Origin of the sequence: Bacillus sp. Root131 (assembly GCF_001429475.1) — a bacterium.
Lineage (GTDB): Bacteria > Bacillota > Bacilli > Bacillales > Bacillaceae_G > Bacillus_A > Bacillus_A thuringiensis_S.
The window spans coordinates 1-349,770 of the sequence record NZ_LMJQ01000023.1; the positions used below are offsets into that span (position 1 = coordinate 1).

Sequence of the window (349,770 nt, forward strand, 5' to 3'; positions counted from 1 at the left end):
AAGACGAATGGGTAAACGAATCTGACGTTGAAGAGTTCCGCACAAAAGAAGATTTAAACTATTAATAAAACAAATAATGGAGAATCGTATAAGTTATTCGCAAAAGACGAATGGGTAAACGAATCTGACGTTGAAGAGTTCCGCACAAAAGAAGATTTAAACTATTAATAAAACAAATAATGGAGAATCGTATAAGTTATTCGCAAAAGACGAATGGGTAAACGAATCTGACGTTGAAGAGTTCCGCACAAAAGAAGATTTAAACTATTAATAAGGGGTAGTTAGCTATGTTAAACGTAGAAATTCGGTATAACAAAGACTGTTCTGTAGTTAGAACAATCCAATTACTAGATGAAACAGGAGAACAGATTGCTTATTTCAATTCAAAATCAGTATTAGACAAATTCTGTAAGAAGACGGGAATGGTACTAGACGAAGGGGTAGTTGTTGAAGAAAACAGTGTAGCGAAAGAAGTTATGCACAAAACAAACAGAACAGTAAAGATTAATCATGTAGACTACAGTGACTTTGACCCAAAAGGAAAAGTACACATTAGGGGTACAAAAGGTTCTAGCATTGTAGACATGTATATTCATGTAGAAGGTGATGTAATTCATATTACAAAACCAATTCTTCTAGCAGATATAAAAACTTATAATAAAACAGAAGGTGGTTATTTTGAGTTTAGAGAGAGGTATGGTTCATTCTACTTTGTAAGAAAATCAAGACGAAGAAGGAAGAAGAAAAGTTCCATTCGTTAAATATAATAATTTATAAACCAATTGAATCTAAAGGAAAAGAGGTACGTCAAGATGACAGACGAATTAGTACAAGAAGAAGATTTATGTTTTGATTGTAAGAAACCGGCAAAAGAAAGATATAGTGAAGTAGAAACACCAGGAGACATGGTTTGGTGTGAGGGTATATTTCACGAAGAAAGTAGGCTTATCCATCATAATTGCTTAAACTACTATGATGAAGATTGGTATTGTAAGGAATGTTATGGTAACTTAAAACGTTGTACAGAGTTAACGGTACAATACACGCATAGACCAAAGTATGATTCTCATCAGTTTGACTTAGTCACAAAAGAGTTTGATATGTTTAAAGAAGACCAAGCATTCCATCATTTATACGCATCGTTTGCAAGTGAACATCGTATGCAAGATTGGTGTAACTTGATTGGGCTAGATTTAGAGGTATACAAAGAAAACCCGTTACGTTTACAGTATTTCCGAATTGTAACATTCGATGATATCAAAGACGTACCTAAACTCGCTTTAAACCTAAAGTGTCACGCAATAGACAAGAATATAGATACAATTTTCTATTGTTATATGATAAAGACGGATTATTCTACCATTATTTTTAGACCAACGAATCCAAAAGACATGGTATCAGCAAATGTAGATAGAAAACAACTAGAACCTTTCTATCAAACACCATTCGTTGGTAAGTTCAAATAAGGGGTAGTTCGTATGTTAAAAGAAAACAGAATCAAAGTAACTATTGTAGAAAAGCCTTACTACGGAGAACATCCCTATGCTTGCCAAACATACTATTCAGACGGTAGTCGTGCCTTTGTATTCCATTCTAAGAATGAGTTATTAAGATGGTGTAATTATTTTGATGTGAAACTGACAAGATTTACCGAGTATCCTACTTTAGTGAATGGATTAAAGATTGTTTATATAGGTAACAAGGAATTAAAAAGAGTAATTGTTAACTCTTTCAAAGAAGTACCAAGTGGTTTAGAAAAAGTACGAGGTGCAGTAGGGGTATATGCAAACGAATTTATAGACTTATATGTAGAGAATACAAACGAGTGTCTTACATTCTATGAAGTAGATTATGCAAACCCTGATATCGGTAAGTTTCGGCTAGGTGGTCGTACTAAAACAGAAGACGGGCATACGCTTATTACTACAGGTTGGTTAGAGTTACCTGTCTGTTATGATTGTAATAAACCTTCTGTAGAAAAGCAAGACAGTAGCGAAACACCGAAAGATATGTTCAGATGCGATGGGGTATTTCATAGAGAAGATAAACTCATCCATAAAAAGTGTACAAACTGGTATAAGGAAAAGAGATATTGTAAAGAATGTTACAATGGACTGATGAATCTTACAGAATTGGAAGTTGAGCATGAATTCAAACTGAAAATGAATATGACGGAGTATACATTCTTTACAAAGAACTACAATGCGTTTGAAGAAGACCAAACCTACTATCATTTGACTCGTAAATTTCTTGGAGAAAGAACATGGGATAAGATAGAGAACTGGTTGGATTTATTTGAAGAAGTAACAGATGTATATAAGGAAGAAAAAGCAAAAACAAAAGAGTTTGCAATTGTAACCTTTGAAGATATAGAAGAAGTACCTATCTCTATTAGATACAATAAATGCTATGCGATAGACAGGGGTAATGAAAGTATCTTTTATTGTTATATTATGAATTCTAAAGGTAAAACCATTATCTTTAAACCAACAAACATAGATGACTTATACTCGTTAGGTATTGTAAGAACTCGGTTACAAGAGTTTCAGAAAGTACGTTATTTAGGAGAGTTTAAGTAAAGTCAAACATATTTGACAAATAGTGAACATTATGGTATAATAGAAATAAGTTAAGAAGAGAAGGGCAATTGATGTCTTTCTCTTTTCTATTGTACAGAAGGTAAGTAAACAGAAATATAGAATAGAGTTCAAATAGAGGAAAGAGGGTATGAAAGTGATTCAAATTATGATGTCAAACAACCAACCCGCATTAAAAAGTAATCAAGTGTATCAAATTCGAGTAAATAATTTAGTAACGAATCAGTTTATGGGTGAAGACTTATTTAAGAACTGGTGTAAGTTATTTGGTATTCGTCCAACGAAATTAAGTGAAATCAAAGAAGCACAGTTTCACACCGCTACATGGCAGTCAAACCATCAAATCTTTGAGCGTGGTTTCTCTAGTCTATCAGAAGTACCGCAAGGTGCAATTAAGTGTTGTACGGTATTAGGTGCAAACGTAGTAGAAGCATATGTCGTCAATCAAGATTTAATTTCATACATATATGTACCGATTTTGTCCCTAGCAAGACAATTAGTCGTACCAAACGTATCAGTACGAGACTTCATTTCTTACAATGGTTATATAGCAAAAGTTCAATAAGGGGTAGGAGTTCGCTATCAGAAACCAAACAAGGGAGTATGATAGCGAAAACTTATAAAGGTTAGGAGTGTTACAGATGAAGAAATCTGAAATTGTGGCATTATCAAATGAGAAACTAGTTACAGAGTTATTATGGAATACAATAAGAGGTACAAAAGAAGTCAATTCAATGCGTGGCTTAACAAAACAAACCTATAAAGAAAGTCAGTGGTTGCTAGAAGAAACAGCAAAACGGTTTGATTTAAATTTAGAAGAAATACAAGAGGAAATGTCAAAATAAGGGGGTTAAACGATGTCAATTTTTGTTTCTGTTATTTTTCCTAAAACCTATACAGGAGAGAAAAAGATTACTGTATGGTCAGACAAAGGTAAAGTATTAAACAAACTATCTAATCCAAATAAATTTGTAGATTGGGTAAAGTTATTACAAATAAACCTACAATCTCTCCATGTAATTGAAGAAGAGTGCGTTTATATCAATACTAGTTATGGAGACCGTATAATAGAAGAATCTCTTTATTGGAATGAAGAAGAGATACCACAAGGAGCAGTCAAATGTAAAGGGGTATATAGTGAACAAGTTGTTACTGTTTACGTAAGTTTTAAAGAAGGAACAACATGTATTCATTATCCAAACCCTTTAAGTCCGATATGGCACATGGCAGTTCAAGAGGATGAACTAAATTCATTCATTAAACAGCATGGTTATTTAATTCAAGAATAAGGGGTAGATAGACAGTGGATTACGAAAAAGCAATAAGAATTATGGGAGTTCCTATCAATTATACGAAAGAAGACTTAAAGAAACAATATCGTAAACTAGCAAAGAAAGCCCACCCTGATTTAAACGGTGGAAGTCATGATAAGTTCGTAGAATTACGAAAAGCATTTGAGTATTTAGAATTAAATGAAGGAAACCAAGTAGCGGTACATACAAGAAGTCGTAAGCCAAAGATGTATCATGGTAGTTGGATATTTGAGTATGAGGTGAGATAAGGTAAGATAAAGACTGGAGGGAATAGAAATGGAGTTCACAAACAAAGAAATTGAGAAAGCGAAAAAGTTTGCAGAAACATACGGGTTAGGGGAAGAAAAGTTAGCAAATATAGTAGGAACAGTTAACAAGTCTATTGTAACTTGTGATAAAAGTCAGTATTTAGCAGAAGTTTACGGATTAAACAATGACTATCCAACAGTATTTTGTTATGCAGGAAGACCCTCTGTACCAAAGAGTAAGTTAATAGAAATTGAAGACACTAAGAATTACTTAGTAGAACAAAAATTATTCGGAGACAAACAAGTAGTTCGAAAAGTATTGGCAGTACAAGATGATTCTTTCACAATAAAACAGATAGGTGAAGAGTTTGGTTTAATAAAAGTAGAGGTTGTTTGTTTACGAGATACATTAGAGCCAAGAAAAGTAACATGGAATCATGTATCTTTAACAGGAAAAGAATTAAAGGAACGAGAAATTAGACCGGAAACAGATAAGGTATTTGTACTTATGCCAAGAGAAGCTTTTAACTTAGACCAATTGGAAGAAATCTAGTAAAACAAACGAAAATACCTCTTCTTAGGGGTATTTTTCTTTACTACAGACAATTCATACACTTAGTAAACCACGATTTTAGCCTATTTTGAACCATTCACTAGATTAATAGACTAATAGGTATAAGTACGCCGCTACGAGTAAAAATTTAAGTAACTATATGCGAACGATTGAGTAGTCGTGTATGTTTCAAGTTAATCAAATTTTTAAGGAGTCGATAGAATGAAACAGAATGATGTTATGTTAATAGTGAAAACACCAATAGGAAACTTTGAGGTAGGTAGTATAAAACAGGATAGTAAAGGTAACTTTGAAAGACCACAAATCCCTTACGAACAAAGTAAAGTAAAACCGACTATTTTAACAAAACCTACCGAGGAAATGAATGCACAAATTGAGGGGTATGTGAATTTAGGTTTTAAAAGATATATTATTTTATTACATGTAACTACAATTGTTTATAATGAAAACAAAGATACACAAGAGAACTTTTATTTATTAGATACGAAGACATGTGAAAAAGAAGGTAACAATACATGTTACCTAGATTTATTTGAAGGTACATTAAAAGACTTCCATAATATCGTAGAAGACGTAAGAATGAAACTTGTATTAAGATAAAAGGGGTAGTAAACATGTATAAAGATATAGAAGTAAGGATTCCATATGGTAAAACTTATCACACCTTCGGATTTATTAGAGTAACAGTACAAAACGATAAAATACTAGGTCATCCTTGTACACCAAACCAAAAACAAATAGACAATCAAACCCTTCTACTGGTAGATGATTATGTAGTACGAAGTAGTTCATATGAAATATTAATAAGTAGATTAGAGTATTCAAAATATGATTGTGTATATCCTAAACGACAACAATTTGCTTTACTGTCCAAGAATTTAAAGAAAAAAGACATAGAAAATGGTTACGTAGTAGCAAGAAAGTTTGATTTGGGGTAGTAAGACAGAGCCACGGAATAAGAAACCGTGGTTTTTGTTTTGTCTTAAATATAGTTTAACCTTTATGTATCTCTTTTAAATAATGAAACTATAGTCTTTCCTATACTATATAATAGAAGAAAAAGAATGATGTTTGACAAATACAGAACTTTATGTTATAATGAGTATATAAGTTAAAGAGAGGTCAGCTACAAATTAGGTGAAGTTAATCGGTAGTTGACAAAATTAAAACCTTATGTTATAATAGAATATAAGTTAAAGAGAAAAGGGAGAGATTAGAATGGAACAAACAAAATTAACAATTCAATACAGTGGTCAAACTGTTGAAGTAGGTACATTACATAATCATTTACATGGAGGAACTTCATTTACAATCCCACAATCACAAGATTTTGGTGAAACTGGTCAAATCATGATTGTAGGGTTACAATATGTAGACTTTGCGGATTACCTATTACTACTGGAAGCATTTACAGATGAAGACGGTGAATTATTCTTACTAGACATTCGTGAGTTCGGAGAAAACGGTAGTTTTACAAAACCATATGAATTACCTAAATTCGAAGGCGGATACAAAGAGTTCCATCAATTAGTAGGTTCTCGTCTATAAACAAGTATACAAACAGGGGTAGCCATCAAAGTTACCCTTTATTTTAGAAAGGGGTATTCAAATGTTTAAACAGAAAATCGTAGCAAACTTACAAGACGGAACAGTATTCCAATTAGGAGAATTGTTCGTTACACATACAGGACTCGTTACTCATGGATTAGAATGAAATATCAATAAAGGAAACAAAATGTCTTCTATTGTAGGAGAATTAAATTTACCAGACAGTAGTTCTATTTTCATGGTAAAAATTTTTGATAGAGAAACAAGACAATCTCAAAACTTCTTATTTGATACCGAAACATGGAGAAAAGGTAAAGAGTGGGAGAAAGAAGTATATGAATTAAGAGAAACGAATATGGATTATGTTTTATTTACAGATTTACTGAAACAACGAGTAATTGAATATCAAGAAAGAATTGAGGGGTTAAGACTATGATTATTCAATTAGACTTAGCTATTCAAGGATATAGTTGGGAGAAAGAGTTTGTAGAAATTGGTACAATGCAGTATATCAAACAAGATGGTCAAACTACACTTTTCCTTGTAAAAGAAGATGCTGATGCAGGAAAACTTTCAAACATCGTAGGTTTCCAAGAGTTAGAGAACGGAGAAATTCTTGTTGTGTTTACTGTATTCGATTTTCATACGGAAGACGAACGATATTACATCTATGACTCTAGACAGTCCTTACGAACAGGTCGATACTTATTAAGACGAGTAGAAGAAGGATTAACAAACTTCGGAAAAATCATTGATAAGTATATGATAGGAGAGTAACTGATAATGCTTAGTTTATACTTCATTCAAGATTTAGTATTAGAGGTAGAAGTGAATGGAAAACCATCTACTTTTAAGGTAGGAACGTTAGATGTTACACCTAGAGCAGAAGAACTCATTTATGATATTCCAAAAAGTCAAGTGTTAACTACAAGTAAGACGTGTATCCTCCAAAGTAAACAACAAATTACAGAAGATAACTATTTAATCTTACTAGAAGTTAAAGATGAATTAAGTAAGACTTCAAAATGTTATGTATTAGACACGTATCAATGGAGAAAGACAGAGTTAGGAAGTCGAAAATATTATATGCTGAAAGAATTCAAAGAGGGGTATGTGGGCTTTAATAAATTAGCAACACAATACTTTGAGAAAGAAGACAAAGAATCAGAACCGACTCAATGTTTTGGTTTTGAAGGAATGGGGGATTTACATGTTTAGACAGCAATTGTTAGAAGTAAACTTTAATGATAGAAATTTAATAGTAGGTAATTTATTTTTCAGTCCTGAGACTCGTAGTTTGCATTATGGGTTGGACTCTATTATAGACTTAGATGACGGCAGTACAGCTTTCTTAAAGGGTTCATTTGCATATGGAGAAGATAGTTTGTTATTGTACATTACAGTAGCAAACAATAAAACAGGTCAAGCAAAACATTATGTATTTAATTCAGCTGAGTGGTACTTAGTAGACTCCCATAAGAAGATGAATACACCTTATACATTAGAACCGACTAATCTTACAATTGAAGACTTCAGTGATTTAGTGGCAAGTGTTGTAGAGGATGGAAGAAGAAACTTTTAATCAATAGGGGTAGTTAGCGATTCCTGTAAGGATTTCGCTTTCTTCCCTAACTAAACATACATAGAAAGTAGGAGAAACAAATGGCAATGGATTTCGAACAAAACAACAACATCAATTTAGAAGTACGAGTACAACATGGAGACAAACATTTCGTAGCAGGATTTGTAACAGTAGTATCAAACGACCATACGTATATCCCAAACATGCCTTTCCTTACACAAGTAGAAGCTAGTACAAGTTTAGGGGTAGTTTCTTACCATAGAACAGATGATTACGACTTTTATTTATTAGTAGAGAAACAAGATTATGGGAATGTTTCTTATTATCTATTAAACTCAACTCATATTACAGAAGAAGATGTAAGGAAAGGCTATATCGTGTTGCCTGATTTCGTAGGAGACAGTGAAACATTCTTAAACTACGTAAAACAGCAATTAGTTTTTGAAGGAAACCCAAGGGACTAAGCAGTAGATGTACAAACAAATCATAAAATTGAAATTTTAGTATAATTACACGAAACTATCATATAAGGAGACAGGTATTATGAGAACAAAACAACTACATGTACCCTTTAAACAAAGCGAGTATGCATTTGGATACATTGAGATTCAAGAGTCAGGAGAGTTAAAACCGAACATTCCTTTTGTTTCGAGAATTAAAGAAAGGTTATATCTGTCTGTAGTAGGCTTTAAAAGAAACCAAGAAGGTCACTTTATTTTATTAATGGAAATGTACTACAAACAAGTAGATAAACTAACACAAGGTAAAGAGAATACTTTCTTTGTACTAGAGTCTAAAGATATGGATACATCAAACGATGAGCCTATTCTCTTAGAACCATTTCAAGGTGATTCTTTAGACTTTGAATCATATGTGAAAGAAAGATTATAGGGGTAGTAAACAAAAGGTACAGTTAATAAACTGTACCTTTCTTTTTGTCTTAATTTACGTATTATATCCAACTAATTTCATTAAATGATAAAACTGGTATGTTTTCTATATGTATATAGTAGGTGAAAAGTCCAATAGTTGACAAAATAAGAAACTTATGTTATAATATAGATATATTGTTATTTAGATGTTAGGGAGGTAAATAGGTTGAACGAGAGAATGGCAATAAAACAGGAGTTGGATAGTTTACGAGAGCAACAGGCTGAGGATAGAAAGATGTATTTAGAAATGCGTCATTTCAACCAGACAAGGCAAGGAGAACTTCTAAACCGTTTAAGAGAATTAGATGAACGGGATGAAAAGATTAGAAGGGAAGAGAAAAGGGAAGAAAGGCTACATGAGTTAAGTAAGCAACAATTAACTCTATCGGACACTGGTAAAGAGATAAAGGAACCGCAAAAGGAAATTACAAGTCATGTAGATTTGCAGGTTGCTAGAGTAGAAGGAAGAGAGAAGCAAGAGCAAGTAATAGAAACTAGAGTAAGAAAAGGTGTAAGCACATATACAACAGACACTGAATCCTTTCTTGAAAACGGAGTAGAAGCATCAGTTACAGAACATACAGACAGTATAAACTCTCCTAAAGAGAAGGTTGAACCACCTATAACAAGAGAGCGTCTTCGTAGTATATCTGAGGGTTTATCTAGACTAAAGGTTAAACGAGATAAGGAAGAGAATGAGGTAGCTAAAACGAAGGCTTTTAACAAGAAAAACACTACTAAGAAAGAAAAGCAGAAAAAGGGACGTAAGAAGAATGTCATGAAGAGTAAACGAATTCCTAGTAAGGAAGTTGTCGCATTTTTAGAAGGAGTTTTAAGAGGTTCTGAACCTAAAACTGTAAGCCAACTAAAAGCATTAGCAGAAGAGTATTTCAATAATGAGTGGACTTCTTTCTACGATATGATGAGTCTATCCTTGAAAGACAGCGATTATATTGTAAAAGACGAGAAAGTAGAAGGTAAAAGCATAACGTACTCTTACAATGAAAATAAGCGACAACAAACTACAGAAGAGAAAGAGGTAAACAATAATGACATTACAAACGAACCAACAAGTATTCGTTAATATTCGAGAAGGGGTAATTTTAGGATATGTTCAGCAAGTAGATGGGCAAAACGTATATATCCGAGTAGGAAACGACCCTTACAAGTTTCATGTAGACCAAATTATCGTTATTAATCCTGACCGTTATTACTTATCAAAAGAAATCTTATACAGAGAAAGTATGCAAGACCCAAATATCAAAGAAAAGATTATCGGTATTGGTCACAGAACACATGAAAGAAGTAATAAACAACAAACTGAAAAGCTAATTGATGATAGTGGCTTACAACGTAAAGAGCAGGTATTTGACAAGTCAACAGGTCATTATAATGGTGGTTTCTACTGGACAAGTCGTAAAGGAAGTACAATCTTACGAATAATGGAGAAGCAACTAGGAGTAGCACTTCAAAAGTAATGGATAACTAAAAAGACCCGATTGTAAAAAGCAGTCGGGTTTTCTTATGAGGAGAGATTAAAATGAACAATAGAAGACCAGTTATATTTAATAAAGACGGATTAGTTGCATTAGGTTACATAGTAGAAGTGAAAGGAGAAACTTTAAGTATTCGTATTCTAGACGCCTATAATCCTAACTCTGTTACATTAATTGATATACCTGTAGTAGATACAATTGAGATTAAAAAGGATAAACTATATGAGTTAGATGTTATACAAGAAGATGGCTATTTAGTGTTAGGTAGTTACATTCGTAGTACAGAACTAGGAGAAACAAAGCATATTAGGAAGGAAGACAAAGAAGCCCAAAATATTAAACTTATGAGGGGTGAGGATGTATACATAAACTTATTCTTACTACGTGAACGAGTAATAGGGTTAGAGCGTGTGAAAGATATTGAATGGGGTAAGAAGGTCTATGAAGAAGTAGACAAGATTCAGAGAAGTAGATTAGGCTTATAGGAGGTAGACGGATGGATAGAAGCAGACCAGTCATATTCAATGTAAAGGGTTTACTAGGTGAGGGGTATATTCAAAAGGTAGAAGGTGAGACGGTATATCTTATGGCTTTGTCTCCACAGTTTCAAGAGACAGTAGATATGTCAGAATACCACATTTCAGAAACAATGGAGATTCTTGCAGATGAGTTATATGAAGTAGATATAAGACCAGAAGGGGAAGTATTTTATTTAGAAAGTTATATTAAACATAAGAATGGTAAAGACGAGCCTATCTTACAAGTAGAAGGTAACTTGCATGAAACAAAGATACTATCAGGTGACTTGGTACATCAGCATTGTTTCCTTAATCTTGAAAAGCATATCAAAAGTGTTATAGACAAGAATGAGTAATCAACCGTAGAGAAAGAGGAAGAAACTAAAATTTCCTCTTTCTTTTGTTTTACGGAATAAAAGCAAGTAATTATCCTTCATTTCAAAACTAAATAGGTAAGTCATTTGAATAGAGTTATTTTCCTTTATAAACGACAGCTATAGACGAAGATAATTCTACACAAACGATTTAAAAACATCACTAACTGGAGTTATGATGAAATGGAGAATCAAGATTTAGCAATGATTAAGAAATTAACAAAGGTAAATGGAAACGTATATGCCAAAACTCGATTTGGGTTTCTTAAAGGAAGAGTAGACGAGATTCTTGAGCAAGACATGGTGTTAGTCTCGCTCCCAAGTGGAGTATACGACGAGTTTTCTTATGAAGACATCATTCCAATTGTGAAGAGCAAGCAATACGTATTAGAAGAACAGTATTTAGAGAAGCAAGACAAGTATCAAGTAGGTGCAGTTATAGGGGTATTCGATAATTCGAAGTTAAAAAGACCTGAGCATTTCAAACCAACTGAGAAAAATATCTATGAGAACGACAAATTACAGGTTAAGTTAGCAGGATTGAGTATTGGTAGGAAATTAATTTTAAAAACTGGTGAAGAAATTTTAAAAGACTACTTCAAAAAGTAAAGAACATGTTTGACAAATACGTTAACTTATGGTATAATATAAGTAAGTTAATAAGAGATAAGAAAGAAGGAATACAATATGATTACAGAGCAACATAAACAAGATGGTTTAAACCATCAGTATTCACTAGGTCAACTTGTACTAGTCATGGTGTATGCAGAAGAGGTTCAGTCCTATATGGTACTTGTTGGAACGTTACAAAGTCAAGTCGGGTCTAAAATGGTTGTCCATGAAATTTCTTCGGATAAAGTAATCAAAACCCATGCAGACTATGTAGTACCTTTATACAGTGATACAGTTTACTTAGTAGAAAACAAAGTATTCGAAGAAATGAACATGGCTTTCCACTCAACTATCCGTTGTGCAATTGCGATGGCTTTATTGTCAGAAGAATTAGGGGTAGAAGAGGAAGAAGTAGAGCAAATTAAAGCAAGAGATTATCTAATTGAGTTAAGTAAGGAAAACGGTAGCATAGACGATAAAGTTGATTTAGATAAAGTAACTGTACATATGGGTGCAGAGTTTATCGCAAAATTCGTTGTTCCTTATAAAGACTTATCACAATTCCAAAATAAACAACAAGAAGAAGTTACAGACGAAGAGACAGTGGCAGAGGATAATACAGTTAAACTATTACATTAGGAAAAATAAGTGGTTGGTGTAACCGCCAACCCTTCCTATAAATCAATTGAATCTAGGGGTAGAACCTCAAATAAGAAAGGGATGGTTTAGATGTTTATAGTAAACGCAGTTTTCAAGTATTTTGATTATGTAGTGAGAGCAAAGTCGTCAGTAACAAAGGAACAGATTGATGGGGAAACGTTAATCTTTCAATTTTGGTTGTGGGCAAACTTCATTATATCAATGATACTTACAATGGGTGCTTCTTACTTTACAGTAGCGGTCATTCAGACGAAATTGGGTTACTTCACTGAATATGGTTTATGGGTGTTATCACCTATTGTAGCTTATGGACTGTTATCTGTAATCGTGTTCTCTACATTCAATCTATTCCGTAGAAAGGTAGAAGTAAAACGCATTAGAGAAATGTTAGAACTAGAAAGATTAGAGAAAATGGGTAAAGTTACATCAGCAAACTAAGGTAAACAAGCTAGAAGAAGTTAATAAGAAACTTGTAGATAAAGAGGGTGACTGCAAATATCGGTTGCTCTCTTTTTACGTTTAAAAGGATAGTATAAGGTAAGAAAAAGTAAACACTAGAGTTATAGAATAATATAAAAGTATATGTAAGATAAACAAAGAGTAATTTCTCCACTAAAACCACCTAAGACTCCATATATTTCAATCCAACCCTTCTTTTCTATGTGTGTCTATAAAAGAAAAGGTTGTTACCCTAATAAAAGATAGGTAAAACCAGTAGAACGGGATTTAATCACTAAAAGTATCCTTTAACTACAATTTGTAACCAATATAGTCTAATGGAACAGATAGGTAGAAAGGTAAGGTAAGTAAAAGTAAACGATAGAAATCCAGTTTCAATCTAAATAGGGGTAGGAACGAACAAGATAGAGAAAAAGAGTGTATAGAATAGCAAGTAAACAGGCTAAATTCAGTGAGTTTTCATTCTTAAAACTTATCTAGAAAGGGGTAGTGTAGTTAGGACTGATAGTATATAGAACAAGAATAATAGAATAGGAGACAAAGCAACATCTTTAGTAGTCAGGACGTATATTTTATAGAACAAATCTGATAGTTTAATAGTCAAAGATGATAGTTGAAGAGACAAATCTGAAAGTTATAGAGTTAAAGATGAACGTTAGTATAACAAAGCTGAATTTTATAGTAACGAATCTGAAAGAATAGGTGACCAATCTTAAAGTTAGAGTGACGGGTCTGAAAGTTATAGTAACGAGTCTGAATGAATAAATAACTTATCTGAAAGAATAGGCAACAAGTCTGAAAGTTAGGTAGATGAAGCTGAATGTTAGTGTAACTACTCTTAAAGTTAGATAGAGTAAGCTGAATGTATAAATAACTAGAATGAAAGTTAGATAGTTAAAGATGATAGTTAAGAAAACAAATCTTAACTTATAGAGAACAAAGTTACTTTTAAAGCTTTGAATACAATGAAACGAATAGAAATTGAAACAGGATAAGGATAAAAGAGAATAAGAAGGAATGTTTTGATAAAAAGTAAAGTAAGACTTCATAAATCCTTTACTTAAAACAGAATTAAGCCTTCTTCCTAAACCAATATAGGGTGAAAAGGTAGGTAGTTGACAAAATAGAAAACTTATGGTATAATAGTATTATAAGTTTTTCAGTAATATTCTTGTTAGTTAGAGTAGAACAAGAGTATAAAATTAAAACATGCTTGATAAAGTAGAGTCTAAAAAGGATTACTCGATGAAATTTAAAGGTAACTGGAAAGTACATGAATTACATCAATAGTCAATAGACTATCCTTTAACAAACAGCTTAATTTACCTACTGAACGTCATAATAAGGTGATAAGAACAAGAAAAAGAGTTTTAAGTAACTTAATCATTTTTAAGAGACTTTATAAGAAATTTAGAGAATAGGTTAAAATGGATATTTTTTCTATCTTGCAAAAGGTGGACAATTGTCTCCTTAAAAGTGTCCACAAAAAGTGTACATTTTTTGAAGACACTATATAATTCCTCCACATTTCTTGCTATAATAAGGGTATGGGGAATTACTGGAATAGGGTGTCCATAGGAAAAGCAAGGAATCCAGTGGACATATGTCCTCTTTCATAATCACAATAAAAACATAAGAGACAGAGACGTAAGAAGGAGGTATAGACGGTTGGTTAGACTATTACAAGAAGTTTCACGAGGTTTGGTATTAGCAAACTACGATGAAAGTGAATTTAAGCAACAAAAACTAGACTATCTAAATGAGGTACAGAAATTTATCATGGAAGGTTCTTATACGGATGTCAAACATAAAGGTTATTTATTAAATAACTGGGACAAACCTACAAAAGAACAATATGAGGAATTAGGTATTTCAAGGTCATTTTATTATAAGCAACGTAAAGCACTTGATGAAGACCTAGAGAAGATGTTAGGTACAGAAGTTGTCGAGTTGATTTTAAAAGAAGAGTTTAAAGAAGTTGATTTAATACTAGATACATTGTTAGCAGACTACAGTTCAGAAAGAGTCGTTATCAAGTCAGTCGTGAATCGAATCGAAAAGGGAGAACACAACGATAAATCACGTTACACTTTAGAAGAGTGTCTAAACGAAATTGCATTATTGAAGAAGTATTCTAATTTAGACTTAGAAGTATTACTAATGAATTGTGATATGAATAAGCTAAACTACTTATTACGTTTACTTGATGCAAAAGAGTCAGACGTCAAATCAAGAATTAGACTGATTGAAACGATTAAACAAGCTAAGGAGGGGACATTCCAGTGAGGTTAGAAGATGTTTTAGGGGTAGATAAACTAGAGAATTCAGTTGAGTTTTTCTATGTTTGTTTAGTTGGGAAGTATTTGAAACACAAAGGTCATAATTTATCATTAGAAAATGTAGACGTATCAGCATTCAAAGACACGATTCAACATTCAAGATATTATACTTACTTCTTATATGCGGTAGAAAATGGATATGTAAACGATGTAGCAATTGATTTACCTCCATTTGAAGAAGATGAACATGAATTATATGGAGACTTATATTTGAACTCACTTGCAGAGGTTCAGCCTTACTTCTATAAGATTGAAGGAGAGCAAAACGAAAAGTTGTATATCAACTTGAGTGATACAAATGTAAACAACCAATTATTCTTATCTTCACAACATGAGAGTGTAGTTATTGAAATGACAGCTTTTCTTCATGTAGAGGGGTATCTAAATGGAAAACGCTATGAGTTGTATCCATCTATTTACAATGTAACAAGAGATAAACCACAAGGGATTGTAGCTTTGTATTACTTAATGATGTCACCGCTAACAAGACAGATTATTAAGTTTCCTTTAGAAACAAGATACTTAAACAGCGTAAGTTACAATTGTTGGTATTTCTTAGGAAAAGAACAAGGTTTGTTAAGCACAGAGGGGTATACAATTCCACAGAAACAGGCTTGCTTACAAAATGATAAATACAAGGTAGGAAACGTAGTTTACTTCTATGAACGAAACACTACCGATAAGTCAAGTAAAGAGCGAAAAGTAATGCATTGTTGCATAGCAATTGTACGAGGTATCACACCAACTTCTATTCGATTAGAGAAAGTAGTTGTGAATCAAACTAGAGTCCAAAAGGATAGAGAGTTTGAGAAACAGCCTAAAGACATGCAAGAGTTATGGCAACATACAGATTTAGAGGTAAGAAGACCAAGTGAAGAGTTCAATTTAACATCAATAGGGGTAGAATATGTGATGTCAAACGACCCTCTTTACTACGAAAAGTATTTCATAACGCCAGTATACGATTCAAACGAGATTGAATTATATGTAGAACAGAGTGGTATTGAGTTTACATATTTAATGAGTCAGATAGACGCAGTTTACTGGGTGTTAAAAGATTGGGATATACCTTTTGATGAAGAGTTGTATGTGAATACATACTACAAACAAGGTAATATTCCATTATACGAAAAAGATTTACTTGATGGATTTAGCGTAGATTTCTAGGGTAGAAGAATCAAATCGCTAAACATATACTGTTTGGGGTTGAACGGTATAGGGTTGCGTTACAGGTTAAAGATAAACAAGTAAAGGAAAAGGGGCTTGTTAATTTTTACTGTAACTTAAAAAGAATTTTAGTATCTTTTAGCTACAGAAGAGGTATAGAAAGAAATAGCTAGGATAATTTAGAAACTATTGAAAAAGAAACAACATATTCGGACAAAACCACAATTAAATTAAAATCTGTTTCAGTTACAAAATAAAACGAAATTTACAAGTAGAGAGGAGGAAACTTTACATACTTGTAACTTGTATCGTTTAAGAAGGAGCAGGTATGTAGAGTGCTGATTATGGTTGTAACAGCAGACGCATATGGTTTTAAAATTGAGATTGTGAGTGAGTATGGTTCTAAGGTTATCTTAACTTTTGAGGAAGTTTGGTCTTCAAGAACAGGCAGACTTGAAAGGTATGAGTGTTACGTGGATTACGAACATATGGTGGCAGAGTTAAACGATAAAGGGTTAATCGTGACTCGTCCAAAAGTAACAGATAGTTACGTAATTACGAATTGGTTTAATAAAAAGCTAGAGTTAAGAAAAAGAAACAAGTTAAAAAGCAAACTAGGAAATAAAACTTATGAGAAAATTCTTGACTATTCCTATAAGCAAACAAGAAGGAGTGAAACACCTTGTCAAACAGTATTTTCGATGAATTAAACGCAATGGGCGACAATGGAGAAGTAGGAAACACGTATGAATCTATCTTAAATTGGTTAGGGAAGAAGGGGTATAACCTAGACGAACTAGGGCTTATTATCACGGAACAAAAAGACCAATTAATCATTGCAGGTGCAGGTTCAGGTAAAACAACAAGTATCATTTTTAAACTGAATGCTGATATTAAAACAGGTAATGCAGTACATGAAGTACGTCATAAAGATATGACAACCCAAGTTGCAGATAAAATTTGGGTATCTACATTCTTAAAAAGTGGTGCAGAAGACTTACAACGTACTTTTATGAAACAAAAGAATGAAATGGGAATATCAGTAGGGGTAGAGACAGTTAAGTTCTCTACTCTACATGCTGAGTTCTTGCACTGTTTAAAAGAGTTAAAAGTACCTGTACACATCATGGACATGAAATCTACAATGGGTATGATTCGTGATGTAGCGAAAAACTTCGGTTTAGGAAGTAGACCAGGGTATCCTACAAATGAAGAAGTATCCAGTATTGTATCATACATTTCAGCGGCACGTAACCGTTTAAATCCAGATGAGTTCTACCATCCTGATATGGAAGACGTAGGATTAACAAGAGAAAACATCAAATATGTTATTGCAAACTACGCTCAAATGCGTAAAGATTACAAGTGTATGGATTTTGAGGATTTACAGGAATTATTGTATAAATTCGCATGTAATCCTGAGACTCGTAATCCGCATGTAACGAACTTCATTTCAAATCGTTATGACCGTATTATCATAGATGAGTTCCAAGACGTATCTGAAATTCAATATGAAATCTTTAAAGTGTATGCAAAAGGATGTAAACAGGTAACAGTAATCGGTGACGATGACCAGTCCATTTACAGTTGGAGGGGTAGTAACATTGATATCATTACAAAACGATTCCCTGCCGATTTTAAACCTGTTATTAATAAGTTAAGTCGTAATTACCGTTGTCCATCAAACGTATTAAATCCGATTATCAACAGTATTACGATGAACGAAAACCGTTATGAAAAACCTCTAAAAGCAAGTCGAGAAGGAGGAACATTAAACTGTTACTCATATGGTAGTACAATTGAAATGGCTCGTTCAATTCAAGAGCAAATCATGGAAGACGTAAATAACGGTATGACAGTTGCAATCTTAGGACGTACAAATCCAAGTCTATTACCTTTATCCGTATTCTTAGACTTCCAAGATAAGTTCAACTATGCAATTAGAGGTACGCTCTATGATTTAAAACGTCCAAAATTTCGTAAATATTGGCAGTTAGCATATTTATTCATGAACAATTATGAGAAGATGCATGAGAACTTGAAAGTAATTGCAAAAGACTTATCAAACTATCAATTAAAGAACTTTGTAAATGCATTGAAAATCCAAGGGCAAACTATCTTTAACTTCCCTATGAACTCATTACGTAATATTTCAGAGGATTTAGCTTCATTTGTAATTCACATTAACAGTACGGCTGATGATGAAGTAGAGAAACTGAAAGCTACATTTGAATTTGTAAAATACAGAGCATTAGACGCAAATGATGAGTATACAGAAGAAACAGTATCTATCATTGAACTGTTAGAAATGATTATCGAATGCGGTGATGTGAAAACAATGGATGATTTTATTTATGAAATCAACTACCGTAATACAAGACTTCATTCAAGAGCAGACAGTAGAGATACTACAATCCAATTAACAACTGTCCATGACTTCAAAGGTAAGGAAGCAGACAGCGTATACATTTGGAAAGACACAAATAAATTATTCCCGTCTTCTCGTTCAGCAGATACAGAGTTTGAAGAGGAAAGACGTATCCATTACATCGCAGGAACTCGTGCGAAAGAGAAGTCAACGATTCTTACTATCAGGGGTAGTGAGTCTCCATTCATTGCAGAAATGGGTATCGTGCCAGTCGCATACTTTGGAGAAGGTGCAAGCGGTTCTATCCGTCAAAACGCAAATCAAATTATGGACGATGAAATTGCAGAATTCATTTACGGTACAGACCAATCTGTTCAATCAGGTGGGGTAGACTTTGAGAAGATATTAGAGGAAAAGAAGGAATCACAAACAAAGTTGGAAGAAGAACAGTTACAAAAGCAAAGAGAAGAAGAGGAAAATAATAAGAAAACGAATAGTGCGCCAGCATTAGACTTCTCTTCTATGTTTGGCAATAAACCACAATAGGTATGTGTTAAGTATAAGAGAACCGAAAGGGATATAATACAAAACGTATTGTATCTCTTTTTGTTTGGTCATAAATTTTAGAGGAACTAAGCTTAGTTATGATTGAGTATTGTAGTTAAAATTGAACAAGATAAAATTTATAGAAGACTATATAGACCAATATATTTACTATAGATACAGAAAGAATAAGAAGTGATGTTCTATAAGAAAAAGGGAGGTTATAACTTGGAAAAGTGGAAACAGTTAGCAAAGAAGAAAGAAACGAGAAGGTTATGTTTACCGATTATGTTCGCAACGGTCTTTATGTTAACGGTGAAAGGATTTGCCTATCGAAACATCTATTTAAACAGTTTACCGAAAGATATATTTAACATTCCTTTACCTGAGACGGGTTTATTCTTCTTTATTAGTTATGGAGAGATACTTGCACTTGCAACGGGTGTTTCTATTGCTTTATGTGTTTTGAATATTGGAGGTAAACGATTTGGAAGACCTGATTTAGAAATAAAGAACGATAAATTAGTATTTAAAGTGACAGGTATAGTTGTTTTATTATCTCCTATCATAACTTGTATCAATATAGCGGTAGACTATAAACTAGATGTAATTTCGTATGTGTTATTAGTTGTTACAACGATAGTATATGCGGTACTTAGTAAGGTAAGTAGGGTGAAACAGTAACTTTTATAAAGAGTTTGCAACAATATTTCAAGACAAGAAAGAAATTATCAGACTAAATTGACAATATAGTAATTTTATGATATAATATAGTTATCATACAACAGGTGGAAAGAAAACCCCAAAGGAGGAAAACAAGATGACACAAGCATCATCAAAACAAATGGAACAGAAAATGCAACAAGCGTTAGCTTTCAATTATAAATACTTACAAGAACACGGAGACTTCCCTTCTACAAGTGAAGACCCGTACTACCGTAGTGCAAGACGATTTTTCGGTGGTGCTGAGGAATACCGTAGACAAGTATTGTTAGCTAACGGAGTACCTGAGGAAAAGGTAGACGAAGAGTTATTCAACATCAAACACAAAATGATTAGTAAAGAAGAATTATTCAAACAGTCTTTAGAGAACTTCAAGAAAACTGGAGTATTACGTTATGGTTCTGAGTTAGTAAACCACCATTACGGAACAGTATTCTATTTACGAATGGATGTCCTAAAAGAAATGGGGTATTCAGTAGAAGACTCTCTATATGAAATTAAGAACCAACAATTGAAAACAGCAATTCCTTTAAAAGAGGTACTAGAACCATTAATTGAGTATATTCGTAACTATGATGAAATTCCTCGCAGTGACGAAATGCCTGAACGAGCAAACATTGTAAAACGATTCAGTAAGTGGGATATCGCTGTTCGAGTAGCGGTTGCCTATATAGACGACCCTTCTAAAACAGTAGAAGAATGGTACAAAGAGAAACGTGATAGATATTTACCTCGTGTACATTTCTTAGACGAGATTATTGATTTTATCAAAAAGAATGACCGACTTCCAAAGTCTGATGAAGTAGGAAACTACCGACAAGTATTAAAAGACTTTATCTTATGGGACAATGCCTTAGATAATGCGTTAATCATCATGGGGTATGACCGTGAAGAACGTGAAAACTTCTTCAAAAAGAAGTAGGAGGTAACTCATGAGTAGACCTACACTAACTTTCTTTGAAATTGATAAATTAGATATAGATGAATTATCTAAGGATGAACTAAGATTAGCGTTCTTTCATAATATAGATTTAATATACTATTTAAATAAAGGTAAAACAGCAGAGCAACTAAGAGAATACCGTATAGCAATCCAATCAGGGGTAGATGAGGATTTTATAAACCTACATGTAGGTTGGGAAGTTATTAGATATATCCGCATGTTGCACAATCAAGGGTATAAACTAGATTTCTTACGTAAATACATGAAGTCTCCAAAAGGTAAACCGGCATTGGAAGAAGATACACTAGTAAAAGTATTAAAATGTCACTTAACACATAACACTTCTAGTATTGACTTCTTAAACGTAAAAAGAGACTTAGTAGACGGTTTTATCTACGGATTGTCTAAGGGGTATGACTTAACACCTCTTGTGAGAGTTGGTATGAAGTTAGACGAAGACATACTATATCTTTTAATAAACTTAATAGGTTCACATATAGATGTACGACCATTTATTAATAAAACATGGACGGCAGAACAGATTGAAGCTATCTTACGTGCGAAACCAGTTATAAACCCACCATCATTAATTCAAAACTATATTAACAATAAGTTTACAGGTGGTCAGATTGAAGAGGTTGTAAAAGGAATTCGATTCGGAGACGGTAAACTGGTATCAAAGAAAGACGAAGATGGAAACCCTATTTACAACGAATATCAAATGTACGAAATAGTAGAGGGTATACGCTTTGGATTGAGAACAGAAGAGTATTCGAACCCAAACATGAGTGACTTTGAAATGAGACAAATCAGAGAACAGTTAATGAGTCAAAAAGACTTACATGGTCACAACAATAGAGGTCGTTTACGTGCTAACAAACCTAAGAAAATATTCGTAAAGTAGTCTAAAGGGGTAGATGCGAATGCGTAACATACAAGAACTATGGGAAAACTTACAAAGACAGCAACAAGTATCTAATTTACTATTTCAACATATCCAATCTTTCTTGCAACAAGGGTATCCATTACATGAGATTGAGAAAAGATTGAATCAAGAATATCCAAACGATGGGGAAATAGTAAAGGACTTAATCACTAAGTTCCAAAAAGGATTAGATTGTCATTTAAACGGTCATAAATTCGAAAAGATGAAAAATGGAAATCAAAAATGTAATCATTGCGGTTTAATACATCCATAAAACATAGAGGGGAGAGCATAAGATTGACAAAACTCAAAGATGTTACAGGGGAATTAGCAGAAACAATTAAGATGGCTATAGAACACGGAGTAGATGTAAAAGATAGACTACATGAATTATTGCTTCACGATAAAATATTGAAAACGTAAAGGCACAAATGCTAGAAGAAATGCCTGATTTAGCTTTTATTATTGAAACGGTTGTCGATAAGCATAAAGAGAAAACAAGTAAGTATGCAAACACGAACCTTTCTGTAAATAAGCAAAGATTTTTAAATGAGCAAACAACAGGGAATGAACTTAAAACTAGAGTACAAGTTGACAGGGTAAAAGAATTAACAACTAGCGTACATGTAAGAAAAGAAGTAAAAGACCGTGTTGGGGAACTTTTAGTAGAAGGTAAGACACCATCAGAAGTTCTCATAACTATTGGACAAGAGTTTCCAAACGGAGTTATGATAGAAGACAATAAATAAGAGGTACACAATGAATAGAATGACGGAAGAAACAAGTATACCTATACAAAAACGACTAGATTATTTATTAGGGACTGGACATCCAATCAATAGTATACCTACTCTACTCGAACAGGAGTTTCCAAACCATAAACTACTTGTTAAAGGGGTAGTCGAGTCTTATAAAGAAGAACATAAAGTACCTAAAACTCCTAAATTTGTAGAGATTGCAGATGATAAAGAAGACAGAAGAAAACGAATAGATAAACGTACAACAGAGTTAATCGAAAAAGGCTTACCCTACAAAGAGGTAATTTCTACATTGGTAAACGAATTTTATGATGGAACGGATGCTCTTATCCGTGGTTCACTTTACAGATATGTCGATAAACTAGAGTTTTCAGATGTTAAAAATAAATAATACTAGTAAAAAGTAAGCATAATTTCAAACAGATTCCTATTATTAGAAGCATTGAAGGAATTTTTGAAACTTATGCTTTTTATTTTTGAACATTGTTGACAAATTAAGAGACTCATGGTATAATAAGTATATAAGTTAAAGAGAGAAAGGGAGAATGAAAAATGATTTTATTAAACAGTTTAGGTTTTACAAGAGAGGAACAAGACTGTGCATTTAAGAAACTAGAAGTTAGAGGTTTTCAATCACAAAACGATAATATGACAATGTTTTTAGAAGGAGACACAATTGTAGTTGCTCCAAACGAAGATGAGAATGCAGGTCAACAATGTATGTTCATTGGAAGTAAGTTTGGGGTATTACAAGGAACTGTAGTAAAAGCACAAGTATTATTCTTAGATGGTGCAATGTTCGTGAATGTAACTAGTGGGGTAATTGATACAGAAACACTTATGTTCAGTGAAACTGGTGAAATGGAAAACTGGTTATTAGAATCAAATCTAGACCGAAATGATGAGCTAGTATTAGAAGCATTAGAAGATTTAGATGAAGATAAAAACTATCCTACACAATGGATAACTCGTGACTACTTATTCAGTCTGTTAAATGCTTCTACACAAAACGATTACTTTACATACGAAACAATGTTTGAAGTAGAAATGACTTATAAAAAGAACGGGTTGTTTGCATGTATCCCAACCGCTCGTCATGATTTCTCAAACGGTAAAGTAGATGAAATGAAAGAAGAGTTGAAAAAGCAAGAAGAATTAAAGAAACAACAAGCTGAACAACGTAAACTTGATAGACAGCGTGAGCATGAAGAACGTATTCAAGAACGTGAAGATAGAGAGCAAGAGAAGTTAATGGAGAAAAACCGAGGTATGCAAGAATTGTTTGCAAGTTTAATCAATAAATAAGTTTGAAAGGGGTAGTAATTATGTTAAAAGTAGCAGAACTGAAAGATTGGAAATGTGATTTAGATACAGATGAGCAAGAACAGGAATCATTACAAACCTTAACGGAAATGGAGACGCAGGTTTGGAACTACTTAGTTACAGAGGGTTGGTGTGCAGAAGCTACATTCAGTGACGTAATTGCAACTGATGTTGAACGTGCAACTGGAATTCCGATGAAACAGCTTAGAGGTGTTATTAGTAGCTTAGAACAAAAAGGGTTGATTCAACTTATCTTGATGGACGATATTAATTTAAATTTTATTTATCGTGAGTTAGACTTTAGATACGATTGATTTCTAAAGTCTAACAAAACAAGGTAATATCAGAAACTATTTGGAGAATAGTGAGAGAAATAAATTTTAGTAACTTGGAGGTTACAGGGATGTCTACAGAACAATATCAAGAGTTAGTAGAAGAATTAAACATGTGTGACGAAACTGTAGGGTTAAACCATTTAGGGTTCGATAAAGAGTCAACAGAAGGGGTATTGAAAGAATTCAATTATGAACTCCTTCCAAAAGAGTCAGACGAAGTATTCTTTACAGACGGAGATTACGAATATCAAGTCTTTCAAACGGATAGTGGAAAACTAGATGTTACAAGAATGTTAGTTATGTAGGGGTATTAGACCCCTACGATTTAAATAAATTATAAGGAAAGAAGGAATAGAAAATGACAAACTTACATCAATCAAGTTTAGATTTAGTGAAACAGGTTTTAAACGTATGGATTAAAAAGTACAATGCAGAGTTACAGAAAACAGGTGATTTAAATACAAGTATGGCATTAGAAGGTAACGAAATTAAAGTGTTATATGACAATTTACGTTGGTATTGTGGCAGAGAGTTAGGGGTAGAGTTAGCAGTAAAACATCCTAAACTATCGGCTTTAATTACAAGTCTTGATGATTCTCGAATGATTAATCGAAATCAAGGAGAAACGGTTGTATACGCTACATTAAAAGAAGTGAAGAGAATTGTAGCATACGTATCAAACTTAGGTGTAAAAGGTTTAACATTATCAGAAGGTAAGTTAGACGAGTTAGAAGAAGTATCATTCGCTATTGTATATGTGGAACCGATTAAACAAGTATTATCACAATGGACGAATGCTTTCAATGAAGCTTACCTTAGAAACAAAGAAAGTGTATTAATTCATGTACAAGACTTCAAAGCATTCTATGAAAACTTAAATAAATTCGCATTAGAAACAAAAGGTGATGTATTACATGAGTTAAACACAAACATGTATGCAGTATTAGAAGAGTTAAACCAAGATAGACTCCATGCTGAATCGCAAAAGCAAAATTATTTTATCATAGGTGTAAAGGAATTTGAGAAACTGACACTATTCTATAATAGATACGTAAATCCAACTGTCATTCGAGCAGAGGAAACTGTATCTGAAACAGTAGAAGAATTACAAGCAAAAGTAGAAAAGTTAAAGAAAGACTTAGAAGTAGAGCGTAAAGAACATATGGAAACAAAAGAGTCTATGAAAGCTGAACAAGAGGAACTATATACTACAATCTCTGAACTTACAGATGATTTAGTAGAGGTATCCGAGAAAGCTGATAACTTAGCTAAAGTGTTAGGATACGAAGTATTTAACAATGCTCAATTGCAAGAAAATAGTGGATTAATTGGATTTGATACAGAAACTAACCTATTCCCATTTGGAGATATTCATAGCGTAATTTTTACAGGAAGTACTTCGATTTTACCAAGTTCTATGACCAAACATACACACTGTAAAGAAAACGTAGTTGTATCAGAAAAACCTGGAAGTGGTAAAGCATATAACTTAAAAGAAGAAATGGAGAAACAAGGGTACATTGTAGATACAGGAACAGCCCACCCAGACAAAGTTTCACTAAAACCGTGTATTGAACAGCAAATTGGTAAACAACTCTTAGAAGACTATAACAAAATGGAACCTGAGTTTAAGGAAATGGTGAACATTCAAACATTTATTACCATGATGCGTCAATTAGCTGATGTTAAAATGGTAGGAGACGTAAAAGAACAAGAGAAAACTTCTAGTCCATTACAAGGAATTACACCACAAAATAGTGAAGACGTAATTAAGATATTAAAGAAACAAACAAGTCTTCCCGTATTCCTTGTTACACATAATGAGTCACTAAAGAAATAAGAATCAAATAGGGGTAGGTAAGGTTTTATCTACTCCTTTCTAAACAGGAGGATAAGAAAATGATAACAGACAGACTGAAAAACACGGTAAATAATTGGAATAACGTAAAAGGTTATAAGTTAAGGGAAAACAATCAAGACATCAAAAAGTCATTAAAAGCAAGAGGGTACACATTATTAGACTGTGACTTTCCAAAAATCGTATTTACACCTGTAACAAAGCAAGTATACGACAAAGTAGGTTGTAATGAAGTTTATGGGGTAGTGGAAAGTGACTACGGTTTAGATATTGTTAAACTAGAGAATGTGTCTGTTCCAACTACTTTTGAAGCAATTGAACAGATTGAGCATAAGTACCAAGACGTAGTTTCAAAGAATACAATCTCATTTGAAATTAGTGTAGAAGCTTATAAACAAATGATTCAATATAGTAAAACTGTAACAGAAAATATAAAGCAAGTAAAAGAAGAATTAGAAGAAACACAAAAACAATCATTCGCATTCCAAGAACACGTAGATGTATTAACGGAACTGTTGAAGGATTGCAATGCTGAAAAGAAAGAATTATTGGAAACAATACTAGGTGTTATTAAAGAAGAGAATAAAACACCAGTTGAGAATTACCAAACATTATTAGTACGTATCGAAGAAGTAGCAAAATCATTACAAAATAAAGAGGTAGTTGCAGACTAATAAGTCTGTAGCTACTCCATTTGGAGGATAAACTCATGACAAAAGATTATAAATTTATAGTATACGGATTAATGACAGTACTTATCTTAACATCATTCGCTACATTACAAATCATCTAGGGGTAGGATATGAGACCAATCACATTTTATGCACAAATCATACAAATAGCGATAATTCCAGTCCTCGCCTATAAACTAGTGGTTGAGGGCTTATTTTTGTATAAAATCAGTCCATTAACTGTTATACTATTTCTACTAAACATGATTGTCATGTATTTGCATAATCCAGTTTGGCATGAGTTATTATCTAAATGGAGAAACAGTAACAAAGATAAGGAGGACTAAAACTTGGATGTAGATATTTACATATTTTATACAGTAGTAGGGACTTTATTTCTTTGGTCTATTGTAAAGGTAATACTATCTAACTTATCCTTTGGCGATAAACTAGCATCTATTATAGGTATTATATTTCTTACCGTAGTTGTTCTACCTTTCATATTACTTTACTTAGCTTACTTCATAGATGGAAGTTACTAGAATAGGAGAAACATGTAATGTCAATTTATGTAACGTTATACTTCCTAATTGGTGCAATTGTTTGTTTTGCAACAAGAAAGAAGTTATTTTTACCTTTATCAGAAGAAACAGAGTATCCCATCATTATGTTTGTAGTAATTGTTGTATTTTGGGTTCCGATGATAGTACTTGCACTCTTTTTAATTGGTAGAGACAGAATACAAGTAAAGTCTCAAAAGAAAGAAATAAACGTACATGCACTAGATAGAAACTTAGAAAACGATGCAAGGTTTCATTTTGTACATAGTATACAAGGTCGAATGTATATCCAGCATAGGGGTAGTTGTATTGCTTGTAGAGGTTCAGAAGGTTTATTAAGTAAGACTGAAATATTTGGGAAGAAGAGTAATCCTTACCTGCAAGTAAAACTTCAAGTATGTACAAGTTGTGTAACACAAGGTATAACAGGTATAGACATATTAGAAGAAGAATATAAGGAGGAAGAACATGAAAACAATTAAAGGTAAACTAGGAGAAGTAAGAGGTTGTGAGAAAGCATTCCAGAAAGACATTAGATTTCAACCAGTAGACGGTGGATTTGAGCAGAAGATAGGTGGTTGTATTGAGTGTGGTACAAATCAGGATATTAAACTTCATACATTTAAAGTAGCAGATGAAGATGAGAAAGTACACTTCGAACTGTCAACATTTAAATGCAAACATTGTTTAGAAGAGGATACAAATTAAAGGAGATAAACAGATATGTTACTATTCAAAATCTATTTAGGGGTAGGGGCGGTTGTTTCTTACTTCCTATCAAAACCAAAGGCAAAACAGCTAAGTAAATTTATGTTGATATTCAGTTACCTCTTTACAGTTGTCTTTTGGCTTCCAATATTAATTTTAGGATTAGTTGTTGCTCTAAGAAACTCTAAAAAGTCAGATAAACTAATAGATGAAATTGATATAAATGATTTATGTGATTCCTTAGATAAGAGCCTTTATTTCGAGAAACTACTTGTAGAAGATGGAGAGATATACAGACAAAAGTCTGAAACTTGTATTGTATGTAATAATGATAATACAAATGAACTAATAGAACAGAGTGAAAGTAAGTCTTATTGTTATGAAGACGTAGAAGAAGGTAAGGAAGATGAAGAAACATATTATACTACAATTGAGTATAGTGTATGTACGGTGTGTACATTAAAAGGTCAAACAGGATTAGAGTATATTAAGGACTACGTAGATAGACACAAACCAAAACAACAAGAAGAAATAGAATAGAAGAGGTAATCAAACATAATGATGTATTTGGGACTATATTTAATGGGTGGAGCAATTTATACATTCTTAACACGAAACACATACTATAACAGGATAGTAGAAGAGACAGGGAATCCAGTAGGAACGTTGTTAGTCTTAACTTTCTTTTGGCTACCAATGGAAGTTAAGAGTTGGTATAAGAACATGTAGTAGGGATTAAAGATAAGTATACATGGATTAAGTCGAAGTTCATTTATACAATTGGAGATTTAGCTAAAGATTTAGATAAAGACAGTAGATTCGAAAAAGTAAACGAAGAATACGTTCAGTTAGAAGATTCCTGTTTAAACTGTCAATCTACAAAGAATACAGTACAAGATACAGTAGACGTAATGGATGATGAAGAAGATGGACATGTGTTTTTCCAAGTAACGTATTTTATTTGTAAAGACTGTTCAGATAGAAAAGTAGATGTTCTCGACTCTATAGAGCATAAGAAAAGATGTAATAGAAAATTTGAAACTAAATAATAGGTAAAATAAGAAGGCTATAACTTAGATAAACTACTAGGTTACAGCCTTTCTTTTATTTAATTTTAAAAGAAACTAAATATTTAAAATAGGTATACATTTGACAAAATAGAGAATCTATGGTATAATATGAGTAAGAGATTAAAGAAAAGAGAGGGATAAGATGATGGAACAGTTCGAATATATAAATATAGACTTACCTAAATTAACAAAACCTGATGGTATCAGAATAAATATGGACAAACTCCACGAATTAGGGGTAGAAGGTTGGGAAATGGTTCTTCAAAACAGTAAAGAATTCGTATTCAAACGTAAAGTTGAAGAAGGTCGAGTAATAGTATTAGACAAGAAATATAAGATTGAAACGTATGGTGATAAAGATGGTGCAGGGGTACTATTTAAAAGAATTGCAGAAGATGAGAGTAAAACAGCAATAGCTTTAAATTATTTCTATGTAAACAGAGGGTTAGAAAGGCTTACTATGTTTGAAGAAACAGGAAGTGAAGTTATATCTTATAAACCTGTAGTAAAAGCAAAATTAATTCCTTTCAGGTCTTTACAGCTAGAGACAGAAGTGAAGGATTTTAACGGAATACCGAAGTCAAGTCATACAGTTATTGTTAAAGACTTAGGTGAGTTCTTAGATAAAATCCTTAAAGAATTAAAAGTTGACCCTAAGTACACGGTTTCAATTGAACAGATAGCAAACCCAAACGACATACAAATAAACTTAGAAAATTTAAATATAAAACAGTTAGAAAAAGTAATCGAGAAGTATAAAGCTGATGAACCTTTCAATATAAAAGAACATACAAGAGAATCATATAAAACAGTAGAAAAGATTATAAAACATCCTTTAGGTCATCTTGTAGTGAAAGAATTTATTTACTAAACGAAAGAGAAGGAGAATTAAACCATGAAACAGTATGAATATAAAAGCATAGATAAAAACCTTTTATTTGATGAGCATAGTGGAGATTTTGATTTAAGGTATATAAATGGTTTAGGACTAGAAGGATGGGAAATATCTATGGAAAACAACGGAGAAGTTCTTCTAAAACGTGAAGTGGTAGGAGAGGAAGAGGAAGAAGTAGAAACAGAACTAGAAAAGGACTATTGTGTTATTTTAGGTGGAGAAACTACAGCTTCAACCACAACAGACATAAAACTTACAAGTAAAGCAGATAAAATGGAAGTTGTTATGAGCCATTTCCTAGAAGACGAAGAGTTAGAAAAAGTTTCTCTTCTTGAGTATACAGACTCGAAAACTATACCACTTAGACCTTTAATAGAAGCTAAAGTTATTTCTTTTCAAGAGTTAATGTTTGAAGTAAAATTAGTAGACTATCATGGAAAAGTAGTAGACATTTCAAGAGAAAAAGTAGTTTATCTGTTCAAGTTGTTAAACAAATTGTATGATGCATTCGGTGATGGTGGAATGTATACGCTAACTATTACTCAAATAACAAACAAAGAAGATATGAAAATAGACTTTAAAGGATTAAGCAAACGAGATTTAAAGTCAATAATTCGTAAATTTAAATCATATGATAGTTTCAGTGAAAGAACTTATTATGTAAATGGTGTAAAAGTAGTAGAAAAGGTTAGAGACGGTAGCGAAGGGTATTTTGTAACGAAAGAATTTATTTATTAAACCTCTAAAATAATTAAGAGTTAGATTTGACAAATCACGAACTCTATGGTATAATATAGGTATAAGGTTAAGTGAAAGAGGTTGAGAATATGAAGAAATATGAGTACAAGAAAGTAGAAGTTACGAAACTGACAATACCAAACTACATGGAGTTATGTGAGAAGAAGTTAAACGAGTATGGTGAAGAAGGTTGGAATTTTTTCCTAATAGACCACGGTTATGCTTTCTTTAAACGTGAAAAGGTAGGAGAATTAAAGAAACCAGTTTCTTTTAAAAATAAAAAGTATGTTGTAAACGCATATGGAGAGCATGGTCAATGTGTGTTATCAAAACAAACTGAAATTCCAAAAGAATATGAGCAAACTACTAAAGCATTAGACATGTTAATGTTTGCAGACCATCACGAAAAAGTAAAGTTATGCGAGATAACAGACGACATGGGAATGCCTTTAAAACCACTAGTAATTGCTTATGTAGTTCCTAAGTTAGAAACTATGTATAATGTAAAGATAGAACGAGATACAGATGGTTATAAGAAAGAAATGACATTTAGTTTTAAAAGAATTAGAGACTTGTTTATAGCAATTAAAGACATTACAAAAGATATGTCAGATATTTTAATCGCTATCAAACAGATAACAAATACAGAAGAAATTGATTTTACAATTGATAACCTTGGAAAAGGTGATATTAAAACTTTAATAGATGCTCATGATAAAGGTACAATTATTACATATAGTGATATTGTAGAAGATTCAGACTTTGGTGAGCGTCAAGTAGTTAGCTATCTTGTAAACACTCGTAAGGGGTATGTCAGATTAGATGCAATGAAATACTTAAACGAATAAGAGAAATGGACGTCTTAGTTCTAAAGACTAGGATGTCCGATATCTCTATTAAACTAGGAAACTATTTTATAAAACAACTGTAGTAGTTAAACAAAGCCTACCTTTAACTATTACATTGGTTTTATAAACTAAGAGAAAAGAAGGTGATGTGATAGAAAATAAAAGGAACACGGTTAAAAAGTGAGTATCTGTAGAATTAGAAAATATAATTCATAGTTTTTAGAAGCAGATACAGGGAAACTTTTTAATCCTTATGTTTGTATGATGGGGTTGTCATCCGAACGAGTAAAAGTACGAAAGTGAGGGAATCAAGTGTTTGGTTTCTTTAGGAGACGGAAGAAAAAGCAAGAAAACAAAGTTACGTTGCAACAAGCCTTTGATAGAATTTGTGAAGAATTAGATGGAGACCCACAAGCTGGTAGTTACTTCATGATTAATAGGCAAACAAATACTACCGCATATCGTAGGTGGCAGTTAGCCGCACCTAGTGATAGGGTACTCGTAACACAAGCAAGAGTAAGAAACTTGGATGAGAACTTAACAAGTAAGCAAGCTAATATGAAGAAAGGTATTTAACCTAAACGTATTAGAAGTGGAACTAGCGAAAGCTAGTCAATGTAAGAAAGTAGGGGTAATTATGGCAGTAGTAGGAAAGAAGTATAATAATTTTGGACAAACTATAGTAGAGATTAAACCAGTCTCATTAGAGTTAACAGAAGTATTTGAAAATACAATGCAAATTGTAAGAAACTTAGGTAGTAGAGGATATCAATTCAAAATGCGTTTAAATGACGTAGAATTAGCATTTGATAACTCAATAAAGTCTATAGAGGACTTAGTATCAATGTATGAAACAAAATTGGAAGAGAAGTATGAATTACGTAAATTACAAGCAGTATAGAAATTAAACGGAAAAACTTGTGAAATGTATATACCAAACAATTAAATCAAGTCAGTATCGTGTTAATTTTAAAATCATTAGTATTATGTCAAAGTGGGATTACCACCAACCAACCGGTAATCCTACACTATAAACAACATTATGTCATGGATAAGCAAGAAACAACTTATAGTAAACAACAAATAAAAAGAATATAGGTTATTTAACACCAACCAACCGTTAGGTAACCTGTAGTTCTTTTCTACATTGAACAATGAGTTTAGATAGTCTGAACTTATTGTTGAGTGTATCTAATCTAAGGAGGGGTAGTTATGAGTCAGCCAGTGTTTTTAACACAGAAAATGTTGGAAGAAATGAAAGAGAAATCAAAACGAGAAGAGGAAGAAAAGATTGAGATTTTTAGTGATAAAACACTAGATAAGGCAAGTACAGTCGTAGGTGCATTAGACTTTATCTCAAAAGCAATTAAGAAATAAGGGGTATCTTATGGACAAAACAGTGGGATTCTTAAAAGAAAAGTTAACAGATAAAGAAACCCTATATGGTATTATGTTATTCTGTTTCGGAATATACATGTTTCAATATACATCAAAGTTAGATTATGTGTATAGACTCCTATATAGATTTGTAATGTTATTAATTGTAATGTTTATCTATAGGAAGTTTATAAACAAAGGTGATATGAAAACTACGGTAAAGAATTTTAAACTAAAAGAGAAATTACATAAAATGCTAATCCTTATAGGGGTAGTTGAATTCATTACTATGTTTATAGTTGTATTTATAAACGGAGGGTATGAAGCACAAACACCTACTCAATCTTTACAAGAAGTAGAGTATGCAGTAGAACTCACTTCTGTTACAACTGTAGTTATAATGTTTATCTTGTCATTCTTTATTATGATACCAATGATGTATAGTATGATTCAAGGTATAATACAATTGAGACTTTTAACTATATGGGTTTATAACAATCATCGAAAGTGGTTTGTAGTGTCCTTAATAGGGGTAGACTTATTATTTACAGCACTAACTTCATTAGTTATGTAGAGTTATACAAAAATAGTAAAACAAATAAAGTATCTAGCATAAATTCTAGTTTGTTCTAGGTACTTTCTTGGTTATATTATTAAACTGAAAGGGTGGTGTATATGTCAAAATATCTTTGTTATTGTGACGCAAGTTACAATGAGTTAGAACAATCAAGTCAAGTTGGAATTTTAATTCAAGACGAGTTTGGTCAAACAATATACAATAAAACGAAAAGACCAAACAAACCTGCCATAAGTGTAGCACACGCTGAATTAATAGCAATAGACGAATTATTGTTTGTAATTAGAGAAAGAAAAATGAAACGTGTACTTATTCATTCAGACAATCAGGGTGTAGTAGAGAAAATAAACAAGCGTGAGAAGTTTAAGAATAATGGTACGGTATTAAACCCTCTTGTAGAAAGAATACATCAAAAGTTACAACACTTTGAATCTGACTTAGTTTGGATAAGTAGAGACGAGAATGAAGAAGCCGATAAACTGTCAAAAGGTGTGAGGGATTTGTCTAATACAGGCATAAACAAGAAGAGATTCAAAGGTAAACTGGTTTCAAAGTTTAAAGGTAAGAAAGTAAAAACTCCCTTTGAAAATTTAAAGTTAGAACAAGTAATTGCATTACAAGGGATTTTAAAGAAGTCAAACCATGAAAATATTGAAATTAGACTGAAAGAGTATATTGAGGAAGAAGAAATTCAGCAAGAACTAATAGAAACAAAAGAAGATACAGAAAAGTTATCAGTTGTAGTATAACGAATACGGTGTCTAGTGAACTAGACTCTGTCTTGGTTAGATTAACTAACTAATTAAATTGAAAGGCGGTGATAAAATGGTTCAAGGAGTATCTATTGTTGCAGGTATGTTAGATAGGCATTGGCATAAACCGTTTACAGACTATTATGACCCTGACCCTGACGGAGTTTTTGCAGGTGAAGCTTCTTCTGAGTTCTTAGACTTATATGGGAAGAAGCATAAAGTTTATATAAATCCAAACAGGGCGCATGGTATCTTAATAGATGCAAAGGATTATAAAGACCAAGTCATATTAAACGTAGACAGTGGGGTTTCTTGGGAAAGACTGAAAGAACTTGTAGATGGTGGTGTTACAGTTATATCTTTAGACCACCATGAGATAGAAGGTAGACCTGATTTGGAGAATAATAATTTCAAATATCTATCAGACGAAGAGAAGTCTTTAGTAGAACAAGGGTTACTGTATTACTACAATGAAGAAACAGGGGCAGAAGGAGTCGTATTAAACAATCAATATGAGTTTGAAGACCCTGATTATAGATTTATGAGTGGTTGTGGGGTAGCACTAGATGTCTTTAACCAACTAAACCCAAATTATCAAACAGATGAGCATATAGCATGGCACGGTATCACCTTGTTGTCTGACTCTAGGGAAATTGAAAACGAGTTAGCTTACAATATCTTAGTAACAACATACGAAACAAACATTGCAGAAACTAGATTGCTTAGTCATCTTACAGACGCTATAGGGTTTAATACGTATGAAATAGGTGAACCAACTCTAGATAGGGCATACATAGACTTTTATCTTACACCATTCATTAATGCAATGCTTCGTTTAAACATGGGGTATGAAGCAATTAGATGGTTTAAAGGTGAAACTCTTTTGTATACAGATGTGAAAGAGCAACAAAAACTTATACTAGAGGAATTAAAGAGTAGAACTACAATGATAGAGTTACAAAACTTACTTCTTGTAAATGTGTATAAACTAGAGTCTGATTACTTTGAAGCATCTAACTTCATTGGTTTATTAGCAAACCGATTGTTAGTAAAAGGTAAAACTGTAGTAATTACGTGTTCCTACAACAATCAGTTCGAACGGGGTAGTGTTCGTGGCTATTATAACACGATAGACTACCAAGCTATCTTTAAAGAATATGGTTTTATTGCCTTAGGACATAAAGGAGCGTTTGGTTTAAAGAACTTTTCATTAGACCAAGAAGTATGGTTTAGTATGGATAAAAGAGTAGGGGTAGAGAACGAAAAGAGTGAGTCAACTTATCAAATTCATACCGTTCGAAACCTTGCAAAAGCGAGAGAACTGTTAAAAGATTTAGCATATACAAATCAGTTTTTACGTCCGATGTACAAACACTATATCAGATACACTGGTTTAAAGTTCTTTACAGTAGATTTCAGAGACCCTTACCAAGAGTATAAGGTAGATGGTTTACAGGTTAAATGTTTTGATAAGGAAGTAAACGTAAGAAATGGGTTTATCTTACCTTCAATGTCAAAAGGATTTGTCTCACTCTATTTAGAACGAATTGTGGTATAAAGACTAAATCTTATAGGTATAGGATAATTTTAGTTTAAGAGACTAAACTGGGATAACTCAAAACTAGACTGTTATTAGTAAGAAAACTAGTAATCGTATAATCTAGCAATCTTTTAAATCTTAGGAGGAAACACAAATGGAAAAAGCGCAATTGATTTTAGATTTAGGAAACAGTGAGACACGAGGGGTACTTCGAGTTGGTGAAATTATAAACAAAACACGTATCGAGCATAACTTCTATTTAAGCAACTACTTTAGCCCAATCTTTGAAGGGGTAGGCGGAATCCCTGAGTCAGATGATTATACAGAAGAGAACTCAACAGTATTCACATTAGACGATGATTTCAAAATCGGAAATGGTGTTGTAAATAGAGACACATATGTAAATGGTTTAATGTGTTCAAATGAGTTTTCAGACACACAAGATAAACCAACGGCAATGACAAAGAAATATGACTCTAGTTACACAGTTCTAACTATCATTACAGCTATCAAACAGTCAGCTATTTGGATGAAAGACTACTTTGGTAAGAAAGGTAAGAACTTTAGTGTTCAGCAGTTAATCAATGAGGTTGCATGGGAACTTACAATCTTACTACCACCTTCACAAGAAAAAGCAGGTGGACTTGTATTACAAGAAACACTAGTAGGTCAAATTCCAGTTAAGTTTGAACTACCTAAAGCAGACGCACGTATTAACATCACAAAAGTAACAATCCGTGCCGAAGGTATGATGGCTTATACAGGGGTATTACTATCTAAGACTAGACGTCAACCTCGTCCGAACAAAATCTTTATGCAAAAAGCTAAAGTAATGGTATTAGACATCGGTGCAGGTACAACAGACTTAATCGTAATTGACCAAGGTAAAGCAATTGAACGTTCTAAATACACAATTGATTTAGGTGGTAACAATATTACACAAACTTTACGTACAACTGTACAAACAAACTTAGAAATACGTCTAAGCGCACAAGTGTTTGAACAAGGTGTAATAACTGGTAAAGTAAAACAAGGTCTTAAAGAACATGATGTAACAGACGAATTAATCGGTGCAAAACGTTCAGTAGCCGCAAAAATCTCTAAAGAGGTTAAAGACTATCTAGAATCATCAGGTATCGAAGCAAACTCTATCGAATACATCTTAGTCGTAGGTGGGGGTAGCATTCCTTCTGAAAACGATAAAGTAAAACCAATCAGCGATTATCTATTAGACAGCATTAAGCGATTCGCTCCACAAGTTGGTTTAGTAGACATCAGTGATATCATTACAAAACCAAATTCAGTAGCATTCGAAAACGTAGCAGATGCAGATTTCGTAAGTTCTCGTGAGTTAAACATATCAGGTGCAGGTACAGTAACAGATTTATTAGAAATCAAACAATACCTAGCACAGCAAGAACAAGCAAAGCAAGTCCAAGCCTAAAAAGTAGGTGAAAACATATGGAACTGATTGTATTGTATGGCGGTTTGACAACTGAGCAAAACCGCCATATAGAAGAGTTAGTAAACAATAGTCCTAAGAACTTAATAACGAAGAATTTAGGAGATAAGGTAACAAGAACCTCTCTTAAACGTCAATTAAAAGACTCAACAGTTGTGGTAGTATTCTTAACTGAGAAAGACTACATCAACTACAATGCTCTCCTTGAAGACGACAGACTAACAATGTACAATGAAGTAGAATCCATATTTGCAGAGAAGTTTGGGGTAGAGTCTAAAACTACCCCATCTTTATCTGTAGAGGAAGAGGATGAAGTAGAGATTCAAGATGAGATTATCGAAGACGAAGAAGAAGTTACACCAAACCATAAAGAGGAAGAAGATGGTGGTTGGGGAGACTTATTTGAAGAATTCGATAAGAAAGATAATGTACATCATATTCCTGTAGTAGAAACACCAGTTCCAGTAGGAAGTCCAGTAGGGGTAATGGAAAAGATAATGACAGAACCTATTATAGACTTACCAAAGCATACAGATGAAAAATATAAAATGTTAGAGAAACGTACAGAAGGTATGGAGCGTTTAAACGTTGAGTTGAGAAAGCAATTACAAGACTTAAAAGATAAGTTAGGTGACTCGGTAGCCTTTGAAGAGTTCTTAAATGTTAAGAAAGAAAAGTCAACGTTAGAAGAACGGATTACTGAGTTAAACCAATCAATTGTAGGTCTTGAAAGTGAAAAGAGAATGCTAGACTCTAGATTATCAGTGAAAAAAGAAGATATCGCAAAGTTAGATGTTAAAATTCAGTCTCTAAACACGATGGTAGATACATTAAATCAAGAGATAGAGAACTTAAATGCTGAAATAAACAGACTAAGTGATTCAAACTTAAAACTAGTTGATAAGAATAAAGAGTTAGAAAAAGAGTTAGAACAGGTAAGTAAGAAGCTAACTTTAACTGAGATTGAATACGATAGCAGTCAAAGTTTAGTAAGCACATTACAATCAGAGAACCGTAATCTTCACAATAAGAATGAAAGTATCTTAGAAGAGAATGAGAATCTGATTGAAACAAATAAGAAAATATCAGCAGATAATAAAAATCTGTTACAGAGAATGAAAGAGCAGTTAGAGGAAGCGAAAGAAGAACCGAAAACTGAACCTATCACGGTATACCATCAAGAAATTAAACCATTAAGAAGAAAGTATCCAAACGTTACTTTCATTGTACCGTTAAGTAATTTAACAGTAATAGACACGTATAAATATATCAAAACAATTAAGGGTGATAAGTTAGTCCTTGATTTAACAAATAACTCATACATTGATTATATTTATAAAGACGAGTTTAAGATAAAAGGTGGTACAACACCTACAAAATGGTTATTAGAAGGTAAACCATATGGGAATTGCTTCACACAGAAAACAGGCGGTAAAGGATTAGAAATTATTTCGTATTTAATTCATCCTAAGCCTGAGAACCTATTCAAAAGAATAGATTGGGATAGAGTATTAGCAGACGTAAGTCGTGAACAGCAAGTTATAATCAATTTAGGCTCTATCACAGAAGAAGGGGTAATAAACGTACTTAAAGCGGTTCAAGGTAAGGTAGACATACTAGGTGTTCTAGGTGACTCATCTTACGACCAACGTTCAGCTTTGATGCATTTAAAAGCATTAGACTTCTATACAGTATTAGCAAAACATGGTACGAAAGATAGAGCAAATATAGGAATAACAGAACGGTGGTGAGTGTAGATGGCAAACGTATTTAGACAGCAAGTAAGTTTACATTTTACAAATGAGCGAACATATCAATACTCTGAAAGATTGAAAGAACAAAAGAGACTACGTACTGTACTCTCTAATTTTCTAGATAAATTCGCTGAAAACCCTGAAATGGTAGAACGTTGGTTAAATGGTGAAATACAATTAGAAAATAACGGGGTAGTTACAGAGTCAGACGAAAAGATTCTTGCATTGAAACAGAATTTAGCAGTCTTCAATGCATTCCTAGATAGTGCAAAAGGTATGAATGAAGGTAACATGGAAGAGTTTGAAGACCAGTTATCAGCTACACAATTTAGGGAATTCAAAACAAATTTCGAAAAATCGCAACAAATTATGGATAATCCTGAGTATCAAGAACATGCTGTAACAGTAGAGCCTATCGTTGAAACACCTAAACAAAATAGTCAATTAGCTGATATGCAAAACCAAATCGACCAGTTGATGACTATGATGCAGAATATAGCTAACGGAAATGGTACAGGAAATTCAGAAGTAAAAATTGAAGTAACTAACCCTTCACACAATAGTTTACACGAAGAGAATAAAACGTTTGAAAAATCCGAAGTAGTTTCAGCAGACGTAATCAAAATGCCGGATGAAACGGAAGATGAGGTTATAGAAGAACCGATTATTCGAGAAGAGGTAATTGAAGAACCAATTATCGAAGAAACAATTGTTGAAGAACCGAAGAAAGAAGCAGACCCAGTAGATGAAGACGTCTTAGCAGGTGTTGGAGACGCAATGAGCGCTATTGAGGGATTAGGTATCGAATTGTAAACATAAAGGTGGTGTAAGACAGAATGGCTGAAAGCAAATGGGGTAGCGGTTGGGGTGGTTCTAACGAGGATAAAAACACCTCAAACAACCAAAACCAAGGTACATGGGGTGGTAATAAAGACCCGAAAGTAACGCCAATAACTAAGAATAAGAAAAATAACGATGGTTTACAAATCGGTGGGAACTTTGGTAATTTCAATCAAACTCCAGAACCGAAGAGTAGTAAGTCGAAGTTGTTTGTTTCGATTGGAGTTGGGGTAGTTTTATTATTGGGTGGAGTTACCGCAACCGCAGTGTACAAAAACAGTACAAAACAAGAAGTCAAACAAGTATCCACACCTGATGAACTAAGAGAAATTAATGGTATACTAAAGAGTGGTAATGTAACAGCGTTTCCACAATATATGACAGATAGCTTTTTAGGACAAGAGTGGGAATACTTTAACAAGATTAAAGTACGAGAAGACTTCTTTAAAAAGGTAGTAGGGACAGTATCATTTAAACTGAATGGTAATGAAACACCTCAAGCTACTACTCTTTCAGTTGAACATATTAACTGGAGTAAAGTTGCAATGAACATGGAGGATTACGACTTCAAGAAAATCCAAGACATGTATAATCAAAAAGGTATTAAGAAAGAAGATTACATGTTCAAAGATAAACTGATTGATTTATTCTCTGAGTACATTACAAAGATTAAGAAACTTCCAGTTGAAACGTCTAAAGTACCAGTTAAGTTAGGTACAAAAGACGGAGTTCTCATGTTAGAAGACGACAAAGCAATTGATAAGATGTTGTTTTCATCTAAAGAGTTCCACAAAGCACTTGATGTGTTTGGGGGTATTGCTACAGGTGATATCGGAACATTAGAAGAAAACCCGAAATGGGTAGCATGGGGAGAAAAGGTAAAGAACTTAGATGCACAATTGAAGGAAGAAGAGAAGAAGTTAGACGAGTTGAATACAATCATAGCTAATTCTGAGAAAAATCGTGACTATGCTGATAGTAAGAAAGGTAAAGATGATTCTTCAAAGAACGGAAATGATACTTCAACAAACGATTCTCAAAGTTCTCATAACGAGTCTTCTAGTTCGGATAACTTATCTGATAGTTCAAGTGACAAAGATGGAGAAGTTCTTGACGAAGCAGGTACTTCATCGAACGGAACTGAGAAAGATGGAAACAAAGATGAAGGTTCAAAAGATAAAGCTGATAAAAAGGCAGACAAAACTTATAAAATTAATGGTGTAGGCGTTAAAAATCCCGATTTAAACATTGTAAACTCAATTAAAAATCAGTTAGCAGTTTTAAAGGATAATGAGCCATTAAAAACGCATGTGAAAAAGAAAACAGAACCGAATCCAAAGTGGGAAGAATGGAATAAACTAGACGATGCAGGAAAACAAGCACAAAAAGAGCCTATAAAAGAACTAGAAGTTGCCATGAAACCAGAAAGTACAATCCCGTACACATGGGTTGGTTCATATTACTTACAAAATGAGTACGAAGTAAATGGAAAGAAAGTAGTCGTAAAACCGCAAGTTGGTGATGGTACTTTCAAACGTCCCTTAGGTTTAGGTACACCAATCGTAACAAAGATGAAGGGTACAGACGGTAATTACTACGATGTCAGAGTCACTTTGTTGGGGTATAAGACTGAACAAAAAGCGATTGATTACGCAGTTTCATTTGATGAGCGTAACCGTGGATTTGATTCTAAGTCTGAGTTAAGCTTAATGACAGTTGAATATATAGTTGAAAACTTAACTGATAAAGAAATCGAATTAAATTCAGAGTTTACATTATCAGATGCAAATGAAAACTTAGTATCTCGTACAGGTAGTATGTATAACTTCTTAGAGAAGTCAACCTTCAAAGGTCATGAGACGAAGAAGATGCAAGATTGGTTCTATACGAAGAGTTTAAAAGACCGCTACCTAATTTGGGGTAAATCATTTGAAAGAAAACATCCTTCTCAATGGTATAATTTATTAAAAGGTGCTGAGAATGAGAAGAATGGTGGCGTAAAACCTACTGATAAACAGCATCCACAAAAAGAAAATAATCCTCAATCAAACGAGGAAGGTAAGAAAGGCTGATAGTGTAATGCTACAGTCTTTTCTTTTAGAATAGGAAGGGGTATAATAATGTTTACGTTAGAAGAAAGAAAACGTTACTTAGTAGAGGATAAAACAGATTTTAATAAAGAGATTGTTATTAAAACATTTACAAAACAAGAGCCAGCTTTCTTAGGGTTTGATTCTAAAGCAGACAAGCTACCACAAATAGATATGATGAGTTGGTCGAAGGTAGAAGCAAAGGTATCAATTGGAGACTGGGAAGTTAAGGAAGAGTTAGAGTACAATTTATAATCAAGTTAGGGGTAGTTTCTATGTTTCAATTAAAAGCTAAGAAACGATATGTTATGGAAGACAGAACGAAAAGAAATAAGGTTTGTGTTTTGAAAACAACAAATGTAAACGAATCTGTTTTCCTATGTTTTGATTCCAAAGCAGACACGCTACCACAAATGAAAGTATTCAGTTGGGATAAAGCAACAGAAGAAATTCAGAAAGGTAACTGGAATATTAAAGAGGAGTTAGCAAGTTATGACGAATAAACAAATCAGTCAAGAAAAACTAGAAGAACGGAAGAAACGGAAATGGTTTGCTTGTCAGATGGATGATGGTATTATCGCAAGTGGGAATACGTTACAAGAACTATTAGAAAAATTAGGTAGACGAAATGCAAAGTATATTAGCGCAGGTCACTATGAGTTTAAGGATTACAACTCACATTATGCTTGGACAACTGATATTTATAAAGGATTAGACTTAGTAAAATTACATGGTTATGATGTAAACGATAACGAGTGGAACAGTTGGCACATAGACGAGAGAATGGATGAGGAATAAGAAAGGGGCAGTAAAATGTTAAAAGAATATACAGCGTATCAATTAAAAGATGGTCAAACGGATGAAATATTTAGTATCATTACAAAATCAAGTATGGAACTAGTAAAGGTATACAGAAACGGAAAAGAAAGTGTAGTAGGTTGGAATGAAATTGTACTAAACTTGGATTCTGATTACTGGTCAATCGAAGTAGAAGGAAAAACAGAAGATAATGCACAAAAGATTGGAACTTACAGTCGTTACAAGATAGTTAACGCTAAGAAAAACAAGTCTTTCAATGTGATAACTCGTGGTGAGTCTGATTTAATTATGGTAGGTTATCTAGACGAAGATGGAGAAATTAATGTAAACACATATGCATGGAGTAGTGTACTAGGTATGCTAGTAAACGGTGTATGGATAATCGAGAAACAGTTAGCTACCTTCTAAATGATTAAAATAAAGTATTAAACTATATAAATACACTATTTAAACCTACTTGACAAAAGTAGGTTTTTGTGTTATAATAGAAGTATAGTTAAGATAAGTAAAAGGGAGAGATTAAAGTGGCTGAAAAATTAACATTAAACGATTTACAAGACAACGAAACATGGGAGAAAGCAGTTGTAGTCTTTAAACCTGAAAGTTTCTCTAAAGAATTTACAGAGAAACAAAGAAGTTATGAGATTGACCGTGATAATCATTATTTTAAACCCGATTCAATCAGTAACTCACTGTTTGGTAACTGTTTAGACGGTACAGATAACGGTGTTAGACTTGACATTTATAAAAGTAGATTACCCGAAGAAGGTAAGCGTTGGATTGTAGACTATTGTTATATCACAAAATAAATAATTATATAAGACCTACTTTAACGAGTGGGTTTTATACTTAAAATAAGGAGAATAATCTATGTTATACGCATTTGTTAAGTATGAAGATGAAAGACCGATATTTGGTAGTTTTAAGACAGTAGAGAATCAAAAGCAAGCAGAAGAGGAAGCATGTAACATCATTGCTACTTACTCAAACATTACAAAAGTTGAAATTTTCTTATATGAACAAGGTGCTATGAACAAGGTAACTACTGTATATAAGAAAGGCGTAAAAGACGGAGTAGTAGAACTACAAATTGGTGAAGAAGAATAATAAAGAAGACTAACTCATTAAAAGGTTAGTCTTTTATCCTCATAGGAGGGGTAGTAATGAATGAAGAAATAGACTACAATGAGTTTCTAAGAGACTTAATTCTAACTTCAGCTATTAGAACTGAAACATTAGAGAGTATTTTAGAAGACAATCAAGATTGCTTATACACTGGAACAGGATACCGTGTACTATTCTTTGATAGGGAACATATAAGTCATGTAGACATATCAAAAGGATTAGAACCATTAGTTGATATAGAAGGGTATTATGAGTCTTTTTCTAAGACTTTAGAAGGTACTCAAAAACTAAGAATTAATCCATTATTCAACCACCATTTTAGAATTGTACTAGAAATGCAAATAAACAATGGTTTAGATATAAATAAACTGTTTAATAAATACAAAAGTAAATTAGAAGAAGAAACCATTAAATACTATGAATTCTGCAAAGATGAGGAAGAGGTTCTTTCTATATTGGATTCTAGTTTTAAAATTATTAATCATAAACCATTTAGTTAAGAAAGAGGTAATTGTATGTCTATAGAAAACATTGTACTAAAGAAACTCTTTGAGACAAAGAAGGAACTAGAAAAGAAATACCCATATATTCAATTAGTGGTAGCAACAAAAGAAAAGTCCTATTGGGAGACAGCAGAAGGGGTTATAGTTGCTATTGACTCTAAAACAAATATAGAAATACCTACAGACAAATTAAAATATGAGTTATTTGTATTATCTCAAAATAGAAGGGAAAAGATACTAGTAGACAATTTTAAAGCGTATGACTTTGTACAACGATTAATAGAAACTGATATCTACTCTGTCTGTAACCATCTTATGTTTGAAAATCTAGTAGCAACGGGTAAGTATATGCAAACAGAAAAAGTTACAAGGTTATTACTTGATATTTGCTTGAACCCAATACATCTTAAAAATGTAGAAAACCATTTAAAACAATTGGTATTTGCACTAGAGGTAGAAGCAGATAAAGAGTTAAACCAAAATAATTACTTAGAAGCAGTCGAAATTGTACAATGTAACTTAAATCTAATCGGAGAGTTAAGTAAACATGTATCGGATGTTTTAGTTCAAGACGTATTAGATTATGCAAAACAGGTATTACGAGAATTAGAGAAAGAAAATGAATTTATTAAATCTATAGAACTAACAAACAGTATTTGTTTATACCTAAAGAAAGTAGATGAACAACGAGGTATAGAAGATAGTAAGTATGAAAACTATAAAGGTGTTCAGTATTATGAAGAAGACTAACTCTTAACTGGGTTAGTCTTCTTTTCATATTAGGGGTAGATTTTATTTTAATATAAACTTATTTGACAAAAGTTGAGTTTTATGTTATAATATAAGTAAGTTAAAGTTAAGAATGGGAGAGGTTAAAATGAATAAGTTTGTAGAACTAGCTCATAAATTATATAACGAAAAACGTAAATTAGAAAGTACATATACAGGTATTAAACTAGTAGGTATTATTGAAGGTAAAGCCTATTGGTATGTAGGAAACGAAAAGTACAAAACGAAAGATATTGTTACAGGAGAATTTAATGACGTTACCTTAACTATGGAGCAAATCAAAGAGTTAGGAGAAGATGATTTTCAAGACTTTTTAAAAGATGAATTCTATCCATTGGATTTTGCCAAAACTTTAATTGAAAATGGAGTCTCATTGTCACAAGTAGTATTGGATTATAAAAATAAGGAAGATTACTTGTCTTTCCTTTTAAACGATAATGCTTGGTTCCGTGTAAAAGACCATCTAGAAAAAGAAGATGCAACAATCATGTGTAAACGTATTGAAGAATTAAAAGATTTAGTAAAAGAGTTAGCAGAAGAAAAAGTAGAAGAAGGTAAGTTTGATGAGTTAAGTAACTTAGTTGTAGCATTCAATAAAGTTATCTTCTTAAACGTAGTACATCAAGGGGTAGTAGACGAAGTAAAAACGTTTGGTAAGAGTTTAATTACAGAACTAGCAAAAGCAAAAGAGTTTGAGTACACTGTGTATACATCAAACGAAATATGTTTAGCATTACAGAAGCTAGACAGAAAGATGCATAAAAGAGACGGTAAATATCAATATTATTCAGATGTAACAAAACTAGAAGAAATGTATTAAAATGAAACCAACTTGACAAAAGTTGGTTTTTATGTTATAATAGAGATAGTTAATAAAGGGTAGAGATAAGGAGGAAATAGTTGTGACTAAAGAGAAAGAATTGCAAACTGAAAAAGAGAAGTTTAGAAGTAAGTTAGCATCAAAACATATGGAACATTTCAATGTCCCTAAAACAAAGAAAATGCAAGAAGAGGAGAATAAGCTTGAAACTAAGATTGTATTAGGTGGTTTAGCTTATATGGGTGAGCGTGGAGACGGAATCGCAAGACCGAAAGGTATAAGAAAGGAGAATTAAAATGAAAAAGAAAGAACTAAAAGGTTTATCAAAATATAAACTAATAGATACAAGGAACATGAAGCAGTATACAATTCAAACAAGAGTAAAAGGTGAAGACATCTTAGTTGGTACAGTAGACAACAATGAAGGTGAAATTCAAATGACTACAGTATCTTGGGAAGAAGCAGTCAAACTAATTAGGGATGAAGATTGGTTGATAGCTGAAAAATTGAAGACATACGGAATATTAGTTTAATAACGGAGAGGGAAAGGTGTAAACATGGCAGAAAGCAAAGGTTTATTTAAACGTGTAGCAGATAAATTAGAAAGAAGTTTAGAAGAACAAAATACATGGTGTCACTGTAAAACACCAACGAATCATGCTAAAATTACGGAAACACTAGGCAGAACAGTTGTAGACATATATTGCCTTCGTTGTTATAAACCGATTTATGGGTTACAATATAATGGACAAATAGACCGTTCAGAACTACCTAAGATTGAAAAACGTTTACTAGATATTCGTGAGTTTGATACAACAAAAGAAGTACTACATATAATTCATGCTACACATGATATCGAAACGATGCCACTATGTTTTACAGCAAACTATAATCCAAGTACACATACACTAGCTACGATTTACGATGTTCTATTACAAGAGGAACGCTTCATTCATGATTCTGTTAAAACCTACATCATACTAGAAGACGGTATGTACACATATGAACGTAGTGAAACAGGTGGTAAATGGATTAAGATAATTTTAAACCGTGAAGTAAAAGTTACCGCTAGAGGGATAGTAGAGTAATGAAGATAGCTAAGACAGAAGTAATCAGACGAGTGGAAGAGTTAGCGAAAACTAACTATAAAGTGGAATGGCTGATGAAAGGGGTAGATGGCGACTTTAATAAGTTAACTGAACCTCAACAAATCATGCTTGCAAATGCTTTAGGAATTAAACGAGTATCTATTGTAAACAAGAAATTCACAAAGTATGATGGTACTTCTTTGACAGAAACAGAATTTTTATCTATGATAGATTCTTTATGTGAAAGAAACTATAAAGTTGCTCAACTTATTAAACATAACAATAACGATTATTATCAGGTAGAAAAACATCAAAGAGAATTAATAAACGATGCATTAGAAGTAAAGGTAAGTATTCGTAAAGCAGTTAGTTACGAAAATATTGTATAAAGGGGTAGTAAACATGAATCTTTCAAAAGAAGATGTTTTAAAGTTAGTAAACGAGCTATCTAATAAGGATGCAAAAGTTGCTTTTTACTTAAAACGTGTAGGTGGAGATTTTAATAAGTTACCTCAAATCAGACAGATTGGTATTTTACATAAACTAGGAATAAAACGTGAAATTATAAGTACACAAACATTCAAAAATAAAGAAGGTAAGCGTATTTCAGAAGAAGACTTTATGTTATTTGTGCAGTCTCTAGCTGAGGTGAATGGACTTGTAGCTTCACACTTAGAGGTAGCAGTAGACTACTTTGATATACCTTTACATGTAAGGAAAGAGATTGAAAACGAGTTAAATATTCATGCAACTCAAGTTAAATCAATTAAGTATAAAAGGTAAAGAAAATAAAATAATAAAATAGTAGAAATGGAGGTGAGACGATGATTTCTTTACAAGTAACAGAAAAGTCTGTAGATAAGACAGTAGAATTTATACATGATGCAGAAGTGTATTTAGACTTAAAGTATAAGATGATTCGCTTTCTAGGGTTAGTAGACGGTGAACCATATTGGGAAGTCAGTATGAAAGATAGTTGGGTTATAAAGCCACTACGTAAAGTGGTAAAAGTCGTTCAAGGTTTTAAGGTACAGACAATTGTTAGAAAAATAAGACTTGCTAGAATACAAGAGAAATCTCAATCAGAAAGTAATGCAGAGTTGAAAAAGGAACTTTTAAAGTATCAAGTTAATAAGGGATATAAAGGGTTAGAACGTCTATTAGAGTTAAAAAACTCACTATTACAAAAGTATAAAACAGTAATGTTCTTATGCTATGTAGATAGAGAATCCATTTGGTATACTCAAACTGAAAATGGTTGTGGTAATTATTTTGCAGTTAATAATAGACGAGTGATTAGGCATGTAGGGGTACATGAACTAGACAGGGTTGAAAGATATAGAACGAATTATGGGAATAGTGAAATTACAACATACGTTCTAACSAATGGTAAATATCCTCTACATGAGGAAGTACCTAAGAAAGTAGCTAGAAAAATGGAGTTTATCAAGAAACAGTATTAATCTAATCAGACGGAGGGCTATACAATGGCTAAAACGAAAGAATTTGAAACATTAAAAGAGTTACATGTAGTGGAAAAGAAGTTAAAAGATTCATACGGAAATATAGTATTTGCATATAAGACAGATAATAATACCTACTGGAATGTAGAATTAGGCGGTAAAATGGTTACAATTGCAGTAGACGAAAAAGGTTCTACTCGTGAGTTAACAGTGGAAGAAGACGCTCAACATGATGCCTTATATGAAGAGAAGGTATTTACAAACCTACGTGAGCAATTAATGAACATCGCAGATGAGAGCGGTCTTACTGTAGATACAGTAGTTAAACGAGGGGTAGAAAACAATGTTTTATTCTTTTGGCTACATGAAAACAGAGATAAGATGATTGAGTCTTTAGATATCTTAGAAGAACCTCTTTTAAATGTACTGGTTTCATCTTTTGAAACATTAATGGGTAGTAAAGAATACTTTAAACACGATATAGACTTAATAGAGCAAGCATTAGAACGAGAAGAAAAGGAACTAAAAGAGTATGGTGTATTATTAAGTTTTACAAACGAGTTAGACAAGTTAAAAGAAGTAGTTGCAAAGTATAAGCAAGTAGAAACAATTAAGGAGGTGTAATCATGGCTTTCAATAAGAACACAATGGAGTTTGAAAAAGAACCTGTAGGTAGTCCAATTGTCGATGTAGAGAAGGTAGCAAAAGGAAAGGCAAAGGAACTGAAAAAGGTAGAAGAATTATTAAACAAAAAGCATGGACAAGTATTATTTGCTTATGAAACGAAATCAGAGACATTTTGGATGACTGAACAAGAGAATGAAATTGTAGTATTAGGGGTAGACGGAGAAGGTAAAGTAATCGAAATGGCTAAAGATTATGCAGACTACTTTAACCATCTATATACGTATCCAGTCAATGCTGCAACAAGGGAAGCATTACGAAACGGTAAATTAAATGAATTAGAAAGTAAAGCAAAAAACTATGTAATGGATTCTATGTATCGTATAGCTTTAACTTATTGGTTTAGTGAAGATGATGTGAGGTTAGATACTATTTGTGATATGGTAGGAGAAGACCGGTTAGTAGTTATTAGAGACTCAATTGTTCAACGTCAAAATGGTATCGGTGCGGAGTTACTAGATAAAGAGACTTTAGAGTTAAGTTTAAGTCTTGAAAACATGCGAGTAAAAAGAGAAATGCAAAGATTATTAGATGAAGAGAAGTATGAATTGCTATCTTTAGAAGCAGACCGTATGAATGAATTAAAGAAAGCAGTTAGAAAGTATTTAAACAAGAAATATTCTTTTATGAGAAATACAGGAAAATAGAATAGTATAATTATATTCTATTGAAACAAGAAGGTAGGTGTATGAAATATGGTAAAAGAATTTGTAAACGAATGGTCTTTTCTTATTATCATACTATTTTTCCTTAGTATTGCTTTTGTTGTTTATGTACTTCTAGATTTGTATGATGAAACAGATAAAGGAAGTGCAAAGAAAAGTAGTAAGAAAGTACCAAAGACTGTAAAAGGTAAAATACATCTTATTAGAAGAGACGATACGTTATACCCAAAACAAAGTATCTTTTCTAAATTAAGTGTAAGAAAAGTAAAAACTGAAATAAAGAATAAGTTACCGTTTGGAAGGAAACGAGTCAGAAGTAAGTAAACATCTAGGAGGATTACTTTGTTTCATATTATTTTTATAATAACTCTACTATTTCTATTTACAGACATAAACTATAGGAAGAAAGACAAAGATTTCAGTCTTAAAGTTACATTTAAGATAGAAAACGTAAAGAAGAAATTCTTATTCTTTAATAAGTTATCAAATCAAAAAGACAAAACAATGTAAACTTATGGAAACCTACTTGACAAAAGTAGGTTTTTATGGTATAATAGAGGTATAAGTTAAAGGATAAAAGAAAAGGGAGAGTTGTGGAACATGGATAAATTACAAGATGCTGAATTAAGCTTCAAAGAACTATATGAAATCCAAGCTAACTTAGAAATCAATACAAGGGATGTACGATTTTTAGCAATTAAAGATGGAGAATCATATTGGCAAGTAGAGGGACGAGGTTTTGTTACAGTAGACCGTTCAAGAGTAGAAACAGAATTAAGTGAAAGCCATTATACATTTATGGTAGACGAGTCCATCAAGAAAAAGAATTTACATATTCGTAAGAAATTACAAAGATTGTATATGGTAGAGTTACTTTTAAGACATGATTTAGATTTCGTAAAGAAACAAGTGTGTATGTACGATAATATAAAGGTATTAAGGGAATTATCCGAAGGTATTTGGTTAATGAAAGAAGGCGGATTAGACTATGATGCCTTACAATTAAAAATGAAAGCAATTGATTTAGACCAAACAATGAAAATCGAGTTACTAGAGTATATAAAGCAAGACAAGATGTTTGAAGTAGTAGAATTAAGTAATGGAATTTGTTTGTTTAAACAGGCTTATTTAGAAATTACAGAAGGTGGAGAAAACGAGTATCATGGGTATGTAGATATTTATGATAGATTTTAATCACTGAAAGAAGGGAAAACAGTGGGAGAAGCCATTCAAAACGGTATTGTATACACTTATTCTGATGGTGGGAAAATTAAAGTAGTAGATTCAAAGAAAGGTAGTGGTTCAGACAATAAAGTCAAACGTTATAGATTATTCTATAACGGCAAGAAACCCTACCTTGGATACTTAAACTCTATCACACTAGAGGATGCAATTAATCGAGGTACTATTAAGAAGCGAGAGATTGATAGACAGAAGGAGGTTAAACATTGAGTTATTTATTAGAACCGATGGCTAAAACAGAAGTTCAAAGGTTACTAGCCAACTTAAATGTAGAACAGCGTGAATATGTAGAGGATGCAATGAAGAGGGGTAGACGAACAGCTTTTGCAAATACTTTAGCAAAGCATAAAGGTTCAGACTCTAATAATTCCAGTTTAGATGAGATTTTAGATTCATGGGAACTGGTTGATTTCATTGATTCTGGTCATCGTAACCCCGAAACCAAGTGTATGTGTGGTATACCTTTACGTTATCAGTACATTGTAAAGAATAAAATTACAGGAGAAACGGTTACATTCGGTAAAGACCACTTTGAACAACACACTGGAATCCCTTCACAAGTAGCTAGGGATGTCATTAACGGGGTAGACAAGATTGACCTTGAACTAACTGAGATTCTATCAAAGGTGTCAGAAGGTTGGTTTGTAGAGAAGTATATAGATATCGAGTTCTTACCAGGGCTAGACTTACCTAAGGATATAGAGAAACATTTAGATTTAGAGTTACCACTGTTACAAAGGCAGTTGAGACATTTAAACTATCTGATTCAAGAAAAGAAGCGTGATTCTAAACTAGTAGGTGTAAAGAGTGAACAAAATAATTGGGATGATGAAAAAGTTGGGTTAGAAAACGCTACACTATTTGACTTTTCAGATGAAACGCCAATTGCACAGCAAGTAGACCAGTTTTTACAGGATAATTTCGGTATTGACGAAGAGGATAAAGAAAAAGAGTTATCGAAACAAAAACTAAGTACACTAGGAAGAAGATTATATGGTGCAACTGAGATAAAACGTCCATTGCATTCTTTCTTAAATGATAGAGAAGTAAAACTGATTAATGATTACATTGAAAATGAAAAGTATGATGAAGACTACGGTATAAACGCCTTAGAAGTATGTGAAGGTTTAGTAAGACGTGGTAGTTTCAAAGATACTTACATTACAGATAAACCGAAAATATATCCATACGTAGCAAACTATCTAGACTATTTAGTTGCACAAGGTTATCTTGTTATGATTTCTGATTTAGGAACAGAGAATAAAATCTATACAAAAGCAGTATAACTGGGTTGCAATACGAAGAACGGTAGTACAAGCTAGTGGAGTGTAAAACTTACTGTAAATTTAAATAAGCGAGGGTAAACAGATGAAAGAAAAACTAATGAACAAGTTAAAAGAAAGCAAGAGTTTCTCTAGAGACAACATAGGTATGTCAGTAGGGGTAGTTTCAGCAAGTGGAAACTTAAAATATCAAAAGTATTTATGGACTTACATTGAAGACATTGATACAGTTGTAAACAGACAACCTTCTATTCGTTTATATGATGAAGAGAATGATACATTTGTACATGTTACGGTAAACTCGGTAGCACGTATTTTAGAATTGAAAAGGGAAGAAATAAATCAAGAAAATAGTACAGAAAACCAATTACACAAAGCAGTATAAGGGGTAGTAAAATGGAATCTAAGTTATTTAAAACGGAGGAAACGGATTTAGGTACAAAGATTTTATTTAAAGACAAGGTACTGTATCATTCTCTACCAAAACCAGTGTTTATGCTCTTTGAAAGACCGATGATAGGTGTATTTTACGTACCTTTTACGTCTTTCAAAGTTTCTTTTGTATCGTCAGAGACAGAGTATAACATGGTACTAGATAAGAATTTCGCAAACAAAACAGACATAGAAGAAGTAGACCCTGAAACCTTTGCTATTCCGTATCCATGTACAGGTGCAATTAAGGTAGACCTTACAAAAGGTGTTACGTTCCATATAAAAGATGAGAAGACGAAAGAGTCTTTATTAAAGAAAATGGATAAGGCAGTAATGAAGTTTAAGGGTATTTAACAAACTGGAGGGTCTATGGTATGGAGTCTAAACTATTTAAAACAGAAAAGACAGAAAGAGGTACGAGGGTTTTCTTGAAAGACCCTCTACTTCACAATATGCTACCAAAACGTGTATTTTTCTTCTTGGAAAGACCTGTTTGGAGTATATTCTCTATACCTTTTACAATTCCTTTTCTACCTGTAAGAGTATCATTTGGGTTATCAACGAATGAGTTTAGTAGAGTACTAGATAAATATTGTGAAAACCTAGAAGAGTTATCAAATATACAGGTAGTAGACCCTAAAACCTCTATTTTACCGTATCCAAGTTTAGGGGTATACAAGGTAAACATGGTAGAAGGAGTTATGTTTGATTTTAAGTCAGATAAAGACATGAAATCATTATTATGTAAGATGGATAAAGCAGTAGAAAGATTTAGACGTACCTAGTAAACTTGGGTATCTTACATGGAATCAAAATACTTCAAAACAGACAAAGTAGTAAGAGGTACGAGAGTTGTATTAAAAGAAACAAGAAATCTTATTCAAGAAGAGGATGGATAAGGCATATGAACAGTTAATCAAGCGTAGTCAAACGGAATCATTCGAATAAGTTAATATTTGACAAATTCCAAATATTGTGGTATAATAGAGTTAGAAGTAAAGGTATAGGAGGTTTAAGGTAAGTGAAAGACGAAATGTTAGATTTAATAGGAGAAAATGCAGACAGACGAAGAGTAATCATTATAGACTTTAACCATTTGGCATGGCGTTACGCTTTTAGTAATGCGAAAGGTTTAAGTATCAACCGTTTAGTAAATGGGGTATCAACTATCATTGATACAACAGTTCCATCTTATGCAATTAAACAGATAGTAAGATGGTCTAATTTTGGGGTAAATCCAACTATTGTATGTTTAGACGCACCAGTTAAATCACGTAAGGCATACTTTAGTAATATATTAAACAAGGATAAAAAGGAATTAATACCTTCTGATTATAAAGGAGACCGTAAAACACCAAACGGAGACTTCATTCAGCAGATTGAAATTGCAGGAGCATTAATGCAACAAGGTGGTATTTATGTCTATCGTAAAGAAAACTACGAAGCAGACGATATCATTCATGCATGTGTACAGAAAGCAAAGAAAGACTTCCCATATCTACCAATAGACGTCATTACAGGTGATGCTGATATGATTCCATTAGTAGATGAACAAGTAAGTGTATACATGAAGTCTAAAGTTCATACGTACGCAAACGAGTATAGCCCTACAATCAAAGGGTATGTACAGTATACGCCTGAGTCTTATCAAACGTATGTGCAAGAGTTATCAAAGTACAAAACAAGTTCTACACAAATTTTAGTACCGTATAACACACTATTACTAGCTAAGATTTTACGTGGAGATTCGTCAGACGGATTAAAAGGAAAGCCTGATTGGAAACCTAGAATGTATAATCAGTTAATAGAACAGTTAATTAGATATGAAGAACCAATTCATGAAATCTTTAGATACGGTACTTGGACTTCTGAAATCATTGATAGACGTACAAAAGAGGTTGTAACTGATTGGTCTAGTTGGACACCAGAAGAAAGAAAGCACTTATTCCAAAACTACAAAGAACCGAAAGAATTGAAAATGATAGAAGATGTTCTTTCTAGACACGTAGATGATGAAGACATCGAATTTATACGTGAAAGATACATTGGTATGTTACTAAACGGTGCATTCTTACCAAACATCCATGTACCTGATGAATTTAAACGTAGACCGTATGAAATTGAAGATAAGAAACCATTTACAGGTTTTGATATCACGAAACTACAAGAAGCAGTAAACGTATTAGAAATTAGATTACCGATGGGGTAAAAGAGAGGTCGCTCTACTACAATAGAGCGACTAACTTATTGCCTAATTCAATTGGGAAAATAAGGCAGAACTGGGAAAGTTACTGAATGTTTGTTTTATACAATCAGACAAATTCTTATACAGTAGCAGAAATAAAGGGTACAATTGGGGATTCTAACAGCTTAACAAGAACAGGTAAAATAATATAAAACAAGGGAGAGAAAGTAGAAATGAAGAAATTAGACGTAGAAACATTAAAGAAACATAAGAAGAAACTCATTGTAGCAGGAATTGGGGTAGCAGTTCTTACATCGGCAGGTTTTGGTGGTAACTACTATGTACAAGCCAAAGAGACTGAAAAACAAGAAATTCAGCAGAAAGAAGCGAAGAAAAAGGAAGTAGCAAAACAAGAAGCTGAGAAAAAGAAACAAGATGAATTAAAAGCAAAACTTGCAAAAGAAGAAGCGGATAAGAAAGCAGAAGAGGAACGTGTAAAGGCTGAGGAACAAAAGAAAGCCGAAGAGGAAAAGGCTAAAGCTGAGGAACAAGCAAAACAAGAAGCTGAACGTGTAAAACAGGAAGAAGAAAAGAAAGTAGAAGAACAAAAGAAAGCCGAAGAAGGTAAGCAAGAAGAACAAGTAAACGGTAATCAAGAAGGTAAGAAACAAGGTAATAGTCAAGAAAACAAACAATCTAAAACGCAAGGTAATGAACAAACACAAGGTATCAAAGGTGTAGCGAAGAAAGCAGAAGAACCGCAACAAGGTTCACAAGAAAATCCACAAGCTAAACAAGGTGGAGAGCAAGCAAAACAACAAACTAATAATCAAGAACAACCAAAACAAGTCTCTCAACAACCTACTAATAAGGGTGGGAATCAGCAAGCAAATGTACAACAAGAGCAGGGAACAGCAATGACTCGTGCGGTATCTAACTCTAGTGTTGGAAAACGAACAGACCAAATCGTAGCGGTTGTGGCTCAAGGTTCAAGTGCAAAGGTTACGTACTTAGAGAAACATAATGGAAACTGGAAAGAAGTATTCACAACAAATGGTTTTGTTGGTTCACAAGGGGTAGGGCAAGCAAACGAATCTGTTAGTAGAACTCCAAGAGGAGCGCATTCATTAGGATTTGCATTCGGAACTTCAAACCCTGGTACAAACTTACCATTCCGACAAATCACACCGAAATCGTATTGGATTAGTAATGTAAATGATGACCAATACAATACATGGCAAGAACGAGATAGTTCTTCACCACAAGACGAGCATTTAATTAAAGAAACTGTAGCTTACAAGTATGGTATTGTTATCAACTATAACACTAGCAATCCAGTAAAAGGTGGAGGAAGCGGATTCTTCTTACACGTATCAAACGGACGACCAACGGCAGGTTGTGTATCTGTACCACAAGCTAAAATGGTAGAATTAATGCAGAAACTACATGGTGGTGCTTATATCGTGAATGTAAACAGCATTAATGAAATCTCTAACTACTAAGTTTTACAAGTAACTTAAAAATATAGCTGATAGATAGTAAATATTTGCAAATTTGTTTTCAATATCCAATAAGGGGTAGGAGACTGAAACAGCGGTCTTCCATCCCTTATCTTATTTACAACGATTACCTATAGTTAAACAGAGCAAAAGACTGATAGATAAATAGGCTAAGGTAAAACGGAATTATAGTAGTATAAGATTGAAAAGCAATATGTGGGGTAGAGAGCATGTTCTTATATGTTATTAACTATATAAGGATAGGTTTCAAAACCTATACATCATATTGTTTCATAAGTTTATGAGATTACTAGAATAATAGAATAACCTTCTAGACATATAAGAAATTTTTGTAACTATGAAAGGAATTGATTGTCTATCTTTCCATTCTTTTCATAGCTACAAAAAGTGTAGCTGTCTAAGAGTAACTACGTATCGGAGGTGATACATTATGATATCTCCTACCATGAACCTAGTTATTGTTAAGACAAACAGTGATTCTGTTCTAGGAGATACAAAGTTATATCAAATAAAAAGGTATTGTTTCTATTCAGTTGAATCATAACAGGCTCACATTAGAACAAGTAAACCCTATAAGAAAGAGGTAATGATAACTCACACATTCAAAAACTGAATAGAGGGATGTATATGTTAGATGCTTTTAAACGTGGTAAAGTATCTAAGGTCATGTTTAGTGTCCTTAGTTTACTGATGCTTACTATCTCAACCCTTATCTCACCTATCTTTGCACATGCAGATGATGGAGAGCCTAATGTAGTACAAAGAGCAAGTGGTAATTGGACTCAAATGTGGCATGAGAAATACAACAACAAAGGTTGGGTTTATGATGCAGGACAGAAGTATTCTATTGAAACCGATGTAATTAGATTCGGAGACAATTCAATTGCTTACTGTCTAGAAATGATGTTAGAATCTCCTAATGGACATTCATTAGAAGAGAAAACACGTCTATCAGATGAATACTACAAAATCATGAATAATGGTTATCCTGTAAAGACTCCTGAGCAATTAGGTGCAAACAGTTGGCAAGAAGCCCACTACGCTACACAAGTTGCAGTTTGGATTGTTAACCAAGATGTTAAGTATTCAAACCTTACTTTCAAAAATGCTAACGTAAAACAAGTTGTTGATAAAATTCTTGCTGATGCTAACAACTCTAGTGACACACAAGATTTATCATTCTCAATTACACCAGACCATATTAAAGCTGAAATGACTCCTTGGAGTACTGAATATCGTCAAGCCGGACCTTTTACTATTAAAACAAACGGTAACGGAACGTTCAAACCAGAAGCTATTAATGCCCCTGGTAAAGTAACATTTGTTGACTCTATGGGTAATCCTAAAACTGAGTTAAACTCATGGGAACCGTTCTTTGCACAGATTAATTCAAATACACCAACTGGTAGTTTCAACATTAAAGTAACTGGTGATATGACTAAAACTGAGACAGTTTGGTATAAGTCACATAGTGGAGGTATCCAACATACTACCGCTTTAGTTACACTACACAAGACTCCAACTGCACAAAACGCTTCTATATCTTGGGATTCAAACGGTGGATTCAAAATCAAGAAAGTCGATGATGCAGGTAACCCACTAGGTGGAGCGAAGTTCGATGTTATTAACTGGGGTAATCAAGTAGTTAGAAGTTTAACAACTGATTCAAACGGTATGGCATCTACTGATGGTCTTTGGTTTGAAGACTACACAGTAAAAGAAACGCAAGCACCTGACGGTTATGAATTGGATAACACACCTCAAAAGGTTACTGTAGACTCAAAAGACAAAACGTTAACATTTGTTAACAGAAAGTCTAAAGGTGGATTTAGAATCCATAAAGTCGATGATTCGAATAAACCATTGCAAGGGGTAGTATTTACGATTTATGGAAATGACGGACTCAAAATGTTCGATAGAACTACTGATGCAAATGGTATCATCCAATTAGGTGATTTACCTTATGGAGAGTATCATTTCAAGGAGTCTAAAGGACTAGACGGTTACGAATTCGATGATGATGTAAAACATATTACTATCAATGCAGATAGCCAAAACAAAGAATACAAAGTAGTGAACAAGTTAATTTCAGGTAGTATTAAAATCACGAAAACTGATGAAGAGAATCGTCCACTTAAAGGGGTACAATTCCTTGTTTACAATCAGAATGGTGATGTAGTAGGGGAAGCATACACAAACGAGCAAGGTATTGCTACGATGGGTAACTTACCTTACGGAACTTATGCTTGGTTAGAGAACAAAGGTCTTGACGGATATGAAGCTGAAAAGAAAACAGGTTCATTCGTAGTAGGTAAAGACCAAAAAGACCATGCAGTAACTGTAATTAACAAGCGCATGAAAGGTGGTCTAGAAATCTACAAAATAGATGATAGTCACCAACCATTACAAGGCGTAGAGTTTACTATTTACAAAGACGGTAAAGAGTTTAAAAAGGTAACTACAGGTAAAGACGGTAAGATTAAATTACCTGACTTAGAATTCGGTAAGTACTCTGTAAAAGAGACAAAAGGTCTTGAGGGGTATGTAACTGATTTCAAAGAAGAATCATTTGAGTTATCTTCACAAAACCGTTCAAAATCTATGGTTGTAGTGAACAAGAAAATCAAAGGTTCTCTAGAGATTACGAAAACTGATGATGCGAGTAAGCCACTAGCAGGTGTACAATTTACTATCTATAAAGACGGTAAAGAGTATGAGCAAATTACTACAGACGCTAACGGTAAAATTGTTTTAAATGACCTTCCAATGGGTAAATACACATTCAAAGAGACTAGAGGTCTTGAAGGATATGTAGTAAGCACAAAAGAAGAAGCATTTGAAATTAAAAACCTTGGTGATAGCAAGAAGTTTACTGTAGTAAACAAAGCAATCAAAGGTAGTATCGAAATCACGAAAACTGATGATGCTAGTAAGCCACTTAAAGGTGTAGAGTTCACTGTATACAAAGATGGTAAAGAGTATACGAAAGTAACTACAAACGATAAGGGTATTGCAGAAGTTAAAGACTTACCATATGGTAGTTATACGTTTAAAGAAACAAAAGGTATCGAAGGATATGTTCCTGATTCAACTACTAAAGGTGTAGACATCAAAGAAGATGGAAAAACTCACAAATATACTGTAATCAATAAGAAAATTAAAGGTAATTTAGAAATCACTAAAACTGATGATGCTAAGAAACCATTAAAAGGCGTTGAATTTACTGTATATGATGCTAAAGACAAAGAAGTAGCGAAAGTTGTTACTGACGATAAAGGTAAGGCTTCTGTTAAAGACCTTCCTTACGGTAAGTACTACTTTAAAGAGACTAAAGGTCTTGAAGGCTATGTATTTAGCAAAGAAAAAGTAGAGTTTGAAATCAAAAACTTGAATGAAACGAAGTCTTACAATGTAGTCAACAAGCTAATTCGTAGTAACATTGAAATCACAAAAGTAGATAATGAAGGAAAGCTTCTTGAAGGGGTAGAATTCACTATCTATGATTCAAACGACAAAGAAGTAGCGAAAGTTGTTACAGATGCTCAAGGTAAAGCGAAGTACGAAAACTTACCATACGGTAAATACTACTTCAAAGAAACAAAGAACCTTGAGGGTTACGTTAAAAACGGTACAAAATACGATATTGACGTAAAACAAGACATGCAGACATTAAAGTACGATGTTATCAACAAAAAGATTCGTGGTTCAGTTGAAGTATTAAAAGTTGATGCTGACAAGAAAGAAAAACCATTACAAGGGGTAGAATTCACTTTATTTGACCAAAACAATAAAGTAGTAGGAAAACCTAAATTAACTGATAAAGATGGTAAAGTATCATTTGATAAACTTGCTTTCGGTAAGTACTATATCAAAGAAACTAAAACTATCAAAGGTTACAATATCAACAATGAGAAATTCCCAGTTGATATTGATACTGATGGTAAAGTTGTTAAGCATACTGTAACAAACAAAGTAATCCGTGGTAACGTGGAATTACTGAAAGTTGATACAGAGAACAAAAACGTTACATTAAAAGGCGCTGAGTTCGAATTACGTGGCTCAAACGATGAAGTGTTAGGTAAATACAAAACTGATGCTAACGGTAAGCTAGTTATTAAGGACTTAGTATTCGGTGATTACAAACTTATCGAAACAATCGCTCCTACTGGATTCAACTTAGAGCAAACTCCAATTAGTTTCTCTATTAGTGAAGAAGGTAAAACAATTGGCTTAACGAAAGAAAATCTTAAAATCTACGGTAACATGGAAGTAACAAAAGTAGATGCTGAGGATAACAAGAAAGTTCTTGCAAACGCTAAATTCGAGGTTTACAACGAAAAAGGCGATAAAGTAGTTGAAGGAACTACAGACGCTAAAGGTAAAGCTAAGTTCGAACATTTACCATATGGTAAATACACATTTAAAGAAGTGGTTGCACCTGAGGGGTATTTAGTTAACCCAACGGTATTTAACTTTGATATTTTAGAAAATGGTAAAACAGTTTCTCACAAAGTTACAGACCAAATCATTAAAGGTGACTTAGAAGTTAAGAAAGTAGACATGGCTGACAAGAAAGGTTTATCAGATGCGAAATTCGAAGTCTTCAATGCAGAAGGTAAGAAGGTTGCAGAAGGTAAAACTAATAAAGACGGTTATGCTAAGTTCGAAAAATTACCTTACGGTAAATACACATTCAAAGAGACTGTAGCACCTAAAGGTTACTTCTTAAATGAAACAGTATTTAACTTTGAAATCAAAGAAGACGGAAAAATCATTGCACAAGTTGTAGAGAACGAAAAAGTACCTTCAATCAAAACAACGGCTACTGAAAAGCATGACGGTGCAAAAGAAATGCACACTTCTAAAGAAGTTACAATTACCGATAAAGTAGAGTACAAAGACCTATTAATAGGTAAAGAGTACACTGTTAAAGGTAAATTAATGGATAAAGAAACTAAGAAACCATTACTTGTAGGCGGTAAGGAAGTAACAGCGGAAGCTACATTCACTCCTGACAAGGCTACTGGTTCTATTAACTTAGACTTTACATTTGATGCAACTGGTTTAGAAGAAAAAGAAGTTGTAGTATTTGAAGATTTAATTAAAGAAGGTAAAACTCTTACTACTCACAGTGATTTAGAAGATAAAGACCAAACAGTTAAGTTTGTTAAGCCTAGCGTAAGCACAACAGCTACAGACAAAGCTGATGGCACAAAAGAATTACATGCAATTAAAGATGTAACAATTATAGACGTAGTTGAATACAAAAACTTAGTTGTAGGTAAGAATTACACTCTTAAAGGTAAGTTGATGGACAAAGCTACAAAACAACCATTAGTAATTGATGGAAAAGAAGTAGTAGCTGAGAAAAACTTCTCACCTAGAGAAAAAGACGGTAAAGTACCTTTAGAATTTAAAATTGATGCTTCTACATTAGAAGGTAAACAAGTAGTTGTATTCGAAGATGTTGTTCACAATAACTTTGTAATTGCAACTCACGCAGACATTGAAGATAAAGGTCAAACAGTTGACTTTGTTAAGCCTGAGGTTAAAACAACGGCTACAAACAAAGCTGACAAAGAAAAAGAAATTCATGCTATCAAGAACATTACTGTTCAAGATAAAGTGGATTACAAAAACTTAGTTGTTGGTAAAGAGTACACTGTTAAAGGTAAACTAATGGTTAAAGAAACAAACAAACCATTAGTAATCGAAGGTAAAGAGGTAACAGCTGAGAAAACATTCAAGCCTACGGCTAAAAATGGTTCAGTTACTCTAGACTTCACTTTCGATGCTTCTAAATTAGAAGGAAAAGAATTAGTAGTATTTGAAGATGTTGTATTCAACAAAACTACAATCGCTACTCATTCAGACATCGAAGATAAAGACCAAACAGTACGTGTTGTAAAACCAGAAGTACACACAACAGCTACTAACAAAGCAGACGAAGGTAAAGAAATTCACGCACAAGAAAAAGTAACTATCCAAGATAAAGTAGCGTACAAAGACCTTGTAAAAGGTAAAGAGTACACTGTTAAAGGTAAACTAATGGATAAAGCTACTAACAAACCATTTAAAGTTGATGGTAAAGAAGTAACAGCTGAGTCTAAGTTTACTGCAAAAGAGAAAGATGGGGTAGTTACAGTAGACTTCACATTCAATGCTGAGAAGTTACAAGGAAAATCTTTAGTAGTGTTTGAAGACTTATACTACGAAAAAGAATTAATTGCAACTCACTCTGATATTAAAGATGAAGGTCAAACTGTACGTATCGTGAAGCCTGAAGTTAAAACAACAGCAACAAACAAAGCAGATGAAGGTAAAGAAATTCATGCTGACCAAACTGTTACTATCCAAGATAAAGTTGAATACAAAGACTTAATCATTGGCAAAGAGTACACAGTTAAAGGTAAACTAATGGATAAAGCTACTAACAAGCCATTACTAGTTAATGACAAAGAAGTAACAGCTGAGTCTAAGTTTAAAGCAGAAGCTAAAGATGGCTCTATCATCCTAGACTTTACATTCGATGCAAAAGCGTTACAAGGTAAAGAAGTAGTTGTATTCGAAGACTTATATAACGAAAAACTATTGGTTGCTACTCACTCTGAAATCGAGGATAAAGACCAAACAGTTAAATTCGTTAAACCTGAGGTTAAGACAACAGCTACTAATAAAGCAGACGAATTAAAAGAAGTACACTCAAACAGAGAAATCACTCTTAAAGACGTAGTTGAATATAAAGACTTAATCGTTGGTAAAGAGTACACTGTTAAAGGTAAACTTATAGATAAAGGTACTGAAAAGCCATTCCTAGTGAACGATAAGGAAGTAACTTCAGAAGCTAAGTTTATTGCAGAAGCAAAAGATGGTTCTATTACTTTAGACTTCACATTCGAAGCTAAAGACGTAGAAGGTAAAGATATCGTAGTATTTGAAGACCTGTATCAAGATTCATTATTAGTAGCTACTCACTCTGATATTGAAGATAAAGGTCAAACAGTTAACTTTGTTAAGCCGGAAGTGAAAACTACAGCTACTAACAAAGAAGATGGATTGAAAAACATTCATTCTAACAAAACTGTAACAATCCAAGATAAAGTTGAATATAAAGACTTAATCGTAGGAAAAGAATACGTAGTAAAAGGTAAACTAATGGACAAAGCTACTAACGAACCATTCTTAGTAGATGGTAAAGAAGTAACTTCTGAAACTAAGTTTACTGCTGAGGATAAAAACGGCTCTGTTATCCTAGACTTCACTTTTGAAGCTAAAGGGGTAGAGGGTAAAGAGGTTGTTGTATTCGAAGACCTTTACAATGAAGATATTTTAATCGCAACTCACTCTGATATTGAAGATAAAGACCAAACAGTTGAGTTTGTAAAACCAGAAGTTGGAACAAAAGCTACAAATAAAGCTGATGGTGGTAAGGAGTTACACACAAACAAATCTGTTACAATCCAAGATACAGTGGATTACAAAGGTTTAATCGTTGATAAAGAGTACGTAGTAAAAGGTAAACTAATGGATAAAGAGACAAACAAACCACTTCTTGTGAATGACAAAGAAGTAACAGCAGAAGCTAAGTTTACTGCTAAGAAAGAAACTGGCTCTGTAACATTAGACTTTACATTCGATGCTACTGGACTTGAAGGAAAAGAAGTTGTTGTATTTGAAGACCTATACCAAGATAATGTCTTAGTTGCAACTCACTCTGACATCACTGACGAAGGGCAAACAGTTAAGTTCGTTAAGCCTGAGGTTAAAACTACAGCTACTAACAAAGAAAACGGTTCTAAAGAATTAGATGCAAACAAATCTGTTACTGTAACTGACAAAGTAGAATACCATGATTTAATCGTTGGTAAAGAATACGTTGTCAAAGGTAAACTGATGGATAAGGCAACAAACAAACCATTAATCATTAACGGTATAGAAGTTACATCTGAAACTAAATTTACTGCAAAAGAGAAAAATGGTTCTGTAAACTTAGACTTCACATTTGATGCTACTGAACTACAAGGTAAAGAGTTAGTAGTATTCGAAGATTTATATCAAGACAATGTTTTAGTAGCAACTCACTCTGACATTAATGATGTAAACCAAACAGTGAAAGTAAAAGTTAAGCCTGTTCAACCGAAACCTGAACAACCTAAGCCTGAGCAACCAAAACCACAAAAGAAACCAGTTCCTCAAACTGGTAGCGATAGTAACTTTGGTACTACAATGAGCATCTTAATGGGTATCATTGCATTGGCTCTTGGTGGGGTATTCGTATTCACTCGTAAGAACAAAGCTGAATAATAAACACCTTAAAAGAGAGACAGAAGGCAATAGCTAACTGTCTCTCTTTTTCTATGTTTAGAAAATGTATCTCTAAATCTTTATTATCTATAGAGAACAGATAGGTATAAGATAAGAAACAAAATAATAGATTTTTACTATCTTATAGAGGTACTATAAGCGTTATTTTTGAAGACGGGTAGGTATAGATAGTGAAATAGAAAAATAGATTCATAGAAACAAATTAAAAATTTCACTAACTTTCCTTGCTTACCACTGTCTGTAGGAAAGAAGATTATTCTTCTAAAAATATACTAGTTTAGTAGGAACAATGGTAATAAGACCCATAACTCTATTGACTTTTTAGGGAACTTATGGTATAATAGTAATGTAATACGTATAGAAAATAGATAGATAAACACGATAAGGGAGACTGATTATAAATGGTAACGATGAAGAAATTAATTAAAACAGGTAAGTCGGCAATTGTAGGAACTGTAGGGGTAGGAGTACTACTTTCTACTTCACATTCAATTAGTGCTGACACACTCAAACCAGTAGACGAGAAAGTACAAGAAAGTCAGTTAGAAAGATTAAGTCAAGAAGAAGACAAGAAATTAGATGTACAAGTTCCTGATTTAAATAAAGAAAAACAAGAAAATGAAGAAGGGGTAGAGAAACCTCAAACAGAGAATCAAGAAGTAAAAGATGAAAAAGTAGTAGAAGACGGAAATAAAGAAAAGAAGCCTGAGGTAAAGAACGAAGAAAAACCTGTAGTTAATGAAGAAGAAAAGCCGAAAACGGATAGTTTACAAGTAGTAGATGAAGAGAAGAAAGAAGAACCACAAGTTGAAGAAGAGGAAATTTATGTGGTTTACAAGAAAGTAAACTCTACACAAATCATTGAAAAGTCAAACAATGAGAGTATTTGGTCAAAACCACATATGTTAAAAGGTGCAGAAAACCTTGGTTCAGTTGATGAATATGTAGGTAAAGAAGTTCAAATGTCTGAAATGGCATTAGCAAACCGTAAAGCATGGTTTAAAATCAGTGTAGAAGGTAAAGAATTAGGTTGGGTTAGCTCTAGTGTTATGAGTGTAGCAACAGACCTTGAAAGTATCAATAAAGCGGTTGGAACAGAAGGTACAGACGATAAATATAGTATTTATTCATTACCAAAAGGTATGCAAAACTCACAAGAAGTAGCAAAAGTAAACGATTATGCAAATCAAGAATTAAAAGCAACAAAGCAAACAGTATATAACGGTACAATGTGGTATAAAGTAAGCCAAAACGGTAATGAAATTGGTTGGTTAGATAGTCGTTCAGTAAGTGAAAGAACTGTCTTACCACACATGAATGTACCGATTGAAAGTCAATTAGACGCAAAAGACCCTAGTAGAAACTTAGAAACAGGTTGTGAAATTACAGCAGTTTCTATGATGTTACAGTTTGCAGGAGCAAACGTAGATAAAGTGTTACTAGCAAAAGAAATGCCTTATCACGACTATGACCCAAACAAAGGTTATGTTGGAGACCCTTGGTCAGACGGACCAATTAACACGGTTTACCCACCCGCATTATTAGACTTAGTGAAGAAGTATGCAGGAAGTTCTGTAAACCTAACAGGTGTAAGCTTAGATAAGATTAAAGAAAAATTAAATCAAAACCATCCAGTTGTTGCATGGGTAGGAGATATGCATGGTTTTGGTATTCATGCAATCACATTAACTGGTTATACAAACGATAAAGTATTCTATAACGACCCTTGGACTGGTGAGAAAGACGCTTCTATGAGTTGGGATAGTTTCGATAGCAAGTGGACACCTAAGAAAAGTAGAGCCTTATCATACTAAAATTTAGTCAAACTTACCTATTATAATTGTAACTTACTAATTTACTGATTATCTGTAGGTTTAGTATAGTAGAATAAGAAAGAAGTAGAAACAAATAAAGGAGACTCGAAGATTATCATATTTCAGTCTCCTTTAAACTGAAGTACTAGAGGTGAACAAGTTGGAAAGACGGTTAAAGATTCGGTATGGACTCATAGCAGGAATTATAGCATTAGGGGTAGGCGGTTACTATGTTGTAGACTCTATGCTTCAAACTGATATGCGTGGTATCGAATTAGATAAAAACACCATAGATGAAAATAAGAAAGCAAAAGCAGACTTTGATTTAGACAGTATAAAACCTCTATCAGAGCAAGAATTACTAGAAAACAGTTTAAAGAGAAGTACAGGTTGGGGTAAAGACTTACATTATGGAAATCAAGGTGTAGTAGGAGGTATTTATGTACCTTCTGTAGATATTAAACTACCAATCTCAAAAGGTATCGGTAATAACAGCCTATCAAGAGGGGTAGGAACGGGTTTTGAGGATAGAGAAATGGGGAAAGGAAACTATGTATTACTAGGTCATAATTCCCCAAACAAGCATGTATTGTTCTCACCTCTAGAAGATATGAAAACGGGAGATATCATTTATGTAACAGATGCTACATGGATGTATGAGTATGAAACTACAGATAAGAAACGAATTCATCAATCGCAAGGTGAAGTAATGGATAATACAACTGAGGATATCATTACCTTAATTACATGTTTTGGTGGTTTAAATACAGATAAACGAACAGTTGTTACAGGTAAGTTAAAACATAAGTATCCAGTTAGTGGTGCAGAAAAAGAAATAAAGACAGCATTAAATATCAAAGAAGACAACTAGTAAGGAAGGATGAATATAGTTGAGTTTACAAGAACGGATAAAAGCATATAGAATTCCAATAGTAGGGGTATTGCTTCTATTAGTAGTATGGTTTATCTTCTTTAGAGGTAGCGGTTCTAGTGGAATCCTAACGCAACAAGAGTTTGAAGACAAGCTAAAAGAAATGTCAAACGGTAAAATCGTTATTTCAGATTCGAAGATAAAGATGTATGAAAGTGAAGATGGTGGGGTATATTCAGCTAACTGGAATGGTTTTATGCTATCAAGTAGAGTAGACAAAGATAAGAAATTGGATAGAACATTCAGTATTATAACAAAACAAGCAGGTTACATGGACGAGATTTCAATTGGTCAGTATCATGACTTAGTTGTATACCTGACAAGACTTTCAAATGAAAAGATGTCAGTAGATGAAGCAAATGTGTTAGTTGATACAGGTTTAAACTTCAATCAACAAATTACAACAGGTGAACAGCATGAAACTTCTAAGGGTGATTTATACTACCGATTAAGTGGAGGTAAGAAAGATATAAACTTCTTCTCATTCTTGATTATGGATGAAGACGGGCATAAGAGAGTAATAAACCCGAATAAAAAGTAAAATAATTTTAGGTATTCTACTTGGACTGATAGTAGTATGGGCATTAACGAATGATGGTGATACAATTGAAGAGAGTTACATGCATCAATTAGACTTTGAAAACAAGTTAGCTGATATATCAAAAGGTAGGATTGTAATAGAAGACTCCCAAATAGAACATCGAGATAAGGAAGAAGACAATATCTATAAAGCAAACTGGAAAGGGTTTGAAATCTACGCAAAGATGGGTAAGAATGATTGGGTAGAAAACTCCTATTCTGTTTCAACAAACAGGAATGTATTTGAAGATAAAACCCTTTATGAAAATTACCATAAACTTATGGAAAGTTTAATTCGTATTATGGATAGTAAACTAACCCTAGAAGAGATTGACAAGTTAATCGCTAAAGGGGTAGACGAGAACGAGTCACCAAACACCTATGATTTCGGATATGAAAGATATGTAGGGAAAGACAAAGGAAATCAAATTCGTTTTACGATAACGGATAGAAAGTAATAAGACTCTTAATTGTAGTCTTATTTTTTTTTACATTTTTCGAAACAAATAGGTGAAAAGTGTCATAAATAGGGGTAGTACGGAATAAACTAATAATAGGTTGGTAGTAGGATTTAACAATGCTTCTAATAGGTAAAATAGACAAACATAAGTAGAATATTCAGTATGTTTTAAATATTATGTAACTTCTATTGACAAATCGGTATTTACATGTTATAATATAGGCATATTAAAGTAAAAGGACTGATAAATATGCTAAATAAGAAACTGGGTATTGCATTAGGCATAACCGCTGTTCTTGGTTTAGGTATTTTTGGATATAAAGTTTATGCGAAAGCACCCGAAATCAAGACTAATGAAATAACTATAGATTATGGTAAGAAACTAGGAACTGATAAGATTGAAACTTCAACTGATGTTGTTAAGAAGCAATACAAATCAGCAACAGACACGAACAAATTAGGTAAACAAACAATTAAAGTAGAAGTTGAAAATGATAAAGGGGTAACAACGGAAAAGGAAATCACATTAAACGTTGTTGATAAAGAAAAGCCTGTTATCAAGACAACACAAGACAAGTTTGTAACAAAGAAAGGACACTCTATCAATCTAAAGCAGTTTGTAACAGCTAAAGATAACGTAGATGGAGACCTTACAAACAAAATTTTAATTCAAAGGTTTGATTATAGCAAAGTAGGAGACATCAAGGTTTCAATGGGAGTTGCGGATTCATCTGATAACTTTGCTGAAAAGACTGTAATCGTATCTGTAGTAGACGAAATGCCTGAGGTATTAACTGTACCTGAGTCACGTATTGTTCGTACAGGTGATGCTTTTAAACCAATTGATGGGGTAGAAGCGAAAGATTATAACGGTAAAGACCTTACTTCTAAAATCAACATTAACGGTAATGTAGATACAAGCAAAGCAGGAGAATACTCACTAACATACCAAGTAACTGATAGTCAAGGTATCTTCCACCAAAAATCAGGTCTTGTTGTAGTAAAAGACGAAGTAGTTGAGAAAGCATTACGAGACGAACAAAAATATAAAGAAGAAAATTCAGTTGGAGACTTTGTAAGACCAGACAAACCAGAGACAGCGAAGCTATTAGAAGATATTGCTGATGCAAAACGTAAAGAAGGTAAGAAGTCTATTAAAGACCGTGCTTACGATACAGTAGATAAAGAAAAAGCAGCACAAACTGAAAAAGAAATCAAAGATAAAGTAAATGACACAACTGATTCAATCAAGAAAGAGTACGATGAGCATGTAAAAGAACATCGTAAAGAATTAGGTATAGACGAATAATTATTACACTAACTTCATAAGTAAATGTAGAACGGGTGGTACTTTTCATAGTATCACCTTTTTCTTGTGAAAATAATATTTGATATATTTCATAACTTATGATATAATAAGTATATAAGTTAAGATAATAATTCCTTTGATGGTAAGATATGATAAAACTATGGAAAGGAGTTAAAGTCTAATTAGTACATAGTAGACGTAATTATAGTAAATAGATTCATATTTTATAAGCAAAGGTATAGTGAGTCCAAACTCATAACGAGTTTGTTTTTATTTTGCGTATCTACACTAGTATCCTATGAAACTAGTAAAACAATAGGGTGTTACTGTAGTTACGCAAGTAACTAATCGCTATATGTTTAAGCCAGTCTATTTGAATATTGTAATAGAGGGTGATACGCATGTAGCAAAGTAGGGGTAGTGTTACGAACTTCGGTTACGGGCATGAAACCTATAGATAATTCAATTTAATTTTTGTTGAGAATTACTGCGTTGAAGTAGGACGTAAGTGTTCCTTCAAAAGACCCTTTCATCCTATGGAGACGTAGTATTCCATACTAGGAAAAAGGGGTGTTAATTTGAAACAGAAGAAGTACTTATCAGCGGTCATGGCTACGGTAATTGCTTTCACTACGTTTATGCAACCTGTAGTAGCAGGTGCAGAGACTATCACTGGTGACAAAGCAAAAAGCGAAGTCAAAGTTGAACAAGAAAAAGCTGTTCAAGAGCCAACGGTAAGTCCTGACGTTCAAACCTCTGAAATGGACAAGAAGGAAGTTACGAATGACAAAACTCCTAAGTCTACTACAGAGGAACAAGAGCGTAACAAAGGGCAACCAGTTGACGAAAAGAAAACGGTAGTAGAGCCGAAAGTGTCTACAACTAATGCAAACCCTACAGGCGTAGCCTTAACGGATGAGCAGAAGAAGGAACAGGCACAATTAGCTTCTACAGACGAAGTAAAACTATCTCAAAATTACGTAGAAACAGACGATAATGGTGACCCATTACGACTGATTGAAGCAGGTAAAGATTACACGTATGAGGTAAACTTAGATGTATCGGGTAACGTTACATTATTATCTGACTATGTAGTTAAAGTAGAGGTAGAGAAGAAGTACCTACGAGACTGGGGAGAACCTCTCCATATCAGTAAACCAGAGTTAGCAAGCGAAGTTACATATGCAGACGAGGGAGATAAGAAAGTTGCTTATATCAAATTCCCTCAACTTGCAGGGGGTACAACTCTTTCATTCCCAGTACAACTTATTGTGGAAGCAGGGTTAACTCCTGATATGTATGAAATGAAACCGATGGCTTCTTTAATGGATTCTAAATTAAATCTAGTAAAGAAAGCAAACGAAATTTCATACAAAGTAACTTACAAGAAACCGGGTTCTCAAAAGTATGTTAACGGACAGAAAGAAAACGGTAGCATGGTGTGGGCTGGTATAGACGATGGTAAAGGGGTAATTAAAGAAGGAACAGAAGTGCCAGTTGAGTTTTCATTCTCAACAGACCTTGAATTCTTAGATAATTACCGTTACTTTAAAGCCATCGAAGTAGTAGACACATTACCGCAAGGTGCTAAATTTGACCCAAAAGCAAACCCTGATTGGAAGTTGAGTGCTGATGGTAAATCAGTATCAACTACAGTATCTTTAAATGAAGAAATCGGAATGAGTACAAACGGTACATTAGCTAACAAGTTAAGTAAGCTAAAACTGTCATTAACATTCCCTAACGGAAAAGTTAATGGTACTTATACGAATAATGTAACAAAAACTTACATTCCTGAAAAGGCTGAAAGTTATGAGCCTAAAGTTGAGAGCAAAGCGAGTATTGACTTTGTATTAGATGCAAAACCAGTAGGTTTCGTATTTACAAAGAAAAGAAGCGAAGATGCTACAATTAAAGACTCGTTACATTATAAAGGTTTAGACTACACATACCGTATTGAGTTTAAAAATCCCAATTCTATGCCGTTACATAACGTAGTAATTGATGATTATAAACGTAAAGACGGTACTTATGCGTTAGATAAGCGTATGGAGTTCACGAAAGTACAAACGCTAAACGGTGAGGGTGAAAAGGTAATAGCGTACATCGAAGAAGATGGCAAAGTTACTGAAAAACAAATCACTAAAGACGGAAAGTACTATAACTTCCCTAAAGGTACAAAGGGGTATCGCTATGAAGTTGCAAAACTTGATGGTGCGAAGTTCTTCCAGTTCTTAGCTTATGTAAAAATTTCGAATCCAAAAGACGTGAAATATGACACAAAAGATGCTAGTAAAAACCTATTCGAAAATGAAGCTTCATTTAAAGGGGAAATTCAAAACCCTACTGATGGTAAAGTAATCTATAAAGCCGAAGGTACAGACAAAGATGATATTCCTTTAGTGGAATTCAAAGAAAGTATCTCTTTACGTAAGGAAATCACGAACTCTCGTGACAAGGTACTTAAAGGTGGAGAACTTCACAACCGTCTATTCATTCATGGTGCTGATTCTAACTTAGATGCTGAAACAGTAATCAAAGGTGGAAAAATTATAGACTTACTACCTAAAGGTATGACTGTAGTTAAATCATCTGTCAGTCGTCAAGGTGAAGTAATACCTAACTATAAAAACTCTGGTCAAACTGCAATTGTTTGGACATTCGAGGATATGAAAGCAGGAGACTTTGCACCTTATACTAGTAAGGAATATCCGCAAGTTGGATTTACAGCTATTGCGAATGACTTATCAGAAGAAGGTACAAACATCAACCAAGCTTACCTAGTATTTGATGATATGGAGAACATGGGTATTGAGTACAAGAAAGACGCTCAAGACAAGTTCGACTTCAATGAGAACAGTAAAACGGATGATAAAGTTGTTTATTCTGAAGACTACTACGTATATGTGCCAAACAAAGAAGTCGTGTTAACAAAATCGGTTCAAAACGAAGAGTTAGCAAAGAACAAAGTTTGGTCTACTGACGGGGTATTCGTCAAATATGGTGAAAAAGCCAACTATAAACTAAATATTAAAAACCATTTAGATGTAGATGTTCCTCAAGTAACCGTGTATGACGTGTTACCATTCAAAGGAGACAGAGCGATTGTTCCTAACGATGGAGGAGAGTACCTAAGTCGAGAAAGTATGTACAGTAATACGTTAACTGGTGCGATTAACGCCCCACAAGGATTTACGGTTTACTACACTACTGACAAGGTGCTAGACAATGCAAGTGACTCAATGACGAAATTAAATTGGTCAAAAACTTTAACAGACTACTCTAAAGCAACTGGTATCAAGATTGTAATGGATAACGGTAAAGTGTTAAAGAGTAAAGAGTCTGTAGACTTTGAGTTCGGGGCTATTGTTCCAAAAACAGGTCTTAAAGCAGAAGACAAAGCGTATAACTCTGCGGCTGTATCTGTAAACGGTGGAACTTCATTCGTTGAAGGTAACAAAGTATACACTCAAATGGACATTCCTGAGTACCCTACTATTACTAAAGACGTAGAAGGTAAAGAACACCACGATGTAGATAAAGGTAGAACTTATCAGTATAATGTTAAAGTTAAAATTCCTAAGAACATCAAAGGTTATGAAACTCTAACAATCAAAGATAAGTTAGATAGACGATTAACTTATAAGTATGCTACTCTTTATAAGGGGTATGATGTATATAACGATGCGAAAGTTAAAGTAGACGGTCAAGAATTACAAGTCAACTTAACAAAGCAAGATATTGAAAACCTACAAGGTAAAGAGTTAAATCTTAAAATTAATGCCTACATCAATTACGATGCGCCTTATGAATTAATTGAGAATAAAGCAGACTTACAGTTAAACAATGAAAGTGCAATTGAATCTAACATTGTTACTGTAAAACCTAACCCTCGAAAAGCAAAAGTAACAATTGCGAAAGTGAGCGGTGAAGGGCTTAACTCATTTGAATCAGTTACTAAGAAACTCTTTGGTACAACTGTTAAAGAAGTAACAGAGGGTAACATGGTAATCAATCCTCTAGATGTATTAAAAGCAAATGAAGAACCTAAGTTATTATCAGGTGCTACATTTGAAATTTTAGACTCTAGTAAGAATGTGATTCACACGGTATCAACTGATTACACTGGTACAGTAGATATTCGAGACTTAGATATGGGTGATTATTTCATTCGTGAAACAGTTGCTCCTAAGGGGTATGTATTAGACTCTACTGAGTATCCTTTCACTGTAAAAGATACTGGAACACCAAGTTTAGAGTTTAAATACTCATTCTACAATAAAGTAGACCCAATCGAACCTAAGTTAGAAAAGAACATTCTAGAACATATGACTGATGGTACAGTTAATCGTGTAAGTCATAAAGACGTATTCAGAGGTGAAAAATACAAGTACGAAGTTGGTACTACAATTGAGAACCTTGAAGGGTATAAAACGATTAAATTATCAGATTCATTAGATGCAAGATTAGATGTTCATTCAGCTAAACTAGTAGTAAACAGCAAAGACATTCAAGATGTTAAGCCAACTATCAAAGGTCAAGATGTTTCTATCGTTTTAACAAAGGAACAACTTGAATCATTTGGTATGAACAAAGACGGTAAATTAAGAATTGACTTGGTTATCGAATCTTCTGTAAAAGAAGGAACAAATAATGAAGTGATTCCAAACAAAGGTACACTTTCATTAAACGATAAGCCAGCAGTTGAATCTAATGAAGTTACTGTTAAACCAAAAGATGTTACAGCTAAATTAGTAGTTGTAAAAACTAGTGGTGAAAAAGAACATACCTTCGGTCAGTTAGCTGACGGTCAAGAACCAGGCAAAGACCTAGTTAAACTAGCAGGTGCTAAGTTCGAAGTCTCAAACGCTGATAGAAGTAAAGTAGAAACAGTAGTATCAAATGATAACGGTTTAGTGGAGTTAGACAACTTACCATTAGGTAAATACTTCATCAAAGAAGTTGAAGCACCTAAGGGGTATAAACTAGACACAAATGAATATCCATTTGAACTAAAAGAATTAAAAGGTACTTTCCATCCAGTATACGAATTCACATTCTATGATGTAGTAGACCCTGAAACTCCTCAAATTGTTAAGGATGTAAATGGTAAAACTCATCTAGAAACTGAGTATGACAAAGCGTTTGACTACAATGTAACAACTACAATTCCAAAAGACTTGAGTGGTTACGAGAAAGTAGTAATGGCTGATAGCTTAGACAAACGTTTAGACATCAAAGGCGTGAAAGTATTAGTAGACGGTCAAGAAAGTTCTTACAAAGCTACTGTAAAAGGTCAAGATGTTACATTAACTCTAGACCGTACAGAATTAAACAAACTTGCTAACAAGCAAGTAAGACTACAGATTGAAGCAAGTATCAAGTATGGTACACCCGCTGAAATCATTGATAACAAAGCTACAATCACAGTGAACGATAAGCCATCTGTTGATTCTAACAATGTTACTGTAGTTCCATTCTTACCTTTAGACCCTACAATCAAGAAAGATGTTAAAGGGGTAGAGCATTTACGAGTTGAACGTGAAAGAACTTACAACTACAATGTGAAATCTAAAATTGTAGATGATGTTCGTGGTTATAAATCACTAACTGTCTCTGATAAGTTAGACAAGCGTTTAGATGTAGTAGATGCAAAAATATTAGTAGACGGAGTAGAATCTTCTTACAAAGCTACTAAATCTGGTCAAAACGTGGAAGTTACATTCACTAGAGAACAATTAGAAACTTTAAAAGGTAAAGAAGTTAACCTTCAAATCCAATTTAAAGTGAAAGAAAGTACTTTAGCAGAAGAAGTTCCAAACATGGCTACTATCACTAGAAACGGTGATTTCAATCTTGATTCTAATGTGGTTACTGTAGTTCCTGTTGACCCTGAGACACCTAAGGTTGTTAAAGACGTTAACGATGTAGCACACATTGATGTAGTTAAAGGTGATGAATTCACATACCATGTTAAAACTACTATCCCTGAGGATTTACTAAGTTATAAATCATTAACTCTAGCAGATACTCTAGATAAACGTTTAACAATTAATGGTTCTGATGTAAAAATCGGAGGTAAAGCAGTAAAAGGTATTGAAACAAAAGTTGACGGTCAAAATGTTAAGTTTGTGTTAGATAGAAAACAATTAGAAGACTATAAAGGTCAAGAGGTTGTTATTTCTATTAGAGCAAAAGTGAAATATGATGCGCCAATCGAAATCGTAAACAACAAAGCAACAATTCAAGTAAATGATAAACCTTCTGTAGACTCAAATAACGTTACTGTTAAGCCTGAGAACAGAAAAGCAACATTATACCTATACAAACTAAGTGGTGAACAATCTAACACATTCGGACCTGCATTGGTAGAAAAAGGTGCAAGAAAAACTTCAACTACTAATCCTCTTTTAGATTCTTTAAAAGAGACAGAGAAGAATAGTGTAGTAAACCCACTATCAAGCCTTACACAGTCTAAACACCAACCAGTACCATTGGAAGGTGGGGTATTCCAAATCCTAGACGCTAGTAAGAATGTTGTAGGTACAATCACATCGGATTCTATCGGTACAGCTTATATTGAAAACCTTGATTTAGGTAATTACTTCATTAAAGAGGTTCAAGCACCTAAGGGGTATCAATTAGACAGCAAAGAACATCCGTTCACAATCGTAGAAAACGGTTCTAAACAATTAGCCTTTGAATACATCTTCCATGATGTAAAAGACCCTGAAACGCCTGTTATTACAAAAGACGTAGAAGGTAAAAAGCATCTTGAAGTTGAAAAAGGTAAAGAGTACAAATACAATGTTAAAACTACTATTCCTGAGAATGTTGAGGGGTATGAGTCATTAACAATTACAGATACATTAGATAATCGCTTAGACTTAGTTAACGCTAAGGTTTATGTAGATGGTCGTATCAGTACTCATGTAGCAAATATTAAAGGTCAAACTGTTACTCTTAACTTAACAAGAGTTCAATTAGACCAAATCGAAGGTAAAGAAGTTAAGATTCAAATTACTTCTAAAATCAAAGAAGATGTTGCTATCGAGACAATCGAAAATAAAGCAAACATCCAAGTGAATAATAAGCCTTCTGTAGATTCAAATGTAGTAACTGTAGTACCACCAACGCCTGAGAATCCAAACATCAAGAAAGATGTTGAAGGTTTAGACCACATTGTGGTTGAAGAAGGCGATAATTACAACTATAACGTAAAAACAGTAATCGCTAAGAATGTTAAGGGGTATAAAACTTTAACAATCAAAGACGAACTGGATAATCGTTTAGAAGTTGTAAACGCAAAAGTGTTAGTAGATGGAAAAGTAAGTACATTGAAAGCAGACTTTAAAGGAAACAAAGTAAAATTAGAGCTAACTCGTAGTCAACTTGATTCATTACAAGGTAAAGAAGTGAACTTACAAATTACTTCTAAGATTAAAGAAGGAACTGGTATCGTATTAATTCCGAACAAAGCAACAATCGAATTAAACGACAATCCTTCAATTGAGTCTAATGAAGTTACAGTAATTCCTCCTACTCCTGACGAACCAAACATCGTAAAAGATGTAAACGGTGAGAAACACGCTGTAGTTGAACATGAAGAAAACTTTAATTACAACGTTAAATCAGTTATTCCTAAAGATACTAAGGGGTATAAAACATTAACTCTTAAAGATACTTTAGATAACCGATTAGATATCGTATCAACAAAAGTTTTAGTTGATGGTAAACCATCTACATTCAAAGCAGTTGTTGAAGGTCAAGAAGTTAAACTTATCGTAGAGCGTTCTCAACTGAAAACAATCGAAGGTAAAACTTTAAACCTACAAATTACGGCTAAGATTAAAGAAGGTACACCAATTGAAACAATTAATAACAAGGCTACTGTTCAATTAAACGACAAGCCTGAAGTAGACTCAAATGTTGTTACAGTTGTACCACCTACTCCAATTGACCCTAACATTAAGAAAGACGTTGAAGGTAAAGAGGAACTAGTGGTTGAGCATAAAAATGAGTACAATTACAATGTTAAGACAAAAGTTGCTGATAGCGTTGCAGGTTACAAGTCATTAACGATTGCAGATACATTAGATGACAGATTAGACTTTGTCAAATCTACTGTATATGTAGACGGTAAAGCAAGTAGCTTCAAAGCAAAAGTAACAGGTCAAAACGTAGTTCTTGAATTAACTCGTAAACAGCTTGATGGTTTAGAAGGTAAAGAATTAAACCTACAAATTACATCTAAAATCAAAGAGGGTACACCAATTGAGAAAATCCCTAATAAGGCGACTATCCAATTGAATGATAAACCTTCAATTGATTCTAATGTAGTTAACGTAGTACCACCTACACCTATCCAACCAAACATTGAGAAAGATGTAGAAGGTTTACAACACCTTATCATCGACACTGAAAAAGAATTCGATTACAACGTAAAATCAGTTATCCCTAAATCAGTTGCAGGGTACAAACATATTACTATCTCTGATACGTTAGATAAACGTTTAGACTTAGTAGATGCGAAAGTACAAGTAAATGGTAAAGATACAGACTTTAAAGTTGTAAAAGAAGGACAAAAAGTTACAGTTAAAGTAGACCGTAAAGATTTAAATGGTTTAGAAGGTAAAGAATTAAACTTAGTAATTACAGCTAAGATTAAAGATGGTACTCCAATTGAACTGATTGATAATAAAGCAAACATTCAATTGAATGACCAACCGTTGGTTGAATCAAATGAAGTTACAGTAATTCCTCCAACACCAGTACAACCTGATATTTACAAGAATGTAGAAGGTACAGACCGTCTTGAAATTGAAAAAGAGAAAGAGTACAACTACACTGTAAAATCAGTAGTTCCATTCAATGTAATGGGGTATAAACATCTAACTATCGAAGATATGTTAGATAACCGTTTAGATATCGTTGGTGTAAAAGTTCTTGTAGACGATAAAGAAAGCAAGTACGAAGCTAAAGTTGAAGGTCAACATATTTCTCTGAAATTAGACCGTAAAGAATTAGATACATTACTAGGTAAAGAAGTACAACTAGTAATCACATCTAAAATCAAAGATAGCGCACCAATCGAAGTAATTGATAATAAAGCTACTGTTCAATTGAATGATGAACCAAAAATTGATTCAAACACAGTAACAGTAGTACCACCTACGCCTGTTGTTCCAAACATTCATAAAGATGTAGAAGGACAAGAGCATATTCAAGTAGAACTTGAAAAAGAATACAAGTACAATGTTAAATCTGTAATTCCTTCTAAAATTGATGGATACAAGACTTTAACAATTGCTGATACATTAGATAAGCGTTTAGATGTAGTAGAAGTAAACGTATTCGTTGATGGTAAAGCAAGTAAACTTGTAGCTGAAAGAAAAGGTCAAGATGTTAAGTTAGTTCTAGACCGTAAACAATTGGATGACTTGAAAGGTAAAGAAGTAAATGTCCAAATTACTTCTAAAATCAAAGATGGAACTCCAGTTGAGAAGATTCCAAACGGTGCTTCTATTCAAATGAATAACTTAGATGCAATTCAATCTAATGTAGTTACGGTAGTACCACCAACACCTGTAGACCCTAACATCGTGAAAGATATAGAGGGTAAACAACATTTAGAAGTTGAACGTGGTAAAGTATTCAATTACAACGTAAAAACTAAGATTGCTGATAAAGTAGACGGTTACAAAACTTTAACAATTGCTGATAAGTTAGATAAGCGACTAGGGGTAGTAAGTGCTACTGTATTAGTAGACGGTAAGGTTTCTGATTTAAAAGCGGTTGTAAAAGGACAAGACGTTACTCTTACATTAGACCGTAAACAATTAGACAAATTAATGGGTGCAGAAGTAAATGTACAAATTAAGGCGTTAGTATTAGGAGACACGAAAGCTGAGAACGTACCTAACAAGGCTACAATCAAGCTTAACGATAAACCTTCTATTGATTCAAATGTAGTAACTGTAATTCCACCAAATCCAATCACGCCTAATATCGTCAAAGACGTAGAAGGTAAAGAGCATTTAGAGATTGAACAAGGTAAAGATTACAACTACAATGTTAAAACTAAAATTGCTGATAGCGTAGCTGAGTACAAGTACTTAACTATCTCTGATACATTAGACAAACGATTAGATATCGTAAAAACTACTGTATTAGTTGATGGGGTAGCTAGTGAACTAGAAGCTAATGTAAAAGGTCAAACTGTCACACTTAAATTAGGTCGTAAACAGCTTGATGAATTAGTTGGTAAGGAAGTAAACGTACAAATTACTGCACAGATTAAAGAAGGTACAGAAGTTAACTTAATTGATAACAAAGCAACAATTCAATTAAATGACAATGACGCTATTGAATCAAATGTAGTAACTGTAATTCCACCAATGCCACCTGTTAACCCTAAAGTAACAAAAGATGTGGAAGGTATGAACCACATTGTTATTGAAACAGGTAAAGAGTATGATTACAATGTTAAAACTACAGTAGCTAATAAATTAGAGGGGTATAAGTCTTTAACTATTAAAGACATCCTTGATAGTCGATTAACTGTAGTTGGTGCAAAAGTTCTTGTTGATGGTAAAGAAACAAACTTCAAAGTTAACATTGATAACCAAGAAGTAACTGTTAAATTAACTCGTGAGCAATTGGAAACAATCAAGGGTAAAGAGATAAACTTAGTCATTACTTCTAAGATTAACAAAGGTGTAGCTATCGAGAATATCGAAAATAAAGCTACTATCCAGTTAAATAATAGAGACTTAGTTGAATCTAATACAGTTACAGTAATTCCTCCTAAACCGGAAGAACCTGTAACTCCGATTCCACCTAAACCGGAGCCACCAGTAACACCTGAGCCTCCAGTTAAACCGGAACCGCCTGTTAAACCAGAGCCACCAGTTAAGCCGGAACCACCGGTAAAACCTGAGCCTGTAAAACCTGAACCACCAAAACCTGTTAAGCCTGTTAAACCTGAGCCACCAAAACCTAACAAGGTTGAAAAGCCAGTACCACCTAAGAAACCTGATAGATACTTACCTAGAACTGGTAATGCAGGTGACTTTGGTTATACATCTTATATCTTATTCGGAAGTGTTATTGCTATTATTGTAGCGGTAGTTTACTTCACGAGAAGACGTAAAGCTTAATAGAAACGAAGAGAAGGAATCAGTTGTGTAGAAAGTTTACACAGTCTGATTCCTTTTTCTTTTGTTTAAGAGCCGATAAAAAGTATATACATATTTATATAGAACAAAGTAGGTTATACAATAGAACGAGTTTGGTGTATTTTTCATGCTTAAAAGTATACTATAAAGAGTAAAATTGGGAACTAATAGGGTAAAATACCAATACAAAAGAAAGGATTCAATAAAACAAAATGAAAAGTCAAGTAACTTTACGCTGAGTTGAGTGTCTGTAGTATAATTTATTCCTTTATCTCTTTTTCTAGAGCCTGTTTACCCTACTATTTAGTGAAACGGGCTTAAAGTGATGAAACTAGTAGTTAGAATATTATGAATATGGTATATCTTAATGTATGCATATTGACAAATATAGATATTTAAGGTATAATAATTATGTAAGATAAAGAAAAGGGGATAAAGAATATGATAAGTAAAAAAGCATTAGTGTCATTAGGGTTGGCATCATCAGTTGTTTTAGGCGGTTTGGGTTATACCGCTTATGCGAAAGAACCAGAGATTAAAACAACTGAACTGACTATCGCATATGGAGAAGAATTACAAGCAAAACTTGTAAAGACTTCAGATGATGTAGTAAAAACGGAGTTTAAAACTAAGCTAGAAAAGAAACTAGGAAAACAGAGTGTAAAAGTAGATGTAGAAAATCTAATGGGTAATCACTTTACAAAAGACATTGAAGTCAATGTAGTGGATAAGGAGAAACCTGTTATCAAATCGGAGGGTTCGTATGAAGTAGGGGTAGGTTCAGAATTTAATGTAAAAGAACATGTGAAAGCTACTGATAACTACGATGGGGATATTTCAAATAAGGTAGTAGTTTCAGAGTTTAACACAAGTGAACTGGGTGAAAAGAAAGTAAATGTATCCGTATCAGATACATCAAACAATGTAACTACAAAGGAGATTATCTTAAAGGTAGTAGACAAAGCAAAGCCTGAGATAAACGCAGAAAACAAGTCAGTAAGTTTTGGAGAATCTATCAATCTTCTAAATGGGGTATCAGCAAACGATAATGTAGATGGAGATATTACAAGCAAAATCGAAGTAGTGGGTTCAGTAGATACAAACAAAGTAGGTACGTATGATATTACGTATAAAGTAAAAGATTCATCTAATAATGAAACTCTTAAAACAATTAAAGTAGACGTAAAACAACAAGAAGCACCTAAAGTAGAAGAGAAGAAAGAGGAAGCACAAAAACCTCAACCTACTGAAAAGAAAGTAGAAGCACCTAAACCAACAGAACAGCCTAAAGAAGAGTCTAAACCTGTACAAAAGCAAGAAGTTGCTCAAACACAACAAGCGAAGTCTCAACCTAAACCTGTTCAAAAGCAAGAAGCACCTAAATCTAAGCCTATGACAATTACCTTCAATGGTAAAACACTTACATATGTAAACGGTGGTCAAAGTCGAGGACAGCAAATCATTGATACAACAAACAAGATTTCTACTTGGGGTGGAGCGCCATTTAATGGTGAAGACGGAATGAATACACATTTCATTGGTCATAGCCCAGGAAACTTTGATGGTATTTGGAATGCTTCATCATTTGTTATTACAGACGGTAATGGAAAAGCATACACTTACAAAACTACAAAAGTGTATAAAGTATACCAAAAGAATGCAATTGGGGTAGCAGATGGTGTAGACTACTGGGATAGAGTTACTGGAACTGGTGGTGGAGAGCGTGTAACGTTCCAAACTTGTGCGGTTTCTGATAGTTCTATTGTATGGATTGTAGAAACAGTTCGAGCATAAGAAATATAATAAGAGCAAGATTAAAACAAATAAAAGTATAAAAGACCTCCATACTTATATGTGGAGGTTTCTTTTCATATAAAGGAGGACTAAAAGTGTTACTAAAAGATATGTTACAAGTATGTGGATTAGATTTAACAAAACGAATTAAGGTTGCAAGGCATGTAGATAAAGATATAGACGTACAAGAGTTATATGAAAAAGATAATTTTGAGTTATATCAGTCATATCAAGGTAAGAACTCATTTAATTGCGATTATATTGTATCTTTCTTAGGATTGGAAAACAGCCAAGCAGTATTTATAGGTGTGTATGAAGTAAAGAACCCTACAGAAGTAACTGGTTTACCTCAATCTATAGACACCACAGAAGAATTAAGAAAACGATTAAGTAAAGCAAAATGGCAATACACTTTAGAAAAGGTAGATGGTTTCGAAACCTTAGAAAATAGAGTTATTGTACAATGGGAAGGTGTTGCAACTTCATGGTGTAGGTATTTAAACACCTTTGATTTAGAAGTGTTGCAAATGTTACCAAAAGGTGAAACAAGAAAGTTTACAGGGTATTTAGATTTCATCTTAAAACGTTGGGAATTAGAGAGTATCGTGAATAATCCTTTAAAGTATAAGTCTTGGCATGAGTCACTATCTATCGTAGCAGGGGTATACTTAATTGTAGATACAAAGACTGGTAAACAATATGTAGGTTCAGCTTATAATACAGAGGGAATATGGGGTAGATGGAAAACATACGTAAACAATGGTCATGGTGGTAATAAGTTATTAATGGAGATATTAAAACAAGACCCTGATAGAGTTAATGACTTTACCTATACAATACTACAAGTCTTACCTAATACCTATAAAGACACGGAAGTATTTAAAGTAGAGTCTTTATACAAAAGAAAACTAGGTTCAAGAGCATTCGGTTTAAATAGTAACTAAACAAAGAAGTATAAATATAAAACCATATTAGAATCTTTCTATACGAGCAAGAGTGTAAACGATTCCTTATTTTAACAGTCATAAATATAGAAGTAGAATGTTGATAAAAGAACACTGTAAATAATAAACAAATAATAAATAGTTTCAAACGAAGGGGAAGATTCGATTGTTAACAAACGAGTACTTAGACGATTTATTTGAAGGAATAAAAATAGAAGGAGAAGACTACTTTTATTACTTCTACGTGTATCAAATACCAAAGGAAGGGGTATTATTAGTAAACGGTATTATTCCAGTAGGAGACATAGAGCATATCATTGTTTGTTTTACAAATAAAAGACTTTTATTTTTAGAAATTACAATGATGGGTAAGTATACAGGTAATATGAAGAGTATAGACTTAATAGAGTTTGAACACATCAAAGTAAAGAGAGGTATGATTCGTACTAGTATTGTTCTAACTTCAAAGAATGGAAAAGGAAACACAGTAATCAAGGCAAATAGTTTTACATTCGGTCTATCAAACCAAAAGAAAAATTTAATTGCTTTAGAGAAACTGTATTAAGTATTAAGTAAGTTTGTAGCTATTTGGTTAAGTATAGTTATTAATCAAAGAAACATAATATAACATGAGGTGATGGTATGAGGAATTATGAAAAAGTCTCTTTAGAAACATGGGTAAACCAATTAAATTCATTAGTTGAGTACGAGATAAAGGAAACACAAGTACATGTTGAAGAAAATAATTTCGAACCTTTCAGTAGAGGAAATATCGGAAGGTCTACTGTACATGACTTGGAAGAACTAGAAGGTATACTTGCAGGAGTTGTAGTTGAAGGTGACATGCTTACAATCAAACTATTAGATGGCAAGCAATCTTCTTACGACTTAAATTATGTAACAAGTATAATGAGAAGAACCGATTCACCTTGCTTTTATCTGTATTTTGGTAGAGTAGAGACTCATGTAGAAATTACTATTAAAGTAGACAGACTAGGTGTACCTATTAAAAGTACAAGTTCAATTAATAAAAACATCAGTAAAGATATAAATATACCAGTTAAAGAATTTATAAACAATAAAGAACTAGTAAAGTCAGTAAACAATGGTAACAACAGTGAGGGGTATATTGTATTAAAAGATGTAGAGTTAAGACTTCCAATTAATGCTCTTAACGGTATTAGAGAAACAGAAGATGGTTGCTTATTATCATTTCATGTTGCACAAACCTTAGATATAAAAGTAGATAAGTAAGATAAGAAACAAGGTATTAAGAAATTAGTACCTTGTTTTATATGCATTTAATCTAGACTATATTGACATTTTCATAGTTTTATGGTATAATAGTTATAGTTAAAAGTATGGAGGTCGTGAAAATGGGAGAAATAAAACTAGCAGAAGACATAAAGGGTGAAGTAATTAGCTTTAAAAACTTTGTATCAGAACTGAAAGAGAAGGAAAATAAGCATATTGTTGTACATAAACTGATAGCAGATTTAGATAAAGAGTTATATACAGATGGGGAACTACTACATGTAAAAGAAGGTAGAGGTGGTTCGTTCACATTAATTGTCGATGAAGAACAAGCACCTTCTGAAAGAACTTATTTTAGTTTCCTAGTCAAAGAGATTCGGAAGAATAAAACCAAGTATTATATGATATTCAAACAGGGGTATGTACTAGAATTTTCCTTTAAAAAGTCAGGTTCTCCCTGTATAAAAAGAGAAGTAAAAGTAGCTACAAAACCAACTAGTAATAAAGAAGCATCAGAGTTAAGGCATACGTTAAACAATTTAGGCTTTACTGAAACAAGGTCTTTCAAAACTTTTTCTAATTTTCTTTTGAAAAGTAAAGAGAGTGGGTATACAGATATTTTAACAATAAACCCAAAAGGAAAGAAAGTGGAAGGGTTATTAGATTCTGTAACTATAATAGATGGTGGGATTTTAGTACATGTATACCAATTAGGAAAAGGGCTAAGTGCGGTTAAGTTCTTAGAACAGGATACCATTCTCGTATCAGAAGTAAAGATGGAAGACTTAGTATACTTTATGGTGTATGGTAAAAGTATTGTTTCGCCTGTTATTGTTAAGACGAAGTAGAGTAGGAGTGTATTAATAGGTGAAATCGGTTAAAGTAAATTCAAACTGTAGTGTAATTATAGAGCAACATTTAGTAGAGAGTTTGCTAAGAAAGGCAAACTTAAAAGAAGGAGAAGAAGTATTTACAATACAGTTTAACCAAGATTACAAATATATCTTGTTGGGGTATATTAAGCAAGACTTGTATATTTTCCTTATGACAAATAAAAGAATGTTATTACATAAAGTAAATGAAACAACAGGTCATTTAATGGGTGGATTAATTACATTGGATGAAAAGAAAGTTTTAATCGGAAACATGGAGACAGGTGTTATTAGTCTACCTTTTAAAGAGAAGAAACATCAAACATTCATTTCTTATCTTGTTGGGGTATCTGAGGATTATAAATCAAACTTATTTAGATATAGAGAAAGATTTAAATGGGTGAAGGAGTAGGTATTGTGAACGAGTGGATGAGAGAAGAAGTGCTTAAAACAGTTGAAGACTATGTAAAAGGTAGTGGGGTACAAGATTACTTCTTTGTAAGTGGTAAAAAGTTTTTACATGAGTTATTAGAGTGTGGTAAGTATCCGTATCGCCTAACAGCTTTATGGGAGGGTTACACGTATACAGGAAAGGTAAACGAAATTGTAAAAGAGGAAGAGAAAGGAACAATTACAATAAATTTAGATGTTACAGAAGAAGGAAAGGAAAAGAGCATGGTTTTAGAAGAGATACATACAAAACATGCAATTATGCAAAGAACAGTAGACAGTGTTCACTTTACTTTATTCTACAAAGATTCTTTAGTTCCTTTACATTTTGTATACCTTAAAAAGTAAGAAACAGGAGGAAATAGCGTGACAAGTACATTATCAACAAAAAGAAAACAAGTATTGATTTCAAACGTAGGTAAGAGTAAGGTTATTCCTTTTAACAAACTGTTTTATCATATGTTTAAGCGTATAGAAACAGGTGCAACTATCTCAACTTTCCAAGACGGGTTGGTAGTACGTGGAAAGTTCGTAAGTTTAACAAATTTAATTCATAAGAATGAAATTGAACTGATATTAGAATTACCAAACAGTAGGGAAGTTGAGTTATATTTTAAAGCAAACGATATAGAAGAAGTCGTTCATGGGTTTGGTTCAAACTATAATTCATATACACTCTTCACATCTAGAGAGGTTGTACCGATAATTATAAGTAACATAGAATGAGGGGTATAGAAATGTTAGTTACAGAAGAAAGAACAGCAAGAGGTATCAAAGACTTAAAAGGTTCAAAGATTACATTTCAAGAATTAGTTGCAAAACTGAAATCATATGAAGGTTGTTTAGTTGAACTGACAAGAGTAAGGGATGTTGGGTTACATCCTGTTATTGTAAGAAGTATAGAAACTTGTCAAATAAATCAAGTAGACGTGCAAGAGGATGCATGGTTTAAATTACATCTAGAGAATGAGCAAGACCACTATTATTACTTCAAATCTTCCATTGAATGCATTCTTCAAAATGGAACAACATATTATATCATTCAAACAAACAATACGTATTTTGAGTTTAAAGTAAAAGAAGAAGTATGTCATAGTAAACGATTAAAGAACTATATTGATGGTATGAGAAACAGTTTAGGAGTATTTCGATTTACAGATACACTAACTTATGATGATTTTCTAGAGTTTCTAGATAATTTTGAAGACTATAATTATACAAAAGTATCTGTATTAGACGGGAATGGTAACCATGTTACAGGTCAGATTGATGAAGTCATAACGAGTCGTGCAAGAGTTGGTTTCTGTATTATCCTTGATAACGGAGAGCATACTACAATAGACTTCGAAAGAGAAAATATAGTTTCAATCGTAGATATTAAAAACTCACGTAACAAATACTTCATGATTTATGAATTAGACTCTATTACGCCATTAATACTTGAATAGGGGTAGAGAACGCTTATCAAAAGGTAAGCGTTTTTCTTTTGGAGTTTAATAGTCAGAAAATAGAAAACCAGTATAAAGTTATCTAACTAGTAGGATAAATTCCACTTTTTAAAATTATTTGTGAACTTTATTGACATTTTAAAGAACTTATGTTATAATGTAAGTATAGTTAAGGAAGTACAGAAGTATAAGGTATATGTAAAGAACTCAATTACATAAACTACATTCACAATTACGGGTTAAACTAGGCAAATTAACTATCAAAGGGGTAGGAACATGAATCTAAACAACGTTAATCTATCACAAGCAATTAACGAGATTAATATGTATCCAATGAGAAACTATCAAGAAGCGATGGCATTTATTAATTACAAGTTTCAACAATACCATGCAAACGATGTATCAATGCTTATTAATTTCTTAGAGTCGCAAGCTACAAGTTTACAGTATCAAGTAAACCAATTACTTACACATTACCAACCTAATTATAATCTGATTGAACGAAACAGAACATATATTGATATTTTAGGGGTAGATGTAGACAAGTTAAAACAAGCAAGAGCTATTATCAATCAATATTAAACGGAAAAGGATGTAGTAAAATGACTGTACAATATGACTATAAAGCAATGATTCAAGCAAACAAAGATTTCGATGTATCAACGTTAGAAAACGCTAGACATTATGTACAGCAACTAAGTCAAGGTCGTAGTTACACAAGCGTAAAAGACTTACTAGCTGGTATAGACTGGTTGCATACACAAGCACATCATAATATAGCAAGATATGATGGGGAAGCAACACCACAACAACTAGAGCATATGAAAGACGTAAAACAATTGTATTATGTACAAAAGCAAAAACTAAGTGAAGTATTTAAAACATATAAAAATTATGGGTTTGACCCTTCACAAGTTTTATTCTAAGGTAATACAGGGTTTTAGGTCTTAGTAGCCGCTAAGACCTTTTACCCTTTTCTAATAAACTTAAATAAAGTATAACAAAAATATAGCAAAACTATAATAAAATTAAGCAGACAAAGAGGTGGAAAGTATGACAGTATTAGTATTATTTTTATCAGCAATTTATTTAGCATTAGACTTCTCAAACATGAGAGCAATGCGTATTGTAAAGTTCGCAATGTTGTTTATCTATATAACTGCATTCGGTGACTCAACTGTAATGATGGTGTTACTAACTCTAATCATGATGTTCATGATTGTAGCAAGATTCGCTCGTAAAGTTTTAAAACGTACATCAGTATTCCTTAAACTATTTTAAAAGGGTGTTTTTAAATGAATAGCGAACCATAATTAAGGCGCATACAAATATTAAAAGGTATGCGTCTTTTTGTGTACTTTTATTTAGGGGTATATTCGAAACCCAAAATGTAGTTAAACGAACGAAACTAGAGGTTTCATCGTCTGGTCTTGCCACTAGCAACGGTTACATACAAGTAAGAGTTTTATTTCTAATATAAAGGCAAAATTCAACGAATTATTTCAGATAGATATAGAAACAGCACATAACAACAAAAACGAAGAGGTGAACCCAAATGACAGAATTCTTGGATAGGCATTTTGCGAAAGAATTTAAGCAACTAATGGCTGAGTTAAGAAGTGAGACAAGATTTAGTATAAAACAACTACCCTCACCATTCAGCAAACCAACTTTATTAAATAAAGTGTACATCAAAGGGATTGAAGACGAGAAATATAGTAAATTAAACGGTAAGTACGCACCAATTCGTAAAAGTAACTCAATCGTTCGTAACATTTATCACAATAACGGGCAAAAGAAATCAGAAACTACATATACGGCAAAGGATGGTAATGCATTAATCGTAACAAACGAAAATTTACACTTACCGTACCGTTATCGTCCTACAGACAAAGCATTGGAGTATGTAGACTACAGAGAAACAAATGGTGTTCGTACTTTTATTTATTCTATACCGAAAAAGTATCTATATAAAACAAAACAAACAGCATTAGTATTAGCTCAAAACACAAAAAGAAGTCATTATGGTGGATTGAAACTGATGTTAACAAACGGTCATTCTATCTATTTATACATTGTATCTTTAGGTAACGTGCGTGAACGAGAGGGTAACGTACCATTAATTACAAAGACAGGAAATGACTATAGCGTAGAGTTACAGAAACTACAAGAATATTGGCTACAAAGGGGTATTATCTTCCCTAAAAACGTATTAGAATTAGAAACACCATATGGAGATTCAACAAACTTAGGTTATAAAGTATTAGAAGCGGTAGAAGACTATGTAGGTATAGACGAGTTTAGTATTACGGAACGAGCAGAAATGAAAGCGAGACAGGCTTACTAATTGTTATGAACAGATAATACATTTGACAAATACAAGAACTTATGTTATAATAGATGTATAAATGATTGGTGATAAGAATTATTTACGAAAGGAGAAAGAGAATGGAATATAATGTTGTGAAACACGGAAATAAAGAAGCATACATCATTAAGAATAAAACAACATTCAAAATCGTAAAAGAACTACTAGGTACAGACTACCTAAACACCGTTACAACTGAGTTCATTAAGAATAAGTGTGTACACAATCCGAACTTGGATAAAGGGGTATTAGTTTCAAACCGTAGGTCTTTAAAGGCAAAATTTGCAAAAGAGCGTATGATGTCAGATGTTGTTATGAACCGATTTTTAGAGCAAGAGATACCCGAAGAACAGTACAGCTTCTTACAACAATACGTAGGAAACTTAATACTTCATAATAAAGGTGCGGAGAATATTTTCTTAAACCTTGGTCGAGGGGTAAATGAAGAATATTTCCGTAAGAAGGGTATTAAGTTAGCAAACTTAAACCAAAATGCAAAATGGCGTTTAGCATTCGTGAAAGACATTGTTCATGGCTACTGTTCATTAGGTCATGAGATACGATACGCTTTTACCGCTATAAACGACTTTGGAGATAGTTTAGTCTTTGGTAGTACATGTGTTCATGATTTCTTCGAAATAGACGAGCAGTTAGGTGAAAGACTTACTGAATACGTAAATCAAATCAGAACACATACAGAAGACTACTATAACGATTACCATTCTTACTATGAAATTCATCGTAAACAAGACCAGTTCATGGCATTGTTAATGCAGTTCGTAAATAGTTCTACAAATGAACAAACCTTTAATAAAACAGAATTAAACTATATGAGTACATTCATTGGGTATGGTTTACCGATACCAAGACCTTTAGCAGAGCAAGTAGGAGACAAGATAATGGACTTCTTTGCTAGAGAATATAAGATGTTAGTAGCCTTTGAACCCTATGATATTGTAACCAAACTGATATATCTTTGTGGTTGTTTCGCGTATGGGTGTCACGGAACTACGGTAAGTGAATTGAATACAAACTTCCCAGTAAACTACTTAGGTGATAGAATTATGCCTAAGATGGTAGAACACCTACTAGAGAAGTTCGATGCGTTAAAGACAGGTACAACCAATAATGATTTCATACAAGTTATGACACAAAACTTAAATATCAATCAGTTCGTTATGTTATTAAATAACTTGTCTATGATTAAGAAGCTTACAGGGGTATTAGCACAAGACGATATTTTAACTCTTGAACCAAACCCTACTGAAACGGGTTATAAGTTAACATACAAAGAAATTACGTTATCAAAACAAAGCCATATAGCATCTAAGACTCATGCTACAGAAAGTGCAAAACGGATGAACTTACTATTCGGATTACCACCTGTAGAGACACGAGAAGATGCGTTGAAAATTTTCATGAATCAGCAAATACAATTGAAACTGAATAAGAGTGTACTAGCAACGAAAGATTTCGCATACTTGAATATGTTTGAGTATGAAGAAGGGGTATCGGTTTTCACAACAAAACTCAATGCAGGTGCAGAGAAACTGAAGAACTTTATGCATGAAAACGAAGGAAAAGTTGTAGCAGAAGATATCGTGTTACAAATTCTAAATAATGACTTTGTAAATAAAGACAAACCAAAAGGCTTAGAATGGTATAACTTAATTATCCAAGAAAACAATGTAGCCGAAGCAATGCAAAGTAATAAACCGAGAACAGGGGTAGTTAGAAACCGTTCAAACTTCCCTACAGAAGAGTACGAAGAGTTGTTAGAAAAAGCAATCAGACATAGGGATGTAGTTGATAAGAAAAGAAAAGGTTTCGCAGTAGACATACTAAAAACAGTATTAACCTACAAGAAAGTGTCACCTAAACAGAAAAAATTTATAGATGATTTAGAGAGTGTACTACAAGACGTATAATAACAAGCGAGTTTATAGAGAATTAGGTAGGAACTGGATGTTATTTTCCAGTTCCTATTGACATTTTGGGAAACTTATGTTATAATATTAATATAAATAAGCAGGAGAAATAAATATAAAGAGGTCTATTTATATGATTTATTTACGTAAACTAGGGCAAGGAGAGACTACTCTCATAATGAAAGGTAAAGCATTTTACTTTGATATGTTGAACGAGTTTAAACGGGAAGTACCTGTTAAATTTATAAACTTAGAACAGGTACAAATAATTTCATTTATTACACAAGGTAACCAAGTAGAAGTGGCATATACAGATAAAGAGGGTAATGTAACAAAGAGATTGACAATAAACATGAGTGAGTTATTACCTACAATTGACAGACTAAAGAAAGAACCGAGATATATTGTTACATTAACGAAAACAGTAAGGATTGGGGAAGTAGTGAGTAAACAATACATTGTGGTATACAAGACTTCAAGTAAACAATAGAAAGTAGGTGAAGGAGGTGGAGTTAAAAGCAATGACTTATTTTAAGAATGGATTTGAAGTACAACATAACAAACTGAAAATCAGACTATCGTCTATCCGTAGTTTATTACATAACCTAAACTTCCAAATAGCAGACCGAGGTATGATAGATACAGCTTCTATTGTAAGCAAGCAAGACGTATCAGCATACTTAACGGATGAGTATGGGGTAGAGGAATTAGAGGTTATTAAAAATTATTCAGACGGGTTCTACGAAGTAGACGATTATTTAATGTTAGAATTCGGAGCAAGAGTAACAACCAATGAGGACTTAAAGAAAGATTTAGAGTTACTATCAAACTATTTTAGAGTACAAACAACTGAAAATCATTTATCTAAGTATCTAGGTAAGAAACAATCGGTTAACAGTAATACAATTGTAAAACCATTGGCTACCATCGAAAAAGGTAGAATTAAATTCAGAGGGGTAAACGATTTATCGTATATTGAGAATTTCTATACAGTAGGAAACGCAAAAGAGATTTATGTAAGTGGTATTTTCTATCAAGCCTTGTCTGAGTATGCAGGGATTAGTAATCTATCAAACTGGACATTCAGAAAAGAACTGTCTAGACATGATGAGTCTAGGTATATCTTAAAAGTGTTAGAGGGAGCAATTAAGCCAAACACGGAAAAAGGTAAGCTAGTTTATGAAAAGTATTTAGATGTTATCACGAAAAGAGGAGAAAACTTCATTTTCATGGAAACATATTTAAAACGAGCAGAAGAACTAGATTACTATACTGATAGATTACTAGCAGAAGGAAAACAATTAAAGGGTATTACAGACTACAGTATCATATATGAAGACAATATTGAAGAAGTAGACACATTCCCTTTCTATACGAGTTACTATGCAATAGATTATGATAATCAATGTGAATTAGACATGGTAAACCGTATCAGAGGGGTAGGTGGAGAATTTACAAGGGAAATAACAGAAGAAAACAAGTATGATTTCCCTGTAACAGTATACATAAACGGTAAGAAAGAGAAAATGTATCCTGTCAAAGAAAACCCTATCATTAAAATGCATAATTTAGAGAAAACTGGTTTCGCATATTCAGGAGATAACGAGTATGTTCGTGCTTTAAACGCTTCTGAATTACAGTTAGACGCTAGTATCTTAGTTACGGAAGCTACTAAATATGTAAACGTATATAACAAAGCAATGTGTAAAGCAGTTGATGAATACAATGAATTACTGGAGGATGAAGACGATATGCATTTAAAAGTAACGCCTAAAGTAACAAAAGAAGACAACAAAATGTACATTGCAAACAAGCTAAAATATTACTCTGTAAATCCAAACCTTGAAAGAGTAGTAGAAGGTACATTAATCTTAAACGAGAATTTAGAGTCTCCAACATTAAAGATGTTAATTTCAGACGATATGTTTGTTGATTACAGTATTGAAGATTTAGAGAAACGTAGAGCATTCTATGTAGAAGAAGAAAAGTCTATGTATGCTTATAAATTCACAATGCAGTATGATACAGAAAGTAAAGACATTATTACAGTACGTGAAAACTTAGTAGGTATTGTACGTAAGGGTAAGAAAGTAAACCCAACTGTATTAACGGCAATGGGGTTATCATTAGAGCAAGAAGAACTGATTCGTAAGATGGTTCGTAAAGAAATACTAAACAAAGTAATGGAATGTAAGGACAGTTCAGAGTACTTTAAGAAAGTGATTGAGTCGTCTTCAAAAGAAGGTGAGAAACAACATGCATGATGAAAATAAACTATCAATTAATACATTAGAACAGCAAGTAAAGGAACTCTCTACTCAAAGGGGTAGGGAGTCTTCTCCTGTTCAAGACGAAGTATCACATGTTGCAGACTTAGAAAAATGTGTATATCCGATACCATATGATACAGGTAATGGTGAGACAAGTTATACACCAACTACAGAAGAAAAAGAGGAAAACGATTCTGTAGAATTAGTAGAACCAATTGAAGATGAAGATGAAATCGTTGAAACGCCTATTATAGACGATGAGATACTGGATGAAGACGAAGATGAAGATTTACTAGACTTAAACGAACCAAAGGATTTTGATGAGTTTAGTAAACAAGACGAAGTGGATAAAGAAGACCGTAAGTTCTTATCTCATGCAGAAGATAAATCACTAGTATACTACGATAGAGAAACATTAAATGAAGAAGAAAGAAACTTCATGATTTCCGCTATCGAGCAACATATTTTAACACCGCAGTACGATAGAACAGGAAATTTATACTTCAACCCAAGAGGTATTGTATCAAGAGCAGAGAGTATAAACGCTCTAGAACGATTTGGTAAGAAGCGTAAATCTATAGACGGTGTATCAGAAGAATCGGATTACTTCAATCAGGGGTATAACGAATTAGTAAGTTCTGGACTTGATAATTTCTTTGAATTCTATACGAAAGAAAACATATATGGAAACATACGTAGATGTGAGTTAGCCTACATGATATCATCACACCCAAACCATTTCTTTAATAAAGACGTAGCGGTAAAAGAGAACATTTCAAAACTATATGGGTATGAAGACATCAAAAAGATTCAAATTTCTCTAGAAGATGCAGGTAGACTATATAGTTTAATCCAATTAAACAATAACCGAAGTGAAGACATTGATTATTACTTCAATCGAGTTCGTAGTGGAGAGATTAAACTTCCAATCTCACTTATCCTTCTTACGCATTATTTAGTCGAGTTGGGGTATAGTGAGTCAGACGAAAAAGTAACAAACTTACACCCATTAAAAGGGGTATCAAGACTAGAATTTGCAAAGTACATTGTAAATTTAAAGAAATAAATACATAGAAACGAGACTGTAGGTGAAAACTTACAGTCTTTTTCTTTGTTCACAGGGGTAGAACTGATATAATTTTTAAGCTATCTACATTAAATTTTACGTAACTTTACATGTTGGTGATTGAGCATTGAGTCCGTTTTAACTTAGTAAAATAAATACGTCATTTTTCGTATCATACCTTCAATACCTATATAAGACTAGTAGTCTCATCCTCAATTCTTATTTTACGATACTACCTAACTCTAATGATTTTATAACCCTTCTCAATCTATGAAAACAAATAGGTATAAACTATTAGATTACCCAAAATCACATGAAATAAATAACAAGACTACAAACTTTTTGAAATTTTGGTAGTTTACAAATGGAAAATTATATGGTATAATAAAGTAGTAAACAAGTGGGTACAATGCCCATAACGAGATATAGATTTTTGTAGGTTAATAAGAGGGGAAGAGTAGAAAGGTAGAATCAGACTGGAATATGATAAGAAAGTCTTGAGTCTATCGTGTAATAAAACAAGAAAAGAGGGGAATACTAAGTATGTCAAAACGATACGGTAACTATAGACTAGATGATATACATTCAATGGCAGTAGCACCAACTAATGAACAAGAGAGTCAAGACTATAGAAATGCATTAGCAACTGGAAATTATCCATTAAGCATAACGGATTGTGAAACGGTTGGCTTATCAGGTGGTTGTGTGGTAGACTGTCATGTATATTTAGATGGTAAATGTCAAGAGCATAAAGAAATGATTCCACACCTTGAAACGGAAGAGGATAAAGCTACATATCAAGAATTGTATATAGACCAGTAAATCAAACATCTATTGAATCTAGTAAGAAAGGGGTATTTATATGACAACGGAATTAAGAGAAGTAAACGAAGAACTTTTAGCAAAGAACCCTAAAGATTTAAAAGGTAAAGAAAGAGATAATTGGTTAACAGAAAAACAGAAAGATATAATGAATAAAGTAACAAACCATAAGACTTCTAAAGAAGACATCATAGAAATGTTAACGTTTATGTCTAAGTTTCATAATTACTCCTATAAGAACTCTATGTTAATAGAAGCACAATGGGAGGGAGCGATGGCAGTTGCAAGTTCTCAACGTTGGAAGAAGTTAGGGTATTATATTCGTAAAGGCGAAACTGGTAAAATACTGATTTGGGTTAGAGTAAAATACAAACGTATTAAGCTAGACGATGGTTGGATTCCTTGGAACAAAGCACCGAAACAGGTACAGAACGATGCTTTAGCAGGTAAGTATGAGTGGACAGAAGGGGTAGGCTATAAGTCAGGTTATGTGTATGATATCTCACAAACAACAGCTGAGATTGAAGATTACCCTAAATTAATGCCAAACCGTCATTACAACTTTGAAGAAAACGAAGTAGATTATCAAAACTTACTAGGTGGTATCGACTTACTAGCAAACAATCTTGGTTACGAAATGAACTGGGATGAGCGTGGTGTATTACAAAGTGCAAAAGGTGGTTGTATCTATGATTCAAAACAAATCCTTTTAAACAAACGAAATACACATACAGAGAACGTAAGTACATCTATTCACGAACTTGCACATGCTTACATGCACCCTAAATCTGAATTAGATAGAGGGGAAAGAGAGTTACAAGCTGAACTAGTAGCTACAGTAGTTTCAAGTGTATTCGGTATAGACACAAAGGAAAAAGCAGTAGGTTACATTGCAACATGGATGAATTCAGCAAATAAACGTTTAAAAGAAGATGGAAAAGAAATGCAGTTAGAAGACTTACTACAAGAAGTACAAAGAACTGTTAAGAAGTTTGTAAGGATTATTAATGGTGAAATGGATTATCAAGAAGGAAACGATAAGGCAATGGATAACTAATCTATTGCCTTATCTCTTTAAACAAATAAAAGAATGAGGGTAACGAAATGAAATCAACATTAAACTTAACAAGTCTGCAATTTATGGTATCGGTAATTGTAGAGGATTTAGAAAACTTTAGATTAACAGGTAATAGACTGTTTGATTTTGAAGAAGTAAGAAATTGTACCAACCTTGATGAATTATTTAAACAGTGGTTATTACAATTCGATGATTTGTCTAGTACCCCTGACGAGGATTTAGAAGATGTAAAACTAGAATTAAGTGAACATATGAAGTATATGTCTATTTGGAACGTAAGTGAGGTAGAAAGAGCAACGAATGTTAAGTCCTTTAAAGATTACTTCGAGGGGTATGAAGGTTTCTCTAAACTTGTAGTTGATTTCTATGAAACTAGTTCTAAAGAAGATGAAGAGTGGGCGAAAACAAAGAACTCACCTGAGTTCAAAGCAAAGTTTAAAGAACTGACAGGTATGGAAATTTAATTTAAGAATAGGGGTAGGTAATTATGGAAACTGGATTAGAAACAAAGTTATCTAGTATTCTAGCAACTTCAAAGGTACTTTCATTTAAAGAATTTCAAGACTCATTAGATAACTTAGTAAATGAAGAAAACAAACGTAGTTTTACAATGACAACTGATACAGGTTCTTGTACGAAGGGGTATATCTTTAGTTTAGACACCGAAGAAAATAGGTCTAAACTGAAAGTAAATAGGTTAGGGAATGAAGAACATCACATAACTTTTGTACCTAGTATAGTAAGGTGTATCTCGCAGAAACAAGAAGGGGTATTTACTGTCTTTTACGAAACGTCAATTGTCATTATTGCAATAAAATAATAAGGTTTATAGCTCTAGACTACTAAGTTTAGGGCTATTTCTCTGTATAAATTTGTAACTATAGTTGACAAATAGCGAAACTTATGTTATAATAGTATTATAGTTAAAGATAAAGCAAAGTACATAGCAGACTTTGGAAACTTCGGGGAGGAAGAATAAAATGAAAGCATCAAATATAACAAAATTAGCAACTACTGGACTAGTAGTCTTAGGAGCATTAACGTTTCCATCAAGTTCACTAGCAGAAGTAGGAAACCAAGCTACAAAGAAAATTGAAATGGTACAAGAACAGAATCAAGAAACTGTTAAATCAGGGGAAGTAACACAAAAAGATTTATTAAAATTACAAGATTACTTAAAACAGCAAGAAAAGTTATTTGCTGACGAAGATAAATTAAAGGAACAACAAAATAAAGAGAAAGACATTACGGTTGAAAATAAAGAATTAGAAAATAAGTTCGTAGAATTACAAACTAAACAAGATAAACTAGCAAAAGAGATTCAAACGTTCAAAGAAAGTATTAAATATCCTTCTGAAACAGTTGGGGTAGAAAAGAAAGATGAAAATAAGGTTGAAACGGAACAAGATGCAGAAAAAGAGTATGTGAAAAAGCGTGAAGACAATAAGAAAGCAGTTAAAGAAGTACAAGATAAGTTACAAGAGTTAAAAGTAAAAGAAGAACAGCAGAAGAAAGAAGCTGAACTGAAAGCAAAGCAAGAAGCAGAGTTAAAGGCAAAACAGGAAGCGGAACTAAAAGCGAAGGAAGAATCTGATTCAAAAGCAAAAGTTGAAGCTGAAACGAAAGCTAAAGAAGAAGCAGACGCTAAAGTGAAGAAGGAAGCCGAAGATAAAGCGAAGTTAGATGCTGAAACAAAAGCAAAACAAGAAGCTGAACTAAAAGAAAAACAAGATAAAGAAGAAAAAGCAAAAGTAGAAGCTGAAACAAAGGCGAAACAAGAATCTGAGTTAAAAGTGAAAGAAGAACAAGAAAAGAAAGATGCTGAAACGAAGGCGAAAGCAGATGCAGAGTTAAAAGCAAAAGAAGAGTCTGAATTAAAGGCAAAACAAGAAGCTGAATTAAAAGCGAAAGAGGAAGCAGAACTAAAAGCAAAATCAGTTGCACCTCAATTAGCATCATCACAAGCATCAGACCGACCAGTAATTAAACGTATTAAAATGGAAAAGAATTTCTTAACTTATGAAGAACCTTCTTTATCATCGCCTATTTCTTGTGAGTACTTACCACAAACTGTTAACGTAGTAGAAGAAGGTAAAGACGGTTGGGTGAAAATCAAAACATACTTCGGTGATAAATGGTTATTAATTGAGCAAACTAAACGAGTTAAAATTGATAGAGTATTCTATACGTATAATGAACCTTCATTATCATCAGGTATTTCATCAGGATTCTCACCACAAACTGTAACTGTATTAGAGGAACGTCCTGACGGATGGATGAAGATTAAAACATACTTTGGTGATAAATGGATGTTAAAAGAGCAGAAGAAACTTCCAATGGATAGAGACTTCTATACTTACAATGGACCTTCTTTATCGTCAGGTGTTTCAAGTTACTTCTTAGCACAAAAACTAGAAGTCATTGAAGAACGAGCAGACGGTTGGGTAAAAGTAAACACGTATTTAGGTCATAAATGGGTAACAAAGGATATGAAGAAGGTATGGATGACTAAAAACTTCTTTATCTACAATGATGCTTCTTTATCATCAGGTATCGCAAGTGAATGCGGAGCGCAACCAGTTGGCGTATTAGAAGAACGTGAAGATGGTTGGATTAAAATTGATACTTGGTTAGGTCATAAATGGGTGAAAACTACAGAGAAGAAAGTATGGATGACTAAAAACTTCTTCCTATACAATGACTCTAATTATGAATCAGGAATTGCTTCTGAGTGTTCACCACAACCAGTTGGGGTAATTGAAGAACGTGCAGGTGGATGGATTAAAATTCATACTTGGTTAGGTCACAAGTGGGTAAACACAGTTCAAAACGAAGCAAAACACGAAAACATCTATTTCAACAAAGTATTCTTTGCATACGATAGCCCTAACTTCTCTTCAAACGTTGCAGGTAAATTTGCACCTCAAACTGTAGAAGTAAAAGAAAAACGTGGAGCATGGGTACGCATTGGAACTGGTTTAGGTGATAAGTGGGTAAATAAAGATACACTAAACAACGATTTAGTATTATTAGACGTACCACATTACTACCAATACCCTTCATTATACAATGGTTGTGAAGTTGTTTCATTACAAATGTTAGTAGAGTACCATACTGGACAAAGATTTAATATGGTAAACTTCGCTATGCAAATGCCAATGGATACTACACCAATGGTTAAGCAAGGTGGACGTTATAAAACTTGGGGAGACCCAGATGTTGGTTTCGTAGGTGATGTTACAGGTAAGAGACCGGGATTCTCAATCAACCCAGCACCATTAAAACGTCTTTTAGACCAATATGCTAAAGGTACAAACCTTACAGGAAGTAGCTTCTCTGTATTAGAAAATTATGTTCGTAACGGTAAACCAGTAGTAGCTTGGGTAACAGAAGGATTAACAACTCCTAATAGTTCTGTTACATGGAAAACTCCAAGTGGTAAAACTATCTATGCGAAATTCAATACTCATGCAGTTACAATCACAGGGGTAGATGGAAACAATGTTTACTACAATGACCCTGTAACTGGTCAGAAGAATGCTAGAGCATCTAAATCTCACTTTGAAAACATCTATAATCAAATGGGACAAAAAGCATTAAGCATTAACTAAGGTAAATAGAAGAGTCTTAGACTTAATAGTCTAAGGCTTTTTTATTGTGTAACTATATTTGACAAATAAAGAAACTTATGGTATAATAGTATTATAAGTAAAAGAGAAATACTTATAAACAAGGTCAATTTAAAAGGGAAGAGGTAATGAGAATGAGTAAAGTAGTAGAATCAAAACGAGTTAGTATTATGGAAGCAATGGATATGGCAAGTAAAAACAATATGTGGCGTGGTGATTTACTTATGATTAATGATGGGGAGGTTGTTGACCAAACTTTAGTAGTCATTCATGCATTACCGTATGGAGAAGAAACAAAGTATGTTGTTACAATGCAACGTGATTTAAAGGAATTATTTGCAGTAAATAATCGTGATATGGAAGTAAAACAGCCTTTAGACCAAGTAATCTACACAATTGAACAGTTTACAGAACAGTTTACAGGAAACGAATCAGACGATTTTGAATTACAGGAGTTAATTGTAGAATAAAAGGGAGGTAAGAAATTTAATTATGAAAACATCTAACAGTTTTAAAGAAGTTTCATTAGAGCATGTGAAACAAGTAGCGAAACAAGATTTTCAGTGGCGTGGAGACATCGTTATTCAATCAGACAATCCAGTAAACTGTAAGACATACTTTGTCGTTGTTCATCATGTGTTATTAGAAGGGAAAGACCATTATATTTGCACATTCAGTTATGATATTACTGGTTTAGAGTACATTCACGATGAAAACGAACAGGATTACGATGATAGAACGAGATTCTTGAAGCCATTAGACGTAGTACATAATTGGTATACATCAGAGCCATATACAGGTTATAAGTTTATGGAACGAAGTAAGTAACACAAGTTCAGAAAGGGGTATGTGATTATGGAACTAAGAGGGAAAGAGTTATCTGTTTCAGACGTAAAAGAACTAGCTAAGAGTCAAGAGAAATGGGAAGGTAAACTACGTTTAAACCATACATGGGAAAAGTATACTGATAAAGAACTAATAGAAACAACTGTATCCATTGTACCTGTTAAAACGTTTACTGGAACACAATACATCATGTTTAATTTCCAAGGGGATAAAATGAGAGAGTTAGACTGGTTTATTCGAGATAATAAGAAACTAGGTATTGAAGTTACATTCTACGAGTTAGGAACAGTAAAGGGGTAGGTACTATGTCAGAGCAAGCAATTACACAACAAAACGTGAAAAACTATGCAAGAACACATGGTAAATGGTTTGGAACTCTCATTTCACAGCCAGTATTTAATGGTGTAGCTATGGGTGTTCCAACCCTAGCTAGTGTTTCAGTAGTACGCATAAACACAATTAGAGGTTTTGGGTATGTATTAGTATCTTCAAACAAAGAAATTATTGGTGAATTGGGTTGGTTTGTATCACAAAACGAAAAAGAAGGTCAAAAGATTTCTTTCACATCATAGACAAACAAAAGGGTGAATAAAATCTATCATAAAGGGGTATAAGACAATGTCAAATGTTGCTACTAAATCAAAGGATAAAACGTTAGAAAGTATCTTGAACACAAAGGGTGTATGGAAAGGTAAATTAGTTTTCTACAACCACATTGGAGTAATTACAAGTCGAAAGAAAGCAATTATCAGACAAGTACAAACACCTACGGATATCGTTAGAACGATTAAATTTGAGGGTTCAGGTGCAATTCAAGATTTAGACTTATTCCTAGCTACATTAGAACATGAAGGAATGACGGTTCATTTAATGTAGTAAACAGAAAGGACAATAATAAACATGGGTGATTATTTAACACTTTCACATATCGCAGGTGGTTTAAGCGTTACAAAGAAGTGGATGGGTATAATGATACTAGTAAACCGTTGGGGTGCTACCAACTCTTATAACGTTGTAATTGAAGTAAAGGATACAGACGAAGGTGAAAAGACTACAATTTATATAGTAGAAAGAGAACTAACATTAGACTTTGATGATTATGTATCAAGTAACCATAAAGACGGTTGGACATTCCATTTCCTAGACCCAAATGAATAAACTATAAATAATAAGACTAGACCATCGTGGTTTAGTCTTTCTTTTTGTTATTTTCAAGCTAACCTACGAATGAAGAGAAGAAGTATTCAACTTTAAGGTGTCCTTCTAAGAAAACAGGTAGTTTTGAAACCAAACTTGTTATATTTAAGTGTGAACAGCCTTTAAGGGGTAGAAAAGACTTGACAAATCAGTGATTTTATGTTATAATATAAGTAAGTTAAACGTTATAGAGATTCTAATAAACAATGTAGGGGTGTAGAACATGGCAAAGAGAAAAGACACGAAACAATCCCACTTTTGTAAGGTTTGTGGAGAACAGTGGTGGATTGAGTATAACGAAAAAGATTACAAGAAGTTTATTGAGAAAGGTAAACCGATTGATGAAGTAATGCCTTATTTAACAGAAACAGAGAGTCATTTATTAGAGCATAAAACTTGTACATCATGTGTGCCACCTACAATGCCAATCAATTCAACTCCACTCATGAAAGACCTAGAAGATGGGGTATATACGGTACAAAGTAAAGCATTCGGTGAAATAAGAGTAGAGAAACAAGGCGATTGGTTACATACAATATTAGAAGGAAAAGGAAACAAAGGTTTCTTCTCCTATGACTTAGATGCTACAATTGGTGGATTAAGAGTAAAAGGAGACTACAAAGGTTCTATCGTTGAGAGTCAAATACGCCTTGAACACATGGCTTCTCTTACACAAGTTGTATACAAAAACTTATTCATGCATGATTATATTCCTTCAAACTTTAAAGGAATTGCGTATTATGGTCTAAAAGAGCATAAAGACGTAAAACCATCTACGCCTGAGGGGTTGGATTTATCAAGTAGACCAGATAATGAATATATGGTATTAATGAACGATACAGAAGAACGTGGTTTATATAAAGAAAAGATAAAAGCTGAGAGTGAAGAACAACTAAAAATGGTAATTGAACAAACTTTAGTTGGTGAACTCGTATCTTACAAACCAACAAAGTATATTTAAGTAAGAAACGATAAAATAAGTAGAGGTGTAACGTATGAGATATAAAGTATTAATGAATGATGCAGAAGACAGAGGTTTATATTCAGAGATTTTATCAGTTACAGATGAGTCTCAATTGAAAAATATGATTCCAAAATTGTTTAAAGGTGAACTTGTATCCTATAAACCAATAGAAGAAGGTAAAGATATTACGAGTGATAAGTTAAAACCAATCGTAAAAGAGATTCCAAAAGTAGAGAAGCCAAAACAAAGTAGTAGTAATGGTAGTTCTTCTAGTATCGAAAATGTTCCTTTAAGAAGTAGACCACAAAAAGAATACAAGAGTGCGGAAAGTAAGTATAACGATGCGGTACAGGAAGCAAAAGTAGAAATAATGGCAGAAGCAATGAAACAAACTTTAGGAGAATACGATTGATAAAAGGGTAGTGAGACGTTTGTTAAAAGGCAAACGTTTTTCTTTTACAATAACTTATATTGACAAATAGAAAACTTTATGGTATAATATAAGTATATTAAATAAGGAGTGATACATAATGATATCGAATACAATTGAAAACAAGCATGTTACTATTTCAGACTTAAAAGAAGGTGTATAGTTTTATCCGTTAAGAGAGTTTCATAAAACAGGTAGACAGGTATCTGTACAAAGAGAAGGTATTTATGCAATCGTGTCTGAGTTAAACGAAGATGGAACAGTACTTAGAAAACGTATGATAAACATGCATAAACTAGTTGATAAGTTAAAGAGTCTTGACATTATAGAAGAGTTATTATTCGAATTTGAACCAAACGTGGTACAGTTCCTAGAACTAGATTGGTTGATATCACATGAAGTAACACCAAACGGTACTGTTATTCCTGAGTGGGAAGGTATTGTATACAGTCTAGAGCCTACAAAGGATAGTCATGTAGGAGTAGTAGAAACATTTGAAGATACTGAAACAGAAGTAGTTGCTAAGATTTGTTCTACATGCAGTAAGGAGAAGAGATTTACAGTATCATCTAGAGCAATGCAAGACTGGGAAAACGGTCAATTAATCCAAAGAGCATTCCCAAACATGGAAGCACCTGATAGAGAACTATTTAGAGGTGGAATGTGTGGGGATTGTTGGAATAGAATGTTCCCAGTAGAAGAGTAAGCCACTTAGGGGTAGTCAAACGTTTGTCAAAAGGCAAGCGTTTTTCTTTTGCCTAAACAGATAGGTTTCGAGACTGTGATTTTATTCTATTTAAAACCATTAGTGAGTGTTAAAATTAAACCTCCAACGGGAAACTCCTAATCCCAACTGAGTAATCGGAGTAAGTGGTCAAACAAGGTACTTGACAAAATCGTGATTTTATGGTATAATGAATATAGTTAATAAAGAGATGATTACATAGTATATGGAGGTTTTTACATGCAAGAATTACAAGCAAACCCAGAAATGTTTCTAATGAACTTAGAGGAGAAGGGTTGTTACACAGTAAGTGATGATTTAACTGAGATTAAAGTAGAAAGACAAGGTACAAGATTTAAGTTTTCTGAGTTCTATCCAACAAGTGGTAAAACTTTAGTACAAACATTTGATTTAAAGAGACTAATTCATGTGTTAGTTGAAAATAAGAAGATTGAACCTAATGCTCATACAGATTTCCAATTAAAAGATGTATATGCACTAAGTAGAATCCTTTTAAACTATAAAGAAGGTACTCATCATGTGAAAAGTGCAACAAACTATACTACATTTGCAAACCGTTGGTTCGAAGGTACAGATACATCTAATTATAAAGGTGTTATGGGTGGTGGAGATGGCAAAACTTTAATTGCATTTAAAACTTTACTTAGTCATCCTGAGTATGGTCTGTATACAGAGCATATTGAAGCCCCTACAGAAGAAAGACTGAAACAAGTAGTTCAAAACTACCGTGATAAAGATGTAAGAATTGTATCTTTTAAACAGAAAGAAATGGTATCAGGTTCTCTTAAAGTAAAAGACATGGTAGAAGGTAAAGAGTATGAAGCTATTGCTGATTCAGACAATACAAATGATACAATCGCTTTCCGTAAAGAAGGAGACTGGATTTTTAGTGAAATTCGTGGTGGTGAGTTCGAAGAACCTTACAGACACTCTTATAAACTAGTAGATATTGTAAAAGTACTAGCAGATAAAGACCACATTAATAGGGTTCCATTTGATGATATGGATATTGACTATTTAATGTGGGTAGACTTTGAGGTGTATTGTAATGTTACAGCTTATGCAGAACTACCTGAGGAATTTAGAGGAATGGCAGTAGATACATGGTAAATTATTAAGGGGTAGGTAAAACTACTCCTTTTATTTAAACAATTTAATACGAAAGAGGTTATAGATATGTCCTATAATGTATTGTTAAATCAAGTAAACGGTAAAGGTTTATTCCAAGAGCAAGTCAAAGTAGATACAGAAGGTCAGTTAGTAGACTATGTAAATACAAACTTCTCTGATTCAGAGATTGTATCGTTTAAGAAGATTCAAATCTTATATGCAAAGAATCCAAACCCAATAAAAGGTTATGAGATTGGTTTACGTTTGAAAAAGAAAGGTAATTTACAAGCAGACGTATATACATTTACAATCGTAAAGAGTCAGAAGAACAAGCTAAACAGTACGTAGACAAGTGTTGTTCAGAAGATGAACTAGTATTTATTAAGGAAGTTACTTTGACAGATGCGAAAACTCCTTTATCTGAAATCGAAGAAGGGGTAGCATATGAAATATTAGCTGATATCGGTAATTCAAACTCTAGTGTGGAAATTACAAAGAAAGGTGAAAGAGTACAAATCTATATTAAAGGTTTAGACTTTAGTGATACTATTTTTATTCACAACTTCATTCCTTCTGAGATTATGAAACTAGGTTTAGAAGCGAAAGAGTATGAGAAAGAATGGTGTGACGTAAATAATTTAACATTAGGTGATGTTGATTTACTAGGTACATTAGCATACGAAACACATCATGGAATAGTAAACTTAGGTGAAAGATTTAAAGAAGTAGCACAAATTGTTAAAAACGAAAGAAAAGGCGAATAAATATAAAATTTAAAGAGAGAGAGACTCTATTAAGAGGTCTTTCTTTACTATGAAAGGGGTATCAAGATGGTACAGTACAAGAAAGGGTATAAAACATTACTAAACGAAGAAGAAGGAAGAGGGTTATTTACAGTTCATATTGAAGCAACTGATGAAGTGTATTTAAGACGAATAGTTTTAATGAAATACGATAATGCAGACATTGTTTCCTTTAAAGAAACTCAGTTGATTGATGGAGGAAGTATTAAAGTACAAGATATGGTAGAAGGAGAAGAATACCTATTATTAGCAGAAACAGAAAGTTTCTTAGATACAGTTTCTTTTGAGAAAGATAAAGGTAAATTGTTCGTAAAAAGAACAGGTCAATTTGCAAGCGAACAACAAGAAAAGAGTATGGGTTCTTATGTTTATGAGATAGAAGAAGTATTGGAGAACTTACGTAGGTTTTATAGAAAACTAGTAGCAAATAAAGATAATGAGCCAATGGATGATTACGATACAAGAAAGGCATTAGAACTGTTTGAAGAAGAGATTGAAGAGTGTAATATAAACTCTTTAACTTTAGAAAGACTAGAAGGTTTAGATTGGATAATCCGTAAAGAATGTTTAGATGTTATGACAGTAGAATATGAAGGATAAACTATATTTGACAAAGTAAGAACTTTGTGGTATAATAGTATTATAGTAAAGTTAAAGGAGAGATAATTTATTATGAAAACTATCAAAGCATATGAAGTAGGCTTAAAACTTAGAAATATAGGCGGTATGCAAGGAGACTTGTATATCATTAAAGCAATTGAAGATACAGTAGAAGATGTAAAGGCATATTTAAACAAGTATTATTCTGAGGATACAGTGTTATACATCAAAGAAACTCCATTAGTACACGGTGAAACTTTGTTATCTGAGTTAGAAGAAGGGGTAGCCTACGAAATGTCGGCTGATTCTGACCAAACAAACGCATCAGTAGAGATTACGAAACAAGGTGAGTGGGTTCAAATTTACATTAAAGGTGGAGACTTTAGTGATAGTATTTATATTCATAAATTTATTCCATCAAAAGTATCAAAACTGGCTATTAAGTTAGATATCCATGAAGAAGGTTGGTATGATGTAAATAACTTAACATTAAACGATATTGATTTAATCGGTGCTACTGTATATGAAGGTCTTACAGGAATGGAAGACTTAGGGGAAGAATTTAAAGAAGTAGCTGAAATCGTAGTAAACAACAATTTAGAAAGAAGAGAAGAAAAGCAATAAGGAAACATTCAATTTAATCAATAAATCTTAAATAAGCATATAAACAGAAAGACTTCCTAGTGAGGTCTTTCTTTGTATAAATGAAAATAAGGGAGGAAACAGAAGTGGGAGTAAACGTAAAATCAATGTGGGTATATAAAGTTATATTAGAAGGTTCGGCTACAGGTGACAAACCAAGAGTAGTACATTTAAGAGTAGATAATCAAGCAGAGTTACATAAGTGTTTAAACGAGTATTTTAATGATGAAACAGTAGTAGAGTTTATGCCTTATCCTTTAGCAGACCCTTCAACAAAAGTATCAAAGATGTTAGATGGGGTATACTATGAAATTTTAGCAGAAAACAAGGTCATTCAGCAAGGAGACTCTGTAAACGATACAGAAATTTTCATCAAACATGGAGATTGGATGGAGTGTTATATTCGTGGTTACGATTTTGACAATTTTGAATGGAAACACGTATTCCACATCAAAGACTTCATCAAACTAGCTTCTGAACAAGGTGATTTAGATATAGAAGACTTCCAATACGAAGATTTAGACTTACGTTTATTAGAGAACTTATCTTCTATTGTATTTGAGTATCTCGCAAGTGGGGTAGAACTAGATGGTAAAGTAGAGAAGGTTGCAAGAAGTATTAATGAAAACCCAATTACACCTTTAGACTTCAAATTCTCTGATATGGAGGAAAGAGAAGAATATACAGTATATTCAAAGGGTGGAACTGGTAAGTCGTATACTACGTTTATGAAAGATGAAGATAAAGTATTAGTTACATTAGACGGTACAGGATACAAAGAAAAGAAAATGTATGAATTAGACTTAAAAGGTTCAATTGAAAAACTACAAGCAATTAAGGTACGTTCAGAAGATTTCAATTTAGAAAATGAAACACTAGCTGAACTAGAAGGTTTATTTTGGAGTATGGTTGCGTTAGGGTATGGTGGTGCAATCGAAAACCCTAATTATACGCAATTTGTAAAACGAGTATAATACATGTAAACGAAAAGGCTTCCTAGTGAGGTCTTTTTTTTTTATGAATAAACCATATTTGACAAATTATTAAACTTATGATATAATAAATATAAGTTAATGAAAAGAAAGAGGTTTATACATATGGTTACGAAGCAAACATATAAGGTAGTATTAAAAGACAGAGATTCAGAAAGAATGTTATTAGTAGAAGGTAATGTAAATACAATTAAAGATAGTGAAACAATTAGTAGAATCAAAGAACTTTCAAAGGTACAAGAAGCAGACCGAAATATGAAAGTAACAGATATGGTATCAAACCGTAAATATACTTTTATTTTAGATAATGGAACACAAAAAGACTTAGGTATTCTACGTGAACATAAAGGTAGATATCAATTTGAATTAAAACTTACTTCACCTGATTGTCCAGTCATTAAACTAGAATTTGATAAAGACAAGTTCCAACAAAGATTATACGATTTAGAGATTGTAGACGGATTGGTAGATTCAGAAGATATGACAATGCAAAACCTGTTAATCTTGGCTCTTACGTCGTACATGGGGTATGCAAACAAGATTGAATTAGGTGATGTATCAGATATTTCTCGTGTTATTCTGTTTGATGTTACGTTTGAAGGTAGTATGAAACTAGAACATGTACAAGACGGTGTTGAGTATACAATTGTAGCTGATAAAGACGCACATCATGAGTATGTAACCATTGCAAAAGAGTTTGGTGTTATTACCGCTATCTTAGACGGAGAGAATTGTGAGAAGAAAGAAATCTTCACATTCCACATTTGGGAAGCACTAAACGTATTAAAAGAGTTAACACTTTACGATAAAGGGTATGATTTTGAAGGTCGTACCTTAAAAGACTTGGAATTATTAATCTCTAAATTATTTGGCTTCTATCAAGACCCTATGTTTAAGGATGTATTTAAGAAGGTATTCATTGAGTCCCAAGAAGGGGTAGAAGAAACAGAAGAAGTGTAAAAGGAGACCTCTATAATGGAGGTCTTTTTCTTATGTAAATTTATAAAACAAGATTAAAAGTATGAAACACCATTGACAAATGTAAGAACTTATGGTATAATATAGGTATAGATAAAGAGAAAATATAAGGTTAAGAGTAGAAAATTAAACAAGATAAAGGAGATAAGTATTATGTTTAAATCATTTAACAATAAAGGTTTTGAGTTAAACTTTACAAATGGTGTATCAATCAGTGTACAGTGGGGTTATTCAAACTACTGTTCAATTCGTGACTTAGATAGAAAACACGATGATTCAATGCAAGTGGCGGAGCATAAATCAGAAACAGCAGAAATTGAAATCCTACATGGTAAGAAGAACTTATCAGAAGAGTTTGCAGAACATCGTAAAGTATCAACTGACGGTCATGTTATTGGTTGGTTAAGTAGTGATGTAGTAGCAGACGCTATTGAATGGGCGAAGAACTATAATACTGGCGAAAATCCTGTAAAAGATTTAATTGAAGAAACAGCTTGGGCTTACCAAAGTGGAGCAAGAACAGATAGTTTTATGAAAGAAACTGAGAGATTATCTGAAAAGAGATTAGCTTCTTATAAGAAACAAGATGATGAAATAACTAATAATTTATATAAGCAGATTACGGAAATAGGAAAAGAATTTGCAAACAGAGGTGTATCAACTCACGAAGTACATATTGGTAAAAGTGAAACTGAGCCTGTTATTGAAGAGTTTCTTGGAGGTTCTAGCAAAACTTTAAAAGAAATGAGTCGTAAAATGTTAGAAGGTGGTCGTAAAGTATTAGAAGATAGAATACGTGGAGAAGAAGGAACGGTACGATTCATTGGGGTAATTAACCGTAATGATAAAAGTAACTTAGAAGAATATGAAGGAGACGAGTTAGTATTTGGAAAAACGATAAAAGGAATTGCTACAGGAGAGCGTAAATTTAAATCAGAACTAAGAACATTAGACCCAACTTTATATTCAACAGAAAACCCATTAGAACTAAAGTACTATTATGATTACTCAACTTTTCCAACTCATGGTTATATTATTTTAGGTGAATATTATCAAAACAAAGATAATCCTATTGCAATCCTAGACTTTAAATTAGAAGAAAATAATTCAGTTGGAACATTAAGTCTAACGGATGTAAATAAACAGAAACGTTATGAATTCCAAGTTAACTTAGATTCTGATGTACGGTTAATCATTTCTAAAATTGAATTTATTGGTTATGATTTACTTGTGTATGTAAACGTAGAGGGTAAAGAAGAAGACGAGAAGGTAGTCTTTCCTTTAGATACAAAGACAATTAAACGCATTCTAACTTATAAGATAACGGATTAATAATCGAAGGAGAAAGGGGTAGTTATGATGAAGACGGTAACTCGTAAGAAAACAGACAGATTAAGCGTTGTAAGAACTAAGAAACAAGTAAGTGCAATTCCAATTGAGTTTGAATTTCGTAATACAGACGAAGAGGATTTCGGTACAATCTTTATAGACGGGGTAGTTGTATTTAGGTTTAATAAGACGAATGCTAGAATGAACCCTCAAAAATTCAGTAACGGAAAACTTTCTTTTACAGATAGTAAATTTAGAGACGAGTATCATTTTAATTTCAATACAATAAGTGAAGTAAAAGACCTAGTAAAAGGTATCGGTTTAACAGAAAATAAACTTATCGTACAAGTGCATGACCAGTATCAAGAACGTAAACTACAACTTGTGTATGTTGCTCCTTCATGGTTGATTCAACGAGAGAAGGAACGAATGAAATAAACTAGAAATAAACTACCTGTAGAAGACGAAAGGAAACAGTCTATACAGGTAGTTATATGTAGTTAAACAAGAGGTCAAAAGTAGCAAGAAACGGAGTATAAAACGTATTATTAAATCTAGATGCGAAGTAAAAGGGGAGACTAGCAAGATGTTTTCAAGTAGAAGTAATGTTTTTCATTTGAACTCTGTAAAATTTGAAGAAACTAAGAGAGTAATCCAGTTACCGTTCGAATACATAAGAGAAAATGAAAATGATTTTGGAACTGTTATGATACATGGGGAGAAACTATTCGTATTCAAAGATGTACACGAAACATTAACACCTAGTACATTTGAAAACGGTAGATTAGCATTAAAAGACTCTAATCTGAAAACAAGAGAATACTTTACATTTCCTACAATGTTAGACGTGCGTAATGCAGTAGAGGAAGTAGTATTAGAGGATAACCGTTTAGTAGTCACAATAAACGATGTAGCTTACAAGCGTAAACTAAAAGTATCCGTGTTTGCACCTGATTGGTTGGTAGAAAAGTATAATTAAGGTGGGGTTATATTGAATAAAACGGATAAAGATTTAAGGGAAGACATAAAGAAAGTAGTAAGTGAACAAGGATTTGTAAACTTCCAAACACTAGAGATAGTTGGCGTATTAATGGCTGAACGTGTAAAACGTGGGCTATCACAAAGGGAGTTATCAAAGCTATCAGGGGTAGCACAAAAGACTATTTCTCATATTGAGAGTGGAGAAGATATTCCATCCATTGAAACAGTAGTAAAATTAGCTAAACACTTAGGTTACGAATTAAAAATATCATTAGAGAAAATATAAACCAGTACATAGGAGGTAAGACATGGAATCATCAGTAGTATTTCTATTACTCGGTTTAGGGGTAGTTGGACTTATTTTTATTGTATTAGACATAGTAACGAGACTAAGAGGGTTTGGATTGGGTTGTTTAGGTGCGATTGGTTGGGGACTATTAGCCTTTACACTAGTTATGACAATTCTATTCGCAACTATCTAATATAGGAGGATAAACATGATATTCGGAAGCTTTGCAGATAACTTTTGGGGTTATGTTGTACCTGCCTGTATTACTTACGCAGGGGTAAACAATAAAGACTTTGTATTCAAAGATGAAAAGTACAGCAAAGGTATGTTGAAACGAGAGTGGGTATTTGTACTAATGCCTTATATAAACATGGTAGGTGCGTTATTCGTAACTTGTATGATGGTGTTACGTATTATCTTTTGGTTTATGAAAGGGTTCTTAGACAACGATAAAGACTAGAAGTAAGCAATCAAACAAGAATATAGAAGTATGAGGTTATTTCTATAATAAAGAGAAACTATAAATAAGTATAAATAAGATAGAGTAAACGAGTGAAAGAAGGGAATATAAAGTGGATAAAAAGACATTGCAAGAAACTTTACAAAACTACGGTCGTGCTTTAGCAGACCACATGTTGCCCTTAACATTTATTGTAGGAGAAGAAATGGAGTTTGGTCGTCAAGACTTACTTAACAATTCTGAACCAGGAAACATGTTAAGAGACATCCTAACTGAGAATGCAAAAACGGCTTTTGGTATGCAAGATAGTAGTCAAGTTACAGACTTACTAATTGTATACTACTTAATGTTAAATACATCAATCTTAGTAGAGCATACAACACATACACATAAGGGAGGTACATATCAACCTGATGTAGACCGTGGAGTATTTACGTTAGACAGGGAAGAAATTGAGTATATGTATAATACGCATGGGGTAGAGACACCTGAGAAAGTGTATAAAGACTTACAACGTGTATCAGAATCTATTGCAGAACATTATACAACAAATAAAATCAAAGGTTTGAAGCTAGACTTTAGGAAAGCAAAGGTAGTCAATCCAAGGTCACTCATGAGTTTTGATGATGGAATACACGTCATTCCAGTTGATGTAATAGTGGGGTATCTACAAGGTTTGCGTGAACATGCAAAAACAGGTATACTAAAGATAACATACAAGCGTGTAAATCAAGTAGACCGTACACAATACGTTACATTAAATAAAGAAGCAATTAACGATGTGTATAAAGAAGACTTAATGTTTGCCGATACCTTCTATGAAGTATCCAATCCAAAGTCCTATCAGTATCACGGACAGCCTTGTCATGCTGAAACGCATAGTGGATTTTGGAAAGTCGGTGATTTAGGAATTTCAAGATTCGAATTCCAAGCAAGCAGACAGGTTTCCTTAGCAAGAATTACAGAAGTTAAGTTAGCAACTCGTAGTGAATACGAAGGATTAAAGAAATATGTAAATGTAGACTTAGAAGGGGTAGAAGAAGCATTCGGTCATTATGTTTGTCAGTTAGATGAAGAACAAACAAAAGAAGTAAAGAACCATTTAAATGCTCCTGAAACAGTAGATGTTTTACATTATGTTAATGGGCAAATTGCTATATTTACTACAACCTATCGTAAAAGACTACATGATTATATGGTAATGAACCAAGAACATTTTACTGGATATACAGGAATCAAGACTGATATTTATGGTCAATCGAAAGAATTCAGTGGTAAAGATGTAGCATTTGGTCAGACAGAGCATATGGATTTTTAAACATATCAATATGAGTTAATATTATTACTCCTATAGTCAGACATAGATATATAGGAGTAGTAATATTTTTGTATATAGTTTGTAATTTTTGAAAGGAGGTTTGTAACGAGTTTGAGTGAGGTAAAGTATAGGGAGTACATCGAAAACCTACTATTAAGATTAAGTCGTAATGGAATATCAATACCAACCGAGTTTTCTTCCTTTAATGAAATCGTTTGGGGTATCGGTTCGTTATACGAGATTGATAGACTATTAGATTTAGGAGATAGTAGAGTACGGATAGATGCTTCCATATCACATAAAACACATAACCAACTTCTAAAAGAGCAAGCTATAGATGAATACAATAAAGAGTATCAGACTAGAGTTAATGAATTGTATGAACGTCAAGTCAAAGACAAGGTAAGTCAGATACAAGAACCTGTAGAAGTCGAAGAAGTTGAGTCAGAAGAAGCTTCTAAGTACCGTAATCAGTTCTTAAACCAGTTAGTACAAGCCCAAGGGGTAGTAAAAGTTGAAAGTGAAACAGATGAAGACATTATCGAAGACGATGATTTAGAAGAGGAAGACGAAGATATCATTGAAGAAGAGGAAGAAGAACTTCTAGACGATGATATTGAGGATGACGATGAAGAATTAGAAGACGAAGATGATGAGGAAATCATAGAGGATGAAGATGAAACAGAATATGAAGAAGTTCAAAACGTATCTGTACCTTCATTTAATTTAAACTTTAATAACCCTAATCAAGATTCAGAAGATGAAGACGAAGAGAAAGAACTTCTAGACGATGATGATGAAGAACTCATTGATGAAGATGAGGACGAAGAATTCATTGAAGACGAGGAAGACGAACTTGAGGATGAATCAGAAGAAGACTTTGATGATGAGGATGAGGAACTGGAAGATGATGAGGAAGAACTTCTAGATGATGATGATGAAGAGTTTGACGATGATGAAGACTTTGAAGGTGGTGAGGAAGACGAAGAAGAACTCGAAGATGATGATGACTTCCTTAACGATGAAGACGAGGAAGAGGAAGAGTTTCTAGATGATGATGATGAAGACGAAGAACTCCTTGATGAAGACGATGAAGAACTCGATGATGACGAAGATGAGTTCGAAGACGAAGACGAGGAATTTGACGATGATGATTTCGAAGAACTAGAAGATGAAGAGGAAGACGATGAGGAATTGGATGATGACGAGGAAGAAGAATTAGACGAGGAAGATGAAGACGACTTTGATGAAGAAGACGAAGAAGAGTATGAAGAGGAATATGAGGAAGAAGACGATATTCCAGTTCAACAAAACGTATCTTCTACTGTATCAACCAATACATATCAAGGTATATCAAATCAACCTATCATGCAGACTCCAATGTCACAAATGCCAGTAAATCCTCCAATTGACCCAAAACTTGCTGAAAAACGTAAGAAATTACAGCAAGACCCTGATGATGCCATGATGGATAATATGGAAAAGGGTGTTACGTGGGGTATCAATAAGTTAAAATCAGCTTTTACTTCTGAGAAAAAGAAGTAAACTGTTAAAATAATAAAATAAACTAATAAAAGAAAAGGTGGAATTTAAATGTTATACACAAAAGACCAAATTAATCAATTACTAGGAACTATCGAAAGCCCTGAGGTAGAAGAAGTACTGAATACACACCGTGATGTATTAAAAGCAACTGAAATTGAAAGTGAAGCACACTTAAAATCAATCGCAGACCGCATTTTAACATTAGGTAAAGGTATCATTGCAGGGGTATTATACAATTGCAGTAAATTAAACTTAAACATGAAACGTCCATTATTCCGTGTTTACGCTTCTACAGTAGAAGGAACAGATGTACCAGACATCAAGATGTTATTAACAGACATCCAATCTTGTGATTTCCGTTTCAAAGAAGAAACTCGTTTAGTACTAGACCATAGATTCGAAGAAAGCTTCCATGAGTTTATGGACAGAGTTGTTCTTAAATATATTTCTTGCTCAATTGCTAACGAGCATACAAAAGCACTAAACGAAAAATTAGAAGAAATCAAAGAAGAAATGATTGCAGACGAAGTAGTACCTGCATTTGACATTCAATTCGCTTTACATGATAAAGCAGTTAAATCTGTATCTGATAACCACATTGAGTTTGGTACAACTTACGAAGAAATGTTCGAGTTATCTAGCCGAAACTCTAACCTACAAGTATTATTCGATGATGCAGAAGATGTAGAATACATTCGCAATGCAACTCTTGAGTCTATCAAAGAAGACTGGGGAACATCAGCTAACGCATTAATCTTTATCCGTAAACACAATAAATTCTTAATGCCATTAGTTGCTACAAACCCAAATACTCGTAAGACACAACGTCCTGATGTATTATTACGTCATGCATTTACATTAAAATTAGATGGTTTAGAACACCGAAACAAAGCAATGGCTCACCACGTAGAAACAGAAGGTGAAACTACTTACATTTCTGTATACGCTAAAGAAGGTAAAGATGCAGAGCCAGTTCAAACTTTATCACCAGTTGATACAAACACATTAGTATTCAAAGGCTAATTAAATAAAAGATTACGAAATAAATCATAGTAATCGTTCAAACACACATACAGAACAAACAGGTTGGGGCAAACACACTTCAACCTGTCTTTCATATAAAGGATGGGTAGGATTTGGAAGATTTAAACGAGTTGTTATTAGGTATTGAGAACTACATGAATGAAAAAGGTTTATCTAAAACTGAAACAACTGTATTCAAATTGCTAGACTTAATTGCAGAAGATGTTATGGAAGAAAATGAATTTTAACTTAGTATTAGAATTGTAAAAAACTGAATAGAAAGAGAAGAGGGTACAATGAATAAGAAACTAGTTGGTATTATCGTATCAGTTATTATTCTAGTCATTCTCTTGGTTGCGTGGGCATTAGGAGGGGTAAGACTTCAAAAAGATAAGGATGTTAAGGTAATCAGTAATCAAACTGAACAACAGACGAATCAAAAACAGAAGCAACCTCAACATGAATCTAATGTCTCTACGAATCGAGAAAAACCTAGCCAAGAATCTAGAGAAAATTCTTCTAGGCAGGGTGAAAATGGTCATAAACAATCCGAAAATGGAAATAGACCATCTGAAAACCCTAATAGTCAAGAAAAGTCTAAGGGTAACGATATTTCAGAGGTAGTTCCTGATAGCAAAGAGTATTCTAACTCCGTAGCACAAGGGCAAGACTTGGTTGGAAAAGCAGTAGAAAATAGCCAAGTTGAGCAAGACGGTAATAGAGTCAGCATGAACCCTACTCAAACTCATTTAGAAGAAAGAGTTTATTCAATTGCAGGGGTAGTAGACCAAGTTGCTCTATACAAGAACTCCGAAGGTACACAAGCACAATACAAATTAGATATCAAAGTACAATTAGAAGATAAGACTTTAACATTAGCATACTTTACATCAGCAAACTCTGTTACAAAGTTAAAACAGGGTTCAAAGGTAACTGTAGAGTATCAGTTAACTAGTGATAAAGCAATGGTAATTAAAAGTTTAAAAGATAGATAATATTTGTATGAGACTAATTTCCCTCATTTCTCTATGCTAATTAGGGGTATTTGCCTTTCAAGTACAAAACAGAAGGCAATAAGTTTAAACCACGTAAATTTTTCATGTAACTTGTCCGAAATATGAAGAGTTGGTAAACTTTTCTGTAACGGAAACGGAAATTGGAAGTTGTCAATGTCAAGAGAGTTTCAGTTTGCGTAAAAGGGGTAGATTTGCGGTGGAAGTGCGAGAGTCAAGAGTCTTTTTGATGAGTCAAGAGGGGAGAACAGAAAAGTCAAGTAGTAAAAAGAAAATAAAGTACGAAAAAACTTTCTATTTTTGCTATTATTTTCATGAAAACCTTTGACAAAATACCGATTCTCATAGTATAATAAGTATATAGAAATGAGGGAGATACATAAGAGATTATGAAAGTCCTTCATGCAAGTAGCTAGAAATATCTATCATAAAAAAAAATTAAAAATTATTAGGAGGTCATTTCAAATGGCAATCAAAAACGTAGTAGAAGAAAAAGGTACACAAGTAGCAGTAGAAAATAAAGCAGTTGGTGAATTAAAACCTGCTGAAACAAAACGTCCACAAGGCGCAGTTAACTTACAAGCACAAGGTGAGTCAATTTTAGCGGCTAAATCAGAAGAAGAAAAAGCTAACATGGGTTCTCGTTCAAAAGACATCGAATTCTTAAACCTTGTAACTAACCCTTGGCAACCAGTTTCTCGTAAAAAAGACGGAGACGTATTCAAAGGTGAAGAGTCTGTAGGTGCTATCTTCAAAAACGTTGGTACTGAGCCAATCACTATCACAGAAGTTCCAAACAAAACTTACAAAGTAATGGACGGAGACTTCGATAAAGTAACTGAGCGTTCTGTAGCACCAGGCGAAACATTCGTATTAAACTACATCGAAACTGCAATGTTATTAACTCGTGATGAGTTTGGTTGCCGTGCAACAGGTGGAGACAAAGTTGTTTCTTACTCTACACAAGTTTCTAAGAAAGACCCAACTGGTATCCCAACTACTAAATTAAACCTTAAAGGTGCATCAATCAAAGACCTTTCAGTATCTATCGCTGACGTAGATGCTAACGGTACTAAAACTATCAAAGATGAATTCAAAGAGAAATTTGAAATCTTCTCAACTCGTGGTACTCGTAAACGTTCTGCATCTGCATCAGGTTCTAAAGCGAAAGTTAACTACGCAGGTCTTGCTGTACAAGCTATGTTCCAAGCTAAAATCAAGTAATTTGACTTTAGTGAAAGTGTTCTAAAACTAACTGTTAGTGCTTAGTCGTCCTACTAAGTGCTAACAGTTATCTTATTGTAATAAAACGTTACTTAATTCATGCCTAGAACTAAGTAATCAGCAAAACTCCTTATTGAAAATATTGTATTCTTCAAATTCAACTATTTAAAATAAGGCGTGACGCTAAAACACAAAACAAAACAATCGTAAGTTATTTGTGAATGTATCTTATGTCAAACGAGACTCTTTATTTTATCTGTCCTATCTTATCTATCAGGTAAACATTCGATGTTTACAAACTGTTTATATAGATGTTAACTTTAATAATCTTTAGTATTACCGCCTAGTGGAAATATTACCAACTTGAAGGGAGGTTGACTGGAAACAGTTAACCTCCTTATTTCATACACAAAACTTTTAATTAGGCAATAAACAATACAATAAGAGTTAATAACGGTATAAGGTAGGTAAGACGGATACATATAAGAGTAAGAAAAATTATCTGTAATGGAGTAAAAGAATAAGGGGTAGTTAGACCTTATCTTTTAAGATGTATGTCGAATATTTTACACAACTATAGACGGCATAAGTAGAATTGTACAATATATGTATAAAGTAAGAAAGTAGGGGTATGTATTATGTCAAACGACAAGTTAGAGAGTAACGAGAGATTAAATATCACTCGTAGATATAGACCAAAGTCAATGGACGAGTATAAAGGAAACGAAGATTTAAAGAAAGCAGTTTTCAGTTGGTTAAACAATATCAACAAACCACAAGCGATTCTTTTGAAAGGTACTACAGGTGGGGGTAAAACTTCAATGGCTCGTATTGTAGCCAAAGAATACCTATGTGAAGACCGTGATGAAGAAAAAGGAGCATGTGGTGAGTGTTATAGTTGTAAGATGATGGATGATTATATTGAAACAGGTAATACAGACGGATTAATGGGGTTACGTGAAATTAATGCTTCAAAAGACTCAGGACTTACTGCAATAAACTCATTATTAGAAGAAGCACAATACCCTAATCCAGACGGCTCATGGAAGATATACATTCTCGATGAGTGTCACCGAATCAGTATTCCCGCCCAAAACAGCTTATTAAAACTAGTAGAAGAACCACCTGAGAACGTGCTATTCATGTTCTGTACAACTGACCCTGATAAAATGTTAGATACGTTATTAAACCGTTGTAACATTAAATTAGACGTTAAGAAACCTTCAGAGGAACAGCTTACACAAATCCTGTTAGATATTTGTGTGAAAGAAGGTATCTCATATGACAGAAAAGGTCTTTCCTTAATCGTAGACAGGTCTGAACTTGTTATTAGACAGGCTCTTATGGACTTAGAAAATGTAATTGTACAAACTGAAAGTGCAGAACATCGTTTTGTATCAAAAATATTTGATAAGCATCCAAACAGTTTGTATTTCGACTTCTATCGTGCTTTACTCAAACATGACACGCATCAATTTGTTTCTATTATCCACAAGGTCAAAACTAAAATGACGGTACAAGAATTCGTTAAAAATTTGACTAACTTTACTAAAAGAGGGATATACATTTGGAATGGCGTGAATCTTGAGGGAATTACGGAGAACGAACTAAAAAACATGAAAGAATTGTTTAAACAGTTCAAGTTAGAAGAACTTGCAATGATGATTGAATTCCTAACTACGGTATCAGACGGTGATGTAGAAGTTAATCTACTTCTTTTAGGATTTAAGGGATTAGAAAAGCCTAAGAACGTACAATCACAAGAAGAGGTAGTCATTGAAGAGAACAAGAACGATATCGAACAGGAAAACAAAGTAATATCAGGTAATAAAAAAGCCATTACAGAGGAACGAAAACTAAAGAGTATAGAAAGCGTGAAGAATGCGGTAGAAACTGCAACCGCAGAAGAAGTATGGAATTTGTTTGATAAATAAATTCCATACTTTATATACGGATAGATAGGAGGTTAAACTAGTGTTTAAAAAGCTAAAAGCTTTAAGATTAGGGGTATCAACCGCTTTCTTTATGGCTGTTTTTAAAGCACAAACTACGTTTGCCGAGTATGACGATGTAAACAGCGGAGGTTACGATGCAGTTACAGGCGAAGGTGGACGTAGTAGTTTTAATGGTGGAACGAGTACTCCTAGTGAAGTCTTTAAAGGGTATAATCCAGTTACATCAGAACAGATGGAAGCAGGTCGCTACTGGGCTTCTCCTTTTACAAACGTACTAGGTATCGGTATTGGTGTACTTATGTCAGCAACTTTTGCATGGGTATTCTTCCAAACCGCATTAGACTTGTTATATTGGGCTATTCCACCGTTAAGGGGTTTACTAGCAAAACAAAACCCTGCAATGCAAGGTGGCGGTATGATGGGTATGCAACCACAACAGCAACAATCCTCTAGTCGTAAGTTCGTTTGTGTATCAGACGAAATGCTACAAGCAATGGAGGAAGCAGGAAACCAAGCTTCACAAGGCGGTATGGGTGGAGGAATGCCTATGGGCGGTGGAATGGGAATGCCTATGGGTGGCGGTATGGGGATGCAACAAGCACCTCCAAGTCGTAAGAACGTATTAGTTACATACTTTAAGAAACGTTTACTTTCTATCGTTATTTTAGGGGTATGTGCAACTGTTCTATTCTCTAGCTTACTATTAGATACAGGTATAAACATGGGTCAATTCGTATTAAAAATCATTTCATTCTTTAACGATGTTGTAGTTAGCAACACATAAGAGAGGGGTATGTTAAATGAAATCAAAAACATTAACTCTTTTATTTCAGAAACTTAACAACAAAGATACAGAATCAGCGAAGAACCTTGATAAAAACCGTATTAAGGTAGAGATTGAAAATGCTTGTGAGCTTCATTTAAATGAAGCAAGTGAGGTATTTCAATTTGAAGTGAATCCTAGAGAGTTAGACCATGTGATTACGATTATCGAATTGGGATTAATCAATAAGTATGATATATTCCAAGTCGATAGAACAATCTTTAATGCAAGACTAAGAGAAGTAGACTTAATGTAGTTTACATTTCAAACTGGGGTAGTTAAGGTACGAAAATTACTTATCCTACCCCACAAACTCTTATTCTCTACCTAATAGAGTTATAGATTGAATTATTCTTCTATGAGCCTATGAGTGTATTAGAATAAGCTAATAGGTAATTTAAGGTAATAAACCAACAAATTACATTACTCGTCGACTCTTACTAATCCTAAACCTAGTAACAGTCAGTAATCAAAGGAGTCAAGTATATGGAACATATTAAGGAAAGCAATACTTCCAGTAAAGTTCTAACAAACATGCAATCCGAAGTGATTTCCGAAAAGTTAAATATACCGTTTGTAACAGTCAGAACTGTAATCAAGAATTACAGATACATCCTAGCCGAAGAGTTATATCTAGGTATGGAAGTTAGACTAGGGTATATTTTAAAACTTGTACCTGACGTAATAACAAACAATTATTTAGCAACAACTGGTTATGAAGCATCTGTAATATCGACAAGAACAAACATCCCTTATAATACAGTTTTAAGTATCGTTACAAGTTACCTAGACATGATTATAGACACATTAGCTAGAGGAAAAGACTTTAATGTAGTAGGTATTGTAACTCTAAAGTCTTCATTTGATGGAGAAACTGGTGAGTTAAAAGTAAATACTAGTACGTCTAGAACATTAGTTGATGATTTACGTGAACACGATAGGGCTGTAAGGGTAAAACTGAATAAAAATCTAAGGGACTTGTTTAAGAAAAGAGTGTCTATCGCTTAATGGAAGGAAAAACTCATTATATCGGTGGCTCTATAGGTGCAATGACTGGGTACATCTTGTTGAAAGAGAATAATATGTTGTTAGACTCGGTACATCCAACACTTCAATTTAGCATGATTTACTTAGCAGGGGTATATGGTGGAATGCTACCTGATGCAGACCATCATTCGGGTTCTAACCCAATGAAAGACCCTGTAGGAGTAGTATTTAACAAACTACTTCATGTATTTAATAAACCTTATAAGAGATTAGATAGTGTTATGAGTAGTAATCATAAGAAGCGTAGTTTTGCTTATAAACTTCTAAGTATACTAAAATGTACACATAGAAGTTGGCAAACTCATAGTGAGTTAACTTTACTATTCTTCCTGTACTTTATCGTACAATTACTTACCGCAAACACGTCAGACCCTTCGGTAGCTATAGCAGTATTACTACTAACGGGATTATCTTTAGGGGTACTATCACACTTGGTATTAGACCTGTTAACCGCAGAGGGTATCAAATTTGCGACAGGTATAATAATAAAAACTTTCTTTCCGAGGATTCCAATGATTGATTCAATAAGACTAGTACCCAAGTGGCATACTTTTACAACAGGCTCACCTTATGAACTAACTGTAAGGTACTCTTTAAACGTAGTTCAGTATTTCCTATTGGGGTATTCTATATTGACTTTCTTTGGATACTCAATCATAACAGTATAGGAGTGAATTACATTGGAAAAGACAGCAAACTTTCCTCACAAAGCGCTGAAATTCTTGATGGCATTTGTAATGATGTTATCAATCGGTGCATCGTTTATGGTTGCGCCAAACATGGCATCAGCCGATAACCGAATTGGTTCAACTGGCAACTCTAGTAGCGATGGTTCACAAGGGCGTTTACGTTCTTCTGTAGATAGTGCTATTGCAGACAAGTCTTATATCTCACAGACTGGTGACACTATTCGTGGTACAGAGTTAGTTAAAAACGGTATCACAACTGACCGTTTCGTAGAGTTAACTTCTAAAGAACAACAGAAGTTAATCAACGATATGTCAAGTGCGGTATCTAAGCAACAAGCTAAAGATAAAGAAAACAACACAACAAACCCTGTAACTCAAGATACAGCTACAAACTGGTTAAAAGAGTTACAACAACGTCCGGGCGTTGGTGCTAAACTTTTAGGTAACATTACTGAACAGTTAAAGCCAGACTACGTTAAAGGTAATCGTATCTTCCAACCTTTCGCTGGACCGATTAATACAGCTATCGCTTTAATGGTAATTGCACTAATGTTCTTCTTAGTAATGACATTCGCTATCGACTTAGCTTTCCTAAACGTACCAATGTTCCAAGCATGGGTAACTAGTGCAGGAGAAGGCGGAAACGGTGGACGTAAAGGTAACTTCTTCGTTTCTCGTGAAGCAATGCAGTCTTTAGAAGAGTCAGAGAATGGAAGTAACGGTAAATCTAAGAACCAAAACGGTATCTACATTAAGAAACGTTTCATCGGAATGTTCTTACTAGGTATCTGTCTATTATACTTAATCCAAGGTCAAATCATGATTCTTGTGGGTATGTTAATGGACTTACTAGCAGGATTCTTAGAGTAGGTTTTACGTTAAGACTGAGTATAAACTCAATCAAAACAAATCATTCATTCATAACAATTGTGAGGTGTTTAGGGGTAACCTTAAACACCTTACTTTTAGCTTAAAAACGAGGTGTTACGATGGTTGCAAAAAGCAAAGCAATCAACTATAGATTACTTGTAGTAGTTCTTTTACTCGTTTCTCTGTTAGGGGTATATAATCCTGTAACGGCAAATGCAGTCTCTAACCCTTATATCTTACTAGATAGTGATAAAGGGGTAGATTCAGTAGTAGAATCAGTAAACTCCAAGTCGCAATCCTTCCCTGATTATGGATTTAAACTATTAATTCAAGATAAGAAAGACCCAAAGAAGGTTGAAATTGATAAGGTAAACTATCAAAAACTATCTACTGAGGATAAGAAAGAGTTAATGAAACAAACCTTTACAGAAGTAGAGAACAGTAGTATGGGTGGTCGTGACCGTTCAAGATTGTATAACTTCATTGAAGAACAAGATGAAGGAACAGCATCAGCAGTTAGACATTTATCTACAAATGTAACGACTGACTTTGTATCAGCTAACGAGATATTTAGACCGTTTACAAGTCCAATCAGTACATTTTTAGGTTTAGCATGTATTGTTATATTCTTCATGTTAGCAATTGCTATTACAGTAGACATTTGTTTCCTATCAATACCTATGTTTCAAGCCTTTGTAATGAGAAATGACAAAGACAGACCTTCTTATATTTCACAAGAAGCATGGGACAGTCTATTAATTGCCGAATCAAACTTAGGAACTGGTGATTATAGTTTATGGGGTACGTATTTGAAGAACCGAACAAAGACAATGGTCTTAGTTGGTTTAACTTTAGGGTATCTAATAGCAGGTCAAATGTTTGATTTAGCTATATTCATAGTAGACGTATTTACAAATGCACTATCTTAGAAAGATTGGCTTTAGACTGTAGCCAGTCTTTTTATTTTGCCTAAAATAAACTAGTAAACTGATACTAGTAATCTATAGACAGTATTGACAAATAGATGAATTTATGGTATAATAGTAGTATGAGTCGGAGGAAAGATTTGGTAGACTCATAGGTAGAACATTATATACGTTAAAAGTAGCTAGATGAGGTAGTATTAGTTAATAACTTGTTTGGCGTAGCAGAACAGATATATAGTGTTGTAAGTGTTTAAGGAGTATATTGTGATAAAGTAAAGATAACCTTAATAAACACAGTCCTGTCTTTTATATTACACCTTGAGATATAAGAGACATATAGGGCAATGGTCGTTAGACTAATCTGAACCGATAGTAGGTGATAGACATAGAAAATCAAGGTGGTGTAAGTAATTGTTTAAGAAGATACGATATAAGAAACAAAAGAAATTGGATAAACTATCAGCGGAAAACGATATAGTTTTTAATCCGACTTCGAGAAAACAAAAGAGACATGGTATAAGAAACAAGTTAGTGTTCAGCGTATTGTCACTGTCATTATTTTTACCTATGCTAGAGCCATTAACTGCATTTGCCGACCCCACAACGGGAGGACAAACTCAGCAACCTCAAACTACCACACCTCAAGACCCGAACGCAGGTGGTGGACAACCTCAACAACCAAATGGTGGAGGTCAGCAACCACAACAGCCGGGTGGTAACGGTACTGGTACAGGAGAAAACTCAAACGATGCTCGTAAGAACAATGTAACCGTAGGTAAGATGGCTACATTAGGGGTATCAAGTGAGCAAGGTTATAAAGCTGATATGAGCAGTTTATCAGGGAATGAGTTAAGAACTTTAGGCGTATTTATATCAAACTATTATGTTCCGTTTAGTACCCAAGTGGGTAACGTAAAAGACGAGAAAGACTCAAAAGAAGTGCAAGATAGTATTGTAAAAGCGTTGACTGAAACGAATGCATTCGAAAAAGGTATCGCTGAAAAGATATCTAAAGTTGTTACGAATGCAAGTAAACAGAGTGTTCAACCTTTATACTTTGCACAATCAAAAGATGGAGAGAATTTCGAAGCGGTAGACGGTGGTAATGGTAAGAAAGGTAAACACGCTACATTCTACGAATTCTTAGACCAAATTAGCGGTTATGCATACAAACGTTCCAATGAATTACCATACCCTGATATTAAAGATGGGGTAGACAAGAATGGTGATAAAATGGTGTCTGCCTATAAAGGTAGTGTTTGGAATTATGACCCTAACTCTAAGAAAAACGAAGGTGCATTATATTGGGGTAGTGCGGACAAAGTAGACAAGAGTCATATCATGTTTAACTGGAATCCAACAAGTAGTGATGGTGGAGGTCAAACCGCTTCTCAAACGGTAATGGCTGAAATTTATAAATACTTAGACCCTGAAAATAGTGTTGGTACTTCATTCTTAGACTACACGGAAAAAGAACGTGGTAAAGGTTCTAAAGGTGAAACAGTTACTAAAATGTTAGAGGAAGAGAAGTTTAAGAAAGACTCATCAATTGAAGCTATCTATAAACGCTCAATGTACGACTGGAAAATGTATGTGGATGCTATCGGTAATATCTTAGTAGACACAGGGAAGCGTCAGTATGTTGTAGTTCCTGCCGCAATGAACCCTTTCATCTTTAAAAAGAAAGAAACAGATAGCGGTGGTAAAGAGTTAGACTTCGGACGTGCAGTTCCTATCAATAACTTCGTTTCATTAGCATTAGCTAGTAAAGGAAACCTTGTAACTGGTAAGCCTACGCAACATACAGCGTATTTCAATTTAGGAAACATTTATGATAAGTTTTCTAAAGATACAAAGTATAAGCAACCGGCATTATATAAATTCCCTGGCTCTAAAGATGTAGATTGGACAGAGAAACAGAGTTGGTCAGATACAGGTACAACTTTATCTGAGGGTTTACTAGACTCGTTAACTACCCAGTTTGCAATAAATAGCTATGGTGTAAAAGGTGATAAAGATTGGGGTAAGTGGTTAAAACGTACTACAGAAAGTTTCTCTGTAAACAAAGGTAATGACATTCAAAGTTATGACCACGATAAACTTACAAAAGAGAAGACTTTCCCATTCTCGTTCAATACGAATGAGTTTAATGGTAACGATGCAATCTACGCCCCACGTAGTGGTTTAAATTCAAAACCCGGACATTTCATCATAGGAGACTTAGTAGCCTTTGATAACTTAGGTGCATTGAATACAACTACTACACAACCAGCTCAACCGCAACAAGGTGGAGACCAAGCACAACAACAACAGCAACAACCACAACAAACTCCAACGGCTGATACAAGTAGTGATGGTAAGCCATTAACGTTAGATTCTTACAAGAAGAACTATAAGGTAATTGCTGATAAAGGTCATGAAGTTATTAAACGTACTCCTAATGCATTATGGGATACAGACGGTAAACCTTTAATTGACTATAAAGATATTAGTTCTGACGGTGCTTTCGGTGATAAACTTTCACCTAAAATCAATGAAGTAAGTGTAGCGAAAAACCAAATCGCACGAGATTATGGTGCTAACTTATTTGTAACGTACATGTTTGCGGCACTTGGAGGTAAAGAAGGGGTAGACAAGGTTGGGTTCGAAATCGGATTCACTAGATTACCTACTTTTGATGGAAACCTAGCTTTAGAAGGTGCAGTAACAGAAGCGGATAAGAAAGCAGAAAAAGAAGCAAACGTAGACGAATTAATGAACATGGCTTATTACTTCTTACACCCAACAGAAGGTATTTCTTACTTCTCACGTTGGGCTAAGACTAAAATCGGTGCTTTCTTTGTTGGTTGGCACAATGACATGACTGGTGCAAGTAACGCTCAAAACACAACTGGTTATACTAGGTATATAGGATTTAACGGATTTACAACCATGCCTTCCTTATCAGACATGCAATGGACAGACTGGATGGTGAAAAGCTATCTAGACTGGGGTATCTATTTAATTATTTTCGTGGTAGTTATCATGATATTCTATGTGGCTATCGGTGAAATAAGTATACAACGGGCAATATTAGGTGTCGGTATATTCTCCTTATGTTTATACCTACCACCAATAGCGATAAACTCTAGTGTAGAATTTACAAACTCCGTAAGTAACTCAATTTACGGTAAGAAGTTCTTATATTGGGGTATTGTTCAGCAACAAACGTATGCGAAGAAAATAGACGAAGTTGCTAAGAAAGGTGAAGAAGGTAAGTCAGACGATTATACAATCGGACTTATGAGATTACAAGGTGAAAACAATAAAGGTCTTTATGCAGATAATACCTCTATTGGACGAACTGTAACTCTTAAATGGATGGCTCCTAAAAAGGATAACTATTTATACCAAATTGAACAAGAAATTAAAGGTTCAACTGGTAATATGAGTCCTATGTTCCAACGAGTTCTCAACAATACCTTAGCAGGTAATTTAAGTGGAGAACGTTATGTAGATTCAAACGAAGCGTTATATTTATACAGAACATACACAGATATCGGTAACTACGCTCGTTATTACTACGGTAACTTAATGGGTGATAAGGTTTACGATACAGGCGCAGTGAATCATGATATTGGAGACACAAGTGCAAGTATGGGTAACGTAAATATGACAAGGCAGTATGAGTCTTACATGCAAGGAACGAAGGAGAATTCTTTAACGGAACGTAAAGAGAAAGGTTTCATCAACGATGAACAAGACGCTATTCATGGGGCTTCAACAGATAAAACGAAAGTAAAACGTCTGTACGCTCCGTTATCTAGTGAACCTGTAGCTAAATCTTCTCAACAAAGAATTAGTAAAGTAAACGTAGGTGATGAAGTTGGTTTACGAAAAGAGTATTTCAATACGACTGTTCGTAACTTCAATAACCACGGTCAATCATTACAGGAACAGATAGCAGGTGGCTCTAGTGCAACATCTGAAAACCTAGCGAGTACGGCAAGTTTCGCATTGTTTACAGAGAGTCCTTTCTATTACTTCTCATGGTTCTTATATGATAATGGTATGAAGTTTGAATCAGGTAAACATGATACTTTCAGAAACTTAATGATGAAAGATAACGATTCATTCTTCTATAACTACAAGATTAAGAAAGAATCATCGGGGTATGGAGAGTTAAAAGACTATATGGACATGGGTTCTATGTTCCATACAATCATTCCATACTTACGTGAAGTAAACAAACCGTTAAAAGAATGGTCATCTATCTATGGTACAAAACCTTATCCTGAGATTCCAACTAAGGAAGAAGATTTTGCAAACCAAGGTGACAAGAATTCAGAAGAGTATTATAAGTATTGGTTCAACATTAGTCTTGCAAGGTTATTTAACACATATACTCCTTGGGTAGACGCAATGTATGATACAGACTACGCTAAACCTGAGAATATCACGTATGGCGGTAAAAAGCAAACAATCATCGACCCTATTAACCCTAAGTCATATGAAATTAGACCAATGGTATTCAGTGAGTCAGAAATGGCTTACTATGGTTTAAAAGACTATAACTTAACTACGGTTGAGAGTAAAATTATTAAAGTACAACGTCAAACACGTAATGATTTACTACGTTTGATGAACTACTATAATTTCGATGATAATGTATTGAATCAAACAGCTTCAATGATTATGACTTTCAACTTTAATAAAGAGTTCTCACAAGAAAACTTTATTACAGAAAGTTTCGTTCAATACCCACAAAGCTTTGAATTAAAGAACTTCTCGTATGACGCTTACCTACGTCTAATCTTAGCACAAACTACAGGGGAGACGATTACAGGTGATGATGGTAAACTATCAATCTATGATAGAGTAGTAGAGAAATCTAGTATTCTAACTGGTATTTTACTAGTGTTAGGTGATATCGTTGCAATTTACGGTATTCCAACTATGAAGTTTGTATTCTTAGTTTTAGTGTTTGTATTATCAGTCGTAACGATATTCGTTAAGGCTCTGAGGGTAGAGATATCCTTTAGAAGAGTAGTTTGGCAAGCATTAGCGAAACCTTTAATACAGTTTTGTGGTGTTACATTAGGTCATTCGCTAGTAATCTCATTCTTTATGTCAGAAGGTTTAACAGATGTAACTGGTAAGACTACTTACTCAATTGCATTAGGAGACCCAGTTATGACATTAGTAGTATTACTACTAATAAACATCGTAACCTTAGTTCTTTACTCATTCATTGTAATGGGACTTGTAAGAAGCTTAATTGTATATGGTAAACTTGCAGGTACGATTGTTGGGGGTATTGTTGCTTCAGCAGGAACATTCGCATCGGCTACCGCAGGTAAAGTTACAGGTAGCGTAAACGATAAAATGTTCGGATATGGCGGTTCAGAAGCAAACGGTAAATCAGCCCCATCTTCTACAAGCGCTCAAGCCGACCCTGAGACAAGAGGTTCTAGAAACGTAGAGCCTGAGTTATCAGTAAGGGAAGACATGAGATATCGTAGAGCAAACGAGGAAGCTTACGGTTCAAAAGAGCGTCCTAAAGACAATACGAATGTAGAAGACATGATTAATAGGGGTAAAGAGAACTTCCAAGAATCCGAAAGAGAACGATATAAAGAACAAAGAAATTACTCCAATGACTTAAATGATTATGACTTGAACGACATTGCTGAAAGTAGAAAACATACTCATAATCACACTCATAACCACGAGCATAACTATCAAGGTTCTGCCGATGGCAGAGGTAATGTTCCTGAGACTGAGTCATTAGATGAACTAGCGCAGAATAGAAGGGAAACTCAAACGAGTGATTTACAAAAACCTCATTCTAGCTCTAGAACTGATGCACAGAGAGAATTAGAACGCAAGAAAGCAGAAGCAGATGAAGTGAAAAAGAAATACAATCTAGACGACTAAAAGGAGGGTAAACCATTTGATTGCTCTCGTGGTTGGTTTTATTCTTCCTTTGTTAGTTTGGATAGTTACATTACCTTTAAAGTTCGCATTATATTTAGCTGAAAAATCGTTAGACGGTTCTAAAAGCTTCCTAACTAAGAAGTATAAGCAAATAAGTGCTAAGGAAAAAGATTATTTCCAAAAGAATGCAGGGAAAGGTAGCAAACTCGTAAGGTCAACCGCTAAGGTTGGCTTTACTGCTACTAAGATAGGTTTAAACGTAATGGTAAAGTCCATGAAACTTTTAGTAAAAGTAATCAGATGGACAATCCGAGTTTTAATTTGGATTACGACTCTAGTATCTTTAACCTACACCCTTCTTATCTTTGGTGCACTTGCGGCTATAATCGCCATAATCGCTTCTGTACAAACACTAGACAAGAGTGGTGGTAATACAGACAGTGCAACACCGAATCAACAAGGTGGTGGCGGTGCAACTGGTATGGCAGACTACTTTTCCATTGATTGGGGACAAGATTTCAGTAAGCAACTGGATAAGATTGAAGCCGAGAAAGGGGTAGAAGCTAGGAACTGGACGGAGTTTACGATTATAGCAATGAATACAATGCAGAAAACCAAGAAAGACGGTAAAGCACAAATTATCGTTGCAGGTTTCTTGAATGGGTTAAAAGCGGTAGAGACAGAACAGAAGTCTTTAACTAGTAAACCACATTTAGCGAAGCAAATGGTTAGATATATTCCTGGCGGAAACCTAGATACGCCATTACAGTTTGATAATACTCATTGGCATGAACTTTCTCCATACTACAACGACTTAAAGTCAGAACGTGGACCGACTGGTTCAGCATATTATTATCCAGACGGGTTTTACGGTATAACTCAAAAGTTTAGTAAAGCAGGGGTAGAAGGATTCTTACCAAAACGTACTACACCGATTTATGAAAGAGCATTTAAAGACTTAGGTGTTGAAATGACTCCTGATAAGTTAAACTGGGTACGTTATGTTGGTAACATTACAAATCAGTACAATGCAGTATTCCTTGAGAAAGGAAACTGGGTTCCGGGTCTAACCGCTGAACAATCAAACGATACAGTGTATGTAAACGCATTGATATTAATAAAGTTTGGTGAAATGTATGGTTATGGTGTTAATGAAAAGACTGTTAATCTTTCTAAGTCAATGTATAAAGGAATGATTGGAGACGAGTATCAGAAATGGTTCTTAGATAAAGGTAAAATGATACAAGGTGCATACGGTATGATTGGTGGACATAAGAACTACCCTGCCGATATTAAGAACGGTCAAAGTTATGGTGTTATTTCACCTGACGGACAAGCGCAACAAGGCACATTATTCTCTTATCTAAAAAGTCAGATGCCACCAAACATTCAACAAAACGTAGACAATAGTAGTGGTTTCAAAACATATAATGCATCTAGGGCGCACTATATGAGGGCTAGATATGATTTAACCGCTTTACTAACAGGGGTATACGATGTATTTTGGGCATCAAACGCCTTAGGCGTTACACCTCAACAGACTCAACAACCACAACAACCGAATGGTGGAGGACAAACGAATCAATCATCAGCAATTGGTGATAAAATCGTAGCCCAAGCCAAGAAATACGCAGAAGACACAAGTTCAAACCGTATAACTTATAGTTATGCAGGTATTGGTACTACACAAGACTGTTCTTCATTCGTAAACGGTATTTTACGTGAGTTGGGGTATGCGATTGATGGGAAAACATTAACTCCTGAGCCATTAGCAAACGGTAATTTCAACTATGTAAGGAATACAAGCCAAATGGTAGACGCTGTTAGAAAGAAACCTGAGGTATTAGTTAAGTTAGACGGATATACTGGTACACAAGGTATACCCCGTTCAGTACTTGAACCTATCTTACAGCCAGGAGACATCCTATTAGCAGGTGACAGTGAGCGTAACCATACTGCAATTTATGTTGGTAGAAACTCAAAAGGTGATTATGTAACTATTGAATCCAAAACTAGCTATCCACATCAATTTAGTAGTCATAGTGATATGGAACTTACACAAGGGAAGTATGGTTTCGGATATGATAGAATCAGAGAAGGAAATACAAAATACAAGTATTTAATTCGTATGGGTAATGTAATCAAATAAGCATAACTCATAACTGATAAAACGTAACGAAGTATAAAACCGAAGTAAATAGGTAAGAAAGTAAGAAGGTAGGGTTGTCAAAAATGACAGCCCTTTTCTTATATAAACAAATAGTGTAGTCAGTCAGAAAATAGGATAGAATGAAAACAATACCGTATTGTAATACCATTTTAATATCAAAACAAAGTAGAATGAGTTAAAGTCAGAGGTCTATTACACAAACGTAAATATTAGAAGTAGAAGGAGGTCATCTTATGATTACAAAAGGTAAAAAGATATTAAAACTTGCTCTAATAAGCGGTACTGTTATTGGATTCAGTGGGGTAGATATTGCAAAAGCTGAACCAAACGGTATTGATATAGAGAAGCTATATAAAACATATAATAACGAGAGAAACGCTAAGTTATCCATTCAAGGAATTGCTGAGAAATATGAATTAAATGCAATTATGATGATAACGAAACAGAAACAATGGAACATGTTTGGTCATAACGCAGAAGATTTAGGCGAAGACAATCAAGAAAACACTGTAACTGTTAACCCTGTGGGTAAATATGAGTCTAAAGAAGATTTATTCTCTAAATTAGGCGCAAATCTCGAAGAACACAAAGCAAACTACAAGAAATACAGAGAAAGTCAAGAAAAACCCGCTGAGGAACAAACAGAAGAAGATGTAATGATGAAGGTTGAGCCTTTAGACTACCTAGCTGAAAGTGAAATCAGTATTGAGTATTTCTATGACTCTTCAAGAGACCAATTATCACAATTAATTCGTGTTAAAACACCTGATAATGTATTCAGATGTACGGTTATATACGACCATGACGGATTAATTAAAAACTTCCTTGAAGCGTAGGAGGTAAACATGAAAGAATTGTTACGAAACAAGAAGGTTCTTATCTCCTTAGGGGTAGTTGCAGTTGTAGGTTTAAGTAGTTGGTTTGGGTACAGTAAATATACAGACCATAAGAACTATGAACTCCAACAAGACCAACTCGTTAAAGAAGCAAAAGAAAGAGATAAGAAGTTAGAAGAATTAAGACAGAAGGAATTAAAGAACTCAAACTCTTATAAGTTTAACAAACAGGAGAGGGAAGAGGTAAAGGATTCCAAGTTAGATAAAGATGACTTAGACTTAGCAAAGAGATTTAATCGTTCAGAAGTAGAGTCTCACGCAAAAGCTATTCTAAGTATCAATGATGAAAAGACTAGAGAGTATGCAATGAATAACTTACCTCTATCAAAAGAAGCAACTACAAAATACTTTGGAAATGCGAAAAACATCTTTTACGGTGGCTATAACAATGTAAATGTTCAAATCATGTATACAGGGGTAGATTACTCTGAGACAGAAAAGAACTATAAAGCAAACGTAATAGCAAAAGTAGTTTCTCGTAATGAAGGGCAAGAAAATGTCGCTCCAAAAGTAGAAACAATTAGTTTGGTTATCGAGTACAGAAGTAATGAAATAACTGGTTGGAAGTATTAACTAGTATTCGTGCTTACCTGTTCTTTAACAAATAAATAGAAACGAGGTATCAAGCGTGGGTGGTAATCAATTTCAAGACGCTATGAGACCAAAGAAAGGTGAAAGAGTAATAAACCTTCCGATTACATTTAGTAAACGTAGTGAAGGTACAGTTAACAAGACAACCTTGTTTTGGGTAATAGCAATATCAACCGTGTTATTCTTAATCTATGTGTATGGGGTATTAACAGGCTCGAAACCTTTTTACTACAAGATTCCTTTAGCACTCCTTAGTACATATGTCTATACCTTCATTCTTAGGTTCTTAGTTTTCCAAGAAGGACGAATAAGTGATGCCTATGAAACGATGGTAGAAAAAGACTATGAACAATCTACAAACGCTTTTTGGAATATCTACAATATTAGTCCTAAACCACCATTTACAGTACATTACGCAAATGGTTTAAAAGGTATCTTTGTTAGATTAGATAAAGACGTAGTAGTTGGTCAGGAAGACAACATGGAATTCACACATTTTGAGAAACTAGCTGATATGTACAATGTAGCGCACCGATTAGGTTTAGATATGGTAAACATAGACTACATGGATATCGTAGGTAATGATTCTCGTATGCAAAGCATGTATGCAAAAGCTTCAAACTGTGAAAATGAATCTTTAAAACAAATCTTACTAAGCATGTGTGGATATTTAGAGTATGAAATGAGCCTAGACTATACGAGTTATGATGTGTACTTATTTACAGGTCGTATTAGTGAAGAAGCTTTATTCTACAACGTAAGGGAAGTATTAGATGCAGGTATGTACGCAAACTACAAGTCATACACATTAATCGACCCTAATCAGTTAAGAAATATGACTCAATCCATTATGAACTTAGAAAACTTCTCAAGACTTCAAGCTGAGAAAGAAGTAATCATGAATACATTAAGTAAAACGATTACTCCTATCAAGTTAATTAGAGAAGATGGTACAGAAGAGATTTATAATAAGACTAGAGCGCAGTTAGAGGAAGACAAGAAATTCCAAGAAGCTATGAAAGCTGAAGAGAAACGTAAGAAGAAAGAAAGTAAGAATAAGAAGTCTAAAACTTCTGATGTTGTCAAAGAAAACAAAGATGAAAGTCAAGATAAACTGGGTGACTTCTTTGAAAGCACAACTATCTTGGATGACTCCTATTTAAATGATGAAGTCGTAGAAGAAGTAAAAGTAGACGATGTTAAGAAACCTGTTTTACGTAAAGAAAGCGAAGTTATTACACGTAAAGAGGAAGTAGAAGTTAAGAAAGAAGAAGTAAAACCTAATATCGTTGAAACTGAAAAGCCGAATACGAAAGAAACAAAGAAAGACAGTAAAGTAAACTTATTCAGCGATTCAGAAGACGAAGGATGGTAAAAGTAATCCAAAGAGGGGTAGAGGTTGTAAATAGACCTTCCCTCTTCTTATCTTTAATGTACTTTAGAATATAAGGTATGAACTTATATTTTAAATTATGGTAACGATAAGTATTATCATAGAAACAGTATAAATAATTTAAGTATATGAGATAAAAAGTCAAACAGCAGGGAGGTTATAGATATGAGAACATTATTGGCATTTGGAGATATTACAGAAGGTGTCAAACAAGAAATTAACGAACTAGACGATAGTGTAGATATTAGGGCATATACAAGAGCCTATGACTTAATTGAAAATATTACGATTCTAAGACTTAATTTTGACCGTATCGTATTGACACATGCAGGGGTAAAGACGCAACAAGAGTTAGTAGATTTAAACAAGTTTTTAAGGAAGGAACATCCAAGGGCTACAGTAGTCTTTATGTTCCCAAAAGGAAAAGAAAATGCAGAAAAGAAAGCTAAGTTCTTCAATGAGGTATTTAATTCACCTTTATATACAGACTTAGCAGTAGAAGAACAAAACTTATCTATCCTACTGAAAAGTGTAAGAGGGGGTATAGATGAGATTCGTGAACAGTATTCCGCAAACAAGCAAGATGAAATTGATGATGATTTGTTAGAAGACGATTATGACGAAGAAGAGAACGAAGAATCAGCAGAAGCTACAAGAGAATTAGAAATACAACCGATGGTTGTCTTACCACAACGGAAAAGACAGTATAAAAGATACGGATTTTTTGGTCTAAAGAAACTGTCCAAAGTCCAATTGCAAACAAAACAACAAAATATGCAAATAATTATGGCTTACTTGCAACACATAAAAGGAGATAATAACGTACAAGGTGAAACATTTGAACAGGATATTCATAGTCAAGTGTTACAAGAAGGTCATAACCAAGATAAATCTATGCAAACAAGTAATGATAATGTGTATAACGTAAATGAAAAATCAAAGGAACTAAGTGAAAAATTAAGTAACCCGACACCTTCTCGTACATTCACAGAGTTAGATTTTGGGTTCTATAATTTCATCAATACTTATGATGGTAGACCGATGGTTTCTCAAGAAGGTTCAGGTTATAAACAGCTTTATAAGTAAAGAGACGGTGATGTAGAATGAATTATTTAGTAAGTACAAGTAACGAGTACGATTTAGAGAACTATACAAAGGTAGATAGTTTGCAAGCAGTAATAGAAGCAGATGCAAACTCTATTATTCTATTACATTCCTTTCAAGAAGATTCTTATAAAGCTTCTTTAATGCTATCAAACTTATATAGTACAAAAGGTGTTAATAAGTTTATTTACATAAACAACTCACCTTACGAAGATGTAAGAGTATTAATTGATAGCTTTAAAGGGGTAGTGGAAGAAGACGAGTCTTTATTGGAAGACGAGGATGAAATTGCAGGTTTAGTTGAAATTTTAAAAGAAGACTCCTTAGAAATCGCAATAGGAGAGACAGAGAATCAAAACTCACCTTTTAACGTATTGACTGAGTTTGTATCAAAGTTGTCTGAGGGTGATGAGTCATTAAACGACCCATTATACCTAGATGTTGTTAATAGAGCATTAACAAGTGTAAATAGAGACATGAAGTTACAAGAGGAACGAATCAGTTTAATGGGTAAAGGTGTAATTGAGACGTACAACAATACCACAAAAACTATCAATAATTTACAGGTTAAAGCCGAAGAAATGAAAAACAAGCTACTAGAGATAGAGCATGATAAGAAGTATAGTGGTGCAAGCCGAAATAGGGCTAGTAACCTATCATTCTATCCGCCTATCATCTATACAGGAAACATACCTTTAATTGTATTTAAAGAAATGTCAGCTTGTAGGTATCTAACGAGTATGGTACTAGCTTATAAGAATCATTTAGAAACGATTAAGAATAAGCGTGTACGTTTGATTGTTGTATCAGGTAAACAAGAATTAACAAAACGTAGATATGAAGGATTCTTTGAACTTACCTTACAATCTATGAAGAGTGAGTATGCAATTACAAAAGACGTAGCTTTCACTACAACACCTTTACGAGATATGATGTTAGAAATGACAAAGAAATCAGACGAAGTGATTCTAATACTAGACCGTACCTATGAAAAAGACCCTATTTTTACAAACAAAGCAAAGGTTATTCATTGTGTAACAAGTATAGGAGAACTACGTAAGTACAATCTAAAGAGTGAAGAAAGTATCATATCTATAAGAGGTCTGAAAAACTCTTTAATGCGCCTAACTCATATTGATAGATATCCCGAAGGGGTAGAAAACAGATTAGACCGTTATGAGAAAACGTTCTATGAATCTTTCAACCGTATAGATGAATTTGTAGGTATAACAAGATAAATAAGGAAGGACGGGGTATAGTTGTTCGGGTTAAGCATACCAAACTTTAAAAAGATACTTGGCGAAAAGAAACGTACCATTAAACCTTGGGGTTTATGGGACACAAGAATAGCTGAGTTTATGAATAAGAACAAAAGTGAACAAGGACCGACTAGACGTGTTAACTTCTATGCAAACACCAATGCTTTCTATAGTGGTGAGAAGAACGTGTCTTATCTGTATTTAGTAGACCAACTACCTAGTGAATTAGAGTTATCATTCCGTAAAACGATTAGACGAGAGTGTAAAGCAGGGGTACGTATTACCTTCATTACAAACTTAAACCGAGATACAATTAACTGGGAAAGTCCTACAAATAAGAATAAACTTCAAACATGGAAGAACTTAGAGAAAGCCAATGATAGAGAGGTTAGTATCTATGAAGCGGCAGGAGAGGTTGGACGTTTAGACCTACAAAACTATAAGAAGAAAAGTATTGAATATTTAATCAATGCAGACTTACGTAGAAAGAGAAAGTTATTTAACGTACAAGGTATTATGTTAATTACAGGTGAACGAGGGTTAGCATTTGATGATACGGTTAAATCAGTAGAGTCTTCTTGTAAACGTAGTAAAATTAAGATTAAACGTATAACAGGTAATTTAACGGATTACTTAGAAACGTTTAGTCCTTTCTCACTACGTAAGAATAGTGGGGTAATTAAACGAACTGGTTCAAACGTTATACCTGATGAATTAGTAGCAAGATTAAACTCTTACGACCAAGGTACAGTTGGAACAGGTTCGATGTATTGGGGTACTGATATCTATTCTAAGAAACCAGTATTAAAAGAGCCAAAAGTAATAGACACTGATGCAGAGAACTGGTTAATTGCGGCTGAGACTGGTGGAGGAAAATCCTACTTTGTAAAATCATCTTGTATTCAATTACTTGGACGAAACGATATGGTAGGAACAATTAACGATATCGAGGGTGATGAGTATGAAGACTTAGGTTACATCATCGCAAACCATAGTAGCGTTGTTATGTTAGATATTGGTGAGTCAGGTGGTTCTTACTTTGACCCTGTAGAGATATACGAAACAGGAGTTGCAGATTTAGATGAAGAAATGCACTCTTTATCAGTTTCCTTTACAAAAAGTATGTTTAAAACATTAGTAGGAGACAAGCTACTACAAAAGCGTGACTGGGCTGAAACAATCATCGAGAATGGGGTAGAAGAGTTCTACGCTGATTTAGGGGTAGTAAACAGTGATAGTAAGACTTGGAAGAAAACAAAAGGTAAAACTATCTTTGATGTTTACGAAAAGATTAAAATATACAAACCTCATAAATTAAATTCTGAGTTTGAAGCGGATAAAGAGTTAGTTATCGCTCAATTAGAGTCAAGATTAGGTAGAAACAGTCGTACAACAGGTAGATTCAGTAATCGTGTACAATTCGACTCTATCCGTGATGCGAAACTAGTAATTAACTCATTCGGTATGAAAGGTCGTTCAGCTTCTACAGTAAGTGCGGTAGACATGGCGTTAATGCAGTTATACACCGCTTTAATCTCTCATTTACGTTCTGTATTTGCGAAATCAAGGGGTATGTATAACTTTAAAATTTGGGAAGAGTTCCAACGTTGGGGTGGATTCCCTGGTGCGGAAGAAACACTTAAAACTCCATTATCAGGTGGACGTAAATTAGGTGATATTAATATTATTATCACAAACAGACCTTCCGAATTACTAGAAACAGACCGATTCAAAATCTTTGACTCAATCACTACATTTGCAATTGGGGCTGTAGGTGACTCGAAAGTTCGTCATGAACTATGTGAACGTCTACAAATGCCGTTAATGAAGAAAGAATTAGATTTAATTGAAAGAAACCGTAAGAAATCCGATGATAATACAACAGAGTATGAAGACTTCGATGCAATCAAGATGAATCCATACGCAAAAGCTTTCCTTGTTGGATTAGAGAGACGAGATTTCTCTATTACGAAAATTGTATTACCTGATAGCTTGTCTAAAACAAGACTATTCCAAACTGGTGTAAAAATAGGATAACTTGTATTTTAGTATGACATGTATTCAACTACGGAGAATTGACTCAAAAACAACCTATAAACGAGTTACAAAAGAGAGGAAATACAAGTAAACTGAGGTGCGAGGGTGCAAGATGTAATACAATTCTTTCAAACAACATTAGGGGTATCGTTGCTTATATTTTTAGCGTATTTTCCTTTGGTTGATTTTATGCGGAGACTTTATCTATATGAGTTAACATTATATAACCGATTAGAAAAAGAGTACAGACCAATTATAAAATATACAATGGGTTTTCAAACGATAGCATTCATTGTGTTTTATGTAATTGCTCCTTATTTCTCTATTCAGAAATACATGGTAGATGGTGTAACTTCCTTATTAATACTTCCAGTTGCATTTTTTATCCTGACAAACATGGGAATCTTTACAATATACGGATTGATTCATACAGGTAAAATAAAAGTAACTTTAAAAGATAAGAAGTAAGGTAAAACTCCTTGAAAGGAGGTGGAAACGATTATGAACTTACATGCGTTAGATATGCAAGTTGCTATTGCTTTTGTAGGGGTACTTTTATTTACAGTTGCGACAGTTTGGTTGACATTAAAATTCGACATTACGAAAAAGCTTCAACCTGTTAGAACTTGGATGGAAAGTCATAAACTTATGACTGTGACAGGTACATTATCTGTTCTATTCTTGTCTATGTGTCTACAGTACTTAGGTTACATTCAGTAAAGAACTAGTGTAGTATTACTGATTAACTGAGAAGGTATTAACTAACTTAAATATGTAAAGTATAGGGCGAGGTTTTCCTCGTCCCTTATTTGTATACATAGCTTTAAAACTATGTAAGTAAAGTCGTAAGACTATAAGGAGTGGTAAGTGGATGTTAAGTGGAATAACAAGTTGGATTATGGAACACAAGAAAACCACGCTTGCAATAGCAGGGGTAGTTATCATTAGTTTCATATCCTATAATGTTGCGGCAGACCGACAAGCCAAGAAGGAAGCTGAGGTTTCAGCAGAGAAAAGCGCAAAAGAAGAAAACGTTAAGTCTGAATTCGACATTGAACAAGAGAAACTAGTGAAGAAACATGGCGCACCAAAGAAAGGTTTCCGTTGGACAGACGATGGTAAGCTTCAAGCAATAGGAGATAAAGGTATGACCAGTGAGGACGTTATTTATGCATATGTTCGTGGTCTATCAACTCTAGATTTCTCTAATGCACAAAGATATAGCTATAAGACTGATGTAGTAAAATCATACCAAGGATTCTACGAAGCAGAACAAGATTTTACATACAATAAGAACTTCCAAAAAGGTATGTATAAACAAGTACTATTAAGTCTTAGACCAAACAAAATTGAAGATACAGCTTTATTCGCTGATTATAAAACTTCAATTACAATGAATATCGAGTTATTAGATTTAAGTAACAAGGATTTTTGGTTAAAAGACAAAGATAAAATCTTCCAAGACTTGAAAAAGTACAAAGTGAATGAGCGTGATACAACAAAAATGAAAGATTACTTATTCAACTACGTACTAAGTTACTATTCAGGTGAGAAGCCAAAAACTAGAAATGTAAAAGTAAACTTTGTAATGCAACAAACTATGGATGGTTCATGGTTAGTTACAAATGATGCTGAATTAGATGCATTAGCGAAGTACCAAGACGGTGAAATCGTAGTAAACCAAATCTTAGACCAGTTTGAGCGTTGGATTGGTAAGTCAGGTGAAGATGTAACTCCTGATGCTAAGATTGAGAACACTGAAATTGGTAATGTAAACGGTAATATTGAGAATAAGAAAGATTCAGATAACGTTAACCCTTATAGTAGACCTAACAATGATAATGATAAAATCAATCAAAACGCACCGAAAGACGATGCACCAACTATCATTGAGAGGTAAGGAGGGGTAGACAATGAATGTTGCGTATGCTTTAAGTTTCGCTTTGTTCTTGTTTCTCGTTTCAGTATTTACAACGAATAAAGACACAATAAACGAGAAATCAAAGCGTAACTTTTGGATTCTAGCAGGATTGTTTGGGGTATATAGTGTAATTCGATTTATACTAGCCTAAACAGAAAGGTAGGAAGTTATGTCAATATCAGTATTAAAGATTCTACTTGTATTACTATTAATCTATTCTTTATTTACAAGAAAGATGTCCTTAAATGGGAAGACTAGAGTGGTCTTCCTATTAATAGTAGCAATCTTTATCACCTTTTTCTTTATCTAAACTGAGGTAAAGAGTAATAGTTTCAAAGTCTAAGAAAGGAGGGGTATTGTATGAGTTTCGACTCACGAAACTTTGTCTCTGACGATGACTTAGCAAAAGAACGTCAGGATAGGCAAGACAGACAAAACCCACCAAGCGTAGAACATGGTCAAGGTGGAGACCCGTTTTCTGATTTGGATATAGATGCTATGTTCAGTAATCCTTCTCCTTCTTCACCAACTGATAATAACAACTCGTTTAACTCATTCGGTGATGCACCTCCACTGGGGCAACCTTTAGGTGGTGGAAATGACCCTTTCTTAAACCCAATTGGAGGTATACCACCGATGGGAGGTATGAACCAACCACCTACACCATTCGGTCAACCACCACAACAACCTAAGAGTGACGAAGAGAAAATAATGGATGCAGGAAAGAAGAGTTGGTCATTCATTAAAGACTTAGGTAGTGGATTTCATGATTTAAAATCAACACCTACAAACTGGTCTATGACTGGTAGGAACTTAGTTAAAATGTCAGCAATCGCTTGTGGTTTATCCTTTGCAACTATGATGATATTTAAGAAAGACGTAATGGACTTCATGATGGGTAGCGGTTTTACCGCAATTGTAGGGGTATTGTTATTATCTTTCAATAATGATAAAGCACGAATGATAAAAGGTACAGACGGAGAAGAGGAACAGCCCTTTGATATTAATAAAATAGAGGGAGACCCTTTACCACAAGATGATATCTTTGCGAATGCATTTGCAACTGAACCTAACATGGTAGTTAACTTAGATAAACCACCATTAGAAGAAGTACAGCCTTTTGACTCCTATGAAGAAGATGAAGACGAAGGAGAAGAGGATGACGATGAATTTGATGATGGTTGGGACGAGTTCGATGAAGAAGAAGACGATGAATACGATGAGGAAGACGATGAAATAACAGAATTTGTTACAGTAGATGAAGCACCTACTGATATAGCAACTGTCTTAACTGATGTAGACCAAGTACCCGCAGGTATGTATACAAGACATTTCTTATATGAAAACTATAAGAAAGCCTTAACAAGTATTACACCATCTTATAGTGATACAATCTATTTAGATGAAGATGAGGATGACGAGTGGGATGCATACAGTAGACTGATTCGAGAAGTTCAACAACAAATGGACTTAGAATCAGGGGCAGACGATTACGAAAGTGATTTATCTGAAATTCTTTCTGTAGAAAAACGTCTATTAACTGTTTATGTAGAAGCAACAAGACCGAAGAAGCTTAAAAACAGTAAGATAGAAGAGTTTAACCGAGAATTATCAAATATCGTTTCAAGGGTAAAAGGAAGACTAGTAGAAGGAAGATACTCACAAACAATAGCAGTTGGTAACACAATTTACATTACAATCTTTACAGGTGAAACAGCAAGTGTATCTGTTAAAGACGCTATTATAAAAGAGCAAGATTTCTTCTTAAATACAGACAACCGTATTCCAGTTGTAATGGGCTTTAACGAATTAGGAGACACAATTAAAACTGATTTATATGATGTGGAATCTATCCTAACAGCAGGTATGCCAAGGGGTGGTAAAACATTCTCTGTTAAAACGGTAATGTCTCAAATGGTTCAATTTTGTAGTCCATCAGAAGTTAATTTCTACTTTGCAGACGTAAAAGGTAAAGTATCTGACTGGTATCAGTTCAGAACACCTCATGTTAGAAGGTTTGAAAGTAACCCACAAGACATCATAACAATGTTAACTCACCTAACAGAAGTAGAAGGACCGAGACGTGAGAAGATAATGGCAGAAGTAGGGGTAACAAACTTAAAAGACTATAATCAAGTTCCGCATGATGTTGAACTTCCTATGATTTATGTTGTTATAGATGAAATGGCAACTCTAATGCAGAAGTTAACAGACAAGGATAAAAAGTTATTCCATGCAAGAATGGTCGATTTAGTAACGAAAATGCCAGGGTTTGGACTTAGATTATGGGGTATTCCTCACTTAGTTAAGAATGATATCATCCCTAAAACAGTATCAGACTTAATACCTTGTAAGATATCTGTTAAAGGTGATGAGAGTCACGTAGAAGCTACAACTGGTGCAAAACCAAGTAAGTTCAAATTTAAATTATCACACGTAGGGGATTGTGCAGTAAACATGCCATCAATCTCTAGTGACGTATTCTTTATGCACTCATTTATCTTAGCTAAGAACGGTACAGGGGTAACTCGTGTATTAGATTATCAAGCGAAGTTATGGGAGAAACTAGAGCCTGATTCCATAAAAGGTTCACTTGCCTATCAACTAGACAATACAAACAAGCAAAAAGTAATATTAGATAAGTTAGACTTACCTAGTGAGCCTGTATTTGGTAAAGATGGAATGTACTAGGGGTAGTCAGTGATTTTAGACCTTAAAAGAAGGTGTTTTATTTGCGAGTAATGTTAGAAAGTATATCCAATGAAGACTTATATTTTGCCTTACAAAAGTATGGTGAGAAATTAGCAGACAATAAGAAAGATTATAGTCAAGTAAAAGCGGAAGAGTTTGAGAGGTTACAGCTTCTTAGACCTCTTCCAGTATTAGATGAACGGAGTCTGATATCCGAAGAGGTAGAAGAAGATTATGAAATACAATTAAAAGCTTCCGAGTCAATAGAGCATATTACATTAGACTCTATTCTACCACATGAGATTACAAGTCATATTGAAGGTGTCTTTGAGAAGCTAAACAGTAATGTAAACTTAGATTTAGTTTCGGAAGATGAGCCAATTGATTACACAAAAGAAGAACCTCCAGTTGCTATTATAGATGAAGAAGAGGATGAAGAAATTGTAGATGATGAAATTATAGACGATGATGTCATTGAAGACGATGAAATAGAAGATGAAGAACTAGAAGATGATGAACTAGAAGACGAAGACGAGGAAGAAATAATTGAAGATGACGATGAAGAAGAATTGTTAGACGATGATGAGGATGAAGAAGACCTTGAAGAAGACTTTGAGGAAGAGGAAGAAGAGGAATTCTTAGAAGACGAAGAAGATGAAGAGATTATAGAGGAAGACGAAGATGACTTTGAGGATGAGGAAGAGTTGGAAGACGAAGAAGATGACTTTGAGGATGAGGAAGAGTTGGAAGAGGAAGAAGAGTCCTATGAACCTGAGCCTGAACCTATAATCGAAGAAGTCAAACTAGTAAAACCAGTCATTACACCTCCAATCGTAGAAAAGAAAGAGAAAGTTCAAGCTTTCGAACCAGTGTTTAAAATGGATGCACCAGTCATTAAGAAGACTGAACCAGTATTCAAGAAAGATACACCAGTTGTAGCACCTCCAAAACCTGAGTTGAAGAAAGAAGAACCTGTTCAAAGTCAATTCGATGTTCCAAATAATCCAAGACCGAGTCGTAGAGCTAATTCAAACTCACTAAGAATGCAAAGCATAGAAGGTAGTGAAGAAGACTTCATTAAAAGCATAATGAACAGTCAAAATTCCAAAGTAACTCCACCTTCATCGAATGTCAATCCATCTTCTCCAAAAGTAGAAGAAGTAAAAGTAGAAAACTTACCTCCAGACCCAATTTCGTACCTAAGACTTCATCCGAGGTCGAAGGAAAACGAGGTCAAAAAGCTATATTCACCTAAAGTAGTAGATGACTATATTAATAGTGGTATCATAACAAGGGCTAGAGGGGTATTATTAATTTAAGTCCAGTAAACCTGTAAGAAAGTGATGAAAGAAGGGGTATTTCGTGTCGATTAAAGTAACAGCAGTAAGTTTTAGTTTCGCAAAAGCAATGGATGAAAACAGAAACGGTTCATGTGGGTTCTGTAGGGTTATCTTAAATGGGGTAATCACAATAAACAGGGTGAGAGTTATTAAGAAAGATGCAGACTATATTGTACAAATGCCTGTAACTCCTTGTAGGTCTGTAGAAGAGAATGCAATTAAGTCAGTTGTACAAATAACAGATAGAGAGACGATGTCGGAAATAGAAACAGCAGTTTTAAAGGAGTATAACGAGATATTAAAGAATACAAAAGTCTATTCGAAGAAGCCCTCTAGAAATAATAATCAAACTAAAACATACAAGTAGAGAAGTTAAAGCCGTTGTGTAGAACAACGGCTATTTTAATTAGGAGGAAGGTTAAATGGCGAAACGAACGGTTAAATACTATAATGATAGATTACAAGGCTCTATGAACGAAGCAGACTGTGATAATTTAGAGCATATTTTAAAAATGAAAGAAGTAAACGGAAGTATTGACTCATTGAAACATACAATCTATGCTTTATCCGATGAAGAAGTGGCAAGAATACAACGAGAAAAGAAAGTAGACCCATCTATTTCAAAGGAGAAAGGTACACTAGCGGATAATCAAACACTAGGAACAGCTTACATGTACTATTCAGGCGACTGTATTATTGGAGATAGTGTAGGTTTAGGGAAAACTGTACAGGTATCAGCCCTTATTAACTTAAAGAGAAAACAAAACCATGATAACGGATTACCTTTCCGCTATTTATTCTTAACGGAGAAAACACTAGTAGAACAGGCGGTAAGAGAGTTAACTCGTTTTACAAGACAGTATGTACATGAGTTAACTGGGGAAAAGAAAGAGAACGTAAAATGGCGTGAAGAAATGTGGGACGGGCATAAAGGTGGTATTGTTGCTCCACACTCTTTACTAAAACAGCAAGTCTTTCATTCATGGTTAGACGATATGTTAGACGAGTATGGTTTAGCAGAAGGAAGCTATTATTTTGATTATCTATTTATAGATGAATCGAGTTTACTAGGTAGTACAAGCACACAACTCTATAAGTATGCAGAACTATTAAGAAGGTATGCAAAACATGTTATCTTAATGAATGCAACACCATTCGAAAGTAATTTAGATACATTCTATGGTCAATTAAACTTCTTAGACCCAAATTTAATGCCAGCTAAGACTACATTCAAGAAGATATACTACGTATTAGAGTATGGACATGGTCAGAAGAAGTGGGGTGTTCACAATGGTAAATATAAGAACGCACACGTATTTAGGCATCAAGTGGGGTATTTCTATTTCTATCAAACTCGTAAACAGTTAGGTGCAGAAATGAAGAATACAACCTATGAGATTATAACAAGAGAAATGACAAAGGAACAAACAGAGTTAATGAAGCTAACTGATATGTACGGTTATGTATATGATTGTCCTACGTATTTAGACTCTGATATCCCATTCGATGAAGAGAATGTACCGAAGTTAGACATGTTAGAAGAATTACTAGAAAACAAAATCAAGGTAGGAGAACAGGTATTAATCTTCTGTCACTATAAAGAATCACAAAGAAGATTACAAGATTGGTTTGAGAACCGTGGATATGATACTGAAATTTTAAATGGCGATATTACAAACCGAGAAGAACGAAACGGAATTGTAAACGCCTTTAAAGAGAAAGAATATGAAGTATTAATAACTTCAGTTCAGAAAGGGTTAAACTTTGGAGACGTACCACATTTAATCTTCTATTCATTTAGTACAAACCCAAACAAAATGATTCAGATGGAAGGTCGTATTACTCGTTCATTCCATATTGAAAATAAAAACTTCTATCTACTAGCACATGAAGGTAGAGAGTTAAACAAACTGAAGAAAGATGTTAAGAAGACCTTACAGTCAAGTCGTGACTTCTCTAGTGACGATTTAAGTGCAGTAGTTGAAATGTTACTAAACCTTATGGATTAAGTCTATAGGGTTTGGTAATGAAACTCTATTTGACAAATTGCTTAACTTATGTTATAATAAAGGTATAAAATTTAAAGGTAGGGGCTAAAAGTGGATGAATTAAGAGTGAATGAGAAATCAAGAGGGGCTAAATACAGTAACGTTGCTAGGGAAAAGACGGTCACACTGTTATTTAAAGATGAACCTGTAACATTTTTAAGAGACGAGTACAATAAGAAACTAACTAAATTTATAACAAGATTTGAGAAGCATGATGGGGTAAAGTCAATTCGTTGTCACTTCTCTAAAACGTCAGAAAGTATATATGTAATGGTACAGTACGAAAACAGAAGTGGTTACTTGCTATTTACAATTAAAAACCATAAAGATTATCGAGTATCTAGTGTTAAGATATTCACAACTACAAAGTTCTATGATATGGCTCATTTAGGTAGAGCAGTTGGAATGTACATACAAGAAGCTAAAACAAGTGAAACTTTACTATTTAACTTCAAGTTTGGAACATTCTTAGGGTTAAACACCATTTATAAGTTAGCAAATAAGGGGTATCAGATTACAACTCACCCTTTAAACTATGAACTGGATTTATCAAGAGATATCTATATTTCATCTAAGGTAAACATTACAGATAGTACATTAATTACAGATGAAGTATTCTTAAAAAGAATCAAGAAACTAGTACATTGCGGACTAATTAGAGCCTTCAAAGTAAACGAAGGGGTAGTACGATTCTACGTTTCGATTTTCGGTAGTGAATTATACAAGCAAAACTCTGAAAAGTATAAACAACAATTAGAATCAACAAACTTAGCAGGTATTGATGGATTATTAGAAAATACAGTAGGTGTATCTAAGAGAACATCTTCTACCGCAAAGCATCATAAAAAGAAACCGCACACAAAAGGTTCTTACAAAGGTAAACAGCAATATAAAAAGAAACCGTATCAAGGAAAGTCAGATGGTACTCAAAAACCAAGCAAACCTCATTATAAGAAGGATGATAATCGGAAATGAGCAGTACAGAAGCAATAATTTCAGCAATTGTAATAGCAGTAGTGGTAGACTGGGTAAGTGATTCAATGGGTTGGAGTTTGAAATGGAAAAGACTTGCTATCAGTAGTATTATAACCGCTACAATAATAAGTGCAACAATTAAACTGTATATCTGAATGGGTAAAGGATATACAAACAAAAGAGGTGAATCTATGTGCCAACAATGTTAATTTATGCGTATACGTTATCAGTTCTCATTTTCGTATACATGTTATGGACGAAGATGGAGACTACAAAGTTTAAGAAGGTATTCTTAACAGGGGTAATTAGTGCTTCTTTATATGCATTAAACTATTTCGGGTTATTCTATAGCTAAGGGTTAAGCTATAGGCGAGTAAGCGTAAAAAGAAACTATGGAGAGTATAGGAGTGTTTATCATGAAAGCAGAATACACAGTACACATTTTAAAACTGGGTTTAGGGTTCATGCTTGCAACATCTATCATAATCGGTTTAGTGAAGAACTTTAGTGTAAGTCCAGTAGAAGTTATTGCATTATTCGTTCTGATTCTAGTTACACCAAAAACTAACTTAGCTTGGAAAGACCTTGTAGCTGTTTGGAATGGTAGAAAATAATATGGGAAAAATGACACCGCCAATTGGTATAACAGGGTATACGAAGCCTGTTACAAGAAAGTTAATGAGACAGTTAGTAGAAGAGAACAGATTTCATTTTATTACAGGTTATTCTCCAATCATATACAAACCGGAATTAGGGACATATGTTTGTCATATGGATGAGAGATATGATAATAAAACAGTAGAAGAGTTATGGGAGTTGTTAAGGGGTAGTAAGGGAGGAAGAAAGTTATGCTATCAGGATTAAAACGGTTATTCAAACCAAATAAACAAGCGATGAAAGAGAAAGATATCATTATAAATATTAAGGTTATGCAAAAAGATAGAAAGAAACTAGAAACTGAAAGAGCATTAAAGATTGATGAAATGTGCGAAACAGTAAAAGGTTTATCAAAAGAAAACAAAGATGTAGTAAGTACAAAACTAACAAATGATATTATGGAAATCAATGCACAAATTGACCCTAAAATTGAAGAATGTAACTTGTATATTCAAGAGCAGTTAGATAAAGCAATATACCTAAAACTAGATGTAGAATATATTAAAGAAATGGTAAGCTAACTAGATGGGTTTTCTAACAGACTTTATTATTTTATCAGTAGTACCAAGTATAGCGTTATTGTTAACAAAGAAGTTTCCAATGAAACTAAGAATTGTATCAGTTATCATATGGGTTATCATTGTATGTATACTATTAAACACAGAAGCATATAAAGTAGACGGATGCTTAAAAGGTTGTAAATAAGAGAGGGTAATTAAATGAGTACGGAACTTCAATCTATGCAATTAATAGAGAAAATAGTAGAACATAAGGTTAAACTTCTATTACTTAGAGCAGAAGAACAAAAGCTAGTTGAGTTTGAAGAAAATCATTTACGTGTAAACGGATTACAGTTACATATACCAAGTGTCGTAGCACATACAGAGAAAACATTAGAAATTAGAAAAGAATATGCAAACAGAATAAAAGCAGTAGGAAAACAGAATGAAAAAGTAATGACTCTATTAAATGCCATGTACCCAAACAAGGAAGAATTGGAGAGAACACTTAATAGTGAAACAGTAAAAGCGTATCAATCAGGAAAGTATTCCATATAAAAGGGGTAGGAAGTTATGTTAAACTTTACAAAAGCAGTAGTAAAGCATATGCAGAAGTATATGAATGAGTTAAAGGACTTGAATGCAGAGGAAGAACGAGTAGTTACAGATTTAAAATTCGTAATGGAAACAAGAAAGAAAGTAAACGATATTTTAGGTATTTTTGAAGCAGAGGAAGAGTTATTAAACAAGAGAGTACATTTTAATAAACAAAAGAAACTAGTATGGTCAAAATTATTAGCGGTGGTAGAGTTTGCAAGTGAATTAGATGCAGAGGAAGAAATGAAACAAATGATTGAAACGATTATGAAAGGTAGAGGGATATGACAAATAAGGAAAGTATCATAAACGCCTTAGTAAGATGTCATAATGCAATCGTCCAGTTAAAGGAACTAGAAGAGTTAAGAAAAGAAGCGGTAGAGATTGATTCTACTAATTTAAACTTAGATTATATCATGAAGAAGCATAATGAAACAGTACGAGTTCAAGAAATGTATAATAGAAACATTGAAAAAGAGTATGCTAGTTATCAAGCTATATTAAAACTAGCAGAAGAGTTAGGGTATAGTGAGAAAGAGTTAAAACATAAAAGTAAGTTAAGAGTAGAAGAAATAATCAAGTCAGCGGAGAAAGAAGCATAAGTTAAAATAGAAACGAGGGGTAATTGTGGTTGTTAATTTAGATTTTGCTTTAGAGGGGGATAAAGTTGTACACATTAAAGACAGACTATCTAGAGATATGACTTACAAATGCCCTTTTTGTGGAGACGAAGTAGGTTACAGGAAGGGTAGTGAAAGAGAGCATTGTTTTTACCATAAAAATCTGGAAACTTGTAACCCTACTAAAGAAACATTACTTCATTATGATTCAAAACATTACCTTTCTAATTTTATTAATAATACGGATTATAGAGTAATAGGTAAAGACTTGTATTTTACAGTAAATTGGTCTTTACTAGATGCAGACTATTATAAGATTTTAAAGAATTTAGGAATGACAATGTATTCTATATCTTTGAAGGAACTTTTAAGTTATTACTCAACTTTCTACTCCGAAGTAGAGAAGACTGTTTCTACTTTTAAAGCTGATGTTTGTGTTGTAAATAAGACTTATAGTACAAACCCTCTAGTATTTGAGATATTCGTAACACATAAAAATGAGGAAGAAAAAGTAAAATATTTAAAAGACAGTAATATACCTTATTTAGAGTTAAAACCAACAAGAACAAGTGAAGGTTTTATTTATGAAGTAGTAGATTTTAATTTAGAAGACTTTTTAGAATATAAATATAGTACGTTGAGAGAATCTATATTGAATTTAGTATATAAAGACCAAAAAGAAGAATTAAAGAGTAAAGTATCAGAAGAAGTAAGAGTTACAATAAAAGAAGAACTTGAAAAAGATATTAAAAATGAATTTTTAATGGAAGCTAGAAAAGATATTTCAAATATAAACCTAAGAGATTTCATAAAGAAATCTTTGTATAAAGAAATGAATAGTATAGATTGTCTAAATAGTAAAGTTAAAAACAGACCTTTAAAGAGAAGAGAAAGATATTATAATTTCGAAACTAAGATTCACAAAGGTAATAAGATACTAATAGCCAACATGGGAAATTATTATGTAACTGACCCTTTAAATATGCTGAGTAGTTTAATTAATCAACTATCGAACCACTATGATATTGAGATTCTTATTGCAGACATACCTAATTATAACAGAACTTCAAATAGGGAAGAGGTAATAGGTTTTAATTTAATGTTACCTAACGAAAAATCAACAGGAATACAGTTGAAAAGTATTATGTTATCTTCATTAGATTACTTATTTTCAAATCCTGAACTACAAACTACAAAGCTAACTATATATGGTATAGACTCCAAAGGTAAATGGGTGAAAACAACGAGAGTTAAAAGGGACAAGATAAGTAGTGTAATAGAAGCTTATAAGAACGCAGGTATGGGATACCGAAGTCATAAAATAGAAGAATTACCGTATTAGGAGGGGTAGAACAGTGTCAGAAGTACACAAATGTAATAACGGTCAAAAGTTTGATAAACAATTAAGAAAATTAGTTCCATGTGAAATATGTAAAAGAGAACGTAAAAATGAAGTACGTGATGGGATTGTAAATCAACAAACTGGCAATCGTGAATCGCTATCTATTCATTTAGGAATTGACCAAAGATACGTTTCAGATATGTATAGTCAAGAAGCGATTATTGGTACGACAGACTTATACTACCTTGAAGACAACTCTGTATATGAGTTTAATGCAGTAGTAGAAGCGTTAATGGCTGGTCTAACTGGTGGTCAACTACCTGAGACTTCATTTGTTATGTATGCAGGTCGTCATGCTGAATTACAGAAACTAGCTTATTGTTTCTTAGCATCAGCTTACAAAGGGTTATTAACGGTAGGTAGAGTGCTAACAGCTAGAGAGATTCGAGTAAACAAATACAAAGAAGATTTTGATGAGTATTACAAGAAAGACATTATTGTAGTAATTATGACAGATGATGCAGATAGTGTAACTTTCGGTGAAGTACAAGGGTTTATGCAAGAGCGTTCATTAAACAATAAACCTACAATCGTATTATTAAGTAATCGTAGAAACTTTACATTAACAATCGGTAGACTTTGTAGTCTGAGCGAAGCAAGATATGATTTAGGGGTATTTATCGGTGTAAACTATAAGCAAGGTTTAGATATGTCAGAAGAAACTATCAAAATTGCTACAAAAGCCTTTAAAGTATCAAATGAAACTTTAGGTACAAATCAGAAGTTAGAAGATATTATGAGAATACCGAATGAGAATCTAAAGACTACGGATGCTGAAATGCAGTCATTTGATATGGATAAATTCACAAAAGGAAACCTAAACTTCAATGGTAAAGGAAGTTAAATATGTTAAACTTTGTAGTATCTCATATGGTTACAATTTCTTGGATAATTAGCTTTTATTTCTTTATTGATTCTATCATTCAGTTAAACAATAAAGAAAAGAGGAAAGAAGAAGAATTTAACAAAATGGTAGGTAAGAAACACAAAGACCTATTTACAGACTTTGCACTTAAATTTGTTATCGTATTCTCGATAGGGTTGTATGGTGTTTATACAAACACGTTTGAAACAGCAATTCAATCTTTATTAAACTTTAAATTACACTTGGAGGGGTAGTCATGGGAAACTTAATAAACAGTTTCCTATTTTCTTTTGTCTTTTTAGTTGTTGCATCCTATAGCATGTTTTCAATGAGAGACATAAAGACAATGGATAAAGAACATTTTAAATTACCATCAGAACAGAAAGAAGGTTTATAATGGAATTTGTATACATACTAAACTCCATATTCGTTGTGATTGTATGGATTATTACAATTAAAACTTGTATTTCTTTCCTACAGACATTATCTTTTAATAAGAAAGTAATGGATAAAGAACAAGGGTATGATGATAAAGAATTATTAAATATAGAAAACAGTCAGAATAAAGTAAAGAACCAATTAATATTTTTCCTTGTTATTAATGCTTTATATGTAACTACAGATGGATTTGCTTATACTGTACATGCATTACGTAATTTAATTTAAATAATTATCTAAACTGTATTTATAAGTTAAACTTTGTATAAAAATATACAGACAGAAAAATAATTTTGTGTTTAGTATTGATTTATACAGTGAGATATGGTATACTATGTATATAGTAAGATACTATATTGGAGGTTTTAATCATGAGTACAAATAAAACAGTTACATTAGGTGAGTTAAAGCAAGGTGTTTGGAATGCAGTAAGGGGAGACATGGAAATAGAAGCAAACTTCATTCTAGTTAAACCGGAAGCTGATAAGGTAACTTTCACATACATGGGTGAGTATGATGATACAAATACCGCTTTAGAGTATGAAAGAGTAGCATATGTTGTACATGAAGAAATCTTTATGTTTGATGAAAACCTTGCAGGATTAACATTACAATCAATGAGTGTTAATAAACTGGTTGATATAGTTGAAAGTCACCCAACAACTATTTTATTTGACATATTTATTACAGGAACAAATAAAGATATTTATCCAAACTTAGATGAATTAGAAAAATTAGCATATAAAACTGATGTTTCGGAAGAGTTAGAAGGATTCCGTTTAGAAGATGGAACACCTGTAACACCAATGAAATAAGCCATAAACAAACTCCACTAGTAAATAAGTGGGGTTTGTTTTATATAAACTGGAGGGAATATGATGTTAGGATTAGAATACGTTTTATTTATTAAAGGTTTAAGTGGAACTGAGATAGCAAAGAATATAGGGGTATCAAGTCAAATGGTGAATCACTGGGTACAAGCTCGTAGACCTATGGATTCTGAAAGATTAGCTTATTTCGAGGGATTACTAGAAGTACCTTCAACTTACTTAAACAAAGAAATAGACTCAAAAGATAGATTAGAAATTGATATTATTATTTGTAAAACAGAAGGTGTTTCAATTGAAAGTGATGTAGTAAATAAAACAATAGAACTAGAAACGATGAGAGAAAACTATGCAAAACTACTTAATAAGTATAATGAGTCTTTAGTAGATAAGAAAGAATTCAAAGAGAAAATCATTGCAATGATACAAAATATGTAGTAACTTATTTGACAAATGGAGAACTATATGATATAATAAGTATATAAGTTAAATAATAGAGAAAAGGGAGAGGTTATTATGAATATCGTTCAATTATTAACAGGTAAAAACGTAAAGGGTTTATATAAAATTACACATTCAATTAGTGAGTCATGGATTGGAGCAGTAGTAAACGTACAAGAGGATACAGACATAAATGAAGGTAATTATCGTTACATTATTGTTAAGGGTGTAGAAGACCAAACAATAAACCACGTAGTAAACAATGCATTACCTTTAGTCGGTGCAGTAACTACAGCTGAGTTCGAAAAGGTAGGTAAATAATATGAAACCTGTATCTATTGTAGATATCATACAAAACGGTAAGAAAGATGAAAAGTACCGTATTGTTAACTCATCGGCAGATAACTGGGTAGATGTACAAGTAACAGTAAAAGAACAGATAAAGCATAATGAAGAACCTACAAAATCTGTTTATATAACAGATTTATCACAAGATAATGTAGGAGAATACTACTTAAACTGTCCAGTACCTTTAATAGATGCAATTATTTCAGCAGAATTTATAAAAGAAGAGAACGAAAACTAAAGAAAAGAAGGGGTAGATAACTCCTTCTTTTCTTTATAAACAGGAGGTATTTATGAACCTATTAGAGTTACTATCAGAAGAAAGTACAGAAGGAACATATGAAATCACACAAACACCTAGCGAACTTTGGTTGGGAACTGTTGTAACTTTAAACATTCGTACATACAAGAAAATAAGTAATTGTCGTGCTATAAAGTTGTTTCTGTAAAAGATAAAAGACTAAAGAGTTATATTGATAAACCACTACCGATTATAGGTTCAATTACGGTAGCAGAATTTACAAAGAAAGATTAATAAAATATAAGGAGAGACTGAAAATGGAATGTCCATATTGTAAAGGGAGTTTAGACTATAATACTACATGGTATACAGGATTGTACGGTAGAGAAGACTATCAAGAAAGAGGTATTGAATATAAATGTCCAAACTGGCAAGGTTTTAATGATGAAAAAGAAAGACAAGCTTATATAGAAAGAAACAATATAGTAGTTGGTAAAGACCAAGAATTTGAAACAGTTGAAGATGTTATTTGTAAGAGTCATGAAGAATGTAACGGAGATTTCTATACAGACGGAAGCGAAGAACTTATAGAAGGAAATCCATGTTAGGGGTAGGAAACAGATGAAATTAAAAGCAGTAGTAATAGAAGTAGAAGAAGAAACATTAGATGTAAATAAAACTGTAGTATATTTAGAGCCAAACACACATGATAATATAAGTAAAGTAGGTATAGACCGATTAGGTTGGTTTGATAGTATAAAAGAAACTTCTGTACATAAAAATATTATCGCTTTAACAGAAGAGAATGGTACGTATACAAAGAAAACTTATTTTGCACCAAACTATCCAAAACCTACAGTTGGGTTTGTGTATGGAAAAGCTTTATTTGTAGGGGTAAACGAAGAAGGAGAGTATATCGCTTTAACAAACGAGCAAATATACTTAATAATGAATTACATACCTATTCTTACGAAAGGTGAAAACCTCCTATATCAAGGTTAAATAAAGTTTTCAAAGTATCAATAAAAGGCTATCTCAAACAAATCGAATATTTTTGAGTTTACTTTAAAGGTCTAGAGATAGTGAAATAGGCTAAGAAACAGATAGTTTTATAATAAGAAACAAAATAGTAGAAAAAGTAAGGAAGGTTGCTTATACACCTTCCTTTTCTTATATAAACAAATAGTTAAGAATAAAGAAACTAGTTTAATGTATCCTTGAGTTTATTTAAAATTTTAAGTAACTTTGCTATCTCACCATTGTCTACTCGTCTTCCTAATAACCGACAAAAATTTTATTACTTTTCTACCAAACTACTAAAATAAATCACAAATATATTTGACAAATAAAGAAACTTATGGTATAATAAATACATAAGGTTAAGGTAATACAAAAGAGAGAGAGGAAGTTGTAAAAATGAGTACAGATAATACATTGCAAGTGGCAGAAGGTAAAGCAAACGTGTTAAAGTTATATGTAACAGAAGATGTAGATTTAAAGTGGGAAGTTATTCAGTTAGAAACAAATGAAGAAGGTTTTATTGAGCATGAAACTATTGTAAAAGCAATAAACGGTGGAGAATATGTAGGCGGTATGTGTGCATTAGAAACTTCATCTTTATACTATGATGAGGAAGGTATTAATAACTTCGAAACATGGTTTGCTATTAAAACTCCATATGAATATACAGCAAAAGTCTACGGGGTAGGAATCTTTGTAGGACATGGTGTAGATGAAGAACCGATTGGTCTAACTGAGGAAGAAATAAAAGAAATGAGAGAGCGTTGTGAAATTCGGGGTTATGGAAGCAAACAGAATTAAGTAAGAGCAAGAATATAATTGGGGTAGTTGGGTTGCTATCCCTTTCTTGTCATAAAAACTGGAGGTGTATGTAATGAAACGATTCTTTACGGAATTTATTAGTGCAGAAACGCCAAACCAAGATGTATGTCAGGAAGTCGTAGAAGCTAAATCAAGAAATGAACTATTTAAGAGTATGAGAAAACGTAGTGATGTAGGTCTTCTATTACGTGTAGAAGATAGAGGGGAGGTAAACCCTAATGAGTCATGTAAGCACTAAGATTCCAAGAATAAAATCTGAAATTAAAGTGAAAGACCAGTATGTAGAAAATGAGATAAGGATTGTAGAACTGGACACAGATTATGATTTCTTAGAAGGTTTGTTTATAAATCTAGCTTGCTTTATTAGAAGTGATAAGATTAAGAAACTACGTGCTGATTTATTCAAGTTAAACGTAAACGGTTGTCTATTATCATTTAAAGAGGGGATACGTGCGTATGAGTTATTAAACATGTACGATAATAGATATGAAACAAGAGAAGGTACAACAATCGGTAATATACATGGAAAACATAATAGGAGGAAGTAAGATGGGAGTATCAATTTTAAAACAATTTCGAAACGATGAGAATCGAGTATTTAAACTGGAAATGATTTCTTCAAGTGCATTCAATGAAGACATCTATAAAGAAATGACAGACTGGGTTAACAGTGAGTTATTTGACAGATATAGTAGTCTTGAAATTGTAACTACAATTAATGGTGTTACTTTTGAAGTTAAACGAGGGGATACACCAGAGCAACTGAAATCTCGTCATGTAAAGAAAAGAGAATTAATCGAGTCAGTAGATAAAGCCCTTAGTTTAAGAGTAGGAGAACCGAAAGCAGTTGTTGTGTTAGAAGCAAAAGAAACACATTTCGTAGCAGACCCTAAGCCTTTCACACTCACAAACGAAGGGGTATTATCAAACGAAGAAATTTATCGTTTGATTGATTCAAAATATTTTGTACCGATTCCTTTTAGTGAGACAATTGATATGTTAGTAGACGAAGAAGGAATTCATACAAAGGAAACATATGTAGATGTTATCACACCTAGAGATACGATTCGTTTATATGGTAAAGTATTATTTGTAAACCGTACAAACGATGGAGATTATACACCGTTAACACAAAATCAAGAACATAAACTGATTGATATTGTTCGTGCAAAAGATTTTGGTAAGAACGTATATAAGAAGCAATCCTGTTAAGGGGTTGTTTCTTTCTATTTCAATGTAACTAGGAGGTTTTTATGAAGACTAAGAAAGAAATCGAAGAGGAAATCAAGTCATTTGAAAACACAATTAAAAACTATCGTAAAGCAGTAGCAAACGGAAAGTTTCCTAAGGAAGAACTACCAAACATCATACGAGAAAACCAAGCAGGTATTTCTGCACTCTTATGGGTGTTAGGAGAGAATGATAGGTTTGATTAAAGGGTAGGTGAAACATGGATAAATCAAAGAGACAGAAGATATTCAATATTATATGGATAATCTGTTATATTGGACTCACAATACAAGGTGTAATGTGGGTAATTACTTTATATAACCAATAGGAGGAATAAAGCATGAAAAACCCTATCATATTAACTTATAAGAGACATAATACGCAAGTACATGAAGAAACGGTAAATATGAGTATACATGCTACGGAAAGTATGTTAAAAACAATTAAGCGTGAAGGATGTAAAGGTACAATCTATTTAGCAAACATAAAAGGTCAGCTTTGGGATTCTGTAGATGTGAAGCAAGTAAATGAGTTAGGTACAGTTATTTTCGAAGAATCAAACTGGGTAACAGCAGGTAATTACATAACAGACTCAATTAAAGATAAGGTGACAATAGAGGACTTACAAAACTATGTAGCAGATTTTAAAAGAGTGAATTGTTATGAAGATGAGTCAGTAGAAAAGAGGATGAACCATTTATTTAAGCAGACTGATAGGTTAGCAGATGCAATCGCACAAGAGAATAAGGAACAAGTAAGTAAAGACTTATATTATGCGATGTGGAATCTAATGGATATTGCAAACAAGCTAGGTGTTGATATAAACGGAGAGTGTAAAAAGAGAATGGAAGAGAAATATGAATAGGGGTAGTTGAGTTGAAACAAAGATGGCGTAAAACAAAGAATACAAAGAGTTGGTTATGTGATTTCTGTCAAAACCTTACCTTAGTAGAAAAAGACTATAAGCCTGAGACATGTTGTGATGGTTACATGTGTGGTTGTTACGGAATGGTAAACAATCCAGTGTTATGTAAGAAGTGTGAAAACCGTATGAATCTAAATGCAAAACTAAGAAGTAGAAAACTATCAAAACGTGAATTACACAACGTAAAAATAGATGTGTATCTACCATAAAGGGGTAGTCGATGTATATTTATAAAGGAACGAAATGGGAGAGATTCAAACATAGATGTAAAAAGATAGGAAAAGGTTTCTTACATGTTTTAGATTATATTATATCAGACATATTAGTCGATTTACTCTTTAAAGGATTCTTTAGACTGATAGGTTGGTTCTTCAAAGGTATATTAAAAGCATTAAAACATTTAATAGAGCATATATTTGATTAAAGGAGGGGTAGTTATGGAAGTAAGACGTATCAATTCAAAAGACAAACAAGGTATTATTGTTATGGGTACAGGAGTAAGGAGACTGAATTTAGATTTAATGAGAGAGCAAATCAAGATAATGAAACAAGATGAAGAAGCAATAACAATTAAGAATGGTTATTTACATCATAATTTACCTAAAGCATACAAAAGAAAATAGGCATAAACAACATAACTTCCTTAGAGTAACCTCTTAGGAAGTTTGTTTCTTTAAAAGATACTGTAACTATGGAAGAAAATGCTAAGACTAGTAAAATAAGTATTGATTTTTGGCGTAACTTATGGTATAATATTAGTATAAGGTTGAAAGAGTAAGTCTGTTAAAATTTTTCGAGGTTAAATGGGTTAACGTTAAATTTTAGTCAGACGGAATTATATAGAATGTAGAAATTTTAAGGAGTGATTCTTTTGTCACAAAACTACGGTAATAATAGTATAGACAGTTTAGAGGGTGCGGAACGTGTACGTAGACGTCCTGCGGCGGTATTAGGTTCTAGTGGTATTGAGGGTGCTAGACATGGTGTAACTGAAATTGTAGGTAACTCTGTAGATGAAGGAACAGCAGGGTTCGGCTCAAAACTAGATATTAATTACTTCAAAGATGGAAGTATCTCTATTAGAGACTATGGTCGTGGAGTACCAATGGGGTATAACGAAAACAAAGGAATTTCAAACTGGTTCTTAGTTTTCAATGAAATGTATGCAGGTGGTAAATATAAAGATTACCAAGAAGAACTAAGAGCAATTAAAGACTGGTCTACATTTAATCCAACTGATTATAACTACTTGTTCTCAATTGGTCTAAACGGACTTGGTGCGGCATCAACCCAGTATACGAGTGAGTTCTTTGAAGCAATCTCTATTACAGACGGTATTGCAACTAAAATGGAATTCCGTGGTGGATATCCTATTTTAAAAGATGCAAACGGTAATGAAGTACATGCAATCATTGGTGAAGAGAGACTATTAGAAGAACATGGTATCGTATTAAAAGAATACGTAGCAGAAACTTATGAAACAGAAGAGGAAAACGGTACATACATTCACTGGAAACCAGATATTAGAGTATTCTCTGATGTTGATATCACACTTGGTTGGATTAAAGACGTATGTGAGTCTGTAGCATATATTAGTGGTTTAGATGTAAACCTATATGATGAAGCAACAGATACAATGCATGAATATCAAAGTGGTACAATCAGTGATTTAAACTTAATTTTAAATGAGAAAAACTTAGTAAATGAGGATTCTCCTTCTGTATATGAAGACAATGATATTACACATGGTAATGTAAAACAAAATAATGAAAACTTCATTTATGTATTTAAAGCTGATGTATCTGTAGTAAGAACAAGAGAAAAAGGTAAAACTGTATGTTTCCACAATGCAATTAAAATGAAGGGTGGAGCGCAATATCGTGCAGTTGATTCAGCAGTAGCAGACTTTGTAATCGGCTTAGGAAACACAAAAGGTGTAAAAGTAGTCGAGCGTGATTTCGAAGGAAAATTAGGGGTAGTCGTTAAGAGTTATTCAAACGTTGCTTCTTATAAAGGTCAAACGAAAGACGAAGTAGATGATAACTTTATCTACCGTGATTTAAAAACTATCATTTACAGACTTATTAATACAGAATACCATAAAGGTAATAAAGACATCATTGAGTTTGTTGATAAGGTACTTGAAGAAGCTGAACTACGTATCACTTTACAAGAACAAGCTAAAATGTTACGTGAAGTTAAGAAAACAAGTCGTACTCGTAAACTACCTGAGAAGTTTTTACCTTCAAAACTATTTAAAGAAAAAATAGTAAAGAAGTCGGAACTATGGATTGTAGAGGGTGACTCGGCTAAAACTTCTGTTAAGAATGCACGAGACCCTCTATTCCAAGCGATTTACGCTGTTAGGGGTAAAGTAACAAACGCCCTAAAAGCTTCATTTAAGAAGTTAATGGAGTCAGAAGAGATTCGAGACATCTTTTCACTATTAGGAACTGGTATGGATGTAGAACTGTTAGATGATAATGAGTTCGATATTGATGCTTGTCGTTTTGAGAAAATTATTATCGGAACGGATGCCGATGAAGATGGATATCAAATTCGTGTGTTATTATTCGTAGTCTTTTGGGTTCTTGCACCTGAGATTATCAAACGTGGTATGCTTTATATTGGAGAAACACCAAAATTCGGTATTAAACTATCAAATGGTGAAATGGTATATGCTATCAATGAAGTTGATAAAGCAGAACGAGAAAAGGAATATGCAGGTCAGATTGTAAAAGTAGAGCGATATAAAGGTTTAGGTGAAGTAAACGCTGATGTATTAGGGTTCACTACACTAGCCCCTGAAACTCGTAATTTAATTCAGATTAAATTAGACCCTGCTGACCACATTTTATCCGAGTTTGTTGAAACATTATTCGGTAAAGACCCGTATAAAAAGCGTAAAGAAACAATGTTACGTGTATTGGGTAGTGATGCAATGGATATGTTTAATGATACAGACGAAAAAGAAGAATTTAGCATTGTAGATGTTTTAGATGCAGACGATGTAGAAGAGGAAAACGAATTGGAAGTCATTTAAGACTTCCTTTTCTTTTTATATAAATCATAAGAGACGAAATAAAATAATCGTAACTTAAATATAATAGTATGATTGTTTGAAAAACTTATGTAACTTGGTTGACAAATGGGTTGTTTTATGGTATAATAGTAGTATAAATAAGAGCAGAAGTTTGTTTTCAAGCTAAAAGAGGGGTAGGTAATCTCTCAAACGGTTACATATAGAAACTTGGAGTATAGAAAAAGAAAAGGAAACTAGAGTAAGAGTCTAGTAGTAAACAAGATTGGAGTTGTTGTAAGTGGTAAAGGAATTACATGATGCTGAAAACTTCACATTAGAAGAGAAAGACATTGATAGTTTAACAGAAGAGGATTTATTTAAACTGTTACACTTGGAAAATACAAAAGGTTCAGACGTGCATAATTCGGGTTTTCAGTACCTAGTTAGAGGTTACATTGATTATGCACGAGAAGTATTAACAAACCGTGCTTTAGAGGATATTCGAGACGGTTTAAAACCAGTACAACGCTATGCATTATATTGGATGTTTAAAGAGAAAGCCAAAGACATGATTAAGTCAGAACAAGTCGGAGCAGGGGTACTAAAGTATCACCCTCATAATGCAGACTCGGCTTATGAATCTCTAACAAAAATGGTAGAATCAAACGGTACATTTTACGTTCCACTTTTAATTGGTAAAGGTGAACTAGGTAAAAAGTTCTCGAACGGTAGTCCAGCCGCATCACGTTATACGTCAGTTAAGTTCCATGAAAACGCAAAAGAAATGTTTACCGCAATGGACGGAATTGATATGGTATGGAACTTTGATGATACAGAACGTGTTCCTGAGGTGTTACCTGCATCTGTACCTTACATCTTAATGAAGTATGCAGACGGTATCGCAGTTGGTTTCTCTACGAAATCACCATCATTCTTACCACAAGATGTAACAAACCTAGTACGTGAGTACATTAGAGACGGTAAATGTTCTACTATGATTGTACCAGACTTCTCAACTGGTGGCTTCATTTCTTATACAGAGAAAGAGTTAGAAAAGTTAATGAAAACTGGTAAAGGTAGTTTCATGACTCGTGGTAAAGTATTTATAGACGGTAAAAACATCGTAGTTACAGAAGTACCACAAGGGGTAACAGTCGAAAAGATTATGAAAGAAATTGAAAAGGCTGAGATTCAAGGTATTACACCAAACGGCTATAGTGATTTAACAGGTAAAGATGGTTGTTACTTTGAAATCACTTGTCGTGCGAAAAACCGTGTACAAGAAGTATTAATGGAGTTATACACAAAGACTTCATTACAAAAGAAATTCAACTCAAACCTGTTAGCAGTAGAAAGCAAAAAACTAGTTATCACAGGGGTATGGGGTATTATAGACCGTTGGGTAAAATGGCGTAGAAAAGTTTTAACTCGTCAAACTCGATTAGATTTAGCTAAGTTAGTAGAAAGTGCAAAATACACAAAAGGTTTCATCGACTTACTAGCAATTGAAGGTGCTAGAGACGAGATTGTAGAACTTACTACTAAGAAATCAGACAATGATGCTATCAAGCGTATTCAAGAGTACATTCAATGTGAACGTGATGTTGCGGAATGGATTATCAAACGTAGATTAAACCAATTCCGAAATGATAATAAGTATATTAATCAATATGCAAACTATCAGATTGAAATTGCTAAACTAGAAAAGTACCTAGAAAACATTGATACGTTAATTCTAGAAGATATGGATAGATTTGATTTATTAGTATCTAAGAAACACGAACGTAGAACTGAAATTACAAACAAGGTATATGAAGTAGAAACAGTAAAAGAGGATGAAATTGAGATTCCTGTAAGTGAGTGTTACTACCAAATTAAAGATGGATTCTTACGTAAACTTCACGTTAAACCAACATCAGGTGAAGGAATCATCTTTGAGGGGTATACAAACTCTACTATCATTGCTTTATCTAGTGAAGGTGAAATCTTCCGTATTTACGGAAACGATATTAATTACCTAACAGGAAACGATATCGGAACTTACATTCCTACGTATTCCGGTTTAGCAAATGCTCAACATGTACAACTGATTTGGGCAACTGTATGTGATGAGAAGAAATATGTATTAACATATGAAGACGGATTTGTTGGATTCCTAGATACGGCTGAGTTCCTAGTAGGTGCAATTAAGTCTAAGTACTTACGAAACGGTATTTCAGCACATGCGGACAAGCTAACAGACGTGAGAGAGTACCAAGAAGATTCTGTTATCGTAGTAGAAACTCACGACAAGTTATATGCTTGCGCTCATCTAGACAGCATTAAAATGAAGTCTAGAACAGCAAGAACTCGTGTATGGTATACGGATAACCTATATGATTCAGCAATTATTCCAATGAATGAAATTTCAAAACGTGTTCCGAATTACATGACCCTATTTAATAAGAAGCCAGTAATGTATAATGGTGAAATGAACCTATGGGGTGAAGTAAGGGTATACGAAGAAAATTCAGAGGAACTATTAGCAAGCAGTTAAGTGTACATGGTACAGATAAGATAAATGAATTTTACAGAACAAACAAGAAGAGACTGGATTGAAACGAGTCCAGTTTCTTCTATAAGTTAGAAAGGGGTATTGAGTTGTTATTAACGGTAGAGCAATTAGTTGGAAGTAAGAATGAGTTAGAAGCTACTACCTTAGACTTAGGTGAAGTCAATAAGTTTACAGGTTCAAAAGAGTTAAACGATTTACTATTTTCATCTTTGCAAAATATATTCACAAAGAATGGGGTAATTGATACAGTAACTTCTAAGAAAGAAGAAGTATTAGATTACCGTACAAGAGCAACGAATAGGTTTGTATTACGAGTAGATAAAGAGCAGTTTGAAACAAAGTCAGCTATCTTTGTAACAGATGAGCATGTTATTAAGAACGATAAAGCAAAAGAGAAACAACATACTGGAAAAGAGATTGAGTACAATATTTTAACATTAATTAAGAAGTATGAAGACATGTTTGATATTAAGCAGTTAAGTGACCAAGAGTACAGACTGATTAGTATACTAAATGTCATAATGTTAACAGAAGCAAGTTTTGTTGTATTCGGTATGGAAGCTACAGATATGCATGAAAACTTATTACTTATGATAGAAGATTATAAAGAGAATAGTTTAAACTGTAAATTAGAAACAATTATCTTTTATGAAAATGAAGACAATCGTATTGCATATGGTGGGATTAATGAGTTTTCAACACATAAAGTAAAGAGTCCAAACCAATATGAGAAGTTTTATAAGAGCGTATAAAGGTTAAGTAAACAGATAGATAAATAGGCGAACAGCGATAATAAAGAGATAAAACTAGGCAATGTTTTAAGTTTGAAAGGCGGTAGTATTATGGCATTAGAGCCTACAGAAAGACTGGAGTATTTTTCAGACATCATTTTAAGCAGAATGTTAACATCAAGTGATGATAGAGACTTGATTATTACACAATTACAACCTGAGGTATTTACAAACGAGAATTTCTTAATCTATTCCGTTATGTATAGCTTCAAAGACAGGGGTATTGTTCCTGATAAAGAGTTTTTAAATATGTATTTATCTCGTAATACGAAATTAATTACACAAAACCCACAAAACATAGAAGCTGATTTATTTAGTGATACAGGGGATGATGTAGTAAGTTCATTTATTAGTGCTACAATAAACAAGTTAGTAAGACTACAGGGTGAAGACTATTCAAAACAAAATATAGATTTAATATTAGAAAAGTTCCGAATTGATTTCAAAACTATATACCAAACAAAGGTGTTAGACGGTGCGAAGTTAATTCTAAACGATAAGCTACAAGTAGGGTATAAAACGTATAGTGGTCAAGAAGATAGTGATTTATACTATCAAGAACAAATGACGAAACTGAATACATTAATCAACAGTGATGCAAGTGAAGGTTTCGTAGATGATACAATAGACGGTATGGATGATTCATCAAGAGTTATGCCTGTAACTGTTAGTGACTTCCACTACTTAGATTTCTTAAACAAACATTATGGCGGTATCAAAACTGGTTACTTCTATAACATCATGGCTCCACCTAAGAGTGGTAAGTCTAAGTTCTGTTATAGAGCGATTCATACCGCTAGGGTTAAGTATGGCGTAAACTGTGGATTCTGGGCAAACGAGGGTGGTCGTAAAAAAGCCCAAGCAGAAATGAGAGCAATTCACTTTGATTACTATTACAATGAGAAACAAGGGGAAGATTATGCTCAACTATCAGGTCAAGATATCTTAGATGATAATTTCCCTTCACAACAATATCGTGAGTTAGAAGCAATTAGTCGAGCAGACTTATTTACAAATCCAAACCACGGTAAAGTTATTTTCATTGAAGAACCTTTAGAGATTGAACATTATATTCATCAATTAACATTAGCAACAAAGCGTTATAACTTAAAGTTAATCGTAGTCGATTACCTACAGTTAATGGGTAGTAAAGGTAATAAAATGAGTAAGAATGAGCGTATCGGTGTTGCATATCAGCAAACCCTAGCGTTCATCGGTAAGTATCAAGTAGCGTTTATCAGTCCTTCACAGTTCAAACAGGAATTCTTAAAAGAGATTGATAAGGGTGGAGACGTAGATACTCGATTAGGTGGCGGTGAGTCAGCAGAGATTGTACGTACTCCCGATGTAAACATAGCCTTATACGGTACACCTACCGATATTGACAATAATAAACTATCCTTACTAAGTATCCCTTCTCGTGTAGCTAGACCATTTGAGAAGCGTGATATCTATGTGGATTTGGGGTATTGTTTCTATTCAGATATAAATTGGTAATAAGTAATAAAACGAGTCTTAGTTTGTTCCTAACCAAAATGTGTATAAAATTGTACATAGGTAGAGCAAGCTAAGACTTTTCTATTATTTATCTAACTTCACTACCTTTCCATTGTCTAGTGGTATTCAAAGTAAATATAAGATTTTTAATCAAGAATTTAAGAAACAATAAGGTAGATTAGATGTGAAGTTACTGTATAACTTTTCCTCTAGACCAAAACAAGTTCAATAGGTTATAAGTTTTATATTTATTTTGAAGGGGTATAAGCACTACATACCTGTTCAAATAAGATATATGTAATCAAAACGAATAGAAGGGGAGACTAAAAGATGTCTAAAACAAAACCTGTTTTAAATCCACAAATGATTGAACAAATCAATGAAAGAACAGCTAAGTTACCTGAGAATGAGCAGTTCTTAATTGCAAACTGTATTCAAAACTTATTAAACGGCTCTAGTTGGGGCTTTATGACAAAAGAAATGGTTGAAGCTTATGGAGACCCAATGAAGTTTAATAATGAACTTACAAAAGTATATTCATTAGCTCCTAAACCATCAAAACGTGCAGGGAAAACAAATCCAGTATACATGGTAGAATCAAACTACCAAAACGCATTAACAACGTTACAAAAGGTAGTTCCAGGCGTTGTAAATAATGAGTTTGTACAAGAGTTTAAAGACGAAGTACAAGATAGTATTGAATCATTTAAGAAGTTCTATGCAAAAGCTTCTAAAGAAGGTTTCCAAGGAATCATCGGTTTTAACTCTGTAAATAAAACAGAAACAATGACTTTCAATGGAAAACGTGAAAGAGCATTCCAATTACCATTATCAGCAGTGTTAGGTCTTATGAACGATAACAACACTCGCCTTAACTTAGGTGGAATAGTAACACCTTCACAAGTAAAAGCAAACTTCGAACAGTACGCAAGTAAATTACTAACAAGTGAAGGCTCAACAGCGGTTGTTGTTCAACTTGTAATTCGAGGAACAGGTAAATAAGTAACAAAAGCAGACCCCTATTAGTGTAAAAACTAGTAGGGGCATCTCTGTAAAAGGTGGTATAATTATGATAACTCCATTAGAATCATTCGTACTTACACATATGGGTGAAAACTTCATGGAAGGTGCGAACTGGGGATTTTGTCCTCCCGAAGACTACGAAAGACATTTACCAACATTCCAAAAAGAAGTAGTTGGGGTAGCAAACTTTAGTGTCTTAAAAAGTCGAGGTGGTATATTAATTGAAGTAGAACCAAACTTCTTAGTACAAGCATTATCTAAGCTACCAAATGTAGGTTTTGATAATGAAGACTTGAAGAGTGCATTAGCTGAACGTCAGTTAGCATTAGTACAGTTTCGTATATGGATTGAGAATAACTCATCATATCAAGGCTTCCTTGGTATCAACGAAACAACAGACTCCAAATCCGTAACCATCAGTCAAGTTCCGTATCCTTCCTTCAAAGTTGGGGTAGACACATTCTTCCATGAATTTATGAATTATAAAGTACAGTTCCTAAACAACAAGAACCAATGGCAATACTTTGATAGTGGTATGGATAGACAAGAATTTATTAATGCTTGTTCTATCTCACCTACAAGAAACTGTATGGTAATTCCAATAAAGATTGAAGGTAAACGATAAACCGGAAAGGGGGTTTAGTTGAAATGTCTTTTAAACAAATCATATATGATGAACTAAAAGGAGAAGTAAGTCCGAAACGTAGAGCAGTCGTATCTGATACAGACAGTTATCTATTAGGAGTTGCTTCTACAAAAGAAGAGTTAAAAACTTTACTGAATAAAGAAACTGTAGGTAGTGTAGTATGTGACCAATCTATAATAGGTACAGTAGGTTTTAATGTAGAAACAGAAGAAGTTGTAGTTTCAAAGAATATATCGAAAATAGAACCTCTATCTAATCCCGTTATAACAGAGATTACAGGTAGTAGGTACGTTAATGATACAAAACTAAGTAAATCAGAGTTAAATCAATTGATTGAAAGAAACAACGAATATGTAGATAAAATACATAAGTCTTTAATGAATTACCAAACATTAACTACATTAAAAGACGAGAAGGAAGTATTACATGACCTTCCAAAAGTAGTTTCCTTGAAAATAGGTAAAGACGGTATATGGTTCTACTTATCTGAACTACAATTAAGTACAGAAACATATTGTGGAACATTCATGGTACACGGTAAAGGTAAAGACTTATATGCACATGAAATAGCTGAAATAGTGTCTCCTGTATGGGGTATATCGGAGAAAGAAATAGAAGATATATTACTAGGTGGATTTTAGAATAGAGACATGGAGTATAAAATACAAAACAATTAGAAAGAGGGATATAGAATGGCGACAGCAACAAAACCAATTAGTTTTAAGAAACAGGTATTTAATCAATTAAAAGACGAAGTAAGTATCGTAACTCCAATTATTGGTTTTAACGATGAAGGTCACTTAACTGGGTTAGCTTTAACAAGAAAAGAATTAGTAAACTTAATGAACAATAAAGATACAAAAGGGGTAGTTGCTACAGACACTACGTTCGGTGCGGTAGGTTTTCATTTTAAATCGAAAGCAAGTTCAACTGATGCTTTACTTGTTCCAAACCAAAGAGAAGTAAATGAATTAATAGACTTCACAGAGGAAGAAAGCTTTGCTTTTATTACAAGATTAGAAGGATTAATAAAGAAATTAGACCCAAAAGCAATCGCATATGTACAAGGTAATGTACATACAATTAATTTTGAAGTATCAAACGTAGCATTCTCTATTACAGCTGACCAAATAAGAGTATTAACTAAAAATGGTAACATCATTGTACACGGTCAAGGAAGAGACTTAACATTAGAAGAAGTTGCAAGTTATTTACATGAGACATTTAATCTATCACATCAAGATTTTGTTAATCTATTAAGACAAGCATACGGTATTTAATCAAACTGGGATAGGGGTATTCAAATGACTGAAACAAAAGGATTTAAACAAAGTGTTTATGATGAATTGAAAGTAGAAATAGAAAACTCACTTACAAAAGTAATTGGATTTTCAGATGCAGGAACTGTAGTAGATATCGCTTCAAATAAAAGTGAATTAGGTTCACTATTAAAGAACTCAAATGTAAAAGGTGTTGTAGCAGACTATACCCAACACGGTTCAGTCGGATTTGTATTTAAAACAAAACGCAGTGTAGTGAGTACAAACTTATCACCTGTACCTGAGTTAATAGACTTTGTAGTTGAAGATATAAAGAATACTATTTCAAGTTATAGTGAGTTCGAGAAAGCGGTTGTATCTAGCAATCGCTTTAATCATAGACTTGTAGAGGTATTTCAAGGTAAACCACATATTGAATTTGAATTAAAATCTACCTACATTATGGGTGACGATGAAACGTTTCCACTATTTAAGTTCTTATATGTATATGTAGGAAACTTAGCATTTTGTATAACAGAGAGTCAAATTTCATTAATGACTGAGTGTGGTAACTTTATTGTACATAGTTCAAAACATGATGTAGAAGCAAGTTTTATTTTTCCATTCCTAGCAAAACACTTAAAAGTAGACGAATCAGAAATAAAGAAAGTTTTCATCGGATAAGAAAGGGGTAGACCAATGGCTAGTGAGTTAGCAGAGTTTAAGAAAGGTTGTTATAATCATTTTCGAGACGAATTAAAAGAGCATAAAGACGCTATGATAATTGGTTTTGATGCAAAACACGTTGTAATGGGAATTGCAACTACACCAACTGAGTTAAGAGATTTATTAAAATTAAAGGGACTTAATGCAGTTGTCATTAACCATCCTGATATCTTTATGGTGGGTTATGATTTCAAGAAAAAATCTCAATTTGTCAGAACAGACGATTCTGTATTAGGCAGACTGTATACTAAAACAATTGATAAACAATACAAGGAAATCTTCAAAAATGCAAAAAGCAAACAATTGGTGACTCAGGAAAACCACGAATTAATTCAACGTATTGAAGATTTCTGTATGCGTTATCAAATTCCTCATTCTAAAAGTGCAGGAGACAGAGCAGGAGATAACACAAACATTATAGTGATTAACTTAATGATGGGTAACATAAAAATAGAAATTACAGAAGAACTAACTTATATTCAGTTACATGAAACATACTTAATCGTACACGATATGCATCATGATATTGAGACAAGTAAGTATATGAATATTATGTCTAAACTGTTATTCGTACCTGAGTTAGAAGTACAAAGATTGTTCATGCCAAACGTTAGATAAAAGGGGTATGTATAGTGATAAAGAAAACAGACCCATTGAGAGTATATAAACAACTACGAGAAGTTGTAAAAGAATATAAAGAGGGTTTTCTGAATATACCAAGAAACCAAATAGAAGACGATATAGACTATGCCTACTCTAAAGAACGTATAGGGTACAATGAGTATATCGTCTTGAAAGATTACTTACAGGGGTAGTTTTCATTACTACCAAACAATAGAGGAAGGTATGAACAAATGGCTAAAACATTAAAACAAGATGCATATAGTTTTCTAGGTAGTCAACTAGAAGAGATAGGTTCAGAACTGGTAGTTGGATATGATAAAGACTATGGTGTAATCGGTATTGCAAAGAATAAAGCACAACTGAAACAGGTCTTAAAAACAAAAGGTATCGCAGGAGTCATTATAGCAGATAGAGAATCTTGTGCAGTAGGGTATGACTTCATTAAAGGTGAACAATACTTTGGGATGCCAGAACGTCATGGTCATATATCAGACTATATTGATAAAGAAAAAGTTGCTGTCTACGGAAACGGTGATACGGATAAACTTGTTATAGAGAATAATGACTTTATGTTAAAGCTTATGGAATTTTTAGATAAAAACAATATATCGTATAATGATTCAACTTACGCTCCAATAAGAGGACACAAGTACATGTATGAGATAACTGTCTATAACGGCAGGTGTTCGACTACCATATCAAAGAATCAAACGTATATGAAAACAAGTACAGATGTATTAATTGTACATGATTCTACAAGAGACGTAGAGTTTGAGTTTTACGCTGAGTTTTTATGTAAAGTATTAAATATAGACTTTAACGTAGCAAAACAGTTAATTATCGACTGTTATAATGCAAAAGGATTGTACCAGTAAACTAAAGGAGAGAAACAAAATGACAAAATCAATTAAACAAGAAGCATATACAACTTTAGGTAAGTTTTTACAAACAGATAATGGAAGTCTTGTATTCGGTTACAACAAGAACTACGAGGTAACAGGGGTAGCAAGAACAAAAGAACAATTAAAAGAAGTCATACAAACGAAGGGTATAGCAGGGGTTATCTTTCCTATGACACAACCTCATGCAACTGGATATGACTTTGTAACAGGAGAAAAGTATAAGACTTTAAAAGGTAGAGCAGGGGATATAAAAGACTACACAGAAAAAGAAAATCATAACTTATATGAGTACAGCACTAACATAGATGAAATGATTAGAGAGAATACAAACTTTATAGAACCCTTCATGGAATTTTTGGATAAAATAGATGCAAGCTATGGTTGTATAACAGAACAGCCTGTAAGTGGTCATAACTCTACATATGAAGCAGTTATTACTCTTAGTGGTTGTCGTGTTAGAGTTTCAAAACATGGTACAGTTGTAACTTTAAGTCCAAACTATTTAGTTGTTCATGACTCTACTAAAGACACTGACATTAACTTCTATTCAACATTTATGGCTAGAGTATTGAATGTAGACGAAAATATAATGAAAGATGTACTTGTAAAGTGTCTACAGAATAAGGGGTAATTAATATGAACTTCAGATATGCAATTTTAAACCTAACAGAATTTAAAAGTACAAAGAAACATTTCTACTCTGAACTGGAACAACGTTTCGTTCAGAGTAGGTTTAATTCTCAAAGACCTGTAATAGCAATTAATAGTGAAAATAATACAGTAATAGACATGATATATGGTAAAGACTTTAGAGGTCAATTAGCAAAGCATATGTTATGGGGCGAAAACGTAAATCTAGCTATACCCTTAAAGATTGAAGATAAGAAGGTATCTTTGGAAGAGAAACTGTATAGACAATACAAGTATCAATTTGAAACACAAAAACCCGAAGAAGGTAACGCTTTCGAAGAACATGTAAACAAAGTATTCCAAGCAGAATCACAAGGGGTAGCAAGTAATAATCAGTTTGTATTAAATTTTAAGACTTTCCTTGATACAAATAGTATAGAAGAAAGAATGAAACCTAGTACGAAAGAAAATAGTATTGTATTACAATCAGGTGAGACAGCAAACTACCTACAAATCAAGTTATTCGAAGGGGTAGTGTTGTATGCCTTTGAAAATCAAATGTTATACAAGACAATAAACTCTAATGTCATCATTGTTCATGATTACCACCATGACATTGATGTAGAAAAGTTCCTAGACTTCTTATCTCCAGCATTAACGATTGAAAGAGAAAATTTAAAGGAATTTTTCTTAGGGAGTTAAGTTGAAAAGGTTTTAAGAACTAGGTATACATAGGTAGACGTATACATAGTAAGTAGGAGATTATTTCCAGTAGATTGTAAAACAAAGGAGGTAATAATGAATGTCTAAGGAATCAAAACGTGCTATATACGATGTGTATAATAGAGCATGGTTCAGTAACCCTACAATCAGGGCGTTAGGGTACAACGAAGACCGCTTCTGTACTGGATTGGCAACCACGCCAAAAGAACTTATTCCATTACTAAACAATAAACAATGTACAGGGGTGGTATTTCTTACAAGTCCTGTAGACTTTGAAGAGTATCATAAGAACACAGGTAAAAAGATACAGATAGAGAAATTTATCAACGGAGAGGAATTTCTTCACTATTCGTATCGTGATTACGCAAACGCCATGTTAGAGTGGGGTTTAGATATATCTGATAAAGAAGACTTATATAAGTTCGATAAAAGATTAGAAGGAAATAGTTTATTCCTAGACTCTCTTATCAATTATGGTTTCAAGAGTAATATAGATGTAGAACCATTTGCTATGAAAGTAGAAGGTGGCGCACAATTTCCACTACGAACTGTATATTTGACAAGAGGTAACTTAACATTTTGTGTAACAAGTGAGCAAGTCGCTATCAAAGTTGGGGTAGACGATTTCATGATAGTACATGATGCAACAAGAGATATAGACTTCCAACTACTAGTAGATATTATGGCAAGAGGTTTAGGTCTTAGTCATGGTGAGTTACAGACAGAACTTATTAAAGCAATTGAATTAAGCGATATTAGTTAAGCGGTATAAAGTACATAAACTTTATAAGTAAAAGTATCAAAGTAGAAGTAAAGGGGTAGTTATAATGGACTTACAAAGACAGGTCGTTACAAGTCGAAAGAATGGGAAGGTAATCGCAACTGTTGAAGATTACTACGATAGATTCGTGCATGACATGGGGGCAAAATACAAGAAAACTAGCTTTACAAAAGATAAACTATGTATTTGCCCCTTCCATGATGATAATGATGCATCGTTAGGTTTATTCCGAGATAAACATGATAAAGAAGTTAAAATCTTTCACTGTTTCGGTTGTGGAGCAGGTGGAGACATCGTTCAATTCCATAGAAGACTTATTAACATTACAGAACATAGAAATATCTCATTAGAGGTAGCAAGTAAAGAAGTAGCAAACTTATATGGAATTGAAATAAATGAAGAAGCTATCGAAGAACACTTAAAATCGTTACTGTTTGAACGAGAATTGGAAGTAGAGAGAAACTTAGGTCAATATAACTTCCGTTCACATAGTAGTAACTTAATGAAACTAAGAATGGAACAAGAAAATATGTCATTAGGTGATTTTAGTGAAAACTTAGATGTAGTTATAAACATGTGGAAACTAGCAATCAGACAAGCGGAAAATAAAGATAATTAATACGTAGAGAAACTACGAGTAATGTAACAAAGTGGGGTATATAAAATGTTCGAATTAGCATCAATACAGAAACCAACCGTATTAAATGTATTACAAAACACAATGGAAAGTGGATTAGGATTAGATATTTCTAAGACTTCAACAGGTATTACAATCTTTGATGGAGAAACGGTTAAAACATATCAATGCGTAATAGAATATGATGAAGACTCACCGTTCCATTGGTATCTACTAACAAAGGCATTAGAAGACGATTTAAAGTCTTTATTACAAGGAAAACATTTTGATGTAATAGGTATAGAAGATTCAATTCAAGGGGAAAACTATGATACAGTACGAAAATTAATCCTTCTTAATAGTGTAATAGATAAAATTATCATGGAAGGAAACGTAACTTGTGATTATTTCAAACGAATTGGTAATACAGTTTGGAAGAAATGGTTAAGAACCTTAAAGCCTGGCAAGAAGATTTTAAAAGATAAAGCAGAGATTGAAATGATTCTAGATTACTTGGATTTTCCATTAGTAGACTTATATCGTAATGAAAAGAACAGTGTAAAAGAAAAAGATGGATATCAAGACCAATTAGATTCTACAGGGGTATTAATTGGTGTAGGACTTGAACGTCAAAATAATAACCTAACTGGCAAAAATAAAAAGAAACCTAGCAAGTTACGTATACATAATTATAGTAGTGCAGAAGAACTGTTAAAATATCATGAAGGTACTACTTTAACCCCGATAAATCTAGGTGGGGACTTAAAATCTTCTGTTAAAACCTTTTTTGAAGGACTGTCCAACGAAGATAAACAGAAAAAGTACTATATGTGTAAAGACTCCTTAGGTAGCTTGGGTTTAGAGTATGGACTTGCGGATTACAGAAATGGAAACCACATTGTCATGTACCATGAATTAAAATAAAGTAAGCAGACAACAAGGAGGGGTTCAAATGGCAACTGAGAAAGAAGTTGTAAGTTATTTAGCAACATCAAACGGATACAAAATAGGAGAACTGGTAAAAATGCCTGACGATGGTTCAGCAGATTCACCGCAGGTAAAACACATATGTCGTAATGGGGTAGCGTTTATACCTAGAGTAGAACTTACAACTCGATATCAACTAAGTACAAATAAGATTAGAAACTTACAATGTTACTATTGGAATTGTATGGCTTGTGGCAAAACGTATTATAGTGCAAATAAAGAAGATATAGATATCTCAAACAATAATAAACAGCAACAAAACATGTATAACCCGAATATGGGTCAACAAACAAATATGAGTCAAGGTTATCCACATCAAAACCAATATCCAAATCAGCAGTATCAGCAAGGGTATCCGAATCAACAATATCCAAACCAACAATATCAGCAACAACAAGGGTATCCACAACAGGGTTATCCGCAACAAGGTCAAAACTATTATAGTCAACAACAAAATAACCGCCAACAGCAACCTACTCATCAACCAAATCAAGGAGTATGGAGAGGTTACTAATGGTATTAGATTTCATAACGAACGGCAAAATCACACAAACTCATTTAAACTTGAAAATGAACCCTTCAAAGTTCATCAAAGTTGGGGTAAGTGAGGATTTAGAAACCGTTCTATTCTCATATCTAGAGTTAGAAGACCGTTGCAACTTCATAAATCCTTCCATTATTACTGTTTTATTAGCTAGAAAAGTAATAACAAGAGAAGAACAAACGGTGGACGGTCAAACAATTCTACTAAAATATAGCTATTAATTGTAGATGTGAGGTGGTTTTGTTGCAGTTAGTTACAAAGAAAAAGTTACTAACAGTAGTAGACAATGATGGGTATTGGAAAGGCGTATTTGCACCATGCAAGATAAGGAAGACCTACGTAAATGATAATCACCCTTCTTGTACTGAGGTATTGATTCAAAAGATAAAATATACGAATGGTGAGATAAAGACATTAGTAAAGACAGTTAGAAACCCATATGGGAAAGAGTTAGAGTTAGAAGAGTTTATTGAAAACTTCATTTTCCACAATTGCAATGAAGAAGACGGAATAAACATTAAATATTGGCAGTTAGCATAGGAGGGGTAGATATGGGTTTAAAGAAAGTAACATTAGCACAAGTAAAAGCATCGGTTAAGAAGAACAAAAGTTGGAATGGATATGTAGCACCAAACAAGGTAGCAGAGTTTCATGTGAACCAAGGATGGCACTTAGGGGTACAAATTAACGTAATGACAAACGATAACGGGGATTTATTTGTAGGTGGACAGCATTTATTAACAAGATATCTAGAAAACTTCCAGTATCATAATTGTAACAACGAAGTAGGAACAGGGGTAGCTTATTGGGAGTTGACAAGCTAATGAGGAAAGTAAATCAAACTCACATTAAGAAAACAATTAAACAAACTGGTAGTTGGACTGGATATATTGCACCTAGTAACGTACCACAAGAGAATGTAGTTACAGGATGGGGTATGGGAAGACTGACTACAATTACAGAATTAAGCAGTACATTAATGGTAGACAATAATGCATACTCCTTAGAATATTTATTAACTCATTTAAAAGCCAATAACGAAAGAAACGGATTAGGTAATGGCATTGCCTATTGGGAGGCATAAACTTAAAATGTTTAAAAGTAAAGTATTAAACAGTAAACTAGTAAAAACATTAGCCTTAACTACAGGGATTTTAGGATTTGCAACTGGTTGTGATAACTTAGTAGACCAAGCTACTCAAACATTTAAAGCCGACCACGGAGTTAAAACAGAAGAGGTAGCACAAGCGAAGAAACCAAAAGTTACAGATTTAAAGAAAATCGCAACGAGTTACAACGGTGAAAAGGTAGTAACAGTTAACAACAATAAAGCAGACTTTACACAAGACCAATTAGATAAGGTAAGATTAACTCAAACTGACCCTACATGGCAAGAATACTCGAATTTAGATAATATGAATAGAGTAGGGGTAGCAACGGCATTACTTGGAATGCAGAATCAACCGAAGGAAAAGCGTGACGATAGATTAAATACAAAACCTACAGGTTGGCATCAAAAGAAACTAAGTGATGGTAGCTACTTGTATGATAGAAGTCATCTAATTGGATTCCAGTTATCAGGACAAAACGATAACCCGAAAAACCTTATGACAGGTACAAAAGACTTTAATCGTAAGAGCATGTTAAAATATGAGAACATGGTAGACAAAGAAGTAGAAAAAGGAAGCTACGTCTTATATGAAGTAAAACCCGTATTCATTGGAAGTGAAAAGGTTGCTCGTGGTGTAAACATGAAAGCAAAATCAATGAACAATCAAAATTTAGAATTCAACGTATTTTGTCATAATGTACAAGATGGGGTAGAAATAAACTACGAAGACGGAACTTCTAAACTAACAGGTAAGTTGAAATAAGGAGGGTAGATAATGAATTTAGCACAAGTAGACATACATACGAAACAGTTAATTACAAACACAATTGGTAATTCAATTGATACAAACTGGTTCTTTAACTGGTTAACAACTAGAGTAGGTAGACAGTATACAATTTACAACGGAAGTGACATTACAAATCTTGAAACGCTAAAGAATCAACGAGAAACTTGTATTAAGACAGGTATTATCACAAGAGTTTTCGAAGATGGAAATCGTATTTATATAGAACTGAATAACGACCCATATAACTTAGATTTCTTTGACTATAAACAATTTACAGGTATTTGTACACATGGTTACGGAATGTATTATATTATCTATCCAAACTGTACGTACCACAAGGTTCACATTCAATAAATAAGGAAAGCCTACTCGAAAGGGTAGGCAAGACCCTATTTTAGCTTAGTGTTAAGCATCTAAACAATTAGGTGTTTATAGTAAGTTAAAGTAAAAGTAGAGAGATAGAGAGACGTGAGTAAGTTGAAATAGACATCGTAGATAACAGACAAATTAAAACTAAATGAAACTAATAAATGAAAATGCAAGGAGAGAATTACATGACAAACACAACTGATAAAGTAAAAGCGATTATTGAAGAGAATTGGGATTTAACAAATGAAACAGTAAACACAATTCATTTTCGTTTTGGAACAAGTCGAGGAGAACCTAAATTTGTTTATAAAAAAGATACTGAAACAGTAAACCTAGTAGACAAAGACATAGATTCTAGAAAAGAAGCACTATCTGTAGAAGTTAAAACACTAATTTACAGTCAAATCCGCGACGGGGTAGAACCAATAGACGCTCAAAAAGTATTCTTAGAACGTAATACAGATGAAATGAAGAAGATAATTGAACTGTATGGTGGACATAATGATTAAACCGATAGGAGGTAAATAGAGTGTGTCACGTACCTAAATGTAATTGCCTGTCAAACAGTTTTTATCGTTCCATTTTAGAAGGTAAAGGAAGGTCACTCATACTAGGGGTAGATGAACTCTTTGAATGTAATGGAGACCATTTTATAAAAACATTATTAAACGAAGATAAATATTATATAACACTTAGCACAGAAGGATTAACTAAATTATTACGTAAGAAACAAATAACTTCATCAGCTACAAATTATATTATAAATAGAGTTAAATATTCAGAAGAAGAACAGTATGTACGATTAAGGGCTTATCTAACAGCAAACCGAGAGGTTGGTAAGAAGGTAACTTATATAAGAGTAAAAGATAATACAGTAATAACGAATAAAGAATATATGGAAGATTTCAGTTTACCTTTAGAAGACCTACTAGATTACATAACTTTCTTAGGATATAAACCAGTAAACTTAAAAACAAAAGAAGCAACTAGAGAAGTAGACTTAAACGATGTAAGTGACTATGTTTTCGCTGACAAAAGGATGGATGGTCTTTTAACAATATTCATAGACGTAACAGAGGGCGTGTAACCATGATAAACTATTGGGATTTAGCGGTCATTGTACCGTGTGTCGTTATACAGATATGGTTAGGTTTACTAATCATGGATTATCTCATTAAACGAGGTAATGAGAATAAGAAGAATGAAATTAAGCAAACGAAACTTATGAGAAAAATTGTAGGAAACCGAGATATAAAAAGTATCAAGAACAAAGTAATCATGGTTTCTATCCTGTTAGGGGTAGTTCTACTATGTAGACAGTGGATTTACGATTCTAGATACACAAACGATTTGCTATTTGGTAGTTTACAAATAAACGTACTATTTTTATTATGGTATGCGTCAGCATTTAAAACACAAAAGCCAGACGATAGTAAGTTAATTCAATCATATGCAAAGATACTAGGACGTATTAGTATATCATTCGCATGTATGGGGTATTCCGTATTCTATGTATACTTTGTATTTAAACTTATCTTTTCAGGAGAGTTCATTTAAGGCTAGGTAGTTTTACTACTTAGCTATTTTTTATATAAGGAAGTGAAACCATTGGATAGTTCGTATATGGCACAATTAGGGGTAGTATTAATTCAAGTATTGATTATCTTAACTATCATACAATCTATGGTAGTGAAAGAGAAAGGCAAACTACAAAAGAGGTTGTGGATGTTTCCTTTCATTGCTTTATTTGTATTTGCACTCTTAACTTTCATAGGTGATAGAATAAACTTACCATCTACCTTAGCAGACACATTAGCTACAGGAGTAGCATCAAATGAGTGCTTACTATTGTATTTCGGAAGTATTTGGGTAGAAGAAAGGCACAAAAGAAACGAAGCTATTTATCAAAACTATATAAAGTATGGTGTATTACTATTAAAGTATGTAGCACTAGGGTTTGGAATTCTATTAACTTTAGTCGCAATAGCAGACTTATTTATATAAGTAGCAAGTCATATAGTAGGAGGATAAAAGGGGATGGAGATTACAGTTTCACTAGACGTACTAAACATAATAGTAAGAGTAGGAATACTAGTTGTACAAACAGTTATATTTTTGAGTATTAGTAGTTTACTTTTATTTAAGAAAGACTTACTAGATTATAAGAGAGTTTGGATTCCTACAGTTTTAACAATACCACTATATTTTATTTTAATCTATATGGGAGACGTAATAGATTGGTCAAAGCAAACTTCTAATATGATATTCTTCGGATTAATGATGGGTAGCTTCTTTCCAATGTACTTCTTCACATATTTAGCAAAGAGAAACTATAGGAACAAACATAGATACATGCCTAAGTATTTAGAGTTTATGTTAGGAGCATTTAGAACTTTCTTTTTCCTAATATTAACTCTAGTATATGGTATGCTAATCTATCATTTTGTTATTAGTTTTAAATAGTATAAAACAAAGAGGTGTTAAAGTGGAAACAGTAGTAATAGAAAAGAGTGTGTTAGATTATTTCATCATAATAGGGGTATTCTTAGTACAGACTTTCTTCATAGGTATGTTAGTTTACTTAAAGAGAAAGAAACGTACTATAGGAGATTCAAAGATACTTCCTTTTGGTTCTGTCATTACAGTAGTTTTATATTATATCTTAATAAGCCAATCAAACAGTTTAGAGATTAATGAGTTCTCTATAGCATCTTTAGTAAACGGAGTTGTAATCAATCAATTCTTAATCTTAATGTATATCTTTACTTGGATTAGAGACCATTTTAAAGCAAAGAACTCTCCTAAATTGTTAACGAATGTAGGAGTTATCCTATTTATGTCGTTAGCAGTTGGGTTATACGGAATCTACTTATTAAACTTCATGTTTAGTTGGGTGACTGTATAAGAAATAAGCCTTATTACACGTAAGGCTTTTTGTTTTGTATAGGAAGGGGTAAACAAATGATAGATATACTAGAACTAAACTATACCTTTCTCTTCTTTTTAATTTTGTTAGAAGTAGCGGTATTTCTACTACTTATGAACGAAATGAAGCATAAAAGACCGGATGAGAAGAAAGTAACGATTCCACTTTTATTACTAACTTTCATATTACTTGTGTGTCTGTTCTCCTATTTCATCGTTTTCTAACGGAAATAGGAGTTTTTTATGCAAACAAATAAAGAATTTGTAGACTACTTGACAAATGAAGAAATTTATGGTATAATAAAGTAGTAATAAAGAAGCAAGAAAGAGGTGTTAGAAATGGAACACAAATTAAGTAATGTCCCTTATATAAAGTGTAAGAACTGTGGGAAAGAAACGATACAAGCGATACATTTTAAAGTGTGTCAGCATTGTAAACAGGTCTACACAAAGAAAGCAAGTACAGACAAGTAATTATATGGAGGAAACCTAAATGAAAGAAAAAGAAGATTCCTTATATGTTGTGGTGACAGAGAATCCACATGATAAATTTGGTAATAAACCATTAGCAATGAGATTGTGGCATGAAAGCTTAGATTTAAAATTGTTTATTATGCCAAAACATGCATTTAAATCAGAAGAACAGTTTAAGAAAGAAATGATATTAAAATTAAACCGTGCTATTCCTGATTTTAAATCAATGAAAGAAGAAGAAACTTCATTTGGTTATAGATACATAAAATATATTCTTAAAGACCCTGATGGTGCAGTTTGGGACGTTGAAACAGAAAAACAGGCAACCCACATTTTAGAGTATAACGTACATAAAGTAGAAGTAAAACTTGGCGAAGATAGAAAAGAAGTATTAAATATCAGAAGTATCAATTGAACTAAGGGGTAGGTAATTATGACAAAGATGATTGAGTTAAATGGTGAAACACATTTTCTAAACACAATTCACGATTTTATTGAATTGTTACCACACGATTCTCAAAAACCTGTTTATGATTTAATGGAGGAAGAAACAGGTGGAAAGGATTTAAAGACTGAATTTCGTGCATTAGAGGGTTCACTAGATGACCAACGAAAAGCGGTAAATGAAGTATTAAACTTACTCAATAAGATGGAAAAGCATATGGAAGGTGCAAGATTAAACCGTAAAACATTAACAGAATGTATTTCAAGTGCAAAACAAGTCATTAATAATACATTCTAAGTCAAGGAGGGGTAGAAATGAGTGAAAAAGTATATCCAGACCATTACTATATGAGAGCAACTGAGAAAATAATAGACAGAGAGGGTACTACAGGGTACTACTCTCGTCTTATTGCCACAAACGAGATTTACGGATATGTAGTTGAGAGTTATAGAGTGAAAACAAAAGAAGACTTACTAGAAAAGGTAGAAGAAATACTAACAAGGCATTTAGGAAAATTAGACGAATACACAAGAGTTGAAACACCTTATGGTTGGAAATACGAGTTGTATGTACATTGGTTTAATGATGATATGGACTACAGAGTTACAGATAAAGACGGAGATTGGACGCACCATGAAGTATTTAATGTAGATATTAGTCTTTTTGAAGAAGTACATAATCCAATGTCAAAACTGAGTTAAGGAGGAAGTTAAACGTGAAAGGCGCAAATGAAAAGTATGATTTAATTACAAAAGCAGTACAAGAAGGGGTAGGGGAGTTAGAGAAATTAAAACTAAAGTATGGTTGGAACGGAGGGGATTCAGAAGCATTCCTTCATGGAAACTTAATTTTTGTTATAGCAACTCACGCTAGAGGTAAAACATTCCGTATCTTTATTACAGAAGACCCTACACAAGCACATGAACAAATTAAAGATACAGCTTTAGAAGTATATGGTGTAACAGGTGGTCAATTAGGTTGGACTGAAACATATGGATGGATTCATGAAGGTGCTTGGGTAGATGCAATTGAGCAATACTTCGCAACTTTAAGTAATACGTTACATTTAATAAAAGAAACACGTAAGAAAGAGAAAGAAAAGAAAAATACATCAGACCATTTAGTGTTAAAAGGAAAACTTACAAATTTGTCAGAGAAGTTCAAACAGGTTTAGGGTATGGGCTTTATAACAGACTCTACATTCTTATTTATGATTGTAGTAAATGTACTACAGACAATTATGTTGGGTAGTACCTTCTATATTGTTTTTCATTTGCAAGATAAGAAGAAAATCAAAACACTCATGGTCTATGTAACCGTATTAAATCTAGAGTACATTGGGGTATTAACGGTATTCTGTTTGTATAAGGGGTTTTATCCATATGAGCAACTGATAGCCGCTATAGTAACAAACGTATTTCTACTCGTATATTTAGGTATTACAAGAAGTAAAACGGGAGAAAGAAGAGAAGTAAACGTAATGAAGAAAGTATTGTATGCTATGTGGTTAGTAGGGAATACAGTATGTTTACTAATCTTCTTAAACTCCATTTAGGGGGTGTAAAGAGTGAATCAATTAAACTTCGCATTATTCGGGGTAGTAGTTATTTTATTAACAGGTACAAGTTACCTTTATTATGGTTACTTTAAAACAATGAAAACAGCAGAGAATAAAAATGAAACAGCTTATGCTTTTATATTTGGATTTATTATTTTCCTTATAACTACATTAGGACTTGTTATATCAGACCACATAACTGTACAACAAGAGAAAACATCTTTACTTTCAATTCTTATTGTTTTCTTAGCAAACGGTATGTTAGCTATTTGGGTAAGAGGTATGTACGATTTAACGAAGTCTAGTAAGTATAAAACATGGGTAATGTTAGTTAGACTGGTTTCTATTACTTGTATTATTATAGTTGGATTTAATGTGTATAAAGTAATAGGTTAAGGACTAAAGAAAGGATGATGAACTATGGTATTCACATCAGTAAACGTACTTATCTTTTTAACAGTAGCTACAGTATTCGTTTATTTCTATTACGGTTACAAAGCAAGAAAACAGGGAAACAGTAGAGAAGAAATGTTTGGTTTCTTTATAGGTATCCTAATTGCAATTATATCCTCTTTAGCTTTAATAGATATAGACAAAGTAGTCATTTCAAAAGACCGTCTACATGTAATCATTGTATTAGCTTCTTTCTTAGCATTAACTGTATTAAATTTATTTATGCGTTACAAGTGGCATATTCAAGGGTTAAGAGAGTTTAGACTTCATTTGAATGTAGGAAGAATTTTAATTCTTGTTTGTGTCGGTATTATGATATTCAAGACACACGTATCATGGGTACACCACGTATAAAGAGAGGGAAACAATGCAAACGGTTATATTTTATATTATAGTAGCTTTAGTCACTTTCATGAGTAGATGTTATTACGATTATGGTAAAACAGCAAAGAATGAGGGAAACAAAGTAGAGAAGATACTAGGATATTCAATTAGTACTATATCAGCTATTGTTTTCTTTTTCCTTTTATATGATGGTGGACAGATAAATGAAGAAAAAGACTTACTAATCAATTACCTAGTTATTGTTTTTGCATTAATAACAATGATAGTAGGAATAGATTTCAGAGAAAAAGTAAAACTAGAAGGTCTAATGCAGTATAAACTTAAATTACATATAAACAGATTTATGATAGTCGTCTGTTTTGGGTTTCTAGTAGCAAGAATTATCTTATAGAAAGGGGTAGTAAAGTGCAAACAGTTTGGTTCATTGTCTTAACGATAATTGCCCTTCTTGTAAGCGTACTAAACGTTTATAGTACAAGAACAGTATTAAGTAAAGCAAGTAAGGAAGAAGGGGTAGATGCTGAAAAAGAGAAGGGTTCAGCAGTAGTTTTAGTAACTTTATTGTTTATTATGTGTACGGGAACTTCTTTTGTTGCAGGTTCAATGGAGATATCACTAAAACTAATAGGTTATTACATCGGTATAACTATTATTATGTGTTTAGTACCTGTTGTCTTTTTAAAACTAAGAAAGAAACATGAGTTACTTTCAAATCTTGTTCCAGTCTTTGCTATATTTGTGTTATTTTATCCTATGAGTGAACTTATAAATATGATGTTTACAGTATGGAAGGAGATAACAGACATACCATACCCTTATATAAACTTTATTTCATGGTGGTGGGAATAAATCATGCGTAATATGACTGATTTTTCTATTATCATAAACTTCATTGTATTTATTGGACAGCTTATCTTATTTATTAAGTTGTTTCGATTAAAGGCGAATGAAGATTTTGTAAACCACAAACGATTATTAGTATACATGACTTTTGGGATTGTCGTTTTACTAAGTATCAGTTTATCCTTAAACGCTGAATATTTAGTACCGCTTATATTAGGAATCGTTTCAAACGTATTTGCATTTGCTATTTGTATAGCAAGACAGATGTATCGAAAAGAAAGACGAAAAATACTGAAAAGAAGAATTTGGATTATAAGAGACGCATTGATGGTATTTTTCATGTTCTCGAATCTATTGCATATAATTATGGTTATTAAACCAATTATACAAGAGTAGGCAAGGTGATAAGATGTCTTTAAAACTGTTAAACGAGATTATTAAAGATATAGTTGGGGTAGTACTCTTTTCGGTATGTTTGACTATGTTCATGACAGACGATTATAGACCCTTAGTAAAACTAGTAGAAGGATTTACTTATTTGTTTAAGTAAGATAGGAGTAAATGATGTTATTAGACAAGGTAGAAAAGAAAAAGAAACCGTTAATTAAACTTATGTGTTTTTGTGTAGTATGGTTGATAGTCGCATCTTTAATTTGTTCATTTACAAGTTAAACTGAGTATAACTAAGAAAACTAAATCGAGTTAAAGTATTACTTTAGGAGGGGTAAACTTGGATAGGAAAGTAAATGAAGATTTTAAAAGGGAAATGAAAGAAGAAGCAAACTTGAGTCCTTTTGAAACCACTTTATACAATGCAGATGAAGATTGCGAACATGATATTCAACCTTCAAACGGTGGAGGTGTTCATTGTACAAAGTGTAAAGGTTGGTTTTGTTATTGACAACAGGAGGTAAGACAGATTGATTTTACTAGGTGGTTTATTATTTATTGGGCTAACTTTGTTTACGTTCGTGCAAATACTCATATACATGATAATTGTGCTATTCTACGTGAAAAATGATTTATTTTACATGATTGTAGACAGAGCTTTTAGAAAGAAAACAAGCAATTCTAAATACGAAAACTTGAGAAGATTTAAAAATGAATTAATCAAATTATCGGTGATATATTGTATATTTGTAACTTTTTCATTTTTCTTTGGACTTGCTTCGGTTTTATTTTTAACAGTATTACGAGCAGGAACTACAATTTTGTTAATGATTCTTATGTCATATGAGTTAAAAGCAATACGTCAAGAGGAAGACTTATATACTAAAGTATTGAAAATAATCATTTCTCTAGGGGCAGTTGGTTTAATCCTTTTAACTGTTTTCCATACAGTAGAGAAAATGATATACAGATTCTAAACAAATAAGTAGAAAGGAGAAACTATAGAGATAAAATAAACAGTTTCTTTGCATGAATTTAAATAAGAGAGGATAACCAACAATGACAGAATTTTGGAGTTTTATTGGGACAAACATAGAGCCATTATTTCACTTATTTGTGAACATAATGATTTTAGTGTTTCAAGGTATAATCTTAAAAGGATTTACGGAAGACTACTTTAAAGATAGACATCTAAGAAAGTTAAAGTACGATAGAGGTTTTGCCTTGATAACTTTAGGGGCTTTTATCCTCGTTATGATACTTTCAAAACTTATGCACGTATCTATTTACGGTCTTATGGTAGTAGGAACAATCAATACATTATTAATCATCGTTATCATCACATTGGTATTAGAAAACGGTAAAGCGAAACTACTAAACTCATTTATTACATTACTAATCGCTATTTGGGGTGTTGGAAACATTCTTTTAGTTGTTCAGTTAGTAAGAGAAGGAATCGAACTTTGGGGTATGTTAAAGTAGAAATGGGGTGTAAACTTGGATTACGTGTTTCTTGGTATTTACATGGTATTTCAACTTGGAGGTATGATGGTCTTTAGTCTATACCTTATAAACAAAAACCTATTAGAAAATATGTATAGACGAGTAGATACGGAGGATACAGTAGAAAGGTATAGCTTAGAACTGGCATCTATAAGTTTAATTGTTGTATCTGTCATGGGACTTGTACAAACACAACTACACTTCTTACCATACAATACGATATCAGGGGTAGGAACATTACTAGCTATATCTATTACTATGTTTTTCAGTACTGAACTAAGTAAGAAAAAGGTAACTACTCGATTCTCAAAGCATAGAAATAAAGCATACAAACTGTCTTCTATTGTGTGTTTAGCAGGGTATATAGTTACAATCATATTTTTGTTAAAGTAACTATACTTGACAAATTGTTAAACTTATGGTATAATAGTTATATAGTTAAGGAAGGAATTCTTTAATTATATAGCTATTTTTTTTTATTAGAAGTAAGGGAGGTAAACGAGTATGTTTGAAGAAGAAAAAGAAGAAGAAGAGTGTAGTTCTGACTGTGATTTTGAAGGAAGACTTACTTTTATAAACGGTTGTAAATTCCTATCAAACGTAAGTGATGGTGGAGAAAACAGATATATTAAAGTGTGCAATGATTTGGGAATCAAATATCATGTAGAAGCAATCGCATTCGATAGGTGGGGTAGACCTATTTTGGGAAGGAAAATGGTAGGATTCTATATAGATAAAGACTTTAAAGACTTTCAGTTATTTTGGAACAAACTAAAAGAACGAAAAGGAGTGTAGATGGTGTTGAGTATACTAGGAGCTAGATTTAGAAGAGACTTACATGGTCGAAGAATGATAGAAGATTGTCATTTCTTAACTAACTTATCAAACGGGGATGAAAAATTATTCAAACAAGCTTGTGATGAGTTAGGTATTAAGTGTCATATCGAAGAAGTTGTATTCGATGGATTGAATCGTAGGATTGAAGGAACAGACATGGTAGCATTTTATATAGACAAGTCTTTAGCAAACCTAGACGCATTTTGGAAAAGAGTTAGAGAATTAGAAGAGTTGAAGATTTCATAGAATCTTACAAACGAAGTTATTATAATATGCGAATAATGTAATAATAGTAGAGGTGAGAAGGTTGGCTAGTTATACAGAAGACCAGTTAGTAAGAGCAATAGAACTATATAAAGATAAAGCAAACAATGGGATGAGGTTACGAGATATATTAAAAGAGACAAACGTACCTTCAAGTGCTTTATATTCGACTATAAGAGAACAGGAAGTTGAGTTGCAAGGCAAAACAAAAGTTACAGAATACCCTAACTTAGAAAAAGCTTTAGAGTTATACGCAGATAGGGGTAGTAACGGTCTAACTGTTAATAGTATAGCATCTAAATATGGTATTCCAACTTCAAGATTGTATTTAGAAATAGATATTAGAGGTATTAAACCAAGAATGAAGGGAAGAAAATATACAGAAAAAGATGTGCATAGAGCAGTAGACTTGTATATAAATAGACCTACAAATGGTTTAAAGGTTAAGGATATATTAGCACAGACAAGCGTAACACAAACAGCTTTATATGGTGAGTTAAATAGACGTGGTATTGTTAGTATTGATAAGAATAAAGAACAAAAAGATTTAAATTCATTAATGAGACGAAAAGGTAACTTAGATAAAGCGGTAGAACTATTCATTCACAAAGATACATATGGCTTAACTGTTACCAAGATTCTTAAAATAGCAAAAGTAAGTACAACAACGTTATATGGGGAATTAAGAAAACGAGGTTATAAAATAGACTAATAAAGGGAATGGTGAGGAACATGGTTAAAGTATTAGAAACGGATAAACTTGTAGAAGTGGAGATTACTAGAGACCAACAAATCGCTAAAGCAATTGAGTTATATAAGAGTAAGATGAAAGTTAAGGATATTATAAAAGAAACTGGTATTCCTGAGTCTACGTTATACCGTATCTTTAGAGCAAACAATTTAAGAAATCAACCTAGAGATAAAAAGATAGATGTAGAGAAGTTAGAGGAAGCATTAGACTTATTTATAAACAGGGATAAGTTAGGGTTAACTGTTAAGCAAATTGCAGAGAAAACAGGTATTTCCAAACAAACTATTTATGTAGAAGCAAAAGCAAGAGAGGTAAACTTTGAGTTTGTCGGCAAGGGGTATACAAAAGAATCTTTGGAGAAAGCGGTTGAAATGTATCAAAGACCGATACAAGAAAAGATTACACTAAAGAAAATTTACGAAGAGACAGGTGTTTCTAGAAGTGTATTATATAAAGAATTAGAATCACGGGGTATTGAAATCAGACATGGTAATCGTTTATCTTATACCGAAGAGTCTTTAGAAACTTCAGTTCATTTATATAAGAACCGTCATGAACTAGGGTTAGGAGTTTCAGACATTATTGATAGAACAGGTATTTGTATAAACGCCTTACATAAAGAGTTAAGAAAGAGAAAACTAATAAAGGGTAATACAAATAGAAAATACCCTATTAGACTAGTAAACCAAGCAATACGTTTAATCCTTAATAAAGAGAATAATTTTTCAGTTGCTCAAGTATCAGAGCAGACTGGTATTAAGGAAAGCACATTGTTTGCAGAATTAAGAGATAGGGGTATACGATTACGAGAACGGAAGGCGATGTAAGTGGCGTTAGAAGAACAAACTAATTTAGATAAAGCGATACGTTTATACGTAAATAGAAGTAGAACGGGATTAACAGTGAGACAAATATGTAAACAGACTGGAATACCTCTACACACGCTTTATAAAGGGTTAAGAGAACTAGGGTTAGCAATTAAACCGAATAAAAGGGTAGATAAAGAGAAGTTAAATCAAGCGGTTGAATTGTATTTAGAAAAAGAAGAACTAGGGTTGACTGTAGAAGACATTGTAAACAAAGTTGGAGTATCAGCAAGTGTTATTTATAATGAATTAAGAGACAGAGGATACAAATTAAAAACATGTGGTCGTAAATTTGAACAAGAAGATTTAGAAGAAGCGATTTCTTTATTCCTAAGAAAGAAAGAACTAAAGTTATCAGGAGAAGCAATTGCAGAAAGAACTGGAGTACCAAGACAAACAATCTATTGGCATTTAAACAGAAGAGGTTTAAAGTAGGAGGTTACAATGAGTGAGCCAAACCTAGAATTACGAGAAGCAGTTTTTATGTATTTGTATCGAAAAGATTATAATTTAAAACTAGAAGATATCGTAGAGCAAACAGGGGTTGCAGAACAGGATATACTAGATGAATTAGTTAGACTAGGTATACCTTTAGAAATAAACCAACTTCAAAAGTATGCAGCTAGTACGTTAGACGTAGCAATTCTCTTACATTTAGGTAAAGAAACGAATGGAATGTCAGTACAGGATATTGCAAACAAAACTGGCATCCATCGTTCAGCTTTATACAACGAATTAAAGAGAAGGGGTATTTTAGATTTAAAGAGTCTTACACCTGACTATAAGTATGATATGGAAAAAGCAATAGAATTAATACTAAACCGTGAAGAAAACAGGTATAGATTAATAGATATTGAATTAGAAACAGGGGTATCGAAGTCTTCCTTATACCGTGAACTAGAAAACAGGGGTATTGAAGTAGTGAACGGGAATCGGAAAACTTCACAAGAAGCGATAGATGAAGCATTAGACTTATATGAAAATAGAAAAGAAAATGGGTTAACAGTACGTAAAATCATTACCCAAACAGGGGTATCGAGAAGTACTTTATATGCAGAATTAAAGAAGAAACAGGGAGAGAAAAATGAGTAAGAAAGAGTCAAACAAGCTAAGAAAAGCAGTATCAATGTGGGTTTATAGAAAAGACTTAGAATTATCAAATGAGGAAATCAGTCAAGAAACAGGAGTAGCAGTAGACGAACTAGAACAAGAGTTAGTAAGGGTTGGATTAATTTCTATTAATAAGGAATTAAATCGTGCAGTAGATTTATATGTAAACCGTTATAAGCTAGGTTTAACAATGGATGAAATTGTAGAGAAAGAGTGTATATCGAAAAGTACTTTGTACGCAGAATTAAAGAACAGAGGTATTGACTGTAGAAGTATAGGTAAAACTTATACACAAAAAGATGTACATGAAGCAGTATCATTATTCTTAACTCGTGAAGAAACAGGGTTACATGTAAAAGACGTTTTAGAGAAAACAGGCGTACCACATTCTGTATTATATAAAGAGTTACATAGATTAGATATAACTTTAAAGGAAAGTAATGATTCAGCGATTAATCTTGCGATTGAGTTATACGAAAACCGAAAGCAAACGGGTATAAAAGTAATAGATATCTTAGAAAGAACAAAAATATCTAGTCAAACTTTATATAGAGAGATAAAACTAAGAGGTGTTCCATATCGAGGTCGTAGTAAGAAAAAGGTAGCTTAATTATAAACAAGTTGAAAATTAATAGAACTTAATACTAGGAGGATAAACATACATGTCAAAAGGAATTGAGTTTGAAATTGGTAGTTTTCTAGGTGAGTTTGATGTAACAGACTATACAATGAGTCAAGTTGAGAAGTTAGAAGATTACATTGAACAAGCCAATACAATAGCAAACATGAAAACTGGTGAGTTACTAGTTGTAGACGCTATTTATAATGAAATGGTATCTATTTTACGTCAAGTAAAACCGGATTCACATTTATTAACTGAGTTGTGGGAAACTGGTGATGAAGATAACGTTGAAGGTAATCAGTATACAGATTTATTAGTTAAAAACCCGATGAAATCTATCTTAACGGTTAAGTCTTTTAATAGTGCTGAAATGGGTATCTTTAAAAGCAATTATCCTGAGGATGAACCTGTTACATTACATGGTAGTTTAAAAGAGAACGGTTGGGGTATCCGTATTGCTTATATGGACGGTGAATATGTATCAGCAACTTCAAGGGCGAGAGCAAGTGCAGGTAAAGATTTAACAAGGCAAGTTGGAGTTGTATTAGAAAAGAAAGGTTTATTAACGTTAGAAGATGTACCAGACGGATTAGCTGAAGTACGAGGTGAGTTATTACTATCTTTTAACAACTTGGATGAAGCACGAGCATACAATCCAAACATCGTAAGTGCATTCAGTGGGGTAGCAAGTATGGCACGAGACAGTGCAAGTGAAGAGGAAAACGCTTTACTTGATTTCGTAGCCTATACAATAATCCACGAAGACCTAGAATTTGAATCTAAGTCAGAAGAGTACAGGTACTTGAAGGAGTATCTAGGTTTCGAAGTTCCTTTAAACTGGACAATCGAAGATGTAACAATAGATGAACTAGAAGAAGTACTAGAAGACACACTAGCTGAAATTGAGGAAGAGGTATTCAATGAAGCAGAACCGTATGAGTACTTTACAGATGGGGTAGTTATTCAGATAGACGATTATGCTACATTCCATGCTTTAGGTGATGATGGAGGTAAATATAATAAAGGAAACATTGCATTAAAAGTAGGAGCATGGTCACAAGATAATTACTATGGATATGTACAGTATATAGACTTTTCAAAAGGGAAATCAAAACTAAGTCCAGTAGCAATTTTAGGTACTGAGCCAAACCAAGCAGTATTCGAAATAGACGATGAAATATATCAAGGTTTAGACGAAGTAATGGAGTATCACGATATCGAAACTCTAAACTTCAACTTAGCTGACTGTGTTAAGAATTACAAAGACTTAGGAGTAGGTACAGCAAGTGGAAATAAAGTAAGACGGGTTCCATTATATGAAGTAGCAAACATGATTTTACTTGGTATAACGCCAAACTCTATTTTATACTTCAAGTACGGTGGAGAAGCAGGGGTAGTGCCTTGTCGTGAAGACGGCTCTTTAATCAAGGATATTAAAGGTGTTAATTATATAGACGGATTATTTACAGAGGAAGACATTATAGGTTCTGAAGAAGGAGAAGAATGGGCTTAATCTGTAGAGGGTTATAATCAAACGAAAACAAACCGAGCAGAAGTGTTCGGTTTTTCTTTGTTTTGTTCGATTATTTAGAAGACTATATTGACAAAATTAGAAATGTATGGTATAATAGTATTAAGAGTTAAGAAAATATAGCATAGAAAATAATCAAACAGATGGGGAGAGAAAAGGGTTATGAAACAAACAAAGTTGTTCAAAACAATGTGTAAACCGAAACAAAATGGAGTAGCAGGTTACGATGATTTAGACGTTGATGTGCAAATAAATGAGTTTATCGCAAACAATGATATTGATGTAATCAGTATTGAGTTAGCAACTGGTATAGATAGTGAAGGAAACCCATATGACCGTGCATTACTATCATATGATGATAAAGTCAAACAGCCATCAAAAGAGCAATTAAAACTAGCAAATCAAGATACTGAGTTAAAATGTATGTCTTTATCAGAACTAATTGAGTCTAGATTATTGGATATTCAAGAATTAAGTAGTATAGAAGGTTTAGACATACCTTTATTATGGGCAAAACATGGTATTTGGATAGTACATAATCTTCAAAGCCAGTTAGAATTAACAAGACGAGTAGAGGAAAGAAAGAACAAATAAGGAGGTTAAAACTTTGAAGAAAACAAAGAGTTTTACAGGCGCAATCAGGGGTATGAAGGCTGGTTTAGATGTAGAAATTAATAATTTCCTTACAACTCATGGTTATGAGTTACTAGATGTACATTACACAATCTATCATGATGTAAACGGTAACCCAGTTCGAGACGCCTTAATTACATATGATGATAAAAAGGTTCAAGAAGAAGAAGTTACGAACAAAAATCCAGACTTAGTACCTACTTTCATTACAAATGGTGGTATTCCAATCGTAAAGAGAATGCATGAAACAATGATAGAGGAAATCCAAACAATAGAAGGTCTAGAAAAGAACGGAGAAAAAGGTGTTCTTAGACTATGGGAGAAATATGGTCAAAACTTACTATTTTCTCATAATGAAATGGTTCTTATGTTAGAAAAACGATTTAAACAGTTACAAGAACTAGAAAAAGAAGAGTAAGAGGTGTAAATAAGTGAACCAAACAATAGAGTCGTATCCTAAACAAGCAAGCTATTGTGGGGTATGTAATAAAGAAATAGGAGCATACGATAGAGTAGTGTATAGACGAGAAAGAAGTGGTTTATATACATTTTATTGTATGCATTGTGAGGAAGAAGCAAGAAGCTTAAAGGAATGTAAGGTCTGTCAACTACATAGAGCAAACTGTAAGTGTGAAAAGCGCAAAGAAAAGTTATTAGAAAGAGAAAACTATGGTGCTTTAGGTGGTCGAACAAATAGAAAGAAAAAGAAGACCGAAGAATCGAAAAGTAATACATGGTGGACTCATTATCAAAACCAATTAGGGAGAAGGTAAACAAATGGGCGTAAGAAAAGTAGGTAGAAGAAAAATTTCAAATAATGGTGATGCACCACCTTCAAATGGATATCAAACGTATAGTTACGTATCTCCTAAAGTTACTTTAGAGTGTGAGAAACTAACAGAAGACGAGTTAAAAGCATTAAGTAGTGATGTAAAAACGTATCGTGTTGAAGAATTAATCAAGAATAAAGAAGCTATAACGGTAATTGCTGATGATACAAACGGAGTATATTCATTTTTCATTAAGAAGTATGATGTTAAAGAAGGAGACATTGTAAAAGACCCCCTTAGGAGTCGAGTATAAAGTAGTGGTAAAGGTAAGTGACTTAAAAGTATTAGTAAACAAAGTCTAGAGAGGGGTAGCAAGTAATGAAAACCAAAACAGTAAGTGGACTAGCTATTGTTTGTTCATTAGCTATGTTAACTACAGGTTGTGGAAAAGATTCACCAATTAAAGAACAAACAGCAAAAGCAGAAGTAAATGAAATTTTAACCGAAGAAGACTATCTAGGGGTATCAGAGGAAATTGACTACATTAAACCTACTCCAAAAGAGAATAAAGAAGAGGTAGATTATATCAAACCGGCAACTACGCCAAATAGAGTCGCTCAAGGGTTAGAGAGACAGAATGCTAATGATATAGAAGTAGTCGTAAACAAGAAGAACAAGTTACCTGATAATTATAAACCAAAAGATTTAGTTGTACCAAACGTATCTTTTGCTTACGACGGGGTATATGAGAAGTCTCACTTACGTAAAGAAGCGTCAGACTCCTTAGAGAAACTATTTGCACTTGCAGAAAAAGATGGTATCTATTTAAATGCAGTATCAGGTTTCCGTTCGGCTGAGTATCAAACGAAAGTCTATAATGGAAATGTAAAGAAAGATGGAAAAGACCATGCTGATATGTTTTCAGCAAAACCTGGTCATAGTGAGCATCAAACTGGTTTAGTTATGGATGTATCAGCTAAATCATTTGATAACAAGTTAGAGCAAGAGTTTGAACAAACAAAAGAAGGTAAGTGGTTGGCGAAGAATGCTCATAAAACTGGATTTATCATTCGTTATCCAAAAGGTAAAGAAGATGTAACTGGTTATGAGTATGAACCTTGGCATATCCGATATGTAGGAGATATTGCTACTAACCTGTTCGAAAAAGGTCTAACTTTAGAGGAATACAAAGAGCAGAAGGCTACTTACGAGTAAGATTTTAAATTTACTAGTATTTTATAGAAACATAATTAAAACGGAGGTGGAAGAATGGAAGACTTAAATTTCGATTTCCTAAAAGAATTATCTACGCTACATAACGAGATAGTGTTAGGTAGAAAACAAGATTCAGATTTTCATAGTTTTATCTTATCAAACAAAGAAAGATTCAATAACTTGGAATATCTTTCTGTAGCAATGGAACGATTTGAGTTATCAGAAGAGTATATTCAACAAAACTTTGAATCTTGTAAGTTTGTTTATGATTTTATGAAAGAGAACCGCTGTTTAGCATTAAACACAACTGGTCTACGTACTGGAATCCGTTTAGGAATGTTCGAAGACTTTGTAGAAGACATCATGAAACAAGAGAGGTAGTAAGTATGGACATCTTTTTATGTATAACACTAGGAGCATTTCTTGTATCAGGGGCTTTAGTTATTAGAACCGCATACAAGAGAAGCAAAATAGATATACTAGAAACGAGTGTATTCGGTCTATCAGGGCTAATTCTATCGGTAGGTTTAGTAATACTAGTAATTAAGGGGTAGACTTAGAGGGTTTGTTAGAAATAGCAAACCCTTTTTCTTATATAAAGGAATAATATAGCAAACTATGTTGACAAATGATGAAATCTATGTTATAATAAGAGTATAAATTAAGGGAATAAGTAAATAGAAAAGATAAAACAAAGAGATATTGAGAGGAGTAGGAAACATGGAAGTAGTAGAGTTAGCAGTAGTAGAGGAAAACTTAAAACCATTCGCAGGTGTTACAGTAACAGGAGAATGGGAAGAGTGGCATGAAGAAGACGAAAATGGTGTAATGGTAAACAAGAAGTGTTCAAACCTTACAAAAGATGATTGGGACAACTATTCAGCTAGACTACATAATGGTCGTGTATTTTCAACTGATGGAGGTAAAACTTGGTTTGTAAATGAAAACAGTGGATTACCTTTAGATTTTCCTTGTGAGTTACCATCAAAACCGAAAAAATTCGTATTAAGTCATACTGGTTTAGTAGAGGTATCGGGTAAAGAAGCAAGTGACTTTTTACGTAATGGTGGAAAACTATGGTTTGAAGATATGGGTAGTTATTTAACATTTGAACACTACTATGGAGAACCGAAAGTATTTGTTACAACAGAACCATTTCCAATGTATGAAGACGAAGAACCACAACGTGGGCAGACAATGTTTGCACTAGAAAAAGTACAAGCAAAACGATGGTTAAGAGAGGGGTAAGTTAAATGTCAGTAAAGATTTCAATTACAAATGAAGGATAAACACCTAAGTTTGTTACAATAAACGGTACTAAGTTACAACTAATTGAGGGATATGATTTTGTAACAGGAGTATATGGAGTTGACACGATAGAACAAGGTGAAGAACTGATTAATCCTGAGAACAAAGATGTATTATATTATCAAGAATATTGGGGTAAAGGTATTATTTATAGAAACAATATTGAAACAGAATTAGACATGAGTTTCATTCAAACTCAATATTGGTTAGTTAAGTCTAAATAAGAGGTGATAAGTATGTCAAGAGAAATCAAAGTATTTAAAAGTAAAACTGGAATACTAATGGTCAGAGACGTAGAGACAGGTGATACATTACCATTTTCTGAATTAGTGAAAGCAGGTCACGAAGAAGAACTTATTCTTATCCCACAAGAAACAGTTCCTTCTATTACAGTAAACGGTACTAAGCTAGAAGTAGTTGAGGGTTATGAATATGTAACAGGTAGAGACGTAGAACATCATTTACAAGAAGGTGAAACATTATACTTCACTGATTTAGAAGGTTGTATGAAATTAATATACAATAATGGAATAGGTAGACTGTATAGTAATCGAAATAGTCCTTCACTTGTAGAGTCAGGTTACAGAATGGACGAAGTAACTCGTAAGTTTTGGTTAATCAAATCTGAATAGGGGTAGTTAACTATGACAATTACAAAATTTGAAATGTATTTTCATAAGGAAACTGATGAGTGGATTATTAAAAACTCAAAAACAAGTGAAGAAGACTTTTTAAGTCATGTACTAGAAGAACGTTTCAATCGTGAGAGTATAGAAATCGAATTTACAGGTTTTATAAGCAAACAAGAAGAAGTAGTAAAAGAAACTTTAGAACCTAAGGTTGAAGAGTCAAAACCTTTTGTAAAAGTAACTGATTATGAAGCAGTACAACATCTATTAGCAGGAGATATAATGTTAGGTATGAATTCGGACACGTATCTTAATTATCATAGAAACCACCCATATCCAGACGGTAAATTATCTTGGAGAGATATAAACGGTAAAGATATGACACCTGAGGGAGAGGTATTAGACTTAGAATTTGTACGTAAAAATGAGTGGTGGATGAAGGAGTGTAGGAAATGAAACGAGTAAAGTTATATTTAGATGATATAACAGGTAATTGGATGGTACAAGACCACGAAACAGAGAAGACATATGATTTAGAAGAGTTGTTGTCTGTACCTTTAGGCGGTGATGTATTAATTACAAACAACAAGTTACCAGTATCAAGAGTGAAAGGTTTTAAAACAGTAACACATAATGAAGCAGTCGAACTTGTTATAAAAGGTCACAAGTTATATACACCAGCTTTAGACAGTTATGTGAAGATTCAAGAGTATCAATTAAAATCTGAACTTGTTTGGAGAGATTTATACGATAATGATATGTCACCTATTTATTCTAAATTAAACTATGATTATGTTCGTAAAAACCAATGGTTGGTAAAGGAGGAAGACTATGAAACAGCCTAAAATTAATATTCAAGGTAAGATTTATAAGGTATTAGAACTAGGTTTCCATTCAAAGACAGGTGAGTTAGATAAGGTATTGTTTCAAATTAAAGAGTATAATCACTGTCATATATTTAAAAAGAATACAATGGTTAATGATAAATTGACAGAAGACTTACCAATTACAGAAACAACAAGACATCCTTATCATGACTATTACCATTCCCCTGACTTAGTAAGTTTACTTATCTTTGACGATGGAAAGAATGACGAAACGTTTGATATACATTCTAGAATTAGATTAGGACAATTTATACGTACATTTCTTGGACTAGACTTAAGTATACATGACTTAAAAGATGTAGTAGATGAACTTCCACAAGAGATTGTGACAAGAGGTTTCGAGTTAGATGTACAAGGTTCTGATGTAAACGGTCTTTTATCTAACTGGGTATGTGAAAATAAAGAGTTAATTAAAAGCAAGAAAACATTTGATAGTGAATATTTAAACTCTATTCGTGAAGCTGTTTTACAAGCTTTAAACGAATATATTACAGATGAACAGGTTCGAGAAGTTGCATTCCATCTTCCTACTGATATTCTAAAACTTGTTGAAGAGTTTGGAAATAATGGGGTAGAGGTATTAGACTACATTTATAGATGGTCTAATGAGCATATTGAACTAATTGAAAGCTTTAAAACTAAGTAAAAGATAAAGGTTGTTGTATATGACTATGCAAAATGTATATTTACTACTTTCTTTAATACTAACATCTATTACGTTAAACTTAGTTGTAATGAAAAGACACAATAAAGATAAAGTAAAGACTCGTCATATTGTTGAGTCTTTACTTTTGACAATAGGAGTAATTGGATTCCATTTACTTTATTTTAATTAAAACAGGAGGGTAAACATGAACTACATAAACACAATCCATGCCGAAACATTATTCTACGTGTTAGGTAGTTTAACAGGGGTAATGACTGTATTTTTCATTTACTTGAAACTAAGAAATCTGTATACAATCAGCAATCATTTAATTAGTACTTTTGCATTAGCAACAGCAGGTTTCTTTATTTACAACTATTTTATTATTCAAAACAGCGGGAGCAACTTTTTAAGTTTACCAGTGATTCATGATTTTATGCGAATAGTAACTCCATAAAGGAAGTGAAACAGGTATGTTATTTACGTTTGTTATACATCTAGAAGGAAGTAAGCAGAGGGGTTTAGTGAAGAGTTTTGACTTCACAATACAAGCTGAGTCTTATGCAAAGAAACTTATATCTGAGAAAGCTGAGACAATCAAGGTAGAAATCTTTCAATACGTAGACAGTAGCTTTATTCTTATAGACAGTGTATATAACGTAGAGAAAGAATAAGAAATTAGGGGTATTTCATCATGAACTCATATGGATGTATTACATTAGGTATTTTCACACTTGTTTGTTTATCTATTCTAAGACGGGCATATAAGGAGAGAAGATTTAGTTTTGTCGAACTACTAATACTAGGTCTATCGACTTATATTCTCGTTTTTGGTTTATATAAAATGTAAGAACTGATTTAAGGTGTAATTTTACCATGAAAAATAGCAATTTAAAACTTTTCATAATTTTGAAAGAAAAATAATAAATTTGCTAACAGGTAGGTATAAATACCTTAACAAAGAAAAATTTTAATAAACGAAATAAGCTTCTGAACTCTATTTATACGTAAAGAACAGATAAGTATAATAGGTTAGATGAAGTAATTGAAAAGAGAACATATTTTAAAAATTTAAGTAACTTTACCTATGAATTACTGTCTGTAGGAAAGAAGAAAACGAGTAAGATTTTTCATCAGTTTTTAACCAAACAGAGGTAAAATCTAGGATAAAACCTAGTTTAATATAATATAAACAGTATAGGAGGTAATACAAATGTATAATTCAAGACGTGATGTATTTGATGGATTAGTTTCCTTGGAAGATTACGCAAAAGTAGTAGAACTTATGCTAAAGTTAGAGGGTGAGAAACTAAAAGCAGAATCAATTCGTAGTGCCGTTAAAGAAATTAGGGGTATTGCACAAAACGAACATGTAGTTACAGAACCCGAATTAAATGAATTTATAAACGATGCTAACCGCATTAAGAACACATTTAATTATGTGGCTGAACATTTCCCTTCAACAAAGTCATTCATTGAAAAGTACATTACTGTTCATACAGAAGTGATTGATAAATCTGTAGACTTTTATCGTAATGGCGGTAGTAAGAAGGATGATAACTTAGAAAACACGATTTGGGGCTAAACTTATGTATGAGATACTGTATGGGGTAGGATTGTTTGTTTACTTTTATATGTGTATTAAAACTCTTTTATATTATAAGAAAACAAATAAAGTAAATGAACTAGGTATTACACTAGTAATTATAATAGGTTTTGGTCTACTTTATTTTATGCCTGAGACTTTAAGAGATATGTTACCTTACTTGGCTACACCTTTAGCTTTTAATTGAGTACCTATTAGACTTGGCGGTCTTGGAACTGGGGTACTACAAAACGAAAGAGGTTATCAAAATGGGTTTACATTCAGGTTTTTATACATTAAACAACAAGGAATTAGAGAAGGAAGACAGATTACATTACAAAACAAAAGCTACAGAGAAATATGACTTTTTCGGTAACGGAATCATATATCAATGGTTTATTCGTAAGGTAATGAACAGCGAACCTTCTTATGATTACTTTAAAATTAACAAAGAAATGGTACAAGAACTACGAGACACATGTGAAAGAGTATGGAACGACCATGAGTTGGGCTATACGGAATTACCATTCAATAAAGTCTGGAGGGGTAGATTCTCTCAAAACGATAAAAGTTATTTCGAGTACATTGAAAAAGCTATAGAATGGTTAGACTTCATACTAGAGTATCATGATTTTGAAAAAGAAACATTATATTATAGTGCAGATTGGTAAGAAAAAGAGCCTATAGACCAATATCTTTTCTTTTAAGATAAAGGGACTATAGGCTCTATGTGAAGGAACTCGGACAATTCTTCATATGTCAGTAAAGAATCATCCTTCAGCGAGAATGGGGTAAACTCGGTATGGGGTTAGGTACATCAATGCCTAAAACCAAAAATTGATGTATAGAACTGAGCGTTAGAGTGTATAGAATGTTTACCCCTTAGTTTAAACGAGTATTGCAAATGTAAGTACTGAGTTTATAAGAAACCGACTATCAATTAGAGGTAGTCGGTTTCTTCATTTATAGATTTACCAATATGAGTGAAGAAAATACAGGTAAATACTGGACGAAATTATAAGAGGTATAAAGTAGCGTAAAAGTAAAATCTACTATAATGAATTTATGAAACTATATTTAATATATTAATAGACAGGAAAGAGGTAAAAGAAATGAGTCAAGTAGTTAACTTAGAAGAGTTATTCGCATTACAAAAAGTGTTAGACACTCGTATCGTATTAGAACATCCGATTCAAGAAGGTGAAGACCGATTAGGTAAGAAGTTCTTAGCGTTAAGTGTTGAGTTATATGAATGGATTAATGAGTTACCTGAGACGTTTAAGTATTGGAGTAACAAGAAGAACAAATACGAAGAATCATTGAAAGAATATGTAGACGGATTACATTTCATTCTATCAATTGGTTTGGAACTTGGCTTTGATACAAAACAAGACATTCATGTAGTATATGGAACAGAGTTTTTAGGGGAAGAATCCTTAGTAGGTTCATTCCATCAAAAGTTTATGATATTCAATACATTAGTAAACAAGGTATATGTTTACCGTGACACAGAACCAAATCAGCATAGTCACAAAGCGTATGTAAACATGTTATCTTCTTACCTAAAACTAGGTGAAGAAATGGGATACAAAACAGAAGATGTAATCATTTACTACAAGCATAAGAACGAAGTAAATCACAAGCGACAAACGAATAATTACTAAGTAAGGAGGGGTAGTATATGTCAGTTGAAGAGTTAAAAGACCAAGAGGTACATGGTGATGAAGAAGATTTTGAAGATGAAGACGAATTAATTGATGAAGAAGACGATGAAGAGTTCATCGAAGAGGAAGAAGACGAAGAACTAGAAGATGACGATGAAGAGGAATTTATTGAAGACGAGGACGAAGAGTTCGAGGAAGAGGATGATGAAGACCTAGAGGAAGATGAAGAGGATTTCGAGGAAGAGGACAAAGACCTTGACGAAGAAGATGATGAGGAATTAGAAGAAGACGAAGATGATTTAGATGAAGACGAACTTGATGATTCAGAAGACGAAACTATCGAAGAAGAATCAGAAGAGGAAGGTCAAGAAATTGAGGATGAACCTGTTATTGGTGAGGGTATATTTCAACCAGTAGAAGAACCGAGTGAGGTATTCCTACAAAACCCTTCTGTTGATTTAGGAAGTGGTATTGTATTAGATGCTAACTCTGGTGAAAACCTAGAAGACCGTCCTAGAGTTGTATTAGAAAAGAATATGGATACAGACGAGATTGAAGATTCTGAGTCTCGTGAAACATTGAGTTTACTAAGTAGTACTTCTGAAACGTTATCTGATATGGGTATAGAAAAGGAAAATTACACGCTAACTTACGTAAATAATATTAAACTTACGAAAATAGCGATTAGTGAGCCAATGAAGAAAGGTAGAGCATCAACAATTGTCGGTTTAACGAAGTCAATCGGTGAATTAGGGGTAGTAACGCCAATTCATTTAATGAAACTAGAAACCGCAGATGAAGATGAAGATTCGGACATGCCAGCTTATCAAACTATTGATGGGTTAAGACGTATCTATAGTTCTGTTAAGAATAACTTAGAAACAATACCTGCAATTGTTTGGGACTTTAAAGATAAACAGAAAGGTAGACAAGCCGCACTTATCTTAGGTCTTACATTAAACCGTCAACAAAAGAGAACATGGTCTGAGATTTGGGATTTATATACTATCTTAGAACGTCAAACTCAAATTAAACCAAACACATTTGAGTCACTCTTCCAATTAGAGGGCGGAGACGCTATGAAATTGAAAGATGTAGTACTAAGTGAGTATACAGAAGTCAAAGAAGAGTTATTTTCTAATGAAAAGACTCTAGAACAATGTTATAAAAACTTACAAAAGCTACGTAAGGAAGAAAATACACTAGAGATTGAAGACCAAACTGGTTTCGCTGATACAAGTGATATGGCAAAAGATGTAGTAGAAGGGGAAGAAAAACCTGAGGTACAGTTGTCTAACGATGAAGTATTAGCTATCCTTGAAATGGGAGAAGCACTAGATAAAGAGATAAACCCTGATGACTTCGGTAGTATGGGAGACATGTTTGGGGAAGTTACACATCAAGATGTGAAGAACCGTAAACCAGTTGACCCAATAATCAAACAACAGACTTTAGCTAGGGATGACTACCGTTGTAGATGTTGCGGAACTGGTGGGAAAGCCTTCTTATCTACGATAATTTTCCATCACATCGTTCCTGTTCATGCAGGTGGACCGGATACTGTAGCTAACGGTTTAACACTTTGCGACTCTTGTCACATCACACTTCATGTAATAGAGCGAAACGGTAGGCTTCCTCTTACAGAAGAAGAATTTAAAGAGTATGAACCAGAAGACCAATGGAGAATCAAAAATATCCTTCATTATGCTCGAATTGCTATCATGGCAGGTAAGAATAAAGGTCTAACTGACGAACAAAGAAAAGAGTTAGCTAAGTCAGGTACAAGACATCGTATGCCAGGTGAAGGAAATAAAGAAAATCAACAAGGTTTTGCTTTATATGAACAAGACCGAGAAGATAAAAAGAAAGAAGAAACTACAGCATAGTAAAGGGGTAGGAAACTATCTCTTTTCTTGCTGAAATTAGGGGACAATGGAGGAACAACGATAATGAATAAAGAGTTTGAATTTAAAGGTGCAGGGAAATCGAAAATAGTAATAGACGGTAATTTCATCCGTATATCTCGTAAAGGGTTTATGAACCTTATGAATCACGGTCTAGGCGGTGAGAAGACAATAGATTTGAATAACGTAACAGGTGTTCAAATGAAGAAAGCAGGACTTACAAACGGTTATATTCAGTTTATCTTTGTAGGTAGTCAAGAGAGCAAGAAGGGTGTATTTGCAGCAACTCAAGATGAAAATACAGTTATGTTTACGAAGAAAGAGCAACCTAAAGCAGAAGAAATTAAGAAGTATGTAGAAAACTTCCTTGCTAACAAAAGTAAACCACAAGTTGCAAGTACAGTAGAATCCGTTAGCATATCAGACGAAATTGTAAAGTTAAACGATTTAAAAGAAAAAGGTATTCTTACAGAAGAAGAATTCCAAGCAAAGAAAAAGCAACTACTAGGGCTTTAATCACAAGAAGGGGTAGATAAACATGGCAAGAACAAAATGGGTTAAGCAACCAAACTTTGAACAATACCACAGTCACCATATTACAATAGAACATTATGGTGAGAAAGTACCAATGTATACAATTTTATTAAACCCGCAGATTGGTAGATATGTGATAGGTAGTTTTTACGCATTCACAAGTGAGTATACACCATTCCAACCACATTTAAACTTCGGTACAGTAGAAGAAGCAAAGAAATACATTGATTCAAACTATAACAAGTAAGTTAGAAAGCCACCTTATATGAAAACGTAAGGTGGTCTTCTTTTAAACGATAAAGGAGGAAAATTACATGTTTTCAAAACGAATGATTATAATCTCTATTCTTTCTATGTTAAGTCTTGCAACTATTATAGACTATAGTAGAGTAGGAGGTAGAAGCCTAACTCATGGGTGTTTACTAGCTATACTAGGTTTATTACTTGTAATATATGTAGAAAAGACGCAAAAGAAAACAAAGTAAACAGCTAAGACAGAAGAAAGAGGTCACACATGAACGAAAGAGGTAAGTTAGCGTGTTTGATTACAGGGGTATTTGCACTAGGTCATATATTCAGTTATTGGTTAATAGGTAGCCTAAACATTATATCTTTTATCTTGTCCTTACTAGGAGGGGTAGCAGGATTTTGGGTACTAGCTAGACTAGAAGGTGTAATTTAAAGAATAGGAGGAACGATAAATGAAGAAAATAGAAGTAGTTTCAGCAGTTTGTTTCTTTTTGGTTGTAGTTGTATCAAACTTACTATTAGAAGCCTTATTCGATAACTTAGAGTTATCTATTGTAATCAGTGTAGCGTTAGGTATCTTAGTATACTACGGTTTTGATATGAAGAACAAAGAAGTAACTACACAAGACGGGTAGCTTGTGTAACAGGGTAAGGAGGGAAGTTTATGTGGAAGAAAAGCATAGACTATTGGTATCCAGTCCTAGCAGGTGGCGTTATGGGTGTGTTTGTAGGAGATATGTTATTCGAGTCTGAACTGATTGGTGCTACGTGGGGTATGGCAGTAGGTTTAGCGTTTATACCGAGTATCAAACCAAAAGGTAAGAAAAGGGAAGATGGGGAAGATGAGGAAGAGAAAGAAAAGAGGATTTTATGACAGCAAGACTATATAAAGAAGTAGGAAGAACATTAAGAGTACAGAGAAAGCAACAAGGTCTATCATTAGACTCCGTATCAAAACAGGTAGGTATCAGTATAAACTACCTTTCTGAGTTAGAGAAGGGTGATAAAGGGAAAGTACCTTCTGATAATGTCCTTCAACGGTTAATAACTATATTAAACTTAAATGAGAAAGAGTTATACGTGGGTTTCGGAAAGATTCCATTATCGGTAGTAGAAGAGTTACAAAGTAATGAGAAACTATTAAGTATATTATATGGAGTAATTCACAATCCAAACGTATCAAGAGAAGACTTCTATAATGACATGCAGAAACTATATTTTAAATACGCAAGTAGGTCACAGGGGTAGGTCGTTAGACTTACCTCTTTTCTTTATCCTGTACTTGACAAATCAAGAAACTTATGTTATAATAGTAGTATGGTAAATGAGAGAAAATACATAAGGAGTGTTGAAAATGGCAAGTAGAGAACAGAGTTATGTAATTTTAGTTACGAAAGATACAGACGTGAAGGAATTAGAGAAAAACTTTCCTGATATTAAACAAAACGCTGATTTGTTAGAAGATACAGTTCATTTACAAAGAAAAGATGTAGTAGTAAATTGGGAGTACTACAATCAAATACTAGAAACAGTTAATAATTATCAAGAAACAGAAGAATATAAATCAATAGCAAGAGTTTATACGAAACTATATCATTCTACGATTAGTAGAATATTACATATCACATTTGATTTAGATTTAAGAAGACTTGGTTACGAAGGTTGTACTACAGATTTTGAAGAGATATTAAACTTCATTTTACTGGAAAACATAACATTAAGCACACAAATTCCATTAGAAGGTGGAGAAACAACAGAGCAAGTAATTGTTACTTCTGAACAGTTACAGAAGTATTTAATGTATACAGAAACATACCGAAAAGGAAGTACAAGTATAAATCTTATTACTGAGTTAAGTGGGTATAAACCAGAATATAAAGAAGGTAGTAAAGAATTAGATTTCTCAAATGCACCGAAACGATTAGCTTTACCAATCAATCATGTAACAAAGAATTACGTTACATTTGAAGGAGATAAAACGTTAATTAGTTTTAAGTTAGTTACAAACGGTGGGGTAGAGTTATTCTTAAATAGACTTTTAACATTTACAAATACAGACTACGAACTAGAAATTGTAGACTTACAAAAAGCATTTGAAAAAGTACATGAGAATGATTTTGTTTACTTTAACTTACTTTGCAATGAAAAAGCAGAGTCAGACGTAATACGTTTGGTACTAAGTTTGATTCGAGAAACAATTAATGTAAGCCCTCTACAAGAAACTACAATTATGTCTGTCTTAGTTCAAAGAGGGGTAGACAAAGAAATTACGTCAGAAAGTAGTTATTACTTTGTAACTGGTAAAGGATATACGCATGTTACAAAAGGAGAATACCATAACATGGTAGACCAATATAAAGAACATTTAACACAAACAAATGCAAATCTATTTGGATATGCAACATTCATGTAAGGAGGAAGAAACGATATGTCAAATGCTATTTTAATAGATGTACAAGATAATAAAGAATTAATGGCAAGACTTACAAATGTAGCAGACCATTTATCTCCATATAGAGTAGTAGAAAGAAGAGGTTTCTTTCCAATTCGTAAAGACGTAGAAGTACAATTTGATAACTATAGAAAATATAAACCCGAAGTATTCTTTAGCCCTGAGGAACTAAAAGAATATAATAACTACTTAGAATTTCGTGAGAAACTGAAAAATGTTTTAACATATGGTAATGTAACTTTAAATTTAGGAATTAAACTAGAAGGTAAAAAGAATCTTTCAGACGCATATCTTGACTATGTGATTGAATTAATTATGGAAAAAGATGGAGACGCAAGTAAACTAGAAGTTAACTTAGATAAGTTCTATATTAAATTAGAAGGTAGTAAAGTGTACAAATTCAACCAGTATAAACGTATGTATGAAAGAGTACAAGAGGGATATCGAATTATTAATGATTTACAAGGTAAAGAAGACCCTTATTATGTAAAGATTCCAATTAACCGTAATACACTACCATTTTTAGATAAGAACAAGAATGGTTTAACAGCTAAATACTTATACAGTTATACATTCAAAAAGAATTTACGTACAGACCGATTAATTCAACGTTTCTTAACTGAATTTGAATCATCAGACAGTATTGAAATTACAGATTTATCATTTAATAAAAACTATGTTTACTTAGATATTGTTTGTTCTGCGATTCGTCAGAAAGAGGTAATTGCAATCTTCAAGCATGTATTTGATGAAACAGGTGATAACAAATTAAAAGACTATTATGTTATGGTACAAGTACACAATATGAACCTGTCACTAGAAAATGAGCATTCTTACTTTATTCTAGAAGGAGACTGTAAGTTTCAAATAGGGGAACTTGAAATTCTATCTGATAATTTCATGGAATTTCCGATGTATTGGTTAAGTAACGGTGAATCTTACTGTTAAACGATATAATTTTAAAGGTAACTTATCTTTTCATACAAGGACTATATGTTTAAAAGCATGTAGTCTTTTTATTTACTAACTTTTAGTAGAACTAACTTGACAAAACAGGTAACTTTTGGTATAATAGAAGAGTAATAAAATTCAGCTTACAAGGTAGTAAGCAATCAGGAGGTACTGATAATGGAGAAAGTAAGCAAAGAAAGAGAACAAACTGGGTTTTTCATTCAAGTATTGGAAGGTGAATTAGAAAAACGCAAAAACCTTTCAGAAAAAGTATTAGAAACTCACTCGAACGGGGTATCGAATCTACATATCTTTCCTTATCGTAAGAAAGTAGAGTTAAAACAAGATATTTTAGATTTAGACGTGATGTCTTATACCTATAGTTATTTAGAAGAAGATATAAACAAATATACTTCTTTACGTAAACTGATAAAGAAAGCCTTTAACGAGGAAGTTTTCGATTCCTTAACGTTTAAGGAGAAGGAAGAGTTGTTCTTCAAGCAAGGAAACAATGAAGTAGTCTATACAGATAAAAATTACAAGAAACATACAGTTACAAAAGAAGAATATGATTTATTCTTTAAGAGACGAAAAGCATATAATCAAGCGATGGAATTTTACAATGTTAGAGAACATGTAAACTCCGAAGATTACTTACCAATTAACAGAGCCACAAAGCATTATATTAAATTTAATAAAGAACAAGTATTGGTTTCACTTAGACTTGAGTCATCTAATTATAGAACAGGTAGAATTACAAGTAAATTCATTTCTTGTCTCCAAAACTTTATAAAAGATACGGGTATTGAAATTGTGAACATTGACCAAACGGAAAATGCTACTTATGTAAACCTTTTAAGTGAGAAAGAGAATTTCATGTTAAACGGTTTAAGAGAAGTAATTAGTCAATGTGAGTTATATAGAACAGAAGAAAGTTTCAATTACAACTTAGAAGTAGAAATAGAACGAAATTTACATCAAGAAAACTATAGTAAAGATTGGTATTACTTCTTTACTGGAAATAAGTACGAAGAATTAAAAGATATGTTTAAGAAACAGGAATCAAACTTCTTAGCACATCCATTATATAAATAAAAGTAGGAGGGTAAACAATGAATCACATGGATAAAGTTTGTATCATACTTGGGGTAGACTTATTTGAAAAGTTTAATATCATAAAAGAGCGTCCTAACATATTCCAAAAGAATATCAGAAACCCTTACTACTTTACTGACGAGGGTTTAATGAATAGTTTCGGTGTGTTAGATAATCAATTTCTAGCAGACTTACTTGTTGGTAGTTTAAAACTAGAGAAAGTAAACAGGTAAGGTGGTTAAAATGGACAAAACCGTTTATGTAGAACTAAGAGAATCACCAACAACTGGATATATTTCAGTTTCCAATATGTTTCACATGAAAGACCTAGAATCTAAGTATGAACACTACGTAGAAATATGTAAGAGTATTGGTAACAGGTATGAGTCTTTGAAGGGGTATGAACTATCATTTCTATTATTAACTGTCACATATGATGGTAGAAAAAGAAGTATAACCGATGAAGACATTATGAAGGCTATGCTTAAACTAGGTTACGTTACACAAGTAGGAAACAGTATGTTAGGTGGATTTTATTTAAAAACACCTAAGTTAACTCAATTATTAGCAGACAAACTAGCTGAAAGAAAGTCTTTAGTTGGTATAATATAAGGGGTAGGTCATTAGACTTACCTCTTTCTTTATACCTACATTTGACATTTTAGGTAACTTATGGTATACTATAATAGTAAAGTTATGAGATTTATAGAGGTAGTTATCTTTCTAAACCATACCTTTACAAATAAAACTGAAGAGGTGTTTTAAGTGTCAAACTTAAACGTAACAAACCATGATGATGTAGCTTATACTGAATTAACAGGCAATAGTCTTTTAGTTCGTATAACACCAAACGATTCTACATGTTTTCGTAATACTCTAGTAACAAAACTGAATATTGCATTAGGATTTGATATTCTTGATAATGTAGACACATCAAATGTTATTATGTACAGAAAAGATGTATCTATAGACAATGTAAGTATTAAGAGTTCTGAGGAATACTGTAAGTTCTTTAGAACAGATTATAATACAAAGGTATTAGATGTATTAGACTTATCACTAAGAGAGTCCATTTCCAGTAGAAGATTAGATACAGAAGAGAGTGAGTATCTAGAGCAGTGGGGTATCGAAGAAGGAACTGATATAGAAGTTCATTTAAAAGAAGCCTTAAAACTGTTTTTAAAATATAATGGTTCAGATTATGCATTAAACGTAGCAGGTTTAAATACGAAGCATACTTTTGAAGTAGGAGACGTTGAAAGATATTTAAAATATTTATCAGAAGATAATAAACTTAGTTTATTCAAATTAATACGTTCAAGATTAAATACAAACAATAACCTACCAATTAACTATGCTACAAAAGATTTTATTAAGGTCAAGAAAGGAAAAACTTTGGTAAGCGTTACAGTAAACGATGATTACGATTCAAGTGAGTTAATCAATAAATTCATTACAGAGTTGAATAAACTACATGAAGGTGTAGTAGATTTTGTTAACTTTGCAAAAGAACGAGGTAGAATTCATTTTAACATTTTATGTGACAATAAAGACGCACAAGATATGTTAGACTTAATTGCTCTTTTATATACTAACTTATATGGAGAAACAAGCCTAGGTATAAGAGAAGACTTTTATTGTAATATTGAAATTGAGAAAAGTCTATCTCATGAGGGTTATGAACGTGATATCTATTGTATTGTTCAGGGGTATGAATTTGAACCCGTTATAAGTTTCTTAGAAGAGTTAAGAGCAGAAGACGAGTCAAGATACGAAACAGATATGGTTAAGCTAATTATAGGTTAGATTAAACTAGGTATTCCAGTTTATTGACTCCTAATATCCTATTGGCACGTAGGTTTTAAATAGTTACAATATATCTTGGTCGTTATATTGTAGGAACAAGTCAATAAACTGTTAACCATAACGGGATAAGTCATTTAGACTTATCCTTTTATTTTTGGTTGAACTTGACAAATAAAGAAACATATGGTATAATATAAGAGTAAGCAAAATAAATCCTACAAGAGAGTAGGTAAGGAACAGGAGAGACTGTTAAATGAACAAAGTAGATGAAGTAAGACCAGTAGAGGAAGATGTAATTGTATTTAATTCAACAGGTAAGCTACATAAGGATAAAAACCTTTTAACTGAAAAGAGAACTAAAGTATTTGAGTTGATAACTTCTCTTAGAAATAGTTTAAAACCAGAACCAAAGTCAAAAACATATTATTACAGAAAGTCAGTAAAATTAGATTTAGAACAAGCAGATAAAGATTCTAATTCTATGGAAGAATTAGATAAAGATATAAAACGTAGGGTTAGTCAGTTCAATACATTTGTTATGAACCGTCTGAAAAGAGGGACTTTAGGACAGTATTATCCTTTTAGTGAGATAGAAGATTTAGACAAGTATAAATTTAAAGACATCAAATTTTTACGTAATAAAGTAATAGAAGAGTACAAAACAATTACGTTTACTTCTTTGTCAGGTGAAGAGTTAACAATAACAGAAGAAGAATATGAATTACATTCTCACCATATGAAGTTAAGTTCAAAAGGTAAACATCTATTTAGAGTATTAAACGAATTAGGTTATTGGATAGAAGACATGAGGGAGGAAGAAAGAATTCCTGTAATGTGGAAGACAATACCTTATATCCAGTTTGAAGATAATAAAACGTTTGTAGAGTTCAGTTTTAGTACATTATTTTCAGATATGGAAACAAAGACGAATATAATTATCAATCAACTTATAACTGAATTAGAGAAAACAGAAGGTATCGAAGTTGTTAACTTATATTACATGAAATCTTATGCAAAATTCGGGGTATTGTGTGATAACGAACAGCTAACGGAGGTATTAGACTCTTTTGCTAGAAGTTATAAACGTAGTAGTTACTTAAAAGCAAAAACTTATGCAGTCGAGATTGATGCAACTGTTGATATTGGTAATGAAGATAAGGAAACAGTAGAGTTCTACAAAGTGTTAGAAGGTGAATACTTCAAACCTGTATATGATATGTTAGAACCTACAGATGAAACATTATTCGGATATAACGTATACTTGTAAAATACGTTTATCATAGATAAAGTCCTACAGAGGGTAGGCAAACTAAAGACAGAAGGGTCTGAATAGAAATGAATACAAATCAAAAAGAGACAAAGATAAGTAGCTTTGTTATTCTTCCGCAAGAAGGGATTAAAAATTTAGTAGATGCTATGAATAGGTCTCAACTGATTATGGAAACGTTAAGGGAAGTAAATAAAGAAAAACTGAAAGTTGATTTTAATACCTATCCTTTTAGAAAGCAATTTGAAATAGATGAAGACAAGTATAATGCAGATAAGAAACTAGCAAGTGAATATGATTTTGAACAAAATAGAAATTGTTCTAGGTTTTCTGTACTTTTACATTCGTTATTTAACCCTTTAAAGAATAAACATAGACTGTTTTTTAATAATAAAACACTAACTGATTACGAAGGCTTATCTAAACAAGAAGTAATAGACAGGTTGTTTGAAGAAGGTAAAGGTTCGGTTACTTATACAGACCATAGAAGACGGGAAGTAACAGTAACAAAAGGAGATTTTGAAAGATTTCAATCTGTAAAACAAGCACATATACATGTAAAACGATTTGATACTTTTGTAGAGAAGATAGGTTCTAGAGACTTTATACCATTTTGTTTAGAAACATCAAGGTATATAAAAATAAAAGAGGGTTATTCTAAGATTCATTTTGAACTCCCTAAACATAATATGGTAAGAAAGAATTTATCAAATGATATCATCAAATTAATGATTACGGAAGCAAACAAGTATGAAAGGGAAGATGTAGAAGTTGTTGATTATAGTCATACAATAACATTTACTTATTTCACTATACTATGTAAAACTGATAAGATAGAAGGAATGTTAGCTAGTTTCTTCAGAATATATAAGTTACAAGAAGAATTTATCGAAAAATACGATGAACCTTATTATACTTATGTATCAGTAACAAAGGATATAGGGACTGAGAACAGAGAAAATAAATGGTATCAAGTATTTACAGGTACACCATTTAATTGTATAAAAGAGAGTTCATTGTTTGAGAAACAAGAAGAACTATTCCACAGATTTTCAGCAATAAAGTAAGGTATCAGGATGTTAGTTATAAACTAGCGTCCTTTTCTTATGTAACTATGTTGACATTTTAGGAAACTTATGGTATAATAGTTATATAAAGAGTAATAGTAAGAAAGTAGTTTTACAGATAGACAGGAGGAAGTAACAATGGCAATGAGAATAGACGAACTAGTAAACGCAGAACAGAAGGTATTTATTGTAAACATGCGACCTAAAAATGGAAGTGAAGAATTAGAAATAGAGAAACGTCATATGATTTCAACAACATGTATGAGTTTAAAAGGTAGAAAAATTGTACAACCATATAATGATAATACGTATCCATATAAAAAGAATGTAAACATCAATGAAAATACGTATAACAGTATGTTAGCTAAAATAGACAAGGTATATAAAGGTAGAGGTTTTAACATCGTGTCTATCTGTAAGGATTTCCGAAACATGGTAAGACAGTCTATTAAAGATGGTACACTGAGACAGAACTTCGGTGTAGATGAAAATCAAGTTAGGGGTATGAACTTCCGTCAGATTATAGACTGTATCTTTGAACAGCATAAAGGTAAAGTAGACGTAGAATTATCAGGTAAGTCTAGTTTAAAAATTACACTAACTCAAAAAGATTTCCTAGAGTGGATAGAAGCTAAAAGCTATTTAAAGGAAATTGAGTCATTAGATAACGTACTAAACATGGTAGGTGTAGATAATCAGAACCTAACTGGTAAGAAGAAGTTACCAATTACATTTGAAACAAAGAAATTCATTAAATTTGATAAAGGGTTGAGTTTAGTTAGTTTCAGACTAGATTATACAAGTCAAGAAAAGCGTGAATATACAAGAAGATTCTTGCAAAAAGCAATCATGAAAGCAGAGTCGCAAGGGGTAGAAGTAGTAAACCTGTCTTATTCAAAGCATTTCGGTCTATTGAACTTACTTGTACCAAATGAACGAGCAAATGAATGTATTAAACTGTTCTTAGACATGTTTCCAAAACATGTACAAAATCAGCTATATAGTATGAATTATCATCTAGACGTAGAGGTAGAAGAGAATATTGGTCAAGAGAATTGTAAGTCAGAATGGTACTACCTTTTAAACGGAAGTCGATTTAATAGAATTAAAGAGAGTCTAGAGAAGGAAGAAGGAACATTTTTCGGATTCCCAATGTACAAGTAAGGTGAAGAACAGTATCTACCACACTATGTATCTATTAGTCTAGTCAAACTTTGGAAGAAATATGAAAATGAGAGTAAAAGACGGTTTCCATTTTATCGAACAAGAGCAAGTAGGAGTATAAAATTATGATAGTATTTCTATGAAACTAGGAAAAATAAGAGAAAGACAGGTGATAGAGAAGTGTGGCAAGGTCAAAATGAGCCTGAACAGAAAAGTAAGAACTTATTAATAGGGGTATCAGTCGCTTCTGTCTTATTGTTAGGTGGCGTAGGATATGGTGTTTATTCTTACTTTACAAAACCTACAAAAGTAGAAGTAAAATCAGTTGAGAAGTCAGAGAAAAGTAAGGTAAACACCAAATCAGATGTCATCTTACAGAAAGATGTAGGTAAAGACATTGAGATTGATAACTCAACTGGGTATGAAGCAGACGTACAGAAGAAGATTGATGAAGGAACAAACATTATGAAAGAGCAAGAGGGTAAGCAAGGAGACTCCTTAACTCAATTATCTGACCGTTTTCAAGCATTTTTGAATAGGAAACCAGTAATAGGTGAAGGAGATTCTTACTTATTCCAAGGTAAGATTAGTCTAAAACAGTATTATGTAAAAGAAACTGGTATTAGCGTTTCACTAGGTTCAAATGGTGAGATACTAGCATTCTTCTTAGATGTAAAAGACGGAGAATTAAACAACAAGTATATTCCAGTTGTAACAGGTGAGAATTTCACAATAAACCTAGATACGGCAGGTAGTAATTTAGGGGTAAAACTTGAAAACACCGATAAATGGGATATCAAACAGTACAATGCAGATAAGTATGTCGTATATAAACTAAATAAAGGGGTAGATGGTCTTGAGGGTGGCTTTGAGTTCAAGTAAACTATCTAAACATATAAGGTACTTACTTCCTTTTCTACTAGTCGGTTTATTCTTTATCGTACCACATAAAGCAGAAGCGAAACGAGCACCACATGTTGAGGAATACATTAACAAGAACAAACAAGCCGCTATAGACGTAGGTAGAAAATACGGTATCTTCCCATCACAGATTTTAGCACAAGGTGGTTTCGAGTCAAACTGGGGTAGAAGTTCAGTTGCAAAGAATAACAATAACTTCTATGGTATTAAAGGTAGTGGGGCATATAGAAAGTATGCAAGTCCCGCTGAATGTATGGAAGACTTCGTTACAAACTTCTATGTAACGAAATTAAAGTCTTATGAAGACATCATTAAAGCAACTTCACCCTATGGAATAGGTAAGTTATTGTACATAGACTATGCACCACCTGGTGATGGTACAAATGCTGAGTATCTAACTTCCTATGAATCTATTGTTGCAAATTACGATGTTGTTCAATATGATAAAATTGCATTTCCTGACGGTGTGAAACGTCACCCTAAGATATCAGAAGTACGAGCAGGGAAGAGAGACAACTTCACTTACGAAGAAGCGGGTAAAATTGATTACAGTGGTAAAGAAGTTGTTGTAACAGATAAAGATGTAAAAGCAGACGGTACTACTGAGCAAAAGGTAGAACAACCAAACCCTAACGGTGGTCAACCTACTGAAAACGTAGTAATACAACCGAAATTTACTTTCTCTGAGGATGCAATTAAAGGTATGCCGAAGAAGAGAGACTGGGAAGAAGAGAAGCTACCTGAGTCTAAGAAATCAGACTTAGCTTTAGAAGAACATAGAAGTTTAGAGAAATGGAAACAAGAATCTGATACACCAATTGCTGATAAGGTAACAAAAGGGTTTAGAACCGCAGTTTCATTATCAGGTATCATTTTATTCTTCTATGGACTACTGATTATTATCGCCTATATCTTTGATAGAGTCACGATAACGGAGTGGAAAGCGTTACCTGTCATTACAAAGAACCGATTGTTTGCAGTAAAAGACAAGGAAGACTCCACTTATCGCATAAACGCACCACAAGAAGGCTCAAAAGGTATAACGATAGCAGACTTATGTAAGGTACAGTTCTTTATTATAGGGTTGGCAATGTGTCTCTTAAACGGTTGGATTTACACATTTGTAGACGTGATTATAAGAGGTTTTGCAAACGCCCAACAATACCTAAGTGGTTTGTTTTAAAGAGGTGAGACAGTGAAGATAAAAACATTATTACCTCTAGTGGTAGTTATTGTAGCAATAGTTTTTCTTGTAAACCTAAATTTAAAGAACTTCAATGAAATTGTACCTAAACAAGAAGGTAAGCCTGTAACAGCAGAAGTAATAGATAAGAAATACAGAGTAGACACAAAAGTAGGTAAGGTTCATGAAGTAACTTTAAAGGTAGGAGAGAAGACTTACAATACACTTATTAAAGAAGAGTTGTATTCTAAAGTCGATAATGGTACACGGCTAGAAGTGTTACAGTATAAAGACAGAGTAAAGTTATATGACAGTTATGATTTAAAGTAAGAATCATAAGGGGTATGTTAATAAACAAACCTAGTGAAACATAAGAAGTTAAGTGGAGGTATCAAACATGAGAAAAGGATTACTAATCGCATTCATTGTACTTATAGGGGTAGTTGGATTTGGCGGTTATAAGTACAAAACATTAGATAAGACAGCATTTGCAGAAGGTAATAAGATTCTAGCAGAAGTAACATATGTCTCTGAAAAAGAAGACCAAAAGGTACAATTAGAAGTTGGTGGAGAACAGATTGAAGTAAAAATGAACAAGGAAAAGATTAAGTCAATAAAAGTAGGAGACAGGGTAGAAGCAGTAAAATATGGTGATTCTTACCGTATAGACCCTGAGTATAGATAGTATGGATAAAGAAATGACTAGAACTGATAAGGTTGTAGCTTTAAGTATGGTTTCTATAGCTTTTCTTTATATGTCTTTTAACCTGTATCTTAGTTTACAAGATAATCAGACTGGTAATGTTATCATGAGTATAGCTATACTAGGTATTATGATTCTACCTATCCTAATCAGACGTAAGAAACTAAGTCCTGCATTTGCTTTATTAGTTATCGTTATGGTTGCAGTATCCTTGATATTAACAATAAACATCCATCAACAAAAAGAAATAAACTTTGTAAAACGAGGAACACCCATTGAGGTAACGGTAGTAGACAAGATGGAGAGACAGCGTGATGCTTCTATTAGATACTATGTATATGTAGATGCAAACGGAAAGAAAGTTCAATCTGAAATACGAGATAGACAAACATTTAAGAAGATACAAGAAGGTAATAAGATTCAAGCTATTGAGTACAGAGGTGAAGTAAAACTAGAAGTAGAAATAGCAGAAGAGTATGAGAGAAGTCAGACTATGTTTAAAAGAAATAAGTAAGAAAATAACTGGTAAACCAATAAGGTCTGCCAGTTTCTTTTGTAATAAATTCACTAAGGGGTAGATAAACTCCAAGAAATACGAGGTGTAAAGCTTGAAACGGATGAAAAATCAAATGAACTTACTAGTAAAGGTACTGTTAGTTGTTCCAATTGCGTTTCTATTCTTTTTCAGCAATATGACGAACGAAACAATTGTATCAGCAAATAATGGTGATTATAAGACTTGGAAACAATACGAAGGAGACTGGGCTGATAGGCTTTATGTATCTAAATATGGTCAATACAAGTTCGGAGACCATGTAGGTATGGCAAACAAGAGTAAAGGTATGGGAACAATGGCAGACTGGGGTTGTTACTTAACCGCAATGGCAATTCAAATTGGTAAGTCTGGAACCGGACCTGCCGATAACGACCCTTGGAAGTTTGCTGAACATATGCATAAAGGCGGTTATATGTTAGCAGGGAACGATTCTTTAGTACAAAACGAGAAAGATGGAGTAAACACGTATACAGGTGGTAAGTTTCGAGCGCACGAGCCATTCAGACAAGATGTAGGCGGTAAGTCTAAGGAGCAGAAAATTGCAGCCATTAAAGCAGTATTAGACGCAGGTGGTTATCCAATCGTTCGTGTAGGGCTAAACGGTGGTACTCACTTCGTAGCAGTAGATAGAATCGAGGGAGACAAAGTTGTTCTTATGGACCCAGGTTCATCTAAAGACGACTTATTTGCAAAATATGGTTCTACAGTCAATCAGGTTCGTTTCTTTGAATCAGACACACCGTCAACAAATGCAAACGGTAATGGTACAGGTGGTGGAGCACAACAACCAACTGGAGAAGGTGGCGCACAACCACAACAACCTACAAAAGAACAGCAAGAAAAGATTAATATTGCAAGAATGGAATGGGATGAAGGTAAAATTAAAGGTCTTCCAAAACCTCGTAACTGGGAAGAAGACCCTGTACAAATCGCGCATTTAAGTGAGTTAGATACAATCCAACATCAATCTTTAGAAAAGTGGAAGAAAGAAGTTAAACAAGAAGAAAAGATAGACATGGTTAAATATGCTAGAACTGGGTTAATGTTAATTGGTATCTTACTGTTAGTCTTTAGTTTAATTTATTTAGTAGCTTATATGTTTGATAGAGTTTCCATGTTTGAATTCAAGTTATTTGAATGGTTAACATTAGGTAAACTTACACCATCAGCTACAGGAGATAGTACTTTCCTTAGAAACAAAGAACAGCAGTACGGACCGAAGTTAGTAAACTTACGAGATTTCCTTATCGTTGAGTTTTTATTAATTGGACTGTCTATGTTACTGTTAAGCGGAAGTATCTTCTACGTCATTGAAGTAATTATAGACTTCTTTAGAGCCATGACAAATTATATTTCAAATCTCTAATACAGGGGTAGGATAACGAGACGGTTTACAATACGTAGACCGTCTTTTTCTATGCGTAAATAGAGAAAGTAACTTGTATCCTATAATCAGACAAATATAAAGAAACATGCTTTAATTTATGGAACAATATTTCTTAACTAATTGACAAATGCGGAAACTTATGGTATAATATAGGTATAGTTAAGAAATATAGAAAGTCGAGAAAGGGGTACACAATAGAATGGAAGTAGTAGACGGGGTAAACCAAGAAAAAGTAGAACTACACTATGCAGAGGATGGAGACTTCTTTAAAGGGGTATATTATGCTTCAATTATCTCTATTCATTTTTATGCATTAGTATTTGGGTTAATTAGATTATGTTTTTATAACTAGAAAGGAAACGTTAGAGAATGAAAGTGATAACGGAAGAGGTAATGGGTACATACCTATCAAACTTTAATAACGATTTCAGACGAGTAAGGTTAGAGTTACAAATATCAGAATATGAAAAATCAGATTATATTCCAATAGAAAGACTTCTTTATATTTCAGGAGACTATGGGTTAAGTCTTGTAAGATTACATTTAGAGAAGAGTTTATCTTTCAAAGATATGGGAGCAAAACTAGGGTTACAAAGTAAACTATTGGAGAAGTATTGTAAAGAGAAGTTCAGTGATTCTGTTCTACAAGCACATAAACAGAGAGTAGAAAAGAAAGAACTAGAAGAGTTAAGCAAAAAGGTTGGAAGAAGTCGGACATTGAAATCCAATGAAATACCGCTTCATTTTGATTCGAATGTAAGAACAAGAAGACCGAATACAGTAATTAAGAGTTTAGACGAGGTAAGGGAAGTTGTAAAACCGCTTCTAAGTTATGGAATTACAGTGACAGGTATTTGTCGTAATTTTGGTATTGTAGAGTGTGATAAGGCAAAACTGAAAATACCAAAACCAAAAATAGATGTAGAGTTAGCAGACAAGATATGGTCAAGTCTGTATAAACAAGTATATAATGACCCTTATTTCTTATATGAGACGTTGGATAGATACAATAAGTTTTCATTATCGGAAGAGGTAAGAAAGCATTTACACTACTGTATTAAAGACCGAAACAAGAATATCAATCTTTATGTAAGGGGTAAGACGGTAGTAAGAAGTAAGAATAAACGATTAATGGATAAGAAACCAGTAATTGTATAAAATACAGGGAGGTTTTTTACAAATGGATTTAACACAAGCGAAAGAACGAGTACGTTCAGATATTCATAATGGAAATTTAGTGTCAGAACTAGAAAATCATGAGTCACAACAAGAGATTCAATTATTTTTAGAAGGTGTAAAACCAGCATTACTACTTAGAAACAAAGGTCAAATTGTAGAGAGTTTAGTAACTCATTTCCCTTCGGTATCCTTTCCACACCGATTCGGTCAAGTGTTAATCTTCCAAAACGGGGAAGACTTAAAGCAATTCATTTTAAACGGAACATTCATTAGAGTAGAAAAGCCGATTCTAGACTACAAAACAAGTGAACTCGGTTCAGTTTTAGGGTATCCTCCAAACGCTTGTGAAGTGTTTAAGTTAAATGGGTTAAAAGAGAACATTGCAAAATCAACAGGTAAAGACCCAATAGATATGATTGAATTATATCCAGTAGACTATCATGGTATCAAGTTCTTTACAAGTTTAGACCACTTTGAAGAAGATATTGAGTGGTTACTCGCAAAAAGACCAGTACCAACTCATTTAGAAACGGTTATTACAATCGAATTAGATAAACCAAACGGTAAGCGTTTAGTTGTAAAGTATGAAGACTTCGATTTACATTATGCGAAAGAGTTAGAGCAATCATGCTAACAACAAGGGAAGACCTGTTAAACGAGTTAAGAAAGCTGAATGCAGAAAATAAAGTATTACTATTCGTAGCAGGGATAAAACCCGCATTAACAAGTACAAGATGGAGTTCTGTAAGGGAACTTCTAGAAGCAAACTTTCCTTTTATTCCTTTAAAGCAGAAAAGAACAGGTAAAATTAATATGAACTTGTATTTTCAAACTGAGGAACAAAAAGAAAGATTCGTGAGAGAGTGTACAGATGATGGAAGATTTACATGTCATATCAAACTAGGTTTAGAGTTAGGTTTTCCACCTTTCGCTTGTGAAGTAGTAGGTAAGAATATAAACCTAAAAGATGATGTACATGAGAAGTATAAGGACTATGGCGAACATTGGCTTGCTCATAATGATTCTGTTCTAAACCAAGAGTTAGAAGAACGAGGTTATATAAAAGACACGATTGGAATCAATTATCACGGTGTACAATTTGGAATGGAAAGAGGAACAGCAAAAGAAACCTATGAGTGGTTACTGGAAAACATGCCAGTTCCTTCTAACCTACAAACAGTTGTAATCGTAAAGGATAACTTTACATTTAAAAAGATAGAGCAGTATATACAAGAAAACGAGGTGTAGTAAATGTTAGTATCTGAAATGAAACACACAGAGGGGTATCAGTTCAATGAATTGACTTTAGCTTTAGTTCCAAACAACTGTTTCTCATGTGGTTCACCTTTAAAAATCAACCCTGTATTAACACATCTAACTTGTAGTAATCCTAGATGTATTGATAAGATTACGTTACGAACAGTAGCGATGTTTACTCAATTAGGGGTAGTTGATATTGGAGAACCTACAATCAAGAAACTGATTCGAATTTTTGGTATTGATTGTCCGTTAATCTTTTTCTGTTATGAACCGTCAGATTGGCAGTCAGTTTCCTATGAAAATTACAATGAGTCATTAAAGCGTAAGATAGACGATGTATACGGTCAGTTAGCAAATAAGCGTGATATGACTTTAACACAATTTATTCAAATTGCAAACCTACCTAACGTACAGACAAGTGCTGATAAACTGTTTGAAGATATCAATACTTTAGATGAGTTTTATGAGCAACTAGAATCAGGTGGGGTAGCATATATTCAGAAGAAGTTAGGGATTCAAAGAGAAAACTCTTTAAAGAGCTATAAACTGTATGAAACATTTTTAGAGTATAAGAAAGATTTGCAATCCGTGTTAAGTACAGGCTTCATTAATATCATTGCAGACACAAGAGCAGATATTAGAATTAAAGCAGTATGCACAGACGAGGTAGGCGCACCGTTCAGAAAGAAAGCAGAGTTCTACACGTACATGGATGAGAACTTTGGTGATAAAATTTATATAGACTGGGGTAAATCAGCAACAAAATCAATGGATGTATTAATTTGGGCAGGGGCAGATGGAACACCTGCAAGATATACAAACAAGGTTCAGAAAGCAGAGAACTGGAATGAGCAAGGAGAAGGGATTCCAATTCTTACAGCGAATCAGTTCATTGAAATCGTACAAGGAAGTGCAAACGGTCAATCTGTATTAGATACGCTAGAGAGTTTAGGTTAAACTATTAAATAAAAATATTTTAATAAAACGTTCTAGTATAAATTGAAAATAAATAGTATAATAAGAAGGGGTAGGGTAGTTTTTCGCTCCTTCTTATTTTCATAAGAAAGTAAAACACAAACTTTCTCACATTTTGTAAACTATGATTTTTCCTCATTACAAACACCATTTAAAATCTTTAAACTACTAGGTACAAATAGTAAGCTACTTCGAAAAATTTAAGTAACTATAAGCGAACCATTGAGTGTACATGCTCACAAAAAGATAATTAAATTTTTCTTAACTGAAAATAAAGAATAGCTTTTTTATTTGTAAACAAGTAAGTGTAAAGAAAGAACAACCATCAAAATAATATCCACATTTTATACATAAACGCTTCAAAACAAGAAGAAATAAGAGGATAAAGGGGAGATAAACATGACAGTAAACAGTAATTTTACAATTGAAGACAGTTATTTGGGGTATGAGAAAACGTTACCATCAAAGTTAAAAGTAGGTCAAGCAGTAAAACAACTAGATAAGAAAATCAGAATTGACGGAGTAGTAATGAAACAAAAGATGTTTATCCTTACTTTACTTCAAAAAGGATTTAAACCTAAATTTGTAGAGAATTACACATATGTAATGAAGAACGGTGAATACTCCAAACCAAAAGATTCCTATCAAATGGAACATGAAGATTTATCATTCTACGAAATCAATAAAACACTATTTGACTATGCAAACTACTTAGTAGATAATGCATTAATCAGTCCAACAATCGCAGAGGGGTATATTGAGACGGAACGTGCAGAAGTACAATTAGGTATTGAAAGAGAAAAACATGAAGAAGAACAGAAGAAAAAGGAAGAAGACCTTGCTAAAGAAAAAGAGAAACAAGAATTAGAAGAACGTAAGAAATTACGTTACAGTAAAGGTTTGAAAATATATTCTAGGAAAGCAGATTCAATTGTACGAAACGAGGTAACTCGTGTCATGAAATTCTTTGCAGACGAGGGGTATATTAACGATGATGCGTTAGCAAAAACTGAATATGTATATCAAAACGTGAAGAATAGAGTGGTTTCTACATTAGCAGATTGGAGCAGTATTTTATCCGCTTTAGAACATGCTATTGAAAGACATAGGTCAGGAAAATTTAACCTTGACTATATAGATACTAACGTGTATATGATGTATAAAGTATTAGTAAAACTAATAGACGTAGATTTAGATGGAACAGACCGTGACTTACGTAATAAAGTAAAACTATTTATTACAAAACCGAATATCGTTACAAAAGGAAATCGTCCTTTGTCTGAGATTTTAATAGATGAAAACAACCTTGGAAGTAAAGAGAAACTACTAGAATTAGCTTCTCAAATGACAATATCTGATTTAAACACAAGTGGTCATATCTATTTAACATATCATAGAGAAACTGGTGAGTCTGATATTTACGGTGAAAGTGATATACCATCAACTCATGTGAAAGTAGAAGACGTATCCGTTAAATTACAACATGTATTCCATAGAATGCCTGATGTGAGTAAAGCAAAACCTGATTGGAATTTAATATTCTACTATTTAGATAGTAACTTAGAGGATGTTCAATAATGGCAACAATTTCGAGTAATAGTAACCAAGTAGAAGTACCTGTAGCAAAAGAAGAGAAATTACAAATTGTTAGGAAGTATAATAGTTCTATACGGTACACAGACAAGTTAGATAATACAATAACCGCTACTGTTTATCGAGTATATAATGATGTTTCCTATCAAGACAAGAAAAGATTAAAAGACCTTGATATTACACAATTACATGGGTTTGTAAAAGATAGTATGCATCAAGTATTAGTAGACGAAGAAAGTATTCTCAATACAATACTACGTGCAAAACAGTTAGACAAGCTAGGTAAATTGAATGTACAGGAGTTAAAACTGAAAACTTTCATCAAGTACAAGGCTCTCATAGATTATTTAGGGGTAGACTTGAGTCTGTCTCAGATAGAGTTAAAAACAATTGTCAAACGGATTGTTAGTTTAGATAATTACTATGTTGGGAATGTAAGACCTACATCTATGATTCTATTAGATGATGAGAATTTTGGTTCTGTAGAAAGTCTAGTAAACTATTTAAAAGATTTTGCATCAAAATCAGTATCATCAGACCATATATTACTAATGGAAAATCCGTTTAGTAAGGTAAGAGAACCTTATGTAGAATCTCAAGCACCTTATGGTTGGGTTAAACTAGAAGATATTACAATGAAGATTATAAAGATATTCCAAGTAACGGAATTAACTTACAAAGACCTTGATGTAGAGTTATTTCTAGGTTACATTGATGGGGTATTATCGTTAGAAAGTTAAGACTACTTAGGTAGTCTTTTTCTTATGGAAACTTTTTATTTATAAGACAAACTACATAGAGAAAAGAATAATAGTTGACAAATCAATGATTTTATGGTATAATAGAAGTGTAAGTTAAAGCAGGAGGTTATAGATATGTGTAAATCAAACGAGTGTAAAGTTATTAGTTGTAAAGGTAGAGTAGTAAATAAAGAATATTGTCGTAAACATTTAAAGGCATTACTAGACGGTACATTAGAGTGCAAAGTTTCAGATTGTAATAGAGAAATGTTATATGATGGATATTGTGGCAAACATCATATGCAATGGAGAAGGTATGATAGAGTCTTTACAGATTTAGAATTTAAAGAGATAAAACCAAATTTATTTTGTAAAGTAGACGGATGTTTAAGCAAACGCAACTCAGGAGGATATTGCGAAGAGCATGGGTATGTTAAATTAGATGAGAAATTTAAGGATAAATGTAAAGAAAAGGGATGTTCAAGTAAGTCTGTTGAAGGAGACTTATGTATTGAGCATTATATAGAAAAGAAAAAGTTAAACTTAAAAGATACAGTAACTCCTTATGATAAAGGAGAAGACCGTACAGGAACAATGTGTAAAATTGTGTATTGTTGTAATGGACAGGAGATAGATGGTTACTGTGGAAAACATGCTATTCTTATTAGTCTAGGTAAACTTGAAGAGGAAATGTCAAGACGAGGGACAGTGAAATGCAAAGTAGATGGTTGTGAATCGTGGGTTAAAAATGGAACTCTTTGTCCTATGCATAAAGCACATATGAAGAGATATGGTAGAGTATTAACAAAAGAAGAACATAAGCAGAAAACACCTAAGGCATATTGTAGAGCAGAAGGTTGTTATGTAAGAGAACCTAAAGGTCGTTATTGTGAAGACCATCAAGATATTGGAATGAAAGAATTAAAGACTTCAAAAATAAAAGATAATCTTTGTCTTCATGAAAACTGTAAAAGAAAAGTATTTATTAATAATATATGTACAACTCATTATATAAAAGACGAGGGTGAAATCAGCTTAAACGGAGTATCAACTCCTTATGATAAAGGAGAAGACCGTACAGGAACAATGTGTAAAATTGTGTATTGTTGTAATGGACAGGAGATAGATGGTTACTGTACAAAGCACGCGATTTTAATCCATGCAAATAAGTTAGAGTCTGAAATGAAACGAATTGGAAGAGTAAAGTGTAAAATAGACGATTGTATACAATGGTCTAAAACGGACGGTTTATGTGCTAGACACAAAAACCAAGAAAGGAGATATGGTAAAGCTCTAACAGACAAAGAGTTTAAAGAAAAGAAACCTCATTTATTTTGTAATATAGATGGTTGTTTAAACCGTAAGGCAGAAGGTAAATATTGTGAAGAACATCATCAACTAACAAAAATAAACTGAAAGCTATACAAAAGAAACTAAAAAGTAAACAATAACGGATAAATAAAACAGGTTCTTACAAAAGACCTGTTTTTATTTTTTGTTCAAAGGTGGGGTATTTAGACATGAAACTATGTAAAGAAGAAACTTGTTCAAATAGGCATTATAGTAAAGGTTATTGTAGAAAACATTATATGAAATTTGAATATGGAAAGAAACCTTGTAAAATAAAAGGGTGTCCAAACAAGGTACATGCAAAAGGGTATTGTGACTCACATTATAAAGAACTTATCTATTTGAAAGGTAAAACTTGCAAGATAGAAGGATGCAACAAACCGTATCATGGGAAAGGTTTTTGTACCAATCATTACTATGAGTATAGAGTACATAGTAGTAAAGAAAAAGAAGTTAGACTTTGTAGTATAGAAGGTTGTACAGATAAGCATTACGGGAAGGGGTATTGCTCTAAACACTATCGAATGAATCGAAAGACTGGTAGTCCAATTAGTCCTTCTGAGAAAATACGAAACCAAGGTTGTTCTATAGAAGGGTGTGATAATGAACATAGAGCAAAAGGGTATTGTTCGAAACATTATCAGTATTACCACAAGAAGGGTTTAATTCAGTAGACTTATACGTTATGTATCTATACACTTGACAAATTGAGAAATCTATGTTATAATAGTAAGTATAAAGAGTGGAGGACAAAGGGTATGTGTCAGTCAAAACAATGTAAAGTAGAGGGATGCGAAAACAAGAAGAAAGCAAGAGGGTTATGCAACAAACATTATACAAGGTTTAGCAGATATGGTACACATAAACTATTACATGAAGTAGTGAGTGTGAAAGGGAAACCATGTGAAGTAAACGGGTGTAAAGAAACGCAAAAAGCAAAAGGGTTATGTAACTATCATTATTTTGAAGAATGGAAGAGAAAGAAAACAAAGGTCTGTTCTATAAACAAATGTTCTTCAAAGGAGTATACAAAAGGGTTATGTCAAAATCATTATATGCGTCAAAGAGACGAAAAGATAGAGAAACTAGAGAAACTGGGGTAAGATGGTATGAAAGAAAGAGAATTAGACTTCTATTCATTAATGGAAGGAAAGAAGCAACTAGCACAAGAAATGGCTAACTTGATGAAGAGTGGCTACACAGAGTCACAAGTTATTGATTTAGTTTTAAAAATGTATGGAAATCAATAAACAAGAGTAGAAACTATTTAGAATCGAAGTGGGGTAGTAATTATGTGTACAGAAAACAAACAATGTAAAGCAAAGAATTGTCAGAAACGAGAATTAAGAGAAGGATTCTGTAAAGTACATTTAATTCAATTTCTAAATGGAGAAGAGATTGAAATCGGTACAAACGAATGTATTATTGAAGACTGTAATTTAGAAGCCGTAACAGCAGTTGGTTACTGTCATACACATAAGAACCAAGCATACAGATGGGGTAGAGCCTATTCAGAAAAAGAGTTAAAAGAGGTCAAACCACATCTATTCTGTAAGGAATCAGGTTGTATCAACAGAAGAAAAACTGGTGGTTATTGTGAAGAACATAAACATCTAGTAAAAGACGATAAGTTAAAGTGTAGTGAACCAAAATGTAAGCACAAAGTCTTTAAAGATGGAATTTGTAGACAACATTATATTGAGAAACTAGATTTTTCACAATTAAAAGGTGTTGTTACACCTTTTGACAAAGAAACAGTTCGAAACGATGATTGGTGTCGTATTAAAAATTGTAAAAATGATGCGAAATATGAAGGGTACTGTTTTTTACATGGTAGACTCATTTTAGACGGAGAGTTGGATGAGTACATGACAGACAATGGTTCAAAACTATGTACGGTATCAGACTGTGACGAGATTGTAAAAGGAAAAGGTTTATGCCATAGACATTATCAACAATTTAATAAATATGGTAAAGCTTTTACGAACGAAGAACACAAGAAGATTGTACCTCAGTTTTATTGTATTGAAGACGGTTGTTCAGAAAAGAGAGAACTCGTTCAGTATTGCGGGGTACATGCAGTAAAACATAAAAATGATACCGAAGCACAATGTTTCGAACCAAGATGTAGAGATAACATATTTAAAGACGGTAAATGTGCGATACATTACTATGATAGTCAAAGACGAGGTGAATAATATGTTACAAAATAAATTAGGTATAACAGACCAAATTGAGTTAGCTAGGGAAGAGGAACGTATAAGTAAGTTAAAAGCAAAAACTTTATATGATAGTGGGAAAATAGATAAAATAGAAATTGGGACATTTAAAGGTTTATCAGACATTCATAGATGTCTGTTTGAAGATATTTATGATTTTGCAGGAGAACAAAGAAAAGTAAATATTTCAAAAGGTAACTTTAGATTTGCCCCTGTTATGTATTTAAGTGTAGCCTTAGACTATATAGATAAAATGCCTCAAACAACATATGATGAAATAATTGCAAAGTATGTAGAAATGAACGTTGCTCATCCTTTTAGAGAAGGTAATGGCAGAAGTATGCGTATTTGGTTAGATTTAATTTTAAAGAAAGAAATACAAAAGGTAGTAGATTGGAACTTAGTAGAGAAAGAAGCCTATTTGTCAGCAATGGAACGTAGTCCAGTCAACGATTTAGAAATTAGATATCTATTAAAACAAGCATTAACAGATGATATTCAGAATAGAGACGTATTCATGAAAGGTATTGACGTAAGTTATTACTATGAAGGGTATACTGAATACAATACAGACGAGTTATAAGAAAGATACCTCTAGAGAAAATTAGGGGTATTCTCTATGTAAATATACAACAAGAATATAAAGTATAAACGTATTAGGAAGATAAAGTAGGTGTTAAAATTGTCATCCAAACAATGTAAAGTAGATAACTGTACAAATAAGGTATTAGCAAGAGAAATGTGTTCAAAACATTATACGCAATGGAGAAAACATGGTGAATTACGACCTGACTTAGAAAAGCAGAGACATGATATTTGTACAGAAGAAGGTTGTAACAGAAAGCACTACTGTAAGGGGTATTGTAACAAACATTATAAGCAATATAAATCACATGGTAGAACTACACCTGAACTAGAAAGAATCGGTAAAACTAAGATTTGCAAAGTTGATGATTGTAATAAGAAAACGTTAAGTAAAGGGTATTGTAGTAAACACTATTCTCAATTATATAAATATAATACATTAAGACCTGATATCGAAAGAGGTAAGATTAGATTATGTACGGTAGACGGGTGTGAGAATAAGTATAAAGCAAAAGGATATTGTACAGGTCATTATGTTCAGTTCAAGAAGTATGGTTACATTGTAAAACCAGTTAAGCAAGAAACAAGACTATGTAAAGCAGAAGGTTGTAATGAACCAATACGTGCGAGAGGTTGTTGTGATAAACACTATCAACAACTAAGAATACACGGTAGTTTGAAGTCTAAGTCAAAGAAACTATGTAGTGTAGAAGGTTGTACAAGCCCACATCAATCAAAAGGGTTCTGTAACAAACATTATAAACAAATAACTCGACATAATGAAATAATAGACTATAGATTACATAGAGGTTGTATGGTAGAAGGTTGTAACAATAAACACAAGGCGAGGGGACTTTGTAAGAAGCATTATCAAAGAGTAATGAACACATTAAACAAGGTACAAAATACATATAACATCAAAGTAGGGGTAGTAAACGAATGATTTGTAAGGAAATAGATTGTCATAGCAAAGTAAGAGCAAAGGGGTATTGTGCTAAACACTATACACAAATACAAAGGCATGGTAGAGTTACACCTGAGAAAGAAAAGCTTCAAAACGGTGGAATTTGTAAGATAGAAGGTTGTAATCAGAAACTAAGAAGTAGAGGTCTTTGTTCAAGTCATTACTACCAACACATGGGATTTTATCAGATGAAAAAGAATAAAGAGAACTCGTAGGTCTACAAGTAGTAGACCTTTTTGTTTACCTTTATATATTTGACAAATAGTAAAACTTATGTTATAATATAGTTAGATAATGTAAAGGGTGAGAGATATGGCAAAGAAGCATAAAGTTTGTACAGTACCAAACTGTAATTTGGTTTACTACGCAAGGGGTTGTTGTAGGAAACATTATAATCAGATTAAAGAATATGGTAGACTTACACCTGAGTTAGAAATAGTAGGAATAACGAGAAGATGTTCCGAGAGAAACTGTAATAATTTACATTATGCAATTGGTTTATGCGAGAAACATTATCATCAGAAACGCATATATGGTCAAGTTGTTAGTGAGGTAGAGGACAATGAACCTTGTGAAGTAAAAGACTGTCCTTTTCCAAGGAGAGCAAAGGGGTATTGTAGAAAGCACTACTCACAAATGTATAGAAACGGTGAAATCAATACCGAAGTAGAAAGAGATAGAGTTAAATTATGTATAGTAGATGGTTGTACAGGAAAACATAAATCACATGGTTATTGTTCAAAACACAATCATCAAATAAATAAGTATGGTAGAATTATAACAGACGAGGAAAAGAAGCAGTATAAGACTTGTCAGTTAGAAGGTTGTAGTAATACTCATGTAGTTGAGGGGTATTGTGGTACGCATTATAATGAAAAGAGACTAACTGGTAAAGTTACAATTCAAACAGATAAGGTGAGAAGAGAAGGTTGTAAGGTAGAGGGTTGTAAGAATAAGTATTATGCAAGAGGATTTTGTCGGAAACATAATACAGAAGATAAGAACAAAGGGGTAGTGGTATATGGAACAAATGATAAATAAGGTAGAACATTTTATTTATGAGATTAATCAGTTACATAAAGAAGTTTCACAAGATTACTTTGAAACTAATAAGGAAGAAAGATATAACTTATCAAAAACGATTACACATGTACCTGTAGACTATATTTTAGATTACAGATTAAATTTACATGAATGTATAAACGATTATCTGATGAGGGGTTTAAGTCCTTTATTCTTTGTCTACCGTGTTAAAACACATGAGAGTATTATGGATAAACTAGAAAGATATGCAAACCGAGAAAATAAGTACCCTGTAAATGGTTGGTTAAATGATATATTTGGTTGTAGATTAATAGTAGATACAGAAACAATGGAGTTAATTGAAAATACACTAGATAAGTGGAAAGAACAATTTAATCTGAAAAACTGGTATAAGAAAGACAAAGATGGATATAAAGCGATTCATGTTTATTTTAAGAATCAAAACAATGTATATTTTCCTTGGGAACTTCAAATATGGGATGAGAAGGATAAGAAACAAAACATACAAGCACATAGAAGTCAAAAGAGAAAGTTTATATTAAATAGAAAAACAATGATGGCACAATGGATTAGAGACTATTAAGAATAGATAAAGAGAAGGTCTACTTATTTGTAGACCTTTTTAATTATATTCTATCTAACTTGACAAAAACTTAAACTTATGGTATAATAGTACTATATAAGAAATACAAATGAAGATATAAATAAAGAGACTGGCGTGTAGAAGTATCCTGTATAGAGTAGGAAACTGTCCTTAAAAGCAGTCTGAAAAGGTTAAGGTAAAAGAAGTCACCAACAAGATAAGCATATGAAACGAAAAGATAAAAGTATCTGATAAGAAAGAAGGGTTAAGTATGAATCAAGTATCAGACCAGTTAGAAGTGGCAATTGTACAAGGTTTAGAGAAACATGTTCGTTCATTTATGAATAAAGGGGTAGTGGCTTTTACGCCTAGTACATTAGATGCGACTCTTTTACGTATGAAAGGTGAAGTTGAGCGTTTATTTCAGGATAAGTACGCTGTACTAGACTTAGTTGATGAAGCAATTGGTTTAAGTCAAAGAAACCGATATAATCAATACAACATGAGTCCATTAGAAATGGCAAAGTTCCATTTTATTAAAGAAGAACTAAAGTTTTCAGTAGCTTGGACAAGACAAGATATCCTAAACAGTATAGAAGAGTATCTGAATAAAGATAAAGAGTTGCCTAGAACTAAAGTAAACGTATTATCTCTATTAGCAAATGAAGATAATTTTGGTTCAAACGAAGAAATGGTGAAGTTTATTGATGGTCATGAACTGGACATCTTAAAAGACTTTACAAGACATATTTACCTTACAATGAATAAGGAAACTGGTGTCCGTGATTTACATTTTTACCATTATGTACCGGAAAACTACTTAAAGTTAGAAAATATCACATTACGATTAAAATATGTATTTCTTAACTTAGTAGATAGAAATAAAGAACTAGATTGGAATGAAATTGAGTCGTTATTAAATACTTCAAACTTAGAATTGGTACGTAAAATTAAAGGGTTAGCATAGTAGGTGACAAATTTGTGTACAGAACAGTGTAAAACAGAAGGTTGTCAAGAAAAAGTAATAGCAGACGGATATTGTTATATACATTTTATGTCTGTAAGTAGTAAAACAAAAGATAAGAGTCAAAAGGCAAAAGAAACAATTATTGAAAACTATGCTATAACTTGTATGGAACAGGGTTGTGAGCAAATAAAGACCTACAAAGATAGATGTGATAAACATACTACTTTACACTATTTACAAGAAAAGGTTCAAATTTGTAAAATAAATGGATGTCTAAACGAAGTACACCAAGATGAGTTATGTAAGTATCATAGCAGACAGAAAGAAGTTTTAGGGTTTACAATCGAGACTGTACCTACCGTTAGACTTTGTAAGGAAGTAGGTTGTCTTCATGATGGGGTATACAGACAATATTGTAAAAAGCATTACATTGAGCATAAAAGAGAAGAAGATGTAGGGAAAGACTTATTCTGTAAAGAAGAACAATGTAGTGAAATAGCAGAAATAAAGGGGTATTGTTTAAATCACTATAAATCAGAAGGTAAACAAGTAAAAGGTAAGGATAAAACTCCAAAAGTAGTCGTAACGTTAGAAATGTCGAATAGGTGTGGGATAAAAGATTGTACAAAAGTTTTATTTGATGAAGATTTTTGTGAAAAACATGCTAACTTAATAAATTCGCAAGTGTCTGTAGATGAATCTTTCAACAATACAGGTTTTGACAAGAAATCTATACAGACTTGCATCGTAGATGGTTGTGTTCATTTGGAACATAAATTTGGGTTATGCGAATATCATTATAATGACATAAGTGAATTAGGAGACTTTAAATCAGACAAGGAAGTATTTGAAGACCGAAGATGTGCGGTAGAAGATTGTCGTTCAAAACGTACTAAGGTAATAAAAGACTCCTGTTTCTGTAAGTCACATTATGAAGAGTTCGTAAATAGAGAAAAGATAGCAAAGAAAATCAAGAAGAAAACTGAGAAACTATGTAATGTATTTGAGTGTAATGAGCCTAGAGATACAAGACTGTATTGTTCGTATCATGCGGAGCATATCAAAATGGGCTATGACTTTGAAATGAAAGACTGGTGTAGTCAAACAGGTTGTAAAGAAGAAGCAAACATGATGATAGGTAAGAAATACTACTGTAAGAAGCATGGAACTTGTAAGACAAGATATTGTAGAAATCCAGTTCATCAAAACGGACTATGTAAAGAGCATGTATTACAAAAGCAAGAAGAAAAACAGTGTAAAACCATGAATTGCGGTGAAAAAGCGTATAGAAAAGGATTATGTATCAATCATTATACGATAGCAAAGAACTTAGAAAGAGGGGTATAATTTGAGTACTTGTAAAGTAGAACATTGTGGTAGAAACACGAGAGCAAAAGGTTACTGTCACAAACACTATCAACAGTATTTAAGAACGGGAACAACATGGTTAGGTTATAGTGAGTTTCCTACTAAACAGTGTGAAGTACCAGACTGTGATGGTAGGCACTTCGCTAAGGGGTATTGTAATCGTCATTATCAACAATTTAAAGTACATGGAGAAGTTAAAACTGATTTGGAAGTACAACAAGAAAGAATTTGTTCCGTAGACGGTTGTTGCGGAAAGGTACTTGCAAAGAAAATGTGTGGTAAACATTACTATCAAGTAAGACGTAAAGGAAAAGTTGTACAATTAGCATAGGAAACAATAAGGTAAGGAGTCTTTTAGATGTCAAAAGGTCAATGTGAAGTAGCAGGATGTAGTATTCCTGTACACTCAAAAGGGTATTGTAATAAACACTATCTTCAAATATGGAAACATAAGAAGTTAACACCTGAGTTAGAACGAATGAAGGTAACTGATTGTATTATACCGAATTGTGATGGTAAGGTGCGTTCGAAGGGGTATTGTAGTAAACATTATTATCACTTTGTTTTAAAAGAAAAAGAAAAGAAAAAGAAGTTAAAGTCTACAGGAACAGATAAGTAGTTCCATTAAACTATATAATAAGAGGTGGATAAGGTGACGATTTGCAAGGAAGAAGGTTGCAATTCGAAACAACATGCAAAAGGGTTATGTAACACACATTATCAAAAGAGTAGACGAAATTCTTTACATACAAGTCGTGGCATATGTAGTGTAGACACTTGTAATCTACCGCACTATGCTAAGGGGTATTGTAATAAACATTATCAAAGCAGAAGAATGGCTAAGATAGTAGGAGACAAGCCACCGAAACCAAGAAAAGTTTGTAAAGTAGAAGGTTGCCAATTAGACCATAGAGTAAAGGGTTATTGTCGAAAGCACTACTATCAAGTTAAGAAACACGGTAGAGTATTAGATAAGGTACTAAAAGTAGACTACTGTATAATAGAGGGTTGTCACCGTGTAAGAGAAGCAAAGGGATATTGTCCGAAACATTATCAAAGAGTACATTAAAAGACTAAGAGTTTACTATTGTAATAGATTTAAGTATCAAAACTATTACAAATAAATTGGTAAACTCTTTAAATTTGTCTTAAACATTATTGACATATACCTAAATTTATGGTATAATAAGTATGTGTTAAGAAAAGGTAGTAAATACATATGCCTATTAAATGTTATAAGAATACATATGACTAACTAACCATACAGTGTGCTAGGAACGTAAATAATAGGTTTGTGCAATTATGGAACGTTTGTCTGTATAAACATAGATTCATAGTTTAATAGGGTATGAGACAAAAGAGTAAACAAAATAAACTAATTAAGGGAGGGTTAAGATACTGAAAGAGTCGATGGACTACGGTATCGAAAACAACATGAAGAAATCAGTTAAGAAACAAGCAGTCGCACTATCCACTACGCTTGCCGTTTTAGGTGGTATGCCAGTTGGAGCATTAGCAGAAGAAACAGTTAAAACTGAGGTAGACCAGTTACGAATTTCCGAAAGTGACCAAGTAGAGCAGAATAGTTTATATGGTTCTGAGTTGGAACTGGAAAATAAGAAAGAGGATGTTAAGAAAGAAGTTAAACAGGCAACAGCAGAAGTAAAAACAGAAGTTGCAAAAGAGGAAGTAAAAACAGAAGCTACTACTGAGAACAAAGCAGTAGAAGTAAAGAAAGAAGAAAAGGTTGAACCTGTTAATCAAGAGGAGGTAAAACAGCCAGTAAAAGAAGAGAAACAAGAAGTTAAGCAAGAAGTGAAACAACCTCAACAAAAGCAAGAAGTAAAAGAAGAGGTTAAGCCTGAGGTTAAGCCTGAGGTTAAACCAGAAATCAAGCAAGAAAACAAGGAAGTAAAACCAGAAGTTAAGCAAGAAGAAGTTACTCATGAAGAAGAAGGTCATGAGCATAAGACTGTAGAAGATGTGCAAAAAGCTAAAACTGGTGAAGTAACAGAGTTTGAAGCATTACAAAACATCCATAACGCTTTTAAAGGTGAAGACGGTAAAGGTGATGGAAGTTCTCGTGAAATCAAACCGAAACGTACTAAACGTTCATTAGCTTTCAGCGCACCTACTCAAACAACACAGAAAAAGGGTTCAATTGCAGGTATTCCTTTCACTGAATGGATTGTACCAGCAGGAAACTTAGATATTCGTCCACAAAACCCTATGAAAGCGAAATATATCACGATTCATGAAACAGCGAACACGGAGCGTGGAGCAAACGCTGAGAATCATGCGAAGTACCTTTACAATCAAGCAACTCAAGGTACTTTCAGAACAGCTTCATGGCATTTCACTGTAGACGATAAAGAAATCTACCAACACTTACCTACAAATGAAAACGGTTGGCACGCAGGAGACGGTCAAGGTTCAGGAAACATGGAATCTATTGGTATTGAGATTGCAGTTAACCAAGACGGTGATTACAATAAAGCAGTTGAAAACGCCCAAAAACTTGTTGCTCATTTAATGAAACAAGAAGGTATCAGTGGGGATAACTTACGTAGACACCAACAATGGAGTGGCAAGAAATGTCCTGACATTATGATTTCTCGTGGTAACTGGAATAACTTTGTTAATGGTGCAAAAGGATTTGCAGGTCAAGGGGTAGGTATTGATAAACCTCTTGAAGAAAAAGAAGAAACGGTAAATCCAAACGAACATAATCCCGCATCACCTAACATTAAGTTAACGGTTAATGGTTATGGGGTAAACGTTCGTAGTGGAGCAGGTCAAAACTATGGTGTTGTAGATAAGCTGAACAAAGGTCGTGAGTTCAAAGTATTATCTATTAAAGACGGTTGGTATGAAATTGAAAAAGGTAAATGGGTATTCTTTAACCCAAGTTGGATTAAATTGACTTACAATGCCTACGATAAACCAGTACAACCTGAGCAAAAACCGGAACAAAAGCCTGAACAGAAACCTGAGCAACCACAAGTACAACAAGGTAAGAAGATTGTTATAAACGGTCAAGGGGTACGCCTACGTAGTGGAGCAGGTACAAACCACGGTGTTGTAGGTAAAGCACAATATGGTCGTACTTACGATGTATTAGAAGAATCAAACGGTTGGGTAAAAACTTCTGATGGTTGGATTTACAACGATTCAAGTTATATCCGAACAATTAATAATGGCGGTGGAAACACGAACCAAGGTGGAAATACTGGTGGAAACCAAGTACAACAAACTGGTAAAAAGATTATCGTAAAAGGTAATGGCGTTCGTGTTCGTAGTGGAGCAGGTCAAAACCACGGAGTATTAGGCTATGTTTCATACGGTCAAGAGTTTACTGTAGAAGCGGAATCAAACGGATGGGTAAAAACTTCTAGAGGTTGGATTTATAATGATTCTAGTTATATTCAAACTGTAGGTCAAGGTGGAGGTAACTCTAACCAAGTACAAGCAGGTAAAAAGATTCAAGTAAACGGTAGCGGTGTTCGTATGCGTCATGGAGCAGGTTTAAACTATGGTGTTAGTGGGTACGCTTCTAAAGGTAAAACATATACTGTACATGCTGAGTCTAATGGTTGGGTGAAAGTAGACGGTGGTTGGATTTATAACGACTCTAGTTATATTCGTTCACTGTAAGAATTTAGTACCAATAGGGGTAGGGCTATAGGTAAAACTGTAGCCTTTCTCTATGATTATATGGAATGAATATATAAATATTCAAAACTAGCAATATTTTTATCATAACAATGTTGACATATGGCTAAACTTATGGTATAATAAGTATATAGTAAAGAAGAGATAACAAAAGAAAATACTAGTATTACATTGGGAAAACATATTAGTAGTTTCAAAGATTCATACTATAGCAAGAGAATATCGAGTTAAACAAAAAAAAATAACAAAACGAATGGGGGTTCGAGATACTCTATTAAGTCGTAGTAATAGTCGGGGTATCGAACAAAGAAATGAAAAAGTCAATTAAGAAGCAAGTAGTCGCACTAACAACTGGATTAGCAATTCTAGGGAGTATTCCTGTAAACGCATTAGCAGACCAAACAGACAAATTACAAGTAGCAACTGGGGAACATTTAAATCAAGGTACTAACCTTACAAACATCGAATTACAAACACCTGATGTGAAAATTAACGAAGCTGAAATTTCACCTAATGAAAAGGTTTTATTAGACGAATATAAGCACAAACATGATACATCGGCTGAAATGGAAAAGATGAAAGAAGCTAAAACGGGAGCAGTTGACCCTAACGAGGCAGTACAAAACGTAGAAAATGCATTTAAAGATGTAGACGGTAAAGGTGACGGTAGTTCTCGTGAAATGACACCTAAACGTCAAAAACGCTCTTTAGCATTTGCACCTACACAAACTACTAAACGTTATGGTACGTTAGCAGGAACTAAATTTGTAGAGTGGATTGTACCAGCAGGTAACATTGATATCCGCCCACAAAACCCTATGAAAGCACGTTACATTACAATTCATGAAACTGCAAACACTGAACGAGGTGCAAACGCAGAAGCACATGCTAAGTACCTATATAACCAAGCAACTCAAGGGACATTCCGTACTGCATCATGGCACTTTACAGTAGACGATAAACAAATCTATCAACACCTTCCAACTAATGAGAACGGATGGCACGCAGGAGATGGGAATGGACCCGGAAACCGTGAGTCTATTGGTATCGAAATCGCTGTAAACCAAGATGGAGACTATAATAAAGCATTAGAAAACGCTAAACGTCTAGCAGGTTACTTAATGAACAAAGAGGGTATCCCTGCAAGTAACATCGTAAAACATCAACATTGGTCAGGTAAGAAATGCCCAGACATCATGATTTCTCGTGGTAACTTTGCAGGATTCGTACAAGGTATTGAATGGTATGCAAGTCTAAACAATACTCTTGAAGGTATGACTGATACACAAGAAAATAACAATTCAAATGAAGTAAACCCTGCTGAACCAGTTATGGAACTAGTAGTAAAAGGTTACGGTATTAATATCCGTAGTGGAGCAGGAATCGAGAATGGGGTAGTTGGTAAAGCAAACAGCGGTGATAAATTCCGAGTATTAGCAGTTAAAAACGGTTGGTACAAAACAGAAAAAGGTTGGATTTTCTACGACCCAAGTTACATCAAAATTAACTACAATGTAGAAAACCCACTTCCAAAGCCTGAGGAAAAGCCAAAGCCTGAAGAAAAACCTGAGGTTAAACCTGAGCAACCAATAGATGATATTACTGGTGGATGGTTCGAACCACATATTCGTGAACTAAACAAACGTGGTATCATGGTTGGTGAAGGTAATGGGGTATTCGCACCTTATCGTGCAGTAACTCGTGCGGAATTTGCTAAGTTAATCTCTAACTCTTTACAACTTCCAAGTGGTAATGCAAACTTTAAAGATTTAGACCATGCACACCCAACATTACAAGATGGTATTAAACGTACAGCAAGTGCAGGAATCATTCAAGGTCGTGGAGACGGTATCTTTGACCCTAACTCTCCAATTACTCGTGAAGAGTCTGCAATTATGGTAGATAAAGCGTTACAATATAAAGGTATTGTTGGTGACTTAAACGGTATGCCATTCCGTGACAAACACCTTATTAACTACAAAGATGCAGTAAGTCGTCTATTCAGTTTAGGGGTAGTAAACGGTGTAGGTAACAATGAATTCAACCCACATGGTACAACAACTCGTGGTGAGTCAGCCGCATATCTAATGAAGATGTTAAACGTAATGGAAAACAATAAAGTTATCGGTGAATTAACAATTAACGATTTCGGTCTTGAAATTCATAAAGAAGCTACAAACGATAGTGGTTTAGTACGTAAAGCATTTAAAGGTGAAGTAATCAATGTACTTGCAGAGAAAGACGGTTGGTACAAAGTAGGAGCGAACGAGTGGATTCAAAACTCTCCTTCTAAAATGTCTTACCAAGCAAAATAATACGTATAAATAATCGAATATAGGGGTAAACTAGCTACAGTTCTATCTGTAGCTTTTCTCCTATTAATCTTGTATGGGGTGTAAAAGATGGATAAATTAACAGAAGACTTGTTAAGAGAGTTGTACATAGAGAAAGGTATGTCAGACCGAGAGATAGGAGACTTATACGGAGTTACAAGAGCCAATATATCTTATCATCGGAAGAAATGGGGTATTGAAGGAAAACCTTCTTTATCAAAGAAAGCTATTCAAGACGTACAAAATAAATTGGATTCTCTAGGGTTTGTAGTAGAAAACATGAAGAAAAAGAATACACATCATATATTTGATTTGTTAGTAGAAAATACAATAAGACTAGATATTCGGTCTACAGAAACATTACAAGAAGATACTTTTAGATTTAAGTTATTAGATAGTGATAATTCATGTTTACTAGAATCAGATAATAGACTTCAATTGAAAAATGGTCGAACTAAGAAGATTTTAAGAAACACATGTGATTTTGTAATACTTGTAGGCTACTTAAAAGGAGTAGCAAATTTTTGGGTAATTCCTTCACGAAACTTAAAAGATGATTTAAATGGTATCTCAATTAGACCTTATTCAGATTCCAGTAAGTATTTAGATTACAAAGATTCATGGGGTAGTATTCGTCAAACCATTAAGTTGCAAAGAGTGAATAGAGTAGGTTAATTTTACCATTTTAAGGGTAGAAAAAGTAAAAGGGTTAATGATTTTGATTCCCTAGTAGAGAAAGAGAAACGGAATTATAAGAAATAGGTAAAAAGAAGCATGAAGGTTAAACGAAAAAGATAAAGAATAAAACAACAAACTTTATGCTAAGGAATTTAAGCTTTATATACATATACATAGTTAAACTATACAAACTAGATAATTAGGAGTGGCAAACATGGTAGCAGTTACAGAAAGCCAATTAAGAGATTTATATGAAGTACAAGGTAAGACTGATAAACAAATTGCAGGAGAGTATGGTGTAGATAGAACCCGTATCTCTCAATTACGTAAACAGTGGGGAATTACTACAAGACTTACTGTATTCGATAAAGGTGTAAAAGACGTAACAGATAAATTGGAGTCTTTAGGTTTTAAAGTAAAGAACGTGAAGAAAGATGATAAAACAGCTAACTACGATTTACTGTTAAATGACTTAATAAAGATAGAAGTAAGAACATCATCGGCTTTAGACAGAGGTAGACAGCATTTCAGATTACTGGAACAAGCTTCTACTGGGGTAGTCGAATCAGATATTCGTATCAAACTAAAGAATGGTCATTTCAGAAAGTTATTTAGACGAACATGTGATTACATTATCTTTGTGGGGTATGAAGAAGGAAACATTAATTATTGGGTGATGCGTTCAAGTACGGTTACAGATACGATTCAAAGCCTTGGACTTAATATTTCACCAATGGTAACGAGTAAGTTCGATGTATGTAGGGATGCATGGCATATCATCATATAATAAAATAGAATATAAGTAGAGAAGAGGTGATAAATATGTCAGAAAGACTATGTAGTGTAGAAGGTTGTGTTGGAAAGCATCAAGCAAGGGGTTTATGTAGTAAACATTATACTGAATACAGAAGGTCATTACAGCCAAAGAAACCTAAATTTACAATACCAAAAGAAGAGTTAGTAAAGTTATATGTAGAAGATGGTTTGAATGATAAACAGATAGCAGAACTGAAAGGAACATACCCTTTAAAGGTTAGTAAGTTGAGAGAAAAGTACGGTATTGCAAAACGAACTTTAAAAGATGTAATACCAAAAGAAGAGTTATATGAACTCTATGTAATGAATGGGTTAACAGATATACAAATAGCAAAACTGAAAAATGTAGGAGATACTACAATATTTCGTTTAAGGAACGAGTATGGTATTGAGTCGAGTCATAGAAGCTATTTAACACAAGAGCAATTGTATCAGCTATATGTCGTAGATGGATTATATGACGAAGAAATAGCAAAATTAACAGGGTATCATAAAGACTCTATTAGCAAGTGGAGAAGAGACTACGGAATTAAAGCACACTCTAGAAAAGGTACAAAGAAAAAGGGTACAAAACGTAGAAGTATAATAGTAAAAGAACAACTATACCGACTGTATACAATAGATGGTTTAACAGATAAGCAAATTGCAGAACAAATAGGAATAACAAGTAGTCATGTATCTTACCTAAGAAAGAGTCGGGGTATCGAAACAAGACCTACAATTGTAGCGAAATCTATACCTTATGTAGAAAGCGTACTAACAAAACTAGGTTTCCAAGTAACAAACATAAGGGAAATAAAGTATAACGCTACTCACGATTTATTATTAAACGATAAAATCAGAATAGATGTTAGAACTACAGAGTCTCTACAAAGAAACAATACAGAACTTAAATTTAAGTTATTGGATTCAGATGATTCAAATTTGAAAACATCAGATATCCGATTTAGAGTTAGTAGTGGTCGCACAAAACGAGATTTACATCTTACATGTGAATATATCATATGTGTGGGGTATTTGAATGAAAAACCTCATTGTTGGGTTATACCTTCTAAGGATTTAAGAAAAGACTTACAAGGTATTTCAATCAGTCCTTACGCTGAAAACAGTAAATATGAGATTTACGCAGAAGCATGGAACTTGATAAAACCAGTTAAGAAAGAAATACTAACAAAGAAAGAGTTAGAAAGGCTATATGTAAAAGAAAATCTGTCAGATAGTAGAATAGCGAAACGAGTTGGAGTAAGTACAGCAACAATAGGAAATCTTAGAAGAGCATATGGTATTGAAGCAAAACGAGATATTCAAGAAATGTCTAAGCAAGAGTTAGAGAAACTATATGTAGAAGAGGGACTAACAGATAAAGAAATAGCAGAACGTAAGGGTACGTATCCTACTAAGATAAGAAGATTGAGAGAAAAGTATGGTATCGAAACAAAGTCTAGAGCTACAATTAGTAAAGAGGAATTAACTAAACTGTACGTAGATGAAGGAATGTCAGATAAAGAAATAGCAAAACAAAAAGATGTATCACTCGAAACTGTGTATCGTTTAAGAAGAGAATACGGTATCAAATCAAGACCTTCTGTACCAATACTAACAAAAGAACAATTGTACCAGTTATACGTTGTACAAAGATTATCGGATAGTAAGATAGGAGACATATATAAAGTATCGAAGAAAACAATTGCAAAGTTAAGAAAAGAGTATAATATCGAAACAAACCCTACGATTTCTCTTGTAACTAAAGAACAATTACATCATCTGTACGTAGAAAAGGAAATGAGCGATGGTCAGATAGGAAAATTGTTTGGGGTAACTAGAGAATCAATTTTAAAATACAGAAACAAGTATGGTATCGCTACAAGACTTACAATAGCAAACAAAGCAATCCAAGACGTAGGAAATCATTTAGTTCAATTGGGTTTTCACGTAGTCAATATAAGAGGGGTAGACTATGCTTCTTTTTATGATTTACTGTTGAATAATAGACTACGTATAGATATAAAAGCAACTGAATACGTAACAAAAGATGGATTCTTTAAGTTTAAATTACTGGATAAGGATGAATCAAACTATATAGGTAGTAATTCAAGACTCATTGTAGATAGCGGTAGAACCAAAAGAAACCTACACGATACATGTGATTTCGTTATTTGTGTGGGGTATTACAACAACAAACCTTACACATGGGTTATACCTTCAAAAGATTTAAGAAAAGACTTACAAGGTATAACAATAAACCCTAATCTAGAAAACAGTAGATACTTGAGATATTCGGAAGCTTGGCATTTATTAAGATAAACTAGAAAGTAGAAAGGAGGTAGTTTATCTTATGGCATTTAAACTATCAAAAGAAGAAATGTATAAGTTATATGTAGAAGATGGCTTATCAGATAGACAGATAGCAGAATTAAAGGGTGTGAACACGTCTACAATCAGACGATTGCGAGTAAAGTATGAAATCGAAACAAGGGGTAGACATAATGTAGACCCTACACAAGTATTAAGTAAAACAGAATTAGAAAGATTGTATATAGAAGAATGTTTATCAGATAAAACAATTGGTAAACAAGTTGGTTTGAGTCATTCAACTGTTCATAGGTTGAGAGTAAAGTACGGTATCGAAAGAAGACCTGTAAAAAGAGCCTTTACAGAAGAAGAGTTAAAACAGCTATACATTAAAGAAGGTAAGACGGACGAACAGATTGCAAAATTAAGGGGTATTACGGCAGGAGCAGTAACGCATTTGAGGAAGGTATATGGGATTGAAGCAATAGAAAGGGCTGTAGTACCAAAAGAAATATTGATAGACTTATATGTAAAACAGAAAATGACAGATAAAGAAATAGCTGAACAATATAATTGTGCAGAAAAGACGGTCTGTAGTTTAAGGAAAAGATTTGGTATACAAGCAAACAGAAAAAGATGTTCCTTATCGAAAGAGCAAGTATATAACCTATATGTAGAAAAAGGTTTAAGTGATAATCAAATCGCAAACTTATATGGTACGTATTCCGCTACAATTTCTAGTTTGAGAGAGCGTTACGGTATTCAAACGAAAGAAGTCATAACAGACCATTCATTACCGTATGTATACAATATTTTAGTTCAATTGGGCTTCCAAGTTGAAAACATGAGACAACATACGCATATGTTATTTTATGATTTCTTATTAAACGGTAGAATTCGTATAGATGTAAGAACTTCAACCACTTTCTATAATAACAGTTTAAACTTCAAGTTATTAGATAAGGATAATTCAGGATACACGGAATCAGATGTAAGACTGAGAGTAGATAGTGGAAGAACAAAGAGAAATATAAGAAATACATGTGATTTCGTCATTTGTGTGGGGTATATAAAAGGAAAACCGCATTGTTGGGTAATACCTTCTAGAGATTTAAAGGAAGATTTACAGGGTATTACAATTAGACCGTATTCAAATAGAAGTAAATATAATTTCTATGCAGAAGCATGGAGTTTAATTAAGTAAAACATTATCTTAAACGAGGTGGTAATCGTTATGTCAGATAAGATGAGTAAGGAAGACTTAATAAAAAGGATTCAACAAAGTCCAAGCGGTAAAGTTTGGAATGAAGACGAAATCAAACAATTATTAATGACAAACCCAAAAGCAGTATATAGTGGGATTCTTGCAATATATAAGTTACAGACGGAAGAAGAGAAGAAGAGTCGAGAGACTCAAGTACAAAACGGTATGGGTTTTAATGCAAACGATAGTGTAATCATGTCTAGCTTTGCAGAACAGATTCTACAAGGCAAGATATTATCACAAAGACAATTCGCAGTAGCATCTAAACGTATTTTAAAGTATGTAAATCAGTTAACTGATATAGCAAACGAAGATTACTATTAATAAAATAAGAGGTAAGATATGAAACTATGTAGTGTAGATGGATGTAAAGTGAAACATAGGGCAAAGGGCTATTGTCCAAGACATTATAGACAAGCTAGAGCAGGAAAAGAAATTACATTGGAGTATATCAATCAAACTGGTAGGGTTTGTAGTCTAGATGGGCGTAACCGAAAGCATAGAGCAAAAGGGCTGTGCAAGTTACATTATGATAATGCAAGGTATACAATAAGACCCACTAAACCAATAAGGTTATGTACAATAGCAGGTTGCACAAAGAAACACCAAGCAAAAGGATTATGTTTGAATCATTACAATCAAGAACGGTATAGGAGAAAGAAGGTTTAGAATGCTAAATACTAAACTATGTAAGCTATTTGGGTGTAAACAAAAGAGCTACGCAAAGGGGTATTGCAGTTCTCACTACGACCAGTTCCGTAACGGAAGAAAAGTAGGAGAAGTAAAAAAGTATAAAACACATTGTTCTATAGAAAACTGTAGCTTAAAACATCATGCAAAAGGATATTGTAGAAAACATTATGTTCAAATAAACAAACATGGTAAAACCTTACCTGAGAGGGTAAAAGTTTGTGTTGTAGATGGTTGTGAAGAGAAACATCATGCAAGAGGTTTTTGTAGAAAGCACTATAACCAAATAGGCAAGCTAGATAAACTATTACCTGAGAAAGATACAACATGTAGTGTAGAAGGGTGTGATGGAGAGAGTCGGACAAGGAATATGTGTTTAAAACATTACACTAGATGGTATCGTAATGAAAAGAAGAAACCCAGTAACGAGAGTTACTACAGTAAACAATATTATAGTAATAAGGAGGAAGAAACATGTTTGTAAGTGAAAGAGGTATAGCACTAATTACACAAACCAATGAGACAAGGATGTTAACGGCAGAGGATTATATGAAATGGTATAATCTTTACATCATTGAAACAGATGGTACAGTTAAAGGGGTAGAAGATGATAACGAGATTTTATTTGAGGGTTGGTATGACCATTGCGTTCGACCTGATACTTTTAAGAAACTGGCTGAATCGCTAAATGCATCATACGATGAGAAGACTTGGAAAGCAGTCATAGATATGTACGAAGAAATGACAGACTCCAAGTGGGAAGAGTAAGGTTTACTACTCTTCCTTTTGCTTTTACTTGACAAATTGATAAACTTATGGTATAATATAGGTAGAGGAAATACGAGAAATAGCTAGGTGAAAGGGTGAACTAAGTGGCAATTAAACCAGATGTATTAGAAGCAATTAATTATTATACAGAGGTAACTGGTGAATCAGTATCACAGTTCTTAGAAGGTATTGATTCCTTACTTACAGTAAACGAAGAAGAGTTAACGAATAACGATTGGTTACGTAAACAAATAGCGAAGCTAATTAAGAATAAAGGGGTATCTCTAGACGAGATTATCAAGAATAAAGATTTATTGATGGCAAAAGATACAAAAGAGGAAGACGGAAGTTTCTACACGCCTTTAGAGTGGGCGGCTGAGACTCATAGAATGATAGAAAAATATATTCCGAATTTAGAAGATTATGTTGTATGGGATGCAAGTTGTGGTTCGGGAAACTTATTAGCTGAGTTACCACCTTGTAAAGAGTTATATGTATCCACATTACATCAAGAAGACGCTGAAATCGTACAGAAACGCCTACCACATGCACATGCATTCCAGTTAGACTTCTTAACAGGAATTGATTACAACGAGTGGGTAACTGAATTTACAGACGGTCTTCCTGAGGGGTTACAACGAGCGTTAAGAAATAACGAACCTATCCTTTTCTTAATGAACCCACCATATAGTATTACCAATGCTCATAAAACACAAGTTGCAAAACATTTAAAAGCGATTGGTAAAGAGGAACTTGCTTCGGATTTATTAAGACAGTTCGTATGGCGTGTATATAACTTAGTAGATATACATGGACTATCGAATTCATACTTTACGTTAATTGGTACAAACAGTCTTTACATCATGAATTCTTGGGAGAGTACAGTAAGAGAAATGCAAGAACATGCAGACTACTTAGAAGGATTTACATTCCCTGCTAGTGAGTTTGCAGGTATCGAAAAATCAGTTCAATGGGGTATCTTCTCAACGATTTGGAAAACAACTGAGTTACGAACTGTAGAAACTTTACCTAGTATTCAGATGACGGCAAAGAAAAAGGATGAAAACGGAGTTATTTACGATGATGGGGTATTGGATTTTGTATGGGACAAACAATACATGCCAAACTGGATTCAAAGTAAGATAACGAAAGGGAATCGTATTACAGTTCCAGTTACATCCGTTAGAGGTGTTCCAAAAGTAGACGCTAATGGAGAAGTATCTACAGTAACAGGGTTAGACAATGCACTTGGTTATTTCTTAGTAAAGAGTACATTTAAAGACATTGCTAACTTCAACGGTATTGGTACATTACCGATAACACTTGGTACTGTTCCTGTAACAGAAGAAAACTTTAAAGACGTATGTGGTTGCTTTGCATTCTTATCTACATACAAGAATGACTTTAATGATTTAGCAAGACCATTTAACGAGCCACATACAGGTTCAGATGAATATCGTGAATGGATAGCAAACAGTATCTTATTCTCTATATGTGCAAGAAAAGGGTACATGTTCTCTGTCAGAAACATTGAATTTAATAGAGAGATTAATAGTGTAAACTCTACTATTTTCCCATTCTCACATGAACAAGTAAGAGAGTATTGTCAAGATGAGAAGGTACTAAAAGACTTAGAAGAAAACCCAGTAGATAATTCTTACTTCCTAAACTTAGTAGAAGAGTCTAAGCCTTATGCTTGGAAAGGGGTAATGAACTTATACAATGCAGTAACAAACTTCATTAAGCAGTCTTATAATTATAGACATACAATGGATTATGAAGGAAGTACAGTAGCATGGAACGCTGGATTCCACCAGTTGAAACAAACAGCTATTTGGACAGACGAAATGGAAGAAGCATATGTACAAGCCTTGTCAATTGCAAGAGACGAGTTTAGAGAAAGAGTAAAAACTCATTATATCGTCTAAGTAAGGGGTAGATAGTAATGTATTACGGTTATAAGTGTGAAACAGGTTGTGGTCATATAACGCTTACAGATAAGTATTACAAAACGAAACTTACTCATTGTGCAGTATGTGGAGAAAAGAAAACTTTAGTATACATCGGAGAGTTTGAAGCGAAAGCAGTAACTTCAAACTCTCTAGTTGATAGAAACAGAAGTAGAAAGTAGGTACGAGTTATGGGGTTAGAGTTATTGTTTGACAGACAAAGTATGATGAAGGTTGTCTTGTTATATACACCTTCTAACTCTTTATCTATGTACGTTCAAGACGTGATTAAAAACAGGTTTCAGATTAATAAAGATAGTATTAAAGATATAGCAACTAAGAAGGAATTACAGGAAACAAAAGAGTTATACAATGTAGTTCCTTTCTTATCTCAAAAGTGGCTATTTCACGTAAAGAACGGAGATAAAGCAGTTAAGAAAGACTTTTTAAGGTTAGCTAGAGGAAATACAAGTGGCGTTTATTTTATCGAGTTTGAAAACTATAGAAACTATAAGTTCGTAAAAGATTTACTAAGGAATGAACCGGGGACAGTAGACTTATACATGGGTTGGTTAAAACGTGCTGACTTTGAAATGTTATATCGTCATTTGGTTGTCGGTTTCAAGGGGTATGAGTTAACAAAAACATTACAAGACTTTGTAATTCGTGGGTATGCAAATGAAATTGAAGCGGTGTTTAAGTTATTCGTGGAGTTACGTGATGGTAGAGAAGTTAAAACACGTAAAGAAATTATAGACATATGTGGGATTAACTCAAATACAGTAGATAATTTTATGTTTAGTTTATTAAAAGAACCACCAGTGAAAGATAAAGGGTTAAAAAGATATATGTCAAACCGTATTAAGGAAGCGGTAGATTTAGCTGAAAAGTATACATGGTCTACCTTTAGAAACTATTTAAAACGTTCAGTACGTTCGTGTATAGATGTAAAACTTATTTTAAGTAGTGGAGAGATATATGATAACATTCGGAACTATGAGAACGAAGGTTATGATATGAAGAAGTTACGAAGAATGCAACGATATCTTCCACAATTAAAAGAGATTAGTATGGCAAGACTATTAGGGTTGTTAGACAATATAGAAAAAGGTGTATGGTACACCGATTTAGAGTTTCTAAACTTCTTCTTTAATTACATGTTATATAAATATAACTCAAATAAAGAAGTAAAGAAACTGATATTAGAAGCTAGAGCGTTAGTGAAACAAAAGGAGAATAAAGCTAAATCAGAACCAAAAGAAAAGAGAGTCATCATGCAAGCACATTCACCTGACAAGGAAGATAATGTGAAACCTATGACAAGGAAAGAAGAAAATGATAGGGTGCAAGTGAGAGACTTCTTTAGGAGGAAGTTAAGTAATGAATAAAGAAATTATTTTACAAAATTTACTGAAAACGAAAGAGAAACTAGAAATTATAGAGGGTAGAACAGATGATGGTGCAATTTCTGTTATGGCAAATGAAGGATTAGATTATATTGAATCTGCAATGGAGGAACTGAACAATGAATGATTCGTATGTTAAGTTTTTAAACCGATTACAAGAAGAAACAGGTATCAAGAAAGTAAGCGAACTACTAGATAGTATGTCACCTTTGCAAGAGAAAGTCTTCATGATTATTAGGGGTATGGGAGACGTGGAATTCCACGTCCAACCTGAGTTAAGACAAGTTGTAACTTGTTGTATGGATAATTTAAGTAAGGTTTACGATATGATTGAACCTGATGGGACAATCCATGAAAACCTAAGATTCGTATTAAATGGTATGAAGAACGACTTAACTACGATTCACTATAAAGCAGACAAGGAAACGGTACGAAATAAAGCTTTCCATACTTTAAATGAACTGAAGTTTTTAGACTTAGAATTAAAGAAACAAAATAAATAGGAGGGTAAACATGAAACTTGAAAAGATAGAACGTAAGTTAAATGCGTTATACATGGATTTGAAGTATGCTCAACTATTTACATCCGAGGATAGTGTAACAGATGAAGTAAATACTGTCATGGAGAACATAAAAGGTATTCTTACTGAACCGAAAGAAAAGCTAATGGTATCGGCTTTAAAAGAAATTGCACAACAATTAGACTTAGTTTTAAAAGAAGTTTCTTATGGTCAGAATGTAGTAAACTTATCAGAAGCAAAAGATAGTTTACAGGAAATTATTACAAACTTAGAAAAGCTAAATTAAGTAGAAAAGGGGTATTTCAGAATGGCGTTTTTATCAATAATAGACGCAGAATCGTTTGATGTGTCAAAATCGTATTTTAATAAGTTAAAGAGCAAAGAGGAAGAATGTTACTTAGTATTAGATAACTATAGGAACCAAGAAGTAAACGAAATGGTCAAAGCAGTGATAGTTAAAGAAGAAGTAACCGAGATGAAGCAGGGAATACTATACATCAAAATGCTTGAACATTCTTCTAGTGAATTAGAACTAGAGCAATTTTTAGAGGAACATGTCGACCCAGTAGATGTCTACACATATGTAATTAAATTACATGAAAATTATGTAGACTTACGAAAACTAACTGAAATGGTAGATAAGTATACAGAAAGTAAAGTACGATTTATTGGTGGAAACTTGTTAGCTATTCAAGGTGCAGGGGTAGGGATGTTTGCAGACTCCTTTATTACTGAAAATAAATTAAAAGTAAATAAAACAAGTCGATTTGAAGTAACACAAGTAAAATTACTAGAACTAAGTAAACTTGTAACCCATGAATTAGAAGAGTATACCGCACGTAAGAATAGACCTAAGAAGTCCACAGTTAAGCGTGAACGAGCGAAGAAAACAAAGTTAGCTGATGGTACAGTAGTAGACAAGCCTAAGAAACCAAAGTCAGCTAAAAGTAAAACACCTAAACCAAAGAAACAAAAGTTAAGCATGGAAGATATTTTAAATTCTTATTAAAACTCACAAATTTTCAATGGAAACAAAATAATAATCCTACAGAGTAACTTGACAAAATCGTAAACTTATGTTATAATAGTAATATATCAGAGTGAAGGAGGTGCTTTATATTTGGAGTCTTTGTTATTGATGGTAGCAGTAGGACTGGGTATCTTAATAGCTTGGAAAATAGTAAAGACTGTAATTGTAAGGTGCATTGTTATTGCAATAGCAATAGGAATCTTCATAGTGGGGTATGACTATGTTTTACCCGCAAAGTTTAACATGAATCCTTATAAACTTGATAGAGCGTATCAATTATCACAAGAAACGAAAAAGGTCAGAGTAGTGGAAGCAGACGGAGAAAAAGAGGTGCAAGTCTACTTCAATGATAATTGGTATTACATAAAAGATTTAGACATAAAGAAAGAGTTTAAAACAAACAGTTACATGGTAGAGACTAAGGATAATAAGTTTAAGATAGAAGATAAGGAACTCGTAGCGATTTTAGAAACATTGAAGTAAGGGAGTTTAAACGATGGACATATTAAGAGGACCGTTTGACTTTACAAACAACATAACTTACGAAGACACTGAGATTTTCGTAAATCAAATTCAAAAGTATGAAGATGGTAACATTGACAGTTTAAAGAAACTAGATACTGGAAAAATGATGGATGTTACATTGAATCGTAACACAAAAATTCCAATGATGAACTTACGTTTTTACAATGGCAGTATTAAACGTAATTCTAAAAATTCGATTGAAGGTAAATCGAAAAAGAACGAAGTAAACATTACATCTAATATGTCAGAAGACGCAAAAGGTCAAGGTCAGTCAGCTAAGACAATAGATGAAAACCTGATTATCAAAGAGTCTAAGAACAATGGACCGAGGTATAAACTGGTAAATGATAAGACAATTGATGAGGTAGAAGAGGTTAAACATTATATTTGGGTATTTAGAGAGTATCAAATTGCATTTGAGAAGTTAGAGTATGTAGACTTATCACATCTTGTTATGCGTTCACTACAGGGAGTTCAAAACGCAGTTCAAAGTCTACGAAAACTAGTTCGTTATTATGGTGAAAATGGCAGACACGAAGAAAAATTGAAGGCTATCGTATCTCACCACGAACCTTTTAATATTGTTATTGAGAAAATTTTAAAAGCAAAAGAAGAAGGTTATGATGTATTTGAAGAAAAGAATGAAGTAGTATAAACGATAGAGTATAAAGAAGGTGTAAATGTGTCTGAGAAAACAGGAAAAGGGAACGAAATATCAAAGTTAAAAGTATCAGCAGAAATGTATGGTGGGGCAATTAATACGATTGCCCTAAACATATTAAAAACTCGAATGAATAAATCATCGAACCAAAAGGCATTAGGGGTAGGTACGCTAGGTTTCGATTTAGACTCTTTAAAGGATGAAGACCGTAAGGAACAGAAAATGACAGGTGACTTTACTCACTTTGCTTTAAACAATTCCGATGCTTTCATTCATTTTTGTGAGTCTACACTAGCAAGTAAATTCCAACCTGAGGATTTCACAAAAGACTTCTTATTTGAATTAAGAAGATTTTTCATTATGTATGGAACGAATTTTACAAATTACATTATTAGTTTCTACTTAGAGAACCATGATTTATTCCATGCTATTCAAGAAACAAGTAAGTTAACTGAGGATTTCAAGTGTAACACTGATTTAATGACGATTAGACAGTCAAATAACGTATCAGTCTATAAAGGTGAACTAAAAGGTGAAGTGAAGAAGGGGTATATCGCTTTTTCAATTGACTTAGCAAAAGATGTAGACACAATACTAGATTACATGTTAAATAAACCTCTAAAAGAAAACCTATTCAAAGTACACATGTCTAGGTTGGATTACTTTAGAGACTTAGGAAACAATTTCTTTGCTTTCAATAACTTCTATGAGCATATCAAGATACAGTTTATAGAGAACATATTAAATCAAACGAATGCGTTATTAATAGAAGTCGTACATGATAAAGTATACTTCTTAGTTAAGACTGATGCAGTTCCAGTATTAAACTTTAAAATATACGGTATACCATTTGAACAAACATTTAAAATTGAGTTAGTAGGTGAGTAGTTTTGATTAACCTAAGCATTAGCGTAAACAAGGGGTATGAAGCCATTGTTATTTTAAAGGATGGTCGTATCCTATTCAAAGAAGTAAAGAACGAGAATAAAGCAGTAAAGAAACATTATACAGAGAAGTATTTAGACTTATTTAGAAAGTCTTTACAATTATTAAAAACAGTAACAGAGCAAGAAAATATAGACTATGAAAATCGTTGTATTATGGAAATGAAGTGTGAACATGTAGTGAAATGGTTCAACGAGTTAGAAGCCCCTAAGAATCATTCAGAGAAATTCTTAGAGACTTTAAAAGTATTCGATGAGTTACCGTTCCGATACAGTATTATCAATTCTTCAAATCCAACGGCTATGTACTATGCAAACGAGAAACATGTTGAAAAAGAAGTATTAATGGGTGTAGCTGATTTATTCTAAACAAACTAAGGGGTGTTAAAAGATGTCAACTGTCATTTCAAAACATAGAGCAAAAGCAATAGCTGAAATATCTGTAGCTAGTGGTATTTTAGAAATTATGCCAGTTAGCAATAATAAATTAGCTAACTTAAAAGTAAAAGAAGCAAAACAAGAATTAGAAGAAGTTAAAAACTTTATATTTAATGATGCAAAACCGTTAGAAATGTATAATAAGTTGGAAGTACAAGCTATTATCAGCTTAAATACAGTTAAAACATCCCTTAATAACTCATTTGGTAAGCCTTTTAACGGAAACGAAGAACAAGTAAAAAGGTATGAAGAGTTGAAACCGAGTATTGAAAAGATATTCCTAAGTATAGATAGTGCTATAAACCACCTATCAGCCGAATAAGGGGTAGTGTTATGAAAAGAGACTTATTAAAGCAAAATTATAGTTCTATTTTAGATAAAATGAACTTAGCTTTTCTCGCTACAGATGATGATTTAATGCAAGACCGTATAACAGAAGCTATGTTTGATTACGAGTTTGTAGGTAAGTTACTAACAGGGGTAGAACCTCATTTAGATAACTCTTGTACAGTCGAGGAAAGAATGAGTTCTATCCTTACAAATTGTATCAGTAACATAGAAGACGCCCTACGTCACATGAAGGATGCAGATTGGCGTTATAGTAAGACGGTAGAAGAACAAGGAAACATTGTAGTTTCTATGTTAAAAGAAATTATAGAGGGGTAAGTTAAGAAAGGGGTATAAACGATGGACAAGCAAGTAATTACAGAAGAGTTACACGTTGTTGAAGAAGATTTAATCAAAGTAAAACTAGGATTAAATAAGGTAGACAAATATGTAGAAAAATTAGAAGATATTCAAGAATATGTAGGAATGCTTGTAGAATATTTAAACTGTAGGCTTCCAAAAGGAACTATAAGTGCAAAAGATGATACAGAAGAGGATTATCAAGAGTTATTCTTGTTAACAATAATTACCATAGACAGAGGTCTTCAAGATTTATTAGATGAAATAGTAGAAACTGTAGAAGGTAAAGAGGATATTAAGAATCTGTTAGTTAAGTCTACTATTGGTATCAGAAAGATTATGTACAAGCATTCAGACTTAAAATCAGTCAAGTATGCTTTATCACATACATTAGGTAGTTTAAAAGCAGTTAGTTTTGATACAGTAACATATGAAGAAATCTTACTAAACTTATTGAAGCTAACAGATAGAGAATATCAGTATTCAGCTATCCAGTATGAAACGGTTGAAGAAGAGATATTTTCAACATTAGATACTCTAAATACAAGCCTAAAAGGGCATGTAGAAGGTAAACTTGATGGAGAAAATAAAGAACATTTAGACTACGGTTTAGGTTTTATAAGAGAAGTATCTCTATTCTTACAAGCAGTACTATCAAAATAAGTCTTAAACTTAGGTAACTATCCAAACAGTAGTTACCTTTCAATAGGTTTAAAAAGTAAGAGCCTAAAACGTTAGGGAATAATAGGTAGAACAGGTAAACTAAGGTAATAAATAAGAATTGAAAAGAAGGTGTAAAGATGTTAGACGGTTTCGACTTTAAGGAATTCGCTAGAGAAAATGCACAGTTAACACATGAGGTTCACATGGGAGACTACATTATTATCCATGTGCAACGAGAAGAAGTAGAAGGTGCTATTTATAGTCGTATTATGAAACACATTCGTACTATTGATAAACGTGAGAGTAGAGGATATGCTTCTTTAATTATTACTTTTAATGGATATGATGACATCCCAGACTCCGTATTTGAAATTATGGACATTCGAAAGTATGTTCAAGGCTTATTTAGTCGAGTACCACACCTATTATTTTACATGGCAAACATGCCTGAGGTAAGAGAAAATATGTTGTTATGTATTTGTGATTTTGAAAAGATAGGTAAAAACCACGGATTGTCTTATGAAGAACTATTAGAAATGACATTAGAAGACCCTGATAGCATTCCTAAAGAGCAAATTATGATTAGTATTTCTGATTCTAAGAGAAGAGACTTAGGGGAAACACTACGTAAGTATGGTAATAAAGTAAAGAAACAAGAGGAAGCACAAGAGGTTATTCAGTGGTTAAACAATACATTTAGTTCAGATAATCGAATCCAGTAAGAAAGAAGTAAGGCTTGTTTTAGACGTAGTTATAAGGAGTAAGAATGCAAATTGAATAGGGGTAGGATAGTGTAAAACATTACTCTTTTCTTAATAACTTGAGGTAAAGTGATTACACATCGGTACTCCTATTCAGTTCGTATTTAATTTCAATAAAATTACAATGAAACGAGGGTAAAACAATGCAAGATGTCATTCAATTTAACAGAGACAAGTTTGAAGAGTTACGAAAAGTGATTTCTAGTTGTAGTTATGAGGGTGGAATCTTAGGTTATCTATTATCAGAAATGGGTTTGCATAATCGAGTAATAACAAGCATTGAAAAGATAACAGACGAGTTAGAAGCCCCACTAAAACAGGTAAGAGAAGGTTTAGCAATGCTTTGTGAGAGGGGTATTGTTTCAATTGAGGGTGTAAACCCAAAAAGTCTTGTATTTACAATCAATAAAGATTATGCAGTAAGGGTTTATCAGACAAAACGGATGAAACAAATGATAAAACAATAGTTTCATAGTCTATCAGAAAGTATTAGGTAAATAGCTTTTTATAAAGGCAAATAAAGGGCTATTTGAAAGAAACAAGTGTAGTAGAGTGAAAGAACGAAAATAGAAACTAGAGTATAAGAGTTGGTAATATAGAGAGGTGTGTAAGTTTTGTTAAAAGGACATATTAAATACGATGGGATGCACTACAATGTGTATGGGTTAGACACAAGTGGTAGTATCAATTTGACATTGTGCAATCCGATAACTAAATCAATGCAGTATCTAGACCCTGATAATACGCAGTTAGCTTATACAGAAAAGCGTATTCAGATTAAAGGAACTACAATGGCGGTAGAGTCAGAACGTGCGCCTGATGGTAAACGATTTACGCCAAACATGGATTTCTTTGGTCGTCTAGGGGTATTAATGCGTTACATCAAAAACAATTGTAGAAATATTAACAATACATTAAAACTAGTAGGTAATGCATTTGACCCAAGGGTTACAACACAACATGAAGTGCAAGTAGGAGACTACTATGCATGGGTTGAATTAAGTTATAGTAATATCACAAAGTTCTCATTTGAGGGGTATGGTTTTGATATTAAACTGTATGAGCAAGAGTCTACAGGGTATACAGAAGCATACAGAACAACAAAAGAGAATGTAACGGCTAAATTCAAGAAAGACGATTTATTTGATTTCTTTGGTATCGTAGAACGTAAGAAAAAGATACTAGACTTCGGTAACATTAATGATATGGATTCTCCATTCTATCAAACAATTGAAGAGATTATGGAAGCCAATCCTGATAGAGACTTTAGTTGGTTACTAGATAGAAATTATATCATGGTAACAGATGAGACATTACAGGAAACGATTGAGTATTTAAATACATTTAAAGTATTAGCAGTCGATACCGAGACAACAGGATTAGACATTACATTCAAGTCAAGAACAGGTGAGCATGATGAGTGTGTAGGTTTAATCATAACAGGTAAAGAAGGGGAGAGTTTCTACTTCCCATTCAAACATACACAGTTTGATAACTTATGTGGTGGCGATGATTGGTACTTCATGGAAACATACATGAAACCGTTATTAGAAAAGAAAGACATCATTGTCCACAACGCATCGTTCGACTGGAAAGTTATTTATATTTACGGTATCGTGTTAAACGTAGTAATAGATACATTTGCGGTATTCTCATTAACACTAAATGCAAAATATCAAACACCAGTTGGTTTGAAGCACTTAATTTCATTATTGCTTAAACGTGATTCACTGGAATTGGATGATTTATGTAAGAATGGTGATTTTGGTTCAATTGACCAAAACTTCGCAGATTTACCAAAAGAACTTGTACGTCTATATGCTTGTGCCGATGCTGATAATACGTTAGCATTATATCATTATATGCTAGAAACAAACATGCTAGAAAACTGGGGTGCTACAAAAGTAGTACAATTCGAGTCTATCTTCGCATGTGCGATAGGGTATAGTGAGTTTCACGGTCAGTTCGTTAATGTAAATGAAACAGACCAACTAGTACAAGATATTGACCGAGATTTACAAGAAGCAGAACGTAAAATGCGTAATGAATTACGTAAAGTAAACTATGATGCAGATAATTTCAACCCACAATCAAACGTGGAAAAACTGAAAATCATATATGAAGTGTTTGGTGCGCCTGAGCAGTACAAGTTAGATGGTAAGCTAACAGCGGATAAAAAGGCATTAAAGAACTTGTCTAAGATGACAAACCCTGATGATACACCTAAGTATCCGTTCGTTAACTACTTCCAAGAGTTCAATGAAGTAAACACATTACGTAAAAACTTCTCCAAGAACTTACCTGAGTTCTGTACGCCTGATGGTTTCATGTTTAGTGGGGTAAAACAGTTCTTAAAAACAGGTCGTGTATCTATTTCGAAACCAAACTACCAGTCTTACAATGATACCGTTAAAAAGTACATTAAGCCAAGACCTGGTTTTTGGATGGGAGACATGGATTACTCAAGTATTGAGTATCGAGTAATCGCTTCAATGAGTAAACAGTTATCATTAATTGAAGCCTTCCAAGACCCGAATACGGATTATCATAAACTACAAGCATCAAACATGTATCAGATACCATATGAACTTGTATCAAAAGCCATGCGTGGTGAAGCGAAAGCCTTTAACTTCGGTATTCCGTTTGGTATGGGTAATGAGAAACTGGGTATGACAATATTCGGTAAGGTATCAAAAGAGAATACAAGAAAAGCAACGGCTTTACGTGAAAGATACTTCAAAGGGCAAGATAACGTTCGTGAGTTCTTCGTAAACGCCCAACGTGATGCAGTTAAATATGGTTATACAGAAACACACTTTGGTCGTAGACGTTACTATAATAAAGAAACAACATCAGTTGGTTCTATTAAACGTCAAGGTGGTAATCAGCGTATCCAAGGTACAGCGGCAGACATTTATAAACAAGCAGTTGTACGTTTATTCCTACGAATCATCAATGAAGGTTGGTTAGACAAAGTATTACTTCCGGGCTTCATTCATGATGAACTGTTAATGGAAGTGTCAATGGAGATTCACCCGCTAGACTGGATGAAAGTATTAAAAGAAGAAATGGAATTAAAAGTAGACGGTTTCTGTCCTCTATACATCGGGTTTGGGGTAGGTCGTTCATGGTACGAAGCAAAAGCAGTTGAGATTCCTACAGAACTACAACAAGAAATCCAAGGTAAAACAAGTGAGTTCGATTGGAACGGTAACTTAGATGAGTTCTGTGAGTGGGTTCCAAAACGTATTAACCAATTCGAACTAGAGTATGCAGATAGATACTTAAATAATAAAGAAAATAACGGTCAAGTTATTTCAGCAGTAACTTATGATTACATTAACTCACAAGTCAATAGAGTACAAGACGAGTTAATGAAAAATTACTTCTCACAATTAGAAGCAGGTAACAGATACGATTTCGATGTAAACGTATTATCTATTATCAAGCACCGTGCAGATAAACTTGTACCACCATCTAAAACACATGAAATTACATTAGATGAGAAAGTAACAGCATATTGTAAGAAGTTAAAAGTGGACAAACAGTGGTATGTAAATGAAATACCAAAAGATATGGTATTAGGAAACTTTGAAGATTTACAAGTTTTACTTGATTTCTATTGCCAATACAGGGGTATTGATAGAGCGACTGTACAGTTGCTATCACCACATGATGTTGATGTAGAGAAAGAACAAGCAAAGTCAGCAGTAAACGAGCATGAAGGTGAATATTACTACAATGCAAGGGAAGACGCTGAAAGCAATAAACAACTCTTATTAACAAAAATAAATGAGTATGGTTGTTTCTTAAACGTAGAAGAGAAGAAAGCATACTTCAAGTTTGTTCCAAGTATTATGCAAATCATTAAACCGAAGGTTCATCAAGATAAAACAGGATATCAAGTCGTATTCATTGATGTAGAAAAGGATAAAGAAATCCTTACAAACGCTTATATCACAAGTGCGAATTTAAATGCAGTACAACGAGAGGTTATGTTTGCGGTAGCGTAAACAGACCTCTAGTAACCGTAATCAAGTAGAAAGAAGGGGTAGTAATTATGCAAGTATACGAAGAAGAGGTAAGACATAAAGAAGTAGCAGGTATTACAGATAAGATTACACGAAACGTAGTAACAGGTATTCAGTATCCTGTTGTAAATATATTATTAACAGATAATATGCCAAAACATAAAATGACAGCTTTAGTAAGTCTTTTAAAAGCAGAAGTAACGAAGTCAGAAGATAGTGAAGACCAGTTAAACAAGGCGGTTTATATTTCATTAAAGAAGGGTGATGAAGTAAGAAAACCAATTGGTCGTATCTTGCCAAAACAGGTTAAAACGATGATGTCTATTCTTACAGGGGTAGACTTAGAACTAGAAATGTCACAAGGCGAAATCATGGATAGCAAATATATCTATGCATTAAGTTCTTATTAAGAATAGGTAGTAACGAGAAGGTATGTCATTCAAACTATGAGTGGCATACCTTTTTATTATAGAAAGAAACATATTTAAAGAAAAGTATAGGTTAAAATTAGTGCAAGTTGTAAGGGGTAGGAGGAAACGGAAAGATAATAAAAGTTGAGGTAAGAGGGTGAGAATCGTTAAAATTAGGCTATTTTTAATTGAACTTATAAAATTTTATCTAACTTAGATTCTATTCCACTGTCTGTACAGACAACCCAACTTGAGCAAGTTTTGGTCTAAAACACCATCTTTAAACTATACTTATGATAGAAAGACGTATGGGTATTAGGAGGTGAAGCAGAAGGAAAATCTGCGAAAAATGTGATAGATAAACAATTTGAAATTCCGTACATGGGAAATACGGTGAAATTAAACGTATTTCATAGAACAGACGAGTCAGTTGAAAGTGGAATGCCAGTCTTATCTTTTGGAAGATTGAGAACTTTACTTGAATCAGGTAATCAAACTTATGTAGCTTTATTAAACAAAGTGTCTGAATTAGAATTAGAGTTACAAAAGTACAAAGAAAAATTAAACTAATACAAACATACTTGACAAATAAGTAAACCTATGGTATAATAGTATTAGATTTAAAATAAGTAAAAAAAATAGCGGTTAAAATAAAATACATGTGTATAAGGTTTATTAGGGAAGGCATTCATATATTATATAAACATGCAATATCTTATATACAAACCGCCTTATAGGAAAAGGAGATTATTAAACATGAAAAAGAAAATCGTTGCAACAGCACTAACGGCATCATTGGTAGTACCAACTTTAACTACAGGGTTAACAGTGGCATCAGCAGAAACAGGAGATACTACGCCTAAACAGTCACAAACTTCTACTGACACAAAAACTTCAACTGACTCTACAAAAACAAACGGTAGTGACAAAATCCAAAAAGATGATGTAGTACATGAAACTTGGTCTGAACCAGTATTCGTAAAAGGGGTATCTTTAAAGGAAGCTGATTTAGGTTCAGTTAAGAAAGACCTTGCAGTAAAAGAAAACTTTAAAACACTTACTATGGATGGTAAGAAAATGGTTGAACTTTTAGGTGAAGGTGACCCATCTTCAAACATTTATTCTTCTGTAGTAGTTCAAAAGACTGATAAAGGTGATGGAGTTAAGGTAGACATCAAAACACCTAAAAACATTACTCGTATTACACAAGACCAATATCGTAATGCGGCACTAACAGCTGGATTAACTGATGTAAACATTGAGGTAGCTTCTTCTGTTAAAGCAACTGGTGAAGGTGCACTTGCAGGGGTATATTATGCATTTAAAGAAAACGGTGTTGAACTTGACCAAAAAGATATGAAACTAGCACAAGATGAAGTTTCTATGTTAGGTAAAATCAACGAACAGAATAAAGATAAGAAAGACTTCTCTGACCAACAATTAAACGTTGCTATCGCTGATATGAAACAAGATATCGCTAAGTTAGATGAAGCCCAAAAGAAACAATTAACAAAAGAAGATGTTGAAAAGATTGTAGACGAGAAGTTAAAAGCCCTTGAACTTGAACAAGCGGTATCTGATAAGCAAAAAGATATAATTGTAAACTTCATGTTCAACTTTAAAGATTCAAACATTGCAAACAGTGAAGAGTTTGTAAAACAAATCGGTACATACAAAGATAGTATCGTAGAAGGTTCTAAAGAACTGTTTGGTAAATTAAAAGACTTTAAAGATAGCGAAGCAGGTCAAAATTTCATTCAGTCTTCATGGCAGTTCATTAAAGACATTGGTTCAGCAATTGGAAACTTCTTCTCTAGTCTGTTTGGAAGTTCTGAAAAGTAAACATATTTGACAAATTAATAAACATATGGTATAATAGTACTATGAGATAAAGTAAATCTTGTAGTACTATTTTTTTTTATTTATATAAATGAAACGTATTGGAGGAAATATCATGTCAATGACAAAAGAAGAGTTAATTGAAGAAATTAAGGTTTCTTTACCTAATCCAGACTTGTTACGTGTAGTAACTTTTGCAGGAATAGAGTTAAACGATAGAGTAATTGTATTAAAAAGTAAATCTGATTTTAGATATACAGACCTTAAAAACCAATGGATTAAGTACAATAAATCTTATCAAGAAGAACATAATCCAAAAGAACTGTTAAAGAAAAATGTTGTTTTTACTTCGGATGTATTAAGCAGAAGAGGAAAAGAAGCATTACGTAAACTAGAAGAACTCATGAAATAAACTAGATAAACTTATAGAAAGGTAGCATAAACGATGTCTAACTCTATAATCATAATGGTTGGTCTATACTTCATCATATTAGGGGTAGTTTGCATTCTAGTAAAACCTTCTAATAGAAAAGATGTAACCGAGGATGAAATGCGTAAAATGAAGATAGTGAATGTGATAACAGGTATATTCTTCACTATAATAGGTAGTAGTTTTATCATATGGCTTTAATAGTTCAGAAAGGGGTATAGTGAAATGGAACGTACAGAAGTGTATTTAAACCAATTAGCAAAAGAGTTGTGTAAAGAGAATTGGGGTTTAGATTTAACGATACCTGTTAAAATAAACGGTAGATTACGTAAACTGTTTGCAAGATTTACTGGTGCTTTAATCTATGAAAACGGAAAAGAAACTAGAAAACCGAAAAGCATAGATATTAGTTCATTTGCAAATAAACATTTTAAAAATGAAGCAATCGTTGATGTGCTGAAACACGAGTTATGTCATTATGCTTGTTTCGTAAAGAATAAACCTTTTAAAGATGGTGATGTATACTTTGAAATGGAATTAAAACGAGTAGGTGCATGTTCTAACGCAACAAGTAAGGAAGAGAAAATAAATAGAGGGTATGTATATAGAAGTATGGTGGCTTAAACAAGGAGGGTTAAAAGGTGAGTAAAGAAAACTGGTATGATAGTACAACTTGGGAATCAGTACCGATGTGGAAAGCAATGAAACTATGGGCTGAGGAAGGTAAGAGTATTCGATGTCAAGTGAAACGTTCACAGTACTATTTTAAAGGTGGAGAGACGATACATAAATTAGACCAAGACTTCGTAAAAGAAGGTCAATGGTTTGTAGAGGGGTAGGGAACTATGAGTAGAGCAAGTAGATATACAGATAAAGACAGGTTCGGTCTTGGGGTAGACTGGAAAGAAGTTCCGATGTGGAAAGCAATGAAGTTATGGGCAAACAATCAAACACATGTAAAGTGTAAATTAGGAGAAACAAACTATTATTTTCACGGTCAAGAGTCGATGGCTGATTTAGAACCTGAATTTATCTCAAATGGTGTATGGTTTATAGAAGAACGTAAAAACAAGATGAAAGAAGCTAGAAAGAAGAAACTAGAGAGTGAAGAAAAGAAACCTTTATTCTTTATCTATCAGAACGGGTTTAGACAAATTTCTCTACCGCCTAAACAAGAAGGATTTAGAAATTTTGATATTATACAATTGACATCTTGTGATGATGGTTGTTTGATTACAGTAGAGGGAAACATGGAAGAAGTAGCAAGAGAACTAAGTACCTTTGTAGGTTATCCAATTGTAGAAATTTATTGTGATACGAATGAGATAACAAACTACGGATATACTTTAAAGGGTGCAAGTATTCGAAAAGGAAACGTTGGAGAGAAAGTTATTTATTTAGATTTCTAAACTATAGATAAATATTTTAGAAACAAGTTAGGTAAGATATGGAAACATACTTGACAAATTAATAAATTTATGGTATAATAGTGTTATAAGTAAATGAGAAAAATACTTGTAGCACTATTTTTATTTTGGAGGATAAAGTGCAAACAGGTAATAAAGAAAGGATGTTCATAATGACAAAGGAAAACCATTTTGAATCATGGAATAAAACAATCAAAGAGGTATATGGTAGCGAAGAAACTGATTCTTTACAAGTAGCAAACGAAGGTTCAACTATTACGATGAAAGAAGAGAAAGAACTACCTACTATAGAGGATTACAATAAAAAGGTTAAGGTTATCGAAGACCAAAAGAGACGAGTAGAGATACAATTAGCAAAAGTAGTGGCAGAAAAGAAACTGGTAGAAAACGAGTTAAAAGAGAAGTTAGAACGTGCAAAACGTAAGATTGAGTCTTTACATACAAGAGTAGAAAACGGAGACGAGATATTCGAATCAGATGGGTTACAGAGTTTAGGGGTAGACATTGATGTTTTACAATCAAGACTTGTATCTTACAATAAGTTCATTGCGTATTTAAAAGAGTTTGAAACAGAAATAAACGAATAGAAAGGGATGTAGAGTTATGGCAACATACTTTAAACTAGGGTTTTCGGAATATGCAGACTATGAAGCAATTATTATGGTATCATTATCAGGTATATCAAACAAGGAATTCATAGATATGTATAACGAAGTCGTACAAGATAAAGAGTATAGAGACTTGGAGGAATTAGCAGAGGAAATGGAAAGAAGATTCGATTTAGTTGTAGCTAGAGAGAAACTTGAAATTAGAGCCACAACTGAAGTATATAAACCTGTATCAGATACCGATGTTATTCCTTACGAAGAAGGTAAAGATTATATTGACATTGCAACCGTGAAAGAAAAGAAACAACCTAGAAAAATAGTATGGAATAGAACAAAATAACAGGAGGGGTAGGCGATGAAATCATTTCGTATATCAGATGGAACTTTTGGAGATTATACATTTATAACTTTACTAACTGAGAAAGATTTAAGCAAACAAGAGTTTATTTCCATGTACAATCAAGTGGTGTCAGAAGGTATAAATTTAAATCGTGAGCAGATAGCAGACGAGTTATGTAAACGTTATGGTTTTGTAAAAGAAACTCACTTTTTCGAGATTCATGCAATGAGTGGATTTGGTATTGTACAAGATTATAAGAAAGAAGACGTAGTAAGAGACGATTTAAGACGTATAGAAGTATATTCACCATACTAAGGGGTAGTTAAACATGAGTAAAGGTTTTACATTAATCTGTAATGAGTGTGAGAACAAAGTAGACTATAAAGAGTTAGAAAATAAACGGCATAATATAGAGAAACAAATGTCTGTTACAATTCATTCGTTAACAGAGTGTGGGTTCATTTGTTTCTCGTGTGAGAATAAAGTAAAGTTAAACGATAAAGAGAATCAAGAATAGGGGTAGTAAAATGGAGATTTTAAATAAGTATGATGAATTAGGTTTTGAAGTGACGGTTTATGAAATGACTAAAATGAGAAAAGGTGAGAAGACTGAGATTTTCAAAGCAGAAATTAAAATTGCAGATAGAGAAGAACTACTTACAACACTAGAAGCATCTTCAAAATTTCAACTGAGAGAATTATTAGAGAGTTGGTTAGAGTATGAAGAGACAACAAAAGAAAAGTTACAAGGATTACCTAAAGTAAGATTTGTACGCTTTGCAACAGATGAGCATAGTGAATACTCTTACTCTACACTTATGATTCGTGGAGACATAACAAACGAAGAATTCTTAGACTTATATCATCGAATTGTAAAACAAGTAGATACAAATCAACATGAAGTAATTGCTCAAGCAATGTGTCGTGAGTATGGATTCCAGTTAGTAGAAGAAGACTTAGAAATTCATGCAATGTATAGTAAATTTAGTATAGTAGACCGTGATGTGAGCTATAAAACAGCAGGATTTACTACATTAGGGTAAGAGGTGTCTTATATGCCACAAAAGAAAACGTACATCGGTAAAGTAGTAGAGCAAGAAATTGATTATGGAAACAGTAATGCACTTTACCATGATGTATACATAAAAGAAATTAATGATTATTTAACACAAGACCTGTTTAACTTTGAAGGTAAGAAGGTTAAAGTAACGGTTGAAGTAATCGAGGAAGACACAAAGGAGTGTCAAAATGAATGAAAATGAATTTTATAAACCTGTAGTTCCTGAGTGGGTTGCAAAGATTCTTGAAAAGAAGAAAAGGAATGACCCTTTAGCCACAATAGGACACTCGAAAGAATGGGAAAACTGGAAGAGAAAGTATCCAAGAAAGTATAAATACGCTATGTTAAACGGTTGGATTGTAGAAGAGAAATGAGGGGTAGCAATGAAAACGAAAAATAATCATGTATTATATACAAAAGAAGACTTTACAAACAAGAGTCCCGAAGAAATGGAAAGTGATACAATAGCAAACTTAGTATTAGATGGAGGTCTTGCTATTTGTAAAGTATGCGGTGAATTCGAAGCGGGATTAGATAAAGAGTGTAAACCAAAAGAATAAGAAAGGAGACTCTACTATGTATCCGAAAGAATTACTAAAGAAGTATAGTGAGAAAAAGGAAGACTCTACTCAATTATTAAGTATGCAAGGGGTAGTTGAAATAGACAAAGGTAAAGATAGTTCGGAGTATATGGAAATCGAAACTAGATTAAAAGAGTTAGAAAACGAAATGACTGATATTGCAAAAGTCTTTATTGAAAGCTTTATTTAATATAAACAAAGATAAGAAAGTAGGGGTATTGGTGTTTGAAGACAGACTGAAAATTGTTGATACATCTATACCCACCTTTGATATCTTAAACGAGATAGACAAGAAAGGTCGTCTAAGGGATGTCGTTGTAGGTGGGTATGTGAAGCATAAGATAGAGAAACCGCCTATCTTTCATTCAGAAGAGTTAGCACCAAACTGTAAATTCGTATCATTTCGAGTTCATTTTATAGGTGAGCAAGGTCGAGAAAAGAAACTCACAAAAGGTGAACTAGTAGTATATGTACCAAACGATTTAGTAGAGAATGATTTTTATGAGTTTAGGGGTACGTTGTCCTTAGCAGGTTTTGATTACACAAGAGTAGTAACAATGATGCGTTTTAAAAAGAAAGAGGTTAAATTGCAAGATAAAGGCATGAAAGGGCATAACAGGAAAGATTCCTACAAACAGGAATATCCTAAGAAGGAAAACAAAATGCAATACGTATGGGAAGTACACCCAGTTTCAGTATCAGACTTGGATTTAGGTTCATTGTCAAGTAATTTATACCATGAAACGATGCAGTTCATACAATCTCCATTATCGTATACGCATAAAAAGTTAAATTCTATACTTGAAACGCAATCATCTAGAATAGACACCGATAAATACTACTATGATTTCAGTACACCGATTGATAAAGACGAGTTGTTAAAGAGACCTACAAAAGATAGTACATCTTTTGAAGAGGAAAACAACTATATAATTGATAAAGACTATGGGATTATTCTTGAAGCATTAGAATATCCAGTCTTGTTACTGAATTTAGAAGCATTTGGTTTAGATAAAACAATGTTAAACTACATGATATGGTTAGTAGACGGTGCATTAGATGTATATGATAGTATAGAAGACCTACAAAACAACAAGATTAATCAAGATTACGTTGTAAATGAGCAAGAAGGGGTATTAAACGGTACACGAAGAAAAGTTGTTTTAGTAAGTGAACCGTCAAAAGGGTATCCGTATTTAGAGTTAAAGAAAGGAGATATGATTTCATGGGGTTTGTAAAACTTTTAACCCAAGACAATGAATGGGTAATTGTAAACGAATTAGAAAAGAAAGAAAAAGCAAGAGAAGACTTAGCTGAGTATTTAAAGTCTGAAAATGTAGACTGTATTCTTCCTTTTGAAATTGAAAAGGTAAAACGAAAGACATTTATTAGAGCAAAGTTAACGGGTAAATATTCTGTGCTAACTAGGTTACAAAGTCCGATAGATAGTCGTGAATTTGTACTTTTATTAAAAGGTATCGTAGATGCTATGCAAACGATTAGTTCTCACAATATTTCACCTGATTATCTTGATTTAGACTTAGATTTCATCTTTATAAACAAAGAAAACGGTAAGATTGAGCTTACGTTATGGATACTAGACAACCTAGCACCAAAACAAAACATCTTACACATGTTCTATCAAATGGGTGAAGTTGCAAAACCAAAGTCTTCTAAGGACAAGACATTCCTTGAGGGGTATGCAAAGATGTTCCAAAAAGAAGATATGGGCTTAGATAAGCTAGACATGTTCGTAAATAAAACGTATTCTATGTTAGAGCAGTCGGTAGAATCGTCAGAAAGAGCGAAGGAAAATCTAGCTAAACAAGAAGTTGAAATAAAAGAAACTCCAATTGAAGAACCTGTATTGGAAGAACCTATTATTGAAGAACCTGTTGTACAGGAGCAAGTAATAGATGAGCCTGATTTAGTTGAACCATTAATTCAAGAAGACGATATTGAAGCAGATGTTATCATTGAAGAAGTGAAAGAACCAGTAGTAGAAGCAAGAGAAGAAGTTGCAAGTTCAGTAGAAATTGAAGAGAGTATTCAAGAGTCAGATGATGATGAAATCCTAATGCCTACTGATAAGACTACATTCTTAATGGATGACATAGAAGATGAGCAAGAAGAGGACTTTGATAGCGGTAAAACTACTATCTTAGACGAAGATGACGAAGAACAAATTCCATACTTAATCCGTGAAAGTGATGGAGAAAGATATGAACTAAGTATATTAAAAACTGAAACTACATTCGGTAAGTTAGGTACAGATATTCAAATCAAAGGTAACGGATTAATCAGTCGTAAACATGCAGTATTCCACTTTGAATATGGGGTAGTTGAATTAGAAGATATTGGTTCAGCAAACGGAACTTTTGTTAATAAGAAGAAACTTATTAAGGGCAGAAGAGAACAGTTAGCTGAGGGCGATGTTATTAAATTCGCTAATGAAGTATTCCAATTCTTTGAGGGGTAAACTGGTATGAAAATAGAATTACTTCAATTAGTTGACTCTACAACATCAAGGGGTAATTTACCTAAGGGTTGGTATAACATAAACGGTGATGTGTTCTTGGTAAAGGGTAACTTTCATCCAAACATGGTAAGTGGTCATACTTACGACCCTTATTCGGAAGCAATGGCTACTCTGATTGCAAGAAGACTAGGTTTTGAACATATAAACTATATGTTACTACCAAAGCAATACTTTCCTGAGTTAGATGTTCATGGTATTAATCATGTTTCTATTTGTAAGAAACTTACGTTACCACAACAAACTATGCGACCTTTACAAAGGTACTTAATTGATAGATTTGGGGTAACGAAAGATGATGCTTTTACACAATACAAACAAGTGCTACCATCTTTACCTTTATATAAAATGTTAGTATTCGATGCTCTTACAGGCAATGAAGACCGTCATTTATATAATATAGACATCATAGTAGATGTACTAACAGGTGAAGAGAGGTTAGCACCTATCTTTGATAATGGAGCAAGTTTACTATCTTGGGTAGACGATAAAGATTTAAAACTTGCTAGTCATTTTAACAAGTTAGATAGAGCAAAACCATTTAGAACAACTCATCAGAAACAAATTAAATTAGTAGACCAAAAGATATTTCCTAAGTTAAACTTAGATGCATTATATACAGCAATTATTCAAGACATAACTCCTATTCTTAGTTTACTACCTGAGGATAGAGCAAACGCTATAGTAAAGTATTTAAAATGGAGAATGCGTTATATTGGTAAGGTAATGGAGGTATAGACGATGATTCGATTAATGTTTGATAATATTCAAATCGCACATCAAGAAGTTGTAAATAATAGACACGAATTGGTATTAGAAAACCATCTACCAAGTGTCTATATCATTCCAAGAGAGTTATTTCCACAAGGGGTAAAAAGAATCCCTTTAGGTGATATCGTAAACTTTATTGAATGGCGTATTTTCCCAAAAGAACGAGAAGACTGTAAGAAATTATTAAAGCAACTAGGTTTGCGAGAGTATGACCCTTTGGAAATTGCAAAAAGAACAAAAGCTTCTTTAGTAGAAGATGGTTGGTGGATAGCTTTTAGTGATACAGACACCTTTGAGAAAGATACAGTCAGAGGAAAAATGGGCTATCCTAGATGGAACTAAGCATAAACACGAAATAAAAGAGGTGTAAACATGTTTGAAGTCGTACCGTTCACCGATATAGGAGTAGTAAGGGAAACAAATGAGGATAACTTAGTATTCTTAGTAGGTGAATTCCAAGGAGAAGAAATAGCATTAATCGTTGTATGTGACGGTATGGGTGGTTTAGATGATGGTGAGAATGCAAGTCGAACTGTTTGTCAGAACCTAGAAGAAACCTTCGCAAATGAAGAGTATGAAACGATAGCTGAGTTAAAAAGGGCTATTACAATGTCAATTACGATGTCAAACAAACAGCTTCTTAATATAAACATGGCAAAAGGTAAAAAAGGTGGTACAACTGTATCATGTGTCTTGTTAGCTGATAAGGGGTATTTATGGCACGTAGGAGACTCTAGGATTTATCAAATCAAAGACGGTCAAGTAAATAGATTGACTGAAGACCATACTTTAGTAAACAAGTATATTAAAGATGGAGACATTACAGAGGAAGAAGCGAAAACTCACCATCAACGAAACGTTATACTACGTGCAGTAGGAATCAAAGCAGGGGTAAAGATTGATACAAACACTTTTGATTATAAAGATTCAAGCCTAGTATTATGTTCAGACGGTTTTTGGCATAGTTTAGAGGATAGACAGTTAGTGGACTTGAATAATAAGCATGTATCACTAAATGATTTATTCCAGTTTGCAATTGCAGAAGGTGAAACAGATAATATTACATCAGTATTTGTAGAACACAAATCTACTAACTGATGAAACTGTTAAACTTATATGTATAATTTTAAGAAATTTGGGAAAACTAACGTCAGTTGGTTTTCCTGTATCTAAAATAGGAAGGGGAGGGCTAACAAGTGGTAAGAGTAGAAGAAATGCAAAAGTTGGATAAAGAGTCAATAAGTGGGGTAGTATGGGTTCACGGTTATAAACAAGCACCCAAAAAGAATAAAACAGGTTTTTATGGTATGGGTGATTGTTACGTAAAAGGCGGTGAAAAGGTAGCCTATCGTATTTGGGATGATAAACTCATGAATATGATGGAACAAGCAGTTGCAAAGGTGGGAAGTAGTTTCTTTATTGAGTTTGAAGCAACTGGAAACGTATTTAACGGTCTATTTTCAATGAGTATTACAGAACTTAGATTTCCAAAGCAAGAAAACTTCAATGAAACAGATTTTATGACTGTGAATTTAAATGCAAGAGAGTTAAACGGTAAAGTAAATCAGATTCTTAGAAACAGAGTTACACCAGACGCTTTACTAGTAGTAGGTGCTATATTAAAAGGTGATATAGCAAACCGTTTCGCAACTGAGTTTGCAGGTATGCATATGCATGATGCTGAACCAGTTGGGTTATTACATCATACAACTAAGATGATGGAAATATTAGACTTAGTAATGGTTCAACACAAAAACTTTGGGTTAGATTCAAACGGTGTTGATTTAATGTATACAGGGGTATTGCTTCACGATATAGGTAAGATTTTAGAACTGAAAAATGGATTATATACAGACATTGCAATTGCAACTCATCGTTTCTTAGGTGCAGAAATGATTATGGAGCATAAAAACTTCATTATCGAAAAGTATGACACGTTATTCTATTACAATCTAATATCTATCATAACGCAACATCATGGTCAATACGAAGAACGTCCAAGAACAATCTATTCTTACATTATTCACTTGATAGACAACCTAGAAGCACAAATGACTATCATAGATGAAAAGTATAAAGAAGCGAAGAATGGAACTGAGATTTACGTAAATGATTTCCGTCTAACGGTTCAAAAGCCACAATAAACGGCTTAAATAAAGTAGTAACGATATAAAAATTTAACTAACACATAAAGGAGTTTATGAGTATATGAAAATCGAAGAATTATTTGGTAAATTTGATGAAAACGGTAACGTGAAAGAAGGAGAAACGTTAGAAGCGAAAGAAAAATCTCGTAAAGGGGTAGCAAAGGAATTTCAGTTCGAGGAAGACGATTTTGAACCAAAGGTAGACTCTGATGACGAGGAAGAAGAATTAATTGATGAGGAAGAGGAAGAGTTCACTCATGAGCCGGAAGACGATGATGACGAAGAAGAGGAACTTATTGAAGATGAAGATGAGGAAGAAGAGGAAATAGAGGACGAAGATGAAGAGGAGGAAGACGAGGAACTTGAAGAAGACGAGGATGAAGATTTAGAAGACGAAGATGATGATTTCGAAGAGGAAGATGAAGAATTAGATGACGAGGATGAGGAAATAGAAGACGAAGATGAAGATTTGGATGACGAGGATGAAGATTCAGAAGACGAGGATGAGGAAATCCTAGACGAAGATGATGATGAGAGTGGTTTAGTAGACACGGATGATGAAGATGAAGACGAAGCTGATTCTGAAGAAGACGAGGACGAAGAATTAGATGATGAAGATGATGATTCAGAAGACGAAGCTGATTTTGAAGAAGACGAAGATGAGGAATTAGAGGACGAAGATGATATCATTGAAGACGAAGATGATGATTTAGAGCCTGAATTAGAGTATGATGAGGAAGACGAAGACGATATCATCGAAGACGAAGATGAGGAAGATGAAGACGAAGAGTAAATCTGAAAGTGGGTTTTAAAGCATGTTTAAACGTAAAATACTTAGTATCGCACTTCCACTTATGTTAGTTGGTGGAGGTTGCGTACAAGTATATAGCGGTAAGGCTATCGAGAAGAAAGAGATACCAAAAAGCCATCAAACCGTAACAACCGTTATGTATATAGACTATCTCGTAAATTTTATGGTAGATTTAGAGGAAGCAAATAAATCAGCAAACAAGTTACTACAGTTAGATGAATCTCTTAATTCAGTTGATATGGAATTTAAGTCTGAGATACATAGCTTAAAAACTTCTATAAATGTATTTAAATCTATTGAACCACCTAAAAAGTATAAGGAAGTACATGCTAAACTTTTAGATTCAATTATCAGTTTAGATAAAGGTTTGGATTTAGTAGAGCAAGGAATAGTAGATGTAGAAAGTGCTGATTTTAAAACAGGTAAACAAACTGTAATGGATTCAGCAGAAGACTACATAAAAGGATTAGAAGAAATTGATAAGTTAAGTGGCGGAGAAGTTTCAGAAGCCATTGATACATGGGAAGAAGACAAGTAAGGAATATACAAACAGAACCTCCATTAAGTAGTTTGAAGGTGGAGGTTTTTCTATGGAAATTTATCAAGATTTTTCAAACAAACTAGATATACAAAAAGAGAGGACTTTATAAAATATGAAACGCAGTTTAATTTGTTTAGCAGTGCCAATGATGTTATTCGCAGGAGGATGCGGTAACGAGGAATCAAAGAAAGAAGACAAGATTGCAGTAGCAAGTAAAGAAGAAAAAGTGGCATACATAGACCAAGTCATAGGTTTCTCTAATGACTTTGAAACAATAATGAAAAAGATGTCTAAACTGACAAGCGATGATATGACTCTATTCTCGAATAAAGAAGAATTTATAGGGGTAATTAACGAGTTTACAGATTTGTTCGACAGACTAAACAATATGGAACCTGATGAAAAGTATAAGACGCAACATGAGAAACTAAAAAGAGCAATGGGGTATTATGCAGAATCTTTCCAAATTCAATTAGACAATATTGATAACCCTTCAAGTAGTGAGTTAGCGTTATCTACAAGTAAACTAAAAGACGGATTAGCAATATACAAGAAATCAATGGGTGCAATCAATGATATCCGTAGAGGTAACGAGATTGGTACAACTGAAAAGAGTTTAGAAGAAAAGAAACAACAAAATACAACTAGTGAAACAACAGAAGGAGAATAAGAAATGAAACGTAGATTAGTCGCTTTAACCATTCCAGTCATGCTACTAGGAGGGGTAGGGTGTTCAAAGGAAGAAGCACAAGTAAAAGAGACTGATAGTTTAGAAGTTTCTCAAAATGATTCTAGCGGTACAGTGTCCTCATCATCTTCTTCAAACTATCAAAAAGAAACACTTAAAATGACAGATGAGTGGTCAAACCTATACTTAGAAATATCTAGAAAAACTTCTGTAGGTGGAGACTTTAAAGAAGTACAAGGAGATTTATCTGAGTTACGTATGTTAACAAAGAAAATAGAAGACATACAAGCACCTGATAAATATAAGAAAAGCCAAGACAAACTGAAGGTAGCAATTCGTGATTACTTTATTGCAGTTAATGAATCTGTTAGCTATTTGATGAGTTCAAGTGAATCATCTACAGTAGACTATGCATCGCAACGAGAAAGAGCATCACAGAAGTTTATAGAAGTATTAGACGAAATAAGAGGGCTATAATAAAGGAGCAAACATCAATGAAACGTAAAGTATTAGCAGTAGCCTTACCAATCACACTTGCATTAGGGGTAGGATGTTCTAAGGATAGTTCAGAAGAAAGTAAAACTGATAGTATAAAAGTAGAAGATTATAAGAATGCAGACAGTGTTAAAGAAACTGATAGTTTAAAAGATGCTGAAACAAAGAAAGAAGAAGCAGACAAAGGGAAGTTTATGAAAGTTGTAGATGAGGAAATGGATAAAGAAGCCTTAGCCCAAAACCCTACATTAAAGAAAGAAGCAACGGATAAGGGACAGGCTACTGGTACAATGTCGGAAGACAAGAAAGAACTCGTAGCGTATCAAAACAAGGTAAATGAGGGGTTTGAACAGTTTAAAACTGATTTAGAAGCTACGATTCCAATCACACAAAAAGATATGGAATTAAAGACAAACAAAGCTGAGTTAAAAGCACAATACGGTAAGGTAAAAGAACAAGCGATTAAACTATCTGAAATTGAACCACCAAAAGAATATCCACAATTCAAAGAAAACCTGAAAACAAATTCAGATATCATTGTTATGAATATAGACCAACTATTTGATGATTTGCTAAGAGATAATACAGAGAAAGCAAGGTCTACTAAGGGAGACATACTAGATGGACTCAAGTATCTCAAAAATACAGTAGAAGAGATTAGACGAGCAGGTAAGTAAATAGACAAAGGGGATTATGTCAATGAAACGTAAAATGTTAGCAGTTGTATTACCACTTACTTTAGCATTAGGGGTAGGTTGTTCAAACGGGGAAGATGAGAAGAAGAAAGAAGAAAAGGCAAACATAGAAGCGGAAGCCAATAAGAAAGCTTTGGAAACAGTAAACAAAGAGTTAGATAAGTTGAAAGAAGAAAAGGCTGACTTAGAGAAGCAAACGAAAGAAGACAAGAAAATAGATAAGGCTAAACTGAAAACAGTAAAAGAATATCAACAAGAAGTAGATAATAAAGGGTTAGACTTTGCAACAGAGGTACAAAAAGTAAATCCTATTATTGAAAAAGACCAAACACTTATTACAAACCACCAAGAAGTAAAAGAGCAGTTTGATAAGGTGAAAGTAGTATCTAAGAAGTTACAAGACATCAAAGCACCTGAGCAATATGAGGGTTTACAAACAGAACTGAAAAAGTCACTCATCATTTACGAGAAATCAATTGATAAGATTCTTGAAGGGGTAGACGAATTAGACGAAAATAAAGTAACTACAAACATAAACTATATGTTTGAAGGATTAGAAATGTTTGGTAAAGCAATAGACGAAATACGAGCATTAGATGAGCAAAACATGAGTGAAGTTCAATAATATAAACAAAGGGGTATGATAGTATGAAACGTAAATTGTTAGCTTTAGCAATTCCAATGTTATTAATAACTGGGGTAGGTTGTGAGTCAAAGGATAAAAAGAAGGATGAAGTAATGGAAGCTTCCATTAAACAGAATAAGAAAGAAGACTATAATAAGAATGCATCGTATTTGCTAAAAGAATTCATGGAACAAACAGAAGAAATTGATGACTCTTTAGATAGTTGGAAGTCAATGGATAAAAAGGCGGTTAAGTTAAAAGAACTAAAGAAACCGTATTTTGAGTTAATAGAGAAGATAGAAAACTTAGATTACGCATTGAAAGAAGATACACAATTACAAAAAGACGTAGGTAGAGCAATGTTTACAGCTAAAACAGGGATAGATATGATAGAAATAGGATTAAAAGACGAGGATAAAGAAGCAGTAAACACATCTAGAAAAGATTTAGAGTCGGCTTCTAAATCAGCAGACAAGATAGTAAAAGAATTAGACAAAAAGAAATAAAAGTATAAAGGGGATTATAACTATGAAACGTAAGTTGTTAGCTTTAGCAATTCCAATGTTACTCGTAACAAGTATTGGAGTAGGTTGTAGTGCAAAAGAAAAGCAAGTAGACCCGAAAGTTTCTATTGAGCAGAATAAGAAAGAAGACTACAAAGAAAACTTAGCATACTTAATGAAAGATTTATCGGAACAATCGAAAGTAGTGAGTGACATTCTGACAAGTAAGAAGTCAGTGGAAGAAAAGCAGAAAGAGTTTGAAACCGCTTCTAAAGACTTACTTGCTATTGGGGATAAAGTAAAAGCCTTAAACGCAAGTGATAAGTATAAAGATGTACAACTCACTATGGAAACAGCTATGGGTTTACTTAATATGTCGGTGCTATCTATTAAAGACGGATTCGAGCAGAAAGACGGAAACTTAATGAGTATAGGCAATGATGCTATCATTAAAGCTTCAAAGAAGATAGATGAAGCAAATAAAATGATGCAAGAAATCAAATAAGCCTAGTAAACTTGAAGGGAGGTGAAGCAAAATGAAACATAAAGCATGGTGGAGAAATTTATGGGAAATGATGAAGTAAAGCAGAGGTAAAACCTAAAAGGAGGTGAAGCAAAATGCATTACAGAGAAAAAGCATGGTGGAAATGGTGGATTAAAGGTATTTAAGACTGAAATACGTAGTTGAATAGCTACATACGAAGTAGACTGGTAGGTTAATAGCTTACCAGTTTCCTTGTATATAAAGTTAAAGTTTAGAGATAAACAGTCATTGTATCAAAGTAGAAAGAAGAGGGGTATTAAAATGAAACGTAAGGTGTTAGCAATTTCTTTACCTGTTATGCTATTATCAAATGTAGGTTGTTCAGCAGACTGGATATTTGCAAAGGACAATGAAAAGGAAATTCATGCAATTGAGAAAGAAACAAAGAAAGAAGAACAATCCTATTCAAACAACATAAGCAGATTATCAAGTCAATTAGAAATAGATGTAACTGAACTACAAAAGTATTTCTTTGATAGTAGCGAAACAGGTAAAGAGGATTTAAATACAAGATTGGCGTTATTCAAAACTACAATTTCTAAAATTAAGAAATTAGAAGTTCCAAAGAACTACAAAGAAGCACATAAGGAAGTACTGAAAGCAGTAGATTTATATGAATCAAGTATAAACTACAGATTAGAGAGTATAGAAAAGAAAGACCAAAAAGGTATTGATGAAAGTAAAGAGAAAACGAAAGAAGCAGGAGACAAGTTAGAGGAAGCAAGGAAGAAAGTAAATTCTGTAGACTTGCAGAAATCAAAAGAAATGTGGGGAAAATAAATTGAAACGATTAGTTAGTGTAGCAGTTCCAGTTATGTTACTATTCGGTTGTGGGGTAGTAAAAGACACAAAGCCTAAAGTAGAAGAAACAAGTAAAGCAATGTTGAAAACTACAGTATCCGAGAAAGAGTATCCAAGTTACATGTATGAGCAATTAGTAACGTTTAGCTTTAACAAGGATGACATTATACTAGGTATAAGTTCAAAACAAAAGGGTGATGACAGGTATAACAAGATATTCGAAACGGCAAGTATTATGGATGAAGCTTTAGACCGAATGGAGAATGTAAAAGTACCTGATAAGTATAAAGCTAACCATAAACTTATATTAGAAGGGGTAGAAGATGCAAGAAAAGGTATAAAACCGATATTAGAAGCAAAAGGTAAAGATGTAAACGAAGTAAATATAGCGATTACGAATAATTTACCTCACTTAGATGGTATGGATAGACCACAGTGGAAAGAAGCAATTTATCAACTAGCAAAAGAAAACAAAGACGATTTTGAAAAGGTATTTACTAAGGTAATGGAAGAACAAGTAAAGAAAAAGAGTAACTCGTAATTATACATACAATCATACAACACGATAAGGGGATATAAGGAAATGAAAGCAAAGAAACTAATAGCGTTAACTCTACCTGTTCTACTATTTACAGGTTGTACGCTAAACACATATGGATTAACACAAGCAGAATATAGAAAAGTAGATAAAGAGTTCAAGGCAGATAGAATGATAGAAGATATGGAAAGACTTCATTATAGTGACGAGCAAATTGAAGCACAACTAAGAGGTGCATTATCTCAACTAGAATATGAAGAGGAACAAAAGAAAGAAGAGAAATCAGGTAAGAAAGAAGAGAAAGAAACTGATAAAGAGGATAGTGGAGAAAGTAAAATAATTAGAGATTCTGTTTACGTTTCCGCAACTGATTATGTAGACTTTATGTTTAGAGAGCTAGTAAACTATAAAAGTTACATAAAAACGATAACAAAAGAGTCTAACGCATTAGCAGAAGGTGGTTATGAAGGAAGCGCAAAAGATACAGTAAGAAGCCTTCGAAAAAACTTAACGGATATGTTAGAGGTTAAAATCCCTAAGAAGTATTCAGATTACGAGTACAAAATTAGAGACGCAAATGAAGCCTTAGTTAAACAGATGCCTGACTTAGAAAAAGCGGTTGATAATTATGAAGACTCTAGTCAAGATAAGAAAAAGGTAAAAGAAGAAGTAGATAAGGTATTAAAAGAAATAGACAAGGCAATGTACATATGGGAACCTTTCTTTTCTGATATGAACTCTATGAATCCTAACTCATTGCGAAAAGCAGTTGAAGGAAAGTAAATTACTTGTAAAACACTATAAAAGGTCTAAAGGACGATTTCTTTTAAATTAAACAAAATTATAATAGTATGAAGTCACAAAGGGGTAGTAACGAGTTGCTTATAAAAAGTAACTCGTTTTATTATACTAATGAATATTAAAGGGGTAGGAGAAATGAAAGCAAAGAAACTAGTCACATTAGCGATTCCAGTTATGTTATTGAGTGGTTGTATTACAGTAGAAACGAGTAAGAAAGAAGAACCAAAACAAGAATCAACGAAAGCAAAGTCAAGTGAACAGGATAAAAATTCAGCTAACTCGAAAGATAGCAGTAAAGATGTTCAAATGGTTCGAGTTTTAGAAGAGGATTATCCACAATTAATGCTAGACATAGAAAAAGATGCAAAGAGACGATTAGATTATTACCAAGAGTCTTTAAAAGATTACAATAAAGGTAGTAAATCTAAGAAAGAACTAATTGAAGCCTTAAAAGACATCAATAAAATATTCGATAAATTAGAACATTTAGATGCACCTTCTAAATATAAAGAAGACCACAAAGAAGTATTAAAAGCAGTTAAGAGTTTAAGAGAGTCATTTGGTGAGATAGAAAAGCTTTTATCAAATAGTAACGCATCAGATGAATCAGTTAAAACAAGTATTGAAAAGTCAGACCGTGCAATGGAAGAAGCAAGGTCACATTGGAACCCAGTATTTGAAAAGTTAGAGAAACAAGTAAACGGTGGAGGAACATCTAGTAGTTCTTCAAGTTCTTCCAGTAGTTCAAGTACACCTACACAATCAACTACGTTGGGAAGTTCAAGTCAATCAAAACAATATGATAGCAAAGCTAAAACTGGAATCTTTACAGGAAAGATTGATACAAATGATGAAGATTCAGCCAAGTTTAAAAATGTACAAAATAACTATAAAGACGGTACAGAAGTTATCGGAAATTGGGGTATTGACTACGGTAACGGAGTAAAAACTACACTCGTATTAAAGGGTGATAAAACATTCGAATCATACGCAAATGGTTCTTATCCAAACAAAGATAACTATCTAACAGGAACATACCAAGCAGACGTAGCTTCCCATCAATTAATGTTGGTAGTTGAAAAAGGAACACAAAATGGTCAAGAAGTAAAGTTAGAAAGACCAATTTACTCATCTTATCAAGTAAAGAACTTAGATAGAAACACATTACAGTTATTCCATATAGATGAGAAAGTAACAATTCTGTATACAAAGAACTAATATAAAGGTAAGTTAAGACTATTAATTTAGAGTCCTAGCTTACCTTTTTTACATGAAATCTTTTTCATGAGTTTATTTGACAAATAAGGAACTTTATGATATAATAGTATTATAAGTTAAAGGAAAATACTAGAGAGAGAAAGATAAGGTGATAGGTAGTATGGATAAGCAAAACGAGTTAGATTTTATTAAACAGGTATCAGCAGGTTGGTTTAATAAGAATGGTTCATCATTTAATTTCGTAACAAAACCTCTAAAAGATGGAAGCACTAATGTGTACATGTTATTAGTAAATGATAAATCCACTGTAAGTGCAAACTATCAACGTATTCAAGTAAACTATAATACAGTAGATGAGGATGTAATTTTTAGTATTTTAACAAGTCCTTTTGGAAAGTCTAAACGTGTTGAAGTAAGTAAACAAGAAGCATTAACTTATCTTTCTACTTTCATACAGTCTCCTGACTGGGGAGAAAAGCCGTTAAACCAAGAAGAAGGTGAAGTTGATTTCTATAACATCTTGGAACAGTTAGAAGAACAAGTATTTAGTAAGAGAGATTTATTTGAAATTAATAAGTGGAACAGCGAATTGTATCTACATAAACAAGTAGGAGAAGAGTATGGTACAATGCAAAACGCATATCACGTACACGGAGGGGTAGGAAATGCACCTGACATTAACGGTTTACATGATATCACAACTACAATTGAGTTAGCTACAAGTCCTATTAATGGTAAAACTTACTTGAATGTAAGGAGAGACTTAACAGAAAATCCAATGAGTATGCAAGGTTTATATGAAGACGCAACACCTCAAATGTTTGTAGAGTCTATCATTGAACAGTATAAAGGAGCATGGAACAGAAGTAAGTAAATAGAAGATACAGGGTTAGGTTTAATACCTAACCCTTATACTACGTTTGGAGGGATAAAGATGGAAAGCAGAAATGATTTATTAAAAATGATAGAGAATAAACAGGCTATTGGCTTACTAGACTTTAGATTATTCTTTGAAGGATTAAAAGAAGCGTTTGGAATAGAAGAAATCTACCATACAAAAATGAAAATATCAGCAAAGGTAGACCAATTAAAGGATTCTAACTTTACATTAAACGATATTAAATATTCTTTGTTCTTCTGTAATCCAAATGGGGTAAACAATAAGTATTTAGATGTCTTTCATGTAGGTACAGTTAAAACTGGTATTCGTTTTGAGGTAATTGGAAATACAATACGAATCAGTGAAAGGGGTAGAAGCCTATTTAATAATGCTCAACTGTTAAAAGAAGGAGTAGACTCTATGCTACTTGATGTATCTGTAGATGCTTTGAAAGATTTCGTAAAAGGAGCAAGAGTACTTTATAATTCAAAACCAATGAAAGTATTAGACGACCCACTCAAACAGTTTGCAAGACTAAACTTAGATGATGTATACAAGATTCAGCTTATCCTAAAAGGTAGTTACGAAGTTATAGAGTACTTAGGGGTAGTAAAGGATTACGATATCGAAGCAGACCGAGGGAGTGATACGTATTATCTACCGTTAATAATTAAGGAAGACAAATTGTATAACCAATAGGCGTAGAAGAGACGTTTGTATATAAGTAGTGAAATTTTTAATCTATAGAAAGGAGACCTAAGTCATGACATTACGAGTAGGAGACGTTATCGAAGGTAAGTATGAAATATTAAAACAAATAGGTCAAGGCGGTATGGCTACCGTATACCTATCAATAGACTCTAGGTTAAACAAGCAATGGGCAATTAAAGAGATTGTAAAGTCCAATACAAAATTAGGTAAGATTGAGTACAGGTCTATTCTAATGGAAGCAAACTTGATGAAAGAATTAGAACACCAATTCTTACCACGTATTGTTGACATTATAGAAACACCAGAACGTATCTTTATTATCATGGACTACATTGAAGGTCAAACTCTGTTAGAGAAGCTAACAGCAGAGGGTTCAATCAAACAAGATAAAGTAATCAAATATGCAAAGCAATTAGCTACAGTATTAGGTTACTTACATGGTAGACCAAAACCTATCATTTATCGTGATATGAAGCCAGGAAACATTATGATTCAACCAAGTGGTACAATTAAGTTGTTTGACTTTGGTATCAGTCGTGAGTTAGCGAATGAATCAAGTGATAAAACAACCGCTTTAGGAACGAAAGGTTATGCCGCACCTGAGCAATACGGTACAAACCCTACATTTGATGAGCGAAGTGATATTTATGCATTAGGTATGACATTGTATCACCTTGTAACTGGTCATAGTCCTGTTAAGACGCCTGAGGAAATCAAGCCGATTACACAATGGAATCCAAACCTAAGTCAAGGGTTTGAAAAGATTATCTTAAAGATGACTGCCAATAACCCTTCACACCGATATCAAAACACCGCTGAACTTTTATATGATTTAGATAATTATTCTGAATTGGATGAAGGGTATAGAAGCAAACTGAAAAGTCAGTTCCGAACGATTATGACAACTGGTACATTAGCAGTTCTATGTTTACTAGGAAGTGGGGTAGGGTATTACGCAAATGCAATGGAAGTAAAAGACAAGTATGAGCGTACATATCAACAAGCCGAAGTATCTCAAAACCCGCAAGTAACAATAGAAGCAATTGGGTATAAACCAACAAAGGTGGAAGCTTATAACCTATTAATCAACCAATATAAACTAGATGCAAAGTTTACAATGGAAGAGGAAAAGGAACTATTGAAGGTTGTAAATCCGAATTTACTAGATTTACAGAAGCAAGAGGGGTATGGAGACTTAGCATTTGAGATTGGTAAATTGTACTGGTACTACTATACAGACGACAATAACGGCAAAGACGGAGGTCATGAAGATTTCTCTGTAACAAGAGTCACGACTCCTATCAAATGGTTTGATGATGCGGTGAAATACGGTTCTAGAAATAGTAAAACAGCTAGAATCTTCTCTGAGATTGGTAAGTTCCAACGAGACATCGTATTAAACATGCAAGAAGCATCAGACGGTAAGTTATACTCAAAATACTGGGCAAATATCAAAGAAGTATTAAGTATGAACGATAGTAATGACCTTGTAACTTTAGAGGTTGCGAAGTTAGTCTATGATGCAGTTGAGTCTTATTCTGTACAGTTAAAGAACGATGGTATCAAACAGTCTGAAATGAAACAACTTACTGATAAGGTAACAAAGAATATAAATAATGTTAACCCAAGAAACGATAAAACAGCTTCATTGAAAGCGAGTCTAAAGGATAGAACATCTAGCGTAACTTCTCAAATCGAGAATGCTTACAGAGTAGATGCCTAGACTGTAGAAAGGAAGAGGTGATTGTCCAATGTGGTTAACAGTTTCTTATATTTCTGTTGGCTTAGGGGTATTGTTTCTAGTTATTACAATTATCCTTTGTGTAAAGTGGGATATTGTAAACATATATGATACCATTACAGGACGAAAAGCAAAACGTCAGATTAAGAAGTACAAAGAGCGTGATGAAGGGGTAGGACTAGCTACAGACTCACTTACAAGTGGTTTAAGTGCTACAGGACATTTCACTACAGAGTCTTTACTACAACAATCAAACCAAAATGGAGTTAAGGTCTATAATAGTGAATCGCTGATTAAGTCGCCAAGTTCAGAACGACTCGAAAGAATAATAAACGCTAAAGGTCTTACCGCAACAGGTGAGTTCAAACCACAAAACGATGAAATTTTAAGAACTGAGATTCTTATGGAAGACTCCTTAGAAGATGATATTCAACGTACCGAAATCCTTGATTTAGACGAAGAAAATCAGGTCGAACAAGGTGAAATTTTAGATAACTTGTCTTATCAACCATCATCTGTAGGTCTAGTGGAAAACAAAGAGAATGTACAAGAAAATTCTCTAATCGGTAGCGATGTAACACAGATTCTAGTAGAAGACGAAGAAGAAATAGTTTCTCCAGTTGTAGAGACTGTTTCAATTCAATCAGGAGTTAAGGTATCAGCAGATTTAGATAAGACGCAATTATTAGATGAGAGTACACAAATTTTAGATGAAGGTACACAAATCTTAGACGAGGGTACAGCTATTCTTTCTGAGGAAGACTACAATACATCTCAACTAACACAAGAAGTTGTATCGTCAAACCGTATTATCATTAAACAGCGTGGTAGTAGTTATTCAAAACCAAAGCAAGCAAGTTAACAAAATGGGGTAGGTAAAACTACTCCATTATCTTTATTAAATCTTTAATCGGTGTCCTTATACAAACACAAAAATAATCAAATCTTTTGTACTCACTCACATAAAACCGTATAAGGACACCGATTAAGGGTTTAAATTTGTAAACCTATTATCATATAAGGAGGTATAGCTTTGGAGAAGGAAAGTAACAAACCAACCGATAGTAAGAAAAGCAAGAAGAATCCTTCGAAAAAGGTACTCGCAACAAGTGTCGCAGTTGCAACTATTTTAAACCCTCTTGTTCAGCCAGTAACAAACATCTACGCTGAAACAGAGAAAGATAGTAGTGGTACGGTAGAAGAAAACAAACCGAACAATACAAAGCCAGACACAAGTGAGAAGCCGAAAGAAGATGTTAAGCCGAAGGATGACTTGACACCAAAAGAGCCTGAGGTTAAACCAATTCCAAAACCGGATGAAACGGTAAAACCAGACCCTAATGGTGAAGACAAGGGTGAGCAACCTGTACCACCAACAGGTGAGGAAACTGAGAAACCTAAGGAAGAAGTAAGTAAGTTTCCAAAATGGGTAGATGAAGGGTATTCCGATTGGTCAGACGAAGAGAAACAAATCTTAGTTGACAACTTCAATCAAGACTTATCATTTAAATCCGCTTCTATTACAGGTGTATTCGGACAAATCATGTTAAACTATGGTGGATACGAATTCCAACTCAAGAATGAATACGCTTTACAGTTTGCAGAAGGTAAAGACAAGTTAAGAGACTTGGTTCTTCTTATGTCCGTACAGGGGTATGGAGAGCCAATTAAGTATTATACAAACTCTAAGATTCTTGAAAAAGCACCGAGTTTACAATTAAAGGCTGATGTTTCTGACTTCAAATCTTACTACAACGTTACAGTAAACGATGTAAAGTACTTAAACGAGTCAGTAGTTAATAAGTCAGAATTTAAATTTGTTACAAGTTTCGAAGATTTAAAGAGTCGATTAGGGGTAGAGAATTACTATTTTGTATATAACACAATTTCAGGTAAAGTAGACGGTAAAGTTGTACAAGACATGTCTTCTTTCGAACCTACGTATAGTAAAGATGGCGTAACACATGTAAATATGGAGTTACACTTCCTAAATCTAGTTCCAATCGAGTATGGAAAAGATACAAACATCAAAGTATCAGTAGAACCTACGGATGCAAAGATTAAGAGAGATTTGACACCTTTCTATGATACGAGTAAGGTTACTTTAACGGATACACCAATCTCTATCGCATTAAACGATATAGGAGAAAATGGTGCATTAAAATCGTTAAAGATAAATGATAGATTAATATGTTTCCACGAGATTGAAGACTTTAAACTAGATAACCAATGGTTAGAAGGTGGAACGAACAAATCTCTTAAAGTAGAAGGTGAAACGTTAAGCCTTGCAGGGAAAGACAGTACATTCTCTAAGAAAGGTATTGACATCAAGAACAAAACTACCATTGATAAATCGAATTGGATTAAAGACAATCACGTTGAAATGGGTTATCAAAGTAAGAGAGCATTAAGCAACTTACAAATCTATCTAAACGGTGAAGAGTTAGACTCCTTCTTATTCGGTTCAAAATCAGGGGTAAAAGGGATTGACTTCAATTTAAACTTAGAAGACGAGAAAATCAAATCTAAGTTAGTTGCAGGAGACAATACACTAACTGTCATGGATGGTACAAAACAGCATGATATTAGTTTCCGTTTTGATAAAGAAGCACCTTCAAATAATGGTTCGACATTAGATAACTTCAAAGCGAACTATGATGGCGTATCTTACTTTAAACAAAAGCCTACTGTTACATTGAACTTCAAAGATAACACAGGTGTTGATAAAGTAACATACTTAGACCAAGAAGGTAAAGAAGTAGAAGTAAAAGACCCAGTAGGACGTACAATTGAGTTAGATGTAGAAAAAGGTTTACCAAAAGACTTCATTGCATATGATGTAATCGGTAACAAGTCTGAACCATTATCTTTATCTCAATTAACTGGTGTAGAGTTAGAAGCGAAAGCGGTTGTATATGATGACAAACCTACAGTTAAAATTATAAACAACAAAGAAGCTTCAAAAGAGAAAGATTCTAAGCCTACTACAAAAGAAATTGATGGTAAAACGTTCTTATTAGATAAAAACGTAGATGTTACGTTCCAAGTATCTGATAAACATGTTGTATCTAAATATTTCATGTACGAAGGTGAAGGGATATTAAACTCTAAAGAAGAACCTACGAAAAAGGTTGATGACTTTAATGTTAAGAAAGAATTAACAGAGTCTACTGTATTAGACTACAAAGTATCAGCAGAAAACATCGTTGGTAACAAAGAGAAAGACGAAATGAAACTGTATTATGATGTAGATAAGCCACAATTAAGTGGGGTTGTAACATCTGATAGTGTAACAGACATGGTAAGTGGTATGTACTCTTCTAAGCCTGTTACATTAAACATCAAAGCAGAAGATTTAGGAGTTGCACCATCAGGGGTAGACAAAGTCTTAATCTTAGACGATGAAAAGTCGATTATTAAGGAATTACCATATACGGATACGTTAACGTATACCTTAAACAAGTCAGGTCAATACCACTTACAGGTAGTGGATAAAGTTGGTAATAAGTCAGAAGTCATTGCATTGAATACTATCCTAAACGGTGGTATGAAATCAAATAACTTCCAACTTGTACAATCTAATCCAATTATCGAGTCAAACTTTGATAAGCCTGTAACATTCATTGACATAAAAGGTAATATGTGGTTTAAAACGATTCCAACTATCAATACAAAAGTAACAGATGATGCTCCATTCCGTATCTTAAAAATCTCTCAAAACGATAAACTTGTATTTGATAAAGATTATTCACAAGATACACAAGGAACGAAGCAAGAAAACATCAAATCTGATATTAAGAACGAGGATGTACCTTCTAACGGTCAAATCACATATAATACGCATTTAGAAGATGTTTTAGGTGAAACGTTAGATAACAAGAAGGAGTTCTTTGTAGATACAAAAGCACCGAATGTAACAGGTACAGACAAAGATGGTTTCTATAAAGAGAATGCTCTAGGGGTATTCATTGAGAAATCATTAAACCTTAACTTTAAAACAGATGAAGAATTAAGTGGTTTGAATAAGTTAGAAGTATTAGACTCATCGGATGCAGTGATTGATGAGGTAAAAGGTGAAGGTTCTGAGATTTCATACAAGATTAAGAAGAGTGGACTATTTAAATTCCGCTTTACAGATAATGTAGGGAATGCCAGCAAGGTATATACAATGTCAGACTTAGGTTTTGCTTCTGATAAAGTATACCAATCTGAGTCAAAACCAACAATTGATGCAAAGATTGATAAACCACAAGTTGAGATTGATGGTAAGAAGTGGTATGGTGGTCTTCCGAAGGTAGACTTTACATTGAAAGATGATGTAGGGGTATCTAAGTACGAAGTCATTGTAAACGGTAAGGTAATTGATACAGTTGATGTACAAGACTTACAAACAAAGATTGAATACAATCTAGACTTCACAAAAGTAGATAAGCCACAAGATGGTCGCTATAACATCAAGGTTGTATCGAAAAACTTCATTGAAAAAGAAGTAAGCTTTGAAGATACAATTTACGTAGATGATACAAAACCTGAATTTTCTGGTCTAACTATCAATGGAGATTATAAAGTGTTCAGTGAAGCCTTTTATAGTCAAAATAAACTACGTTTAGACTTCAACTTGAAGGACTTTGAGAACTCTAGCGGTATCTCGCATGTATCTATCTTTAATAAAGATAAGTCTTTAATTAAAGACGTAAAAGTAGAAGATGGAAAAGCTTCTTATGTACTAGAAACGTCAGGTCAATACTATGTACAAGTAGTGGATAACTTAGGTAATAAGAGTGATATGAAAGCATTAAACGATATCCTACCATCATTAGGTTCTAATAACTTCATATATGATGTGAACGCACCTCAATTATGGTCTGAGTTACCACAACCTGAGTATGTAGACGGAGATAAACGTTGGTATAGTAAGGTATTTCCGATAACAGTTCAAGCAGACGATAATACCGCAATTGCTGAGTTTAAAGCAATAGTGAATGGTAAAGAAGTTATTTCTAAGAACTATGGAGAGTCTATTACGAAACAAGAATCATTCCAATTAGACGTATCTCAAGCAAATCGAAATCAAGATGGTTCTTATAATGTAGAACTCATTACAATTGATAAGTCTGGTCTTGAAACTCGTAAGAACTTTACATTCTATGTAGATGATGTTGCACCTAGCGTTACAAGTTCCGCTTTATTAGGCGAATACAATATCGAACCTGAGGGTAACTACAGTAAACAACCTTTACAAGTGAACTTAAACTTAACAGATGTTGGTTTCTCTAGTGGGGTATCTAAGGTTCATGTATTTGACGGTAACAAAAACTTAGTTGAATCTATTGGAGTTAATGAAGACCGATTCTCTTACATCCTAAATAATCGTGGAGGATACTTCTTCCAAGTAGAAGATAAACTAGGTAATAAATCACCAATGTATAGTACAACAGATTTATTCCCATTCTTAAAAGCGAATAACTTTGTAGTAGATAATACAAACCCAACTGGTGAAATTAAGACATCAAATCCACAACATAGTAAGAACGGTGAAGATTGGTACAAAGAAAACCAAAATGTAGACTTTGATATCAATGATGAAACAGCTATTAAACAGGTTGTTGTTACGGTTAACGGTCAAGAAGCTATCAACAAATCGTATGATGGGGTAGTTGGAAGTGACAAGTTATCTGTTAACACATCAAACTTTACTCGTGGTACAGACGGTTCTTACGTTATTGTTATGAAAATTCGTGATAAAGCAGGTAATGAGATTACGCAGAACAAAACAATCTATGTAGACGATACAAAACCTGTTATCAAAGGATTTATCTTTACAGATAGCGGTTACAAAGAGGGAGAGTCTATTACAGTAGACGAATCATCTTACGGTTTCTACTTCAAGAATGGGGTAGGCGTACAAGTAAACGTAGAAGATGCAAATGCTTCTAGTGGTCTAAAAGAGTTAACATTCCGATTACACAATGTAAACGGTAATGTATCAGAACAAGTTGTAGCTATCCAAAACGGAGTAGCATATGCAACAATTCCTGAGAACTTCAAAGGTCAAGTAAAATCAGTCGCTTCTGATAACGTAGGTAACAAGAGTGACCAAGCAAAACCAAGTGGTGTAATTACAGAGAACGGTAACTGGCATGTAAATAGCAGTAATCTTACTTTAACATTACCACCAACGCAATATCAAACAGCAGATGGTCAGCCATTATACAATAGTGATGTAAACGTAGCATTTAACTTAGCAGATACTACGTCAGGTTTCCGTAACATTAACTGGGGTATTGACGGTAAAGTTGTTGGTAACACAGACATTTCAAATGGTGGTGGCATGACGGGTTACGGATTTGATGTAACAAACCGTGATTCAAACTTAATCACTGGATTAAAATCTGTTGGGGTAGTAAGCGAAAACCGTAATAATATTAAGGTTAACTTAAACTCTACAGATAGAGTTGGTCATGCTTCTACAAATGAAGTTGCTTTTTCTATAGATAAAGATGCACCTGTCTTATCTCTATCGTATGATTCAGAAGACGGAGATAATGGTTACTTTAACCATAATAGAACAGCAACATTAACAATCAAAGAACGTAACTTTAGAGCATCAGACGTACAATTCAGCGGTAATGTTCCGAAAGGAAATATTAGTTGGAACTCAAATGGTGATGTTCACGTTGCTACAATTCATTTCACAGATGAAATGGAATATGATTGGGGCGTAAGTTACACTGACTTAGCAGGAAACAAAGGAAACGATGTACAAAGTCAGAAGTTCACGATTGATAAATCAGCACCACAATTAAACGTAAGTTATAGTAATAATGACCCGCATAATGGTAATTTCTATAACAATTCTCGTATGGCAACTGTTACAATTAATGATAAAAACTTCGACCCATCAAGAGTTAATTTTGAAGGTCAAGGTACATTAGGTGGTTGGTCATCAAACGGTGATATTCATACGGCAAACATTACGTATGCAGAAGATGGAGAATACCAATTCAAAGTGTCTGCAAGAGATAAAGCAGGAAACCAAGCACAACCATTTGAAAGTGGTCAGTTCATTATTGATACACAAAAACCAGAACTTACAATCTCTGGTGTAAACAATGGTGCTTCTTATAAAGGTAAAGTATTACCTATCATTGAATTTAAGGATAAATACTTAGACAAAGATAAAGTCAGAGTAACCCTTAAAGGTAACAAGAAAGGTAATATCGAACTAGGAGGTAGCTTAGAGGATGGTCGCTTAATCTTAAATGACTTACCAAAAGATGAATCATACGATGATATTTACACATTAGACGCTAAAGTAGAAGATAAAGCAGGTAACGTATCTGAGCAAAACTTGAAATTCGTTGTTAACCGCTTTGGTTCTAATTTCGATTTAGATGATTTAGACTTCAAAGGTAAATATCTACAACGTGTGAAAGAAGATATGATGATTCAAGAAGTAAGTAAAACTGAATTAGATATTGATAAGCTTCAAATCATTGTAAGTCATAATGGTACACCGAAGACTTTAACTAACAATGTTGATTTCAAAGTAGACCATAAAGTAGACGAATACGGTTATCATCATTACAAGTACATCATTAATAAACGTCTATTTGAAAGAGAAGGTTCTTATAGTATCCTAGCAATCTCTCAAGATTTACATGGAGACAAGAATGATACTCGTCAAACAGAATTGAAGTTTATTGTTGATAGAACACCTCCACGAGTTGTTATTATCGGTGCTGATGAAAATCAAACTTATAAAACAGATAAGTTAAAAGTTGAGTTAGATATTAAAGATAATATTAAACTTGATAAGTACCAAGTATTTATTGATAGTAAAGAAACAAAACCTTATATGGAAGGTGACAAAATCTTTGTAGATGTTGTTGGTTCAGATAAACCACAAGATATTGAAGTGGTTGCATATGATAAAGCAGCAAACAAAAGAGTTGCCGAGGTCAAAGGGGTATTAATCACTACAAACTGGTGGTTAAACTTAAAAGGTAATAAATACTTCCAAGGCTCTATGTGGGCTGGACTAGGCGCATTACTAGTCGGTTTCATATTCTTACTAAGACGTTACATTGTAGGTAAGAAGCGTGAACAAGATGAACAAGATGCAAACAGAGCAAGACTTGCTCAAATGCATTCAGAAGAGTTAGCAAACTCGAAACAGCCAACTGGTCAAGCGACTGGACAAGCTGAGAAAGAAGTAGCTTCAACAAAAGACAAAGAATAATTAAATAAAACTTTATCCGTATATAACCAATACAGTGATAAACATTACAACTAAGAGGTGTAAGGTGTGTAACGTAGTTATATGCTTTACACCTTCTTTTTTACATTTTAGATATACGTGTTTTTATTCCCTATACATAAGATAAGAGTAGGAAGACTTGCATCTAAAATAGATAAGTAGTATAATAGAAAGAATTTGGTGTTTTATCTTAGTAAGGGGTAGAAAATAGGAGGTGCGAACATGTTAACAGATGAAAAACTCGTTGAAATATTATATAACAGCAAGAATTTAGGAGTAACTGTACAATATGAATCTATGTCTAGTAGCATTTTATACGCTCATGTGTATTTTCCTGATGGTAAGAGGGAAACTGTAGACGTAGAAATATTTCGCCTGTTATTTAAACTCAAAATGCTAATAGAAGACAAGAAATTTAGAGAATATAATAAAACAGGTTCACGTAGACTGTATCGTTTGTCTAAGGTAACCAACGTACAGTTAGATATCTTAAAAGATAAAGGGGTATTCAAACTAAAGAATTACTATCGTTTTCCTTTTCTATCTGTATCAAAACAAGCTTGTATCCTTTCACATGTTGGTAAGGGTATGGTAGACTTCACATACAATGATATAGAACATATTGTAAAGAAAGGTACACCGTATAGTTTCTTTGTAGACCAATATAGAATCTCAAATGAAGAGTCAAACAGAAGGAATCACTAATCTATATTTGACAAATTCTGAACTCTATGTTATAATATAAGTATAAGTTAAAGAGCAGAGAGGGAGAGATAAGTATGAGATATACAAACACAAAAGAAGGTCAAGAGTTATTAAAATTCTGTTCAATGGTAGCTTCAACTCACGGTCAAGAAGTATATAAGTGTGGTATATGTGACGAGTTATTTGTAGGAGTACCTAACGAAGTAGATGAAAAGAAACCTGTATGCGGAATTTGTATAGAAGAAATTAAAAGAGAAAACAAAGATTCACATGGTATTGAATCCGTAGATGAAGACTTTGATTATTAATACATAAGGAGGGGTAGGTAGTTATGATAGTCGAATTTGAAGTAATGGAACTGAGTGAAGATTATTTTTACAGTCGTATTAAGAAACTACAGAAGATGGCAAACAATCGAGGATTTCATTTTGAACTGACAGAGAAAGAATCTTATCCTAAGAAAATTGAAGTAGACATTGAAGGCTACCTACATAAACTCCAAGTTAAAATGACTCCATATACTTTAGATATTGGTATTCCTGAGGATTCAAACCGATATATTGAAGTAGGTATTATGCGTAAGATTGATACTCATAATACATTAGATGTAAACCATGATTTTGCACAAAAGTATGAGGTATCTAAGTTACCGAAGGAATTATATACAGAACCTATCTTATGTGAGCATTGTGGTAGTGGTAGAGTATGTAAACAAACACATGTACTATATGACTTTGAAGAACAGTTATTCTTTCAAGTTGCAAGTGGGTGTTTGTTTGAGTATAAAATGTATATGAGACCGATAAACATAGAGTATATGTTAGAAGACTTAGAAAGAAACTTAGCAGATAGAAACCGTACAATGACTTCTCGTCATAGAGAGTATTATACATATGAAGAGTTCAAACCAGTAGCTTTATATTGTTTGGCTCATTATATGGGGTTAGAAAAACTAGAATATATTTCAAGAAGTTATGCGTATTATAATAAACTTATACCTACAGAAGACCGTATTGAATCCTTACTTGCAGAAAATAAAGGGGTAGGAGACGAAGTAAAACAGGTATATCCATTATTTTTGCAGTATCTAACGGAATATCAAGGGGATGCAGAGAATAAGAACTACGAAAACATCATAAAAGATAATACACTACCTAGCTTTAAGCGTAGACCACTTATCTATTTAGCATTCCAGTATTTCTATGATAGGGAGAAACGAGAGAAGAAGGAACGAGAAAGAAAATTAATGGATGAAGAGGTTTCAGACTACATAGGAGAAAAAGGAGACAAGTTAGAGTTAGAAGTTACATATGCTAAAACAGTCTCTTATACAAGTGAACGATTTGGGGTAGGATACTTTCATTTCTTTGTTACAGAAGACGGAAATGTATTAAAGTGGGCAACTTCAAAAGACTTTAATGAGAATGTAAACGAGGGAGATATATTCCCTATTAAGTTTAAAATAAAGGGACATGAGACGTATCAAGGTCTTAAACAAACCCAAATATTTTATGTAAAAGTGGATTAAATTGGAATACCCTTGGAAAACTAAGGGTATTTTTATGTGTCTTATAAAACTTTTTTGGAACTTTTTAAACTTTTATAACGTATGAACAGGGATTAGAACAAATAGGTTTAAAAGAAATATAGTCCTAAAATATCAAGAACATAAACCATTTTGCCGAGTTTGTCAAGAATTATTTTGAGACAAAGTTGACTTATGTAAGTCTATTTGCTATAATGTTTACATGATAGATTAATGATAAATAATACATTTTCACCTGAGAATTCAAACTTGATACGGTTTGAATTTACGATGAAAGTTTTATACTCCAAAATAGTTTCTTAAACGTAAAACCTTGTAGCAGGGCTGACACCTAACCCATGTCGGAACAGCTATAAGGTTTTATTCGGCTCTTAAATAGAACACCAGTTCTGTTCCCTTTTCTTGTCAGCCGAAACCCAACTTGTGGCATATTTGATTATTCGAACATACGAAACTTAATCTATCATATAGAGACTGGGTTAATCTCCCTTTTTGTCGAAACTAGAACAACAGTTCTCCTTTGTCAAGTTCTCGAAAATACGGTAAAATAGAAGTAAGGTAAAACATAGTTACTTACTTTTGGTATTACTGTTAGAGACTGGTAGAAAGGAGGACTGACAAAAAGTGGATACAAATAATGGAGTATTCAGAGAGAACTGGAATTCTTTGGAGATTTCTGATACGATTAAATTGGGTTATGTAGAAACTATTCTAGTAGAAAAACTAGGCAATCAGCCATTAAACTATAAATTCATTGTCAACAACAAGAAGCAAATCGTTGACTATTTATCTAGAGTATATATGTCAGAAACTTATTTGGTGGGTATAGGAGATTCAGAACGTATTATTGTTACAAACGAGCCTGATGTAAAATTCAAACTACTTAAAATGTAATTTAATAATGTTTAGTATAAAGAAACCTATAGGTAGAACCTGTAGGTTTTATTTTGGTCTATAGTTGACAAATAGCTAAACTTATGGTATAATAGTAGAAGATAATAAGATAGAAAAGAATATTTGTAACAGGATTATATAGATATGGCACAAATGAGGTATAAAAGAGAAAAAGAACAGAAAAAGTTTTCGACTCTTTCATACATAAATAGACAGGTGCCTACAAAGTTCTATCTTGTTAGAACATTTCGAGAGGAAAGATAAACTTGAAAGTAAACGCAAACTTCATTTTAAACTTAGATGTGAACGCTTTTGAAAATGTCGTGTTAGATGGGCATTTCGTTGAGTTTGCAACTAGGGAGGGTATAGAGTACAAAGTAGGTGATTTTGTACTAATGAAAGAGGTAAACTCAAGCAATGCTTTAACTGGACGTAAGTCTTTAGAAGCAATTAACCGAGTAATTGTAGACCCTCTTACAAAATGTACAACATTGTTCTTTGAGAACTTACCAACAAATACATTAACTGACAGAGTTTCATTAGCTTTCTCTAAGAAATATCTACAAACTGTATTTGATATGAAAGTGTCATTATACAATTTAAGAGAGTTAGCAATTTCACATGTAGACAAACGATTAATCGGTTCAATCACACATAACTTAAAAGAGTATGTTACGGTTGGTGAAAAGAAGAACTATATGATGAGTAAACTCTTAGAGTTACAGCATGAAACAGTTGATACAGTGTTGTATTTGTATGTAGATAATGTATTAGATTTCAACAATTAGGAGGGGTAGACATGACAGACTACGGTATTTCCGTATCATCATCCGTGTTTGAAGGGGTTTTAAATTCACAACTTCTAACATTTGAAGGAAACCCAATAGACCAAGTAGAGGAAGACCACATTATCCTCTTTAAAGAGTCCGACCATGAAGGTAATTTGATTGGTCGAAAGCACTTAGTTGGGGTATCCTCTGTAAACTACGATAAGGAAGAGGGTAATTTAACAATTGGTATCTTCGATATCATGGTTCATGGTAGCGGAACTGAGAAAGTATTAGAGAAAACAAGAAACCCACTATCAGTTGACGAAATGGGGTATATTCTTACTGTAGCGAGAGACTTTACAGAAGAGGATGAATACGATGATTTGGATAGTTTATTAAAAGCGTATCGTACTTTAGACGTAGAGGATTTCGATTTATGGTTAAATGATATCCAAGACCAAACTGAGCAAGCTTTCATTTATATCTTAATGGATAACCTAATGGAACTGATTCATAAGGAAGGGTATACAGGTAACTAGAAAGTAAACAACAAGAAAGGTAGATTCACATGAAAACATTAAACAGAGAAAAATATAGACAAGGTATTGTAGCAAGAACAGAAAGTCCAATGCCACTCATTAGTATTGGACAACTATTGATGGCGATTAAGAGACGTATTTCAGATTATGAAGAATATATGTTACTGGATAAAGTAACAAACATTTACAAAGAAAACATGAGTTCAGGAGCAAAAGTAGTAAGTAAAGAAGAGTATTTAACAGAAGTTAGAGGATACTTAGAAGAGTTGGTATCTAAGACACAAGATAACTTCATTAAAACTATTGTATCAAATATTTTGGCAAATAACTAAATAAAACTAATTAAAGAAAGGTAAGGCGAATAGAAATGAACATGAAAGAGAAAAGGGTAAAACTTCATGATTCACTAGAAAAAGCAATTATCTGTAATCAAAACGAGTTTGAGTTAAAGTCATTAACGTACAAAGTATTAATGGTTGGTATTGATGGAAGAAACATTGAAGCATATAAATCAGTGTTAAAAGGACTAGACGTAAAGTCTCCATTAAGTATCATAAAACAGTTTTCCAATGAGTTAAAAGTTTTAGGGTTAGAACCAATTATTCACACAGGAGATATGTTAGATACATTACGTTATGCATATAAAACTAGCTTCTTACTCTTAAAGAACGAGTTAGAAGAGTTAAGAGGGGTAGTAAATCAGATTAGACTGAATGCAGTTCTTTTCTTATTAAGAGACTTTATGTTAGTTGGGTTTGAAGAGTTATGGGTTAAGAGTACAGGGTTGCAAGACTATAATAAGAGAGTTCAAGACACGTTAAATGGGTTAAAGTGTCGAGTAGATAGTCTATTAAACAAGGGTATGCTAGTAACAGCATAAGAAACAATTTGGGTATAAAACGAATAAGGGGTGGAAAGACAGTGGAGAAAGTGAAAGTACAGTATCAAGGTAAAGCAGAAGTATTATTAAATGCATTATTAGACGGAGCAGGGGAAGATTTAAAACTATCAAATGCACGTATGGTAAAGTTAAGAGAATCAGGAGACTTAGTGGCTTTACGTATGGAGCGTGAAATGAATGATATTTACAAGAAAAAGAAGAGTAAACTAGAGTCTCTTGTAAAGATGGAGAAGAATGTTTCATGTAGTGTTCCTTATGTAGTAACAGTTGGTTGGCAAGATGAAGACGGAGGAATATTCGGTAAAGAATCTTATGTTTCAAATGTAAAAGAGTAGGGGTAGAGTGATGAGACGTAGCAGAACATTTAGTACAGTAAAAGAGTTTCGAAAAGAATATGACAACATGAGAATCGACATCTTAAAACGTCATAATATTACAGACCCTAGTAAAGCACGATTAAAGAATGCTATGCGTTTGTATCAAACGTTTAATAATCAGTGGACGCCAATCACAATGAAGAAAAGTGATATGGAGAACCGTATTAAAATGTATGAAGATATTCCTGATAGACAGGCGTGTTTTATGTTGGAAGCATTAGTATAGAAAATAAGCATTTTAGGGGTATTTCAAACTTTTCATGGTTTTAAATATCCCTTATTTTTCATCTAAACGGAGAAAATTTGATAAGATAACATATAGGTATAAAGTATAAAACTAACTACCAAAAGTAAGTTTTTAACGTAACTTGGGTTGCTCACTACTGTCTACACGAGATACGGAAAACGATACATTTTTATCAAAATTTTAGCAAGAAAAGAGAAAGACTCGTATCTAAACGTGATTTTCTTTTCATGTGTTGAGCGAATAGGGGTAGATGTCTGTATTCGAATAAGACATGAAGTGAAAATAGAAACAAGGGAGGTGTTATTTGTGTCTGAATCAAGTCCAAAACTTGTTATAAACCACACATTACTATGTTTGAAAGCGTACCATAAACAGTTAGGTCATCAAGGTACAGTTTACTATATTTCAGACGTAGTATCAGAAGTAGATACGTATGAAGTAAAGTTTATCATTACGCAAGTTGTTATAAACGGGGTAATTTCTTATGTGTTAAATGAGAACAAGATAAGAGAGTTGTTTGGTGTTCAGCATCAAACGTTACAAGAGTATAGAGAAGGTTCAAACAAATTACCATTTTAGGAGAAGAGGGTATAACTATGATGGATATGCAACGTTATAATGAAATTGTAAGTAGAACTGTTCCAACACAACAAGAAATGGAGATACATAATCAGGTCAGACAAGGATTAGCACAAGACGAACAAAGCAGTCCTTGGTCAAACAATAAATATTACATAGGATTTGATGAAAGAAACACTGATGGTTATAATTTAAAACAAGCGCCACTTTATAAACTGTTAATGGTTGTTTCAGACGCTACAGGTACATTTTACAATAATAGTAGAGGGACTGGTATGAGTCGAGGTTCTGTTATCATTAAAATGTCAGAAGACCTAGTATATTGTGTAGATGCATTCTACTGGGGTGCAACACCATATGGACCTGTAGTAACATCCTTACAAGGTTATTTGCAATATACGTATCAATCTGTAAATTATGGAAGAGTAAAAGAGTTATCTCAAGTAAGACCTTAAAGGTATACAGTTAAGGAGAGGTTATAAGTGTCAAAAGTAAATGCGGAAACAATAAGTGGTATGCCAATCTATTTGGAGCGTAGGTTTACAACTTCAAATAAATCAAGAACAATCCTTATGCCACCTAATAAACAAGTAATACCAAAAGATTTAACAGATAAAGAAGAAACTGAATTTAAGATATTAGAGTTAGCAGACAGAATGATTAAACGTATGAGTATAAACAGTGGTGAGTATAAGTTTTATAGTGAGGTTCACAAGTTGTTAGGTAAAAGCTATTTACAACTATGGAATGAAATACAGCAACAAGGTTTTGGTTCAAATCAAGCTAGAAATTACATTCTAAGTAAGATACATATCTCAAATAAACCTACAAGGTCATATTTAGTAGGTGAAAGAATGAATCAAGTTTTAGTTTACTTAGACCGAACAAAAGATACAAAGCATTTAAACGTGATGGAAAATAAGGAACTAAAACTACGTATCAAAGTTGATAAAATTTTAATGCGTATTTACTTAGAAACGAATAATAAAGAACTGGTAGAGTATTTCGGTGTCTTGGATACGGTATTACGCATTAACTTCATAGAACTGTGGAGTAATGTAGTTGATAACAAATTAAATGTATACGAGACAATTAATTACTTAGTAAAAGTATACGAGAAGGGCTTAGAAGCTAAAATCCAATAGGAGGGGTAGTTATGTCTGATAGTGTAATCTTAAAACCAAAAGAAACAATGGTTCAATTAAAGAAAGACCATGAAGTACTTGGTGAAGAAGACACATTATTTTGTGTATTAGGAACAGCTTTCAATATCAAAACTGATGAAAGTAATATTTTATTGGCTAAAATTGTAGAAAACGATGGTATAGCAGATATAAGTGAAGAATTCTTTACAGTAGAAGGGGTAGTGTGGTTAGAGAGCTATTTTGATATTGTACAGAACACAACATTTCTAGAACATCAAATAAAAAGCATAAGACGAAACACTGAAATGAAATATTCTAGACATGATGATTTTTATTAAACGGTAAGGAGAGATAGCTATGTTAGAAGATTTAGATGTATATCCATTTACAAAACTATTTAAACTAAAAGAAGACCACGAAGTACTAGGTCAATCAGGTACACTTTTCGTTGTTAGAGATACTGTAATCAGTCTAGAAACAGGTGTCTCTAATTTACTATTTGGTGAAGTAGTGGTAGAAGACGAAAGAGTAAGTGTTAGTTTCGGAAAATGTACAGTAGACAAAAGATTTGTTGAAACATTCTTCGATGTAGTAGAGGATGAAACATTTCACCAGTGCCAAGACAGAATAGAAAGTAACTAAATTAAATAAGAGGGGTAGGTGAACAAGATGTCAGAATCAGTAAACATCATACTTGAAGTTACTTTAATAAAACTAAAGGAAGAACATAGTATCTTAGGAGAAAAAGGTACAATTTATTGTGTTACAGACTCTATTAGTGATATAGACAGTGGTACAAGTAAGTATGTAATCAATACAATGTACTATGAAGATGGTCAACTAGAGATAGACAGTAGTTCTTTCTCTGTAAGTGAAGAAAAGTTAGAAGAGTTGTTTGAAATTATAAAAGAAAACTTAGATTGGTATGAAAATGAACTAAGAAAGCAATATCTCGAACAGTAAGGGTATTATTTTCTTATCAAGTAAAAGGAGAGATTCATATGCTAAACTTAGAAATCGCACATACATTACTACAATTAAAAGAAAACCATTCAAAACTAGGAAAAGAAGGTACAGTCTTTTCAGTAGTAGATTACGTATTAGATGTTCAAACTGACAATACAAAAGCTTTATTAGGTAAACCTGAGTATAACGAAGTATTAGAGCAAGTTTGGACGTTACCTGTATGTACAGTATCAGAAGATGAGATTGAAGAATTATTCGTAGTGATGGAAGAACCACTCCATGAGTACGAGAAGGGTTTGAAGAAGTAGTGAAATACGAATTAGTTACAAACGAAACATTATTTGAGGTCAAAGAAGACCATAAAGTGTTAGGGAAGTCAGGTACAATTTATTCTATTATAGACTTCCTACCTGATATAGAAACAGGTGAAACAAAACTAGTATTAGGTAAATCTGAGTTTGATACAGAACGAGGTCAAATGTGTACGCAATTATTTGGGGTAGTAGATAAGCTTCAAGTAGAAAACTTCTTTTATATTATAGAAGAAACGTATTCAAATTACATTTTAAAACTGTCTACATCATATAAAGATAATAAAGAGAGCCAAACTAAAAAAGAGAAGAAGGTTCTTTAAAAGAGATATATAGTAATTTTAGAGGTAACTTGGTATAGATTTCTGTATTTATACGAGTTACCTCAATCTATCAAGTAGAGTTAATCAAACAGAGAAAATAAATTCTAAACTTTCCAAACTTTTTCATAAACTCCATTGACTTTTTCTAAAATCAATGGTATAATAAGTACATAAGTTAAGGAAAGCAAGTAAGTTACAAAGTAAGCGTAACAGTGTTAGCACAGGATTACCATTTGTAACTACTAAGTATAATTCTTAATTTAGAAATGAGTGTTAAAACTATGGAAGATTTCGAGTTACATGTAAGAAAGATGGAATTTGTGTATAAAAAGCTGAAAAGTGTATTAGATAGAGATTCATTAGACTATTTAATGCAAGCAAGAGCATATTTTCATCAAGAACAGCGCATACTATTAGAAGAATTAGAGATATACAAGTGTACGCTACCTGAACTGTCAGAAGAAGAGAGAACGATATTTGAAGAAATGGGTTGTTTCTCTGAAAACGGGCATTTCATCTTAGAAGGTCGTTATCTGATTCCAGTTTATTCACCAAGCGGTAAACTCATTACTTTAATCGGTTGGTTTAATGATTACAAGAAATACATTACATTACCTACTAAATTCTTTTCGAAGAAGGTAGACTGGTTTAATATTGAAAACGCATTAGAACTATCCTTTAACGCCTATGACGGCTTAGTGTTTGCAGTAGAAGGTATCTTTGATGCTTACTCATTACGCTCTATTGGATTACCAGTAGTTGCAACAATGGGTGCAGACGTAAGTAAATCAAAAGGTGAACTATTAAAAATATTTAAAAAGGTAGTATCTATACCTGACAATGATAAAACAGGTAAGAAAGCTATTTATGACAGGTACAGACAATGGAATCTACCACACAACTCTACTTATTTAGATATCAGAGGGGTAGTTACATTAGGAGACGGTAAGTCATATCCTGTAAAAGACGTAGACCGCCTTGTAGCGTGGTTTCAAGTCGAAGGGGTAAGGGAAATGCTATTAGACGTAGCAAAATCAAATGACAAATACTACATCCTAAACTTGTAAAGGAATATCCATTTAATTGTAAAAGATTGTATAACTGTCAAATAAAATCAAACGTTTTTATAGAAGTAGATTTAATTTTATTTTAAATCATGAGTTAGGTTTCGCCTTAACTGGTAGATACAGAAAGGAAGAAACTCTCACATAAAACCAAGACTGATAAGGGTTTGATAGATTTCTAGCTACACTATACCCTTACTGGATTATAGTACATAACGTCATCCCTTATCAGACTGGTTATTAGATGAATAGCATAGATACATGGAGGTTAAACAAGATTTTCTTAATCTCTCTAAACTTTAACTTAAACTTATGTATTACAAAAGTTAACTTCCATGTATGTATGGTTTCATCTAAGCAAAACTGGTACATAAATGAATAGCATAGATACATGGAGGGCAGACTAGATTTACCTTTCTTATCTCTCAAAAACTTTAACTTATGTAAAAAGCTGTAACCTCCATGTATGTATGGTTTCATTTAATGCCACAAATGAAACATTGAAGTACAGAGCTTTATTCTGATAAACAGGCACTCTAATATGGTGGGGTTTTTCCCAAATCTTGATATATTAGGTTGCGTAACGGTAAAATAACTCGTACCGTTACAAAAGGAAAATACTTATTTAACCTTAATTCAGACTTGAATGAACACTCTTTAAGTTCAAGTCAATTGTTTGAAACTCATGACAGTCCTCCAAATATACTGTCACTACTCTTAGACGGCTAGGTCAATGAGACCTTTTGGCTTAGTCGTCAACCTTTTCTAAAATAAGAGTAACTTAGGTTTTAAATGATAAATGGTTAAGAAAATATAGGTAGTCTTAAATTTACATACAAAACATACTTTATAATACTATAGGAGAGATAAACTATTACATAAACTGATTTCTCAGCTTAATCTTTTCTCCTTTACAATAAAGAACGGTATTCTTTATCTCTCCTATAGTGTTATAAACTAAACTATCAAAATGCTATCAGTAAATCGGGGTAGTGTTAGTAACACATAAATTAAACTGATTACTTACAGAAGCAAATCCTACATTTACCTACCTTACTGACAGGGTACAGCCTTCTGAACTATAACATAGATACAAAAGACAGGTCACAATCTGATAGCATTGCTTTTGTAAGTATTCAGCTATGAAAGAAACAGTATAGAGTGTTTAAGTCTCGTATTTAAACATTGTATGGTGTCTCTAGACACTCATTTTGATATGATTCATTATTATTGCAGAGTTAGGGGCAATGGCAGTATGGGGATACCTATAATGCCCCTAACTCACTCCTTAAAATACTAGTTTCATAGTTTCATATAGTAGGTACATGTATTAAACGTCTATAGTATAAGAAAACCTTTAATACATGTAGGTGCTATATGGTAAGAGTATACACCAACTCCTTATTAATATAATACTAGTTCACTAATTAAACTGGATTTGCCGTCCTACTTAATTAGAAAACCGTTAAGGTTTTAGAAAAGCCAATCTAAAACCTTATGAAACGGTTCATACTATCATAGAGTATTAAAACTTATTTAATATTGTATGATGTTATGAAAACATCATTCCTAAGTAAAGAGTTATTCTTAATTGTTAGGGGAACGCCAGCCCCTAACAAGCTTCTAAACATCATAGAGTATTAAGCAAACAGTTTAGTATTGTATGATGTTGAGAAACATCGAGTCGTATGTTATCACGTTTACAATAGTCAAGTAGGTTTGTAAGTCACGCCAATGGTTTATAAACTAAGGTGGGGTAGAAAGGGTTCGGAAAAGCCCTTCCCACTTCTAATAAACTTAGTTTCACATTATCATAGACTACTTAATATAGCTATTGAGTAATGTATGATGTTGTGAAACATCTATCCAAACATAATTACTGAGGTAGTACTCCATGCTACCTCGACCCTTAAATAATAACATAGATACTTCAAAGGTAAACTTTGAGTCATGTATGGTGTTATTTAGGAAGATAGCACTAAGGTGTAAGGTAATAGTTTCGCATGGGTTGGTACGGTGGTTACTAGACCAGTTATCACTGTACTATATAAGAAAACAGCATAGAGGATTGAATAAACATTAATCTTGTATGGTGTCTTCTCATACTACTAACCTGTCCCGTGTTAGGTAGACACCAACTCCTTATATGATGTAGTAGTCGTATCGTGTTGGCAGTTTATAGGGGTATCTGAAAGGATGCCCTTGTAGACTACAATGGTAATAGCATAGAAGGTTTAGAAAGTGTAAACTTTGTATGGTGTTACTATACTTAAAAGTAATACTAACTTGGTGGATTTTTCATGAATTACAGTTGTTAGGGGTGTGGAAACCTCTAACAACACTCCTTATCTTAGGAAGAACAGCATAGAAGGTTTAATAAACATTGAATCTTGTATGGTGTCATTCCGCAAGATGACATCAACGTATACTTTTTTACTCTGTAATAGGAGATTGGAAACCTTCTATTATGTCCTTTCAGATTTTATATAAAATGTAATCGGTAGTTCTCACGAAGGGTACTTATTGGTGTAGAGAAACAGGGTCTTTGCACCAATATAGTATACCTTATATAAAACTAGCATAGATGGTTTAAATAACTTAAACCTTGTATGGTATTTTTAGAAATACCAATCTTTTTCATAATAAACCCTTAAAATTTATTTACCTTCAGCATTGTGGGGTAGCTACGACAGGTATTACTACCCTACAACTGTTAAAGGTTTGACAAAACCAAAATAGATAAGATACAAAACCTGTCTTATGTATTGTGCTTTTGTCCGAAGCACATATTTGATTCTTTATCATTTGTTGTTAATTTTTCATAAGTTGGTTATGCGTATTGACTGCACGATGCTCATAAACCACGTTGGAGGGGTAGGAGGTTGTAGCCCTATTCTTCCAACATTGTCTTTAAGCAGAATAGAGTTTCTTATATTAAACTGATAAGAATCTGTATTGTGTTTAAATAACACAAACATACAGCCTGATTAACTGTATGCGAGACATAGTTTTAATAAGGTTTTAGGTGTCTATTCCTAGACTGTCTAGTTTGAGTGTCCTTCCGAATCGGTTTTTTTAAAACTCTTCTAGGGATAGACGCCCCTCCAATAAAATAAAAAGTGGAGAAGGTTGTTGTAACAGAATGGAGTCTCTTGAACGTTTTCTAATAAGGAGGTTGCATTGTGTTATAATACTAAGTATGTCTTACGAGTCAAAGACATACCTCCGTAAAGTAAACATTCAACAATGGTTATAACACAAGATAGAATCGTCTAAACTAGTTAGGTGTTACCTCTCTACTTTTCCTAGCTAGTTTGGTTTTCTATAGTAAACAATATAACAGGATAGAGGAACGAAGTTTAAGAATTTCATTCGTTATTGTATCGTGTTATAAGCCTGTTAAACTAACTATGATATCCCCTTAAAAGATAAAATAGTAGAAGCACGAAACAGGCATATAGCAAACTTTATATAAAGTGCCTAGCAACACAAACATATTGTCAAAATAAAAGACTCAATATCCCCATATTCAGTCGAGGCACTTTATATAAAGTAACTACTTTAGTAGCATAGAATGTATAATCTTCAAACTTAGTAGATTATATACTGTATGGTATTAAGGTGGTAAGAGACCTTAATATCCCATTTTGTAATTTCCTTTGCTCTGTCTCTTTTACGTAAACACTCCTGTAAAGGTATAAGAGACAGAGGGGATTTATAAAACACCTAACAATCTTACGGACTAGGTTATTAGTGAGTAGTATTTTAAAATATAACAGCAAACTTGTTAGGTGTTTTATAAAACTTGCTTGACATTCAGAAAAACTTATGGTATAATAGAGTAGCGGATAAGAAAAAGATTCGATATTGTATTATATTATAAGCGTAGGCAAGCTGACAAACCTATATTATAATATAGAACCTTATAGATTATATAGCATGTAGCTTAGATTACCACACAAACATATTTCTTTCCAGTATACGTTTGCTTCTAAGTGAGGGGTATATTAAACATATAAGGTATTATACAACTTCCTGTCTTTGTTCTTTCTTACCTCTCTAGGGTATAGTCCAAACAGCCATCGAAGGCAGGAAACTTTGTATAGTATTCAATCATAGTAAGTGTGTTTTAAAAGTGCCTGATAAGGGGTATACTTTAAACTACAAAGGTATGATTGAATATACTAAAAGTCGAACGTTAGTGAGCGTTCAATCGTACCAAGCTACTTTTTCTCTGATAAGTGAATTAGGGGTAATTAAGGTGAAAATGTAAACAAGTAAAGTATCGAGTAAAAACCAATACATTACCAAAACATTAACAAATAGTGTCCTGAGGGATGCGCCCATTACAAAACCAATAACTTACCAATAACTTACCAATAACTTACCAAAACGTCTAAAGACGTACCCAAAAACTTATCGAAAAGAGGAAAATTAAACATGAACATTTCTAAATTAAAACCTATTCAATTAGAGTCAGAAGACCAATTTAAGGCGGTAGAGAACGCAGTTAAAACACAATCAATTAGTACATCTGTACCTCGTGTATTTGATGAAAACTTCCCTATCTTCCGATTTGAAGCGAACAACAAACATTTAGTTTACGTTCCTAACTTCTTTGAAGTTGATGAAGATGGAAACAAACAATTGGTTCGTGAAACTGCATATGTACACTCTGTAACGAATGGTCGTGCATTCTCTCAATACCGTTCAACTCAAGGGTTAAAAGGTCTAGAAGAATATGGTATCAGCGGTAACTCGCCATTAATGACGGCAACGCAGGAATGTTGGGAACTGTACAATATCAAGTACAAGAAAGTTGCTGAACAGTTAGGTGTAGACCCTAACGATGATAAAGGTGAAGTATTAAAACCTAAACGTATCGAACTATTGAATCAACGTGCAATTAAAGACCCTGATGTAAAATACTACTTCCCAATTGTAGTGTTCGAAACTGAGAAAGATGCTAAAACTGGTCTTAACTCATTCGACTGGATTACACATGAAGTAGAGGGTGTAGGAACGCTTCCTAAGTACAAAATCTTTTGGATGGAAGTTTCTGAAAACTCTTGGAAAAACATTTGGGCTAAACTTGCAGACTCAATGGATACAGGCGATTGCGTAGCAGGTAAACTATTATCACTAAACTACAACTTCACTGATGACCCATCAAAAGAGAAGAACTTACGTAGAGATAGTGGTAAAAACCTTCAAATCAACATTCGTCAAATTAAACCACAAGATGTAGAATTCTTTGCTTACTTAGACGAGCAAGCTAAAGATTGGACGAAGCAAAAGGCTCGTGACACTATCATTGCTTGTGCGTTATTAACTGACGAACAGCAACAAGAAATTGTAGATGAAGCTATGGCGGAAACTCGCTTAGAGTTAAACATGCTGAAAAATGTACAAGCAGGTTTAACTGGTGGTGCTACAAAGCAAATCGAAACAGAACAAAATAAATCACCGGAAGAACTATTAGGTGGTTTCGGTGGAGTAGCAACTGAAACAAAAACTGAGGAAAACTCAGGTGAAACTTCTGGTGCAGAAGGAATCACTTTTGGAGCAGAGTAGAGTATAAAACAAACTCCTAACATTATCATGAGAAACAAGTAGCTAAGAGAGACATGTGGTAGATACCATGTGTCTTTTCTTTATGTACAGGGAAATGAAGTCAAATAGGGGTAGGAAAGGTTATATCTTGTAGTAAACGATTTCATTTACAAAAGAACAAGTATATTTTATATCCAACCTATCTCTTTTATCATTGTCTATCCGATTGAAAAGAAACAAATCTAGAAATTTCATTACTTTTAGACAAAACAAGATAGTTAGAAGAACTCATACTTGACAATTACACAAACTTATGGTATAATAGAGTAGTAAGGATAATAAGGATACGTGTATACACAAGGCGTATCGTTGTAAAAGTAAGGTAGAATGTAGAAACTAAGGGTTAAGAAAGATAGCTATCCTTAAAACTAGAAAACGGTTTCTCATCGGTATTTCTTTTAAGTCGATTAGGGGTAGCGATTAAGAAAACGGTATAGGATAGAAGGAACGTCTTTATATTAGTATCACAATTTGTAAAAGAAATAGAAAGGGAAGGGAGAGTTTGAGTTACATATGAGTCATAGCAGACTAGTATCTGTAGAGTTAATTGATTTCATGGGGTATGAGTACGGAAGATTCGACTTTGATGAAACCGGCATTATTTCCTTGAAAGGGTATAACTCATCAGGTAAAACAACTGTATTACGTGCATTAGGTATTATAAATTTCAATATGTATCAACAAAAGCAAGCAAAACTAATCCGTCATGGTCAAAATAGGTTTATCATTAAAGAAACATTCAGTGATGGGGTAGTAATCACAAGAGAGAAGTATCTAAACGGTAAATCAGCTTATCATTTACATAAAGATGGAGAGTTATTCTTTAGTACAGTAATAGACGGTGTATATGTACAAGTAAACGAAGTACCTGAGTATATCGCTAAGTATTTAGACTTGATTGATGATGCAAAGTTAAACCTTCATTTCAGAAGGGGTAGAGATAAGCTTTTACTAATAGACACAACTGGTCGTGAAAACTACGAATTCCTGTCTAACGCACTAAAAGCCGAAGAGTTAACACAAGCAAGTTTACGATTAAAAACTGACCGTATGAAAGTTAAACAAGAGGTAACGGCTTTAGAACATCGAATTGAAAGTCACAGGGAATTAGTTACAAAGGATAAACTTATTACTCCTAGACTAGTAGATGCTTTAGAAACAGTTGATGAGTCCTTAGATACGAATATAGACAAGAAAGAACGATTAGAAGACATGGGTGAAGTCTTCCGAGTATTGTCTGAATTAAAACCTAGTATCGAATTAAAACCAATTGATACATCAAAGGTAACGGATTTATTAGCAATTAGTAAAGCAATTGAAGATTACAATTCAGTTACGGTAACTGTAAGTTTAACGAAAGTAAACTATGATAAAGTAATCGAGTTAGTTCAGTTAGTAGAAGCAATGGAAACATATAATAAGATACAACTACTACCAATGCTGAAAACAATTGATACATCTAAGGTATCTGAGTTACAAGTTTTACGTAGAGCCTTAAATGAATTGAAACAGATTGAAGAAGTAATGGCACAAGAAGAAGCGAAGAAACAAGAGAAGATGAATATGTTAGAGCAAGTACGTAACTGGTTAAATGAGCAAAACGTACAAGTATATCAATGTAAAGATTGTGGTAGTGTTCAGCCAGTATCAGAACAACATAAACATCATATCTAAACGGTAATCTTCCTATTATAATACAAGAAAGGGGTAAGTTGTTTGTTACGTATTAGCGGTATGAAAGCAATCGCCTTTGGTGACCCTCATGCAGATGATGTATTCCAAGGTAGACATATAAACTATTGGGAAAACTTCATGGAAGTAACTGATAGAATTTCAAGAATAGTAGAGTTAGAGAAACCTGATTTAGTTATCCTTGCAGGTGATTTAGTAGGGGTAAGACGTGGTAAATCTACAATTCAAGATAAAAACGCATTACTATATTTAGCAAAATGGTTAAAATCATTACCAAACGTAGTAGTATTACGAGGAAATCATGATTACAATGAAACTTCAGATTATGAGTTCTTATCTGAGTTAATGATATTCACATCAAGTAAGCAAACGGAGAATATGGTTGAGTTTACGCATCCAAATGCAGAAACACCATGCTTCTTCCATTTAGTAGACTATGGTCAAGAGAATGAAAAGATTGAAATTCAAGCAGACGCTTATAACATCGGAATCATGCATAATGAGTTCTATGTAGCAGGTCAAGAACAGCAGTTCCACGGAGAAGGAGCAATTGAACTATCATCAAAGAAAAACTTCTTTGGTTTAGATATGGTAGTCAGTGGTCACATCCACACTCCTACGAATGGTATGATAAACTTCTCATATCAAGATGGATTTGAGTCAGCATTTGCAAACTTAGGTTGTCCAACAAGACCTGGTCATGGTGAGTTATACGACCAAGTATGGTATATGGTTTGGGAGTATACAGAAATTGAAGGTACAAACATGACGGATATGAGATTTAGACAGCAACCATTCCATCTAAGACCTTATACTGAAATCTTTAGACCTGATAGTGATTTCATCGAAGATATAAAGAGTAAAGAGTTAATAGATGACTACACTGGTATTCAGAAGGGTAAACTAGAAGAGATTTTGAGTTCTTTAACAACTTCTAATATGGGTAGTGATGATTTCTTTAAACAAATAGATACATTACAAGTAGTTGCTACGCCTGAGTCAAGGGATATGGCAAAGAAATACTTGGAAATGGCATTAAACAAGTAGTTTAGAAACGAAAACAAATTAATCTAATCATATAAATAAAAGAGGGGTAGGAAAGATAAATGAGTATGACAGTAGAACAAGTGTTAGAAGAAGCACAAAAGTTAAACAAACAGGTAGCGGTGCATAACCAAAACAATTCGAAAAATGAAGGTATGCGAATGGCAAAGAAACAAGAAATTGTAAGGTTATTCGAAGCTTTCAATAAGAAACATGGTACACAATTAACACCTGATGATACAAAAGGTATCGAAACGGAATATCAAAATGCGGCTTATGGGGTATACAATGAGTCGAAACATCTAAAAGAAGTGTTAAAAGCAATTGAAGAAGGAGACATTCCACAAGTAATGGCTTTAACTGGGGTAGATGTATCACAAGACACATTAAACATCCCACGTATGCATGTAGATTTAGATGAGTTAGAGAAACAAGCTGGTAACTCACTTAAAATTCAACAAGAAGATACAAACCTTGTAACTGGTATTGTTGGAGATACAGAGCAAATTGTAGAAACAAATGAAGAAATCTTAGAAGTTACAGAGGATGAAGCAGAAGAACAGCAAGAAACTGATATGAAAGGGTTACAATCATTCTTCCAAGCGAAAGTTGCAGAAGGTGAAGCAAACCAACAAGCTACACAACTTAGTCAAGCAGTTGCAAACCAACAATCTACAATTCAAGTACCAAAGCAAGAAGTAGAACAAACTCCTGTTCAAGAAGTGAAAACAGCAGAAGCACCTAAATTTAACTTTGGAGCTGAAACAAAGAAAGAAGAGGTTCAAACACCTGTTCAAGAAGAAAAGAAAGCAAATGCACCAGTATTTAGTTTCGGAAATGTAACTGAAACACCTGTAAAGGAAGAAACACCAGTAGAGCCGAAGCAAGAAACGGTAGAGCAACCGAAACAAGAGTCTACAAGCGGAATTTCATTTGGGGTATCAGCAGATGAGGAAGTAAAACCAGTACAAACACCTAGTTTCGGACAAGCAATTGCTCAAAACAAAGAAGTAGTAAAAGATAAGGAAGCCCAACCAAGAAAAGGTATGATTTCTTTTAATATGCAACCAAAAGAAGGTCAAGAAGTAAAAATTCCAACTCCAAAACCAATCACAGGTGGAGCGAACTTAGAAGATGCATTAGCACAACAAGGTCAATCAATGCCTGTATTCAACATCGGAGCAGACATTGATATCGAAGAATAAGAATTATAAGTAGTCAAACACATAAAGGGTAGGCTTTATCTTTGTGGTAGAGTCTACAACCTTTCATATAAACAGATGAAATTCGACTGTAACTTCACAAAAAGTGAAGGAGTATAAGGAATATAGTAAATAAGTAGGTTAGGAGCAAGAAAATGAGATTAGAGATAGAGTTCGACAAGTTAATTAATGGGTTAACGTATGTAGGGAATGTGGCAAACTCACAATCAAGTTTAGAAGGAAACAAGGTAGTTATTTTCACAGTGACAGAAGATAACTTGACTATTTTTGGAGAGTCAGCAACGGTAGGAGCAATAACAGAGTTTGAGAAATCAGACTTCAATTACAGTTCTAAAAACACAGGTGATATGTTCAAAGTAAAAACAAAAGAGTTACTAAACTTCTTAAATACATTCACAATAGATAGAACGATGCCAACAAAGGTTACATTCGATTTAGTAGAAGGTACAAACGGTGGAGGTACATTAACGTTAACAGTACATGAAGAACCATTAGAAGGTCAGCCAAGTTACTTAGAAAATGATAGTCATTGGGTATTTGATACAACGCCAATTTCAAAGGCTACGTTAGAAAATATGAATATCCTAGACGGAGAACAGGTTGTCGCTTCTCCATTATTAAAGATATACATCGAAGCATTATTACCACTTCTAAATAATGCAGATGCAAACATGAATGATAGTAAAATAAACTTTGAAGAAAAATACGCATATGTATTTAGTAGTAAAACATTCGCTTTATTCCAAAACAAGTTACCTGAGTGTTTAAAAGGAATCGTATTGGGGTATGAAGGAATTGTATTACTGAAACAGCTTACTTCTGAATACGACCAAATACTAGTAAGTAAATACCGTGAAAAGGGTAAAATCTTTATCACCGCAGGTACAAACCGTATTTCTATTAAGTTTAACGAGAAGATGTTAGATTATAAACGTATGATGGAAACATTAACGGTGGATAACTACTTTACAGTTGACCGTAAGATGTTTACAAGTGTTATTAACCGTTTAACTCTTACAAAAGATAATACAACGATGTCATTAGACCTTGAAAACGAAGTATTAGCATTACGCTCTAAGAAGTTCTCACAAAACATTCCAATCTCAAACTACAGTGGAGCAGATTTAAAAGACTTCAATATCAATGTAGTAACAGGGGTATTAAAGGACTCGGTTTTAGGTGATGATGCTCAATACTCGGATGATTTAGTTATTCGTGTAACAAGGTCTTCTACAGCTTGGACGGTTACATTTACAGACCCTTCTAATATGTGGTTATGTGTATTCCGTACATTAGCGAAGAAGTAATAGAAGAAACAAGTAGGTCTTAGGGGTAACATTCTAAGACCTTTCTTCAAAACAGTGATTGGGTTGTCATTGTTAATATGTTTGGATACGTAAACAAGTGGAAAGAAGTTAAGAATCTATAAGGGGTAGATAATAATGAGTAAACAAGAACTGACAAATCAAGTGGAGTTTTCAAAGGATTATAGTAAGAAGTCACAAGCAATTAAACTTACAACATCTAAGCAAGTAACGTATTATTTTAAAACATTAACGAAAATGACAGGAAATTTCTTATTCGGTAAAACGTTAGATAACGAAAAAAGACGTGTAATTGCAGGTTCAATCGCAAAAGTAGAAGTCGTAGAAGTAATTTAAATAGTAGAAAGAGGTAGTTAGAATGAGAGACAAGAATGGAAATACAGTAGAACTAGGTAATACAATTAGGTTTGACGAAGACCATTTCGGGGTAGGAAGAGAAAGAACGGTTGTAACTCGTTTTGATGGTGAATTAGGTTTTGAAGCTTACCCAAACAAGTCTAAAGAAGTAATTGGACTGAAACATTGGCAAGATGAATTTGAAATTGTAAGCTAACTAAATAGGTAACATATACAGACGGTACTTGACAAAAGTACCATTTTATGGTATAATAAGGTATAAAGTTAAAGAGATAAGGGGAGATAAGTATGTTACAAAATGGAGAACTACAAGTAAGTGAGTTAGAATCGTATAAAAACTATGGGGAAAATAATCAAGTTTTAAGCATTCAAACATATGTAGATAGTTTCTTTACAACAAAATTAGAAAACGTAAGTGAACATAAAATAGAGTTTAGAAACTTAAAGGGTGAATTAGAAAGAGTTGGTGTTAGCGCAATTAGTTCATTAAGACTTTATAAATGCGCTACTTTAGAGCAGTACGGTATTGAATATGCAAAAGATTATACAGAAACAGGTCAGTACATAAGTATAACTGGAATAGGTAATCAAATAACCAAGGTTAAAAGAGTAATATCTGTAGATGGGTTATATTTCTATGTAGAAAAGCTAGACGGTGGAGAAGAGAAAGTCAATCGTATTGATGTAAAGGTAATGGAACTTGCACCTATTGAGCAAGAAGATATTGAAAAACTACTTAAAACTGTAAAAGCACTAAAAGAGTTAGAAACACATAAAAATTATTATGAAGACGAAAATAAAGTTATCAAGTTAGTAAACTCAAAAGGAATATTTTATTTAACTACAATTTTTGATGTTTCGCCTAAAACAAACTCTGTGTATGGTAAAGACATAGAGCATAGGCATTTAAACATAAGTTCTCCATTCGATGAAGTAAAATTATTACACCTAAAACCATTAGAAGATTACGGTGTAATGCCTTTAGAAAACTACTATAATAATGATAAAATCCTAAAGGTTACATTATCAAACGGAGATACAGAATACTTAAAAGATATTCAAACAATTACGATTGCTTACTACTACGCAACTTCATTTGACAGTGAAACAAAGACAATCAAGAGAGAAGATGTTGTAAACATTGAGATTTTAGATATGATAGATGGGGTAATTCAAGAAGATACTAATACATCTAGACCAACTACATTAAAAAGTATGCTACAAGAAAAACCTATTCAAACGGCTAAAGATTATTCCTTAGACAGTCGATTAGTTAAAGTAACTACAGATGCATCAGAAATGTACTTTAAATTCATTGATAACGTAGATGAAAAAGATGTAGTATTACGAGGTATGGGAGAAGACGACAGACCTTATGTAATACCTTACTACAGAATCTTAGACATAGAAGTTGTACCTAAGGTTCTAGAAAATGTTGAATCAAACGATGATGGACTTAAATTAGGTGAAATTGAAGTAGGTAAACATTATGGTTTAGAAGACAAGGTTATTAACATTGTAACGGAAGATGGTGACTACCTTGTCTATGGTGTATCAGAAATAGAAGGAGACTCTATGTACTGTATGACTACAGATTATGATAACATTGAGATTCCATTACGAGACGTTAGACATGTAGCTATGCACACAAGATACAATTTAGAAAAGTGGGGTATTGTACCTTCTTTAGATTATAGTACAGAAAACATGTATGTAAAAGTTACATTTAATAATGGTGAAACAGTAGTAGCAGACAGTGTAAGTCATATAGATGTTATCTATTATAGACTTCTAGATGCCGTTGGTAAACCAGTTAAAGTAAGTTGTGAAAACGTGAGAAATATGGAAGTACATGAAAGAGGAAACCATATGCCTGTATCAAAAGGAATTAAGTTATTAATGGTAGGTAATGTAAAAATAGGTACAGACTATAGTGAAGAAGAGAAAGAAATTATAGTTAAAACAAGCAATGTAAAGCATATATTTAAACTTTGTGTAGGAGTATCAACAGGTAATGAATCTATCGCCTTTTTGAACCATGAAGATATAAGGAAAGATGTACCTGTTAGTGATATTTTAAAAGTATACTTAAAGGATATCAAAACAACAGGATTAAAAGCTATTCCTTTAAATTTGAATTCTGAACCAAGTACAGAAAAAGAAGAAACTCCACATGAAGATGACTTTGATGTAAGTGACTTATTTAATTTAACAGACGATGTATTTGAATACTATGGGGTAGAAGAAGGTAAAGACTACCGTAAAGAAAGTAAATTACTACAAGTAAAGTTAGAAGACAATGTATTAGTCTTTGCAAACCTAGAGTCAGATATGGAAGGTTGGGTTGCAGGTAGACAGTTTGGTAGTATTACAACGAGTGTACCTGTTAGTAAGATTAAAGATATCAAAGTTGTAGACATTGCTGATTTGATGTAACGTTGTAAACTAGTAAAACAATACAGTCCGTTTGGGTTAAGCTGATTAAAGAACGAACATTCTTAATCCAAACGTAATCTTATAAGTAATTAAGTGAAGAAACTATTAGGAGTGATAGTAAGTGAGTCAGTTTTCAAATGTAATTGCAAATTTAAGGTATAAAGCAACAGCAAAGAAAGAACTAGAGGATAAAATACTAGAACTACGTGAGTTATATGTAAAGAAGTATAATGAGTATGAAACAATGTTACGAGCGCAACAGATTCTAGCTACTTTATCCGATAGTAACTCAAAAAGAATCTTGGGGTATATTCAAAGTATCATTAATAAAGCTTTACGAACGATGTTTCCAAATGAAACGTATAATATCATTGTAGAGAAGAAATTATACAGTAATACAAACACACATATCACAATCACTTTAACAGAAGTTACACCAACAGGTGAACATTATCCATTAGACTTTAGTTTACAAAGTGGAGACGGTATGAGTCAAGTTGTTAGTTTCTTATTTAGCTTATGTTTAATGAAGATTCGAGAAGCAAGACCGATTGTAATCTTAGACGAAGTATTAAAAGGTTTCCACCCTGATGCATTACCAATTGTACGAAACATTATTGAAATCTTTGCAAAAGGTGGATTCCAGTTTGTGTTAGTAGAGTATGACTTCCATGAATTAGGGAAAGAATACCTAGTTACGAAGAAGAACGGAATTTCTGTGATGAGTATCCTAGATAGAGAATCAGACATTCAATTCAATGAAGTAGTAGAGAAAGTAGACCGATTTACGTCAGCACAAGAAAACGTAAGGGAAGCATTATCAAAGTCTTCTAGCTAAAGTAAATACAAGTAGAAAAAGAAACCATTGTTGATAGACTGCAATGGTTTTTTCATTCGGAAATATAGAAGTAGGTATATGGAGGAAATTCTTATAAAGTAGCTTCCTGTACTACATAAACAGTGATACAAGGAAAGAACAGATAAGATAAATAAAAGAAATAGTTTCTATTTGATATTAAGAAAACAAGGGAGTGAAACGTAGGTGTCAACTCAACCAAAACAGAGTCAAAAGGATAAGAACTCGTTATATAACCTCGTTTGGTCGAAGCTAACAAGGGGTGTAACTGAGAAGTTAAGTAGTAATGAGTCGTTTATGATTGATAAATGGTCGCCTAACAACCTAAGACGGCTTATTGTGAGTCCCGAAGGGGTATTATTCCAACTGTTTATTACAGAAGGAACATTCCACAAGAAGAGGGTAGACATAGTACCATTTGAAGTCAGTGAAAATACAAACTCAGCATTACAAACGGGGTATCCAATCACTTCTGTATTATACCGAAACCGTGTATTTTCGAGTGTAGAGGAAGTTATTGTTATACCAAGAAGTCCACTAACTTACTATTCCTTAAATCCAGTAGAAGTTAGGAGATTAGACTCAAAAGCTTCATCATTAAAACGATTAGCAAACGTTATAATTATTACAGATGTTATATCGTTCAAAGATTTTGTTCAGAAAAACATAGAAGCTTTAGAAGACCCGTATACATTGCTAACAGAGAATCCGAAAGCAAATTTAGGAAACCACAAAGCGATAAAATACGTAAAAGATTGGTATAAGCATACAAGTTTAAGACCGCAATACTACTCTCTTGATGAAACAGATAAAAGACTTCATAAATACTTCAAGGATGTTCGTGAAAAATGTAGTAACAAGCGTCCTACACCATTGTCTGTACAAGAAAAGGTAGCCAAAGAAGAAAAAGAAGAGAAACCGAATGAAACGGTAGAAATTGATACGTTAACTTCTTACTTAGTTTTATCTAGGGGTATTCAAATGGGCTTAGTAAACAGAGATAACCCTAGAATGCAAATGTTAAAACCATTCTTATCTGAAGTGAAAAACCAACCAAATGAAAAATTCAATGTAGACAAAGGTTCTAGATTTGCTAAAAGACTAGACACTTTAGGGTATTATAGTGAAACAGGTTCAGCAGATGCTTCTAAGTTAAGAGAAGTTTTATTTGTAGATACAGTACTAACCGCTAGAAAGACGATACGAGCAGTAGAACAAAGGTATCCTTTATGGGGTAGTCATTTGATTGAAGTAACAAGAAATCTCTTACCTTCAAACGGGGCAGTTACAAATGAAAAGGCGCAACAGTTACGTGAACTAGTTGGATTTGAATATCGAAATGAAATAGATACAGAAATAGTCTTTTCAAATGTATTTGTAACAGCAGAGCAGGTAGAGAGGTTGCAAAGGGGTATCAAATTAGATGCAGAAGAGTTAGAGGACTTAAAACGTCTTATTCTATTTGATGTAGGTCTAACAGAGGATACACCACATGTAGACTTACTAATTCTTCATGATTTGTACATCTACTGTAATAACATACCTCACAGACAGTACAATTCAGCTTTGAAACATGAAAATTCAGATATCAAAGGGTATGTAACAAACCAATCTATTGCAGAGAGAATCTGTTTTGTATTACAAGATGAGATTGAAGAAGAATTGGATACTATCGTAGAAGAAATACAAGACGAGCAACTAGAAAATGATGGACCAATTGAAGATGAAGTAAACGAGGAAGAAGAAAACGAAGAAAATACAGAAGATGACCACCAATGGGATTTATGTGGACAATATGTTTCAAGTTTAAACGAGGTAGAGCATAAAGCAGTTTGGAAAACTTTATCCTCTGAACTTCAATCTGAATTACAAGGGTTTATGAATTGTAATCCGAGAAACAGAAAAGAAGAAGTTGTATCCTTTATTGTAGACTTAATTAACAGATACGAATACGGTGGGGTAAATAAAGCAGGTACAATGGCACATAGTATAAACGTACTATATCGAAGAGGTATAATTACAAAAGGTACTCGATTAGGTTGCAAAGGGTATAAAACAAACCGATTTGCAAACCGTCTTTTCGATAGTGAGAAAGAAATAGACGAAGAGTATTCTAGGTATATGTATCTATTAAAACGCTTATATGAACGGTAAAGGAGGGTAATCGTAGTGAGTCAAACAGAAACAGTCGAACAAAACATGAAAGAATTAATGGTAGAGTGTACAACAAAGTTAAAAGAACTGTCAGAAAGTAAATACAATGAGCAAATAGAGAAAGTAAATGAAATTCTAGAAGAATTACTCGTATTTGACCATGAAGACGAAGAATATGAAATGGTAGACTTCTTAACTCATGCTACTGTATGTGCATATTACAATTTGTTTGGTAAAGATATAGCAGTAGACCGAAATCGTGAGTTTGGTTGCGAAGGGGTAGAAGATGCGATTTCCTGTTTGCATGAGATTGGTGGTTTATCTAAAACCCAACAAGAAGAGGTAGAACGAGTAGGTGTAAACTTACTTGCAAATATTAGACAAACAGATTCCGGTTCTTATACACAACAAGGATATCTAGACCAAGATGTACAAGTTATGTATTCTCTTTTATTTCCTCAAACAGAAGAGAAATCGGATTTAGAGGAAGAAATTGATAAGAACCCTTTCATTCAGAAATCAGTAAACCGTGTCATAGACAGTATACTAGATGTCTATAAAAAGGTATTAGCAGGTGGTTTCGAGATTGAACAATACTTTGGGGTGTCTACATTAGACCAGACTAGAGGGGTTGCTCGTGTAACAGGTGGAGAAGGAAAAGGGTATGAATCTGTATCTCTACAAATCTTATCTCACATGTTAGCAGAGGAATACAAGGTAGACGTATCTCGTGAGCGACAATTCAATGTAGAAGAAATGTTAAACTCACAAACACCTATCTATTATCCTATGAAAATCATGGAATATGTATATGGAACAGTCTCAACGATGAATATCAGAGAATATGTATATGAAAAATATGCAGGTGGTAGTGGTTGGGATAACTACGCTGAAAACTACATCAGACCGAATCTACGTCATTTCCTTAATAAAGGGGTAAAGTTGATTGTAGAACGAGAAGGGTTAGTAGAAGACGGTAAAATTCAATTTAAAGATGTTGTAAAAGATACAGAACTGATAAAAGCAGGGCTAGAGCGTATTTCACGTTCTATGGTAACAATGGCAATTATACCTGAACTTGAGTCTTCACCAAGCAGTAATTATGAAGACTGGGCAAGTATTAAAATTCGTATGGTTGAATCTACGGATGCCAAACTCCCAACAAACCAAAAGATAATGGAGAATATTATCAATGGAATCATGGATGGGGTAGGAAACGTAGGTGGTGGAGAGTATAACATTTCACCTGAGACAAGAACAAAAGGTGGGTCATTTGATGTAGTCGAATATGTACATACATTTGATGCAAAGATGGCAAACATTAGACCTTTATTTGCCTATCAAGTATTGGATTCCTTGCAGGAGAAGGGCGAAACAGTAGACTGGTCAAACATTGTATTAGGTAAAGGAACAGATGGAACTACAGTTACTTCTAAAGCAGGAAGTAAGGTAGACTTCACAAAACAGCTTGTTCACAATATTATAGCAGGTTCTCGAAGTGGTAAAGGGGTAATGACTCTTAACATTCTATCAACGGCTATTGCAAGTGAACGTCCAGTATTTTACTTAGACCGTAAACCTGATATGGCGGCACTATTCGCTGATTACGTAGGGGTAGACAATGGTACGCCAAACATGTTTATCGTAAGTGGTTCAGCGTATTCAGATAGCTTTGATATCAATGGCGTATTAAATTACGATGCAATGTCTAGTAAGTGGAGACCGAGAGTACCTGAGTGGTGGGATATCAATTCCTATAAAGACGAGTTAGGTGACATCGTGTATTACAGAGCCATCATCTTTACACTAGGTTTACTTTTACTAAGACTATATGCAAGTGGTTCGAATAAAGAGTTATTTGATGCGTTAGGTGGTCCAAACGGAATAGCAGTCGTACTAGATGAGTTTACGAACTTCCAAACTAACTTCTCATCTAAAAAGATAAATCCTCGTGGTACAAACGGATTTTTCAGTAAGAGTATGCTATTAAGTAAAGCAACTCTACAGGAATTAGAGAAGGCGAAAGATGTATTGGAAGACTTCCCTTCAATGGACGGATTAAAGTCTAATGAGAAAGCAAAGGTAAGGGAAGCACAAAACTTAATTAAAGAAATACAAGACCCGAAACGAGCATACTGTACGGATATGTTAGATAATTTAGACCGTACAATCCTAAAGTTAAACGATGCGAAAAATGCAGGTTTCAAGAATGCAGAAGAAGTGATGTCTGATATCTTTGTAATTGGTCAAAATGTTCGTATCAACCCGCTTCCAAATGGTGAACTGATATTCCCACGAAATCAAGGGAAAGCAGGAGGGTTAAACGCAAGTAAAGACTATAATGACACATGCGTAATCAGTACTTTCTTATATAACTTTAGTACAGATTGGTTCTTAGGGTATAATGCAGACTACCCACAATACATGTTAGCCAATAAACCTGATTCACCTTCTAAATCAAGATTAACACAAGAAGCTAGAAACTTTGTATATTACAAGGGTTCTCGTGATGCGGTAATGGGGAACATGCAAGTAAGTACATTGAAATCAGATGCAACATTCTTCAAGCCTTACTTAATCTTAAATAATGCAAAAGAGCCAAAACCATTAAGTAATGACCCAGCGACTCGTAAAGCACAATGTACAACACCTGAGTTTCAGTATGTCGGTGGGGTAATCATGTTAACGGGTAAAGAGTGGGATAAGATACGTAAACAGAACGTAGACCCTAAAACAGATGAATTAAGACCTGAGATTGGATTCTTTGACTACTTAACCGCAATGGCACAAGGTAGTGGGAAGCAATTAGACCCTAGAAGTTCCTTAATGAAATCGAAAACAATTGCAGACATGGTTGTTCATCAAATGGGGTATGAGGGCGATTATCTAGACTTCTTAATGGATTTAAGACCAGAATGGAATTTCTCGGCTCAATGTTTAGTAGATGCATTTGCTGACCCTGAGACATTTAAGAGTGGTAAGAATCGTATGGCTACATATCTTGAACTGTTTGGAAATGAATCAAAACAAGCAGGAGATATAGATGGTAGTGAAGAGGAAGAGTTTGAAGTTGGAAATGAGCAAGAACTAGCAACAAGCAATTCTTCTACTGTAATCGCACCAAACTTAGATGTTGATAATCGTAATGTGAATCATGAAGAAGATGAAGACGCTGATAAACATGAAGAAGACCATGAAGATAAGCATGAAGAGGTAGATATCGGTACGGATATGTATAAAGGTACACCTCAAACGGTTTATACAGGTGAAGAACCACAAATGATGCCGGGCATGGACGATATACCACAACCACAAACTCGTGCTGAAAAGTATGGAAACACGTATAATCCAAACCAAAGTCAAGTGAATGCTCAAGGTGGAATAGATGACCCATTTAATACGCCATTACAAACTGGTACGTATATGAATCCACAAGAGGTTCAATCATTCAACTCTATGAATGAAATACCTACAGACGTATTAATGCGTGAATTAGAGAAAAGATTCCCTAATTTAGACAGCGAAGAAAAAGTAATGGAACCTTATAATTCAGAGGTCTATGGTAATGTGTCAGCTTACAACTTAAATGGTCAAACGAGAGAATTACGTTATATGAAGCAACGCCTAGAAGTTGAGAGAATGAATAATCAAGCAAGAGACGAAGAAGAATATTACACAAACTACTTTGACTTCTGTGAGCGTATTTCAAAAGACATTGTAAAATCATTTGGTGGCTACGATGGGGTAGAATCTTTAGTTGTTCGAGACGGTAGTTTAATCATAAACAATCAAAAGTACAGTAAGAAGATTGATGATGCAACACTACAAGGATTACCAGTAGACAAGATACAACAAATCCATAACGCCAATTACGCTCATGTGTTCAATTTCGCTCATATAACAAAGATGAAACGATTAGCACACATGAGTATTGATAGTAAAGACTTTGCTTTCATGAAAGTAAGACAGGATTTAGGTATTAGAGGTGAATTTAGTGCAGTAACTATATTTAAAAATGTAGAGAACCTGTATTACTTATCTATAGGAAACCAAAAGTTCGAAAGAAACACGTTAGAAGAAGATATAGCACGTAGTTCAAACTTCTTCCGAAGTGCAAGAAAAAGAGAACTTATCGCTAATGATATGGAAAACTGGGGAAGTCGCTCTGTAAACAAGAGTTGGGATTCTACAAAGAACATGTATAAGCGTAAAGGTTGGGGCTATAAACTAGGTGGAACCGCTATGTTAGGTGCAACTGTAGTAGGTGGAGCAATGGTACTTGGTATGAAGGGTGCTAGAAACTTCGGAAGAGGATTAAAAGATTTATTTAAAGCGTAATTTCATAGCGAAACAAAGGAGGGTACATGTTGATTTTGAGCATGTGCCTTTTCTTATGTGTATATAATAGGAACAAAGTGGTGTACAAGCCGAACAAAGCAGGTTAAGAAAAGTAAGGTGTGTTTAGCCAATTTAGGGGTAGATTTCATTTAAAGGGTTTTACAGCTTCATATAGGAGAGATTTTGAATTTCCGCCTATTTGTATATTTTTCTAGAGAAGTCCTTTCTATGGAAGCGTGAGAGGGCTTAAAATGGAAAGGATAAGAGATTGCTAGATTCAGAGGGAAGAGAAGCATAATTGTAGGGTGAGAATGCATATGTTGAACCAACCTCGCATTCAACATGTGCATTACACAATACTGTCTTAAAATATCGCATAAAACATAACTTTTTATAAAATATCGCACTTTTTGCGACTTATTTTAAATTATCACATGAAACTGACTATTGTAACGAAGAGTCTAAATATTTTTATAGAAACAGAGTGTACAAATAAAAAGTCTTATGTTATAATAAATTTATGTTAGAGAAAAAGTCAGCTACAGATATATGGGTTAAAGGCTGATAGGGTTACATATTTTAAACAAGATAGGAGTATAAGACTATGATTTTAGTAAAAGAAGTACTTAAAGGTGATAAACGAGGGTATGCAAAAAGAGAAGTAGAAAAAGTAATTGTACATAGTAACCTAAACGGAGTTGTATATGAGTTTAGTCAAAAAGATTCATTTGAAGAGTGGTCAAACAAGCTAGGATTTAAGTTAGACCATACATATGCAACCGGTTCAAGTTTAGTTGAGGTTAAAAACCGTAAAGTATTAAACTATGAAGTACCTCATACATTGAAAGAAGTATTTGTAACTGATAAAGAAGAAATACCAACTGATGTTACAAGAATGGTAGGTTTAGTATGTGGTGATGTTGTATTTTGTTACGTTCATACAGAAGGAAACGAAACAACAATTTATCGTCCAAAACCACAAAGTGAATGTTATGAAATGTTACCACAACCAGTTCAGGATTTGATTGTTGAACATGGTATTCGTACAATCGACTTTATATAGTATTAAGGGGTAGGGTAAAACCTACTCTTTTTATTTTATCTATATTTGACAAATAAGAAACTATATGTTATAATAAGATATAAGTTAATCGAGGGAGTGTTTAGTATGGGTTAAGGTATAAAAGTGGAATGGTAGTTCATGCAGAGTATAAAGAAGATGAAAATGGAGTACAAACCTTAGATAAGATTCAGTTGTTCGATAGTATAAATAGTAAGGTGCTTCAAGACGGTTTAACAAAAGAAGAGTTAGAAATTACTCTATTAGATATGTGTTGTAAAATAGAAAACCCTATTGAGAAAGTTATAGATAGTAAAGTTGTATATGAGTTTCCTGTAAAAGAATCAGATGGTTATAAAGTAGTGGCTTACGAGGAAATGTTAGGAGAAGACAAAGGAAAAATAAAGTCAGTTCATGTGTACCAGTATAGTATTAGTAATACGGTAGCAGAACTAGAGTCTATGGAAGAGTTACACAAATGGTTAGAAAGTAAAGGTTTAAAATTATCAAACCCGTATAAAGAAGAAAAGGAAGAGGAAAGAGAATCCGAAGATTTCAGAATGATTTTTTATTTTATCAATCAGTAAGAGAGGTAGCAAATGCTACTTCTTTTTTTTTATTCAGACATACGAGACGTAAAAGTAAACATATACGAAACATCCAAAATTATTTTTAGATAGAAATCGCTCTACAAAAGGCTCCCTAGGGGTAGGTAAAATAGACGTTTGAGAACGTTTGCAAACCCTATATACAAAGGATTTTTGCTATGTTATGATAGGTTCAGAGTTAAGGAAAAGCGGTTGGGTTCGCTATTTACTTAATCTATCATAATGAAACTATAAGGAGTGTTTAGTATGTCAGTAAAATATCAAGAAGGTATGTTAGTTCGTAAGTTTGTAGATTTAGAAGAAGGAACTGTACAATTTCAAATGTTCTTCAATCAGGATTCAGAACCGATGGATTATTTGGAGAATGAGAAAGAATTACAATTGAAACTGAATGAAATGGGTTGTGAGTTAGAGGATGGAGTCGAGAAAGATAAGATTAAAGGAATGGATATCTATACATATAGAGTAAAGAAAATGAAAGGAGGTAACTAATGTGTCAACAAAACCAGTATTAACAAAAGATGCATTTAAAGTTCTTTCAGGTAAACTTGATCAAGGCAATCAATATTTATTTAAAGAATTAAAACATATTTTAATAGATAACTTTGAAGGAATTAATACAAACCAAGCTTCAAGTATTATAAATAGAGCGTACACCCGTAGAGACGGTATATTAGTAAAAGAAGGTAAGTATTGTTCTTTACGTGCAACCGCTAAGGAATCTACTAACGGGTTGGAAGAAGCAAAGTATATCCTAGAAGATGCACTAAAGAAAATAGAAAAGATTCCAACTAGTTCAATAGAAACGATAGAGCAGTTCAATGAATTAATAAAGATAAGAACAAAACTAAATGAATTTATCGGAGAGCATATCATCTAAATCTCATCAAGGGTAGGTCAAACTACCTCTTTTCTTTATACTTTATTTGACAAATTGATAAACTTATGTTATAATAGAAGTAAGTTAAAAGAGAGGTGAAGTGTATGTTAGAATTACAAGTTGTATCTGAAAAGAACACGGAAGATAGGTCTATCAAACAGATAAGAGTATTACATAACGATACCTTAATTTTCTTATGTTCTACCTTACCTACAATTAAACTATTATTAAGCGATTTAGGGGTAGAGCATCCAAACGAAAGTATTTTATCTTTCACCGAAGATTATGTTATTTCAAACATGAAAATTAAATCAGATAAAGAATTTATTGCAGTACCATATACAGAGCATGAGGAAAACACCATGCAAATTGATGTAAGACTGGTTGGTTCTGTAGTAGATGAAAAGGTTATTAAGTTATATGTAGGAAAGCAAGACGACAAAGTATACCTGTACTATCCAAGAGAGGTAGTCGAAGACTGTAAGGGGTTGGGTTCTCTTTCAGACAAGGTAACGTTAGAAGAGTTGTCATTAATTTAAGATAGAAGTGGGGTATAATTATGTGTAGTACAGACAGTTTAAAAGTAGAAGTTGTATATGAAAAGCCTTTTCGTATTACAGATAGAGGTCATAAACAAGAAGTTGAGAATGAGGAACGTAAATTTTTACAAGTTCGTGTTTCTCATAGTGTAGAAGGGGATTTATTAATCACAGACGACCTTCATCAACTAAAAGACTTCTTACATGTTATAGGTGTTCGTATAGGTAGTGTGTATACAGAAATGAATTATGAGACAGACGATACATTATTAGGAATCTTTATCTATAATCCTATTAAACCTGTTATATTCAAAGAATATAAAGTAGGAGGAATAAATAAACTATCAAAAAGTAATACAGAAGTTACAGGGGTATCAGGTAGTGAGTTTATAGCTTGTTATGTAGATAATTCAGATTTAGTAACTACTATTTATAAACCCAAACTAAATACAGAAAATGATAAGGTAGAAATGCGTAAACACTTTATTGACAGACCTGTATCTACACATAGTTTTATTTTATTCAGCAAGGAAAAAGACTATATTTTTGAGGGTAAACCAAGTCATAAATTTGAGTTTATTTGTACAGATGTTGCAGAAGAAGGAGAATTAGAGAACTATAATTCTTCATCTGAAACAGAGGATTTTTTAACGTATATAGTAAAAACTCTTACTCAAAGACGAATTGCTTATAGGTTAACTCAACAAGAGTTAGCAGATAGAGTAGGTTTAAAGCAATCCGCAATTGCTAGATTTGAAGCAAGCGCTCATACTTTTACTTATCCTAGACTGTCAACAGTAGAATTAATTGCAACAGGTTTAGGTATGAACTTGGTATTATTTAAAGAGAACGAAGATGAAGTAGGAGGTAAAGAATGAGACTAGAAGTCGTGTATACCTATAACAGCTTTGAAATCTTTCTAAACATAGCAGGTTTATATACAACTGATGGTGTACTAGTTTACAGTGGATTTTCTCCAAAAGAGGTAGAGAGTCTAATTGAGTTTACAGGTATCAAACTAGTAAGTCCATCTACGATTGTATCAGATAAGCATAATGTAACGAGATTATATGAGTTTGATTATATACTACAACTCAAACAATTTGAATTTAAAGAAGACTTACCAAGTAGCATAAAAGAGTGTAGAGTTTGTAAGAAAACAAGTTAGCAAAGGGGTATTTCCATAAAGAAGGAAACGAACTAACAGTTTATTATCCGAAAACAGGATACAATGAACTATTTTTCGGTAATCCTGAGGGTAAAACAATATTCCATATTAGAGAAGGAGAAGAGTAATGTTAAAACTAGAAACGAATCATATTATAGAAAATGGCGAAGTAAAATTTCATGTGGCACAACTGAAAGATGGAGAGAAAGAACTATTTCAAACAGGAGACTTAACAGTATATCAATCTTTCCTACGTAAATTAGGAATCGAACTAAGAACACCTGTTAAATCAGAAGTAGGTAATATCCTAATCCAAAATACATATCATTTAGACCAAACAATCGCATTAAGACCTTTTACAAATAAAGAAGAAGTACCTTTACGAGCAGAGTACGTTATTACAGTAGTAGACTCCATTGTAACGGAAGGTGCAGTAAGTATAAAAGAAGATATCATTACAATTTGGTATCCAGCATTGGAACTAGGTACAGAAAAATTAAAACGATTAGCATTTGAATTATTCAAAAAGCGCAATTCAGACATTAGTCGTGTTCCTGTATTCTTAATTGATTATATGGTAGACAATCAATACTATAAATCAGAATCGGAGGGTAAGTAAGATGGAACTAAAAATGACATACCGACAACATGATTTTCAGTTTCAGTTTTGTGTAGCAAGCATTCTAGACGGAGATAAAGAATTATTCCGTACAAATAATATGGATGTATTTCGAGATTTACTAAAGAAAACGGAAATCAAAGTAGGTATGATATTTGAAGCTTATGCTGATGATGATTCAGTTGTAAACCGTTACAAGCTAGACAAGAGATTTGAATTTAAGCAATATAAGAGCTTAGACGAAGTACCTCATATGAGAAACGAATGCGTTACTGTTATAAACAAAGAGCATACAATCGGTTATATTTGTGTGAGAGACGAAGTAGCAACTATCTATTATCCTTCTTATGATTTTACAGAAGATGAATTTAAAGCGTTATACACAAAACAATATATGGCAGGAATAGAACCACAAGTATATAAACCAGTATTCGTTATGAATCACATTTTAGGGGTAGGGAGTGAACAAGTATGATTATCGAAGTAGTGTATAAGAGAAGAAAACTAAAAGTAGAGTTGCAAACAGTAGAGGTTAAACAAGAAGGTAAATTACTATTCTCAACAGACAGTGAGAAAGTTTTAAATTACTTTATGGAAGCAATAGGGGTAGAAATCGGTGAACCTCTTCAAGAGTCTATTGAAAATGGTAAGTTCGTTGTTACATACCTAGTTGGAAAGAAACTGGTTACAAAACCAATTCATTCTATTAAAGATGTAACAAAACCATACTCAAAATGTATTGTAGGGGTAAGAGATTGGAAAACGGAAGGTTTCTTAGTTCAAGAGGATAATGGTGTAACTTTATATCATTACGCAGAAGACATGAAAGATGAAGTATTAGACAGTATTAGTTATGTATTAATTGAATCAAACAGAGAGTTCCAACTAGAAGAGTATCCAATCTTTTCAGTAAGTGAACTAAACGGAGAGTTATCAGCATAAGAGAGGGGTATTACAAATGGAATTAAAAGGTTTAGTCGTTGAAACATATTATACACAAAGAGATTTAGAATACACATTACAAGGGGCTATGGTGTACTATGAAGGTAAATTAGTGTATCACTGTACAGATATACAAACCTTCCGTAAATTCTTATCCATATTTAATTTAGAATTATATAGTCCTACTAAATCAGAAACTACAAGTGAAGGTGTTACAAACACGTATAAAACATATAAAGAATTCAAACTAGAACCTTACACATCTATGCATGAACTACCTGATGAGTTAATGATGGTAGAAGTTGTATTAAACGGTTCATTATATGTAGGCTATGTTGAAGCGGATAAAAATAACATTACATTATATTATCCAAACTTTGAAGAAGATAAAAATCTACACAAAATGACACATGAACTATCTAAGTATCGTAAAACAATGTCGTCTAATTTAATCTTTCATATTAATTAATAATGGGGTATAGGCAATTCGTTATAAACGGGTTGTCTTTTCTTATAACTATATTTGACAAATAAGAAACTTAATGGTATAATATAAGCATGTTAAAGATAAGGGAGAGGTAATAATGAAAATCACATTAAACTATAATCGAACAATCAAAGGTATGGAGTTAGTAGGAGGTCGAGTAACACATCAAGACGAGTTACTATTCTTTACAAACCATAAACCTGTATTAGATAAGTTTTTAGAAGTAGCTGATATTGCAGTATCAGGTGTACCAACTGTAGAAGTACAAGGTGATGTAGTATCACTTACAACATCATTAGACCGAGAATTCATTTACAAACCATATATGAGTACAGAAAAGTTACCATTAGGATTAGAACGGGTAATGGTTCATATTGATAATGTTTCAGTTGAGGGGTATATGGAAGTACAAGGTAAAAACATTATTGTACATCATCCTTCACGAGAATTAGGACAAAAGAAACTAGAAAAATTAGATGAAGAGTTAATGAGTGGAGACCTACTTGGTATGATTCAATTCCACATTCCATCATTAGTAAACGCATAATAAGAATAGAACAACTAGCTATAAACTAGTTGCTTTTCTATATGTACGAATAAAACTTAATTTGACAAATAGAGAGTTTTATGTTACAATATAGGTATGTTAAAGATGAGGGAGAGATAAACGTGATTATTCAAATGAACTATGAACTGGTAGATAGTGAGTTAAAACTTAAAGGTGGTAAAGTAACTGATAATAAAGAAAATGTATTCTTTTCAGCGAGTAGCAAATACGCAATGAGAAAGTTTTTAGAACTAACAGGTATTGAGTTAAAAGGAAGACAAACTTTAGGTACAGTAGGAGAAACATATTATACTTCTACTATGTTAGACCGTGAGTTTGTATTTAAACCCTATAAAGATGTTGATGAATTAAATGTAACATTAGAGTTAGAGCGTGTAATTACCTATGTAGACGGTATTTTAGTGGATGGCTTCTTAGAAGTACAAGGTAAAACATTAATTATCCACCATATCTCAAAGGAAGTAGGAACAGACTATTTAGAGGAACAAAGAGATATCTTACTAAGTAGAGACTTAGGAAGAATGTTACACTTCCATGTACCGAATGAAACTAAATAAATCAAGTAAGGAGAGAAAGCAAATGAAAATGTCAATTAAGTATGAACTAAAAGGTTTACAGTTTAAACTAATGAATGGTATTATTCAAGACATATCTGATATACTGTTTCATGCCAATAGTGAAGAAACACTAAAACACTTCTTAGATGTGTTAGAGGTAGAACTAAGTGGCGTACACGGTGCAGAGGTTTTAGGAGAAACACTTTATATTAGTGTAGATTTTGATTTTGAATTTACATACAAACCATTTACAAGTGTAGACGAAGTACCACAAGGTTTGGAACAAGTTGTTACTTATGTAGATGAAAATACGCTATATGGTTATATGGAAGTACAAGGTAAAAACATTATTGTACATCATTATGCATGGGATTTAGGAGAAGATAAACTAGAAGAGTTAAGCACAAAGTTAATTCACGAAGACTTGACAGATAAAGTATTCTTCCACATTCCAAAGCCAAACAGAGTACAATACAATATTCCAATCATCACTGAGTAATAGACTTACAAATAAATAAAAAAAAGGGGGGGGTATACACATGAAAGTAGAATTAAAGTACAGACTAAGAGGATTCAATTTAAAACTATTATCAGGTGTTGTGTCAGAAGAAGATGAAGTTGTGTTTGTTTCACCGCTACCTGAGTTAATGGAGAAATTTCTAACAGTAACAGGTATTGAACTACATACAGTAGATAATACTTCTACAATTTCAAACATAGTTACGATAGAGTCTAATGTAGACTACAATCTAGTATATAAAACATTTAACAAAGAAGACGAATTAGATAATGAGTTAATACAAATTATCACAAAAGTAAACGGATTTAACGTAGAAGGCTGGTTAGGGGTATATGATAAAACGATTGTTGTATATCATTTATCACAAGAATTAAGCGATGAAACATTAAAGTCATTAGAAAAAGAGTTTCTAAGTAGTAACATATTAGTAGATACATTAGCTTTCCAAATCCCAGTAATTAACGGATAAAGGGGTAGTCAAGCAACTGGTCAATAGACTAGTTGCTTTTCTTATATCTATATTTGACAAATACAGAACTTTATGGTATAATATAAGTATAGTAAACGTTAAGGGGAGATAGTTATGTTGGGAACAAACAAAGGGTATGATTATATTAGTCAAGTAAGTGAAGCAGTAAACAAGATTGAAGAGTATATTATTAAAGGTAGTGGCGAAAGACTAGTCGAAGCAATGAAGAAACGACAAGCAATCTTTGAATCGAAAGAATTATCGACTTTACGTAAGTTGAGACAAATTACATCATGGAGAGATTATGATTTAACAGAATACAGTTATGGTCAAAAAGACCTATTAGAATTACATAAACTAGCACTAAAACATACAATCTATTTAATAAACAGCATTTTGAAGTTTGAAGAAGTTACTAAAAACGGAAGTAACTTAGATTATTCTCGTACAGTTGATGGTTTTCGAGCAGATATGCGAATTAATGAGAAAGGATTCATATTATCTATTCGAAACGGTGAGAAAACTATATTAAACACAATAGTAGGAAGTTCAGAACTTATTCATGCAAGAGGTTGGTATGAAACAACGAAAGAAGTAAGAGAAAATGTAGACTTTGGTCTTTGGATTGAGAACTTTGGAACTTCTTCTGATATGTTTGAATCGGTATATAAAGTAAACCCAAACAATATTGAACCAATTAAAGCAAGAATTCGGAAAGAGTTTGTAGCTAACGGTTTAATGACACAAGTACGAGCAGGTGGAGGTTGGACTGTAGGAAATCAACATATTTGTAAATCTTCAAGTGCAACTCATGATGATATCATTTGCATCCACACAATGTATTATGGTTTACATTATTCAGAGATTCAACTTGCATTGGATATCGTAAACGCAGTTATTAAAGAAGAAGGTTATTCTACTAAATTTGAGAGATAAGGAGAACTACGATGGAAAACAAAGAAGTCAGATTTGCAAACGAAGAATTTGCTAAGGTAGCTTTTGTATTTGGAGCATTACAACATAAATTAAATCCAGACAAACTATCTGTAACTTGGGATGATATTGTAGTAGAGGTGGAAAACATCGTGTCTGATTGGTATGCTGAAAAAGAGGTAAGAACGCTTAATGGTGAATCTATATCTTGGGGTAATGTAGTAGAGGTAGAAAACATTTTGTCCGATGGGTATACTGAAAAAGATGTAAGAACGTTTAATGGTGAGTTAGTATCTATCATGTCATATGCACAACGAGTAATTTTAGAAAAGTTCTGTAACTGAGAGGGGTAAGTAATTATGTGTAACGAAACAAAAGAGATTACAAAAGAAGACACAATAAAAATGCTGGAAGAAGCGAAAAATCTTCCAGTAGCAACTTTAAAGGATATTCCTTATATACCATCAGGTATCTCAACTGAAAAGCTAGAAGAGTATTTAAAAGATTTTGCAAAACCAACTGGAACATGTTGGGTGTGTAAGAAATCACTATATTTAGAATGGGGTCTTCAACACGGTATTGCATTTTGTACAAACTGTGGAATGCAAGTAACGAAATATCATTATTTCGATAATGATAAAGGAAAACGAGTATTGGTAGATGTTGCGTTACAAATTCATCCTAAACACTGTTCAGTAGAAGAAAATAACGAATAGGGGTAGATATTATGTTATTCATTACAACGGTACAAGCAAAACAGTCAGACATTAAAACAAGTTATGTGTATGATACAAGTGATAACTTAGTTTTAGATGGGGCAGAGTCACATACATTTTTAGCTTGGTGTGATTTAATGGGAGTAGACTCCTGTATATCAGAAACAAAACAAACATTACAAGCTATTACTATTACAAATAGAGTTGTTAATCGTGATATTGTTGTACAAGAGTTTGAGGAATTAGACGAAGTACCAAAAGATGTAAAGTATCTAAGAGCAGAGACGGTTGTAGAAACAGCTAACGATACAAAATGTCAAGATATTTTATGTTTTGTTCATGTAGGAGAAGAACGAACAACAATTTATAAACCTGTTTATGAGTCAAAATATCATGCACATCCAAGAACGTTATTAAGTAAAGAAGACTACAATGAAAAAGTAGCACCAATTATTCTACAAGTAAATAAAGGGGTAAAGTAAATGATTAGAATAAACCGTATTGTAGCAGAAAACTCTGAGGAAGAACTATTTTACGTATATGATGAAGTAGGGAAACTTTTATTAGATGGTGCAGACAAACTAGTATTCGAAGAATGGTCTGAATTCGTAGGGGTAGAACTTCCAAAAGAATTTGTACTTCATAGAATTGGAGAAATTCAAATTACTGTATTTGAATCAGACAGAGAAATTGAAATAGAAGAATACATGGATGCAAACAAACTATTTAAAAATGTAAAACCAATTTTAACATATGTAACTAACAGCGAAAGAAATCCGAACATGCGAGTATTAGGTTTTGTTAAGGTAGGAGAACATAAAACAACAATGTATAAACCAGCAAAAGAGTCACAGTATTTTGACCACCCTAGAAAATATATGAATAAGGAGGCATACGATAAGTTACCGCAAATCTATTTATTTATGTAAGACTGGTATGAAGCATATAAAATAAAGCGTACAAAGGGGTAATCTTATGATTAAAGTATATAAAGTAACAGCAAAAGACTCCAATATTGTTACCTTGTTTGTATATGATGGTAATAAAAACTTATTAATGGATTCACCAGACGTAGAAGTATTAGATGATTTCTTAGATTTATTAAACTTAGGTTTATCTGATTCACCTCAAATTACTGATTTAGAAACAATATCTATAGAGAAATATTCATTAGAAGTAAGCATTAAAACAAAAGGTTTTATGAAATTAGACGAATTACCTAAGTATGTAAAACAAGTAAAAGGGATTGTAGTAGAGGGAGCAGAAGAACCTTATGCAAGAGTAGAGGTTTTATGCTATGTACATGTAGGTAACCAAGAAATAACATTTTACAAACCGCTTGTACAGTCTGAGTATTTTAATCATCCTTTTAACTTATTAGATGGAAGAGAGTTTGATAATTTACCTCCATTTAAACTATTCCTGTAACATAGATATAAAAGAGCAACTGTATAGTACATATGGTTGCTTTTATTTGCATTTATACACTTATTTGACAAATACAGAACTTTATGGTATAATAGTATTATAAATAAATGAGAAAAGAGGGTTTCTAGTCATGAGCAACTGGTTACATAAGGCAAAACTAAACTTATTCAGCAAGAGTGTAGAAAAGCGTAATTTTTCAAAGGCAAAGCAAGAGTGGGTATATTATGGAATGGTAGACAATAAGTTTTGTGGAGCAAACTGTCATTTATGTTGTCATGAGAGAATCCGTTATGAGTTTACAATTATTAATCGTTTAAACAAACAAGCAATGGTAGTAGGTTCTGAATGTATCAAGAAATTTACAGAAGGGTTTACAGAAACATTCTATGATACAAAAGGACAAGTGGTTACAGAGAAGCGTTTAACAGAAGATAAGAACGAGTATCTAAAACGATTCTTAAACCGTGAATTAGATGAGAAAATCGTACCACAAAATAATAACTTCTATAATAGTATCGTAAAACAAATTAAAGAAGATGGAAAACTGTCTCCTTTACAAATTAGATATTTAAAGGGCTTTTATAACTCCTTAAACGAAACAGGTCAACAAGCATTTAAGATGGTGGTAAAGGTTAATATCAAAACCAATAAGCAAAAGGAACAAATGAATCAATTTAATTGGTATGACTTACAATTTATTGGTCAGTTTATGTCTTCACAACAAAGAGACCGCTATAATATTACATTAAAAGAATAAAGGGGTAGATAAGATGGGGAAATACGTTGTAGACCAAAAGGTAGTTGCTTACACATTACTAGGATTAGCACCATGTAGAGTTACAAGAGTAGGTTGGATTTTCATAGGGGTACAGGAAGAGGAAACAGGACATTATTATTCCGTAACGAAAAAGAAACTAACACCTATAGAGGAAGAGGAACATTACCTTGTAGAAGAGAGTATTGATGAAGAAGGGGTATTTGACATCGGTAGGTTGTTTGCTAAAATTACAGCAGAAGACATGGATGTTGCAAAGAAATCATTTGAAGAGAATGAAGACTTCCCTAAATATGAAGATTTCCATAAACCTTCAGAGGGAAAACTGTATGACGGAGAGTATTACGTAACAATTAAAACAGGTAAAGAATTATTAGAACAATACTTTAATCGAAAAGGAGCAGTAAAGAATGGTTAATCTTAATGTAGGAGTTACAACAGCAAAAGGTGAAGAACTAAAATTAGGTGATGTGTTAAGTGCAGGCGGATTATTAGACACAGTTGTTGTAGTAGACGAAGAAGGTAACTTTCATGCACAAGTAGTAAGTGAACCGTTTATCGCATTTGAATTAGAGTTGTTTATCAGACAAAACATACATGTAGAAGTAACAGACAACATTGTGAAGCGTAGTAAGAAGAAAATCTTTGAAGAGTAGGGGTAGGTAGTATGTTAGTTGTTAAAACAGAGGTTAATGTAAACAAAACAACAAAAGTAGCAAGAGTACTAGACACAAGAGAACGGGTTTTATTTGAAAGTCAGTCAGGAAAAGCATTGGAGAATTTAAAACAATGGTTTGAACTGATGGGTATTGATGGTGAAAACAAACAAATGCCTTATAAATCTACAATAGGAGAAGTACATAAGGATAATTGGGTTCTTAACCATTACATAGAATTAGCATACTTTGATAGCGTAGACAAAGTACCTACAGATTCAAAACCATGTAGAATTCATGCGTCACAGTATAGTACATCAACTATGTCTTCCCTTACAGAAACGATGTGTTTCGTCCATGCAAAAGGTAGTGTTACAAGAGTATATGTACCTTTACAAGATTCAGAGGTATTTCAAGAACTAGCAAATAAAGTAATAAACAGTATAGAAACTATACCTGTTTTACAATTACGTCCAGTAACGGAAGGGTTGGTTAGGTTATGATTTCAATTACAATTGCAAGAAAAGAAGGGGTAGACAAAGAAGTTGTGCTTGTAAAGAATACAACAAACCGAACTCTATTTGGAATGGAATCAGACAATGCAGTAGAAGAGTTAAACGAATGGCTTAGTTTAGTGGGAGTTAACTTTAATTCTATTTTCTTTAGAAGAGAAAACCTATTCGGTGTATTCGTAAAAGATGCTTATGTAGAACACGATGTAAAGCTGTACTTCTATAAGTCTATAAATGCAGACATCATTCCTACAATGAAAGAAGTAATAGTAGAACGAAAAGTAGTAGAAGATGGAAAAGAAGTTGTGAAAAACACCCTTGCTTACATTGGTAACTTTTGTGGGTTAACAAGCATTTATTTACCAAAACTAGATTCAGAAGTATTTGAGTCTTCACATAAAGAAGCATTAGACAAAGAAGGTAAATTACCAGTTTTAAAATTAGGTTTAGAAGACACATCTATTGATGTAGAGTTTGAGCAAAGAGTAAGAGAAAACTATTAAAGGAGAAAAAGCAATGCTTACAATTACAATCGCAGGAGTACCAAACGAAGAACGAAAATCAGTAGTTATTGAAAATAGTGGAGGGGTAGTGTGGAAAGAGGAATCAAACCAAGCATTAGAGAAATGTGAAAAGTGGTGTGAAACAGTAGGTATTCCATTTTCATCTATCAATTTCTCTCATTCAGCTTATTATGGCGTAAACATGATGATTGCTACAGTAAAACATAGTGTAGCAATTAATCTATACGGTGATAATGTAGATTTAGATTTAACAAGTACAGAGAAAATTAAGATAGACCTTGGTTTAGAAGGTGAAAATCAGTATATTATAGGTAACGTCTTAAAAATAGATAACAAAACAATCTTATATGTTCCAATCTATGAATCCGAAATGGCTCAAAAGTTTCTACAAGAAGCAAGAGAATCAAGGGAAGACATAGAAGTATTACCTATCAGTTACATTGAATATGTAACAGCTATTGCAAAGATAACAAGACAAACTTTTCGTTAAGAGAGAGGGGTAGTTATATGCTAAAAGTAAAGATAATTGAAATTGAAAACTCTAAGAAATCTCATGTATATGTACACGATGAGCAAAATAACGTATTAGTAGATGGTACAGACAAGGATTACTTTAGAGATTGGGCAAGATTAGTTGAAGTAAACCTTGATGTTTTCGACTCTAAAACATACGAGTTTGAGACAATAACTATTACAAACTTTGTAGTAGATAAGGCTATCAAGGTAAAAGAGTTTTCAGACAAGAAAGAAGTACCACTAACGGCTAGACCAGTTAAGTTAGCTCTAAAAGGGAATACAATTTCAAAAGTAGTAGGATATGTAGATGTTAAAGAAAAAGCAACTGATATTTACAAACCAAAACAAGGTACAAGTGAATTCGTAACACCAATAGAGTTTACAATAAACGACAATATTCAATTAGAAGATACATTCATTTACCTATAAACAATACAAAGAGAAAAAGCAACTATATTTTTATATGGTTGCTTTTTCTTATTTATTGGAAAGTATGTAAATTTAAGTAGTAAACTAGTAGTTATTTAAAATACATATTTGACAAATAAAGAACTTTATGTTATAATAAGTATATAAGTTAAGGGAGGTTACAATCATGAATTTAACAATGGAGAGAACAGAAAAGAATTTTGTGATAGTAAGAGGTGAAGACTTAGAGTTATACTACTATGAAGCATATGAACAAGGGTCTTGTGCATTAAAACGTTCTTTTGGTACTGTAAACGGTTATAAATTTAGTACATTCGAAAGCCTTACTGGGAAACCATATTGGAAGAAAAATGGTCGAGGTCGAATGAAGAACCAAAAGGAAGTAGAAGCTAAACTAGTAGAAGCAGATTCTTTCTTAGTAAACGAACATGATTGTTATTTCTATAAAAGATAGACGGATAGCAAGTGGCATATAAACAGAAAAGGTTAATAATTAAAGAAAAGAGGGGTAGTTATGCACGAGGAATTAAAGGCAATTAGAGAAAGTCTAAATTTAGAATTAATAAGAGAAGAGAAACACCAATTAGTAACAGTAAAAGGTAAAGGGGTATCAGCTTCTTATTATGAAGTAAATAAACCGGGTTCTAAGTTAATTAAACGTTGTTTTGCTGAGATTGATGGTTATAATTTCGGAACTACAGGTGACAGTGGTGAAAGACCATACTGGAAGAAAAACGGTAGAGGTCGTATGAAAAACGATGGTGAAGTTTGGGATAAACTATATTCATTAGATGACTATATTTTAAATGAATGTGGGTATCATTTGTGGTAAGTTAAACGGAATCATAATAGAAAATATCATTTATCTATCATAAAAGAAGGGTTGAGTATAAAATGGCAACAGATTACATTAAACAAGTAGAAGAAGTTGGAGAAACGGTTAATTCATCATATGGGAAAGGAGAGGTTAAGAAATTAATCTCTTATATGACAGGAAGAGACTTGATTGCAAATGATGAGGAACTAAATTTATACGCAAAGTTGAAGATGCTAACTTCACAAAGAGCCTATGAAATTGATAAAAATCAACTGAACACGGATGAAGAAGTAATGTCTAATCGCATTGCATTGAACCACACTGTATTTTTAATCAATTCTTTATTAAACTATAACTTGGATTCAGGGACTTCAAAGAAAGCAAAATACAAGCGTACCTTAGAAGGAATGAATATTGAGGTAGACATTAATTCGTCAGGGTTGCACTTAATTGTACGTCAGCACGGGAAAGTTGAGTTAGATAGACGTATAGGTGGGCGAGACATACATACGTATGTGGATTGGTTAAAAGTAAGAGAAGACGTCCATACATTAGATACAGGGTTATTGCAATTAATAGACTCTACGCTAGGGGTAGTATTCGAATGTCGAGTAGAAGTAGACAAAGAAGACTATAATGAACTGGTAGATAAAATTGAAATGGAGTTTCACAATGATGGTTTAGAAACATTTGAAATCATTGGAGACCCAAATAACTTCTTCCCAAAACAAGAAGGTAAAGAGTTATTACGTTTATCAAATGTGTATTATAATCATAATATCCTAGACTACAAACAAGCAATTGCCATTGTAAATGATGCTTTAAAAGAGCAGGGGTATCCAAAATGAAACAGATAGTTAGGGAAGATATATTAGATTTTCAGTTGGGTAAACTACCTTGGAATAAAATGTTTGAGAATGAAAGTGAATTAATCCATGCTCTAACCCTTGTAAACTATGAAGATTACAAGGGAAGGGGTTATGAGAATCCAAAACTAGTAAAGGATTTCCAAAGTAGACTTGCTTGTGGTTTACCTTTATCCGTATCACAAGTATTACAACTAAAAAGAATTGCAAAAGACATCTATACGTATGTAAGTAAGGAGTGTGTAGGATGAAACAGCTAGTAGGAGAAAACTGGAACAACTATTATTTCGGTAAACTACCTTGGGATAAAATGTTTGATAGTGAACAAGAATTACTTCTTTGTTTAGCTAATATAGACTTAGAGGTATTTAAACAAAAAGGTTGTAAAGGTTGGAAGTATGTAGAAGGGTTTCAGAAGAGACTAGCTAGTGGGCAAGGTTTAACAAATCCACAAATCACACAAACGAAGAGAATCGCAAAAGAGATATACAAATATTATAACAACATGTAAGGAGGATAAACATGTCACGTTATGCTAGAGACAGATTTAGTAATTTAAAAGTTATTAGTATCAATGAAAAAGAAGGAACATTTGTAGCAGAAGACCTGTCATTAGGTATCAGATATTCTAACTTAAAGATTAAAGACTATTTCTTTTACGATTTTGAGTAACAAGGGGTAGGAAAGTAGATGAAGGAAAGAAGGTTGTAAGGAATGGATAAAGACTTAAAGTATGTATTAAGTCGCCAGTATTACCAAAACAATGAGTATAATGGAGGTCATCAGTATAGTTTAGATTTATTAGGTGACAAACCATTCGAAGAAGTCGTAAGAGAAACAGAAGAGGATTTAAGAAAAACGAGTGAATTAACAATTATAAACACAGCTTTAGTTGGTCATTATTGTAGAATATGGGTAGAAGACCGAAGAACAGAAGGTAAAACTTTAGTTATCGAGTTAAATGTTATTTATGAACGTGATTTAGCTAGATTAATGCGCTAAAAGAGGGGTAATCAAATGAAGTATGTAAACTTAGATGAACAATTTCATAGTTTTCTAACTTGGGATAAGATGTTTGATAGTGAAGAAGAGTTAGTCAAACTAGCAAAGAAGGTAGACATCAAGAAGTACCGTGCTAGAAGTTGCGCTTTTGCTAGTAAACTTGTTTCTATTCAAGTTGTGTTGCAGAAAAGGAAAGAGTTAACAGAGAAAGAAATGAAAGAGTTACAAAATATCGCAGGAGAAATTTACAAGTATTCCAATATTGAAGGGGTTAGTTACTAGTAACGTAGTACTATAATTTGTAAACTAATACAAACTGGTCTTTTGGGTTGAAGTCCAGTAGGAGGGTTAAGGCGATAGCCGACCCTCAATTCTTACAAAACGAGAAAGGGGTAAATCACTATGAAAATTCGTATTACAGGTATAACGAGTCCACAATTCAATAAACACCGTAGTAAATTTATGGTACATGGGGAAGATAGTTCTATAATAGCTGAATTTTCAAAGTATGAACAGTTAAAAAGATGGGCTGAGTTAGTAGGCGTAAAACTAGGTATGCCAAGAGCAGATTATTTTGAAGGCTTGCAGGTAATGGAGTATAGAACGGAACAAATTTTTCATACGTATGAGTTTTTCAGATTGAGAGATATACCTTTACATGCTGAATCTTGTCAAGGGGTATCATATGGAAATCTCGTTACGTGTTATGTACATGTAATCGGAAATGTCACAACGATTTATAGACCTAACCCTCTTCATAAGGACGTTTTTCTACCTTTAGAGGTGGCGAATCATATTAAGTTCATTGAAGAGAATGGAACGTTTAATAAATATAAACAAGTCTATGAGAAAGAAAACGAAATGTCATATTTCAAGGACTTGTATGATTTGTATTAGAACTGTAAATTAAACTATACAAACGGAGGTAGAGTTATGCAAGGAGCGAGAAACATCTATGTAACGGAAGTAGAAAAGGTAGACCCAAGATTCCCTCGTAGTAAATTCGTTGTTCATTACATGGGTTCAACTTTTCAAATGAATGCGTTTGATACAAGAACTCAATTAGACGCATGGTCTAAACTAATGGGAATTACATTAGTACATATAGACACGAATTCATCAGGTGTTACAACATATCGAATAGACCAAGTAATCCGAGAAGTATTGTTTTGGTATCCACAAGAATTACCACAAGGAGTAAAGAGACATAAAGGTCTATCAAACGGTAGTATTGTAGATTGTTACGTATATGTTCAGCAAGGGGTAACGACAGTATTTCGTCCAAACCCGAATGCAAAAGAAGTATACAAGCCTTTACCAATAGAAGAACATATTGCATTTAACAAGGACAATACAAAATTTAGAGTCTAATACGGGTAGTCGATACTAAACTGGAGGTTTATCATGTATAACGGAGTAATGGAAGAAATTTATTTAACTGAGACGAGCGAAATTAACGAGAGACATAGAAGTAGGTATATTGTAAGATTTGTATCTCAAAATTATTATTTAGCTGAGTTTGATACACGAGAACAATTGAGTGCATGGTGTAAACTGATGGGAGTTTCTATGATGGAATTACCTAAAAACACAGCAATGTTCCCTGACACGGTTAAAGTTTATGAACTAAGTAAGTCAGTTCAACAGTTCTCCTTTGGAGACCTAAGTCAAATACCTCAAGGTGCAATAAAACATAAAGGAATGAGTAATGGCTCTATTGTAGACTGTTATGTATACGTAACACCGATAGCCTTTGGTATCTTTAGACCTAATCCAAACTTTAAAAACGTATATGTACCTTTACCGTTAGAAGAACATATGCAGTATATTAGAGACAAGAAGAAATTCTTAATCTAACAAACGAATAAAGACAGAGGTGTTACCTAATAAGGGGTAGTGCTTCTGTCTTTTTGTATGTATAACTAATTTATAAACATATTTGACAAAATAAGAAACTTATGGTATAATATATGTATAAGTTAAAGAGAAGAAAGAAGGGTAAGCAAATGCCAATCGTAACAGTAGTAGAAAGAACAGATATGTCAAGAAAGCAAAACATCGTAGTACACGGTGATAACGGAGTAGACTTATTCTACTTTTCAGATAGAGAGCAGTTAGACAGATGGTGTGACCTAACAGGTACGGAATTAACTATGATTGAAGAGTTTCAAACACCAAGTTACGGGCTTTGCACTCGTTACCAATCAAACCAATTAATCGGATTCAATACATATTATAATACAAAGACAATTCCAAGTGGTTCAGTAAAATGTAAAGGTTTAGTAGGGTATTACGTGGTAGACTGTTATGTAACAAAAGAAAAGAGTGTTACAGTTGTGCATACACCACATCCAAACGTACCACAAGTATTCAAACCATTGGAAATGAAAGCACAAGTAGAATTCTTAGAAGAAAACGGAAGTTTAAACATAGAGAAATAAATCAATCCAAATCGAATAGGGGTAGATAATATGGGTTCTTACAGACCAAGGTCTTCGCAAGAAGTTCTAACACTAGCAAGACAAGAGGGTATAGGTTCTTGTGTAGTAGAAGTAGAGGGTACATATACAGTATACAGTTTAGCAAAGTATGTAGTAGGTAAGTATACAACAAAAGAACAGATAAATAGATTCTTAAAACTGGTAGATGTAAAATTAACACCAGTTATGGAGAAAGAAACGTTAGATGAAGGCAAAGTAACAGTATATAAACCATCTAAAAACTTCAGAATCATCCATATTAACCATGTAGAACAAGTACCAAACGTAGAAATCGTTCACAAAATTAGGGGTATTTCAGAAGAATCGGTTGTAGATGTATATGTAACTGTAGATAGAAACTTAGTAACTCTATACAAGCCAATCTATTTTAAAGTAAACGAAGGATTCAACAGAGTTATGGAGACTGAGGACTTCATTAAAGAGAACGGAACACTAAATTAAATAAATAAGGGGTATGGGGATGCAAACAGACATAATACAATCAGCAGTAACAGTAATAGACTTAGCAAAAATAAAAGGACTAATTGGTTTAGAAGATACATATGTAGTAGAAGTAGAGAAACTAGGGGTAGGAATTTTCAAGGATACCTATTCTATCATGACGAAAGAAAACTACAAACTAGCAAGATATAGAAAGGCAGAACATCTATTTAGATTATTGAGAGAAATAGACTTAGAGTTAGAACCTGTATTAACAGCACAAACAAGGCATCATGGGAAAGTTACAATACTAAAATCACCAAAAGAATTCAAGTTAGAGGTAATAAACTCACCAAAGAAGTTTCCTAAGACTTCTATTAAGAAAGCAAGGGGTATTGTATCAGGTAGGATTGTAGATGTAGCACTAGACGTAAAAGAGAACGAAATAGTGTTATATCAACCAAAATCAATTTGTATAAGAAATGGATTTAACGAAACAGGCGGTGTGTTAGAGTTTTCCAAAGAAAACGGAAGTCTAAACATTATAAAATAAGTAATAACTAGTAAATTAGAAGTGTGTCTGTACATATTTCTAATTTGAGTCGAATTTATAGGTTAAATACACAATAAACTATAAAAGGGGTAAGAAAGTAATGAGTAAACAAGTATCAGAAGTAGGCTGTTGTTGGTGTGATGAAATGAACTTAGTAGAAACAGGAGTCGAAATGTGTCCAAGTTGCGGAAAACAAAGTTGCTTGCATGTATACCGTGAAAATGTAAAAGCAGTATGGTCAGAGAAAGATGAAACATGGGTTGAAGTAGAAGAGTAATATTCTTAAACAAGAATCGGGGTATAGACTATGGATAAACTAGAAAGAGCAGAAGATGTAATTGATTTAGCGAAGGTTACGGAATAGGTTCTTATGTAGTATTGATTGAGAAAACAGAAAACAGGTTTTATAAGTCTCACTGTCATGTAGAAACAGAAAATAGTTCTAATATGGCGATTTATAAAGAGAAGGAACAATTAATGAAATTCCTTAAACTAGTGAATGTTGAATTGACACCATTCTTATCTAGGCAAACAGAATCAGACGGATTAGTAGAAGTATTAAAACCAACAAGGGAGTTTCATATAGAAAAGGTAAGTTCGCCAAAAGAGTATCCGAACGGTAAAAATGTAAAGCAAGCAAGGGGTATTGTAATGGGTTCGTTAGTAGATATGGTTTTAGACGTACAAGAGTCTACTGTAACATTATACAAACCTAAGCCACTTTGTTTTCTTAACGGCTTTAATGCAACAAAACTTGATAGTATACAAACACATAAATTCTTTAAAGAAAACGGTACACTAAAGAAAATGTAGAGGGGTAATAACAATGACAAACGATAAATTACAATCAGCAAAGGATGTTTTAGTACAAGCAGAACGAGAAAATATGCAAACCTATGTAGTAAAGGCAAGCAAAACAGAGAATAATTTCTTCAAAAATCCAATCTTGTTAGTAAGTAAAGATGGAACAAGTGTAGGTAGCTTTTTAAACCAAAACCAACTAGAAAGACTACTATCAACTTTAAGTATTGAACTGATTGAGTATGGTGAAAAAGATACCTTCATGAACGGTTTAACAAAAGTATATCGTACAAGTAAAGAAATCAAACTGAAAACAATTCATAATCCGAACCAAGTTCCAAAAGACAGTAAAGATTCCGAACTATGGCTACTAAGGGGTATTGTAGGTGGTTTTGTCGTAGACATCTATGCAGAAGTAAAAGACAAAGAAGTTACAATTTATAAACCATCTTCTTCATCTAGTCACAACGGATTTAATCTATCATCGAAGAAAGCTGAGCCATTAGACGAGTTTGTAAAGCAAAACGGATATATCAATCGAATGGAATCAAGTTATTATCAACAAACAAGAGCAATTATGCATAATAAACAAGGTAGAAATAAGTTAGAAACGATTATTAACCTGTATAACAAACAAAATGAAACAGTAGGCATATTCCGTAAGAAAGAAGACTTAGAAGCATTTTGTCAGGTTGTAGGTATAGATATTATAGACGAACAAATAGGACGAGATACACAGGGTTATCCATTTGAGAAGTTCGTTTTAAGTCAAGACATTAAGAAAGAAGAAATAGAACAGTCACCAGTAGAGAACGTTGTAGCTACACTAAGAGGGGTAGTAAGAGGTCGTCTAGTAGACGTGTTCTTAGTTCATACCGAAACAGGCTTAGTATTACAAGAACCAAGTGAAACAGCAGATGGTCATGTATTTAATGAAGAATTAAACCCTACAATTCTATTAAACTTCTACGCAATGAAAGGTTCATTGGCATTAAAAGAAGAAAAGTTAAACCGTGTAGGTAACATGGCAAGACTAGGTGATATGTGGCATGAAATCCAAGGTATTAAGAAAACAAATAATGGAGAATCGTATAAGTTATTCGCAAAAGACGAATGGGTAAACGAATCTGACGTTGAAGAGTTCCGCACAAAAGAAGATTTAAACTATTAATAA

General features: G+C 33.4%; 455 protein-coding genes. All 455 read left to right on the forward strand.

All coding sequences use genetic code 11. The annotated features are described in order from the left end of the window. Positions 1-287: 287 nt before the first annotated feature. The 455 genes from ASE54_RS24410 to ASE54_RS26575 all read left to right on the forward strand — a co-directional run bounded on the left by ASE54_RS24410 (position 288) and on the right by ASE54_RS26575 (position 349,767). Positions 288-761: a hypothetical protein gene (locus tag ASE54_RS24410; RefSeq protein ID WP_000935671.1), complete on the forward strand. Its 474-nt coding sequence runs from the start codon at positions 288-290 to the stop codon at positions 759-761. A gap of 51 nt (positions 762-812) precedes the next feature. Then, a complete protein-coding gene (locus ASE54_RS24415; protein ID WP_000129032.1) occupies positions 813-1,466 on the forward strand; it encodes a hypothetical protein in 654 nt (217 codons plus the stop codon). A 12-nt stretch (positions 1,467-1,478) separates the two neighbouring features. Then, positions 1,479-2,579, forward strand: coding sequence for a hypothetical protein (locus ASE54_RS24420; RefSeq protein WP_000910729.1), 1,101 nt, complete (start codon positions 1,479-1,481; stop codon positions 2,577-2,579). A 148-nt stretch (positions 2,580-2,727) separates the two neighbouring features. Further along, entirely contained in the window at positions 2,728-3,162 is a 435-nt protein-coding gene (locus ASE54_RS24425; RefSeq protein WP_003299152.1) for a hypothetical protein, read from the forward strand. A gap of 76 nt (positions 3,163-3,238) precedes the next feature. Next, positions 3,239-3,442 (forward strand): hypothetical protein, encoded by a 204-nt coding sequence (locus ASE54_RS24430; protein WP_000747921.1) that lies wholly within the window; start codon positions 3,239-3,241, stop codon positions 3,440-3,442. A 12-nt stretch (positions 3,443-3,454) separates the two neighbouring features. After that, positions 3,455-3,886 (forward strand): hypothetical protein, encoded by a 432-nt coding sequence (locus ASE54_RS24435; RefSeq protein ID WP_000021915.1) that lies wholly within the window; start codon positions 3,455-3,457, stop codon positions 3,884-3,886. 14 nt (positions 3,887-3,900) lie between these two features. Further along, the gene (locus tag ASE54_RS24440) at positions 3,901-4,158 is read left to right on the forward strand and encodes a DnaJ domain-containing protein (protein ID WP_000384335.1); all 258 of its coding nucleotides are present in this window, start codon (positions 3,901-3,903) and stop codon (positions 4,156-4,158) included. 28 nt (positions 4,159-4,186) lie between these two features. Beyond that, positions 4,187-4,711 carry a hypothetical protein gene (locus ASE54_RS24445; RefSeq protein WP_000397284.1) on the forward strand — a complete coding sequence of 175 codons (525 nt, stop codon included), beginning with the start codon at positions 4,187-4,189 and terminating at the stop codon, positions 4,709-4,711. Positions 4,712-4,933: 222 nt separating this feature from the next. Further along, positions 4,934-5,332, forward strand: coding sequence for a hypothetical protein (locus tag ASE54_RS24450; protein WP_000812243.1), 399 nt, complete (start codon positions 4,934-4,936; stop codon positions 5,330-5,332). Positions 5,333-5,346: 14 nt separating this feature from the next. After that, positions 5,347-5,670: a hypothetical protein gene (locus ASE54_RS24455; protein ID WP_000276190.1), complete on the forward strand. Its 324-nt coding sequence runs from the start codon at positions 5,347-5,349 to the stop codon at positions 5,668-5,670. Between the two features lie 280 nt (positions 5,671-5,950). Continuing rightward, the gene (locus tag ASE54_RS24460; protein WP_000438380.1) at positions 5,951-6,280 is read left to right on the forward strand and encodes a hypothetical protein; all 330 of its coding nucleotides are present in this window, start codon (positions 5,951-5,953) and stop codon (positions 6,278-6,280) included. A 187-nt stretch (positions 6,281-6,467) separates the two neighbouring features. Beyond that, a complete protein-coding gene (locus ASE54_RS24465; RefSeq protein WP_000095265.1) occupies positions 6,468-6,716 on the forward strand; it encodes a hypothetical protein in 249 nt (82 codons plus the stop codon). Beyond that, positions 6,713-7,057 carry a hypothetical protein gene (locus tag ASE54_RS24470; protein WP_000586632.1) on the forward strand — a complete coding sequence of 115 codons (345 nt, stop codon included), beginning with the start codon at positions 6,713-6,715 and terminating at the stop codon, positions 7,055-7,057. Before ASE54_RS24465 ends, ASE54_RS24470 begins: the two co-directional genes overlap by 4 nt. A 6-nt stretch (positions 7,058-7,063) precedes the next feature. Beyond that, positions 7,064-7,498, forward strand: a complete 435-nt coding sequence (locus tag ASE54_RS24475) for a hypothetical protein (protein ID WP_000950343.1) — start codon at positions 7,064-7,066, stop codon at positions 7,496-7,498. Further along, positions 7,491-7,862, forward strand: a complete 372-nt coding sequence (locus tag ASE54_RS24480) for a hypothetical protein (protein ID WP_000489692.1) — start codon at positions 7,491-7,493, stop codon at positions 7,860-7,862. The genes ASE54_RS24475 and ASE54_RS24480 overlap by 8 nt, the downstream gene beginning before the upstream one ends. Positions 7,863-7,942: 80 nt before the next feature. Next, positions 7,943-8,326, forward strand: a complete 384-nt coding sequence (locus ASE54_RS24485) for a hypothetical protein (protein ID WP_001240495.1) — start codon at positions 7,943-7,945, stop codon at positions 8,324-8,326. Positions 8,327-8,405: 79 nt separating this feature from the next. Beyond that, the gene (locus ASE54_RS24490; RefSeq protein ID WP_001259368.1) at positions 8,406-8,753 is read left to right on the forward strand and encodes a hypothetical protein; all 348 of its coding nucleotides are present in this window, start codon (positions 8,406-8,408) and stop codon (positions 8,751-8,753) included. Positions 8,754-8,960: 207 nt separating this feature from the next. After that, a complete protein-coding gene (locus ASE54_RS24495; RefSeq protein ID WP_001005745.1) occupies positions 8,961-9,878 on the forward strand; it encodes a hypothetical protein in 918 nt (305 codons plus the stop codon). Then, complete coding sequence (locus tag ASE54_RS37250) at positions 9,844-10,272, forward strand: hypothetical protein (protein ID WP_000175093.1); 429 nt, start codon at positions 9,844-9,846, stop codon at positions 10,270-10,272. The genes ASE54_RS24495 and ASE54_RS37250 overlap by 35 nt, the downstream gene beginning before the upstream one ends. A gap of 62 nt (positions 10,273-10,334) precedes the next feature. After that, the gene (locus tag ASE54_RS24505; protein ID WP_001065341.1) at positions 10,335-10,775 is read left to right on the forward strand and encodes a hypothetical protein; all 441 of its coding nucleotides are present in this window, start codon (positions 10,335-10,337) and stop codon (positions 10,773-10,775) included. A gap of 11 nt (positions 10,776-10,786) precedes the next feature. Beyond that, positions 10,787-11,164 carry a hypothetical protein gene (locus ASE54_RS24510; protein ID WP_000376174.1) on the forward strand — a complete coding sequence of 126 codons (378 nt, stop codon included), beginning with the start codon at positions 10,787-10,789 and terminating at the stop codon, positions 11,162-11,164. Positions 11,165-11,365: 201 nt separating this feature from the next. Next, on the forward strand, positions 11,366-11,791 hold the full coding sequence (locus ASE54_RS24515) for a hypothetical protein (RefSeq protein ID WP_000431200.1): 426 nt from the start codon (positions 11,366-11,368) through the stop codon (positions 11,789-11,791). Between the two features lie 78 nt (positions 11,792-11,869). After that, complete coding sequence (locus ASE54_RS24520; protein ID WP_000627332.1) at positions 11,870-12,433, forward strand: hypothetical protein; 564 nt, start codon at positions 11,870-11,872, stop codon at positions 12,431-12,433. Positions 12,434-12,523: 90 nt separating this feature from the next. Continuing rightward, complete coding sequence (locus ASE54_RS24525; protein ID WP_000471216.1) at positions 12,524-12,892, forward strand: hypothetical protein; 369 nt, start codon at positions 12,524-12,526, stop codon at positions 12,890-12,892. A 1,689-nt stretch (positions 12,893-14,581) separates the two neighbouring features. Beyond that, the gene (locus ASE54_RS24530; protein WP_000251920.1) at positions 14,582-15,199 is read left to right on the forward strand and encodes a hypothetical protein; all 618 of its coding nucleotides are present in this window, start codon (positions 14,582-14,584) and stop codon (positions 15,197-15,199) included. Next, positions 15,196-16,419, forward strand: coding sequence for a hypothetical protein (locus tag ASE54_RS24535; RefSeq protein WP_001235238.1), 1,224 nt, complete (start codon positions 15,196-15,198; stop codon positions 16,417-16,419). Before ASE54_RS24530 ends, ASE54_RS24535 begins: the two co-directional genes overlap by 4 nt. 344 nt (positions 16,420-16,763) lie before the next feature. Next, on the forward strand, positions 16,764-17,129 hold the full coding sequence (locus tag ASE54_RS24540) for a hypothetical protein (RefSeq protein WP_000261764.1): 366 nt from the start codon (positions 16,764-16,766) through the stop codon (positions 17,127-17,129). Next, complete coding sequence (locus ASE54_RS24545; RefSeq protein ID WP_000071511.1) at positions 17,102-19,333, forward strand: ATP-dependent helicase; 2,232 nt, start codon at positions 17,102-17,104, stop codon at positions 19,331-19,333. The genes ASE54_RS24540 and ASE54_RS24545 overlap by 28 nt, the downstream gene beginning before the upstream one ends. Positions 19,334-19,558: 225 nt before the next feature. After that, a complete protein-coding gene (locus ASE54_RS24550) occupies positions 19,559-20,014 on the forward strand; it encodes a hypothetical protein (protein WP_000417042.1) in 456 nt (151 codons plus the stop codon). A 136-nt stretch (positions 20,015-20,150) separates the two neighbouring features. Then, on the forward strand, positions 20,151-20,975 hold the full coding sequence (locus ASE54_RS24555) for a hypothetical protein (protein ID WP_000189604.1): 825 nt from the start codon (positions 20,151-20,153) through the stop codon (positions 20,973-20,975). Positions 20,976-20,985: 10 nt separating this feature from the next. Then, a complete protein-coding gene (locus ASE54_RS24560; RefSeq protein ID WP_000089754.1) occupies positions 20,986-21,900 on the forward strand; it encodes a hypothetical protein in 915 nt (304 codons plus the stop codon). Positions 21,901-21,919: 19 nt separating this feature from the next. Beyond that, positions 21,920-22,195 (forward strand): hypothetical protein, encoded by a 276-nt coding sequence (locus ASE54_RS24565; RefSeq protein ID WP_001244462.1) that lies wholly within the window; start codon positions 21,920-21,922, stop codon positions 22,193-22,195. Positions 22,196-22,218: 23 nt separating this feature from the next. Then, positions 22,219-22,344, forward strand: coding sequence for a hypothetical protein (locus tag ASE54_RS37440; protein ID WP_000163754.1), 126 nt, complete (start codon positions 22,219-22,221; stop codon positions 22,342-22,344). Between the two features lie 8 nt (positions 22,345-22,352). Continuing rightward, positions 22,353-22,670, forward strand: a complete 318-nt coding sequence (locus ASE54_RS24570; RefSeq protein WP_000888904.1) for a hypothetical protein — start codon at positions 22,353-22,355, stop codon at positions 22,668-22,670. Positions 22,671-22,680: 10 nt separating this feature from the next. Further along, positions 22,681-23,070 carry a hypothetical protein gene (locus ASE54_RS24575; RefSeq protein WP_001081245.1) on the forward strand — a complete coding sequence of 130 codons (390 nt, stop codon included), beginning with the start codon at positions 22,681-22,683 and terminating at the stop codon, positions 23,068-23,070. A gap of 161 nt (positions 23,071-23,231) precedes the next feature. Next, complete coding sequence (locus tag ASE54_RS24580) at positions 23,232-23,984, forward strand: hypothetical protein (RefSeq protein ID WP_000602012.1); 753 nt, start codon at positions 23,232-23,234, stop codon at positions 23,982-23,984. 20 nt (positions 23,985-24,004) lie between these two features. Beyond that, complete coding sequence (locus ASE54_RS24585) at positions 24,005-24,316, forward strand: hypothetical protein (protein WP_000921496.1); 312 nt, start codon at positions 24,005-24,007, stop codon at positions 24,314-24,316. A gap of 89 nt (positions 24,317-24,405) precedes the next feature. Further along, positions 24,406-24,642 carry a hypothetical protein gene (locus tag ASE54_RS24590; protein ID WP_000102763.1) on the forward strand — a complete coding sequence of 79 codons (237 nt, stop codon included), beginning with the start codon at positions 24,406-24,408 and terminating at the stop codon, positions 24,640-24,642. Between the two features lie 53 nt (positions 24,643-24,695). Beyond that, positions 24,696-26,177 carry a hypothetical protein gene (locus tag ASE54_RS24595; protein WP_000182928.1) on the forward strand — a complete coding sequence of 494 codons (1,482 nt, stop codon included), beginning with the start codon at positions 24,696-24,698 and terminating at the stop codon, positions 26,175-26,177. 59 nt (positions 26,178-26,236) lie between these two features. Next, the gene (locus tag ASE54_RS24600; protein WP_000627136.1) at positions 26,237-26,869 is read left to right on the forward strand and encodes a hypothetical protein; all 633 of its coding nucleotides are present in this window, start codon (positions 26,237-26,239) and stop codon (positions 26,867-26,869) included. Between the two features lie 128 nt (positions 26,870-26,997). Further along, positions 26,998-27,213, forward strand: coding sequence for a hypothetical protein (locus ASE54_RS24605; protein ID WP_001247499.1), 216 nt, complete (start codon positions 26,998-27,000; stop codon positions 27,211-27,213). Between the two features lie 3 nt (positions 27,214-27,216). Further along, positions 27,217-27,408, forward strand: a complete 192-nt coding sequence (locus tag ASE54_RS24610) for a hypothetical protein (protein WP_000382158.1) — start codon at positions 27,217-27,219, stop codon at positions 27,406-27,408. Between the two features lie 17 nt (positions 27,409-27,425). After that, on the forward strand, positions 27,426-27,908 hold the full coding sequence (locus tag ASE54_RS24615; protein ID WP_000029933.1) for a hypothetical protein: 483 nt from the start codon (positions 27,426-27,428) through the stop codon (positions 27,906-27,908). Continuing rightward, a complete protein-coding gene (locus ASE54_RS24620) occupies positions 27,895-28,134 on the forward strand; it encodes a hypothetical protein (RefSeq protein ID WP_000848930.1) in 240 nt (79 codons plus the stop codon). The genes ASE54_RS24615 and ASE54_RS24620 overlap by 14 nt, the downstream gene beginning before the upstream one ends. A gap of 15 nt (positions 28,135-28,149) precedes the next feature. Continuing rightward, the gene (locus tag ASE54_RS24625) at positions 28,150-28,674 is read left to right on the forward strand and encodes a hypothetical protein (RefSeq protein WP_000923917.1); all 525 of its coding nucleotides are present in this window, start codon (positions 28,150-28,152) and stop codon (positions 28,672-28,674) included. Positions 28,675-28,692: 18 nt separating this feature from the next. Next, positions 28,693-28,863: a hypothetical protein gene (locus tag ASE54_RS35925; RefSeq protein ID WP_000990212.1), complete on the forward strand. Its 171-nt coding sequence runs from the start codon at positions 28,693-28,695 to the stop codon at positions 28,861-28,863. Between the two features lie 486 nt (positions 28,864-29,349). After that, positions 29,350-30,075 carry a hypothetical protein gene (locus ASE54_RS24630; protein ID WP_000434539.1) on the forward strand — a complete coding sequence of 242 codons (726 nt, stop codon included), beginning with the start codon at positions 29,350-29,352 and terminating at the stop codon, positions 30,073-30,075. Between the two features lie 24 nt (positions 30,076-30,099). Next, on the forward strand, positions 30,100-30,837 hold the full coding sequence (locus ASE54_RS24635; protein WP_000816120.1) for a hypothetical protein: 738 nt from the start codon (positions 30,100-30,102) through the stop codon (positions 30,835-30,837). A gap of 89 nt (positions 30,838-30,926) precedes the next feature. Then, positions 30,927-31,685 carry a hypothetical protein gene (locus ASE54_RS24640; RefSeq protein WP_000759751.1) on the forward strand — a complete coding sequence of 253 codons (759 nt, stop codon included), beginning with the start codon at positions 30,927-30,929 and terminating at the stop codon, positions 31,683-31,685. 312 nt (positions 31,686-31,997) lie between these two features. Continuing rightward, positions 31,998-32,261 (forward strand): hypothetical protein, encoded by a 264-nt coding sequence (locus tag ASE54_RS24645; RefSeq protein WP_000466731.1) that lies wholly within the window; start codon positions 31,998-32,000, stop codon positions 32,259-32,261. Between the two features lie 61 nt (positions 32,262-32,322). After that, positions 32,323-32,586, forward strand: coding sequence for a hypothetical protein (locus tag ASE54_RS24650; RefSeq protein WP_000301811.1), 264 nt, complete (start codon positions 32,323-32,325; stop codon positions 32,584-32,586). Between the two features lie 311 nt (positions 32,587-32,897). Then, the gene (locus ASE54_RS35930) at positions 32,898-33,062 is read left to right on the forward strand and encodes a hypothetical protein (RefSeq protein WP_000082306.1); all 165 of its coding nucleotides are present in this window, start codon (positions 32,898-32,900) and stop codon (positions 33,060-33,062) included. Positions 33,063-33,072: 10 nt separating this feature from the next. Beyond that, positions 33,073-33,636 (forward strand): hypothetical protein, encoded by a 564-nt coding sequence (locus ASE54_RS24655; protein ID WP_000361931.1) that lies wholly within the window; start codon positions 33,073-33,075, stop codon positions 33,634-33,636. Positions 33,637-33,737: 101 nt separating this feature from the next. Next, entirely contained in the window at positions 33,738-34,388 is a 651-nt protein-coding gene (locus tag ASE54_RS24660; RefSeq protein WP_000049759.1) for a reverse transcriptase-like protein, read from the forward strand. A gap of 76 nt (positions 34,389-34,464) precedes the next feature. Continuing rightward, positions 34,465-35,949 (forward strand): hypothetical protein, encoded by a 1,485-nt coding sequence (locus ASE54_RS37255; RefSeq protein ID WP_000249823.1) that lies wholly within the window; start codon positions 34,465-34,467, stop codon positions 35,947-35,949. Between the two features lie 136 nt (positions 35,950-36,085). Next, positions 36,086-37,375, forward strand: a complete 1,290-nt coding sequence (locus ASE54_RS24670; RefSeq protein WP_000409536.1) for a ParM/StbA family protein — start codon at positions 36,086-36,088, stop codon at positions 37,373-37,375. 17 nt (positions 37,376-37,392) lie between these two features. After that, positions 37,393-39,144, forward strand: coding sequence for a hypothetical protein (locus ASE54_RS24675; protein WP_000420482.1), 1,752 nt, complete (start codon positions 37,393-37,395; stop codon positions 39,142-39,144). Positions 39,145-39,150: 6 nt separating this feature from the next. Further along, positions 39,151-39,960 carry a hypothetical protein gene (locus ASE54_RS24680; protein ID WP_000024401.1) on the forward strand — a complete coding sequence of 270 codons (810 nt, stop codon included), beginning with the start codon at positions 39,151-39,153 and terminating at the stop codon, positions 39,958-39,960. 23 nt (positions 39,961-39,983) lie between these two features. Next, positions 39,984-42,059, forward strand: a complete 2,076-nt coding sequence (locus tag ASE54_RS24685) for a hypothetical protein (protein ID WP_000841051.1) — start codon at positions 39,984-39,986, stop codon at positions 42,057-42,059. Between the two features lie 48 nt (positions 42,060-42,107). Further along, the gene (locus ASE54_RS24690; RefSeq protein ID WP_000494514.1) at positions 42,108-42,332 is read left to right on the forward strand and encodes a hypothetical protein; all 225 of its coding nucleotides are present in this window, start codon (positions 42,108-42,110) and stop codon (positions 42,330-42,332) included. A 20-nt stretch (positions 42,333-42,352) separates the two neighbouring features. After that, on the forward strand, positions 42,353-42,580 hold the full coding sequence (locus ASE54_RS24695) for a hypothetical protein (RefSeq protein ID WP_000487124.1): 228 nt from the start codon (positions 42,353-42,355) through the stop codon (positions 42,578-42,580). Continuing rightward, positions 42,570-42,875 (forward strand): DUF5678 domain-containing protein, encoded by a 306-nt coding sequence (locus ASE54_RS24700; protein ID WP_000182633.1) that lies wholly within the window; start codon positions 42,570-42,572, stop codon positions 42,873-42,875. The genes ASE54_RS24695 and ASE54_RS24700 overlap by 11 nt, the downstream gene beginning before the upstream one ends. Before the next feature lie 15 nt (positions 42,876-42,890). Beyond that, positions 42,891-43,304 (forward strand): hypothetical protein, encoded by a 414-nt coding sequence (locus ASE54_RS24705; protein ID WP_000910989.1) that lies wholly within the window; start codon positions 42,891-42,893, stop codon positions 43,302-43,304. 116 nt (positions 43,305-43,420) lie between these two features. Continuing rightward, a complete protein-coding gene (locus tag ASE54_RS24710) occupies positions 43,421-43,705 on the forward strand; it encodes a hypothetical protein (RefSeq protein WP_000818543.1) in 285 nt (94 codons plus the stop codon). Positions 43,706-43,766: 61 nt separating this feature from the next. Further along, a complete protein-coding gene (locus ASE54_RS24715; protein ID WP_000964908.1) occupies positions 43,767-44,003 on the forward strand; it encodes a hypothetical protein in 237 nt (78 codons plus the stop codon). Positions 44,004-44,059: 56 nt separating this feature from the next. Next, complete coding sequence (locus tag ASE54_RS24720) at positions 44,060-44,521, forward strand: hypothetical protein (RefSeq protein WP_001001339.1); 462 nt, start codon at positions 44,060-44,062, stop codon at positions 44,519-44,521. Positions 44,522-44,536: 15 nt separating this feature from the next. Further along, on the forward strand, positions 44,537-45,274 hold the full coding sequence (locus ASE54_RS24725; RefSeq protein WP_000021261.1) for a hypothetical protein: 738 nt from the start codon (positions 44,537-44,539) through the stop codon (positions 45,272-45,274). Between the two features lie 127 nt (positions 45,275-45,401). After that, positions 45,402-46,133 carry a hypothetical protein gene (locus ASE54_RS24730; protein ID WP_001032262.1) on the forward strand — a complete coding sequence of 244 codons (732 nt, stop codon included), beginning with the start codon at positions 45,402-45,404 and terminating at the stop codon, positions 46,131-46,133. Positions 46,134-46,215: 82 nt separating this feature from the next. Then, positions 46,216-46,428, forward strand: a complete 213-nt coding sequence (locus ASE54_RS24735) for a hypothetical protein (RefSeq protein WP_000159530.1) — start codon at positions 46,216-46,218, stop codon at positions 46,426-46,428. Position 46,429: 1 nt separating this feature from the next. Next, a complete protein-coding gene (locus ASE54_RS24740; protein ID WP_000726038.1) occupies positions 46,430-46,666 on the forward strand; it encodes a hypothetical protein in 237 nt (78 codons plus the stop codon). Between the two features lie 24 nt (positions 46,667-46,690). Continuing rightward, the gene (locus ASE54_RS24745) at positions 46,691-47,221 is read left to right on the forward strand and encodes a hypothetical protein (RefSeq protein ID WP_000841049.1); all 531 of its coding nucleotides are present in this window, start codon (positions 46,691-46,693) and stop codon (positions 47,219-47,221) included. Next, positions 47,221-47,610, forward strand: a complete 390-nt coding sequence (locus ASE54_RS24750; RefSeq protein WP_000684735.1) for a hypothetical protein — start codon at positions 47,221-47,223, stop codon at positions 47,608-47,610. Before ASE54_RS24745 ends, ASE54_RS24750 begins: the two co-directional genes overlap by 1 nt. A gap of 13 nt (positions 47,611-47,623) precedes the next feature. Then, the gene (locus tag ASE54_RS24755; protein WP_001054054.1) at positions 47,624-48,004 is read left to right on the forward strand and encodes a hypothetical protein; all 381 of its coding nucleotides are present in this window, start codon (positions 47,624-47,626) and stop codon (positions 48,002-48,004) included. A gap of 41 nt (positions 48,005-48,045) precedes the next feature. Then, on the forward strand, positions 48,046-48,684 hold the full coding sequence (locus ASE54_RS24760) for a hypothetical protein (RefSeq protein WP_000624741.1): 639 nt from the start codon (positions 48,046-48,048) through the stop codon (positions 48,682-48,684). A 24-nt stretch (positions 48,685-48,708) separates the two neighbouring features. Next, entirely contained in the window at positions 48,709-49,308 is a 600-nt protein-coding gene (locus ASE54_RS24765) for a hypothetical protein (protein WP_001140502.1), read from the forward strand. A 2-nt stretch (positions 49,309-49,310) separates the two neighbouring features. After that, complete coding sequence (locus tag ASE54_RS24770; RefSeq protein ID WP_000885245.1) at positions 49,311-50,015, forward strand: hypothetical protein; 705 nt, start codon at positions 49,311-49,313, stop codon at positions 50,013-50,015. Positions 50,016-50,063: 48 nt separating this feature from the next. Next, positions 50,064-50,357, forward strand: coding sequence for a hypothetical protein (locus ASE54_RS24775; RefSeq protein WP_000237840.1), 294 nt, complete (start codon positions 50,064-50,066; stop codon positions 50,355-50,357). A 276-nt stretch (positions 50,358-50,633) separates the two neighbouring features. Further along, entirely contained in the window at positions 50,634-51,227 is a 594-nt protein-coding gene (locus ASE54_RS24780; RefSeq protein WP_000359629.1) for a hypothetical protein, read from the forward strand. Positions 51,228-51,248: 21 nt separating this feature from the next. Beyond that, a complete protein-coding gene (locus ASE54_RS24785) occupies positions 51,249-51,485 on the forward strand; it encodes a hypothetical protein (RefSeq protein WP_000503304.1) in 237 nt (78 codons plus the stop codon). Further along, complete coding sequence (locus ASE54_RS24790) at positions 51,482-52,561, forward strand: DUF3895 domain-containing protein (RefSeq protein ID WP_000120892.1); 1,080 nt, start codon at positions 51,482-51,484, stop codon at positions 52,559-52,561. Before ASE54_RS24785 ends, ASE54_RS24790 begins: the two co-directional genes overlap by 4 nt. A gap of 82 nt (positions 52,562-52,643) precedes the next feature. Further along, positions 52,644-52,943, forward strand: coding sequence for a hypothetical protein (locus tag ASE54_RS24795; protein ID WP_000660183.1), 300 nt, complete (start codon positions 52,644-52,646; stop codon positions 52,941-52,943). 11 nt (positions 52,944-52,954) lie between these two features. Continuing rightward, the gene (locus tag ASE54_RS24800) at positions 52,955-53,344 is read left to right on the forward strand and encodes a hypothetical protein (RefSeq protein ID WP_000444161.1); all 390 of its coding nucleotides are present in this window, start codon (positions 52,955-52,957) and stop codon (positions 53,342-53,344) included. A gap of 20 nt (positions 53,345-53,364) precedes the next feature. Then, on the forward strand, positions 53,365-53,775 hold the full coding sequence (locus ASE54_RS24805; RefSeq protein WP_000444162.1) for a hypothetical protein: 411 nt from the start codon (positions 53,365-53,367) through the stop codon (positions 53,773-53,775). A 236-nt stretch (positions 53,776-54,011) separates the two neighbouring features. Further along, positions 54,012-55,199, forward strand: a complete 1,188-nt coding sequence (locus ASE54_RS24810; protein ID WP_003254777.1) for a potassium transporter TrkH — start codon at positions 54,012-54,014, stop codon at positions 55,197-55,199. Between the two features lie 209 nt (positions 55,200-55,408). Then, positions 55,409-56,677 carry a L,D-transpeptidase family protein gene (locus ASE54_RS24815; protein ID WP_000732164.1) on the forward strand — a complete coding sequence of 423 codons (1,269 nt, stop codon included), beginning with the start codon at positions 55,409-55,411 and terminating at the stop codon, positions 56,675-56,677. 639 nt (positions 56,678-57,316) lie between these two features. Further along, positions 57,317-64,999: a VaFE repeat-containing surface-anchored protein gene (locus ASE54_RS24820; protein ID WP_003299120.1), complete on the forward strand. Its 7,683-nt coding sequence runs from the start codon at positions 57,317-57,319 to the stop codon at positions 64,997-64,999. Positions 65,000-65,421: 422 nt separating this feature from the next. After that, a complete protein-coding gene (locus ASE54_RS24825) occupies positions 65,422-66,834 on the forward strand; it encodes a C39 family peptidase (protein WP_000258289.1) in 1,413 nt (470 codons plus the stop codon). Between the two features lie 151 nt (positions 66,835-66,985). Next, entirely contained in the window at positions 66,986-67,705 is a 720-nt protein-coding gene (locus tag ASE54_RS24830) for a class A sortase (protein ID WP_003310208.1), read from the forward strand. Positions 67,706-67,724: 19 nt separating this feature from the next. After that, complete coding sequence (locus tag ASE54_RS24835; RefSeq protein WP_000058018.1) at positions 67,725-68,306, forward strand: hypothetical protein; 582 nt, start codon at positions 67,725-67,727, stop codon at positions 68,304-68,306. Positions 68,307-68,385: 79 nt separating this feature from the next. Further along, complete coding sequence (locus ASE54_RS24840; protein ID WP_000553982.1) at positions 68,386-68,802, forward strand: hypothetical protein; 417 nt, start codon at positions 68,386-68,388, stop codon at positions 68,800-68,802. A gap of 252 nt (positions 68,803-69,054) precedes the next feature. Beyond that, positions 69,055-70,113: an immunoglobulin-like domain-containing protein gene (locus tag ASE54_RS24845; RefSeq protein WP_003254767.1), complete on the forward strand. Its 1,059-nt coding sequence runs from the start codon at positions 69,055-69,057 to the stop codon at positions 70,111-70,113. Between the two features lie 578 nt (positions 70,114-70,691). After that, positions 70,692-81,272: an isopeptide-forming domain-containing fimbrial protein gene (locus tag ASE54_RS24850; RefSeq protein WP_000810633.1), complete on the forward strand. Its 10,581-nt coding sequence runs from the start codon at positions 70,692-70,694 to the stop codon at positions 81,270-81,272. A 459-nt stretch (positions 81,273-81,731) separates the two neighbouring features. After that, the gene (locus ASE54_RS24855) at positions 81,732-83,084 is read left to right on the forward strand and encodes an immunoglobulin-like domain-containing protein (protein ID WP_000623949.1); all 1,353 of its coding nucleotides are present in this window, start codon (positions 81,732-81,734) and stop codon (positions 83,082-83,084) included. A gap of 95 nt (positions 83,085-83,179) precedes the next feature. After that, positions 83,180-84,028 carry a GIY-YIG nuclease family protein gene (locus ASE54_RS24860; RefSeq protein WP_000924700.1) on the forward strand — a complete coding sequence of 283 codons (849 nt, stop codon included), beginning with the start codon at positions 83,180-83,182 and terminating at the stop codon, positions 84,026-84,028. Between the two features lie 166 nt (positions 84,029-84,194). Continuing rightward, complete coding sequence (locus ASE54_RS24865; RefSeq protein ID WP_000957118.1) at positions 84,195-84,593, forward strand: PH domain-containing protein; 399 nt, start codon at positions 84,195-84,197, stop codon at positions 84,591-84,593. Positions 84,594-84,670: 77 nt separating this feature from the next. Continuing rightward, positions 84,671-85,282, forward strand: a complete 612-nt coding sequence (locus tag ASE54_RS24870; protein ID WP_001246921.1) for a hypothetical protein — start codon at positions 84,671-84,673, stop codon at positions 85,280-85,282. A gap of 122 nt (positions 85,283-85,404) precedes the next feature. Beyond that, positions 85,405-86,130, forward strand: coding sequence for a hypothetical protein (locus ASE54_RS24875; RefSeq protein WP_000503883.1), 726 nt, complete (start codon positions 85,405-85,407; stop codon positions 86,128-86,130). A gap of 19 nt (positions 86,131-86,149) precedes the next feature. After that, complete coding sequence (locus ASE54_RS24880; RefSeq protein ID WP_000843774.1) at positions 86,150-86,566, forward strand: hypothetical protein; 417 nt, start codon at positions 86,150-86,152, stop codon at positions 86,564-86,566. A 5-nt stretch (positions 86,567-86,571) separates the two neighbouring features. Beyond that, entirely contained in the window at positions 86,572-86,952 is a 381-nt protein-coding gene (locus ASE54_RS24885; RefSeq protein ID WP_001007096.1) for a hypothetical protein, read from the forward strand. Between the two features lie 18 nt (positions 86,953-86,970). After that, complete coding sequence (locus ASE54_RS24890) at positions 86,971-87,330, forward strand: hypothetical protein (protein WP_000204760.1); 360 nt, start codon at positions 86,971-86,973, stop codon at positions 87,328-87,330. Positions 87,331-87,341: 11 nt separating this feature from the next. Then, a complete protein-coding gene (locus tag ASE54_RS24895; RefSeq protein WP_000961607.1) occupies positions 87,342-88,052 on the forward strand; it encodes a hypothetical protein in 711 nt (236 codons plus the stop codon). Between the two features lie 276 nt (positions 88,053-88,328). After that, complete coding sequence (locus tag ASE54_RS24900) at positions 88,329-88,634, forward strand: hypothetical protein (protein WP_001052623.1); 306 nt, start codon at positions 88,329-88,331, stop codon at positions 88,632-88,634. A gap of 20 nt (positions 88,635-88,654) precedes the next feature. After that, positions 88,655-88,978, forward strand: a complete 324-nt coding sequence (locus ASE54_RS24905; protein ID WP_000218244.1) for a hypothetical protein — start codon at positions 88,655-88,657, stop codon at positions 88,976-88,978. A gap of 127 nt (positions 88,979-89,105) precedes the next feature. Further along, a complete protein-coding gene (locus ASE54_RS24910) occupies positions 89,106-89,333 on the forward strand; it encodes a hypothetical protein (protein WP_000217485.1) in 228 nt (75 codons plus the stop codon). A gap of 274 nt (positions 89,334-89,607) precedes the next feature. Then, positions 89,608-90,399, forward strand: a complete 792-nt coding sequence (locus ASE54_RS24915; RefSeq protein WP_000134297.1) for a hypothetical protein — start codon at positions 89,608-89,610, stop codon at positions 90,397-90,399. A gap of 101 nt (positions 90,400-90,500) precedes the next feature. Continuing rightward, positions 90,501-92,348 carry a hypothetical protein gene (locus ASE54_RS24920; protein ID WP_000456290.1) on the forward strand — a complete coding sequence of 616 codons (1,848 nt, stop codon included), beginning with the start codon at positions 90,501-90,503 and terminating at the stop codon, positions 92,346-92,348. 133 nt (positions 92,349-92,481) lie between these two features. Further along, positions 92,482-92,838 (forward strand): hypothetical protein, encoded by a 357-nt coding sequence (locus ASE54_RS24925; protein WP_000639827.1) that lies wholly within the window; start codon positions 92,482-92,484, stop codon positions 92,836-92,838. Between the two features lie 31 nt (positions 92,839-92,869). Further along, entirely contained in the window at positions 92,870-94,612 is a 1,743-nt protein-coding gene (locus tag ASE54_RS24930) for a hypothetical protein (RefSeq protein WP_000220763.1), read from the forward strand. After that, entirely contained in the window at positions 94,605-95,684 is a 1,080-nt protein-coding gene (locus tag ASE54_RS24935) for a hypothetical protein (protein WP_000543633.1), read from the forward strand. The genes ASE54_RS24930 and ASE54_RS24935 overlap by 8 nt, the downstream gene beginning before the upstream one ends. A 543-nt stretch (positions 95,685-96,227) precedes the next feature. After that, the gene (locus ASE54_RS24940) at positions 96,228-96,506 is read left to right on the forward strand and encodes a hypothetical protein (protein WP_000044886.1); all 279 of its coding nucleotides are present in this window, start codon (positions 96,228-96,230) and stop codon (positions 96,504-96,506) included. 40 nt (positions 96,507-96,546) lie between these two features. Beyond that, positions 96,547-97,563 carry an ImmA/IrrE family metallo-endopeptidase gene (locus ASE54_RS24945; RefSeq protein WP_003259901.1) on the forward strand — a complete coding sequence of 339 codons (1,017 nt, stop codon included), beginning with the start codon at positions 96,547-96,549 and terminating at the stop codon, positions 97,561-97,563. Between the two features lie 47 nt (positions 97,564-97,610). After that, positions 97,611-98,048: a hypothetical protein gene (locus tag ASE54_RS24950; protein ID WP_000843245.1), complete on the forward strand. Its 438-nt coding sequence runs from the start codon at positions 97,611-97,613 to the stop codon at positions 98,046-98,048. A gap of 23 nt (positions 98,049-98,071) precedes the next feature. After that, positions 98,072-98,404, forward strand: a complete 333-nt coding sequence (locus ASE54_RS24955; RefSeq protein ID WP_000447478.1) for a hypothetical protein — start codon at positions 98,072-98,074, stop codon at positions 98,402-98,404. 160 nt (positions 98,405-98,564) lie between these two features. Next, the gene (locus ASE54_RS24960; RefSeq protein ID WP_000648047.1) at positions 98,565-101,195 is read left to right on the forward strand and encodes a C39 family peptidase; all 2,631 of its coding nucleotides are present in this window, start codon (positions 98,565-98,567) and stop codon (positions 101,193-101,195) included. A 152-nt stretch (positions 101,196-101,347) separates the two neighbouring features. Next, positions 101,348-101,683, forward strand: coding sequence for a hypothetical protein (locus ASE54_RS24965; protein WP_000049396.1), 336 nt, complete (start codon positions 101,348-101,350; stop codon positions 101,681-101,683). Positions 101,684-101,705: 22 nt separating this feature from the next. Then, a complete protein-coding gene (locus tag ASE54_RS24970) occupies positions 101,706-102,041 on the forward strand; it encodes a hypothetical protein (protein WP_000858317.1) in 336 nt (111 codons plus the stop codon). A gap of 27 nt (positions 102,042-102,068) precedes the next feature. Then, entirely contained in the window at positions 102,069-102,359 is a 291-nt protein-coding gene (locus ASE54_RS24975) for a hypothetical protein (RefSeq protein WP_000423149.1), read from the forward strand. A gap of 5 nt (positions 102,360-102,364) precedes the next feature. Further along, a complete protein-coding gene (locus ASE54_RS24980; RefSeq protein ID WP_001294906.1) occupies positions 102,365-102,631 on the forward strand; it encodes a hypothetical protein in 267 nt (88 codons plus the stop codon). A gap of 46 nt (positions 102,632-102,677) precedes the next feature. After that, positions 102,678-102,935, forward strand: coding sequence for a hypothetical protein (locus tag ASE54_RS24985; RefSeq protein ID WP_000072875.1), 258 nt, complete (start codon positions 102,678-102,680; stop codon positions 102,933-102,935). A 24-nt stretch (positions 102,936-102,959) separates the two neighbouring features. Next, positions 102,960-103,217, forward strand: coding sequence for a hypothetical protein (locus tag ASE54_RS24990; RefSeq protein ID WP_000503151.1), 258 nt, complete (start codon positions 102,960-102,962; stop codon positions 103,215-103,217). Between the two features lie 262 nt (positions 103,218-103,479). Further along, the gene (locus ASE54_RS24995; protein ID WP_001129131.1) at positions 103,480-104,217 is read left to right on the forward strand and encodes a hypothetical protein; all 738 of its coding nucleotides are present in this window, start codon (positions 103,480-103,482) and stop codon (positions 104,215-104,217) included. 34 nt (positions 104,218-104,251) lie between these two features. Continuing rightward, positions 104,252-104,632 carry a hypothetical protein gene (locus tag ASE54_RS25000; RefSeq protein WP_001269655.1) on the forward strand — a complete coding sequence of 127 codons (381 nt, stop codon included), beginning with the start codon at positions 104,252-104,254 and terminating at the stop codon, positions 104,630-104,632. 253 nt (positions 104,633-104,885) lie between these two features. Further along, the gene (locus ASE54_RS25005) at positions 104,886-105,356 is read left to right on the forward strand and encodes a hypothetical protein (protein WP_001292793.1); all 471 of its coding nucleotides are present in this window, start codon (positions 104,886-104,888) and stop codon (positions 105,354-105,356) included. A 258-nt stretch (positions 105,357-105,614) separates the two neighbouring features. After that, on the forward strand, positions 105,615-106,505 hold the full coding sequence (locus tag ASE54_RS25010; RefSeq protein ID WP_001157015.1) for a hypothetical protein: 891 nt from the start codon (positions 105,615-105,617) through the stop codon (positions 106,503-106,505). Positions 106,506-106,571: 66 nt separating this feature from the next. Then, positions 106,572-106,853: a hypothetical protein gene (locus ASE54_RS25015; RefSeq protein ID WP_000121280.1), complete on the forward strand. Its 282-nt coding sequence runs from the start codon at positions 106,572-106,574 to the stop codon at positions 106,851-106,853. A 47-nt stretch (positions 106,854-106,900) separates the two neighbouring features. Further along, the gene (locus ASE54_RS25020; RefSeq protein WP_000128652.1) at positions 106,901-107,269 is read left to right on the forward strand and encodes a hypothetical protein; all 369 of its coding nucleotides are present in this window, start codon (positions 106,901-106,903) and stop codon (positions 107,267-107,269) included. Between the two features lie 66 nt (positions 107,270-107,335). Then, a complete protein-coding gene (locus tag ASE54_RS25025) occupies positions 107,336-107,908 on the forward strand; it encodes a hypothetical protein (protein ID WP_000250994.1) in 573 nt (190 codons plus the stop codon). Between the two features lie 72 nt (positions 107,909-107,980). Then, the gene (locus tag ASE54_RS25030; protein WP_000848910.1) at positions 107,981-108,532 is read left to right on the forward strand and encodes a hypothetical protein; all 552 of its coding nucleotides are present in this window, start codon (positions 107,981-107,983) and stop codon (positions 108,530-108,532) included. Between the two features lie 104 nt (positions 108,533-108,636). After that, positions 108,637-109,524, forward strand: coding sequence for a hypothetical protein (locus tag ASE54_RS25035; RefSeq protein WP_000538741.1), 888 nt, complete (start codon positions 108,637-108,639; stop codon positions 109,522-109,524). Between the two features lie 123 nt (positions 109,525-109,647). Then, entirely contained in the window at positions 109,648-110,502 is an 855-nt protein-coding gene (locus ASE54_RS25040; RefSeq protein WP_000256771.1) for a hypothetical protein, read from the forward strand. 171 nt (positions 110,503-110,673) lie between these two features. Next, a complete protein-coding gene (locus ASE54_RS25045) occupies positions 110,674-111,852 on the forward strand; it encodes a hypothetical protein (RefSeq protein ID WP_000477032.1) in 1,179 nt (392 codons plus the stop codon). Between the two features lie 27 nt (positions 111,853-111,879). Beyond that, complete coding sequence (locus ASE54_RS25050; RefSeq protein WP_000860157.1) at positions 111,880-112,287, forward strand: hypothetical protein; 408 nt, start codon at positions 111,880-111,882, stop codon at positions 112,285-112,287. 148 nt (positions 112,288-112,435) lie between these two features. Then, on the forward strand, positions 112,436-112,828 hold the full coding sequence (locus ASE54_RS25055) for a hypothetical protein (RefSeq protein ID WP_000493044.1): 393 nt from the start codon (positions 112,436-112,438) through the stop codon (positions 112,826-112,828). Between the two features lie 12 nt (positions 112,829-112,840). Continuing rightward, positions 112,841-113,116: a helix-turn-helix transcriptional regulator gene (locus tag ASE54_RS25060; protein WP_001043859.1), complete on the forward strand. Its 276-nt coding sequence runs from the start codon at positions 112,841-112,843 to the stop codon at positions 113,114-113,116. 22 nt (positions 113,117-113,138) lie between these two features. After that, the gene (locus tag ASE54_RS36530) at positions 113,139-113,312 is read left to right on the forward strand and encodes a hypothetical protein (protein ID WP_000446116.1); all 174 of its coding nucleotides are present in this window, start codon (positions 113,139-113,141) and stop codon (positions 113,310-113,312) included. Between the two features lie 15 nt (positions 113,313-113,327). Further along, the gene (locus ASE54_RS25065; RefSeq protein ID WP_000576139.1) at positions 113,328-113,579 is read left to right on the forward strand and encodes a hypothetical protein; all 252 of its coding nucleotides are present in this window, start codon (positions 113,328-113,330) and stop codon (positions 113,577-113,579) included. A 112-nt stretch (positions 113,580-113,691) separates the two neighbouring features. Further along, positions 113,692-114,897 (forward strand): hypothetical protein, encoded by a 1,206-nt coding sequence (locus ASE54_RS25070; protein ID WP_000358996.1) that lies wholly within the window; start codon positions 113,692-113,694, stop codon positions 114,895-114,897. Between the two features lie 111 nt (positions 114,898-115,008). Further along, complete coding sequence (locus tag ASE54_RS36130) at positions 115,009-116,442, forward strand: hypothetical protein (protein ID WP_000005663.1); 1,434 nt, start codon at positions 115,009-115,011, stop codon at positions 116,440-116,442. Positions 116,443-116,490: 48 nt separating this feature from the next. Beyond that, positions 116,491-117,465: a hypothetical protein gene (locus ASE54_RS25080; protein WP_000967393.1), complete on the forward strand. Its 975-nt coding sequence runs from the start codon at positions 116,491-116,493 to the stop codon at positions 117,463-117,465. A gap of 113 nt (positions 117,466-117,578) precedes the next feature. Next, the gene (locus ASE54_RS37445) at positions 117,579-117,713 is read left to right on the forward strand and encodes a hypothetical protein (protein ID WP_000389802.1); all 135 of its coding nucleotides are present in this window, start codon (positions 117,579-117,581) and stop codon (positions 117,711-117,713) included. 48 nt (positions 117,714-117,761) lie between these two features. Then, positions 117,762-118,460 carry a hypothetical protein gene (locus tag ASE54_RS25085; RefSeq protein WP_001035738.1) on the forward strand — a complete coding sequence of 233 codons (699 nt, stop codon included), beginning with the start codon at positions 117,762-117,764 and terminating at the stop codon, positions 118,458-118,460. A gap of 483 nt (positions 118,461-118,943) precedes the next feature. Then, a complete protein-coding gene (locus tag ASE54_RS25090) occupies positions 118,944-119,702 on the forward strand; it encodes a hypothetical protein (RefSeq protein WP_000985643.1) in 759 nt (252 codons plus the stop codon). 638 nt (positions 119,703-120,340) lie between these two features. After that, on the forward strand, positions 120,341-121,636 hold the full coding sequence (locus ASE54_RS25095) for an AAA family ATPase (RefSeq protein WP_003254655.1): 1,296 nt from the start codon (positions 120,341-120,343) through the stop codon (positions 121,634-121,636). A gap of 40 nt (positions 121,637-121,676) precedes the next feature. Continuing rightward, complete coding sequence (locus ASE54_RS25100) at positions 121,677-122,441, forward strand: hypothetical protein (protein ID WP_000473712.1); 765 nt, start codon at positions 121,677-121,679, stop codon at positions 122,439-122,441. A 16-nt stretch (positions 122,442-122,457) separates the two neighbouring features. Then, the gene (locus ASE54_RS25105) at positions 122,458-122,736 is read left to right on the forward strand and encodes a hypothetical protein (protein ID WP_000837849.1); all 279 of its coding nucleotides are present in this window, start codon (positions 122,458-122,460) and stop codon (positions 122,734-122,736) included. Between the two features lie 383 nt (positions 122,737-123,119). After that, positions 123,120-123,488 (forward strand): hypothetical protein, encoded by a 369-nt coding sequence (locus tag ASE54_RS25110; protein ID WP_226790169.1) that lies wholly within the window; start codon positions 123,120-123,122, stop codon positions 123,486-123,488. Beyond that, positions 123,488-124,195, forward strand: a complete 708-nt coding sequence (locus tag ASE54_RS25115) for a metal-dependent hydrolase (protein ID WP_000398635.1) — start codon at positions 123,488-123,490, stop codon at positions 124,193-124,195. The genes ASE54_RS25110 and ASE54_RS25115 overlap by 1 nt, the downstream gene beginning before the upstream one ends. A gap of 12 nt (positions 124,196-124,207) precedes the next feature. After that, positions 124,208-125,086, forward strand: coding sequence for a hypothetical protein (locus tag ASE54_RS25120; protein ID WP_000415808.1), 879 nt, complete (start codon positions 124,208-124,210; stop codon positions 125,084-125,086). A gap of 119 nt (positions 125,087-125,205) precedes the next feature. Continuing rightward, the gene (locus ASE54_RS25125) at positions 125,206-126,015 is read left to right on the forward strand and encodes a hypothetical protein (RefSeq protein WP_000226065.1); all 810 of its coding nucleotides are present in this window, start codon (positions 125,206-125,208) and stop codon (positions 126,013-126,015) included. 408 nt (positions 126,016-126,423) lie between these two features. Beyond that, positions 126,424-131,928, forward strand: a complete 5,505-nt coding sequence (locus ASE54_RS25130; RefSeq protein ID WP_000473528.1) for a hypothetical protein — start codon at positions 126,424-126,426, stop codon at positions 131,926-131,928. Between the two features lie 16 nt (positions 131,929-131,944). Continuing rightward, complete coding sequence (locus ASE54_RS25135; protein ID WP_000561139.1) at positions 131,945-134,077, forward strand: hypothetical protein; 2,133 nt, start codon at positions 131,945-131,947, stop codon at positions 134,075-134,077. Between the two features lie 254 nt (positions 134,078-134,331). Beyond that, complete coding sequence (locus tag ASE54_RS25140; protein ID WP_000628868.1) at positions 134,332-134,934, forward strand: hypothetical protein; 603 nt, start codon at positions 134,332-134,334, stop codon at positions 134,932-134,934. 9 nt (positions 134,935-134,943) lie between these two features. Further along, positions 134,944-135,567 carry a hypothetical protein gene (locus tag ASE54_RS25145; protein ID WP_000661394.1) on the forward strand — a complete coding sequence of 208 codons (624 nt, stop codon included), beginning with the start codon at positions 134,944-134,946 and terminating at the stop codon, positions 135,565-135,567. Positions 135,568-135,622: 55 nt separating this feature from the next. Continuing rightward, on the forward strand, positions 135,623-136,960 hold the full coding sequence (locus ASE54_RS25150; protein ID WP_000509392.1) for a hypothetical protein: 1,338 nt from the start codon (positions 135,623-135,625) through the stop codon (positions 136,958-136,960). 183 nt (positions 136,961-137,143) lie between these two features. Next, positions 137,144-138,064 (forward strand): hypothetical protein, encoded by a 921-nt coding sequence (locus ASE54_RS25155; RefSeq protein ID WP_001259571.1) that lies wholly within the window; start codon positions 137,144-137,146, stop codon positions 138,062-138,064. Positions 138,065-138,081: 17 nt separating this feature from the next. Further along, on the forward strand, positions 138,082-139,320 hold the full coding sequence (locus ASE54_RS25160; protein WP_001108657.1) for a hypothetical protein: 1,239 nt from the start codon (positions 138,082-138,084) through the stop codon (positions 139,318-139,320). Positions 139,321-139,341: 21 nt separating this feature from the next. Continuing rightward, a complete protein-coding gene (locus ASE54_RS25165) occupies positions 139,342-141,378 on the forward strand; it encodes a hypothetical protein (RefSeq protein WP_000467462.1) in 2,037 nt (678 codons plus the stop codon). A gap of 105 nt (positions 141,379-141,483) precedes the next feature. Next, a complete protein-coding gene (locus ASE54_RS25170; protein WP_001154398.1) occupies positions 141,484-141,846 on the forward strand; it encodes a hypothetical protein in 363 nt (120 codons plus the stop codon). Between the two features lie 33 nt (positions 141,847-141,879). After that, complete coding sequence (locus ASE54_RS25175) at positions 141,880-142,098, forward strand: hypothetical protein (RefSeq protein WP_001048545.1); 219 nt, start codon at positions 141,880-141,882, stop codon at positions 142,096-142,098. Positions 142,099-142,249: 151 nt separating this feature from the next. After that, entirely contained in the window at positions 142,250-143,278 is a 1,029-nt protein-coding gene (locus ASE54_RS25180) for a hypothetical protein (protein ID WP_000948450.1), read from the forward strand. A 13-nt stretch (positions 143,279-143,291) separates the two neighbouring features. Next, positions 143,292-143,450, forward strand: coding sequence for a hypothetical protein (locus ASE54_RS36535; protein ID WP_001099896.1), 159 nt, complete (start codon positions 143,292-143,294; stop codon positions 143,448-143,450). A 209-nt stretch (positions 143,451-143,659) separates the two neighbouring features. Beyond that, positions 143,660-145,990 (forward strand): FtsK/SpoIIIE domain-containing protein, encoded by a 2,331-nt coding sequence (locus ASE54_RS25185; protein ID WP_000007151.1) that lies wholly within the window; start codon positions 143,660-143,662, stop codon positions 145,988-145,990. Between the two features lie 50 nt (positions 145,991-146,040). Beyond that, the gene (locus tag ASE54_RS35940) at positions 146,041-147,309 is read left to right on the forward strand and encodes a hypothetical protein (protein WP_003254634.1); all 1,269 of its coding nucleotides are present in this window, start codon (positions 146,041-146,043) and stop codon (positions 147,307-147,309) included. Between the two features lie 43 nt (positions 147,310-147,352). Next, entirely contained in the window at positions 147,353-147,697 is a 345-nt protein-coding gene (locus tag ASE54_RS25195) for a septation protein SpoVG family protein (protein ID WP_000025041.1), read from the forward strand. Positions 147,698-147,752: 55 nt separating this feature from the next. Beyond that, a complete protein-coding gene (locus tag ASE54_RS25200) occupies positions 147,753-149,339 on the forward strand; it encodes a DEAD/DEAH box helicase (protein ID WP_001129539.1) in 1,587 nt (528 codons plus the stop codon). A gap of 90 nt (positions 149,340-149,429) precedes the next feature. After that, positions 149,430-150,353, forward strand: a complete 924-nt coding sequence (locus tag ASE54_RS25205) for a hypothetical protein (protein ID WP_000343959.1) — start codon at positions 149,430-149,432, stop codon at positions 150,351-150,353. Continuing rightward, positions 150,350-150,508, forward strand: coding sequence for a hypothetical protein (locus ASE54_RS35945; RefSeq protein ID WP_153578729.1), 159 nt, complete (start codon positions 150,350-150,352; stop codon positions 150,506-150,508). The genes ASE54_RS25205 and ASE54_RS35945 overlap by 4 nt, the downstream gene beginning before the upstream one ends. Before the next feature lie 38 nt (positions 150,509-150,546). Then, positions 150,547-150,708, forward strand: coding sequence for a hypothetical protein (locus ASE54_RS35950; RefSeq protein ID WP_001142743.1), 162 nt, complete (start codon positions 150,547-150,549; stop codon positions 150,706-150,708). 61 nt (positions 150,709-150,769) lie between these two features. After that, positions 150,770-150,967, forward strand: a complete 198-nt coding sequence (locus ASE54_RS25210; RefSeq protein WP_000642811.1) for a hypothetical protein — start codon at positions 150,770-150,772, stop codon at positions 150,965-150,967. 1 nt (position 150,968) lies between these two features. Beyond that, positions 150,969-151,217, forward strand: a complete 249-nt coding sequence (locus ASE54_RS25215) for a hypothetical protein (protein ID WP_000517593.1) — start codon at positions 150,969-150,971, stop codon at positions 151,215-151,217. Next, positions 151,202-151,531 carry a hypothetical protein gene (locus ASE54_RS25220; protein WP_000948489.1) on the forward strand — a complete coding sequence of 110 codons (330 nt, stop codon included), beginning with the start codon at positions 151,202-151,204 and terminating at the stop codon, positions 151,529-151,531. The genes ASE54_RS25215 and ASE54_RS25220 overlap by 16 nt, the downstream gene beginning before the upstream one ends. 4 nt (positions 151,532-151,535) lie before the next feature. Continuing rightward, complete coding sequence (locus tag ASE54_RS25225) at positions 151,536-151,715, forward strand: hypothetical protein (protein WP_000506545.1); 180 nt, start codon at positions 151,536-151,538, stop codon at positions 151,713-151,715. 14 nt (positions 151,716-151,729) lie between these two features. Then, positions 151,730-152,068, forward strand: coding sequence for a hypothetical protein (locus ASE54_RS25230; protein WP_000102615.1), 339 nt, complete (start codon positions 151,730-151,732; stop codon positions 152,066-152,068). Positions 152,069-152,083: 15 nt separating this feature from the next. Then, a complete protein-coding gene (locus tag ASE54_RS25235; protein WP_000931678.1) occupies positions 152,084-152,395 on the forward strand; it encodes a hypothetical protein in 312 nt (103 codons plus the stop codon). Beyond that, positions 152,392-152,709: a hypothetical protein gene (locus ASE54_RS25240; RefSeq protein ID WP_000182299.1), complete on the forward strand. Its 318-nt coding sequence runs from the start codon at positions 152,392-152,394 to the stop codon at positions 152,707-152,709. The genes ASE54_RS25235 and ASE54_RS25240 overlap by 4 nt, the downstream gene beginning before the upstream one ends. A 25-nt stretch (positions 152,710-152,734) precedes the next feature. Next, positions 152,735-154,069: a hypothetical protein gene (locus tag ASE54_RS25245; protein ID WP_000261307.1), complete on the forward strand. Its 1,335-nt coding sequence runs from the start codon at positions 152,735-152,737 to the stop codon at positions 154,067-154,069. A 13-nt stretch (positions 154,070-154,082) separates the two neighbouring features. Beyond that, a complete protein-coding gene (locus ASE54_RS25250; RefSeq protein WP_000005513.1) occupies positions 154,083-154,973 on the forward strand; it encodes a hypothetical protein in 891 nt (296 codons plus the stop codon). Between the two features lie 2 nt (positions 154,974-154,975). Beyond that, positions 154,976-155,248, forward strand: coding sequence for a hypothetical protein (locus ASE54_RS25255; protein WP_000931679.1), 273 nt, complete (start codon positions 154,976-154,978; stop codon positions 155,246-155,248). A 2-nt stretch (positions 155,249-155,250) separates the two neighbouring features. Next, positions 155,251-155,391 carry a hypothetical protein gene (locus tag ASE54_RS36540; RefSeq protein ID WP_000527331.1) on the forward strand — a complete coding sequence of 47 codons (141 nt, stop codon included), beginning with the start codon at positions 155,251-155,253 and terminating at the stop codon, positions 155,389-155,391. Then, positions 155,391-155,660, forward strand: coding sequence for a hypothetical protein (locus ASE54_RS25260; RefSeq protein ID WP_000397573.1), 270 nt, complete (start codon positions 155,391-155,393; stop codon positions 155,658-155,660). Before ASE54_RS36540 ends, ASE54_RS25260 begins: the two co-directional genes overlap by 1 nt. Positions 155,661-155,803: 143 nt before the next feature. Next, complete coding sequence (locus tag ASE54_RS25265; protein WP_000106192.1) at positions 155,804-156,247, forward strand: hypothetical protein; 444 nt, start codon at positions 155,804-155,806, stop codon at positions 156,245-156,247. 63 nt (positions 156,248-156,310) lie between these two features. Next, positions 156,311-156,697 carry a helix-turn-helix transcriptional regulator gene (locus tag ASE54_RS25270; protein ID WP_000901053.1) on the forward strand — a complete coding sequence of 129 codons (387 nt, stop codon included), beginning with the start codon at positions 156,311-156,313 and terminating at the stop codon, positions 156,695-156,697. Between the two features lie 78 nt (positions 156,698-156,775). After that, the gene (locus ASE54_RS25275) at positions 156,776-157,021 is read left to right on the forward strand and encodes a hypothetical protein (RefSeq protein ID WP_001028509.1); all 246 of its coding nucleotides are present in this window, start codon (positions 156,776-156,778) and stop codon (positions 157,019-157,021) included. Position 157,022: 1 nt separating this feature from the next. After that, on the forward strand, positions 157,023-157,286 hold the full coding sequence (locus ASE54_RS25280; RefSeq protein WP_000805830.1) for a hypothetical protein: 264 nt from the start codon (positions 157,023-157,025) through the stop codon (positions 157,284-157,286). Positions 157,287-157,338: 52 nt separating this feature from the next. Beyond that, complete coding sequence (locus ASE54_RS35955; protein WP_153578730.1) at positions 157,339-157,494, forward strand: hypothetical protein; 156 nt, start codon at positions 157,339-157,341, stop codon at positions 157,492-157,494. A gap of 109 nt (positions 157,495-157,603) precedes the next feature. Next, positions 157,604-157,894: a hypothetical protein gene (locus ASE54_RS25285; protein WP_000389021.1), complete on the forward strand. Its 291-nt coding sequence runs from the start codon at positions 157,604-157,606 to the stop codon at positions 157,892-157,894. Positions 157,895-157,907: 13 nt separating this feature from the next. After that, on the forward strand, positions 157,908-158,288 hold the full coding sequence (locus ASE54_RS25290) for a hypothetical protein (RefSeq protein WP_000767940.1): 381 nt from the start codon (positions 157,908-157,910) through the stop codon (positions 158,286-158,288). A gap of 414 nt (positions 158,289-158,702) precedes the next feature. Beyond that, positions 158,703-159,107 carry a hypothetical protein gene (locus tag ASE54_RS25295; RefSeq protein WP_000102349.1) on the forward strand — a complete coding sequence of 135 codons (405 nt, stop codon included), beginning with the start codon at positions 158,703-158,705 and terminating at the stop codon, positions 159,105-159,107. A gap of 73 nt (positions 159,108-159,180) precedes the next feature. Next, on the forward strand, positions 159,181-159,366 hold the full coding sequence (locus ASE54_RS25300) for a hypothetical protein (RefSeq protein ID WP_000819305.1): 186 nt from the start codon (positions 159,181-159,183) through the stop codon (positions 159,364-159,366). Beyond that, entirely contained in the window at positions 159,347-159,676 is a 330-nt protein-coding gene (locus tag ASE54_RS25305) for a hypothetical protein (protein WP_000020071.1), read from the forward strand. Before ASE54_RS25300 ends, ASE54_RS25305 begins: the two co-directional genes overlap by 20 nt. 1 nt (position 159,677) lies before the next feature. Beyond that, positions 159,678-160,340, forward strand: coding sequence for a hypothetical protein (locus ASE54_RS25310; protein ID WP_000539144.1), 663 nt, complete (start codon positions 159,678-159,680; stop codon positions 160,338-160,340). Between the two features lie 41 nt (positions 160,341-160,381). Then, positions 160,382-160,564 carry a hypothetical protein gene (locus ASE54_RS25315; RefSeq protein ID WP_000850378.1) on the forward strand — a complete coding sequence of 61 codons (183 nt, stop codon included), beginning with the start codon at positions 160,382-160,384 and terminating at the stop codon, positions 160,562-160,564. 134 nt (positions 160,565-160,698) lie between these two features. Then, a complete protein-coding gene (locus ASE54_RS25320) occupies positions 160,699-161,223 on the forward strand; it encodes a MazG-like family protein (protein WP_000795331.1) in 525 nt (174 codons plus the stop codon). A gap of 11 nt (positions 161,224-161,234) precedes the next feature. Further along, positions 161,235-161,492, forward strand: coding sequence for a hypothetical protein (locus ASE54_RS25325; protein WP_000813774.1), 258 nt, complete (start codon positions 161,235-161,237; stop codon positions 161,490-161,492). An 11-nt stretch (positions 161,493-161,503) separates the two neighbouring features. Next, positions 161,504-161,707, forward strand: a complete 204-nt coding sequence (locus tag ASE54_RS25330) for a hypothetical protein (protein ID WP_000276130.1) — start codon at positions 161,504-161,506, stop codon at positions 161,705-161,707. A 13-nt stretch (positions 161,708-161,720) separates the two neighbouring features. Then, positions 161,721-161,906: a hypothetical protein gene (locus ASE54_RS25335; RefSeq protein WP_000453924.1), complete on the forward strand. Its 186-nt coding sequence runs from the start codon at positions 161,721-161,723 to the stop codon at positions 161,904-161,906. A 239-nt stretch (positions 161,907-162,145) separates the two neighbouring features. Then, positions 162,146-164,326, forward strand: a complete 2,181-nt coding sequence (locus tag ASE54_RS25340) for a toprim domain-containing protein (RefSeq protein ID WP_003254860.1) — start codon at positions 162,146-162,148, stop codon at positions 164,324-164,326. 277 nt (positions 164,327-164,603) lie between these two features. Continuing rightward, complete coding sequence (locus ASE54_RS25345) at positions 164,604-166,841, forward strand: DNA gyrase subunit A (protein ID WP_003254858.1); 2,238 nt, start codon at positions 164,604-164,606, stop codon at positions 166,839-166,841. A 104-nt stretch (positions 166,842-166,945) separates the two neighbouring features. Then, positions 166,946-167,611 (forward strand): hypothetical protein, encoded by a 666-nt coding sequence (locus ASE54_RS25350; RefSeq protein ID WP_000927789.1) that lies wholly within the window; start codon positions 166,946-166,948, stop codon positions 167,609-167,611. Positions 167,612-167,701: 90 nt separating this feature from the next. Continuing rightward, entirely contained in the window at positions 167,702-169,147 is a 1,446-nt protein-coding gene (locus ASE54_RS25355; RefSeq protein WP_001162832.1) for a DnaB-like helicase C-terminal domain-containing protein, read from the forward strand. A gap of 330 nt (positions 169,148-169,477) precedes the next feature. Further along, positions 169,478-170,149, forward strand: coding sequence for a hypothetical protein (locus tag ASE54_RS25360; RefSeq protein WP_000047601.1), 672 nt, complete (start codon positions 169,478-169,480; stop codon positions 170,147-170,149). Positions 170,150-170,216: 67 nt separating this feature from the next. Next, positions 170,217-170,795 carry a hypothetical protein gene (locus ASE54_RS25365; protein WP_000632551.1) on the forward strand — a complete coding sequence of 193 codons (579 nt, stop codon included), beginning with the start codon at positions 170,217-170,219 and terminating at the stop codon, positions 170,793-170,795. 23 nt (positions 170,796-170,818) lie between these two features. After that, positions 170,819-171,457, forward strand: a complete 639-nt coding sequence (locus ASE54_RS25370) for a hypothetical protein (RefSeq protein ID WP_000008710.1) — start codon at positions 170,819-170,821, stop codon at positions 171,455-171,457. Between the two features lie 51 nt (positions 171,458-171,508). Next, positions 171,509-172,096: a hypothetical protein gene (locus ASE54_RS25375; RefSeq protein WP_000179683.1), complete on the forward strand. Its 588-nt coding sequence runs from the start codon at positions 171,509-171,511 to the stop codon at positions 172,094-172,096. Between the two features lie 24 nt (positions 172,097-172,120). Further along, on the forward strand, positions 172,121-172,759 hold the full coding sequence (locus ASE54_RS25380) for a hypothetical protein (protein WP_000140918.1): 639 nt from the start codon (positions 172,121-172,123) through the stop codon (positions 172,757-172,759). A 15-nt stretch (positions 172,760-172,774) separates the two neighbouring features. Next, positions 172,775-173,419: a hypothetical protein gene (locus tag ASE54_RS25385; protein ID WP_000135609.1), complete on the forward strand. Its 645-nt coding sequence runs from the start codon at positions 172,775-172,777 to the stop codon at positions 173,417-173,419. A gap of 14 nt (positions 173,420-173,433) precedes the next feature. Next, the gene (locus tag ASE54_RS25390) at positions 173,434-173,616 is read left to right on the forward strand and encodes a hypothetical protein (RefSeq protein WP_000592745.1); all 183 of its coding nucleotides are present in this window, start codon (positions 173,434-173,436) and stop codon (positions 173,614-173,616) included. Between the two features lie 39 nt (positions 173,617-173,655). Continuing rightward, on the forward strand, positions 173,656-174,300 hold the full coding sequence (locus ASE54_RS25395) for a hypothetical protein (protein ID WP_001140597.1): 645 nt from the start codon (positions 173,656-173,658) through the stop codon (positions 174,298-174,300). 19 nt (positions 174,301-174,319) lie between these two features. Then, positions 174,320-174,958: a hypothetical protein gene (locus ASE54_RS25400; protein ID WP_000167400.1), complete on the forward strand. Its 639-nt coding sequence runs from the start codon at positions 174,320-174,322 to the stop codon at positions 174,956-174,958. 5 nt (positions 174,959-174,963) lie between these two features. Continuing rightward, complete coding sequence (locus tag ASE54_RS25405; protein WP_001011570.1) at positions 174,964-175,659, forward strand: hypothetical protein; 696 nt, start codon at positions 174,964-174,966, stop codon at positions 175,657-175,659. A gap of 100 nt (positions 175,660-175,759) precedes the next feature. Beyond that, positions 175,760-176,443, forward strand: a complete 684-nt coding sequence (locus tag ASE54_RS25410; RefSeq protein WP_000032489.1) for a hypothetical protein — start codon at positions 175,760-175,762, stop codon at positions 176,441-176,443. A 64-nt stretch (positions 176,444-176,507) separates the two neighbouring features. Continuing rightward, positions 176,508-177,080: a CHC2 zinc finger domain-containing protein gene (locus tag ASE54_RS25415; RefSeq protein ID WP_000365721.1), complete on the forward strand. Its 573-nt coding sequence runs from the start codon at positions 176,508-176,510 to the stop codon at positions 177,078-177,080. Between the two features lie 45 nt (positions 177,081-177,125). Beyond that, positions 177,126-178,001, forward strand: coding sequence for a hypothetical protein (locus ASE54_RS25420; protein ID WP_000462221.1), 876 nt, complete (start codon positions 177,126-177,128; stop codon positions 177,999-178,001). A gap of 28 nt (positions 178,002-178,029) precedes the next feature. Beyond that, entirely contained in the window at positions 178,030-178,578 is a 549-nt protein-coding gene (locus ASE54_RS25425; RefSeq protein WP_003254842.1) for a hypothetical protein, read from the forward strand. After that, positions 178,578-178,829: a hypothetical protein gene (locus ASE54_RS25430; RefSeq protein ID WP_000242081.1), complete on the forward strand. Its 252-nt coding sequence runs from the start codon at positions 178,578-178,580 to the stop codon at positions 178,827-178,829. Before ASE54_RS25425 ends, ASE54_RS25430 begins: the two co-directional genes overlap by 1 nt. A gap of 13 nt (positions 178,830-178,842) precedes the next feature. Beyond that, complete coding sequence (locus ASE54_RS25435; protein ID WP_226790170.1) at positions 178,843-179,148, forward strand: hypothetical protein; 306 nt, start codon at positions 178,843-178,845, stop codon at positions 179,146-179,148. An 11-nt stretch (positions 179,149-179,159) separates the two neighbouring features. Then, positions 179,160-179,432 carry a hypothetical protein gene (locus ASE54_RS25440; protein WP_000523337.1) on the forward strand — a complete coding sequence of 91 codons (273 nt, stop codon included), beginning with the start codon at positions 179,160-179,162 and terminating at the stop codon, positions 179,430-179,432. After that, on the forward strand, positions 179,432-179,692 hold the full coding sequence (locus tag ASE54_RS25445) for a hypothetical protein (RefSeq protein WP_001233429.1): 261 nt from the start codon (positions 179,432-179,434) through the stop codon (positions 179,690-179,692). Before ASE54_RS25440 ends, ASE54_RS25445 begins: the two co-directional genes overlap by 1 nt. A gap of 7 nt (positions 179,693-179,699) precedes the next feature. After that, positions 179,700-180,482 (forward strand): DNA/RNA non-specific endonuclease, encoded by a 783-nt coding sequence (locus ASE54_RS25450; protein WP_000477058.1) that lies wholly within the window; start codon positions 179,700-179,702, stop codon positions 180,480-180,482. Positions 180,483-180,494: 12 nt separating this feature from the next. After that, positions 180,495-180,860: a hypothetical protein gene (locus tag ASE54_RS25455; RefSeq protein WP_001046728.1), complete on the forward strand. Its 366-nt coding sequence runs from the start codon at positions 180,495-180,497 to the stop codon at positions 180,858-180,860. Between the two features lie 200 nt (positions 180,861-181,060). Beyond that, complete coding sequence (locus tag ASE54_RS25460; RefSeq protein WP_000185895.1) at positions 181,061-181,384, forward strand: hypothetical protein; 324 nt, start codon at positions 181,061-181,063, stop codon at positions 181,382-181,384. A 20-nt stretch (positions 181,385-181,404) separates the two neighbouring features. Continuing rightward, complete coding sequence (locus tag ASE54_RS25465) at positions 181,405-181,962, forward strand: hypothetical protein (RefSeq protein WP_000334786.1); 558 nt, start codon at positions 181,405-181,407, stop codon at positions 181,960-181,962. Positions 181,963-181,964: 2 nt separating this feature from the next. Continuing rightward, positions 181,965-182,432 carry a hypothetical protein gene (locus ASE54_RS25470; protein WP_000611667.1) on the forward strand — a complete coding sequence of 156 codons (468 nt, stop codon included), beginning with the start codon at positions 181,965-181,967 and terminating at the stop codon, positions 182,430-182,432. A 51-nt stretch (positions 182,433-182,483) separates the two neighbouring features. Beyond that, positions 182,484-182,879, forward strand: coding sequence for a hypothetical protein (locus ASE54_RS25475; RefSeq protein ID WP_000378493.1), 396 nt, complete (start codon positions 182,484-182,486; stop codon positions 182,877-182,879). Between the two features lie 33 nt (positions 182,880-182,912). Beyond that, entirely contained in the window at positions 182,913-183,338 is a 426-nt protein-coding gene (locus ASE54_RS25480; protein ID WP_000406981.1) for a hypothetical protein, read from the forward strand. A gap of 22 nt (positions 183,339-183,360) precedes the next feature. Next, entirely contained in the window at positions 183,361-183,780 is a 420-nt protein-coding gene (locus ASE54_RS25485; RefSeq protein ID WP_000451089.1) for a hypothetical protein, read from the forward strand. 56 nt (positions 183,781-183,836) lie between these two features. Beyond that, complete coding sequence (locus tag ASE54_RS25490; RefSeq protein WP_000565438.1) at positions 183,837-184,025, forward strand: hypothetical protein; 189 nt, start codon at positions 183,837-183,839, stop codon at positions 184,023-184,025. Between the two features lie 114 nt (positions 184,026-184,139). Beyond that, on the forward strand, positions 184,140-184,274 hold the full coding sequence (locus tag ASE54_RS37450) for a hypothetical protein (protein WP_254905666.1): 135 nt from the start codon (positions 184,140-184,142) through the stop codon (positions 184,272-184,274). A 19-nt stretch (positions 184,275-184,293) separates the two neighbouring features. Further along, on the forward strand, positions 184,294-184,689 hold the full coding sequence (locus ASE54_RS25495; protein ID WP_000659537.1) for a hypothetical protein: 396 nt from the start codon (positions 184,294-184,296) through the stop codon (positions 184,687-184,689). A gap of 18 nt (positions 184,690-184,707) precedes the next feature. Continuing rightward, complete coding sequence (locus tag ASE54_RS25500; RefSeq protein WP_000164367.1) at positions 184,708-185,016, forward strand: hypothetical protein; 309 nt, start codon at positions 184,708-184,710, stop codon at positions 185,014-185,016. Positions 185,017-185,033: 17 nt separating this feature from the next. Continuing rightward, the gene (locus ASE54_RS25505; protein ID WP_001291944.1) at positions 185,034-185,420 is read left to right on the forward strand and encodes a hypothetical protein; all 387 of its coding nucleotides are present in this window, start codon (positions 185,034-185,036) and stop codon (positions 185,418-185,420) included. Positions 185,421-185,434: 14 nt separating this feature from the next. Next, positions 185,435-185,893: a hypothetical protein gene (locus tag ASE54_RS25510; protein WP_000675414.1), complete on the forward strand. Its 459-nt coding sequence runs from the start codon at positions 185,435-185,437 to the stop codon at positions 185,891-185,893. 3 nt (positions 185,894-185,896) lie between these two features. Then, positions 185,897-186,274, forward strand: coding sequence for a hypothetical protein (locus ASE54_RS25515; protein ID WP_000505829.1), 378 nt, complete (start codon positions 185,897-185,899; stop codon positions 186,272-186,274). Between the two features lie 12 nt (positions 186,275-186,286). Continuing rightward, the gene (locus ASE54_RS25520; RefSeq protein WP_001072692.1) at positions 186,287-186,673 is read left to right on the forward strand and encodes a hypothetical protein; all 387 of its coding nucleotides are present in this window, start codon (positions 186,287-186,289) and stop codon (positions 186,671-186,673) included. 24 nt (positions 186,674-186,697) lie between these two features. Then, on the forward strand, positions 186,698-187,084 hold the full coding sequence (locus ASE54_RS25525; RefSeq protein ID WP_000232241.1) for a hypothetical protein: 387 nt from the start codon (positions 186,698-186,700) through the stop codon (positions 187,082-187,084). Positions 187,085-187,097: 13 nt separating this feature from the next. Continuing rightward, a complete protein-coding gene (locus ASE54_RS25530; protein WP_001195244.1) occupies positions 187,098-187,466 on the forward strand; it encodes a hypothetical protein in 369 nt (122 codons plus the stop codon). Between the two features lie 14 nt (positions 187,467-187,480). Further along, positions 187,481-187,924: a hypothetical protein gene (locus tag ASE54_RS25535; RefSeq protein ID WP_001195399.1), complete on the forward strand. Its 444-nt coding sequence runs from the start codon at positions 187,481-187,483 to the stop codon at positions 187,922-187,924. 3 nt (positions 187,925-187,927) lie between these two features. Then, positions 187,928-188,314 (forward strand): hypothetical protein, encoded by a 387-nt coding sequence (locus ASE54_RS25540; protein ID WP_001245345.1) that lies wholly within the window; start codon positions 187,928-187,930, stop codon positions 188,312-188,314. Positions 188,315-188,648: 334 nt separating this feature from the next. Then, on the forward strand, positions 188,649-188,819 hold the full coding sequence (locus ASE54_RS36545; RefSeq protein ID WP_000375398.1) for a hypothetical protein: 171 nt from the start codon (positions 188,649-188,651) through the stop codon (positions 188,817-188,819). A gap of 19 nt (positions 188,820-188,838) precedes the next feature. Further along, entirely contained in the window at positions 188,839-189,285 is a 447-nt protein-coding gene (locus tag ASE54_RS25545; protein ID WP_000601808.1) for a hypothetical protein, read from the forward strand. Between the two features lie 82 nt (positions 189,286-189,367). Then, entirely contained in the window at positions 189,368-189,790 is a 423-nt protein-coding gene (locus ASE54_RS25550) for a hypothetical protein (RefSeq protein ID WP_000134654.1), read from the forward strand. A gap of 24 nt (positions 189,791-189,814) precedes the next feature. Then, positions 189,815-190,204, forward strand: coding sequence for a hypothetical protein (locus ASE54_RS25555; protein ID WP_003254815.1), 390 nt, complete (start codon positions 189,815-189,817; stop codon positions 190,202-190,204). A gap of 111 nt (positions 190,205-190,315) precedes the next feature. After that, the gene (locus tag ASE54_RS25560; protein ID WP_000461296.1) at positions 190,316-190,606 is read left to right on the forward strand and encodes a hypothetical protein; all 291 of its coding nucleotides are present in this window, start codon (positions 190,316-190,318) and stop codon (positions 190,604-190,606) included. Continuing rightward, positions 190,607-190,894, forward strand: a complete 288-nt coding sequence (locus ASE54_RS25565; protein WP_000244408.1) for a hypothetical protein — start codon at positions 190,607-190,609, stop codon at positions 190,892-190,894. A 52-nt stretch (positions 190,895-190,946) separates the two neighbouring features. Then, entirely contained in the window at positions 190,947-191,624 is a 678-nt protein-coding gene (locus ASE54_RS25570) for a transcriptional regulator (RefSeq protein ID WP_226790171.1), read from the forward strand. Between the two features lie 20 nt (positions 191,625-191,644). Beyond that, positions 191,645-192,490: a helix-turn-helix domain-containing protein gene (locus ASE54_RS25575; protein WP_000241472.1), complete on the forward strand. Its 846-nt coding sequence runs from the start codon at positions 191,645-191,647 to the stop codon at positions 192,488-192,490. Further along, positions 192,491-192,964 (forward strand): TetR/AcrR family transcriptional regulator, encoded by a 474-nt coding sequence (locus tag ASE54_RS25580; protein ID WP_001162668.1) that lies wholly within the window; start codon positions 192,491-192,493, stop codon positions 192,962-192,964. Positions 192,965-192,973: 9 nt separating this feature from the next. Beyond that, positions 192,974-193,621 carry a helix-turn-helix domain-containing protein gene (locus ASE54_RS25585; RefSeq protein ID WP_001294617.1) on the forward strand — a complete coding sequence of 216 codons (648 nt, stop codon included), beginning with the start codon at positions 192,974-192,976 and terminating at the stop codon, positions 193,619-193,621. After that, positions 193,614-194,249, forward strand: a complete 636-nt coding sequence (locus tag ASE54_RS25590; protein WP_000037336.1) for a hypothetical protein — start codon at positions 193,614-193,616, stop codon at positions 194,247-194,249. Before ASE54_RS25585 ends, ASE54_RS25590 begins: the two co-directional genes overlap by 8 nt. A 52-nt stretch (positions 194,250-194,301) precedes the next feature. After that, positions 194,302-195,774: an NAD-dependent DNA ligase gene (locus ASE54_RS25595; RefSeq protein WP_000033420.1), complete on the forward strand. Its 1,473-nt coding sequence runs from the start codon at positions 194,302-194,304 to the stop codon at positions 195,772-195,774. 180 nt (positions 195,775-195,954) lie between these two features. Continuing rightward, the gene (locus ASE54_RS25600; RefSeq protein WP_000814873.1) at positions 195,955-196,386 is read left to right on the forward strand and encodes a hypothetical protein; all 432 of its coding nucleotides are present in this window, start codon (positions 195,955-195,957) and stop codon (positions 196,384-196,386) included. 13 nt (positions 196,387-196,399) lie between these two features. Then, positions 196,400-196,843, forward strand: coding sequence for a hypothetical protein (locus ASE54_RS25605; protein ID WP_000751582.1), 444 nt, complete (start codon positions 196,400-196,402; stop codon positions 196,841-196,843). Between the two features lie 13 nt (positions 196,844-196,856). Next, positions 196,857-197,198, forward strand: coding sequence for a hypothetical protein (locus ASE54_RS25610; RefSeq protein ID WP_001076828.1), 342 nt, complete (start codon positions 196,857-196,859; stop codon positions 197,196-197,198). 4 nt (positions 197,199-197,202) lie between these two features. Next, a complete protein-coding gene (locus ASE54_RS25615) occupies positions 197,203-197,508 on the forward strand; it encodes a hypothetical protein (RefSeq protein ID WP_000538973.1) in 306 nt (101 codons plus the stop codon). 65 nt (positions 197,509-197,573) lie between these two features. Continuing rightward, positions 197,574-198,410, forward strand: coding sequence for a M15 family metallopeptidase (locus ASE54_RS25620; protein ID WP_000853162.1), 837 nt, complete (start codon positions 197,574-197,576; stop codon positions 198,408-198,410). Positions 198,411-198,464: 54 nt separating this feature from the next. Then, positions 198,465-198,791, forward strand: a complete 327-nt coding sequence (locus tag ASE54_RS25625; RefSeq protein WP_000389803.1) for a hypothetical protein — start codon at positions 198,465-198,467, stop codon at positions 198,789-198,791. A 5-nt stretch (positions 198,792-198,796) separates the two neighbouring features. After that, entirely contained in the window at positions 198,797-198,964 is a 168-nt protein-coding gene (locus ASE54_RS35960) for a hypothetical protein (RefSeq protein WP_153578733.1), read from the forward strand. Between the two features lie 166 nt (positions 198,965-199,130). Then, entirely contained in the window at positions 199,131-199,658 is a 528-nt protein-coding gene (locus tag ASE54_RS25630; RefSeq protein WP_000454231.1) for a hypothetical protein, read from the forward strand. 296 nt (positions 199,659-199,954) lie between these two features. Continuing rightward, positions 199,955-200,350, forward strand: coding sequence for a hypothetical protein (locus tag ASE54_RS25635; RefSeq protein WP_000085750.1), 396 nt, complete (start codon positions 199,955-199,957; stop codon positions 200,348-200,350). A gap of 12 nt (positions 200,351-200,362) precedes the next feature. Continuing rightward, a complete protein-coding gene (locus ASE54_RS25640; RefSeq protein ID WP_000156437.1) occupies positions 200,363-200,803 on the forward strand; it encodes a hypothetical protein in 441 nt (146 codons plus the stop codon). Beyond that, positions 200,800-201,192, forward strand: a complete 393-nt coding sequence (locus ASE54_RS25645) for a hypothetical protein (RefSeq protein WP_000832275.1) — start codon at positions 200,800-200,802, stop codon at positions 201,190-201,192. The genes ASE54_RS25640 and ASE54_RS25645 overlap by 4 nt, the downstream gene beginning before the upstream one ends. Then, positions 201,179-201,880: a hypothetical protein gene (locus ASE54_RS25650; protein ID WP_000812883.1), complete on the forward strand. Its 702-nt coding sequence runs from the start codon at positions 201,179-201,181 to the stop codon at positions 201,878-201,880. Before ASE54_RS25645 ends, ASE54_RS25650 begins: the two co-directional genes overlap by 14 nt. A 19-nt stretch (positions 201,881-201,899) precedes the next feature. Further along, positions 201,900-202,070 (forward strand): hypothetical protein, encoded by a 171-nt coding sequence (locus ASE54_RS35965; RefSeq protein WP_000178729.1) that lies wholly within the window; start codon positions 201,900-201,902, stop codon positions 202,068-202,070. 15 nt (positions 202,071-202,085) lie between these two features. Then, a complete protein-coding gene (locus ASE54_RS25655) occupies positions 202,086-202,337 on the forward strand; it encodes a hypothetical protein (RefSeq protein WP_001106780.1) in 252 nt (83 codons plus the stop codon). 16 nt (positions 202,338-202,353) lie between these two features. After that, positions 202,354-202,554 carry a hypothetical protein gene (locus tag ASE54_RS25660; RefSeq protein ID WP_000899488.1) on the forward strand — a complete coding sequence of 67 codons (201 nt, stop codon included), beginning with the start codon at positions 202,354-202,356 and terminating at the stop codon, positions 202,552-202,554. Positions 202,555-202,574: 20 nt separating this feature from the next. Continuing rightward, positions 202,575-202,730: a hypothetical protein gene (locus ASE54_RS35970; RefSeq protein WP_153578734.1), complete on the forward strand. Its 156-nt coding sequence runs from the start codon at positions 202,575-202,577 to the stop codon at positions 202,728-202,730. 363 nt (positions 202,731-203,093) lie between these two features. Further along, complete coding sequence (locus tag ASE54_RS25665; RefSeq protein ID WP_000282839.1) at positions 203,094-203,465, forward strand: hypothetical protein; 372 nt, start codon at positions 203,094-203,096, stop codon at positions 203,463-203,465. Positions 203,466-203,734: 269 nt separating this feature from the next. Next, positions 203,735-204,136 carry a hypothetical protein gene (locus tag ASE54_RS25675; RefSeq protein WP_000522847.1) on the forward strand — a complete coding sequence of 134 codons (402 nt, stop codon included), beginning with the start codon at positions 203,735-203,737 and terminating at the stop codon, positions 204,134-204,136. A gap of 441 nt (positions 204,137-204,577) precedes the next feature. Then, entirely contained in the window at positions 204,578-205,129 is a 552-nt protein-coding gene (locus tag ASE54_RS25680; RefSeq protein ID WP_000084747.1) for a dUTP diphosphatase, read from the forward strand. Positions 205,130-205,146: 17 nt separating this feature from the next. Further along, positions 205,147-207,015: an HNH endonuclease gene (locus ASE54_RS25685; protein WP_057187516.1), complete on the forward strand. Its 1,869-nt coding sequence runs from the start codon at positions 205,147-205,149 to the stop codon at positions 207,013-207,015. A 63-nt stretch (positions 207,016-207,078) separates the two neighbouring features. Next, positions 207,079-207,549, forward strand: a complete 471-nt coding sequence (locus tag ASE54_RS25690; RefSeq protein ID WP_001030971.1) for a DUF4429 domain-containing protein — start codon at positions 207,079-207,081, stop codon at positions 207,547-207,549. A gap of 22 nt (positions 207,550-207,571) precedes the next feature. After that, positions 207,572-207,814, forward strand: coding sequence for a hypothetical protein (locus ASE54_RS25695; RefSeq protein ID WP_000124639.1), 243 nt, complete (start codon positions 207,572-207,574; stop codon positions 207,812-207,814). A gap of 67 nt (positions 207,815-207,881) precedes the next feature. After that, complete coding sequence (locus ASE54_RS35975) at positions 207,882-208,052, forward strand: hypothetical protein (RefSeq protein WP_003299273.1); 171 nt, start codon at positions 207,882-207,884, stop codon at positions 208,050-208,052. A gap of 29 nt (positions 208,053-208,081) precedes the next feature. After that, the gene (locus tag ASE54_RS35980; protein ID WP_001005715.1) at positions 208,082-208,249 is read left to right on the forward strand and encodes a hypothetical protein; all 168 of its coding nucleotides are present in this window, start codon (positions 208,082-208,084) and stop codon (positions 208,247-208,249) included. Between the two features lie 19 nt (positions 208,250-208,268). Further along, a complete protein-coding gene (locus ASE54_RS25700) occupies positions 208,269-208,451 on the forward strand; it encodes a hypothetical protein (RefSeq protein WP_000717866.1) in 183 nt (60 codons plus the stop codon). Between the two features lie 29 nt (positions 208,452-208,480). Continuing rightward, a complete protein-coding gene (locus ASE54_RS25705; RefSeq protein WP_000265658.1) occupies positions 208,481-208,690 on the forward strand; it encodes a hypothetical protein in 210 nt (69 codons plus the stop codon). Beyond that, on the forward strand, positions 208,687-209,064 hold the full coding sequence (locus ASE54_RS25710) for a helix-turn-helix transcriptional regulator (protein WP_000126982.1): 378 nt from the start codon (positions 208,687-208,689) through the stop codon (positions 209,062-209,064). The genes ASE54_RS25705 and ASE54_RS25710 overlap by 4 nt, the downstream gene beginning before the upstream one ends. Before the next feature lie 106 nt (positions 209,065-209,170). Continuing rightward, positions 209,171-210,229 carry a hypothetical protein gene (locus ASE54_RS25715; RefSeq protein WP_000168238.1) on the forward strand — a complete coding sequence of 353 codons (1,059 nt, stop codon included), beginning with the start codon at positions 209,171-209,173 and terminating at the stop codon, positions 210,227-210,229. Positions 210,230-210,244: 15 nt separating this feature from the next. After that, the gene (locus ASE54_RS25720; RefSeq protein ID WP_000063414.1) at positions 210,245-211,216 is read left to right on the forward strand and encodes a hypothetical protein; all 972 of its coding nucleotides are present in this window, start codon (positions 210,245-210,247) and stop codon (positions 211,214-211,216) included. Positions 211,217-211,396: 180 nt separating this feature from the next. Beyond that, positions 211,397-212,314, forward strand: coding sequence for a hypothetical protein (locus ASE54_RS25725; protein ID WP_000416968.1), 918 nt, complete (start codon positions 211,397-211,399; stop codon positions 212,312-212,314). 17 nt (positions 212,315-212,331) lie between these two features. Continuing rightward, on the forward strand, positions 212,332-212,547 hold the full coding sequence (locus tag ASE54_RS25730; RefSeq protein ID WP_001016262.1) for a hypothetical protein: 216 nt from the start codon (positions 212,332-212,334) through the stop codon (positions 212,545-212,547). A 10-nt stretch (positions 212,548-212,557) separates the two neighbouring features. Continuing rightward, a complete protein-coding gene (locus ASE54_RS25735; RefSeq protein ID WP_000361932.1) occupies positions 212,558-212,926 on the forward strand; it encodes a hypothetical protein in 369 nt (122 codons plus the stop codon). A 153-nt stretch (positions 212,927-213,079) separates the two neighbouring features. Beyond that, positions 213,080-214,120, forward strand: a complete 1,041-nt coding sequence (locus tag ASE54_RS25740; protein WP_000067612.1) for a hypothetical protein — start codon at positions 213,080-213,082, stop codon at positions 214,118-214,120. A gap of 253 nt (positions 214,121-214,373) precedes the next feature. Further along, positions 214,374-215,387: a hypothetical protein gene (locus ASE54_RS25745; protein WP_001044904.1), complete on the forward strand. Its 1,014-nt coding sequence runs from the start codon at positions 214,374-214,376 to the stop codon at positions 215,385-215,387. Positions 215,388-215,455: 68 nt separating this feature from the next. Further along, on the forward strand, positions 215,456-216,454 hold the full coding sequence (locus ASE54_RS25750) for a hypothetical protein (protein WP_001095669.1): 999 nt from the start codon (positions 215,456-215,458) through the stop codon (positions 216,452-216,454). Between the two features lie 138 nt (positions 216,455-216,592). Continuing rightward, positions 216,593-217,618, forward strand: a complete 1,026-nt coding sequence (locus ASE54_RS25755; RefSeq protein WP_001251470.1) for a hypothetical protein — start codon at positions 216,593-216,595, stop codon at positions 217,616-217,618. Between the two features lie 180 nt (positions 217,619-217,798). Then, positions 217,799-218,500 carry a hypothetical protein gene (locus ASE54_RS25760; RefSeq protein WP_000267711.1) on the forward strand — a complete coding sequence of 234 codons (702 nt, stop codon included), beginning with the start codon at positions 217,799-217,801 and terminating at the stop codon, positions 218,498-218,500. Continuing rightward, positions 218,481-219,722: a glucosaminidase domain-containing protein gene (locus tag ASE54_RS25765; RefSeq protein ID WP_001218587.1), complete on the forward strand. Its 1,242-nt coding sequence runs from the start codon at positions 218,481-218,483 to the stop codon at positions 219,720-219,722. The genes ASE54_RS25760 and ASE54_RS25765 overlap by 20 nt, the downstream gene beginning before the upstream one ends. A gap of 12 nt (positions 219,723-219,734) precedes the next feature. Beyond that, positions 219,735-220,052: a hypothetical protein gene (locus ASE54_RS25770; RefSeq protein WP_000695600.1), complete on the forward strand. Its 318-nt coding sequence runs from the start codon at positions 219,735-219,737 to the stop codon at positions 220,050-220,052. A gap of 67 nt (positions 220,053-220,119) precedes the next feature. Then, entirely contained in the window at positions 220,120-220,407 is a 288-nt protein-coding gene (locus ASE54_RS25775; RefSeq protein WP_001225404.1) for a hypothetical protein, read from the forward strand. Between the two features lie 13 nt (positions 220,408-220,420). Then, positions 220,421-220,939 carry a hypothetical protein gene (locus ASE54_RS25780; RefSeq protein ID WP_226790172.1) on the forward strand — a complete coding sequence of 173 codons (519 nt, stop codon included), beginning with the start codon at positions 220,421-220,423 and terminating at the stop codon, positions 220,937-220,939. Between the two features lie 103 nt (positions 220,940-221,042). Further along, on the forward strand, positions 221,043-222,347 hold the full coding sequence (locus tag ASE54_RS25785) for a hypothetical protein (protein WP_000795854.1): 1,305 nt from the start codon (positions 221,043-221,045) through the stop codon (positions 222,345-222,347). Positions 222,348-222,567: 220 nt separating this feature from the next. Next, positions 222,568-222,720: a hypothetical protein gene (locus ASE54_RS36550; protein WP_000454197.1), complete on the forward strand. Its 153-nt coding sequence runs from the start codon at positions 222,568-222,570 to the stop codon at positions 222,718-222,720. Positions 222,721-222,737: 17 nt separating this feature from the next. After that, a complete protein-coding gene (locus tag ASE54_RS25790) occupies positions 222,738-223,526 on the forward strand; it encodes a hypothetical protein (RefSeq protein WP_000864834.1) in 789 nt (262 codons plus the stop codon). A 22-nt stretch (positions 223,527-223,548) separates the two neighbouring features. Beyond that, entirely contained in the window at positions 223,549-224,181 is a 633-nt protein-coding gene (locus ASE54_RS25795; RefSeq protein ID WP_000366432.1) for a hypothetical protein, read from the forward strand. Further along, positions 224,175-224,795 carry a hypothetical protein gene (locus ASE54_RS25800; RefSeq protein WP_000958428.1) on the forward strand — a complete coding sequence of 207 codons (621 nt, stop codon included), beginning with the start codon at positions 224,175-224,177 and terminating at the stop codon, positions 224,793-224,795. The genes ASE54_RS25795 and ASE54_RS25800 overlap by 7 nt, the downstream gene beginning before the upstream one ends. 3 nt (positions 224,796-224,798) lie before the next feature. Beyond that, complete coding sequence (locus tag ASE54_RS25805; RefSeq protein ID WP_000961303.1) at positions 224,799-225,764, forward strand: hypothetical protein; 966 nt, start codon at positions 224,799-224,801, stop codon at positions 225,762-225,764. 417 nt (positions 225,765-226,181) lie between these two features. Then, positions 226,182-227,360: a hypothetical protein gene (locus ASE54_RS25810; RefSeq protein ID WP_000217822.1), complete on the forward strand. Its 1,179-nt coding sequence runs from the start codon at positions 226,182-226,184 to the stop codon at positions 227,358-227,360. Next, positions 227,360-228,115, forward strand: coding sequence for a hypothetical protein (locus tag ASE54_RS25815; RefSeq protein WP_000201403.1), 756 nt, complete (start codon positions 227,360-227,362; stop codon positions 228,113-228,115). The genes ASE54_RS25810 and ASE54_RS25815 overlap by 1 nt, the downstream gene beginning before the upstream one ends. A gap of 135 nt (positions 228,116-228,250) precedes the next feature. Beyond that, positions 228,251-229,531 (forward strand): hypothetical protein, encoded by a 1,281-nt coding sequence (locus ASE54_RS25820; RefSeq protein ID WP_000335336.1) that lies wholly within the window; start codon positions 228,251-228,253, stop codon positions 229,529-229,531. Positions 229,532-229,635: 104 nt separating this feature from the next. Next, positions 229,636-230,139, forward strand: coding sequence for a hypothetical protein (locus ASE54_RS25825; RefSeq protein WP_000762320.1), 504 nt, complete (start codon positions 229,636-229,638; stop codon positions 230,137-230,139). A gap of 84 nt (positions 230,140-230,223) precedes the next feature. Continuing rightward, complete coding sequence (locus tag ASE54_RS25830; RefSeq protein ID WP_000336610.1) at positions 230,224-230,568, forward strand: hypothetical protein; 345 nt, start codon at positions 230,224-230,226, stop codon at positions 230,566-230,568. A gap of 6 nt (positions 230,569-230,574) precedes the next feature. Beyond that, complete coding sequence (locus ASE54_RS36555; protein ID WP_000664337.1) at positions 230,575-230,715, forward strand: hypothetical protein; 141 nt, start codon at positions 230,575-230,577, stop codon at positions 230,713-230,715. A gap of 42 nt (positions 230,716-230,757) precedes the next feature. Continuing rightward, positions 230,758-231,663 (forward strand): hypothetical protein, encoded by a 906-nt coding sequence (locus tag ASE54_RS25835; protein WP_000337345.1) that lies wholly within the window; start codon positions 230,758-230,760, stop codon positions 231,661-231,663. A 1-nt stretch (position 231,664) separates the two neighbouring features. Continuing rightward, on the forward strand, positions 231,665-232,267 hold the full coding sequence (locus tag ASE54_RS25840) for a Fic family protein (protein WP_000940046.1): 603 nt from the start codon (positions 231,665-231,667) through the stop codon (positions 232,265-232,267). A gap of 90 nt (positions 232,268-232,357) precedes the next feature. Continuing rightward, positions 232,358-233,212, forward strand: a complete 855-nt coding sequence (locus ASE54_RS25845; RefSeq protein WP_000916258.1) for a hypothetical protein — start codon at positions 232,358-232,360, stop codon at positions 233,210-233,212. Next, entirely contained in the window at positions 233,209-233,448 is a 240-nt protein-coding gene (locus ASE54_RS25850; protein ID WP_000562885.1) for a hypothetical protein, read from the forward strand. The genes ASE54_RS25845 and ASE54_RS25850 overlap by 4 nt, the downstream gene beginning before the upstream one ends. 97 nt (positions 233,449-233,545) lie before the next feature. After that, positions 233,546-234,274 carry a hypothetical protein gene (locus ASE54_RS25855; protein WP_001074677.1) on the forward strand — a complete coding sequence of 243 codons (729 nt, stop codon included), beginning with the start codon at positions 233,546-233,548 and terminating at the stop codon, positions 234,272-234,274. Continuing rightward, entirely contained in the window at positions 234,255-234,860 is a 606-nt protein-coding gene (locus ASE54_RS25860) for a hypothetical protein (RefSeq protein ID WP_000437070.1), read from the forward strand. The genes ASE54_RS25855 and ASE54_RS25860 overlap by 20 nt, the downstream gene beginning before the upstream one ends. A 271-nt stretch (positions 234,861-235,131) precedes the next feature. Beyond that, positions 235,132-235,827: a hypothetical protein gene (locus tag ASE54_RS25865; RefSeq protein ID WP_001077666.1), complete on the forward strand. Its 696-nt coding sequence runs from the start codon at positions 235,132-235,134 to the stop codon at positions 235,825-235,827. 3 nt (positions 235,828-235,830) lie between these two features. Further along, positions 235,831-237,174, forward strand: coding sequence for a hypothetical protein (locus tag ASE54_RS25870; protein WP_003299306.1), 1,344 nt, complete (start codon positions 235,831-235,833; stop codon positions 237,172-237,174). A 1-nt stretch (position 237,175) separates the two neighbouring features. Continuing rightward, a complete protein-coding gene (locus tag ASE54_RS25875) occupies positions 237,176-237,526 on the forward strand; it encodes a hypothetical protein (RefSeq protein WP_000102056.1) in 351 nt (116 codons plus the stop codon). Between the two features lie 27 nt (positions 237,527-237,553). Beyond that, positions 237,554-237,814, forward strand: coding sequence for a hypothetical protein (locus ASE54_RS25880; protein WP_000033629.1), 261 nt, complete (start codon positions 237,554-237,556; stop codon positions 237,812-237,814). Between the two features lie 33 nt (positions 237,815-237,847). Beyond that, the gene (locus ASE54_RS35220) at positions 237,848-238,264 is read left to right on the forward strand and encodes a hypothetical protein (RefSeq protein ID WP_000150832.1); all 417 of its coding nucleotides are present in this window, start codon (positions 237,848-237,850) and stop codon (positions 238,262-238,264) included. Positions 238,265-238,605: 341 nt separating this feature from the next. Next, on the forward strand, positions 238,606-240,849 hold the full coding sequence (locus ASE54_RS25890; RefSeq protein WP_000384440.1) for an SH3 domain-containing protein: 2,244 nt from the start codon (positions 238,606-238,608) through the stop codon (positions 240,847-240,849). Positions 240,850-241,178: 329 nt separating this feature from the next. Continuing rightward, entirely contained in the window at positions 241,179-243,182 is a 2,004-nt protein-coding gene (locus tag ASE54_RS25895; RefSeq protein WP_000748220.1) for an S-layer homology domain-containing protein, read from the forward strand. Between the two features lie 87 nt (positions 243,183-243,269). Then, positions 243,270-243,875, forward strand: coding sequence for a hypothetical protein (locus ASE54_RS25900; RefSeq protein WP_000359713.1), 606 nt, complete (start codon positions 243,270-243,272; stop codon positions 243,873-243,875). Between the two features lie 217 nt (positions 243,876-244,092). After that, on the forward strand, positions 244,093-244,665 hold the full coding sequence (locus tag ASE54_RS25905) for a hypothetical protein (RefSeq protein ID WP_000226864.1): 573 nt from the start codon (positions 244,093-244,095) through the stop codon (positions 244,663-244,665). 35 nt (positions 244,666-244,700) lie between these two features. Then, entirely contained in the window at positions 244,701-246,998 is a 2,298-nt protein-coding gene (locus ASE54_RS25910) for a putative DNA-binding transcriptional regulator (protein ID WP_000003987.1), read from the forward strand. A gap of 31 nt (positions 246,999-247,029) precedes the next feature. Further along, positions 247,030-248,190 (forward strand): hypothetical protein, encoded by a 1,161-nt coding sequence (locus ASE54_RS25915; protein WP_000874688.1) that lies wholly within the window; start codon positions 247,030-247,032, stop codon positions 248,188-248,190. Positions 248,191-248,220: 30 nt separating this feature from the next. Further along, positions 248,221-248,574 (forward strand): hypothetical protein, encoded by a 354-nt coding sequence (locus ASE54_RS25920; protein WP_001280971.1) that lies wholly within the window; start codon positions 248,221-248,223, stop codon positions 248,572-248,574. A gap of 18 nt (positions 248,575-248,592) precedes the next feature. Beyond that, positions 248,593-248,919 carry a hypothetical protein gene (locus ASE54_RS25925; RefSeq protein ID WP_003255851.1) on the forward strand — a complete coding sequence of 109 codons (327 nt, stop codon included), beginning with the start codon at positions 248,593-248,595 and terminating at the stop codon, positions 248,917-248,919. Between the two features lies 1 nt (position 248,920). Beyond that, positions 248,921-249,424, forward strand: a complete 504-nt coding sequence (locus tag ASE54_RS25930) for a hypothetical protein (protein ID WP_003255848.1) — start codon at positions 248,921-248,923, stop codon at positions 249,422-249,424. Next, the gene (locus ASE54_RS25935; RefSeq protein WP_000498118.1) at positions 249,415-249,708 is read left to right on the forward strand and encodes a hypothetical protein; all 294 of its coding nucleotides are present in this window, start codon (positions 249,415-249,417) and stop codon (positions 249,706-249,708) included. Before ASE54_RS25930 ends, ASE54_RS25935 begins: the two co-directional genes overlap by 10 nt. 104 nt (positions 249,709-249,812) lie before the next feature. Continuing rightward, positions 249,813-251,636, forward strand: coding sequence for a hypothetical protein (locus ASE54_RS25940; protein ID WP_000985645.1), 1,824 nt, complete (start codon positions 249,813-249,815; stop codon positions 251,634-251,636). 17 nt (positions 251,637-251,653) lie between these two features. Beyond that, complete coding sequence (locus ASE54_RS25945; RefSeq protein WP_000291381.1) at positions 251,654-251,839, forward strand: hypothetical protein; 186 nt, start codon at positions 251,654-251,656, stop codon at positions 251,837-251,839. Between the two features lie 9 nt (positions 251,840-251,848). Further along, a complete protein-coding gene (locus ASE54_RS25950; RefSeq protein WP_000522081.1) occupies positions 251,849-253,045 on the forward strand; it encodes a hypothetical protein in 1,197 nt (398 codons plus the stop codon). After that, positions 253,038-253,190, forward strand: coding sequence for a hypothetical protein (locus ASE54_RS35985; RefSeq protein WP_153578735.1), 153 nt, complete (start codon positions 253,038-253,040; stop codon positions 253,188-253,190). Before ASE54_RS25950 ends, ASE54_RS35985 begins: the two co-directional genes overlap by 8 nt. Then, positions 253,183-253,566 (forward strand): hypothetical protein, encoded by a 384-nt coding sequence (locus ASE54_RS25955; RefSeq protein ID WP_001000135.1) that lies wholly within the window; start codon positions 253,183-253,185, stop codon positions 253,564-253,566. The genes ASE54_RS35985 and ASE54_RS25955 overlap by 8 nt, the downstream gene beginning before the upstream one ends. 10 nt (positions 253,567-253,576) lie before the next feature. Continuing rightward, a complete protein-coding gene (locus ASE54_RS25960; protein WP_000764152.1) occupies positions 253,577-253,870 on the forward strand; it encodes a hypothetical protein in 294 nt (97 codons plus the stop codon). A 21-nt stretch (positions 253,871-253,891) separates the two neighbouring features. Continuing rightward, positions 253,892-254,593 carry a hypothetical protein gene (locus ASE54_RS25965; RefSeq protein WP_000874961.1) on the forward strand — a complete coding sequence of 234 codons (702 nt, stop codon included), beginning with the start codon at positions 253,892-253,894 and terminating at the stop codon, positions 254,591-254,593. A 111-nt stretch (positions 254,594-254,704) separates the two neighbouring features. After that, the gene (locus ASE54_RS25970) at positions 254,705-255,097 is read left to right on the forward strand and encodes a hypothetical protein (protein ID WP_000444716.1); all 393 of its coding nucleotides are present in this window, start codon (positions 254,705-254,707) and stop codon (positions 255,095-255,097) included. A 13-nt stretch (positions 255,098-255,110) separates the two neighbouring features. Further along, complete coding sequence (locus ASE54_RS25975) at positions 255,111-255,794, forward strand: hypothetical protein (RefSeq protein WP_000353758.1); 684 nt, start codon at positions 255,111-255,113, stop codon at positions 255,792-255,794. 27 nt (positions 255,795-255,821) lie between these two features. Further along, a complete protein-coding gene (locus ASE54_RS25980) occupies positions 255,822-256,688 on the forward strand; it encodes a hypothetical protein (RefSeq protein ID WP_001291817.1) in 867 nt (288 codons plus the stop codon). A gap of 2 nt (positions 256,689-256,690) precedes the next feature. Next, positions 256,691-257,113: a hypothetical protein gene (locus ASE54_RS25985; protein ID WP_000609217.1), complete on the forward strand. Its 423-nt coding sequence runs from the start codon at positions 256,691-256,693 to the stop codon at positions 257,111-257,113. 22 nt (positions 257,114-257,135) lie between these two features. Further along, positions 257,136-257,504, forward strand: a complete 369-nt coding sequence (locus tag ASE54_RS25990; RefSeq protein WP_000108747.1) for a hypothetical protein — start codon at positions 257,136-257,138, stop codon at positions 257,502-257,504. An 11-nt stretch (positions 257,505-257,515) separates the two neighbouring features. Beyond that, positions 257,516-257,848 (forward strand): hypothetical protein, encoded by a 333-nt coding sequence (locus ASE54_RS25995; RefSeq protein WP_000817544.1) that lies wholly within the window; start codon positions 257,516-257,518, stop codon positions 257,846-257,848. A 21-nt stretch (positions 257,849-257,869) separates the two neighbouring features. Next, complete coding sequence (locus tag ASE54_RS26000) at positions 257,870-258,532, forward strand: hypothetical protein (protein WP_000361053.1); 663 nt, start codon at positions 257,870-257,872, stop codon at positions 258,530-258,532. Between the two features lie 137 nt (positions 258,533-258,669). After that, complete coding sequence (locus ASE54_RS26005; protein ID WP_000883956.1) at positions 258,670-259,254, forward strand: hypothetical protein; 585 nt, start codon at positions 258,670-258,672, stop codon at positions 259,252-259,254. Positions 259,255-259,436: 182 nt separating this feature from the next. Continuing rightward, positions 259,437-259,760: a hypothetical protein gene (locus ASE54_RS26010; protein WP_001154399.1), complete on the forward strand. Its 324-nt coding sequence runs from the start codon at positions 259,437-259,439 to the stop codon at positions 259,758-259,760. A gap of 147 nt (positions 259,761-259,907) precedes the next feature. After that, positions 259,908-263,306, forward strand: a complete 3,399-nt coding sequence (locus ASE54_RS26015; protein ID WP_000911653.1) for a DNA polymerase — start codon at positions 259,908-259,910, stop codon at positions 263,304-263,306. Between the two features lie 47 nt (positions 263,307-263,353). Then, the gene (locus ASE54_RS26020) at positions 263,354-263,734 is read left to right on the forward strand and encodes a hypothetical protein (RefSeq protein WP_001198496.1); all 381 of its coding nucleotides are present in this window, start codon (positions 263,354-263,356) and stop codon (positions 263,732-263,734) included. A 351-nt stretch (positions 263,735-264,085) separates the two neighbouring features. Continuing rightward, positions 264,086-264,304, forward strand: a complete 219-nt coding sequence (locus tag ASE54_RS26025) for a hypothetical protein (protein WP_000565922.1) — start codon at positions 264,086-264,088, stop codon at positions 264,302-264,304. A gap of 186 nt (positions 264,305-264,490) precedes the next feature. After that, a complete protein-coding gene (locus ASE54_RS26030) occupies positions 264,491-265,576 on the forward strand; it encodes a DUF1002 domain-containing protein (RefSeq protein WP_000727297.1) in 1,086 nt (361 codons plus the stop codon). Between the two features lie 112 nt (positions 265,577-265,688). Beyond that, positions 265,689-265,985: a hypothetical protein gene (locus tag ASE54_RS26035; RefSeq protein WP_000063053.1), complete on the forward strand. Its 297-nt coding sequence runs from the start codon at positions 265,689-265,691 to the stop codon at positions 265,983-265,985. A gap of 243 nt (positions 265,986-266,228) precedes the next feature. Then, positions 266,229-266,627: a SprT-like domain-containing protein gene (locus tag ASE54_RS26045; RefSeq protein ID WP_000442474.1), complete on the forward strand. Its 399-nt coding sequence runs from the start codon at positions 266,229-266,231 to the stop codon at positions 266,625-266,627. Positions 266,628-266,644: 17 nt separating this feature from the next. Then, a complete protein-coding gene (locus ASE54_RS26050; RefSeq protein WP_000032377.1) occupies positions 266,645-266,842 on the forward strand; it encodes a hypothetical protein in 198 nt (65 codons plus the stop codon). Positions 266,843-266,848: 6 nt separating this feature from the next. Beyond that, on the forward strand, positions 266,849-267,412 hold the full coding sequence (locus ASE54_RS26055) for a hypothetical protein (protein ID WP_000085609.1): 564 nt from the start codon (positions 266,849-266,851) through the stop codon (positions 267,410-267,412). Between the two features lie 170 nt (positions 267,413-267,582). Then, positions 267,583-268,017 (forward strand): chromosome segregation protein, encoded by a 435-nt coding sequence (locus ASE54_RS26060; RefSeq protein ID WP_226790173.1) that lies wholly within the window; start codon positions 267,583-267,585, stop codon positions 268,015-268,017. Between the two features lie 16 nt (positions 268,018-268,033). After that, the gene (locus ASE54_RS26065) at positions 268,034-268,378 is read left to right on the forward strand and encodes a hypothetical protein (RefSeq protein ID WP_000257080.1); all 345 of its coding nucleotides are present in this window, start codon (positions 268,034-268,036) and stop codon (positions 268,376-268,378) included. 15 nt (positions 268,379-268,393) lie between these two features. Beyond that, positions 268,394-268,693 (forward strand): hypothetical protein, encoded by a 300-nt coding sequence (locus tag ASE54_RS26070; protein ID WP_000834751.1) that lies wholly within the window; start codon positions 268,394-268,396, stop codon positions 268,691-268,693. 13 nt (positions 268,694-268,706) lie between these two features. Continuing rightward, positions 268,707-268,895, forward strand: a complete 189-nt coding sequence (locus ASE54_RS26075) for a hypothetical protein (RefSeq protein ID WP_000033408.1) — start codon at positions 268,707-268,709, stop codon at positions 268,893-268,895. A gap of 10 nt (positions 268,896-268,905) precedes the next feature. Then, positions 268,906-269,421 (forward strand): hypothetical protein, encoded by a 516-nt coding sequence (locus ASE54_RS26080; RefSeq protein ID WP_000404429.1) that lies wholly within the window; start codon positions 268,906-268,908, stop codon positions 269,419-269,421. A gap of 12 nt (positions 269,422-269,433) precedes the next feature. Next, on the forward strand, positions 269,434-269,634 hold the full coding sequence (locus ASE54_RS26085) for a hypothetical protein (RefSeq protein WP_057187517.1): 201 nt from the start codon (positions 269,434-269,436) through the stop codon (positions 269,632-269,634). Further along, entirely contained in the window at positions 269,627-269,812 is a 186-nt protein-coding gene (locus tag ASE54_RS26090; protein ID WP_001004734.1) for a hypothetical protein, read from the forward strand. The genes ASE54_RS26085 and ASE54_RS26090 overlap by 8 nt, the downstream gene beginning before the upstream one ends. Positions 269,813-269,821: 9 nt before the next feature. After that, on the forward strand, positions 269,822-269,998 hold the full coding sequence (locus tag ASE54_RS36560; RefSeq protein ID WP_000850686.1) for a hypothetical protein: 177 nt from the start codon (positions 269,822-269,824) through the stop codon (positions 269,996-269,998). 16 nt (positions 269,999-270,014) lie between these two features. Then, entirely contained in the window at positions 270,015-270,209 is a 195-nt protein-coding gene (locus ASE54_RS26095; protein WP_000283262.1) for a hypothetical protein, read from the forward strand. Between the two features lie 31 nt (positions 270,210-270,240). Continuing rightward, positions 270,241-271,257 (forward strand): hypothetical protein, encoded by a 1,017-nt coding sequence (locus tag ASE54_RS26100; RefSeq protein WP_000461270.1) that lies wholly within the window; start codon positions 270,241-270,243, stop codon positions 271,255-271,257. Then, complete coding sequence (locus ASE54_RS26105) at positions 271,245-272,498, forward strand: FHA domain-containing protein (RefSeq protein WP_000508139.1); 1,254 nt, start codon at positions 271,245-271,247, stop codon at positions 272,496-272,498. The genes ASE54_RS26100 and ASE54_RS26105 overlap by 13 nt, the downstream gene beginning before the upstream one ends. A 6-nt stretch (positions 272,499-272,504) precedes the next feature. Further along, positions 272,505-273,293: a hypothetical protein gene (locus tag ASE54_RS26110; RefSeq protein ID WP_000687689.1), complete on the forward strand. Its 789-nt coding sequence runs from the start codon at positions 272,505-272,507 to the stop codon at positions 273,291-273,293. A 3-nt stretch (positions 273,294-273,296) separates the two neighbouring features. Further along, on the forward strand, positions 273,297-273,668 hold the full coding sequence (locus ASE54_RS26115) for a hypothetical protein (protein ID WP_000620357.1): 372 nt from the start codon (positions 273,297-273,299) through the stop codon (positions 273,666-273,668). A gap of 30 nt (positions 273,669-273,698) precedes the next feature. Then, positions 273,699-274,424, forward strand: coding sequence for a protein phosphatase 2C domain-containing protein (locus ASE54_RS26120; RefSeq protein ID WP_000464419.1), 726 nt, complete (start codon positions 273,699-273,701; stop codon positions 274,422-274,424). A gap of 98 nt (positions 274,425-274,522) precedes the next feature. After that, positions 274,523-275,470 carry an HD domain-containing protein gene (locus ASE54_RS26125; protein WP_000252699.1) on the forward strand — a complete coding sequence of 316 codons (948 nt, stop codon included), beginning with the start codon at positions 274,523-274,525 and terminating at the stop codon, positions 275,468-275,470. Positions 275,471-275,534: 64 nt separating this feature from the next. After that, positions 275,535-276,266, forward strand: a complete 732-nt coding sequence (locus tag ASE54_RS36565; protein WP_000687428.1) for a hypothetical protein — start codon at positions 275,535-275,537, stop codon at positions 276,264-276,266. 22 nt (positions 276,267-276,288) lie between these two features. Next, positions 276,289-276,822, forward strand: coding sequence for a DUF6376 family protein (locus ASE54_RS26135; RefSeq protein ID WP_000476432.1), 534 nt, complete (start codon positions 276,289-276,291; stop codon positions 276,820-276,822). A 115-nt stretch (positions 276,823-276,937) separates the two neighbouring features. After that, positions 276,938-277,495 carry a hypothetical protein gene (locus ASE54_RS26140; RefSeq protein WP_000830697.1) on the forward strand — a complete coding sequence of 186 codons (558 nt, stop codon included), beginning with the start codon at positions 276,938-276,940 and terminating at the stop codon, positions 277,493-277,495. Positions 277,496-277,498: 3 nt separating this feature from the next. Beyond that, entirely contained in the window at positions 277,499-277,990 is a 492-nt protein-coding gene (locus ASE54_RS26145; protein ID WP_000830179.1) for a hypothetical protein, read from the forward strand. A 17-nt stretch (positions 277,991-278,007) separates the two neighbouring features. Continuing rightward, positions 278,008-278,685 carry a hypothetical protein gene (locus ASE54_RS26150; protein ID WP_000824419.1) on the forward strand — a complete coding sequence of 226 codons (678 nt, stop codon included), beginning with the start codon at positions 278,008-278,010 and terminating at the stop codon, positions 278,683-278,685. A gap of 22 nt (positions 278,686-278,707) precedes the next feature. Next, positions 278,708-279,328 carry a hypothetical protein gene (locus ASE54_RS26155; protein ID WP_000823845.1) on the forward strand — a complete coding sequence of 207 codons (621 nt, stop codon included), beginning with the start codon at positions 278,708-278,710 and terminating at the stop codon, positions 279,326-279,328. A 23-nt stretch (positions 279,329-279,351) separates the two neighbouring features. Further along, on the forward strand, positions 279,352-279,834 hold the full coding sequence (locus ASE54_RS26160) for a hypothetical protein (RefSeq protein ID WP_000823696.1): 483 nt from the start codon (positions 279,352-279,354) through the stop codon (positions 279,832-279,834). A gap of 22 nt (positions 279,835-279,856) precedes the next feature. Beyond that, on the forward strand, positions 279,857-280,336 hold the full coding sequence (locus tag ASE54_RS26165) for a hypothetical protein (protein ID WP_000823697.1): 480 nt from the start codon (positions 279,857-279,859) through the stop codon (positions 280,334-280,336). Between the two features lie 300 nt (positions 280,337-280,636). Further along, positions 280,637-281,155 carry a hypothetical protein gene (locus ASE54_RS26170; RefSeq protein WP_003255420.1) on the forward strand — a complete coding sequence of 173 codons (519 nt, stop codon included), beginning with the start codon at positions 280,637-280,639 and terminating at the stop codon, positions 281,153-281,155. Between the two features lie 34 nt (positions 281,156-281,189). Further along, entirely contained in the window at positions 281,190-281,717 is a 528-nt protein-coding gene (locus ASE54_RS26175; RefSeq protein WP_043333180.1) for a hypothetical protein, read from the forward strand. Between the two features lie 42 nt (positions 281,718-281,759). Then, on the forward strand, positions 281,760-282,497 hold the full coding sequence (locus ASE54_RS26180; RefSeq protein ID WP_000644807.1) for a hypothetical protein: 738 nt from the start codon (positions 281,760-281,762) through the stop codon (positions 282,495-282,497). 153 nt (positions 282,498-282,650) lie between these two features. After that, positions 282,651-283,733 (forward strand): DUF3994 domain-containing protein, encoded by a 1,083-nt coding sequence (locus ASE54_RS26185; RefSeq protein WP_000644865.1) that lies wholly within the window; start codon positions 282,651-282,653, stop codon positions 283,731-283,733. Positions 283,734-283,893: 160 nt separating this feature from the next. Beyond that, positions 283,894-284,607: a hypothetical protein gene (locus ASE54_RS26190; RefSeq protein ID WP_000360816.1), complete on the forward strand. Its 714-nt coding sequence runs from the start codon at positions 283,894-283,896 to the stop codon at positions 284,605-284,607. Positions 284,608-284,667: 60 nt separating this feature from the next. Beyond that, the gene (locus ASE54_RS26195) at positions 284,668-285,312 is read left to right on the forward strand and encodes a hypothetical protein (protein WP_000445891.1); all 645 of its coding nucleotides are present in this window, start codon (positions 284,668-284,670) and stop codon (positions 285,310-285,312) included. A 64-nt stretch (positions 285,313-285,376) separates the two neighbouring features. After that, positions 285,377-287,047, forward strand: coding sequence for a serine/threonine-protein kinase (locus tag ASE54_RS26200; RefSeq protein WP_000175465.1), 1,671 nt, complete (start codon positions 285,377-285,379; stop codon positions 287,045-287,047). Between the two features lie 28 nt (positions 287,048-287,075). Beyond that, complete coding sequence (locus ASE54_RS26205; protein ID WP_000266753.1) at positions 287,076-287,927, forward strand: hypothetical protein; 852 nt, start codon at positions 287,076-287,078, stop codon at positions 287,925-287,927. 171 nt (positions 287,928-288,098) lie between these two features. After that, entirely contained in the window at positions 288,099-295,307 is a 7,209-nt protein-coding gene (locus ASE54_RS26210) for an Ig-like domain repeat protein (protein WP_000410278.1), read from the forward strand. Between the two features lie 240 nt (positions 295,308-295,547). Further along, the gene (locus tag ASE54_RS26215) at positions 295,548-296,030 is read left to right on the forward strand and encodes a hypothetical protein (protein WP_000954480.1); all 483 of its coding nucleotides are present in this window, start codon (positions 295,548-295,550) and stop codon (positions 296,028-296,030) included. Between the two features lie 74 nt (positions 296,031-296,104). Then, entirely contained in the window at positions 296,105-296,338 is a 234-nt protein-coding gene (locus ASE54_RS26220) for a hypothetical protein (protein ID WP_001270892.1), read from the forward strand. 23 nt (positions 296,339-296,361) lie between these two features. Next, a complete protein-coding gene (locus ASE54_RS26225) occupies positions 296,362-297,558 on the forward strand; it encodes a hypothetical protein (RefSeq protein WP_000634598.1) in 1,197 nt (398 codons plus the stop codon). 642 nt (positions 297,559-298,200) lie between these two features. Further along, positions 298,201-298,470, forward strand: a complete 270-nt coding sequence (locus tag ASE54_RS26230) for a hypothetical protein (protein WP_000380547.1) — start codon at positions 298,201-298,203, stop codon at positions 298,468-298,470. A gap of 266 nt (positions 298,471-298,736) precedes the next feature. Further along, positions 298,737-299,258, forward strand: a complete 522-nt coding sequence (locus ASE54_RS26235; RefSeq protein WP_000867176.1) for a hypothetical protein — start codon at positions 298,737-298,739, stop codon at positions 299,256-299,258. Positions 299,259-299,269: 11 nt separating this feature from the next. After that, complete coding sequence (locus ASE54_RS26240) at positions 299,270-299,779, forward strand: hypothetical protein (RefSeq protein ID WP_000133170.1); 510 nt, start codon at positions 299,270-299,272, stop codon at positions 299,777-299,779. Positions 299,780-299,808: 29 nt separating this feature from the next. Then, positions 299,809-300,111, forward strand: coding sequence for a hypothetical protein (locus ASE54_RS26245; RefSeq protein WP_000854598.1), 303 nt, complete (start codon positions 299,809-299,811; stop codon positions 300,109-300,111). Positions 300,112-300,146: 35 nt separating this feature from the next. Then, positions 300,147-300,659, forward strand: a complete 513-nt coding sequence (locus tag ASE54_RS26250; protein WP_001056119.1) for a hypothetical protein — start codon at positions 300,147-300,149, stop codon at positions 300,657-300,659. A 41-nt stretch (positions 300,660-300,700) separates the two neighbouring features. Beyond that, positions 300,701-301,015: a hypothetical protein gene (locus tag ASE54_RS26255; protein ID WP_000416722.1), complete on the forward strand. Its 315-nt coding sequence runs from the start codon at positions 300,701-300,703 to the stop codon at positions 301,013-301,015. Between the two features lie 10 nt (positions 301,016-301,025). Beyond that, positions 301,026-301,283 (forward strand): hypothetical protein, encoded by a 258-nt coding sequence (locus ASE54_RS26260; RefSeq protein ID WP_001254704.1) that lies wholly within the window; start codon positions 301,026-301,028, stop codon positions 301,281-301,283. A gap of 327 nt (positions 301,284-301,610) precedes the next feature. Further along, a complete protein-coding gene (locus tag ASE54_RS26265; protein WP_000004568.1) occupies positions 301,611-301,883 on the forward strand; it encodes a hypothetical protein in 273 nt (90 codons plus the stop codon). Between the two features lie 17 nt (positions 301,884-301,900). After that, on the forward strand, positions 301,901-302,338 hold the full coding sequence (locus ASE54_RS26270; RefSeq protein WP_000969001.1) for a hypothetical protein: 438 nt from the start codon (positions 301,901-301,903) through the stop codon (positions 302,336-302,338). A 27-nt stretch (positions 302,339-302,365) separates the two neighbouring features. After that, positions 302,366-303,028: a hypothetical protein gene (locus ASE54_RS26275; protein WP_000049007.1), complete on the forward strand. Its 663-nt coding sequence runs from the start codon at positions 302,366-302,368 to the stop codon at positions 303,026-303,028. An 11-nt stretch (positions 303,029-303,039) separates the two neighbouring features. Beyond that, a complete protein-coding gene (locus tag ASE54_RS26280; protein WP_001285365.1) occupies positions 303,040-303,366 on the forward strand; it encodes a hypothetical protein in 327 nt (108 codons plus the stop codon). Positions 303,367-303,385: 19 nt separating this feature from the next. Then, the gene (locus tag ASE54_RS26285; protein ID WP_000888635.1) at positions 303,386-303,670 is read left to right on the forward strand and encodes a hypothetical protein; all 285 of its coding nucleotides are present in this window, start codon (positions 303,386-303,388) and stop codon (positions 303,668-303,670) included. 27 nt (positions 303,671-303,697) lie between these two features. Beyond that, complete coding sequence (locus ASE54_RS26290; protein WP_000004646.1) at positions 303,698-303,991, forward strand: hypothetical protein; 294 nt, start codon at positions 303,698-303,700, stop codon at positions 303,989-303,991. A gap of 38 nt (positions 303,992-304,029) precedes the next feature. Beyond that, complete coding sequence (locus ASE54_RS26295; protein WP_000933189.1) at positions 304,030-304,302, forward strand: hypothetical protein; 273 nt, start codon at positions 304,030-304,032, stop codon at positions 304,300-304,302. Beyond that, positions 304,302-304,628 (forward strand): hypothetical protein, encoded by a 327-nt coding sequence (locus ASE54_RS26300; RefSeq protein ID WP_000873053.1) that lies wholly within the window; start codon positions 304,302-304,304, stop codon positions 304,626-304,628. The genes ASE54_RS26295 and ASE54_RS26300 overlap by 1 nt, the downstream gene beginning before the upstream one ends. Before the next feature lie 281 nt (positions 304,629-304,909). Next, positions 304,910-305,695, forward strand: coding sequence for a toprim domain-containing protein (locus ASE54_RS26305; protein ID WP_000389279.1), 786 nt, complete (start codon positions 304,910-304,912; stop codon positions 305,693-305,695). Positions 305,696-310,132: 4,437 nt separating this feature from the next. Beyond that, positions 310,133-311,266 (forward strand): hypothetical protein, encoded by a 1,134-nt coding sequence (locus ASE54_RS26310; protein WP_001027108.1) that lies wholly within the window; start codon positions 310,133-310,135, stop codon positions 311,264-311,266. 552 nt (positions 311,267-311,818) lie between these two features. Continuing rightward, entirely contained in the window at positions 311,819-312,979 is a 1,161-nt protein-coding gene (locus ASE54_RS26315) for a hypothetical protein (protein WP_000019806.1), read from the forward strand. A 42-nt stretch (positions 312,980-313,021) separates the two neighbouring features. Continuing rightward, positions 313,022-314,044 (forward strand): metallophosphoesterase, encoded by a 1,023-nt coding sequence (locus ASE54_RS26320; RefSeq protein WP_000944509.1) that lies wholly within the window; start codon positions 313,022-313,024, stop codon positions 314,042-314,044. Between the two features lie 59 nt (positions 314,045-314,103). Continuing rightward, a complete protein-coding gene (locus ASE54_RS26325; protein WP_003299001.1) occupies positions 314,104-315,246 on the forward strand; it encodes a hypothetical protein in 1,143 nt (380 codons plus the stop codon). Between the two features lie 152 nt (positions 315,247-315,398). Beyond that, positions 315,399-316,571 carry a hypothetical protein gene (locus ASE54_RS26330; RefSeq protein WP_001235269.1) on the forward strand — a complete coding sequence of 391 codons (1,173 nt, stop codon included), beginning with the start codon at positions 315,399-315,401 and terminating at the stop codon, positions 316,569-316,571. A gap of 135 nt (positions 316,572-316,706) precedes the next feature. After that, positions 316,707-316,925, forward strand: coding sequence for a hypothetical protein (locus ASE54_RS26335; RefSeq protein WP_000043133.1), 219 nt, complete (start codon positions 316,707-316,709; stop codon positions 316,923-316,925). Positions 316,926-316,947: 22 nt separating this feature from the next. After that, a complete protein-coding gene (locus ASE54_RS26340; RefSeq protein WP_001205120.1) occupies positions 316,948-317,142 on the forward strand; it encodes a hypothetical protein in 195 nt (64 codons plus the stop codon). Between the two features lie 92 nt (positions 317,143-317,234). Then, positions 317,235-319,382, forward strand: coding sequence for a hypothetical protein (locus tag ASE54_RS26345; protein ID WP_000939983.1), 2,148 nt, complete (start codon positions 317,235-317,237; stop codon positions 319,380-319,382). Between the two features lie 121 nt (positions 319,383-319,503). Continuing rightward, a complete protein-coding gene (locus ASE54_RS26350; protein WP_000077416.1) occupies positions 319,504-320,220 on the forward strand; it encodes an AAA family ATPase in 717 nt (238 codons plus the stop codon). A 204-nt stretch (positions 320,221-320,424) separates the two neighbouring features. Then, positions 320,425-322,392, forward strand: coding sequence for a hypothetical protein (locus tag ASE54_RS26355; protein WP_000107257.1), 1,968 nt, complete (start codon positions 320,425-320,427; stop codon positions 322,390-322,392). A 15-nt stretch (positions 322,393-322,407) separates the two neighbouring features. Continuing rightward, on the forward strand, positions 322,408-326,730 hold the full coding sequence (locus ASE54_RS26360) for a hypothetical protein (protein WP_000083855.1): 4,323 nt from the start codon (positions 322,408-322,410) through the stop codon (positions 326,728-326,730). Between the two features lie 604 nt (positions 326,731-327,334). Further along, positions 327,335-327,793, forward strand: a complete 459-nt coding sequence (locus ASE54_RS26365; RefSeq protein ID WP_000604585.1) for a hypothetical protein — start codon at positions 327,335-327,337, stop codon at positions 327,791-327,793. 128 nt (positions 327,794-327,921) lie between these two features. Then, positions 327,922-328,377: a hypothetical protein gene (locus ASE54_RS26370; RefSeq protein WP_000260249.1), complete on the forward strand. Its 456-nt coding sequence runs from the start codon at positions 327,922-327,924 to the stop codon at positions 328,375-328,377. Positions 328,378-328,644: 267 nt separating this feature from the next. Continuing rightward, positions 328,645-328,890, forward strand: coding sequence for a hypothetical protein (locus tag ASE54_RS26375; RefSeq protein WP_000114348.1), 246 nt, complete (start codon positions 328,645-328,647; stop codon positions 328,888-328,890). A gap of 1 nt (position 328,891) precedes the next feature. Continuing rightward, positions 328,892-329,278 carry a hypothetical protein gene (locus ASE54_RS26380; RefSeq protein ID WP_000105161.1) on the forward strand — a complete coding sequence of 129 codons (387 nt, stop codon included), beginning with the start codon at positions 328,892-328,894 and terminating at the stop codon, positions 329,276-329,278. A 104-nt stretch (positions 329,279-329,382) separates the two neighbouring features. After that, entirely contained in the window at positions 329,383-329,817 is a 435-nt protein-coding gene (locus ASE54_RS26385) for a hypothetical protein (RefSeq protein WP_000891734.1), read from the forward strand. A 20-nt stretch (positions 329,818-329,837) separates the two neighbouring features. Continuing rightward, positions 329,838-330,695 carry a helix-turn-helix transcriptional regulator gene (locus ASE54_RS26390; RefSeq protein WP_000337263.1) on the forward strand — a complete coding sequence of 286 codons (858 nt, stop codon included), beginning with the start codon at positions 329,838-329,840 and terminating at the stop codon, positions 330,693-330,695. Beyond that, positions 330,692-330,985, forward strand: a complete 294-nt coding sequence (locus ASE54_RS26395; RefSeq protein WP_001235509.1) for a hypothetical protein — start codon at positions 330,692-330,694, stop codon at positions 330,983-330,985. The genes ASE54_RS26390 and ASE54_RS26395 overlap by 4 nt, the downstream gene beginning before the upstream one ends. Positions 330,986-331,112: 127 nt before the next feature. Further along, the gene (locus tag ASE54_RS26400; RefSeq protein WP_000915516.1) at positions 331,113-331,604 is read left to right on the forward strand and encodes a hypothetical protein; all 492 of its coding nucleotides are present in this window, start codon (positions 331,113-331,115) and stop codon (positions 331,602-331,604) included. 1 nt (position 331,605) lies between these two features. Beyond that, entirely contained in the window at positions 331,606-332,079 is a 474-nt protein-coding gene (locus tag ASE54_RS26405) for a hypothetical protein (protein WP_000421083.1), read from the forward strand. Further along, a complete protein-coding gene (locus ASE54_RS26410; RefSeq protein WP_000583123.1) occupies positions 332,076-332,546 on the forward strand; it encodes a hypothetical protein in 471 nt (156 codons plus the stop codon). The genes ASE54_RS26405 and ASE54_RS26410 overlap by 4 nt, the downstream gene beginning before the upstream one ends. Before the next feature lie 16 nt (positions 332,547-332,562). Beyond that, complete coding sequence (locus ASE54_RS26415) at positions 332,563-333,015, forward strand: hypothetical protein (RefSeq protein ID WP_000420686.1); 453 nt, start codon at positions 332,563-332,565, stop codon at positions 333,013-333,015. Between the two features lie 115 nt (positions 333,016-333,130). Further along, positions 333,131-333,580: a hypothetical protein gene (locus ASE54_RS26420; protein WP_000705176.1), complete on the forward strand. Its 450-nt coding sequence runs from the start codon at positions 333,131-333,133 to the stop codon at positions 333,578-333,580. A 122-nt stretch (positions 333,581-333,702) separates the two neighbouring features. Beyond that, positions 333,703-334,158, forward strand: a complete 456-nt coding sequence (locus tag ASE54_RS26425) for a hypothetical protein (RefSeq protein WP_000586660.1) — start codon at positions 333,703-333,705, stop codon at positions 334,156-334,158. 22 nt (positions 334,159-334,180) lie between these two features. After that, positions 334,181-334,657, forward strand: coding sequence for a hypothetical protein (locus ASE54_RS26430; protein ID WP_000784072.1), 477 nt, complete (start codon positions 334,181-334,183; stop codon positions 334,655-334,657). Between the two features lie 40 nt (positions 334,658-334,697). After that, positions 334,698-335,147 carry a hypothetical protein gene (locus tag ASE54_RS26435; RefSeq protein ID WP_000861938.1) on the forward strand — a complete coding sequence of 150 codons (450 nt, stop codon included), beginning with the start codon at positions 334,698-334,700 and terminating at the stop codon, positions 335,145-335,147. A gap of 114 nt (positions 335,148-335,261) precedes the next feature. Then, positions 335,262-336,083: a hypothetical protein gene (locus ASE54_RS26440; RefSeq protein WP_000901793.1), complete on the forward strand. Its 822-nt coding sequence runs from the start codon at positions 335,262-335,264 to the stop codon at positions 336,081-336,083. Between the two features lie 11 nt (positions 336,084-336,094). Next, positions 336,095-336,424, forward strand: a complete 330-nt coding sequence (locus ASE54_RS26445; RefSeq protein WP_000428149.1) for a hypothetical protein — start codon at positions 336,095-336,097, stop codon at positions 336,422-336,424. Positions 336,425-336,439: 15 nt separating this feature from the next. Continuing rightward, positions 336,440-336,796, forward strand: coding sequence for a hypothetical protein (locus ASE54_RS26450; protein WP_000336093.1), 357 nt, complete (start codon positions 336,440-336,442; stop codon positions 336,794-336,796). A gap of 11 nt (positions 336,797-336,807) precedes the next feature. Then, the gene (locus ASE54_RS26455) at positions 336,808-337,278 is read left to right on the forward strand and encodes a hypothetical protein (RefSeq protein ID WP_000897590.1); all 471 of its coding nucleotides are present in this window, start codon (positions 336,808-336,810) and stop codon (positions 337,276-337,278) included. Further along, complete coding sequence (locus ASE54_RS26460; protein WP_000619349.1) at positions 337,279-337,725, forward strand: hypothetical protein; 447 nt, start codon at positions 337,279-337,281, stop codon at positions 337,723-337,725. It abuts the gene before it with no gap. 46 nt (positions 337,726-337,771) lie between these two features. Continuing rightward, on the forward strand, positions 337,772-338,224 hold the full coding sequence (locus ASE54_RS26465; protein WP_000598891.1) for a hypothetical protein: 453 nt from the start codon (positions 337,772-337,774) through the stop codon (positions 338,222-338,224). A 130-nt stretch (positions 338,225-338,354) separates the two neighbouring features. Further along, positions 338,355-338,981, forward strand: coding sequence for a hypothetical protein (locus tag ASE54_RS26470; RefSeq protein WP_000073509.1), 627 nt, complete (start codon positions 338,355-338,357; stop codon positions 338,979-338,981). A gap of 13 nt (positions 338,982-338,994) precedes the next feature. After that, positions 338,995-339,417 carry a hypothetical protein gene (locus ASE54_RS26475; RefSeq protein WP_000521735.1) on the forward strand — a complete coding sequence of 141 codons (423 nt, stop codon included), beginning with the start codon at positions 338,995-338,997 and terminating at the stop codon, positions 339,415-339,417. Continuing rightward, the gene (locus ASE54_RS26480) at positions 339,410-339,655 is read left to right on the forward strand and encodes a hypothetical protein (protein ID WP_000247734.1); all 246 of its coding nucleotides are present in this window, start codon (positions 339,410-339,412) and stop codon (positions 339,653-339,655) included. Before ASE54_RS26475 ends, ASE54_RS26480 begins: the two co-directional genes overlap by 8 nt. 11 nt (positions 339,656-339,666) lie before the next feature. Beyond that, entirely contained in the window at positions 339,667-340,158 is a 492-nt protein-coding gene (locus ASE54_RS26485; protein ID WP_000962017.1) for a hypothetical protein, read from the forward strand. Then, the gene (locus ASE54_RS26490; RefSeq protein ID WP_000623677.1) at positions 340,155-340,670 is read left to right on the forward strand and encodes a hypothetical protein; all 516 of its coding nucleotides are present in this window, start codon (positions 340,155-340,157) and stop codon (positions 340,668-340,670) included. Before ASE54_RS26485 ends, ASE54_RS26490 begins: the two co-directional genes overlap by 4 nt. 13 nt (positions 340,671-340,683) lie before the next feature. Next, the gene (locus ASE54_RS26495) at positions 340,684-341,181 is read left to right on the forward strand and encodes a hypothetical protein (protein WP_000956016.1); all 498 of its coding nucleotides are present in this window, start codon (positions 340,684-340,686) and stop codon (positions 341,179-341,181) included. A gap of 17 nt (positions 341,182-341,198) precedes the next feature. Then, positions 341,199-341,636 (forward strand): hypothetical protein, encoded by a 438-nt coding sequence (locus ASE54_RS26500; RefSeq protein ID WP_000921707.1) that lies wholly within the window; start codon positions 341,199-341,201, stop codon positions 341,634-341,636. Between the two features lie 166 nt (positions 341,637-341,802). Beyond that, positions 341,803-342,090: a hypothetical protein gene (locus ASE54_RS26505; RefSeq protein ID WP_001054763.1), complete on the forward strand. Its 288-nt coding sequence runs from the start codon at positions 341,803-341,805 to the stop codon at positions 342,088-342,090. Positions 342,091-342,150: 60 nt separating this feature from the next. Continuing rightward, positions 342,151-342,468 (forward strand): hypothetical protein, encoded by a 318-nt coding sequence (locus ASE54_RS26510; protein ID WP_000544086.1) that lies wholly within the window; start codon positions 342,151-342,153, stop codon positions 342,466-342,468. Positions 342,469-342,530: 62 nt separating this feature from the next. Further along, positions 342,531-343,301, forward strand: a complete 771-nt coding sequence (locus tag ASE54_RS26515) for a hypothetical protein (RefSeq protein ID WP_000179850.1) — start codon at positions 342,531-342,533, stop codon at positions 343,299-343,301. Beyond that, the gene (locus tag ASE54_RS26520; protein WP_000810060.1) at positions 343,298-343,570 is read left to right on the forward strand and encodes a hypothetical protein; all 273 of its coding nucleotides are present in this window, start codon (positions 343,298-343,300) and stop codon (positions 343,568-343,570) included. Before ASE54_RS26515 ends, ASE54_RS26520 begins: the two co-directional genes overlap by 4 nt. Beyond that, positions 343,567-343,830 (forward strand): hypothetical protein, encoded by a 264-nt coding sequence (locus ASE54_RS26525; RefSeq protein WP_000812006.1) that lies wholly within the window; start codon positions 343,567-343,569, stop codon positions 343,828-343,830. The genes ASE54_RS26520 and ASE54_RS26525 overlap by 4 nt, the downstream gene beginning before the upstream one ends. 11 nt (positions 343,831-343,841) lie before the next feature. Then, complete coding sequence (locus tag ASE54_RS35995; protein WP_153578738.1) at positions 343,842-343,991, forward strand: hypothetical protein; 150 nt, start codon at positions 343,842-343,844, stop codon at positions 343,989-343,991. Between the two features lie 42 nt (positions 343,992-344,033). Then, positions 344,034-344,321 carry a hypothetical protein gene (locus ASE54_RS26530; RefSeq protein ID WP_000356575.1) on the forward strand — a complete coding sequence of 96 codons (288 nt, stop codon included), beginning with the start codon at positions 344,034-344,036 and terminating at the stop codon, positions 344,319-344,321. Between the two features lie 15 nt (positions 344,322-344,336). Next, positions 344,337-344,603: a hypothetical protein gene (locus ASE54_RS26535; protein WP_000878394.1), complete on the forward strand. Its 267-nt coding sequence runs from the start codon at positions 344,337-344,339 to the stop codon at positions 344,601-344,603. 120 nt (positions 344,604-344,723) lie between these two features. Next, a complete protein-coding gene (locus ASE54_RS26540) occupies positions 344,724-345,218 on the forward strand; it encodes a hypothetical protein (RefSeq protein WP_000702215.1) in 495 nt (164 codons plus the stop codon). Positions 345,219-345,254: 36 nt separating this feature from the next. Then, on the forward strand, positions 345,255-345,692 hold the full coding sequence (locus tag ASE54_RS26545) for a hypothetical protein (protein ID WP_001161121.1): 438 nt from the start codon (positions 345,255-345,257) through the stop codon (positions 345,690-345,692). A 33-nt stretch (positions 345,693-345,725) separates the two neighbouring features. Continuing rightward, the gene (locus ASE54_RS26550) at positions 345,726-346,178 is read left to right on the forward strand and encodes a hypothetical protein (protein ID WP_000282317.1); all 453 of its coding nucleotides are present in this window, start codon (positions 345,726-345,728) and stop codon (positions 346,176-346,178) included. 149 nt (positions 346,179-346,327) lie between these two features. Then, positions 346,328-346,762, forward strand: coding sequence for a hypothetical protein (locus ASE54_RS26555; RefSeq protein WP_001123291.1), 435 nt, complete (start codon positions 346,328-346,330; stop codon positions 346,760-346,762). Between the two features lie 30 nt (positions 346,763-346,792). Further along, complete coding sequence (locus tag ASE54_RS26560) at positions 346,793-347,263, forward strand: hypothetical protein (protein ID WP_000536135.1); 471 nt, start codon at positions 346,793-346,795, stop codon at positions 347,261-347,263. Positions 347,264-347,282: 19 nt separating this feature from the next. Next, a complete protein-coding gene (locus ASE54_RS26565) occupies positions 347,283-347,795 on the forward strand; it encodes a hypothetical protein (RefSeq protein ID WP_001192562.1) in 513 nt (170 codons plus the stop codon). A 100-nt stretch (positions 347,796-347,895) separates the two neighbouring features. Beyond that, positions 347,896-348,072: a hypothetical protein gene (locus ASE54_RS36570; protein WP_000043868.1), complete on the forward strand. Its 177-nt coding sequence runs from the start codon at positions 347,896-347,898 to the stop codon at positions 348,070-348,072. Positions 348,073-348,173: 101 nt separating this feature from the next. Further along, on the forward strand, positions 348,174-348,608 hold the full coding sequence (locus tag ASE54_RS26570) for a hypothetical protein (RefSeq protein ID WP_226790168.1): 435 nt from the start codon (positions 348,174-348,176) through the stop codon (positions 348,606-348,608). A 13-nt stretch (positions 348,609-348,621) separates the two neighbouring features. Continuing rightward, positions 348,622-349,767, forward strand: coding sequence for a hypothetical protein (locus ASE54_RS26575; RefSeq protein WP_000180308.1), 1,146 nt, complete (start codon positions 348,622-348,624; stop codon positions 349,765-349,767). Positions 349,768-349,770 lie beyond the last annotated feature (3 nt).

What these genes read in the sequence shown, in the direction of transcription:
- ASE54_RS24410 (WP_000935671.1), top strand. Translation starts at nt 288, where the DNA reads ATGTTAAACGTAGAAATTCGGTATAACAAAGACTGTTCTGTAGTTAGA.
- ASE54_RS24415 (WP_000129032.1), top strand. Translation starts at nt 813, where the DNA reads ATGACAGACGAATTAGTACAAGAAGAAGATTTATGTTTTGATTGTAAG.
- ASE54_RS24420 (WP_000910729.1), top strand. Translation starts at nt 1,479, where the DNA reads ATGTTAAAAGAAAACAGAATCAAAGTAACTATTGTAGAAAAGCCTTAC.
- ASE54_RS24425 (WP_003299152.1), top strand. Translation starts at nt 2,728, where the DNA reads ATGAAAGTGATTCAAATTATGATGTCAAACAACCAACCCGCATTAAAA.
- ASE54_RS24430 (WP_000747921.1), top strand. Translation starts at nt 3,239, where the DNA reads ATGAAGAAATCTGAAATTGTGGCATTATCAAATGAGAAACTAGTTACA.
- ASE54_RS24435 (WP_000021915.1), top strand. Translation starts at nt 3,455, where the DNA reads ATGTCAATTTTTGTTTCTGTTATTTTTCCTAAAACCTATACAGGAGAG.
- ASE54_RS24445 (WP_000397284.1), top strand. Translation starts at nt 4,187, where the DNA reads ATGGAGTTCACAAACAAAGAAATTGAGAAAGCGAAAAAGTTTGCAGAA.
- ASE54_RS24450 (WP_000812243.1), top strand. Translation starts at nt 4,934, where the DNA reads ATGAAACAGAATGATGTTATGTTAATAGTGAAAACACCAATAGGAAAC.
- ASE54_RS24455 (WP_000276190.1), top strand. Translation starts at nt 5,347, where the DNA reads ATGTATAAAGATATAGAAGTAAGGATTCCATATGGTAAAACTTATCAC.
- ASE54_RS24460 (WP_000438380.1), top strand. Translation starts at nt 5,951, where the DNA reads ATGGAACAAACAAAATTAACAATTCAATACAGTGGTCAAACTGTTGAA.
- ASE54_RS24465 (WP_000095265.1), top strand. Translation starts at nt 6,468, where the DNA reads ATGTCTTCTATTGTAGGAGAATTAAATTTACCAGACAGTAGTTCTATT.
- ASE54_RS24470 (WP_000586632.1), top strand. Translation starts at nt 6,713, where the DNA reads ATGATTATTCAATTAGACTTAGCTATTCAAGGATATAGTTGGGAGAAA.
- ASE54_RS24475 (WP_000950343.1), top strand. Translation starts at nt 7,064, where the DNA reads ATGCTTAGTTTATACTTCATTCAAGATTTAGTATTAGAGGTAGAAGTG.
- ASE54_RS24480 (WP_000489692.1), top strand. Translation starts at nt 7,491, where the DNA reads ATGTTTAGACAGCAATTGTTAGAAGTAAACTTTAATGATAGAAATTTA.
- ASE54_RS24485 (WP_001240495.1), top strand. Translation starts at nt 7,943, where the DNA reads ATGGCAATGGATTTCGAACAAAACAACAACATCAATTTAGAAGTACGA.
- ASE54_RS24490 (WP_001259368.1), top strand. Translation starts at nt 8,406, where the DNA reads ATGAGAACAAAACAACTACATGTACCCTTTAAACAAAGCGAGTATGCA.
- ASE54_RS37250 (WP_000175093.1), top strand. Translation starts at nt 9,844, where the DNA reads ATGACATTACAAACGAACCAACAAGTATTCGTTAATATTCGAGAAGGG.
- ASE54_RS24505 (WP_001065341.1), top strand. Translation starts at nt 10,335, where the DNA reads ATGAACAATAGAAGACCAGTTATATTTAATAAAGACGGATTAGTTGCA.
- ASE54_RS24510 (WP_000376174.1), top strand. Translation starts at nt 10,787, where the DNA reads ATGGATAGAAGCAGACCAGTCATATTCAATGTAAAGGGTTTACTAGGT.
- ASE54_RS24515 (WP_000431200.1), top strand. Translation starts at nt 11,366, where the DNA reads ATGGAGAATCAAGATTTAGCAATGATTAAGAAATTAACAAAGGTAAAT.
- ASE54_RS24520 (WP_000627332.1), top strand. Translation starts at nt 11,870, where the DNA reads ATGATTACAGAGCAACATAAACAAGATGGTTTAAACCATCAGTATTCA.
- ASE54_RS24525 (WP_000471216.1), top strand. Translation starts at nt 12,524, where the DNA reads ATGTTTATAGTAAACGCAGTTTTCAAGTATTTTGATTATGTAGTGAGA.
- ASE54_RS24540 (WP_000261764.1), top strand. Translation starts at nt 16,764, where the DNA reads ATGGTTGTAACAGCAGACGCATATGGTTTTAAAATTGAGATTGTGAGT.
- ASE54_RS24555 (WP_000189604.1), top strand. Translation starts at nt 20,151, where the DNA reads ATGACACAAGCATCATCAAAACAAATGGAACAGAAAATGCAACAAGCG.
- ASE54_RS24560 (WP_000089754.1), top strand. Translation starts at nt 20,986, where the DNA reads ATGAGTAGACCTACACTAACTTTCTTTGAAATTGATAAATTAGATATA.
- ASE54_RS24565 (WP_001244462.1), top strand. Translation starts at nt 21,920, where the DNA reads ATGCGTAACATACAAGAACTATGGGAAAACTTACAAAGACAGCAACAA.
- ASE54_RS24570 (WP_000888904.1), top strand. Translation starts at nt 22,353, where the DNA reads ATGCTAGAAGAAATGCCTGATTTAGCTTTTATTATTGAAACGGTTGTC.
- ASE54_RS24575 (WP_001081245.1), top strand. Translation starts at nt 22,681, where the DNA reads ATGAATAGAATGACGGAAGAAACAAGTATACCTATACAAAAACGACTA.
- ASE54_RS24580 (WP_000602012.1), top strand. Translation starts at nt 23,232, where the DNA reads ATGATTTTATTAAACAGTTTAGGTTTTACAAGAGAGGAACAAGACTGT.
- ASE54_RS24585 (WP_000921496.1), top strand. Translation starts at nt 24,005, where the DNA reads ATGTTAAAAGTAGCAGAACTGAAAGATTGGAAATGTGATTTAGATACA.
- ASE54_RS24590 (WP_000102763.1), top strand. Translation starts at nt 24,406, where the DNA reads ATGTCTACAGAACAATATCAAGAGTTAGTAGAAGAATTAAACATGTGT.
- ASE54_RS24595 (WP_000182928.1), top strand. Translation starts at nt 24,696, where the DNA reads ATGACAAACTTACATCAATCAAGTTTAGATTTAGTGAAACAGGTTTTA.
- ASE54_RS24600 (WP_000627136.1), top strand. Translation starts at nt 26,237, where the DNA reads ATGATAACAGACAGACTGAAAAACACGGTAAATAATTGGAATAACGTA.
- ASE54_RS24605 (WP_001247499.1), top strand. Translation starts at nt 26,998, where the DNA reads ATGAGACCAATCACATTTTATGCACAAATCATACAAATAGCGATAATT.
- ASE54_RS24615 (WP_000029933.1), top strand. Translation starts at nt 27,426, where the DNA reads ATGTCAATTTATGTAACGTTATACTTCCTAATTGGTGCAATTGTTTGT.
- ASE54_RS24620 (WP_000848930.1), top strand. Translation starts at nt 27,895, where the DNA reads ATGAAAACAATTAAAGGTAAACTAGGAGAAGTAAGAGGTTGTGAGAAA.
- ASE54_RS24625 (WP_000923917.1), top strand. Translation starts at nt 28,150, where the DNA reads ATGTTACTATTCAAAATCTATTTAGGGGTAGGGGCGGTTGTTTCTTAC.
- ASE54_RS35925 (WP_000990212.1), top strand. Translation starts at nt 28,693, where the DNA reads ATGATGTATTTGGGACTATATTTAATGGGTGGAGCAATTTATACATTC.
- ASE54_RS24630 (WP_000434539.1), top strand. Translation starts at nt 29,350, where the DNA reads ATGGAACAGTTCGAATATATAAATATAGACTTACCTAAATTAACAAAA.
- ASE54_RS24635 (WP_000816120.1), top strand. Translation starts at nt 30,100, where the DNA reads ATGAAACAGTATGAATATAAAAGCATAGATAAAAACCTTTTATTTGAT.
- ASE54_RS24640 (WP_000759751.1), top strand. Translation starts at nt 30,927, where the DNA reads ATGAAGAAATATGAGTACAAGAAAGTAGAAGTTACGAAACTGACAATA.
- ASE54_RS24650 (WP_000301811.1), top strand. Translation starts at nt 32,323, where the DNA reads ATGGCAGTAGTAGGAAAGAAGTATAATAATTTTGGACAAACTATAGTA.
- ASE54_RS35930 (WP_000082306.1), top strand. Translation starts at nt 32,898, where the DNA reads ATGAGTCAGCCAGTGTTTTTAACACAGAAAATGTTGGAAGAAATGAAA.
- ASE54_RS24655 (WP_000361931.1), top strand. Translation starts at nt 33,073, where the DNA reads ATGGACAAAACAGTGGGATTCTTAAAAGAAAAGTTAACAGATAAAGAA.
- ASE54_RS24660 (WP_000049759.1), top strand. Translation starts at nt 33,738, where the DNA reads ATGTCAAAATATCTTTGTTATTGTGACGCAAGTTACAATGAGTTAGAA.
- ASE54_RS37255 (WP_000249823.1), top strand. Translation starts at nt 34,465, where the DNA reads ATGGTTCAAGGAGTATCTATTGTTGCAGGTATGTTAGATAGGCATTGG.
- ASE54_RS24670 (WP_000409536.1), top strand. Translation starts at nt 36,086, where the DNA reads ATGGAAAAAGCGCAATTGATTTTAGATTTAGGAAACAGTGAGACACGA.
- ASE54_RS24675 (WP_000420482.1), top strand. Translation starts at nt 37,393, where the DNA reads ATGGAACTGATTGTATTGTATGGCGGTTTGACAACTGAGCAAAACCGC.
- ASE54_RS24680 (WP_000024401.1), top strand. Translation starts at nt 39,151, where the DNA reads ATGGCAAACGTATTTAGACAGCAAGTAAGTTTACATTTTACAAATGAG.
- ASE54_RS24685 (WP_000841051.1), top strand. Translation starts at nt 39,984, where the DNA reads ATGGCTGAAAGCAAATGGGGTAGCGGTTGGGGTGGTTCTAACGAGGAT.
- ASE54_RS24690 (WP_000494514.1), top strand. Translation starts at nt 42,108, where the DNA reads ATGTTTACGTTAGAAGAAAGAAAACGTTACTTAGTAGAGGATAAAACA.
- ASE54_RS24695 (WP_000487124.1), top strand. Translation starts at nt 42,353, where the DNA reads ATGTTTCAATTAAAAGCTAAGAAACGATATGTTATGGAAGACAGAACG.
- ASE54_RS24700 (WP_000182633.1), top strand. Translation starts at nt 42,570, where the DNA reads ATGACGAATAAACAAATCAGTCAAGAAAAACTAGAAGAACGGAAGAAA.
- ASE54_RS24705 (WP_000910989.1), top strand. Translation starts at nt 42,891, where the DNA reads ATGTTAAAAGAATATACAGCGTATCAATTAAAAGATGGTCAAACGGAT.
- ASE54_RS24715 (WP_000964908.1), top strand. Translation starts at nt 43,767, where the DNA reads ATGTTATACGCATTTGTTAAGTATGAAGATGAAAGACCGATATTTGGT.
- ASE54_RS24720 (WP_001001339.1), top strand. Translation starts at nt 44,060, where the DNA reads ATGAATGAAGAAATAGACTACAATGAGTTTCTAAGAGACTTAATTCTA.
- ASE54_RS24725 (WP_000021261.1), top strand. Translation starts at nt 44,537, where the DNA reads ATGTCTATAGAAAACATTGTACTAAAGAAACTCTTTGAGACAAAGAAG.
- ASE54_RS24730 (WP_001032262.1), top strand. Translation starts at nt 45,402, where the DNA reads ATGAATAAGTTTGTAGAACTAGCTCATAAATTATATAACGAAAAACGT.
- ASE54_RS24740 (WP_000726038.1), top strand. Translation starts at nt 46,430, where the DNA reads ATGAAAAAGAAAGAACTAAAAGGTTTATCAAAATATAAACTAATAGAT.
- ASE54_RS24745 (WP_000841049.1), top strand. Translation starts at nt 46,691, where the DNA reads ATGGCAGAAAGCAAAGGTTTATTTAAACGTGTAGCAGATAAATTAGAA.
- ASE54_RS24750 (WP_000684735.1), top strand. Translation starts at nt 47,221, where the DNA reads ATGAAGATAGCTAAGACAGAAGTAATCAGACGAGTGGAAGAGTTAGCG.
- ASE54_RS24755 (WP_001054054.1), top strand. Translation starts at nt 47,624, where the DNA reads ATGAATCTTTCAAAAGAAGATGTTTTAAAGTTAGTAAACGAGCTATCT.
- ASE54_RS24765 (WP_001140502.1), top strand. Translation starts at nt 48,709, where the DNA reads ATGGCTAAAACGAAAGAATTTGAAACATTAAAAGAGTTACATGTAGTG.
- ASE54_RS24770 (WP_000885245.1), top strand. Translation starts at nt 49,311, where the DNA reads ATGGCTTTCAATAAGAACACAATGGAGTTTGAAAAAGAACCTGTAGGT.
- ASE54_RS24775 (WP_000237840.1), top strand. Translation starts at nt 50,064, where the DNA reads ATGGTAAAAGAATTTGTAAACGAATGGTCTTTTCTTATTATCATACTA.
- ASE54_RS24780 (WP_000359629.1), top strand. Translation starts at nt 50,634, where the DNA reads ATGGATAAATTACAAGATGCTGAATTAAGCTTCAAAGAACTATATGAA.
- ASE54_RS24795 (WP_000660183.1), top strand. Translation starts at nt 52,644, where the DNA reads ATGAAAGAAAAACTAATGAACAAGTTAAAAGAAAGCAAGAGTTTCTCT.
- ASE54_RS24800 (WP_000444161.1), top strand. Translation starts at nt 52,955, where the DNA reads ATGGAATCTAAGTTATTTAAAACGGAGGAAACGGATTTAGGTACAAAG.
- ASE54_RS24805 (WP_000444162.1), top strand. Translation starts at nt 53,365, where the DNA reads ATGGAGTCTAAACTATTTAAAACAGAAAAGACAGAAAGAGGTACGAGG.
- ASE54_RS24815 (WP_000732164.1), top strand. Translation starts at nt 55,409, where the DNA reads ATGAAGAAATTAGACGTAGAAACATTAAAGAAACATAAGAAGAAACTC.
- ASE54_RS24820 (WP_003299120.1), top strand. Translation starts at nt 57,317, where the DNA reads ATGTATATGTTAGATGCTTTTAAACGTGGTAAAGTATCTAAGGTCATG.
- ASE54_RS24825 (WP_000258289.1), top strand. Translation starts at nt 65,422, where the DNA reads ATGGTAACGATGAAGAAATTAATTAAAACAGGTAAGTCGGCAATTGTA.
- ASE54_RS24840 (WP_000553982.1), top strand. Translation starts at nt 68,386, where the DNA reads ATGCATCAATTAGACTTTGAAAACAAGTTAGCTGATATATCAAAAGGT.
- ASE54_RS24845 (WP_003254767.1), top strand. Translation starts at nt 69,055, where the DNA reads ATGCTAAATAAGAAACTGGGTATTGCATTAGGCATAACCGCTGTTCTT.
- ASE54_RS24855 (WP_000623949.1), top strand. Translation starts at nt 81,732, where the DNA reads ATGATAAGTAAAAAAGCATTAGTGTCATTAGGGTTGGCATCATCAGTT.
- ASE54_RS24870 (WP_001246921.1), top strand. Translation starts at nt 84,671, where the DNA reads ATGAGGAATTATGAAAAAGTCTCTTTAGAAACATGGGTAAACCAATTA.
- ASE54_RS24875 (WP_000503883.1), top strand. Translation starts at nt 85,405, where the DNA reads ATGGGAGAAATAAAACTAGCAGAAGACATAAAGGGTGAAGTAATTAGC.
- ASE54_RS24895 (WP_000961607.1), top strand. Translation starts at nt 87,342, where the DNA reads ATGTTAGTTACAGAAGAAAGAACAGCAAGAGGTATCAAAGACTTAAAA.
- ASE54_RS24900 (WP_001052623.1), top strand. Translation starts at nt 88,329, where the DNA reads ATGAATCTAAACAACGTTAATCTATCACAAGCAATTAACGAGATTAAT.
- ASE54_RS24905 (WP_000218244.1), top strand. Translation starts at nt 88,655, where the DNA reads ATGACTGTACAATATGACTATAAAGCAATGATTCAAGCAAACAAAGAT.
- ASE54_RS24910 (WP_000217485.1), top strand. Translation starts at nt 89,106, where the DNA reads ATGACAGTATTAGTATTATTTTTATCAGCAATTTATTTAGCATTAGAC.
- ASE54_RS24915 (WP_000134297.1), top strand. Translation starts at nt 89,608, where the DNA reads ATGACAGAATTCTTGGATAGGCATTTTGCGAAAGAATTTAAGCAACTA.
- ASE54_RS24920 (WP_000456290.1), top strand. Translation starts at nt 90,501, where the DNA reads ATGGAATATAATGTTGTGAAACACGGAAATAAAGAAGCATACATCATT.
- ASE54_RS24925 (WP_000639827.1), top strand. Translation starts at nt 92,482, where the DNA reads ATGATTTATTTACGTAAACTAGGGCAAGGAGAGACTACTCTCATAATG.
- ASE54_RS24930 (WP_000220763.1), top strand. Translation starts at nt 92,870, where the DNA reads ATGACTTATTTTAAGAATGGATTTGAAGTACAACATAACAAACTGAAA.
- ASE54_RS24935 (WP_000543633.1), top strand. Translation starts at nt 94,605, where the DNA reads ATGCATGATGAAAATAAACTATCAATTAATACATTAGAACAGCAAGTA.
- ASE54_RS24940 (WP_000044886.1), top strand. Translation starts at nt 96,228, where the DNA reads ATGTCAAAACGATACGGTAACTATAGACTAGATGATATACATTCAATG.
- ASE54_RS24945 (WP_003259901.1), top strand. Translation starts at nt 96,547, where the DNA reads ATGACAACGGAATTAAGAGAAGTAAACGAAGAACTTTTAGCAAAGAAC.
- ASE54_RS24950 (WP_000843245.1), top strand. Translation starts at nt 97,611, where the DNA reads ATGAAATCAACATTAAACTTAACAAGTCTGCAATTTATGGTATCGGTA.
- ASE54_RS24955 (WP_000447478.1), top strand. Translation starts at nt 98,072, where the DNA reads ATGGAAACTGGATTAGAAACAAAGTTATCTAGTATTCTAGCAACTTCA.
- ASE54_RS24960 (WP_000648047.1), top strand. Translation starts at nt 98,565, where the DNA reads ATGAAAGCATCAAATATAACAAAATTAGCAACTACTGGACTAGTAGTC.
- ASE54_RS24965 (WP_000049396.1), top strand. Translation starts at nt 101,348, where the DNA reads ATGAGTAAAGTAGTAGAATCAAAACGAGTTAGTATTATGGAAGCAATG.
- ASE54_RS24970 (WP_000858317.1), top strand. Translation starts at nt 101,706, where the DNA reads ATGAAAACATCTAACAGTTTTAAAGAAGTTTCATTAGAGCATGTGAAA.
- ASE54_RS24975 (WP_000423149.1), top strand. Translation starts at nt 102,069, where the DNA reads ATGGAACTAAGAGGGAAAGAGTTATCTGTTTCAGACGTAAAAGAACTA.
- ASE54_RS24980 (WP_001294906.1), top strand. Translation starts at nt 102,365, where the DNA reads ATGTCAGAGCAAGCAATTACACAACAAAACGTGAAAAACTATGCAAGA.
- ASE54_RS24985 (WP_000072875.1), top strand. Translation starts at nt 102,678, where the DNA reads ATGTCAAATGTTGCTACTAAATCAAAGGATAAAACGTTAGAAAGTATC.
- ASE54_RS24990 (WP_000503151.1), top strand. Translation starts at nt 102,960, where the DNA reads ATGGGTGATTATTTAACACTTTCACATATCGCAGGTGGTTTAAGCGTT.
- ASE54_RS24995 (WP_001129131.1), top strand. Translation starts at nt 103,480, where the DNA reads ATGGCAAAGAGAAAAGACACGAAACAATCCCACTTTTGTAAGGTTTGT.
- ASE54_RS25000 (WP_001269655.1), top strand. Translation starts at nt 104,252, where the DNA reads ATGAGATATAAAGTATTAATGAATGATGCAGAAGACAGAGGTTTATAT.
- ASE54_RS25010 (WP_001157015.1), top strand. Translation starts at nt 105,615, where the DNA reads ATGCAAGAATTACAAGCAAACCCAGAAATGTTTCTAATGAACTTAGAG.
- ASE54_RS25015 (WP_000121280.1), top strand. Translation starts at nt 106,572, where the DNA reads ATGTCCTATAATGTATTGTTAAATCAAGTAAACGGTAAAGGTTTATTC.
- ASE54_RS25025 (WP_000250994.1), top strand. Translation starts at nt 107,336, where the DNA reads ATGGTACAGTACAAGAAAGGGTATAAAACATTACTAAACGAAGAAGAA.
- ASE54_RS25030 (WP_000848910.1), top strand. Translation starts at nt 107,981, where the DNA reads ATGAAAACTATCAAAGCATATGAAGTAGGCTTAAAACTTAGAAATATA.
- ASE54_RS25040 (WP_000256771.1), top strand. Translation starts at nt 109,648, where the DNA reads ATGGTTACGAAGCAAACATATAAGGTAGTATTAAAAGACAGAGATTCA.
- ASE54_RS25045 (WP_000477032.1), top strand. Translation starts at nt 110,674, where the DNA reads ATGTTTAAATCATTTAACAATAAAGGTTTTGAGTTAAACTTTACAAAT.
- ASE54_RS25050 (WP_000860157.1), top strand. Translation starts at nt 111,880, where the DNA reads ATGAAGACGGTAACTCGTAAGAAAACAGACAGATTAAGCGTTGTAAGA.
- ASE54_RS25055 (WP_000493044.1), top strand. Translation starts at nt 112,436, where the DNA reads ATGTTTTCAAGTAGAAGTAATGTTTTTCATTTGAACTCTGTAAAATTT.
- ASE54_RS36530 (WP_000446116.1), top strand. Translation starts at nt 113,139, where the DNA reads ATGGAATCATCAGTAGTATTTCTATTACTCGGTTTAGGGGTAGTTGGA.
- ASE54_RS25065 (WP_000576139.1), top strand. Translation starts at nt 113,328, where the DNA reads ATGATATTCGGAAGCTTTGCAGATAACTTTTGGGGTTATGTTGTACCT.
- ASE54_RS25080 (WP_000967393.1), top strand. Translation starts at nt 116,491, where the DNA reads ATGTTATACACAAAAGACCAAATTAATCAATTACTAGGAACTATCGAA.
- ASE54_RS25085 (WP_001035738.1), top strand. Translation starts at nt 117,762, where the DNA reads ATGAATAAGAAACTAGTTGGTATTATCGTATCAGTTATTATTCTAGTC.
- ASE54_RS25090 (WP_000985643.1), top strand. Translation starts at nt 118,944, where the DNA reads ATGGCAATCAAAAACGTAGTAGAAGAAAAAGGTACACAAGTAGCAGTA.
- ASE54_RS25095 (WP_003254655.1), top strand. Translation starts at nt 120,341, where the DNA reads ATGTCAAACGACAAGTTAGAGAGTAACGAGAGATTAAATATCACTCGT.
- ASE54_RS25105 (WP_000837849.1), top strand. Translation starts at nt 122,458, where the DNA reads ATGAAATCAAAAACATTAACTCTTTTATTTCAGAAACTTAACAACAAA.
- ASE54_RS25110 (WP_226790169.1), top strand. Translation starts at nt 123,120, where the DNA reads ATGGAAGTTAGACTAGGGTATATTTTAAAACTTGTACCTGACGTAATA.
- ASE54_RS25115 (WP_000398635.1), top strand. Translation starts at nt 123,488, where the DNA reads ATGGAAGGAAAAACTCATTATATCGGTGGCTCTATAGGTGCAATGACT.
- ASE54_RS25125 (WP_000226065.1), top strand. Translation starts at nt 125,206, where the DNA reads ATGGTTGCAAAAAGCAAAGCAATCAACTATAGATTACTTGTAGTAGTT.
- ASE54_RS25140 (WP_000628868.1), top strand. Translation starts at nt 134,332, where the DNA reads ATGATTACAAAAGGTAAAAAGATATTAAAACTTGCTCTAATAAGCGGT.
- ASE54_RS25145 (WP_000661394.1), top strand. Translation starts at nt 134,944, where the DNA reads ATGAAAGAATTGTTACGAAACAAGAAGGTTCTTATCTCCTTAGGGGTA.
- ASE54_RS25155 (WP_001259571.1), top strand. Translation starts at nt 137,144, where the DNA reads ATGAGAACATTATTGGCATTTGGAGATATTACAGAAGGTGTCAAACAA.
- ASE54_RS25160 (WP_001108657.1), top strand. Translation starts at nt 138,082, where the DNA reads ATGAATTATTTAGTAAGTACAAGTAACGAGTACGATTTAGAGAACTAT.
- ASE54_RS25175 (WP_001048545.1), top strand. Translation starts at nt 141,880, where the DNA reads ATGAACTTACATGCGTTAGATATGCAAGTTGCTATTGCTTTTGTAGGG.
- ASE54_RS25180 (WP_000948450.1), top strand. Translation starts at nt 142,250, where the DNA reads ATGTTAAGTGGAATAACAAGTTGGATTATGGAACACAAGAAAACCACG.
- ASE54_RS36535 (WP_001099896.1), top strand. Translation starts at nt 143,292, where the DNA reads ATGAATGTTGCGTATGCTTTAAGTTTCGCTTTGTTCTTGTTTCTCGTT.
- ASE54_RS25185 (WP_000007151.1), top strand. Translation starts at nt 143,660, where the DNA reads ATGAGTTTCGACTCACGAAACTTTGTCTCTGACGATGACTTAGCAAAA.
- ASE54_RS35940 (WP_003254634.1), top strand. Translation starts at nt 146,041, where the DNA reads ATGTTAGAAAGTATATCCAATGAAGACTTATATTTTGCCTTACAAAAG.
- ASE54_RS25200 (WP_001129539.1), top strand. Translation starts at nt 147,753, where the DNA reads ATGGCGAAACGAACGGTTAAATACTATAATGATAGATTACAAGGCTCT.
- ASE54_RS35945 (WP_153578729.1), top strand. Translation starts at nt 150,350, where the DNA reads ATGAGCAGTACAGAAGCAATAATTTCAGCAATTGTAATAGCAGTAGTG.
- ASE54_RS25210 (WP_000642811.1), top strand. Translation starts at nt 150,770, where the DNA reads ATGAAAGCAGAATACACAGTACACATTTTAAAACTGGGTTTAGGGTTC.
- ASE54_RS25215 (WP_000517593.1), top strand. Translation starts at nt 150,969, where the DNA reads ATGGGAAAAATGACACCGCCAATTGGTATAACAGGGTATACGAAGCCT.
- ASE54_RS25220 (WP_000948489.1), top strand. Translation starts at nt 151,202, where the DNA reads ATGCTATCAGGATTAAAACGGTTATTCAAACCAAATAAACAAGCGATG.
- ASE54_RS25225 (WP_000506545.1), top strand. Translation starts at nt 151,536, where the DNA reads ATGGGTTTTCTAACAGACTTTATTATTTTATCAGTAGTACCAAGTATA.
- ASE54_RS25230 (WP_000102615.1), top strand. Translation starts at nt 151,730, where the DNA reads ATGAGTACGGAACTTCAATCTATGCAATTAATAGAGAAAATAGTAGAA.
- ASE54_RS25235 (WP_000931678.1), top strand. Translation starts at nt 152,084, where the DNA reads ATGTTAAACTTTACAAAAGCAGTAGTAAAGCATATGCAGAAGTATATG.
- ASE54_RS25240 (WP_000182299.1), top strand. Translation starts at nt 152,392, where the DNA reads ATGACAAATAAGGAAAGTATCATAAACGCCTTAGTAAGATGTCATAAT.
- ASE54_RS25255 (WP_000931679.1), top strand. Translation starts at nt 154,976, where the DNA reads ATGTTAAACTTTGTAGTATCTCATATGGTTACAATTTCTTGGATAATT.
- ASE54_RS36540 (WP_000527331.1), top strand. Translation starts at nt 155,251, where the DNA reads ATGGGAAACTTAATAAACAGTTTCCTATTTTCTTTTGTCTTTTTAGTT.
- ASE54_RS25260 (WP_000397573.1), top strand. Translation starts at nt 155,391, where the DNA reads ATGGAATTTGTATACATACTAAACTCCATATTCGTTGTGATTGTATGG.
- ASE54_RS25265 (WP_000106192.1), top strand. Translation starts at nt 155,804, where the DNA reads ATGAGTACAAATAAAACAGTTACATTAGGTGAGTTAAAGCAAGGTGTT.
- ASE54_RS25270 (WP_000901053.1), top strand. Translation starts at nt 156,311, where the DNA reads ATGTTAGGATTAGAATACGTTTTATTTATTAAAGGTTTAAGTGGAACT.
- ASE54_RS25275 (WP_001028509.1), top strand. Translation starts at nt 156,776, where the DNA reads ATGAATATCGTTCAATTATTAACAGGTAAAAACGTAAAGGGTTTATAT.
- ASE54_RS25280 (WP_000805830.1), top strand. Translation starts at nt 157,023, where the DNA reads ATGAAACCTGTATCTATTGTAGATATCATACAAAACGGTAAGAAAGAT.
- ASE54_RS35955 (WP_153578730.1), top strand. Translation starts at nt 157,339, where the DNA reads ATGAACCTATTAGAGTTACTATCAGAAGAAAGTACAGAAGGAACATAT.
- ASE54_RS25285 (WP_000389021.1), top strand. Translation starts at nt 157,604, where the DNA reads ATGGAATGTCCATATTGTAAAGGGAGTTTAGACTATAATACTACATGG.
- ASE54_RS25290 (WP_000767940.1), top strand. Translation starts at nt 157,908, where the DNA reads ATGAAATTAAAAGCAGTAGTAATAGAAGTAGAAGAAGAAACATTAGAT.
- ASE54_RS25295 (WP_000102349.1), top strand. Translation starts at nt 158,703, where the DNA reads ATGAGTACAGATAATACATTGCAAGTGGCAGAAGGTAAAGCAAACGTG.
- ASE54_RS25300 (WP_000819305.1), top strand. Translation starts at nt 159,181, where the DNA reads ATGAAACGATTCTTTACGGAATTTATTAGTGCAGAAACGCCAAACCAA.
- ASE54_RS25305 (WP_000020071.1), top strand. Translation starts at nt 159,347, where the DNA reads ATGAGTCATGTAAGCACTAAGATTCCAAGAATAAAATCTGAAATTAAA.
- ASE54_RS25310 (WP_000539144.1), top strand. Translation starts at nt 159,678, where the DNA reads ATGGGAGTATCAATTTTAAAACAATTTCGAAACGATGAGAATCGAGTA.
- ASE54_RS25315 (WP_000850378.1), top strand. Translation starts at nt 160,382, where the DNA reads ATGAAGACTAAGAAAGAAATCGAAGAGGAAATCAAGTCATTTGAAAAC.
- ASE54_RS25320 (WP_000795331.1), top strand. Translation starts at nt 160,699, where the DNA reads ATGAAAAACCCTATCATATTAACTTATAAGAGACATAATACGCAAGTA.
- ASE54_RS25330 (WP_000276130.1), top strand. Translation starts at nt 161,504, where the DNA reads ATGTATATTTATAAAGGAACGAAATGGGAGAGATTCAAACATAGATGT.
- ASE54_RS25335 (WP_000453924.1), top strand. Translation starts at nt 161,721, where the DNA reads ATGGAAGTAAGACGTATCAATTCAAAAGACAAACAAGGTATTATTGTT.
- ASE54_RS25355 (WP_001162832.1), top strand. Translation starts at nt 167,702, where the DNA reads ATGGCATTAGAGCCTACAGAAAGACTGGAGTATTTTTCAGACATCATT.
- ASE54_RS25360 (WP_000047601.1), top strand. Translation starts at nt 169,478, where the DNA reads ATGTCTAAAACAAAACCTGTTTTAAATCCACAAATGATTGAACAAATC.
- ASE54_RS25365 (WP_000632551.1), top strand. Translation starts at nt 170,217, where the DNA reads ATGATAACTCCATTAGAATCATTCGTACTTACACATATGGGTGAAAAC.
- ASE54_RS25370 (WP_000008710.1), top strand. Translation starts at nt 170,819, where the DNA reads ATGTCTTTTAAACAAATCATATATGATGAACTAAAAGGAGAAGTAAGT.
- ASE54_RS25375 (WP_000179683.1), top strand. Translation starts at nt 171,509, where the DNA reads ATGGCGACAGCAACAAAACCAATTAGTTTTAAGAAACAGGTATTTAAT.
- ASE54_RS25380 (WP_000140918.1), top strand. Translation starts at nt 172,121, where the DNA reads ATGACTGAAACAAAAGGATTTAAACAAAGTGTTTATGATGAATTGAAA.
- ASE54_RS25385 (WP_000135609.1), top strand. Translation starts at nt 172,775, where the DNA reads ATGGCTAGTGAGTTAGCAGAGTTTAAGAAAGGTTGTTATAATCATTTT.
- ASE54_RS25395 (WP_001140597.1), top strand. Translation starts at nt 173,656, where the DNA reads ATGGCTAAAACATTAAAACAAGATGCATATAGTTTTCTAGGTAGTCAA.
- ASE54_RS25400 (WP_000167400.1), top strand. Translation starts at nt 174,320, where the DNA reads ATGACAAAATCAATTAAACAAGAAGCATATACAACTTTAGGTAAGTTT.
- ASE54_RS25405 (WP_001011570.1), top strand. Translation starts at nt 174,964, where the DNA reads ATGAACTTCAGATATGCAATTTTAAACCTAACAGAATTTAAAAGTACA.
- ASE54_RS25410 (WP_000032489.1), top strand. Translation starts at nt 175,760, where the DNA reads ATGTCTAAGGAATCAAAACGTGCTATATACGATGTGTATAATAGAGCA.
- ASE54_RS25415 (WP_000365721.1), top strand. Translation starts at nt 176,508, where the DNA reads ATGGACTTACAAAGACAGGTCGTTACAAGTCGAAAGAATGGGAAGGTA.
- ASE54_RS25420 (WP_000462221.1), top strand. Translation starts at nt 177,126, where the DNA reads ATGTTCGAATTAGCATCAATACAGAAACCAACCGTATTAAATGTATTA.
- ASE54_RS25425 (WP_003254842.1), top strand. Translation starts at nt 178,030, where the DNA reads ATGGCAACTGAGAAAGAAGTTGTAAGTTATTTAGCAACATCAAACGGA.
- ASE54_RS25430 (WP_000242081.1), top strand. Translation starts at nt 178,578, where the DNA reads ATGGTATTAGATTTCATAACGAACGGCAAAATCACACAAACTCATTTA.
- ASE54_RS25440 (WP_000523337.1), top strand. Translation starts at nt 179,160, where the DNA reads ATGGGTTTAAAGAAAGTAACATTAGCACAAGTAAAAGCATCGGTTAAG.
- ASE54_RS25445 (WP_001233429.1), top strand. Translation starts at nt 179,432, where the DNA reads ATGAGGAAAGTAAATCAAACTCACATTAAGAAAACAATTAAACAAACT.
- ASE54_RS25450 (WP_000477058.1), top strand. Translation starts at nt 179,700, where the DNA reads ATGTTTAAAAGTAAAGTATTAAACAGTAAACTAGTAAAAACATTAGCC.
- ASE54_RS25455 (WP_001046728.1), top strand. Translation starts at nt 180,495, where the DNA reads ATGAATTTAGCACAAGTAGACATACATACGAAACAGTTAATTACAAAC.
- ASE54_RS25460 (WP_000185895.1), top strand. Translation starts at nt 181,061, where the DNA reads ATGACAAACACAACTGATAAAGTAAAAGCGATTATTGAAGAGAATTGG.
- ASE54_RS25470 (WP_000611667.1), top strand. Translation starts at nt 181,965, where the DNA reads ATGATAAACTATTGGGATTTAGCGGTCATTGTACCGTGTGTCGTTATA.
- ASE54_RS25480 (WP_000406981.1), top strand. Translation starts at nt 182,913, where the DNA reads ATGGAGATTACAGTTTCACTAGACGTACTAAACATAATAGTAAGAGTA.
- ASE54_RS25490 (WP_000565438.1), top strand. Translation starts at nt 183,837, where the DNA reads ATGATAGATATACTAGAACTAAACTATACCTTTCTCTTCTTTTTAATT.
- ASE54_RS37450 (WP_254905666.1), top strand. Translation starts at nt 184,140, where the DNA reads ATGGAACACAAATTAAGTAATGTCCCTTATATAAAGTGTAAGAACTGT.
- ASE54_RS25495 (WP_000659537.1), top strand. Translation starts at nt 184,294, where the DNA reads ATGAAAGAAAAAGAAGATTCCTTATATGTTGTGGTGACAGAGAATCCA.
- ASE54_RS25500 (WP_000164367.1), top strand. Translation starts at nt 184,708, where the DNA reads ATGACAAAGATGATTGAGTTAAATGGTGAAACACATTTTCTAAACACA.
- ASE54_RS25505 (WP_001291944.1), top strand. Translation starts at nt 185,034, where the DNA reads ATGAGTGAAAAAGTATATCCAGACCATTACTATATGAGAGCAACTGAG.
- ASE54_RS25515 (WP_000505829.1), top strand. Translation starts at nt 185,897, where the DNA reads ATGGGCTTTATAACAGACTCTACATTCTTATTTATGATTGTAGTAAAT.
- ASE54_RS25525 (WP_000232241.1), top strand. Translation starts at nt 186,698, where the DNA reads ATGGTATTCACATCAGTAAACGTACTTATCTTTTTAACAGTAGCTACA.
- ASE54_RS25530 (WP_001195244.1), top strand. Translation starts at nt 187,098, where the DNA reads ATGCAAACGGTTATATTTTATATTATAGTAGCTTTAGTCACTTTCATG.
- ASE54_RS25540 (WP_001245345.1), top strand. Translation starts at nt 187,928, where the DNA reads ATGCGTAATATGACTGATTTTTCTATTATCATAAACTTCATTGTATTT.
- ASE54_RS25550 (WP_000134654.1), top strand. Translation starts at nt 189,368, where the DNA reads ATGACAGAATTTTGGAGTTTTATTGGGACAAACATAGAGCCATTATTT.
- ASE54_RS25560 (WP_000461296.1), top strand. Translation starts at nt 190,316, where the DNA reads ATGTTTGAAGAAGAAAAAGAAGAAGAAGAGTGTAGTTCTGACTGTGAT.
- ASE54_RS25565 (WP_000244408.1), top strand. Translation starts at nt 190,607, where the DNA reads ATGGTGTTGAGTATACTAGGAGCTAGATTTAGAAGAGACTTACATGGT.
- ASE54_RS25575 (WP_000241472.1), top strand. Translation starts at nt 191,645, where the DNA reads ATGGTTAAAGTATTAGAAACGGATAAACTTGTAGAAGTGGAGATTACT.
- ASE54_RS25585 (WP_001294617.1), top strand. Translation starts at nt 192,974, where the DNA reads ATGAGTGAGCCAAACCTAGAATTACGAGAAGCAGTTTTTATGTATTTG.
- ASE54_RS25590 (WP_000037336.1), top strand. Translation starts at nt 193,614, where the DNA reads ATGAGTAAGAAAGAGTCAAACAAGCTAAGAAAAGCAGTATCAATGTGG.
- ASE54_RS25595 (WP_000033420.1), top strand. Translation starts at nt 194,302, where the DNA reads ATGTCAAAAGGAATTGAGTTTGAAATTGGTAGTTTTCTAGGTGAGTTT.
- ASE54_RS25600 (WP_000814873.1), top strand. Translation starts at nt 195,955, where the DNA reads ATGAAACAAACAAAGTTGTTCAAAACAATGTGTAAACCGAAACAAAAT.
- ASE54_RS25615 (WP_000538973.1), top strand. Translation starts at nt 197,203, where the DNA reads ATGGGCGTAAGAAAAGTAGGTAGAAGAAAAATTTCAAATAATGGTGAT.
- ASE54_RS25620 (WP_000853162.1), top strand. Translation starts at nt 197,574, where the DNA reads ATGAAAACCAAAACAGTAAGTGGACTAGCTATTGTTTGTTCATTAGCT.
- ASE54_RS25625 (WP_000389803.1), top strand. Translation starts at nt 198,465, where the DNA reads ATGGAAGACTTAAATTTCGATTTCCTAAAAGAATTATCTACGCTACAT.
- ASE54_RS35960 (WP_153578733.1), top strand. Translation starts at nt 198,797, where the DNA reads ATGGACATCTTTTTATGTATAACACTAGGAGCATTTCTTGTATCAGGG.
- ASE54_RS25630 (WP_000454231.1), top strand. Translation starts at nt 199,131, where the DNA reads ATGGAAGTAGTAGAGTTAGCAGTAGTAGAGGAAAACTTAAAACCATTC.
- ASE54_RS25635 (WP_000085750.1), top strand. Translation starts at nt 199,955, where the DNA reads ATGTCAAGAGAAATCAAAGTATTTAAAAGTAAAACTGGAATACTAATG.
- ASE54_RS25640 (WP_000156437.1), top strand. Translation starts at nt 200,363, where the DNA reads ATGACAATTACAAAATTTGAAATGTATTTTCATAAGGAAACTGATGAG.
- ASE54_RS25645 (WP_000832275.1), top strand. Translation starts at nt 200,800, where the DNA reads ATGAAACGAGTAAAGTTATATTTAGATGATATAACAGGTAATTGGATG.
- ASE54_RS25650 (WP_000812883.1), top strand. Translation starts at nt 201,179, where the DNA reads ATGAAACAGCCTAAAATTAATATTCAAGGTAAGATTTATAAGGTATTA.
- ASE54_RS35965 (WP_000178729.1), top strand. Translation starts at nt 201,900, where the DNA reads ATGACTATGCAAAATGTATATTTACTACTTTCTTTAATACTAACATCT.
- ASE54_RS25655 (WP_001106780.1), top strand. Translation starts at nt 202,086, where the DNA reads ATGAACTACATAAACACAATCCATGCCGAAACATTATTCTACGTGTTA.
- ASE54_RS25660 (WP_000899488.1), top strand. Translation starts at nt 202,354, where the DNA reads ATGTTATTTACGTTTGTTATACATCTAGAAGGAAGTAAGCAGAGGGGT.
- ASE54_RS35970 (WP_153578734.1), top strand. Translation starts at nt 202,575, where the DNA reads ATGAACTCATATGGATGTATTACATTAGGTATTTTCACACTTGTTTGT.
- ASE54_RS25665 (WP_000282839.1), top strand. Translation starts at nt 203,094, where the DNA reads ATGTATAATTCAAGACGTGATGTATTTGATGGATTAGTTTCCTTGGAA.
- ASE54_RS25675 (WP_000522847.1), top strand. Translation starts at nt 203,735, where the DNA reads ATGGGTTTACATTCAGGTTTTTATACATTAAACAACAAGGAATTAGAG.
- ASE54_RS25680 (WP_000084747.1), top strand. Translation starts at nt 204,578, where the DNA reads ATGAGTCAAGTAGTTAACTTAGAAGAGTTATTCGCATTACAAAAAGTG.
- ASE54_RS25685 (WP_057187516.1), top strand. Translation starts at nt 205,147, where the DNA reads ATGTCAGTTGAAGAGTTAAAAGACCAAGAGGTACATGGTGATGAAGAA.
- ASE54_RS25690 (WP_001030971.1), top strand. Translation starts at nt 207,079, where the DNA reads ATGAATAAAGAGTTTGAATTTAAAGGTGCAGGGAAATCGAAAATAGTA.
- ASE54_RS25695 (WP_000124639.1), top strand. Translation starts at nt 207,572, where the DNA reads ATGGCAAGAACAAAATGGGTTAAGCAACCAAACTTTGAACAATACCAC.
- ASE54_RS35975 (WP_003299273.1), top strand. Translation starts at nt 207,882, where the DNA reads ATGTTTTCAAAACGAATGATTATAATCTCTATTCTTTCTATGTTAAGT.
- ASE54_RS35980 (WP_001005715.1), top strand. Translation starts at nt 208,082, where the DNA reads ATGAACGAAAGAGGTAAGTTAGCGTGTTTGATTACAGGGGTATTTGCA.
- ASE54_RS25700 (WP_000717866.1), top strand. Translation starts at nt 208,269, where the DNA reads ATGAAGAAAATAGAAGTAGTTTCAGCAGTTTGTTTCTTTTTGGTTGTA.
- ASE54_RS25705 (WP_000265658.1), top strand. Translation starts at nt 208,481, where the DNA reads ATGTGGAAGAAAAGCATAGACTATTGGTATCCAGTCCTAGCAGGTGGC.
- ASE54_RS25710 (WP_000126982.1), top strand. Translation starts at nt 208,687, where the DNA reads ATGACAGCAAGACTATATAAAGAAGTAGGAAGAACATTAAGAGTACAG.
- ASE54_RS25715 (WP_000168238.1), top strand. Translation starts at nt 209,171, where the DNA reads ATGGCAAGTAGAGAACAGAGTTATGTAATTTTAGTTACGAAAGATACA.
- ASE54_RS25720 (WP_000063414.1), top strand. Translation starts at nt 210,245, where the DNA reads ATGTCAAATGCTATTTTAATAGATGTACAAGATAATAAAGAATTAATG.
- ASE54_RS25725 (WP_000416968.1), top strand. Translation starts at nt 211,397, where the DNA reads ATGGAGAAAGTAAGCAAAGAAAGAGAACAAACTGGGTTTTTCATTCAA.
- ASE54_RS25730 (WP_001016262.1), top strand. Translation starts at nt 212,332, where the DNA reads ATGAATCACATGGATAAAGTTTGTATCATACTTGGGGTAGACTTATTT.
- ASE54_RS25735 (WP_000361932.1), top strand. Translation starts at nt 212,558, where the DNA reads ATGGACAAAACCGTTTATGTAGAACTAAGAGAATCACCAACAACTGGA.
- ASE54_RS25745 (WP_001044904.1), top strand. Translation starts at nt 214,374, where the DNA reads ATGAACAAAGTAGATGAAGTAAGACCAGTAGAGGAAGATGTAATTGTA.
- ASE54_RS25750 (WP_001095669.1), top strand. Translation starts at nt 215,456, where the DNA reads ATGAATACAAATCAAAAAGAGACAAAGATAAGTAGCTTTGTTATTCTT.
- ASE54_RS25755 (WP_001251470.1), top strand. Translation starts at nt 216,593, where the DNA reads ATGGCAATGAGAATAGACGAACTAGTAAACGCAGAACAGAAGGTATTT.
- ASE54_RS25775 (WP_001225404.1), top strand. Translation starts at nt 220,120, where the DNA reads ATGAGAAAAGGATTACTAATCGCATTCATTGTACTTATAGGGGTAGTT.
- ASE54_RS25780 (WP_226790172.1), top strand. Translation starts at nt 220,421, where the DNA reads ATGACTAGAACTGATAAGGTTGTAGCTTTAAGTATGGTTTCTATAGCT.
- ASE54_RS25785 (WP_000795854.1), top strand. Translation starts at nt 221,043, where the DNA reads ATGAAAAATCAAATGAACTTACTAGTAAAGGTACTGTTAGTTGTTCCA.
- ASE54_RS36550 (WP_000454197.1), top strand. Translation starts at nt 222,568, where the DNA reads ATGGAAGTAGTAGACGGGGTAAACCAAGAAAAAGTAGAACTACACTAT.
- ASE54_RS25790 (WP_000864834.1), top strand. Translation starts at nt 222,738, where the DNA reads ATGAAAGTGATAACGGAAGAGGTAATGGGTACATACCTATCAAACTTT.
- ASE54_RS25795 (WP_000366432.1), top strand. Translation starts at nt 223,549, where the DNA reads ATGGATTTAACACAAGCGAAAGAACGAGTACGTTCAGATATTCATAAT.
- ASE54_RS25800 (WP_000958428.1), top strand. Translation starts at nt 224,175, where the DNA reads ATGCTAACAACAAGGGAAGACCTGTTAAACGAGTTAAGAAAGCTGAAT.
- ASE54_RS25805 (WP_000961303.1), top strand. Translation starts at nt 224,799, where the DNA reads ATGTTAGTATCTGAAATGAAACACACAGAGGGGTATCAGTTCAATGAA.
- ASE54_RS25810 (WP_000217822.1), top strand. Translation starts at nt 226,182, where the DNA reads ATGACAGTAAACAGTAATTTTACAATTGAAGACAGTTATTTGGGGTAT.
- ASE54_RS25815 (WP_000201403.1), top strand. Translation starts at nt 227,360, where the DNA reads ATGGCAACAATTTCGAGTAATAGTAACCAAGTAGAAGTACCTGTAGCA.
- ASE54_RS25820 (WP_000335336.1), top strand. Translation starts at nt 228,251, where the DNA reads ATGTGTAAATCAAACGAGTGTAAAGTTATTAGTTGTAAAGGTAGAGTA.
- ASE54_RS25825 (WP_000762320.1), top strand. Translation starts at nt 229,636, where the DNA reads ATGAAACTATGTAAAGAAGAAACTTGTTCAAATAGGCATTATAGTAAA.
- ASE54_RS25830 (WP_000336610.1), top strand. Translation starts at nt 230,224, where the DNA reads ATGTGTCAGTCAAAACAATGTAAAGTAGAGGGATGCGAAAACAAGAAG.
- ASE54_RS36555 (WP_000664337.1), top strand. Translation starts at nt 230,575, where the DNA reads ATGAAAGAAAGAGAATTAGACTTCTATTCATTAATGGAAGGAAAGAAG.
- ASE54_RS25835 (WP_000337345.1), top strand. Translation starts at nt 230,758, where the DNA reads ATGTGTACAGAAAACAAACAATGTAAAGCAAAGAATTGTCAGAAACGA.
- ASE54_RS25840 (WP_000940046.1), top strand. Translation starts at nt 231,665, where the DNA reads ATGTTACAAAATAAATTAGGTATAACAGACCAAATTGAGTTAGCTAGG.
- ASE54_RS25850 (WP_000562885.1), top strand. Translation starts at nt 233,209, where the DNA reads ATGATTTGTAAGGAAATAGATTGTCATAGCAAAGTAAGAGCAAAGGGG.
- ASE54_RS25855 (WP_001074677.1), top strand. Translation starts at nt 233,546, where the DNA reads ATGGCAAAGAAGCATAAAGTTTGTACAGTACCAAACTGTAATTTGGTT.
- ASE54_RS25860 (WP_000437070.1), top strand. Translation starts at nt 234,255, where the DNA reads ATGGAACAAATGATAAATAAGGTAGAACATTTTATTTATGAGATTAAT.
- ASE54_RS25865 (WP_001077666.1), top strand. Translation starts at nt 235,132, where the DNA reads ATGAATCAAGTATCAGACCAGTTAGAAGTGGCAATTGTACAAGGTTTA.
- ASE54_RS25880 (WP_000033629.1), top strand. Translation starts at nt 237,554, where the DNA reads ATGTCAAAAGGTCAATGTGAAGTAGCAGGATGTAGTATTCCTGTACAC.
- ASE54_RS25890 (WP_000384440.1), top strand. Translation starts at nt 238,606, where the DNA reads ATGGACTACGGTATCGAAAACAACATGAAGAAATCAGTTAAGAAACAA.
- ASE54_RS25895 (WP_000748220.1), top strand. Translation starts at nt 241,179, where the DNA reads ATGAAAAAGTCAATTAAGAAGCAAGTAGTCGCACTAACAACTGGATTA.
- ASE54_RS25900 (WP_000359713.1), top strand. Translation starts at nt 243,270, where the DNA reads ATGGATAAATTAACAGAAGACTTGTTAAGAGAGTTGTACATAGAGAAA.
- ASE54_RS25905 (WP_000226864.1), top strand. Translation starts at nt 244,093, where the DNA reads ATGGTAGCAGTTACAGAAAGCCAATTAAGAGATTTATATGAAGTACAA.
- ASE54_RS25910 (WP_000003987.1), top strand. Translation starts at nt 244,701, where the DNA reads ATGTCAGAAAGACTATGTAGTGTAGAAGGTTGTGTTGGAAAGCATCAA.
- ASE54_RS25915 (WP_000874688.1), top strand. Translation starts at nt 247,030, where the DNA reads ATGGCATTTAAACTATCAAAAGAAGAAATGTATAAGTTATATGTAGAA.
- ASE54_RS25920 (WP_001280971.1), top strand. Translation starts at nt 248,221, where the DNA reads ATGTCAGATAAGATGAGTAAGGAAGACTTAATAAAAAGGATTCAACAA.
- ASE54_RS25925 (WP_003255851.1), top strand. Translation starts at nt 248,593, where the DNA reads ATGAAACTATGTAGTGTAGATGGATGTAAAGTGAAACATAGGGCAAAG.
- ASE54_RS25930 (WP_003255848.1), top strand. Translation starts at nt 248,921, where the DNA reads ATGCTAAATACTAAACTATGTAAGCTATTTGGGTGTAAACAAAAGAGC.
- ASE54_RS25935 (WP_000498118.1), top strand. Translation starts at nt 249,415, where the DNA reads ATGTTTGTAAGTGAAAGAGGTATAGCACTAATTACACAAACCAATGAG.
- ASE54_RS25945 (WP_000291381.1), top strand. Translation starts at nt 251,654, where the DNA reads ATGTATTACGGTTATAAGTGTGAAACAGGTTGTGGTCATATAACGCTT.
- ASE54_RS25950 (WP_000522081.1), top strand. Translation starts at nt 251,849, where the DNA reads ATGGGGTTAGAGTTATTGTTTGACAGACAAAGTATGATGAAGGTTGTC.
- ASE54_RS35985 (WP_153578735.1), top strand. Translation starts at nt 253,038, where the DNA reads ATGAATAAAGAAATTATTTTACAAAATTTACTGAAAACGAAAGAGAAA.
- ASE54_RS25955 (WP_001000135.1), top strand. Translation starts at nt 253,183, where the DNA reads ATGAATGATTCGTATGTTAAGTTTTTAAACCGATTACAAGAAGAAACA.
- ASE54_RS25960 (WP_000764152.1), top strand. Translation starts at nt 253,577, where the DNA reads ATGAAACTTGAAAAGATAGAACGTAAGTTAAATGCGTTATACATGGAT.
- ASE54_RS25965 (WP_000874961.1), top strand. Translation starts at nt 253,892, where the DNA reads ATGGCGTTTTTATCAATAATAGACGCAGAATCGTTTGATGTGTCAAAA.
- ASE54_RS25975 (WP_000353758.1), top strand. Translation starts at nt 255,111, where the DNA reads ATGGACATATTAAGAGGACCGTTTGACTTTACAAACAACATAACTTAC.
- ASE54_RS25990 (WP_000108747.1), top strand. Translation starts at nt 257,136, where the DNA reads ATGTCAACTGTCATTTCAAAACATAGAGCAAAAGCAATAGCTGAAATA.
- ASE54_RS25995 (WP_000817544.1), top strand. Translation starts at nt 257,516, where the DNA reads ATGAAAAGAGACTTATTAAAGCAAAATTATAGTTCTATTTTAGATAAA.
- ASE54_RS26000 (WP_000361053.1), top strand. Translation starts at nt 257,870, where the DNA reads ATGGACAAGCAAGTAATTACAGAAGAGTTACACGTTGTTGAAGAAGAT.
- ASE54_RS26005 (WP_000883956.1), top strand. Translation starts at nt 258,670, where the DNA reads ATGTTAGACGGTTTCGACTTTAAGGAATTCGCTAGAGAAAATGCACAG.
- ASE54_RS26010 (WP_001154399.1), top strand. Translation starts at nt 259,437, where the DNA reads ATGCAAGATGTCATTCAATTTAACAGAGACAAGTTTGAAGAGTTACGA.
- ASE54_RS26020 (WP_001198496.1), top strand. Translation starts at nt 263,354, where the DNA reads ATGCAAGTATACGAAGAAGAGGTAAGACATAAAGAAGTAGCAGGTATT.
- ASE54_RS26030 (WP_000727297.1), top strand. Translation starts at nt 264,491, where the DNA reads ATGAAAAAGAAAATCGTTGCAACAGCACTAACGGCATCATTGGTAGTA.
- ASE54_RS26035 (WP_000063053.1), top strand. Translation starts at nt 265,689, where the DNA reads ATGTCAATGACAAAAGAAGAGTTAATTGAAGAAATTAAGGTTTCTTTA.
- ASE54_RS26045 (WP_000442474.1), top strand. Translation starts at nt 266,229, where the DNA reads ATGGAACGTACAGAAGTGTATTTAAACCAATTAGCAAAAGAGTTGTGT.
- ASE54_RS26055 (WP_000085609.1), top strand. Translation starts at nt 266,849, where the DNA reads ATGAGTAGAGCAAGTAGATATACAGATAAAGACAGGTTCGGTCTTGGG.
- ASE54_RS26060 (WP_226790173.1), top strand. Translation starts at nt 267,583, where the DNA reads ATGACAAAGGAAAACCATTTTGAATCATGGAATAAAACAATCAAAGAG.
- ASE54_RS26065 (WP_000257080.1), top strand. Translation starts at nt 268,034, where the DNA reads ATGGCAACATACTTTAAACTAGGGTTTTCGGAATATGCAGACTATGAA.
- ASE54_RS26070 (WP_000834751.1), top strand. Translation starts at nt 268,394, where the DNA reads ATGAAATCATTTCGTATATCAGATGGAACTTTTGGAGATTATACATTT.
- ASE54_RS26075 (WP_000033408.1), top strand. Translation starts at nt 268,707, where the DNA reads ATGAGTAAAGGTTTTACATTAATCTGTAATGAGTGTGAGAACAAAGTA.
- ASE54_RS26080 (WP_000404429.1), top strand. Translation starts at nt 268,906, where the DNA reads ATGGAGATTTTAAATAAGTATGATGAATTAGGTTTTGAAGTGACGGTT.
- ASE54_RS26085 (WP_057187517.1), top strand. Translation starts at nt 269,434, where the DNA reads ATGCCACAAAAGAAAACGTACATCGGTAAAGTAGTAGAGCAAGAAATT.
- ASE54_RS26090 (WP_001004734.1), top strand. Translation starts at nt 269,627, where the DNA reads ATGAATGAAAATGAATTTTATAAACCTGTAGTTCCTGAGTGGGTTGCA.
- ASE54_RS36560 (WP_000850686.1), top strand. Translation starts at nt 269,822, where the DNA reads ATGAAAACGAAAAATAATCATGTATTATATACAAAAGAAGACTTTACA.
- ASE54_RS26095 (WP_000283262.1), top strand. Translation starts at nt 270,015, where the DNA reads ATGTATCCGAAAGAATTACTAAAGAAGTATAGTGAGAAAAAGGAAGAC.
- ASE54_RS26105 (WP_000508139.1), top strand. Translation starts at nt 271,245, where the DNA reads ATGGGGTTTGTAAAACTTTTAACCCAAGACAATGAATGGGTAATTGTA.
- ASE54_RS26110 (WP_000687689.1), top strand. Translation starts at nt 272,505, where the DNA reads ATGAAAATAGAATTACTTCAATTAGTTGACTCTACAACATCAAGGGGT.
- ASE54_RS26115 (WP_000620357.1), top strand. Translation starts at nt 273,297, where the DNA reads ATGATTCGATTAATGTTTGATAATATTCAAATCGCACATCAAGAAGTT.
- ASE54_RS26120 (WP_000464419.1), top strand. Translation starts at nt 273,699, where the DNA reads ATGTTTGAAGTCGTACCGTTCACCGATATAGGAGTAGTAAGGGAAACA.
- ASE54_RS36565 (WP_000687428.1), top strand. Translation starts at nt 275,535, where the DNA reads ATGAAAATCGAAGAATTATTTGGTAAATTTGATGAAAACGGTAACGTG.
- ASE54_RS26135 (WP_000476432.1), top strand. Translation starts at nt 276,289, where the DNA reads ATGTTTAAACGTAAAATACTTAGTATCGCACTTCCACTTATGTTAGTT.
- ASE54_RS26140 (WP_000830697.1), top strand. Translation starts at nt 276,938, where the DNA reads ATGAAACGCAGTTTAATTTGTTTAGCAGTGCCAATGATGTTATTCGCA.
- ASE54_RS26145 (WP_000830179.1), top strand. Translation starts at nt 277,499, where the DNA reads ATGAAACGTAGATTAGTCGCTTTAACCATTCCAGTCATGCTACTAGGA.
- ASE54_RS26150 (WP_000824419.1), top strand. Translation starts at nt 278,008, where the DNA reads ATGAAACGTAAAGTATTAGCAGTAGCCTTACCAATCACACTTGCATTA.
- ASE54_RS26155 (WP_000823845.1), top strand. Translation starts at nt 278,708, where the DNA reads ATGAAACGTAAAATGTTAGCAGTTGTATTACCACTTACTTTAGCATTA.
- ASE54_RS26160 (WP_000823696.1), top strand. Translation starts at nt 279,352, where the DNA reads ATGAAACGTAAATTGTTAGCTTTAGCAATTCCAATGTTATTAATAACT.
- ASE54_RS26165 (WP_000823697.1), top strand. Translation starts at nt 279,857, where the DNA reads ATGAAACGTAAGTTGTTAGCTTTAGCAATTCCAATGTTACTCGTAACA.
- ASE54_RS26170 (WP_003255420.1), top strand. Translation starts at nt 280,637, where the DNA reads ATGAAACGTAAGGTGTTAGCAATTTCTTTACCTGTTATGCTATTATCA.
- ASE54_RS26175 (WP_043333180.1), top strand. Translation starts at nt 281,190, where the DNA reads ATGTTACTATTCGGTTGTGGGGTAGTAAAAGACACAAAGCCTAAAGTA.
- ASE54_RS26180 (WP_000644807.1), top strand. Translation starts at nt 281,760, where the DNA reads ATGAAAGCAAAGAAACTAATAGCGTTAACTCTACCTGTTCTACTATTT.
- ASE54_RS26185 (WP_000644865.1), top strand. Translation starts at nt 282,651, where the DNA reads ATGAAAGCAAAGAAACTAGTCACATTAGCGATTCCAGTTATGTTATTG.
- ASE54_RS26190 (WP_000360816.1), top strand. Translation starts at nt 283,894, where the DNA reads ATGGATAAGCAAAACGAGTTAGATTTTATTAAACAGGTATCAGCAGGT.
- ASE54_RS26195 (WP_000445891.1), top strand. Translation starts at nt 284,668, where the DNA reads ATGGAAAGCAGAAATGATTTATTAAAAATGATAGAGAATAAACAGGCT.
- ASE54_RS26200 (WP_000175465.1), top strand. Translation starts at nt 285,377, where the DNA reads ATGACATTACGAGTAGGAGACGTTATCGAAGGTAAGTATGAAATATTA.
- ASE54_RS26205 (WP_000266753.1), top strand. Translation starts at nt 287,076, where the DNA reads ATGTGGTTAACAGTTTCTTATATTTCTGTTGGCTTAGGGGTATTGTTT.
- ASE54_RS26215 (WP_000954480.1), top strand. Translation starts at nt 295,548, where the DNA reads ATGTTAACAGATGAAAAACTCGTTGAAATATTATATAACAGCAAGAAT.
- ASE54_RS26220 (WP_001270892.1), top strand. Translation starts at nt 296,105, where the DNA reads ATGAGATATACAAACACAAAAGAAGGTCAAGAGTTATTAAAATTCTGT.
- ASE54_RS26225 (WP_000634598.1), top strand. Translation starts at nt 296,362, where the DNA reads ATGATAGTCGAATTTGAAGTAATGGAACTGAGTGAAGATTATTTTTAC.
- ASE54_RS26240 (WP_000133170.1), top strand. Translation starts at nt 299,270, where the DNA reads ATGACAGACTACGGTATTTCCGTATCATCATCCGTGTTTGAAGGGGTT.
- ASE54_RS26245 (WP_000854598.1), top strand. Translation starts at nt 299,809, where the DNA reads ATGAAAACATTAAACAGAGAAAAATATAGACAAGGTATTGTAGCAAGA.
- ASE54_RS26250 (WP_001056119.1), top strand. Translation starts at nt 300,147, where the DNA reads ATGAACATGAAAGAGAAAAGGGTAAAACTTCATGATTCACTAGAAAAA.
- ASE54_RS26260 (WP_001254704.1), top strand. Translation starts at nt 301,026, where the DNA reads ATGAGACGTAGCAGAACATTTAGTACAGTAAAAGAGTTTCGAAAAGAA.
- ASE54_RS26270 (WP_000969001.1), top strand. Translation starts at nt 301,901, where the DNA reads ATGATGGATATGCAACGTTATAATGAAATTGTAAGTAGAACTGTTCCA.
- ASE54_RS26280 (WP_001285365.1), top strand. Translation starts at nt 303,040, where the DNA reads ATGTCTGATAGTGTAATCTTAAAACCAAAAGAAACAATGGTTCAATTA.
- ASE54_RS26285 (WP_000888635.1), top strand. Translation starts at nt 303,386, where the DNA reads ATGTTAGAAGATTTAGATGTATATCCATTTACAAAACTATTTAAACTA.
- ASE54_RS26290 (WP_000004646.1), top strand. Translation starts at nt 303,698, where the DNA reads ATGTCAGAATCAGTAAACATCATACTTGAAGTTACTTTAATAAAACTA.
- ASE54_RS26295 (WP_000933189.1), top strand. Translation starts at nt 304,030, where the DNA reads ATGCTAAACTTAGAAATCGCACATACATTACTACAATTAAAAGAAAAC.
- ASE54_RS26305 (WP_000389279.1), top strand. Translation starts at nt 304,910, where the DNA reads ATGGAAGATTTCGAGTTACATGTAAGAAAGATGGAATTTGTGTATAAA.
- ASE54_RS26310 (WP_001027108.1), top strand. Translation starts at nt 310,133, where the DNA reads ATGAACATTTCTAAATTAAAACCTATTCAATTAGAGTCAGAAGACCAA.
- ASE54_RS26315 (WP_000019806.1), top strand. Translation starts at nt 311,819, where the DNA reads ATGAGTCATAGCAGACTAGTATCTGTAGAGTTAATTGATTTCATGGGG.
- ASE54_RS26325 (WP_003299001.1), top strand. Translation starts at nt 314,104, where the DNA reads ATGAGTATGACAGTAGAACAAGTGTTAGAAGAAGCACAAAAGTTAAAC.
- ASE54_RS26330 (WP_001235269.1), top strand. Translation starts at nt 315,399, where the DNA reads ATGAGATTAGAGATAGAGTTCGACAAGTTAATTAATGGGTTAACGTAT.
- ASE54_RS26335 (WP_000043133.1), top strand. Translation starts at nt 316,707, where the DNA reads ATGAGTAAACAAGAACTGACAAATCAAGTGGAGTTTTCAAAGGATTAT.
- ASE54_RS26340 (WP_001205120.1), top strand. Translation starts at nt 316,948, where the DNA reads ATGAGAGACAAGAATGGAAATACAGTAGAACTAGGTAATACAATTAGG.
- ASE54_RS26345 (WP_000939983.1), top strand. Translation starts at nt 317,235, where the DNA reads ATGTTACAAAATGGAGAACTACAAGTAAGTGAGTTAGAATCGTATAAA.
- ASE54_RS26365 (WP_000604585.1), top strand. Translation starts at nt 327,335, where the DNA reads ATGATTTTAGTAAAAGAAGTACTTAAAGGTGATAAACGAGGGTATGCA.
- ASE54_RS26370 (WP_000260249.1), top strand. Translation starts at nt 327,922, where the DNA reads ATGGTAGTTCATGCAGAGTATAAAGAAGATGAAAATGGAGTACAAACC.
- ASE54_RS26375 (WP_000114348.1), top strand. Translation starts at nt 328,645, where the DNA reads ATGTCAGTAAAATATCAAGAAGGTATGTTAGTTCGTAAGTTTGTAGAT.
- ASE54_RS26385 (WP_000891734.1), top strand. Translation starts at nt 329,383, where the DNA reads ATGTTAGAATTACAAGTTGTATCTGAAAAGAACACGGAAGATAGGTCT.
- ASE54_RS26390 (WP_000337263.1), top strand. Translation starts at nt 329,838, where the DNA reads ATGTGTAGTACAGACAGTTTAAAAGTAGAAGTTGTATATGAAAAGCCT.
- ASE54_RS26395 (WP_001235509.1), top strand. Translation starts at nt 330,692, where the DNA reads ATGAGACTAGAAGTCGTGTATACCTATAACAGCTTTGAAATCTTTCTA.
- ASE54_RS26400 (WP_000915516.1), top strand. Translation starts at nt 331,113, where the DNA reads ATGTTAAAACTAGAAACGAATCATATTATAGAAAATGGCGAAGTAAAA.
- ASE54_RS26405 (WP_000421083.1), top strand. Translation starts at nt 331,606, where the DNA reads ATGGAACTAAAAATGACATACCGACAACATGATTTTCAGTTTCAGTTT.
- ASE54_RS26410 (WP_000583123.1), top strand. Translation starts at nt 332,076, where the DNA reads ATGATTATCGAAGTAGTGTATAAGAGAAGAAAACTAAAAGTAGAGTTG.
- ASE54_RS26415 (WP_000420686.1), top strand. Translation starts at nt 332,563, where the DNA reads ATGGAATTAAAAGGTTTAGTCGTTGAAACATATTATACACAAAGAGAT.
- ASE54_RS26420 (WP_000705176.1), top strand. Translation starts at nt 333,131, where the DNA reads ATGAAAATCACATTAAACTATAATCGAACAATCAAAGGTATGGAGTTA.
- ASE54_RS26430 (WP_000784072.1), top strand. Translation starts at nt 334,181, where the DNA reads ATGAAAATGTCAATTAAGTATGAACTAAAAGGTTTACAGTTTAAACTA.
- ASE54_RS26435 (WP_000861938.1), top strand. Translation starts at nt 334,698, where the DNA reads ATGAAAGTAGAATTAAAGTACAGACTAAGAGGATTCAATTTAAAACTA.
- ASE54_RS26440 (WP_000901793.1), top strand. Translation starts at nt 335,262, where the DNA reads ATGTTGGGAACAAACAAAGGGTATGATTATATTAGTCAAGTAAGTGAA.
- ASE54_RS26445 (WP_000428149.1), top strand. Translation starts at nt 336,095, where the DNA reads ATGGAAAACAAAGAAGTCAGATTTGCAAACGAAGAATTTGCTAAGGTA.
- ASE54_RS26450 (WP_000336093.1), top strand. Translation starts at nt 336,440, where the DNA reads ATGTGTAACGAAACAAAAGAGATTACAAAAGAAGACACAATAAAAATG.
- ASE54_RS26455 (WP_000897590.1), top strand. Translation starts at nt 336,808, where the DNA reads ATGTTATTCATTACAACGGTACAAGCAAAACAGTCAGACATTAAAACA.
- ASE54_RS26460 (WP_000619349.1), top strand. Translation starts at nt 337,279, where the DNA reads ATGATTAGAATAAACCGTATTGTAGCAGAAAACTCTGAGGAAGAACTA.
- ASE54_RS26465 (WP_000598891.1), top strand. Translation starts at nt 337,772, where the DNA reads ATGATTAAAGTATATAAAGTAACAGCAAAAGACTCCAATATTGTTACC.
- ASE54_RS26470 (WP_000073509.1), top strand. Translation starts at nt 338,355, where the DNA reads ATGAGCAACTGGTTACATAAGGCAAAACTAAACTTATTCAGCAAGAGT.
- ASE54_RS26475 (WP_000521735.1), top strand. Translation starts at nt 338,995, where the DNA reads ATGGGGAAATACGTTGTAGACCAAAAGGTAGTTGCTTACACATTACTA.
- ASE54_RS26480 (WP_000247734.1), top strand. Translation starts at nt 339,410, where the DNA reads ATGGTTAATCTTAATGTAGGAGTTACAACAGCAAAAGGTGAAGAACTA.
- ASE54_RS26485 (WP_000962017.1), top strand. Translation starts at nt 339,667, where the DNA reads ATGTTAGTTGTTAAAACAGAGGTTAATGTAAACAAAACAACAAAAGTA.
- ASE54_RS26490 (WP_000623677.1), top strand. Translation starts at nt 340,155, where the DNA reads ATGATTTCAATTACAATTGCAAGAAAAGAAGGGGTAGACAAAGAAGTT.
- ASE54_RS26495 (WP_000956016.1), top strand. Translation starts at nt 340,684, where the DNA reads ATGCTTACAATTACAATCGCAGGAGTACCAAACGAAGAACGAAAATCA.
- ASE54_RS26500 (WP_000921707.1), top strand. Translation starts at nt 341,199, where the DNA reads ATGCTAAAAGTAAAGATAATTGAAATTGAAAACTCTAAGAAATCTCAT.
- ASE54_RS26505 (WP_001054763.1), top strand. Translation starts at nt 341,803, where the DNA reads ATGAATTTAACAATGGAGAGAACAGAAAAGAATTTTGTGATAGTAAGA.
- ASE54_RS26510 (WP_000544086.1), top strand. Translation starts at nt 342,151, where the DNA reads ATGCACGAGGAATTAAAGGCAATTAGAGAAAGTCTAAATTTAGAATTA.
- ASE54_RS26515 (WP_000179850.1), top strand. Translation starts at nt 342,531, where the DNA reads ATGGCAACAGATTACATTAAACAAGTAGAAGAAGTTGGAGAAACGGTT.
- ASE54_RS26520 (WP_000810060.1), top strand. Translation starts at nt 343,298, where the DNA reads ATGAAACAGATAGTTAGGGAAGATATATTAGATTTTCAGTTGGGTAAA.
- ASE54_RS26525 (WP_000812006.1), top strand. Translation starts at nt 343,567, where the DNA reads ATGAAACAGCTAGTAGGAGAAAACTGGAACAACTATTATTTCGGTAAA.
- ASE54_RS35995 (WP_153578738.1), top strand. Translation starts at nt 343,842, where the DNA reads ATGTCACGTTATGCTAGAGACAGATTTAGTAATTTAAAAGTTATTAGT.
- ASE54_RS26530 (WP_000356575.1), top strand. Translation starts at nt 344,034, where the DNA reads ATGGATAAAGACTTAAAGTATGTATTAAGTCGCCAGTATTACCAAAAC.
- ASE54_RS26535 (WP_000878394.1), top strand. Translation starts at nt 344,337, where the DNA reads ATGAAGTATGTAAACTTAGATGAACAATTTCATAGTTTTCTAACTTGG.
- ASE54_RS26540 (WP_000702215.1), top strand. Translation starts at nt 344,724, where the DNA reads ATGAAAATTCGTATTACAGGTATAACGAGTCCACAATTCAATAAACAC.
- ASE54_RS26545 (WP_001161121.1), top strand. Translation starts at nt 345,255, where the DNA reads ATGCAAGGAGCGAGAAACATCTATGTAACGGAAGTAGAAAAGGTAGAC.
- ASE54_RS26550 (WP_000282317.1), top strand. Translation starts at nt 345,726, where the DNA reads ATGTATAACGGAGTAATGGAAGAAATTTATTTAACTGAGACGAGCGAA.
- ASE54_RS26555 (WP_001123291.1), top strand. Translation starts at nt 346,328, where the DNA reads ATGCCAATCGTAACAGTAGTAGAAAGAACAGATATGTCAAGAAAGCAA.
- ASE54_RS26560 (WP_000536135.1), top strand. Translation starts at nt 346,793, where the DNA reads ATGGGTTCTTACAGACCAAGGTCTTCGCAAGAAGTTCTAACACTAGCA.
- ASE54_RS26565 (WP_001192562.1), top strand. Translation starts at nt 347,283, where the DNA reads ATGCAAACAGACATAATACAATCAGCAGTAACAGTAATAGACTTAGCA.
- ASE54_RS36570 (WP_000043868.1), top strand. Translation starts at nt 347,896, where the DNA reads ATGAGTAAACAAGTATCAGAAGTAGGCTGTTGTTGGTGTGATGAAATG.
- ASE54_RS26575 (WP_000180308.1), top strand. Translation starts at nt 348,622, where the DNA reads ATGACAAACGATAAATTACAATCAGCAAAGGATGTTTTAGTACAAGCA.